The sequence below is a fragment of the Morganella morganii genome (genome assembly GCF_019243775.1).
GTDB classification, from domain to species: Bacteria; Pseudomonadota; Gammaproteobacteria; order Enterobacterales; family Enterobacteriaceae; genus Morganella; species Morganella morganii.
Window position 1 is genome coordinate 1,377,417 of the sequence record NZ_CP069157.1, and the last position, 461,373, is coordinate 1,838,789.

440 protein-coding genes, 4 tRNA genes, 13 pseudogenes and 1 other annotated feature (2 of these 458 running past the window's edge) are annotated in these 461,373 nt (G+C 50.7%); of the genes and pseudogenes, 269 read left to right on the plus strand and 188 right to left on the minus strand.

Annotated features, from left to right (window positions below; genetic code table 11):
- From JL661_RS06620 to JL661_RS06705, 18 genes and pseudogenes are all read left to right on the plus strand, one after another.
- Positions 1 to 338, plus strand: the final stretch of a protein-coding gene (locus JL661_RS06620; RefSeq protein ID WP_062771424.1) for a head maturation protease, ClpP-related. It extends 514 nt beyond the left edge of the window; the window shows 338 of its 852 coding nt (coding positions 515–852); the start codon falls outside the window, past its left edge; it ends in the stop codon at positions 336 to 338.
- A 14-nt stretch (positions 339 to 352) separates the two neighbouring features.
- The gene (locus JL661_RS06625; RefSeq protein WP_062771425.1) at positions 353 to 1,567 is read left to right on the plus strand and encodes a phage major capsid protein; all 1,215 of its coding nucleotides are present in this window, start codon (positions 353 to 355) and stop codon (positions 1,565 to 1,567) included.
- A 47-nt stretch (positions 1,568 to 1,614) separates the two neighbouring features.
- Entirely contained in the window at positions 1,615 to 1,914 is a 300-nt protein-coding gene (locus JL661_RS06630) for a DUF7210 family protein (RefSeq protein WP_218481064.1), read from the plus strand.
- On the plus strand, positions 1,914 to 2,234 hold the full coding sequence (locus JL661_RS06635) for a head-tail connector protein (protein ID WP_062771429.1): 321 nt from the start codon (positions 1,914 to 1,916) through the stop codon (positions 2,232 to 2,234). Before JL661_RS06630 ends, JL661_RS06635 begins: the two co-directional genes overlap by 1 nt.
- On the plus strand, positions 2,231 to 2,566 hold the full coding sequence (locus tag JL661_RS06640) for a phage head closure protein (RefSeq protein ID WP_062771431.1): 336 nt from the start codon (positions 2,231 to 2,233) through the stop codon (positions 2,564 to 2,566). The genes JL661_RS06635 and JL661_RS06640 overlap by 4 nt, the downstream gene beginning before the upstream one ends.
- Positions 2,553 to 2,942 carry a hypothetical protein gene (locus JL661_RS06645; protein WP_062771433.1) on the plus strand — a complete coding sequence of 130 codons (390 nt, stop codon included), beginning with the start codon at positions 2,553 to 2,555 and terminating at the stop codon, positions 2,940 to 2,942. The genes JL661_RS06640 and JL661_RS06645 overlap by 14 nt, the downstream gene beginning before the upstream one ends.
- Positions 2,939 to 3,352 carry an HK97-gp10 family putative phage morphogenesis protein gene (locus JL661_RS06650; protein ID WP_405083899.1) on the plus strand — a complete coding sequence of 138 codons (414 nt, stop codon included), beginning with the start codon at positions 2,939 to 2,941 and terminating at the stop codon, positions 3,350 to 3,352. The genes JL661_RS06645 and JL661_RS06650 overlap by 4 nt, the downstream gene beginning before the upstream one ends.
- A 14-nt stretch (positions 3,353 to 3,366) precedes the next feature.
- Positions 3,367 to 3,843: a phage tail protein gene (locus JL661_RS06655; protein ID WP_062771435.1), complete on the plus strand. Its 477-nt coding sequence runs from the start codon at positions 3,367 to 3,369 to the stop codon at positions 3,841 to 3,843.
- Positions 3,843 to 4,187, plus strand: a complete 345-nt coding sequence (locus JL661_RS06660; RefSeq protein ID WP_036422648.1) for a hypothetical protein — start codon at positions 3,843 to 3,845, stop codon at positions 4,185 to 4,187. Before JL661_RS06655 ends, JL661_RS06660 begins: the two co-directional genes overlap by 1 nt.
- A 219-nt stretch (positions 4,188 to 4,406) precedes the next feature.
- The gene (locus tag JL661_RS06665) at positions 4,407 to 7,712 is read left to right on the plus strand and encodes a phage tail tape measure protein (RefSeq protein WP_218481037.1); all 3,306 of its coding nucleotides are present in this window, start codon (positions 4,407 to 4,409) and stop codon (positions 7,710 to 7,712) included.
- Positions 7,709 to 8,467 (plus strand): phage minor tail protein L, encoded by a 759-nt coding sequence (locus tag JL661_RS06670; RefSeq protein WP_062771440.1) that lies wholly within the window; start codon positions 7,709 to 7,711, stop codon positions 8,465 to 8,467. Before JL661_RS06665 ends, JL661_RS06670 begins: the two co-directional genes overlap by 4 nt.
- A 2-nt stretch (positions 8,468 to 8,469) precedes the next feature.
- Complete coding sequence (locus JL661_RS06675) at positions 8,470 to 9,177, plus strand: C40 family peptidase (protein ID WP_062771442.1); 708 nt, start codon at positions 8,470 to 8,472, stop codon at positions 9,175 to 9,177.
- Positions 9,178 to 9,224: 47 nt separating this feature from the next.
- Entirely contained in the window at positions 9,225 to 9,596 is a 372-nt protein-coding gene (locus JL661_RS06680; protein ID WP_052956682.1) for a hypothetical protein, read from the plus strand.
- A gap of 43 nt (positions 9,597 to 9,639) precedes the next feature.
- Positions 9,640 to 10,243, plus strand: a pseudogene (locus tag JL661_RS06685) (tail assembly protein).
- Positions 10,244 to 10,275: 32 nt separating this feature from the next.
- Positions 10,276 to 13,830 carry a TipJ family phage tail tip protein gene (locus tag JL661_RS06690; protein ID WP_073970157.1) on the plus strand — a complete coding sequence of 1,185 codons (3,555 nt, stop codon included), beginning with the start codon at positions 10,276 to 10,278 and terminating at the stop codon, positions 13,828 to 13,830.
- A gap of 48 nt (positions 13,831 to 13,878) precedes the next feature.
- Positions 13,879 to 14,841 (plus strand): hypothetical protein, encoded by a 963-nt coding sequence (locus JL661_RS06695; RefSeq protein WP_218481038.1) that lies wholly within the window; start codon positions 13,879 to 13,881, stop codon positions 14,839 to 14,841.
- A gap of 143 nt (positions 14,842 to 14,984) precedes the next feature.
- On the plus strand, positions 14,985 to 15,497 hold the full coding sequence (locus tag JL661_RS06700) for a phage tail fiber protein (protein ID WP_225310135.1): 513 nt from the start codon (positions 14,985 to 14,987) through the stop codon (positions 15,495 to 15,497).
- Positions 15,498 to 16,027: 530 nt separating this feature from the next.
- Positions 16,028 to 17,779: a caspase family protein gene (locus JL661_RS06705; RefSeq protein ID WP_062771798.1), complete on the plus strand. Its 1,752-nt coding sequence runs from the start codon at positions 16,028 to 16,030 to the stop codon at positions 17,777 to 17,779.
- A 59-nt stretch (positions 17,780 to 17,838) separates the two neighbouring features.
- Here the strand turns inward: JL661_RS06705 and JL661_RS06710 are convergent, their stop codons facing one another.
- Positions 17,839 to 18,345 carry a hypothetical protein gene (locus JL661_RS06710; RefSeq protein ID WP_062771446.1) on the minus strand — a complete coding sequence of 169 codons (507 nt, stop codon included), beginning with the start codon at positions 18,343 to 18,345 and terminating at the stop codon, positions 17,839 to 17,841.
- Entirely contained in the window at positions 18,342 to 18,647 is a 306-nt protein-coding gene (locus JL661_RS06715; RefSeq protein ID WP_062771448.1) for a hypothetical protein, read from the minus strand. The genes JL661_RS06710 and JL661_RS06715 overlap by 4 nt, the downstream gene beginning before the upstream one ends.
- A gap of 645 nt (positions 18,648 to 19,292) precedes the next feature.
- On the opposite strand from JL661_RS06715, the gene umuD reads away from it, so the two are divergent.
- From umuD to JL661_RS06735, 3 genes and pseudogenes are all read left to right on the plus strand, one after another.
- Positions 19,293 to 19,709, plus strand: a complete 417-nt coding sequence (umuD, locus tag JL661_RS06720) for a translesion error-prone DNA polymerase V autoproteolytic subunit (RefSeq protein ID WP_062771450.1) — start codon at positions 19,293 to 19,295, stop codon at positions 19,707 to 19,709.
- Positions 19,709 to 20,972 (plus strand): annotated as a pseudogene (umuC, locus tag JL661_RS18325) (translesion error-prone DNA polymerase V subunit UmuC). Before umuD ends, umuC begins: the two are co-directional and overlap by 1 nt.
- A gap of 198 nt (positions 20,973 to 21,170) precedes the next feature.
- Positions 21,171 to 21,338, plus strand: a pseudogene (locus tag JL661_RS06735) (isocitrate/isopropylmalate family dehydrogenase); the annotation flags it as partial.
- Between the two features lie 339 nt (positions 21,339 to 21,677).
- Here the strand turns inward: JL661_RS06735 and JL661_RS18330 are convergent.
- The 7 genes and pseudogenes from JL661_RS18330 to JL661_RS06755 all read right to left on the minus strand — a co-directional run bounded on the left by JL661_RS18330 (position 21,678) and on the right by JL661_RS06755 (position 26,346).
- Positions 21,678 to 22,541, minus strand: a complete 864-nt coding sequence (locus JL661_RS18330) for a hypothetical protein (protein WP_247718684.1) — start codon at positions 22,539 to 22,541, stop codon at positions 21,678 to 21,680.
- Positions 22,542 to 22,545: 4 nt separating this feature from the next.
- Positions 22,546 to 23,661 (minus strand): hypothetical protein, encoded by a 1,116-nt coding sequence (locus JL661_RS18335; RefSeq protein WP_247718685.1) that lies wholly within the window; start codon positions 23,659 to 23,661, stop codon positions 22,546 to 22,548.
- Positions 23,630 to 24,346, minus strand: coding sequence for a hypothetical protein (locus JL661_RS18340; protein ID WP_247718686.1), 717 nt, complete (start codon positions 24,344 to 24,346; stop codon positions 23,630 to 23,632). The genes JL661_RS18335 and JL661_RS18340 overlap by 32 nt, the downstream gene beginning before the upstream one ends.
- A gap of 337 nt (positions 24,347 to 24,683) precedes the next feature.
- Positions 24,684 to 24,932: a hypothetical protein gene (locus JL661_RS18345; protein WP_247718687.1), complete on the minus strand. Its 249-nt coding sequence runs from the start codon at positions 24,930 to 24,932 to the stop codon at positions 24,684 to 24,686.
- 54 nt (positions 24,933 to 24,986) lie between these two features.
- Positions 24,987 to 25,322, minus strand: a pseudogene (locus JL661_RS06745) (tyrosine-type recombinase/integrase); the annotation flags it as partial.
- A gap of 111 nt (positions 25,323 to 25,433) precedes the next feature.
- Positions 25,434 to 25,901 (minus strand): annotated as a pseudogene (locus JL661_RS06750) (tyrosine-type recombinase/integrase); the annotation flags it as partial.
- 64 nt (positions 25,902 to 25,965) lie between these two features.
- Positions 25,966 to 26,346: a winged helix-turn-helix transcriptional regulator gene (locus JL661_RS06755; protein WP_004239793.1), complete on the minus strand. Its 381-nt coding sequence runs from the start codon at positions 26,344 to 26,346 to the stop codon at positions 25,966 to 25,968.
- 89 nt (positions 26,347 to 26,435) lie between these two features.
- On the opposite strand from JL661_RS06755, the gene JL661_RS06760 reads away from it, so the two are divergent.
- The 12 genes from JL661_RS06760 (at position 26,436) to JL661_RS06815 (ending at position 35,133) form a co-directional block, all read left to right on the plus strand.
- Positions 26,436 to 27,284, plus strand: a complete 849-nt coding sequence (locus tag JL661_RS06760; protein WP_032098665.1) for an SDR family oxidoreductase — start codon at positions 26,436 to 26,438, stop codon at positions 27,282 to 27,284.
- A gap of 480 nt (positions 27,285 to 27,764) precedes the next feature.
- Entirely contained in the window at positions 27,765 to 28,037 is a 273-nt protein-coding gene (locus tag JL661_RS06765; RefSeq protein ID WP_015422800.1) for a helix-turn-helix domain-containing protein, read from the plus strand.
- A gap of 331 nt (positions 28,038 to 28,368) precedes the next feature.
- The gene (locus tag JL661_RS06770; protein ID WP_004235029.1) at positions 28,369 to 28,725 is read left to right on the plus strand and encodes an MmcQ/YjbR family DNA-binding protein; all 357 of its coding nucleotides are present in this window, start codon (positions 28,369 to 28,371) and stop codon (positions 28,723 to 28,725) included.
- A gap of 290 nt (positions 28,726 to 29,015) precedes the next feature.
- A complete protein-coding gene (locus JL661_RS06775) occupies positions 29,016 to 30,062 on the plus strand; it encodes an ABC transporter substrate-binding protein (protein WP_004235031.1) in 1,047 nt (348 codons plus the stop codon).
- Entirely contained in the window at positions 30,062 to 30,775 is a 714-nt protein-coding gene (locus JL661_RS06780) for a substrate-binding domain-containing protein (protein WP_062771455.1), read from the plus strand. Before JL661_RS06775 ends, JL661_RS06780 begins: the two co-directional genes overlap by 1 nt.
- A gap of 101 nt (positions 30,776 to 30,876) precedes the next feature.
- Positions 30,877 to 31,449: an RBBP9/YdeN family alpha/beta hydrolase gene (locus JL661_RS06785; protein ID WP_015422798.1), complete on the plus strand. Its 573-nt coding sequence runs from the start codon at positions 30,877 to 30,879 to the stop codon at positions 31,447 to 31,449.
- Between the two features lie 331 nt (positions 31,450 to 31,780).
- Complete coding sequence (locus JL661_RS06790) at positions 31,781 to 32,089, plus strand: DUF3088 family protein (protein WP_004239806.1); 309 nt, start codon at positions 31,781 to 31,783, stop codon at positions 32,087 to 32,089.
- Positions 32,090 to 32,647: 558 nt separating this feature from the next.
- Positions 32,648 to 32,914, plus strand: coding sequence for a hypothetical protein (locus tag JL661_RS06795; RefSeq protein ID WP_004235037.1), 267 nt, complete (start codon positions 32,648 to 32,650; stop codon positions 32,912 to 32,914).
- 153 nt (positions 32,915 to 33,067) lie between these two features.
- Positions 33,068 to 33,289 carry an HP1242/YdcH family protein gene (locus tag JL661_RS06800; protein ID WP_004239807.1) on the plus strand — a complete coding sequence of 74 codons (222 nt, stop codon included), beginning with the start codon at positions 33,068 to 33,070 and terminating at the stop codon, positions 33,287 to 33,289.
- A 68-nt stretch (positions 33,290 to 33,357) separates the two neighbouring features.
- The gene (locus JL661_RS06805; protein ID WP_062771457.1) at positions 33,358 to 33,846 is read left to right on the plus strand and encodes a GNAT family N-acetyltransferase; all 489 of its coding nucleotides are present in this window, start codon (positions 33,358 to 33,360) and stop codon (positions 33,844 to 33,846) included.
- 118 nt (positions 33,847 to 33,964) lie between these two features.
- The gene (locus JL661_RS06810; RefSeq protein ID WP_004235045.1) at positions 33,965 to 34,150 is read left to right on the plus strand and encodes a YegP family protein; all 186 of its coding nucleotides are present in this window, start codon (positions 33,965 to 33,967) and stop codon (positions 34,148 to 34,150) included.
- A gap of 107 nt (positions 34,151 to 34,257) precedes the next feature.
- Positions 34,258 to 35,133: a sulfite exporter TauE/SafE family protein gene (locus JL661_RS06815; protein WP_080981048.1), complete on the plus strand. Its 876-nt coding sequence runs from the start codon at positions 34,258 to 34,260 to the stop codon at positions 35,131 to 35,133.
- 365 nt (positions 35,134 to 35,498) lie between these two features.
- Here JL661_RS06815 and JL661_RS06820 read toward each other — a convergent pair whose 3' ends face one another.
- The 3 genes from JL661_RS06820 to JL661_RS06830 form a co-directional block, all read right to left on the minus strand.
- Positions 35,499 to 35,717, minus strand: a complete 219-nt coding sequence (locus JL661_RS06820) for a hypothetical protein (RefSeq protein WP_004235049.1) — start codon at positions 35,715 to 35,717, stop codon at positions 35,499 to 35,501.
- Positions 35,718 to 35,962: 245 nt separating this feature from the next.
- Positions 35,963 to 36,133, minus strand: a complete 171-nt coding sequence (locus tag JL661_RS06825; protein ID WP_004235050.1) for a hypothetical protein — start codon at positions 36,131 to 36,133, stop codon at positions 35,963 to 35,965.
- A 130-nt stretch (positions 36,134 to 36,263) separates the two neighbouring features.
- Complete coding sequence (locus JL661_RS06830) at positions 36,264 to 36,410, minus strand: hypothetical protein (RefSeq protein WP_155724824.1); 147 nt, start codon at positions 36,408 to 36,410, stop codon at positions 36,264 to 36,266.
- A gap of 42 nt (positions 36,411 to 36,452) precedes the next feature.
- Between JL661_RS06830 and JL661_RS06835 the strand changes: the two are divergent.
- Together JL661_RS06835 and JL661_RS06840 are read left to right on the plus strand one after the other, a co-directional pair.
- A pseudogene (locus JL661_RS06835) lies at positions 36,453 to 37,725 on the plus strand (M24 family metallopeptidase).
- 33 nt (positions 37,726 to 37,758) lie between these two features.
- The gene (locus tag JL661_RS06840) at positions 37,759 to 38,421 is read left to right on the plus strand and encodes a CerR family C-terminal domain-containing protein (RefSeq protein WP_225310136.1); all 663 of its coding nucleotides are present in this window, start codon (positions 37,759 to 37,761) and stop codon (positions 38,419 to 38,421) included.
- Between the two features lie 40 nt (positions 38,422 to 38,461).
- Here JL661_RS06840 and nlpA read toward each other — a convergent pair whose 3' ends face one another.
- On the minus strand, positions 38,462 to 39,277 hold the full coding sequence (gene nlpA / locus JL661_RS06845) for a lipoprotein NlpA (protein ID WP_024473388.1): 816 nt from the start codon (positions 39,275 to 39,277) through the stop codon (positions 38,462 to 38,464).
- A gap of 420 nt (positions 39,278 to 39,697) precedes the next feature.
- On the opposite strand from nlpA, the gene JL661_RS06850 reads away from it, so the two are divergent.
- Positions 39,698 to 39,949 (plus strand): hypothetical protein, encoded by a 252-nt coding sequence (locus JL661_RS06850; RefSeq protein ID WP_004235059.1) that lies wholly within the window; start codon positions 39,698 to 39,700, stop codon positions 39,947 to 39,949.
- Between the two features lie 366 nt (positions 39,950 to 40,315).
- Here the strand turns inward: JL661_RS06850 and JL661_RS06855 are convergent, their stop codons facing one another.
- A complete protein-coding gene (locus JL661_RS06855) occupies positions 40,316 to 41,023 on the minus strand; it encodes a LexA family protein (protein WP_004235063.1) in 708 nt (235 codons plus the stop codon).
- A gap of 365 nt (positions 41,024 to 41,388) precedes the next feature.
- Here JL661_RS06855 and JL661_RS06860 point away from each other — a divergent pair, with 365 nt between their 5' ends.
- The 6 genes from JL661_RS06860 (at position 41,389) to lysC (ending at position 43,242) form a co-directional block, all read left to right on the plus strand.
- Positions 41,389 to 41,826: a hypothetical protein gene (locus JL661_RS06860; RefSeq protein ID WP_004239822.1), complete on the plus strand. Its 438-nt coding sequence runs from the start codon at positions 41,389 to 41,391 to the stop codon at positions 41,824 to 41,826.
- 72 nt (positions 41,827 to 41,898) lie between these two features.
- On the plus strand, positions 41,899 to 42,093 hold the full coding sequence (locus JL661_RS06865; protein ID WP_004235068.1) for a phage holin family protein: 195 nt from the start codon (positions 41,899 to 41,901) through the stop codon (positions 42,091 to 42,093).
- Positions 42,083 to 42,559, plus strand: coding sequence for a lysozyme (locus JL661_RS06870; protein WP_004235069.1), 477 nt, complete (start codon positions 42,083 to 42,085; stop codon positions 42,557 to 42,559). Before JL661_RS06865 ends, JL661_RS06870 begins: the two co-directional genes overlap by 11 nt.
- The gene (locus tag JL661_RS06875) at positions 42,541 to 42,699 is read left to right on the plus strand and encodes a hypothetical protein (RefSeq protein WP_004239826.1); all 159 of its coding nucleotides are present in this window, start codon (positions 42,541 to 42,543) and stop codon (positions 42,697 to 42,699) included. The genes JL661_RS06870 and JL661_RS06875 overlap by 19 nt, the downstream gene beginning before the upstream one ends.
- Complete coding sequence (locus JL661_RS06880; protein WP_062771462.1) at positions 42,696 to 43,073, plus strand: hypothetical protein; 378 nt, start codon at positions 42,696 to 42,698, stop codon at positions 43,071 to 43,073. Before JL661_RS06875 ends, JL661_RS06880 begins: the two co-directional genes overlap by 4 nt.
- On the plus strand, positions 43,045 to 43,242 hold the full coding sequence (gene lysC, locus JL661_RS06885; RefSeq protein WP_036417780.1) for an Rz1-like lysis system protein LysC: 198 nt from the start codon (positions 43,045 to 43,047) through the stop codon (positions 43,240 to 43,242). The genes JL661_RS06880 and lysC overlap by 29 nt, the downstream gene beginning before the upstream one ends.
- A 538-nt stretch (positions 43,243 to 43,780) precedes the next feature.
- On the opposite strand, the gene JL661_RS06890 is transcribed toward lysC, so the two are convergent.
- Positions 43,781 to 43,855: transfer RNA gene (locus JL661_RS06890), tRNA-Arg, on the minus strand.
- Positions 43,856 to 44,047: 192 nt separating this feature from the next.
- The gene (gene dsdC, locus JL661_RS06895; RefSeq protein WP_004239828.1) at positions 44,048 to 45,013 is read right to left on the minus strand and encodes a DNA-binding transcriptional regulator DsdC; all 966 of its coding nucleotides are present in this window, start codon (positions 45,011 to 45,013) and stop codon (positions 44,048 to 44,050) included.
- A 217-nt stretch (positions 45,014 to 45,230) separates the two neighbouring features.
- On the opposite strand from dsdC, the gene dsdX reads away from it, so the two are divergent.
- Entirely contained in the window at positions 45,231 to 46,568 is a 1,338-nt protein-coding gene (gene dsdX, locus JL661_RS06900) for a D-serine transporter DsdX (RefSeq protein WP_036417779.1), read from the plus strand.
- 12 nt (positions 46,569 to 46,580) lie between these two features.
- Entirely contained in the window at positions 46,581 to 47,915 is a 1,335-nt protein-coding gene (gene dsdA / locus JL661_RS06905; protein WP_062771464.1) for a D-serine ammonia-lyase, read from the plus strand.
- Between the two features lie 65 nt (positions 47,916 to 47,980).
- Here the strand turns inward: dsdA and proC are convergent, their stop codons facing one another.
- Positions 47,981 to 48,790: a pyrroline-5-carboxylate reductase gene (proC, locus tag JL661_RS06910; RefSeq protein WP_046024476.1), complete on the minus strand. Its 810-nt coding sequence runs from the start codon at positions 48,788 to 48,790 to the stop codon at positions 47,981 to 47,983.
- 182 nt (positions 48,791 to 48,972) lie between these two features.
- Between proC and mlaA the strand changes: the two genes are divergently transcribed.
- A complete protein-coding gene (gene mlaA, locus JL661_RS06915) occupies positions 48,973 to 49,731 on the plus strand; it encodes a phospholipid-binding lipoprotein MlaA (RefSeq protein ID WP_004239833.1) in 759 nt (252 codons plus the stop codon).
- A 74-nt stretch (positions 49,732 to 49,805) separates the two neighbouring features.
- On the opposite strand, the gene fadL is transcribed toward mlaA, so the two are convergent.
- Positions 49,806 to 51,146 (minus strand): long-chain fatty acid transporter FadL, encoded by a 1,341-nt coding sequence (gene fadL, locus JL661_RS06920; protein WP_004235077.1) that lies wholly within the window; start codon positions 51,144 to 51,146, stop codon positions 49,806 to 49,808.
- Positions 51,147 to 51,488: 342 nt separating this feature from the next.
- Between fadL and JL661_RS06925 the strand changes: the two genes are divergently transcribed.
- From JL661_RS06925 to sixA, 4 genes are all read left to right on the plus strand, one after another.
- Positions 51,489 to 51,782 carry a YfcZ/YiiS family protein gene (locus tag JL661_RS06925; RefSeq protein ID WP_215809464.1) on the plus strand — a complete coding sequence of 98 codons (294 nt, stop codon included), beginning with the start codon at positions 51,489 to 51,491 and terminating at the stop codon, positions 51,780 to 51,782.
- Positions 51,783 to 51,991: 209 nt separating this feature from the next.
- A complete protein-coding gene (fadI, locus tag JL661_RS06930) occupies positions 51,992 to 53,284 on the plus strand; it encodes an acetyl-CoA C-acyltransferase FadI (protein ID WP_036417773.1) in 1,293 nt (430 codons plus the stop codon).
- A 12-nt stretch (positions 53,285 to 53,296) separates the two neighbouring features.
- A complete protein-coding gene (gene fadJ / locus JL661_RS06935) occupies positions 53,297 to 55,450 on the plus strand; it encodes a fatty acid oxidation complex subunit alpha FadJ (RefSeq protein ID WP_036417771.1) in 2,154 nt (717 codons plus the stop codon).
- 245 nt (positions 55,451 to 55,695) lie between these two features.
- Complete coding sequence (gene sixA / locus JL661_RS06940; RefSeq protein WP_036405914.1) at positions 55,696 to 56,166, plus strand: phosphohistidine phosphatase SixA; 471 nt, start codon at positions 55,696 to 55,698, stop codon at positions 56,164 to 56,166.
- On the opposite strand, the gene smrB is transcribed toward sixA, so the two are convergent.
- Positions 56,167 to 56,712 (minus strand): endonuclease SmrB, encoded by a 546-nt coding sequence (smrB, locus tag JL661_RS06945; RefSeq protein WP_024473372.1) that lies wholly within the window; start codon positions 56,710 to 56,712, stop codon positions 56,167 to 56,169. It abuts the gene before it with no gap.
- 194 nt (positions 56,713 to 56,906) lie between these two features.
- On the opposite strand from smrB, the gene prmB reads away from it, so the two are divergent.
- From prmB to JL661_RS06980, 7 genes are all read left to right on the plus strand, one after another.
- Positions 56,907 to 57,836: a 50S ribosomal protein L3 N(5)-glutamine methyltransferase gene (prmB, locus tag JL661_RS06950; protein ID WP_004239840.1), complete on the plus strand. Its 930-nt coding sequence runs from the start codon at positions 56,907 to 56,909 to the stop codon at positions 57,834 to 57,836.
- 79 nt (positions 57,837 to 57,915) lie between these two features.
- Positions 57,916 to 59,004 (plus strand): chorismate synthase, encoded by a 1,089-nt coding sequence (gene aroC, locus JL661_RS06955; RefSeq protein ID WP_024473371.1) that lies wholly within the window; start codon positions 57,916 to 57,918, stop codon positions 59,002 to 59,004.
- Between the two features lie 52 nt (positions 59,005 to 59,056).
- Positions 59,057 to 59,857: a sulfite exporter TauE/SafE family protein gene (locus JL661_RS06960; RefSeq protein ID WP_024473370.1), complete on the plus strand. Its 801-nt coding sequence runs from the start codon at positions 59,057 to 59,059 to the stop codon at positions 59,855 to 59,857.
- A 25-nt stretch (positions 59,858 to 59,882) separates the two neighbouring features.
- Positions 59,883 to 60,434, plus strand: a complete 552-nt coding sequence (locus JL661_RS06965; protein ID WP_004235090.1) for an elongation factor P hydroxylase — start codon at positions 59,883 to 59,885, stop codon at positions 60,432 to 60,434.
- A 36-nt stretch (positions 60,435 to 60,470) separates the two neighbouring features.
- On the plus strand, positions 60,471 to 60,752 hold the full coding sequence (locus JL661_RS06970; protein ID WP_004235092.1) for a YfcL family protein: 282 nt from the start codon (positions 60,471 to 60,473) through the stop codon (positions 60,750 to 60,752).
- Positions 60,749 to 61,276, plus strand: a complete 528-nt coding sequence (locus JL661_RS06975; RefSeq protein WP_062771466.1) for a GNAT family N-acetyltransferase — start codon at positions 60,749 to 60,751, stop codon at positions 61,274 to 61,276. Before JL661_RS06970 ends, JL661_RS06975 begins: the two co-directional genes overlap by 4 nt.
- A 392-nt stretch (positions 61,277 to 61,668) precedes the next feature.
- A complete protein-coding gene (locus tag JL661_RS06980) occupies positions 61,669 to 61,932 on the plus strand; it encodes a hypothetical protein (protein ID WP_004239841.1) in 264 nt (87 codons plus the stop codon).
- A gap of 93 nt (positions 61,933 to 62,025) precedes the next feature.
- On the opposite strand, the gene glsA is transcribed toward JL661_RS06980, so the two are convergent.
- Both glsA and mnmC read right to left on the minus strand, forming a co-directional pair.
- Positions 62,026 to 63,033, minus strand: a complete 1,008-nt coding sequence (glsA, locus tag JL661_RS06985; protein WP_024473367.1) for a glutaminase A — start codon at positions 63,031 to 63,033, stop codon at positions 62,026 to 62,028.
- Positions 63,034 to 63,277: 244 nt separating this feature from the next.
- Positions 63,278 to 65,304: pseudogene (mnmC, locus tag JL661_RS06990) on the minus strand (bifunctional tRNA (5-methylaminomethyl-2-thiouridine)(34)-methyltransferase MnmC2/FAD-dependent 5-carboxymethylaminomethyl-2-thiouridine(34) oxidoreductase MnmC1).
- Between the two features lie 195 nt (positions 65,305 to 65,499).
- Between mnmC and fabB the strand changes: the two are divergent.
- The 3 genes from fabB (at position 65,500) to JL661_RS07005 (ending at position 67,540) form a co-directional block, all read left to right on the plus strand.
- Positions 65,500 to 66,714: a beta-ketoacyl-ACP synthase I gene (gene fabB, locus JL661_RS06995; RefSeq protein WP_024473365.1), complete on the plus strand. Its 1,215-nt coding sequence runs from the start codon at positions 65,500 to 65,502 to the stop codon at positions 66,712 to 66,714.
- A gap of 118 nt (positions 66,715 to 66,832) precedes the next feature.
- Positions 66,833 to 67,102, plus strand: coding sequence for a YjbD family protein (locus tag JL661_RS07000; RefSeq protein ID WP_062771469.1), 270 nt, complete (start codon positions 66,833 to 66,835; stop codon positions 67,100 to 67,102).
- 228 nt (positions 67,103 to 67,330) lie between these two features.
- The gene (locus JL661_RS07005; protein ID WP_036405900.1) at positions 67,331 to 67,540 is read left to right on the plus strand and encodes a hypothetical protein; all 210 of its coding nucleotides are present in this window, start codon (positions 67,331 to 67,333) and stop codon (positions 67,538 to 67,540) included.
- 107 nt (positions 67,541 to 67,647) lie between these two features.
- On the opposite strand, the gene JL661_RS07010 is transcribed toward JL661_RS07005, so the two are convergent.
- Positions 67,648 to 68,616 carry a DMT family transporter gene (locus JL661_RS07010; RefSeq protein ID WP_218481042.1) on the minus strand — a complete coding sequence of 323 codons (969 nt, stop codon included), beginning with the start codon at positions 68,614 to 68,616 and terminating at the stop codon, positions 67,648 to 67,650.
- 101 nt (positions 68,617 to 68,717) lie between these two features.
- Here JL661_RS07010 and JL661_RS07015 point away from each other — a divergent pair, with 101 nt between their 5' ends.
- From JL661_RS07015 to JL661_RS07065, 11 genes are all read left to right on the plus strand, one after another.
- Positions 68,718 to 69,494: an AraC family transcriptional regulator gene (locus JL661_RS07015; protein WP_024473362.1), complete on the plus strand. Its 777-nt coding sequence runs from the start codon at positions 68,718 to 68,720 to the stop codon at positions 69,492 to 69,494.
- 144 nt (positions 69,495 to 69,638) lie between these two features.
- Positions 69,639 to 70,769, plus strand: a complete 1,131-nt coding sequence (gene pdxB, locus JL661_RS07020; RefSeq protein ID WP_024473361.1) for a 4-phosphoerythronate dehydrogenase PdxB — start codon at positions 69,639 to 69,641, stop codon at positions 70,767 to 70,769.
- Positions 70,770 to 70,841: 72 nt separating this feature from the next.
- Positions 70,842 to 71,852, plus strand: a complete 1,011-nt coding sequence (locus tag JL661_RS07025; protein WP_062771471.1) for an aspartate-semialdehyde dehydrogenase — start codon at positions 70,842 to 70,844, stop codon at positions 71,850 to 71,852.
- Complete coding sequence (gene truA / locus JL661_RS07030; RefSeq protein ID WP_024473360.1) at positions 71,852 to 72,673, plus strand: tRNA pseudouridine(38-40) synthase TruA; 822 nt, start codon at positions 71,852 to 71,854, stop codon at positions 72,671 to 72,673. The genes JL661_RS07025 and truA overlap by 1 nt, the downstream gene beginning before the upstream one ends.
- A gap of 45 nt (positions 72,674 to 72,718) precedes the next feature.
- Entirely contained in the window at positions 72,719 to 73,390 is a 672-nt protein-coding gene (locus JL661_RS07035) for a DedA family protein (RefSeq protein WP_024473359.1), read from the plus strand.
- 101 nt (positions 73,391 to 73,491) lie between these two features.
- Complete coding sequence (gene accD / locus JL661_RS07040) at positions 73,492 to 74,442, plus strand: acetyl-CoA carboxylase, carboxyltransferase subunit beta (RefSeq protein ID WP_024473358.1); 951 nt, start codon at positions 73,492 to 73,494, stop codon at positions 74,440 to 74,442.
- Positions 74,435 to 75,733, plus strand: coding sequence for a bifunctional tetrahydrofolate synthase/dihydrofolate synthase (gene folC, locus JL661_RS07045; RefSeq protein WP_024473357.1), 1,299 nt, complete (start codon positions 74,435 to 74,437; stop codon positions 75,731 to 75,733). The genes accD and folC overlap by 8 nt, the downstream gene beginning before the upstream one ends.
- On the plus strand, positions 75,723 to 76,391 hold the full coding sequence (dedD, locus tag JL661_RS07050; protein WP_036405886.1) for a cell division protein DedD: 669 nt from the start codon (positions 75,723 to 75,725) through the stop codon (positions 76,389 to 76,391). The genes folC and dedD overlap by 11 nt, the downstream gene beginning before the upstream one ends.
- A gap of 179 nt (positions 76,392 to 76,570) precedes the next feature.
- Positions 76,571 to 77,077: a colicin V production protein gene (gene cvpA, locus JL661_RS07055; protein ID WP_004235126.1), complete on the plus strand. Its 507-nt coding sequence runs from the start codon at positions 76,571 to 76,573 to the stop codon at positions 77,075 to 77,077.
- A gap of 15 nt (positions 77,078 to 77,092) precedes the next feature.
- The gene (gene purF, locus JL661_RS07060; RefSeq protein ID WP_004235129.1) at positions 77,093 to 78,610 is read left to right on the plus strand and encodes an amidophosphoribosyltransferase; all 1,518 of its coding nucleotides are present in this window, start codon (positions 77,093 to 77,095) and stop codon (positions 78,608 to 78,610) included.
- Positions 78,611 to 78,633: 23 nt separating this feature from the next.
- Positions 78,634 to 79,227 (plus strand): UbiX family flavin prenyltransferase, encoded by a 594-nt coding sequence (locus tag JL661_RS07065; protein WP_024473355.1) that lies wholly within the window; start codon positions 78,634 to 78,636, stop codon positions 79,225 to 79,227.
- 40 nt (positions 79,228 to 79,267) lie between these two features.
- On the opposite strand, the gene JL661_RS07070 is transcribed toward JL661_RS07065, so the two are convergent.
- Complete coding sequence (locus JL661_RS07070; RefSeq protein ID WP_004239855.1) at positions 79,268 to 80,179, minus strand: TIGR01777 family oxidoreductase; 912 nt, start codon at positions 80,177 to 80,179, stop codon at positions 79,268 to 79,270.
- A gap of 258 nt (positions 80,180 to 80,437) precedes the next feature.
- Between JL661_RS07070 and yfcD the strand changes: the two genes are divergently transcribed.
- Together yfcD and JL661_RS07080 are read left to right on the plus strand one after the other, a co-directional pair.
- On the plus strand, positions 80,438 to 81,013 hold the full coding sequence (gene yfcD, locus JL661_RS07075) for an NUDIX hydrolase YfcD (protein WP_004235136.1): 576 nt from the start codon (positions 80,438 to 80,440) through the stop codon (positions 81,011 to 81,013).
- A 350-nt stretch (positions 81,014 to 81,363) separates the two neighbouring features.
- Positions 81,364 to 83,445: a M48 family metallopeptidase gene (locus JL661_RS07080; RefSeq protein WP_046024471.1), complete on the plus strand. Its 2,082-nt coding sequence runs from the start codon at positions 81,364 to 81,366 to the stop codon at positions 83,443 to 83,445.
- Between the two features lie 106 nt (positions 83,446 to 83,551).
- Here the strand turns inward: JL661_RS07080 and pta are convergent, their stop codons facing one another.
- Together pta and JL661_RS07090 are read right to left on the minus strand one after the other, a co-directional pair.
- Positions 83,552 to 85,714 carry a phosphate acetyltransferase gene (gene pta, locus JL661_RS07085; protein ID WP_218481043.1) on the minus strand — a complete coding sequence of 721 codons (2,163 nt, stop codon included), beginning with the start codon at positions 85,712 to 85,714 and terminating at the stop codon, positions 83,552 to 83,554.
- Between the two features lie 72 nt (positions 85,715 to 85,786).
- Positions 85,787 to 86,989 (minus strand): acetate kinase, encoded by a 1,203-nt coding sequence (locus JL661_RS07090; protein ID WP_004235141.1) that lies wholly within the window; start codon positions 86,987 to 86,989, stop codon positions 85,787 to 85,789.
- 367 nt (positions 86,990 to 87,356) lie between these two features.
- On the opposite strand from JL661_RS07090, the gene yfbV reads away from it, so the two are divergent.
- The 4 genes from yfbV (at position 87,357) to JL661_RS07110 (ending at position 91,166) form a co-directional block, all read left to right on the plus strand.
- Positions 87,357 to 87,812 carry a terminus macrodomain insulation protein YfbV gene (gene yfbV, locus JL661_RS07095; RefSeq protein ID WP_004239859.1) on the plus strand — a complete coding sequence of 152 codons (456 nt, stop codon included), beginning with the start codon at positions 87,357 to 87,359 and terminating at the stop codon, positions 87,810 to 87,812.
- 214 nt (positions 87,813 to 88,026) lie between these two features.
- Positions 88,027 to 88,521 carry a YfbU family protein gene (locus JL661_RS07100; RefSeq protein ID WP_004235144.1) on the plus strand — a complete coding sequence of 165 codons (495 nt, stop codon included), beginning with the start codon at positions 88,027 to 88,029 and terminating at the stop codon, positions 88,519 to 88,521.
- Positions 88,522 to 88,551: 30 nt separating this feature from the next.
- A complete protein-coding gene (locus JL661_RS07105; RefSeq protein WP_062771473.1) occupies positions 88,552 to 89,220 on the plus strand; it encodes a sugar phosphatase in 669 nt (222 codons plus the stop codon).
- A 116-nt stretch (positions 89,221 to 89,336) separates the two neighbouring features.
- The gene (locus JL661_RS07110) at positions 89,337 to 91,166 is read left to right on the plus strand and encodes an SLC13 family permease (RefSeq protein WP_015422780.1); all 1,830 of its coding nucleotides are present in this window, start codon (positions 89,337 to 89,339) and stop codon (positions 91,164 to 91,166) included.
- A gap of 33 nt (positions 91,167 to 91,199) precedes the next feature.
- On the opposite strand, the gene yfbR is transcribed toward JL661_RS07110, so the two are convergent.
- Positions 91,200 to 91,781 carry a 5'-deoxynucleotidase gene (gene yfbR, locus JL661_RS07115; RefSeq protein WP_024473349.1) on the minus strand — a complete coding sequence of 194 codons (582 nt, stop codon included), beginning with the start codon at positions 91,779 to 91,781 and terminating at the stop codon, positions 91,200 to 91,202.
- 114 nt (positions 91,782 to 91,895) lie between these two features.
- Positions 91,896 to 93,110 carry a pyridoxal phosphate-dependent aminotransferase gene (locus JL661_RS07120; RefSeq protein ID WP_004235148.1) on the minus strand — a complete coding sequence of 405 codons (1,215 nt, stop codon included), beginning with the start codon at positions 93,108 to 93,110 and terminating at the stop codon, positions 91,896 to 91,898.
- Positions 93,111 to 93,850: 740 nt separating this feature from the next.
- Between JL661_RS07120 and hexA the strand changes: the two genes are divergently transcribed.
- The 14 genes from hexA (at position 93,851) to nuoN (ending at position 110,359) form a co-directional block, all read left to right on the plus strand.
- On the plus strand, positions 93,851 to 94,762 hold the full coding sequence (gene hexA, locus JL661_RS07125) for a transcriptional regulator HexA (RefSeq protein ID WP_004235149.1): 912 nt from the start codon (positions 93,851 to 93,853) through the stop codon (positions 94,760 to 94,762).
- 677 nt (positions 94,763 to 95,439) lie between these two features.
- Complete coding sequence (locus JL661_RS07130; protein ID WP_004235150.1) at positions 95,440 to 95,886, plus strand: NADH-quinone oxidoreductase subunit A; 447 nt, start codon at positions 95,440 to 95,442, stop codon at positions 95,884 to 95,886.
- 18 nt (positions 95,887 to 95,904) lie between these two features.
- Positions 95,905 to 96,579 carry a NuoB/complex I 20 kDa subunit family protein gene (locus JL661_RS07135; protein WP_004235152.1) on the plus strand — a complete coding sequence of 225 codons (675 nt, stop codon included), beginning with the start codon at positions 95,905 to 95,907 and terminating at the stop codon, positions 96,577 to 96,579.
- 78 nt (positions 96,580 to 96,657) lie between these two features.
- Positions 96,658 to 98,454, plus strand: a complete 1,797-nt coding sequence (gene nuoC / locus JL661_RS07140; protein WP_048884237.1) for an NADH-quinone oxidoreductase subunit C/D — start codon at positions 96,658 to 96,660, stop codon at positions 98,452 to 98,454.
- Positions 98,455 to 98,505: 51 nt separating this feature from the next.
- The gene (gene nuoE / locus JL661_RS07145; protein WP_218481044.1) at positions 98,506 to 99,006 is read left to right on the plus strand and encodes an NADH-quinone oxidoreductase subunit NuoE; all 501 of its coding nucleotides are present in this window, start codon (positions 98,506 to 98,508) and stop codon (positions 99,004 to 99,006) included.
- Positions 99,003 to 100,355, plus strand: a complete 1,353-nt coding sequence (gene nuoF / locus JL661_RS07150) for an NADH-quinone oxidoreductase subunit NuoF (protein WP_062771477.1) — start codon at positions 99,003 to 99,005, stop codon at positions 100,353 to 100,355. The genes nuoE and nuoF overlap by 4 nt, the downstream gene beginning before the upstream one ends.
- Positions 100,356 to 100,404: 49 nt before the next feature.
- Positions 100,405 to 103,137, plus strand: a complete 2,733-nt coding sequence (nuoG, locus tag JL661_RS07155) for an NADH-quinone oxidoreductase subunit NuoG (protein ID WP_062771479.1) — start codon at positions 100,405 to 100,407, stop codon at positions 103,135 to 103,137.
- Positions 103,134 to 104,111 carry an NADH-quinone oxidoreductase subunit NuoH gene (gene nuoH, locus JL661_RS07160; RefSeq protein WP_036417753.1) on the plus strand — a complete coding sequence of 326 codons (978 nt, stop codon included), beginning with the start codon at positions 103,134 to 103,136 and terminating at the stop codon, positions 104,109 to 104,111. The genes nuoG and nuoH overlap by 4 nt, the downstream gene beginning before the upstream one ends.
- Positions 104,112 to 104,125: 14 nt before the next feature.
- A complete protein-coding gene (gene nuoI, locus JL661_RS07165) occupies positions 104,126 to 104,668 on the plus strand; it encodes an NADH-quinone oxidoreductase subunit NuoI (protein WP_004235164.1) in 543 nt (180 codons plus the stop codon).
- A gap of 13 nt (positions 104,669 to 104,681) precedes the next feature.
- The gene (gene nuoJ / locus JL661_RS07170) at positions 104,682 to 105,218 is read left to right on the plus strand and encodes an NADH-quinone oxidoreductase subunit J (protein ID WP_004235166.1); all 537 of its coding nucleotides are present in this window, start codon (positions 104,682 to 104,684) and stop codon (positions 105,216 to 105,218) included.
- Positions 105,215 to 105,517, plus strand: a complete 303-nt coding sequence (gene nuoK / locus JL661_RS07175; RefSeq protein WP_004235168.1) for an NADH-quinone oxidoreductase subunit NuoK — start codon at positions 105,215 to 105,217, stop codon at positions 105,515 to 105,517. The genes nuoJ and nuoK overlap by 4 nt, the downstream gene beginning before the upstream one ends.
- Positions 105,514 to 107,355, plus strand: a complete 1,842-nt coding sequence (nuoL, locus tag JL661_RS07180) for an NADH-quinone oxidoreductase subunit L (protein ID WP_004239868.1) — start codon at positions 105,514 to 105,516, stop codon at positions 107,353 to 107,355. The genes nuoK and nuoL overlap by 4 nt, the downstream gene beginning before the upstream one ends.
- 19 nt (positions 107,356 to 107,374) lie before the next feature.
- Positions 107,375 to 108,895 (plus strand): NADH-quinone oxidoreductase subunit M, encoded by a 1,521-nt coding sequence (nuoM, locus tag JL661_RS07185; RefSeq protein WP_024473343.1) that lies wholly within the window; start codon positions 107,375 to 107,377, stop codon positions 108,893 to 108,895.
- A 6-nt stretch (positions 108,896 to 108,901) separates the two neighbouring features.
- Positions 108,902 to 110,359 (plus strand): NADH-quinone oxidoreductase subunit NuoN, encoded by a 1,458-nt coding sequence (gene nuoN / locus JL661_RS07190; protein WP_004239870.1) that lies wholly within the window; start codon positions 108,902 to 108,904, stop codon positions 110,357 to 110,359.
- 43 nt (positions 110,360 to 110,402) lie between these two features.
- On the opposite strand, the gene JL661_RS07195 is transcribed toward nuoN, so the two are convergent.
- Positions 110,403 to 111,389 carry an alpha-xenorhabdolysin family binary toxin subunit B gene (locus tag JL661_RS07195; protein WP_004239871.1) on the minus strand — a complete coding sequence of 329 codons (987 nt, stop codon included), beginning with the start codon at positions 111,387 to 111,389 and terminating at the stop codon, positions 110,403 to 110,405.
- Positions 111,390 to 111,403: 14 nt separating this feature from the next.
- Positions 111,404 to 112,603 (minus strand): alpha-xenorhabdolysin family binary toxin subunit A, encoded by a 1,200-nt coding sequence (locus JL661_RS07200; protein ID WP_004239873.1) that lies wholly within the window; start codon positions 112,601 to 112,603, stop codon positions 111,404 to 111,406.
- Between the two features lie 184 nt (positions 112,604 to 112,787).
- Between JL661_RS07200 and JL661_RS07205 the strand changes: the two genes are divergently transcribed.
- The 6 genes from JL661_RS07205 to menE all read left to right on the plus strand — a co-directional run bounded on the left by JL661_RS07205 (position 112,788) and on the right by menE (position 119,919).
- Complete coding sequence (locus tag JL661_RS07205; RefSeq protein ID WP_062771481.1) at positions 112,788 to 114,119, plus strand: isochorismate synthase; 1,332 nt, start codon at positions 112,788 to 112,790, stop codon at positions 114,117 to 114,119.
- Positions 114,120 to 114,245: 126 nt separating this feature from the next.
- The gene (menD, locus tag JL661_RS07210; protein ID WP_004239876.1) at positions 114,246 to 115,916 is read left to right on the plus strand and encodes a 2-succinyl-5-enolpyruvyl-6-hydroxy-3-cyclohexene-1-carboxylic-acid synthase; all 1,671 of its coding nucleotides are present in this window, start codon (positions 114,246 to 114,248) and stop codon (positions 115,914 to 115,916) included.
- Complete coding sequence (gene menH / locus JL661_RS07215) at positions 115,913 to 116,686, plus strand: 2-succinyl-6-hydroxy-2,4-cyclohexadiene-1-carboxylate synthase (RefSeq protein WP_004235179.1); 774 nt, start codon at positions 115,913 to 115,915, stop codon at positions 116,684 to 116,686. The genes menD and menH overlap by 4 nt, the downstream gene beginning before the upstream one ends.
- Positions 116,687 to 116,699: 13 nt before the next feature.
- A complete protein-coding gene (gene menB, locus JL661_RS07220; protein ID WP_004235182.1) occupies positions 116,700 to 117,557 on the plus strand; it encodes a 1,4-dihydroxy-2-naphthoyl-CoA synthase in 858 nt (285 codons plus the stop codon).
- Entirely contained in the window at positions 117,557 to 118,528 is a 972-nt protein-coding gene (gene menC / locus JL661_RS07225) for an o-succinylbenzoate synthase (protein WP_004235184.1), read from the plus strand. Before menB ends, menC begins: the two co-directional genes overlap by 1 nt.
- Complete coding sequence (gene menE / locus JL661_RS07230) at positions 118,528 to 119,919, plus strand: o-succinylbenzoate--CoA ligase (protein WP_062771483.1); 1,392 nt, start codon at positions 118,528 to 118,530, stop codon at positions 119,917 to 119,919. Before menC ends, menE begins: the two co-directional genes overlap by 1 nt.
- Before the next feature lie 61 nt (positions 119,920 to 119,980).
- Here menE and JL661_RS07235 read toward each other — a convergent pair whose 3' ends face one another.
- Positions 119,981 to 121,423 carry a catalase gene (locus tag JL661_RS07235; RefSeq protein WP_015422776.1) on the minus strand — a complete coding sequence of 481 codons (1,443 nt, stop codon included), beginning with the start codon at positions 121,421 to 121,423 and terminating at the stop codon, positions 119,981 to 119,983.
- Positions 121,424 to 121,719: 296 nt separating this feature from the next.
- Here JL661_RS07235 and JL661_RS07240 point away from each other — a divergent pair, with 296 nt between their 5' ends.
- Positions 121,720 to 122,259, plus strand: a complete 540-nt coding sequence (locus JL661_RS07240) for a YfaZ family outer membrane protein (protein ID WP_004235190.1) — start codon at positions 121,720 to 121,722, stop codon at positions 122,257 to 122,259.
- Between the two features lie 64 nt (positions 122,260 to 122,323).
- Here JL661_RS07240 and satP read toward each other — a convergent pair whose 3' ends face one another.
- On the minus strand, positions 122,324 to 122,893 hold the full coding sequence (gene satP, locus JL661_RS07245) for an acetate uptake transporter (RefSeq protein ID WP_004235192.1): 570 nt from the start codon (positions 122,891 to 122,893) through the stop codon (positions 122,324 to 122,326).
- A 915-nt stretch (positions 122,894 to 123,808) separates the two neighbouring features.
- Here satP and JL661_RS07250 point away from each other — a divergent pair.
- Positions 123,809 to 124,009, plus strand: a complete 201-nt coding sequence (locus JL661_RS07250) for a hypothetical protein (RefSeq protein WP_004235196.1) — start codon at positions 123,809 to 123,811, stop codon at positions 124,007 to 124,009.
- A gap of 76 nt (positions 124,010 to 124,085) precedes the next feature.
- A complete protein-coding gene (locus tag JL661_RS07255; RefSeq protein WP_155275476.1) occupies positions 124,086 to 124,256 on the plus strand; it encodes a hypothetical protein in 171 nt (56 codons plus the stop codon).
- A 6-nt stretch (positions 124,257 to 124,262) separates the two neighbouring features.
- Here the strand turns inward: JL661_RS07255 and JL661_RS07260 are convergent, their stop codons facing one another.
- Entirely contained in the window at positions 124,263 to 124,439 is a 177-nt protein-coding gene (locus JL661_RS07260; protein ID WP_004235197.1) for a GhoT/OrtT family toxin, read from the minus strand.
- A 1,085-nt stretch (positions 124,440 to 125,524) separates the two neighbouring features.
- Here JL661_RS07260 and JL661_RS07265 point away from each other — a divergent pair.
- Both JL661_RS07265 and JL661_RS07270 read left to right on the plus strand, forming a co-directional pair.
- On the plus strand, positions 125,525 to 126,979 hold the full coding sequence (locus JL661_RS07265) for an alanine/glycine:cation symporter family protein (protein WP_004235201.1): 1,455 nt from the start codon (positions 125,525 to 125,527) through the stop codon (positions 126,977 to 126,979).
- A 164-nt stretch (positions 126,980 to 127,143) separates the two neighbouring features.
- Positions 127,144 to 127,794 carry a CatB-related O-acetyltransferase gene (locus JL661_RS07270; protein ID WP_004235203.1) on the plus strand — a complete coding sequence of 217 codons (651 nt, stop codon included), beginning with the start codon at positions 127,144 to 127,146 and terminating at the stop codon, positions 127,792 to 127,794.
- A gap of 35 nt (positions 127,795 to 127,829) precedes the next feature.
- On the opposite strand, the gene JL661_RS07275 is transcribed toward JL661_RS07270, so the two are convergent.
- Positions 127,830 to 128,441 (minus strand): glutathione S-transferase family protein, encoded by a 612-nt coding sequence (locus JL661_RS07275; RefSeq protein WP_004239895.1) that lies wholly within the window; start codon positions 128,439 to 128,441, stop codon positions 127,830 to 127,832.
- Positions 128,442 to 128,634: 193 nt separating this feature from the next.
- Between JL661_RS07275 and JL661_RS07280 the strand changes: the two genes are divergently transcribed.
- Positions 128,635 to 129,462, plus strand: a complete 828-nt coding sequence (locus tag JL661_RS07280) for an N-acetylmuramoyl-L-alanine amidase (protein WP_004235209.1) — start codon at positions 128,635 to 128,637, stop codon at positions 129,460 to 129,462.
- Positions 129,463 to 129,517: 55 nt separating this feature from the next.
- On the opposite strand, the gene brnQ is transcribed toward JL661_RS07280, so the two are convergent.
- The 3 genes from brnQ to JL661_RS07295 form a co-directional block, all read right to left on the minus strand.
- Positions 129,518 to 130,840: a branched-chain amino acid transport system II carrier protein gene (gene brnQ, locus JL661_RS07285; RefSeq protein WP_062771484.1), complete on the minus strand. Its 1,323-nt coding sequence runs from the start codon at positions 130,838 to 130,840 to the stop codon at positions 129,518 to 129,520.
- A 157-nt stretch (positions 130,841 to 130,997) separates the two neighbouring features.
- Positions 130,998 to 131,804 (minus strand): sugar-phosphatase, encoded by an 807-nt coding sequence (yidA, locus tag JL661_RS07290; protein ID WP_032098396.1) that lies wholly within the window; start codon positions 131,802 to 131,804, stop codon positions 130,998 to 131,000.
- 240 nt (positions 131,805 to 132,044) lie between these two features.
- Positions 132,045 to 132,428: a helix-turn-helix domain-containing protein gene (locus JL661_RS07295; protein WP_015422774.1), complete on the minus strand. Its 384-nt coding sequence runs from the start codon at positions 132,426 to 132,428 to the stop codon at positions 132,045 to 132,047.
- 208 nt (positions 132,429 to 132,636) lie between these two features.
- On the opposite strand from JL661_RS07295, the gene mgrB reads away from it, so the two are divergent.
- Together mgrB and JL661_RS07305 are read left to right on the plus strand one after the other, a co-directional pair.
- Positions 132,637 to 132,783 (plus strand): PhoP/PhoQ regulatory lipoprotein MgrB, encoded by a 147-nt coding sequence (gene mgrB / locus JL661_RS07300; RefSeq protein ID WP_025154858.1) that lies wholly within the window; start codon positions 132,637 to 132,639, stop codon positions 132,781 to 132,783.
- A 139-nt stretch (positions 132,784 to 132,922) separates the two neighbouring features.
- Complete coding sequence (locus JL661_RS07305) at positions 132,923 to 134,323, plus strand: amino acid permease (RefSeq protein WP_004235222.1); 1,401 nt, start codon at positions 132,923 to 132,925, stop codon at positions 134,321 to 134,323.
- Positions 134,324 to 134,378: 55 nt separating this feature from the next.
- Here JL661_RS07305 and pagP read toward each other — a convergent pair whose 3' ends face one another.
- Positions 134,379 to 134,984: a lipid IV(A) palmitoyltransferase PagP gene (pagP, locus tag JL661_RS07310; protein WP_004235223.1), complete on the minus strand. Its 606-nt coding sequence runs from the start codon at positions 134,982 to 134,984 to the stop codon at positions 134,379 to 134,381.
- A gap of 478 nt (positions 134,985 to 135,462) precedes the next feature.
- Here pagP and cspE point away from each other — a divergent pair, with 478 nt between their 5' ends.
- From cspE to rluF, 3 genes are all read left to right on the plus strand, one after another.
- A complete protein-coding gene (gene cspE, locus JL661_RS07315) occupies positions 135,463 to 135,672 on the plus strand; it encodes a transcription antiterminator/RNA stability regulator CspE (RefSeq protein ID WP_004239901.1) in 210 nt (69 codons plus the stop codon).
- Positions 135,673 to 135,895: 223 nt separating this feature from the next.
- Positions 135,896 to 136,693, plus strand: coding sequence for a bifunctional hydroxymethylpyrimidine kinase/phosphomethylpyrimidine kinase (gene thiD, locus JL661_RS07320; RefSeq protein WP_062771486.1), 798 nt, complete (start codon positions 135,896 to 135,898; stop codon positions 136,691 to 136,693).
- Positions 136,694 to 136,741: 48 nt separating this feature from the next.
- Positions 136,742 to 137,638 (plus strand): 23S rRNA pseudouridine(2604) synthase RluF, encoded by an 897-nt coding sequence (gene rluF, locus JL661_RS07325; RefSeq protein WP_024473323.1) that lies wholly within the window; start codon positions 136,742 to 136,744, stop codon positions 137,636 to 137,638.
- A 203-nt stretch (positions 137,639 to 137,841) separates the two neighbouring features.
- Here rluF and fbaB read toward each other — a convergent pair whose 3' ends face one another.
- The 3 genes from fbaB to trhP all read right to left on the minus strand — a co-directional run bounded on the left by fbaB (position 137,842) and on the right by trhP (position 141,481).
- Positions 137,842 to 138,891 carry a class I fructose-bisphosphate aldolase gene (fbaB, locus tag JL661_RS07330; protein ID WP_004235228.1) on the minus strand — a complete coding sequence of 350 codons (1,050 nt, stop codon included), beginning with the start codon at positions 138,889 to 138,891 and terminating at the stop codon, positions 137,842 to 137,844.
- 63 nt (positions 138,892 to 138,954) lie between these two features.
- On the minus strand, positions 138,955 to 139,848 hold the full coding sequence (gene yegS, locus JL661_RS07335) for a lipid kinase YegS (protein WP_024473322.1): 894 nt from the start codon (positions 139,846 to 139,848) through the stop codon (positions 138,955 to 138,957).
- A gap of 241 nt (positions 139,849 to 140,089) precedes the next feature.
- Positions 140,090 to 141,481: a prephenate-dependent tRNA uridine(34) hydroxylase TrhP gene (gene trhP / locus JL661_RS07340; RefSeq protein ID WP_024473321.1), complete on the minus strand. Its 1,392-nt coding sequence runs from the start codon at positions 141,479 to 141,481 to the stop codon at positions 140,090 to 140,092.
- A gap of 218 nt (positions 141,482 to 141,699) precedes the next feature.
- Here trhP and JL661_RS07345 point away from each other — a divergent pair, with 218 nt between their 5' ends.
- Entirely contained in the window at positions 141,700 to 142,461 is a 762-nt protein-coding gene (locus tag JL661_RS07345) for a hypothetical protein (protein ID WP_024473320.1), read from the plus strand.
- Positions 142,462 to 142,517: 56 nt separating this feature from the next.
- Here JL661_RS07345 and baeR read toward each other — a convergent pair whose 3' ends face one another.
- The 5 genes from baeR to JL661_RS07370 are packed head-to-tail and all read right to left on the minus strand — an operon-like array spanning position 142,518 to position 152,056.
- On the minus strand, positions 142,518 to 143,237 hold the full coding sequence (gene baeR / locus JL661_RS07350) for an envelope stress response regulator BaeR (RefSeq protein WP_024473319.1): 720 nt from the start codon (positions 143,235 to 143,237) through the stop codon (positions 142,518 to 142,520).
- Between the two features lie 14 nt (positions 143,238 to 143,251).
- Positions 143,252 to 144,613 carry an envelope stress sensor histidine kinase BaeS gene (gene baeS, locus JL661_RS07355; RefSeq protein ID WP_024473318.1) on the minus strand — a complete coding sequence of 454 codons (1,362 nt, stop codon included), beginning with the start codon at positions 144,611 to 144,613 and terminating at the stop codon, positions 143,252 to 143,254.
- Entirely contained in the window at positions 144,610 to 147,702 is a 3,093-nt protein-coding gene (gene mdtC / locus JL661_RS07360) for a multidrug efflux RND transporter permease subunit MdtC (protein ID WP_062771488.1), read from the minus strand. Before mdtC ends, baeS begins: the two co-directional genes overlap by 4 nt.
- Entirely contained in the window at positions 147,699 to 150,839 is a 3,141-nt protein-coding gene (locus JL661_RS07365; protein WP_062771490.1) for an MdtB/MuxB family multidrug efflux RND transporter permease subunit, read from the minus strand. Before JL661_RS07365 ends, mdtC begins: the two co-directional genes overlap by 4 nt.
- Positions 150,839 to 152,056: an MdtA/MuxA family multidrug efflux RND transporter periplasmic adaptor subunit gene (locus JL661_RS07370; RefSeq protein ID WP_062771492.1), complete on the minus strand. Its 1,218-nt coding sequence runs from the start codon at positions 152,054 to 152,056 to the stop codon at positions 150,839 to 150,841. Before JL661_RS07370 ends, JL661_RS07365 begins: the two co-directional genes overlap by 1 nt.
- Positions 152,057 to 152,342: 286 nt before the next feature.
- On the opposite strand from JL661_RS07370, the gene JL661_RS07375 reads away from it, so the two are divergent.
- A complete protein-coding gene (locus JL661_RS07375; protein WP_004235239.1) occupies positions 152,343 to 152,702 on the plus strand; it encodes a hypothetical protein in 360 nt (119 codons plus the stop codon).
- Positions 152,703 to 152,751: 49 nt separating this feature from the next.
- Here JL661_RS07375 and phoC read toward each other — a convergent pair whose 3' ends face one another.
- Positions 152,752 to 153,501 (minus strand): acid phosphatase PhoC, encoded by a 750-nt coding sequence (phoC, locus tag JL661_RS07380; protein ID WP_004235240.1) that lies wholly within the window; start codon positions 153,499 to 153,501, stop codon positions 152,752 to 152,754.
- Positions 153,502 to 153,902: 401 nt separating this feature from the next.
- Here phoC and JL661_RS07385 point away from each other — a divergent pair, with 401 nt between their 5' ends.
- Positions 153,903 to 154,325, plus strand: coding sequence for a DoxX family protein (locus tag JL661_RS07385; RefSeq protein WP_004235241.1), 423 nt, complete (start codon positions 153,903 to 153,905; stop codon positions 154,323 to 154,325).
- A 62-nt stretch (positions 154,326 to 154,387) separates the two neighbouring features.
- Here the strand turns inward: JL661_RS07385 and JL661_RS07390 are convergent, their stop codons facing one another.
- From JL661_RS07390 to speG, 5 genes are all read right to left on the minus strand, one after another.
- Positions 154,388 to 155,737, minus strand: a complete 1,350-nt coding sequence (locus JL661_RS07390) for an MFS transporter (protein WP_004235242.1) — start codon at positions 155,735 to 155,737, stop codon at positions 154,388 to 154,390.
- 669 nt (positions 155,738 to 156,406) lie between these two features.
- The gene (gene mgtE / locus JL661_RS07395) at positions 156,407 to 157,870 is read right to left on the minus strand and encodes a magnesium transporter (RefSeq protein ID WP_004235243.1); all 1,464 of its coding nucleotides are present in this window, start codon (positions 157,868 to 157,870) and stop codon (positions 156,407 to 156,409) included.
- 56 nt (positions 157,871 to 157,926) lie between these two features.
- Complete coding sequence (gene ppx / locus JL661_RS07400) at positions 157,927 to 159,459, minus strand: exopolyphosphatase (protein WP_004239919.1); 1,533 nt, start codon at positions 159,457 to 159,459, stop codon at positions 157,927 to 157,929.
- An 11-nt stretch (positions 159,460 to 159,470) separates the two neighbouring features.
- The gene (gene ppk1 / locus JL661_RS07405; protein ID WP_015422771.1) at positions 159,471 to 161,543 is read right to left on the minus strand and encodes a polyphosphate kinase 1; all 2,073 of its coding nucleotides are present in this window, start codon (positions 161,541 to 161,543) and stop codon (positions 159,471 to 159,473) included.
- Positions 161,544 to 161,608: 65 nt separating this feature from the next.
- Complete coding sequence (speG, locus tag JL661_RS07410; RefSeq protein WP_004235247.1) at positions 161,609 to 162,199, minus strand: spermidine N1-acetyltransferase; 591 nt, start codon at positions 162,197 to 162,199, stop codon at positions 161,609 to 161,611.
- A gap of 205 nt (positions 162,200 to 162,404) precedes the next feature.
- Between speG and JL661_RS07415 the strand changes: the two genes are divergently transcribed.
- Positions 162,405 to 162,707 (plus strand): helix-hairpin-helix domain-containing protein, encoded by a 303-nt coding sequence (locus JL661_RS07415; protein WP_004239921.1) that lies wholly within the window; start codon positions 162,405 to 162,407, stop codon positions 162,705 to 162,707.
- 36 nt (positions 162,708 to 162,743) lie between these two features.
- Here the strand turns inward: JL661_RS07415 and purN are convergent, their stop codons facing one another.
- Complete coding sequence (gene purN, locus JL661_RS07420; protein ID WP_004235252.1) at positions 162,744 to 163,376, minus strand: phosphoribosylglycinamide formyltransferase; 633 nt, start codon at positions 163,374 to 163,376, stop codon at positions 162,744 to 162,746.
- Positions 163,376 to 164,416: a phosphoribosylformylglycinamidine cyclo-ligase gene (gene purM / locus JL661_RS07425; protein ID WP_015422770.1), complete on the minus strand. Its 1,041-nt coding sequence runs from the start codon at positions 164,414 to 164,416 to the stop codon at positions 163,376 to 163,378. The genes purN and purM overlap by 1 nt, the downstream gene beginning before the upstream one ends.
- Positions 164,417 to 164,669: 253 nt before the next feature.
- On the opposite strand from purM, the gene upp reads away from it, so the two are divergent.
- From upp to hda, 3 genes are all read left to right on the plus strand, one after another.
- A complete protein-coding gene (gene upp, locus JL661_RS07430; protein ID WP_004235255.1) occupies positions 164,670 to 165,296 on the plus strand; it encodes a uracil phosphoribosyltransferase in 627 nt (208 codons plus the stop codon).
- A gap of 69 nt (positions 165,297 to 165,365) precedes the next feature.
- Positions 165,366 to 166,655, plus strand: coding sequence for a uracil permease (uraA, locus tag JL661_RS07435; protein WP_004235257.1), 1,290 nt, complete (start codon positions 165,366 to 165,368; stop codon positions 166,653 to 166,655).
- 154 nt (positions 166,656 to 166,809) lie between these two features.
- Positions 166,810 to 167,526 carry a DnaA inactivator Hda gene (gene hda, locus JL661_RS07440; protein WP_004239923.1) on the plus strand — a complete coding sequence of 239 codons (717 nt, stop codon included), beginning with the start codon at positions 166,810 to 166,812 and terminating at the stop codon, positions 167,524 to 167,526.
- Positions 167,527 to 167,529: 3 nt separating this feature from the next.
- On the opposite strand, the gene JL661_RS07445 is transcribed toward hda, so the two are convergent.
- From JL661_RS07445 to JL661_RS07465, 5 genes are all read right to left on the minus strand, one after another.
- Positions 167,530 to 167,922 carry a hypothetical protein gene (locus JL661_RS07445; RefSeq protein WP_004239924.1) on the minus strand — a complete coding sequence of 131 codons (393 nt, stop codon included), beginning with the start codon at positions 167,920 to 167,922 and terminating at the stop codon, positions 167,530 to 167,532.
- Positions 167,915 to 169,246 (minus strand): dual specificity protein phosphatase family protein, encoded by a 1,332-nt coding sequence (locus JL661_RS07450; protein WP_062771494.1) that lies wholly within the window; start codon positions 169,244 to 169,246, stop codon positions 167,915 to 167,917. Before JL661_RS07450 ends, JL661_RS07445 begins: the two co-directional genes overlap by 8 nt.
- A gap of 65 nt (positions 169,247 to 169,311) precedes the next feature.
- On the minus strand, positions 169,312 to 171,078 hold the full coding sequence (locus tag JL661_RS07455) for a bifunctional alpha/beta hydrolase/class I SAM-dependent methyltransferase (RefSeq protein WP_004235262.1): 1,767 nt from the start codon (positions 171,076 to 171,078) through the stop codon (positions 169,312 to 169,314).
- 2 nt (positions 171,079 to 171,080) lie between these two features.
- Positions 171,081 to 171,710, minus strand: a complete 630-nt coding sequence (locus tag JL661_RS07460) for a CDP-alcohol phosphatidyltransferase family protein (RefSeq protein ID WP_004235263.1) — start codon at positions 171,708 to 171,710, stop codon at positions 171,081 to 171,083.
- 191 nt (positions 171,711 to 171,901) lie between these two features.
- On the minus strand, positions 171,902 to 172,459 hold the full coding sequence (locus JL661_RS07465; protein ID WP_004235269.1) for a two-partner secretion domain-containing protein: 558 nt from the start codon (positions 172,457 to 172,459) through the stop codon (positions 171,902 to 171,904).
- A 262-nt stretch (positions 172,460 to 172,721) separates the two neighbouring features.
- Here JL661_RS07465 and JL661_RS07470 point away from each other — a divergent pair, with 262 nt between their 5' ends.
- The 4 genes from JL661_RS07470 (at position 172,722) to JL661_RS07480 (ending at position 179,129) form a co-directional block, all read left to right on the plus strand.
- Positions 172,722 to 176,951, plus strand: a complete 4,230-nt coding sequence (locus JL661_RS07470; protein ID WP_225310074.1) for a DUF637 domain-containing protein — start codon at positions 172,722 to 172,724, stop codon at positions 176,949 to 176,951.
- A gap of 22 nt (positions 176,952 to 176,973) precedes the next feature.
- Positions 176,974 to 178,014 (plus strand): endonuclease toxin domain-containing protein, encoded by a 1,041-nt coding sequence (locus tag JL661_RS18350; RefSeq protein ID WP_225310075.1) that lies wholly within the window; start codon positions 176,974 to 176,976, stop codon positions 178,012 to 178,014.
- Between the two features lies 1 nt (position 178,015).
- Positions 178,016 to 178,522: a contact-dependent growth inhibition system immunity protein gene (locus tag JL661_RS07475; protein ID WP_015422767.1), complete on the plus strand. Its 507-nt coding sequence runs from the start codon at positions 178,016 to 178,018 to the stop codon at positions 178,520 to 178,522.
- Positions 178,523 to 178,622: 100 nt separating this feature from the next.
- Positions 178,623 to 179,129, plus strand: coding sequence for a contact-dependent growth inhibition system immunity protein (locus tag JL661_RS07480; RefSeq protein WP_004235272.1), 507 nt, complete (start codon positions 178,623 to 178,625; stop codon positions 179,127 to 179,129).
- Between the two features lie 39 nt (positions 179,130 to 179,168).
- Here the strand turns inward: JL661_RS07480 and arsC are convergent, their stop codons facing one another.
- Together arsC and bepA are read right to left on the minus strand one after the other, a co-directional pair.
- Positions 179,169 to 179,522 carry an arsenate reductase (glutaredoxin) gene (gene arsC / locus JL661_RS07485; RefSeq protein WP_015422766.1) on the minus strand — a complete coding sequence of 118 codons (354 nt, stop codon included), beginning with the start codon at positions 179,520 to 179,522 and terminating at the stop codon, positions 179,169 to 179,171.
- A gap of 11 nt (positions 179,523 to 179,533) precedes the next feature.
- Entirely contained in the window at positions 179,534 to 180,997 is a 1,464-nt protein-coding gene (bepA, locus tag JL661_RS07490) for a beta-barrel assembly-enhancing protease (RefSeq protein ID WP_004239934.1), read from the minus strand.
- 136 nt (positions 180,998 to 181,133) lie between these two features.
- Here bepA and JL661_RS07495 point away from each other — a divergent pair, with 136 nt between their 5' ends.
- A complete protein-coding gene (locus JL661_RS07495; protein ID WP_004239935.1) occupies positions 181,134 to 182,216 on the plus strand; it encodes an AI-2E family transporter in 1,083 nt (360 codons plus the stop codon).
- Between the two features lie 61 nt (positions 182,217 to 182,277).
- On the opposite strand, the gene JL661_RS07500 is transcribed toward JL661_RS07495, so the two are convergent.
- From JL661_RS07500 to JL661_RS07510, 3 genes are all read right to left on the minus strand, one after another.
- Positions 182,278 to 183,612: a two-partner secretion domain-containing protein gene (locus JL661_RS07500; protein ID WP_062771496.1), complete on the minus strand. Its 1,335-nt coding sequence runs from the start codon at positions 183,610 to 183,612 to the stop codon at positions 182,278 to 182,280.
- Positions 183,613 to 183,778: 166 nt separating this feature from the next.
- Entirely contained in the window at positions 183,779 to 184,249 is a 471-nt protein-coding gene (bcp, locus tag JL661_RS07505; protein ID WP_004239939.1) for a thioredoxin-dependent thiol peroxidase, read from the minus strand.
- A gap of 37 nt (positions 184,250 to 184,286) precedes the next feature.
- Positions 184,287 to 184,829 carry an ACT domain-containing protein gene (locus JL661_RS07510; protein WP_004235282.1) on the minus strand — a complete coding sequence of 181 codons (543 nt, stop codon included), beginning with the start codon at positions 184,827 to 184,829 and terminating at the stop codon, positions 184,287 to 184,289.
- Positions 184,830 to 185,147: 318 nt separating this feature from the next.
- Here JL661_RS07510 and dapA point away from each other — a divergent pair, with 318 nt between their 5' ends.
- From dapA to JL661_RS07525, 3 genes are all read left to right on the plus strand, one after another.
- Positions 185,148 to 186,047, plus strand: coding sequence for a 4-hydroxy-tetrahydrodipicolinate synthase (gene dapA / locus JL661_RS07515; RefSeq protein WP_004235284.1), 900 nt, complete (start codon positions 185,148 to 185,150; stop codon positions 186,045 to 186,047).
- Positions 186,048 to 186,064: 17 nt separating this feature from the next.
- Positions 186,065 to 187,114 (plus strand): outer membrane protein assembly factor BamC, encoded by a 1,050-nt coding sequence (gene bamC, locus JL661_RS07520; RefSeq protein WP_024473295.1) that lies wholly within the window; start codon positions 186,065 to 186,067, stop codon positions 187,112 to 187,114.
- 277 nt (positions 187,115 to 187,391) lie between these two features.
- Positions 187,392 to 188,420 (plus strand): glycosyltransferase, encoded by a 1,029-nt coding sequence (locus JL661_RS07525; protein WP_062771498.1) that lies wholly within the window; start codon positions 187,392 to 187,394, stop codon positions 188,418 to 188,420.
- A 21-nt stretch (positions 188,421 to 188,441) separates the two neighbouring features.
- Here JL661_RS07525 and JL661_RS07530 read toward each other — a convergent pair whose 3' ends face one another.
- A complete protein-coding gene (locus JL661_RS07530; RefSeq protein WP_062771499.1) occupies positions 188,442 to 189,596 on the minus strand; it encodes an MFS transporter in 1,155 nt (384 codons plus the stop codon).
- Between the two features lie 51 nt (positions 189,597 to 189,647).
- Positions 189,648 to 190,445: an inositol monophosphatase family protein gene (locus JL661_RS07535; RefSeq protein WP_024473292.1), complete on the minus strand. Its 798-nt coding sequence runs from the start codon at positions 190,443 to 190,445 to the stop codon at positions 189,648 to 189,650.
- Between the two features lie 86 nt (positions 190,446 to 190,531).
- Between JL661_RS07535 and JL661_RS07540 the strand changes: the two genes are divergently transcribed.
- The 5 genes from JL661_RS07540 (at position 190,532) to JL661_RS07560 (ending at position 195,775) form a co-directional block, all read left to right on the plus strand.
- Entirely contained in the window at positions 190,532 to 191,302 is a 771-nt protein-coding gene (locus JL661_RS07540; protein WP_024473291.1) for a DeoR/GlpR family DNA-binding transcription regulator, read from the plus strand.
- Between the two features lie 139 nt (positions 191,303 to 191,441).
- Positions 191,442 to 192,155, plus strand: coding sequence for a phosphoribosylaminoimidazolesuccinocarboxamide synthase (gene purC / locus JL661_RS07545; protein WP_036405776.1), 714 nt, complete (start codon positions 191,442 to 191,444; stop codon positions 192,153 to 192,155).
- A gap of 161 nt (positions 192,156 to 192,316) precedes the next feature.
- Positions 192,317 to 193,204: a KPN_02809 family neutral zinc metallopeptidase gene (gene ypfJ / locus JL661_RS07550; RefSeq protein ID WP_004235308.1), complete on the plus strand. Its 888-nt coding sequence runs from the start codon at positions 192,317 to 192,319 to the stop codon at positions 193,202 to 193,204.
- A 103-nt stretch (positions 193,205 to 193,307) separates the two neighbouring features.
- On the plus strand, positions 193,308 to 193,760 hold the full coding sequence (locus JL661_RS07555; RefSeq protein WP_004235310.1) for a DUF441 domain-containing protein: 453 nt from the start codon (positions 193,308 to 193,310) through the stop codon (positions 193,758 to 193,760).
- 8 nt (positions 193,761 to 193,768) lie between these two features.
- Positions 193,769 to 195,775, plus strand: coding sequence for a tRNA(Met) cytidine acetyltransferase TmcA (locus JL661_RS07560; RefSeq protein WP_062771501.1), 2,007 nt, complete (start codon positions 193,769 to 193,771; stop codon positions 195,773 to 195,775).
- Here the strand turns inward: JL661_RS07560 and JL661_RS07565 are convergent.
- The gene (locus tag JL661_RS07565; protein ID WP_004235313.1) at positions 195,762 to 195,959 is read right to left on the minus strand and encodes a YpfN family protein; all 198 of its coding nucleotides are present in this window, start codon (positions 195,957 to 195,959) and stop codon (positions 195,762 to 195,764) included. The two genes, JL661_RS07560 and JL661_RS07565, sit on opposite strands and share 14 nt — an antisense overlap.
- Positions 195,960 to 197,491: 1,532 nt before the next feature.
- Between JL661_RS07565 and mdlC the strand changes: the two genes are divergently transcribed.
- Together mdlC and JL661_RS07575 are read left to right on the plus strand one after the other, a co-directional pair.
- Positions 197,492 to 199,120: a benzoylformate decarboxylase gene (gene mdlC / locus JL661_RS07570; protein WP_062771503.1), complete on the plus strand. Its 1,629-nt coding sequence runs from the start codon at positions 197,492 to 197,494 to the stop codon at positions 199,118 to 199,120.
- Positions 199,121 to 199,301: 181 nt separating this feature from the next.
- Positions 199,302 to 199,718, plus strand: a complete 417-nt coding sequence (locus JL661_RS07575) for a DUF454 family protein (protein WP_015422762.1) — start codon at positions 199,302 to 199,304, stop codon at positions 199,716 to 199,718.
- Here the strand turns inward: JL661_RS07575 and JL661_RS07580 are convergent.
- The 3 genes and pseudogenes from JL661_RS07580 to JL661_RS07590 all read right to left on the minus strand — a co-directional run bounded on the left by JL661_RS07580 (position 199,715) and on the right by JL661_RS07590 (position 201,911).
- On the minus strand, positions 199,715 to 200,392 hold the full coding sequence (locus JL661_RS07580; protein WP_004239964.1) for a M15 family metallopeptidase: 678 nt from the start codon (positions 200,390 to 200,392) through the stop codon (positions 199,715 to 199,717). The two genes, JL661_RS07575 and JL661_RS07580, sit on opposite strands and share 4 nt — an antisense overlap.
- The gene (gene dapE, locus JL661_RS07585; RefSeq protein ID WP_032098371.1) at positions 200,389 to 201,519 is read right to left on the minus strand and encodes a succinyl-diaminopimelate desuccinylase; all 1,131 of its coding nucleotides are present in this window, start codon (positions 201,517 to 201,519) and stop codon (positions 200,389 to 200,391) included. The genes JL661_RS07580 and dapE overlap by 4 nt, the downstream gene beginning before the upstream one ends.
- A gap of 15 nt (positions 201,520 to 201,534) precedes the next feature.
- Positions 201,535 to 201,911, minus strand: a pseudogene (locus JL661_RS07590) (ArsC family reductase).
- A gap of 162 nt (positions 201,912 to 202,073) precedes the next feature.
- On the opposite strand from JL661_RS07590, the gene JL661_RS07595 reads away from it, so the two are divergent.
- Positions 202,074 to 202,631, plus strand: coding sequence for a hypothetical protein (locus JL661_RS07595; protein ID WP_024473281.1), 558 nt, complete (start codon positions 202,074 to 202,076; stop codon positions 202,629 to 202,631).
- Positions 202,632 to 202,660: 29 nt separating this feature from the next.
- Here the strand turns inward: JL661_RS07595 and JL661_RS07600 are convergent, their stop codons facing one another.
- Entirely contained in the window at positions 202,661 to 203,290 is a 630-nt protein-coding gene (locus JL661_RS07600; RefSeq protein WP_004239967.1) for a LuxR C-terminal-related transcriptional regulator, read from the minus strand.
- A 453-nt stretch (positions 203,291 to 203,743) separates the two neighbouring features.
- Here JL661_RS07600 and maeB point away from each other — a divergent pair, with 453 nt between their 5' ends.
- The 3 genes from maeB to htpX all read left to right on the plus strand — a co-directional run bounded on the left by maeB (position 203,744) and on the right by htpX (position 207,697).
- Positions 203,744 to 206,023: an NADP-dependent oxaloacetate-decarboxylating malate dehydrogenase gene (gene maeB, locus JL661_RS07605; protein WP_062771507.1), complete on the plus strand. Its 2,280-nt coding sequence runs from the start codon at positions 203,744 to 203,746 to the stop codon at positions 206,021 to 206,023.
- 60 nt (positions 206,024 to 206,083) lie between these two features.
- Positions 206,084 to 206,473, plus strand: a complete 390-nt coding sequence (locus JL661_RS07610; RefSeq protein WP_062771509.1) for a VOC family protein — start codon at positions 206,084 to 206,086, stop codon at positions 206,471 to 206,473.
- 342 nt (positions 206,474 to 206,815) lie between these two features.
- A complete protein-coding gene (htpX, locus tag JL661_RS07615) occupies positions 206,816 to 207,697 on the plus strand; it encodes a protease HtpX (RefSeq protein WP_004235332.1) in 882 nt (293 codons plus the stop codon).
- A gap of 244 nt (positions 207,698 to 207,941) precedes the next feature.
- On the opposite strand, the gene JL661_RS07620 is transcribed toward htpX, so the two are convergent.
- From JL661_RS07620 to hxpB, 3 genes are all read right to left on the minus strand, one after another.
- Positions 207,942 to 209,336: an L-cystine transporter gene (locus JL661_RS07620; RefSeq protein ID WP_004235333.1), complete on the minus strand. Its 1,395-nt coding sequence runs from the start codon at positions 209,334 to 209,336 to the stop codon at positions 207,942 to 207,944.
- A gap of 234 nt (positions 209,337 to 209,570) precedes the next feature.
- The gene (locus tag JL661_RS07625; protein ID WP_015422761.1) at positions 209,571 to 210,128 is read right to left on the minus strand and encodes a metal-dependent hydrolase; all 558 of its coding nucleotides are present in this window, start codon (positions 210,126 to 210,128) and stop codon (positions 209,571 to 209,573) included.
- A 165-nt stretch (positions 210,129 to 210,293) separates the two neighbouring features.
- Positions 210,294 to 210,959: a hexitol phosphatase HxpB gene (gene hxpB / locus JL661_RS07630; RefSeq protein WP_004235335.1), complete on the minus strand. Its 666-nt coding sequence runs from the start codon at positions 210,957 to 210,959 to the stop codon at positions 210,294 to 210,296.
- A gap of 179 nt (positions 210,960 to 211,138) precedes the next feature.
- On the opposite strand from hxpB, the gene JL661_RS07635 reads away from it, so the two are divergent.
- A complete protein-coding gene (locus JL661_RS07635) occupies positions 211,139 to 211,678 on the plus strand; it encodes a YniB family protein (protein ID WP_004235338.1) in 540 nt (179 codons plus the stop codon).
- 71 nt (positions 211,679 to 211,749) lie between these two features.
- Here the strand turns inward: JL661_RS07635 and JL661_RS07640 are convergent, their stop codons facing one another.
- The 5 genes from JL661_RS07640 to JL661_RS07660 form a co-directional block, all read right to left on the minus strand.
- Positions 211,750 to 212,613: a fructosamine kinase family protein gene (locus tag JL661_RS07640; protein ID WP_004235340.1), complete on the minus strand. Its 864-nt coding sequence runs from the start codon at positions 212,611 to 212,613 to the stop codon at positions 211,750 to 211,752.
- A 193-nt stretch (positions 212,614 to 212,806) separates the two neighbouring features.
- The gene (locus tag JL661_RS07645; protein ID WP_004235342.1) at positions 212,807 to 213,661 is read right to left on the minus strand and encodes a metal ABC transporter permease; all 855 of its coding nucleotides are present in this window, start codon (positions 213,659 to 213,661) and stop codon (positions 212,807 to 212,809) included.
- Entirely contained in the window at positions 213,658 to 214,533 is an 876-nt protein-coding gene (locus JL661_RS07650; protein ID WP_062771511.1) for a metal ABC transporter permease, read from the minus strand. The genes JL661_RS07645 and JL661_RS07650 overlap by 4 nt, the downstream gene beginning before the upstream one ends.
- Positions 214,530 to 215,414: a manganese/iron ABC transporter ATP-binding protein gene (locus JL661_RS07655; RefSeq protein WP_004235346.1), complete on the minus strand. Its 885-nt coding sequence runs from the start codon at positions 215,412 to 215,414 to the stop codon at positions 214,530 to 214,532. Before JL661_RS07655 ends, JL661_RS07650 begins: the two co-directional genes overlap by 4 nt.
- Positions 215,411 to 216,286 (minus strand): metal ABC transporter substrate-binding protein, encoded by an 876-nt coding sequence (locus JL661_RS07660; protein WP_218481045.1) that lies wholly within the window; start codon positions 216,284 to 216,286, stop codon positions 215,411 to 215,413. The genes JL661_RS07655 and JL661_RS07660 overlap by 4 nt, the downstream gene beginning before the upstream one ends.
- A gap of 292 nt (positions 216,287 to 216,578) precedes the next feature.
- Between JL661_RS07660 and JL661_RS07665 the strand changes: the two genes are divergently transcribed.
- The 22 genes and pseudogenes from JL661_RS07665 (at position 216,579) to sodC (ending at position 240,418) form a co-directional block, all read left to right on the plus strand.
- The gene (locus tag JL661_RS07665) at positions 216,579 to 217,259 is read left to right on the plus strand and encodes a transglycosylase SLT domain-containing protein (RefSeq protein ID WP_036417709.1); all 681 of its coding nucleotides are present in this window, start codon (positions 216,579 to 216,581) and stop codon (positions 217,257 to 217,259) included.
- Between the two features lie 453 nt (positions 217,260 to 217,712).
- Positions 217,713 to 219,266, plus strand: a complete 1,554-nt coding sequence (locus tag JL661_RS07670; RefSeq protein ID WP_225310076.1) for a phosphoethanolamine transferase — start codon at positions 217,713 to 217,715, stop codon at positions 219,264 to 219,266.
- Positions 219,267 to 219,598: 332 nt separating this feature from the next.
- Entirely contained in the window at positions 219,599 to 221,530 is a 1,932-nt protein-coding gene (gene thrS / locus JL661_RS07675; protein WP_004235354.1) for a threonine--tRNA ligase, read from the plus strand.
- A 3-nt stretch (positions 221,531 to 221,533) separates the two neighbouring features.
- The gene (gene infC / locus JL661_RS07680) at positions 221,534 to 222,073 is read left to right on the plus strand and encodes a translation initiation factor IF-3 (protein ID WP_071592720.1); all 540 of its coding nucleotides are present in this window, start codon (positions 221,534 to 221,536) and stop codon (positions 222,071 to 222,073) included.
- 91 nt (positions 222,074 to 222,164) lie between these two features.
- Positions 222,165 to 222,362 carry a 50S ribosomal protein L35 gene (gene rpmI, locus JL661_RS07685; protein WP_004235358.1) on the plus strand — a complete coding sequence of 66 codons (198 nt, stop codon included), beginning with the start codon at positions 222,165 to 222,167 and terminating at the stop codon, positions 222,360 to 222,362.
- A gap of 39 nt (positions 222,363 to 222,401) precedes the next feature.
- Positions 222,402 to 222,758 (plus strand): 50S ribosomal protein L20, encoded by a 357-nt coding sequence (gene rplT / locus JL661_RS07690; protein ID WP_004235362.1) that lies wholly within the window; start codon positions 222,402 to 222,404, stop codon positions 222,756 to 222,758.
- A gap of 143 nt (positions 222,759 to 222,901) precedes the next feature.
- Positions 222,902 to 223,027, plus strand: a sequence feature (Phe leader region).
- An 89-nt stretch (positions 223,028 to 223,116) separates the two neighbouring features.
- On the plus strand, positions 223,117 to 224,100 hold the full coding sequence (pheS, locus tag JL661_RS07695) for a phenylalanine--tRNA ligase subunit alpha (protein WP_024473270.1): 984 nt from the start codon (positions 223,117 to 223,119) through the stop codon (positions 224,098 to 224,100).
- Between the two features lie 14 nt (positions 224,101 to 224,114).
- A complete protein-coding gene (pheT, locus tag JL661_RS07700; RefSeq protein ID WP_024473269.1) occupies positions 224,115 to 226,502 on the plus strand; it encodes a phenylalanine--tRNA ligase subunit beta in 2,388 nt (795 codons plus the stop codon).
- A gap of 4 nt (positions 226,503 to 226,506) precedes the next feature.
- Positions 226,507 to 226,803 (plus strand): integration host factor subunit alpha, encoded by a 297-nt coding sequence (gene ihfA, locus JL661_RS07705; protein WP_004235369.1) that lies wholly within the window; start codon positions 226,507 to 226,509, stop codon positions 226,801 to 226,803.
- A gap of 111 nt (positions 226,804 to 226,914) precedes the next feature.
- On the plus strand, positions 226,915 to 227,925 hold the full coding sequence (btuC, locus tag JL661_RS07710; RefSeq protein WP_004239981.1) for a vitamin B12 ABC transporter permease BtuC: 1,011 nt from the start codon (positions 226,915 to 226,917) through the stop codon (positions 227,923 to 227,925).
- Positions 227,925 to 228,698, plus strand: a complete 774-nt coding sequence (locus tag JL661_RS07715) for a vitamin B12 ABC transporter ATP-binding protein BtuD (protein WP_036417707.1) — start codon at positions 227,925 to 227,927, stop codon at positions 228,696 to 228,698. Before btuC ends, JL661_RS07715 begins: the two co-directional genes overlap by 1 nt.
- A gap of 143 nt (positions 228,699 to 228,841) precedes the next feature.
- Positions 228,842 to 229,987, plus strand: coding sequence for a UDP-4-amino-4-deoxy-L-arabinose aminotransferase (arnB, locus tag JL661_RS07720; RefSeq protein ID WP_004235375.1), 1,146 nt, complete (start codon positions 228,842 to 228,844; stop codon positions 229,985 to 229,987).
- A pseudogene (gene arnC / locus JL661_RS07725) lies at positions 229,988 to 230,923 on the plus strand (undecaprenyl-phosphate 4-deoxy-4-formamido-L-arabinose transferase); the annotation flags it as partial.
- 54 nt (positions 230,924 to 230,977) lie between these two features.
- A complete protein-coding gene (gene arnA, locus JL661_RS07730) occupies positions 230,978 to 232,963 on the plus strand; it encodes a bifunctional UDP-4-amino-4-deoxy-L-arabinose formyltransferase/UDP-glucuronic acid oxidase ArnA (protein ID WP_036417347.1) in 1,986 nt (661 codons plus the stop codon).
- Positions 232,963 to 233,856 (plus strand): 4-deoxy-4-formamido-L-arabinose-phosphoundecaprenol deformylase, encoded by an 894-nt coding sequence (arnD, locus tag JL661_RS07735; RefSeq protein WP_062771513.1) that lies wholly within the window; start codon positions 232,963 to 232,965, stop codon positions 233,854 to 233,856. The genes arnA and arnD overlap by 1 nt, the downstream gene beginning before the upstream one ends.
- A 6-nt stretch (positions 233,857 to 233,862) precedes the next feature.
- Positions 233,863 to 235,524, plus strand: coding sequence for a lipid IV(A) 4-amino-4-deoxy-L-arabinosyltransferase (gene arnT / locus JL661_RS07740; RefSeq protein WP_218481046.1), 1,662 nt, complete (start codon positions 233,863 to 233,865; stop codon positions 235,522 to 235,524).
- A 6-nt stretch (positions 235,525 to 235,530) separates the two neighbouring features.
- Positions 235,531 to 235,881, plus strand: coding sequence for a 4-amino-4-deoxy-L-arabinose-phosphoundecaprenol flippase subunit ArnE (gene arnE / locus JL661_RS07745; protein ID WP_046893562.1), 351 nt, complete (start codon positions 235,531 to 235,533; stop codon positions 235,879 to 235,881).
- Positions 235,878 to 236,273, plus strand: coding sequence for a 4-amino-4-deoxy-L-arabinose-phosphoundecaprenol flippase subunit ArnF (arnF, locus tag JL661_RS07750; RefSeq protein WP_170950674.1), 396 nt, complete (start codon positions 235,878 to 235,880; stop codon positions 236,271 to 236,273). Before arnE ends, arnF begins: the two co-directional genes overlap by 4 nt.
- 194 nt (positions 236,274 to 236,467) lie before the next feature.
- Positions 236,468 to 238,165 carry a lipid IV(A) 4-amino-4-deoxy-L-arabinosyltransferase gene (gene arnT, locus JL661_RS07755; RefSeq protein ID WP_004235390.1) on the plus strand — a complete coding sequence of 566 codons (1,698 nt, stop codon included), beginning with the start codon at positions 236,468 to 236,470 and terminating at the stop codon, positions 238,163 to 238,165.
- A gap of 91 nt (positions 238,166 to 238,256) precedes the next feature.
- On the plus strand, positions 238,257 to 238,742 hold the full coding sequence (locus JL661_RS07760) for a C40 family peptidase (protein WP_004235392.1): 486 nt from the start codon (positions 238,257 to 238,259) through the stop codon (positions 238,740 to 238,742).
- 56 nt (positions 238,743 to 238,798) lie between these two features.
- A complete protein-coding gene (gene lplA / locus JL661_RS07765) occupies positions 238,799 to 239,815 on the plus strand; it encodes a lipoate--protein ligase (RefSeq protein WP_062771515.1) in 1,017 nt (338 codons plus the stop codon).
- Positions 239,816 to 239,890: 75 nt separating this feature from the next.
- On the plus strand, positions 239,891 to 240,418 hold the full coding sequence (sodC, locus tag JL661_RS07770) for a superoxide dismutase family protein (protein WP_004235395.1): 528 nt from the start codon (positions 239,891 to 239,893) through the stop codon (positions 240,416 to 240,418).
- Between the two features lie 52 nt (positions 240,419 to 240,470).
- On the opposite strand, the gene JL661_RS07775 is transcribed toward sodC, so the two are convergent.
- Positions 240,471 to 240,839, minus strand: a complete 369-nt coding sequence (locus JL661_RS07775) for a helix-turn-helix domain-containing protein (RefSeq protein WP_004235398.1) — start codon at positions 240,837 to 240,839, stop codon at positions 240,471 to 240,473.
- Between the two features lie 305 nt (positions 240,840 to 241,144).
- On the opposite strand from JL661_RS07775, the gene JL661_RS07780 reads away from it, so the two are divergent.
- A complete protein-coding gene (locus tag JL661_RS07780; RefSeq protein ID WP_247718689.1) occupies positions 241,145 to 241,708 on the plus strand; it encodes a hypothetical protein in 564 nt (187 codons plus the stop codon).
- Here the strand turns inward: JL661_RS07780 and JL661_RS07785 are convergent.
- The 7 genes from JL661_RS07785 to ppsR form a co-directional block, all read right to left on the minus strand.
- On the minus strand, positions 241,705 to 242,505 hold the full coding sequence (locus JL661_RS07785; RefSeq protein ID WP_062771517.1) for a heme ABC transporter ATP-binding protein: 801 nt from the start codon (positions 242,503 to 242,505) through the stop codon (positions 241,705 to 241,707). The genes JL661_RS07780 and JL661_RS07785 overlap by 4 nt on opposite strands.
- 1 nt (position 242,506) lies before the next feature.
- Entirely contained in the window at positions 242,507 to 243,499 is a 993-nt protein-coding gene (locus tag JL661_RS07790) for a FecCD family ABC transporter permease (RefSeq protein WP_046024513.1), read from the minus strand.
- On the minus strand, positions 243,496 to 244,326 hold the full coding sequence (locus tag JL661_RS07795; protein WP_004239996.1) for a heme/hemin ABC transporter substrate-binding protein: 831 nt from the start codon (positions 244,324 to 244,326) through the stop codon (positions 243,496 to 243,498). Before JL661_RS07795 ends, JL661_RS07790 begins: the two co-directional genes overlap by 4 nt.
- On the minus strand, positions 244,323 to 245,390 hold the full coding sequence (locus JL661_RS07800; RefSeq protein ID WP_062771519.1) for a hemin-degrading factor: 1,068 nt from the start codon (positions 245,388 to 245,390) through the stop codon (positions 244,323 to 244,325). The genes JL661_RS07795 and JL661_RS07800 overlap by 4 nt, the downstream gene beginning before the upstream one ends.
- 107 nt (positions 245,391 to 245,497) lie before the next feature.
- Positions 245,498 to 245,686, minus strand: a complete 189-nt coding sequence (gene hemP, locus JL661_RS18555) for a hemin uptake protein HemP (RefSeq protein ID WP_032098087.1) — start codon at positions 245,684 to 245,686, stop codon at positions 245,498 to 245,500.
- Between the two features lie 199 nt (positions 245,687 to 245,885).
- Entirely contained in the window at positions 245,886 to 246,935 is a 1,050-nt protein-coding gene (locus JL661_RS07810) for a 3-deoxy-7-phosphoheptulonate synthase (protein ID WP_032098088.1), read from the minus strand.
- A 146-nt stretch (positions 246,936 to 247,081) separates the two neighbouring features.
- Positions 247,082 to 247,945, minus strand: a complete 864-nt coding sequence (gene ppsR / locus JL661_RS07815; RefSeq protein WP_004235416.1) for a posphoenolpyruvate synthetase regulatory kinase/phosphorylase PpsR — start codon at positions 247,943 to 247,945, stop codon at positions 247,082 to 247,084.
- A 218-nt stretch (positions 247,946 to 248,163) separates the two neighbouring features.
- Here ppsR and ppsA point away from each other — a divergent pair, with 218 nt between their 5' ends.
- A complete protein-coding gene (ppsA, locus tag JL661_RS07820) occupies positions 248,164 to 250,542 on the plus strand; it encodes a phosphoenolpyruvate synthase (protein ID WP_004239083.1) in 2,379 nt (792 codons plus the stop codon).
- Between the two features lie 473 nt (positions 250,543 to 251,015).
- On the opposite strand, the gene ydiK is transcribed toward ppsA, so the two are convergent.
- Complete coding sequence (gene ydiK / locus JL661_RS07825) at positions 251,016 to 252,131, minus strand: AI-2E family transporter YdiK (RefSeq protein WP_015422756.1); 1,116 nt, start codon at positions 252,129 to 252,131, stop codon at positions 251,016 to 251,018.
- Between the two features lie 209 nt (positions 252,132 to 252,340).
- On the opposite strand from ydiK, the gene ydiJ reads away from it, so the two are divergent.
- From ydiJ to JL661_RS07870, 9 genes are all read left to right on the plus strand, one after another.
- On the plus strand, positions 252,341 to 255,409 hold the full coding sequence (gene ydiJ / locus JL661_RS07830) for a D-2-hydroxyglutarate dehydrogenase YdiJ (RefSeq protein WP_015422755.1): 3,069 nt from the start codon (positions 252,341 to 252,343) through the stop codon (positions 255,407 to 255,409).
- Positions 255,410 to 255,443: 34 nt separating this feature from the next.
- Positions 255,444 to 255,869 carry a hotdog fold thioesterase gene (locus JL661_RS07835; RefSeq protein ID WP_032098089.1) on the plus strand — a complete coding sequence of 142 codons (426 nt, stop codon included), beginning with the start codon at positions 255,444 to 255,446 and terminating at the stop codon, positions 255,867 to 255,869.
- 338 nt (positions 255,870 to 256,207) lie between these two features.
- The gene (sufA, locus tag JL661_RS07840; RefSeq protein WP_004235425.1) at positions 256,208 to 256,588 is read left to right on the plus strand and encodes a Fe-S cluster assembly scaffold SufA; all 381 of its coding nucleotides are present in this window, start codon (positions 256,208 to 256,210) and stop codon (positions 256,586 to 256,588) included.
- Between the two features lie 15 nt (positions 256,589 to 256,603).
- Positions 256,604 to 258,088 carry a Fe-S cluster assembly protein SufB gene (gene sufB / locus JL661_RS07845; RefSeq protein ID WP_062771521.1) on the plus strand — a complete coding sequence of 495 codons (1,485 nt, stop codon included), beginning with the start codon at positions 256,604 to 256,606 and terminating at the stop codon, positions 258,086 to 258,088.
- 51 nt (positions 258,089 to 258,139) lie between these two features.
- On the plus strand, positions 258,140 to 258,886 hold the full coding sequence (gene sufC, locus JL661_RS07850) for a Fe-S cluster assembly ATPase SufC (protein ID WP_004235432.1): 747 nt from the start codon (positions 258,140 to 258,142) through the stop codon (positions 258,884 to 258,886).
- Positions 258,861 to 260,165 (plus strand): Fe-S cluster assembly protein SufD, encoded by a 1,305-nt coding sequence (sufD, locus tag JL661_RS07855; protein ID WP_062771523.1) that lies wholly within the window; start codon positions 258,861 to 258,863, stop codon positions 260,163 to 260,165. The genes sufC and sufD overlap by 26 nt, the downstream gene beginning before the upstream one ends.
- Entirely contained in the window at positions 260,165 to 261,403 is a 1,239-nt protein-coding gene (gene sufS, locus JL661_RS07860; protein ID WP_062771525.1) for a cysteine desulfurase SufS, read from the plus strand. The genes sufD and sufS overlap by 1 nt, the downstream gene beginning before the upstream one ends.
- A gap of 8 nt (positions 261,404 to 261,411) precedes the next feature.
- Positions 261,412 to 261,831, plus strand: a complete 420-nt coding sequence (gene sufE / locus JL661_RS07865) for a cysteine desulfuration protein SufE (RefSeq protein ID WP_062771527.1) — start codon at positions 261,412 to 261,414, stop codon at positions 261,829 to 261,831.
- 98 nt (positions 261,832 to 261,929) lie between these two features.
- The gene (locus tag JL661_RS07870) at positions 261,930 to 263,012 is read left to right on the plus strand and encodes a L,D-transpeptidase family protein (RefSeq protein ID WP_004235440.1); all 1,083 of its coding nucleotides are present in this window, start codon (positions 261,930 to 261,932) and stop codon (positions 263,010 to 263,012) included.
- Positions 263,013 to 263,152: 140 nt separating this feature from the next.
- Here the strand turns inward: JL661_RS07870 and JL661_RS07875 are convergent, their stop codons facing one another.
- The 5 genes from JL661_RS07875 to JL661_RS07895 form a co-directional block, all read right to left on the minus strand.
- Entirely contained in the window at positions 263,153 to 263,389 is a 237-nt protein-coding gene (locus JL661_RS07875; RefSeq protein WP_004239093.1) for a major outer membrane lipoprotein, read from the minus strand.
- 325 nt (positions 263,390 to 263,714) lie between these two features.
- The gene (pykF, locus tag JL661_RS07880) at positions 263,715 to 265,127 is read right to left on the minus strand and encodes a pyruvate kinase PykF (protein WP_004235443.1); all 1,413 of its coding nucleotides are present in this window, start codon (positions 265,125 to 265,127) and stop codon (positions 263,715 to 263,717) included.
- 388 nt (positions 265,128 to 265,515) lie between these two features.
- A tRNA-Val gene (locus JL661_RS07885) sits at positions 265,516 to 265,592 on the minus strand.
- 29 nt (positions 265,593 to 265,621) lie between these two features.
- A tRNA-Val gene (locus JL661_RS07890) sits at positions 265,622 to 265,698 on the minus strand.
- A gap of 146 nt (positions 265,699 to 265,844) precedes the next feature.
- Entirely contained in the window at positions 265,845 to 267,218 is a 1,374-nt protein-coding gene (locus tag JL661_RS07895; RefSeq protein WP_062771529.1) for an MATE family efflux transporter, read from the minus strand.
- 212 nt (positions 267,219 to 267,430) lie between these two features.
- Between JL661_RS07895 and JL661_RS07900 the strand changes: the two genes are divergently transcribed.
- A complete protein-coding gene (locus tag JL661_RS07900; RefSeq protein ID WP_049242399.1) occupies positions 267,431 to 268,096 on the plus strand; it encodes a riboflavin synthase subunit alpha in 666 nt (221 codons plus the stop codon).
- 82 nt (positions 268,097 to 268,178) lie between these two features.
- Here the strand turns inward: JL661_RS07900 and cfa are convergent, their stop codons facing one another.
- Entirely contained in the window at positions 268,179 to 269,342 is a 1,164-nt protein-coding gene (cfa, locus tag JL661_RS07905; protein ID WP_062771531.1) for a cyclopropane fatty acyl phospholipid synthase, read from the minus strand.
- Between the two features lie 265 nt (positions 269,343 to 269,607).
- Positions 269,608 to 270,762 (minus strand): purine nucleoside transporter PunC, encoded by a 1,155-nt coding sequence (gene punC / locus JL661_RS07910; protein ID WP_004235452.1) that lies wholly within the window; start codon positions 270,760 to 270,762, stop codon positions 269,608 to 269,610.
- Between the two features lie 178 nt (positions 270,763 to 270,940).
- Here punC and punR point away from each other — a divergent pair, with 178 nt between their 5' ends.
- Entirely contained in the window at positions 270,941 to 271,843 is a 903-nt protein-coding gene (gene punR, locus JL661_RS07915; protein ID WP_004235453.1) for a DNA-binding transcriptional activator PunR, read from the plus strand.
- 3 nt (positions 271,844 to 271,846) lie between these two features.
- Here the strand turns inward: punR and purR are convergent, their stop codons facing one another.
- Complete coding sequence (gene purR / locus JL661_RS07920) at positions 271,847 to 272,872, minus strand: HTH-type transcriptional repressor PurR (protein WP_004235455.1); 1,026 nt, start codon at positions 272,870 to 272,872, stop codon at positions 271,847 to 271,849.
- A 277-nt stretch (positions 272,873 to 273,149) separates the two neighbouring features.
- Here purR and cydH point away from each other — a divergent pair, with 277 nt between their 5' ends.
- Positions 273,150 to 273,233 carry a cytochrome bd-I oxidase subunit CydH gene (gene cydH / locus JL661_RS18660; protein ID WP_108695365.1) on the plus strand — a complete coding sequence of 28 codons (84 nt, stop codon included), beginning with the start codon at positions 273,150 to 273,152 and terminating at the stop codon, positions 273,231 to 273,233.
- 84 nt (positions 273,234 to 273,317) lie between these two features.
- Here cydH and sodB read toward each other — a convergent pair whose 3' ends face one another.
- The gene (sodB, locus tag JL661_RS07930; RefSeq protein ID WP_004235459.1) at positions 273,318 to 273,896 is read right to left on the minus strand and encodes a superoxide dismutase [Fe]; all 579 of its coding nucleotides are present in this window, start codon (positions 273,894 to 273,896) and stop codon (positions 273,318 to 273,320) included.
- A gap of 397 nt (positions 273,897 to 274,293) precedes the next feature.
- Here sodB and JL661_RS07935 point away from each other — a divergent pair, with 397 nt between their 5' ends.
- Complete coding sequence (locus JL661_RS07935) at positions 274,294 to 274,602, plus strand: hypothetical protein (protein ID WP_046024521.1); 309 nt, start codon at positions 274,294 to 274,296, stop codon at positions 274,600 to 274,602.
- Between the two features lie 69 nt (positions 274,603 to 274,671).
- On the plus strand, positions 274,672 to 275,211 hold the full coding sequence (locus JL661_RS07940) for a DUF2058 domain-containing protein (protein WP_004235472.1): 540 nt from the start codon (positions 274,672 to 274,674) through the stop codon (positions 275,209 to 275,211).
- Positions 275,212 to 275,234: 23 nt separating this feature from the next.
- Here JL661_RS07940 and JL661_RS07945 read toward each other — a convergent pair whose 3' ends face one another.
- The gene (locus tag JL661_RS07945) at positions 275,235 to 275,933 is read right to left on the minus strand and encodes an RluA family pseudouridine synthase (protein WP_032098093.1); all 699 of its coding nucleotides are present in this window, start codon (positions 275,931 to 275,933) and stop codon (positions 275,235 to 275,237) included.
- A 141-nt stretch (positions 275,934 to 276,074) separates the two neighbouring features.
- Here JL661_RS07945 and JL661_RS07950 point away from each other — a divergent pair, with 141 nt between their 5' ends.
- Positions 276,075 to 276,533, plus strand: coding sequence for an anti-virulence regulator CigR family protein (locus JL661_RS07950; RefSeq protein ID WP_004239106.1), 459 nt, complete (start codon positions 276,075 to 276,077; stop codon positions 276,531 to 276,533).
- A 63-nt stretch (positions 276,534 to 276,596) separates the two neighbouring features.
- Here JL661_RS07950 and rhtB read toward each other — a convergent pair whose 3' ends face one another.
- Positions 276,597 to 277,217 carry a homoserine/homoserine lactone efflux protein gene (gene rhtB / locus JL661_RS07955; protein ID WP_036414975.1) on the minus strand — a complete coding sequence of 207 codons (621 nt, stop codon included), beginning with the start codon at positions 277,215 to 277,217 and terminating at the stop codon, positions 276,597 to 276,599.
- A gap of 283 nt (positions 277,218 to 277,500) precedes the next feature.
- Here rhtB and JL661_RS07960 point away from each other — a divergent pair, with 283 nt between their 5' ends.
- Both JL661_RS07960 and JL661_RS07965 read left to right on the plus strand, forming a co-directional pair.
- The gene (locus JL661_RS07960) at positions 277,501 to 277,842 is read left to right on the plus strand and encodes a Grx4 family monothiol glutaredoxin (protein ID WP_004235478.1); all 342 of its coding nucleotides are present in this window, start codon (positions 277,501 to 277,503) and stop codon (positions 277,840 to 277,842) included.
- A gap of 138 nt (positions 277,843 to 277,980) precedes the next feature.
- Positions 277,981 to 278,661: a hypothetical protein gene (locus JL661_RS07965; RefSeq protein ID WP_062771533.1), complete on the plus strand. Its 681-nt coding sequence runs from the start codon at positions 277,981 to 277,983 to the stop codon at positions 278,659 to 278,661.
- A gap of 67 nt (positions 278,662 to 278,728) precedes the next feature.
- Here the strand turns inward: JL661_RS07965 and rnt are convergent, their stop codons facing one another.
- Positions 278,729 to 279,376 carry a ribonuclease T gene (gene rnt / locus JL661_RS07970; protein ID WP_004235480.1) on the minus strand — a complete coding sequence of 216 codons (648 nt, stop codon included), beginning with the start codon at positions 279,374 to 279,376 and terminating at the stop codon, positions 278,729 to 278,731.
- A gap of 109 nt (positions 279,377 to 279,485) precedes the next feature.
- Positions 279,486 to 279,893 carry a lactoylglutathione lyase gene (gene gloA / locus JL661_RS07975; protein ID WP_004235481.1) on the minus strand — a complete coding sequence of 136 codons (408 nt, stop codon included), beginning with the start codon at positions 279,891 to 279,893 and terminating at the stop codon, positions 279,486 to 279,488.
- A gap of 152 nt (positions 279,894 to 280,045) precedes the next feature.
- On the opposite strand from gloA, the gene JL661_RS07980 reads away from it, so the two are divergent.
- Both JL661_RS07980 and slyA read left to right on the plus strand, forming a co-directional pair.
- Positions 280,046 to 280,282, plus strand: coding sequence for a DUF1289 domain-containing protein (locus JL661_RS07980; RefSeq protein ID WP_032098095.1), 237 nt, complete (start codon positions 280,046 to 280,048; stop codon positions 280,280 to 280,282).
- A gap of 515 nt (positions 280,283 to 280,797) precedes the next feature.
- Positions 280,798 to 281,232 carry a transcriptional regulator SlyA gene (gene slyA, locus JL661_RS07985; protein WP_015422751.1) on the plus strand — a complete coding sequence of 145 codons (435 nt, stop codon included), beginning with the start codon at positions 280,798 to 280,800 and terminating at the stop codon, positions 281,230 to 281,232.
- Positions 281,233 to 281,291: 59 nt separating this feature from the next.
- Here the strand turns inward: slyA and JL661_RS07990 are convergent, their stop codons facing one another.
- Positions 281,292 to 281,759, minus strand: coding sequence for an outer membrane lipoprotein (locus JL661_RS07990; RefSeq protein WP_004235484.1), 468 nt, complete (start codon positions 281,757 to 281,759; stop codon positions 281,292 to 281,294).
- A 318-nt stretch (positions 281,760 to 282,077) separates the two neighbouring features.
- On the opposite strand from JL661_RS07990, the gene anmK reads away from it, so the two are divergent.
- The 4 genes from anmK (at position 282,078) to pdxY (ending at position 286,292) form a co-directional block, all read left to right on the plus strand.
- Positions 282,078 to 283,196: an anhydro-N-acetylmuramic acid kinase gene (gene anmK / locus JL661_RS07995; protein WP_032098096.1), complete on the plus strand. Its 1,119-nt coding sequence runs from the start codon at positions 282,078 to 282,080 to the stop codon at positions 283,194 to 283,196.
- Between the two features lie 54 nt (positions 283,197 to 283,250).
- Positions 283,251 to 283,901 (plus strand): pyridoxamine 5'-phosphate oxidase, encoded by a 651-nt coding sequence (pdxH, locus tag JL661_RS08000; RefSeq protein WP_004235487.1) that lies wholly within the window; start codon positions 283,251 to 283,253, stop codon positions 283,899 to 283,901.
- Positions 283,902 to 284,036: 135 nt separating this feature from the next.
- Positions 284,037 to 285,311 carry a tyrosine--tRNA ligase gene (gene tyrS / locus JL661_RS08005; protein ID WP_032098097.1) on the plus strand — a complete coding sequence of 425 codons (1,275 nt, stop codon included), beginning with the start codon at positions 284,037 to 284,039 and terminating at the stop codon, positions 285,309 to 285,311.
- A 114-nt stretch (positions 285,312 to 285,425) separates the two neighbouring features.
- The gene (gene pdxY, locus JL661_RS08010) at positions 285,426 to 286,292 is read left to right on the plus strand and encodes a pyridoxal kinase PdxY (protein WP_004235490.1); all 867 of its coding nucleotides are present in this window, start codon (positions 285,426 to 285,428) and stop codon (positions 286,290 to 286,292) included.
- An 81-nt stretch (positions 286,293 to 286,373) separates the two neighbouring features.
- Here pdxY and gstA read toward each other — a convergent pair whose 3' ends face one another.
- Positions 286,374 to 286,979 carry a glutathione transferase GstA gene (gene gstA / locus JL661_RS08015; protein ID WP_049246745.1) on the minus strand — a complete coding sequence of 202 codons (606 nt, stop codon included), beginning with the start codon at positions 286,977 to 286,979 and terminating at the stop codon, positions 286,374 to 286,376.
- 196 nt (positions 286,980 to 287,175) lie between these two features.
- Here gstA and JL661_RS08020 point away from each other — a divergent pair, with 196 nt between their 5' ends.
- A complete protein-coding gene (locus JL661_RS08020) occupies positions 287,176 to 288,102 on the plus strand; it encodes a Gfo/Idh/MocA family protein (protein WP_049246743.1) in 927 nt (308 codons plus the stop codon).
- 195 nt (positions 288,103 to 288,297) lie between these two features.
- On the opposite strand, the gene fabI is transcribed toward JL661_RS08020, so the two are convergent.
- The 7 genes from fabI to pspF form a co-directional block, all read right to left on the minus strand.
- Complete coding sequence (fabI, locus tag JL661_RS08025; RefSeq protein WP_062771535.1) at positions 288,298 to 289,086, minus strand: enoyl-ACP reductase FabI; 789 nt, start codon at positions 289,084 to 289,086, stop codon at positions 288,298 to 288,300.
- 137 nt (positions 289,087 to 289,223) lie between these two features.
- Complete coding sequence (gene sapF / locus JL661_RS08030; protein ID WP_004235496.1) at positions 289,224 to 290,033, minus strand: putrescine export ABC transporter ATP-binding protein SapF; 810 nt, start codon at positions 290,031 to 290,033, stop codon at positions 289,224 to 289,226.
- Entirely contained in the window at positions 290,033 to 291,025 is a 993-nt protein-coding gene (gene sapD / locus JL661_RS08035) for a putrescine export ABC transporter ATP-binding protein SapD (protein ID WP_004235497.1), read from the minus strand. Before sapD ends, sapF begins: the two co-directional genes overlap by 1 nt.
- Complete coding sequence (gene sapC, locus JL661_RS08040; protein WP_004235498.1) at positions 291,025 to 291,915, minus strand: putrescine export ABC transporter permease SapC; 891 nt, start codon at positions 291,913 to 291,915, stop codon at positions 291,025 to 291,027. Before sapC ends, sapD begins: the two co-directional genes overlap by 1 nt.
- Positions 291,902 to 292,867 carry a putrescine export ABC transporter permease SapB gene (sapB, locus tag JL661_RS08045; protein WP_004235499.1) on the minus strand — a complete coding sequence of 322 codons (966 nt, stop codon included), beginning with the start codon at positions 292,865 to 292,867 and terminating at the stop codon, positions 291,902 to 291,904. Before sapB ends, sapC begins: the two co-directional genes overlap by 14 nt.
- Positions 292,864 to 294,552, minus strand: a complete 1,689-nt coding sequence (sapA, locus tag JL661_RS08050) for an ABC transporter substrate-binding protein SapA (RefSeq protein WP_004235500.1) — start codon at positions 294,550 to 294,552, stop codon at positions 292,864 to 292,866. The genes sapB and sapA overlap by 4 nt, the downstream gene beginning before the upstream one ends.
- Positions 294,553 to 294,623: 71 nt before the next feature.
- Positions 294,624 to 295,610 (minus strand): phage shock protein operon transcriptional activator, encoded by a 987-nt coding sequence (gene pspF, locus JL661_RS08055; protein ID WP_046024635.1) that lies wholly within the window; start codon positions 295,608 to 295,610, stop codon positions 294,624 to 294,626.
- Positions 295,611 to 295,783: 173 nt separating this feature from the next.
- Between pspF and pspA the strand changes: the two genes are divergently transcribed.
- The 7 genes from pspA (at position 295,784) to tyrR (ending at position 301,703) form a co-directional block, all read left to right on the plus strand.
- Positions 295,784 to 296,458, plus strand: coding sequence for a phage shock protein PspA (pspA, locus tag JL661_RS08060; protein WP_004235502.1), 675 nt, complete (start codon positions 295,784 to 295,786; stop codon positions 296,456 to 296,458).
- Between the two features lie 46 nt (positions 296,459 to 296,504).
- On the plus strand, positions 296,505 to 296,726 hold the full coding sequence (pspB, locus tag JL661_RS08065) for an envelope stress response membrane protein PspB (RefSeq protein WP_004235503.1): 222 nt from the start codon (positions 296,505 to 296,507) through the stop codon (positions 296,724 to 296,726).
- Positions 296,726 to 297,079 (plus strand): envelope stress response membrane protein PspC, encoded by a 354-nt coding sequence (gene pspC / locus JL661_RS08070; protein ID WP_004235504.1) that lies wholly within the window; start codon positions 296,726 to 296,728, stop codon positions 297,077 to 297,079. The genes pspB and pspC overlap by 1 nt, the downstream gene beginning before the upstream one ends.
- A 20-nt stretch (positions 297,080 to 297,099) precedes the next feature.
- Complete coding sequence (locus tag JL661_RS08075) at positions 297,100 to 297,336, plus strand: phage shock protein PspD (RefSeq protein WP_004235505.1); 237 nt, start codon at positions 297,100 to 297,102, stop codon at positions 297,334 to 297,336.
- Positions 297,317 to 298,714, plus strand: coding sequence for a YcjX family GTP-binding protein (locus tag JL661_RS08080; protein WP_004235506.1), 1,398 nt, complete (start codon positions 297,317 to 297,319; stop codon positions 298,712 to 298,714). Before JL661_RS08075 ends, JL661_RS08080 begins: the two co-directional genes overlap by 20 nt.
- Entirely contained in the window at positions 298,711 to 299,781 is a 1,071-nt protein-coding gene (locus JL661_RS08085; RefSeq protein ID WP_004235507.1) for a YcjF family protein, read from the plus strand. The genes JL661_RS08080 and JL661_RS08085 overlap by 4 nt, the downstream gene beginning before the upstream one ends.
- Positions 299,782 to 300,116: 335 nt before the next feature.
- Positions 300,117 to 301,703, plus strand: coding sequence for a transcriptional regulator TyrR (gene tyrR, locus JL661_RS08090; protein ID WP_015422750.1), 1,587 nt, complete (start codon positions 300,117 to 300,119; stop codon positions 301,701 to 301,703).
- Positions 301,704 to 301,772: 69 nt separating this feature from the next.
- On the opposite strand, the gene tpx is transcribed toward tyrR, so the two are convergent.
- The gene (tpx, locus tag JL661_RS08095) at positions 301,773 to 302,276 is read right to left on the minus strand and encodes a thiol peroxidase (RefSeq protein WP_015422749.1); all 504 of its coding nucleotides are present in this window, start codon (positions 302,274 to 302,276) and stop codon (positions 301,773 to 301,775) included.
- Positions 302,277 to 302,438: 162 nt separating this feature from the next.
- Between tpx and JL661_RS08100 the strand changes: the two genes are divergently transcribed.
- Together JL661_RS08100 and zntB are read left to right on the plus strand one after the other, a co-directional pair.
- The gene (locus JL661_RS08100; protein WP_046024527.1) at positions 302,439 to 304,073 is read left to right on the plus strand and encodes a peptide ABC transporter substrate-binding protein; all 1,635 of its coding nucleotides are present in this window, start codon (positions 302,439 to 302,441) and stop codon (positions 304,071 to 304,073) included.
- Positions 304,074 to 304,161: 88 nt separating this feature from the next.
- Positions 304,162 to 305,145, plus strand: coding sequence for a zinc transporter ZntB (gene zntB / locus JL661_RS08105; protein WP_004235512.1), 984 nt, complete (start codon positions 304,162 to 304,164; stop codon positions 305,143 to 305,145).
- Between the two features lie 273 nt (positions 305,146 to 305,418).
- Here zntB and ttcA read toward each other — a convergent pair whose 3' ends face one another.
- The 4 genes from ttcA to JL661_RS08125 all read right to left on the minus strand — a co-directional run bounded on the left by ttcA (position 305,419) and on the right by JL661_RS08125 (position 308,525).
- The gene (ttcA, locus tag JL661_RS08110; protein WP_032098105.1) at positions 305,419 to 306,345 is read right to left on the minus strand and encodes a tRNA 2-thiocytidine(32) synthetase TtcA; all 927 of its coding nucleotides are present in this window, start codon (positions 306,343 to 306,345) and stop codon (positions 305,419 to 305,421) included.
- A 191-nt stretch (positions 306,346 to 306,536) separates the two neighbouring features.
- Positions 306,537 to 306,878 (minus strand): helix-turn-helix domain-containing protein, encoded by a 342-nt coding sequence (locus tag JL661_RS08115; protein ID WP_004235514.1) that lies wholly within the window; start codon positions 306,876 to 306,878, stop codon positions 306,537 to 306,539.
- A gap of 53 nt (positions 306,879 to 306,931) precedes the next feature.
- The gene (locus tag JL661_RS08120; protein ID WP_004235515.1) at positions 306,932 to 307,309 is read right to left on the minus strand and encodes a helix-turn-helix domain-containing protein; all 378 of its coding nucleotides are present in this window, start codon (positions 307,307 to 307,309) and stop codon (positions 306,932 to 306,934) included.
- 922 nt (positions 307,310 to 308,231) lie between these two features.
- Positions 308,232 to 308,525, minus strand: a complete 294-nt coding sequence (locus JL661_RS08125) for a hypothetical protein (protein WP_225310078.1) — start codon at positions 308,523 to 308,525, stop codon at positions 308,232 to 308,234.
- Positions 308,526 to 308,954: 429 nt separating this feature from the next.
- Between JL661_RS08125 and JL661_RS08130 the strand changes: the two genes are divergently transcribed.
- Positions 308,955 to 309,554: a pentapeptide repeat-containing protein gene (locus JL661_RS08130; protein WP_049246739.1), complete on the plus strand. Its 600-nt coding sequence runs from the start codon at positions 308,955 to 308,957 to the stop codon at positions 309,552 to 309,554.
- Positions 309,555 to 309,727: 173 nt separating this feature from the next.
- Positions 309,728 to 310,282: a hypothetical protein gene (locus JL661_RS08135; protein WP_105212819.1), complete on the plus strand. Its 555-nt coding sequence runs from the start codon at positions 309,728 to 309,730 to the stop codon at positions 310,280 to 310,282.
- Positions 310,283 to 310,335: 53 nt separating this feature from the next.
- Here JL661_RS08135 and JL661_RS08140 read toward each other — a convergent pair whose 3' ends face one another.
- The gene (locus JL661_RS08140) at positions 310,336 to 310,902 is read right to left on the minus strand and encodes a class IV adenylate cyclase (RefSeq protein WP_004235520.1); all 567 of its coding nucleotides are present in this window, start codon (positions 310,900 to 310,902) and stop codon (positions 310,336 to 310,338) included.
- Positions 310,903 to 311,088: 186 nt separating this feature from the next.
- Between JL661_RS08140 and JL661_RS08145 the strand changes: the two genes are divergently transcribed.
- Both JL661_RS08145 and JL661_RS08150 read left to right on the plus strand, forming a co-directional pair.
- A complete protein-coding gene (locus tag JL661_RS08145; RefSeq protein ID WP_049242346.1) occupies positions 311,089 to 312,381 on the plus strand; it encodes an HAD family hydrolase in 1,293 nt (430 codons plus the stop codon).
- A gap of 110 nt (positions 312,382 to 312,491) precedes the next feature.
- On the plus strand, positions 312,492 to 312,680 hold the full coding sequence (locus tag JL661_RS08150; protein WP_004235523.1) for a hypothetical protein: 189 nt from the start codon (positions 312,492 to 312,494) through the stop codon (positions 312,678 to 312,680).
- Positions 312,681 to 312,711: 31 nt separating this feature from the next.
- Here the strand turns inward: JL661_RS08150 and JL661_RS08155 are convergent, their stop codons facing one another.
- On the minus strand, positions 312,712 to 314,280 hold the full coding sequence (locus tag JL661_RS08155) for an ATP-binding cassette domain-containing protein (RefSeq protein ID WP_062771536.1): 1,569 nt from the start codon (positions 314,278 to 314,280) through the stop codon (positions 312,712 to 312,714).
- Positions 314,281 to 314,636: 356 nt separating this feature from the next.
- On the opposite strand from JL661_RS08155, the gene JL661_RS08160 reads away from it, so the two are divergent.
- From JL661_RS08160 to JL661_RS08175, 4 genes are all read left to right on the plus strand, one after another.
- Positions 314,637 to 315,080: a hypothetical protein gene (locus JL661_RS08160; RefSeq protein WP_015422745.1), complete on the plus strand. Its 444-nt coding sequence runs from the start codon at positions 314,637 to 314,639 to the stop codon at positions 315,078 to 315,080.
- 134 nt (positions 315,081 to 315,214) lie between these two features.
- A complete protein-coding gene (locus tag JL661_RS08165) occupies positions 315,215 to 316,435 on the plus strand; it encodes a sugar transporter (RefSeq protein ID WP_004235526.1) in 1,221 nt (406 codons plus the stop codon).
- A 97-nt stretch (positions 316,436 to 316,532) separates the two neighbouring features.
- Positions 316,533 to 316,865, plus strand: a complete 333-nt coding sequence (locus JL661_RS08170; protein ID WP_004235527.1) for an SMR family transporter — start codon at positions 316,533 to 316,535, stop codon at positions 316,863 to 316,865.
- A 29-nt stretch (positions 316,866 to 316,894) separates the two neighbouring features.
- Positions 316,895 to 317,200: a putative hemolysin gene (locus JL661_RS08175; protein WP_004235528.1), complete on the plus strand. Its 306-nt coding sequence runs from the start codon at positions 316,895 to 316,897 to the stop codon at positions 317,198 to 317,200.
- 55 nt (positions 317,201 to 317,255) lie between these two features.
- Here JL661_RS08175 and dsbB read toward each other — a convergent pair whose 3' ends face one another.
- Together dsbB and nhaB are read right to left on the minus strand one after the other, a co-directional pair.
- A complete protein-coding gene (dsbB, locus tag JL661_RS08180) occupies positions 317,256 to 317,786 on the minus strand; it encodes a disulfide bond formation protein DsbB (protein WP_004235529.1) in 531 nt (176 codons plus the stop codon).
- 162 nt (positions 317,787 to 317,948) lie between these two features.
- Complete coding sequence (gene nhaB / locus JL661_RS08185; protein WP_015422744.1) at positions 317,949 to 319,496, minus strand: sodium/proton antiporter NhaB; 1,548 nt, start codon at positions 319,494 to 319,496, stop codon at positions 317,949 to 317,951.
- Positions 319,497 to 319,732: 236 nt separating this feature from the next.
- On the opposite strand from nhaB, the gene fadR reads away from it, so the two are divergent.
- Complete coding sequence (gene fadR, locus JL661_RS08190; protein WP_004235531.1) at positions 319,733 to 320,446, plus strand: fatty acid metabolism transcriptional regulator FadR; 714 nt, start codon at positions 319,733 to 319,735, stop codon at positions 320,444 to 320,446.
- A gap of 45 nt (positions 320,447 to 320,491) precedes the next feature.
- Here the strand turns inward: fadR and JL661_RS08195 are convergent, their stop codons facing one another.
- A complete protein-coding gene (locus JL661_RS08195; RefSeq protein ID WP_004235532.1) occupies positions 320,492 to 321,352 on the minus strand; it encodes an alpha/beta fold hydrolase in 861 nt (286 codons plus the stop codon).
- Positions 321,353 to 321,747: 395 nt separating this feature from the next.
- Between JL661_RS08195 and JL661_RS08200 the strand changes: the two genes are divergently transcribed.
- From JL661_RS08200 to JL661_RS08220, 5 genes are all read left to right on the plus strand, one after another.
- Positions 321,748 to 323,046: a D-amino acid dehydrogenase gene (locus tag JL661_RS08200; RefSeq protein WP_004235533.1), complete on the plus strand. Its 1,299-nt coding sequence runs from the start codon at positions 321,748 to 321,750 to the stop codon at positions 323,044 to 323,046.
- A 26-nt stretch (positions 323,047 to 323,072) separates the two neighbouring features.
- A complete protein-coding gene (gene alr, locus JL661_RS08205) occupies positions 323,073 to 324,143 on the plus strand; it encodes an alanine racemase (RefSeq protein WP_004235534.1) in 1,071 nt (356 codons plus the stop codon).
- Positions 324,144 to 324,239: 96 nt separating this feature from the next.
- Positions 324,240 to 326,534, plus strand: a complete 2,295-nt coding sequence (gene hypF, locus JL661_RS08210) for a carbamoyltransferase HypF (protein WP_062771538.1) — start codon at positions 324,240 to 324,242, stop codon at positions 326,532 to 326,534.
- A 133-nt stretch (positions 326,535 to 326,667) separates the two neighbouring features.
- Positions 326,668 to 327,426, plus strand: a complete 759-nt coding sequence (locus JL661_RS08215) for a MipA/OmpV family protein (protein WP_004239151.1) — start codon at positions 326,668 to 326,670, stop codon at positions 327,424 to 327,426.
- A 95-nt stretch (positions 327,427 to 327,521) separates the two neighbouring features.
- A complete protein-coding gene (locus JL661_RS08220) occupies positions 327,522 to 328,112 on the plus strand; it encodes a YiiX family permuted papain-like enzyme (RefSeq protein WP_036415875.1) in 591 nt (196 codons plus the stop codon).
- Between the two features lie 35 nt (positions 328,113 to 328,147).
- Here JL661_RS08220 and JL661_RS08225 read toward each other — a convergent pair whose 3' ends face one another.
- Both JL661_RS08225 and gapA read right to left on the minus strand, forming a co-directional pair.
- Positions 328,148 to 329,029 (minus strand): D-hexose-6-phosphate mutarotase, encoded by an 882-nt coding sequence (locus tag JL661_RS08225; protein ID WP_004235538.1) that lies wholly within the window; start codon positions 329,027 to 329,029, stop codon positions 328,148 to 328,150.
- A gap of 112 nt (positions 329,030 to 329,141) precedes the next feature.
- A complete protein-coding gene (gapA, locus tag JL661_RS08230) occupies positions 329,142 to 330,137 on the minus strand; it encodes a glyceraldehyde-3-phosphate dehydrogenase (protein WP_004235539.1) in 996 nt (331 codons plus the stop codon).
- 329 nt (positions 330,138 to 330,466) lie between these two features.
- Here gapA and msrB point away from each other — a divergent pair, with 329 nt between their 5' ends.
- Positions 330,467 to 330,880: a peptide-methionine (R)-S-oxide reductase MsrB gene (gene msrB, locus JL661_RS08235; RefSeq protein ID WP_004235540.1), complete on the plus strand. Its 414-nt coding sequence runs from the start codon at positions 330,467 to 330,469 to the stop codon at positions 330,878 to 330,880.
- Between the two features lie 103 nt (positions 330,881 to 330,983).
- On the plus strand, positions 330,984 to 331,259 hold the full coding sequence (locus JL661_RS08240) for a YeaC family protein (protein ID WP_004235541.1): 276 nt from the start codon (positions 330,984 to 330,986) through the stop codon (positions 331,257 to 331,259).
- A 42-nt stretch (positions 331,260 to 331,301) separates the two neighbouring features.
- On the opposite strand, the gene pncA is transcribed toward JL661_RS08240, so the two are convergent.
- The 3 genes from pncA to sppA form a co-directional block, all read right to left on the minus strand.
- Positions 331,302 to 331,940: a bifunctional nicotinamidase/pyrazinamidase gene (gene pncA / locus JL661_RS08245; protein WP_004239156.1), complete on the minus strand. Its 639-nt coding sequence runs from the start codon at positions 331,938 to 331,940 to the stop codon at positions 331,302 to 331,304.
- A 10-nt stretch (positions 331,941 to 331,950) separates the two neighbouring features.
- Positions 331,951 to 332,970: an asparaginase gene (gene ansA, locus JL661_RS08250; protein ID WP_062771540.1), complete on the minus strand. Its 1,020-nt coding sequence runs from the start codon at positions 332,968 to 332,970 to the stop codon at positions 331,951 to 331,953.
- 105 nt (positions 332,971 to 333,075) lie between these two features.
- Positions 333,076 to 334,938: a signal peptide peptidase SppA gene (gene sppA, locus JL661_RS08255; protein WP_004239157.1), complete on the minus strand. Its 1,863-nt coding sequence runs from the start codon at positions 334,936 to 334,938 to the stop codon at positions 333,076 to 333,078.
- A 162-nt stretch (positions 334,939 to 335,100) separates the two neighbouring features.
- On the opposite strand from sppA, the gene JL661_RS08260 reads away from it, so the two are divergent.
- The 3 genes from JL661_RS08260 to JL661_RS08270 are packed head-to-tail and all read left to right on the plus strand — an operon-like array spanning position 335,101 to position 338,691.
- Positions 335,101 to 335,652, plus strand: coding sequence for an NAD(P)H nitroreductase (locus JL661_RS08260; RefSeq protein WP_004239158.1), 552 nt, complete (start codon positions 335,101 to 335,103; stop codon positions 335,650 to 335,652).
- A gap of 28 nt (positions 335,653 to 335,680) precedes the next feature.
- Positions 335,681 to 336,724, plus strand: coding sequence for a selenide, water dikinase SelD (gene selD, locus JL661_RS08265; protein WP_004235546.1), 1,044 nt, complete (start codon positions 335,681 to 335,683; stop codon positions 336,722 to 336,724).
- A gap of 2 nt (positions 336,725 to 336,726) precedes the next feature.
- Positions 336,727 to 338,691 (plus strand): DNA topoisomerase III, encoded by a 1,965-nt coding sequence (locus tag JL661_RS08270; protein ID WP_062771542.1) that lies wholly within the window; start codon positions 336,727 to 336,729, stop codon positions 338,689 to 338,691.
- A gap of 31 nt (positions 338,692 to 338,722) precedes the next feature.
- Here JL661_RS08270 and xthA read toward each other — a convergent pair whose 3' ends face one another.
- Entirely contained in the window at positions 338,723 to 339,532 is an 810-nt protein-coding gene (xthA, locus tag JL661_RS08275) for an exodeoxyribonuclease III (RefSeq protein ID WP_024473189.1), read from the minus strand.
- A 414-nt stretch (positions 339,533 to 339,946) separates the two neighbouring features.
- Here xthA and JL661_RS08280 point away from each other — a divergent pair, with 414 nt between their 5' ends.
- Positions 339,947 to 340,810 carry a helix-turn-helix domain-containing protein gene (locus JL661_RS08280; protein WP_024473188.1) on the plus strand — a complete coding sequence of 288 codons (864 nt, stop codon included), beginning with the start codon at positions 339,947 to 339,949 and terminating at the stop codon, positions 340,808 to 340,810.
- A gap of 16 nt (positions 340,811 to 340,826) precedes the next feature.
- Here JL661_RS08280 and JL661_RS08285 read toward each other — a convergent pair.
- The 3 genes from JL661_RS08285 to JL661_RS08295 all read right to left on the minus strand — a co-directional run bounded on the left by JL661_RS08285 (position 340,827) and on the right by JL661_RS08295 (position 342,459).
- Positions 340,827 to 340,911: transfer RNA gene (locus JL661_RS08285), tRNA-Tyr, on the minus strand.
- A 156-nt stretch (positions 340,912 to 341,067) separates the two neighbouring features.
- Complete coding sequence (gene purU, locus JL661_RS08290; protein WP_218481057.1) at positions 341,068 to 341,937, minus strand: formyltetrahydrofolate deformylase; 870 nt, start codon at positions 341,935 to 341,937, stop codon at positions 341,068 to 341,070.
- Positions 341,938 to 341,982: 45 nt separating this feature from the next.
- On the minus strand, positions 341,983 to 342,459 hold the full coding sequence (locus JL661_RS08295; protein ID WP_024473186.1) for a YchJ family metal-binding protein: 477 nt from the start codon (positions 342,457 to 342,459) through the stop codon (positions 341,983 to 341,985).
- A gap of 168 nt (positions 342,460 to 342,627) precedes the next feature.
- Between JL661_RS08295 and rssB the strand changes: the two genes are divergently transcribed.
- The 4 genes from rssB to JL661_RS08315 all read left to right on the plus strand — a co-directional run bounded on the left by rssB (position 342,628) and on the right by JL661_RS08315 (position 347,116).
- The gene (gene rssB, locus JL661_RS08300; RefSeq protein WP_062771546.1) at positions 342,628 to 343,656 is read left to right on the plus strand and encodes a two-component system response regulator RssB; all 1,029 of its coding nucleotides are present in this window, start codon (positions 342,628 to 342,630) and stop codon (positions 343,654 to 343,656) included.
- A gap of 163 nt (positions 343,657 to 343,819) precedes the next feature.
- On the plus strand, positions 343,820 to 344,725 hold the full coding sequence (gene galU, locus JL661_RS08305) for a UTP--glucose-1-phosphate uridylyltransferase GalU (protein ID WP_024473184.1): 906 nt from the start codon (positions 343,820 to 343,822) through the stop codon (positions 344,723 to 344,725).
- A gap of 22 nt (positions 344,726 to 344,747) precedes the next feature.
- On the plus strand, positions 344,748 to 346,091 hold the full coding sequence (locus tag JL661_RS08310) for a UDP-glucose dehydrogenase family protein (protein WP_004238197.1): 1,344 nt from the start codon (positions 344,748 to 344,750) through the stop codon (positions 346,089 to 346,091).
- Between the two features lie 8 nt (positions 346,092 to 346,099).
- Positions 346,100 to 347,116 carry an NAD-dependent epimerase gene (locus JL661_RS08315; protein ID WP_024473183.1) on the plus strand — a complete coding sequence of 339 codons (1,017 nt, stop codon included), beginning with the start codon at positions 346,100 to 346,102 and terminating at the stop codon, positions 347,114 to 347,116.
- A 115-nt stretch (positions 347,117 to 347,231) separates the two neighbouring features.
- Here JL661_RS08315 and JL661_RS08320 read toward each other — a convergent pair whose 3' ends face one another.
- On the minus strand, positions 347,232 to 347,642 hold the full coding sequence (locus tag JL661_RS08320) for an H-NS family histone-like protein (RefSeq protein WP_004238195.1): 411 nt from the start codon (positions 347,640 to 347,642) through the stop codon (positions 347,232 to 347,234).
- A gap of 500 nt (positions 347,643 to 348,142) precedes the next feature.
- On the opposite strand from JL661_RS08320, the gene JL661_RS08325 reads away from it, so the two are divergent.
- The gene (locus tag JL661_RS08325) at positions 348,143 to 348,745 is read left to right on the plus strand and encodes a thymidine kinase (RefSeq protein WP_004239170.1); all 603 of its coding nucleotides are present in this window, start codon (positions 348,143 to 348,145) and stop codon (positions 348,743 to 348,745) included.
- A 350-nt stretch (positions 348,746 to 349,095) separates the two neighbouring features.
- Here JL661_RS08325 and adhE read toward each other — a convergent pair whose 3' ends face one another.
- The gene (gene adhE / locus JL661_RS08330; RefSeq protein WP_004239173.1) at positions 349,096 to 351,756 is read right to left on the minus strand and encodes a bifunctional acetaldehyde-CoA/alcohol dehydrogenase; all 2,661 of its coding nucleotides are present in this window, start codon (positions 351,754 to 351,756) and stop codon (positions 349,096 to 349,098) included.
- A 555-nt stretch (positions 351,757 to 352,311) separates the two neighbouring features.
- Between adhE and JL661_RS08335 the strand changes: the two genes are divergently transcribed.
- Positions 352,312 to 352,959: a YchE family NAAT transporter gene (locus tag JL661_RS08335; protein ID WP_004239175.1), complete on the plus strand. Its 648-nt coding sequence runs from the start codon at positions 352,312 to 352,314 to the stop codon at positions 352,957 to 352,959.
- Between the two features lie 66 nt (positions 352,960 to 353,025).
- Here JL661_RS08335 and JL661_RS08340 read toward each other — a convergent pair whose 3' ends face one another.
- The 5 genes from JL661_RS08340 to JL661_RS08360 all read right to left on the minus strand — a co-directional run bounded on the left by JL661_RS08340 (position 353,026) and on the right by JL661_RS08360 (position 358,094).
- Entirely contained in the window at positions 353,026 to 353,751 is a 726-nt protein-coding gene (locus JL661_RS08340; RefSeq protein ID WP_036408083.1) for an ABC transporter ATP-binding protein, read from the minus strand.
- Positions 353,738 to 354,586, minus strand: coding sequence for an ABC transporter ATP-binding protein (locus tag JL661_RS08345; protein ID WP_062771548.1), 849 nt, complete (start codon positions 354,584 to 354,586; stop codon positions 353,738 to 353,740). Before JL661_RS08345 ends, JL661_RS08340 begins: the two co-directional genes overlap by 14 nt.
- Positions 354,579 to 355,403, minus strand: coding sequence for an ABC transporter permease (locus JL661_RS08350; RefSeq protein WP_004238189.1), 825 nt, complete (start codon positions 355,401 to 355,403; stop codon positions 354,579 to 354,581). Before JL661_RS08350 ends, JL661_RS08345 begins: the two co-directional genes overlap by 8 nt.
- The gene (locus JL661_RS08355; RefSeq protein WP_004238188.1) at positions 355,400 to 356,446 is read right to left on the minus strand and encodes an ABC transporter permease; all 1,047 of its coding nucleotides are present in this window, start codon (positions 356,444 to 356,446) and stop codon (positions 355,400 to 355,402) included. Before JL661_RS08355 ends, JL661_RS08350 begins: the two co-directional genes overlap by 4 nt.
- A 79-nt stretch (positions 356,447 to 356,525) precedes the next feature.
- Positions 356,526 to 358,094, minus strand: coding sequence for an ABC transporter substrate-binding protein (locus JL661_RS08360; protein ID WP_062771550.1), 1,569 nt, complete (start codon positions 358,092 to 358,094; stop codon positions 356,526 to 356,528).
- A 743-nt stretch (positions 358,095 to 358,837) separates the two neighbouring features.
- Here JL661_RS08360 and JL661_RS08365 point away from each other — a divergent pair.
- The 8 genes from JL661_RS08365 to JL661_RS08400 all read left to right on the plus strand — a co-directional run bounded on the left by JL661_RS08365 (position 358,838) and on the right by JL661_RS08400 (position 367,181).
- A complete protein-coding gene (locus JL661_RS08365; RefSeq protein WP_004238182.1) occupies positions 358,838 to 360,469 on the plus strand; it encodes an ABC transporter substrate-binding protein in 1,632 nt (543 codons plus the stop codon).
- Positions 360,470 to 360,591: 122 nt separating this feature from the next.
- The gene (oppA, locus tag JL661_RS08370) at positions 360,592 to 362,232 is read left to right on the plus strand and encodes an oligopeptide ABC transporter substrate-binding protein OppA (RefSeq protein WP_004238181.1); all 1,641 of its coding nucleotides are present in this window, start codon (positions 360,592 to 360,594) and stop codon (positions 362,230 to 362,232) included.
- A gap of 79 nt (positions 362,233 to 362,311) precedes the next feature.
- A complete protein-coding gene (gene oppB / locus JL661_RS08375) occupies positions 362,312 to 363,232 on the plus strand; it encodes an oligopeptide ABC transporter permease OppB (RefSeq protein WP_004238180.1) in 921 nt (306 codons plus the stop codon).
- Positions 363,233 to 363,246: 14 nt separating this feature from the next.
- Complete coding sequence (gene oppC, locus JL661_RS08380; protein WP_004238179.1) at positions 363,247 to 364,155, plus strand: oligopeptide ABC transporter permease OppC; 909 nt, start codon at positions 363,247 to 363,249, stop codon at positions 364,153 to 364,155.
- 11 nt (positions 364,156 to 364,166) lie between these two features.
- A complete protein-coding gene (gene oppD, locus JL661_RS08385; protein ID WP_004239183.1) occupies positions 364,167 to 365,141 on the plus strand; it encodes an ABC transporter ATP-binding protein in 975 nt (324 codons plus the stop codon).
- Positions 365,141 to 366,139 (plus strand): murein tripeptide/oligopeptide ABC transporter ATP binding protein OppF, encoded by a 999-nt coding sequence (gene oppF, locus JL661_RS08390; RefSeq protein WP_004238177.1) that lies wholly within the window; start codon positions 365,141 to 365,143, stop codon positions 366,137 to 366,139. The genes oppD and oppF overlap by 1 nt, the downstream gene beginning before the upstream one ends.
- Before the next feature lie 232 nt (positions 366,140 to 366,371).
- On the plus strand, positions 366,372 to 366,596 hold the full coding sequence (locus JL661_RS08395; protein WP_004238176.1) for a hypothetical protein: 225 nt from the start codon (positions 366,372 to 366,374) through the stop codon (positions 366,594 to 366,596).
- A 27-nt stretch (positions 366,597 to 366,623) separates the two neighbouring features.
- Positions 366,624 to 367,181: a helix-turn-helix transcriptional regulator gene (locus tag JL661_RS08400; protein ID WP_036417280.1), complete on the plus strand. Its 558-nt coding sequence runs from the start codon at positions 366,624 to 366,626 to the stop codon at positions 367,179 to 367,181.
- Positions 367,182 to 367,201: 20 nt separating this feature from the next.
- Here the strand turns inward: JL661_RS08400 and JL661_RS08405 are convergent, their stop codons facing one another.
- Positions 367,202 to 367,534: an HI1450 family dsDNA-mimic protein gene (locus JL661_RS08405; RefSeq protein WP_032098125.1), complete on the minus strand. Its 333-nt coding sequence runs from the start codon at positions 367,532 to 367,534 to the stop codon at positions 367,202 to 367,204.
- 69 nt (positions 367,535 to 367,603) lie between these two features.
- Positions 367,604 to 369,064 carry a cardiolipin synthase gene (cls, locus tag JL661_RS08410; RefSeq protein WP_004238173.1) on the minus strand — a complete coding sequence of 487 codons (1,461 nt, stop codon included), beginning with the start codon at positions 369,062 to 369,064 and terminating at the stop codon, positions 367,604 to 367,606.
- A 254-nt stretch (positions 369,065 to 369,318) separates the two neighbouring features.
- On the opposite strand from cls, the gene JL661_RS08415 reads away from it, so the two are divergent.
- Both JL661_RS08415 and JL661_RS08420 read left to right on the plus strand, forming a co-directional pair.
- A complete protein-coding gene (locus tag JL661_RS08415) occupies positions 369,319 to 369,498 on the plus strand; it encodes a YciY family protein (protein WP_015422737.1) in 180 nt (59 codons plus the stop codon).
- A 120-nt stretch (positions 369,499 to 369,618) separates the two neighbouring features.
- A complete protein-coding gene (locus JL661_RS08420) occupies positions 369,619 to 370,371 on the plus strand; it encodes a TonB family protein (RefSeq protein WP_218481047.1) in 753 nt (250 codons plus the stop codon).
- A 55-nt stretch (positions 370,372 to 370,426) separates the two neighbouring features.
- Here JL661_RS08420 and JL661_RS08425 read toward each other — a convergent pair whose 3' ends face one another.
- The 4 genes from JL661_RS08425 to JL661_RS08440 all read right to left on the minus strand — a co-directional run bounded on the left by JL661_RS08425 (position 370,427) and on the right by JL661_RS08440 (position 373,899).
- Entirely contained in the window at positions 370,427 to 371,209 is a 783-nt protein-coding gene (locus tag JL661_RS08425; protein WP_004239188.1) for a bestrophin-like domain, read from the minus strand.
- 130 nt (positions 371,210 to 371,339) lie between these two features.
- Positions 371,340 to 372,713 carry an ATP-dependent RNA helicase DbpA gene (gene dbpA / locus JL661_RS08430; RefSeq protein ID WP_015422736.1) on the minus strand — a complete coding sequence of 458 codons (1,374 nt, stop codon included), beginning with the start codon at positions 372,711 to 372,713 and terminating at the stop codon, positions 371,340 to 371,342.
- A gap of 136 nt (positions 372,714 to 372,849) precedes the next feature.
- Entirely contained in the window at positions 372,850 to 373,290 is a 441-nt protein-coding gene (gene yciA, locus JL661_RS08435; protein WP_004238167.1) for an acyl-CoA thioester hydrolase YciA, read from the minus strand.
- 69 nt (positions 373,291 to 373,359) lie between these two features.
- Positions 373,360 to 373,899 carry a septation protein A gene (locus JL661_RS08440; protein WP_004238165.1) on the minus strand — a complete coding sequence of 180 codons (540 nt, stop codon included), beginning with the start codon at positions 373,897 to 373,899 and terminating at the stop codon, positions 373,360 to 373,362.
- A 217-nt stretch (positions 373,900 to 374,116) separates the two neighbouring features.
- On the opposite strand from JL661_RS08440, the gene JL661_RS08445 reads away from it, so the two are divergent.
- Positions 374,117 to 375,874 (plus strand): SulP family inorganic anion transporter, encoded by a 1,758-nt coding sequence (locus JL661_RS08445; protein WP_225310079.1) that lies wholly within the window; start codon positions 374,117 to 374,119, stop codon positions 375,872 to 375,874.
- Here the strand turns inward: JL661_RS08445 and qseC are convergent.
- Together qseC and qseB are read right to left on the minus strand one after the other, a co-directional pair.
- Entirely contained in the window at positions 375,864 to 377,210 is a 1,347-nt protein-coding gene (gene qseC / locus JL661_RS08450; protein WP_032098150.1) for a quorum sensing histidine kinase QseC, read from the minus strand. The genes JL661_RS08445 and qseC overlap by 11 nt on opposite strands.
- Entirely contained in the window at positions 377,197 to 377,868 is a 672-nt protein-coding gene (gene qseB / locus JL661_RS08455; protein WP_004238161.1) for a quorum sensing response regulator transcription factor QseB, read from the minus strand. Before qseB ends, qseC begins: the two co-directional genes overlap by 14 nt.
- 181 nt (positions 377,869 to 378,049) lie before the next feature.
- Between qseB and JL661_RS08460 the strand changes: the two genes are divergently transcribed.
- A complete protein-coding gene (locus JL661_RS08460; protein WP_015422734.1) occupies positions 378,050 to 378,463 on the plus strand; it encodes a YgiW/YdeI family stress tolerance OB fold protein in 414 nt (137 codons plus the stop codon).
- 25 nt (positions 378,464 to 378,488) lie between these two features.
- On the opposite strand, the gene JL661_RS08465 is transcribed toward JL661_RS08460, so the two are convergent.
- Positions 378,489 to 379,058, minus strand: a complete 570-nt coding sequence (locus tag JL661_RS08465; RefSeq protein WP_062771556.1) for a YcxB family protein — start codon at positions 379,056 to 379,058, stop codon at positions 378,489 to 378,491.
- An 87-nt stretch (positions 379,059 to 379,145) separates the two neighbouring features.
- Entirely contained in the window at positions 379,146 to 379,922 is a 777-nt protein-coding gene (locus JL661_RS08470) for a YciC family protein (RefSeq protein ID WP_004238158.1), read from the minus strand.
- Positions 379,923 to 380,346: 424 nt separating this feature from the next.
- Between JL661_RS08470 and ompW the strand changes: the two genes are divergently transcribed.
- On the plus strand, positions 380,347 to 380,982 hold the full coding sequence (gene ompW / locus JL661_RS08475) for an outer membrane protein OmpW (RefSeq protein ID WP_004238157.1): 636 nt from the start codon (positions 380,347 to 380,349) through the stop codon (positions 380,980 to 380,982).
- An 80-nt stretch (positions 380,983 to 381,062) separates the two neighbouring features.
- On the opposite strand, the gene JL661_RS08480 is transcribed toward ompW, so the two are convergent.
- From JL661_RS08480 to JL661_RS08505, 6 genes and pseudogenes are all read right to left on the minus strand, one after another.
- Positions 381,063 to 381,377, minus strand: a complete 315-nt coding sequence (locus tag JL661_RS08480; RefSeq protein WP_004239204.1) for a BON domain-containing protein — start codon at positions 381,375 to 381,377, stop codon at positions 381,063 to 381,065.
- A gap of 124 nt (positions 381,378 to 381,501) precedes the next feature.
- Positions 381,502 to 382,308 carry a tryptophan synthase subunit alpha gene (gene trpA / locus JL661_RS08485; RefSeq protein WP_062771558.1) on the minus strand — a complete coding sequence of 269 codons (807 nt, stop codon included), beginning with the start codon at positions 382,306 to 382,308 and terminating at the stop codon, positions 381,502 to 381,504.
- Positions 382,308 to 383,498 carry a tryptophan synthase subunit beta gene (gene trpB / locus JL661_RS08490; protein ID WP_024473163.1) on the minus strand — a complete coding sequence of 397 codons (1,191 nt, stop codon included), beginning with the start codon at positions 383,496 to 383,498 and terminating at the stop codon, positions 382,308 to 382,310. The genes trpA and trpB overlap by 1 nt, the downstream gene beginning before the upstream one ends.
- Positions 383,499 to 383,530: 32 nt before the next feature.
- Positions 383,531 to 384,898, minus strand: a complete 1,368-nt coding sequence (gene trpCF, locus JL661_RS08495; protein ID WP_024473162.1) for a bifunctional indole-3-glycerol-phosphate synthase TrpC/phosphoribosylanthranilate isomerase TrpF — start codon at positions 384,896 to 384,898, stop codon at positions 383,531 to 383,533.
- 3 nt (positions 384,899 to 384,901) lie between these two features.
- Positions 384,902 to 386,524 (minus strand): annotated as a pseudogene (gene trpD, locus JL661_RS08500) (bifunctional anthranilate synthase glutamate amidotransferase component TrpG/anthranilate phosphoribosyltransferase TrpD).
- Positions 386,524 to 388,074: an anthranilate synthase component 1 gene (locus JL661_RS08505; protein ID WP_062771560.1), complete on the minus strand. Its 1,551-nt coding sequence runs from the start codon at positions 388,072 to 388,074 to the stop codon at positions 386,524 to 386,526. The pseudogene trpD and the gene JL661_RS08505 overlap by 1 nt, the downstream one beginning before the upstream one ends.
- Positions 388,075 to 388,408: 334 nt before the next feature.
- Here JL661_RS08505 and rnm point away from each other — a divergent pair, with 334 nt between their 5' ends.
- The 4 genes from rnm (at position 388,409) to JL661_RS08525 (ending at position 392,094) form a co-directional block, all read left to right on the plus strand.
- Positions 388,409 to 389,278 (plus strand): RNase RNM, encoded by an 870-nt coding sequence (rnm, locus tag JL661_RS08510; RefSeq protein WP_062771562.1) that lies wholly within the window; start codon positions 388,409 to 388,411, stop codon positions 389,276 to 389,278.
- Between the two features lie 13 nt (positions 389,279 to 389,291).
- Positions 389,292 to 389,912, plus strand: coding sequence for an L-threonylcarbamoyladenylate synthase (locus tag JL661_RS08515; RefSeq protein WP_004238147.1), 621 nt, complete (start codon positions 389,292 to 389,294; stop codon positions 389,910 to 389,912).
- 110 nt (positions 389,913 to 390,022) lie between these two features.
- Positions 390,023 to 390,955 carry a 23S rRNA pseudouridine(2605) synthase RluB gene (rluB, locus tag JL661_RS08520; RefSeq protein WP_004239215.1) on the plus strand — a complete coding sequence of 311 codons (933 nt, stop codon included), beginning with the start codon at positions 390,023 to 390,025 and terminating at the stop codon, positions 390,953 to 390,955.
- 191 nt (positions 390,956 to 391,146) lie between these two features.
- Positions 391,147 to 392,094 carry a hypothetical protein gene (locus JL661_RS08525; protein WP_004239216.1) on the plus strand — a complete coding sequence of 316 codons (948 nt, stop codon included), beginning with the start codon at positions 391,147 to 391,149 and terminating at the stop codon, positions 392,092 to 392,094.
- Positions 392,095 to 392,109: 15 nt separating this feature from the next.
- On the opposite strand, the gene JL661_RS08530 is transcribed toward JL661_RS08525, so the two are convergent.
- A complete protein-coding gene (locus JL661_RS08530) occupies positions 392,110 to 392,892 on the minus strand; it encodes a YciK family oxidoreductase (RefSeq protein ID WP_051456191.1) in 783 nt (260 codons plus the stop codon).
- A gap of 179 nt (positions 392,893 to 393,071) precedes the next feature.
- Between JL661_RS08530 and sohB the strand changes: the two are divergent.
- Positions 393,072 to 394,125: pseudogene (gene sohB, locus JL661_RS08535) on the plus strand (protease SohB).
- 90 nt (positions 394,126 to 394,215) lie between these two features.
- Here sohB and JL661_RS08540 read toward each other — a convergent pair.
- Positions 394,216 to 394,467 carry a YciN family protein gene (locus JL661_RS08540; RefSeq protein WP_004239221.1) on the minus strand — a complete coding sequence of 84 codons (252 nt, stop codon included), beginning with the start codon at positions 394,465 to 394,467 and terminating at the stop codon, positions 394,216 to 394,218.
- Between the two features lie 287 nt (positions 394,468 to 394,754).
- Between JL661_RS08540 and topA the strand changes: the two genes are divergently transcribed.
- From topA to acnA, 5 genes are all read left to right on the plus strand, one after another.
- The gene (gene topA, locus JL661_RS08545; RefSeq protein ID WP_004239222.1) at positions 394,755 to 397,343 is read left to right on the plus strand and encodes a type I DNA topoisomerase; all 2,589 of its coding nucleotides are present in this window, start codon (positions 394,755 to 394,757) and stop codon (positions 397,341 to 397,343) included.
- Between the two features lie 369 nt (positions 397,344 to 397,712).
- Positions 397,713 to 398,687 (plus strand): HTH-type transcriptional regulator CysB, encoded by a 975-nt coding sequence (gene cysB, locus JL661_RS08550; protein WP_004238139.1) that lies wholly within the window; start codon positions 397,713 to 397,715, stop codon positions 398,685 to 398,687.
- 22 nt (positions 398,688 to 398,709) lie between these two features.
- On the plus strand, positions 398,710 to 398,925 hold the full coding sequence (locus tag JL661_RS18355; RefSeq protein WP_062771564.1) for a hypothetical protein: 216 nt from the start codon (positions 398,710 to 398,712) through the stop codon (positions 398,923 to 398,925).
- An 8-nt stretch (positions 398,926 to 398,933) separates the two neighbouring features.
- Positions 398,934 to 399,113 carry a hypothetical protein gene (locus JL661_RS18360; protein WP_062771566.1) on the plus strand — a complete coding sequence of 60 codons (180 nt, stop codon included), beginning with the start codon at positions 398,934 to 398,936 and terminating at the stop codon, positions 399,111 to 399,113.
- Between the two features lie 146 nt (positions 399,114 to 399,259).
- Positions 399,260 to 401,932 (plus strand): aconitate hydratase AcnA, encoded by a 2,673-nt coding sequence (acnA, locus tag JL661_RS08560; protein ID WP_062771568.1) that lies wholly within the window; start codon positions 399,260 to 399,262, stop codon positions 401,930 to 401,932.
- Between the two features lie 73 nt (positions 401,933 to 402,005).
- Here the strand turns inward: acnA and ribA are convergent, their stop codons facing one another.
- Positions 402,006 to 402,614: a GTP cyclohydrolase II gene (gene ribA, locus JL661_RS08565; RefSeq protein ID WP_024473150.1), complete on the minus strand. Its 609-nt coding sequence runs from the start codon at positions 402,612 to 402,614 to the stop codon at positions 402,006 to 402,008.
- 201 nt (positions 402,615 to 402,815) lie between these two features.
- On the opposite strand from ribA, the gene JL661_RS08570 reads away from it, so the two are divergent.
- From JL661_RS08570 to yciH, 5 genes are all read left to right on the plus strand, one after another.
- Positions 402,816 to 403,550 (plus strand): phosphatase PAP2 family protein, encoded by a 735-nt coding sequence (locus tag JL661_RS08570; protein ID WP_004238135.1) that lies wholly within the window; start codon positions 402,816 to 402,818, stop codon positions 403,548 to 403,550.
- A 186-nt stretch (positions 403,551 to 403,736) separates the two neighbouring features.
- The gene (locus JL661_RS08575; RefSeq protein ID WP_015422730.1) at positions 403,737 to 404,042 is read left to right on the plus strand and encodes a LapA family protein; all 306 of its coding nucleotides are present in this window, start codon (positions 403,737 to 403,739) and stop codon (positions 404,040 to 404,042) included.
- 5 nt (positions 404,043 to 404,047) lie between these two features.
- The gene (lapB, locus tag JL661_RS08580) at positions 404,048 to 405,217 is read left to right on the plus strand and encodes a lipopolysaccharide assembly protein LapB (protein WP_049240532.1); all 1,170 of its coding nucleotides are present in this window, start codon (positions 404,048 to 404,050) and stop codon (positions 405,215 to 405,217) included.
- Between the two features lie 63 nt (positions 405,218 to 405,280).
- Entirely contained in the window at positions 405,281 to 406,015 is a 735-nt protein-coding gene (pyrF, locus tag JL661_RS08585; protein WP_004238131.1) for an orotidine-5'-phosphate decarboxylase, read from the plus strand.
- 1 nt (position 406,016) lies between these two features.
- Complete coding sequence (yciH, locus tag JL661_RS08590; RefSeq protein ID WP_004238130.1) at positions 406,017 to 406,340, plus strand: stress response translation initiation inhibitor YciH; 324 nt, start codon at positions 406,017 to 406,019, stop codon at positions 406,338 to 406,340.
- A 34-nt stretch (positions 406,341 to 406,374) separates the two neighbouring features.
- On the opposite strand, the gene JL661_RS08595 is transcribed toward yciH, so the two are convergent.
- The 9 genes from JL661_RS08595 to rsxA form a co-directional block, all read right to left on the minus strand.
- Positions 406,375 to 406,581, minus strand: a complete 207-nt coding sequence (locus tag JL661_RS08595) for a YMGG-like glycine zipper-containing protein (RefSeq protein WP_004238129.1) — start codon at positions 406,579 to 406,581, stop codon at positions 406,375 to 406,377.
- A 208-nt stretch (positions 406,582 to 406,789) separates the two neighbouring features.
- Positions 406,790 to 408,727 (minus strand): exoribonuclease II, encoded by a 1,938-nt coding sequence (locus JL661_RS08600; RefSeq protein WP_015422729.1) that lies wholly within the window; start codon positions 408,725 to 408,727, stop codon positions 406,790 to 406,792.
- Between the two features lie 101 nt (positions 408,728 to 408,828).
- Positions 408,829 to 409,470, minus strand: a complete 642-nt coding sequence (nth, locus tag JL661_RS08605) for an endonuclease III (RefSeq protein ID WP_004238127.1) — start codon at positions 409,468 to 409,470, stop codon at positions 408,829 to 408,831.
- 63 nt (positions 409,471 to 409,533) lie between these two features.
- Positions 409,534 to 410,238 carry an electron transport complex subunit E gene (locus tag JL661_RS08610; protein ID WP_004238126.1) on the minus strand — a complete coding sequence of 235 codons (705 nt, stop codon included), beginning with the start codon at positions 410,236 to 410,238 and terminating at the stop codon, positions 409,534 to 409,536.
- The gene (rsxG, locus tag JL661_RS08615; RefSeq protein ID WP_004238124.1) at positions 410,238 to 410,864 is read right to left on the minus strand and encodes an electron transport complex subunit RsxG; all 627 of its coding nucleotides are present in this window, start codon (positions 410,862 to 410,864) and stop codon (positions 410,238 to 410,240) included. Before rsxG ends, JL661_RS08610 begins: the two co-directional genes overlap by 1 nt.
- Positions 410,861 to 411,955 carry an electron transport complex subunit RsxD gene (rsxD, locus tag JL661_RS08620; RefSeq protein ID WP_024473145.1) on the minus strand — a complete coding sequence of 365 codons (1,095 nt, stop codon included), beginning with the start codon at positions 411,953 to 411,955 and terminating at the stop codon, positions 410,861 to 410,863. The genes rsxG and rsxD overlap by 4 nt, the downstream gene beginning before the upstream one ends.
- Before the next feature lie 15 nt (positions 411,956 to 411,970).
- Positions 411,971 to 414,199, minus strand: a complete 2,229-nt coding sequence (rsxC, locus tag JL661_RS08625) for an electron transport complex subunit RsxC (protein ID WP_218481049.1) — start codon at positions 414,197 to 414,199, stop codon at positions 411,971 to 411,973.
- A 5-nt stretch (positions 414,200 to 414,204) separates the two neighbouring features.
- On the minus strand, positions 414,205 to 414,813 hold the full coding sequence (gene rsxB, locus JL661_RS08630; protein WP_004239234.1) for an electron transport complex subunit RsxB: 609 nt from the start codon (positions 414,811 to 414,813) through the stop codon (positions 414,205 to 414,207).
- A complete protein-coding gene (gene rsxA / locus JL661_RS08635; RefSeq protein WP_015422727.1) occupies positions 414,813 to 415,394 on the minus strand; it encodes an electron transport complex subunit RsxA in 582 nt (193 codons plus the stop codon). Before rsxA ends, rsxB begins: the two co-directional genes overlap by 1 nt.
- 284 nt (positions 415,395 to 415,678) lie before the next feature.
- On the opposite strand from rsxA, the gene JL661_RS08640 reads away from it, so the two are divergent.
- The 3 genes from JL661_RS08640 to JL661_RS18365 are packed head-to-tail and all read left to right on the plus strand — an operon-like array spanning position 415,679 to position 418,465.
- The gene (locus JL661_RS08640; protein WP_062771571.1) at positions 415,679 to 416,719 is read left to right on the plus strand and encodes an oxidoreductase; all 1,041 of its coding nucleotides are present in this window, start codon (positions 415,679 to 415,681) and stop codon (positions 416,717 to 416,719) included.
- 43 nt (positions 416,720 to 416,762) lie between these two features.
- A complete protein-coding gene (locus JL661_RS08645) occupies positions 416,763 to 417,752 on the plus strand; it encodes a bile acid:sodium symporter family protein (protein ID WP_004238377.1) in 990 nt (329 codons plus the stop codon).
- Positions 417,753 to 417,754: 2 nt separating this feature from the next.
- Positions 417,755 to 418,465, plus strand: a complete 711-nt coding sequence (locus tag JL661_RS18365; RefSeq protein ID WP_247718690.1) for a TPM domain-containing protein — start codon at positions 417,755 to 417,757, stop codon at positions 418,463 to 418,465.
- 497 nt (positions 418,466 to 418,962) lie between these two features.
- On the opposite strand, the gene add is transcribed toward JL661_RS18365, so the two are convergent.
- The 3 genes from add to manA all read right to left on the minus strand — a co-directional run bounded on the left by add (position 418,963) and on the right by manA (position 422,920).
- Complete coding sequence (gene add / locus JL661_RS08655; protein WP_004238379.1) at positions 418,963 to 419,970, minus strand: adenosine deaminase; 1,008 nt, start codon at positions 419,968 to 419,970, stop codon at positions 418,963 to 418,965.
- Between the two features lie 77 nt (positions 419,971 to 420,047).
- Positions 420,048 to 421,637, minus strand: coding sequence for a YdgA family protein (locus JL661_RS08660; protein WP_004238380.1), 1,590 nt, complete (start codon positions 421,635 to 421,637; stop codon positions 420,048 to 420,050).
- A gap of 107 nt (positions 421,638 to 421,744) precedes the next feature.
- Complete coding sequence (manA, locus tag JL661_RS08665; protein WP_036417264.1) at positions 421,745 to 422,920, minus strand: mannose-6-phosphate isomerase; 1,176 nt, start codon at positions 422,918 to 422,920, stop codon at positions 421,745 to 421,747.
- A gap of 173 nt (positions 422,921 to 423,093) precedes the next feature.
- Here manA and fumC point away from each other — a divergent pair, with 173 nt between their 5' ends.
- Positions 423,094 to 424,488: a class II fumarate hydratase gene (gene fumC / locus JL661_RS08670; protein ID WP_004238382.1), complete on the plus strand. Its 1,395-nt coding sequence runs from the start codon at positions 423,094 to 423,096 to the stop codon at positions 424,486 to 424,488.
- Positions 424,489 to 424,534: 46 nt separating this feature from the next.
- On the opposite strand, the gene tus is transcribed toward fumC, so the two are convergent.
- Positions 424,535 to 425,458 carry a DNA replication terminus site-binding protein gene (gene tus / locus JL661_RS08675; protein ID WP_062771573.1) on the minus strand — a complete coding sequence of 308 codons (924 nt, stop codon included), beginning with the start codon at positions 425,456 to 425,458 and terminating at the stop codon, positions 424,535 to 424,537.
- Between the two features lie 1,338 nt (positions 425,459 to 426,796).
- Positions 426,797 to 428,050: an MFS transporter gene (locus JL661_RS08680; RefSeq protein ID WP_004238385.1), complete on the minus strand. Its 1,254-nt coding sequence runs from the start codon at positions 428,048 to 428,050 to the stop codon at positions 426,797 to 426,799.
- A 106-nt stretch (positions 428,051 to 428,156) separates the two neighbouring features.
- Here JL661_RS08680 and JL661_RS08685 point away from each other — a divergent pair, with 106 nt between their 5' ends.
- From JL661_RS08685 to bioD, 5 genes and pseudogenes are all read left to right on the plus strand, one after another.
- The gene (locus JL661_RS08685; RefSeq protein WP_024473132.1) at positions 428,157 to 429,059 is read left to right on the plus strand and encodes a LysR family transcriptional regulator; all 903 of its coding nucleotides are present in this window, start codon (positions 428,157 to 428,159) and stop codon (positions 429,057 to 429,059) included.
- Between the two features lie 26 nt (positions 429,060 to 429,085).
- Positions 429,086 to 429,661: an N-acetylmuramoyl-L-alanine amidase-like domain-containing protein gene (locus JL661_RS08690; RefSeq protein WP_345739889.1), complete on the plus strand. Its 576-nt coding sequence runs from the start codon at positions 429,086 to 429,088 to the stop codon at positions 429,659 to 429,661.
- Positions 429,600 to 429,857, plus strand: a complete 258-nt coding sequence (locus JL661_RS18590; RefSeq protein WP_345739891.1) for an N-acetylmuramoyl-L-alanine amidase-like domain-containing protein — start codon at positions 429,600 to 429,602, stop codon at positions 429,855 to 429,857. The genes JL661_RS08690 and JL661_RS18590 overlap by 62 nt, the downstream gene beginning before the upstream one ends.
- Before the next feature lie 98 nt (positions 429,858 to 429,955).
- Positions 429,956 to 431,156 (plus strand): annotated as a pseudogene (gene mlc / locus JL661_RS08695) (sugar metabolism global transcriptional regulator Mlc).
- A 175-nt stretch (positions 431,157 to 431,331) separates the two neighbouring features.
- Positions 431,332 to 432,021 (plus strand): dethiobiotin synthase, encoded by a 690-nt coding sequence (bioD, locus tag JL661_RS08700; RefSeq protein WP_015422723.1) that lies wholly within the window; start codon positions 431,332 to 431,334, stop codon positions 432,019 to 432,021.
- 71 nt (positions 432,022 to 432,092) lie between these two features.
- Here the strand turns inward: bioD and JL661_RS08705 are convergent, their stop codons facing one another.
- The 3 genes from JL661_RS08705 to ydfG all read right to left on the minus strand — a co-directional run bounded on the left by JL661_RS08705 (position 432,093) and on the right by ydfG (position 433,629).
- Positions 432,093 to 432,326 (minus strand): DUF1161 domain-containing protein, encoded by a 234-nt coding sequence (locus tag JL661_RS08705; protein WP_004238391.1) that lies wholly within the window; start codon positions 432,324 to 432,326, stop codon positions 432,093 to 432,095.
- A gap of 19 nt (positions 432,327 to 432,345) precedes the next feature.
- Positions 432,346 to 432,711, minus strand: a complete 366-nt coding sequence (locus tag JL661_RS08710) for a DUF1283 family protein (protein WP_062771576.1) — start codon at positions 432,709 to 432,711, stop codon at positions 432,346 to 432,348.
- Positions 432,712 to 432,879: 168 nt separating this feature from the next.
- Positions 432,880 to 433,629 carry a bifunctional NADP-dependent 3-hydroxy acid dehydrogenase/3-hydroxypropionate dehydrogenase YdfG gene (gene ydfG / locus JL661_RS08715; RefSeq protein ID WP_004239249.1) on the minus strand — a complete coding sequence of 250 codons (750 nt, stop codon included), beginning with the start codon at positions 433,627 to 433,629 and terminating at the stop codon, positions 432,880 to 432,882.
- A gap of 98 nt (positions 433,630 to 433,727) precedes the next feature.
- On the opposite strand from ydfG, the pseudogene JL661_RS08720 reads away from it, so the two are divergent.
- Positions 433,728 to 434,235: pseudogene (locus JL661_RS08720) on the plus strand (GFA family protein).
- 75 nt (positions 434,236 to 434,310) lie between these two features.
- Here the strand turns inward: JL661_RS08720 and JL661_RS08725 are convergent.
- From JL661_RS08725 to prpB, 3 genes are read right to left on the minus strand one after another with little or no spacing between them, the layout of a single operon-like run.
- Positions 434,311 to 435,762: a bifunctional 2-methylcitrate dehydratase/aconitate hydratase gene (locus tag JL661_RS08725; RefSeq protein ID WP_015422721.1), complete on the minus strand. Its 1,452-nt coding sequence runs from the start codon at positions 435,760 to 435,762 to the stop codon at positions 434,311 to 434,313.
- Between the two features lie 26 nt (positions 435,763 to 435,788).
- On the minus strand, positions 435,789 to 436,952 hold the full coding sequence (gene prpC, locus JL661_RS08730; RefSeq protein ID WP_004238396.1) for a bifunctional 2-methylcitrate synthase/citrate synthase: 1,164 nt from the start codon (positions 436,950 to 436,952) through the stop codon (positions 435,789 to 435,791).
- A gap of 60 nt (positions 436,953 to 437,012) precedes the next feature.
- Positions 437,013 to 437,897 (minus strand): methylisocitrate lyase, encoded by an 885-nt coding sequence (gene prpB / locus JL661_RS08735; RefSeq protein ID WP_004239252.1) that lies wholly within the window; start codon positions 437,895 to 437,897, stop codon positions 437,013 to 437,015.
- A gap of 274 nt (positions 437,898 to 438,171) precedes the next feature.
- Here prpB and prpR point away from each other — a divergent pair, with 274 nt between their 5' ends.
- The 4 genes from prpR (at position 438,172) to JL661_RS08755 (ending at position 442,680) form a co-directional block, all read left to right on the plus strand.
- Entirely contained in the window at positions 438,172 to 439,785 is a 1,614-nt protein-coding gene (gene prpR / locus JL661_RS08740; protein ID WP_036417256.1) for a propionate catabolism operon regulatory protein PrpR, read from the plus strand.
- Between the two features lie 118 nt (positions 439,786 to 439,903).
- The gene (alkB, locus tag JL661_RS08745) at positions 439,904 to 440,539 is read left to right on the plus strand and encodes a DNA oxidative demethylase AlkB (RefSeq protein WP_062771577.1); all 636 of its coding nucleotides are present in this window, start codon (positions 439,904 to 439,906) and stop codon (positions 440,537 to 440,539) included.
- A 12-nt stretch (positions 440,540 to 440,551) separates the two neighbouring features.
- Complete coding sequence (ada, locus tag JL661_RS08750) at positions 440,552 to 441,634, plus strand: bifunctional DNA-binding transcriptional regulator/O6-methylguanine-DNA methyltransferase Ada (protein WP_036417251.1); 1,083 nt, start codon at positions 440,552 to 440,554, stop codon at positions 441,632 to 441,634.
- A 125-nt stretch (positions 441,635 to 441,759) separates the two neighbouring features.
- Positions 441,760 to 442,680, plus strand: coding sequence for a hypothetical protein (locus JL661_RS08755; protein WP_015422720.1), 921 nt, complete (start codon positions 441,760 to 441,762; stop codon positions 442,678 to 442,680).
- A 51-nt stretch (positions 442,681 to 442,731) separates the two neighbouring features.
- Here the strand turns inward: JL661_RS08755 and JL661_RS08760 are convergent, their stop codons facing one another.
- Complete coding sequence (locus JL661_RS08760; RefSeq protein WP_062771579.1) at positions 442,732 to 444,471, minus strand: ABC-F family ATP-binding cassette domain-containing protein; 1,740 nt, start codon at positions 444,469 to 444,471, stop codon at positions 442,732 to 442,734.
- 429 nt (positions 444,472 to 444,900) lie between these two features.
- Here JL661_RS08760 and JL661_RS08765 point away from each other — a divergent pair, with 429 nt between their 5' ends.
- Positions 444,901 to 445,482: a virulence protein gene (locus JL661_RS08765; protein ID WP_218481050.1), complete on the plus strand. Its 582-nt coding sequence runs from the start codon at positions 444,901 to 444,903 to the stop codon at positions 445,480 to 445,482.
- Positions 445,445 to 445,573: a hypothetical protein gene (locus JL661_RS18665; RefSeq protein WP_425593542.1), complete on the plus strand. Its 129-nt coding sequence runs from the start codon at positions 445,445 to 445,447 to the stop codon at positions 445,571 to 445,573. The genes JL661_RS08765 and JL661_RS18665 overlap by 38 nt, the downstream gene beginning before the upstream one ends.
- Here the strand turns inward: JL661_RS18665 and JL661_RS08775 are convergent.
- Together JL661_RS08775 and JL661_RS08780 are read right to left on the minus strand one after the other, a co-directional pair.
- Positions 445,570 to 446,250, minus strand: a complete 681-nt coding sequence (locus JL661_RS08775) for a GNAT family N-acetyltransferase (RefSeq protein WP_220458496.1) — start codon at positions 446,248 to 446,250, stop codon at positions 445,570 to 445,572. The two genes, JL661_RS18665 and JL661_RS08775, sit on opposite strands and share 4 nt — an antisense overlap.
- A 10-nt stretch (positions 446,251 to 446,260) precedes the next feature.
- On the minus strand, positions 446,261 to 446,923 hold the full coding sequence (locus JL661_RS08780) for a GNAT family N-acetyltransferase (protein WP_004238406.1): 663 nt from the start codon (positions 446,921 to 446,923) through the stop codon (positions 446,261 to 446,263).
- 86 nt (positions 446,924 to 447,009) lie between these two features.
- On the opposite strand from JL661_RS08780, the gene JL661_RS08785 reads away from it, so the two are divergent.
- A complete protein-coding gene (locus tag JL661_RS08785) occupies positions 447,010 to 447,600 on the plus strand; it encodes a TetR/AcrR family transcriptional regulator (RefSeq protein ID WP_062771581.1) in 591 nt (196 codons plus the stop codon).
- A 1-nt stretch (position 447,601) separates the two neighbouring features.
- Here the strand turns inward: JL661_RS08785 and JL661_RS08790 are convergent, their stop codons facing one another.
- Together JL661_RS08790 and JL661_RS08795 are read right to left on the minus strand one after the other, a co-directional pair.
- Positions 447,602 to 448,087 carry a GNAT family N-acetyltransferase gene (locus JL661_RS08790; RefSeq protein WP_046024552.1) on the minus strand — a complete coding sequence of 162 codons (486 nt, stop codon included), beginning with the start codon at positions 448,085 to 448,087 and terminating at the stop codon, positions 447,602 to 447,604.
- Positions 448,084 to 448,662: a TetR/AcrR family transcriptional regulator gene (locus JL661_RS08795; RefSeq protein WP_032098990.1), complete on the minus strand. Its 579-nt coding sequence runs from the start codon at positions 448,660 to 448,662 to the stop codon at positions 448,084 to 448,086. The genes JL661_RS08790 and JL661_RS08795 overlap by 4 nt, the downstream gene beginning before the upstream one ends.
- 82 nt (positions 448,663 to 448,744) lie before the next feature.
- Between JL661_RS08795 and JL661_RS18565 the strand changes: the two genes are divergently transcribed.
- Complete coding sequence (locus JL661_RS18565; protein ID WP_004239264.1) at positions 448,745 to 448,873, plus strand: hypothetical protein; 129 nt, start codon at positions 448,745 to 448,747, stop codon at positions 448,871 to 448,873.
- Positions 448,873 to 450,183 carry a beta propeller repeat protein gene (locus JL661_RS08800; RefSeq protein ID WP_062771582.1) on the plus strand — a complete coding sequence of 437 codons (1,311 nt, stop codon included), beginning with the start codon at positions 448,873 to 448,875 and terminating at the stop codon, positions 450,181 to 450,183. Before JL661_RS18565 ends, JL661_RS08800 begins: the two co-directional genes overlap by 1 nt.
- Positions 450,184 to 450,224: 41 nt before the next feature.
- On the opposite strand, the gene JL661_RS08805 is transcribed toward JL661_RS08800, so the two are convergent.
- The 3 genes from JL661_RS08805 to JL661_RS08815 form a co-directional block, all read right to left on the minus strand.
- The gene (locus JL661_RS08805) at positions 450,225 to 451,415 is read right to left on the minus strand and encodes an MFS transporter (protein ID WP_062771584.1); all 1,191 of its coding nucleotides are present in this window, start codon (positions 451,413 to 451,415) and stop codon (positions 450,225 to 450,227) included.
- A gap of 91 nt (positions 451,416 to 451,506) precedes the next feature.
- Entirely contained in the window at positions 451,507 to 451,929 is a 423-nt protein-coding gene (locus tag JL661_RS08810; protein ID WP_062771586.1) for a MerR family transcriptional regulator, read from the minus strand.
- Complete coding sequence (locus tag JL661_RS08815) at positions 451,926 to 452,633, minus strand: GNAT family N-acetyltransferase (protein WP_062771589.1); 708 nt, start codon at positions 452,631 to 452,633, stop codon at positions 451,926 to 451,928. The genes JL661_RS08810 and JL661_RS08815 overlap by 4 nt, the downstream gene beginning before the upstream one ends.
- 559 nt (positions 452,634 to 453,192) lie before the next feature.
- On the opposite strand from JL661_RS08815, the gene JL661_RS08820 reads away from it, so the two are divergent.
- Genes JL661_RS08820 through JL661_RS08830 form a run of 3 tightly spaced genes read left to right on the plus strand, consistent with a single transcriptional unit; the run spans position 453,193 to position 455,849 of the window.
- Positions 453,193 to 454,122 carry a FecCD family ABC transporter permease gene (locus JL661_RS08820; protein WP_239510666.1) on the plus strand — a complete coding sequence of 310 codons (930 nt, stop codon included), beginning with the start codon at positions 453,193 to 453,195 and terminating at the stop codon, positions 454,120 to 454,122.
- Position 454,123: 1 nt separating this feature from the next.
- Entirely contained in the window at positions 454,124 to 454,864 is a 741-nt protein-coding gene (locus JL661_RS08825; protein ID WP_036414845.1) for an ABC transporter ATP-binding protein, read from the plus strand.
- Positions 454,865 to 454,880: 16 nt separating this feature from the next.
- Positions 454,881 to 455,849, plus strand: a complete 969-nt coding sequence (locus JL661_RS08830; RefSeq protein ID WP_036417241.1) for an ABC transporter substrate-binding protein — start codon at positions 454,881 to 454,883, stop codon at positions 455,847 to 455,849.
- 47 nt (positions 455,850 to 455,896) lie between these two features.
- Here the strand turns inward: JL661_RS08830 and JL661_RS08835 are convergent, their stop codons facing one another.
- The 4 genes from JL661_RS08835 to JL661_RS08850 form a co-directional block, all read right to left on the minus strand.
- Positions 455,897 to 456,208 carry an AzlD domain-containing protein gene (locus tag JL661_RS08835; RefSeq protein ID WP_036417239.1) on the minus strand — a complete coding sequence of 104 codons (312 nt, stop codon included), beginning with the start codon at positions 456,206 to 456,208 and terminating at the stop codon, positions 455,897 to 455,899.
- Positions 456,205 to 456,912, minus strand: a complete 708-nt coding sequence (locus JL661_RS08840; RefSeq protein WP_062771592.1) for an AzlC family ABC transporter permease — start codon at positions 456,910 to 456,912, stop codon at positions 456,205 to 456,207. Before JL661_RS08840 ends, JL661_RS08835 begins: the two co-directional genes overlap by 4 nt.
- Positions 456,913 to 456,997: 85 nt before the next feature.
- Complete coding sequence (locus JL661_RS08845; protein ID WP_004238421.1) at positions 456,998 to 457,834, minus strand: AraC family transcriptional regulator; 837 nt, start codon at positions 457,832 to 457,834, stop codon at positions 456,998 to 457,000.
- Between the two features lie 88 nt (positions 457,835 to 457,922).
- Entirely contained in the window at positions 457,923 to 458,327 is a 405-nt protein-coding gene (locus JL661_RS08850; protein WP_004238422.1) for an NUDIX hydrolase, read from the minus strand.
- Between the two features lie 293 nt (positions 458,328 to 458,620).
- Between JL661_RS08850 and JL661_RS08855 the strand changes: the two genes are divergently transcribed.
- Positions 458,621 to 459,724 (plus strand): MFS transporter, encoded by a 1,104-nt coding sequence (locus JL661_RS08855; RefSeq protein ID WP_225310080.1) that lies wholly within the window; start codon positions 458,621 to 458,623, stop codon positions 459,722 to 459,724.
- Here the strand turns inward: JL661_RS08855 and JL661_RS18670 are convergent.
- Complete coding sequence (locus JL661_RS18670) at positions 459,660 to 459,878, minus strand: helix-turn-helix domain-containing protein (RefSeq protein ID WP_015422714.1); 219 nt, start codon at positions 459,876 to 459,878, stop codon at positions 459,660 to 459,662. The genes JL661_RS08855 and JL661_RS18670 overlap by 65 nt on opposite strands.
- Before the next feature lie 38 nt (positions 459,879 to 459,916).
- On the opposite strand from JL661_RS18670, the gene JL661_RS08865 reads away from it, so the two are divergent.
- The gene (locus tag JL661_RS08865) at positions 459,917 to 460,774 is read left to right on the plus strand and encodes a PhzF family phenazine biosynthesis protein (RefSeq protein WP_062771595.1); all 858 of its coding nucleotides are present in this window, start codon (positions 459,917 to 459,919) and stop codon (positions 460,772 to 460,774) included.
- Positions 460,775 to 460,794: 20 nt separating this feature from the next.
- Here the strand turns inward: JL661_RS08865 and JL661_RS08870 are convergent, their stop codons facing one another.
- Positions 460,795 to 461,373, minus strand: partial view of a TetR/AcrR family transcriptional regulator gene (locus JL661_RS08870; protein ID WP_004237638.1) — the 3' portion only. Its footprint extends 36 nt past the window's final position; 579 of the gene's 615 nt are visible here — the last part of the coding sequence; its start codon lies beyond the right edge, outside the window; it ends in the stop codon at positions 460,795 to 460,797.

A 461,373-nucleotide genomic window follows, 5' to 3' on the forward strand; every position in this document is an offset into this window, starting at 1 on the left:
GACAGGATGAAAAAGATATCTGCCGGATGATGGATGAAGAAACCTATATCGGCAGCAGCGATGCCATTGATAGCGGGTTTGCCGATGGCCTTCTGGCAGCGGACGCTATCGATAACGGTGACGAAACCCCGCAGGCCGCTGTCAGAAAAATTGATGCGCTGCTGGCAAAAACAAACACACCGCGCTCTGAGCGCCGGAAACTGATTTCTGCTTTAACGGGAAGTATGCCGGGCGCTGCTTCCGACCCTGAAGGTACGCCATGCGCTGCCACTGAAATAAATCCACAAACCTTATCTGAACTGGAAGAGGCGGTAAGAGCCTTTACTCCGGCACGTTAATTACTGGAGACATTATGTCTGATACAAACGAATTACTGAAAAGCCTGAAAGCGCAGATTGAAAAAGCAAACAGCGACTTTAATGCCAAGGCGGAGAGCGCACTGACAGAAGCACAAAAAGCGGGCGGACTCAGTGCAGAGACAAAAGAGGCTGTTGATAAAATGGCGCTGGAGCTTAACGCGCTGCGCGAAGCCGAAAAAACCATTAAATCTGCGATGGGGGAACTGGAACAGCACATTGCCCAGATGCCTCTTCAGAATGCCCTGAAAGCCGCGCAGTCCTTTGGTCAGCAACTGATTTCTGCGGAAGTACTGAAAGATATTAACTCCAGCATTCAGGGGAATAAACGCATTTCTGTACCGGTACAGGCGGCGCTGATTTCAACCGGTGTTGCCGAAGGTGTTGTTGAGCCTCACCGTCTGCCGGGTGTTGATGTGGCACCAAAACAACGGTTATTTATCCGTGATTTGATTGCTCCGGGAAAAACGCAGTCACCGGCAATCTTCTGGGTTCAGCAGACCGGATTTACTAATAAGGCAGCAGTGGTTCCGGAAAATACCACCAAGCCTTACAGTGATATTGAGTTTGCAACCAAAATCACCCCGGTAACCACTGTTGCTCACATGTTTAAAGCATCCAAGCAGATCCTGGATGACTTTTCACAACTGCAGTCACTGGTGGATGCTGAAATGCGTTACGGCCTGAAGTTTGTTGAAGAACAGGAAATTTTGTTCGGTGACGGCTCCGGGGCGCATCTGCACGGCATTATCCCGCAGGCATCGAAATACAAAGCTGAATTCAGCGTTGAAAAACAGAATGGTATTGATGATCTGCGCCTGGCGATGCTGCAGTCTCAGCTGGCACGTTTCCCGGCATCCGGGCATGTCCTGCACTTTATTGACTGGGCGAAAATCGAACTGACCAAGGATTCGCTGGGGCGCTACATCCTTGCCAATCCGGCCTCACTTACCGGCCCTACACTGTGGGGATTGCCGGTTGTGGCAACAGAAACGGCAGCATTCAAAGGTAAGTTCCTGACAGGGGCGTTTAATGCCGGTGCTCAGTTGTTTGACCGTGAAGAAACCAATGTGGTGATCTCCACTGAAAACGCCGACGATTTTGAGAAAAACATGATCTCAATCCGTTGTGAAGAGCGCCTTGCTCTGGCAGTAAAACGCCCGGAAGCCTTTGTTTATGGCAATTTCACTGTAGCCGGTGCTGGTGAATAATTCTCTGAAAACAGGCGGCCTGCGGGCCGCTTTTTCGTAAGGATCATATGATGAAAATGACTGTACTCCGGGCATTTTATTTCGGACACCGTGTCGTTGTGGAAGGTGAAGAAATTGAAACGTCAGAATTACATGGCCGCGAACTGATACAGAAAGGTTATGCCGGGGAAATTCCGGATAATATTCTGCCAGAGCCAGAGCCAGAGCCAGAGCCAGAGCCAGAGCCAGAGCCAGAGCCAGAGCCAGAGCCAGAGCCAGAGCCAGAGCCAGAGCCAGAGCCAGAGCCAGAGCCAGAGCCGGAAAAACCAGCTGCACCTGAATCCAAGCGTGGTGCTAAGGGGAAATAATGCTTTCTCTGGAACGTGCAAAACAACAGGTGAGGCTGGATCCGGATTTCCATGATGAAGATGAGTTACTGAACTCTTACATTATTGCCGCCGGCCGCCTGGTGGAAAATCACACCCGGCGTACCTTAATCACGGATTCTGATGAAAGCCCCGATCCGGAAACAACTCTGATTTATAGCGGCGATATTGAAGTCGCTATGCTCCTGCTGGTGGGTAACTGGTATGCAAACCGCGAATCAGTTGTAACCGGTGAATCCGTGGCAGTGTTGCCGATGGCGGTTGATGCGCTGCTGCAACCTTATGTGAGGTACCTGGAATGAGCAGGTTACGTGCCGGCGAACTCAACAAACGCATCATCCTGTACCGTCCGGAGGTGGTGACCGGGGAGCTCGGTGATTCCCGTACCGAACTGACGAAAGTCATCACGGTGTGGGCCAAAGCCGAGGCGATATCCAACCGTAAAATCCGGACGGCAGAGCAGGATCAGGTCATCGAAACCATGCAGTTTACTGCGCGGCCACGCGCGGATGTGCAAATCGACTGGGTGATTGAATACCAGAACCGGTTTTTTACAGTCCGTGCCTGTGACCGTAATGACCCTGCGAAACTGATTATTACCACGGAGGCAGACATACGACATGATCGAAAGTGACCTCAAGTCGTCTCTTTCTGCTATCACCGCAATGCCCGTTTTCCCCCTGTTGTTACCGAAAGATGCACAAGAAGGTATCACCTTTCAGCGTATCAGTGATCCGCGTTATTCCACCGGTATGGTCACCACTCATCTTATCGTGGCGCGTTTTCAGATAGGCATTCACGTACTGAATGACTACGAAAAAGCCCTGCTGCTGGATAAAGCTATCCGTGATGCCTGGGAGCCAATCCAGCATGGTTACATCGGTCATTATCCGGTGCAGACCGTGCAGCGTGGTAGTTTTCAGCAGGGGCGGGAAGAGCTGACAAAAAACACCGTCCGCTGGTCAGTCATGCGGGATTTTATTATCACTTATCCGGAGGATGTATCGTGAGAACTACGGTTAAGGTTTCCGGCCTTGACGGGCTGGAAGCGGAGCTGATGAATCTCGGGGAAAAGCTGACATCCAGAATACTGCGCGATGCAGGCCGTGAGGCGATGACCGTTGTTGCTGAGGATATGAAACAGTACGCCGGTTATGACAGCAGTCACGACGATGACCACATGCGGGACAGCATCAAAGTCAGAACCACTGACCGGATGAAAGATAAAAAATACATCACCCTGATGACCGTTCGCGTGGGTCCGTCAAAAGCGCACCACATGAAGGCGCAGGCTCAGGAATTCGGGACATCAAAACAGATCCCGCGTCCGTTTATACGCCCTGCGCTGGATTATCACCGTAAAGATATTTTAAACACCCTTGCCGCCGCCATACGCGCCGGTATTAATGAAAATCGTTAACCTGGAGAACTATTATGGCCGGAGAAAAATCCTCCCCGGAATACGCCATGTTGCCCGCCGGTACCATCGTAAAATTCGGTGAGGCCGGTGATACCGTCGACAAAATGAAAGCGCTGATTAACTGTAAAGCGCTGGGGGCTACCGGGCTTACCGGTGGTTTTATTGACTGCACCACCCTGAAAGATACCAACAAACAGTCGATTTCCGATCTGCCGGAAGGGCCTGAAAAATCACTAGGGTTTATTGATGATCCCGGCAATGCTGATTTCGCCGCGTTTCTCAATGCTGCCGAGCAGCGTAAGACCGTGCAGTTTTATTTTGCACTGCCGAACGGGCGTACAGCGACAATGATCCTCGCGTTGTCAGGCTGGGAAATGAACGACATCAGCGCCCCAGCCAGTGAGGTGATCCAGATTACCGTGAAAGGTAAGCAGAACAACATCACCTGGGGAACCACCACTGTCACACTACCAACAGGAGACGGAGAATAATGAATCTTAAATCAGCCCTGTTAAAACCGGATTCACACACGGAAAAACACACACTCTTCGGTACAGAAGTTTATCTGCGGCGTCTCACTGTCGGGGAGCTTGACCGCTACGAAAAAGAGCGCAAGGCTGCCTTTGATGCCGGTGATTATTCCGGGGTCACCCTTGCGGGGGCCGGTCTGATTTTGTCAGCTATCTGTGATGAGAACGGAACCCCGATCAGTGCGGAAAATCTGCCGACGGCAGAAGAACTTATTGATGCACACAGTAATCCTGTTTTTGTGGATGCAATGAATACCCTGCAAAAATATTGCTACGGGACTATTGAGGACGCGAAAAAAAACTGACGGACTCACCCCGCCTCTATCTGTTATTTCAGCTGGCAGACCGGTGGGGGGAACCTGACCCCCGGAAACTGGCTGACATGCCCGCCGATCTGCTCAATCACTGGCGGGCTTTTTTTATGCTGGAAGAGGAGGCTGCGGGTGAGGCCGGGGAAAACACAGTGGTACCAACGGTATCACCGGATATCAGCACGCAGTGCAATGATGTAATGAGGATCTTAAATGGCTGACGTTGCAAGTTTAGCGGTTGCGTTACACCTCAACGCAGCCAGTTTTAAGTCTGATGTGGAGGATGCCTATAACAGTGCATCCGCCAGCTCAAAAAAATTCACACAAAATATCGGCAGGGAGTCGGCTAAAACGGCCGAACAGATTTCTCAGGTTTCAACTGAGGCTCAGCGGGCAGGTAACAGTATTGCGCGAATGAGTAACACCGGAGCTAAAGGCGGGTTCGCACACTTACGGACATCGCTGACCAATATTTCATCCGGCGCGAATGTCGCCGGCTCATCTATTCTCAGTGCCTTTATTCCGGCACTGGAACGGGCCGCCAATGACGTTGATCGCCTTAAAATGTCTATGGGCGAGAAGCGGCAGATGGATATTGCTGCTGCAAATGACGCAGTAAAAGTCGCTGAAAGCCACATTAAACAGGCTAACAGCGCCAAAGAAGCAGCAATGCAGCAGATGAAAATGGGCCATGAAATGCGCGAGTCTGCCAGGTATCAGCGTGAACTGGCAATGGTGCAGAATGCCCATATGGAAAAAATGCGGGAAGTTAACCTCGCAAACGGTATGTCCGCCGATGCAATAGACAAGCAATACAGCAAAGAGCGGGCGATCAATGACAGAAAGATAGCGAATGCAAACGCCCTGGCAGAAAAAGCCAGGGATCGTCTCAGATCCGGCTCGGCAGCGCTGGCCGCTGCGGAAGCTGACGAGGCACTGGGTAAGCAAAAGCTGACAGCGGCGACCACGCAGCTGGCCGGTGCAAGTAAAGAGCTGACATTTGCACAGCGGGCATCAGCACAGGCAGGCGGCCTGCTGAAAAACACCTGGGCTATGCTGGGCGGAACACTCGGCATTGGTTTGATGGGCGCCGCCGGTGCTGCCACTTATCTGTATTCACAATACAGAGAAGCGGAAGAACGGCAAAAGGCGTTTAATGCCGCTATTCAGAAAGGCGGGGCGGGGCTGAATAATTCGGTATACCAGCTGCGCACACTGGCCAATCAGCTCGGCGGAACAGCAGAGGCATACAAAACGGTGACGGCGGCAGCGACTGCCGGTTTTTCAGGCTCTATGCTGCGTGAAGTGTCTGAATTCGGCGTGCAGCTGGAAAAATCCGGCGGCAGCGCCGATCTCCTGATCACAAAGTTATCATCTATTAACGAGCAGCCGTTGCAGAGCCTGCGCCAGCTTATCAATGAAGGTCTGATTTTTGACGAGGCCACTATAAACCGGATTGCGCTGCTTGAACGTCAGGGGGATGTTGAAGGGGCAAAAGAGCTGGCCAGAAAAAGCGCCCTGAATGCCACAAAGACACTGAATGAAGAACAGATCAGGGTCAATGCCATTCATGAGAAAGGCGTTAAGGATATTGAAGATCGCTATCGTTCACTGACCAGTTTCATGTCTGAATCCTCTTACGCCGCAGCACAGGTGCAGACCTCTGCTATGAATGCCATGATCCAGGAAAAACTGGTATGGCAGATTGGTGCAACAATAAAAGGGATGCAGCAGGAGCAGCAGCAAAAGGAGCAGATAAAAAACACGCGTGAGCAGTTAGATGCGCAGTTGCAGTTAAACTCGGCGTATAAAGCGGGTGCTGATAAGCATACGGAAAAACTGAAACTGCAGAATGCCGCCCGTGAGCAGCTGAAATCCGGTCAGATGGATGCAAAGCAGTTTGAGCAGACAATGAAGGGGATCGACAGCCTTTACAGTTCGCTGGATAAGAAGGGACGCGGCGGCAGCGGTATTCCGGAGGGGCAGCGCCGTGCGCAGCAGCTGATGGAACAAACCGCCACACTCAGGGTACAGCTTGCTGAAAATGAAAAGCTGACCGCATCCGAAAGTAAGCTGATTGCATTTGAGCAGGAGCTGGTCGGCCTGGCAGGTAAAAAACTGAATGCCGCTCAGAAGAGTGTGATGGAAAACGCCGGGTCTATCCGTACCCAGTTACAGCTCAACGCCAGGCTTGAGCGGGAAATCGCACTGAAAGGGCTGCGTAAAAAATTTGATGACCAGAACTTTGAAATAACTCAGCGTACCCGGTCCATGCAGCAGGAGGCGGATAATCAGCGCCTGCAAATCATTATGCCGACAGCGGATTATAACCTAATGCTAGAAGAGCAGAGGATTGCGGATGACTTTCGTCAGCGCCGCTATCAGCTGGATAAAGAAATTTCGGATAAAACCTCTCAGTTATACAAAGATCAGACCGCCGTCCTGAATGCCGAACAGCAAAAGCAAACAGACATTGTCCGGCAGGCTGCAAAAGATAAATATAAAGCAGAAGGCGATTGGCAGTCAGGATTAAAGCGGGGCTGGCAGGATTTCAGTGACAGTAGCGCAAATGCGTTTGAAATGATGCGTAGCGCGTCAACCAATGTACTTAACAGCACATCATCTCTGTTTACAGATTTTCTTACCACTGGACGGGCAAGCTTCACTGACTTTACGAAATCCATTCTCACCGATATCACAAAAATGATTGTCCAGATGACCATTTTTAATGGTCTGAAAAATGGATTAAGTGGCACCTGGTTTGGTGATTTCATGGGAATGGGGGCTGTAGCTAATGCGACCGGCGGCGTGTATCACTCTTCAGGATTGAGCGCATACAGCAACAGCATTGTCAGCTCACCGACTGTGTTTCCGTTCGCCAAGGGCGGCGCACCCAATATAGGACTGATGGGCGAAGCCGGATCTGAGGCGATTATGCCGCTCAGGCGCGGGCCGGACGGTAACCTTGGTGTGCGTGCCTATGGTGGCAGTAGTGCCGGTGGTACGGCACCTGTGGTTAATATCCAAATCGACAGTGACGGAAATCAGCAGATTCAGGCATCCGGTGGTCTTGAGCGGTTCGGCAGAGATATAGGGCAGTATGTCGACCAGCGGTACCGCGCACTGATGGACAGGGACACCCGTCCCGGAGGGGCTGTCTGGAATCTGGCTAAGGGGGGGGAGATGATAGAAACATTCACCTGGAGTCCGCGCCTGAATCCGCAGGGCGATATTTCCTTCAGAACCCGTAAGGCGAAGTTTGGTGATGGTTATGAACAGGTTTGCGGGGACGGCATTAATCCCCGCAGTCAGAAATGGTCACTGAATTTTACCGGAACGGAAAGTTATATCCGGCCAATCCGGGATTTTATTGACCGGCACGGCGGTATCCGTGCTTTTCAGTGGACACCGCCACTGGAGAATACCGGATTGTATCGCTGCGATGATCCGAAACTCACCCCGCTCGGCGGTGACAACTATTCACTCTCTCTCACTTTTACCCAGGCATTTAAACCATGATCACAAACGATTACCAGAAGCTGGAACCGGGTAATGCCGTCCGGCTTTTTGAGGTTGACGGTACTGCGTTCGGTGCGCCGGATGTTTTGCGGTTCCATGCATACAATATCCAGCACGCAGAGGCAGAGATTACTGCCGCTGGTGGTGATCCGGAAAAATTACCGGCGAAATCCATCTGGTGGCAGGGCAGTGAATACCGCGCCTGGCCGGTACAGATTGAGGGGCTGGAGGCATCGACAACCGGCTCCGGCGCACAGCCGAAGTTATCGGTGGCAAATCTAGATGGCTCAATCACCGCTCTGTGTCTGGCCTACGATGACATGCTGAAAGCGAAAGTCACGATACATGATACCTTGGCGCACTATCTGGATGCGGCGAATTTTCCGGATGGCAACCCGGCGGCAGATCCTACCCAGGAAAAAGTCTCGGTCTTTTATATCGACAGCAAATCCTCGGAAACCAAAGAGGTTATTGAGTTTGATTTAGCCAGCCCGATGGATTTGCAGGGGGTGCTGATCCCGACGCGGCAACTGCATGCAATGTGTACCTGGTGCATCCGCGGCAAATATAAATCCGGTGACGGCTGTGATTATGCCGGACAGAACGGCTGGTTCGATAAACACGGAAATCCAGTTGACGACCCCGCGCAGGATCAGTGCAGCGGTATGCTGGGCAACGGCTGTACTTTGCGCTTTGGTCAAGATAACCCACTCCCGTTCGGCGGCTTTCCCGGAACATCATTACTGAGGAAATAGGGATGCAGGAAAATATTCAGGCGGCTATTTTTGCACATGCTGAACGTGAATATCCCCGCGAGTGCTGCGGGGTGGTCGCGCAGAAATCCCGTGTAGTGAAATATTTTCCCTGCCGCAATATCGCGGCCACACCGGAAGATCATTTCGTATTATCGCCGGAGGATTACGCGGCTGCGGAAGACTGGGGAACGGTGACCGGTATTGTTCACAGTCACCCTGACGCCACCACCCGGCCGTCAGAACTGGATAAAGCGCAGTGTGATGCCCTTGGCGTGCCGTGGTACATCGTTAGCTGGCCGGAAGGAGATCTGCGGACTGTTCAGCCACGCGGTGATCAGCCATTACTCGGTCGGCCGTTTGTGCTTGGGTTTACTGACTGCTGGGGGCTGATTATGAGTTGGTTTCGGCAGGAGCGCGGCATCGAACTGCCGGATTACCGGGTCGACTATCCCTGGTGGGAGCAGGGCGAAAACCGTTACGCCGATAACTGGCGGGAAGCGGGATTTATTCAGGTTGATGATCCGCAGCCCAGCGATTTGATAGTGATGCAGGTACAGGCACCGGTCGCCAATCATGCCGGTATTCTGCTGGCTGATAATATGCTGCTGCATCATTTATACGGGCATTTGAGCCAGCGGGTGCCGTATGGCGGTTATTGGCGTGATCGCACAGTTATGGTACTGAGACACAAAATATTCATGACTGACTGATCCGTTATGGCTATTCTTATCAGTATATTCTGTTAATTGGTGAAATTATGAAGAAGATACTAACTGTTACTATTGCATTACTTTTATCTGGTTGTGTTGCGCGGCCAACAAATATTGAAGTACAAAATGCAGATTACGGTGAAAAACCCAGTAAAGAACTATATGAATCCAAAGTGAAGTCATATCAGGAAGGTCAATTAAAAGACCCTATGTCAGCAGTATATTCATTCAACGAGCCAAGGAAAGGTTGGTGTATATTCAATAGCAAAGTAAATTTTGGTTGGATTGTTGATTATACACTTAATGCCAAAAACGCATATGGTGGTTATGTAGGGGCGAAACCAGAGTTTACTATTATACAAAATAATACTGCATGGCACATGCCATATTATTTAAAAGATAATTGTGGTTACCAGTAATATTTAATAACCCGCTCCGGCGGGTTTTTTTTATGGGGTAAATATGTCACAGGAAATAATGGCAAAAATTGAACTTGGTGGTGTGCTGGGTAAAACCTTTGGTAAAACGCATCAGCGGCTTGTCTGTACCACGTCAGAAGCCGTCCGTGCATTGTGCTGCACTGTTCCAGGCTTTGAGCGGTTCCTGAATACCAGTAAATCACGAGGCTTAACTTACGCGGTATTTCGCGGGGAAAAGAATATCGGGGTGGATGACCTGGGTTTTCCGGTAACTGATGATGTCATCAGGATTGTGCCTGTGGTGATCGGCAGCAAAAGCGGCGGGTTGCTGCAGGTTATTTTTGGCGCGGTGCTGGTGGCTGCCGCCTTTATTTCTGGTGGTACATCACTGGCTGCATGGGGGGGCTCTGGAGACAGGGTTAGCAATGACCGGTGCATCCATGATATTGGGTGGTGTTATTCAGATGCTGTCCCCGCAGCCAAACGGGATCGCCATGAAAGACCAGGGCGAAAATAAACCGTCCTATGCGTTCGGTGCCCCAACGAATACTGTTTCCCAGGGCTACCCGGTACCGATCGGTTACGGTAAGCGCCGCATCGGCGGGGCCGTTATCTCTGCCGGTATTTACGTCGAAGATCAGCAGTAATCCTTTCTCCGTTTTTCAGCAGGAAATTCATAATGACACAAATCACAGGCCGCAAAGGCGGCGGTGGCAGCCCGCGCACGCCCGTCGAACAGCCGGACGACTTACAGTCTGTTGCAAAAGCCAAATTGCTGATCGCCCTCGGTGAAGGGGAATTTGCCGGTGAACTGACCGGGAAGAATATCTTTCTGGATGGTACGCCGCTGCTGAATGCTGACGGGTCGGAAAACTTTCCAGGTGTGGTGTGGGAATACCGCCCCGGTACCCAGGCGCAAACCTATATTCAGGGGATGCCGGCGGCGGAGAATGAAATCACGGTTGGTACCACCGTGCAGAGCAGCACACAGTGGGCGCACGCATTCACCAACCCGCAATTGTCCGCGGTTCGCGTCCGCCTGAAATGGCCGTCCCTGTTCCGCCAGGAGGATAACGGGGATATGGTCGGTAACGAGGTGGCATACGCCATTGATTTACAGACTGACGGTGGGAGCTGGAAAACCGTTGTGGACGGACGTGTAAAGGGCAAAACAACTTCCGGTTATGAGCGTACCCACCGCATTGATCTGCCACAGTCGGCCACATCCTGGACACTGCGTGTGCGTAAAATCACGGCAGACGCCAACAGCGCAAAAATTGGTGACACCATGGTGCTGCAGAGTTACACCGAGGTGATTGATGTCAAACTGAGGTATCCGCATACCGCGCTGTTGTATATCGAGTTTGACTCAAAACAGTTTAACGGCTCTATCCCGCAGGTCACCTGTGAGCCGAAGATGCGTATTATCCGTGTACCGTCAAACTATGACCCGGAGCACCGGACGTACTCCGGCACCTGGGATGGTTCGTTTAAGTGGGCATGGACCAATAACCCCGCATGGATATTTTACGATATCGTGGTTTCCGATCGCTTCGGCCTCGGGGACCGTATCAAAATGCAGAATATCGATAAATGGGAACTGTACCGTGTTGCGCAGTATTGTGACCAGCCGGTACCGGACGGCAAAGGCGGCAGTGGTACTGAGCCACGCTATATCTGTGATGTGTATGTGCAGGATCGCAATGAAGCTTATACCGTACTGCGTGACTTTGCCGCCATCTTCCGGGGTATGACCTACTGGGGCGGCAATCAAATTATCACCCTGGCGGATATGCCGCGTGACATTGATTACAGTTACACCAAAGCCAACGTGCTGGACGGTCGTTTCACTTATTCCGGCAGCAGCAGTAAAGCCCGTTATTCCTCCGCGCTGGTGTCGTACTCGGATCCGCTGAACGGCTATGCCGATGCCATGGAGCCGGTGTTTGAAAATGAACTGGTTTACCGGTTCGGCTTTAATCAGCTGGAAATGACAGCGATCGGTTGTACCCGCCAGTCAGAGGCCAACCGCAAAGGCCGCTGGGGGATACTCACCAACAACAAAGACCGGGTGGTGACATTCGGTGTGGGGCTGGACGGTAATATTCCGCAGCCGGGATACATCATTGCAGTGGCGGATGAAAACCTGTCCGGGAAAGTCACCGGCGGTCGCGTCAGTGCGGTGAGTGGCCGGAGTATCACCCTCGACCGCAAACCGGATGCCGCTCCGGGTGACCGGCTGATGCTGAACCTGCCGTCCGGTAAATCACAGGCTCGTACCATTCAGATGGTCACGGATAACGTGATCACCGTTACCACGGAATACAGCGAAACGCCGGAACCGGAATGTGTCTGGGTGACAGAATCAGACGAGCTGTACGCCCAGCAGTACCGGGTGGTGAGCGTGACTGAGAATGATGACGGCACGTTCACGATATCGGCGGCCATGCATGATCCGGACAAATACGACCGGATAGACACCGGCGCGGTACTCGATGAACGGCCAATCAGTATTATTCCGCCCGGTAACCAGTTCCCGCCGAAGGATATCACTATCAGCTCTTATTCTGTCGTGAACCAGGGGATCAGCATTGAAACCATGCAGGTTACCTGGTCACTGGCGGAGAACGCGATTGCCTACGAGGCGCAGTGGCGGCGTGATGACGGCAACTGGATCAATGTGCCGCGTAATGCCACCACTTCATTTGACGTGCCCGGGGTCTATTCCGGCCGCTATCTGGTGCGGGTCAGGGCGATAAATGCAGCGGAAATCTCCAGCGGCTGGGGGTATTCAGAGGAAACCCGGCTGACCGGGAAAGTGGGTGATCCGCCGATGCCGCTGAACTTCCGGGCATCCACACTGGTATTCGGGATCAAACTGAACTGGGAGTTTGGGAAATTTACGGAAGACACCCTGAAAACTGAAATTCAGTACAGCAAAACCAACGATGGTCAGAATCTGTTGCTGCTGGCTGATGTGCCGTACCCGTCCCGCTCTCACGAACTGGCCGGTCTGGCCGCCGGTACCGCGTTTTATTTCCGCGCCCGCCTGGTAGATAAAACCGGCAATCAGTCCCCCTGGACTGAGTTTGTGCGCGGTGTGGCCGAGTTCGATGCATCGACCATTATTGATGAAGTGGCCGCCGGGCTGGGCGACTCTCAAATCATCAAAGACCTGCAGTCTCAGGCTGATGACAACTTTGAAGCCATCATCAACAACGCCAATAACGCTTACGGTCAGTGGGGCTACTGGCAGCGCGAAACCGGCGCGATGAAAGCAGAAATCATCGAAGTCCGCAACTACACAGTCACGGAAACGACTGCACTTGCAGAGAAACTGGACGCGGTTAAGGTGACTGCAGACGACAGTTTCGCCATGGCTCAGAACTCTATCCGCGCACAGTGGGATATGGCATCCGGTCAGGCATCGGTGGTCCACGATATGAAAGTCCGGATCCATTACAACGGTGAGGACTATTCCGCCGGCATGGTTATCGGGGCCGAGCTGAAAGGCGGTGAGGTGAGCACGCTGATTGGGTTTAATGCGCAGCAGTTTGCATTTTATAACCCGGTGAATAAATCTATGGATTTGTTCATGTACATGAAGGGCGGACAGGTGTTTATCCGGGAGGCTTTTCTGGATGAGGCGTGGATAAAGAGCCTGCTGGTGATAGACAAGCTTCAGTCTGAAAACTATGACTCTGCCGGTAAAAAGGGATTCCTGATTGATGCCAAAACCGGGAAAGCCGAGTTTAACGAAGCCATTATTCGCGGAACGCTGTATGCCGTAGATGGCGAATTCACCGGGACTGTCTACGCACAACGGATAATCGGTGACGTTGTTACGGCCGGTATTTATCCTGCCGCGAGCGCAGGGAGTATATATGGTGACGGCGGAGACTGGACGACAGTTAAATCGACATTGACGTATGTCGGCGGTATGCCTTACGCCATCGCGCTGGTTTTACCAACTATCATTGTTGGCGTAGAGCAGCATCAGGGATACCCCTTGGGAAAATTGCAGGGGACCGAGGTAAACATACGTATTGACGGCGTTGCGCAGTCAGTCGCCGGGTTTGGTGATGTCCGCTCAGCGGTTATTTTCATTTCTGCGGGAAGGCGTGATGTGAAAATAGAGGTTGAGTACCGTGTCAGACATACCGGTTCTGTCGGCGTTCGCCTGGCTTATGGCGTTGTTCTTGCCTGTAAGTACAACTCTGCATCATTCAGATAATAACCGCTCCGGCGGTTTTTTTTTATGTCCGAAATTCGAGGAAAACCCATGATTTACACAGACGGCACCATAGCCATTAAAGCCGGTTCACCAATTGTGACCGGCACCGGTACGCAGTGGAAAAAGAACATTCACGGTGTGGCACCGGGCCAGCTTATCAGCATCGAAAACGGCGCAGCGCCTATCAGTATGATGATCCGCGCGGTAAACAGTGATACCGAACTGGTGTTGTCATTCAACGCCCCGGTCACACTCAGCGGCGCTAAATACTCCATTGCCACCACGGTACCGGATACCATTTCAGATGCGGCCCGCACCATGTCAGCGAATCAGGGCTATATCGTGTATTTTCTCCAGGCAATGCAGCAGTGGATGACGGACACCGGCCAGGTGGAAATTGAGCTGCCGAACGGCCAGAAGGTGACGTTGGACAGCATTAAAGCCCTTAATGATGCTATCAGCAAGATACCGAAAGTGGTTCAGGAGCCCGGTGAATCGAAAACGGATGTTATGAGCCAAAAGGCAGTAATAGGCTGGGTTAATAATTTTGCTGGGCAGGATGGTGATTCCGGGATTTTATATTCAAAAGACAAGAAAAAGATACTTAAAGTCAGTAATGATGGATATCTGACCTATTTTGTTGACGGTATTGCAAAATTCCTGGTGACGGGAGAGGGGGTTATTAATACGGAAGCCAATATTGCTGCTCTTGGTGATATTTCGATCTGGAACAAAGAAAAAAGTGCCAGACTGGCCATAGCTACTGTTGGTAATCGCACCTACTTTTCTAAATTTCATTCCGGAAAATGGCAGGGAGAGACAGAGGTTCCCGATGGTAATGGTACAATGGCGACAAGGCAGTGGATTCAATCACTGACTGGTATCGGCGGGCAATCGGTATGGTATAAAAACGCTGATTTACTGTATGTCGCTAATGGTTGTTCTGTCTTTAAGCAGGGGGGGGGGTGGATGATAACTACTTCTCTGAATGGGGAACTGGTATCCATATGAACTACTCAGATACCCACGGAATGCGGATGTTTGTTGCTGGCAGAAACGGCAGGGTCATTGTCAACGTGCGATATTCATCCGGTGAAATGATTTGGAACACGTTGTGGGGGCAAACCAATACGACAGTGGATGGTAGTGGATTTTTGAAGGTATCATCCCCAATTATCCAAATCCACCCAGACGGTAGTTTCGACATCAACGACGAATCCGAAGGCGCTGAAGTCAGCCGAACAGCTACCGGCCAATATCACATTACCGGTATACTCGGTTATAACTCAGATGGTGCCTGGGGTGTAAACGGTGGTATCTCGGTACCGAAAGACAATAACGGCCTTGAGCTGGTTTATGTCGATGACCGCGTACTGGAAGACGGCAGTATCATCATCGAAACCTGTCACCGTCAGCATGCGCATTTACCGGACCGTTTCCAGAACTGGCGACTGAAAGAGGTCACCCCGGAAGGTGAACGCATTTTCTACCAGGATGGCGAACCGTGTGACCTGCCGGAATCTACCCGCCTCGATGTGCGCGTGGAAATGCCGCAGGGCTCAGTGTGGAATGTGAAGCAGCGTGAACTGGCCGAACAGATGGAACATGAACAGGCAGAACGGAAGGCTCAGGAAATAGTGGAGCAGGCCGGAGACGCAGAGGAATAAAACAAAGCCGCGTTGGTGGGTGTATGGTGCGGTAATCCTTATATGTATTAATTCAAACTTAACCTGACATAGTTGTTAAAGCCCAATCTAATCTTACAGGCCGTGCTGTGCTAGGAGCGGAAATTGTTCATATTGAATACTGTTAATTTATAACTGACTGGCAAAATACGTTATGTAGGCAGATACAACTCCGTATTCGTTTAGGAGTTGTCAATCTACGTATTAGAAAAGGTCGCCATGAGGACGCAAGCTGCCAAAAATAACGGGAGAATACCACCACGAAAGAAACGACCAATACACTCGGGCTGTTATGATGGCAGTTTTTACAGCCAGAAGAAGCGACTAAGCAGAGATTCTGGCCGGAACCGGAACTAACAAACTTAGCATTTCACTGACATCGTCAGCTGGCTTCGCATCATACTCTAAGCGCGTTTTGTAGCTATAACGTTGAAGCATACAGCATAATGAATAAACAAAGTGATATAATCCACAGTGATACTAACAACGATCTGACACGATGGAATATGCTTATGAAAGATTTTCGTTACTTCCTAAAGGAAAGTTATATCAATAGCAGGGCTTTAGTTATTGGTATAAATAAATATAAAAATGTCCCTCCTCTTGCGTATGCAGTTAATGATGCATCAGAAATAAAGAGTTTACTCATCAATGAATTCGATTTCAAAGAGGAAAACATATCGTTTCTTCTTGATGAAAATGCTACCAAAGAAAATATATTAAGAGCATTTTCCAGACTTACAAGGGATGATATTGAACTGGATGAGAGGATTTTCATTTTTTATGCTGGGCATGGTGAAACACGAACTGGAATTTATGGCGAAGTAGGGTTTCTCGTACCTCATGACGCAATCACTGATGATTTATCCACCTTTATACGCTGGGATGAACTTACCAAAAATGCAGAGTTGATAAGAGCGAAGCATATACTTTTCGTTATGGATGCCTGTTATGGTGGACTGGCATTAACACGGGGAATAGGTCCAGGCAGTACGCGCTTCTTAAATGATATGATGCTACGGTATTCCAGACAAGTTCTGACAGCCGGTAAAGCCGATGAAACTGTCTCAGATTCTGGTGGGCCTTTGCCAAATCATTCAGTATTCACCGGACATCTAATTGAAGGTTTAAAAGGAAAAGCATTAACCGAAAACGGTGTATTAACCGCCAATGGTTTGATGACTTATGTTTACAATAAAGTATCAAATGATAAGTCTTCAAATCAAAGTCCGCATTATGGCTATATTGATGGTGATGGGGATTTTATTTTTAAATCTCCTTCTTGGTCCCATGACAATTTAGAGGAAACAACGGATAATGATAGGTTGATTTCGGTTCCCTATTTTCAGACGGAATTTTCTCCTTTAAACGCTGAAGATAAAATAAGAAAAACAAAAAAATTACTGGCAAATGATTCATCCTCTATCGAGCTACATGATTTTGTGATTGATGAAGTTAAAAGTTTTCTATCTGAAACCAGTGAGGATTTTTTCTCAGTAAATGGTCAGTTTACTAAAGAAGAACTTCTTGAGAGGATTTCTAAATATGAAAGTATATCTAAAACTATAATCCTAATAATTTCTTGTGTCTCATATTGGGCTCGAACAATCCATATTCCATTATTAAGTAAAGCATTAGCTCGTTCAACTGACCGACTGGAAAGAGGGAATGGTTTAACTGTATGGTTAAATCTACGATGGTATCCCTTAATAATGCAGTTTTATGCATTAGGGATAGCAGCATTTGAAAATAAAAAATATGATGTACTATTTAGTGTTTTTTTTATAAAATTAGACTCGTCACTTTCAAACAATGGTAAACAGCTATATTTTGCTGAAGCCATTTCGAATGCCATTCTGGAATTGGCTCAACAAGGTGTATTTAAGCAACTCCCTGGATTTGAAAGGCATTTTGTACCAATGAGTGAGCATCTCTATACCATCTTGCAACCATTAATTGATGATACTCTATTTATTGGGAAGAATTACGAAAATGTTTTTGATAATTTTGAATGTTTCTTAGCACTTGTCATCGCAGATCTGCATCAGCAGCAAGAGCGAACTCCATGGGGACCTGTAGGCCGTTTTGGTTGGAAAGAAAGAAATTTGTACAATTCCCCATTATCTAATATGATTAAGGAAGCCAAAGAGCAAGGTGTTAACTGGGCTCCATTAAAAAGTGGCTTCTTTGGAGGGGATATTTCCAGATTCTCTTTAGTTGCTGATGAATATTTAAAAGGAATATCAAAATTAAGTTGGTATTAATAATTAATTATTAGTTGTTAATTTAAGTGCCTTTAAACGATCGATAAAGGCACTTAATATCAATCAGGTATCCATTCATCACGCACCTTTAAGGTAGATGTGTACTTCGTTGTTTCTAAATTATAATAGGAAGAAAGATCTTGGCTTGATGTTATATTTTTTATTTCATGAATGTATATTTCTTTGAACATTTCTCTGTCAATTTTACCATCAATATATTTCTTACATGCTTCATCATATTGGTTAAGGAGGTCTTCAATGCAAGAATCATAAGTTTTATATAATAAATCAAGAGAATAAGACTCTTCAGCGCTCAATGAGCCTGCTTGTTTTTTTGCTAAGTATGGTGTCAAGATTGGTGTCAAATTATTTATTGTATTTCTTGCGTTAGTTATGCCAGTTCGAATTTGAAGTTCAATTGCACCATATTGCAATTTCAATGCTTCACTTGCATTCTCTTGCGCAAACTTAACATCTTTTCTTGATTTGAAAAATGTATACAATGAGAGAAGTAATGCAGCACTAGACACGGCCAATGAATACATATTATAATAACTATCACTCATTGAATTCTTCCTCTATTAAGCATTGCTATTAAATCCACCAAGTCATCATTGCTGGCACTAGCACTCCCTCGACTAATAGCATCAGATTGATCGTTTTTTTCATCGAAAGAAATGTTTCTTTCATCCGCAATGGCTCGCTTTATTTCATGAATGATCTCATGTTTTTGGTGTTGCGTTATTTTCCTTAGCCTGATACCTATATCTAACTCGGAAAGAATAATCTTGAGTTCATTTAGTCTATCGTCTTCATTTTTATTTAATAAGCGTGAAACATATTGATTTGGTGATGTATCATTTGTCATATATTTCCTCCCGTTGATGATGCAGAATTATACGACATTTTTTCTATAAAATAAATTGTTTATATCGTAGTTAAAAAAACTACAGTATTCAGTTTCAAAACTTGTTGTTCTTAAACGCACAATGAATCCTTCAGAGGGATTTAAGGATAAACATTACATTATCCCATTGTTTCCAGTGGTTCTAAATTCTCTCCTTATGTTCAGGCTCACACATTTTCAGCCTTGTGCTTTCTGAATACCGACTCTGCGTAAAGAGCGATCTTCACTACATAAGACCTGTTCGCAAAGACACCAGTGGGCTTGGCAAGTCACTATCGCTGGACAGCAAGACTAACTAGTTAGCAAAGTGCTGGAAATGGTATGGGAAACTTGTAGTAAGCCTGTTGGAGTGATATTCGACGGCGATCAAGCTAGTCATTAAAAGAACTGATATTTTAGGTGGTTAACGAATCGCTACTACATTTTTTGGCATTTTCTTTATTGATATATAAATATCAACGTCCGCTCCTTGCTCATAGTTGGCTACCGGATTTGATTTCAATGAGTAATGCATGTGACGCATAATATTAGTAAAAATCAGATTGATGAGACAGCCAAACTTCTTTATCATTAACTGTATATATATACAGTTAATCGGTTATGAGTATGAAACTTGTCAAGACCAACGATGACGCAATTCTGACATTGCCTCTGTTCCTGGAGCATGTCCCGGCCGGGTTTCCGTCACCGGCGGCGGACTATATCGAGGACCGCATAAACCTGAACAGTGAGCTGATCCGGCATCCTGAAAGCACCTACCTGCTCAGGGTTGAAGGTAGTTCGATGATAGATGCAAATATCTTTGATGGTGATGTGGTTATCGTGGACAGCGCGGTAACCGCTGCTGAAGGTGATATAGTAATTGCCAGTTTTGAAGGTGAGTTTACTGTCAAAAAATTGCAGCTGTCTCCTGTGCCTATGTTGATCCCGATGAATCCGGATTATCAGCCTATCGCAATCAGCAGTGAGCAGGATTTACAGATTTTCGGCGTGGTCACCTACATCATTCACCGGGCGCAGTGATGTTTGCGCTGGTGGATGTAAACAGCTTTTACGCCAGCTGTGAAAGAGTATTCCGGCCAGACCTGACAGGTAAGCCGGTCATCGTCCTGAGTAATAATGATGGTTGCGTGATCGCCCGGTCAGCAGAGGCGAAAGCTCTCGGCATCAAAATGGGGGAGCTGTATTATGAATGCCGCGCTTTTTGTCACAAAAATAATGTGACAGTATTCAGTTCAAATTATGCGTTGTACGGCGATATGAGCAGCCGTGTGATGACATTGCTCTCATCCTTCGCACCCGCCACAGAAATCTATTCTATCGATGAAGCCTTTCTTGATTTTACCGGCATGACCAGGACATTCAGCCTGGAAGATTACGGCCGTGAGATACAGGCTGCCATTCTGCAGAAAACACACCTTCCGGTCGGTGTTGGTATTGCACCGACAAAGACACTCGCAAAACTTGCCAACCACGCCGCAAAAACATGGAAAAAAAACCGGCGGAGTGGTCGACCTTTCTGATTCCCTGCGCCAGCGTAAATTACTGGCTTTGATACCGGTCAGTGAGGTATGGGGTATCGGCCGGCGCATATCTGCCAAGCTGAATACAATGGGTATCCGTACGGCATTAGATTTGGCGAACGCCGCACCGGCGACTATCCGTAAAACCTTTGGTGTTATCGCAGAGCGCACGCTGCGGGAGCTGAACGGGGAACCCTGTATTGAGCTGGAAGAAGTCAGAAAGGTGAAACAGCAGATCCTCTGCTCCAGGTCGTTCGGTACCAAAGTGACAGACATTGTCACCATGAGAAAGGCCGTATGTGAATATGCTGAACGGTCAACAGAAAAACTCCGGGAAGAAAAACAACGCTGCCGTATGATCGGGCTGTTTGTTCAGACCAGCAGACACGCCAACGGGCCGGACTATGCGAACAGTGCAAACATTTCACTCGAGTATCCCAGCTGCGACACGCGGGACATCATCAATGCCGCCATGAGAGCACTGGATAGTATCTGGCGAGACGGATACCGATATTATAAGGCGGGCATCATTCTATCAGATTTCACGTATTCAGCAGTCACTCAGCTCGACATGTTCGCCATCCGGCAGCCATTCAAAAATAGTGACGAGCTGATGAAGACTATCGACACGATAAATAATAGCAGGCTGGGCCGTGTGTGGTTTGCCGGTAAAGGCAGCGATAGCAGGTACAAGATGAAGCGTGAAATGCTGTCACCGGCATACACGACAAATTTCAGTCAGCTGCCGGTGGTGAAAAGTTAATGCGTCCAGTTAGGTGATAAAGCGCATTGAGATGGAATAAGTTTTTTCACGAACCAATAATTGAAAATACATTCCCCAAAACTATCAGTGGAATAGTGTTAAAACAATAGGTTAGGTGCAGCATTCAAACACCTGAATAGCATTGTTTTTTAATGGTTTTCAATAATAAAATTATGCAGTTATGTTGATTCTTAGTATCTACTGCTGCGCCACATGGGCTGGTTTGAAGCCGCTGACTTAATCGTTAAAGGAATGGAAGGGGCCATCGCTGCCAAGACCGTCACTTACGATTTCGAACGTCTGATGGAAGGCGCTAAGCTCCTGAAATGCTCAGAGTTTGGTGATGCAATCATCAAACACATGTAATTAAGTTTACGGTGAAATAGTTAACGGGAACTGATTAGTTCCCGTTTTTTATTGTTCAATCTGAAACGGTTATCAAAAAGTTTGCAAAATGATTTAGCAAAACGGTATGAAATTTGTACAGGTTGTAGGTGGTTTGAGGTTGAGATGTGCGGGTAAGGAGAGGGTCGCTTTGAGCGAAAAGCGGAAGTTCAGAATGTATACTTACTTCGATGCTTGTTAAGCAATGGGGAGTAGGTCAGCAATTTATTGTGAAAGCAATAACACTAATAGTATTAGTGAAGAGGCTAAAGATTTGTTTAGAATCCGCCCCCTTAAGAGGCGGTATTCTTGGCAAACATTTTATTTACTGTTTATCAATTGCAATAATGGGATCTCAGCTACATCATTAGGAATATAGGGGTCATCTTCTTTTAAATTAACCCCAATACAATCAACATCATTTAACCCAATTTCCCAAGCCCACCTAACATCTAACGTACTCATTTCTATCCCTAAACTATCTCTTTGTGGATGCTCAGGAACAATATTTTTTAACATCGCATCACATCCAAGATAGAATTTTCCACAGGCCTGATACGCAGTAAGAAATCTTTCTAGATTGACATTGCTATCAGGAGTCATCGTATTAATTCTACTGATCATTGTCATTCTTTTAGTTAATGGGGTTGTCATCATATTTTCAGATATTAGTACTCTATAATGAGTTGGGTTTTTAACTGAGATGCCCTTGACAATACAAACCCGTAATCTGGCTTTACTATCTACCAAGCCTACTGATGATATAAGATCTTTAAAAATATCCTCACCTATATCGGGGTGTTTAAATAATAGATATAACCCTGGATAACACGATTTTAATTGAGCGAAACCTACTCCTTGCCAGCGTGTTCTATCCCATAGACGAGGTTTGATTAGACTTTGTATGGAATAATCTTTATGTGTTATATTTTCGAAATTAAGTTCCTCTTCAGGCATTCTTCCTTTACCGGGTGTTGGAGCTTTTATATCCTCGATCTCCAACACTTTCGAAAATTCACTATCCCAGGATTTATCTCTTAAAAGAGGGTAAGTTTTCTTTTCAGAACTGGCGGAATAAATTTTCTTAATTTGTTGATCAATATCATTACCAAGAACATTTTCAATAGATTTGATACAGGCACCAAAACTAATTGCTCTGTCGAATGCAGCATCTTCGAAGATCATTTTTTCAATGTATTCTGTATTTTTTATAAAAAAATAACTCGGGGAGAAGATTGAACACTAATTCTTTGAATTTATTAGTGATTTTTTGTTGCACCTCGATTCTAAAATCACTTACATCAAAACCAGCGCAATTTATTGTAAGATTTAGTTTTCCACTATTGCTATTTATTTCATGTGATAAGGATAAGTCATCATCGTCATCTGCTATTACTTCAATAATTAAAAATGCTTCTTTAAGATAGATGTTGTCAATCGTACAGGTTGCAAAAGCACCCTCTAAAAGTGATAAGACATTAGTTGAAAACTCTATAAATGGTGACCGATTCGGAAAGTTAATTTCTATAGTGCATCCAAAAATAAAAGATGTATGTACTCCTCGTTTGTCATGGTTATCTTTTATGCCCTTACTATTAAATCCTGTATCAAAGTCACGTATTTTTTGCAAGAAATCATTATGATCTTTATCGGCAGTAACTCCGTACTCACGTTCAAAATCTTCAATATAACCTAAAGCATATTTAAGACATCCCGATGATACAAAAAGGCCTAATCTATCGAGCTCATCGGGGATATTACTCTGTCGATTTATTCCCTTTAGGTCAGTGTTCAAAATGAGTTGACTTATGTAAAAATCGACTTGCTGATTTTCTTTATCGCCGAACGAGCTATCACTGATATTCTCGTTAATTATTAAAAACAGTTCATACCATAAAAGAGCATGTGCTAATTTCCCTAGTTTTATTTCTGTTAGACATAAATTATAATAAATTTCAGCCTGCTTTAAAGATATCTCATCATACTTCCAGAAGTTATCTGTAATCAAAGAAGCGGATAGAAGCAAGCATGAACGTGAACTCCATAGTAATCCAATGGATTCGTAAGCATAAGCAATAGCTTTTAATGCTAATATAAATTTATCTCGTGATTCCTCTTTATAGAGTGGAATAAAAGATTTTCCTAAATACTTGATTGCCTGATAAGGGTGACCATTTTGAAGCCTCTTTATACCTCTTCGCAGATTTAATAATGCCCCTTTAACTTCACCACCTCTAACAGCAGATTGCTCAGTCATATAGTCTAATAAATTTTCATATGCATCTACATCGAAAAAAAATGTCATCTAGTTCGTTCAAAAGTTGGAAGTTTTTCTCAAACGGATAGCCTATTAAATTCCCGCTATTTTTAAAAATTTCATGTAACTCTTCAAATACAACCGAAGCATCTTCTACATCTGAAAACGTTGTCAGTTTATAAATGGCTTTGTGAGTTCTCGCTGTGAGCGCATTACTGGGACGTGAATCATCGTTAGCTATCTCATCTAGTTTGGCGAGCATGTTACGTTCAATATTCTCAATGTCGATTGTAGATGTTGCGTTGTTAAGTCTAATATAACTTTTATGAACGGTTACTAAATTTAAAACTTTTTCCCATTTTGAGGAATTAGTTGATGATGCTATACTTTCATACGCTAATTGAAGATTTTCTTCGAAGAGATTAAAATCTTCCATCCAAAAATGGGATTTCCAGGCGTATTGATAATACGCATCTAGCAATTGTTGATTAGTCCCGAATTTTTTTGAGATTTTTATAGCTCTTTCAAATAGACCTTGTGTTTCAATTAGTGGTTTCTCAAGTTCAGCGCTTAACTCTGCAATTTCTAAAAATATATCCACTTGTTCATATGAAATTTCAGCAGGGTTTATTTTCTCTCTAATATACTCGGTTAATTCTTCATATTTTTTATGTTTCTTATAATCATTTTCTCCAAAAATAACTTCTCTTTTATATTGCGTTGGAACTGACAATGAATCAATGACCAATTGCTCAAAATGATTTTTGTAAATTTGATCTAATAGCCAATTAATATCTAATATACGGACATCTATTCCAGTTTTTGTTTTTAGTGTATCCTCAACCTCTGAACGAATATTGGACTTTGCAGATTGATTCGTTACGCAAAATACTTTAGTATACCCACGCTCTGTTTCTTTTATCTTAAGTACATCTTCATGACATTTTTTCTTCCAGTCTTTACGTGTACTTACCGCAAAGGCCCAACGTTCTTTATTTGATGCTTCATTAACACCTTCGAACCAAAGGAGCTTATTCTGTTCCGAAACAGGGTATGTTTGTGTGTCAGTTTTACCATCCCCCCCCTGCTACAGGACCAGTCTGTTCAAGGAGATTAGGGCAAATTATTTTTTCACATATTTTTTTTGCAAAATCCTCGAATTGTAATTCTTGATTTCTTGTATTTAGCGTAGAGAGGAAGTGTTCCAGTACAACTCTATCTAAAGTACCAGTCTCTCTGATTGTTGAATCAGAAAACTTTTCAGGGCGACGGCGCCTTAAAAATTCTTTAGATGAAAATTTGGTTTTCTGTACATTCATGATTGTGACGCTCCTCTTGCTATCGACAATAACCTTTGTATGCATCAACTAGATTTATTGTTCATACTGCTTTTTTTGAAGAAAAAATTGCGGAAGTTTATTTCTAGACAAGCTATCTATGTAATCACTATACCACTGCATCATCTGTTGTCTCCCTTCCAAATACTGTGCATGATTGTAAGCCCCGTGAATAGCGTTCTGATCCACATGTGCAAGCTGTGTTTCGATCCATGCAGAGTTGAATCCTTCTTCGTGCAGAATGGTACTCAATGTGTGACGAAAACCATTCCCCGTCAGCCTTCCTTTTTATCCTAATAGCTCAATTACCTGATTAATGCTTTCCTTTGAGATCGGCTTAGTACGATCATTACGTCCAATGAATGCGATCGGAGATATGCACCTAATCTTATAACATCGTGTTTTCTATGTCCGTTTCTGGCACAAACCTGACTTATGACCTAGAAAACAGATATACGAGTTCAACTATGTATCAATAAAACATTATATCAACACTCTTATCCAATCTTTGCCACGATCATCAGGATATTTATCGGTTTGCTGCTGGTTTTTATGGCCCAGCAGGTTTTGGGTATTAATTCCCTGTTCCCGGTATAAACGCTCCGATAATGACCGCATTTCATGAAATGTTGCCGGTGTTCCTTCTCCCCAGTCGATATCGGTTTTATCTCTGGCTTTTTTAAAGTTGGTGGTCAGGGTATTTGCGGTTACCTTGCCGCCGGGCTGTGACTGTGATGTATTTCTTGTGTAGTGGACTAAATATTTGCTGACATACAGATCACGGCATCCGGCAATCACATCCCGCAGACTGATATTGAGTGCCTGACACCGGAGGGAGAGGGGAATAGCAAGCCGCGTTCCGGTAACAACAGCCAGCAATACGGTATTCCCGGGATATTTATGGTCCTTACAAGGGATATCGTAAATTTTCTGCCACTGAAAAGCGGACAGAAATTTAACGGGACAAAGCGTCCGGAATAATGCCTGACGACCCGGGAACCAATAGTGTAAAGCACTATGCTGTTTTATCTTCCTTTTGCGCCAGTATTTTCGAAAGATTTATCTCTATCCAGTCTGCCAGTATGGTGACTTTTTCACTTATCTGTTCACCAAGATCGGTCAGTGTATACTCGACGTGCGGCGGTAATACCGGATATGACACGCGATTAATGAAGCCATCCTGTTCCAGCGCCTGTAATGACTGAGCTAACATTTTCTCACTTATTCCGCCGATTTTGCGTCGTAAATCGCTGAAACGGTGTGTCCCGTCACGAAGGGAAATTAAAATCAGTATCCCCCAGCGGCTTGTTACATGTTTAAGAATTTCCCGGGAAGGGCATTGCGCGGCAAATAAATTACCGTCGCGTAACTGTTGGGATAATGTTGAAGCTGCCACGTTGCACTTACCTTTTTGTATGTACTTACTTTAAGTAAGTCTAGGTGTTATGTTAACGAAACACAAGTGATACATTAAGGAGCTATCTTATGATTGCAATTACCGGTGCGACAGGCCTCCTGGGTCAGCATGTTATTGAAAATCTGCTGCAAACAGTCCCGGCAGGCCAGATTGTGGCGATTGTCCGTAATCCGGCAAAAGGTGCATCCCTGAGCCGGAAAGGAATTTCTGTACGTCAGGCTGATTACAATGATGAAGCATCATTAATCAGGGCATTACAGGGGGTTGAGAAATTGCTTTTGATTTCTTCCAGTGAAATCGGACAGCGTGTCACGCAACATCGTAATGTGATTAATGCGGCAAAATCAGCTAATGTGAAATTCATTGCTTACACCAGTTTGTTACATGCCGACACCTCTCCGCTGGGTTTACATACTGAGCATGTGGAAACAGAAAAAATGCTGGCTGATTCCGGTATCCGGTATGCCCTTCTGCGCAATGGCTGGTATACGGAAAACTATCTGGCCAGTGTACCTGCTGCACTTGAGCATGGTGTCTTTATTGGTGCGGCCGGAGAAGGCAAAATCGCTTTCGCTGCCAGAGCTGATTATGCGGCGGCTGCCGCCTGTGTTATCAGTGAAGACGGGCATGCGGGTAAGGTGTATGAGCTTGCCGGAGATGAGGCCCGGACATTAAGCCACCTGGCGAAAGAACTGACTGAACAGAGCGGAAAGAATGTTGTGTATCAGAATTTAAGTCAGGCTGATTTTGTTGCCGCACTGAAAAATGCGGGCTTGCCTGATGAGTTGTCTGAAATGCTTGCTGACTCTGATGTTGGTGCGTCCGTAGGAGGATTATTCGATGATAGTCATACTCTGAGTAAACTGATTGGACGACCAACAACAACACTTGCTGAGAGCATCAAAGATATTCTGTAATCTCTCTTTCGGTACAGAACACAGTATTTTCTGGTGGTAAATACCTTCGGGAAAAAGAAACTACGGGGATGATATGCGGAGGGGAAAGTATATCAAACTGGCACCTGCCAGGTCGGATAAACAGACACGATAACCGATGGATATTATTAAAGCAGATACAACTGAAAAAAAACAGCCCGGCTATTGCCGGGCAAATTGATTAACGGAAGGGATACTTGCGACTTCTGCAACCGAATATACCTGCCAAAAGTTAAACGTAATATAAACAAGTATAAATACTTGGCATTAGGTTTATAATTAAGGCTAATGGGGTTAATTGGTCTTTTTGCTTGTCGTTAAATAATAATTTAAGATTTTTTTCCGTCAATGCCTTTTGTTTTTAGATAATTATTCTGAGTTGTATATTTTTTGTTGATAGCTTGGTTTGTCAGTCAGCATATTATGCTTTACCTTTAATATATGTTTATCAGGAGGTTCATAATGAAAGATATTAATTTTATTGTAGGGCAGAATATCCGCGACTTAAGACACCGTAATGGCTTGACTACAAAGATGTTAGCTAAAATGCTGGGGGTCTCACAGCAGCAGTTGTCAAGGTATGAACGAGGTGTTAATAAAATAGATGTCAGTGTTGTATTTAAGATAATAAATATATTTCATGTGTCTTATGAATTTCTGTTTCCTGAAACTCAGAATGATTATACTGAATCAGTAAAAAGCTCCTTTGTATATATGGAGCCTTTAGCAATCTGATGATGCAAAAAATACAATCATAAATGTTATTCATTACCATATAAAAAATGAATATCATTCTTATTTAAGAAGAACAAATACACAATAAAGCCAGCTTAACATATTGTGAGCTGGTTTTAATTTGTACAAAAATATCACTGCATAAAAACAGGGTATATCAGAGCGCCATGATAAATGCTGTAATATCAGTTGGTAAAGTCATTATTTATCCGCCGGAGATCAGTCAGCATCCCGCCGGAAGTTCCCTGCTGTCAATTTCCTTGTTACCCGCCTGATTAGATGTAATATCGGTATCTGACATAGCCATTAATGGTTTACTTAAGGTGCTGATATGAAAAAGAACGATCTGATTGAATATATCCGGACTAATTACGGCTCAGCCCCTGACTATCCGTGGATTAAATATCCGGATTATGCGGTATTCAGGCACCGCGGAAATGCCAAATGGTTTGCTATCATAATGTCAGTATCTGCTGATAAAATAGGCGCCGGAGACGCAGAGAAAGTAGTGGATATTGTTAATGTTAAGGCTGCGCCGGAAATGGTTGGCTCTCTTCGTTTAAAGGATGGTATCTATCCTGCGTATCACATGAACAAAGAACACTGGGTTACGATAATACTGGATGCTGAGTTCAGTAGTGAAGAACTGAAGTCATTAATTGATGATAGTTACAGACTGACCTGGTAACGATAATTTACAGGATAAACTCTCCGCAATTCCTTGATAGTTAGCATGTTTCGTTATTCCGGAGCCCATATATTAAATTTTCATTTTGTACCTTTATCCAATCTTTGTTGTGATCATCATGATATTTATCGGTTTGTTGCTGATTTTTATGTCCCGGCAGATTTTTGGTTTCCGGGGCATTTACTGGCATGCAGAATATCGCATTCCGGTGCTGTAATACCCCCGGAAACAGTTGACCCATGAAATCAATCGATATATAACCAAGTATATATCGGTTAAAGTGGGTAATAATGATGAAAAAGTATCTGATTGGGTTTATTGCTGTCATTTTTTCATTCTCCGGCCAGGCGGCGCGGGAGTTTACAGATCAGCTGGGGCGCAAGGTTGTTATTGATGATCATGTTGAGCGCGTGGCTGTTCTTCAGCATCAGACACTGAATTTACTGGTTCAGTTGGATGCAACGGACAAAATTGTGGGCGTGATGGGAAACTGGCGTGAGCAGCTCGGTCAAAATTATGAACGGCTGGCACCTGAATTAGTGAAAGTGCCCAATGTAGGCGATCTGAAAAGCGTCAATCTTGAAAGTCTGGTGCAGTTGAAACCGCAGGTAGTTTTTGTCACTAATTATGCGCCACAGGAAATGATCGATAAAATTACGCAGGTGGGTATCCCGGTTATCGCCATTTCACTGCAGAAAGACAACAGCAGCCACGCTAAAAATAATGTGAATCCTGAGCTTGATAATGAAGAGCAAGCCTACAATGACGGGCTGAAAGAAGGGATTACCCTGATTGGTGATATCGTTAATAAGCCGGACAATGCAAAAGAGCTGATTAAACAAACCTTTGACAGCAGGAATATAGTGACCCAACGTCTGAAAGATATCCATGAAAGTCAGCGTGTCCGGGCCTATATGGCAAACCCGGATTTAACCACTTACGGATCAGGAAAATATACCGGTTTAATGATGCAGCACGCCGGCGCAATGAATGTTGCCGCTGCGACCATTAAAGGGTATAAACAGGTTTCTCTCGAGCAGGTTATCAGCTGGAACCCGGAAGTTATTTTTATTCAGGATCGCTACCCGGGCGTTGTTGACGAAATTAATAACGACCCCCGCTGGCAGGTTATTGATGCAGTGAAAAATAAACGTGTCTATTTAATGCCGGAATATGCCAAAGCCTGGGGATATCCGATGCCGGAAGCGATGGCAATCGGTGAGTTATGGATGGCTGCTAAATTGTATCCGCAGAAATTTGCCGATATTGATGTGGATGCTGATGTTAATAACTGGTATCAGAAATTCTATCGCACTCAATATCAGGGCAGTCATTAATGCATATTATGGCGGCCGGCAGTCTGCGGGGAGCGCTGACTGCCATTTTAACCCGTTATTCCGGTAATAAAATACCGCCGGTAACCTGTGATTTTGGTCCGGCCGGTTTATTGCGGCAAAAGATTGAATCCGGGGTAAAGTGTGACCTGTTTTTGTCTGCGGATCGGACACATCCGGAAGCATTACTCCGGAATAAGACAGCATTCAGTGTTGAGCCTTTTATTGCCAATTACTTAGGAATTACCACCACCATTGAATTAGCTGAACAATATCCTGACTGGCAGCAATTACTGCGTGCTCCGGATTTAATTATCGGTACTTCAACGCCGGTTGATGATCCCTGCGGCGATTATGTGGTGCAGTTTTATTCTGAACTCAGTAAAGCCGATCCGGAACTGGCGGAAAATATCCGCAATCGTACACGGTATCTGGTGGGCGGAAAAAATTCCCCGGTGATCCCAGCGGGACAAGTGGCGTCTCAGTGGCTGATTCACTCTCATCAGGCAGATATATTTATTGGTTACCGGCACTATCAGAAAAAAATGTCAGAACTTCCCGGACTCGCGACAATAGCTATCCCGGAGGCGCATAATGTCAAAGCAATATATTGTATGGCCTTAATGTCGCCGATAGCTCAGACTTTTGCTGATTACCTGTTACAGACTGAATCACAACAGATTTTTGTGGAAAATGGTTTTGTGTCTCTTAGTTGAAACAACTAAAAAACGGCTAAAAATATGACGGGAAATGTTATATTAAAACAGTCAGATAAAACCAATATGTTGAAAATTCAACCTGAATACCGGGGCTGAGAGTGAAAGGAAAAAACGTTATTATTGTTCATGGTTATACTGCATCACCGGCAGATAACTGGTTTCCGTGGTTAAAAAAAGAACTGGAATTGCTTGGTGCCACAGTTGCCGTTCCTGCGATGCCGGAACCGCATTCTCCTGATCCGCAAAAATGGCAGCAATGCCTTATCAGCAACAATATAACAGCGGATGAAAATACAATTTTTGTCGGGCACAGTCTTGGTTGTATTACGGTGCTGCGATATATCACTGAACATATTCCGGAAGGGACAAAACTGGGTGGTTATATTTTAGTCTCCGGTTTTGATTGCAGTCAGGAAACACTGCCTGAGCTGGAGGCGCATGTTCAGTATCCTCTGGATTATACTAAGCTGACAGAGATTTCTGATAAACGAATTTCAGTCATATCTTCTGACGACTGGGTGGTCAGTCCGCAGGCATCGAAAACGCTGGCGGAGTCGTTGCAGACTCAGGTTATTATTGAAAATAACGCCGGACATTTTTTGGACAGGGAAGGATATACTGAGTTTTCGGCGCTGCTTAATATATTCAGAACTGTCTTTTCTGTTTCCTGAAATGCAATTTATATTATTCCTTATTATTCATGTCGTGCTGACAGGATGTTCAACCTGGCCGGAGGTCGGGCACAACAAAACGGATTGGCCGCAACCCCATAAAAATTCACGTACAGCGGAGCAGAAAAGGGCTGACAGGGCACCGGTGCATGAACAGCAGCGGGCTGTTATGAGAGGGGAGCGCCCTGATTATGAGGTATTTGAACGCTACTGAACCTGTTTTGCGGAAAGAGAATATTTATCCTTTTTTTTCATTGGATCTGAGTGAGTTATGGAAATTATTTCCACCGGATGAATGGTAGATTATTTTTATAACAAAACGGAGGAACACATGAAAAATACACTGTATCTTTTAAAAATGGGATTTTCTGACTTAAATTATCCCGGTAGTCTCTTTCTTTGCCCTGACTGCACGCTGTTAGAAGGCGTTCTTGCCACGAATCCTGAATTGCGTGAATCAACAGATGTTGTTTATGTTGATTTTGATAAACCAAGAAAACTGCTGGTGGATCTTATCGGGGAAGAAAACCAGTCATTGCCTGTATTAGTTTTCGCGGACGGACAAAACTTTATTAATGACGTTGATGGTATTCTGGCCGAATTTGCCATGACAAACGGATGTCCTGCAAAACATCCTTAAGCGTCATCGATACACCAGAAATCAGCCTCACTTCTGGTGAGGCTTTTTCTGTGTCTTATCCGGTTTTACATCAGTCAATAACGGTTATTTTTAAAGGACGGAATTTACTGTAGCACCATAATCCGATAAAAATCATTGTTCCGAAGATAACAGTAAACGCACCAATAAGCACCGCAATAATCTCACAGGCGGGAACAGGAAATCCTTATAACTGATTAAAATATTAAAAGATTTATTTCAGCGAATAAATCATCTATTAAATGGATAAATATAGGTTATTTATTTTACAAATAAAAGTAATAGTGGTGAAATTCATTTTATATTTTACTTAGTCTCAGGTGGTATTATCAGTTGGTAACATATCGTTATTTTTCATTGTGTTTACATATAAAATAATCTTATGTAATAATGCGTGGGTTAAATTATCAGGAATTAACCTTATGCATTATGTAGTTATATCTCATTTGTCATTATGTCTTCTTGTCGGATGTGCTGAAGCAGGCAATAAAACTAACGCCGAATTAACCGTCGCCACCAAAAAAAACACCTGAAAATCTTATGAATAAGCCGACCTATATGCTTGCCGGTCATTCGAAATTTGAACAGGATGCAGAGAAAAGCCGAAATAAACAGAATGAACTTTTTAAAGCCGGATTAAAGGAGAGCAGAAATACCGGTATCGATAGTGATTTTTCTTATAAGCCTGCGAAATTTCCTTCTTATGCATATGGCCAGTATGCATCGCCGGAATTTGTCTGGAATAGTGAAAAACAGCTCTATGAAGTAAAACCATCAGCCAGTATGACCTTAACAATAACCCCTTGATTTGTTGTCCGGTCGGTCGCTGCATAATCTTCATGCAAAACGGATACGGTATTAAACCGCAAACCTATGTCAAATTTTTTAAATCCGGCCTTTGATTTGCGAACTGAAATCGCAGATGATGGCACTATAGTCACTGACAGGAGGTAAGTTGTTATGTTTCCGGAATACCGTGATTTGATCTCCCATCTTCGCCAGAATAGTCATCAGTTTCGCACGCTGTTTGATAAACACAACCAACTCGATCATGAAATTGCCCGTCTGGAAAAATCGGACAGAAGCGGCTACAGTGAGGAAGTGGTGGAGCTGAAAAAACAGAAATTACGCCTGAAAGAAGAAATCCACCAGCTTCTTAAAGATCCGCCGGAAGATGACTGAATTTCCTTAATATGCCATCGGTTAATCCGGTGGCTTTTTGTTTACAGGGACAAAAAAGAGGAGGAAACATGATTTGTTACCGGCAGATGGTTAATACAGATTGCGGGCAGGTGGCGGCATTATTACAGGAGAATGCTCAGTCACGGCAGGGCGGATTGCTGGGGGAATATCCCCTGAAGAAAGTTGAAAATATGTTTGCGCATGCACTGACGGTGATTATTGCGCAGGATGGTGACGTGATTGCCGGGGTGGTGTTCAGTTTTCCGGTGCAGTCCGCACAAATATCGCCGGTGACCGCGGTGATTTCACAGCAATTCGCTGAGTTACTGGAAAATAACTGGTTTTACGGCCCGGTCTGTATTGGGGCAGATTATCGCGGGCAGGGAATCTTACCGGCGCTGTATCAGCGGCTGTGTGCGGAAAACAGTGGAAAACCGGTTGCCTTTATTAATCAGGATAATGAACGTTCGGTTCGTGCACATCTGAAATCCGGTATGAAAGAAGCCGGTCATTTTATCTGTGATAATACCCCTTACTTACTGATGATCGGCCGCTGAATATCAGCGGGTTTTATCTTTTCCGGTTTTTATTTCCTGTTTTTACGTATTAGTGACTATACTGAAATCGTCATTATGATTTGCCGTATTAACATGATTTTCAACCGAGGAGCTTGTTATGGGGTATTACGAGTTAAAAAAATCGACCAAAGATACACCGCAGCCGTACTATTTCGTTCTGAAAGCCGGAAACCATGAAATTATCGCCACCAGCGAAATGTATGCCTCAAAGCAGGGGGCAATGAATGGTATCGCGTCTGTACAGAAAAATGGCCCTTCTGAAGTTATTAAAGATCTGACCTGATCAATAAGCAGCAGATTTATTAAGGCCCCTGAGCATATCAGCGGGCCTTTTCTTTTTCCTGTGCCGCTGAACTCATCCTGGCTGAAATACAATACCGGTTGTCCCGCATGCAAAAGCAGATTGCCCGTCTGCTGTTTATAGTATGGGTAACAATTATGTTCAGCGGGGCGGATTCTGTGTTTTTACTCTTATTAGCGTGTGGCTGTATTGTCGGGGCGACAACGGTATTGTTTGGTTTTGGCGGCGGATTTTTTATTGTTCCGCTGCTTTATGCATTGTTAACAGCTACGGCAGACAGCCATACCGCAGCGGCGGCCATGCATATTGCAGTGGCAACATCCACCGGAGTGATGATATTCAGCGCATCAATGGCAACACTCCGCCAGCATCGTGCCGGAATGATTAACTGGCCGCAGGTGCGTCCGCTGGCGGGATATATTGCCGCCGGTGCGGTGGCAGGTGCATTGCTGGCGATTGCAGTTCAGGGGATATGGGTTAAGTGGATGTTTATTGCTTACCTTGCCATCACTATTCTGGACAGTATTTTCCGCCCCGGGTTTATGACACAGTCAGCGTCTCATCTGCGGACAATGTCAGCGGGTGCTGTTGCGGTGGCCGGTACTGTGATTGGTGTGGTGGCAGCATTTCTGGGGGTGGGCGGCAGTGTGATGACCGTTCCGCTGATGCGCCGCCGTGGTGCGGAAATGGCACAGGCGACGGCAATGGCTAATCCGCTGTCTTTGCCGATGGCACTGACCGGTACACTGACTTATATTCTGCTGGCCCGCCATGAGACGGCAGCATTCGGCAGCGGTTTTGCCGGTTATGTGGATATTCAGGCTTTTATGTTACTGATTGCCGGATCCTGGCTGGGGCAGAAACTCAGCGCGCCGCTGGTTGGCCGGATCCCGGATAAACTCTATGCTAAATCTTATCTGGCGCTGCTGATATTTGTGCTGCTGGTGATGGTGGTTGTGCAGTAAGCAGGATATCTCCGCCGAAAAGTAATAATCTGCAGCGAATTAACAGAGTGCGGATTGCCGGTTGATTTTGTGATCTATCAGCTTTACTTATATCTCCGGATGTCCTTAAATATCTGCGGGTTCTTTGTTTGTCAGATACTAAGTAAGGTTTACAGGAGATTCGATCATGTCACCAATGACGAAAAGTACGATGGTATACCCTATTGGTTTCTTCACCTGCATGGCACTCATTATCTTTATTGTTGCGTTAGTGATTTGATAACGGGTAATGAAGAAGAAAGGAAAACCTCCCGCGTGAACGGGAGGTTTTTTTTACGGCCCCGGTATGGCGCCGGTTTAATCCGCGGATAACACCGTTATAATGATCAGATTGCGCCCTGTTTTTCCTCTTTAACTTTTTTCGCTTTTTTCCCTTTTTCACTTTTTACTTTTGCTTCATGTTTTACGGCTTTCGCATGGCTGTCCGCTTTAGTGGCGGTAATACCGGAATGCGCAGCGGAAACTGCCGGTGCCGGAGTCGATGCCATTGCACCGAAAGAGAATAAACCGGCCAGAGTTGCAACAATAAGGGCTGAATGTTTCATTATGATATCCTCAGGATTTCGGGAGTATTTATACCTGCTCAGCGGGTATGGATGAAACATATTCCTGTTTTTTTCGCCGCACAACGGGATATACATAAACAGTGGCAATATTTTCAAATCTCCAGAAAACTGACAAATCCTGATATTCCGCTATAGTTAACAATATTGAATTTATTGTTTAAAATCATTTTGTTATGTCGGTATTTTTTGAAGTTTAAACGGTTCATCAACAGGAAATAAATTTATTATTTTCCCGGATTAAGTTTTTTTTGTAATTCTTCTGTCAGCCGGACCAGTTGCATCTTGTCTTTTTCTGAAAGATATGCAGTGTAATTATCCGCAAAGCGGTTAATACGCTCCATTCCTTTGATTATTTTTGCTGCTGCCTTATCGATATCACTCTGATTTGTATTCATTGTTTTTTCCTTTACAGTGCCGGTGTTATTACTATTATCATAAAAAATAGTGATTAATAGCTTAAATTGAATTAATCCGGTTCATCATAAAGAATTAAGAGAGTCTTCATTTTCTTTTTTCCGGAGAGGATTATTGTGGAAAGTTAAATAAGAAAATACGTTTTTCCACATTGCATAATCCGCCTTCGCGCATTTCCATCGGGTGAACGAGCACCGCGTAGCGGGGAAACCAGGTGTTGATCCGGATCTTGTCATTGACGGATATCGGATCATTCACTACGATATTAATTCATTCAAATGAATTAATAAAAGGTGACTTATGAAAACAGCAAACACAGCAATACCGGCCGGGTTCTCTTTACAGGAGCGGGATCGCCGCTGGGATCTGGCGCGTGACATCATGCGTCAGCGTAATCTGGATGTTCTGATTGTTTATGGTGACCGGGAATCCGCTGCTCCGGCACCGTTCTGTGTGGATCACTATTTTACCAATGACCGCCTCGGGTCTGTGGTGATTTTTTATCAGGACAATGACCCGGTTGTGGTGACATTTGCGCCGATGATGATTGCCGACCATATGCAGGCCGCATTACGCGGGGACAATCAGTGGTTGTCGCCGTCACAGATTATGGTCGGTAAAACCGGACGTAATATCGGGGCACTGCTCCGGGAGATGAATGTACCGGCGACGGCACAAATCGGCGTGATCGGGCTGGAGCCGTATCCGCCGTTCTATTTTGATGGTGCTATGCCGTTCAATACCCTGACCGGGATTAAAGAGGCGTATCCGCAGGCGGCGATTGTACCGGTTTACCGTGACTTTTTTGTCCGCGCGTCCGTAAAAAGTGAGGAAGAACTGGCACATATCCGCCACGCTGCCGCCATCGGTGAAGCGATGAGTGAAGCCATGCGCGTGACAGCGGTACCGGGGAACAGTGAGGCAGATATTGCGGCAGCAGTCACTGCCACCTGTTTATCTGCGGGGGGGATTTACGGCGGAGATCCTGATGGGATCCGGCCCGGAATATATCGGCTGGGGTCAGCCTGCCTGGCAGTACCGCTCACAAAAACCCAGAGAGATTGAGCGCGGTGATATTGTGTTGTCAGAAATTTTCGCACTGTACGGAATGTATGAAACCCAGCATCAGGCGGCGGTTGCGGTCGGTAATATTCATCCGCAGCTGGAGAAAGCGGCACAGGTCGCCCGCGAGTGTTATGACATCGGGGTGTCATATCTGAAAGAGGGCGTGACATTCGGGGAAGTGGTGGATGAGATGGAAAAACCGCTGCTGGCTTCCGGCGGCTGGCATGTGCATCCGCTGATCCACAGCATCAATCCGTATGGTCCGATCGGGTTTGGTACTGCGCCGGGAATTGAATCTCTGCCGCTGGTATCCCGTTACCGCAAAGTGGAGCGCCTGCCGAATCCCGGCCGGGAACTGGTGCTGAAGGCAGGGATGAGCTTTGCATTTGAACCGAATTGTGCCTTTGGTTATCATCTGTGTAACCTTGGCGGTACGGTCATTGTCGGGAAAAACAGCGGAATTGAGCTGAATGATAATTCCACCCGGCTGATGCGTGCTGATCTCTGATTATACCGGTGAATCCTGCAGATGACGGAAAAGATGAATAAACATACGCTCTCCTCAGAGCAGACCAGAGAGAAACTGATACAGGCGGGGATCCGCCTGTTTGCCCTCAGCGGCGTCAGCGGTGTCCGGACACGGCAGCTGGCGGAGGAGGCGGGTGTGAATCAGTCAGCCATTCCGTATCATCTGGGCGGTAAGTCGGGCGTGTATGCCGCGGTGATCCGGAAAATTACCGATGACCTGGCCGCTGTGACGGATGTCAGCAGGATCGATGCTGCCACAGAGGCACTGACGGCACAGGCGCAGCCGGGCAAAACGGCACTGAAAACAGTACTGGTCAGTATGGTCTCCGGGCTGTGTAAGGCATTGTTATCGCCGGAACGCGCGCTGTATGGCACGCTGATCCTGCGGGAACAGCTGGAGCAGACTGAAAATTATGATGTGATTTATCAGTCATTTATTGAACCTTTTCATAAGCGGCTCTCTCTGCTGGCACAGCTTGCAGACCCGCCGGCGGATACAAAAACAACCATTATCAGGGCACACGCCCTGATAGGGCAGATTCTGGGGTTTGTGGTGGCACAAAAGGCGTATCTGTGCCGCAGTGAAGCGAAATTTGTCAGTGAGGATGAACTGGCGGAAATCACCGGGCAGATTGTACTGCTTTCCTGCCGGGCTCTGGGACTGGATGAGGCGTGAATGACAGTGCCGGAGAGTATCCGGCACTGTATTGTCGTGATTACCAGCCGGGAACGGCGCCGCCGTTAAACAGCGTTTCTGCGGCTTTGGCAACTTCCGGTGACTGATAAGCTTTAATAAATTTTTGTACATTCTCCGCGTCTTTATTATCTTCACGGGTCACAATAATATTGACGTACGGTGATTCTTTATCTTCGATAAACACACTGTCTTTTACCGGGGATAAGCCGGTTTGCTGAATATAGGTGGTACTGATAATGGCTACTGTGACTTTCGGATCTTTAATCACCCGGGGTAACTGAGCGCCTTCCAGCTCCATGATATTCAGTTTCAGCGGATTTTCAGTAATATCCAGCGCAGTCGGTAATAAACCGGTGCCGGATTTTAATTTAATCAGTTTCTCTTTTTCCATTAATAATAATGCACGGCCGAGGTTTGTCGGGTCATTCGGCATGGCAATGGTATCACCGGTTTTTAATTCACTGATATTTTTAATTTTATCGGAATAACCTGCCATCGGAAATACAAAGGTATTTGCCACAGCGACCAGGTTATAACCTCTGGCGTTATTATCCTGGGCCAGGAACGGGCGATGCTGGAAGACGTTGGCATCAAGATCCCCATTGGCCGTCGGATCATTCGGTAACAATGAACCGCTGAAACCGACCAGTTCGACATCCAGTCCGTATTTTTCTTTGGCCACTTTTTTGGCAACCTCAGCCACATCCTGCTCGGCGCCATTAATCACACCGACTTTAATTTTTGTCATGTCAGTTGTGCCCTTATCACAGCCTGACAGTAAAAATCCCAGTGCTAAAACAGCACCGGAAAAAAACAGAGAAAATTGCTTTTTCATTATGTTCACCATTCTGTTTACTGAAAGTATGTATCAGTAAATAGCGGTAAAATGAAAGAAAGGTCAACGGGAAGGGTGATGCAAAAATTTCATCTTGACAGAAATAAAAAAAAAGCCCGCAATCCGCGGGCATAATCACAACATTTCTTCAGGGTACTCTCTACTTGGATGAACTTACTATACCGGAGCGGATGTGTAGTAGTGTCCGGCTTTTTAAAGCTTGATTAATGTATTATCGGGATTTGTCAGCAAACCATGACAAAGTGTGACAGACAGCACATTAATATCCGAAAGTTATCATGATAAGAAAAAAAGAATATAGCAAACCGGAAAACAGCCGTTGTATTGAACAAATACGCAGTTACTGACCTGTTCAGGCGATATACTCATTCCGGAAGCCTGCATAATGATAAGTAATGCATGTTGTTATTTATCAATGATAAACGGAGCAACAATATGCCAAATAAAATCTTTTCACCAAAATATAATCCGGTAGAGCGGGTCGCTTTTGATATGGCACTGGCTCTTGCATCAAAAATTGAATCAGTTAACACACCAGCACAATTAATGGCCGAGATCGCGGCACTGTATCCTGAATGCTACAAAGCGGCTGATAACCAGCGTAAGCGGGAATATCTCGGATCACACGTCAAACTGCATTCGGTCGGATAATGTTGTCAATACCGGGTGAATTACAGCATAAGTGCGACGGACAGAGAGTGCTTTTGTGACTCTGTCCATCGGACGTCTGTTCAGAGATAAAACCGGCGGTTTTTCATTGCATTCTCCGTTGATGGCGGCTTTCAGCGCTGCATTGAGCCGGTATTCCGCTTGTAGTTGTTGTCTGCGTGCAGCCCGGCGGGCTCTGGCGCACTGATATCCGCGGCAACTCATTTTTACCTCCCTTTATTTCTGAACCATCAGCATAAAAATACTAATGGTATTATTATAAGGTATTATTTTTTCCGAAAAATAAATACTAAGAGTATTATCTGTGAATAGTAAAATGCCCTCCGGCAGGAGGGCGGCAGGAGATGATTACAGTTTCATCATCATCTGAACGGCAACACCGATAATTTTACAGTCACCGTTAACTTTCATGGCCGGCCACGTCGGGTTGAGTCCTTTCAGATACCAGTTGCCGCCATCGATCACCAGTTTTTTGAACGTTGCTTCGTTAGAATCCGTCAGCTTTGCGACGACCAGGCTGCCATTTTCGGAATCTTTGCCGGTGTCGATCAGGATCAAAGAGCCGTCAGGCACACTCTTGCCGGTTGGTGCGGTCATGGATTCGCCTTCGACTCTCAGCCAGAATGCGGCCCCCTGAACATGGGTTTCTGATTCATACCATTCGTCGATTTGATCCAGCCCGTAAGCTTCATTCGCCTCATTCCAGGCACCCGCCTGTACCCAGCTGATTAACGGGTATCTCGGGGAGGGTTTGTAAGGGCGAAGGCCGGAAATATTGCTGTCAATAGCGGCACTCAGTGCCTGCGCCTCTGCGGCAAGAGACGGACTGAAATCAGAAATAGGGACATTGAGTTGCGTGGCGAACACACTTGCTGTCTGTAAATTCAATGCATTACGGCCGTTAAGATAGTGACCGACGGCGCCCTGGCTGATATTCAGTATGTCAGCAATGCTCTGTTGGGTGATACCCAGCTCTTTTTTCTTTGACTCATACAAAGCTTTCAGTCTTCGGCAGTCTGCCAGCTGTTCTGTCGTCAGTTGTCGTTTTTCATTCATACAATATTAATACCAAAATCAGAATTTTTGTCAATACTAAAGATATTGACATGTTTAATAGTTATGGTATTATTCGTCTATCAACAGATACTGTTGCCCGCTCTTTAACAGACTGCGCTGAAAAATGCGCACCAACAGCCTGAACCACTCCGTGTGTGAACAGGCTCCGGCATGCTGAATGCATTGCCATCAAAAAAGCATCCCGTAAGCGGGATGGTCGCCGGTATTTCCCGGCACTATTTATATTCAGTAACTTTATTTAAATTTGCCCTGCACATTATTTTTATTTAATGACATCCGGCTCTGCTTCGTTTAATACGCAGCGCAGCCGGTAATTTACAGGATGATACTTCAGAGGATATATTATGACTGAGGAAAAATTTAAAATATACGTCAATATTATCCGGGCCTGCCGGGATTATGATTGCTTTACCAACAGTGATGCTGCGCGATATACAGAGACATCTGAAATATTTATCCGCACATATACCACTATCCTGCATAAAATCGGCAGTCTGATAAAAACAGGGATGGTTAAGCAGGGACGGCATTATATTCCGCAATATGCGGTGGCACCGGATGCTGTCACGCGTCTGTACCGCTATGTCCGTGAAATCAGGGGAGAACCTGAACCTAATCCTGTAATGAAATGTCCGTCAAAGGGAATGAAACGGATTAAATTCTGCGGGCGTGTGGTCAATAAAGCCTTTATTTCTCCGGGGTTCGGATGTTCTGCAATTACCGATATTGATTCACGATTAAAGGCAGTAAGGAATAAAGAACCGGAAACGACCTTACATTAATTTTTATATTTCAGACATTATCTGAGTTTACCTTTCAATAATATTTACGGAACACTCTGCAAGGGAGTGTATATGAGCATGTCAGATAAATATTCCGGGCCCGCAGCATATACCTGGGGGCTTATCACTTCCGTTTTGGGTGTGTTATCGCTGGATCAGTGGGCAGTCCTTATCGGGATTGTCTGCACCATCGGTACATTTTTTATCAATTGGTATTACCGACGGAAAGAGTTTCAGATAAAAGCCGGAGATCATCATGAAGGATAATCTGAGCAAAAAAGTCATTGCTGCAGCAGCTGGCGGCGCAATTTCTACCGCTCTGGTGCTGATTCCGGCCTATGAAGGCGTGGAATACCGGCCCTACCGCGATGTGGCCGGGGTGCTGACTGTCTGTTACGGGCATACCGGTAGTGATATTCAGGCCGGAAAGATTTATACGGCGGATGAATGCGGGGCGCTGCTGCACCGTGATCTGGATAAAATCCGCCGCGCGGTTGATCCGATGATTACGGTTCCTGTGGATGACACCACCCGGGCTGCCATCTATTCCTTTGTTTACAACGTCGGCCCGGGGGCGTTTTCCCGCTCTTCGATGCTGCGAAAACTGAACAGCGGTGATATTGCCGGTGCCTGTGAGGAAATGAAACGCTGGACATTTGCCGGCGGCCGGCAGTGGCAGGGGCTGATTAACCGGCGTGAAGCGGAGAGTGAGGTATGTCGTGCAACCCTGTAGTGCTGATCATTGCCGCGATTCTCATACTGACAGCCTGCCTGCTGGCAGGCTGTTACCTGTATTCACTCCCGGATTACTGTCAGCCGCTGCCGGGACATCCGCGGGCGGCCGTTATCCACTATCAGTGTGAAAATCCATGAATATACTGACAAAAATACTGGCCGGTCTCTGCATTGTAATACTGACCTGTCTGTTGCTGACACTGCATCTGTACAGCGGTGTAAAAGGTAATTATCTGATGCTGAAAGATAAGTATGACCAGCAGCTGGCTGTTAATAATCTGACCCGGGTGGCGTTTATGGCCGGACATCATATTGCGCTCAGCAATATCCGGGCAAAGCAGACGGAGGAGGCGGAGCATATCAATGTTAAGACAATTATTAAAACCGTACTTAAAGAGGATGAATGTGCTGCCGCTTCTGTGCCTGGCCGTGTTACCGGCGGGTTGCAGCAATACGAGAGAGACATTCGTGCCCGCGCCGGTGGTGCCGGTTCCGGCTCATCTTCTCGCTGACTGCCCGCTGCCGGTTATCCCGGATGAACTGACTTACGGCGGCGCGATCCTGCTGCTGACGGATGCGATGAAAACAATCGCGGACTGTAATCACGATAAACGGGCAATACGGGAGTTTGAGCAGATGCGGGCTTCCGGAGCGGAAAGTAACAAAGGAAATGTGCTGTGAGGGTGGGCAGACGGTTATCAGCATTGTTGTTAACAACTGCTGTAAATGCGGGTGTGAATGTAAAGAGCCGGAAAAACCGGAACTGACGTGTCCGCCGGTAACTCAGACATGTACACCACCGGATACACCGTGGACACCGACAACACCAACATATACGGCGATGGTAACTACTCCACCGTGATGTGCAACAGTTTTTAAGTCTTTTATTCACAAAGCTTCGCTAAACAGCGGGGCTTTTTTATCCGGATTATAGATTATAACTGCCGGGATCACGGACATTTTTCCGAATCAGGTAAGTCTGATGTTTATATCGTGAAAGGATCTTATCGTAATCAGGCTATTTTACGTGAAACTCATTACTGTATAACCACAGAGGTGTTGATAATGAAATCCGGTACAATAAAGTATGGTGTTATCAGTCTGCTCTTTCTGACTTTAACAGGCGTTGCGAGTGCGGATGTTTATCGTGATCGCAGCGGTATTGTAACCGGAACACAGCAGAAGCAAAATTAATGACACGGACAGACGAATGGTGTTCTGGTGTCCCCTGCAGGAATCGAACCTGCAATTAGCCCTTAGGAGGGGCTTGTTATATCCATTTAACTAAGAGGACATGATGTCTGATGGTATGGCCGGTTTTGCGGCGGGTCATATGTTAACGCTCAACCCCGCATTCTATCAAGTCTTTATTTCCGCTTTGTTTTTTCTTCGTTTCCGGTTACCGGTGCGTTTTTTATGTGGTGCGCCGGTCCCGGATGTGCAGATTGAACGCATTACCTGCGGGATCCCGGGTGTCCGGCTGTATTTATGGCAATGTCTTCGTAACCTTTTGTTTCAGCCACGAAATAAAGATATCTGCTTTCGGATTACGCCTGTCTCCAAGCATAGCAAAGTAATATCGCTGACTGCATGTCAGTGAAATATCGCCGAAGGGCATCACCAGCATCCGGCTCTGAATACGTTTTTCCACCAGTTGTTTACGTCCCATCGCGACACCGGCATGATTCATCGCGGCCACAATCGCCAAATCTGAACGATCAAAACACAAATTGCGCCGGTGAGGGAATAAATCAGGCTGATAGTGTTCACTCCAGGCTTTCCATTCGTCGTAATCCGAGTTACTGCTCCATGCCTGGCGGTCATGTAATAACATGCAGTTCCTGAGCTGATGAATATTGTTATGCAGCTCATAACGTTTCGCATATTCCGGGCTGCAAACCGGCACGATTGATTCTGACATCAAATCCTCGCAATAGAGATTAGGTCTTGATATATCGTCGTAATAAATTGCGATATCAATGCCATAGCCGCGGAAATTGACATCATCATTACCGGTTAACAGATTCAACTGAATAGCAGGGTATTGATCTGTAAAATCCGCTATCCCCGGAATCAGCCAGCATTGCGCCAGAGACGGGCGGGAATAGACCGTTAACTCGCCGGAAATTTCCTGATTTTTGATATCAATGATTTCCTGGTTAATGTCATCCAGGTTTTTCCGTAATGCCCAGTAGATGCGTTCACCGTCTGATGTGAGTTCAACCCGCCGGTGAAAACGCTCAAATAACCGGAAACCCAGTTCACTTTCGAGGGTGTTGATACGGTGGCTTACCGCGCCGGGCGTCAGCGCCAGTTCCTGTGCTGCCAGAGCAAATGAACAGTGCCGTGCCGCTGCTTCGAAAGTATGCAGGCGTGACAGCTGATGACCCGATACCCGCTTGTTTCGCCGCAGGGATCCCGATGGTTCATACCGGTTTATATCCGATGACATAGCCGCTCCCTTTTTATTATGCAGGATGATTTTACATAAAGAATACCGCGTTTAAGGTGAATTTATATGATGCAATTCACGGAAAAAGTGCTGATTTTGATGAATGTCACGCATTTGAGTTAACCCAGCTAACCCAAGGCCCCGGTTTCATCGTTTGTCACCCCTGAATATTTATTATCCAATGAATGCACAACAACAATATAACCAGGGGTAGGATATGGACTCTGTAATGTGGATGATCGGCACGCTGGTTTTCAGTATCTTGCTGATTATTATTTCAATTATTAAATTTAAGTTTCACCCGTTTTTAGCACTGCTGCTCACCAGCTTTTTTGTCGGTATCGCCATGAATATGGAACCGCAGGATATGGTCAGCGCCATCGAAAACGGGATTGGCGGGACACTCGGATTTTTGGCGGCCATTATCGGACTGGGAACCATACTCGGGAAGATGATGGAAATATCCGGCGCTGCTGAGCGAATCGGGATCACGCTGGAAAAATGCCGCTGGTTAAGTCCCGATGTCACCATGATATTGATCGGCCTTATTTGTGGTATCACACTGTTTGTCGAAGTCGGGGTTGTATTACTGATCCCGCTGGCATTTTCGATTGCCAAAAAAACAAATACCTCATTATTAAAACTGGCGATTCCGTTATGTACGGCTCTGATGGCCGTACACTGCATTATTCCGCCGCATCCTGCTGCGTTATTTGTCACCAATGAACTCGGCGCGGATATCGGAACGGTGATAGTGGCCGGGTTAGTGGTGGGGCTGGTTGCATCGCTGATTGGCGGGCCGCTGTTCCTGAAATTTTTGGGGGATCGTTTACCGCTCAAAGTTGTACCGGCCGCGTTTGCTGACCTGAAAGTCCGTGAAGAAAAAGATTTACCCTCATTAGGCGCGGCGTTATTTACGGTTCTGCTGCCGATTGTGCTCATGCTGATCAAAACAACCGCTGATTTAAACATGAGCAAAGATAGCCCGTTATTCATCTTTTTATTGTTTATCGGTAATCCGATAACTGCGATGTTTATCGCCGCTTTTGCCGCTTATTACGTATTGGGTATCCGCCGGAATATGGGAATGAGCGTCCTGCTCAGCAAAACAGAAGAAAGTTTTAGTTCGATTGCGAATATCTTGTTGATTATCGGGGCGGGAGGTGCATTTAACGGCATCCTGAAAGGCAGCGGGCTGAGTGATTCTCTGGCACTGGTGCTGTCCGGTATCGATATACACCCGATTTTACTTGCCTGGCTGGTGGCTATCATTCTTCATGCCGCAGTCGGATCAGCAACGGTCGCCATGATGGGCGCGACTGCAATCGTGGCTCCGCTGATGCCGCTGTACCCGCACATCAGCCCTGAAATTATGACGCTGGCTATCGGCTCCGGGGCAATCGGCTGCACCATTGTGACTGATTCCTTATTCTGGCTGGTGAAACAATATTGTAATGCCACGCTGGCGGAAACATTCCGTTATTACAGTGTCGCCACGCTGATTGCATCCGTTGTCGCGCTGGCCGGCACCTTTGCACTTTCCTATGTGATTTAAAAGAGAGTAATGATGACTCAGATTAATATTGAAAAGTTAATTGCTGACTATCCATTGGTTCAGAAACTGATTGATTTAAAACAGGTGGCATGGTTTAACCCCGGCGTAACCACCACGGAAGCGGGTTTGCCGTATGTGGGACTAACGCTTGAGGATGTGAAGGATGCACAAGCACGCTTAAGCCGCTTTGCCCCGTATCTGATGGAAGCCTTTCCTGAAACACAGGTCATGCAGGGGATCATTGAATCTGAAGCGGTAGCGATTCCGGAGATGCAGGCAGCTCTTGCGGCACGCTATCAGACGCCGCTGACAGGGAAAATGTATCTCAAAAAAGACAGTCATCTGCCGATCTCCGGTTCGATAAAAGCGCGTGGCGGGATCTATGAAGTGCTGACCCATGCGGAAAAATTAGCGCTGGAGGCAGGATTGCTGTCAACCGGTGATGATTATGCGGTGTTATTCTCGGATAAATTCAGGCAGTTTTTCAGTCAGTATCGTATTGCTGTCGGATCAACCGGTAACTTAGGGATGTCCATCGGCATTATGAGCGCGAAGCTGGGTTTCAGTGTCAGTGTGCACATGTCTGCGGATGCCAGACAATGGAAAAAAGACAAATTACGTTCTCACGGTGTCAATGTCGTTGAATATGAACAGGATTACAGTATTGCAGTGGAGCAGGGGCGTAAGGAGGCTGAAAAAGATCCGTCCTGCTTCTTTATTGATGATGAGAACTCCTCCACACTCTTTTTAGGCTATGCGGTGGCGGGCCTGCGGCTGAAAACGCAATTTGCAGAAAAGGGAATTACCGTTGATGAGCAGCATCCGCTGTTTGTGTATTTACCGTGCGGTGTCGGCGGGGGGCCCGGCGGTGTTGCATTCGGATTAAAACTGGCATTTGGTGATGCGGTGCATTGTTTCTTTGCAGAACCGACACATTCACCCTGTATGCTGCTCGGGGTGCATACCGGTCTTCATGATGCCATCTCTGTTCAGGAAATCGGTATTGATAATATTACTGCGGCCGATGGGCTTGCGGTCGGCCGGGCATCCGGATTTGTCGGCCGGGCCATGGAGCGGCTGATCGACGGTTATTACACCATTGACGATGCGGAAATGTATAACCTGTTAGGATTGCTTGATCAGACGGAAGCTATCCGGCTGGAACCTTCCGCTTTAGCGGGCATGCCCGGTTGTGTGCATGTGACCCGGAATCAGGCGTATTTACAGGCTGAATCGCTGGCACCGGAACGGATGGCGAATGCCACACATCTGGTCTGGGCAACCGGCGGCGGCATGGTTCCGGAAGATGAGATGCAGAAATATTTATCACAGGCCAAAGGTAACTGACAGGGCGGTGAGCAACTGAACAGACCGGGACCGGCGCGATTGTTGCCGGTTCCGGTATCAGGTGATTATTTACGGCTCATTTCCTGTGATTTTTCTGTCGCACTGCGGACACCGGCTATCACCGCCTGACGTAAACCCATTTCTTCCAGTTTGATGACTGCTTCAATCGTGGTGCCGCCCGGCGAGCAGACCATATCTTTCAGTTCGCCCGGATGTTTGCCGGTTTCGAGAACCATTTTTGCCGCCCCCATTACGGTTTGTGCTGCAAACTCATAGGCTTGTTTACGCGGCATACCGCCAGCCACAGCCGCATCTGCCATTGCTTCAATAAACATAAAAACATACGCAGGAGCAGACCCGCTGACGCCGATCACGGCATCAATCAGTGATTCAGGGACTAACTCAGCGCGGCCGAAACTGCGGCACAGTGACATCACCAGCTCAGTTTCTTCATCCGTCAGATAAGCATTAACGGTAACGGATGTCATCGCGGCATTGACCAGCGCGGGGGTGTTCGGCATCAGACGGATCACTTTGGCGGATGACGGCAGGGCGGCTTCCAGAGCTTCCAGAGTCACACCGGCGGCCATCGAAACAATCAGGGTATCCGCTTTAAGGCAAGGGGAAATATCACGTAATACACCGGGAACGGCGTAAGGCTTTACACCTATAAAAATAATATCGGATTGTTCCGCCACCCGCTGAACCTGTGTCTCACCGTGAACACCGAATTCCTGCGCCACGCGGTCGGTACTGGCCGGGCTGTGGTTATGTACAAAAACAGTATCAGGGGAAATAATTTTTCCTGAAATCAGGCCGTTAAGGATGGCTTTTCCCATATTTCCGCAACCAATAAATCCGACTTTTTTATTCATGATGGCTCCTGTATTGCTGACAAAGACTGACCTGAAGAGCAGGATACCACTCTGTGCTGCCGGGGTAACCCGGTAATTTCGGCATGATTTACATACACAAATATACAAAATCCGGGTAATATTGACCTATTATAGATACGTGAAACTGTAAATTTTGCTCACGTTTTGGCATGGAGAAACATATGAAGTATCAGGTAAGTGGCCTGACACTTGCTGCGGTGCTGCTGATTGGCGGGTGCGCAAGTTCGGATCAGACACCGGGAACGCGCAGTGATCCGCTCGAAGGATTTAACCGCTCAATGTTCAATTTTAACTATAACGTGCTGGATCCTTATGTGCTCAGACCGGTGGCGGTTGCCTGGCGCGATTATGTGCCGACACCGGCACGAAACGGCACCATCAACTTCCTCGGTAACCTCGAAGAACCGGCCAGTATGGTCAACAATTTTCTGCGCGGGGATTTTTACCAGGGATTTAAGCACTTTAACCGCTTCTTTCTCAACACCGTCTTTGGCCTGGGCGGCCTGATTGATGTTGCTTCTATGGCGAACCCTGAACTGGCGAAAACGGAACCGGCCCGGTTTGGTAATACCCTGGGTTACTATGGTATGGGTTATGGTCCGTATGTGGTTATTCCGGGTTATGGCGGCGCAACACCGCGTGTGGATGGCGGCGACTGGCTGGATACCACGTATCCGATGCTGAGTTATCTGACTATCTGGATGGGTGTCGGTAAATGGGCTATCGAAGGGATCGACAACCGTGCTCAGGCACTGGACGCGGAAGGTGTGCTGCATAACTCCAGCGACCCGTATCTGATGATGCGTGAAGCGTATTTCCAGCGTAATGATTTCCTGGCTTCCGGCGGGGCACTGAAAGTGCAGGAAAACCCGAATGCGGCAGCGATTGCTGATGAACTGGATTCTATCGACAGCGAATAATGTGCTGGTGGCAGACAAATAAAAAAAGTTCTGGTCAGTGACCAGAACTTTTTTTATGCATTCAGACCGGAAAATCAGAAGCTGTAGTTAAAGTTAACACCGTATAACCAGGCTTTACCGGAGGAGCTGAATTCGTAGTTTGGCATTTGCAGGTTCGGGTTACCCAATTTGCCACCGATAGCTGCAAGCTGATCTTTACTCATCAGCGGCTCAGAGATATTAACTTTACGCCCGTGCATATAGGCGACACCAACATCAACAGACGCATCTTTGTTGAAGGCGTAGGTTGAGCCCAGGCTGAACCAGATACGATCCTGGTCCGGAATAGAGATAGAGCGGTTGTTTGCCGGGACCGGGCTGTCATCAAAGGCAATACCACCACGGAAGGTCCAGTTATCATCATGATAATAAGTGGTACCTAATGCTACGCGGTATGCATTTTTGAAACCTTCATGCTTTTCAAACAGAACGCCGCCGTTACCTTTATCTGTCGCTTTCAGCTCCTGGAATGAATCCCAGCCGGTGTAAGCAAAGGTATAATGAACCGCCCATTTTGGTGCAACGCGGTGATAAGCGGAGAATTCCCAGATATCCGGTAAATTCAGATCCAGTTTACCTTTGGTGGAGCGGTCAAGAAGACCCGGAATGTTTTGGGTGAAATCACCGTCTTTAAATTTCACAGTGACTTTAGAGCGATATGTCAGACTGAAACGGTTATCTTTATCCAGCTCATATAACATCCCCGCATTCCAGCCGTAACCCCAGCCGTCACCTTTCAGTTTGGCGAGGTTAGAGTTTGCAGGAATTTTTGCTAATGCAGGATTTTTGGTCAGCCCGGCTGCAACCTGGCCCAGCTCACCGGTATGACGCGAAATTTCCGCATCAGCATAAACGGCATTCAGTCCCAGACCAAAGCTGAAGTTATCATTCAGACGATAAGCACCGGCCACGTTAAAGTTGGCCGTCACGAGATCGGTTTTGCCGCCGATAGCACCGGCAGAGTAATTATCTTTAAATTCTGTTGCCAGACCAAAGTTTGTGGTGGTTGATGCACCGACTGACCATTTTTCATTAATCGGCATAATAAAATGCAGATTCGGGACAACCGCGCTTGGCGCGATATCTTTGGCATCAGTGCTGTTACCGGTCAGCGGGGATTTACCGCTGATATCCACTGACGGGTTGATCAGGATCGCACCGGCGGACATGGACGGGCGATCAAATAATGTCATTGCTGCCGGGTTGCGGCTGCCGACGCTGGCATCATCTGCCACGGCACCTTCCCCTGAAAACGCACGTCCGAGTGCAGACGTGGAATACTCATTTAATTGAAAACCCGCCGCAAAAGCCTGAGTTGCTGTTAATGAAACTGCCACTGCCAGTGCTGAACGAGTGAACAGGTTTTTCTGGTTCATGACCAAAACCCTCTTGTTTATTTTGTTTATGTACTACTTTGGTAGTTAGAAGTAGCGCTGGATTGTATGTTTGCTTGTTGATATGACAAATCAGACCAGTTGACAGAGTATAGAATCAGCACACTGGAATGTTATTTTTTTGTACGAAAATAAGCGGATTGAGATGTAAAAATGCGATTTGGATTACAAAAATTTAACAATAACGTGATTTTTGAGAGCAAAAAGTGGCTTTAGCCCGAGTAGATCAAACAATAGATTGAATTTTTATGGTTTACTTTGATAAATGGTATGATTCAGTACTAAGACTGCAGGCTATTTTTAACTAACGGGAGACTGAAATGGCTGACGAAAAAAAAACTGTGCAGCGCAGAAGAAACCGCAGCATGCTGCTGTGTGGATGTAGGCACTATTATTGATAACGAAAGCTGCACCTCTTCTTTCGAGCGCGTATTTGCATCTAAAGCAGACGCTGAGCAGATGATGGCAGCACTGACTGCCAAAGCAAATGCAGCAGCATCTGAACCATGCAAAATCCACAGCGAATATAAAGAAACGGCTGACGGCGTTCTGCTGAAAGCGGATTTCACTTTCAGCTGCCAGGCTGAAACACTGATCTTTGAACTGGGTCTGCGTTAATTCATCAGAATAATACGCAAACTGAATTCAGGCCTCCGGTGAATGCGGGGCCTTTTTTATCGTTTTTTTTGTTATAAAAAGTTTATTTCCTGAGCCACCTCGCAGTTTTCAGTTATTCACATTGCGTGAATGCAACACGATGTTAACAATATCAGCAGGTCAGACCACCGGCAGTTCGTGATAACCTCTCATCATGTAAGGATGAACGAATGAAGCAGGCACAGGCAGAACGTATTGCAGTTGTTGACGGATTACGGACACCGTTTGCACGGCAGTCCACGGTATACCGTGATATCCCGGCGGTTGAACTTGGCCGGGCGGTGGTGCAGGAACTCCTTTTTCGCCAGTCATTTCCGGCAGAACTGGTTGACCTTGTCGTTTTCGGCCAGGTGATCCAAATGCCTGCCGCGCCCAATATTGCCCGTGAAATTGTGCTCAGTACCGGGTTGCCGGTAACCACAGATGCGTATTCAGTAACCCGTGCCTGTGCCACCAGTTTTCAGGCCATCGCCAATGCGGCACAGGCGATACAGTGCGGACAGAATCAGATAGCCGTCGCAGGCGGGGCAGATTCCGCCTCTGTGCTCCCGATTGGTGTATCACGCAAACTGGCCGGAGTATTGCTGGATCTCAGCAAAGCACGAAAATTGCCGCAGAAACTCCGGTTACTGGCCTCACTGCGGCCGCGCGACCTCCTGCCGGTTGCCCCGGCGGTGGCAGAATATTCCACCGGTCTACGCATGGGCGATACCGCCGAACAGATGGCAAAACGTTACCATATCAGCCGTCAGGCACAGGATGCGTTCGCCCATCAGTCACATCAGGCCGCCACGCAGGCGTGGACATCCGGTGTCCTGCGCGATGAGGTGATGACCGCCCGTTTTCCGCCGTTCAGTCAGGTTTGTGAAGAAGATAATACTTTACGGAAAAATTCCCTTCCCGGCAGCTATGCACAACTGAAACCGGCATTTGATAAACGTCACGGCACGGTGACCGCGGCAAACAGCACACCACTGACAGACGGCGCGGCAGCCGTACTGATGATGACCGAAACCCGCGCCCGTGAACTCGGGCTGACGCCGCTGGGCTTTTTGCGCAGTTATGCATTTACGGGTAACGCAGTGCAGGAAGATATGCTGCTGGGGCCGTCTTATGCCGCACCGCTGGCACTTGATCGCGCTGGTCTGACATTGTCTGACCTGACACTGATTGATATGCATGAAGCTTTTGCAGCCCAGGTTCTGACTAATCTGCACTGTTTTGCCAGTGAGGACTTTGCCCGTGAAAAACTCAACCGGACATCGGCAATTGGTGAGGTGGATCCGGCGCGGTTTAATGTGCTCGGCGGGTCAATTGCTTACGGGCATCCTTTTGCGGCTACCGGTGCCCGGATGGTGACACAGACACTGCGGGAGCTGCGGCGGCGGGGCGGCGGTTTTGCAATGACCACGGCCTGTGCGGCGGGCGGACTCGGCGTGGCGATGATCTGGGAAACAGAATAAGACGGGAGACTGATGATGACACAACATGATGAAACACCTTCTGCCTTCCGCCTGACCGTGCGTCCGGATCACACCGGGGTCATTACTGTCGATGTCCCCGGTGAAAAAGTGAATACCCTGAAGGCGGAGTTTGCCGCACAGTTTGAGGCGGTACTGCGTGATGCCCGGCAAATCCCGGGATTACGGGCAATGGTGATTATCTCCGGTAAACCGGATACGTTTATCGCCGGTGCGGACATTCATATGATCGCCGGATGCACAGAGGCCGCACAGGCGCAGGCACTGTCTGAATCCGGACAGCGGTTATTTAATCTGATTGAAAACTATCCTCTGCCGGTCGTGGCGGCGATTCACGGCAGCTGTCTCGGCGGCGGACTTGAGCTGGCCATGGCTTGTCACAGCCGTGTTGTCACAGACAGTGATAAAACCCGGCTCGGGCTGCCGGAAGTTCAACTGGGGCTGTTACCCGGCTCCGGCGGTACACAACGTCTTCCTGGCCTGATCGGGCTGGTGGCCGCCCTGGATATGATGCTGACCGGGCGGCAGTTACGGGCAAAGCAGGCAGTCAAAATGCGGCTGGCCGATGATATTGTTCCGCCGGACATTTTACTGGAAACAGCGGTGGCTCGTGCTTTGTCGGTAAATCCGGCACGGCGGGCCCCGGTACCTTTCCGGCAGAGACTGGAAAAAATGAAGGGGCTGCGGGATATCATCTTTCGTATAACCCGCAGTCAGGTTCACCGCCGCAGTGGCGGACACTATCCGGCGGCTGAACAGATTATTGACGTGGTGCAGTGCGGCCTTGAAAAAGGCCGGGAGGCCGGGTTTAAAGCCGAAGCCGCGGCATTCGGTAAACTGGCGGTTACCCCGGTATCCGGTGCACTCCGTCATCTCTTTTTTGCCTCAACCGCACTGAAAAAAGAGTCTGCCGATGGGGTAAAACCCGCAGAACTGCATCATGTGGCGGTGCTGGGCGGCGGGCTGATGGGGGCGGGAATTGCCGCGATTACCCGTCAGCGCGCAGGGCTTCCGGTCAGAATCAAAGATGTTTCGCAGGAAGGGGCAAATAAAGCACTGGCTTTTTTCTGGCAGCATCTGAGCAAACAGGTTAAACGCAGACGGCTCTCCCCGCGTGAGCGGACACAACTGATGAGCGGCATGACCGGCACTACGGATTACCGGGGATTTCACCGCATTGATTTTGTGGCGGAAGCGGTTTTCGAATCGCTGGCACTGAAACAACAGATGATTGCTGAGATCGAGGCAGTGACATCACCGGATACTATTTTTGCCTCGAACACCTCGTCACTGCCTATCCGTGATATTGCCGCCAGGGCATCACGGCCTGAAAAGGTGATTGGTTTACATTATTTCAGCCCGGCCGAAAAAATGCCGCTGGCGGAGATTATCCCCCATGAAGGCACTGATGCGGTGACACTGGCAACCACGCTGCAACTGGCGCGCAGACAGGGAAAAACAGCGATTGTGGTTGGTGATAAAGCCGGGTTTTATGTTAACCGGATTCTGGCACCTTATATTACAGAAGCGTTACGTTGTCTGACGGAAGGTGAACCGCCGGAAAAAATTGATAAAGCGCTGACTGATTTCGGTTTTCCGATCGGGCCGGTAGCACTGCTGGACGAAGTGGGCATTGATGTCGGTACAAAAATTATGCCGGTGCTGGAAGCCGCATTTGGTGAGCGGTTTGCACTGCCGCCGCAGCTGGATGCGCTTTTCCGTGACAACCGGCTGGGCAGGAAAAACAAACGCGGATTTTATGATTACACCCCGTTACCGTGGTGGAAACGCTGTGGCCGCAAGGCACCGCGTAAAGCGGATAAAGCGATTTATCCGTTGCTGGGTATCACCGTACAGGAGTGTCTGACATCACAGGAAATCACAGAGCGCTGCCTGATGATGATGTTAAATGAGGCTGTAAGGACGCTGGATGAACAGGTTATCCGTTCACCGGCGGACGGGGATGCCGGCGCGGTGTTTGGTATTGGTTTTCCGCCATTCCTCGGCGGACCATTTTACTATATGGATAGTATGTCAGCCGTCGTTATGACAGAAAAACTGACGGCACTGGCGGCACGTTACGGTGGTCGCTTCACACCGTGTGAGGCATTACAGCAGCGGGCTGCGGATAACCGCCGTTTTTACTGAGGAAGTGCAGTGAAGTCACTGAGAACAAGGGGCGGTTGTTTCATTTTTCTGAACAGGTTCTGAACAAAATTCAGGTTTATCTCTGTGCTGAATCATTTTAATTATGATTAATTTGAGGCAGAATGCCTTTCACCTCCCCTGACGGGGACACAGAAATAACGATAATTTTAAACAGATCATTCTTTGATGTGATACGGCCCGGGGATTCAGACATGACCGTATCCGTCCTGTTCAGACGGTGACGTATGCAAGTTCTTATTATGCGACATGGCGATGCTGCTTTGCAGGCCGCCAGTGATTCAGTCCGGCCCCTTACCGCAAAAGGGATAACAGATTCCCGCTGCATGGCAAAATGGCTCGCCGGGCAGCACGTTCAGATTGATACCGTTCTGGTCAGCCCGTATCTGCGTGCAGAGCAGACACTGACCGAAATCCATGATGCGCTGAGTTTACCGGCTCAGGAAGAGGTGATGCCGGGACTGACGCCCTCCGGGAATGCGGATAGCACGGCGGATTATATCCGTTTTCTGGCGGAAGAGGGGCACAAAGGGGTGCTGGTGGTATCGCATCTGCCGCTGGTCGGCTATCTGGTGGCGGCATTGTGTCCGCAGGAAACGGCACCGATGTTTGCAACATCGTCTGTTGCCTGTATTGAACTGGATGATGACGGACGCGGCACACTGCTCTGGCACCGCGGTCCCGGACAGATTGACTGATTACTCGCGCCGGGCGGTTTCAGCAATCTCAATCAGCAGCAGTAATGCGGCGGTGCCGCCCCATTCCTTAGGGGCCTGGTGAAAGGCAATCACATCCGGGTGTTGTGCCAGCCATAATGGTGTCTGTTGTTTCAGTACATGCTTGCCGTGCCCGTGCATAATACAGACACAATAGGTGTTTTCGCGGCGGGCTGCGGCTATCAGGGCACCAATTTCCTGCTTGGCCTGAAGCTGAGTCAGTCCGTGCAGATCCAAAAACAGCTCCGGCACATAATCCCCGCGACGCAATTTTTTCAGTTCATACGGGCTGGCATTTTCCCGCAGATAGCGCGCCGGACCGTCCATATCCAGGTTCGGGCGGTACTCATCTGAGAAATAAAAACTGGCATCAATCTGATCCTGCAACAGCCGTTCAGGCGCAATTTTGGTCACACTTGTCCGTGGTTTCGGGTGCACCACAATATCCTGTCTGATTTTACGTGTCCCGCTGATGGCCTCTTTAAACAGGTTCAGGTCATCATCAGTCAGGGGCGTCTTCTTTTTCATAACATCTCATCACTCAGTATTTTCCATAGTGTAACTGATTTTTTTACGGATGTTGACGCTATACTGCCGGTCACCGCTGACGGGAGCCACCGGAAAATTGCCGCGCATTTCACAAGATATGCTGATTTAGCAGCGACTTCATGGCAAACTACGCTATCAGATATCTTATTTTGTTTTACCCCGCCGGAGGCACTTTGGATAAAATTTACGTTGATGAAGCCGTCAGTGAGCTTCACACGCTGCAGGATATGCTGCGCTGGGCAATGAGCCGTTTTAATGCGGCCAATATTTACTATGGCCACGGCACAGATAATGCCTGGGATGAAGCCCTCCAGCTGGTACTGCCGACACTGTTTCTGCCTCTGGATTTACCCGCTGAACTGTATCAGTCCCGGCTGACCTCCTCAGAGCGTCACCGCATTGTGGAGCGCGTACTGCGCCGGATCACCGAGCGCGTGCCGGTGCCGTACCTGACTAACCGTTCCTGGTTCTGCGGCCATGAATTTTATGTCGATGAGCGCGTGCTGATCCCGCGTTCACCGATTGGTGAGCTGATTAACAATCACTTTGCAGGATTGCTGGATGCTGAACCGGAAACGATTCTCGATCTCTGCACCGGCAGCGGCTGTATCGCGATTGCCTGCGCATATGAGTTCCCGGATGCAGAAGTGGATGCGGCAGACATCTCAGCTGATGTGCTGGAAGTCACAGAAATGAACATTGAGAATCACGGCTTATCTCACCGTGTGGTGCCGATGCGTTCAGATCTGTTCAACGATCTGCCCGGGGTGAAATATGACCTGATTGTCACCAATCCGCCGTATGTGGATGCGGAAGACATGAGTGATCTGCCGGATGAATTCCGCGTAGAACCAGAGCTGGCGCTGGCTGCGGGCAGTGACGGTCTGAAACTGGTACGCCGGATCCTCGCCAATGCCCCGGATTATATGTCAGAAGATGCGGTGCTGATTTGTGAAGTCGGTAACAGTCAGGTGCACCTGATGGCCGAATTCCCGGAAGTGCCGTTTATCTGGCTGTCGTTTGAAAACGGGGGTGACGGTGTCTTTATGTTAACTCGTGATCAATTAGCAGAACATCATGACGCTTTTAAACTTTTCAAATAACCGTTCCTCCTGTAGGAATAGAAACATAAAAACAGGTTAAAACCATTCACTTGCACACAATCAGAGACAGGAAAACACGATGGCCGGAAACAGTATCGGCGAACTTTTTCGCGTAACCACCTTTGGTGAATCACACGGCCCGGCGCTGGGTTGTATTGTTGACGGCGTACCGCCGGGGCTGGCGCTGACTGAAGCCGATATGCAGGCAGATCTTGACCGCCGCCGTCCGGGCACATCCCGCTATACCACGCAGCGTCGTGAGCCGGATCAGGTCAGAATTCTGTCAGGGGTATTTGAAGGAAAAACCACCGGAACCAGTATCGGGCTGCTGATTGAAAATACCGATCAACGCTCACAGGATTACGGCGCCATCAAAGATCTCTTCCGGCCGGGACACGCGGATTACACCTATGAGCAGAAGTACGGCTTTCGTGATTACCGCGGCGGCGGCCGCTCATCAGCCCGTGAAACGGCGATGCGCGTGGCAGCCGGGGCTATCGCCAAAAAGTATCTGCATGAGAAATTCGGTGTGACAGTCCGTGCCTGTCTGACTCAGATGGGGGATATCAAATGTGATATCCGCGACTGGGCGCTGGCAGAGCAAAATCCGTTTTTCTGTCCTGATGAACGTCAGCTGGATGCGCTGGATGAATTATTGCGCGGCCTGAAAAAAGAGGGAGATTCCATCGGTGCGAAAGTCACGGTAGTGGCCGAAAATGTCCCGGCGGGTCTGGGTGAACCGGTCTTTGATCGTCTGGATGCGGATCTGGCGCATGCGCTGATGAGCATCAACGCGGTGAAAGGCGTCGAAATCGGGGACGGGTTCGGCGTGGTTAACCTCAAAGGCAGCGAAAACCGGGATGAAATTTATCAGACCGGCTTTACCAGCAATCACGCGGGCGGCATTCTCGGCGGCATCAGCAGTGGCCAGCCAATCATCGCGCATATTGCCCTGAAACCGACATCATCAATTACCGTTCCCGGTAATACGCTGAACCGGCAGGGCGAAGAGGTGGCTATGATCACCAAAGGGCGTCATGACCCCTGTGTCGGGATACGTGCTGTGCCGATTGCCGAAGCAATGACAGCGATTGTGCTGCTCGATCACCTTCTGCGTCACCGCGGACAATGTGCGGATGTCACGCCGCCGTTACCGGCCTGGTCATGATTTAAACAGACGTCCCGGATATTGTGCCCGGGATTTTATTGGCAGGTAAAAAATGGAATGGTTTCAGTTCGGTGTTGAAATCTATGTATTGCTGTTCTTTGTTGCGCTGATTGCCGGGTTTATTGATGCGATTGCCGGAGGCGGCGGATTACTGACAATCCCGGCGCTGCTGGCTGTCGGTGTACCGCCGGTACAGGCACTGGCGACCAACAAATTACAGGCGGTCGGCGGCTCTTTCTCTGCCAGTTTCTATTTTGTCCGGCGCAAAGCGGTGGATCTTGCGGGGCAACGGGTACCGATAATGATGACGCTGATTGGCGCGGTTATCGGCTCCGGGCTGGTGCAGTTTGTGAATCCGGAATTCCTCCGCCAGTTGCTGCCGCTGCTGGTGATTGCCATCGGCCTCTATTTCCTGCTGACACCCTCCATTGGCGCTGCTGACCAGAAACAGCGCCTGATGCCGTTTGCTTTCGGCTGTACCGCCGGTATCGGTATCGGTTTCTATGACGGTGTTTTCGGGCCGGGCGCGGGCTCTTTTTATGCACTGGCGTATGTGACCCTGGCCGGTTTTAACCTGGCGAAAGCCACCGCTCACGCCAAAGTGCTGAACTTTGCCTCTAACGTCGGTTCACTCTCATTCTTTATTTTCAGCGGTCATGTTATCTGGCTGATGGGTTTTGCCATGCTGGGCGGACAGCTTATCGGTGCCCGCCTCGGCGCCCGTATGGTGCTGAGCCGCGGACAAAAACTGATCCGGCCGATGCTGGTAACTGTCTCTTTCCTGATGAGCATCAAACTGATTTATGACAATCACGGCGATACTATCAGTACGTGGCTGTCTCAGCTTTTTTAATTTTCATTAGTGGTTCATATAATCAATGAGTACACATCAATATCAGCAGTTAATTGAGATTTTTGATAACGAATTTTTTGCTGATTTCAATACCCGCCTGATTAAAGGCGACGATGAGCCGATTTATCTGCCCGCAGATGATGAAGCCCCTTATAACCGCATCGTGTTTGCTCACGGTTTTTATGCCAGTGCTATCCATGAAATATCGCACTGGTGCATTGCTGGGAAAGAGCGCAGAAAGCTGGTGGATTTTGGTTACTGGTACTGTCCGGACGGCCGGGATGCACAAACGCAGTCAGAATTTGAGGTTGTCGAAATAAAACCGCAGGCGCTGGACTGGTTATTTTGTCAGGCTGCCGGTTATCCGTTTAACGTCAGTTGTGACAATCTTGACGGTGATTTCGAGCCTGATCGCGTCAAATTCCGGCGTATTGTCCACGGGCAGGTGATGGAGTATCTGGCGCAGAACTCAATACCCCCGCGTGCAGCAAGGTTTATTAATGCCCTGCAATCGTTCTACAATACGCCGCCGCTGACTGCGGACCAATTTCCATGGCCGGAAGATCCGTTTGCCTGACAAACGATTCCGGTGACTGAACTTTAAGGAACAAACATGCTTGCGGATTATGAAACGCGTATCCTCGCCCAGATTGATGACATGGTCGAACATGCCACAGACGATGAACTGTTTGCGGGCGGCTATCTGCAGGGGCATCTGACTCTCGCGGTGGCAGAACTGGAGCAGTCGGGTGATCACTCCGTTGAGGCGCTTCACAACCGGGTGGAGGAGAGTATCCGTCAGGCAATCAGTGCCGGGGAACTGACACCGCCGGACCAGGTGCTGGTGCTGGAAACCTGGAAACGCCTGCTGCAAACCGCGCAGGAGCAGGAATGACAGCCAAACCGCAATACCGTATCCGCCAGGCCCGTCCGGCGGATGCCGCATTGTTACCGGCCGTTGAATCCTCTGCCGGTACGTTATTTGCGACAGTGCCGGGTTATGAATGGATAGCCCGCGCTGAAGGCCATTCCGAATCGGCATTCCGCAATTATATTGCCAATGGCAATGCGTGGGTGGCAGCGGACAGTCAGGATCAGCCGGCCGGGTTTGTGCTGGTGTCCAACCTCGGTACCGGGCTGCATATTGATGAGCTTTCTGTCTCTGCGGCGCATCAGCGTCAGGGGCTGGGGCGTCAGCTGATTGAGCGGATACAGAATGTGGCGATTGCACGCGGCTGTGCGGCAGTTACGCTGACCACATTCCGGGATGTGGCCTGGAACCGGCCTTATTATGAGCATCTTGGTTTTGAGGTGTGTGATGTTTCCCGCGCCCCGGCACTTGAGGCTGTTATGCTGAAAGAGGCAGAATACGGGCTGCAATTCTGTGATCGCTGTTCCATGATTTACCGGATTTTCTGAAAAAGTGAAATATCTGAAGTAATGAGAAAAGGTCGCACTAATATGCGGCCTTTTTTATTTATGATGAATTAAGAAACTGGTTATTAATATATAAACAGATAATAATAAAAGATCTTGTGATTGTTACATTAACGGCGAAAATGGTGCCGTTTTTTTTATGTCTCAGCGATGGATGTTGTTATCTGATTATAGATTTTTCTGTTCAACAGAATGATTTTTAATCATTTTTCGTATATGCAATATGATGCTTATTTCTGAGATCACAGTCTCTTTTGTTGCGATAAAGTCAACAACTACGTAGATATGTTGAGTAAATAGCATGAACTATTAACTTGCTATTAACATTTATTGTGTCAAAATGTGTTCGTCCCCACAAAACACAGGTATTGATTATGTTTGAATTACAACCGAAAAACGCAGCACAACAGGCTGTGACTATTTACACGAAGATAGCGGTTGCTGCGGTGGTCTTGCTGGCACTGTTATTTTCTTTCTGGTTTAAACTTGACGGAATGAGCGTCATTGAAAGAGCAGTCCCTTCCATCGGTATGATTTTATTTACCGGATTAATAATTTTTAATGCCAAACGGGAATTAGATTCGCTGTACCGTTCAGAGGATAAATGCGCGAAAAGCGTGGTTGCCCTGAACGCCTGACAGAAACAGGATCGCGTCACGCGGACTGATAAATATAAAGAAGAGACGATCACGGATCATCAGCGATGCTGATGATCCTTTTTTTATGTCACATTACTGATATAAATCAGCGCCGGTTTCCTGAGCAATATAGCGGATAGCCGCCTGCGCCCTGACACTGTTACCTGCTTTATCCAGCGGCGGGGAATAGACCGCCACTGCATATTTCCCCGGCACCACGGCCAGAATACCGCCGCCGACACCACTTTTCGCCGGGATACCGACCTGATACAACCAGGTGCCGGAACCGTCATATAACCCGGCAATCGCCATCTCTGCCAGCACTTTGCCGGTATTCTCCGCACTCAGTAACTGTTTGCCGTTGTACGGGGACTTACCGTGATTAGCCAGTACCGCCCCCATTTTGGCCAGATCAACCGTTGTGGCATCCACAGAACACTGACGGGTATAGAGATCAACCGCCTCATCCGGATTGCCGTATAACATGCCGTAAGACTGCATCAGCCGCGCCAGTGCCTGGTTGTGCTGATTGGTTTCGGATTCAGAGCGGTACACTTCATCGTTTACCGTCAGTTTGGTATCAGCGTAAGCTTCCATGTTCTCCATAATCTGCTGCCAGCGGTCGTCCGGGTTTTTGGCCTTGATCAGACTGACGGCGCTGATAGCCCCGGCATTGACCAGCGGGTTCTGCGGGCGATCCGGTCGCAGTTCAATCGCCAGCCCTGAGTTAAACGGCAACCCGGTGGCATTGGCGCCCAGTTTCTCCAGAACCACCTCTGGACCCTGCTGATCCATTACCATTGCGAGGGTAAAGACTTTTGACAGGGATTCCAGCGGGAACAGCTTATCTTTATCCCCGGCGCTGTAGATTTTGCCGTCCACCGTGGCAATCACAACGGCGTAATTATCGGGGCTGTATTTGGCGAGAGCCGGAATATAATCCGCCACGTCACCGGATTTTTCGCTTTTGAATTTCTGATACGCCTGCTCAGCAATCGTATCGTAGCGAACAGTATTATCGGGAATATTATTGTTCTTTGCATAGGCAGAGGTAAAACAAAACAGCGAAAAGGTTAGGGCGATAACTATTTTATTCTTCATAATCTTCTCCGGTTATTATCTCCGGATGAAGCGTATAGGCGCACTGACTTTTCTGTAAATTGATCATTGAGCAAGAGAAATTGCCGCTGACAGGCGAACTGAGCCGGTTTTTGTGAGAATGAACACAAAATGACCCGGGTTTGTGGCGGTGATCAATAAAGTCCGCTGATGAAATTCCGTTTAACCGGCGGAAAAAATATCAATAATGTGATGAAGACCGGCCCGGTGGCCGGTCAGAAGCGGGTCAGGATTTTTTCGGCAGCGGACGGCCTTTCAGCAATTTACGGACATGGAAACGGGCGGGGTGAATGGCCGCGAGTGTGTCATCATCCAGCGGAAGGGCCTCACCGAAAATCTGCGCTGCCAGCACTTCAGCCGCCAGCGGGGCGGTGCATAACCCCCGTGAGCCGAGAGCTGCCAGTAAAAACAGCTGAGGCAGATGCGGTACACTGCATACGGTTTCCGGGGACGATTTTTGTTCATCCAGATGCGCATAACACGCTGTTAATTCGGCAAAATCAGGAACATTTCCGGCCAGCGGCAGGTGATCGCGTAATGTGCAGCGGATCCCCTGACGGGACGCCCCGGCGCTGATATCCACCATCTCCGGCCAGCTGACATCGGGCAGCGAAGTGAGCAGCCGCTGTTTGTTGGCAGTTTGTTCCTCTTCGCGGTATTCCGTGCCCGAATCATTGCGCTGGTGGCTGGCACCAATACAGTGCAGACCGTCAGCCGGATTCACCGGGGTCAGATAACCTTCATAACACAGTACTTTTTTCAGCCCGGCAATCGCCGGTACCGATGGCACATGGCTGACCTGGCCGCGCACCGGCGTGACCGGCAGCGGGGCGGTCTGCGGGAACTGCGTGATACAGTGACCGTTGGCCAGCACCACCACATCCGCCTCTGCTGTGCTGTTATCTGCAAAGCGGAGCTGCCAGCCCTGTTCTGCGGGGATCAGCGCTTTCACCTCACAGTTTAAATGCAGATAAAGTCCTTCTTTTTGTGCCAGCGCTGCGGTATTGCGTACCAGTTCCTGCGGGCAGAGCCAGCCGCCCTGCGGGTAGTGCAGGCCGTCAAAATTGACATCGGTTCCGGCAAGCTCAGAAAGCTGTTCCCGCGACAGGCGCTGCACCATTTCTTCCGGCCATGGGACAGATGAAATGTTATTGATTTTTTTACTGCTTTTTTCGTGATACATCAGCTGAATAACGCCGCACCAGTCATGGTCGTATTTCACACCCTGAGCTGACAATGCATCATATGTACGCCGGGCAAACGGAAATGCGGCGGCAAAAAAGCGCTCAAGCGGGTCATCCCGTCCGGTCAGCAGCGGATAAAGCGCACCCTGGCGGTTGCCGGAAGCATTGAGTGCCAGATCTGCATCCGCGCAATATAAGGACACATCCGCACCACGGCGCAGCAGGGCGAGGGCAGAGAGAACTCCGGCTATCCCTCCGCCAATGACTGCTATCTTCTGCCGGGCGGCAGCCGGATGGCGATCAAACCAGGGTGTCACGGATGGTGCCGCGTCACGGGGATTTACCCCGGCAAGGCATTCCCGCTTGTGCGCAAAGCCTTTGCGGCGCTCAACGGTAAATCCGGCCTGCTGCAAACCACGGCGGACAAAACCGGCGGCAGTAAAGGTGGCAAAGGTACCGCCCGGTTTTGAAAAACGAATCATCAAATCAAACAGCGACTGCTGCCACATATCCGGGTTTTTGGACGGCGCAAAACCGTCGAGAAACCAGGCATCGATTTTGTTGTCCAGCGCGTGAGTGAGGAAAGGAGCAGTTCATTAACATCTCCCAGCCATAAATCGAGGGTAATTTCACCGCCGGACAGCTGAATACGGTGACAGCCGGGTAATGGTTGCGGCCACTGAGCGCACAGCTGTAAGGAGAAATCCGCGAATTCCGGCCAGTGGCGGTGAGCTGCCTGTAAATCAGCCACGGTCAGCGGGAATTTTTCAAAACTGATAAAGTGCAGGCGCTTCAGCGGATGCACAGGATTGGCATTCCTGAACGCCAGGAAGCTCTGCCACAACGTGAGAAAATTCAGTCCGGTACCAAACCCGGTTTCTGCGACAGTGCAGGCCGGGGTGGTTATTTGTGCAAATCTGTCCGGAAAACCGTTTCCGTTAAGAAACACATAGCGGGTTTCTGCCAGTCCGTCATCGTTCGAAAAATAGACGTCATCAAAATGTTGCGAAACAGGTGTACCCTGTTCATTCCAGGTTAAATGTGCAGTTTCAATTGCGGTTTTTTTCACGTTACGGCCTGAGGATTCTGTTCGGTTTTCCCTGATTTTACTCTGCTTTGCGCTATACTGCCATGCCGGATGTGACATAGCACAACATCGGTATGTAAAGATGCGAAAAAACGTCTGATCGGACTTGTTCAGCTTACAGGTGTAAGCTAAAGTAGCGCTAAAATCCCGTACTACTTAAAATGACAGAGGTATTAAATGAAGCGTGCAGTAATCACCGGTCTGGGGATTATCTCAAGTATCGGTAATAACCGGGAGGAAGTACTGGCTTCTTTGAGAGAAGGTCGTTCCGGGATCACATTCTCAGAAGAATTTAAAGAGATCGGCATGCGCAGCCAGGTTTGGGGTAACGTCAAACTGGACACTGCGGGTCTTATTGATCGTAAAACTGCCCGTTTCATGAGTGATGCTTCTATCTATGCGTATCTTTCCATGGAGCAGGCCATCGCAGACTCCGGTCTGACAGAAGAGCAGGTATCTCACTACCGTACCGGTGTGGTTGCCGGTTCAGGCGGCGGTTCCCCGCGTACTCAGGCTATCGCGGCTGACGGCATGCGTGCCAAAGGTCTGCGTGGTGTCGGTCCTTACCTGGTACCGCGTGCAATGGCATCCGGTGTGTCCGCAAACTTAGCGACACCGTTTAAAATCAAAGGCGTGAACTACTCAATCAGTTCTGCCTGCTCCACCTCTGCACACTGTATCGGCCACGCGGTGGAACTGATCCAGCTGGGCAAACAGGATGTGGTGTTTGCCGGCGGCGGTGAAGAACTGTGCTGGGAAATGAGCTGCGAATTTGACGCAATGGGCGCACTGTCCACCAAATACAACGAAACACCGGACAAAGCATCCCGTACTTATGATCAGGGCCGTGACGGCTTCGTGATCGCAGGCGGCGGCGGTATGGTCGTGGTGGAAGAGCTGGAACACGCGCTGGCGCGCGGTGCACATATCTATGGTGAAGTGGTCGGCTACGGCGCGACATCTGACGGCGCGGACATGGTTGCCCCGTCCGGTGAAGGTGCGGTCCGCTGCATGCAGATGGCGATGCACGGCCTGGATACGCCGGTTGACTACATCAACACCCACGGCACATCCACGCCGGTCGGTGATACCAAAGAGCTGGAAGCTATCCGTGAAGTCTTCGGTGACCATACTCCGGCTCTGTCAGCGACCAAAGCCATGACTGGTCACTCACTGGGTGCCGCAGGTGTTCACGAGGCTATTTACAGTCTGCTGATGCTGGAGCACGGTTTTATCGCGCCGAGCATCAACGTGGAAAACCTTGATGAGAAAGCGGAAGGTATGGCGATTATCACAGAACCGACCGAACGCAAGCTGACTACTGTGATGTCCAACAGCTTCGGCTTCGGCGGCACCAACGCCACACTGGTTATGCGCAAATATCAGAACTGATTTTGCCCTGTTGATCAGATAAATGCCCCGGTTTAATCACCGGGGCATTTTCTTTTGCGGTAAACTCTGTCAGGGTATAACGGTACTGTTTATCCTTTTACTGCCACAGGGGTGATGAATGAAAAAGCTGACTATCGCAGAGATGACTGAGCCGCAGAAAATCCGTGTCCGCACCCGGCTGGCTCAGGAACAGAAAAAACTGGGGTGTCCGCTGACCAATGCGGAGCAGAATAAAGTCAAAGATCAGATTATCACCGAAATTTCCAAAGAAGTGGATGCCGCTGCCGCTAAAGTCAGAGCACAGAAAAAAAAGGATAAAATCAAACCCGGCGGCGGGGAAGAAACCTTTAACTGGTCAGCGAAAACTCATACGCGGGGATTGCGCTGAGCCTTCCGGATAATTTACTTCTGTTTTTATTACGATAACCGCCACACGGCGGTTTTTTGTACTGAGTATATTTTAATAAACAATACGACATAATAAATTTACGTATATTCCGCCTGAGCTATTTCTGTATATTTTTAGGATGACGCCGGAATAATATCAGAATTATTTTCTGTCATTATTTTTATTCCGGTGTATTTCATGGTATGTAATTAGACCACAGGTGATTATATGATATTTAAAGTGATTTTATCGAAAGCACTCATGGCTGTTATGTTCGTTTTATCTGTCAGTATAGCAGCCAACGCGGCTGAGAAATCATCATGGCTGTTTGTCGGGCCTTACTTCTCCGGTGACGGGACTATTTATTGTAAATATGTAAAAAAGGGAAATGTCATGCTTCGCAAAGGATATCCGAATTGTCCTGCTGTTATCCGGTAAATAATAGTCAGTGATTTTTTTAATTAAAAAATTGTTATTACGACAGATTTGTTATTGTGAAATACAGTTAATATAAGCAATGTAAAACGGTACATAACGACAGATTTTTATGTACCGTTTTCACCGGATTTCCGGAGCGGATTATCTATTCTCCCGCACCACACCGCTGCGGCTGTGTTTTTTTTCGTTTTACGGCGGATAATCTGTGTCAGTGGTGTGCGCAGACGCTGCGCCATAATTACCCCTATCAGTACCACACCACCGCCGATAATATGATAGCTGTGCAGCTCTTCTTTCAGGAAGACAGCGGCGATAATGGCGGTCAGTACCGGTGCCAGGTTCATAAAGATAGAGGCGGCGTTTGCACCCAAACGGGTGACGCCCAGGATCCACAGCAGCGGCGCAAAAATAGAGGCCGCAATCCCTGCATACAATACCAGTCCGATATTATCGCGGTTCAGTGTCACATCACCGGCGCTGAGGAATACCGGGATCAGCAGCAGTACGCCAAAAACAATCTGCATATACAGCGAGTGAATGCTCGACAGCGGGATCGCCCAGCGTTTGGTCAGCACGCCGTAGAAGGCATAAGCGAGACCGGCGATAAACATCAGCATTTCACCCTGACCCAGCCCCTGATGCAGTAAATCTGCCGGATGTCCCTTGCTGATAAGCCAGGTCAGGCCGCTCAGGGAGAGAATTGTACCGAGTACAATACCGATGGTCGGTGCGATCCGCAGTACCGGGATACTTAACACCACGGTCAGCAGCGGGATCAGCGAGGTGATAATCCCCATAAAGGTGGCGCTGACGGTATAAGCGGCGTAGTACGCCAGGCTCTGATACAGCCCCATGCCGAGAAAACCGAGGATAAACAGTTTCCACGCGTGTTGTTTGATCACCGTACGCTGCTGCCAGACCGGCATAATCAGGAACGGCGTCATCACGGCGAGTGCCAGTGCCCAGCGGTAAAAGGAAATCGCGCCGGGGGCGATGGCACCGGCGGCCAGTTTATTCACCACGGCATTCACAGACCAGATTAATACAGCCCCGAGGGGTAAAAGCAGGTTTTTCATTCTTAAACTCATTTTCATTATCAGGCAGGTGGTGTAGTGTAATCTGTCTTAATTATTCTATATAACGATATCCCGCCAATTTATAGAGAGGATCTGACAAGATGGCCCGTAAGTCAGATATTTCATCACTGGGTGTGAAAGACCCGGTGACATTAATCTGCCGTCATGAACAGTTTTATTCGGAAACGGAGTTTGCCCTTCATCATCACCCCTTCGGCCAGTTGCTGTATGTCGCCAGCGGTGTGATGGAGATGACCGTTGAGGGACAGCGCTATCTGGCGCCGGCGGGGTTTTGTATCTGGATCCCGCCGGGAACGGAACATGCCAGTTATAACAAAGCCTGCGCCTCTTTCAAAATTATTGATATTTCGCCGCAGTGGGCACCGCAGTTACCGCAGATGGCCTGTGTGATAGAGCTGACGCCGGTATTCAGTGCGGTGATGCAGGATTTGTTCGGCCGCAAAGTCCGTGAACCGGAAACTGACGCGGACAGGCGGCTGGCGCTGGTACTGACCGATCAACTGCTGCTGTCACCCTGTCAGCCGACCTATCTGCCGGTCACGGATGATAAACTGCTGGCACCGGTGCTCAGTGCGCTGGAGAATGATCCGTCCGATAATACGTCGCTGGCGGAGTGGGCGGTACGACGCTTTACCTCGGAACGGACATTATCCCGCCGCTGTCAGCAGAAGCTGGGGATGTCCTTCAGTGAATGGCGTCAGCGCCTGCGTTTTCTGCGGGCGGTGGCGTTATTACAGGAAGGCCGCAGTGTGCAGAATGTCGCGCTGGATGTGGGTTACAGCTCATCATCCGCCTTTATTGCCATGTTTTCCCAGCTGGCCGGTGTCACGCCGGAGCGCTTCCGTCATCAGCCTTAATTGCTCTCTTTAGCAACAATCGGTGTTCCGGGCGTAGGTTTTATCCCGCAGAAGTGGCAAAATAGCGGCCATCCGTTTCAATTCCGGTTGTGCCGCCGCACCGACAGGTCTCCGCCGGCCGCCGACAGTATGAAGGTGAAGCCCGTGAAAATCGTTGTAGATGAGAATATGCCTTACGCCGAAACCCTGTTTTCCCGTCTCGGGGACGTGGTGGCGGTGCCGGGACGTCCGTTGCCGGACGGGGTGCTGGATGATGCTGACGCACTGATGGTGCGTTCTGTCACGAAAGTGAATGCACAGCTGCTGGAAAATACGCCGGTGAAATTCACCGGTACCGCAACCGCCGGTTTTGATCATGTGGATAAAGCCTGGCTGGCGGAGCAGGGAATTGGTTTCTCCTCCGCGCCGGGTTGTAATGCAATTGCTGTGGTGGAATATGTCTTTTCTGCCCTGATGCTGCTGGCGGAGCGCGACAGTTTTCAGCTGACGGATAAAACCGTCGGGATTATCGGGGCCGGGAATGTCGGCGGCCGTCTGGCGAAGCGTCTGGAAGCACTGGGTGTTAATATTCTCATCTGTGACCCGCCGCGTGCGGATAATGGCGATGCCGGGGAATTTTATGATATCGATACCCTGGTGGCGCAGGCCGATATCCTGACATTCCATACCCCGCTGAATAAATCCGGGCCATACACCACACTGCATCTGATGGATGAAACCCGTCTCAGTGCCATGAAAGACAACGGCATTCTGATCAACGCCAGCCGTGGTGCGGTGGTGGATAACCGGGCGCTGTTATCGGTACTGGCCGGCGGCAAACCACTGAGTGTGGTGCTGGATGTGTGGGAGCCGGAGCCGGATCTGTCAACTGAACTGCTTTCACTGGCGGATATCGGTACGCCGCATATTGCCGGTTATACCCTGGAAGGCAAGGCGCGTGGTACCACGCAGGTCTTTGAAGCCTTTGCGGAATTCACCGGACAACCACAGCAGGTTGCGCTGTCAGAATTGTTACCGGCACCGGAATTCGGCTGTATCACACTGTCAGGTAAAGTAACGCAAAGTATTCTCAAACGTTTAATGCATCTGGTTTATGATGTCCGCCGTGATGATGCGGCATTACGTGCGGTGGCTGGTGTGGCGGGTGAGTTTGACAAACTGCGTAAGTTTTATCCTGATCGCCGTGAGTGGTCATCACTGACTGTTATTTGTGATGATGCACAGAGTGCGGCGCTGTTGTCTGACCTGGGTTTCACGGCAGAATACCGCGCATAAAATCATTTTTTCATCATTCTTTTTCTGACTGTACCGCGCTGACGCGGTGCAGTCTTTGTTCCGGAGATAACTATGTCAGAAGGCTGGAATATTGCCGTATTGGGTGCGACCGGTGCTGTCGGCAGCGCCGTGGTGTCATTACTGGAAGAGCGTGAATTTCCGGTGGGAGAGTTATATTTACTGGCCGGGGAGCGCAGCGCGGGAGAATCGGTGCGCATGAACGGCAAAAGCTATCTGGTCACCGAAGCCCGTGATTTTGACTGGTCACAGGTGCAGCTGGCCTTTTTCATGGCCTGTGCGGAAGCCACCGCCGCGTATTATGAAGCGGCGACAGACAGCGGCTGTATTGTGATTGACAGCAGCGGCCTGTTTGCGCTGGAGCCTGACGTACCGCTGGTGGTACCGTCGGTGAACCCGCAGGCACTGAGCGAATACCGCAACCGTAACCTGATTGCGCTGGCAGACAGCACAGTCAGCCAGTTACTGACTGCTATCCGTCCGCTGGTGGAAAGCGCCGGGTTATCCCGCATTAATCTGACCAACCTGTTCTCTGTTTCCCGTTTCGGGAAAAGTGCGGTGGAAGAGCTGGCCGGGGAGTGTGCAAAACTCCTCAATGGCATCCCGCCGGAAGCCGGTCGTTTCAGTAAACAGCTGGCGTTTAACCTTCTGCCGCTGCTGACTGATGAGCAGGGCAGTGTGTCAGAAGAGCGCCGTATCGCGGAAGAAACCCGCAAAGTCCTGCAGGATGCCGGTCTGCCGATCAGCGTGAGCTGTGTGCAGTCCCCGGTGTTCTACGGCAACGCGCAGATAGTGCAGCTGGAAACACTGCGCCCGCTCGGCAGTGAAGAGGCCCGTGATGAACTGGAACGGGCAGAGGATATTCAGCTCTCAGAAGAGCAGGAGTTCCCGACTCAGGTGACGGATGCCTCCGGCAATCATCTGCTGAATATCGGTTGTCTGCGTAATGATTACGGTATTCCGGAAATTCTGCATTTCTGGTCAGTGGCGGATAACGTACAGTTTGGCGGCGCACTGATGGCAGTCGAAATTGCCGAGCGTCTGACGCAGGAGCAGTTTTACTGATGTCAGAGGTGATTTTACCGGCGGAAGAGGGTAAAACCACTATCGCGCTGGGTATTGAATATGACGGCAGCCGTTATTACGGCTGGCAGCGTCAGTCAGAAGTCGCGAGTGTGCAGGGCTGTCTGGAAAAAGCGCTGTCAAAAGTGGCGGCAGAGCCGGTCTCGGTTTTCTGTGCGGGCCGGACCGATGCCGGGGTGCATGCCACCGGTCAGGTGGTGCATTTTCATACGGCAGCTGTCCGGAAAGATGCGGCCTGGACGATGGGCGTAAACACCCATCTGCCGCCGGATATCGCGGTGCGCTGGGTCAAAACCGTGCCGGAAAACTTCCACGCCCGGTTCAGTGCCACAGCGCGGCGTTACCGCTATGTGATTTTCAATCACCGTTTTCGTCCGGCTATCCTCAGCAAGGGTGTGACCCACTTTCATTATCCGCTGGATGAAAAGCGGATGCATGAAGCGGCACAGAGCCTGCTGGGGGAGAATGATTTTTCCTCTTTCCGCGCGGCGCAGTGTCAGTCCAGAAGCCCGTGGCGTAATGTGATGCATGTGAACGTCACCCGTCAGGGGCAGTATGTGATTGTGGATATCAAAGCCAACGCCTTTGTGCATCATATGGTGCGCAATATCACCGGCGCTCTGCTGGAGGTCGGCTGCGGTAATTTACCGGTTAGTCGTATCGCGGAGCTGCTGGCACTGAAAGACCGGACACTGGCTCCGGCAACGGCACCGGCGGAAGGTTTGTATCTGGTTTCAGTGGATTACCCGGAAGAATTTGCCCTGCCGTCACCGGCGATGGGGCCGCTTTTCCTGGCAGATTAATTTATTGGCCGGATAAGCATAAGGCTGCGTCCGGCGGGGTGAAATATGGAATATATTCAATATCTGATCGATTTTATTTTGCACATTGACTTGCATATGAAAGAGATGGTCGCGGATTACGGCATCTGGGTTTATGCGATTTTATTCCTGATCCTGTTCTGTGAGACCGGGCTTGTGGTCACGCCGTTCCTGCCGGGAGACTCGCTGCTGTTTGTGGCGGGAACACTGGCGGCACTGCCGTCTAACGACCTGAACATTCATGTGATGGTGCTGCTGATGATTACAGCGGCGATTATCGGTGACGCGGTAAACTATACTATCGGGCACTTTTTCGGGGAGCGGCTTTTCCGTAATCCGGACTCAAAAATCTTCCGTCAGAGTCACCTGCGCAAGACCCATGCGTTCTTTGAAACCCATGGCGGTAAAGCGATTATTCTGGCGCGATTTGTTCCGATTGTGCGGACATTTGCCCCGTTTGTTGCCGGTATGAGTAAAATGTCGTATCGCCACTTTGCGATGTTTAACGTTATCGGTGCAATTGTATGGGTGGTATTATTTGCCTATGCAGGGTATATCTTCGGGGAAACCAAGATTGTACAGGAAAACTTGAAATTACTTATCGTGGCGATTATTTTCATCTCCATATTGCCCGGTATTATCGAGGTATGGCGTCACCGCCGTGCGGCGAAAAAAGCACAGAAACGTGATGACGCCTGAGTGGTTTGAGCAGTTTTTTATCCACAGTGCATAAGCAATGTGGTTTAATGGCAGATAATAATTACACTGGCTGAGCCAGATTTCAGACGGAAAGGTCATTAATGAGCTGGATTGAAAAAATTCTGAATAAGACCCCAATGAACCAGACACGCAAGGCGAGCATTCCTGAAGGTGTCTGGACGAAGTGCGACAGTTGTGGTCAGGTACTGTACCGCCAGGAGGTGGAACGTAATCTTGAGGTGTGTCCGAAATGTGATCATCACATGCGGATCCCTGCACGTGCGCGCCTGCTGACGTTTCTGGATGAAGGCAGCACCACGGAACTGGGAACTGATCTGGAGCCGAAAGACGTCCTGAAATTCCGTGATTCCAAAAAATACAAAGACAGACTGGTGTCCGCCCAGAAAGCAACCGGGGAAAAAGAAGCCCTGATTGCGATGAAAGGCACCCTGAAAACCATGCCGGTTGTCGCGGCAGCGTTTGAATTTGCCTTTATCGGCGGTTCGATGTCTTCTGTGGTCGGTGCACGGTTTGTCCGCGCGGTTGAACAGGCACTGGAAGATAACTGCCCGCTGGTCTGCTTCTCCGCAAGCGGCGGCGCACGTATGCAGGAAGCGCTGATGTCGCTGATGCAGATGGCCAAAACCAGTGCGGCTCTGGCCAAAATGCAGGAGCGCGGTCTGCCGTATATCTCTGTGCTGACTGACCCGACCATGGGTGGTGTCTCCGCAAGTCTGGCTATGCTGGGTGATATCAATATCGCCGAGCCGAAAGCCCTGATCGGCTTTGCCGGTCCGCGTGTTATCGAGCAGACTGTCCGTGAGAAATTACCGCCGGGATTCCAGCGCAGTGAGTTCCTGATTGAAAAAGGGGCGATCGATATGATTGTCCGCCGCCCGGAAATGCGTGATACCGTCGCGGAAATTCTGTCAAAACTGACGAACTATCAGTTCCCGCAGGAAGGTGAAGTCATTGAAATCCTGACCGCGGATGAACCTGATTCCGACTTATCTTCTGAAACAGAGACTGATGTCAAAAAACACGATGTCTGATAAGCGAGAAAGACCGACAGCCGCGTCATCGATGATGACGTGGCTTTCTTATCTGGGTGATCTGCATACGCAGGTTATTGATATGGGACTGGAACGTGTCGGTGCGGTGGCGGATATCATGAATCTGCGCTATCCCGCCCCGAAAGTGATTACTGTTTCCGGGACCAACGGCAAAGGCACCACCTGCCATACGCTCGAATCTATCCTGCTGGCTGCAGGGTTGCGGGTCGGGGTATACAGCTCCCCGCATCTGGTGAATTACACCGAACGGGTGCGGATTCAGGGGCAAAACCCGCCGGAAGCGGATTTCTGCCGTGTTTTTGCGGATATTGACGCGCAGCGCGGCGATATCACACTGACCTATTTTGAAGCGGGCACTCTGGCAGCACTGCAGCTGTTCCGCGAAGCCAACCTTGACGTGGTGATTCTGGAAGTCGGCCTCGGCGGGCGTCTGGATGCCACCAATATCGTCGATTCTCATATCACGGCTATTACCAGTATCGCGCTGGATCACACCGACTGGCTCGGCGCTGACCGCGAGCATATCGCCCGTGAGAAAGCCGGAATTTTCCGCCCGCACTGTGTGGCGGTGATCGGCGAGCCGGACGCGCCTTATACCATCGCCGACGTGGCAAACAAGCTGGAAACCTCGCTGTTCTGCCGTGCCGATGACTGGTCTTACAAAGAGCAGGGCGACCACTGGACGTGGCAGTGTGAGGATGAAACCCTCGATAATCTGCCGCTGCCGAATGTGCCGCTGGCAAATGCCGCGACTGCCCTTGCGGTGATCCACAACCTGCGTCAGGTGAAAGACAAAACCGGCCGTGCCATCACCCGTGAGGCGATTGATACCGGGCTGCGTCAGGCACAACTGCCGGGCCGTTTTCAGATTGTCTCACAACAACCGCTGACCGTGCTGGATGTGGCGCATAACCCGCATGCCGCCGGTTATCTGGTCTCAAAACTGGCACAGTTACCGCGTACTGCGCAGAGCCGTGTCCGTGCTGTGATCGGTATGCTGGGCGACAAAGATATCAAAGGTACCCTGGCTGTGCTGGGTGAGCAGGTGACAGACTGGTATGTCGCGCCGCTGACCGAACTGCGCGGAGCCCCGGCTGAACAGCTGGCGGAGCATCTGACCAACCCGCAGCAGTTTGCCGATGTGGAAAGTGCCTGGGAACAGGCGCGCCGTGATGCCTCACCGGAGGATATCGTGGTGGTGTGCGGGTCATTCCACACAGTGGCTCATGTTATGGATGTTTTAGCGAAGGAAGGTGCGGGTGGCCAGTAAATTTCAGAATCGCTTAGTCGGAACCATTATCCTGGTGGCGGTAGGTGTGATTGTCCTGCCGGTGCTGCTGGACGGCGATAAGAAATATAACGAAGACCAGTTCGCAGCCATCCCGCTTATCCCGAAAGAAGGGGAGCAGGATGAGATTGATGCGGTGAATCCGATCAATCAGACTATGCCGACGATGCCGTCAGAAGGGGCATCCAGCGCCATGATTACCGAAGCGGCACAAACCGGGACGGAAGAAGCCCCTGCGGAAGCGTCTGCGGGCGGCAGTACCACCTCCAATGTGCCGCCGGGGGCGGATCCGCTGCCGCCGGTGGTGATTCCGGATAAACAACCGCAGCCGAAACCGGAACCTAAGCCGGTGCCTGAGCCGGAACCAAAACCTGAGCCGAAACCGGAACCTAAGCCGGAAAAAGCGCCGCAGGGACAAGCTTATGTTGTGCAGCTGGGTGCATTATCTAATGCCCGTAAGGTGGAGGAGATTGTCGCCACACTGCGGTTATCCGGTTATCAGGTGTATACCGTGCCGCGCGGCAAGCTGACGCTGATTATGGTCGGGCCGTCAGCCTCGCAGGCCGAGCTGAAGTCCTCGCTGGGGGAACTGAGACAGCTTACCGGGCTGGATGGCCGGGTGCAGTCTTATAAACCGTAGCGAATTTAAGGAATTAGCAATATCCGTTAATAAAATCAGTTAACTCTTTGCGGCGATTATAATTTTTTATTTCGCCGCAATTTATTTTCGGATGGAGCAAAAATCCGTTACGCAAACGTTTTCGTTTTCTGTTAGAATGCGCCCGTCACTGATGCCGGGGCATCAATTTGGATAGTGATATGGTTTGGATTGATTACGCAATTATTGCAATTATTGCTTTCTCGGCATTAGTCAGCCTGGTTCGTGGTTTCGTTCGCGAAGCCTTATCGTTAGTGACCTGGGTCTGTGCGTTTTATGTGGCCAGCGAGTTTTTCCCGCTGCTGGCGGACTATTTTACGCGCTTTGATGACCCGCTGGTCCGCAACGGAATCGCCATTGCGATTTTATTTGTTGCGACACTGATTGTCGGCTCGGTGATTAACCATGTTATCGGTTCACTGGTTCAGCGGACAGGCTTATCAGGCACAGATCGTGTTCTCGGGGTTTGTTTTGGTGCTCTGCGCGGGGTGCTGATCGTGGCGGCAATTTTGTTCTTCCTCGACAGCTTCACGCAGATGAGTCAGAGCAGCGACTGGCAGCAGTCACAACTCATCCCCCAATTCAGTCATGTTATCAGGTGGTTCTTTGACTACCTCCAGAATGCGTCAAGTTTCCTGCCGGAGAATTTTCCTTCTCCGCCCGGCTGATGAGGAAAAAACTACATGTGTGGTATTGTTGGTATCGTTGGTTTTACGCAAGTCAATCAATCAATTTATGATGCGCTCACGGTGTTACAGCACCGGGGCCAGGATGCAGCCGGTATCGCAACCATTGACAGTAACAATGGTTTCCGGCTCCGTAAAGCCAACGGACTGGTGAAAGATGTTTTCGAAACCCGCCATATGCTGCGTTTGCAAGGCACACTCGGGATTGGCCATGTCCGCTACCCGACCGCAGGCAGCTCCAGTGCATCGGAAGCACAGCCGTTTTATGTCAATTCACCGTTCGGTATCACTCTGGCGCATAACGGCAATCTGACCAATGCGCACACGCTGAAACATCAGCTGTTTGAAACAGCCCGCCGTCATGTCAATACCACCTCCGATTCTGAAATTCTGCTCAACGTGCTGGCGTATGAGCTGGATCGCTTTGATGCTCACCCGCTGGAGCCGGATAATATTTTTGCCGCTGTCAGCGCGATGCACACCAAAATCCGCGGCGCGTATGCCTGTGTGGCACTGATTATCGGCCACGGTCTGCTGGCGTTCCGTGACCCGAACGGTATCCGTCCGCTGGTACTCGGCAAGCGTACTCTGGTTGATGGCCGTGAAGAGTACATGGTCGCGTCTGAAAGTGTCGCACTGGATACCCTCGGTTTTGAATATCTGCGGGATGTGGCACCTGGTGAAGCGGTGTATATCACGGAAACCGGACAGCTCTACACCCGCCAGTGTGCGGCAAATCCGTCACTGACACCGTGCCTGTTCGAGTTTGTTTATTTCGCCCGTCCGGATTCCGTTATCGATAAAGTCTCTGTCTATAACGCCCGTCTGCGCATGGGTCAGAAACTCGGTGCGAAAATTGCCCGCGAGTGGGAAGACCTGGATATCGATGTGGTGATCCCGATTCCGGAAACCTCAATGGACAGTGCGCTGGAAATCGCTCATATGCTGAACAAACCATACCGCCAGGGGTTTGTGAAAAACCGCTATGTGGGACGCACTTTTATCATGCCGGGTCAGCAGGAGCGGAAAAAATCTGTCCGCCGCAAACTCAATGCCAACCGTACCGAGTTCAAAGGGAAAAACGTGCTGCTGGTGGATGATTCCATTGTGCGCGGCACCACGTCAGAGCAGATTGTGGAACTGGCACGGGAAGCCGGGGCGAAGAAAGTCTATTTTGCTTCTGCGGCACCGGAAGTGCGTTTCCCTAATGTCTATGGCATCGATATGCCTAATGCCAACGAGTTAATCGCTCATGGCCGTGAAGCGGATGAAATCTGCCGCCTGATTGGGGCGGATGCCCTGATTTTCCAGGATCTGAGTGACCTTATCGATGCGGTGCGTGAAGAGAATCCGGATATCCGGGGTCTTGAGGCATCGGTGTTTGATGGTATCTATGTCACCAAAGATATCGACCAGGATTATCTCGACTATGTGGAAAACTTACGTAAGGATGATGAATTAAAGTTGCGGGATCATAACGAAATTGAGAACCTTGAGATATATAATGAGGGTTAATCTCTTTTTTGTCAGGTGATGTTATGAAAAAACTGATTGTGGGGCTGACCGGCGCAAGTGGTGCTGTCTATGGTGTGCGGCTGCTGGAGGTCCTGCAAACGGTGCCGGAAGTGGAAACCCATCTGATTGTCAGTCAGGCGGCCCGTCAGACACTGGCGCTGGAAACGGCGTACAGTCTGCGGGATGTGCAGGCACTGGCGGATGTGGTACATGATGAGCGTGATATCGCCGCCTGTATATCTTCCGGCTCTGTCAGAACACTGGGGATGGTTATCCTGCCCTGTTCGGTGAAAACCCTGTCAGGGATTGTTCACAGTTACACGGACACCCTGGTGACCCGTGCGGCGGATGTGGTGCTCAAGGAAGGGCGCAAACTGGTGCTGGGCGTTCGTGAAACGCCGCTGCATCTGGGACATCTGCGGCTGATGACACAGGCGGCAGAAATCGGTGCGGTGATTATGCCACCGATGCCTGCGTTTTATCATCAGCCGGAAACGGTGCAGGATATTATTGACCAGACGGTCAACCGTGTACTTGATCAGTTTGATATTGAATTACCGGAAGATTTATTTACCCGCTGGAGCGGGGCAAAAAATCCCCGTACCGTACAGCAGTAATCTGAATCACCCGGCCGTTTGTTTCCGGCCGGGCTCTGCATTAATAGTCCGCCGGACTGTCCAGTAAATCCCGCAGTGCTTCTTCCAGATTAATAAACTGACAGCCGAACCCGGCTTCTTCCAGCCGTTTCGGCAGGGCATTCTGACCGCCGAGTACCAGTACCGCCGCTTCTCCCATCAGCGCCTTCACCACAAATGCCGGAACACGCAGCAGATGCGGGCGGTGCAGGATCTGCGCCAGTACCGCTGCAAACTGCTCATTATGGGACGGATAAGGCGCGGTCATATTGAACGGGCCGTTCTGTGCGGGATCGTCGAGCAGAAACAGAATGGCGCTGACCATGTCACTGATATGGATCCACGGCATATACTGACGGCCATTACCAATAGGGCCGCCAAGACCGGCGCGGTAGACCGGCAGCAGTTTCGCCAGCGCGCCGCCTTCCGGGGAGAGTACAATCCCGGTGCGCAGCAGACAGACCCGGGTTTTCTCACTCTGTGCTTTCATCGCCAGGGATTCCCAGCGGTCACACAGAGTGTGGGTGAATTCCTGATTCGGTTCGTCATCCTCCGTCACGACGGATTGTCCCTGATCACCGTACCAGCCCACGGCAGAGCCGGAGAGAAACACCGCCGGCGGCGTTTCACTGGCATTAATAAGCTCACTGAGTCGTTCGGTTATCTGCCAGCGGCTCTCACACAACAGCTTTTTCTGCTCTTCACTCCAGCGTTTATCCGCGATAGGCTCACCGGCGAGGTTAATCACCGCATCGATGTCATTCAGATGTGTTATATCATTGAGTGAATTAAGGTTTTCTGCGGCTGAGCAAAAACGGGAATAGACTTTCTGCGGTGAGCGGCTCAGAACCACCACCTGATATTTCCGGGCAATCAGTGCCTGCACCAGCGGAGTGCCGACAAGTCCGGTGCCGCCTGTGATCAGAATACGCATAGATGCTCCTTCTGCCGGTAGGTTTCTCTGACTATAGCAGTTTTTGCCGCCGGGGGATGTGATCGGCAAGAAAGAAAAACAATCATAGAACCGCTATCAATTCTTGATATACTGATTCAATGACCATAATGGCACACTATCATTATTAGTTTGGTATATAAAAGCGGTATAAAGCAGCGGCCCGCGGATTAACAGCGTGTGTCACTGAAAAAACAGAAACAGCATCCGTAATGCTGATAAAAAAGAAAAGGTTAGAGGATGGAACAAGATAGCGCTATCGAGTGGGTGGACGTGGTCGATGAGAATAATGATGTCATCGGCCAGGCGACCCGCGAGCAGATGCGGGCGGAAAACCTGCGTCACCGGGCAACCTACATCGTTGTGCATGACGGCATGGGAAAAATTCTTGTCCAGCGCCGGACTGAGCACAAAGACTACTGCCCGGGTCTGCTGGATGCCACTGCCGGCGGCGTGGTGCAGCAGGGTGAGCTGATGCTCGATTCTGCCCGGCGCGAAGCAGAGGAAGAACTCGGGATCGCCGGTGTGCCGTTTGCCGAACACGGTCTGTTTTATTATGAAGAGCCGGTCTGCCGTGTCTGGGGCGGGTTATTCAGCTGTGTGACTCACGGGCCGTTCGCGCTTCAGGAAAGTGAGGTATCGGAAGTCACCTGGCTGACCCCGGCAGAAATCACTGCCCGCTGTGACGAATTTACGGCCGATTCACTGAAAGCACTCTCACTCTGGCTGACCCGGAATAATCAGAATTATACCCCGGCAGAGCGGCAGAAGCCGGTTGCAACGCCTGAAGCTGAAATGAGCAGCGACAGCGAATAAAAAAGAATAAAAACCGGAGAAGCCTGCAATATGCAGGCTTTTTTATATTTAAAATACGGTGAAATAAAACGCAGGCAGTAAATATATCGGCAAAATAGAATATTATCAGAGACAGTTCAGTATAATTTGTATTATTCCGGTTTCTGGCTTTAATCATTTTCCTGTAGAATGCCGTTCTGAATACAGATAATAATATCAAACCATAAAAACTTCCGTTAACGGCATGAATTACAATGGTTTTATGTAATAAACCTTATGCTTTATTAAAAAATATTAAATAACAAAGCCCGGTTAATAAGAATTATCCGGAAATAGACGGAAGATGATAAAATACAACCTGAACGAGAATAATGATGAGAAATAAATTAGCAGGATGGCTGTTGTTATTACCGCTGCTGCTCACCGCATGGGGTGCATTTCAGTATTGGCGCATCAGTGATGAATATCAGGCTTACCAGTATATTATGTCAGAAAAAGCGGAGCTTCAGCGTCTGATTGCGGAAGATCCGAATACACAGATTACCTACGATGACGGGGAAACTGTGTCTGCCGGTCAGCAACTGGGGATGATTAACCGTGATCTGAATAAATACAGCAGCGAAATTGCCATGATTCTGGCTAGGGCGGGTGTCAGTCTGGGAACTGTCGCCACCGGGATTTTATCACTGCTGTTTGGCGCAGGGGCGATTTATCTCTGCATCAGCAGCGGCCGGGCTGCCCGGCGCTCCCGCGATACGCTGCTGAACGTCTTTGCCCGCTGCCGCAAAATGCTGCCGTTTATCCTGACCGGGCAGATGACGCTGGTCGGCCTGAGCATCATTTGTGTGATGGCGTATGAAGCGCTGTGGTTCGCCGGTAATTTCGTGCTGAGCGGCGGCGGTGCGAAAATCATGATCTTTATTCTGATCAGTATCCTGCTGATTATCTGGTACATCATCAAAGGGCTGTTTAAGCTGCGCAAGAGTTTTGCCATGTTCCGCAGCGAACCGTCGGATGTGACAGGGCATGCCGTCAGCCGGGAGGAAGCACCGGGGCTGTGGCAGTGGGTGGATGAGATTGCCGCGAAAGTCGGCACGCCGTCGCCGGATCATATTGTTGTTGGTATGACAGAGTGTTTTTATGTGACATCCCACAGTATCAGCCTGAATGAAAATCAGCTGATTGAAGGGAAAACGCTGTACTTTCCGCTGCTCTATTCCGCACTGCTCAACCGTGAGGAAGCCAGTGCGGTTATCGGGCACGAACTGGGGCATTTCACCGGCGAAGATACCACGTATAGTCTGAACTTTGCGCCAATCTATGCCGGAATGAGCCACAGTATTTCGCTGGTGGCCAACGAGGTGCAGGATTACTACAGTAAAGTGATTATGAGCCCGTCGGTGTATCTCGGGATCTTTTTCCTCGAGCAGTTTGATTTTGCCGTCAGTCACTGGAGCCGTATCCGTGAGCTGGAAGCGGATAAAGCGGGGGCATCGGTCAGCTCACCGGCGGCTGTGGCGTCATCACTGCTGCGTATCTCTGCGGTCAGTGAGGTGATTTCGGAAACTCTGGGTGAGTTGTATGAAGGTACCCTGAAAACAGATGATTTACTGCCTGTGGTGATGGCGCGTCTGCGTGAGCGCGGTGTGCCGGAAGCCGGACAGTTCCTGAATGAGGCAACCAGTCACCCGAGCGACACACATCCGCAGACCCGTACCCGTATCGAAGCACTGTCTCAGGATCTCAGTGATGAGCTGCTGGCCGACGCTTCCCGTGAAGTGCAGTCGGATGATTACGCCAATATCGCGGACCTGTTCACGGATGCCAAAGCGATTTCCATGATGCTGACGGCGTCACTCTCCGGCATGGTCGCGGAGTACACCACACAGCGGACAGAAGCACTGGAAACGATGCTGCATGAATCTGACGCGGCAGATGAGGTGATCATCACCGAGCGGCGGAAAATGTTCCGGATGATGTTTATCTTTGGTCTGGTGGTTGCGGCCGGGATGGGTATTGCCACGGTGAAACTCGGCGCGGAAGATCTGGTAGCTTCCGGTGCGGTTCACGGCTTCTGGCTGTTACTGCTGTTCTGGGGTGTGGCCTTTATGTACCGCGACAGAGGCAAAGCACCACTGTTTGCGTTCCGCCACGGGCAACTGGTCAGTGAAAAGCTGACACAGCCGTATCCGCTGCACTACATCGTTGATTATGACATCGCGGAAACTTCCGGTGTGGCGACACTCACACTTCATGTGGCTGATGGTGCACCGGCACCGGGTATGGCAGCAAAAAGCCGTTTCTTTAAATACGATGCCAAAAAGCAGAAGCTGATGATTATGATGGCCGGTGTCCGGATCTGGCAGGGAAAATCATTATCTCTGCAGGATTTATCAGAACTGGTACATGGTCAGTTGCAGACGGCACATGTGAAGCACGAGCTGCGGCAGTAATTTTTCTGCTGAAATACAGGGAACCGCCGCAAGGCGGTTTTTTTTGACAGGATACATAAAAAAAATCCCGGCGGGAAACCCGGCCGGGATTATGGTCTGTAACTTTTCAGTCAGCAGAACTTATTTTTTTCTTCGCTTCGTCCTGCGCTGCCTGAATAGCAGTCAGTGCGATGGTGTATGCGATATCGTCAACTAACGCACCACGGGACAGGTCGTTAACCGGTTTGCGCATACCCTGCAGCATTGGTCCGATAGAGACCAGGTCTGCTGAACGCTGAACCGCTTTGTAAGTGGTGTTACCGGTGTTCAGGTCAGGGAAGATGAAGACGTTTGCTTTACCCGCAACCGGAGAGTTTGGTGCTTTGGTTTTCGCAACGTCAGCCATCACGGCGGCGTCGTACTGTAACGGACCGTCGATGCACAGGTCAGGACGTTTTTCCTGAGCAATGCGGGTCGCTTCGCGGACTTTCTCAACATCGTCACCCTGGCCGGAGGTCCCGGTAGAGTAAGAGATCATCGCAACACGCGGGTCGATACCGAATGCTTTCACAGAGTCAGCAGACTGAATTGCGATTTCTGCCAGCTGTTCAGGGTTCGGATCCGGGTTGATTGCACAGTCACCGTAGACCAGCACTTCTTCAGGCATCAGCATGAAGAACACGGAAGATACCAGTGAGCTGCCCGGTGCAGTTTTGATTAACTGTAACGGCGGACGAATGGTGTTCGCAGTGGTGTGAACCGCACCGGAAACCAGACCGTCAACTTTATCCTGCTCCAGCATCATTGTACCCAGTACAACGTTGTCCTGTAACTGCTCGCGGGCAACGACTTCGGTCATGCCTTTGTTTTTACGCAGTTCAACCAGACGCGGAACATACAGCTCGCGGATGTCAGCCGGGTTAACCAGCTCGATACCGGTGCCCAGAGTCACGCCCTGTGCAGCTGCCACGCGGCGGATTTCTTCCGGATCGCCTAACAGTACGCAGGTCGCCAGACCACGTTCAGCACAGATAGCGGCGGCTTTGATAGTACGCGGCTCATCACCTTCAGGCAGGACAACGCGTTTTTTCGCTTTGCGTGCCAGTTCGGTTAACAGGTAACGGAATGCCGGTGGTGACAGACGGTTCGGACGCTCTGAATCCGCAACCAGGGAATCGATCCATTTGGTATCGATGTGGCTTGCCACGTAGTTCTGAACCAGTTCAATGCGCTCACGGTCATCAGCAGGGACTTCCAGGCTGAAGCTTTGCAGGTTCAGCGAGGTCTGCCAGGTGTTGGTGTTCACAGTGAAGATTGGCAGGCCGGTTTCGAACGCACGTTCGCACAGTTTGGCAATGCTGTCGTCGATTTCATAACCGCCGGTCAGCAGGATCGCACCGATTTCCACGCCGTTCATCGCTGCCAGGCAGGCAGAAACCAGCACGTCAGGACGATCAGCAGAGGTCACCAGCAGAGAACCGGGACGGAAGTGCTCCAGCATATGAGGAATGCTGCGTGCACAGAAAGTCACAGATTTCACACGGCGGGTTTTGATGTCGCCTTCGTTGATGATTTTCGCGCCCAGGTGGTTCGCCATGTCGATTGCACGGGTGGCAATCAGTTCGAAGTTCCACGGTACACTGCCGACAACCGGCAGAGGCAGGGATTTCAGATCATCCGCGCTCAGGTGAGCGATAGTGGCTTTGGATGAATCATCAAAAATTTCAGACAGATCAGGACGGGTACGGCCCTGCTCATCAACCGGAGCGTTAACTTTGTTAACGATCACACCGGCGATGTTGGTATTCTTGTGACCACCGAATTCATTGCGGATCAGTTCCAGACGCTCTTTGATTTCCGCTGCGGTGTCATTGCCCGGTGCTGTCACAAACACGATTTCCGCACCCAGAGTCTGGGCGATATCGTAGTTCAGGGATTGAGCATGCGGGTAGTTGCGGGTCGGTACCAGGCCTTCGATCAGGATCACTTCCGCACCCTGAGTATGCTCGTGGTAACGGGCAACGATTTCTTCCATCAGAATATCTTTCTGATTGGTGGTCAGCATGGTTTCGACATAATCCATATCCAGCGGCTCTGCCATCTTCAGGGAAGAGTGAGCGCGTAAGATCTGGGTGGTCTGATCTTCAATACCTGCACGGCGCGGCTGTGCAACCGGTTTGAAGAAACTAAGGCTGACGCCTTTTTGTTCCATTGAGCGGACAACCCCGAGGCTGACGCTGCTTAAGCCGACACTGGTGCCGGTAGGAATGAGGATAATAGTACGGGACACATGAACCTCTTATTTTTTTACAATTCGGTGTTCAAAATAAATCCGCCGGCGGGGGCCGGCGGAGAGCAAAGATTATGCAGTCAGACGGGCTGCATCCTGTGCGATGACTAATTCTTCGTTAGTCGGGATCACCAGGGCAATGCTGCTGTCGTCAGTGGTGATTTTGCCTGCGTTACCGAAGCGGGCAGCCAGGTTGCGTTCGTGATCCAGTTTGAAGCCCAGCAGAGCCAGTTTCTCCAGAGTGTGTTCACGAACCATCGCTGCGTTTTCACCGATACCACCGGTGAAGATGATCGCATCCAGACGGCCTTCCATCAGGGTTGCATAACCACCGACGTATTTCGCCAGACGGTGGCAGAATACGTTCATTGCACGGGTCGCGTCAGCTTGTTTACCGTAGTTTTCTTCAACATAACGGCAGTCGCTGGTGACTTCAGTCAGACCCTGCAGGCCGGATTCTTTGGTCAGCATTTTGTTGATTTCTTCAACGCTCATGCCCATTGAATCATGCAGGTGGAAAATGATAGCCGGGTCGATATCACCGGAACGGGTACCCATGACCAGACCTTCCAGCGGAGTCAGACCCATAGAGGTGTCCACGCACTCGCCGTTAACGATAGCTGCAACAGAACCACCGTTGCCTAAGTGGCAGGTGATTACGTTCAGTTCTTCAACCGGTTTGTTCAGCATTTTAGCGGCTTCACGGCTGACGAAGTAGTGGCTTGTACCGTGGAAACCATAGCGGCGGATACCGTGGTCTTTGTACAGGCTGTACGGCAGGGCATACAGGTAAGCTTCTTCAGGCATGGTCTGATGGAAAGCGGTATCGAAAACACCAACGTTTTTATCAGCCAGGTGAGGGAAGGCTTTCAGTGCTTCTTCCACGCCTAACAGGTTAGCCGGGTTGTGCAGAGGAGCAAAGGCAGAGCACTCTTCCATTGCTTTGATAACTTCGTCAGTGACGATAACAGAGTGAGCAAATTTCTCACCGCCGTGAACCAGACGGTGGCCGATGCAGCCGATCTGTGCGGACAGCTCAGGTTTGTCGCCCATGATATCTTTCACGATGAAACGCAGTGCTTCACTGTGAGCAGCGCCCGCGCCTAATTGTGCTTCGTGTTTAGCACCATCCATTTTCCACTTGATACGTGCTTCCGGCAGGTTAAAGCATTCTGCCAGACCCGTCAGATATTCATCACCAGTTGTAGGGTCAATGATCGCAAATTTCAGTGAAGAACTACCGCAGTTAAGTACCAGTACCAGCTTACTTGACATGGAATTACCTATAATCTTGTTGTGGATAAGTCTTATGTATTAAGACAGTGGTTAAAACGTAATCTAACTAAGCGTAGCGCAATATTTCAGCGCCGTTCATGATTAACATCATGCAATTTTTATATTGAACGATAAATCATCGCTGCAATCTGTTGTCTGAGGCCTGATAGCGTAAAAACACACATTTTGCCCTTGAAAAAGGCGGCATCAGACAAAATAATTAACTCAGGATTATTTCACCGTGATTAAACGGGCGTAGCATACCCGCAGATGACAGCAATTTCAAAATATACTTAATCCTACAAAAATATTTTGACTGAATGTAGCCATATTTTAATTATTATGTTTTTTATTGATTGAGGTCATAATGCCTGATAACACACCGGCAAAACCGGGTCTGTTCCGCGCACTGCGTCTCGGCAAACGTTACGCCGCCACCTGGCCGGCCGTGAAACAGCTCGCCCCGGTTTTCCCGGAGAATCGTGTCATAAAATCGACACAGTTCGGTATCCGTTTTATGCCGCCGCTGTCGGTGTTTACCCTGACATGGCAGATAGCCCTCGGCGGGGCATTAGGTCCCGCAGTCGCCACCGCACTGTTTGCCTGCTCGCTGCCGCTGCAGGGGTTATGGTGGCTGGGACGGCGTGCCGCCACGCCTTTACCGGCCGGGCTGCTCAGCTGGTTTTACGAAATCCGCGCAAAGTTTGCCGAAGCCGGGATTGCGATTGCGCCGGTTGAGGGTACACCGGATTATATGGCACTGGCCGAGTTACTGAAACGCGCTTTTAAGCAGCTGGATAACTCTTTTCTGGATGACCTGTAAGTTGCGCTGTTTTCCGCCCGGTTATGCGGGCGGAAGAATCCCCTCCTTTATTAATCGATTCAGCTTTTGTAAACCTCTGTTTTTCCTCTCCGTATAATTACCCGGGCGAAATTCCCCGCTGAGATCAAAAAAGGTGTGTATTTCACTATCTTATAGATTTGAGTAATGCGATGATTCTGACCATACCTCGGATTACTTTTTCAGGAGATACACCATGGAAATGACCAACGCACAACGCCTTATCCTCTCTAACCAGTATAAAATGATGGCTATGCTGGATCCGGATAATGCCGAGCGCTACCGCCGCCAGCAGACTATTATTGAGCGCGGCTTCGGGCTGCAGATGCGCGAGCTGGATCGCGATTTCGGCGAGCTGCCGGAAGAAATCTGCCGCCGTGTGATTGATATGATGGAAATGTACCACGCACTGCGTATCTCCTTCGATAACCTGAAAGAAGCAAAAGATATCGACCCGCGCCGTATCCACTTCTTAGGTTTTGATGCGGCGACTGAAGCACGTTATTTAAGTTATGTGCGTTTTCTGGTAAATACGGAAGGGCGTTATACCCACTTTGACAGCGGCAGCCACGGCTTTAACTCCCAGACGCCGATGTGGGATAAATATGTCCGTATGCTGGGTGCATGGCATAACTGCCCGCGCCAGTATCACCTGAGTGAAGTAGAAATTAATCAGATCCTTAACGCATAATATTCCGGTATCCGTAACGGCGAGGCACGCATGGCACTGACTGCAAAAGGTTTTTTGTTTGATCTGGACGGCACACTGGCCGATTCCCTGCATGTGGTGGAGCGTGCCTGGCTGGCGTTTGCCCGCCGTATTGGTGCGGATGAGGATGAAGTAAAACATTTTATTCACGGCAAACCGGCGGTTGAGTCCATCCGCCATTTTCTGCCGGATGCGGATGAGAACGAAATCGCCGCACAGCTGGCGTGGGTGACAGAGCAGGAGATCAGGGAGAGTGATCAGGTCACGGATCTGCCCGGAGCGCAGGCACTGCTGGCGCGTCTGACCTCCCTTGATATTCCGTGGGCGATAGTCACCTCCGGTTCTGTGGCGATAGCCCGTCCGCGTCACAGTGCGGCAAATCTGCCGGAGCCGGATGCCTGGGTGACGGCGGATAATATCACCCGCGGCAAGCCGGATCCGCAGCCCTATCTGCTGGGCGCGGAAAAGCTGGGGCTGGCGCCGCGCGACTGTTTTGTGTTTGAGGATGCCACCGCCGGCCTGCTTTCCGGGCTGGATGCCGGTTGTCAGGTGATTGCCGTGCATGTTCCGGCCGGAACACCGCGCACGGATGAACTGGCCATGCGGGTGGATTCACTGACAGAAATTGAGGTTGAGAAAGCGGCGGACGGTACGGTAACACTGACCCGCCGTCCCGGCTGACAGCCGGAACACCGCTGCACAGCACTGATCAGACGATGAGGGAAAACGGGCTGTGCGTTAATAAAAACGATGAGACAGGATGTTCGCTGTCCGGGCATTGACGAAAGAGGACGTTGGTGAATACGGAACTCGTGTGGGTGTTGACCCTGCTGTTTATCGCCATTGTTTTATTTACCACCAACAAAGTCCGGATGGATGTTGTGGCGTTGCTGGTGATCACCGCCTTTGTACTGAGCGGCACGCTGACGGTTAATGAGGCTGTCGCCGGTTTCAGTGATCCCAATATTCTGCTGATTGCCGCCCTGTTTGTGATCGGGGAAGGGCTGGTGCGTACCGGGGTTGCCTATCAGATGGGGGACTGGCTGGTGCGGGTGGCCGGTTCCGGTGAAACCCGCCTGCTGGTATTCCTGATGGTCAGTGTTGCCGGGCTCGGCGCGTTTATGAGTTCGACCGGTGTGGTGGCCATTTTTATCCCTGTTGTGCTCAGTGTCTCCGCACGTATGAAAATCTCCCCTTCGCGGCTGATGATGCCGCTCGGCTTCGCCGGGCTTATCAGCGGCATGATGACTCTGGTGGCAACACCGCCGAACATGGTGGTGAATAGTGTCCTGGAAATGGAAGGCATCAAAGGCTTTAACTTCTTCTCGATTACCCCTGTCGGATTACTGATCCTGCTGGCCGGTGTCGGCTATATGCTGATTGCCCGTCACTGGCTGGGCAGCAAACAGCCGGAAAAAGCAGGAGATAATGTACGGCGTACCTTTCGTGATCTGATCCGCGACTACAAACTGAGCGGTCGTGCGCGGCGTCTTGCTGTCCGTAACGGTTCGCCGCTGATCGGTAAAACGCTGGATGAACTGCATCTGCGCACCCGCTATGGCGCGAATGTGGTGGGGATTGAGCGCTGGCGGCGTTTCCGGCGGGTGATGGTCGGTGCGACCGGCGGTATGGAGCTGCGTGACCGTGATGTGCTGCTGATAGATATGTCTGCCAGTGATATGGATTTGCGCGAATTTTGTGCCGAGCAGATGCTGGAGCCGATGATCCTGCGCGGTGAATATTTTTCCGAACACTCCCGCAACGTGGGCATGGCGGAAGTCTCCCTGAACCCGGAAAGTGAGCTTATCGGCAAAAGTCTGCGGGATATCGGTTTCCGTACCCGTTACGGGCTGAATGTGCTGGGTCTGCGCCGGGGCGGGGCCGCCCTTGACGGCAACATTGTGGATGAGCCGCTGCAGCTCGGGGATATCCTGCTGGTGGTCGGGGACTGGAAAATCATCCGCGTGCTGGCGACCAAACGGCGTCACTTTATAGTGCTCAACCTGGCGGCGGAAGCGGAGGCGGTGGTACCTGCTGCATCCCAGGCACCGCATGCGTTGTTTTGTCTGGCACTGATGGTGGCTATGATGGTCACCAATGAAATCCCGAATTTTATCGCGGCACTGATTGCCTGTCTGCTGATGGGAAAATTCCGCTGTATCGATATGGAAAGTGCTTACCGGTCAATCCACTGGCCGAGCATCATTCTGATTGTCGGGATGATGCCGTTTGCGCTGGCATTACAGAAAACCGGCGGTATCACGCTGATTGTCAGCGGGCTGATGGACGTGGCCGGTGATCTGGGCCCGCATGTTATGCTGACAGCCCTGTTTGTGCTGTGTGCGACTATCGGGCTGTTTATCTCGAATACCGCGACAGCGGTTCTGATGGCACCGATTGCTATCCAGGCAGCGCATGAAATGCAGGTGTCGCCGCTGCCGTTTGCGATGGTGGTGGGCGTGGCGGCATCTGCTGCCTTTATGACACCGGTTTCCTCCCCTGTAAACACGCTGGTGCTCGGGCCGGGGAATTACACCTTCGGGGATTTCGTCAAAATCGGCGTGCCGTTTACGCTGGTGGTCATGGCAATCAGTATCGCGGTGATCCCGCTACTTTTTCCGTTCTGACGGCGTGCCCTGATGAAAACGCAGTTGCCTCGGTTACTGGCTGATTTCATCCAGTGACAGACTGAATCCCGGAATAAACACATCGCGGAAATAGTCCATTTCCGGGCTGCGGCGTTCTTCCAGCGTTTTCTCCAGCCTCGCTTTCGCCAGATGAAACTCGGTATTACCCGCACCAATCTCTTCCAGACACTTAAGATAGGCACACAGGGCATCGGCCTGTTTGACGATTGCCGCATCTTCCGGTGAATGGGTATCTTCATCAATCAGGGGTGCAAAATCCGCCTGTAACTCTTCAGGGATCATGGCAATCAGTTTCTTTTGCGCCATGCGCTCAATTTTTTTGTACTCATGAGCTATCTGCGGATTGTAATACTTGATGGGTGTCGGCAGGTCGCCGGTGATCACTTCACTTGCATCATGGTACATCGCCAGCAGAGCAATTTTTTCCGGATTGAGTGTGCCGCCGAATTTGCGGTTTTTAATCACGGCCAGTGCATGTGCCACAAACGCCACCTGGAGGCTGTGTTCAGAGACGTTTTCCTGAATCACATTGCGCATCAGCGGCCAGCGGGTGATCAGTTTCAGACGGGAAAGGTGGGCAAAAAAGTAACTCATAGACAACATTCCTGGCAGCAATCTGTTGATAACAAGAGCGGATATTCTGCGGTGTTCCGGGCGGGATGTAAATAAAAACGGCTTCCCGGGGGAAGCCGCTGACAGCAGAAACGATTACTGACGGTAGTGGGAGAGGAAACGTCCGAAGCGGTTAATCGCCATCTCCAGGTCATCCTCACGCGGCAGTGTCACGATACGGAAGTGGTTCGGTTCCGGCCAGTTAAAGGCAGTACCCTGTACCAGCAGTACTTTTTCCTGTAACAGCAGGTCGAGGATCATCTTCTGGTCATCGTGAATATTAAAGCGCTTGGCATCAAATTTCGGGAACATATAGAGTGCGCCCATCGGTTTGACACAGGAGCAGCCCGGTATCTGGTTAATCAGTTCCCAGGCTTTGTTGCGCTGTTCATACAGGCGGCCGCCCGGATGAATAAACTCATTGATGCTCTGGTACCCGCCGATTGCGGTCTGGATAGCATGCTGCATCGGCACGTTGGCACACAGACGCATGGACGCGAGCATTTCCAGCCCTTCAATATACCCTTTGGCGTGTTTCTTCGGCCCGTTCAGGACCATCCAGCCCTGGCGGAAACCGGCGATACGGTAGGTTTTGGAAAGGCCGTTGAAGGTGACGGTCAGCAGATCCGGCGCCATCGCGGCGATAGAGTGGTGGACGGCATCGTCATACAGAATTTTGTCGTAGATTTCGTCAGCAAAAATAATCAGGTCATTCTGACGCGCGAGTTCGACAATCTCCTGTAACAAATCTTTGCTGTAAACAGCCCCGGTCGGGTTGTTCGGGTTAATCACCACAATACCGCGGGTGCGCGGGGTGATTTTCTTTTTGATGTCCTCAATGTCCGGCATCCAGCCCTGTTCTTCGTCGCACATATAGTGGACGGCAGTACCGCCGGAGAGGGAGACCGCACCGGTCCATAACGGGTAATCCGGTGCCGGTACCAGCATTTCATCACCGTTATTCAGCAGCGCCTGCATGGACTGCACAATCAGTTCAGAAACCCCGTTACCGATATAGACATCTTCCACCGTCATATCGCGCATGCCGCGTTCCTGGTAGAACTGGACAATGGCTTTACGGGCGGAATAGAGGCCTTTTGAATCGCTGTAACCCTGGGAGCTTGGTAAATTACGGATAACATCAACCAGAATTTCGTCCGGGGCATCAAAACCAAACGGCGCCGGGTTACCGATATTCAGTTTGAGAACTTTCTGGCCTTCCTCTTCGAGACGTTTAGCCTCTTTGAGCACCGGCCCGCGAATGTCGTAACAGACATTATCGAGTTTGCTGGATTTCTTTATTATATTCATCTGTTCAGGACCTTAGCGCGTTAATCTTATATTTTATCAGGTAAAACCCGTTATAACCCACTCTACTCTTACCGTACGGGGTTTTGAAGACAGTAAACGTCTTTTGGTTAAAAACAACAGGATTTGTTTTGGAAAGGATCGGGAGTGCCGGTTAATCATTGATATGGCGGAGTATAATGCCTGATATTGTGATTAATTCAGAGCTTACAACTGGTAGGAGGAGGGGGTATTGAGTTTTGTAAAGTTATCTATCGGAAGATCATAATTGGTAAAGTAATACAGTGTTTTTACTAAATAGTCAGCAGTTGTTGAAATTGTATAATCTTTTCTTATATATTAAACCCTGATGCTGGTAATTATTAGTAGTATAACTAATAGGATTTTACGGCATAATGTGGTTTTCAGAGTATTTGACCTTAAAGTTGCAGAATAATCGGGTTTATATTGCAGCAAGGCTTATTGGCAGCATGCATTTTCGTCAGTTACAAATTGTCTTATTTCGTAATATTCGGAAAACAGTGTTGTAAGATACGAAAAATTTGTGTGTTTGTATAGCAGGTCTGCTGTTTTAGTATGCAGCATTACATAATGGAGTTACTCACAGTTACGTATTTTTGTTAGTGTTAGTTATGTTTTACTCTACCCTGATGTATAGGGTAATGTCTTCGTTGGCGAAGCAATTTTTCACGCCAATAAACACCAGGTAGTTATTAAAAATCAAAATTAGTGAAGAAAAAACAATGATAAATTCAAACCGTCCAGTGTTAAACCTGGATCTCGATCTGCTGCGGACGTTCGTGGCAGTCGCGGATCTGAACACCTTCGCAGCGGCAGCTGCGGCAGTATGCCGCACCCAGTCTGCCGTCAGTCAGCAAATGCAGCGTCTCGAGCAGCTTGTCGGGCGCGAACTGTTTGCGCGTCATGGTCGTAACAAATTACTGACCGACCATGGGTTACAACTGTTAGGTTACGCCCGTCAGATCCTGCGGGCAAATGATGATGCCACCGCATCACTGGCATACAACGACGCAGAAGGGGAGTTACGCATCGGTGCATCCGATGATTCCGTTGACTCACTGCTGCCTTTCTTACTCAACCGTATTGCATCGGTATACCCGCGTATGGCAGTTGATGTCCGCATCAAACGCAGCCAGTACATTGAAGGTATGCTGGATAATCACGAGATTGACCTGGCGCTGACCACTGCGCGTATTGCCCATCACCCGCGTACTGCTTTGCGTACCGCGCCGGTGCTGTGGCACTGTGCGCCGGATTTCCAGTTACAGCCTAATGAGCCGATTCCGCTGGTGGTGATGGACGAAACCAACCCGTTCCGTCATCTCGCGGCTGAAACCCTGGATGAGGCAGGGGTGCAGTGGCGGATTGCTTACGAGGCGGCATCACTTTCTGCTGTCCGCGCAGCAGTGAATGCCGAAGTCGGGATCACAGCCCGTCCGCTGGAAATGCAGAATGCCGACCTGCGTATTCTGAGCGTCAGCGAAGGGCTGCCGCGTCTGCCGGAAATTCAGTACTGGTTATACCGCAACAGTGACGAGCAGAGCGAGTCAGTGCTGACGGTGTATCAGGCCATTGAAAACAAGAAGACACCGTATACTGTCACACCGGTTGACGATGACAAAACAGCGGAGTAACGCTGTCATAATCTGACGCCTGACTGACATAATTTGTGACAGTCAGACACACAGCCGGGGGATCATTTCCCCGGCTTTTTTGTATCCTCTCCCCCTTACGCGGAAATATCATATAAATGTTAACAGCATCACGCCGTGTTCAGGTTTTTGATGCCGTTTTAAGCGCCGCATCGCAGTTTTGTTTACTTGTTTGTTACAATGTTAACAAAACGCATGTTCTGTGATTGCCAAAATTAACAGTGCTCATTACATTGCAATAAAACTTTGTTAAAAACCTGACCTGTTTTCTCAGGTTTTAAGAAATGGTTATGAATTAATCATTTGTTAAATAATTTTCAGCCAAACTGTGATTGAGATCAAAAATATTGCCCCTGTTTGCCGATGGAAAGACAGGTTTTTCCTGAGATAATGGGTTAGTAAAAGCGATGTATCCGTTAATATAATAAAGTTAATTTTCAATTTAGTTACTTACTGACACGTTTTAGCGATAAAGTCGCACAACGGGTTAATCTTAAGTTGACGGTTTGTAACAAAATTGGGAAGAGCGGGGAACAATCCGGGTTACCGGCTTTCTCATCACGATAAGTGTTGTATCCGCCACTGAGTTGTTCCTCTCGTGTGTCGCTGTGGTGCTGTATGCAGGTACGGCAGGCAACACCACCTTTAATGAGTAAGCAATGAGTATGTCAACAGCCACTGAAGTTCTGGCCCATAACTGGGCATTTGCCATCTATCTTTTAGGTGCTCTCGGGTTATGTGCATTTATGTTGCTGGGCGCCCGTTATCTCGGGGGCCGTGCAAAAGCACGCGCCAAACATCTCCCTTACGAATCAGGTATTGACTCGGTCGGCAGCGCACGTCTGCGGATGTCTGCAAAGTTCTACCTGGTTGCCATGTTTTTCGTGATTTTCGATGTTGAAGCCTTATACCTTTTCGCCTGGTCTGTTTCGGTCAGAGAATCGGGCTGGATAGGGTTCACCGAAGCCGCGATCTTTATTCTGGTGTTATTGGCAGGTCTTTTCTATCTGGCACGTATCGGCGCGCTGGACTGGACTCCTGCACGTTCGCGCCGCGAGGTGAAACACCCGAGCGTTGTGAACAAAATCAATAACAATCAACCGTAGTCAATAGTGAGGCACAAGATGGATTATACGCTCACCCGCATCGATCCAAACGGTGAGAATGACCGTTATCCCCTGCAAAAACAAGAGGTTGTTAGTGACCCGCTTGAGCAGCACGTTCACCGCAGCGTGTATATGGGGAAACTCGAGCATGCATTACACGATATGGTTAACTGGGGCCGTAAAAACTCCCTGTGGCCGTATAACTTCGGTCTTTCCTGCTGTTATGTAGAGATGGTGACCTCCTTTACGGCGGTGCACGACGTTGCCCGTTTCGGTGCGGAAGTGCTGCGTGCCTCCCCGCGTCAGGCGGATTTTATGGTTGTGGCCGGAACCTGCTTTACCAAAATGGCCCCGGTTATTCAGCGCCTGTATGACCAGATGCTGGAACCGAAATGGGTTATCTCCATGGGCTCCTGTGCCAACTCCGGCGGTATGTATGACATTTACTCTGTCGTGCAGGGCGTGGATAAATTCATTCCGGTGGATGTGTATATCCCGGGCTGCCCGCCGCGTCCTGAAGCCTATATGCAGGCGCTGATGCTGTTACAGGAATCTATCGGAAAAGAGCGCCGCCCGCTGTCGTGGGTGGTGGGTGATCAGGGCGTTTACCGCGCCAATATGCAGTCAGAAAAAGAACGAAAACGCGGTGAACGGATTGCAGTGACCAACCTGCGCTCCCCGGACGAAATTTAAGGCTTTCGGGCCACCGGGCGCAATATTTGCAATGTGTTGCGTCCATTGAACCCTGAACAACTGTTGTGGTGAAGAATGATGACAGAAAGTAATACGCAGACCGCACAGCGTCCCGCGTGGCAGACTCACGATTACCTGGATGATCCGGTAATTGAGGAGCTGCGCCGTAAGTTCGGTCCTGACGCATTTACGGTTCAGCCGACACGTACCGGGATGCCGGTCGTCTGGGTGAAGCGTGAGCAGCTTCTGGAAGTGATGTTTTACCTTAAGTCGCTGCCGAAACCGTATGTGATGCTGTTCGATCTGCACGGGACGGATGAGCGCCAGCGCACCCATCGCGAAGGTCTGCCTGCGGCGGACTATTCCGTGTTTTATCACCTGATTTCCATTGAGCGTAACCGCGATATCATGCTCAAGGTGGCGCTGAGTGAAAACGATCTGCATGTGCCGACGGTGATTTCCGCATTCCCGAATGCAAACTGGTATGAGCGCGAAACCTGGGAAATGTTCGGTATCATTATCGACGGACACCCGAATCTGCGCCGTATTATGATGCCGCCGACATGGGAAGGGCATCCGCTGCGTAAAGATTACCCGGCGCGGGCAACGGAATTTGATCCGTTTGTCCTGACCAAACAGAAAGAAGATCTGGAAATGGAGGCGCTGACCTTCAAACCGGAAGAGTGGGGCATGAAACGCGGCAACGAGAACGAGGACTTTATGTTCCTGAACCTCGGCCCGAACCACCCGTCTTCTCACGGTGCTTTCCGTATCATCCTTCAGCTTGACGGTGAAGAGATTGTCGATTGTGTGCCGGATATCGGCTACCACCACCGTGGTGCGGAAAAAATGGGCGAGCGCCAGTCCTGGCACAGCTACATTCCGTACACTGACCGTATCGAATACCTCGGCGGCTGCGTCAACGAGATGCCGTATGTGCTGGCGGTGGAAAAACTGGCGGGGATTGAAGTTCCGGCACGTGTGGATGTGATCCGCGTGATGCTGTCAGAACTGTTCCGTATTAACAGTCACCTGCTGTATATCAGTACATTTATTCAGGATACCGGGGCGATGACGCCGGTCTTCTTTGCCTTTACCGATCGCCAGAAAGTTTATGATGTGGTGGAAGCCATTACCGGTTTCCGTATGCATCCGGCCTGGTTCCGTATCGGCGGCGTGGCACACGATCTGCCGAAAGGCTGGGATCGCCTGCTGCGTGATTTCCTCGACTGGATGCCGAAACGTCTGGAATCCTATGTCACTGCCGCACTGAAAAACTCCATCCTCAAAGGCCGTTCCGTCGGTGTGGCCGCTTACAACGCGAAAGAAGCCCTCGACTGGGGGGTGACCGGTGCCGGTCTGCGCGCCACCGGGATCGATTTCGACGTGCGTAAATGGCGTCCGTATTCCGGCTATGAGAATTTCGATTTTGAAGTGCCTGTTGCCGCCAACGGCGACTGCTATGACCGCGTGATGCTGAAAGTGGAAGAAGTGCGTCAGAGTCTGCGCATTCTGGAACAGTGCCTGAAAAACATGCCGGAAGGGCCGTTCAAGGCGGATCACCCGCTGACCACGCCGCCGCCGAAAGAGCGCACGTTACAGCACATTGAAACCATGATTAACCACTTCCTCCAGGTGTCATGGGGTCCGGTGATGCCGGCTCAGGAATCTTTCCAGATGATTGAGGCCACGAAAGGGATTAACAGTTACTACCTGACCAGTGACGGCAGCACCATGAGTTACCGTACCCGAATCCGTACACCAAGTTATGCCCATCTGCAGCAGATCCCGTCGGTGATCAGCGGCAGCCTGGTCTCTGACCTGATTGTGTACCTCGGAAGTATCGATTTCGTTATGTCGGATGTGGATCGCTGATTATGCAAGAACTGAACCCTGAAGCAAAAAAAACACTGCAAGGCGCAGTGAATGCGGCGCAGCCAGCCGGAAAAAAAACCTGATTTTGTGCTGAGTGACGAAGAGCGCGCCGAAATCGAAGCGGAAAAACACCATTACGAAGATCCGCGTGCCGCCTCTATCGAAGCGCTGAAAATTGTGCAGAAGCACCGTGGCTGGGTGGAAGACGGCGCGATTTACGCCATCAGCGATGTGCTGGGCATCCCGGCGAGTGATGTGGAAGGTGTGGCGACATTCTACAGCCAGATCTACCGTCAGCCGGTCGGCCGTCATGTGATCCGTTACTGTGACAGCGTGGTGTGCCACATCACCGGTTACCAGGGGATCAAGGCCGCACTCGAGCGCAAACTGAATATTCAGCCGGGACAGACAACCGCCGACGGCCGCTTTACGCTGCTGCCGACCTGCTGCCTCGGAAACTGTGACAAAGGGCCGACCATGATGGTTGATGAAGATACCCACAGTCACGTTACGCCTGAAGCCATTGAAACGTTACTGGAGCAGTATCCATGACAGTGAAAACGGTTTGCCGTACTGCGGAAACGCATCCTCTCACCTGGCGGTTGCGCGACGACCATCAGCCGGTGTGGCTGGATGAATACCGCAGTAAAAACGGTTATGCGGGGGTGGAACGCGCCCTGAAAGGCATGGCACCGGATGAGATCACAAATCTTGTCAAAGATGCGGGTCTGAAGGGCCGCGGCGGTGCGGGGTTCTCCACGGGTCTGAAGTGGAGCCTGATGCCGAAAGACGAGAGCATGAATATCCGTTACCTGCTGTGTAACGCCGACGAAATGGAACCGGGTACCTACAAAGACCGGCTCCTGATGGAACAACTGCCGCACCTGCTGGTGGAAGGGATGCTGATCAGCGCCTTCGCCCTGAAAGCATACCGGGGCTATATTTTCCTGCGCGGCGAGTACATTGAGGCAGCGAAACATCTGCGTCATGCCATTGAAGAAGCGAAAGCCGCCGGTCTGCTGGGGAAAAATATCCTCGGCAGCGGGTTTGATTTTGAGCTGTTTGTGCACACCGGTGCCGGGCGTTATATCTGCGGGGAAGAAACCGCACTGATTAACTCCCTGGAAGGCCGCCGCGCCAATCCGCGCTCCAAACCGCCGTTCCCGGCCAGTTCCGGGGTCTGGGGTAAACCGACCTGTGTCAACAACGTCGAAACCCTGTGTAACGTACCGGCGATTCTGGCACACGGCAAAGAGTGGTATATCGGTCTGAGTGAAGGTAAAAGCACCGATGCCGGTACCAAACTGATGGGCTTTTCCGGCCGCGTGAAAAATCCGGGTGTCTGGGAACTGCCGTTCGGCACCACCGCCCGTGAAATCCTCGAGGATTACGCCGGGGGCATGCGCGACGGACTGACTTTAAAAGCCTGGCAGCCGGGTGGTGCGGGAACCGACTTTCTGACACAGGATCACCTTGATTTACCGATGGATTTTGAGCACATCGGCAAAGCGGGCAGCCGTCTGGGAACGGCGCTGGCAATGGCGGTGGACAATGAAATCAACATGGTGTCACTGACCCGTAACCTCGAAGAGTTTTTCGCCCGTGAATCCTGCGGCTGGTGTACACCGTGCCGTGACGGACTGCCGTGGAGCGTGAAAATTCTGCGCGCAATAGAAAAAGGGGAAGGCCAGCCGGGAGACATTGAGACATTAGAGCAATTATGTCGTTTCCTGGGACCGGGTAAAACCTTCTGCGCACACGCGCCGGGCGCGGTAGAGCCGTTACAGAGTGCGATCAAATATTTCCGTGATGAATTTGAAGCGGGGATCGTACAGCCGGTTTACGGCAACGTGCAGACCATTGCCGGGATCCAGCCGAACCTGCTGAAGCAGCGCTGGTGATCCCTTACGGATTTTCGTTTAACGCCTGCATAGCAGGCCTTTTGGAAGCATGCTGACTATGGCTACAATACATGTAGACGGCAAAGAATATGAAGTCGACGGCGCGGATAACCTGCTGCATGCCTGTCTTTCGCTCGGACTTGATATTCCGTATTTTTGCTGGCATCCGGCGCTGGGAAGCGTCGGCGCTTGCCGCCAGTGTGCGGTAAAGCAATATCAGAATGCCGATGACACCCGTGGTCGTCTGGTAATGTCATGTATGACACCGGCACAGGACGGCACCTTTATCTCGATTGATGATGAAGAAGCCAAAAAGTTCCGGGAAAGTGTGGTGGAGTGGCTGATGACCAACCACCCGCACGATTGTCCTGTCTGTGAGGAGGGAGGTAACTGCCATCTTCAGGATATGACCGTCATGACCGGGCATTCAGTGCGCAAATACCGCTTCACAAAACGTACCCATCAGAATCAGGAGCTGGGGCCGTTTGTTGCACATGAAATGAACCGCTGTATCGCCTGTTACCGTTGTGTCCGTTACTACAAAGATTATGCGGACGGTACGGATTTCGGCGTTTACGGCGCACACGACAACGTGTACTTCGGGCGTCCGGAAAGCGGCACGCTGGAAAGTGAATTCTCCGGTAACCTGGTGGAAATTTGTCCGACCGGGGTCTTTACCGACAAAACCCACTCTGAACGTTATAACCGCAAATGGGATATGCAGTTTGCACCGAGCGTCTGCCAGCAGTGCAGCGTCGGCTGTAACATCAGCCCGGGCGAGCGTTACGGCGAACTGCGCCGTATCGAAAACCGTTATAACGGTACCATCAACCATTACTTCCTCTGCGACAAAGGCCGCTTCGGTTACGGTTATGTCAACCGTGATGACCGTCCGCGTCAGCCGCAGCAGCGCCGTGGTGATGACTGGCTTACTATCAATGCGGAGCAGGCGGAACGCGCGGCGGCAGATATGCTGTATCACGCGAAACGCACTATCGGTATCGGTTCGCCGCGTGCCAGTGTGGAAAGCAACTTTGCACTGCGTGAACTGGTCGGAGCGGAAAACTTCTTCAGCGGCCTGTCAGCCGGAGAACAGCACCGTCTGGAAATGATGCTGGAAATCTTACAGCAGGGTGGTATCTACACCCCGTCACTGCGTGAGATGGAAAACTATGATGCCGTGCTGGTGCTGGGTGAAGATCTGACTCAAACCGCTGCCCGTGTGGCACTCTCTGTCCGTCAGGCCGTGAAGGGCAAAGCCCGCGAAATGGCCGCTGCACAGAAAGTGGCGGACTGGCAGATTGCCGCTATCCAGAATATCGGCCAGCGTGCGAAATACCCGCTGTTTGTCACAGCGGTGGATACCACCCGTCTGGCAGATGTGGCAGCGCTGCACTACAACGCTCCGGTGGATGATCAGGCGCGTCTGGGCTTTGCCGTTGCCAATATCATTGATAACACCGCGCCGGCAGTCACGGATTTACCGGCAGATGTGAAAGCGCAGGCAGAAATGATTGCACAGGCGCTGAACGGTGCGAAAAAACCGCTGATTATCAGCGGCAGCAACCCGGGCAGTGATGCACTGATTCAGGCGGCGGCAAACGTGGCCTGGGCACTGAAAGATAAAGGTATTGACGCCGGGCTGACCTTTGTCGGCGCGGAAGCCAACAGCTTTGGTGCCGCCATGACAGAAGCGCAGCCGCTGGATAAAGCACTGGCTCTGCTGGCAGACGGCAGCGCGGATACCGTGGTGGTGATGGAAAACGACCTTTACCGCCATGCGGATAAAGCCGCTGTTGACCGTGCGCTGGATGCAGCAGCAAATGTGATTGTGCTGGATCATCAGCGCACTGACATTATGGATAAGGCTTCGCTGATCCTCTCCGCCAGCAGTTTTGCGGAAAGTGACGGTACACTCATCAACCACGAAGGCCGCGCACAGCGCTTCTTCCAGGTCTATGAGCCATCCTTCTACGACAAATCCATCATTATGCATGAAAGCTGGCGCTGGCTGACTGCCCTGTACAATGATCTCAATGAAAACACCCGTGACTGGTCACAGCTTGATCATGTGATTGATGCCTGCATTGAGCAGATGCCGCACCTGGCCGGGATCAAAGATGCCGCACCGGATGCTGCATTCCGTATCCGCGGACAGAAACTGGCCCGTGAGCCGCACCGCTACAGCGGGCGTACCGCGATGCTGGCGAATGTCAGTGTGCACGAGCAGCGTCAGCCGCAGGACAAAGACACGGCGTTTGCCTTCTCGATGGAAGGGAACAACAGCCCGTCAGCACCGCGTCAGCAAATTCCGTTTGCCTGGGCGCCGGGCTGGAACTCACCGCAGGCATGGAACAAATTCCAGGCGGAAGTGGGTGGTCATCTGCGTTTCGGTGATCCGGGTGTGCGTCTGTTCAGCGAAAAAGACGGCGGTATGGATTACTTCAGTACCATTCCGGCGGCATTTGCGCCGCAGCAGAATGTCTGGACGGTTGCGCCGTATTATCACCTGTTCGGCAGTGAGGAATTATCACAGCGGGCACCAGTGATTCAGGAACGTATGACGGACAGCTATGTGATGTTAAATGTACAGGATGCACAGCAGCTGAATGTGGCGGAAGGTCAGATTCTGTCGGTACAGCTGACTGACGGCGCCCTGACACTGCCGGTGCGTATCAGCACACAGCTGACAGCCGGACAAATCGGTCTGCCGCTGGGTATGCCGGGCATTTCGCCGGTACTGGCGGGTGCGGCGGTTAATCTGCAGGAGGTGGCACAATGAGCAGCTGGTTTACACCTGAATTAATCGATGTGCTGATTAATGTTCTCAAAGCCGTTGTGATCCTGCTGGTGGTTGTAACCTGCGGTGCCTTTATGAGTTTCGGTGAACGCCGCCTGCTGGGGCTGTTCCAGAACCGCTACGGGCCGAACCGTGTGGGCTGGGGCGGGTCGCTCCAGCTGGTCGCGGACATGATCAAAATGTTCTTTAAAGAGGACTGGACACCGAAATTCGCTGACCGCTTTATCTTCACCCTGGCGCCGATGGTGGCATTCACCTCGCTGCTGCTGGCCTTTGCGATTGTACCGGTCAGCCCGGACTGGGTGGTGGCGGATCTCAATATCGGGATCCTGTTCTTCCTGATGCTGGCGGGACTGGCGGTATATGCTGTTCTGTTCGCGGGCTGGTCGAGTAACAACAAATACTCACTGCTCGGCGCAATGCGTGCCTCGGCGCAGACGGTCAGTTATGAAGTGTTCCTCGGACTCTCGGTTCTGGGTGTGGTGGCGCAGGCGGGTTCCTTTAACCTGCTGGATATCGTCAACTCCCAGACCACAGTCTGGAACGTTATTCCGCAGATTTTCGGCTTTATCACCTTTGCGATTGCGGGCGTGGCAGTGTGTCACCGTCACCCGTTTGACCAGCCGGAAGCTGAGCAGGAACTGGCGGACGGTTATCACATTGAATATTCGGGGATGAAGTTCGGTCTGTTCTTCGTCGGGGAATATATCGGTATCGTGACAGTTTCCGCCCTGATTGTGACGCTGTTCTTCGGGGGCTGGCACGGACCATTCCTGCCGCCGTTTGTCTGGTTCGCGCTGAAAACCGCTTTCTTTATGATGATGTTTATCCTGATCCGTGCGTCGCTGCCGCGACCGCGTTATGACCAGGTGATGTCATTCGGCTGGAAAGTGTGTCTGCCGCTGACACTGATAAACCTGCTGGTGACAGCAGCCGTGATCCTGATAGCTCAATAAGGGGTGATTGAACCATGACATTGAAAGAGTTAGTGGTTGGTTTCGCCACCCAGGTACGCAGTATTTGGATGATAGGGCTTCATGCCTTCCATAAACGCGAAACCCAGATGTACCCGGAAGAGCCGGTTTACCTGCCGCCGCGCTACCGAGGCCGGATTGTGCTGACGCGCGACCCGGACGGTGAGGAGCGCTGTGTCGCCTGTAACCTGTGCGCCGCGGTATGTCCGGTCGGCTGTATCTCTCTGCAGAAAGCAGAACATGAGGACGGCCGCTGGTATCCGGAATTTTTCCGCATCAACTTCTCACGCTGCATTTTCTGCGGATTATGCGAAGAAGCCTGCCCGACCACCGCAATCCAGCTGACGCCGGATTTCGAACTGGGTGAGTTTAAGCGCCAGGATCTGGTGTATGAAAAAGAAGATTTATTAATCTCCGGTCCGGGTAAATATCCTGACTATAACTTCTATCACAAAACCGGGATGGCGGTTGCGGGCAAAGCCAAAGGCGAAGCCGACAACGAAGCCAAGCCGATTGATGTGAAAAGTCTGCTGCCATAAGGGGAGAAAATCCATGGAAATTACCTTTTATGTCGCCGGACTGATCGCCATTCTGGCCACGCTGTGTGTGATCACACAGACCAACCCGGTGCATGCGCTGCTGTATCTGATCACCTCGCTGCTGGCACTCTCTGCGGTCTTCTTTGCTCTCGGCGCTTATTTCGCCGGGGCACTGGAGATTATCGTCTACGCAGGTGCCATCATGGTGCTGTTCGTGTTTGTGGTGATGATGCTCAACCTCGGGCGGGCGGTTGTCGACCAGGAACGCAAATGGCTGTCCCCGTCTGTCTGGATGGGGCCGGGCCTGCTCTCGGCAGTTCTGCTCGGCGTGATGATTTACGGCATCAGCTCTCTGAAAGATAACGGTATCGCCGGTGAGGTGGTTACCGCAAAACAGGTGGGTATCAGTCTGTTCGGCCCGTATGTTCTGGTGGTTGAACTGGCCTCCTTCCTGCTGCTGGCGGGTCTGGTGGTGGCATACCACATCGGGCGTGACGAAAAAGCGGGCGGCGATATTGTCAGTCAGCGCAACACGGAGGAAAAAGCATGATCCCTCTGCACCACGGATTAATTCTCGCGGCTGTGCTCTTCATCCTCGGTTTCACCTGTCTGGTGATCCGACGCAATCTGCTGTTTATGCTGATTGGCCTGGAAGTGATGATTAACGCGGCGGCTCTGGCGTTTGTCGTCGGCGGCAGCTACTGGAACCAGCCGGACGGACAGGTGATGTATATCCTAGCCATCAGTCTGGCGGCGGCTGAAGCGAGTATCGGGCTGGCACTGTTGCTGCAATTGCATCGTCAGCGTCAGGATCTGGATATTGATAAAGTCAGTGAGATGCGCGGATGAACTTACTCTTTTTAACCATTTTGCTGCCGCTGATTGGCTTTCTGTTATTAGCCTTTTCACGCGGCCGCTGGTCAGAAAATGTGTCAGCCACCATCGGCACCGGTTCGGTGGGACTGGCGGCACTCACAGCGCTGTGGGCGGGGATGGATTTCTTCGCTAACGGCGGCGGGGTGTATCAGCAGACACTGTGGACATGGATGGATACCGCTTCCTTCTCCATCCCGGTTACCCTGGTGCTGGACGGCCTGTCGCTGACCATGCTGGGTGTGGTCACAGGTGTCGGTTTCCTGATCCACATGTATGCCTCCTGGTATATGCGCGGTGAAGAGGGCTATTCCCGCTTCTTCGCCTACACCAACCTGTTTATCGCCAGTATGGTGATTCTGGTGCTGGCCGATAATATGCTGCTGATGTACCTCGGCTGGGAAGGGGTGGGGCTGTGCAGTTATCTGCTGATCGGCTTCTATTACACCAACCCGGCCAACGGCGCAGCGGCAATGAAAGCCTTTATCGTCACCCGTATCGGTGATGTGTTCCTGGCGATCGGCATGTTTATCCTGTGGGATAAACTGGGCACCCTGAGCTTCCGTGAACTGGCGGTTCTGGCTCCGCAGCATATTGCGGCCGGTTCTGACCTGATTTTCTGGGCGACTCTGATGATCCTCGGCGGTGCGGTCGGTAAATCCGCGCAGTTACCACTCCAGACCTGGCTTGCGGACGCAATGGCCGGTCCGACACCGGTTTCGGCACTGATCCACGCCGCAACCATGGTAACCGCGGGTGTGTATCTGATTGCCCGTACCCATGAGCTGTTCCTGTTATCACCGGAAGTGCTGCATTTAGTCGGCGTGGTCGGTGCTGTCACCCTGGTGATGGCCGGTTTTGCCGCGCTGGTGCAGACGGATATCAAACGTGTTCTTGCCTACTCCACCATGAGCCAGATTGGTTATATGTTCCTGGCGCTCGGTGTGCAGGCGTGGGATGCGGCGATTTTCCACCTGATGACCCATGCATTCTTCAAAGCCCTGTTATTCCTGGCCTCCGGCTCGGTGATCCTGGCCTGCCACCACGAGCAGAACATCTTTAAGATGGGCGGACTGCGGAAAAAAATTCCGTTTGTCTATCTCTGCTTCCTGGTGGGCGGTGCCGCACTGGCCGCACTGCCGCTCATCACCGCCGGTTTCTACAGTAAAGATGAAATCCTGTGGGGTGCGGTGGTTCAGGGTCAGAACCCGCTGTTTATCGCCGGTCTGGTCGGTGCCTTTATGACATCGCTCTATACCTTCCGGATGATTTTCATCGTGTTCCACGGCAAAGAGCATACACAGGCGCATGCGGTGAAAGGCTTTACCCATACTTTCCCGTTACTGGTGCTGATGGTGCTCTCCACTGCCGCCGGTGCCTTTATCCCGCAACCGCTGCACGGCGTGTTCCCGGCGGAAACCCTTACCGGTTCTGCTGACGGCAAACTGACTACCGAAATTATTTCCGGTGTGGTTGCTGTGGCGGGGATTGTGCTGGCCGCAATGCTCTGGCTGGGCCGTCGTACGCTGGTGACAGCGGTTGCGAATTCCGCGCCGGGACGCTTCTTCTCGGCCTGGTGGTTCCGCGCATGGGGCTTTGATGACCTGTATGATGCGATTTTTGTTAAGCCGTTTAAAGCGGTGGGCTGGTTGCTGCAGAGTGACCCGCTGAACAGCCTGATGAATCTGCCTGCGCTGTTTGCCCGCTGGAGTAACAAAGGACTGAGCCTGAGTGAAAACGGACAGGTCCGCTGGTATATCGCCTCTATGGGGCTGGGTGCAGTGCTAGTTCTCGCTCTGCTGTTTTTGGTTTAAATAAGGGACACATTGCGCCATGCTATTACCCTGGCTGATTTTACTTCCCTTCATCGGCGGCCTGCTGTGCTGGCAGGCTGAGCGCTTCGGCACAAAGCTGCCGCGCTGGATCGCGCTGCTGGCGATGGGGATCACGTTATTTCTTTCTCTGTATCTGTGGATGCAGGGGAACTACAGCTTAGTTAACCCGAAAGGCGTTCCGGACTGGCAGGAGCAGTATTTCCTGGAGTGGATCCCGCGTTTCGGTATCAATATTCATCTGGCTCTGGATGGTCTGTCGCTGCTGATGGTGGTGCTGACCGCGCTGCTCGGCCTGCTGGCTATCCTCTGTTCCTGGGGTGAAAACCAGCCGTATCAGGGCTTCTTCCATCTGAACCTGCTGTGGATCCTCGGCGGTGTGATGGGCGTGTTCCTGGCGATGGATCTTTTCCTGTTCTTCTTCTTCTGGGAAATGATGCTGGTGCCGATGTACTTCCTGATCGCACTGTGGGGACACAGTGGTTCCGACGGCAAAACCCGTATCGGGGCGGCAACCAAGTTCTTCATCTACACCCAGGCGAGTGGTCTGGTGATGCTGATTGCCATTATGGCACTGGCGATTGTTCATCATAACGCCACCGGCCAGTGGAGCTTCGCGTATGAAGATCTGCTGAACACGCCGATGAGTTACGGTGTGCAGTATATGCTGATGCTGGGCTTCTTTATCGCGTTTGCGGTCAAGATGCCGGTGGTTCCGCTGCACGGCTGGCTGCCGGATGCACACAGTCAGGCGCCGACAGCAGGTTCTGTCGACCTGGCGGGTATTCTGCTGAAAACCGCTGCTTATGGTCTGCTGCGTTTCAGTCTGCCGCTGTTCCCGGAAGCCTCTGCGGACTTCACACCAATCGCCATGTGGCTGGGTGTCGTCGGTATCTTCTACGGCGCGTGGATGGCGTTCAAACAGACGGATATCAAGCGTCTGATCGCCTACACCAGCGTGTCGCATATGGGCTTTGTGCTGATTGCGATTTACTCGGCGAGTATGCTGGCGTATCAGGGTGCGGTGGTGCAGATGATTGCACACGGTCTGTCGGCGGCGGGTCTGTTTATTCTGTGCGGTCAGTTATATGAGCGCCTCGGCACCCGTGATATGCGTCAGATGGGCGGTCTGTGGAAGCGGATTAAATTCCTGCCGGCACTGTCACTGTTCTTTGCGGTGGCAACGCTCGGGATGCCGGGTACGGGTAACTTCGTCGGTGAATTCATGATCCTGTTCGGCAGCTTCGGCAGCTACACCCTGATCACTGTGATTTCCTCTGCGGGTCTGGTGTTTGCTTCCGTTTACGCGCTGTGGATGATGCAGCAGGCGTATTACGGTGCACCGAAGTCTGAAGAGCCAATCGCGGGCATGAATCTGCGTGAATTTTCCATCGTGATGCTGCTGGTGGTCTTACTGGTGATTCTGGGTGTTTACCCGCAGCCGGTGCTGGATACCTCGTCAGCGGCGATGGCAAACATTCAGCAGTGGTACACTGCTTCAATTTCAAATACAGGGTTGTAACGCGCCATGACAATAACTCCTCAACAACTGATCGCACTCTCACCACTGCTGATTATCGGGTTGACAGTGGTGGTTGTGATGCTGTCCATTGCGTGGCGACGCGATCACTTTATTAATGCCACACTGACCGTCGTTGGTCTGAACCTCGCGCTGCTGTCTCTGTACTTTGTCGGACAGCAGCCGGCGATGGATGTGACACCGCTGGTGCACATCGACGGCTACAGCATGTTTTACACCGGGCTTATCCTGATCTCGTCACTGGCCACCACGACCTTTGCGTATTCGTGGCTGGAGACCTATCCGGATAACAAAGAAGAGTTCTATCTGCTGGTACTGATTGCCACACTCGGCGGCATCCTGCTGTCGGGCGCGGATCACCTGGCATCCTTCTTTATCGGGATTGAACTGCTGACACTGCCGCTGTTCGGGTTGATCGGCTATGCCTTCCGCCAGAAGCGTTCGCTGGAAGCGTCCATCAAATATATGCTGATGTCAGCGGCGGCTTCGTCCTTCCTGCTGTTCGGGATGGCGCTGCTGTACGCGGAATCCGGTGACTTATCTTTTCAGGGCTTAGGCCGCAGCCTGGCGGACAGTCAGATCCATCAGCCGCTGGTTCTGACCGGACTGGGGATGATGATTGTCGGTATCGGCTTTAAACTGTCCCTGTTCCCGTTCCAGTTATGGACACCGGATGTGTATCAGGGTGCTCCGGCACCGGTCTCCACCTTCCTGGCAACCGCCAGCAAGATCGGGATTTTCGCTGCGGTGCTGCGCCTGCTGGTACTCGCGCCGATGGCGGATTCCGGGACATTGCAGACCGTTCTGACGGTGATTGCGATTGCCTCAATCCTGTTCGGTAACCTGATGGCGATCACCCAGAACAGCATCAAGCGTATGCTGGGTTACTCTTCGATCGCACACCTCGGTTATCTGCTGGTGGCCTTTATCGCGGTGAATGATCCGAAACTGGCAGAAGAGACAGCGGGTATCTACCTGGCGGGTTATCTGTTTGCCAGCCTCGGTGCGTTCGGTGTGGTCAGTCTGATGTCCAGTCCGTACACCGGGCCGGATGCGGATTCCCTGCATGCCTATCGCGGCCTGTTCTGGCGTAAGCCGGTTCTGGCTGCGGTCATGACCGTAATGATGCTGTCACTGGCCGGGATCCCGATGACGTTCGGCTTTATCGGTAAGTTCTTCGTGGTGGCGACCGCCGTGAATGCGGAACTGTGGTGGCTGACAGCCGCTGTGGTACTCGGCAGTGCAATCGGTCTGTATTACTACCTGCGTATGATGATCAGCCTCTATATCCGCGGTTCGGAATCTCCGGCCCGTATGGCACCATCCAACTGGGCGATGAGTGCAGGCGGTATTGTGGTTCTGCTCTCCGCGATTATCGTGGTCGTGCTCGGTATCTGGCCGCAGCCGTTTATTACACTGACCGGATTCGCAGTTCTGAGTTACTGATATTTGTACTGAGAAAAACCGGGCTGATTTCAGCCCGGTTTTTTTATGCCATACCGATAAAGATCGAAAAATAGCGGCGGTGCGCCAGAATAAGGCTATCGAGCCCGGGAAGAGGGACATTCTGGCTTAAATAAGGCTCATACTGACTGACACTTTGCAGCCAGTGCAATAATACCGTACTGATCCGGTTGTTAAATTCCCGCAGCTCAGGCAGTAACACCTGCGCATTACTGACTTCCTGCATCTGATCCTGCATGTGTTTCAGGTCTTTTTTCAGATTACGGATAATTTTACTGAGATCATAGATCCGTTGACTGACTGTTGTTCTGGTATCGACCAGCTGAGCATAGCTCAGCCCCTCTGTCAGAGTATTTACTACAGCGGAAATAACACGCTGGAGTTCATTGAGAATAAATCGTTCGGAAGAGGACAACTCTACATCCTTCAGTTGTTCAGCGGTTGGCAGTGTGGTTGTACCGAAGATTGACTGAAATCCGCGCTGATGAATAATCTCTTCTGACTGAATAATTACAGCCAGTTTTTCCTCCCAATACAATTTATCACAGGTAAATTTTTCAATATCCGGCAGTGCCATGGTGATCGTTTTGTCCAGATAGGACTGCTGATGTAATAATCCGCCCTGCAGTAACGGGAGCGCGGTAGTATCATATTCAGTATTAAACTGAGTATTAATCGTATTCACAGAATGATAGATGGTATTAATCTGACTGAGCAAAAACCCGTAAATTTGTTTTTCATGAGGTAGTGAAAAAGAATTAGCTTCGGTATCCGAAGAGAGGGCATTAAATAGAACATCCGGATCTAAACTATGCAGCTGAGAATAAATGGTTGCGGATTCTGATGAAATAATATTCAGCATCCGTGTCTGCCATTTTTTAATATCACGGAGCTGAGCATGCAGATCAGCGGTAGGTAATGACAATGCTTCAATATTCTTACTGATATCATTAATTTTAGCTTTAATATGTGCCAGGGTAATGTTTTCAGGATTGATGTCAGAATATATCATAATAATCTCCTTCATTATGCTGCCAGATTAGCGGTATCAAAAATAGCGACGAGTTCTTTTGCATAGCCACGAACACGCTGCCAGGGAAGTGTGATTTTTTTCAGATGCAAAGAAAATTGTAAGAGGCTGTATGCATCATTTATCTGCATAAAGGTATTCAGGGATTCAGTAATTTCTGTCAGCATGACCTGCCACATGAAATCGAGATGATCGACGGCAACATGAGCATCAGTAAAATAACCGTCCAGTGTGCTCAGTTCTTTATCCAGTCTGATAATCAGCTGTTGTATAGCTTGCCGGGAAATAACCTGTTCTTCCAGCTCTGCTACTTCTTCCAGTAATTTATTTTTACGGCGGCGTACCTGTTCGGCGCGGTAACCAAAAATACCCCCTGTGATAATCAGCCCGATAATACCGCCGACCAGACCGGAGAATGAGAGCTTCACAAACTGGCTGTACTCGCGCTTCAGAATTTCAATCTCTTCATTTCTGACCCGTATCTCAGACTGCAGTTCGCGGGTGGTGTCACCATCCCGGTTTTTTAATAATATTTTTTGTTTACGTTTGACTTCATAAATCAGAGACGGAATTTCATTCCCGGATTCATCTGTTCCGCCGGTTAATTCCAGCCGGAAGCGGGAAATGATATTTTTTACCTGCTGTGTTTTTTGCCGTTCTTCCGTAATATCGTCTTTCATGGCAGATAATATTTTTGTCAGTTCTCCGGAAATAACGTTGTCCTGCCTCCTGTAAGTGATATCTTTTAATTTATCCGCGGTTGCATCCTGTAATAAAACTTCAGCCCGGCGGATCACCGGCATTTCATTGATGGCATTCAGAATATAGTTACCGGTTGCCGTAATAGCGGCACCGGCAATTTCAAGATCAATCGCCTGTTGTTTTGTCATGGATTCAACATGCTCCCAGCTCAGAGCATGCTGATGAATATGGACAAATAAATGCTGAATATTATGAGGCTCAAAACCGGGCAGCTCTGTATCTCTGTATCCGATAAACTCAATAACATCTTCTGTTTCCCGGGGAAGGGTCATTCCGTAGTGAATATAACGTTTGATATGAACCAGATCATTATGTGTGAATATACCCGCAGGCCGGAAAGTATCGTCTTCTTCATTCAGAAGTAACTTTAACGTGGCGGGGGCAATTTCATCCGCTGTAATAATCCGGTCAACCGGCATGGTTTGTGTGTGCATAAATATCTCCCTGTAATGAGATACGTAACTCTGTGGTGAATGGGGCCGAAGCAGAATCGGTTTCCGCATTAATTGTTCAAAATGCACAACGGTGACAAGGATAAAAAAGAAGGATGGTTTTAATAATTTTTATCTCACCGTATAATCACAGAGACCCGCGCATTTTGCATATCCGGAGCAAGCAGTGACTCTTTTTTCTGATTTTATTTCTCAGGTCTGTACTGAAATAACGCATAACAAAAATAAACCCGATGGTATTTATCAGTACGCGGTGACTCTGTCGCCATTACTGGCAGCGGTATTACCCCCGTCAGCGCTGACCGGCTGGCTGAATGCGCAGACCTGCTGGCCGCAATTCTACTGGCAGCACCGCGACGGTACAGAAACAGCGGCAGTGTGCGGGGAAGTGTGTCGCTTCACGCATATCAGTGATGCTCAGGCGCTGCTGGATACCTTACCGGCACAGAGTCAAATCCGGATCTGGGGGCTGAACAGCTGGCAGTTTGATACCCCGTCTCCGCCACAGGGTACCGGCGGCAGTTATCTGTTTGTTCCCCGTGCCGAACTGCGGATATCCGGCAGTGAAACACACTTTCTGGTCAATATTGACAGCCGCCGCCCGGCGGAAGAGACCACAGAATTTCTGCGTTCGCTGGTCTGGCAGACAGAAATTCCGGCATTGAACAGCACGGTTATCAGTGCGCGGCATCAGCCGGATGAAGCGGGCTGGACACAGCTGGTGACGGATGCGGTGACAGCCATTACCGGCGGAGAAATGGAAAAAGTAGTGACGGCCCGTAAAACCGCACTGGAACTCTCCGCGCCGGTCTCTCCGGCGGCATTTATGCAGGCCAGTTGTGACTGCAATCACCGCTGTTTTCACTATATGCTTGCCACCGGACCAAATACTGCGTTTGTGGCTTCACCGCCGGAACGCCTCTATTTCAGGGCCGGAGCTCAGTTGTCTACCGAAGCGCTGGCGGGAACAGTGGCAAACTATCCGGAAGATGACCGCGCGGCACAAGCGGCGCAATGGCTTCTGGCTGATAAAAAGAATGTGCATGAAAACAGTGTGGTGGTTGATGATATTTGTCAGCGCCTGCAGGGGGCAGTCAGTGCGCTGGATGTGAGTGCAGCGGCGGTGATCCGCCTGCGCAAAGTGCAGCATCTTTACCGTGTTATTTCTGCCACGTTATATGCCCCCCGTGACAGTGATTGTTTACAGCGTCTGCAGCCGACGGCCGCCGTTGCCGGTCTGCCGCGCAGTGCCGCGCTGGCCTTTTTACGGGATAACGAACCGTTTGACCGTGACTGGTATGCGGGCAGCGGCGGTTATTGCAGCCCGTCCCGCAGTGAATTTGCGGTGTCGCTGCGCTGTGCGAAAATCAGCGGCAGCCGGGTGGATTTGTATGCCGGAGCAGGCATTGTTGCCGGTTCGGATCCGCAGGCAGAGTGGTGTGAAATTGAAAATAAAGCCGCGGGTCTGAGAACACTGCTGGAGAGCGACGCTCACTGATTGTGCAATTTTCTGCTTGCCGGGGCAGAAACCGTGAAATAATCCACCGGTTTATTGAACTACATTAAGGTATTTCCTGAGTCAATCCGTAGACTACGGAGAACTACAGGTCAGGAAAGGTGAGCTATGTCAAACAGTGCATTGAACCGCCGCTGGGCGGAAGTGATTTTGGAGGCGCTGAGCCGTCACGGGCTGCGTCATATCTGTATCGCCCCGGGATCCCGGTCAACACCGCTGACACTGGCTGCTGCCGCCGATGACAAATTTATCTGTCACACCCATTTTGATGAGCGCGGACTCGCGCATCTGGCGCTGGGACTGGCGAAAAGCACCCGGCTGCCGGTGGCGGTGATTGTCACCTCCGGTACGGCGGTGGCAAATCTTTATCCGGCACTGATTGAGGCCGGACTGACCGGCGAACGCCTCGTTTTTCTGACCGCCGACCGCCCGCCGGAACTGATTGACTGCGGTGCAAACCAGGCTATCCGCCAGCCCGGTATTTTTTCTTCTCATCCGTTTGCCGCACTGGCATTGCCGCGTCCGGTTTTTGATATCCCGGCGTCCTGGCTGGTCTCTTCCCTCGATGACATCATGAACCGCCTGCAGCACGGCGCAGCGCATATTAACTGTCCGTTTGCCGAACCGCTGTATGACGATGACGGACAGACCGGCAAAGAATGGCAGGCACAACTCGGCAACTGGTGGCAGAGTGATAAACCCTGGTTGCAGCAGACCCGTTGTACATCGGTGATCAGCGTGGATGACTGGTTCTTCTGGCGGCAGAAAAAAGGTGTGATTATTGCCGGACGTATGCAGGCCGCTGAAGGTAAACAGTTGCGCCAGTGGGCTGAATGTCTCGGCTGGCCGCTGATCAGTGATGTGCTTTCCCAGACCGGGCAACTGCTGCCGCATGCGGATCTCTGGCTGGCATCCCCGCGTTACCGCGAAGTACTGGCTCAGGCGGATGTGGTGATCCAGTTCGGCTCAAGCCTGACCGGTAAACGGCTTTTACAGTGGCAGGCTGCCTGCATGCCGCCGGAATACTGGATTGTGGATACCATCCCGGGACGGCTGGATCCGGCAAATCACCGGGGCCGCAAATTTGAATGCAGTGTCAGCGAATGGCTGGATGACCATCCGGCACAAACCCGCACACCGTGGGCTCCGCAACTGGCGGAATGGACGCGGGCACTGAACACGCATGTTACAGAAACCCTGGGCGATGGCTGGGGCGAGGCGCAGATTGCCTGCCGCCTGCCGGAACTGCTGCCGCCGCAGGGCATTTTATTTGCCGGTAACAGCCTGATTGTCCGGCTGATTGATGCGTTTGCTCAACTGCCGTGCGGTTATCCTGTGTACAGCAACCGGGGCGCGAGCGGTATCGACGGCCTGATTTCCACGGCGGCCGGTGTTCAGCGCGGCAGTGCCAAACCGGCACTTGCTGTCGTCGGGGATATCTCCGCGCTGTATGATCTCAACAGCCTGGCACTGCTGCGTTATACCTCCGGGCCGTTTGTTCTGCTGATCGTCAACAACAATGGCGGACAAATCTTTTCCATGCTGCCGACACCGGAACAGGAGCGTCAGCGCTTTTACTGTATGCCGCAGTCGGTCAGTTTTGCCGGTGCCGCGCAGATGTTCGGCCTCAGCTACAGTGCCCCGCAGGACTGGCCGTCACTGAAAGCCGCCGTCAGCAAAGCCTGGTCACAGCACTCTGCTACCGTGATTGAGGTGGTGACAAACGGCGACGAGGGCGCAAAATACCTTCAGCAGCTGGTCCGTGAGGCAGCACAATGACGGTTCTGGCCGCACAGCGCTGTTATGCGGACAGGCCCGGTCCGTGGCTGGTCTGGCTGCACGGTCTGTGGGGAAATAAAGAAGAGTGGCTGACGGCAGCAGCAGAAGCCGGAAATTATCCCTCATTACTGATTGATTTGCCGGGTCACGGCGGCTCACAATCCGTCCGCGCAAAAAATTTTCCGCATGTCAGTCAGCTGATTGCTGATACCCTGGCCGCACATCAGGCAGACGATTACTGGCTGATTGGCTACTCTCTCGGCGGGCGGCTGGCGATGTATCACGCTGCATACGGTGAGCGGGCAGGGTTGCGCGGGCTGATTATTGAAGCCGGCAACCCCGGGCTTGCCACACTCGATGAGCGCAATGCCCGGCTGCTGCATGATAACCGCTGGGCACAACAGTTACGTGAACGTCCGCTGGCATCGGTGCTGTATGACTGGTATCGTCAGGGCGTTTTTGCTGATCTCAACGAGGTTCAGCGACAGCAGCGGGTAGAGCAGCATCTGCATCATAATGCTTTTGCGATCGCGGATATGCTGTCGGACACCTCGCTCGGGCATCAGCCGCAGCTGGCGGAGAAACTGCATGCCCTGAATCTGCCGCTGCTCTATCTCTGCGGTGAGCGGGACAGCAAATTCCGCGCCATTGCAGAGGCACACCATTTTCCGTTACGGACTATCCAATATGCCGGGCATAACACCCATCAGGCAAATCCCGCTGCGTTTGCGGAGACAGTCCGGACATTTTTATCATTACATTCTGTTTAAGGAACTCACCGCTATGATGTATCCGAGCGAAGAAAAGCTCTCTGCCCCGGTTGAATGGGTCGACTGCACCGGCGATTATCAGGATATTCTGTTTCATAAATCAAAAGACGGTATCGCCAAAATCACCATTAACCGTCCGCAGGTGCGCAACGCGTTCCGTCCGTTAACAGTGAAAGAGATGATCAGTGCGCTGGCGAATGCCCGTTATGATGACGGCATCGGTACCATTATTTTTACCGGACAGGGCGAAAAAGCCTTCTGTGCGGGCGGTGACCAGAAAATCCGCGGTGACTACGGCGGCTACCGTGATGACAGCGGCACACATCATCTGAATGTGCTCGATTTACAGCGTGATATCCGTACCTGTCCGAAGCCGGTGGTGGCGATGGTGGCGGGGTATGCTATCGGCGGCGGCCATGTGCTGCACATGATTTGCGACCTGACCATTGCGGCGGATAATGCGGTATTCGGTCAGACCGGGCCGAAAGTCGGTTCATTTGACGGCGGCTGGGGCGCTTCTTATATGGCGCGGATTGTCGGCCAGAAGAAAGCCCGTGAAATCTGGTTCCTGTGCCGTCAGTACAATGCACAGGAAGCGCTGGATATGGGACTGGTCAACACCGTGGTGCCTTACGCGGATCTGGAAAAAGAAACCGTGCGCTGGTGCCGTGAGATGCTGGAAAACAGCCCGATGGCGCTGCGCTGCCTGAAAGCGGCACTCAATGCGGATTGTGACGGCCAGTCCGGTCTGCAGGAGCTGGCGGGTAATGCCACCATGCTGTTCTACATGACCGAAGAAGGTCAGGAAGGGCGTAATGCATTCAACGAAAAACGCTCACCGGATTTCTCTAAATTCAAACGTAACCCGTAATGCGCCACGCTACACTGTACAGTTTCAGCCTGCCGATGGAGGCAGGCGTTATTCTGCGTAATCAGCGCCTGAAAACCCGTGACGGACTGCTGGTCTGTCTGCGGGAAGATGACCGCGAAGGATGGGGGGAAATCTCCCCGCTGCCGGAATTCAGCCGAGAAACCCTCACTGAAGCACAACAGGCGGCGGAAGCGTGGATTGCGGCCTGGTGTCAGCGCAGCAATCCGGCGGAAAGCCCGCTGCCGTCAGTCGCATTCGGGCTGAGCTGCGCACTTGCTGAGCTGGATGATACGCTGCCGCAGACTCTCAATACCCGCAAAGCACCGCTCTGTACCGGTGACCCGGATGATCTGATCCTTGCGCTCGATGCCATGGAAGGTGAGAAAATCGCTAAAGTGAAAGTCGGGCTGTATGAGGCGGTTCGTGACGGTATGGTGGTCAATTTACTGCTGGAGGCGGTGCCGGATCTGCGTCTGCGCCTGGATGCCAACCGCAGCTGGACCCGTACCAAAGCGGATGGTTTCGCGAAATATGTGGCACCGGAGCACCGCACCCGGATTGATTTTCTCGAAGAGCCGTGCAAAACGCCGGAAGAATCCCTGTGTTATGCGCAGGATACCGGTATTGCTATCGCCTGGGATGAATCTGTCCGTGAACCGGGCTTTACGGTAACAGCACAGCCCGGCGTGGCAGCGATTGTGATCAAACCCACGCTGACGGGCAGTATCGCCCGCTGCCGTGAACTGATCACAGCGGCGCACCGCGAAGGGTTGCAGGCGGTGATCAGCTCCTCGGTGGAGAGCAGTTTCGGCCTGACACAACTGGCCCGTCTTGCCGGATGGCTGACGCCGGATACCCTGCCGGGGCTGGATACGCTCTCCCTGATGCAGTCACAGCTGGTGCGTCCGTGGCCGGGCAGTACACTGACACTGATAACCGCAGATCAATTAACTCAGACAGGACAATGGTAATGACGGCAGCACAATGGCCGTGGGTTGCGCATGCTCAGCAGACACCGGATAAAACTGCGCTGCGCTGTGCGGACTCATCGCTGACATGGACAGAACTGGCAGTTCTCGCGGATGCCCGCGCCGCCGGGTTTTATCAGCAGGGATTGCGGGAAAGTAACTGCGTGGTGCTGCGCGGCAAAAACAGCACAGAGCTGGTAATCGATTTTCTGGCGCTGCTGCGCTGCGGGGCAGTGATTCTGATACTCAATCCCGCATTACCGCGCGGGTTACAGGCAGAACTGGTCGCGTCTCTCGATGCGGATTATGTGTGTGACCGGAGCGACGGTACAATCGCGCTGCCGCTGAAAACACTGGATCCGTCTGTGACCGGCATGGCTCCGCCGGACGTGATCCCGCATCCGAAACGGCTGGCAACGCTGATACTGACCTCCGGATCCACCGGGTTACCGAAAGCCATTGCCCACCGTCCGGTCGCACATCTGGCTGCGGCGCAGGGCGTGGTTTCACTGCTGGACTATCAGGCAGATGACAGCTGGCTGTTATCACTGCCGCTGTGTCATGTTTCCGGACAGGGGATTCTCTGGCGCTGGCTGCTGCAGGGCGGGGAAATGGTTCTCAGGGCGGAGGGGGAAACGCTGGCGGAATCGCTGCGCGGATGTACTCATGCTTCTCTGGTACCAACACAGCTCTGGCGTCTGCTGCAGTCACCGGACACACTACCGCCGCTGCGGGATGTTCTGCTCGGTGGTGCGGCTATCCCTGTTGCGCTGACGGAAGCAGCGGAAGCCCGCGGGATCCGCTGCTGGTGCGGCTACGGTATGACCGAATTTGCCTCAACTGTCTGTGCCAAACGGGCGGACGGCAAACCGGGTGTCGGACATCCGCTGCACGGCAAAGATATCCGCCTGGATGAACAACAGCAAATCCTGGTTAAAGGTGACAGTTTTGCCGCCGGTGTCTGGCTGAATGGTGCACTGCATACACTGCCGTCCCATGACGGCTGGTATCCGACCCGCGACAAAGGCCATATGCAGGACGGTGAGCTGGTGATCGACGGCCGGCTGGATAATCTTTTCTGCTGCGGTGGTGAGAATGTGCAGCCGGAAGTGACAGAAAAGCAGCTTATGTACTATCCGCTGATCACGGAGTGTCTGGTGGTACCGGTCAGCAGCGAGGAGTTTGGTGCTGTACCGGTGTATCTGATCCGTGATTATGATGACTGGACAGACGAACAGCGTCAGCATTTCAGTGACTGGTGCCTGGCGGAACTGCCTGCATTTATGCGCCCGGCGGCCTGCTATGCATTACCGGAAGCGGATGCGGCCGGTGGTATCAAACGCACCCGCGCACCGCTGATTCAGATGGCACAGGAGCGTTTTCACGCCAACTGAATGCATATAAAAAAACCGCTGCGGTCACGGACTGCAGCGGTTTTGTCAGGTTATCACACGATTATTTTTTCAGTTTCGCGATTGCGGCTTCCACACCGGCACCGTATTCCGGATGCACCTGTTTAAACAGTGCTATCTGGCGGGCTTGTGTTTCTTCGGCTGCCTGCACCAGTTCACCGGCGATACGGGCAAACATACGCTGATGCTCGGCGTCGCTGAGTAATTCATACAGCGCACGCGGCTGGCTGAAATAATCGGTATCTTCGCGGTGGTTCCAGTGGTCAGCGGCACCGTCCACAGACAGCGGCGGCTCGCTGAAATCCGGCTGTTCCTGAAAGAGACCGGCACTGTTCGGCTCATACGTTTCCGCATTACCGCTGTTACCGTCAATACGCATTGCGCCGTCACGGTGATAGTTGTGGAACGGGCAGCGTGGTTTATTGACCGGGATCTGATGGTGATTGACCCCTAAACGGTAGCGGTGAGCATCGCCGTAGGAGAACAGACGGCCCTGCAACATTTTATCCGGTGAGAAACCAATGCCGGGAACCACGTTGGCCGGGCTGAATGCCGCCTGTTCCACATCGGAGAAATAGTTTTCAGGGTTACGGTTCAGCTCGAAATAACCGACATCCATCAGCGGATAATCCGCATGCGGCCATACTTTGGTCAGATCAAACGGGTTATACGGTACTTTTGCCGCGTCAGTTTCCGGCATTACCTGAATTTGCAGGTTCCAGCGCGGATAATCGCCTTTCTCGATCGCATTGAACAGATCACGCTGTGAACTTTCACGATCTTTCCCGATTAACTGCTCTGCTTCATCATCCATCAGGTTGGCAATACCCTGCTGGCAGCGGAAATGGAATTTCACCCAGAAACGCTCATTATTGCCGTTGATAAAGCTGTAAGTATGGCTGCCGAAGCCGTGCATATGGCGGAAGCTCTGCGGCAGACCACGGTCACTGACATCGATGGTCAGCTGGTGGAGGGATTCAGGCAGATGAGAGAAGAAATCCCACTTATAAGCCATATTGCGCAGGTTGGTGCGCGGGTCACGTTTCACCACGTGGTTCAGATCCGGGAATTTCAGCGGGTCACGCAGGTAGAACACCGGCGTGTTGTTACCGACCATATCCCAGTTACCTTCCTCGGTATAAAATTTCAGGGCAAAGCCGCGGATGTCGCGCTCTGCATCTGCCGCGCCGCGCTCACCGGCCACGGTGGAGAAGCGGGCAAACATATCGGTTTTTTTACCGACCTGAGAGAAAATTTTTGCGCGGGTAAAACGGGTAATATCATGGGTTACTGTAAATGTACCGAACGCACCGGAGCCTTTGGCGTGCATACGGCGCTCAGGGATCACTTCGCGGTCAAAATGCGCCAGTTTTTCCAGAAACCACACATCCTGTAACAGCATCGGGCCGCGTTTTCCGGCAGTCATGACATTGTTGTTATCAACGACGGGTGCGCCCGCAGCCGTTGTTAATCCTTTCTTTTTCATCACATATCTCCAGTCGGTAAAGGAAAAAAGACACTGATTGCAGAAATTGGCGCGATGTGCAAAATCAGCATGGTAAGTCATAAATTGCACTGAGCATTGTTGTTTTTATCTGTATTTATAACTTGGTATAAAATATAGCACTGTCATAAAAAGAATGTGTCGATTTGATGGATTGGTGTGACCTATTGATGGCGGATATAGATAACTTTACATAAAAATCAGAATATTAACTTTCAAACGGTGACAGTTTCGGGGAAAATGCCCGAAACCCTGTCTGAATTTATGTGGTGGCAAAAATGAAAAAATATAAAGCAGCTGTGGCTGCAACACTGATGCTTGCGGCAGGTGCTGCAAACGCAATCTCTATGGATGTTGAAGCCGGTAAGAAATTTACTGATATCAATGTGGGCTTAGGTGACCCGTACTCCGGTCTGTCATTTGACGGTAACTGGGCGCGCAGTGATCACCAGGGGCAGTTAGGCGGCGCGCGTGCCAAATTTGCTTTCCCGCTGGGCCCGGTTTCCGCGAGTGTCGGCGGTAAAGCGGTTTACATCGACCCTGAAGTGGGTAAGAAAGGTATGGCCGTGGCTCCGGGTGTCGGTGTGGCATGGAGCATTCTGCCGTCAGTACGTGTTTACGGTGAGTTTTACGGTGCGCCGTCAGGCCTGACTTCCGGTAACGACTCTTATAAAGAAGCGGATGTCGGTGCAAACTGGACAGTATTTGCCCCGCTGAATGTCAAAGCCGGTTACCGTAAGATTGAAGTTGAATCCAACAGCGGTCATGAAAACCGTATTGCGGATGGCGCTTATCTGGGCGCGGGTCTGAGTTTCTGATCCCCGTTTTGCAGACAAAAAAACCCGTTCACTGAACGGGTTTTTTTATACAGAAATCGTGTCATCAGGCGTGACGTTCACCGATTGGTAAAATTGTCCGGCCATACTGTTCATTCAGAACTTCAGCCATTGCCAGATAAAATGCAGTCGCACCACATAAAATACCTTCATAACCGGCAAATTTCAGTAATGCGGCATTACCGGTAGCATTACCGATAACGAGCAGGGCAAATAAAATCACCAGTAAAAAGAAAACCGCGCGCAGTGTCAGGTTTGCTTTCAGTGTGGCAATAAACATAAAGAACGAGAAAATACCCCACAGTGCCAGATAGACAGCCAGGAATTCATGACTGGTTGCTTCACCGAATCCCATTGACGGCATCAGCAGTATGCCGACCAGACTTATCCAGAAAAAGCCATACGACGTAAAGGCAGTCGCACCGAACGTATTTCCTTTCTTAAATTCAAAAATACCCGCGATGACCTGCGCAATACCACCGTAGAAAATCCCCATGCTCAGAATAACAGAAGCCATCGGGAAGAATCCGGCGTTGTGGACATTCAGCAGGATAGTCGTCATACCAAATCCCAGTAAGCCCAGCGGGCCTGGATTCGCAATACGGTCAGAGCTCATAGAACCTCAATCAGATAAATAAAGGAGAGACACACTATTCAAAGGCGCGGATGATAAGGGGAAATGTACAGAAATACAACTATAAAAAACTGATTTTTGCAGGGTAAATGTTAAATATTAATATATTGTAAAACAAGATGTCTTGTTTACGGCAGATTTGTTTAAAAATATGGCAGATCGGGTGTGTTTACCCGCTGTTCAGAATAACCTGTTTTTTTGACCGGTAATAAGTGTATTCAAATTATGATTAGGCGTAATTACGATGAAATATTTTATTATCTTATTTAAATAAGGAAATAAAAAATAATAGTATGGCTTAGCTGATTTATTACTGTTATTAATAAAAGAATGATTAACTAAAGTATCATAACTACGTATTAAACGAGTGGTATATATCGGTTAATACTTATATGCGTATATTGTGTAAATACCTTTATTTCCACACAAACGGTAAAGGAATAATGTGAATCACTGCCTGTTGAGGGAGTATTGAGATTTTATATGATTATAATAATCCATAAATGAGTATGGCGAAGTGATTTAATATATTTTATTTGCCGGGAAAAAGGACGTTATTTATGCGGGTAAAAATTTATAAATTTATGTATTTAAATAGCGAAAAAGCACATATCACATGATATAGTATTAACCAATAAACAACCGAAAAGTAACAATTCGTAGCAATGATAACACAAAATTAGTATAACTATTTGATAGTAGTTAATTTTCGCTGTTTTCAAAAAAATGTTCTCCGGAATAATATGTTTTTCTTTGAACATTAAACGTAATGTGACGATAATAAATCACAGGGAATTTTTAGATAATTCTTACCGGGGTGTCAGTCAACAGCAATTCCCTGATGTCTTAATTAAAGACGGAAAGGCAGTAGTTATATTAAAATAAATAGGCACAAATATGATTTCAGAACGAGTTAGCGACGCATATGTTTATGGCGAAATTTGCCAGGCAATCGGCAGAGCCGCTGTCCTTTTATGCAAAAGTGGCGAGCCGGTTACTAAAGAAGCCATTCAGGTGATGCTGGAAATATATTGGGAACAGCAGAATGATGACTTTATGAATGTCATCTATGAAAAAGCCATCAATGCACTGGACTGATTGTTATCAGCCATTATTCTCAATAAAGGAGAACTCAGCCGCATAATCCCTCCCTTTTTGTGGTTGCGGTTCTCTTTTGTTATTCCGTCTTTTCCTTGCCCGTCATATCCGCCGCCGTATTTGTCAGCGCGGCTACACACGGGTACCTGAAATAAATGCATTATGGCAGCAGCATGGCAGTTTTCTGACATGGGGGCGGCTGATGCTTTTTTGTCTGGTGATGACAGCGGGAATATTGTGGGTTTAAAACCTGTCAGAACAGAGAGAATAAAATAACCACCGGTAATGACATCGGCCAGGTGAGGGCTATCAGCAGGCAACTGAGCAGGCGGAAAAACGGGTTCGGATCTTTTGTCAGGAAAAAAGTCAGAATGAATGAAAGAAGACCACCTGTTGCGTAGATAGTCAGTAAAATCTGTGCAGAGGACATAACGGTTACATTAGTTAAACTGATGCGGGTAGTGTACCTCACCCCGCGTGATAAATCATGGCGGATCTGCTGCCGGCACCGGAATTTTTATGATTTTCCGTGCCGGCAGCGGTGTTTTACAGCCCGGCTGATAAGAAAATGCTCCCGTAAGGGAGCAAAAATAAAGAAAAATAACGAAGAAATGCACGATTATCTGTTCTGATAATAATGATTAATGACAAAATTACTACACGGTTATTCCTGTCTTTATGCTGAATGCCGGGTCGGATCACATTTTTAGTCGTCGTAATCAGATATAGCAGACAAAAAAATTGCCGGTCAGCTGACCGGCAAAAATATATTAAGAGCAATGTATACAATCCGGTATATAACAGATTATATAACGCTATGTTAGCGGAAACGGGTCTGTGGTGAAAGCTTTTTTTCACAGGAGTGTGTTACAGAGCAAAGTTTGGCCCGGAATCAGAGCCCGCCTGAGGTAAGCAGTGATCGGCAGGCTGACGGGCATCCCCGGTGTTGCTGCATGTTTCAGGTAATGAAAAAAGGTATATTATTTTGTAATAACCGACGTTTTTATTTCACGGTTTAATTTTTTATCTGAATTTTATTATTATCATTTCTGTTTTTCTCTGTGAGAACTTTAAATTATCCAATTCTGTAAAAATAACGATTAATTAAGAGGGATATTTTAATATTGATTTAATCATGTGTTTTAATATCAGAAAATAAAACAGAATAGGGCGCTAAATTGAAAGTATCAGTTAATGAATAAGAATATAAAATAAAAAAATTATAACATCATGAAAACAAAGGCGTTATGTGTGTTTTGGATAGATTTCATTGAGTTGATAGTTCGGATTAAACGCTGTATTAATGCGAAAAAGTAACGCTGATAAATAGAACAAAAAAAAGAAATAAAAAAATATACAGGGAAATATTTCTTATGGTAAAGTCGGGCTGATTCTTAATAAGAGGTGTCTTTTTTTTAAACAATCACTGTCAGATATGACAACACGGATACTACCTGTCATTCGTTAAGGGGCTTATTCGCCGCAAATCAGCACAGCAATATAAGAGGTATAACTTTGACCGATATAATTAATACATTAAACGGACTGCTCTGGAACCACCTGCTCATCTATTTATTACTGGGTATCGGACTGTACTTCACATTTCGTACCGGATTTATCCAATTCCGTCACTTCGGACACATGTTCAGCGTGCTAAAGCACAGTAAGAAATCGGATAAATCCGGCATCTCGCCGTTCCAGGCGCTTTGTACAAGCCTGGCCGCGCGGGTCGGTACCGGAAACCTGACCGGGGTGGCTATCGCCCTGACTGCCGGTGGCCCCGGTGCTATCTTCTGGATGTGGGTGGTCGCCCTGATCGGGATGGCAACATCCTTTATCGAAAGCACACTCGCACAGCTTTATAAAACACGGGACGACCAGGGAAATTATCGCGGCGGACCGGCATATTATATGGAACGCGGACTGAAAGCCCGCTGGATGGGCGTGTTGTTTTCTGTCTTCCTGATCATCGCGTTCGGGCTGGTCTTTAACGCGGTTCAGGCTAACTCGATTGCCCAGGCGTCCAAAATGGCCTTTGGTGCGGATGCCGGTTATGTCGGTGCCCTGCTGGTGGTTATCTGCGGCGTGATTATTTTCGGCGGTCTGCGCTCGATTGCCCGTGTGGCAGAGCTGGTGGTACCGGTGATGGCGGTTGCGTATCTTATCCTTGCTTTCTGGGTAATGGGGCATTACGCCGAGCGTCTGCCGGATGTCTTTATGCTGATAATAAAAAGTGCCTTTGGCTTACAGGAAGCCGTGTCCGGTGCTGTCGGTTACGGTGTGGCGCAGGCCATGATTAACGGCGTGCAGCGCGGTCTGTTCTCGAATGAGGCCGGTATGGGCTCCGCACCGAATGCAGCCGCATCTGCCGCACCGTTCCCGCCGCATCCGGTTTCTCAGGGATATGTGCAGATGCTGGGGGTCTTTATGGACACACTGGTTATCTGCAGTGCCACCGCGATGATTATTCTCTCCTCAGGTGTACTGGATAATCCGCCGGGCGATATCAACGGTATTGAGATCACACAGCTGGCGCTGAGCTCGGTTGTCGGCAGTTGGGGATCCACCTTTGTGGCGGTAGCTATCTTCTTCTTCGCCTTTACCTCCATTATTGCCAATTACGCTTATGCGGAGAGCAATATGGTGTTTCTCGAGCATAAACACACCAAAGGGTTGTTTGTGCTGCGTCTGGCGGCGCTGGGAATGGTGATGTTCGGGGCACTGTCAGAAATGCCGCTGGTCTGGAAAATGGCGGATTTCTCGATGGGGCTGATGGCGGTGACTAACCTGATTGCTATTCTGTTGTTATCCGGCGTTGCATTTAAGCTGGCGAAAGATTATAACCAACAGCGCAAAACGGGGAAATTACCGCAGTTTGATATCAACCTTTATCCTGAAATCCGTAAACAGGTCGAAGACGGCATCTGGGAAGAAGTACCGGAACCGCTGGTCGAACAAAAGGTTAACTGATGATGACACCCGCGTTTGCGGGTGTTTTTCTGTATGGGAGAGAATAATGGACAATCCCCGGCTGAAACGGGCGAGGATAACCCGGCGTGATGTGCTTTGAACGCGAGTGCATCACCACAGAATAGCGTTCTGTGGTAACTATCCATTAAATAATGAGATTTACCATGAAACAAAAGCATTGGTCCGTTTGCGAACGGCTGCATGAAACCGTCACAAACCCGAATATTCATATTAAAGGTACGCACAGTTATTACAGCGATTGCTGGGATAATGGCTTTGAAGCCTCTGTTGTCCGTTATTTACAGGGCGATGAAATCAGCCGCGACTGGCAGCTCAGCTGGAAAGTGGATGAGCTGTATATCGGGGATTATGTCTGTATCGGAGCAGAAGCCGTGATCCTGATGGGCGGCAATCATACACACCGCCATGACTGGTTCAGCCTCTATCCGTTTCCGGATATGATTGATGAGGCTTATACCGGTAAAGGGGATACCCGGATTGGTGATGGTGCCTGGATAGGCATGCGGGCCATGATTATGCCCGGTGTGACTATCGGGGAGGGCGCGGTGATTGCCGCGAACAGTGTGGTTGTCCGCGATGTCCCACCCTATGCTATCGTTGGCGGTAATCCGGCTGCCTTTATCCGCAGCCGGTTTGATGAAAGTACCATCCGCGAATTGCTGGCGCTGTCTCTTTATGACTGGCCGCAGGCGAAGTTTGATGCCCTGAAACCGCTGATTTGTTCGGCAGATCTTGCCGGGCTGAAAGCAGCGTCAGAACAGTATGACATAAGAGAAAAACTCACTCAGTCATAACTGACTTATTGAATACCCGCTGCGGCGGGTATTTTTTATCGTGCGTTTTCAGCCGCCTGTTGTTCCCGCTGACGGGCACGTTGCAGCGCCGGGCGCTTTTCCAGCTCGCCGGTGTAATGCACCAAATCCTCTGACAATACAAAGCCCAGCATCATTGCCCAGCGTGAGATATGAAATAAGAAGATATCTGCCACAGAAAAATCATCATTGCACAGCCATGTTTTTCCGCTGATCTCCTGCTCAATCACCTTAATTGCCCGCAGAAAATCCGCTTTTGCCGGTTCAATTGCCCCCGGCTGCCGCATAGCTTCAGGCAGAACCACGGCGTGTCTCAGTATGATCCAGAGCGGACCTTCCAGCTCCGAAATAATATAGGCAAGCCACTGATTTACGATGGCCTGTTTTTTCGGATCCTGCGGGTAAAAGCGGCCATTGCCGTAGGTTTGTGCCAGATAAATGCAGATAGCGGAGGATTCAAAAATAACCAGACCGTTATCAGACAGTGCCGGGACTTTCTGGTTTTTCCCGGGGACCTGCTTTTCAGCAGACATCACATCGGTAAAGTGACACTGATAATCAAGACCCAGCTCTTCTGCCATCCAGGTGGCGCGGATTGAGCGCGACTTCGGGTAGGTGTAAATATCCATTTTATTCTCCGTGTGAATAAAAAGCTGAAAAACATCATGATGATTCGCTTTCAGAGCATAGCACTGCCGCAGTGAAGTCGTCATAATACACGGCCGTGATATTATGTCCGTTGTGAATAATGCGGTCGTGATATTTCCGGGAAAGGGGCTGTACCGGCATTGTGCCGGATAACATTGTACAGGACAAAGAAAGATGTGGCGTAGTGTGTGTCTGGTGTGTGCGCTGATACTGACAGGATGCAGTAATCAGAGCCAGTATATTGATCGCGGTGAGTATATTGTTGATCAGCGAAGTATCAAAGAGCCGTGGCTATCCAAACCGAATAATTATCTGGTTTTCCATTATACCGCACTGAATGATGAGGCATCGCTGCGTGTGCTGACTGCCGGCGGGGTGAGTGTTCAGTATCTGGTGCCGACAATCCCTGCGGTACGTGACGGTAAACCGGTGGTATTGCAGTTGGTGCCGGAGGGCAATGAAGCCTGGCATGCGGGGAAAAGTCACTGGCGCGGGGAAAGCAGCCTGAATAAAAGCTCGATCGGCGTGGAAATTGTCAATCCGGGCACAGTGAAAATGTCTGTCGGGCAGCGCTGGGTGCCGTATCAGACTGCACAGATAGACCTGATTGTAAAACTGGCACAGGATGTGATAGCGCGGCATAACATTGCCCCGCAGAATGTGGTGGGGCACAGTGATATCGCGCCGCAGCGCAAACTGGACCCGGGCCCGATGTTCCCGTGGGAATATCTGGCAAAACGCGGGGTCGGCGCCTGGCCGGATGCTTCTGATGTGAAACGTTTTCTCGGTAACCGGCATCCGTCGGATAAAATCAGTGTCGGTGAATTACAGCAGGCACTGAAAAAATACGGCTATGAGATTCCGCTGACCGGTAAGGCTGACGGGAAAACCCGCAATGTGATTAAAGCGTTCCAGATGCATTTCCGCTCTCACAAGGTGAACGGGGAAGCGGATGCGGAAACCCTGGCACTGGTGAAAGCATTGCTGAAGAAATATAACTGACAACGTATCAGCGGCAGGAATAAAAAAGCCCGGTCAGATAACCGGGCTTTTGTGTTTACGCGGCCGCATCCGGCTGTGGTTTTGCCGGTCTCATATTGCCGGCAACAAATGAGATGATAAAGGCAATCACGCCCGGCAGTAACCAGCCGATCCCTTCCTTAAACAGCGGCATCCGGTGTAACACTGCCAGCACATTTTCACTGAGCAGACCGATGTTATTCAGGGTGTCGAACGCACTCATCACCACCAGCACCGCGACAGTAAAGCCGTAGGTAAAACGCGGATTACGCATTTTGCGGCGGGCAAACTGCAGGAACACCAGTGCAACGGTGGTCGGGTAGATCAGCAGCAGCACCGGAATGGTGACGCGCAGCAGTGTATCAAGGCCGAAGGTGGAGACAATGGTGGTCAGCAGTGTGGATACCACCACCCAGAAACGGTAGTCCAGACGCGGGTTGAATGTCGCGAAGAAATCCGCACAGGCACTGGTTACGCCGACAAAGGTGGTCATACTGGCGAGCAGCACGATACCGCACATCAGCCAGGTACCGAGCGCGCCGTAAAGGGCATCGACATAGCGGGAGAAAATCTGTCCGCCGTTGGTGGCGGTCTGTGAAACCGCATCACTGGTCGCACCCAGGTAGAACAGACAGATGTAGAGTGCAGCCAGCAGGCCGACCGCAATCAGCCCGGCTTTGATAGTGATAACCACCACGTCCTGCGGTGAGGTTATCCCGCGTGATGCCAGCGCGCGGGCAACAATACCGCCGAACGCCATTGCGGACAGCACATCCATGGTCTGATAACCATCGACAATACCGGAGAAGAACGCAAAATCCACATACTGATTGATCGGTTCATTAATCGGGGAGAGCGGGGTGCGCACCACGGCGATCCCCACGGCAACCAGCAGGAACAGCAGGGCCGGGGTCATAAATTTACCGATGGCACTGATCATCGTTCCCTGTTTAAGCATAAAAAACATAGAAACGAAGTTAAACACAAAGGCAAAAATCAGATGGCTGGCGGTGCTTTTCTCAACGAAACCGAGCGGCAGAAAACCCAGCTCATATGCGGTGTTGGTGACACGCGGCATGGCGAATGTTGAGCCGAGGATCAGATAGAGCGCCACCCAGAATGTCACAGAAACCCAGCGCGGCAGATCGACAGAAAGCCGCTCACCACGGCCTTTGACCGCAACAGTAATCAGGGTAAGAAACGGCAGAACGACGCCGGTGACGATAAATCCGAGGGAGGCACTGAACCAGTCAGTTCCCGAGTGATAACCCGCCATCGGAGGAAAAATTATGTTGCCCGCACCCAGGAAAAGCGCAAAAACCATCATCCCGAGAACGAGCATGTATTTTGTTGAAAACATAAAACAACCTGTACATGTTAAAATTAAATACTGTGATTTAGTTATTTTTTAAATGAAACCGTTAAAATAGTAACAAAATGCAGGTTGATTAAAAGACTCAGAAGAGTAAACGGAACAAATTCACTAATTAGGGGAATTTGAAAAAATATAATCCCGGTCACACAAACTTTTCTATGGCTGCCGCGACGCCATCTTCATCATTTGAGGTTGTCACATATCCGGACTTTTGCTTAATGTGGTCGGCGGCGTTGCTCATTGCGACACCCACTCCGGCGTACTCCAGCATGGAAATATCATTGTTCTGATCGCCGATACACATGACTTTGTCCGGCGTCAGCCCCAGTTTTTCGGTGATTAGCGCAACAGCCTGTCCCTTCGTGGCGTTTTTGGCCGAAATCTCCACAAAATGCGGCGCTGTCCGCAGAATATTATAGCTGTCAAAGGAGACCTGCGGGATATAACCGGCAGCTTCATTCAGGCGCAGCGGGTTATCAATCATCATAAATTTGCTGAACTGCATTTCGCTGTCCATTTCCGCCAGCGGACGATAGTGCAGCTGTGTTTGTGTCAGGTACGCATCCATCAGGGTGTAGTGGCTGATGTCACGGTTTGTTGTGAACATTTCACCGTTACTCAGCACATGAAAATGCACGTTAATATCCCGGGCCAGCGCCTCAAAATAGCGGTAATCCTCAAAATCCATCAGCGTTTCAATTACGGGCTCGCCGGTTTCGGCATCATGGATCACCGCACCGTTGTTACTGATGCAATAATGATTTGCTTTATCCAGCCCAAGCTCCCGGAGGTAGGGCAGAATGCCGTTAAACGGGCGGCCGGACGTCAGGATAACATGCAGACCTTTCTCTTTTGCGCGGGTGACAGCAGCACTGACAGCGGGGGTAATCTGATGGTGAGAGTTAAGCAGGGTGCCATCGAGGTCAATGGCGATAAGTTTTACGGACATGCAGGCTCCTGAAAACAGCGGCAACAAAATAACAGACAGTTAAAATGTTATGCCGCCATTTCGGGGGGATGTCAATAAAACCGCCTGTTGCGCGATAAGATTGCCGTTATTCATCAAAAACAGCCGGATACACCGTATGTTGTGCTGTGACAGGGATTTGTCCTGCCAATCTGAATGCTGAATAAGATAGCTAAAATCATATGGCTAAATATAGTTTTGTTATTAATTGTTTAAGTTGCCTTAGTTACAGTCATGACTGAAATGCCACGGCTCTTTGATATCCAGAGTGATATCCGGGTTCTGGCGGTAGTCGTAAGGGGTGATGTTATATTCTTTGCGGAACATATAGGTGAAATGAGATTGCGACCCGAAACCGAAATCAAGGGCGATATCAAAGATAGTCTGTTCACTCCGGCGCAGGGCGTTAACCGCACCGGCCAGACGGCGCTGACGGATGTATTTGCCGAGCGAGATCCCGGCAACTTCTTTGAAGATCTTCTGCATATGCCAGAGCGAGTACCCGGAATAGGCAGCCAGTTCTTCGAGGTGGATAACACGACCTGTGTGGTTTTCTATCCATTTACTAAGTGCGCACACAAGTGCGACATGATTATCTTGCGGCATTGATGATTTCGGCTCAGTTTCAGGGTTTTCCAAGTATACAAGTTTATTTCATTATGACAAAACAGGGTGTTATCTGTTTATGCGCTTCCTGCTGATGAAATGAATTTTTTTGGTGAAACAGCACACTCATTCCGCTAAAGTATGTGACGATACCGGAATGTAACGAAATCTTTTAAACGGGTATAATTCAGATGAAAATAGGCGAAACATGAAAAAAATCATAATTATCCTGCTGCTGATTGTTGCCGGTGTATTTTTTTATATTGCGGCGCTCGATAAGTACTGTGATCAGCGTGAGGATTTTATGCTGGGAATCTGTGAAATTACGAAATTTATTCCGTCAGACAAGGGCTGAGTTTTGCCTTTTCCCTCTGATTATCTTGTTGCTAACGGTATTCAAGGCAGCAAAATGATGTTTTAATAACGGGCTTAAACTTTTCAGGATGCAGTGATGCACGACGCAGAATAATAATATAGCCGTTACAGAGGATCTAATGTCAGAAGTACAGCAGGAGCAGACGCTCAAGCGCGGATTAAAAAACAGACACATACAGCTTATCGCATTGGGTGGTGCTGTGGGTACGGGGCTGTTTCTGGGAACAGCCACAACGATTCAGATGGCAGGGCCTTCTGTCCTGCTCGGTTATGCAGTCGCCGGGTTTATCGCGTTTCTGATCATGCGCCAGCTTGGTGAGATGGTGGCGGAAGAGCCGGTTACGGGGTCATTCAGTCACTTTGCCCATAAATACTGGTGTGGTTTTGCCGGCTTTTTATCCGGCTGGAACTACTGGGCAATGTTTGTTCTGGTGGGCATGGCGGAACTGACGGCAGTCGGCGAGTATATTAAATTCTGGTGGGATGTCCCGACCTGGGTCTCTGCGGCGATCTTTTTCGTGCTGATAAACCTGGTAAACCTGGTAAACGTTAAGGTTTACGGGGAAACTGAATTCTGGTTTGCCATGATCAAAGTGGTGGCCATTCTCGGCATGATTGCCTTTGGTGCTTATCTGCTGATCAGCGGTAACGGCGGCCCGCAGGCGTCTGTCAGTAACCTCTGGGAGTTTGGCGGATTTATGCCGCACGGCTGGGGCGGACTGATTTTCGCAATGGCGATCATTATGTTCTCTTTCGGCGGACTCGAACTGGTTGGTCTGGCGGCAGCGGAAGCGGAAAACCCGCGTTACAGCATTCCGAAAGCTATCAATCAGGTGGTTTACCGTATCCTGATTTTCTATATCGGTTCCATTACCGTTATCCTTTCTCTCTATCCGTGGACAAAAATTGTCGAGAACGTCAGTCCGTTTGTGCTGATCTTCCGTGAAATCGGCCATGCCTTTGGTGCTGCGGATTCTGTGCAGGGCAATATCAATCTGTGGATTGCTCATGTGCTGAACGTGGTGGTACTGACTGCCGCTCTCTCTGTTTACAACAGTGGTGTTTACAGCAACAGCCGCATGCTCTACAGCCTGGCACGTCAGGGTAATGCGCCGGCATTCCTGAAACGCATCAGTCCGCGTGGTGTACCGGTGAACTCGATTATTCTGTCCGGTCTGGTCACCTCAGTGGGGATCCTGATCAACTATCTGCTGCCGAAAGAAGCGTTCTCGCTGCTGATGTCGCTGGTGGTTACCACACTGGTGATTAACTGGATCATGATCTGTATCTCCAACCTGAAATTCCGTCAGGCGAAGATGAAAGAGGGTGTGGAGCCGTTCTTTAAGGCACTGTGGTATCCGTGGGGCAACTATATCTGTCTCGTGTTCCTGGCCTTTATCCTGGTACTGATTGCCCTGATGGATGGTCTGCGGATTTCAGTGATCCTGCTGCCTTTCTGGATTGGCTTCCTGTGGCTGACATACCGCTATTATGAACGCCGCCGTGCAGCGAAAGCATAATGTCAGGCAATAAAAAACCGGGGAAAAATCCCCGGTTTTTTATGTTTAAAAAGGCTTAAAACTGCCAGCGGGCCCACATAAACAGGACGTTACCGTTATTGTAAGTGCCCGGAATATAAGTGGCCTGAATCGCGAGGCGGTTATATTCCACCGACGCCAGCGGCAGCGGTACCGGGATCGGGATATAGTGATAGTCATCCCGCGCCGTCACGCCAATGGTAAAGCCGACACCGGCTTTGAAACCATCCTGCCCGTGCGGCATCCACATCTTCTGGAATCCGTAACCGACAATCGGCTCCCATTTATTGTGTGAATCCTTAAATGCCATGGCGTACAGGCTGTGCCAGTCATTATCCTCATCATAGTAGGACTTGCCGAACCCGGCACCCCACGGCTTTTCATTGTATTTATCAGTTTTTTCTTTGTCGTAGGTCAGGCGGTTATGCCATGTCCAGAACGGGACATATAAATCATACTGGTCTGATTGCCAGACGTTGGTAACGTTGCGTTTAAACGTTCCCCACAGTCCTTCTGAAGCTGCAGTATCATTTGTGACGCTGTCACTTTGGTGTGTGTCCTGTTCCTGTGCTGCTGCGGGCTGTGCGGCCATCAGCAGAGAGGTGAGCGTCAGGGCGCTGATTGTGCTTAAAGAAAGCTTCATGAATGACTCCTGGTGTGACAATAATCATTTATCCTAAAACGATTATTTTGCTCATAACAAATGATGCTAATTAGTAGACAACAATTATAGTAACATAGATTTCATATTATTTTTATACTGCTAATCCGGCTTAAATCTAAACAAAATATCAACGGCTACCGGAACCAGGCAGATTCTTAGTCCGGAAATAATGAAGTAAGGCAGCTTATCGTTCTTGCAGGAAAGGAACAAAGTTGTAATTTTTTTATATGTTTAAACACAAGCGGTTATCAATTTTCCGTATAAATTTACCTGAACATGTTATTAATATTTCTAAATATGTGCACCAGATCTTCCCGCTGAAAAAATCGCTTGATTTCCGACCTGTCCTATGTGATAACTCAAATGGGTAAACGAGGTACGCTTCTGTTTTTTAAGCAGTAACGACTAGTTTGTATACGCCGGTTATCGGCAAATTTGTAGGATAGGAATTTTATCAATGGCTAAACTTAAAGGCACCGTTAAGTGGTTTAACGAATCAAAAGGTTTTGGTTTCATCACTCCAGCTGATGGCAGCAAAGACGTGTTCGTTCACTTCTCTGCAATCATGACCGATGGTTTCAAAACACTTGCTGAAGGCCAACAAGTTGAATTTGAAGTGCAGGATGGTCCTAAAGGCCCTGCTGCTGCCAACGTCACTAAAGCATAATTATCTCCGGCAATAAAATTGCCCCTGATAGTTGGTTTTACCAGCGTGGTCAACGCGACAGCCTGATAGCCGTTTTAACGACGAGTGTATATCACTGACGCAAATTCAGACCCTGTGCCCTTGCGGGCATGGGGTTTTTTATTGCCTGTTATGCGGTGGTTTCCTGTCACCGGATGCGTATAATTCACTATACAGAGTGGTACAGCAAAACAGGAGATATCAGGTGAGAATCAACGCATTAACCATTGCAGGAACGGATCCGAGCGGCGGCGCGGGTATCCAGGCAGATTTAAAAACCTTTTCTGCACTGGGCGTTTACGGCACCACGGTAATAACAGCGCTGGTGGCACAAAATACCTGTGGCGTAAATTCTGTTCATTCTGTTCCGCCGGAATTTGTCGCAGCACAACTGGATGCGGTACTGACGGATGTCAGAATTGACAGCGCCAAGATTGGTATGTTGTCTGACGGCGGCGTGATCCGCACCGTGGCTGAGAAACTGCGTCAGTATCCTGTGCCGTACGTGGTACTGGATACAGTCATGCTGGCGAAAAGCGGCGATCCGCTGCTGAAAGCCGAAGCGGTTGATTTACTGATCTCTGAATTATTACCTCACGTTTCGGTTATTACCCCCAATCTTCCCGAAGCGGCGGCATTGCTGAAAACGTCCGTCGCCACAGATGAAAAAATGATGCTGCGGCAGGGCGAGGCACTGATGGCCGCCGGGGCAAACGCCGTATTGCTGAAGGGCGGACATCTGGATAACGCCGAAAGCCCTGACTGGCTGTTTCTGCCGGATGGCCGCCACCGCTTTACCTCAACCCGTATTCCGACCAAAAACAGCCATGGCACCGGCTGTACATTGTCTGCGGCAATGGCGGCACTGCGGCCTCAGTGTGCGGACTGGGCGGAAACCACGGAGGCGGCAAAACAGTATCTGCACGGGGCGCTGGCGGCGGCAGACAGCCTGGAAGTGGGGCACGGACATGGCCCGGTTCACCATTTTTATCAGTGGTGGTGATATCACACGATAATTGGTGTATATTGCGCGCTTTTCAGGGGGGAAGATATGGAAACGGGTTCATCTGTGCGTCTTAATAAATACATCAGCGAAAGCGGTATCTGCTCCCGCCGGGATGCGGACCGCTATATTGAGCAGGGATTGGTCCTGATCAACGGCAAACGTGCGGCTATCGGCTCACAGGTAATGCCGGGTGATGTGGTTAAAGTCAACGGACAACTGATTGAGGCGCGGGAGCAGGATGATCTGGTGCTGATTGCCCTCAATAAACCGGTGGGTATCGTCAGCACCACCGATGAAGGCGAGAAAGATAATATTGTCGATTTCGTCAATCACAGTACCCGTATCTTCCCTATCGGCCGCCTGGATAAAGATTCACAGGGATTGATTTTCCTGACTAACCACGGCGATCTGGTAAACAAAATTCTGCGTGCCGGTAACGATCACCAGAAAGAGTATGTGGTGACGGTAAATAAACCAATCACCGATGATTTTATCCGTGGTATGGGTGCAGGTGTGCCGATCCTCGGTACCGTTACCAAAAAATGTAAAGTGAAGCAGGAAGCGCCGTTTGTTTTCCGCATCACGCTGATTCAGGGGCTGAACCGTCAGATCCGCCGCATGTGTGAGCATTTCGGTTATGAAGTGACGAAACTCGAGCGTGTCCGCATCATGAATATCAGCCTGACCGGGATCCCGGTGGGGGAATGGCGTGATTTAACGGATGACGAGCTGGTTGAACTCTTTGATGCGATTGAGAAATCTTCCTCTGAAGATAAAAAAGTCAAAAAGCCGGCTGCAAAACCGCAGAAGCGTGATAACAAAATTAAAGTTGCTCCGCCGGTTTATCCGGGTTCAGATAAACAGCAGAAGAAGAAAGAGAGCAGCAGCGATAGCAACCGCCAGCGTTTTGCCCAGGCAGGGCGGAAGAAGAAGAAACGATAATTATCTGTCTGCTGAAAAGTAATCTGCAGTACAGGTAATAAGCGGATAACGGGCAGGCGGACGAAAAGCATGCGCGTCATGGATGACGCGTCTGAGCTTACAGGGATGTATTTACAGCGGCTTTTCGTTTTGCCCGTTATCAGCAGCTCCCCGGAACAAACAGGGAGCACAAAATCAGGCCGGTTATCCGGCCTGTTTTGCATTTAAGCAATCGTCACTTTCTTATCGAGATACACATCCTGCACTGCATTAATCAGTGCCACCCCGTCTTTCATCGATTTCTTAAAGGCTTTACGGCCGAGGATCAGCCCCATACCACCGGCACGTTTGTTGATCACCGCAGTACGGACCGCATCCGCCAGGTCATTATTACCGGATGCACCGCCGGAGTTAATCAGCCCCGCACGGCCCATATAGCAGTTCGCCAGCTGATAACGGACCAGGTCAATCGGGTTATCCGTGGTCAGTGTGCTGTAAACGCGCTCATCAGTATGGCTGAAGCCGATGGCTTTAAAGCCTCCATTGTTTTCCGCCATTTTCTGTTTGACGATATCCGCACCGATAGTAGCCGCAAGGTGGTTTGCCTGGCCGGTTAAATCCGCGCTGGCGTGATAATCCACCCCGTCTTTTTTGAAGGCCGGGTTGCGCAGGTAAGCCCACAGCACGGTCACCATGCCCAGTTCATGGGCACGTTCAAAGGCCGCAGAGATTTCTTCTATCTGACGGCGGGATTCCGGTGAGCCGAAATAAATCGTCGCCCCGACAGCCACCGCGCCCATTTCGAAAGCCTGTTCAACACTGGCGTACAGTGTCTGATCATACTGCGCAGGCAGGCTCAGGGTTTCATTGTGGTTGATTTTGACAAGGAACGGGATGCGGTGTGCATAGCGGCGGGCAACAGAAGCCAGTACACCGTAGGTAGAGGCAACACAGTTACAGCCTGCTTCGATAGCCAGCTCGACAATATTTTTCGGATCAAAATAGAGCGGGTTGGCGGCAAAAGAGGCTGCAGCAGAGTGCTCAACACCCTGATCTACCGGCAGAATGGAAAGATAACCGGTTCCCGCCAGACGGCCGTGATTAAACAGTGACTGCATGGAGCGCAGTACGGTATTCGGCCGGTTATTGTCAATCATCACGCGGGTGACAAAGTCATCGCCCGGCAGATAAAGATTGTCTTTGGGAATGGTGGTGCAGGTGTGTTCAAGAAGAGATGATGCATCATTGCCTAACAACTTAACGATATCAGTCATGGTATGTAAACTCCGATTCCTGTAGCGTGTTATAAAATTGTCACGGATTGTCGTGGATTGTGTTTAAGATAACAACCCGCAGTGTGGCGGTAACCGGCACTGGATCGCTTCAGGCAGCACGGAAAAGGTGAATTGCTGACCAGTCAGCGGTTCGCCGTCGAGATTAAACACCATCTCATGTGCCGCGTTGATGGTGATCCGTGTGCTGCGCTTCATGATGACGCCTTCCGCCTCGCCCTCATTAAAGAGGCTGTTCCAGAGTGAGCGCGGCCAGTTGCGTTCGGGCAGAATACTCAGGTTGAGCAGACCGTCATTGATCCGCGCATCCGGACACAGTTTATGTCCGCCGCCCGCCTGGCAGCCGTTGCCGACACCAATCACCAGTGCGTCGTCCTGCCAGTGGAAATCATCACAGCTGATAGTACAGTGATCCGCTTTCAGCAAATCACTGCGTGTCAGCCCGTGGAGAAAATACGCGGCACCGCCGAAGGTGCTTTTCAGGGCTTCCGGGGTATCTGTGGTGATTTTCGGGCCGAATCCGCCCGTAGCCATATTGATAAAATAATGAGATTCATTGATACAGCCGATATCAATGGCGACCGCGCTGCCTTTTGCGGCCAGGAGCAGGGCTTTGGTTTTATCCGCCGGTATTCCGGCTGCGGTGGCAAAATCATTGGCGGTACCGAGCGGCAGAATACCGAGAACCGGGCGCTTTTCAGCCGGATATGCCATCAGAGCACTGCATACGGCATTAATCGTGCCGTCGCCCCCGGCGGCAATCACGGTTGCTGCTTTCAGCTGATGGGCTTCGCGGACAAAGCGGGGAATATCCTCCGGCTCCCACGTCACCCGTACCTGAATATCCTCACCGCTTTCCCGCAGGTGCCGGACAGCCTGACGAATACCGTCATCACCGGCACGTTTTCCGTTAAGAACCACTATATGCGTTTCCGCCATATCAGACTCCGTGTTCAGATTACGTCTTTTAAAGATAACAAACACGGGCGGTTTATGCCGGGAAAAATGAGCGGAGAAAAAAGAGAAGGGCACAAAAAGAAAAGGTTGGCTCAAGGGAGATTGAGCCAACCAAGGAGGTGGTTCCTGGTATTACATGTTGCGTTTTAGTTCTTCATTTTCCTGTCCGATACTACGAAATAACTAACGTGATTGTTGTGATCGGATTCGAAAATTCAGAATTTTACCCGTTGGTGGCCGCAGCGTCGGTAAATTCCGGCATATGCGGATTACGGGTGCTGGTGCCCGGTAAGTTACGGATCAGCAATGCAAATTCCAGGTTTACATCATCCGGTACCGGCAGGTAGACAATATGACCGTTACCCGGCGCGACTTCGGTGGCTTCCCCTTTGCGGTTATTCATGGCATCGAGGGTAAAGCTGATGTTGCCGTTCGGGGTCATCAGTTCCAGACTGTCGCCGACGGAGAATTTGTTTTTCACATCCACTTCAGCCAGTCCGTTCACGCGGTTGCCGGTAAACTCGCCGACAAACTGCTGGGAATCGGAAACGGAATAACCGTACTCATACGTCTGATAAGAGTCATGGGTATGACGACGCAGGAACCCTTCGGTATAACCGCGGTGTGCGAGGCCTTCCAGCGTGGTCAGCAGTGACGGGTCAAACGGTTTTCCGGCAACAGCGTCATCAATGGCACGGCGGTAAACCTGTGCTGTACGGGCGCAGTAATAGAAGGATTTGGTACGGCCTTCGATTTTCAGGGAGTGAACACCCATCTGTGTCAGCTTTTCGACATGCTCGATAGCCCGCAGATCTTTGGAGTTCATAATATAGGTGCCGTGTTCATCTTCGAACGCGGTCATATATTCGCCCGGACGCTGTGCTTCCTCAATCAGGAACACTTTGTCTGTCGGGGCACCGGCACCGAGGGTCGGCTCAATGTTTTTCACCGGAATCGGTTCCTGCTTGTGGACGATATTACCGACCACATCCTCTTTGCCTTCCTCGACTTTATATTCCCAGCGGCAGGCATTGGTGCAGGTACCCTGGTTCGGGTCACGTTTGTTGATATAACCGGAGAGCAGGCAGCGGCCGGAGTAGGCCATGCACAGTGCACCGTGAACAAACACTTCCAGCTCAATTTCCGGCACATTTTTGCGGATATCAGCGATTTCTTCGAGTGACAGTTCACGGGAGAGGATCACACGGGTCAGCCCCATCTGATGCCAGAATTTAACGGTTGCCCAGTTTACGGCATTGGCCTGAACGGATAAATGGATATCCATCTGCGGGAAATGCTCGCGCACCATCATGATCAGACCGGGGTCAGACATAATCAGTGCGTCCGGACCCATGGCAATCACCGGCTCCAGGTCACGGATAAAGGTTTTCAGTTTGGCGTTATGCGGGGCGATATTGACCACGACATAGAATTTCTTGCCCAGATCGTGGGCTTCCTGAATGCCTTTGGCGAGGTTTTCGTGGTTAAATTCGTTATTGCGGACACGCAGGCTGTAACGTGGCTGTCCGGCATAGACCGCATCCGCACCATAGGCGAACGCATAGCGCATATTCTTCAGCGAGCCCGCCGGAGAGAGTAATTCGGGTGTAAACATAATGTATTCCGATCTGAGTTCAAGTCAGAACCTTCCCCGGAGGGGGAGGCGTAATCAAGGCGTTGGATTCTAGCGCGTCATCCGCCCGGTATCAAATGAATTACTGAAAATGGCATGAATATCGGATAACGATTTGATATAGTTTCGTTAAATTCAGTGGTGCGGCGGATAATTCCTGCCGCGCTATCATTTACTATAGCCTGTTACAGCGTGGATACATGGAAAAACGTCATATTGCAGTCTGGATCGGTCTGGCTCTTAACCTGATTTTCCTGGGGATTATCTCCTATATTCCGTCGGCACTTGAGCCGTACCGGGATGAACTGGATTATCAGATGCAGCAACTGATTGAAGTCTTACCGTACGTGAAAATTCTGATGACCGGCGGGATGGCCGCACAGCTGGCCAGTCTGGCATTCTTGCGTAACCAGCCGAAACTGGGCCTGGTTCTTGCCATGATCGGCGGTATTATTTTTATTCCGCTGGGCTTTATCTTTATCGTCGGTTACCTCTACGACTACAACCGCGTGGTTTACCGTTCACTGAAAACAGTACCGAAACTGGCACAACTGCCGTTTGAAGTCCTGCTGAAATTCAATAAACAGCGCCAGATCAGCATGGCGGTGCTGTACGGAATACTTGGCGTGGCACTGCTGGTGTTCGGGATGGATATCGGCGGCATTATGGTCGCGGTGGCGATTGTGCTGGTGATTAACGCGCGGCGTATCCAGTATTATCCGATGCTGGCGATTGCCGGTGATAACCTGCTGTTTACCCCGGGGCAGTACGCGGTCTGCTATGAAGCGCCGCTGAGTGCTTTCACTGTGATAACAGACAACCGCGCTGCGCTGAAACTGCATATCAGAACAGCAGAGCTGGATCGGACATTCCGTATTGCAAAAGCGGATTTATTACAGGATGAGCAAAATACGCTTGATAAAATCCTGGCGCGGCTGAAGCGTCCGTCCGTTATTCAGTAACTTAGTTATTCAGTAATCAGAAAAACAACAAACGGCGGATATTCCGCCGTTTTTTATCAGATAATGGTGGCGGCAATAATCTCAGCCGGTCCGCCTTCCCAGCGGTAACCCAGCCCGTAGACGGAATGAATAAAATCGCGGTCACCATCTAACTGCCCGAGCTTGCGGCGCAGATTTTTGATATGGCTGTCAATCGTGCGGTCAGTTACCACGCGGTAATCATCATACAGATTATCCAGCAACTGATTGCGCGACAGCACGGTGCCCGGCTGTGACACCATGGTGCGCAGCAGGCGGAATTCAACCTGAGTGAGATCCAGGCTCTGTGTCCCGAAACGCACCTGATAATTCACCTCATCAATAGTCAGGGTGTCACATTTATCCTCTGACATATCGTTACTGCGCCGGCAGCGGCGCAGGATGGTTTTGATTCGTGCCACCACCTCACGCGGGCTGTAAGGCTTGCAGACATAATCATCCGCACCGATTTCCAGCCCCAGCAGGCGGTCAATTTCTTCAGTTTTGGCCGTGACCATCATGATGGGCACATCACTGAACTGACGGATTTCACGGCAGAGTGTCAGGCCGTCTTTCTCCGGCAGCATCAGATCCAGCAAAATCAGATCCGGTTTATTTTCCTGCACCCAGGCTGTCACTTCACCGCCGCGTGCCAGCCAGTGCGTGCGGTAATGGGCGGCGTGCAGGTAATCTGTCAGTAACTGAGCCAGTTTCGGCTCATCTTCCACAATAAGAATCAGTTCAGCATTTTGTTCCATGCAGTCAACTCCTGTCAGTCAGGGCGGGGCAGGATCAGAGTGATGGTCACGCCGCCTAGCGGGGACGCGGATGCACTTATCTGCCCGTGATGCGCTTCCGCGATTTTATCACAAATCGCAAGGCCGAGCCCGGATCCGCCGCTGGCCCGGTTGCGGGAGGATTCGCTGCGGTAGAAACGCTCAAAAATCTGTGAAAATTGTTCTTCAGTCAGCCCCGGCGCACTGTCTGACCAGTCGATACGGATCTGTGTTTCATCCTGCTGTCCGCGTACCACAATCTGTCCGCCGCTGTCGGTATAACGCAGGCTGTTTTCCAGCAGATTATGGAACAGCTGGCCAAGCCGCGCATCATCCCCGAAGATCATCAGGGGATCCGGCAGCTCCGTCGTGACAGTGAGACCTTTTTCCTGCAACCGGTGGCGGAACACGCCGATAGACCGGCTGATCACATCGGTCAGATTGCATAACTCTTTGCGGTAAGAGAGTGAGCCGCGATCGGATAATGACAACTGATGCAGGTCGCTGACCAGTTTTGTCAGCGTCTGCACTTCCGCCAGCAGGGATGCCAGAGTTTCCGGTGTCGGCTGGCGGATCCCGTCCTGAAGGGCTTCCAGTTCGCCCTGTAACACCGCCAGCGGAGTGCGCAGCTCGTGTGAGACATCAGCCATGTAGTCACGGCGCATCAGCTCATTTTTTTCCAGCGCGGAAGCGAGCTGGTTAAAATCATTGGCCAGCTGCGCGATTTCATCTTTACCGTGAACCGGCACGCGGCTGCTGAAATTACCCGCCGCCAGCTGATGTGTGCCTTCTGCCAGCCGTTTGACCGGACGCAGGAAGCCGCGCGTCAGCAGCCAGGTGACCACCAGAGTCACCAGCAGCACCAGCGCCGAGACTATCCAGCTGGTGCGTGCCTGCTGATGTGAAAAGCTCTGGTCGGCGGCACGGTTGATATTGTCATCCGCCGGCATTACCACCCAGCCGACGATATTATCATTGTATTTTACCGGTTTGCGGTAGAGCTCGCCGGGTGGTACCGGGCCGTGCCCGAACAGGCGGCGGTCATCCTCATCCAGCAGCCAGAAACGCATTTTCCAGCCGCGCTCCATATGTTCCATGTGGCGGTCGGTATCCAGTGCCCGCAGCGCCTGCATAAAACCGCGCTGATTATTGCGCAGAAAATACCAGCTGCCGTAATCGGCATATTGTTCAGCGACAACATCGGCGATCATCTCCGTCCGGTCTTCGGCGGAGCGCTGAAGATAGCCGAGAAAGCCCTGCTCAAAACTGAAACGGATAGCCAGATGCATGGTCAGCACCACCAGCATACAGGTGGCAAAAATGGCAAGAAACAGTTTGTGACCTATTCCGGTTTTCATGCATTTCCCTCCGTACTGATAACGGATTGCCCGGCGGATTCTCCGGTTTTTTTGCGGCGCAGCCGGTCAAAGAACAGGTAAATCACCGGCGTGGTATAGAGTGTCAGGATCTGGCTGACCAGCAACCCGCCGACTACGGTTATTCCGAGCGGCTGGCGCAGCTCCGCACCGTCTCCGCTGCCGAGTGCCAGCGGCAACGCACCGAACAGGGCGGCCAGCGTGGTCATCAGGATCGGACGGAAGCGCAGAAGGCAGGCCCGGAAAATCGCATCCCGCGCACTTTGCCCGCCGCGTTGGGCGGCAATGGCGAAGTCCACCATAATAATGGCGTTCTTCTTCACAATCCCGATCAGCAGCATAATCCCTATCAGGGCGATCAGACTGAACGGCGTATCAAAGAAGCGCAGCGCCAGCAGTGCGCCGACCCCCGCCGAGGGCAGGGTGGATAAGATAGTCAGCGGATGAATAAAGCTCTCATACAGCATGCCGAGCACCAGATACACCGTGATAATAGCGGCGATAATCAGCAGCACCTGAGACTGTAATGTTTCCTGGAACAGCTGTGCGGTCCCGGCAAAAGTTCCGCGCACCCCGGACGGCACTCCCAGTTCCACCATGGTGCGTTCGACCGCTGCCACCGCATCGGACAGGGAATAGCCTTCCGCCACGTTAAAGCCGATCGTCGAGGCTGCTGACAATCCCTGATGGTTAACACTCAGCGGTGCATTCGCCGGACGCCACTGTGCGAAATACGCCAGCGGAACCGGTTGTCCCTCTTTATTGATGACAAACATTTTATCCAGTGCACTGACATCCTGCGTATACTGCGGCGCGACCTCCATCACCACTTTATACTGGTTCAGCGGCTCATAAATGGTGGAGATCTGCCGCTGACCGAAGGCGTTATTCAGCAGATTATTGGCATCATTGACACTGATCCCGAGCTGCGCCATCACATCACGGTCATAAGTCAGCGCCATCTCCGCGCCTTTATCTTCTTTATCTGAGTTTACATCGGTCAGCTGCGGCAGTTCACCGAGTGCTTTGCGGATTTTCGGCTCCCATTCACGCAGCAGGGATAAATCATCCGCCAGCAGGGAGTACTGATAACTGGAGTTGGACTCACGGCCTCCCGCCCGCACATCCTGCACCGGGATCAGAAACAGATTGGCGCCCGGTTCATCCGCGAGGGTGACACGCAGCCGGTTAATGACATCCTGGGCGCTGTCTGTCCGCTCATCCAGCGGGTTGAGCGAGATAAACATAAATCCGCTGTTAACCCGTCCGCCGCCGGTAAAACCGGTGACACTGGCAACATCTTTATCACTGTGAATGCGCTGCATAAAGGTGCGCATTTTCTGCTCCATCGACTGGAACGAAATGCTCTGGTCAGCGCGGACAAAGCCCAGCAGCCGCCCGGTATCCTGATCCGGGAAAAAGGTTTTCGGCACAGAGATATAGAGCCAGACTGCGAGGGCAATGGTGCCGGTGAAAATCAGCAGCACCCAGCGGCTGTGTGCCAGCACCACGGTCAGGCTGCGCCCGTACCATTGCTGGATGCGGAACAGGATCCGGCCTGCACCACGTTTACGCTCCCGTGCCGGTGCTGCGCGGTTTTTCAGCAGATGAGCACAAAGCATCGGGGTGAGTGTCAGCGAGATCACCAGTGAGATAGCAATGGCGGTGGTCAGGGTGATGGCAAATTCGCGGAACAGCCGCCCGACGAGGCCATCCATCAGCAGCAGCGGAATAAACACCGCCACCAGCGAGATACTCATGGAAAGCACGGTAAACCCGACTTCGCTGACCCCCTTGAGCGCCGCTTCTTTCGGTTTCAGGCCGTTTTCAATATGACGGGCGATATTCTCCAGCACCACAATCGCATCATCCACCACAAAGCCGGTAGCGACGGTCAGGGCCATCAGTGACAGGTTATTGAGGCTGAACCCGCACAGATACATGGCACTAAAGGTGCCGATAAGAGAAACCGGCACGGCCAGCGCCGGGATAATAGTGGCGCGTCCGGAACGCAGAAACAGGAACACCACCAGGATCACCAGCCCCACCGCAATGGTCAGTGCGCGTTCCACTTCGGTCAGTGAGGCGCGGATGGTGGGTGTGCGATCCTGAGCAACCTGCAGATCCACGCTGGCGGGAATGGTATCCTGCAATACCGGCAGTTGTTCGCGGATACGGGCCACGGTGGCGATAATATTGGCACCGGCTTCACGGCGGATCACCAGCAAGATAGCGGGCTTGCCGTTGCTCATCCCGGCGGCGCGGACGTTTTGTACCGAGTCTTTCACGGTGGCGACATCGGCCAGCCGTACCGCCGCGCCGTCATTGTAATGCACAATCAGCGGACGATAATCCTCCGCCGTTTTCAGTTCACTGTTACTGTCAATCTGCCAGCGGCGTTCATTGTCAGATACCGAGCCCTGCGGACGCAGCACATTGGCATCGCTGATTGCTTTGCGCACACTGTCGAGGGAAACCCCCTGGTTAAACAGCTGTGACGGATTAAGCTCCACCCGCACGGCAGGCAGCGAGCCGCCGCCGACCGAAACCTCACTCACGCCCTCAATCTGTGACAGGCGCTGTGCCAGCCGGGTGGAGGCGATATCATAGAGTTTGCCGGTATCGAGGGTGTCCGATGTCAGCGTCAGGATCATGATCGGCGCATCGGACGGGTTGGATTTATAGTAACGCGGCCGCGACGGCATCCCGGACGGCAGCAGGTTCTGCGCGGCATTCAGTGCCGCCTGTACATCGCGGGCAGCACCGTTGATGTCGCGGTTAAGCTCAAATTCCAGGGTAATACTGGTACTGCCGAGGGAACTGGAGGAGGTCATTTCCGACACCCCGGCTATCTGCCCGAGCGAGCGTTCCAGCGGCGTGGCGACAGAGGATGCCATGGTTTCCGGCGAAGCACCCGGCAGTGATGCCGAGATATTAATCACCGGATAATCCACCTGCGGCAGCGGTGCTACCGGCAGGAACAGGAAGCTGATCGCCCCGCACAGGGTGATGGCGAGGCTTATCAGCGTCGTGGCCACCGGGCGGGCGATAAACAGGGCGAACAGCCTCATGATGAGGCCCCCGTGTTGTCATTTTCCGGGGTAAACCGGGCGTTATCGCGCCAGTGAGACAGGCGGTCAAACAGCAGGTAAATCACCGGGGTGGTAAAGAGGGTCAGGATCTGGCTCATAATCAGCCCGCCGACCATACAGACCCCCAGCGGCTGACGCAGTTCGGCACCGACCCCGGTACTGAGCATCAGCGGCACCGCACCAAACAGCGCGGCCATGGTGGTCATCAGGATCGGGCGGAAACGCAGAAGACACGCCTGATAAATCGCATCATACGGTGACAGCCCCTGTTCGCGCTCTGCCGCAAGGGCGAAGTCAATCATCATAATGGCGTTTTTCTTCACAATCCCGATCAGCAGAATAATACCGATAATCGCGATCACATCCAGCTCATTACCCGCCATAATCAGTGCCAGCAGGGCACCGACCCCGGCGGTGGGCAGGGTGGAGAGGATAGTAATCGGGTGAATAAAACTCTCATACAGAATGCCGAGCACAATATACATTGCCACGACAGCGGCAAGGATCAGCCACAAGGTATTGGACAGGGCATTTTCAAAGGCGAGGGTCGCCCCCTGGAATTGTGTGGTGATATCTTTCGGCAGGCCGATACGCTGCTCCGCTGATTTCACCGCATTCACAGCCGCTTCCAGTGAACCGCCCGCCGGGATATTAAAGGAGAAGGTGGCGGACGGGAACTGAGCCAGATGATTGATCGCCAGCGGCCCGAAACGCTGCGAAACGGTGGCAAAGGCTGACAACGGCACGGAGTTGCCGTCTTTATTGGTCAGGCTGATGCTGCTGAGGGCATCTGCGCCCGGTGTCAGCGCGGTGTTATTTTCCAGCACCACGCGGTACTGACTGGCCTGGGTATAAATCGTGGAGATCAGCCGCTGACCGAACGCATTGTACAGCGCGTTATCAATATTGGTCATGGTCAGCCCCAGCCGTGACGCGGTGTCACGGTCAATATCGATATAGGCCACCAGTCCCTTATTCTGCCAGTCATTGCCGGTGTCAGTCAGGGCATCACTGCTCTCTAATTCTGTCATCAGACGCGGCACCCACAGATCCAGCTCCTCCAGGGAATTCGCCTGTAAGGTAAACTGATACTGCGTGCGGGAGGTCTGGGTATCGATAGTCAGATCCTGAGACGGCTGGAGATACAGTTTCACGCCGGGCAGGGAATCAGCTTTCTCCTGTAACCGCGTGATGATAGCTTCCGCGCGGTCAGCCCGCTCAGACAGCGGTTTCAGGGTGATTTGCAGGCGTCCGGTGTTCAGTGTGGCATTGCTGCCGTCGATACCGGCAAAGGCGGCGATATTGGCGACCGCGGGGTCATCCGCCAGCAGACGGCTGACCGCCTGCTGTTTCTCACTCATGGCCTGAAACGACACAGACTGCGGCGCTTCCAGCGTGCCCTGAATCAGTCCGTTATCCTGGATCGGGAAAAAGCCTTTCGGAATAAACAGATAGAGCATGACGGTGATCGCCATGGTACTGAACGCAACCCCGAGTGTCAGCCACTGATGGCGCAGCACCCATGTCAGCCAGCGGCCGTAACCGGCAATCACCCGCTCAAAAAAGCGTTCAGTGGCGCGGTTAAAGCGGTTATGACGGTGAGCGGATTCAGGTTTCAGGAACCGGGCGCACATCATCGGTGTCAGTGTCAGTGACACCACACCGGAAATCAGGATCGCCACCGCAAGGGTGATGGCAAACTCACGGAACAGGCGGCCGACGATATCCCCCATAAATAACAGAGGGATTAATACGGCAATCAGCGAGAAGGTCAGTGAGATAATGGTAAAGCCAATCTCACCGGCACCTTTCAGGGCAGCGGTCAGCGGCTTGTCGCCTTTTTCCAGATAGCGGGCGATGTTTTCCACCACCACAATTGCATCATCCACCACAAACCCGGTGGCGATAGTCAGTGCCATCAGTGTCAGGTTATTGACGGAAAAGCCACAGAAATACATCACCGCGAACGTACCGACCAGCGAGAGCGGTACTGCCACTCCCGGGATCAGGGTCGCGGCCATATTGCGCAGGAACAGATACATCACCATGATCACCAGCGCAATCGCAAGGAACAGTTCAAACTGCACATCTTTGACCGAGGCGCGGATAGCATCTGTCCGGTCAGTCAGAACCGTTACGGTGACGGATTCCGGCAGGGTTTCCACCAGCTCCGGGATCAGAGCACGGATGGTATCGGTGGTGGAAATCACGTTTGCGCCGGGCTGGCGCTGCACATTAATGACAATGGCCTGTTTATCATTAACCCAGGCACCCAGCTGAGTGTTTTCCGGTCCTTCCTGTACGGTTGCCACATCCCGCAAACGGATCGGGGCATTGTTTTTGTAGCTGACAATCAGGTTCTGATAATCTTCCGCCGATTTCATCTGGTCGTTAGCGGACAGCGTTACCGAACGCGCCGGGCCGTCGAGGCTCCCTTTGGCGGAGTTGACGTTGGCGTTGTTAATTGCGGTGCGGATAGTTTCGCTGTCCAGCCCGTAAGCGGCGACAGCATTGGCATTTAACTGCACCCGCACGGCAGGGCGCTGGCCGCCCGCGAGTGTTACCAGCCCGACCCCTTCCACCTGGGAGATTTTTTGGGCGATGCGGTTCTCCACCATATCCTGTAACCGCGTCATCGGCATGGCATCGGAAGTAACGGCAAGGGTCAGTACCGGCGGATCCGCCGGGTTCACTTTGCTGTAAATCGGCGGATAAGGCAGATCATTCGGCAGCAGATTGGTTGCCGCGTTGATGGATGCCTGCACTTCCTGCACCGCCACATCAAGCGGCAGGGAGAGCTGGAACATCAGGGTAATAACAGAGGCACCGCCCGAGCTTTGCGACGACATCTGTTTCAGTCCGGACATCTGCCCGAACTGGCGCTCCAGCGGCGCGGTTACGGCGGAAGTCATCACATCCGGACTGGCACCGGGATAGAGTGTCACCACGCGGATAGTCGGGTAATCCACTTCCGGCAGCGATGAAACCGGCAGCATACGGTAGCCGACAATCCCCGCCAGCAGGATCGCCAGCATAAACAGGCTGGTGGCGACCGGACGCAGAATAAACAGGCGGGACGGGCCGCCGGCACGGGTTTCAGGATTGTTTCCGGACATCAGGCCTTATCTCCGGCTGCGGCTTTTTTCTCACCGGACACCACTTCCACCTGCGCGCCGTCAGTCAGACGGTCGATTCCGTCTGTCACCAGGGTATCACCGGCGCTGACGCCGCTTTTGATCACCACGCGTTCCGGGGTCTGTAATTCCACATCCACAATCTGTTTGCGGACTTTATTTTCGGCTTCCAGCAGCCAGACATAATTGCCTTCCGTTCCCATCTGCAGTGCAGCATTCGGGATCACCACCGCATTCTCCAGCTGGCCGACCTGCAGCAGTACATTGACAAACTGGTTCGGGAACAGCAGGTCATCATCATTGGTAAACCGCGCCTTGGCTTTTACTGTACCGGTGGCGGCATCTATCTGGTTATCCAGTGTCAGCAGTTTGCCTTGTGCCAGACGGATGCTGTTATCTTTGCTCAGCGCGGTGACCGTGAGTTCCGGCATAGTGCGCTGCGCCATGCGGATCAGCGGAATATCATTTTCCGGGACGGTAAACAGCACATCGGCAGGGGCGGTCTGGTTGATCACCACCAGCGGCATGGCAGTCCCGGCGGTAATAAAGTTGCCGGTATCCACCTGACGCAGACCCATTTTTCCGCTGATAGGCGCGGTGATGCGGCTGTAGGTCAGTTGCAGTTTCGCGCTGTCGATAGCGGCCTGATCCACCTTAATACCGGCTTCCGCCGATTTGACGGTTGCCTGCTGGGTATCCAGCTCCTGTTGCGAAATCACATTAGTGGCCGCGAGTTTCTGATAGCGGCTCAGGTCACGGCGGGCATTGGCGAGCGTAGCCTGATCTTTGGCGAGCTGTCCCTGAGCCTGGGCCAGCTGAATTTCAAACGGACGCGGGTCGATAGTGAACAGCAAATCACCGGCATTCACTTTCTGACCTTCCTTAAAATGGATTTGCATCAGCTGCCCTTCCACGCGGCTGGTCACCGTCACAGAATTGGCCGCCTGCACGGTACCGAGTGCTGACAAGGTGCGGGGAATGGTTTCAGAGACTGCTTTCGCCACCTGTACCGGTGCCAGCGGCGGGCGGCCCGGACGGTTGCTGTTTTTGCCTGCGGAAGCCCCCGGTTTTCCGGCAGCAGGCGGGGTGGCCGGTGCCGCAGAGTTAAAGTAATGATAGGTGCCGTAACCGGCTGCGCCCAGAAGGAGAACGGCAATCGTAATGCCTGTGCGTTTCTTTCTCTTTTGTACATTATTCATTATGGGATTACTCATCATTCCTTTTTACCCGGTACTGCCGGGGTACGCGTAAGGGCACAAAACAGCCTGAAATATGATGGGGATAGTGTACCGGTAAATCTGATCGTAAAAATGGAAGAATTGTGAAAATAACGTTGATACAGGTAAATATACGTGGTTTCAGCGGAGTCTGCTTTTATGTCAGCCACTTTATCATCCCTTAAGGAAATATTACCGGTTCGGTTTACTCAGTTTATGATGTGCAGTAATATTACGCATTCTTAACAAGCTGATAATACACACTATAATGATGAAAAACAGACTTATTCTTGTCTCTGCACTGCTGTTGTCCGGTTGTTCTTCTGTCTGGGTGGAAGTTCCGGGCGGCTCTGAATACACACGGGCAGAGGCAAATGCCTTCTGTGAACCGGAATCACATAAGCTTTATCCGGTGAAAAATGAAGTTGCTCAGCGCAGTGTGATGCGGGATGTGGAGAAACGCTGCAAAAAAGACGATGACTGCGGTAACAGCAAAACCTACAAAGAGCAGACACCGGTAACGGAAAGTTATGTGATGGATGTGAATGAAGACAGCCGCAACCGCTATTTCTACAGCTGCATGAAAACAAAAGGCTGGGATCGGGAAGACCGCTGGATGTGGGAATAAACAGGGATTTCAGGGCAGATATTGCACTGCCCTGACCAGATATCACTGCTTATTTCTGTGATTTTTGTGCAAATTCCTGTTTGGCTTTCGCTAACTGCGCCTGAAATGCCGGATCGGAATGTAATGTCGCGACAGCGGCTGAACCGACAATCCGCGCGGCATCCACATCACTCTGCCAGTGATAGCCGCAAATCACCCGGCTCTGTCCGAGCTGATAACCCCGTTCCAGAATCGCATCCTGATTTGCCGGGTTCACTTCCGCCAGCACTAATGCCGTTGCCCAGCCGATAGACGTATGACCTGACGGGTAAGATCCGTTGGTGGAGAGTTTTTTCTGATCTTTGGTATTACAGGTTTCTGTGCCGTAAAACGCAAACGGACGGATGCGCATGTAATGTTCTTTGGCGGAGCGGGTGGCAAGGTCACCGGCATCCTCAATCATATTGGTCAGCAGTTTATACAGCTCCGGAGAGTCTTTTTCGGTTATCGGATAGCCGAATGCCCCTGAAAATGCGGTTGCCACCCCCCCTGCGGCCAGGTCAGCATCTGCCTGTGCCTGTTTTCCGCGCTCGGTATTGCGCAGCATACGGCCTTTCTCATACATTGCCTGATCATTTAAAAACTGAATACTGCCGACTTCCGGCGGTGGCGGTAACAGTTTCAGGCTGTCGATAGCCTGTTCATTTTTCAGATAATATAAATCCGGCTTGGTGGTGGCATCGTTGCCTGCCGGGATCGCGGCCAGTGCGGAAAGGGAAAACAGTGAGAACAGACAACCGGCGATAATATTCTTCTTCATGACATCTCCTTATCAGATACAACAGTATTACTCAGAAACCTGTTTGCCAGTGTAGGGCGGAGAGATGCAAATTGATGTTAACTCTTTCAAAAAAGTGTGACGAAACAGACGGAAGACAGGTAAGTATTTTTGATGATGATTTTCAGATAATTTGACAGAAACAGCATGGCTTTTGTTAACGAACGGATAAATAAGACCTGACCGATAGTATTGAAAAAGATAACACACAGATATTATAAGAAAATATAAAGCATTGGGTTTTGTTTTTGCCAGCATATTCTTAACAATTAAAATGAATGAAATTTTCCGGAATTCACTGTCACTGAATGTTGCCGCTACCGCTTTGCGTATCACTGCGTATACTCACAATGAGTAAGATTCTCATTCAACAGGGGTATATTATGACAGGTCTAATCAACAGGCTGTTATCACACGACGATGCAGGGAAATTATTACTGCGGCTGGCGGTCGGCGGATTAATGTTGTTTCATGGTATCGGTAAATTACTCACCGGTGCGGCGGGGATAAAAGGGCTGCTGGCCTCTTTCGGGTTACCGGAGTTTATTGCTTACGGTACCTATTTCGGGGAAATTGTCGCGCCGGTCTTTATTATCCTCGGCATTCTGACCCGTCCGTCCGCATTGCTGGTGTCTTTTACCATGGTCGTTGCCTGGCTGATGATCGGGGTAAATAAAACCTTTATGCTGGATCCGACAGGGGCGTGGGCGATTGAAAGCCTGATGTATTTCTTTATCAGCGGTATTGCACTGGCCTTTATCGGCCCGGGTAAATATTCGGTAATGAAAAACCCTGCCTGGCGCTGATTCGGAAGACGGAAAAGAAAAAGGGCGGATAATCATCCGCCCTTGCTGTTTTACCTGTTTCGTTAAGACTGTTGTGCTGCGACAGTTTTCACATTCTGTGCTTTACGCGCTGTCCAGCCTTTGTGTGCCAGCGGTAAGAAACCGATGATAATCGCCAGTACGGACACGCCTGCCACATAATACGCCGGTGCCATTGCACTTTTCTGTAACCAGGCACCGGTCAGCATCGGCGTTAAGCCGCCGAATACCGCGTAAGCCATGTTGTAGGCAAAAGACAAACCAGAGAAACGGATTGCCGGCGGAAATGCCCGCGTACTGATGATTGGTGTGGTGGCAATCGCACCGACAAAAAAGCCCATCACCGCATAGTTAATCACCAGCGAAGCCGCCGCAATATCCGGTGACAGTGCACTGTAGAAGTGGAATGCGGTGATCGCTAATCCGCCCCAGGACAATGCCAGTGTCACACGGCTGCCGATCTTATCTTCCAGCCAGCCCCAGAAAATACAGCCGAGGGTTAAGGTCAGCGTGGCCACGCAGTTTGCCTGTAATGACAATGTGCGATCAATACCGTACATCTTTTCCACCACAACGGACGGGGTCATCAGGATGATCACCACGATAGCGGTGGATAACGACCAGGTCAGCCCGGCGGTGACAAAACAGGCCATTTTATGGTTTTTCAGAACCGTTTTCACCGGCATCTCTTCGGATAATGTCCGTTTGGCGGCCATCTCTTTAAAGATCGGGGTTTCCTGCAAAAAGCGGCGCAGATACACCGAAATCAGGCCGAACACACCACCGAGGATAAACGGAATACGCCATGCCCATGCAGTCACTTCCGCCGCAGTATAAGAAGCCTGAACGGCGATAGCGACCAGCGAGCCGAGCAAAATACCGCCGGTGATCCCGGAGGTCAGCGTACCGACACCCAGCCCGTAGCGCTGTTGCGGTGTGTGCTCCGCGATAAATACCCATGCGCCGGGCATTTCACCGCCGATAGCCGCACCCTGTAAAATCCGCATCAGCAGTAACAGGACAGGTGCTGCCACACCGATACTTTCATAGGTCGGCAGCATACCGATAACCAGTGTCGGCACCGCCATCAGGAAGATACTCAGGGTAAACATGCGCTTGCGGCCGATAATATCGCCGAAATGCGCCATAATGATCCCGCCGAGCGGGCGCGCCAGGTAACCGGCGGCGAAAATTCCCAGCGTTTTCATCTGGGCGATAAACTCGTTATCACCCGGGAAAAACAGGTGGGTTAGTGTTCCGGTAAAAAAGACAAATATGACAAAATCATAGAATTCAAGCGTGCCGCCGAGGGAAGATAATCCCAGTGTTTTATAATCGTTTTTATTTAATGGCCTTGCCTGAGGCTGACTTAATGGCGATGTATCGGTTGTCATAATTATGTCCTTTTATTTACTCATTTATTCAATGACGGGGGTCGTGTCATTTTTTTTTCATTTGTGTTTCCCAAAAGAGAGGTGGCGGCAACAGCATCCCAGTTATCACAGGGATAACCGGAAATAAAAAACGGGAATTGTCTGTTACCGGAGGGTATGCTTTGTTATAGCAAGAAGTTCCGTATATTGTAAACAGCATCAGCCAAAACAAGATGAACATTCTTGCTGTATGCCATAAGATGGATTATTGAACTAAATATGATTTGCGTCACGGATAATAACGTTAAGGAATCCGGAATGACAGCATATTATGAAAACCGGAACAGATAATTAGCGGAATAATTAAAGGTTCAGCCCTTATTATTATTTACCAGTAATACGGGTTTATAAAATACGATTAATAGCATTATATGAATAAGGCTTATCAATATACTCACGAATGAACAGCGGTAAATAAATATAAATAAGTGTGAAGAGCATGATGATTATTTCAGAGCAGCAGTACAGAAGTGATCATATTCACCGGATATTGTCAGTCCGGCATCATAATACTCTGTGGCGGGGTGATAACAAGAGGGCTGAAACTCAGCCAAAAGAGACAAAAACGGCCACGGAGAGCAGAAGTAAAACTTCTCTTTCCGTGGCCGCAGAGGACTATCTGAGCAAAAATCAGACCAGGAACAGGGTGGCGAGACCTAAAAAGATGAAAAATCCGCCGGTATCGGTGATGGCGGTGATCATCACACTGGAGCCGAGTGCCGGATCGCGTCCGAGTTTCATCATCGTCAGCGGGATAAGCACACCCATGATGGCGGCCATCAGCAGGTTAAGCACCATAGCCAGCGTCATTACCGCACCCATAGCGATATCGCCGTAGAGCAGGTACGTAACGACCCCCATAATCCCGCCCCAGACCACGCCGTTGATAAAGGCAACGCCCAGCTCACGCAGCAGCAGGAAGGAAAAACTGCCTTTCTGGATCTGGTGAAGCGCCAGAGCGCGGACAATCATGGTGATGGTCTGGTTACCGGTATTACCGCCGATACCGGCAACAATCGGCATCAGGGTCGCGAGTGCAACCAGTTGGGAAATGGTATGCTCAAACACACCAATCACGCGGGAAGCCACAAACGCGGTACAGAGGTTAATCGCCAGCCACGCCCAGCGGTTTTTCACCGCCTGGCCGACCGGGGCAAACACATCCTCTTCCGGACTTAAGCCCCCCATACGACGGATGTTTTCTTCACTTTCTTCATTCAGGTTATCAACGATATCCTCAACGGTGAGCCGTCCGAGCAGCCGCCCGTTATTGTCCACAACCGCGGCGGAAATTAAGTCATAACGTTCGAATGCACCGGAAGCATCTTCGCCTTTTTCATCCGGCAGGAAGGTGACCGGCTCGGTTTTCATCACATCAGAGACCAGTTTGTCCGGCGACTGGGTGAGAATGGTGGTCAGCGGCAGTTCGCCCTGCAAAATATTATTGCTGTCAATAACAAAGATTTTATCGGTGGCTTCCGGGATATTGCTGCGGTAGCGCAGAAAACGCTGAACCGTTTTCAGCGGAACATTGCCGCGCACGGTGACAAACTCAAAGTCCATCATCTGCCCGATACTGTCCGCCGGGTACTGAAGAACGGTGCGGATGCGGTTACGCAGACTTGGTTCCAGATAGGTCAGCAGGCGGCGCATGGTATCGCGCGGCAGGTGCTCGGCGATATACGCCTGCTCATCCACATGCAGGGTGGCAACGGCACGCAGCAGCTCTTTGTCTGACATATCTTTAATCAGACTGTCCCACACGGACACAGAGGCTTCCACCAGCACTTCCCCGCGCTGGTGGTTATCAATCAGATGCCAGAGCGCGAGACGCTCATCATAGGGCAGGGCTTCCAGCATATCCGCAAGGTCAGCGGCGTGGAGGTCAGTCAGCAGATTTTTGACTAACTTCGATTTTGAATGCAGTTCATCATCACTGAGCCTGGCATGTTCATCGGCGGTGCCCAGAATGGTTTCCACAAACTGTGAGTCGTTGAGGAACAGAGGCAAAACCTGCTGACGAATGTGGGCCAGCCGCTGGGAGTGCGGATTGACCGGTGATGAGTTATCAATGGAGAAACTGTGTTCAGACATGATTTTCCTTTACACATAAAACTTTTAAACAAATAAGACCGGCCGGGGATTCTCTGTCAGACGTCTTCTTCTTTTATACCGAGGTGCCAGCCGGGCACATCATCCCAGTAAGCCTGCTCTTTTTCCAGATCAAGCTGCATTAATGTGTTGATAGTCAGATAGCGGCGCGGAAAAAACAGGGTCCAGTGTCCTTCATTGGTCTCCAGACGCAGTGAGGAGCGTTTGGTGGTGGACTGGCGCTGATTATTCAGTAAGACCGCGAGGCGCAGGATCTGTATCAGGGGGATGACCTGTTTACGTTTAAACAGTGTGAATTTCGGGATATCGTCACTTTTTACCGCTTTGCGGTGGTAACGCACCAGTGTGGCGAGCAGCAGTTGCTGCTCCTGGGTGAATCCCGGTAAATTGGTGTTCTGCAGAATATAGGCCGAATGACGGTGCAGGCCGGAAAGGTTGATGCTCAGCCCGACTTCGTGCAGCCAGACCGCCCAGACCAGAATGGCTTCCAGCTGCGGATCAACCAGGGACGGATTCTGCTCCGCCCACTGACGGTACAGGTTTTTCATGGTGGTGAGGACACGCAGTACCTGGGCGTTATCCACGTTATAGTGTTCCACCAGGCTTTGCGCGGTACGCTGGCGGATGTCCTGATGGCGGAAACGGCCTTCCATCTCATACAGCACCCCTTCGCGCAGGGCACCGGCAGACAGGCGCAGTTCAGTGATTTCCAGCGCGTCAAACAGACCGCACAGAATTGCCAGGCCCGGCACAAACACTTTTTTGCGGTCGTCAGACAGCCCCGGTAAATTCAGGGTATCAAACCGTTTGTAACGCAGCACCTGTTTGACCAGCATTTCCAGGCGGACAGGGGTGATAATACCGTCCCGTTCCCCCAGTTCACGCAGGATCTCACAGGCCGCTTTGATGGTGCCGGATGCGCCGAGGCATACATCCCAGCCCTGCACACGGAAAGCAATCGCCAGGTTTTCCAGTTTGGAAACGGCCATCAGCCTGGCGCGGTTAAAGTTGGCCTCGGTGATTTTACCGTCCGGAAAAAACTGACGGCTGAAACTGACACAGCCCATACGGCGGCTTTCGATTAAAATCGGTTCAAAACGTTCGCCGATCACCAGCTCTGTTGAACCGCCGCCGATATCAATCACCAGTTTGCGGCCTTTTTCCGGTTGTGTGTGTTCAACACCCATAAAAATCAGGCGTGCTTCTTCGTGACCGGAAATAATTTCAATCGGATAGGGGATAACGGACGCGGCGCGTTCGAGAAACTCGTGCGCATTGACTGCCTCACGCAGACTGTGTGTCCCGACAATCGTGACCTGTGCGGCGGGAAAGCCCTGAAGGCGCTCGGCAAACAGCGCCAGGCAGGCCAGCCCGCGCTCCATGGCTTCTTCGCTCAGCTCATTCTGATCATTTAAGCCTTCAGCCAGATACACCCGCTGTTTCAGGCGGCTGAGAACCTGGAGTGCGCCGTTGACAATACGGGCAATCACCATATGAAAGCTGTTCGACCCGAGGTCGATGGCTGCAATTTCCAGCGGACGATCTTTTTCAGTGATCAGTGATAATGGCATGCACGGGCCTTTTAATTATCCGGTTGTTCCAGGGAACGAATATAGTCATAAACTGCCATCTGCGAGCGGACTTTCCGCTTGTTGCCGCGCGGCACATAATGGTTGGACATCTCTTTGTCGAGATAACGCGCCTTCTCATTATCACTGAACTGAATATCCAGAATATCGAGCACCCGCCGGCGCAGCACCGGATCCAGCAGGCGAACCGCCACTTCAATCCGGTAATCGATATTGCGGGTCATCCAGTCCGCAGAGGAGAGATAGACTTTTTCGTCCCCTTTGTTGGTGAACACATACACCCGGTCATGCTCCAGGAAACGGTCAACGATACTGGTCACCTGGATATTCTCACTGTACGGCACCTGTCCCGGCACCAGTGCGCACATGCCGCGCACCAGCAGACGGATTTTCACCCCGGCTTCTGAGGCATCATAGAGACGCTCACTCAGCTGCTTATCCACCAGGTTGTTGATTTTCAATGTAATTCCGGCTTCATAACCGGCCAGTGCATTGGCTATTTCATCATCAATCAGCTGATTCAGCATTGCCCGTGAATTCTGCGGCGACACCATCAGGTTATCAAAGGAAACCGGCCGGTACGGGTTCTCAATAAAGTTGAACACGCGCCGGACTTCATTGGTGATCTCTTCGTTGGCGGTCAGCAGCGAGTAATCCGTGTAGATACGCGCGGTTTTTTCGTTGAAGTTACCGGTGCCGATATGGGCATAACGGCGGATCACATCCCCGTCTTCCAGCCGCGAGATAATAAACAGTTTGGCGTGGATTTTCAGCCCCGGCGCGGAGAAAATAACATGCACCCCGGCTGCCGTCAGGTGTCTCGCCCAGTGAATGTTGGCTTCTTCATCAAAACGCGCCTGTAACTCCACCACCACGGTAACTTTTTTACCGTTGTGTGCCGCGTGGATCATGGAATCGATAATGCGGGAGTCCTTGGCGACACGGTAGATATTCATCTTGATGGAAATCACGCTCGGGTCAAAAGAGGCCTGGCGCAGCAGTTCCAGCACATGCTCAAAAGTGTGATACGGGTAATAGAGCAGCACATCCCGTTCGCGGATAGCATCAAACCCGTTGCGGTGATGATCAAACCAGACATGACGCAGACGCGGCAGCGGTTTGTTTAATAAATTCTTATTGCCTTCATTCGGGAAGCGGATGAAGTCCTTGAAATTATGATAGCGACCGCCGGCAATGACGGAATCATCATTGGTCAGGCCGAGTTTTTCACGCAGCAGCGTCACCATTTCATCCGGCATATCGCGCTGATAAACAAAGCGCACCGGCTCAGCGGTCAGACGCTGTTTCAGGGTGGAGGACATCAGCTCCAGCATCCCGGATTCCATTTCGGTGGCGAGGTCATATTCCGCATCGCGCGTCATTTTCATGGAATAGGCATTGAGGGCATCGAAATCGAAGAAGCCCTTGAAGATTTCATCCAGGCAGTAGCGCAGAATATTGTCGATAAGGATCATCGACTGGCGGCGGCGGCCGTTTTCGGTCGGCAGATTAACAAAACGCGGCACTTTATCAGACGGAATTTCCAGCAGTGCATAGCGGGTCTCACGGCCGGATTTGACAATCTCCACCACCAGATAGGTGTAATCGTCTTTGAGGAATTCGACCAGATCGGTGCTGGTCTGGATCATAATTGGCGTGATGTGCTGGCGCAGATGCTGACGGAAATACTGACGCAGCCAGATTTGCTGTTTCGGCGAAATCTGGCGTTCGTTGATCAGGAAAATCTGGTTACGTGCCATTTCCAGCAGCAGGTCGTTATACAGGGTATCAAATGCCTGATCCTGTTTTGCCACTTTGTTTTCAATTTTACGCAGCAGATGGCGCCCGCTGGCACCGGAACCACGCTGTTCCTCATTAATCAGGATGCGGCGTTTCACATCCGCATAGCGGACTTTATAAAACTCATCCAGGTTATTTGAGTAAATGCCCAGAAAACGCATGCGCTCAATCAGCGGGTTGCGTTTGTCGGCGGCCTCCTGAAGAACCCGCTCGTTGAACGACAGCCAACTGAGTTCTTTTTCCATATAGAGCCTATCTTGGGACATTGTTACTCCGGAACGGGTTACTCTGAATCAGGGTTGAACACAGCGTACAGTTTACTAAAAAATCGTTACAGGTTCTGCTTTACGCGGGCATTTTTTTCAACGTAGCTTTCCGCATCCGCAGATTTATTTTTCATGACCAGATATTCCGGCTGAAAAATACACATACGGATGGCAGTGCGGTATTCCCCGTTGACGAAAAACTCATCAATTAACTGGCCTTCGGTATGAAAACCGAGCTTTTTATAGATGTGGATCGCTTTTTCGTTTTCGATATCCACAATCAGATACAGTTTATACAGATTGAGGACAGAAAACGCATAATCCATAGCCAGACGGGCAGCGCGGGACGCAAATCCGTGACCCTGATGTGACGGGGCGATAATAATCTGGAATTCAGCGCGGCGGTGTACATGATTGATTTCCACCAGTTCCACCAGCCCGATCTTGGTGCCGTCGCTTTCCACAATGAAGCGGCGTTCTGACTGATCGTGAATATGCTTATCGTATAAATCACTTAATTCAATAAAGGCTTCATACGGCTCCTCAAACCAATAACGCATAATGCTGGCGTTATTATCCATCTGATGAACAAAAGCTAAATCCTCACGCTCAAGCGGGCGCAGTTTTACAGGCGGAACAGCAGTACCACCGGACATAAATCACCTCGATATTGGTTGTATTTTATCAGTCAGTGTAACACATAACAGAAACGGAATTATCCGGGGATCCGCTTTTCCGCGTCACGATGGGCACAGCCGTGTAAAATTATGGCAATTACGTGTTATTTGAGTACCGGTCACAGCAGACAGATGATAAAGTATGTGGTAGTACGCATATCATTAATAAATACCGGATATTTCCATGAACCCGACAAAAGTGTGCCGCACCCGTCTTTATACGCTTACCGACCTGCCGAATATCGGCGAGGCGATGGCGGAAGATCTGCGTCTGCTGGGGTATGAGACGCCGCAGGATATTACCGGTTCAGACCCGGTGATTATGTATGAAATGCTCTGCGCGGTAACCGGCGTCCGTCAGGATCCCTGTGTTATTGATGTGTTCTGGTCAGTCACTGATTTTCTTGCAGGACAACCGGCACAGCCGTGGTGGAATTATACCGGACAGCGCAAAGCGTATCTTAATGAGATGGCGAAACTGCGGTAGTTATGAAAAACGCCCGGAAAAACCGGGCGGAGAGAATCAGAGCGTATTGTGAAAATATAATTTCCCGTCCAGATATATCCCGTCTTCTTTCAGTGCCAGACGCCCCTGCACAAACCAGTTAACCACCTGCGGATAGATGCGGTGTTCTTCCTGTTGTATCCGGGCGGTGAGAGTGTCTTCAGTATCATCCGGCAGAACGGCAATGCGTGCCTGTAAAATGACCGGGCCGCCGTCCAGCTCTTCCGTGACAAAATGTACAGAGGTACCGTGTTCGGCATCGCCGTTCTCCAGCGCTTTGCGGTGTGTATGCAGACCCGGATATTTCGGCAGCAGAGACGGGTGGATATTGAGCATTCTGCCGTGGTAATGGCGGACAAAGGCGGGTGTCAGAATCCGCATATATCCGGCGAGGATCAGTAAATCCGGTTGATACTCATCAATCTGTGCCTGCAATGCGGCATCAAAATCATCCCGTGAAGAGAATTCCGCCGGACTGAGTGCCAGTGCGGGAATACCGGCCTGTTGTGCGCGGAGTAACCCGTAAGCGTCCGCTTTATTACTGAAGACCGCAACAATTTCCGCATTGAGAGCTTTTGAATTGCAGGCGTCAATCAACGCCTGCAGATTACTGCCGCTGCCGGAAATCAGGACAACAAGGCGTTTTTTCATCAGCGGATGATGACCTGTGGTTCATCTTCACGGCAGACCGCGATATCACCGATCAGCCATGCATTTTCACCCGCCTCTGTCAGCAGGGCGAGGGCGGCAGGCACAGACGCTGCCGGCAGCGCAATCACCATACCGACACCACAGTTGAAGGTGCGGTACATTTCATAGTCTTCCACATTCCCGGCTTTTTGCAGCCAGTTAAAGACAGACGGCCACTGCCAGGATGAGGCATCAATCCGCGCCTGGGTGCAGGCCGGTAATACACGCGGGATATTTTCCCAGAAACCGCCGCCGGTCAGGTGGGCGATGGCGTGAACATCGGTGTTTTCGATCAGTTTCAGCACAGATTTAACATAGATTTTTGTCGGTGCCAGCAGATGATCCGCCAGTGATTTGCCGTCAAGCTCTGTGGCTGCCGGGTCAGTTTTGCTGACCTCAAGGATTTTGCGGATCAAAGAATAGCCGTTGGAGTGCGGGCCGCTGGAGGCCAGTGCTATCAGCACATCACCGGCGCGGACTTTGCTGCCGTCGATGATTTCTGATTTTTCCGCCACACCGACACAGAACCCGGCCACGTCATAATCATCGCCGTGATACATGCCCGGCATCTCAGCGGTTTCACCACCGACCAGCGCACAACCCGCCTGTTTGCAGCCTTCGGCAATACCGGTGACCACCCGGGCGGCAGTATCGACATCCAGTTTGCCGGTCGCGTAATAGTCGAGGAAGAAGAGGGGCTCAGCACCGGCGACCACCAGGTCGTTCACACACATGGCGACGAGGTCAATACCGATAGTGTCATGACGCGCCAGATCCATCGCCAGGCGCAGCTTGGTGCCGACGCCGTCGGTGCCGGAAACCAGCACCGGTTCTTTATATTTCTGCGGTACCGCACACAGCGCACCGAAACCACCCAGCCCGCCCATAACTTCAGGACGGCGTGTCTCTTTGACAACATGCTTAATACGGGAAACTAAGGCATTACCGGCATCAATATCAACACCGGCATCTTTGTAACTCAGGGAAGTTTTGTCAGTCACTGCGGCCCCCAACGGCGATTGCAAGTAAGTGGGTGTATCGAAAACGCGGCTATTCTAACAGGCCACGCAAACGTTTGCGAGAGGATTTACGCCGGTTTTTGTCAAAATGCGTCAGATCACACTTATTCATGTAACAAACATGAAACGCGTGATAATTGACTATAATCAACAAATCCGGGGTGGCGCTGCGAAAGAAAAGCGGTATAATCTCGCGATTTTTTTGTCCGCCAGGGCTTACACAGTAGGAGAACCCATGAAAGTCGTCGAGGTAAAACACCCGCTCGTTAAACACAAACTTGGCCTGATGCGAGATCATGATATAAGCACAAAACGCTTTCGTGAACTGGCCTCAGAAGTCGGTAGCCTGCTGACCTATGAAGCAACTTCAGACTTAGAAACTGAGAAAGTGACAATTGACGGCTGGTGTGGTCCGGTCGAAATTGAACAAATCAAGGGTAAAAAGATTACCGTTGTGCCAATCCTGCGTGCGGGTATCGGTATGATGAACGGTGTGCTGGAAAGCATCCCGAGTGCCCGTATCAGTGTTGTCGGTGTTTACCGTGATGAAGAAACACTGGAGCCGGTACCGTACTTCCAGAAATTAGCCTCTAATATTGAAGAGCGTATGGCGCTGGTGGTTGACCCGATGCTGGCAACCGGCGGTTCAATGATCGCTACCATCGATCTGCTGAAAAAAGCAGGTTGCACCGCGATTAAAATCCTTGTGCTGGTTGCAGCGCCGGAAGGTCTGAAAGCGCTGGAAAAAGCCCACCCGGATGTTGAGCTGTATACCGCATCCATCGACGATCACCTTAACGAACACGGTTACATTGTGCCGGGCCTGGGTGATGCGGGCGATAAGATATTTGGTACGAAATAAGTTAATGAGCCGACTTGATAGTCGGCTTTTTTTTGGCATATCCCTGAGTAATCATTTAAGAGGTTTAAGATGACGCGCCGCGTTATTGAAGTCGATGAACGCCCACCACTGCTGGTCACCATTCCGTTAAGTTTACAGCACCTGTTTGCGATGTTCGGTGCTACCGTTCTGGTGCCGATCCTGTTTCAGGTAAACCCGGCCACGATCCTGTTATTTAACGGTATCGGGACGCTGCTGTATCTGTTTATCTGTAAAGGAAAAATCCCGGCGTACCTGGGCTCAAGCTTTGCCTTTATTTCACCGGTGCTGATTTTACTGCCGCTCGGGTATGAACTCGCTCTCGGCGGGTTTATCATCTGCGGGCTGTTATTTATGCTGGTGGCGGGGATTGTCAAAATCGCCGGACGCGGCTGGATCAACGTGCTGTTCCCGCCTGCGGCCATGGGTGCGATTGTGGCGGTCATCGGTCTTGAACTGGCAGGAACCGCTGCCGGTATGGCCGGGCTGAAAATCGCGGATGGTGCGTCTCCGGACAGCACCACGCTGATTATCTCCCTGACCACTCTCGGGGTGACGATTCTCGGCTCTGTGGTGTTCCGCGGCTTCCTGGCGATTATTCCGATCCTTATCGGAGTACTGACCGGGTATGCGCTGGCCTTCTTTATGGGCGCGGTGGATTTGACCCCGGTAAGTGAAGCTCCGTGGTTTGCACTGCCGACGTTCTACACACCGCGTTTTGAGTGGTTCGCTATTCTGACCATCTTACCGGCCGCGCTGGTGGTGATTGCCGAACACGTCGGTCACCTGGTGGTCACGGCGAATATTGTCAAACGTGATTTGATGAAAGACCCGGGTCTGCACCGTTCGATGTTTGCCAACGGCTTCTCGACCGTACTGTCCGGCTTCTTCGGCTCCACACCGAACACCACCTACGGCGAAAACATCGGCGTTATGGCCATCACCAAAGTGTACAGCTCCTGGGTTATCGGCGGGGCAGCGGTACTGGCGATTCTGCTCTCCTGTGTCGGTAAACTGGCGGCAGCCATTGCTGCTGTGCCGGTGCCGGTGATGGGCGGGGTATCACTGCTGCTGTACGGGGTTATCGGTGCATCCGGTATCCGCGTGCTGATTGATTCCAAAGTGGATTACAACAAGCCGCAGAACCTGATTCTGACGGCGGTTATCCTGATTATCGGTGTCAGTGGTGCGACCATTCATATCGGTGCGGCTGAACTGAAAGGGATGGCACTGGCAACGGTTGTCGGCATTGGTCTGGCACTGGTGTTCCGTCTGGTGAATATTATCCGTCCGGAAGAGCGGGTGGTGGATGTGAATCTGGATGAAGTGAAGAAAGACTGATTCTGATAGCAGAAAAAAGCCGCAGTGACTGATGAGCCCGTAAAGCCGGGCATGTAGGTTCTGCGGCTTTTTCCGTCACTGAGTACGGGAAGTATGTTGTTAAGGTTCATTTAGCCGGTGAATTTATGTTAAACTAACGGTGTTTGTTCACCCGTTGGCCGAGGTAACTCTGAACACGCCATCTCAGCTGTCATTACCGCTCTCTCTCCCTGATGATGAGACTTTCAACAGTTTCTACGCAGGGGAAAACGCATCCCTGTTATCCGCTATTCAGGCGGCTATCAATCAGCCGCACGGCAGTTATCTCTATTTCTGGTCCCGTGACGGCGGCGGTAAAAGTCATCTGCTGCATGCGGCCTGTGCCGAAGTCTCTTCCAAAGACCGGGCGGTCGGCTATGTGCCGCTGGATAAGCGCGCCTGGTTTGTGCCGGATGTGCTGGAAGGTATGGAGCATCTGTCGCTGGTCTGTATTGATAATGTGCAGTGTATTGCGGGGGATGAAGAGTGGGAAATGGCGCTGTTTAATCTCTATAACCGTATTCTGGAGACCGGCAAGACCTGTCTGCTGATCACCGGGGACAGACCACCACGTCAGATCCCGCTGCAGTTACCGGATCTCGCTTCCCGTCTTGACTGGGGGCAGATTTACAAACTTCATCCGCTTAGTGATGACGAAAAAATTCAGGCACTGCAACTGCGGGCAAAGCTGCGCGGGTTTGAGCTGCCGGAAGATGTCGGGCGCTTTATCTTAAAACGCCTCGACCGTCAGATGCGCACACTGTTTGATATGCTCGACAGGCTTGATCACGCCTCGATTGTTGCCCAGCGCAAACTGACCATTCCGTTTGTCAAAGATATCCTGCGGCTGTGACCATCAGTTAAGCAGGGCAATCACCGTCACTCCCCACTGGAGCACCATGCAGAGAGCGCCCTGCTGAAACAGCCGTTTTGTGCCGCGCCAGCGCTGTGAGAAGTGGGTGTGCTGTGCTCTGCCCGGAAACAGCGTCGTCAGGGATTCATCAAAAATATCGGTATCGGACGATTGTGCCAGGCGGCGGAACAGATGGTGATCCAGCCACAACCGGAAGATAAAATACATGGCGCACAGAAAGAACAGGATCCCCGCCGCCATCGGATATTCACCGGAAAAACCGGAAATATAAAGCAGAAACTGCGTCAGAAAGGCCATCACCGATAAGGCAGCCAAAAAACGCCAGCCCGCCGTAAAAATCACAATTATCTGTTCGTCATGAGGTCTGTTATTCATCGTTTTTTCCGTAACGGGCTGCCCAGCGGGTCAGGGCGGCAATTGTCTGTTCCCGCAGGACAATCTGCGGCCGGGCCTGTCTGGCAGCCGCCAGCGCCTGTTCCACATTGTCTGCCAGCCCGGCGCGTATCAGCCAGGCGATCACCACAGTCGTACTGCGGGTGTAACCCAGTTTACAGTGTACATAAACCTGACCGGATTGCGCCAGGCGGCTGAGATTGTTCACCGCCGTTTCAATCTGCATCTCTGTCAGCGGAAACAGATCCAGCTGCGGCTGACAGTGATAAGCCAGCTCGGCGGTATAGCGGCTGCGGGGAAATTCCCCTGTCATATCCAGTACGGCGGCAGCCGTCAGTGGTGCGGCAGGATAACCACCCAGCGCGATATGCTCATTGACCACACTGGTGTGACGGCACCGTTTTGCATACCAGTAATAGCTGATTTGCGCCGCAATCCGGTATGGCAGCAGCAGGAGTGCGGCAGAGGGTGAAATGCGCCCGGCGCTGTCCTTCTGAAACACTGATGCGCCGGCCCCGAGATAACCCGCCGTGATGCATAAAAATGCCAGCCCCGGCCACAGCAGCCACCAGCCCTGACCACCTATCACGACAGCCGCTGTTATCAGCACCAGCGAAATAACGGCGTACCGTCCGGCCAGCTGATAGCCGCGGCGGATACGGTGCGGGGCCCACTGCCAGCGTGTACTTACCGGCAGCAGATAGCTTATCACCACACCGGTGGCGGCACCGGTGATCACATCAATAAAATGGTGCTGCCAGGTTGTCAGTACAGAAACTAAGATCAGAATTGACCACAGGTGCAGAAGCCATTGCCATTTCTGCGGTGTGTGCGCCCGGAAGCGCAGCCACAGCAGCCACAGCAGAATGATATGCAGAGAAGGGGCCTGGTTAAACGGCAGATCAAACATCTCCAGCTGGTCAAACATCCAGCCTGCGGTACCGTCTGTCTGCGGACGGAGAAAACTGAATTTCAGCGGAAAGATCAGGAACCCGGCGCAGGCTGTCAGTGACGCAACTGCCAGCCGAAGCCCGTGAATACACTGTTCGCGCAGAGAGGTGCAGATAAACAGGGATAATCCGTAGAAGAGATCGATGCTCCAGTACGGAATAATTGTCCACGGCAGAAACGGAATATGTGTTTCCCAGCTGAACGCAAAAGAAGGGACTGACGGCAGCGAAGCGGTATAGGTATTGACCTGTCCGTAAGTCAGAAAAAAGAAAGGTGCCAGAAACAGCAGCCAGAGCAGGGCAAATCCCCACCGTTTACGGCGGGAAGCGGGCAGCGGCAGTGCGGCATCAGACATAATTTTTCATTCCCTGTAAAACAGAAGATGCGCAAAAAGGCGCATCTTCATCAGTATGATAACAATCAGCGGCGTCTGGCGACTGAGACACTGAAAATACCCCAGTTATCAATGAGCTGATCCAGTTTTTCAAATCCGGCCTCATCCACCAGCGCATCCATTTCCCCCTGGCTGCGGCAGCGCATCACCCAGGCTTTTCCGCCCTGATGGCTCGGCAGAACGCGGGCTATCATTTCTACCTGCGGGTGCCACGGCTGACAGGTGTAGACAAGATAACCGCCGCTTTCAATCGCCTGCGCCAGCCCGGCAAGGGAATCGCGCAGCAGATGGTTTTCCGGGAACAGTTCATATAACCCGCTCACCACACCGAGGGTCGGTTTCGGGGTGACCGCCGCCAGATCGGCGGTATCAAAGGCATTGCCCTCTTCAAAACGGATTTTGTCTTCCAGGAAGCGCTCTTTGATCTGTAAACGACCCTGTTCCACATTGATGGTGCTGTAATCGCGCATCAGAACAGATTCTATCCGGCTGTAATCATTAATTGCATCAAAGAGATAGCGGCCCTGACCGGCAGCGATATCCATGATCCGCACCGGCTGACCCTCTTCCTGCAATGCCCGGATGGTGCGGCGCAGAATTTTCTCAATATTCACTTTGCGTTGGCGGATCCCCTGCCAGCCGATACTGTTGAGATACTGGCGGTCAACAATGCGGCCGAAAATGCCTTTGCCCTGAGCCTGGTTACGGTAGACATAATCGAGGGTGGATCCGGAATCAAAGCCTTTATCGTAGCCGATACTGACGCCTTCCGAGGCTTTGCCGAGGGTGGACATCGCTTTGCTGAGCAGTTTATAACCGAGATTTTTCGGGCAGTAATCCGGCAGCGGAACCTGCAATTCACGATAAGCATCGGCACCGGCGCTGCACACATCCTCAAACCGGTAATCGTGCTGATAGCGCGGCTGTTCAAACAGGGTGGTGACAAAGCGGCGGATTTCCGCCAGCGGGATATGACGATCTTTTTCGCCCAGGGTGTCGTGATAGAACCCCGGCAGAATATGTTTTTCTTTATACGGGGTGTTAAGCCGCGCATAGAACTGATTCTGCGGCTTACGGTGCACTACGTGGTCACTGCCGGAGATAAACAGCTGAGTCGGCACTGTTATCGCGGCAGCATCCGCCACCAGGCGGTCAGCGGTTTTGTAGAGTTCCAGCAGGATATTGACGGCAATCGGCCGGGTGATCAGCGGATCCCGCTCAAATGAGGCGATACGTACCGGGTCGTGGGTGAGATATTTGGCTTTAACGTAGGAATTAACATAAAACAGCCCGCGAATTTTCTGCATCAGCGCCAGTCCGCTGCGGGCAAACGGCACATAGAGTTTGACTTTAAAGGCCGGAGAAGCCAGTACCAGACCCCGGATCTTCGGTGCGAAATCATGCACCCAGCCGGTCAGGGTGACTGCGCCGACACTTTGTCCGAGCACGACCATGTTCTCGATAGGAATTTCATACTCAGATGAAATGAAGTTAATAAATTCATTGATGTCGCTGATAGATGTGCCCATCGACGGGCTGTAGCCTCTGGGCCCGTCATTGCGGCCGTGACCTCTGGCATCCCAGGCAAATACCGCGAAATCAGGTAACGCCAGCTCATCCGCAAGATGTGCCACACGTCCGGAGTGCTCATGACCCCGGTGAAACAGCACAATGGCTTTCTTTTCTGCGGTTGCGGAAGGCCAGTAACGGAAGAATAACCGCTGCTGGTCACTGGTGGTAAAGTGAGATTCAATGGATTCACGCTGAGTCGGATAATCAGAAGATACACTCATAATCAGTCCTTTTGAGATGCGCTTTGTTGCGCAGATTCCTGCAACGCACGCCGGATACGGTGATAACAGGTAAGAAACAGCAGGGCGGCAAAGACCGCAAACAGCACCGGAAACAGTGCGGAGTCAAGGGATGCGGGAAAAACCGCCGCCCACAGACCCAGTGCGCCGAACAGAAAGGCGCGGTCACTTTTTCCGGCAGGGCCGTCATAGCGGCGTGATGCCCCGATAGTTTGTGCCAGTACACCAATAAATTCAGTCAGTACAGAGAGAAACAGGGTCAGCAGTATCCAGATGGCTGCTCCCGGAAACAGCAGGACAAACGGGAAATAAAGAATCGTATCGGATACCACATCGCCCAGTTCATTGAGGATCGCGCCGAAGCGGCTTTTCTGGTGATGTTCGCGGGCCAGCATGCCGTCAATGGCATTGAGCGCCATCCGGATAAACAGCACCGGCGGCAGAAGCAGAAACAGGCGCGGATCGGGAAACAGGATCAGGATAAAACCGGTAAGCAGGGAAAGGAACATCGCCGCCAGCGTGACCTGGTTGGCCGTGATTCCGGCATTAAACAGGCGGATTACCACGGGACGCAGCAAGTTCTGAAACTTCGGTTTTAGATCATAAATGGTCATTTTTTTCCCTGATGATACACAGTCAGTTATCTGTATTATCAATACGTTATTCTGTGATCGCCGCAATAAGAGTTTTCTTAAGTTAATACGGTGTGATCACAGGGCTGTGTTGTTACAGGTATGACAGTCTGCGGCAGGGAAAGTTTCTGATAAAAGCAATACCGCCGTGAAAACGGCGGTATAACAGGGGGTCAGCGCGGTGAATTTACGGAAATATTATGACTGATGCCGGTCAGACGTTCTGATGCATGCAGCGGTTTGCGGACATCAAAAATGACCTCATTATTTTTTGCAGCATTGATAACCACCGGCAGTGTTTCGCGGTGAGAATAGAGTGAGGTATTGGTTGAGCTGCAATCCTGACAGATCACACCATTCGGGTTAACAATCACCAGACTGGCCTTGCCGCCGGCGACAAAGGTATTACCGCGCAGGTGGGTTTTATTGTTGCCGAGCACTTCATTAATAATGGTTTTGGCATTTTCTTTATTATGAATGACGAGGCCTTGCTTGCCGACATTATAGTCAGTAAAAATATTATGCGAGATCCCGCGGTTATCCGGTGATGTAATCACCAAAACCGGTTTCCCTGATTTATCTTTAAACAGCGATGTTTCCGCTTCCGGACTGGCTACCCGGATTTTATCGCCGTTACGGTAGGTATATTCTGTGCTTCCCGGTCCGGCGGCAACAGCAGCAGAGAATAATGCAACGGAAATGAATGATAACGCCGTTAATGTTTTTTTCATGATTTATTCCTTTAATCATTATATTAAGTGTAAATAACCAAACGAACTTTACCACTTGAAATAAATGACGATTTCATAAAAAGAACATAAGATCTAAAAATAGATAAAGTTATAAATTAATAAATAAAAATACAGGGTATTTGTTTCAGGAATGAATTAATTATTATTGATAAGGTCATCATGAGTATCAGCAATGATTGTTCATAGGATATCTTCCGGTGAGTGTATGACTGTATTGCTTAATTAACACACCGGAGGTGTTATGTGCTTTATTAATAAGATGAAAAAATTATTTATTATATTATTTTCTGTTTTTCCCTGTTATATATATGCATCAGAAATAACTCCGGCTAATAACCGTTTAAAAGTAAATGTCAAAAGAGATATAACTATTATTGACATTTCAAGGCCGGATGGAAATGGATTGTCACATAATCAATACAGTAAGTTTAATGTTTCTGAAGTCGGCGTGGTATTAAATAACGGAACAGAAGACAGTCAATCTTATCTGGCAGGTGAAATAGAGGGAAACATAAATCTGCGGGGGAGTAGTGCCAGTTTAATTATTAATGAGGTAATCAGTGATGGTCTATCTGACTTTTCGGGGGCTATGGAGGTTTCCGGTAACCCGGCATCAGTTATTATTGCTAATCCCAATGGTATTACCTGTGATGGCTGTCATTTCATTAACACGCCAGATATTACACTTGCCACGGGGAATGTGAATTTTAATCCTGAAAATAAATTTTCATCTCTCAATGTAAGAAATGGAACAATCACGATAAATAAAAAAGGGATGGATACATATGCACAAAAAAATACTAATCTTATCAGTGCTGATACGAAAATAAATGGAAAGATAAATACAAAAAATCTTTTTATTATAAATGGTACAAATAAAATTAATTACCAGGATGGTATTCAGGAATCTATATCCGGTTTTATGGGGAATCAATCATCATCAGTAAATATGACTGAGGAAGGTGGGATTTCGGCTGAAAAAATTCGCATTATTAATACAAGTAGTGATGGCAATGTACAACTAAATAATATTGAGTCTGTTAATAATGGTATAAGTGTAACAGCAAAAAAAGCGGTATTATTATCGGGAAATATAACATCAAAAGAAAGAATAAGAGTAATAGCCGACAACATTATTATAAAAGATAAAGAAAAGGTTGCTTCCGGTCGTGATACTACTCTTATATCAAATGATATTTTAAATGCCGGAGAGGTTATATCAAAAGGTAATGTACGTATTTTTTCTGATGTTGTTAATAATCAGGGTCACGAAGCAATTATACAGGCAGAGGAAAATTTATGGATACAAAAAAATCCGGAAGGTGATTTTAGCAGGAGTATTGTTAATAAATCAGCGTTACTAAAGTCTGAACGTGGTAATTTAATTATAAAAGCGAAGACATTAACTAATGTCAGTAACTCTGAGCCTGTTGAGTTTTTTAAGCTTCCGGCTAAATCTACCGAAGTGCGCAGCGTCGGAAATCAGTTACGTTATTTGCCGGTGTGGCGGCGAGATGGATTACTGATTGTATATCCGGAATTAAAAGATTTTAAATATGAAAAATGGTTTGATGAAATAGATTTTTTAACTAATGACAGTGTTAATGTTGAAAAATATGCAGTGAGATATAAAAGTGATTATGAACCTGCCTATATGGATTCCGGTAAAAATTTATATGTAAATGCAAATCGTTTTGATAATAATGATTCGTTTTTATCTGCCAGAGAAAATATTATTTTAACCGGTAAAGATATCAATATTAAAAACCATGAACAGGGTATTTTAAAACTATGGGAAAGATATCAGCCGGAAGATATTAACAGTGAATGGCTGCATTTTTCTGTTGAGCCGGATACTATTCCTCCCGGGGTAATGGTTAATGATATTAAAATTCCCTTTCAGAAAAAGGATGAATTTTATACATGGATTAGCCATGGTATGCCTGATAGTCCATCTGTCAGTTCAGAAAATCTGATTATAGATTATAGAGATACTATTAACATAGAGAGCAGACTCCCTGAGAAACTCTATCCGGTAAATGAGATTGTCAGGGATAGTTTTAGTCATCATTTAGCTGCAGAAAATATATTGTTGAATTCTTCATCAATAGATTTGAAGTCAAAAATAGGTGCAATTAATAATTTAAATGTTCAGGCTAAAGAGAAAATTTATTCACGTGAAAGTACATTGGTAGCGGGTAAGTCATTATCATTAACAGCAGATAGTATTGAACTTGAAAATACCAATATAAAGTCCGGTGAGCTGTCTCTTATTGCAAAGAAAGGCGATGTAATATACTCAACAGGAATCAGGCCTGTATTTACATCTGACATTTCTGCGCTGCCTCTGTTACATGCACCTGGTGGCATCTATGCAGATGCAGGAGGTGATATTACATTCAAAAATATAGCATTCACATTAAATAGTCATGTGGATTTATCTTCCCGAAAAAATATACTGATTGATTTTGATCCGAAAACGATATCAGGAATATCCACAAAAAAGGCAGATTATGAAATAAAATCACTGTCAGATAAATTTCAGGAATGGACACTTTCAGATTATATCACCCTGAATGCCGGAAGTGATATTGCTATTAATGGTACAGATATTAGCAGCAAAAATTATATAGGTTTTTATTCCGGCGGAAATATAGATATTACCTTTGATAAAAAATGGGAAGGCCGTAGTGATATCTATGCAAGATATTTAAGGCCCAAAATACGCATTCATTCAGAAAGAAACTTTATTATTAACTCTGCCGGAGATGTAAATCTATTGAATGCAGGCCTGCATGCTGATAAATCTTTATTGTTGTTTTCTGGTGGGGAATTTAATCTGACAGGAATTCCCTATTCAGCAATAAGGTATTCTTATGATGATTACATTGATAATCGCTATGTAAGTTCTTATCTTACAGCAAAGAAAAATATCACATTAGTGGCGAAAGGTGATGTTAATCTGCATGCAGCAATACTCTCCTCTGATGATTATATATATATTCGTAATAGTGGAAATATTCAGTTGGGATCTGAAAAAATACACTATCGTCAGAAAAGACGTGATTATCTGGAAGATACATATCGCCATGTCAGTACACTGGTAAAAAGCAAGAACAAATTAACACTATTGTCTGAAGGCAGTGTTTTATTTCAGGGTGCTGAGCTTATTTCTGATGGTGTAATGGATATCTCGGCAAAGGGCGGGTATTTATATGCACAGGCAATGGAAGAAACGAGTCATTATGAAGATAAGAAAAAGAAATGTAATCGTTGGACATTCTGTATAACAAAAAAAGAAGTTACAAAGGTAAAGCATGAAGTAAAAAATAAAACGACAGAATTTACATCGAAAGAAGATATTAATTTAATCGCCCTGGATGATATCACACTTGAAGCTGCAAAAATTTCAGCAGCTAAAAATGCCAGGCTGAAAAGTATCTCAGGGAAAATTAATTTTAAAGCTGTTAACGACTCACTTTATGAGCAAACCGTCAGCCATTCCAGGGGGTTCTACATTACCCGCCGTGATCAGGGGCACTCGCTGAGCCGCTGGCGGTTACCGCAGATTTATTACGGCGGAAATTTATCTGTTGATGCAGCAAAAGGCATAACCGCAGACAGTAAAACATTCAGCATTCCTGAATTTAAAGAATCCGCAATGATGCTGAGCAGCCATACCGGAACCGGTTGGCTGAAAGAACTGATAACCCGCGATGATGTTCAGTGGAACCGGGTTGCTGATGCCTATCAGCGCTGGGACTATAAAGAGCAGCACCTTAATCAGGTAGCATCAGCTGTTCTGGCTGTTGCCGTCACCGCTGCGACATCGGGCTCCGGGCTGGCAGCGTGGGCGGGGAGTACCGCATCTTCCGCAGCCACAGGAACGGCTGCCGCTGTTATTTCCGGAGCCGCGCATTCCGGAATGATAGCACTGACAACACAGGCAGCGGTTGCACTGGCGGAGAATAAAGGCAATTTATCTGAAACATTTAAATCTCTGGGGCGCAGTGAAAGTGTTAAGTCTGTTATTGGTCAGATGGTTGTCGGAGGGGCGTTCAATGGTCTGGATAAATCGATGGGCTGGCAGAACGGAAATCCGGCACAATCGCGGATTCCGTTACTGAGTGACGGAGATTGGCACAAGGTTGCACAGCGCGTTTCCGCCCAGTCTGTAATCAGCTCAGCGGTGGGTTCGGCAGTATCAGAAACAAGCTTCAGGGAGAACTTTATTAATGCGCTTCTCAGTAACACGGGAAGTCAGTTTAATGCTGAAGGCGCAAAATTAATTGGTGACCACGGTGAAATATTAACGGAACCGGGCAAAGCAATTACGCATGCTGCGGTTGCCGCTGTCAGAGCCGAGCTGACCAACCGGAGTGTCAGGGAAGCGGTTACCGGGGGCGCTGGCAGCGTCGGCAGCCGGTATTATATTAGGCGATTCTTTAGATCAGACAGCGCAGGAACATGAACAACAGGCACAGCTGGCCCGGATGACAGGTGCTGTTGCCGGATTGATTGCAACAGGCCATATCAACGGGCTGACCACTGCGGCGGATGCTGCTGAGATCGTTGAACGTTATAACCGTCAGTTTCATTTGCAGGAATTAAAGGCGATAGAGGAACTGGCTGACGGTGATAATTTTAAAAAAGTGCGCCTGCTCGCAGCAGGTTGCCGTCTGATCAACTGTACTGTGCAGGAATCTGCAAATTCACCGGATAAATTACGTTTTGATGCGTTAATGGCAAAATATCCGGAGACGTATCTTGAAGATAATTTACTGACAAATTACTGGGTGACAAAAGCGGATGACGGCATTCGTTATTATCCCTGGTCAGTTGCACCTGAAAAAGTACAGCTTTTTACTTACAGTGAAACTGAACGACATGATGATATTGATGATTTTGTCCGTAATCAATATGCGGAATATATAACAGATTTTACCGGTCTGAAAAAAACAACTGCCGAAATTATTATCGACAGTATATTGATGTCATCAGTGAATGGCAGGAGAGGTAATCCTGCCAGAATGCATAAACATATCAGAAAGGTCAGTTATGCAGATTTAAATCAAATCTATACCACCGATAAAAAGGGCAATAAAATCCCGATGAAGTGGTATCAGTCAGGTTCCTCTGTCAACCAGCAGGGTATGCCGTTTGAGCATTATATTGGTACACAATTACCGCCAGGCTCAAAACTCCCGGATGGATTCAAAACCTTTGATTATTATGACAGTAAAGATAAAATAGCGATTAGCGTAAAAACTATTAACACTCAAACAGATAGTAGACTAAATAAACCTGATGCCATAAAATATATCATTAATGGCCATGTTAATAAAATAGCTCAGTTTAAAAATTATTCAATGGATGACGTTCCATTGAGAACAGATAATATAAAAAAGAGAGTTTTGCACATTGGCCTCCCAGAAAAAACGACGCCAGAGCAATGGAAGTCAATAAATAGTGCTATAAAGAACGCAAACGATAAGAATGTAGATATTAAAATAACCATAATAAAAGGTGATTAGCATGAGTCAAGTGAATTCTGATGAACTGAATGCAAGCATAAGCTTTAATGGGAGTTATTTCTATTTCTTGAGGATGATCGATCATGGATTGTTAATACCGGACTATTTGTTTGGTAATATTATTATACCTGGGGATGCGGTAATTAGCAGTGTTGGTATAAGCTTAAGACAAGTTCTCAAAAAAAATGAGGATATTAATCCTGAAGAGAATTATATTTTTGATCATAAACTAAATAAAGAAAATTATGAAGACAATATAAAAAAATTAATGGGTTTGTGCGGATATAAGAATAAAAAATCACTTTTTAAGAAAATGAACAAATGCCTTGTAAAGCAAGTCGGTAATGTTATTGAAATAAAGCCTCTAAATCACATTAAACTTGAAGCCTGGGACGGTGATGGTATATCAGAAACTGACGATGTCATTATTCCGGTATCGGCTTCAGATGAAGAGTTGGGTAATGCCGTTATCGAGGCGTTTTCCCGCTGTAAGGGAAGGCAATTCTGAGTTCTGTTCCCGGCAGTTACCGGAGGACATAAGGTATCATTGGTTCAGCGAATGATAAGAATATAGAGATTAAAATAACCATTATAAAAGGTGAATAAATATGAACCAAAATACTGAACAGGGGTTAAATGCCAGAATAGGTTTTAATGGCGATTTTTATCATGTTGATACCATGTCCGGGCATGGTATTTTAATTGTGGATAACCTGTTTGAGTCTTGTCTGTTATCAAAAGATACCACAGCGGAAATGCTCGGTTTGTGTTTAAAGAAATGCCTGAAACAAAGCCGGATAGTAGATCCGGGAAATTATGATTTCTTTGACTATAAAAAAGTAAAAGAAAGATATGAAGAATGGATTAAAAACATCATTCAATTGCGCGGATATAAAAATAAAAAAACACTTTTTAAACAAATGAATACATGTAATGCAAGGCAGGTTGGTGACCTTATTACAATAAAACCTTCAAACCATATTAAACTTGAAGCTTGGGACGGTGATGGTATATCAGAAACTGATTATGTCATTATTCCGGTATCGGCTTCAGATGAAGAGTTGGGTAATGCCGTTATCGAGGCGTTTTCCCGCTGCAAGGGAAGGCAATTCTGAGCTCTGTCCCCGGCGGTCACCGGGGACAGATGATCAGGTTCAGATAATCTCCAGCACCTGCTCCGGCGGACGGCCGAGGCGGGCTTGTTTGCCTTTAATCACTATCGGGCGCTCAATCAGTTTCGGGTTATCATGCATGGCCTGAATCAGTGCTTCCTGATCGGTCACTGTCGCGAGCCCCAGCTCACTGTAAAGGGCTTCTTTGGTGCGCATCAGTTTGCGGGCGTCATCAAATTTCAGCTCACGGAGCACAGTTTTGATTTCTGCCACTGACGGCGGAGTGTCCAGATAGAGCATTACTGCCGGAGACACGCCGTTTTCTTCCAGCAGTGCCAGAGTTTCACGGCTTTTGGAGCAGCGCGGGTTGTGCCAGATAGTGACAGTCTCAGTCATGGTTTTCCTCATTATTTAAATTGTTTGAATTGCAGCTGTAACTGGCGGATCTGGTCAATCCGCGCATCATAACGCGCCTGATCATAACTGCCGGGTTTCGCCTGACGGGCGGCTTCGGTCAGGCTGCGGATAGCACCGTCAAAGTTGCCCATTAAGTTCTGATATTCCGCCCGTGCAGCAAGTTCATCCGTGCGGCGGCCGGCTTTTCCGCCTGCTTCTGCCAGCAGATCCCAGCCGCTCGGGTCAGCCGGGTGATCAAAGGTATAATTGCGCAGAATCTTAGTTGCTTTATCATATTGTTTATTCTGAATATAGGCATTACCGAGGTTTATCTGATATACCGAATTCCCCGGTTCCCGTTTCAGGGCATTTTCCAGCCTGGTCACCGCCTGAGAGGTTCTGTTCAGACCGATATCCACATCTGTCATGACATCGATAAACCAGACATTGTCAGGATCGGCAGCCAGTAATTTCGTCAGAATTTGTGAGGCGGGTTCATATTTGTTGTCACGGTAGAGCAGAATGGCACGGGCATAATCCGCCGCCATTTGTTCTTTACTGTTGCCTTTGCTGTAGTTATCAATCATCTGGTCAGTCGCATTGCGCAGCGGCTGGCCGCCGTACATTGCCATCGCCCGGGCGCGCGCCAGCAGGAAATCAAAGGACTGTGGCGGATTTTTACGCGGCATCTGACCGGCACGGCTGCGCGCATCCGCCAGACGGCTGTCCGGCAGGGGGTGAGTCAGCAGCATTTCCGGCGGTTTGGAGCTGTAACGGGACATATCCACCATGATGGTCATAAAGTCCGGCATACCCTGCGGGTCAAACCCGGCACGGCTCAGTGTGCCCATGCCGATGCGGTCCGCTTCCTGCTCGTTGGATTGTGTAAAGCTGATCATATTCTGCTGGATCCCGGCCATGGTCGAGGTCATGGCGGCGGCACCGACCGGGGTGCCGGTCATCAGAAGCAGGATAGAGCCCAGAGTGGCCGCCCAGGCCAGCGGTGCTTTGTTCTGCTGATCTTCCATCATCCGCGCCAGGTGGCGCTGGGTAACGTGAGCGATTTCGTGCGCCATCACAGAGGCGAGTTCACTTTCTGTCAGGCTGTAGCGGAACAGGGAGGTGTGCAGAACCACATTGCCGCCGAAGAAGGCAAAGGCGTTAATGTTCGGGTTGGCTATCAGGAAAAAATTAAACGGGGTTTTGACCGAGTCAGCGTTTGAGACCAGACGCTGGCCGAGATTATTGATATATTGCAGCAAAACAGGATCATAGACCATCGGGGAGCTGCTGCGGATCATCCGCAGATAAAAGTCCCCCATCAGGTTTTCCTGTCCGATACTGAGTGTACCGCCGGCGGTGGTGCCGATTTCAGGTAACGCATCCTCAACCGCAGCCTGTGCGGCAGGCAGTACCGGGAAGGTCAGGGCAAGGCTCAGTAAGACGGCTAACGGTTTTTTCAGAAACGTATTCATAGGATGACGCTTTCCCCGTTGATTATCACTGGTAATAATTCGTGTATCATAGCAAACACTCAAGTAAAATCCTCACACAGTCTGCCCGGTGGGCAGGATTTGTCATATTTTTGCCGCTAATCCCGGGAGCAGAACAATGTTAGATTTGATCATTCAGTGGTACCGACGACGTTTTGCCGATCCGCAGGCAGTTGCTTTGACCGTTATTTTACTGGCGGGTTTCGGAATTATTTATTTTTTCAGCGGTATCTTAGCGCCGCTGCTGGTGGCAATTGTACTGGCGTACCTGCTGGAGTGGCCGATTCATCAGATGGAAAAACGGGGCTGCTCGCGCAAGCTGGCGATTATGCTGATCCTGACGCTGTTTATCGGGGTCAGCGTGCTGGTGATCTTTATCCTCGCGCCGACGGTCTGGGGACAGGGGCGTAACCTGCTGCTGGATATGCCGAATATGTTCAGTCGTTTCAATGAGTTCGCCCGTGAACTGCCGAACCGTTTCCCTGCGCTGATGGATGTCGGGCTGATGGATATGATCCTCGATAATGCCCGCAGCAAGCTGCTCTCAGTCGGGGATTCAGTGGTGAAAATGTCGCTGGCGTCACTGGTGGGATTACTGGCGCTGACCATTTATCTGATTCTGGTGCCGTTGATGGTGTTCTTTTTACTGAAAGATAAAGAACAGCTGCTGCGCGGTTTTCAGCGTATTCTGCCGCGTAACCGCTCACTGGCCGGGAAAGTGTGGGTGGAGATGAATCAGCAGATTTCCAACTATATCCGCGGCAAAGTCACCGAGATGATTATTGTCGGTGTTTGTACTTATATCGTCTTCGCGGTGGTCGGCCTGAATTATGCGTTACTGCTGGGTGTGCTGGTGGGGCTGTCAGTCCTTATCCCGTATGTGGGGGCGGTGATTGTGACGGTGCCGGTGGTTCTGGTCGGGCTGTTCCAGTGGGGACTGGATTCGGATTTCTGGACCATGTTTATCGCCTATCTGGTGGTGCAGGGGCTGGACAGCAATATCCTGGTGCCGATCCTCTATTCTGAGGCGGTGAACCTGCATCCGCTGGTGATTATTTTGTCGATTATTATTTTCGGCGGATTATGGGGATTCTGGGGCGTATTCTTTGCTATCCCGTTAGCAACCCTGATTAAAGCAGTGATTCATTCCTGGCCTGAAGAGGTTGCTGAAGATAATATACAATCAGTATCAAAGGAATAATCAAAAAATAAAAAGTGATGTTTTTATAAAACATCACTTTTATATTCATACCGCTATTCGGTCAGATATCAAAATTATGGGTGGTAACTGACACGTTCTCATTCCGGGAACCATTGCCATAAACACCAACAATACCATGTATTGCAGAGTCAGCATCTGTTCTCAGATAATGGTCATTATAGAATTGTACTGAACCGGCAGTGACATTCATTTTTCCGGTAAACATTATGCCATCGTTTTTAATGTGTACGGCGTCATGCTTTCCTGCAATATTGAATTGTCCGGTTGCAAATGTGGCACCGGTATCATTACTGACAGATAAGGTATTATCTCGCAGATAACCCTGATATGCATTATTTTTCAGGTCAATCATATGGTTGATGTTATGACTGTTAATGGACATATTTTGGGCATAAAAATTATTTGGTTTTTCCCCTGCTGTAGTATTGTAAATGGAGAAATTGCCATTATAATCAACAGTCAGATTTTTTGTACTAATCTTTTGATAATTAGAAATACTACCATTTTTTGCATTAATATTAATATTTGATGCTTTAAGATAACCATCATTAATAAGTTCAGAATGTAGTAAGTTTAAGTTAACCTCCGATAATATAATATTACCGTTATTTGTTAACGTTGCATTTTTGGCATTGACGGTCATTTTACCGCGTATTTTAGTATCGCTGTCGATCAATGAATTCGAATATGAGCCTGAACTATTAACTACTTCCCCCGGGGTTAATTTAACATCAGAAATCTGAGAGTTAAGATTATTTTTAAGATCGATATTATCTGCACCAATATTAATCGTTGTATGCGGTGAATTAACATAAGAGCTGTTGATTTCAACGCTGTTTCCCGTTAATGTCAGGTTGCTTTTTATCGCATTTTTTTTGACATTACTAACGATAACATTATTCGTTATATTTTTAAAACCGATTAGTTTTCCTGTAGTAACATCAAGTGAAGTATTTCCGGCTAATAGTGTCAGGTGGCTGACATTAGATACACCACAGCTGTTACAGTTAACGCCATTCGGGTTAGCAATGACCAGACTGGCTTGTTTACCAATAATGGCCATAGTGCCATCGAGCTGACTGATATTGGTTCCGGTTACTTCGTTGATAATCACACGAGCTGATGGTGAATTATCAATATTCAGGCCATTTTTTCCGACATTGAATTCAGTAAAGTAATTGTGTGAAATACCATTTGAATTTGGTGTGCTGATTGATTGTGTCGGTTTATTATCCTTAATCCGGATATTAACTTCGGGTGATGCCTGATCTGCCGTGATTTTATAACCATCACGATAGGTGAAATCTTGTGTCGCCGCCGATAAATAAGCAGGTGATAAAAATAATAATACGGTAGCAATTTTGGTTAACTTCATTAAGTATCCCTTTTAATAGCGTGACATCATTGTCAGCAGAGATACAATATCATATTAACTTAATTACAAAGTACTAATATCCAGAATATGTATTTTTTTTAAAAAAACATCAGGAATATAAAAAACACTACCGGGAGATAGTGTTTTTATCATTCCGGCAAATAAATCAGCTGTGAGCTTTGAGGTATTCAAGCACAACCTGATCATGGTCGCTGGTTTTGAATTTATCAAAAACATGCTCGATTTTACCATCAGCGCCGATTAAGAAGCTGATGCGGTGAATACCGTCGTAGGTTTTCCCCATAAACTGTTTTTCACCCCAGACGCCAAATGCTTCAGCAACCGCGTGGTCTTCATCTGACAGCAGGGTAAAATTCAGTAACTCTTTTTCCGCGAAACGGGACAGTTTTTCGGGTTTGTCTGTACTGATCCCCAGCACTTCAACATTGAACTGTTTCAGTTCATCCATATTGTCGCGCAGACCGCATGCCTGGACAGTACAGCCCGGCGTCATGGCTTTGGGATAAAAATACACCAGCACACGCTGACCGGCATAATCGGCCAGGCTGATTGATTCACCATCCTGGTCGGGAAGGCTGAACAGGGGCGCCTTATCACCGGCGTTCAATGGGCTCATTACACACTCTCCGTAAACGTAATAATAAACACAAACATTAATGATTCATCAGGGTAATAGTGCCTTCGGCCTGTAACTCAGCACAAAGACGGTAAAACTGCTGCTGCAGCACCGCGTTGTTTTCCCCTGTCGGGTGATGCGCGGTGATCTGAATCTCCAGCAGTACTGCGTCTGTATCATCCTCCGGCCGGGTTTTGGACACCAGTTCAGCCAGGGTGTAATCCAGTCTCATAAACAGATTGGTAAAGCGTTCCACCAGCCCCGCGGCATCAGGCACCGTGACCTGCGCACTGACACCGGTGGTGGCGGCAGGCTGATGCCCGCGCTGTGTCCGTTTCATGACTGTCAGCAGGTCAAGCTCCGCCGCCAGTACCGGCAGGGTAGCCTCCAGCATGGCAATGGCATTCCAGCTGCCTGACAGCATCATAATAAACGTGAACTCCTCACCGAAAATCGCCAGACGGCTGTCTTCGATATTACAGTCACACTCTCCGGCATGACGGGTAATCGCATTCACAATCCCTGCGCGATCCCGTCCCAGTGCAGTGATAACCAGATATTGCTGATCGCGTTGCGGCAAACCCTCATTCCTCTTCATGACACCGTGAATGTGTTAAACATAAAGAAAGATAAGGCCGATAGCAATAACCTGTTGTGTGCTCTGCGGTAATAATCAAATGATTGCGGCATATCAAACCTGCCGGATACAGACACGTTATCATGTGTTCCGCCGTTTTACCGGTGAAAAAAGCGGACATTATTACTTCTTTTTAAGGTGTGCCGCCGGGTATTAACAAAATTCATTAAAAACGTACAGTTAGGGTGTTTTTTTTCTGCGCTCTGAACAAGTACCATTAAAATGTTGTCCTATATTTATCCGATTATGAGGGTTTCGTACATGTCACACATAAATGACGTTTTAAAAGGCAGTATTGTTGCGATGGTTACACCACTGGACACACAGGGTCGTGTTGATAAGGCGGGGCTCCGGAAATTAGTGGATTACCATGTCGCGGCAGGCACGTCCGCCATTGTGGCTGTCGGAACTACCGGGGAGTCCGCCACACTGTCACATCAGGAACATGTGGATGTGGTACTGGCGACACTGGAGTTTGCGGAAGGTCGTATTCCTGTTATTGCCGGTACCGGCGCTAACGCGACCAACGAAGCCGTCTGGTTTACTGAGCAATTTGAAAACAGCGGCGTGGCGGCCTGTCTGACCGTTACCCCGTATTACAACCGTCCGTCACAGGAAGGTCTGTATCAGCACTTTAAAGTGATTTCAGAGAATACCGCATTACCGCAAATTCTGTATAATGTGCCAACGCGCACCGGCTGTGATATGTTACCTGCAACTGTTGCCCGGCTGGCAAAACTGGACAATATTGTGGCAATTAAAGAAGCGACCGGGAACTTAAGCCGTGTGAATGAAATCAAAACCCTGGTGAATGATGAAAACTTCATTCTGCTCAGCGGTGATGACGCATCAGCACTGGATTTCACCCTCCTGGGCGGCAAAGGTGTGATTTCTGTGACAGCCAACGTGGCTGCGGCAGAGATGGCACAGATGTTTGATCTTGCCCTGCGCGGGGATTTTGACCGTGCGCGTGTGATTAATAATCAACTGATGGACCTGCATCACACATTATTCTGTGAGCCAAGCCCGTCACCGGTAAAATGGGCCTGTCATCAGCTGGGTCTGATCGCAGAGCAGACACTGCGTCTGCCGCTGTTACCGCTCACGGAAGCGGGGCAGAATACGGTCGGCCGTGCCATGAAGACGGCGGGCATACGATAATATTTTAGGGAATCTGAATGGCAACACTACTGCAAAAATCAAAGGTTACGAAGCTCGCTGGTCTTTCCGTGGTTTTATTACTGGCAGCCTGCTCCGGCGATCAGCACTATAAGCGTCAGGTCAGCGGCGATACTTCGTACCTGGATGCGCCGCAGTTACAGGCGCTGAATGTTCCTCAGGGGATGATCCTGCCGTTACAGAGCGGCCAGTATGATATTCCTCAGGTTAAGCAGGATGGTGCGACCGGTCTGGCGCTGGACATCCGTCCGCCGGTACAGACTGTCAGCCTGTTAGCAGGTTCCCGTACTGAAACAGCAGGAGACGCAAGCCGTCTTCTGCTGGAGAATTCAGCGGAAAACAGAACGCTGTGGGCTCAGATCAACCGCGTTCTGGCCGATCGCTCAGTGCCGGTCAGCCAGCGTGATGAAGCCGGTGGCGTGATTGTCACTGACTGGATTGTCTGGCAGCGTGCGGATGAAGACCTGCCGTTACAGTCCCGCCAGCGCATCAAAATTGAACCGGCCGGTTCACAGGTGGCAGTTGTTGTGACCAGTGAAGGTCTGAAACAGGGTGAAAACCCGGTGACAGATAAAACAGAAATTACCCGTTATAACAACCTGACACTCAACGAGCTGGTGGACGGCCTTGACCGTATGCGTAATGCCGCACGTCAGGAAACCAATGCGTCACAGTATGCGGCTCCGGACGTTCAGAGCGGCAGTGATAAAACCGGTCTGCCGCAGATTATTGTCCGCGCGCCGTTTGATGTGGTCTGGTCCCGTCTGCCGGTTGTGCTGGAAAGCGTCGGCATGAAAGTGGGTGACCGCACCCGTTCGACCGGGAATATTGAAGTGACATACAAAGGGCTGAGTTCTGCAGAGTGGAGCAGCCTGGGTATGGATGATCCGTCAGTGGCCGAAGGTGATTACACCTTACAGGTCGGTGACCTGGATAACCGCAGCAGCCTCCAGTTTATCAGTGCCAAAGGGAAACCGCTGACACAGAAAGAAAATGATGAAATGGTGAAAGCGCTGGAAGCGGCATTCAGCAAATCATCTGTAAAATAATATATTCACGCAACATATAAATGCGTAAATATAATTATCGGTACCGGCCATTGTTAATGGCCGGTATTTTTTTATATCGTTATTATTTTGTAATAAATTGATACACAACCTAATCATTTTTAAGATAAATTCTTATTTCTCTGTCTTACATATCGCATTATTAGCCACGTTTATGCCAGGCTCTCCGGTTATATTTAAATACTTATAATTATTTTTTCGCTATATTCAGCCGCATTGTCTGCTGAATATCAGGCTACCCGGAATTGACAGGGCTGACATGGATTTATCTTCGGACTCTTCACGACCTTTACTGAGCATTGTTGTTGCCGTCTATAACGGGGAAAAATTTCTTCCTCAGTTTTTTGACTGCCTGCTGAAACAAACACTTCCTGCCTGGGAGCTGATCCTCGTTAATGACGGTTCCAAAGATAATACGGATGCTGTGCTGCGTGAATGGCAGGACAAATTCCCGTCTGTCACTATTCTGGAACAGGCAAATCAGGGCGTCTCTGTGGCGCGGAATACCGGTTTTGCAGTGGCAAAAGGGCAATACATCACGTTTCCGGACATTGATGATGTGATTCACCCGCAAATGTACGGCCGCCTGCTGGAAATTGCGCTTGCCGGAAAACTGGATGTGGCAACCTGCAATGGTACCTATGTTTATGAAGACGGGCGTGAACCACGGCCGATTTTCCCGCCTGATCGTCTGCGTTCCACCGGCGTTCTTTCCGGGCCGGACTGGCTGAAACGGGCACTCAACTCCCGTAAGTTCCTGCATGTGACCTGGCTGAACCTGTACCGCACTGATTTTCTGCGTGAGCAGGGCTATTATTTTGAGCCGGGGCTGCACCACCAGGATATTCCGTGGACAACCGAACTGCTGATGACCGCAGCGCGGGTGGAATATATTGATGAACGTTATTACGATTATCTGATCCATTCCGAATCGGTATCGCATACGCCGCCTGATGACAAAATCCGCGTACGTACAGTCCATAATTACATGAAAATCCTGGAAATGCTGGACGATATCAATCAGCGCCATGCGGATGTCGCGAAGCAGATCCCTGCCTGTCACTGGCAGATTTCCAAAGAAGGGCTGGGGATCCTGCATACCATCAGTGAGATAGAATCTCCGGAGGTGAAACAGGAGATTGTGCGTGAACTGTTTGATCGCGGGATCTGGTCACTCATCTGGGATAACGCCAAAGATTTGCGGCTGCGCTGGCGGCTGGCACGCCGTTATCCGCGTCTGAAAGCGATTCTGAAAGACGCCGCGGAGAATACAGCAACACCGGCCTGACGGCCGGTGTTTTTACATCGGTTACATCCGGACTTTGCGCGACAGCAGCGCGACCAGCAACAGCAGCGCAACCACGGCCAGCAGCGCGGCGGGCAGGGTGAAGCGGTAAGCAATCAGCCCGACAGACGCCGGTCCTGCCAGAATACCGAGATAACCCAGAGTGGTTACCGCCGGGACGGCAACGGCCTGCGGCATACTGGTCTGGCGGCCGATAGCGGAAAACATTACCGGTACCACGTTGGCACATCCCAGGCCGATCAGCCCGTAACCGGTGAGCGCCAGAAGCCAGTTGTCACTCAGCACACTCAGCAGAAGACCACCGGCAGCCAGCAGGGCGCCCCACAGCACCACCTGCGGCCGTCCGAGTACCGCAACAATTTTGTCGCCGGTCAGCCGCCCGAGGGACATCAGCACCGCGAAGCAGGCAAAACCCAACCCGCCCATGCTTTCCGGCACATGACGATACTCTGTCAGGAAAACCGCACTCCAGTCCAGCACACTGCCTTCGGCCAGAAAGGTGGCGAAGCAGATAATCCCTATCAGTAATACCGCACCGCGCGGCACAGCAAATGCAGGGCCTTCTGACGGCCAGGCGTAATCCAGCATGCCTTTATAACTGAGAGCCAGCAGCAGGAGGCAAATCACTGTTACGGCACCGGCCGCCTGTAATGCGTCCATCCCGGCCAGCATAAAGCCGCTCATGGCACCCGCACCGGCAATGCCGCCGACACTGTAGAACCCGTGAAAGCCGGACATCATTGGTTTTGGTGCCGCTTTCTCAACAATAATGGCCTGAATATTCATGGCACAGTCGGTAATGCCGATCCCCATACCGAAAATAATCAGCGTCAGAGCCAGTAACCCGGTGTGATTAATGACCGCCAGCAGCGGCAGGGCTGCACTAAGCAGGATAACGGAAACGGTCATCACCCTGCGGCAGCCGAAACGGGTGGTCAGCACGCCGGTCAGCGGCATGGCGACCAGCGCACCACCGCCGAGACAGAGCAGTAATAACCCGAGAACACCGTCATTCACGCCGGTGTTCAGTTTGGCAAACGGCACCAGTGCTGCCCAGGCCGCGGAGGCAAAACCGGCGACAAAAAAGAGCGCGCGGGTGGCCATCTGTTCCCGTCCCGCCGGTGCGGCGGGCGGTGTTACTGCAATTACATCACTCATTCACAACAACCTTTGTAATACGAATTTATAATCATAATCATTATACGATTATTAAATATTTTTGTTCAGAATAGTCAGCACCTGCTGATGGAGACGCGGACAACCACTGGCGAGAACAGCACCGCCCTGTATGGCGGGTCCGCCGTCAAGGGTTGTCACGCAACCACCGGCCTGCTCAATGATCGGGATAAATGCAGCGATATCATATGGCTGAAGGGCGTAATCAAAGCACAGATCGATTTTGCCTGCCGCTACCATCGCCATGGCATAGCACTCGCCGCCGAAACGGGTCATTAAGACCTTTTCCATCAGATCGGCCAGCCGGATTTCCGGGAAACGGGGCATCGGCTCCGGTGAATTGGTATGCAGAATGGCATTGGCCAGGGTGATGTTTTTGCGGGTTTTCATCACATATGTCCCGTGCGGGCTGCTGTGCCAGCTGCGTTCACCATCCGCCCAGAAACGCTCGCCGGTGTACGGCTGGCTCATCATTCCCATTACAGGCGTTCCGCGACATGTTAATCCGACCAGTGTTCCCCAGACCGGCAACCCGAGCATAAACGGGCGGGTACCGTCCACCGGATCAAGGATCCACTGATAGTCCCCTTCGCCGGTCAGACCGAACTCCTCACCCAGAATACTGTGCTGCGGATATGCTGCGCTGATCATTTCCCGCAGCGCGATTTCAGCCTGCCGGTCTGCATCCGTCACCGGATCAAAACTGACACCTTCTTTGATTTTGGTATCGACGGACAGTGTATGCCCGGGTAAAAAACGCGGTAACGTCTCTTGTGCTGCGCGGTTGGCTAACTGATGAAAAAATGCGATATCCGGATGATGTGTGTTCACAGAATGACCTCAGCAGTGGCAGGGTTTCGATTGACCCGCAGGGGATGCACGTTTATGATGCTTTATGCAATTTACAGGAGAAATACATGCTCGATTATGCAGCTTTTCCGGAACAACGGCAAGCCCTGATCCGACAGTTATTACACAGTGACGGCCGGGTACAGTGCAGCACACTGGTTGAACAGCTTGGTGTATCAGAGCACACCATCCGCCGTGATTTGCAGGTTCTGGCGGATGAAGGGCTCTGTAAACGGGTGTATGGCGGTGCGGTCAGTGTACTGGGTGATGTGGCGGATTTTCAGCAGCGGATCGGGCAGAACAGTGCAGAAAAAGAAAAAATTGCGCTCGGTTGTGCAGGATTGATCCGTAATCACAGCACAGTTTTTCTGGACGGCGGCAGTCAGAACCTGTTGCTGGCACAGCATATGCCGAAAGATTTTTCTCTGACCGTGATAACACACAGTCCGCTTATTGCAGCCGTACTGAGTGACTACCCGCATTTTGAGCTGATTGTGCTGGGCGGAAAGCTGCACCGTGCATCCGGAACCTGCATCGGGGCGCAGGCACTGGAACAGCTGTCTTATCTGAATATTGACCTCTGTTTTCCCGGCGGATGCGCACTGGATGCGGACAGTGGTCTGACGGTTACCGGGTTTGAGGAAGCCGCTTTCAAGCGGGCTCTGATAAGACAGAGCAGTCTGACCGTGGCCGGTGTGACCGGTGATAAACTTGGCCGTATTGCACCTTATCGTGTGGCGGCATGTGAGGAACTGGATCACGTTGTGCTTACTCAGAAGGCTCCGCAATCTGCCCGTGACCTGCTGACAGCCCGGGGTTTATCCCTCATTATGGTGTAAACACACTTCTGCCGGACAACACTCTCTTTCCGGGTCTGTATCTTTTCTTACGCAAACGATTGCTTATTGCATCGTTCTGAGGGAGAATATTATCCGTCAGGCGATACGCCTATTATTAATCCTGTCTGGAGAGTGCAAGATGCAAAAACATGCTGAACTGTATCGTGGGAAAGCCAAAACGGTCTACACCACGGATAATCCCGATCTGCTGATTCTGGAATTTCGTAATGATACATCAGCACTGGATGGTGAGCGCATCGAGCAGTTTGACCGCAAGGGCATGGTCAATAATAAATTCAACCACTTTATCATGGGCAAACTGGAAGCTGCCGGTATCCCGACTCAGATGGAACGTCTGTTATCCGATACCGAAATTCTGGTGAAAAAGCTGGATATGGTGCCGGTGGAATGTGTCATCCGTAACCGCGCTGCCGGTTCGCTGGTAAAACGCCTGGGTGTGGAAGAGGGGATGGTGCTGAATCCGCCAATCTTCGATCTGTTCCTGAAGAATGACGCCAAACATGACCCGATGATCAATGAATCCTACTGCGAAACCTTCGGCTGGGTCAGCCGGGAAAATCTCGCAGAAATGAAACGTCTGAGCTATATCGCCAATGACGTGTTATCCCGTCTGTTTGATGAAGCGGGTCTGATCCTGGTGGATTTCAAACTGGAATTCGGTCTGTATAAAGGTCAGGTAGTGCTCGGCGATGAATTTTCACCGGACGGCAGCCGTCTGTGGGATAAAGAAACTCTGGATAAAATGGATAAAGACCGTTTCCGTCAGAGCCTCGGCGGCCTGATTGAAGCCTATGAGGAAGTGGCACGCCGTCTGGGTGTGAAACTGGATTAATCATTCATCTCCTGAATTCATGGCCGGTGATAACAGAACCCGCGTATCACCGGCATTAAGCTGATTTATCACTCCCCTGAAAGAAAGAAGCATTTTTCCTCACTTCATTTTCTCTGTACTATGTAGTTATCCGACTATTATCCGATAAGCAGAGAATCATCATGCGTTGGCAAGGGCGTCGCCAGAGCGACAATATTGAAGACCGCCGCAGTGCGGGGGGCAGAATTCCGGGCGGATCCGCAGGCGGGCCGCGTATTCCGCTGCCGCGCGGCAAAGCCGGACTGGTTGTGGTCGTTATCGTGGTCGTGGCCGGTTTTTACGGCATTGACCTGACCGGCCTGGTTACCGGTGACCCGGTCAATATCGGGCAGACCACCTCACAGCAGCGTCCGGCACAGAACAGTGCACAGGAGCAGAAACAGGCGGAATTTACCGGCGTGATGCTGGCGGAAACCGAAGCGGTCTGGGGACAAAAATTCGCACAGATGAACCGGCAGTACCGCGAGCCGAAACTGGTGCTGTACCGGGGCGCAACACCGACCGGTTGCGGTGCAGGGCAGGCTGTGATGGGGCCGTTTTATTGTCCGGCAGATCAGAAAGTCTATATCGACCTCTCTTTCTACGATGACATGCGCACTAAATTAGGGGCGGGCGGGGATTTCGCGCAGGGCTATGTGGTCGCTCATGAAGTGGGGCACCATGTTCAGCATCTGCTCGGTATCGATCGTCAGGTACGCGAGCGCCAGCAGCGCAGCAGTCAGAAAGAGGCAAACCGCCTGTCAGTGAAAATGGAATTACAGGCTGACTGTTTTGCCGGGATCTGGGGCCATGAGATGGAAAAAGCCGGGATCCTCGAAAACGGTGATCTGGAAAATGCTCTGAATGCGGCGCAGGCCATCGGCGATGACCGTCTGCAAAAACAGAGTCAGGGACGGGTTATTCCGGACAGCTTCACACACGGAACATCCGCACAGCGTTATGAGTGGTTCAAACGCGGTTTTGACAGCGGTAATATTGCGCAATGTGACACATTTTCCGCACTGAAATAAGCCTTTCTGCCGGTTTTTCCTGCAAAACCGGCAGAGTTTGATTATCATCGTATAACGGCATACTATTGGCGGCTTTCATTCTCCCCGACACGCAGGATCTGATATGAGTAATATTGACCCGACCCTGATTATCCTCCTGGTCTTAGCCGGGCTCGGGCTTATCAGTAATAACATGACGGTAACCCTGGCTATTCTTTTTCTGCTGGCTGTGCGCATCACGCCGCTCAACGGCTATTTCCCGTTTGTGGAAAAATATGGCCTCAAGCTGGGGATCCTCATTCTGACCGTCGGTGTGATGGCACCGATTGCCAGCGGTAAAATCAGTGCCAATGATGTTTTAAGCTCCTTTCTGAACTGGAAATCCCTGCTGGCGATAGTGATCGGCATACTGGTGTCCTGGCTGGGCAGCCGGGGCGTTACACTGATGAGTAACCAGCCGTCCACGGTTGCTGGTTTGCTGGTGGGTACCATTATCGGTGTCGCGCTGTTCAGAGGGGTGCCGGTCGGGCCGCTGATTGCGGCGGGGATCCTGTCGCTGCTTGTCGGTAAGATGTAGCGGTTCTCATGTTACCTGCACTGTTTCACGCCTGCACAGAACAGCTCCGTATACAGGGTATCCGCCGTCTGTGGGTACTGAGCGGCAGTGATGACTGGTGTGAATCCCGGTTACAGGAAATCAGAGACGCGGCGCCCGGAGACTGGCCGATCATTTCCGCTCAGCTGCCCGGCGGCACAGTGGCAGAGAAAGCCCGTCTGTTGCTGGGACAGGAGTTCCGTCACGGCGTGTTTGATGCCCGGCGCGGGCTGCACAGTGAAGCACTGGCTATGCTGGCCGGCACATTACAGGCGGGCAGTTGGCTGATCCTGCTGCTGCCGCCGGAATCACAATGGCAGACCCGGCCGGATGAGGACAGTCTGCGCTGGAATGACGGCGGACAGATGATCCCCGCGCCGCATTTCATGCGCCACTTCGCCCGTACACTTATCCATCCTGCCCATCTCTGCCGGTATGAAGACCAGCCATTTGATATGACCCTGCTGCCGCCGCAAAACGCGTGGCAGCCGCCGGATGGCACACCGACCCCTGCGCAGCAGCAGATACTGGCACAGCTCCGCCGTGCGGAAAGCGGCATTTTCTGTCTGACCGCGGCCAGAGGACGGGGCAAATCCGCCGTGGCCGGTCTGTTCCTGGCAGAATCGCCGGGCCGTCATTTATTATGTGCCCCGGCAAAAGCCACGGTCACGGTGATACAGCGCTATCTTCATGATTCACAACAAACGGAATTTATCGCCCCGGATAATTTACTGACACTGGCGGAAACGGCGGATGTCAGCACATACGGCTGGCTGGTGATCGACGAAGCGGCGATGATCCCGTTGCCGCTGCTCGCGCGTTTTACGGCGGTATTTCCCCGTGTGCTGCTGCTGACCACTGTTCAGGGTTATGAAGGCACAGGGCGGGGATTTTTACTGAAATTTTGTCACTCACTGCCGCAGTTTACCGCACTGACGCTGACGCAGCCGGTACGCTGGGCGGAGCATGACCCGGCGGAAACCTGGCTCGATAAGGCACTGTTGCTCACCGAGCCGGCAGAAAAAATCATACAGACGGGGAAGTGTGAATATCAGTCCGTAACACAGCAGGCGTTATGTGATGATCCGGATTTATTGTCCGGGTTTTACGGCCTGCTGACGGCAGCGCATTACCGGACATCCCCGCTGGATCTGCGGCGGCTGGCCGATGCGCCCGGACAGCATTTCGCGCAGTTCCGCCACCGGCAGCAGGTGACTGCGGCGCTCTGGCTGACCGACGAGGGTGGGTTACCGGCAGCACTGACACTGTCTGTCTGGGCGGGCACGCGGCGGCCACGCGGAAATCTGCTGGCACAATCGCTGGCGGCACACAGTTATTTCCCGCAGGCGGCACAACTGCGTTCACGCCGTATCAGCCGGATCGCCGTACATGCAGGCTACCGGCGCAGTGCGCTGGGACGTCAGTTATTACAGCGGGCGGCTGACGCAGCAAAAAACAGCGGTATGGATTATCTGTCCGTCAGTTTCGGCTATACCCCGGAACTGGCTGCGTTCTGGACATCCTGCGGCTTTCGTTTTGCCCGAATGGGGACACACCCGGAAGCGGGCAGCGGATGTTATACCGCAATGCTGCTGCTGCCGCTGACGCGGGCCGGACAGGCACTGGCGGATGACGCAGAACAGCAGTTTGCCCGGGATTGCACTGTTTTTTCTCAGATATGGGGATTTTCACCGGTACCGCCGGAGCAGGCGGAATCACTCAATGAATGGGAATGGCGGATGCTGGCCGGGTTTGCGTATGCCGCTAAACCACAGGCGGTGGCAGATCCTGCATTGGTACTCCTGCAAAGGGAATACCCGGCACAGACAGCGGAATTGTCACAGTTGCTGTCCGGTAAACCAGAGATACTGAAAGCTCGCCATATCAGCGGAAAAAAGGCATTACTTAGTGTGCTGAGACAGGAAACAGCAGTGATACTGCAGATACTGCGCCCGCAGTGGGCGCAGCAGACAGCAGAAGAGATCAGGACTTTTTAGATTTATTATCCGGCCAGTCATCCTCATCATCCCACTGTGCGTTATTATCACGGTGAGGCGGCAGTTCCCTGCGGTTCTGCAGATATTTTTTGTGATCCACGCGTTTGAGATCTTTAATGGCGTTCAGGATCACGCCGACAAACAGCACCAGGATGACCCACCAGTAGTCTGCTAACCAATGCATTGTTGTTACCTTTTTTTGTCTTTATTTATCAATAAATCAGAATGGATAAGTCACTATCATTCAAAATGAGTTTAAAACCATTACCCAACGGGTTGTCTCCCCGGTTAACTGAGGTGTCTTCCCCGGCTTTCACGAACTATCCGGAAACGGTTGTGGTCGTTAATTCTTTCCTGAAAGATGAAGCTATAAGGTTATCACATCCGCCATACACGGAATAACATTTCTTAATCACATCTTCCGGGGACATGCCAGGACATTCAGGCGGATATCGCCACCCTTGCCGCATATCGGGCAAGGCATAAAAATAGCACAGCGATGCACGCCACGTCAGAACCGTACGCAGCGCGACACGGTTTGGTTATCATGTTGTTTACCTGCAGATATACCTGAAAAATAACAGGTACATTGAAATTTTATTGATGCTGATTAAAATATATTTAGCGATAACAATGAGGAGTAATTTATGGAAGCTTTTGCTTTATTACCTTTGATTACAGCAACCATTCCCGGCGGTATCTTTTTTCTTCCTGTCACATTTATGTTTATTTCCGTCTGACGGACACTAAGGCAGTTATGTTCCAACTGCCTTTTCCATAAATTAATGGCGTATAATTTCACTACGGAACAATGCCCGCACCCCGGACCGGGGTAATGCTTTCTGTGCATATTCAGGAATGCCATCATACAGTTTTTGCCGGTATGTTCCCAGCATATCGGTGATACGCTTTACCTGGTTATATTTCAGGTAATTATATATTACCAACCCGCTCAGGTGGTTTTTAAATGGGTTTATTTATCAATACATTGAATCTTAAATATGACTTTTTTCATCCTGTATGACTAATGCACTATTGTTACCGCTCTTATTTATTAACATCCGGGTTAAAAGCCGATACCTGTACCGATTCCCACAGAAGCGCCTTCAGAACCTCCGGATGCACCGACACCAACCCCGGCACAGCCTGAAAGAAGAATAACGGCAATAAAGCAGAATATTTTCAGCATATGACCTCTGCACATAAACAGTCTGAATAGTTCGGATAGTATACCGGAAATAAAAAAAAAAGCTCTCTGCATCCGCGGAGAGCTGAAAAAAAGCAAAATAACCAATTGGTACCACGCGGCAGACAATAACAGCTCTGAGTTAAACGGAACTGTAACGGACTAACAAACTGCCAGCATGTTATCGCGTTGTTTACTCTCAACCGGCCCCGTCAGGGGTATTACACTGACCTTTTATGATGGGGTTATCTGGTCTTACCTCTATCTTTCTGCTTTATATCAGAAATAATAATTCTGCCGGTCTGATAATCAGGAACAGGGCCATAAAGCCGCAGTTTGATCTTTATTTTCCGCTGTAATAGAGTCCGGAATATCGGAATTTTTCACTGTTCTGTTAATTTATATTTACGATGTTTATCATTGTTATTTAAGTGAAAATTATCGTCAGACAGATAAAGTGGTCAGCATGCTTTTTCCATTCGCCGGTATATCCGGTATCAGCAGAATAATGATTTCACAGGAGCATTACGATGGGAAAAACAATCCGTCAGGTGACATTTGAATTACTCCGGCAACTGAATATCACGACTGTTTTTGGTAATCCCGGCTCGACAGAAGAAACTTTCCTGAAAAACTTTCCGGCAGATTTCCGTTATATCCAGACACTGCATGAATCGTCTGCGGTCGCCGCTGCGGATGGTTATGCGCAATCCACCCGTAATGTTGCACTGGTCAATGTGCATACCTCCGCCGGGCTGAGTAACGCGATGAGTAATATTCTTACCGCGTATATGAACCGCACGCCGCTGATTATTACCGCCGGTAACCAGACCCGCAACATGCTGCTGATAGAGCCGTGGCTGACCAATATTAAGCCGGAAACACTGCCGGAGCCGTGGGTGAAATGGAGTTATCAGCCGGTGAGGGCGGAAGATGTTCCGGCGGCCTTTATGCGGGCGTATGCGATGGCACTGCAACCGCCGGCAGGCCCGGTATTTTTATCGATCCCGCTGGATGACTGGGATAAACCGGCTGAAGCGGATGCGGCGGTTGTCCGCAGCGTGTCTCACCGTATCAGTGCCGACCCGGTGCGGATGCGGGAGTTTGCGCAGAGTGTGTCAGGGGCGAAAAATCCGGTACTGATTTACGGCTCATCCCTTGCGCGGGGGGAGGGCTGGGAGGCAGGGATCCGGCTGGCGGAAAAACTGAATATCCCGGTGTATTCGGCACCAGCTTCCGAGCGCCCGCCGTTCCCGGAATCTCATCCGCTGTATGCAGGCGGCCTGCCGTTTGCCATGAAACCACTCTCGGACAAACTCGCTGGGCATGATGTGGCGCTGATCATCGGTGCGCCGGTCTTCCGCTATTACCCGTATGTGGCCGGTGACTATATCCCGCCGGGACTCCGGTTGCTGCATATCACGGATGATCCGCAGGAAGCCGGTCGGGCGCCGGTCGGAGACAGCCTGTTATGTGATGCGGTACTGGCGGTTGAGCAGTTAACTGAGCTGGTGAGTGCACGACCGGCACTGGCAACTGCCGTCAGTAAACAACCGCACGGTATGGCGCCGCATCCCGCCGCGCCGGAAGCTGCGTCAGACGGGCTACTGAGTGCTTCACAGCTGTTCCGCGCGGTCAGAAGTGCGATGCCGGAAGAAACGATTCTGACCGAGGAATCCCCCTCTAACCTCGGCGAACTGCATGCTGCCTGGCCGGTGGATAAACCGGACTCATTTTACACCTTTGCCAGCGGTTCACTCGGCTGGACATTACCGGCCAGCGCCGGGATTGCCCTCGGTGAACGGGACAGCGGGCGTAACCGGCCGGTGGCGGCGATTATCGGTGACGGCTCCATGCAGTACTCTGTGCAGGGATTATGGACTGCCGCACAGCATCAGTTACCGATCCTGTTTGTCATTCCGGAAAACAGGCAGTACGGCATTCTGAAATCTTTCGCAGTGCTGGAAGATACGCCGGGGGTGCCGGGTCTGGATATTCCGGGGCTGGATATTGCGGCTCTTGCCACCGGTTACGGCTGCACCGCAGTCCGGGCAGAAACAGAGGCTGAGGTAATTGCGGCCTGCAAAGCGGCATTACAGCGCAAGGGGCCGACAGTGCTCGTTGTGCCGATCCGGCCGTCAGTACCGCCACTGATGTGATATCAGTATCAATCATTTGATTTTCTGCCGGTAATAATACTGAAAGCAACCTGAGCGGCTCTCTGTGCGGAACAGAGAGCCGTTTTGTCAGTGGATTATCATTTGTGATCACAAGCCGGTTGAATAAGGTGTTACACAACGATAACATTGAGTTGCATTCTCATTACCGGAGACTCAGGACGTGAAGCCGTTCACCCGCATACTGCTGCTGTTATCAGGCTGGATTGCCGTCATACTGGCAACCCTCGGGGTTGTGCTGCCGGTATTGCCGACGACGCCGTTCCTGCTGCTGGCTGCGTGGTGTTTCTCCCGTTCATCTCCCCGGTTCCATCACTGGCTGCTGTACCGTTCCTGGTTCGGCGGGTATATCCGCCACTGGCAGACACACAAAGGCCTGCCGCGCAAGGCAAAACGGCGTGCAGTAATCGTGATCCTGCTGACGTTTGCGGTGTCGCTCTGGCTGGTGAAACTGATTTATATCCGGCTGTTACTGCTGTGTATTCTGGTCTGGCTGCTGATCTTTATGCTGCGCCTGCCGGAAACAGATGAAATGACGCCGGAGAATACCCCGGCGTCAGAGGAGAAATCACCGGATTAATCGCTTTCCGGTAATGTGACATATTGCTGATAAATTGCGTCAAGATTAGCCAGTAACCATGTTTTACCGGCGATGTCCTGTGTTTTCAGTACTCTTTCAAGCGTTTCCGGGGTGTAAAGCTGCTCCGCTTCATAAGAGAGCGGCCAGTAGCTGATATGCCACGGTTCATAAGCCACACCACCGGTCTGACGCTGTGTGAACGGCAGATAAAAATCAAACTGTGCCATATTATCCGCCAGCCAGGCGGAAAGGGCGGCAAAATAGCCGCCTTCCTCGTATTCCCGGGGCTCAAGCTGAAGAGCAATATCAGCAGGCAGACGGAACGGATCGTAATAATCGACCTCTGTTCCCCAGTGATGACGGCTGGCACCCGGAATGGCAGACCAGCGCAGAATCGCCTGACAGCGCTCCGCCTCTGACAGCCCTGAGACATCCAGCGGGCGGTTTTCTGCGTCATTCACAGTGCGGACCCCGGCAAATTTTTCATTCCAGATAATCTGCTGACGGGAAAAATCGCGGAAGGAGCTGGCGGGCATCAGTTTAAATCCGGCGGTTGCCGCCGCTTTCTGCATGGCAAGAAACGCTTTGGTGGCATTAAATTGCAGGTGATGATTACCGGCAAAATTAATGACATGATCACGGGTCTGCCCGGTCAGCATTTCAAAGGTCATCATAGCAGTATCTGCTCCATAATCCGTTGATAGATACGGCTGAGTTGCTGCAAATCAGCGGCGCTGACGCATTCATTCACTTTATGAATGGTGGCGTTGATCGGACCCAGCTCCACAACCTGTGTGCCCATCCGCGCAATAAAGCGTCCGTCAGAGGTTCCGCCGCTGGTGGAGAGCTCTGGTGTCAGATTACAGTACTGACCGATAGCACGGCAGACTGCACCGGTCAGCAGGCCTTCCGGGGTCAGGAACGGGTGTCCGGACAATGACCAGTGAATGGTGTGTTTCAGCTGATGTTTTTCCAGCAGCGCGGCAATCCGCGCTTTCAGTGATTCAGCGGTGGATTCGGTGCTGAAACGGAAATTGAACTGAATAAACAGATCACCGGGAATGATGTTGTTACTGCCGGTACCGGCACGGATATTGGCTATCTGCATGCTGGTCGGCGGGAAAAACTGATTGCCGTTGTCCCAGTGTTCAGCCACCAGCTCCTGTATAAACGGCGCGGCGCGGTGAACCGGGTTATCAGCCAGATGCGGATAGGCGACATGGCCCTGGGTGCCGTGAATCGTCAGGTTTGCGGTAACGGAACCCCGGCGGCCGTTTTTAATCATATCCCCTAATTGGGACTGGCTTGACGGCTCACCGACCAGGCAATATTCCACCTTTTCATGGCGCGCCATCAGCGTTTCCACCACTTTCACGGTGCCGTTGACGGCTGACGCTTCTTCATCTGAAGTGATAAGAAAAGCAAGGCGTCCCGGATAGTCCGGATAACGTTCAGTAAAACGCTCGGCAGCAACAATCATGGCTGCCAGCGAACCTTTCATATCGGCAGCACCGCGCCCGTACAGCATGCCGTCAATCAGTGCCGGTTCAAACGGCGGGGTGCGCCAGTGGCTGAGGTCGCCCGGGGGGACCACATCGGTGTGACCGGCAAAGGCCAGTGTTGTGCCGCTGCCGCCCCGGTATGCCCAGAAATTCTGTGTGTCGCCGAAAGGCATATGTTCGACGGTAAACCCGGCGGCAATCAGGCGTTCAGCCATCAGTGCCTGGCAGCCTTTATCATCCGGGCTGACCGATTCCCGGCTGATAAGCTGTTTTGCCAGTTCTGTTACAGGACAATGCATGGTGTTTCCTCTGTATCAGGCAGGAAGACTGAAGAACTGCTGATAATCATCAGCTTTAAAACCAAGGTGATAACGGCCGTCCGCAGAGACCAGCACCGGGCGTTTGATCAGCGCCGGTTTTTCTGACATCAGACGGATGGCGGACTGCGCATTTGTCACCGCATCCTGTTCAGTCTTATCCAGCTGACGCCAGGTGGTGCCGCGTTTGTTGAGCAGTTGTGTCCAGTCAATATGACGGGCAAATTCACTGAGCAGTTCTGTATCCGCGCCATCCTGCCGGTAATCATGAAACTCATACGCTATCTGATGAGCATCCAGCCATGCCCGGCTTTTTTCATCGTGTCGCAGTTTTTAATCCCGAAAATCCGGCAGACGGAGGTTGTATTTTTCATCTTTTATCCTTTGTCGTGAACACGAAAAATAGCATAATGCGGGAATTTGATGCAGTTATCCAGAATCTTACGTGCAGAGAGTATTCGATAAATGCAAAAAAGTGGGGTAGCATTACGCCATAACCATGACAAAAACATCCGGAAGATGTTGAGACAGGATCGATGAAAGAGTACTTAGCCGGAAGCACGCTGTTATTTGCCAGCTTTACCCTCGCGGGACAAACGGACGTGTATCTGAATGAACTTCAGCTCAAATTTACGGAAAACAGCGAACTGTGCCTGGATGAGCACAAATGGCCGCAGTTCAGCTCAAGTCAGTCAGAGCCATGGATGATTTCACGGCTGAATGCGCTGGCTTCCGTCGGTTTTATCAGTGCGACTATTGAATCGTCCGGTGTGGAATATCAGCTGACGGACAAAGGTAAAGAAGCCTGGCAGGCGCATGAGGATTTTTGTTACGGCGCACTGCGTATCAGTAAAATCAAGGCGATAGAGCCCCAGGGCAACGGCATCAGTACCGTGTACTTTTACTATGGTGTGACCGGTATGCCGGACTGGGCGCGTGATAAAAACATCCGTTACGCCTACAGTGAAGTGGATACGATCCTCCGGGGGATGAATAAAGAGGTGATCCAGGTGGATGTCCGCGAAAATCCGGACGGTACCCTGGAACTGCTCAATTACCCGACACCGGCGAGTATCGACGAAGAAAGCGAGTAACCCCCGGACAGCCATCCCGGGGATCCCTCTCAGCGGGGCAGCCGATATTTCAGATAGAGCAGGCTGGCGGCGAGCCGTGTGGAGACATTCAGCTTTTTCAGTATATTGCGGATATGAACTTTCACTGTCTCTTCCGAAATAAACAGCGCCCGTGCAATTTCCTTATTTTTCATCCCGCAGGCCAGTTCTTTGAGAACATCGGCTTCCCGTTGTGTCAGGTAACTGACCGGATCGTGATAGTGTTCACGTTCCTGCAAAATTTTATAAATCGCCTCACTGAAAATCTTTTTTCCTTTAAACGCATTTTCAATCTGACTTAATAAATAATCAACATCGCAATTTTTTAATAAATAACCATCAGCTCCGGCATCAATAGCAGCGTATATATCATTCCGTTCCCGTGATTGTGAAAACACCAGGATATAACTGGATATTTTTTTGTGGCGTAATTTTTTAATAAAATCAATACCGGAAAAAGCACGGACATTGATATCCAATATAATCATTCTGGGGGTATGCTGATGGATATGGCTGAACAGACCATTGTTGTCAGTAAATTCCGGCATGATGGTTAACGTATAATCCGGTTGTAAAAGCATTTTAAAACCATAGCGTAACAACGGATGGTCATCAATAACCATAATAGTGTGATGAGGCATAGAGTTCTCCCTTGCCGGGTGTACGGTATGAGATGATATTAATTAAAACGATTTAATTGATATATTAATTATTGAAATACAAAATATACCATAATCGCCAGGACAATTAATTTTTACGCAAAAGTGTTATATGTGCAAATAACAAAGTATTTAAAAATAATAATGTCCCTAATAACATGAAGCATATTATAGGGATGAAGTTCATGGTTTAAGACAGGAAGATATAATTGGCGGTATAGCCGGAGAAGGCCGCTATTATCAGATAACCAATAAGAGATATGTTGTTTTTTTCAACAGGTTCAGCACATTAACTACATGAATATTACACTTTTTTCACTATTCCGCTATTTATCAGTATACTGATTATGTAGCGCTGAATAACGTGGCCGGCGGCAGAGCTTACGCTGCCGGTCCGCCCTGACCCTGTTATTAACGCCTGTAAAGGATCCTGAAATGGACGAACAATTAAAACAAAGTGCCCTTGAGTTTCATCAGTTTCCCTCTCCCGGTAAAATTACCGTTACCCCGACCAAACCGCTGACCACCCAGCGTGATCTGGCTCTGGCTTATTCACCCGGAGTTGCGGCTCCCTGTCTCGAAATCGCGGATGATCCGCTGGCAGCTTATAAATATACCGCCAAAGGCAACCTGGTCGCGGTAATTTCCAACGGTACGGCGGTGCTCGGCCTCGGTAATATCGGGGCGCTGGCCGGTAAGCCGGTGATGGAAGGAAAAGGGGTTTTATTTAAAAAATTCTCCGGTGTGGATGTCTTTGATATTGAAGTCAATGAGACCGACCCGGACAAACTGGTGGATATTATTGCCTCTCTGGAGCCGACATTCGGCGGCATCAACCTGGAAGATATCAAAGCACCGGAATGTTTCTATATTGAAAAGAAACTGCGCGAACGCATGAAAATCCCGGTCTTCCATGATGACCAGCACGGTACCGCGATTATCAGTACTGCAGCTGTACTCAACGGACTGCGTATCGTCAATAAAGCGATCGGTGATGTCCGTCTGGTGGTCTCCGGTGCGGGAGCTGCCTCTGTTGCCTGTATGAACCTGATGGTGTTGCTGGGCCTGAAACGCGACAATATTATTGTCTGTGACTCGAAAGGGGTTATCTACAAAGGCCGTGAAGCCAATATGGCGGAAACCAAAGCGGCGTATGCTATTGATGATAACGGTATGCGGACACTGGCGGATGCGATGCCGGGCGCGGATATTTTCCTCGGCTGTTCCGGCCCGGGCGTGCTGACACCGGAGATGGTCAAAGGTATGGCGCGTGACCCGCTGATTCTGGCACTGGCCAACCCTGAGCCGGAAATCCTGCCGCCGCTGGCACTGGCCGTCCGTCCGGATGCCATCATCTGTACCGGGCGCTCGGATTATCCGAACCAGGTCAATAACGTGCTTTGCTTCCCGTTTATTTTCCGTGGTGCGCTGGATGTCGGCGCAACAGCGATTAATGAAGAGATGAAACTGGCCTGTGTGAAAGCGATTGCCGATCTGGCGCTGGCGGAGCAGAGCGAGCAGGTTGCCTCCGCTTACGGTGGTCAGGAATTATCTTTCGGCCGTGAATATATTATCCCGAAACCGTTTGATCCGCGTCTTATCCTGAAAATCGCCCCGGCTGTGGCAAAAGCGGCGATGGAAACCGGTGTGGCGACGCGCCCGATTGAGGACTTCAGTGTCTATCTGGAACACCTCAATGAGTTTGTCTACAAAACCACCCTGTTTATGAAGCCGATTTTCTCCATGGCACGTAAAGATCGCAAACGTATCGTGCTGGCCGAAGGGGAAGAGCCGCGCATGCTGCATGCGACACAGGAACTGGTCAGCATGGGGCTGGCGTATCCGATCCTGATTGGCCGCCCGGATGTGATTGAAATGCGAATCAAAAAGCTGGGACTGCAGATTGTGCCGGATCAGGATTTTGAAATCGTTAACAATGAAAGTGACCCGCGTTTTGCTGAATACTGGCAGGAATATTATCAGCTGATGAAGCGCAAGGGCGTGACTCAGGAACAGGCCCGCCGTGCCATTATCACTAACCCGACCAGTATCGGTGCCATCATGGTGCACCGTGGTGAGGCGGACGGTATGATCTGCGGGGTGGTCGGCGATTATCACGATCACTACCGGATTGTGGAAAATGTGTTTGGTTTCCACGAAGGCGTGCACACGGCGGGGGCAATGAATGCGCTCAGTCTGCCGACCGGTAACACTTTTATCGCCGATACCTATGTGCATGATGAGCCGACAGCCGAACAACTGGCGGAGATCACCCTGATGGCCGCCGCCGCGGTGCGCCGGTTCGGTATCGAGCCGAAAGTGGCGCTGTTATCCCGCTCCAGCTTCGGCTCCTGTCCGTCGCCGTCCGCAGAGAAAATGCGTGATACCCTGGCGCTGATCCGTGAACGGGAACCGTCACTGGAAATTGACGGGGAAATGCACGGTGATGCGGCGCTGGTGGAAGTTATCCGCCGTGATCTGATGCCGGACAGCCCACTGAAAGGTGCGGCAAACCTGCTGATTATGCCGAACGGGGAAGCAGCCCGTATCAGTTATAACCTGCTGCGTGTGACTACCTCGGAAGGGGTGACGGTCGGTCCTGTGCTGATGGGGATTAACAAGCCGGTGCATATTCTGACGTCTATCTCCTCTGTGAGGCGTATCGTCAACATGGTGGCACTGGCAGCGGTGGAAGCGCAGACTCAGCCTCTGTAAAAGAAAGCAGTAAATAAAGGTGATATACGCCCCGGCAACGGGGCGTTGTACAGGAAAGATATGCTGAAGATTGAAAAAGTGGATCATATTGCCGTGATTGCTTCTGACCTCACGGCCAGTCTGGCGTTTTATTGCGATGTACTGGGATTAACGGTGCTCAGTGAGCACTATCGTGCGGAACGGGATTCTTACAAGGTGGATCTGGCACTGAACGGAGAATACCTGCTGGAGCTTTTTACCTTTCCGGCAAGCCCGGTACGGGTATCACAGCCGGAAGCCTGTGGCCTGCGCCATCTGGCATTTGCAGTGCAGGATCTGACCGCATGGGAAACACACCTGAAACAATGCGGTGTCCGTTGTGACCGCATTCGTACGGATGAATTTACCGGCAAGTCATTTTTCTTCTGTTTTGACCCGGATAATCTGCCGGTGGAGTTTTATGCCCGCTGACGGATAAAAAAAAGCCAGCGCGATGGCTGGCTGAGAAACTTCGAAATACTGGAAGCAATGTGAGCAATGTCGTTTGCCAATACCTTAGTAATTTACTCAGGTACCGACAACGAGAATGATAATTTTTCCCATTTAAAAAGTAAAGTGTTTTTTTAATAAAAAACGCTGATTATCTGCACAGCAAACCAAACCGCACAAAACAGCAAAAGGTCACTTTATTAAAATTAAGTGTAAAGTTGTTTAATAATTAAAGTTATTCGGTTAAAAAGCCTTGAAATATGGCAAAATGCCCCTATTTTCTGAGGCATATGATGGGCACACTATTTAAAGGATCATACTGATATGATGCGAATTGCATTATTTTTACTCACAAACCTGGCCGTAATGGTTGTCTTCGGCATTATTCTGTCGCTGACCGGCGTTCAGAGTCAAAGTGTGACCGGACTGATGATTATGGCAGGGTTATTTGGCTTCGGCGGCGCATTTGTGTCTCTGCTGATGTCAAAATGGATGGCACTGCGCTCTGTCGGCGGGCAGGTGATCACCAATCCGTCCACTCAAACGGAGCGCTGGCTGGTGGAGACGGTACGCCGTCAGGCACAGCAGGCCGGTATCGGCATGCCGGAAGTGGCGATCTACCACGCGCCGGATATTAACGCCTTTGCAACCGGCGCACGCCGTGATGCGTCACTGGTGGCGGTCAGCTCCGGGTTACTGGAAAACATGAGCCGCGATGAGGCGGAGGCGGTTATCGCCCATGAAATCAGCCATATCGCGAATGGTGACATGGTGACCATGACGCTGTTACAGGGCGTGGTAAACACCTTTGTTATCTTTATTTCCCGTATTCTGGCACAACTGGCGGCAGGTTTTATGTCAAACAACAATGACGAAAACTCAGGCAGCCAGGGCAACCCGATGATTTATTTCGCGGTATCGATGGTACTGGAAATTGTGTTCGGTATTCTGGCCAGCATTATCACCATGTGGTTCTCACGCCGCCGTGAATTCTATGCGGATGCGGGCTCTGCAAAACTGGTGGGCCGCGAGAAGATGATCGCCGCACTGCAACGCCTGAAAACCAGTTACGAACCGCAGGAAGAGGGCAGCATGATGGCGTTTTGCATCAACGGCCGCAATAAATCATTCAGCGAACTGTTTTTATCACACCCGCCGCTGGATAAGCGTATTGAAGCACTGCGCAGCGGTGAGTTTCTGAATTAATCACTACATACTGATAAAAAGGCCGTTACGCCCAGCGTTACGGCCTTTTTTATGCCTGTCTGCGGAGCAGTAATAATGCCGAAGGTGGCATCCGAAAACATAACGTGACAGGCGGATCCGATGATTAACCCGGCGGTGTGACGCGGGGGAAGTCTGCAGGAACCATGGTGATATCAATAAAAAGCCCGTATTCATATCCTGAATACGGGCTTTTTGTTATCTGACGATAATCAGCGGCGGAATATTATCCCTGCTGTAAATCTTCGTCATTATCGTTATTAAACAGGGTTTTGTCTGTCTGGCCCAGGATCTGGCTGGTGACTGTCCCGGCGGTCATGGAACCACTGACGTTCAGGGCGGTACGGCCCATATCAATCAGCGGCTCGACAGAGATCAGCAGCGCGACCAGAGTGACCGGCAGACCCATTGCAGGCAGAACAATCAGAGCCGCGAAGGTGGCACCGCCGCCGACACCGGCAACACCGGCTGAACTGACGGTGACGATACCGACGAGTGTGGCAATCCACAGCGGGTCAAACGGGTTGATACCCATGGTCGGGGCAACCATCACCGCCAGCATGGCCGGGTAAATCCCCGCACAGCCGTTCTGACCGATGGTGGTACCGAAGGAAGCTGCGAACCCGGCAATAGAATCAGGAATACCGATACGGCGGGTTTGTGCTTCCACACTCAGCGGAATACTGGCCGCACTTGAACGGCTGGTAAAGGCGAAAGTCAGTACCGGCGCGATTTTACGGAAGAAACGCAGCGGATTGATACCGGCAGCGCCGACAATCAGGCCGTGAACGACGAACATCAGCAGGATCGCAATATAAGAAGCAACGACGAAAGTCCCTAATTTAATGATGTCCTGAATGTTTGAACCGGCAACCACTTTGGTCATCAGAGCAAATACGCCGTACGGGGTAAAGCGCATCACCAGACGCACCAGTTTCATCACCCACGCCTGCAGGATATCAATCGCGCTGAGCACTTTGGCACCGCGCTCTTCGTTGTCTTTAATCAGCTGAAGTGCAGCCACACCCATAAAGGCGGCAAAAATCACCACGCTGATGATGGAGGTCGGGTTAGCACCGGTCAGGTCAGCAAACGGGTTTTTCGGAATAAAGGACAGGATCAGCTGCGGCACGGTCAGGTCAGACACTTTGCCTGCATACTGGGATTCCAGCTGGGTCAGGCGTGCGGTTTCTTTCACACCCTGAATCAGACCATCTGCGGTTAAGCCGAAAGCGAGGGTGATCAGAATACCGATTAAGGCGGCAATTGCTGTGGTGATCAGCAGCGTGCCGATCGTCAGCACGCTGATTTTACCCAGCGATGATGCCTGATGCAGACGGGCAACCGCGCTGAGAATAGACGCGAAGACCAGCGGCATAATCACCATCTGTAACAGCTTCACATAGCCGTTACCGACGATATCAAACCACGGCAGCGCCTGTTTTACTGCGTCATGCTCCGTGCCGTAGAATGCATTCAGCCCGAGGCCGAACAGAACACCGATCACCAGACCGGTGAGTACCTTTTTGGACAGACTCCAGTCCTTATTACTGCTGAGCTTCATCAGCACCAGCAGCAGAATAACGAATATGGCGAGATTGCTGATTAATGGAAAGTTCATCCCGGTCTCCGATACCTGTTGGTATGTTGTTATAGTGTGTTGACTAAATCGCATACAGTTATGCAGATGCTAAAACTGTAAAGGATGCGTTATAGATTAACAGGAGTTTTCTGCAGTACTTATAATTAATCTGCATTATTTATAGCTATATTGTAGATCACAGTGGTTGATTTAGCCTGAATCGTCATTAAACGGATGTTTTTCTATAGCTGATGGTTATATAAAACGGATTATTTATAGCCTGGCCGATATCTGAGCCAGTATCAGTTCCCGGACATGATCCCACCAGACCTCCCAGTGAGCAGGCAGATAGAACGAGGCCACCAGTACAACCAGCGCCACACTGCGTTCCGCCCGTTTATTGGCTTTGCTGCCCAGCAGCGGGATGCAGAAACGCCAGCGTACCGGCCATAACAGCGGGATCCCGGCGGTCGTCAGCATATCGCCGGCCAGGTGGCTGAGATACCCGACAATCACGGCCTGATAAAAATCTGCCGGAACAGACCAGCTGACCGGCAGTTGTGTGCGGAACAGAATAACGCCGGTCAGAATTGCCAGCAGACTGTGGGTGAAACCCCGGTGGCCGCACAGGCGGGAGATTGGCACTGAAATAAAGCGAACCCACTGACCCAGCATGGATTTAGGATGATCGATATCCGGCAGCAGAGCACCGGCGAGGGCGCCGGGGATCAGGTGCAGCCAGTCCCCCTGACTGATATCAGGCGAAATCTGAAGCTGATGAACCATCACTACAGAAGCGACAGAGAAAAGCAGGTGACCCTCAGCTGTCATGATACCGGGTAAATACTCAGGTGTTTATTTATACAGTGTTACAGTATAAAGTCTTTTATGACGCCCGGCCAGAGGGTAAGAAAGAAAAAGGCTTATTTATTAATGAATAACTCCGGAATATTTCACTAACGGAGCAGGGCGGGATATTTCCCGCCACAAAAATAATCAGCGGACCATAGCCGCAGTCAGTTCGCTGAGCGATGACAGGCGGTAATCTGCCAGTGACCAGCGCGGGTCGGCGGCCATTTCAGCGGACGGAACCACAATGGAGCGCATGCGGGCGGCTTTACAGGCAATCATACCGTTAACGGAATCTTCCAGCGCCACGCACTGCACCGGCGGAACACCCAGTGCTTCAGCGGCATTCAGATAAACCTGCGGATGCGGCTTGCTGTAGGGCAGATCACCGGCAGACACCACCGCATCAAAATAATGGCGGATATTAAACATCTCCAGCACAGATTCCAGCATATAGAGCGGCGAGGCGGAAGCCAGAGCAATTTTCAGTCCCTGTGACTGACACAGGGAGAGCGCATGTTCCACACCGGGCAGAAGCGGACGCTCTTTTTCCACCATGGCAATTGTGGAATCAATAATCCGCTGAATGACCTCTTCTTTAGAGGGAGTCTGCCACGGCGAAACCTGATACCACAGCTCCACGACCTGGTCGATACGCAGACCCAGCAAATCGGGCAGCTTATCCCGCAGTGACATATCCAGGCCGATGCTGCTGAAAACCTGATTTTCGCTCTGAAGCCAGAATGGCTCGGAGTCAATCAGTAAACCATCCATATCAAAAACAGCGGCCTGTACCGGTAAGGTGTGGGACATAGTGTAGCTCCTGAGATCCTGCAATGAATTAAAACATTCTCTGATTGTAACAAGCCGGGGCAGAGAGTTCATTAAGTGACTTAATAATTTACGGGGTAAAAAAGTCCGGAATAATGATAATGATTTTCTCCTGATTTCTGCGCTATGATTACAGGGAAAAAATCAAATGAGGAAAGCGCATGACGCTGCAACAGGCACGCTGGGTTGCTGTATTTAAACGGGTGGCAGGCTGGGTGGTTTTTATTCCGGCCCTGATCTCAACCATTGTTTCGTTACTGAAACTGGCTCATCAGCAGAGTACCGGCAGTGATAAAATTAATGCCGTTATCGGGGATTTTATCAATGTGGTGACGGAAATGATCCGTGTGAATACACCGTTCCTGAACACATTCTGGAATAACTCCCCTGTACCGGATAAATTACTCGGTTTTGAAGGTCACAATCTGAGTTTTTTACTGATTTATATCCTGATGTTTGTGGGGCTGGCGCTGAGTGCATCCGGTATCCGTATGTCCCGGCAGGTAAAATTTATCCGCGAGAATATTGAAGATCAGGCCATTATTGAAAATGCCAGAGAGAGCGGAAAAACACCGGCGGATTTAATCGCCAAAATACGTATTCCGAATCACACTATTTTCCGGCAAATTTTTGTGCTGTATGTGCTGCCGGTATTTATCGGCGCAATTGCGTGGTTTTTAATTAAGTTCCTTAACTGGTAAGCAAAACAGCCTGAATAAAAAATACCCCGCAGAGTCTCTGACGGGGTATTTTTTTGTCTGTAAGACAGGGATTAACCGGCGAGAATATCGTCAATAATCGTCTGCGCACTCTGATAATAACGATCGCCAAATAAATGGCTGCGGTGAAGCTGATAATAGAGCTGATAGAGCGGCTGGCGCTCTAAGAAACCACTTTCCAGCGGCCAGACCTGCTGATAGCCGTCGAGGATTTGCATCGGCAGCTCAGGGAAAAAAGAGAGCATCGCCAGATCACACTCACGATCACCCCAGTAACACGCCGGGTCAAACGCGACTGTTCCGCCGTCAGCCACCGCCGCACAGTTTGACGGCCACAGATCGCCGTGGAGCAGGGATGGCTGCGGCTGGTGGTCAGACAGCTTTTGCTGTACACGCCGGATAATGCTGTCAATATCGCCGAAGATGATACCTTTTTCTTTCGCCAGCTGTAACTGCCAGCCAATCCGTTTTTCAGCAAAGAAAGAAGCCCATTTTTTATCCCAGGCATTCGGCTGGGGATTGGTACCCAGCAGGTTATCTTCATCGAAACCGTAACGGGGCTGTTCATGCCACTGGTGCAGACGCGCCAGCTGCTGCCCGAACATATAGGCGGAATGGGAATCAAAAGGCTTCAGCGGCAGATATTCCATAATCAGGAAGCTGAACTCTTTTGTCGACCCGACACCATAAACGGCGGGGGTTGTCAGTGTACGGCTGCGGCTGAGAGCATCAAGCTGCTCCGCCTCGGTTTTGAATACCTGCAACATGTCACGCCGGTTATATTTGATAAAAACCGGATGATCGCCGTAACGGGCACTCCGGGAACGGTGGATTTCACCGCCATCGAGTTGTTTCTTGTCAGAGAACGAGTGTTCGCCGAAATGTTCACTGAGTATACGTCCTGCTGCCTGCCACATGAGCCACCTCACTAAGCCGTCTATCAGTCAGTCTATCTTACCGCCGGAAAATAAAAGAAAAAAGCGGACATCTCACACAAATTACACAGTAAGAGCAGGGAAATACAGAAAAGGACAAAAACGGATGGCTGTTTCGGAAGAGTCCGGAAGCGGGGGATATCCCGGTGACAGAATATCCCCCGTGAACAGAAGGTCAGGCAACCTGTCTGCGGCGTTTGAGGGCGGATAACCGCAGCTGGTTATAAATCAGTGCCAGCACAAAATAGAGTGCCTGAACCAGGACAATACAGGCACCGGTGGCGCCGTCGATATGGAAGCTGACGACAGTGCCGATATAGCTGGAGCTGACAGAGACCAGAATCGCCACCAGGATCATTTTGCCGAAGCTGCGGCACAGCAGGAAGGCGATGATACCCGGAGAAATAAGCATAGCGATTACCAGAATGATCCCGACCGCCTGGAGAGAGGCGACGATGGTCAGTGCCAGCAGTGATAACAGCCCGTAGTGCAGCATGCGGACCGGCAGTCCGATAACCCGTGCCTGGTTGGGATCAAAGCAGTACAGCATGAAATCTTTGTATTTCACCATCAGTACCACCATGGTCAGCCCCGCGATAATCAGGGTCTGACGCAGTTCAGCCTGCGTGATCCCGAGGATGTTACCAAACAGAATGTGGGTCAGGTGTTGTTCGGTATCAATGCGGGTAAACAGTACCAGACCGAGGGCAAACATACCGGAGAACACAATCCCCATCACGGTATCTTCTTTGATCCGGCTGTGTTCTTTAAGGTAACCGGTGGCAAAAGCACAGAAAAGCCCTGATACAAACGCACCGATAATCAGCGGAATGCCCATCACGAAGGCCAGCACAATACCCGGCAGTACCGCATGGGAAATGGCATCCCCCATCAGCGACCAGCCCTTTAGCACCAGGAAGCAGGAGAGAACGGCACAGACCGCGCCGGTCAGAATAGCAGCAAACATAGCCCGCTGCATAAACGGAAAGGCAAACGGGTCAATAAACAGAGAGGTCAGAAAATCACTCATGAGTTTGTCTCCTGACGCAGTTTTGCTGATTCACGACGGGCACGGCGGCGGGCGGAGAGCATGCCGTGTTTTGGTGCGAAGAAGAAGGCAATCATGAAAACAATAGTCTGTAAGGTCACAATCATGCCGCCGGTCGCGCCGTTCAGAAAATAACTGATGTAGGCACCGGCACTGCTGGTGACTGCTCCTAAAACGACGGCGATAATCAGTAATTTTTTAAACTGATCGGTTAACAGATAGGCAGTGGCTCCCGGGGTAATCACCATCGCAATCACCAGAATCGCCCCGACTGTCTGGAGTGCCGCGACAGTACAGGCACTGAGCAGGGTAAAGAAAATAATTTTCAGTGCTAGCGGGTTCAGGCCGATAGAGCGGGCATGGGTTTCATCAAAGAAAACCACCAGCAGATCTTTCCAGATGAACATCAGTACGAGGAAAGAAACCGCAATAATAATTTCCACCTGCAGCATGTCCTCATCGGCAATCCCGAGGATATTCCCCATAATAATGGTCTGTACATTCACAGAGGTCGGGTTCAGGGAAACGATCAGCAGACCGGCGGCAAAGAAGGTGGAAAATATAAACCCGATCACCGCATCTTCCCGCAGGCGGGTCAGATGCCGGACAAAGGTCATGGAAAGGGCAGCGAGCATCCCGGTGAAGAACGCACCGACAGAGTAGGGGAAACCGAGAGCGTAAGCCCCCGCCACACCGGGAACCACAGAGTGGGAGAGGGCATCTCCCATCAGTGACCAGCCCTTGAGCATCAGGTAAGCGGACAGAAAGGCACACACCGCGCCCACAATACCGCTCACCCAGATGGCTTTCACCATATAGTTGTATTCAAACGGCTGAAGTAACAGCTCTGTCATGGCTGCTCTTCCTTACTGCCGGTCTTCACCGTCAGATTATCCTGATGGCCGTAGAAGACAGCGGCGCGTTCGTCATCGGTAATAACGGTCAGTGAACGCGGGTCATCGTCGTCATGCAGATCCGGCCCGGACAGATTGATATGACGCAGCACTCCGCCGAAGGTTCTTTCCAGGTTTTTCTGGGTAAACGTGGTGGCGGTCGGGCCGCTGTCGAGTACAGTACGGTTTATCAGAATCACATGGTCACAAAACTCCGGCACACTGCCGAGGTTGTGGGTGGAGACCAGCACCAGGTGCCCCTCTTCGCGCAGTGAGCGCAATAAATCGATAATGGCATTCTCTGTTTTGACATCCACGCCGGTAAACGGCTCATCCAGCAGCAATACTTTGCCGTTCTGTGCCAGGGCACGGGCCAGAAACACACGCTTTTTCTGACCGCCGGAAAGCTCGCCTATCTGACGGTGACCCAGCCCGGTAAGGCCGACACGTTCCAGTGCATCGGCGACAGCTTTTTTGTCTTCTTTACCGGGAATGCGCAGAAAACCCATTTTTCCGTAACGGCCCATCATCACCACATCAGAGACCAGGACCGGAAAGTTCCAGTCCACTTCTTCTGTCTGCGGGACATAGGCAATCACATTCTTTTTCAGCGCAGCACGCACCGGTTCATCATTCAGTGTCACCCGGCCCTGTGTCGGTGTGACCAGCCCCATAATAGTTTTAAACAGGGTGGATTTACCGCTGCCGTTAATACCGACGAGGGCGCAGATAGAGCCGCCCTCTATGCTGAAACTGGCATCAAAAATCGCGGTATGGCCGTTGTTATAAGTGACAGTGGCGTTATCGACAACCAGCTGTGGTTTGCTGAATTGATCACTCATTGATGAAATCCTTTGGCGATAGTATCTACAGTGGTATTGAGCAGATCAATATAGGTCGGAACAGGGCCGTCAGCGGCAGACAGGGAGTCCACATACAGTACGCCGCCGTACTCTGCACCGGTTTCTTTGGCGACCTGTTTAGCCGGTTTGTCGGAAATGGTGCTTTCGCTGAATACAACCGGAATTTTATATTCGCGGACGGTATCAATCATGTGGCGGACCTGTTGCGGTGTACCTTGCTCTTCTGCGTTAATCGGCCACAGGTATACTTCCTGAAAACCGTAGTCATTGGCCAGATAACTGAATGCGCCTTCACTGGTCGCCAGCCAGCGCTGATTTTCCGGGATATTGGCCAGACGGGCACGGAGCGGGGCATCAAGTGCTTTTATCTTCGCGGCATACTCAGCCGCATTTTTATTGTAGGTTTCCGCATTCGCCGGGTCATGTTTTACCAGCGCAGCCCGGATATTTTCGATGTACATCAGGGCATTGGTCGGGGACATCCAGGCATGCGGGTTCGGGTTACCGTTATAGGCGCCGCCACGGATGGAATTAGGGGTAATACCTTCGGTAATGACAACCGCCGGGACATCCTGTAAATTTTCAAAGAAGCGCTCAAACCAGCGCTCCAGATTCAGGCCGTTCCACAGGATAAGATCCGCATCCTGCGCCCGCATAATGTCTTTCGGGGTTGGCTGGTAGTCATGGATTTCGGCACCGGGTTTGGTGATGGATTCCACAACAGCGGCATCACCGGCCACATTCTGCGCCATATCCTGAATAATGGTGAAGGTGGTTACGACCTTAAATTTTTTTCTCCGCCGCAGCGGCATACCCGCCGACCGCGCACAGGGTAAGCAGCAGCACAGCATGGCGGAATATCTGTGTCAGGGACGGAAGGGAAAACGTATTTTGTTTTTTGTTCATTTTATCAGCCTGCCTGGTTAAAGTGTGACAATCACTAAGGATATCGTTATTGATAATGATTATCAATATCATTTGATGTTGTCAAGCACTTCCGCAATATCTTTATAACATTCAGTACGATCGATTCACACTATGCTATGAATCACATAAAATGTAAAAGTTAAGTAAACTCCTTTTGGTTTATGTGTGTTTTCAGTATTCTTAGCTTCGTCAGAATGCCGGATAAAGGGTAACAGAGTGAAAAAAACCGTTAGTGTGATTGCTTTAGCATTATTGTTGGCGGGCTGCTCAGGAAGCAGCAAACAGTCCCGTACCGGTTCCGGTGGCTGGATAACGCCGCCATCGTCCGGCATCAGTGATTATTCCGCCTATCCGGCAAAGGGCAGTGGCGTCTATCCGGCCACTCCGTTTGATCAGTTTATCCGCCAGGCATCCAACCGTTATGAAGTCGATGAAACACTGATCCGCGCCATTATTGAGGTGGAATCGTCTTACCGGCCGGATGTGATCAGCAAATCCAACGCTGTGGGTCTGATGCAGATTAAAGCCTCAACCGCCGGGCGCGATGCCTATCGTGTGAAGGGCCGTAACGGCGAGCCGAGCACCCGTGAACTGCTGGATCCGCAAACCAATATCGACATCGGTACCACCTACATCCGGATTATCCGTGACCAGCATCTGGCCGGCATTACTGACCCGCAAACTCTCAATTACGCAACGATTGTCTCTTATGTTAACGGCGCCGGCGCATTGCTGCGTACGTTTGATAACAACCGGGCACTGGCGATTGAAAAAATTAACGCGCTGTCAGCCGATGAATTTTATGAGCATGTGCAGAGCAAACACCCTGCGTCACAGGCTCCCCGTTATCTGTGGAAAGTGAAAAACGCGTACCGCGCACTGGCGATGGCTGACTGATCCTCTGATTTTTTCCTTCATAAATTATTTTTCCGTTGCAGTGTGAATCTGCAGCGGAATTGTCCCGCTGCAAAAAATCCGTCTGACCTTTTTACATGGCACGCCCGTTTCCTGTGTATAAAAAGCATACGACCTGCATCATTAATAATGAAGAAAAGAATGGGGGAGTGTGAGGAATTGCGTGTTGTGCGGAAAAAATAAAAAAAAAAGCCCTGATTCAGGATCAGGGCAAGAGAAATACCAAAAGTTCACTTATCTCTACTACGGACGGAGTATAACGGACAACATTTTACAATTGGTGAATTAACAATGATAAATTGTATCAATGTTTTACCTGGTAGTTCTGTGGTGTGAATAATTGAGGGCTGTGATTGTTACAAAGCGGTCGTCCCCGGAGGAAAGTCCCGTTATAATGCGGGACTTTCTCTGTACTGATAATTAAAATTGCCGGGTATGATGACAACACGTATGTTACGGATTTTTATTGCGACAGCCGGACTTTTTCTGTTTCTGTCGGTTCTGCATTTAAGTTTTGGTTATGAATATAAGTTTATTTATGTTCTCAGTGCGGCAGCACTGTTTACATTTTGCCTGTCATTCAGCCGGGTGCTGTATGTTCTGCTGCTGACGATATATTTACTTTTGGGCCTTATTTACGGGGCGGTGGGGATCAATTACGGTTATCCCGATGTGAATGCGGTTGGTTCACTGATGTATACGGATAACGGTGAATCACTGGAATATATTGCCGGGCTGCCTTTTAAAACCTATCTGTATCTTGCCGGGCTGCTGGTATCTGCAGGTTGTGCACTGCTGATGAAGCCGCTGAAAAAACGTCATCAGCGAATTGTACTGTTTACCGTCTTTTTTATTACCGCATTCTGGTCATCCTCAAAAGATTATATTCAGGGAAAATCGGAAGGATTTGTCTCGGTATTTAAGTCCGGTTTGCCGGAAATCCGTTTTTTCCGTGACAGTTATGAAAGTTATGTGCAAATCCGCAAAGATAATCTGCGCTATGCCAAGGTTATTGAAACCAGTGATCACTGGAATCCGCAAGTTACAGAGACCGGTTATGACACCTATATTCTTGTCATCGGTGAAAGTGTCCGCAAAGATTTTATGCATGCATTCGGTTTTGAATTACACCCGAATACACCGTGGATGAGCAGCCGTAACGGCTTGTTTTTCGATAACTATATTTCTGCGTCTGGCTCCACCACACTCTCTCTGACAAATGCACTTGCTGTCCGTGAAGGGAATGTGACAAACCTGAGTGATAATCTTGTCGCACTGGCGAATAAAGCCGGCTTTCATACATACTGGATTTCAAATCAGCATATGAAAGGCATTTATGATTCTCCGGTGGGAATTATGGGGAAAAAAGCCGGTTTTTATCATTTTCTCGCCCCGAACCGTTCGGATAAAGGCGGGCCGGATGAAATGCTGCTGCCGTTCGTCCGCGATGCGCTGGCAGAGAAGAACGGTAAAAAACTGATTGTGGTGCATTTAATCGGTTCTCATCCGCAACCCTGCGGAAGACTGACTGAAAATTTCGATAAATTTATCGGTTCCCGTAATATTTCCTGCTATATCAAAAGTATTGAGAATACCGATAAATTACTGTCCGATATTGCCGCGATGGCAGGGCAGGAGCATCAGCGCTGGACAATGGCTTACTTCTCTGACCACGGTCTGCTGTTTACGGATAAGGGCACGGAGAATACCAATCTGACACACGGCGACAGCATGAAACAAAATTTTCAGGTGCCGTTCTTTATTACTGCGTTTGATGCACAGTCACAAAACCGTATAACACATTTCCGCAGCGGATTATCGATGTTGCCGCTGCTGAGTCAGTGGATGGGCATAAAAGAGGCTAGGCTGGATAATCATTGTGACTGGTTGCGGGATACGCAATGTGCCGGCCAAAAGAGTGTGGTGAATTTTAAAAATGAACTGAAATCATTTGATTCATTACCTGAAGATAATCTGGTTCTTCCCTGAAAACGGCCTGCGGCGGATTCTGACAGTACAAAAAAATGATTTAAAATCCGCCGCAGGCACTGTTTTAAAAAGGAAATGTTCATAATTCCTGCATTCTTTGTGACACGGCACACTTTTTCAGATACCTGGTCACATAAATCTATTAATCCTTATTTGCTGTGCTAGTATGGATTTTGAGTTCCGGCAAGGGCGCCCGGCAGATTATGATCCGCAGGTGTGACCCGGCTTGCAATGTACGCAAGAAATTGCCGGTAACGTACTGAAAATCAAATAAATGAGATTTCTATATGTGATCTTACGTATGGGTCACCACTGTAGATAAGGATTTAAAAATGCCTGTAATTACTCTTCCTGACGGCAGTCAGCGCCAGTTTAACCATCCTGTTTCTGTCCTTGATGTTGCGAATGATATCGGTGCCGGTCTGGCGAAAGCCTGTATCGCGGGTCGTGTCAACGGTACGCTGGTCGATGCCTGCGACATGATTGAACACGATGCAAATTTAGCCATTATCACCGCCAAAGACGAGGAAGGACTGGAAATTATCCGTCACTCCTGTGCTCACCTGTTAGGCCATGCCATCAAACAATTATGGCCGAACACCCGCATGGCGATTGGTCCGGTAATCGATAACGGTTTCTATTATGACGTTGATCTTGATGAGTCACTGACCCAGGAAGACCTCGAGAAACTCGAACAGCGGATGATGGAGCTCGCCAAAAAAGATTATGACGTCGTTAAAAAACGCGTCACATGGGGCGAGGCCCGCGAGACGTTTGTTTCCCGCGGCGAAGATTACAAGGTTGAAATTCTGGACGAAAATATCGGTCAGGATGAGCATCCTGCGCTGTATTTCCATGAAGAATATGTCGATATGTGCCGTGGTCCGCACGTACCGAATATGCGCTTCTGCCATAACTTCAAATTACAGAAAGTGGCCGGTGCCTACTGGCGCGGCGACAGCGAAAACAAAATGCTGCAGCGTATTTACGGCACAGCGTGGGGCGATAAGAAGCAGTTAGCCGCTTATCTGCAGCGCCTGGAAGAAGCCGCAAAACGTGACCACCGTAAAATCGGTAAGCAGCTTGACCTGTATCATATGCAGGAAGAAGCGCCTGGTATGGCGTTCTGGCATAACGACGGCTGGACAATTTTCCGTGAGCTGGAAGTGTTCGTCCGTGTGAAACTGAAAGAGTACGATTACCAGGAAGTGAAAGGTCCGTTTATGATGGACCGCGTTCTGTGGGAAAAAACAGGACACTGGGAAAACTATAAAGAGCACATGTTCACAACCTCTTCCGAGAACCGTGAATACTGCATTAAGCCGATGAACTGTCCGGGTCATATTCAGATCTTCAACCAGGGTCTGCGTTCTTACCGTGATCTGCCGCTGCGTATGGCGGAGTTCGGCAGCTGCCACCGTAACGAATCTTCCGGTGCACTGCACGGCCTGATGCGTGTCCGCGGCTTTACTCAGGATGATGCGCACATCTTCTGTACAGAAGAGCAGGTAATGGACGAAGTCAGTTCCTGTATCCGCATGGTCTATGACATGTACTCCACTTTCGGCTTTAAAAAGATTGTGGTTAAACTGTCCACCCGTCCGGAAAAACGCATCGGTTCTGATGTCCAGTGGGACAAAGCCGAAGCTGACCTGGCAAGTGCACTGAAAGAAAACAACATCGAATTCGAATATCTGCCGGGCGAAGGTGCCTTCTACGGGCCGAAAATTGAATTTACTTTGTATGATTGTTTGGATCGTGCATGGCAATGTGGTACAGTGCAGCTCGATTTCTCTCTGCCGGCTCGTCTGGGGGCAACTTATGTTGCCGAAAACAATGAACGCGTGACCCCGGTGATGATTCACCGCGCGATCTTAGGCTCGATGGAGCGCTTCATTGGTATCCTGACTGAAGAAACTGCCGGTTTCTTCCCGACATGGTTAGCGCCTAACCAGGTAGTGGTGATGAACATCACTGATTCTCAGGCCGATTATGTCCAGAAAGTCGTCAAAGAACTGCAGGATGCCGGAATTCGTGCAAAAGCAGACTTGAGAAATGAGAAGATTGGCTTTAAAATTCGCGAACACACGCTACGTCGTGTTCCGTATATGCTGGTCTGCGGTGATAAAGAGATGGAAACAGGCGAAGTGTCTGTTCGTACCCGCCGCGGCAACGATCTTGGCAGCATAAACGTGAGCGAATTTAAAGACGCACTGCTTGAAGAAATTCGCAGTCGCAGACTTGAAGAACAACCGGAGGAATAAGGTATTAAAGGCGGAAAAAGAATTCAAACAGCACGTCCGAACCGTATCAATACGGAAATCCGTGTCAATGAAGTTCGTTTAACTGGTCTTGAAGGCGAGCAGCTTGGTGTTGTCAGCCTGAGAGAAGCTCTTGAGAAAGCCGAGGAAGCCGGGGTTGATTTAGTTGAAATCAGCCCTAATGCCGAACCGCCCGTTTGCCGTATCATGGATTACGGCAAATTCCTCTACGAGAAAAGCAAATCGGCTAAAGAGCAGAAGAAGAAACAAAAAGTTATTCAGGTTAAGGAAATCAAATTCCGTCCTGGCACAGATGAAGGCGACTATCAGGTCAAACTACGCAACCTGGTTCGTTTTCTTGAAGATGGCGATAAAGCCAAAATCACACTGCGGTTCCGTGGTCGTGAAATGGCGCACCAGCAGATTGGTATTGAAGTGCTTAACCGCATCAAAGACGATCTGAGTGAATTAGCTTCCGTCGAATCCTTCCCGTCGAAGATCGAAGGTCGCCAGATGATCATGGTGCTCGCTCCTAAGAAGAAATAGTCCGGCAATCCAAGTAATAAATGCCGGGGGCAACCCCGGCTTTTATTCGCCGGATTAATTCGTTGTTTAACAATGCGAAGTGGAAATAAAAATGCCAAAGATTAAAACTGTACGTGGTGCAGCTAAGCGTTTCAAAAAAACCGCTAAAGGTGGTTTCAAGCGTAAGCATGCTAACCTCCGTCATATCCTGACTAAAAAATCAACTAAGCGTAAACGTCATTTACGTCCGAAAGGTATGGTCTCCAAAGGGGATCTGGGTTTAGTTGTCGCTTGCCTGCCATACGCATAAGCAAGTTTTTAGCAAAGTTTACGACTTTAGGAGATTAGTATGGCTCGTGTAAAACGTGGTGTCATTGCTCGCGCACGTCACAAAAAAATTCTGAAACAAGCGAAAGGTTACTACGGTGCCCGTTCGCGCGTTTATCGTGTTGCCTTCCAGGCAGTAATCAAAGCTGGCCAGTATGCTTACCGTGACCGTCGTCAGCGTAAGCGTCAGTTCCGTCAGCTGTGGATTGCACGTATCAACGCAGCAGCTCGTCAGAATGGTCTGTCTTACAGCCGTTTCATCAACGGTCTGAAAAAGGCATCCATCGAAATCGATCGTAAGATCTTAGCCGATATCGCTGTATTCGATAAAGCCGCATTTACTGCGCTGGTCGAAAAAGCAAAAGGCGCTCTGGCGTAATTGTTCAGACAAAAGAGGGAGCTTGCTCCCTCTTTTGCTATCCGGCAGAAAAAATCTGTGAAATGAATAATTTGTCATTGTATATCCGTATGTTTTTCGCGTAATATGACAAAATACATCCGGTTAACTGATAAATAGTTGAGAAAATGAATAATATCGTTTCTTTCCGCTTCTTTTTTTACTTTAGCGCCTGAACTCAGGGGGCTTTGCGCGTAAAAAAAGAAACGAAAAGTAACGCCGTAAGCCTCCAGTTTGGAGGCTTTTTTGTTTCAGGGGCTTGCCGGAGCGGGTGAGATAATCACGTCCGGCAGCACCGTCGTCATAATTGAAGACCACAGGGTCAGAGGAATAGGAAAACATGCCACATCTCGCTGAACTGGTTGCTCAGGCAAAAGCAGCCGTCGAAGAGGCAAAGGATGTTGCAGCGCTGGAATCGGTACGTGTTGAATACCTGGGTAAGAAAGGGCATTTAACCTTACAGATGCAATCGCTGCGGGATCTGCCGCCGGAAGATCGTCCTGCTGCGGGTGCAGTGATTAACGAAGCCAAACAAGAAGTTCAGACCGCACTGAATGCCCGCAAAGATTCCCTGGAATCTGCGGCGCTGAATGCCCGTCTGGCTGAAGAGCGGATTGATGTCTCTCTGCCGGGACGCCGCATGGAAAATGGCGGTCTGCATCCGGTCACGCGTACGATTGAGCGTATCGAAACCTTTTTCAGCGAACTGGGTTTTTCTGTTGAATCCGGCCCTGAAATCGAAGACGACTATCATAACTTTGACGCACTGAATATTCCGGCACACCATCCGGCACGTGCTGATCACGATACCTTCTGGTTTGACGCCAAACGTCTGCTGCGTACGCAGACCTCCGGCGTGCAGATCCGTACCATGAAAGATAAACAGCCGCCAATCCGCATTATTGCGCCGGGCCGTGTTTACCGTAATGACTACGATCAGACTCACACCCCGATGTTCCATCAGACAGAAGGTCTGATTGTGGATACTGATATCAGTTTCACTAATCTTAAAGGCACACTGCATGATTTCCTGAATCATTTCTTTGAAGAAGAAGTGCAGGTGCGTTTCCGTCCGTCCTACTTCCCGTTCACTGAACCGTCAGCGGAAGTGGATGTGATGGGTAAAAACGGCAAATGGCTGGAAGTGCTGGGCTGCGGGATGGTACATCCGAATGTGCTGCGCAATGTCGGTATTGACCCGGACATTTACTCCGGTTTCGCTTTTGGTATGGGGATGGAGCGCCTGACTATGCTGCGCTACGGCGTGAGCGATTTACGCGCATTCTTCGAAAATGACCTTCGTTTCCTCAAGCAATTCAAATAAGGCGGGATACTCTCATGAAATTCAGTGAACTCTGGTTACGCGAATGGGTAAACCCGGCTGTCAGCAGCGACGCGTTATCTGATCAGATTACCATGGCCGGCCTGGAAGTGGACGGCACAGAAGCCGTTGCCGGTCAGTTTAACGGTGTGGTTATCGGGGAAGTGGTTGAGTGCGGACAGCACCCGAACGCCGATAAACTGCGTGTGACAAAAGTGAATACCGGCGGTGACCGCCTGCTCGATATTGTTTGCGGCGCGCCAAACTGCCGTCAGGGGCTGCGTGTGGCTGTTGCGACAGTCGGTGCGGTCTTACCGGGCGATTTTAAAATCAAAGCTGCCAAACTGCGCGGCGAGCCGTCAGAAGGTATGCTCTGCTCATTCTCTGAGCTGGGTATCAGCGCTGACCACAGTGGTATTATTGAATTACCGGCAGATGCGCCAATCGGTACCGATCTGCGCGACTATATGAAGCTGGATGATACCGCGATTGAAATCAGCATCACACCAAACCGTGCGGACTGCCTGAGCATCCGTGGTGTGGCCCGTGATGTGGCGGTTCTCAATAAGATGGATTATCAGGCTCCGGATATGTCCCCGGTCGCCGCTGTCCATCAGGACACGTTCCCTATCCGTGTTGATGCGCCGCAGGCGTGTCCGCGTTTTACCGGACGTGTGATTAAAAACGTCGATGTGACAGCAAAAACTCCGCTGTGGATGGTGGAAAAACTGCGCCGCGGCGGCATCCGTTCTATCGATCCGGTCGTGGATATCACCAACTACGTTCTGCTGGAGCTGGGTCAGCCGCAGCATGCTTATGATCTGGATACCCTTGAGGGTGAACTGATTGTCCGCATGGCAGAGCAGGGTGAGAAACTGACGCTGCTGGACGGCAACGAAGTTACACTGACAGATAACATTCTGGTGATTGCAGATCGCCGTGGTGCGCTGGGTATGGCCGGTATTTTCGGCGGCGAGCACTCTGGTGTGTCTGACACCACTAAAAATATCCTGCTGGAAACCGCATTCTTTAACCCGCTGGCTATCACCGGCCGTGCACGTCAGTATGGTCTGCATACCGATGCTTCACACCGTTTTGAGCGCGGCGTGGACCCGCAGTTACAGCGTATCGCGGCTGAGCGTACCACCCGTCTGATTCTGGATATCTGCGGCGGTGAGCCGGGCGAAATCATTGAAGTGGTTTCTGAGGCTGATTTACCGAAAACGGCAACGATCACACTGACCCGTAACAAGCTTGACCGTCTGATCGGCCATCATGTGGATGATGCGCAGGTAACGGATATTCTGACCCGCCTGGGTTGTGATGTGAAAATGTCTCAGGATCAGTGGCTGGTGACTGCGCCGTCATGGCGTTTCGACATGGAAATTGAGGAAGATCTGGTGGAAGAAGTGGCCCGTATTTACGGCTACAACAATATCCCGGATGTTCCGCTGCGCGCTGACCTGATTATGACCTCTCGTCACGAAGCACATCTGCCGCTTAAGCGTGTGAAAACACTGCTGGTTGACCGTGGCTTCCAGGAAGCGATTACCTACAGTTTCGTCGACCCGAAAATTCAGACCCTGCTGCACCCGGGTCAGGACGCGATTATTCTGCCGAACCCGATTTCTGCAGATATGTCAGCCATGCGTCTGTCATTGCTGACCGGCCTGTTAAGCACTGTTGTGTATAACCAGAACCGTCAGCAGAGCCGTGTCCGCCTGTTTGAATCCGGTCTGCGCTTTGTACCGGATGCGGCCGCAGACCTCGGGATCCGTCAGGAAACCATGCTGGCAGGCGTTATCGCCGGTAACCGTAATGAAGAACACTGGTCATCGGAAAAACAGGTCGTTGATTTTTATGATTTAAAAGGTGATCTGGAAGCCATTTTGGAATTGACTGGCAAATTAGATCGTGTATCGTTTAAAGCAACGACAAATCCGGCCCTCCATCCGGGACAAGGTGCTGAGATTTATCTGGAAGATGAGCATATTGGTTATATCGGTGTGGTTCATCCGGAACTGGAGAAAAAACTGGATCTCAACGGCCGTACGGTTGTCTTTGAAATCCGCTGGGACGCACTGACAAACCGTATTATTCCTGAGGCTGAAGCAATTTCACGCTTCCCTGCGAACCGCCGGGATATCGCCATCGTTGTGCCGGAAAACGTCGCTGCACAAGACATTCTGAACGAATGTAAAAAAGTTGGCGTAAATCAGTTAGTTGGCATAAACTTATTTGACGTGTACTGTGGTAAGGGTGTTGCTGAGGGTTATAAGAGTCTGGCGATCAGTCTGACCTTACAGGATACAGAGCGTACACTTGAAGAAGATGAAATTGCAGCAACCGTAAACAAATGCGTTGCCGCGTTGCAACAGCGATTTAAAGCATCCTTGAGGGACTAAACCTATGGCGCTTACTAAAGCTGAAATGTCAGAAAATCTGTCGGAAAAACTGGACCTGAGCAAACGCGATGCGAAGGACCTGGTAGAACTGTTTTTTGAAGAGGTACGCCGTTCTCTTGAGAATGGTGAGCAGGTGAAATTATCCGGTTTCGGAAACTTTGATCTGCGGGACAAGAATCAGCGTCCGGGCCGTAACCCTAAAACGGGTGAAGATATTCCTATCACAGCCCGTCGTGTTGTCACTTTCCGTCCGGGGCAGAAACTGAAAGCCAAGGTCGAAAAATCGACACCGAAAGAGTAAGACCTGAAACGACCTCTTATGAGGTCGTTTTCTTTTCTGTGGTTTGTCAGACATTAACCTCCTTCTGACTCAGGTATACTATCTCCCGTCTTGATTAATGACAGGGATCTCATGCATATTCACAACCCCATCACGAAGCTGGTACAGACGCGGAAAAAGCGGGATGTACAGCGCATAATTCTTCTTTCTGTTACCTTGCTGATAATGATCGCCGTTGCACTGTGCGCCGGTGAGATGTGGATTTTACCGGACCAGTGGTTATCTGAAACCGCGCAGTTATTTGTCTGGGATCTGCGTTTCCCGCGTGTGCTGGCGGTGATTGCGGTGGGGGCTGGGCTGGCAATGGCCGGTGCGGTGATGCAGGCCATTTTTGAAAACCCGCTGGCGGAACCGGGGCTGCTCGGCGTGAGTAACGGTGCCGGGGTGTTTGTTGTCTTTATCGTCCTGTTTTTCAAAGGCATGCCGCCGCTGTGGGTGCTGGGGGGCGGGGCGGTGATCGGGGCGACACTGCTGACACTGATTTTACTCTGGTTTGCTCATTTCCGGCGACTGAGTAACAGCCAGCTGCTGCTGGTCGGCGTGGCTCTCGGGGTTATCTGCGGCGCATTTATGACCTGGATGGTGTATTTCAGCACCAGTCTGGATTTACGCCAGCTGATGTACTGGATGATGGGAAGTTTTTCCGGGGCGGACTGGCGGCTCAGTCCGTTGCTGGCGGCGATAGCGGTGGTGGCCGTGTGGCTGCTGTGGCAGGCACCGGTGCTTAACTATCTTGCGTTGGGCGAGGTTAATGCCCAGCAGCTCGGGGTATCGGCACACCGCTGGCGCAATGTGTTTATTATTGCCGTCGGGTTGCTGATCGGCCTGAGTGTGGCGGTGGCCGGCGCTATCAGCTTTATCGGGCTGATTATCCCGCATATGCTGCGGCTGATGGGTATTACTGATCACCGGACATTATTACCCGCCTGTGCATTATTTGGTGCCGTCAGTCTGTTGCTGGCGGATTTATGCTCACGGCTGATTTTATCCAATGCCGAAATTCCGATCGGCGTGGTGACTGCAACCATCGGCGCACCGGCCTTTATTTATCTGCTGACCCGGCATCACGGAGGACGCCGCTGATGAATAATCTGTTACTTGATGTCAGCGGGATCCACATCGGCCGCCGTCTTACCTGTGATGCCCTGCAATTTTTTGCCGGACAGCAAATCCATCTGCTGGGACCGAACGGCTCCGGCAAGAGTACTCTGCTGGCCGCACTGGCGGATGCTGTGCGTTATGAGGGGCAAATCCGCTACCGCGGTACGGACTTAAAATCGATCCCCAAACGGCAGCAGGCACAGTTCCGTGCGTATCTGACCCAAACCACCGATTGTGTCCCGGTGATGACGGTGTTTCAGTATCTGCAGCTCTATATGCCGGCGGTGCAGGAAAATACACAGCTTATTTATCAGTTGTGCGGCGATTTTCAGCTGGAGCTGTTACTGCCGCGTATGCTGACGCAATTATCCGGCGGTGAATGGCAGCGGGTGAAAATAGCGGCGATATTTCTGCAATTATGGACAACGGATGACTTGTCCGGGAAATACTTATTACTGGATGAGCCGCGTAACCACCTGGATATTACCCAGCAGGCGATGCTGGATAAATGGATAGCCCGGTTTTGTGAACAGCAGGGAACGATTATTACCAGCGGTCATGATTTAAACCACAGTTATCTGCATGCCGATGCGGTGGTGTTACTTAAAGCCGGTCAGTTACTTGCCGCCGGTGAAACTCAGATAATTATGACTGAAGATATCTTGAGCGAACTTTTTCAGTCTGAAATAAAAAGTATCAGACCAATACAAGAAACACAGTGGCAAATAACAGATTGGCATCAACAACGGCGCTGATTTTTGTTATGCTGTCACATATATTTGTTGTTATGTAGTCGCTGTAAAGATTAAGAATTGTTTAAACGAAGCCCTGGTGTTGAGCGTCAATTGAATCAATTCAGGATATAATCATCACTTCCGATTCTTATTAGGTTGTATTTATGCTTGAGTTTCTTCCGTTTTCCCGGCCAGCTATCGGCGAGTCAGAGATCGCGGCTGTTGAAAAAGTACTGCGTTCCGGCTGGATCACCACCGGCCCGCAAAATCAGCAGCTGGAAGCGGATTTCTGTCAGCGTTTCGGCTGTAAACACGCCATTGCTCTGGCATCCGCAACTGCCGGTATGCATGTTGCGCTGATGGCACTGGGTGTCGGCCCGGGAGATGAAGTGATCACGCCTTCACAGACCTGGGTTTCCACCATCAATATGATCGAGCTGCTCGGCGCGGTACCGGTGATGATTGATGTTGACCGCGACACACTGATGATTCAGCCGGATGACGTCCGTACGGCGATTACCCCGAAGACCAAAGTCATCATTCCTGTTCATTATGCCGGAGCGCCCTGTGATTTGGTTGCTTTACGTGCTATTGCGCAGGAACACAATATTTTCCTGCTGGAAGATGCCGCACATGCCGTTGGTACCCGTTACCGTGACGAGTGGATCGGCGAAAAAGGCACCGCTATTTTCTCTTTCCACGCGATTAAAAACGTCACCTGCGCGGAAGGCGGATTAATTACTACAGATAACGATGAACTTGCACAGCGTATCCGCTGTCTTAAGTTCCACGGGCTGGGTGTGGATGCGTTTGACCGTCAGATGCAGGGCCGCAAACCGCAGGCAGAAGTGGTCGAACCGGGGTTCAAATATAACCTGTCAGATATCCACGCCGCGATTGCGGTGGTGCAGCTGAGCCGGATGGACGAACTGAACGCACGCCGCGCACACCTGGCACAGCTTTACCGTGAAGCCCTGGAGGGGCTGCCGGTTAAATTGTTATCCGTGCCGGATTACCCGCATCTGCATGCCAATCATCTGCTGATGATTCGTGTGGATAAAGCGGTCTGCGGCATCGATCGCGATACCTTTATGGAGCAGTTAAAAGCGGTCAATATCGGGACAGGTCTGCATTTCCGTGCAGCTCATACCCAGAAATATTACCGGGAACGGTACCCGTCATTATCACTGCCGAATTCGGAGTGGAACACCGCGACATTATGTTCGCTGCCGTTCTTCCCGGATATGAAAGACAGTGATGTGACCCGTGTGACAGACGCAATCAGAGCTATTCTTGCGGAGCAGAAATAAGTGTCATTTAACGAAATTAAGAAAGTCTCAGTGGTAATTCCGGTTTACAACGAGGAAGAGAGTCTCCCTCAGTTGCTGGAACGTACAATCAAAGCCTGTCAGTCGCTGAAGCAGGCGTATGAAATTGTGCTGGTGGATGACGGCAGCCGTGACCGTTCAGCAGAAATGCTGACGCAGGCGGCAGAGATCCCTGAAAACCATGTGGTTGCTGTCCTGCTGAACCGTAACTACGGCCAGCATTCCGCAATTATGGCGGGTTTCAGACAGGCCGGTGGTGATTTGGTGATCACCATGGATGCGGATTTACAGAATCCGCCGGAAGAGATCCCGCGTCTGGTTGAAAAAGCAGAAGAGGGCTATGACGTGGTCGGCACACGCCGCGCAAACCGTCAGGACTCCTGGTTCCGCAAAACCGCCTCAAAAATGATCAACAAAATGATCATCGCCGCAACCGGCAGCGCTATGGGTGACTACGGCTGTATGCTGCGTGCGTACCGCCGTCATATCATCGATGCGATGTTACAGTGTCATGAGCGCAGCACCTTTATTCCTATTCTGGCAAATACCTTTGCCCGTAAAACGATTGAGATTGATGTTAAACACGCAGAACGTGAGTTCGGGGACTCAAAATACAGTTTCCTCAAACTGATCAATCTGATGTATGACCTGCTGACCTGCCTGACTACCGCGCCGCTGCGCCTGTTAAGCATTGTCGGCAGTATCATCGCGGCGTCCGGTTTCCTGCTGGCGCTGTTACTGATTATTCTGCGCGTGGCTTTCGGCGCGCTGTGGGCGGCAGAGGGAGTGTTTACCCTGTTCGCCATCTTATTTATGTTTATCGGCGCACAATTCGTGGCAATGGGTCTGCTCGGGGAATATATCGGGCGGATTTATAACGATGTTCGTGCACGTCCCCGGTATTTTATTCAAAAAGTGGTCGGCGCTCAGGCGAAAGAGACCAGTGAAACTGAAACTCAGGAAAAAAAACTAATGAAAGCAATCGTATTTGCCTACCATGATATTGGTTGTGTCGGATTGAAGGCCCTGAAAAAAGCGGGCTTTGATATTCAGGCCGTCTTTACCCATACGGACGACCCGGGTGAAAACCATTTCTTCTCATCGGTGGCCCGCGTCAGCGCGGACATGGAATTGCCGGTTTATGCCCCTGAAAACGTTAACCACCCGCTGTGGGTGGATCGCATCCGTGAACTGAAACCGGATGTTATTTTCTCTTTCTACTACCGCGATATGCTGAGCGAAGAAATTCTGGCGCTGGCACCGAAAGGCGCATTTAACCTGCACGGTTCTCTGCTGCCGAAATACCGCGGCCGCGCACCAATCAACTGGGCTGTGCTGAACGGTGAAACCGAAACCGGTGTTACCCTGCACAAAATGGTTGCCAAAGCCGATGCCGGCGATATTGTCGCACAGGAAAAAGTCACTATCGGTGGTGACGATACTTCCCTGATTGTTCACGGTAAAGTCCGTGAAGCCGCAGAAACACTGCTGGACAAAACTTTACCGCTGATTGAGGCCGGTACTTATAAAACCACCGCTCAGGATGAATCTCAGGCAACATACTTCGGCCGCCGTTGTGCGGAAGATGGTCTGATCGACTGGAATCAGCCGGCTGCACAGATCCACAACCTGGTCCGTGCGGTGACAGAACCGTATCCTGGTGCATTCACCTTCCTGGGTGAGCGCAAAATGATCATCTGGCGCAGCCGCGTGCTGGCCGATAACAAAGGCAAACGTCCGGGAACCGTTATTTCTGCTGAACCGCTGGTGATTGCCTGCGGAAACGGCGCGCTGGAAGTGATCAGCGGCCAGGGGGAATCCGGCCTGTATGTGCAGGGTGCCCGTCTGGCAGCGGAAATGGGTATCGTAACTGATGTCCGCGTCGGCCCGAAAGCCACTGCGCAGGTTGCCCGCCGTAAGCGTGTGCTGATCCTGGGTGTGAACGGTTTCATCGGTAACCACCTGACAGAACGTCTGCTGGAAGACGGCAACTACGATATCTATGGTATGGATATCAGCTCTTCCGCGATTGATCGTTTCATCGGTGACGAGCGTTTCCACTTTATTGAAGGCGATGTCAGCATTCACACCGAGTGGATTGAGTATCACATCAAAAAATGTGATGTCATTCTGCCGCTGGTGGCGATTGCCACACCAATCGAATACACCCGTAACCCGCTGCGCGTGTTCGAGCTGGACTTCGAAGAAAACCTGAAAATTGTCCGTTACTGCGCGAAATACAACAAACGGATCATCTTCCCGTCCACCTCTGAAGTGTACGGTATGTGTGATGATAAAGAGTTTGATGAAGATAATTCACGCCTGATTGTCGGCCCGATTAACAAACAGCGCTGGATCTACTCTGTTTCCAAACAGCTGCTTGACCGGGTTATCTGGGCATACGGTGCGAAAGAAGGTCTGAAATTCACTCTGTTCCGTCCGTTCAACTGGATGGGGCCGCGTCTGGACAGCCTGAACTCCGCGCGTATCGGCAGCTCCCGTGCTATCACTCAGCTGATCCTGAACCTGGTGGAAGGTTCGCCGATTAAACTGGTTGACGGTGGTGAGCAGAAACGCTGCTTTACTGATATCCATGACGGTATCGAAGCCCTGTTCCGCATCATTGAAAACCGTGACGGCAAGTGTGACGGCCAGATCATCAACATCGGTAACCCGGTGAACGAAGCGAGTATCCGCGAACTGGCAGAAATGCTGCTCGACTGCTTCGAGAAACATCCGCTGCGTGATAACTTCCCGCCATTTGCCGGCTTCCGTAAAATCGAAAGCAGCACTTACTACGGTAAAGGTTACCAGGACGTGGAGCACCGTAAACCAAGCATCAAAAACGCTGAGCGTTTACTGGACTGGAAACCGACTATCGATACCCGCCAGACTGTGGAAGAAACTCTCGACTTCTTCCTGCGCGGTGCGGTTGAAGAGCTGAGGAACGACGAGTAATGAAAAATGTCGGCCTGCGGGTTGACGTGGATACTTACCGCGGCACACAGGAAGGTGTGCCGCAGTTACTGAAGGTATTTGCGCAGCACGATATTAAAGCCAGTTTTTTCTTCAGCGTCGGGCCGGACAATATGGGGCGTCACTTGTGGCGCCTTTTGCGTCCTAAGTTTCTGTGGAAAATGCTGCGCTCCAATGCGGCTTCATTATACGGCCTGGATATTCTGCTGGCCGGTACAGCGTGGCCGGGTAAGAAAATAGCCCGTGACCTGGGTTACCTGATGAAACAGACGCTGGATGCCGGTCATGAAGTCGGCCTGCATGCGTGGGATCACCAGGGCTGGCAGGCGAAAATCGGCCGCTGGACACCGGCACAAATCACAGAGCAGATTCGTCTGGGTACCGATGCCTTATCACAGGCTACCGGGCAGCCGGTGCAGTGCTCTGCGGTGGCGGGCTGGCGCGCGGATGAACGGGTGATTGAAGCCAAACAGGCATTTGGTTTTGCCTACAACAGTGATTGCCGCGGAACGCATCCGTTTCGTCCGCTTCTTGCAGACGGGACTACCGGAACCGTGCAGATTCCTGTTACACTGCCGACCTATGATGAAGTGGTGGGGCCGCAGGTGGCTGATGCGGATTTCAACGACTTTATCCTCGATGCAATCAGACGGGATCAGGGCGTACCGGTCTATACTATCCACACAGAAGTGGAAGGCATGTCCAAAGCCGCACAGTTTGAGGCATTGCTGGATCGGATTAAAAACGAGGATTTCCGCTTTTGTCCGCTCAGCGAACTGCTGCCGTCTGATTTATCAACATTACCGACAGGCAAAGTGGTACGGGGTGATTTCCCCGGCCGGGAAGGGTGGCTGGGCTGCCAACAAGAGGGATAGCATTACATGCTGAATAACCGGGCGAGTAAAATCGGAGCCTTTCTGCTGGCTTTTTTTTTCGTGTTAACTTACCTTTTCCCGATCAATGATCGTCTGCTCTGGCATCCGGATGAAACCCGGTATGCGGAAATCAGCCGTGAAATGGTGACACAGGGTGACTGGGTCGTTCCCAAATTACTCGATCTGCGTTATTTTGAAAAACCTGTGGCCGGTTACTGGGTGAATAACGTCAGCCAGCTGGTCTTCGGTCATACCAATTTTGCTGTCCGTGCAGGTTCTGTCTTCAGCATCCTTATCAGCACTCTGCTGGTTTACTGGATGACCCTCCTGATGTGGCGCAACCGTCACACGGCATTTGTTGCGTCGCTGGTCTTTGTCTCCATGTTTCTGGTGTTCAGTGTCGGCACATACAGTGTGCTCGACCCGATGTTTGCCATGTGGGTGATTGCCTCGATGGCCTTCAGCTTCAGGGCACTGAAAGCCGAAAATGTGAAAACCAGAATAACCTCCTGGTGCCTGCTTGGTCTGGCCTGCGGTATGGGCTTTATGACCAAAGGCTTCCTTGCGCTGGCGATCCCGGTGGTGGCTATGCTGCCGGTGATGCTGTACCAGCGGCGTTTCCTTGAGTTACTGAAATTCGGCCCGCTGGCGGTTTTCTGCGCAGTGCTGATCAGCCTGCCGTGGGCGATTGCGGTTCATCAGCAGGAGCCGGATTACTGGCGCTATTTCATTGTGGTGGAGCACTTCCAGCGTTTCTCAGGTGAAGATGCCCAGCACGCCTCGCCGGTCTGGTACTACATCCCGGTGATCCTGCTCGGTTGCCTGCCGTGGCTGGCGTTACTGCCCGGCGCATTGTTTAAAGGCTGGAAAGAGCGGCGCAATAATCCGCCGATGTTTTTCCTGTTCTGCTGGTTTGTTGCCCCGTTCCTGCTGTTCAGTATTGCCAAAGGTAAACTGCCGACCTATATGCTGCCGCTGATGGCACCGCTGGCTGTGATGATTGCCAAATACGGCGTTGACTGTGTGCGTAAACACCGGATGAAAGCATTACAGGCGAACGGTATTCTGAACCTGACCTTTGGTGCAGTGGCGGTCGCCGGGCTGATCGTTGCCAGTTATCTGGTGAAAAAACCAATCTATCAGCCGGATGAATGGTCCAAAGTGGTACTGGGCATTGTCGCCTTTACTATCTGGGGCATAATCGGGTATCTCTGTTATCTGCTGAAAGCAAAACACTGGCTGTGGGCGGCTTCCTGCTCACTGGTGATCAGTCTGACATTCGGCAGCGCGGTGCCTGATCGTTCCGTGGATTCCAAACTGCCGCAGGCGTTTATCCGCCAGAATATGACTGATCTGGAAAAAAGTCCGTTTATTGTCAGTAACAGTGTCGGCATCGGTGCCGGGCTGGCCTGGGAACTGAAACGCGGTGATATTTATCTGCTGAATAATTCCGGTGAGCTGACTTACGGCCTGAAATATCCGGACAGCGAATACCGGTTGCTGAATGATGCGACGTTCGCTGACTGGCTGGCGGAAACCCGCAAAAAAGGGCAGGTCGCACTACTGGTAACAGATAAAAATGACACCTACGATGCCAAACTGCCGCCGGCGGACAAACGGACTGAAAACAGCCGGATGACCCTCTATATCTATGATAAACAGCCATAAGGTGTGATGGTGTTCGGGCAAATTGTTTTACTGATTATTGTCAGTTTTCTTACCTGCGGCGGCCAGATCTGCCAGAAACAGGCGGTGGATGTCTGGCAGGCGGCGCAGGAAAATGCAAAACGCAGAGGCCTGTACTGGCTGGCGCTGGCGGTGTTTCTGCTTGGCCTGGGGATGCTGCTGTGGCTGAAACTCCTGCAGGTGATGCCGCTGAATATCGCTTATCCGATGCTGAGTATCAACTTTGTGGTAGTCACCCTGGTGGCACAGTTTTTATACGGTGAGCGGGTGACCCGCAAGCACTGGTGCGGTGTGGCCGCGATTGTCACCGGCGTGATTCTGATGGGAGCGGGACACTGATGCGCGGATATCTCTGGGTGCTCGGCAGTGTGCTGTTTGTCACCGCCGCTCAGCTGCTGCTGAAACTGGGCGTGACACAATTACCCGATATTGCACTGAGCTCACAATGGCTGGATATCCGCTGGCTGTTATCTCAGTGGCAGCCGTTTGCAGTCGTTTTCGCCGGATTGGCGGGGTATGTTCTGTCAATGGTGTGCTGGCTGCTCGCGCTGCGGGATTTGCCGCTTAATAAAGCCTATCCGCTTATCAGTCTGAGCTATGTGTTTGTCTATCTGCTGGCTGCCTTTCTGCCCTGGTTTAATGAAGGTGTGTCGCTGATAAAAAGCATCGGTATTATTTTTATTCTGTTTGGTGTGCGTCTGATCCACAGCAAAGAGAAGCCGGCCGCATAGTCACGGGGCGGTTTACTGTTTTATTAAGCCGCCATTAACCGTTAAGCCTGAATTAATCCTCCCTTTTATTCTTTCTTGTATAACAAAAATATCCTGTTCTTCCGTGAATTATTCTGCAGGGCTCTGGTCTTAATGGAAGTAACAGAGATGGTTACCTTATTGTTATAAAATTGTATCCTTGTCCGGAGGTTATATTGGACGTTAACAGCCGTAAGTCCGCGTTTAATGTGGCGTATCCGTCTGCCGCAATGTGGGCTGTGTTATTTCTGTTGTTTATTGCAGTGACCTATTTTATTCCTTTGGAATTCCGTGCGTTATGGCAGCCGGATGAAACCCGCTATGCGGAAATAAGCCGGGAAATGCTGGCTGACGGCAACTGGGTGGTGCCGCATCTGCTGGATATCCGCTATTTTGAAAAACCGGTGGCGGGTTACTGGGTAAATAACATCAGTCAGATGCTGTTCGGTCACACACAATTTGCAGTGCGTTTTGGTGTCCTGTTCTCGACGATGATCAGCACATTGCTGGTTTACCGGCTGGCAATGAAAATGTGGGATGAGAAAGTCATCGCCCGTACAGCGGCCTTCCTGTATGCCAGTATGTTACTGGTGCTTGCTCTCGGAACCTACAGTACGCTGGATCCGATTCTGACCATGTGGGTCACACTGGTGATTTACCTCAGTTATGGCCTGACTACCGCACAGTCACGCCGTGCATTGCTGGGCTACTGGATCACCTTCGGGCTGGCCTGCGGCATGGCGCTGATGACAAAAGGCTTTCTGGCATTGGTGCTGCCTGTTATTGCACTGATACCGGTGCATATTTTCTACCATCGCTTTAAAACCATGCTCTGTTATTGCTGGGCGGGAATTGCGGCTGCCGGGCTTATCACGCTGCCGTGGGCGCTGGCGATATATCATGCCGAGCCCGATTTCTGGCGCTATTTTGTGATGGTTGAGCATATCCAGCGTTTTATGAGTAAAGAGGCGCAAAACCTCTCGCCGTTCTGGTTCTTTATTCCGATTCTGTTTGCCGGTGTTTTACCCTGGAGTGGTTTTTTATTCGGGGCATTAAAACAGGGCTGGCAACAGCGCCGTGAAAATAAGCCATTATTCTTCCTGTTGTGCTGGACAGTATTACCGTTCTTATTTTTCAGTATCGCCAAAGGAAAATTACTGACCTATATTCTGCCGGTTATTGCACCACTGACGATCCTGATGGCAGCGTATATCCATACTCTGATTAAGAAACAAGCCGTTTCAATCTTTAAACTGAACGCGGTGATCAATATTATTTTTGGCGGTTGCGCCGTTATTGCCCTGCTGGTAATCAATAATCTGGAAAATACCCTGGTGTATTCTGCCGCTGAGCGCGGTAAATTTATCGGCGCCATTGCGATTTTCCTGTTCTGGATTGTGGTTTCAGCGCTAACCCTGATAAAAGGGTGCCGCTACTGGATGCTCGCGGCATTTTGTACCGTGGCGATCAGTTTATCAGTCAGCTCACTGTTACCGGAGCGGACTGAACGGGCAAACTTACCGCAGATCTTTATTCAGAAGAATGCCGCATTGCTGAAAGATGCCCGTTATATTCTGGTCAATAGTGTTGGCATCGGTACATCAGCAGCATGGGAATTGCAGCGCAGTGATATTTATATGTTTGATCGCCCGGGAGAACTGAAATACGGGCTGAGTGACTTATATCCGGATACCCGGGAAAGGTTCATTTCGCATGATGATTTCGAATCCTGGCTGAAAAATGCTCGTAAAACCGGTAATGTTGCGCTGATTCTGCGTGATCGTCACGGGGTGGATGAGAACGATGTCTCACCGGCCGATGAAATGGTCACTGATGAAAACCTGACATTACTGTATTACCGGAAAATGCCTTAACATCCGGTAAAATACGGCAAATATTGACTTTCACCCGCAGATATTAATACAGTAATGCGGGTTGAAGGTCTGCCGCACCGGGGATAATACAATGAAAATCATATTCCGTTCTCTGCTTTTTATCTGCGTATTAGCCGTTGTCGGCTGTTCATCAACGCCGCGTAAATATCATGCACCGCCGATCAAAACAGAATTATCGGACCCGATTATGGTGATTGCCCAGTTGCGGGAACAATTATCGCAATGGTACGGTACGCCATATCATTACGGCGGAATGGATTTAAACGGCATTGATTGTTCCGGTTTCGTCTACCGGACATTTAATGACCGCTTCGCTATTTCTCTGCCGCGCACCACCAAAGCGCAGACAACCTACGGCACCCGGATCGATGTTGAGGATTTACAGCCCGGTGACCTGGTATTCTTTAAAACCGGCGGTGGCGAGAACGGGTTACATGTCGGCATTTATGATTCTGACCGTGCCTTTATTCATGCCTCGACCAGCAAAGGTGTGATGCGTTCCAGCCTGGATAACGTTTACTGGAAAAAAGTCTTCTGGCAGGCGCGCAGACTTTAAAATCACCGGGATAAATATGCTATCTTATCGGCAGCCTATTTTTTCCGGGGGACAACATGTCGTCACTTCGTCTTTTTATTTCTGATTCCTTTGATCCGTGGTTTAACCTTGCCGTTGAAGAGTGTATTTTCCGGCAGATGCCTGCTGACCAGCGCGTGCTGTTTTTATGGCGCAATAATGACACCGTGGTTATCGGCCGGGCACAAAACCCGTGGAAGGAATGTAATACCCGCAAAATGGAATCTGACCATATTAAATTAGCCCGGCGCAGTAGTGGCGGCGGGGCGGTATTCCACGATAAGGGAAATACGAATTTCACCTTTATGGCCGGGAAACCGGAATATGACAAAACGGTTTCCACCAATATTATTCTCAGCGGCTTATCCCGGCTCGGCATTTCGGTATCGGCATCCGGCCGTAATGATTTGGTGGTTAACTGCGAAGACGGTGAGCGGAAAATTTCCGGCTCGGCATACCGGGAAACCAAAGATCGCGGCTTCCATCACGGCACGGTATTAATTAATGCGGATTTAAGCCGTCTGGCGGATTATCTCAATCCGGATCCGAAGAAATTGCAGGCCAAAGGGATCACTTCTGTCCGCTCGCGGGTGACCAATCTGACGGAAATTATTCCCGGGATTGACCATGAGCAGGTGTGCGAAGCGATTAAAGCTGCGTTCTTCGACTATTACGGCGAAAAGGCAGAGGCGGAACTGATTTCACCGGATTCACTTCCTGATCTGCCGGGATTTGCCGAGACCTTTGCCAGACAGAGCAGCTGGGACTGGAATTTCGGCAATGCACCGGCCTTCAGCCATCTGCTGGATACCCGCTTTAAATGGGGCGGGATTGAACTGCATTTTGATGTGGAGCGCGGCATGATCAGCCGGGCGCAGATTTTTACTGACAGCCTTGACCCGGCCCCGCTGGAGCAACTGGCACAACTGCTGACCGGTCAGCGGTACAGCGCTGATGCTGTAACGGTGGTATTCACTGAGCTGATGGCCGGTTATCCGGACATGCACGATGAGCTAATTCAGTTGCGGGACTGGTTGGTGGCAGAGCTTCAGTAAAATATGCCGTTAATCTGAAAGACAATCCGGGTCGGTGCCGTAGGATAGGTGAGGAATAATAAACTGAAGGAGCATATGATGAAAAAACTCATTCCGTTGTTAATCCTGATGGGGGCATCAACCTCCCTGGCTGCAACTGAGCGCGTTACCCTGCATGAAGCGACAGAAAAAGGTGCCGGTAAGGTTATCGGCACTATTGATATTCAGGAAACGGATTATGGTTTGCTGTTTACACCGGCGCTGAATGGGTTACCGCCGGGCGTGCACGGGTTTCACATCCACGAAAATCCGTCCTGTGATGCTGCAGAGAAAGAGGGTAAACCGGTACCTGCCCTGGCCGCAGGCGGCCATTTTGACCCGGCAGGTACAAAAGTTCATGCCGGGCCATATGCTGACGGCCATTTGGGCGATTTGCCGGCACTGTATGTGACTGATGACGGGAAAGCGACCACGCAGGTGCTGGCACCACGCCTTAAAAAACTCAGAGAGATCAAAGGGCATGCCATTATGGTTCATGCGGGCGGTGACAATCATTCAGATTCACCGGCACCATTAGGTGGTGGCGGCGCTCGGATTGCCTGCGGCGTGATAGCAGCAGAATAAAAAATATCCCCGTTTGGCCGGTTGCGGCAGGCGGGGATATTTTTTCAGCTGTTTAGTGTGAACCGCACTCCATAAAACAGCGCGGTTCCGGCAACTGACCGTGATCACGGAATTTTGCCGGTGTGGTATTGAAATGTTTTTTAAAGATGCGGGTAAAGGTTGCCTGTGAGCTGAAGCCATACTGCAACGCGATATCCAGAATAGACATATCGTTATCGCGCAGAGATTTAGCTGCTTCCAGCAGGCGGCGCTTACGGACATACTCACCTAATGTGCATCCCTTGATATCTTTGAAAATACGCTGGAGATGCCATTTTGAATAACCGCTCTTATCCGCAATAGTATCAATCTTGATCCCTTCATTGCGCTGTAACTGGGTTTCCAGCCATTTGATAATATCGTTCACTACACTTTCTGACATGTTCACCTCCCAAAATCGGGCTTACAATCTATAAATTTTAATAGTCACATATGTTATTAACCATATTTTATGAATTTTCCAAGAATTGTGTAGGCAAATCGTGCCTTTCATGATTGAGAATCATTATCAGACCAATAGATGAAACCAATTGTTTTATTACCAGCATATAGCACCATATGTCACCAATTATAGTTTCAATATCGATAGAATCTTCCGACGATAAATATAATTCAGGATGGTTATGTCACAGCAATTTCGGTTTCTTTTTGGGGCAATGGGACGTTTTTTTTATGCTGGCACTGATTATGGCTGCCAGTACAGGTCTGTTGTTTGTTGATATTCTGGTTCTTAAGAATGATTTGGGTGAAGACTCGGTGACAGAAATTGTTGCTGAGGTGATGCTGCTGGCAGTGATTGTGCTGTTTTTCCGCAAAGGGCTGCGGGAGCCGGAGGACAGGGCGGGCTTTTTTCTGATAGCCGGATTTTTTGCCAGTATGCTGATCCGGGAATTGGATCAGATTTTTGACTATATTTCCCACGGGGCATGGTTCTGGTTTGCTGTTCCGGTTTCACTGATTGCGATTATCTATGCTTTTCTGCATCCGCGCACGGCGGTTAACGGGCTGTACCGTTTTGTCTCTCATCCGGCATACGGCATGATGGTTACCGGTTTGCTGGTGGTGCTGGTTTTTTCCCGCCTGTTCGGTATGGGAATTTTATGGCGCGGTATGATGGGTGATGATTTTAACCGGCTGGCAAAAAACCTGGCCGAAGAAGGCTGTGAATTACTCGGCTACACCTTATGTCTGCTTTCGGCAATCATGTTTTGCCGCAAACAACGGGTTACGGCAAAACCTGATCAACATTAAGGTGCAAGTAACACAGATGTATTGCCGGTAAGCGGATGGCGGAGCGTTATCAGGTCTGCCTGATAAGTTTCCGCCAGTACCGTTTTTTGCAGCACCCCGGCCGGTGTTCCCTGACGGACAATGCGGCCGTTATTCAGCATTATGACGTGATCAGCATATAAAGAGGCCAGATTCAGGTCATGCAGAATGCAGAAGACCGCCAGGGAGGTTGCACTTACACGCTGTTTCAGCATCCGCATCAGGTGTTGCTGGTGATGAAGATCCAGTGCTGCAGTCGGTTCATCCAGTAATAACAGACGGGGGAGAGGCAGCGGACAGCTTAGTTGCATCAGCGCGCGCGCCAGATGAACCCGCTGTTGTTCACCTCCGGAAAGCTGATACCAGCGTTTCTCCAGCAGTGGTTCACAGGCCGTCAGGTGTATCACTTCATCTGTGGTTGCCTGTTGTGTGTATTCCCGGTGCAAATCCCCCAATGCAATAATATCTCTGACCCGGTAGGGGGCAGAGATAACACTTTGTTGTGTCATGACCGCCCTGATTTGTGCCAGTGCACCGGCAGACCAGGACGCCATTGGTTTTCCGCGCAGCATGATCTGACCGCTGTCACAGCGATAATAGCCGCTGAGTAAACGAAGAAAAGTTGATTTACCTGCGCCGTTCGGGCCGGTAACCGCAGTGATGGTTCCGCAGTGCAAAGTCAGGGAGATATCACTGACTACCGGCTGTCCGTGACGGGAAAAACTGACATTCTCTGCAACCAGCACCGGTGGCGGATTATTGACGGTTATACGGGGCATATCATTCCTTCACAGAGAAAATCAGCCAGAGAAAATAGGGTGCACCAAGTAATCCGGTCAGTAATCCGACCGGGATTTCTGCTGGTACCACCAGTGTGCGGGCGAGTGTATCGGAGAGCAGTAACAGCAGTGCACCGGCAAGGGCTGATGTCACCAGCAGAAGCCGGTGGTGCCAGCCGAAAATCATACGCATCAGGTGCGGGATAACCAGGCCGATAAAACCGATAATCCCGCTCAGTGCCACGGCAATCCCGGTGAGCAGGGCACTGATCAGCAGGACACACTGTTGTGTCCGGCGGACATTCACTCCGGCATAATGCGCTTCTTCTTCTCCCAGCTGAATCATATCCAGCGGACGTGCCAGTCTGAATGCGGCATAAAACACAGGGAGTGCCAGTACGATAGCAGGCAGAAGCAGAGTCCAGCTGATGTGCCCGGTGCTGCCCATCATCCACAGTGAAAACTGACGTAATTCTTTATCATCACTCAGATAATTGAGCACGCCGACAAAGGACATACTGATTGCGTTAACGGCAATACCGCACAGTAACAGACGCAGCAAAGGCTGACGGCGGCGGTTGAGCAGAAAAATCAGTCCGCTGATACAAAGTGCACCGCTGAAGGCAGTAATAATATGCAGATACAGTGTGACCGCACCATTCAGATAAGGCGCGATAAAGACAATCCCCAGTGCCACCGCAACGGCTGCGCCGCTGCTGATCCCGAGCAAACCGGGGTCTGCCAGCGGGTTGCGGAATAATCCCTGTAATAATACTCCGGCGGTGGCCAGTGCCATGCCCACCAGAACTGTCAGAACAATCCGCGGCAGACGGACAGATAACCAGATCTGCCAGAGTTGCGGGGTTACTTCACCCCGCAGGAATGCGCTGACAGAAACCGGCAGTCCGCCGGTATTCATGGCCGTCAATATCATGATCACCAACAGAAAACAGAGGCACAGGCGGCGCAGATGAAAGGCGGGCGGATTATTCATAACACGGCTGCTGCCTCCATCGCTTCACGTAACTGATGCAGTGTATCCGGGGTTTGTAACCCGAAGCCGAGAAACCCCATATCATCAGCCACCAATACCCGCTTATGTTTTCCGGCAGGTGTCTGAGCCAGCCCCGGTAACTGCCAGAGATTGCCGGTGCTGCCGAGAGAAGCCAGACCGCTGCGGGTGATCACCACTAAATCGGGCTGAGCGGCAATCATTCCTTCTGCTGACAGCGGGCGATAACGGCGGAAAGAAGCGGCTGCGTTTCTTCCGCCTGCACTGCGGATAAGGCTGTCTGCCGCCGTATCTGTACCGGCTGCCATCGGAGCAGTACCGGCGTGGCTGAGCAGAAACAGTACATTCACCGGCAGTGGTGTCTGCGGTACAGCATCCAGTTTCCGGTTAATGTCAGCGACCAGTACAGCGGCGGCTGACTGTAAGGCCAGAGCCTCCGCAATCTGACGGACTTTCGCGGTAATAGCCGGTAGTTCTGCCGCAGCACTGACAGTGACGACAGGGATACCCGCCGCGCTGATCTGCGATAAAACGGCAGAAGGATAAGCCAGTTCACTGGCGAGGATCAGTGAAGGCTGAAGCGACAGCAGACCTTCCGCATTCAGAAGCCGCAGATAGCCGACATCCGGCAACTGAGTGACCTGCGGCGGATGCTCGCTGGTGGTATCACGGGCAATTACCCTGTCACCGGCACCGAGTGCAAAAACAATCTCCGTGACATCACCGCCAAGGGTAATAATGCTGCCCTGCATACTGCGTGCAGGTGGAAAAAAACAGAGCAGCAGTAGCAGGAGGACATATTTTTTCATGCCGCCGCCTCACCGCTGCAGTCTGTCAGCAGGGCATTAATCTGACTGCGCCAGATCGTTTGTTCCGGTTCACCCTCGGTGCGCTGTCCGAACAGCTGGGCGATAGCCTGACCGTTTTTATCAAATAATTCCAGGCTGGTGACAATACCGTCTTTGGTGGGTTTGCGGGTAATCCAGGATTCCGCAACAGCCGATTCGATCAGATGGAGAGTGAACGACGGATTGAAAATATTGATCCAGTGCTGTCCGTCGCGGGGGCTGATATAAGGTTCAACCCGGCCAATGGCGCCGGTAAAAATCTGTACACAGCCCCGGTTGGCGACAAAGATCATAATGTCATTCTGTTCTTCCGTACACTGAGTGAGCAGGCGTGATAACGCGCTGTTATCCACCCGCTGTGCCAGGGTGTTATCCACACAACGGAATGCCTGCAAGCGACTGATATTAAATCTTTTTAACAGAACAAAAAATTGGTGAACATCCGTCATTTGCTGCCAGTGACGGGTAAATTCAGCCTGCTGCTCCGGTGTCAGTGATGTGCAGGCCGGGATGACAGCCGGTTCCGGAACAACCGGCGGGTTATCATACGCGGCGAACTGTGCTGTCAGGTGATGCCAGACCCCCATATCGGTATCAGCAGTGGTATAAATTTTGTGGACAGCATCCCCGCGGCGATCAAAAAACTGAAGGCTGTGGCGCAGGCCGCGCGAGGTATTTTCCGCGAAGGCAAATACCGTCTGCCACTGAGACAGGAAAAAGCGTAAATCCAGCCCGTACGGGTTCAGCAGCAGGCAGGCGTGTTCCCCGAATTCAGCATTATCATAGGTGCCGGTATGTTCATGTACCGCGTGGTCATTGCGGGTGATGCTTTTCAGCTCCCCGGCGGTGCCCAGCATCCGGAAAATGGCGGGGATATCCCGGGTGAGGCGGCAGGCGTCATAACCGGCCCGGCAGTGTGCCAGTTCTGCCTCGGATATGCCCATCTCAGCGGCGATATCACGGGCGTGGATAAGATGTCCCTGTTCTTTCAGGGCAAGGTAACGGGAGAGTGTTTCACTGTGCATAGCAGATCCTTACTTTTTCGTGATCTGCACCAAACCGGCGCAGACCGGATAACCGGTATTAAAAAGTAAGCTGGCTGCCTTAAGGAAACAGGTGGCTGGCCTGTGTGTTATTTGGTCAGAATAAGTTTTCCGTTTTTAGTCCTGCGCAGGTGATATTCCTCATTCTGATGGCGGATAATAATCCGCTGCTGCGGCCCCAGGAGTGCTTCACTGCTGATAACCGTGATTTTATCTGTTGCTGTATTTTTATATCCGGTAAGTACGGATATCACAGAATTCTGATTATTTTCAGTCATATAATTTTATTTGATATCAATTCGCATTCGCAAATTATTATCAGCAGCTGACGAGAGTGGTTCAAGTGATTTTTTCCGAGAGAGGGAATTTACACGGAAAAAGTGAGCGGCATCTCAACTATATGGGGAAGGAATGATAACTGCGGGTGATGAATAAACAGGATGCGGGTGCATCCTGTTTCGTAACAAGGGAATAGTTTCAGCTGAAACGGGCATCCGCCGCATCAGCCAGAATATCCAGCATGGTGACGGTATCTGCCCAGCTCAGGCACGGATCGGTAATTGACTGCCCGTAAACCGGCGCTTTGTGATTCACCAGTTTTTGTGTGCCTTCCTGAATAAAGCTTTCGGCCATAACACCGGCGATAGCCCGCGAGCCGTCTTTAATCTGCTGTGCGACATCTTTGGCGACATCCAGCTGACGGCGGTGGATTTTCTGACAGTTGCCGTGGCTGAAATCAATCACCAGATGTTCCGGCAGATCAAACTGGCGCAGTTGATCACAGGCGTGAGCAATATCACCGGCAGCATAGTTCGGTGTCTTACCGCCGCGCATAATAATGTGCCCGAACGGATTGCCTTTGGTCTGATAAATCGTCATCTGCCCGTCTTTATCCGGTGACAGGAACATATGACCGGCCTGTGCGGCGCGGATGGCATCAATCGCAATTTTGATATTGCCGTCAGTACCGTTTTTGAAGCCGACCGGGCAGGAGAGTGCGGAGGCCATTTCGCGGTGGATCTGGCTTTCCGTGGTCCGGGCACCGATAGCCCCCCAGCTGATAAGATCCGCAATATACTGCCCCGTGACCATATCGAGAAACTCGGTGGCTGTCGGGACATTCAGTGCATTAACGTCGATCAGCAGTTTGCGCGCCAGCCGGATACCTTCATTGACCTGACAGGAGTTATCCAGACGCGGATCTGAAATCAGTCCTTTCCAGCCGACCACGGTACGCGGCTTTTCAAAATAGGTGCGCATCACAATTTCAAGGCGTGAGCTGTATTTCGGCAGCAGTTCGCTCAGGCGCTGTGCGTAATCCAGCGCGGCGATCGGGTCATGCACGGAGCAGGGGCCGACAATCACCAGCAGACGCGGATCATCGCCGGTTAAAATACGTTCAATGCGGGTTCGTGATGTGGTGACATTCTTATTAATTGCTTCTGTGGCCGGAAACTCACCGGCCAGCGCAGACGGGGTGATCAGTTTGTCTATCGCCCGTGTGCGCAGTTCATCCGTTTTTTCCATAGATTAGTGCTGTCTCTGAATTCGGTCAGTTGCTGTGTTAAACCACAGTGATACCGATCACAATAAACGAAAACGTGATGATTACAAGATACAATTGCAGAAAGTGGATCACCGCGGGAATGTGATCCACTTAACCGTTTCCGCTGTCAGAACATACGGCGGTTTAATCCCAGAGAATCGATGATTTTTGTCGATATCTCTTCCACCGAATAGTTGGTGGTATTGAGGTAGCTGATTTTGTGTTTGCGGTACAGCGCTTCCACCTCTGCCAGCTCCATCCGGCACTGACGGATTGAGGCGTAGCGGCTGTTTTCACGGCGCTCTTCGCGGATAGCAGCCAGACGCTCGGGGTCAATGGTCAGACCGAATAACTTATTATTATACGGCTTCAGGGCCGCAGGCAGCTGCAGGTTATCCATATCATCTGCGGTGAACGGATAGTTGGCGGCCTGGATACCGAACTGCATGGCCAGATACAGGCTGGTCGGGGTTTTACCGCAGCGGGAAACGCCGAGCAGAATAACCTGCGCCTGATCCATATTGCGCAGGGAGACACCGTCATCATGTGCCAGTGCGAAATCAATGGCTGCGATACGGGCATCATACTGGCTCAGATTGCGCTTGGATAAGCCGTGGGTCCGGTTGAATATCGGCTGCGGATCCATCTGAATCTCTTTCTGAATCGGCGCGACCAGGGTTTGCACTATGTCCTGGCAGCAGCCCTGACTGCCGGTGATGGCTTCGCGCACGTCCTGACAGATAATGGAGTAGAACACCAGAGGGCGTAACCCGGTGGTTTCAAAAATGGTATCGATTTTTTGTCTGATTTCCAGCGCGCGCTCGACAGTTGCCACGAACGGCAGGGTGTAAGCGATAATATCAATAGGGAATTGTGACAATACAGCATGACCTAATACTTCCGCCGTAATTGCCGTTCCGTCAGAAATAAAGAAGACACTCCGTGTTTCTTTATTTTGTGTATCAGAAGATGAGCCGGTTGTGATAGACATGTTATTTATTTTCCTATGTTTTTTGCTGAATCGATAATCCGGAGCAACGGCACAAATAAATTAAAACATGATTATAAAGGATAAAAAAATATTGTAATCGGGTTGATCGATTCACCTGTCTATATTCTTACAAACATTGTGATAATCTGTTTCTGATGCTCAGCAGAGCCCGTATTTCCGATTTTACCTTCTTTTGAATGTTAAAAGGATTGCTTGCAATGTCCAACAATGGTCAAACCCCGTGTAATGTACTTTGGTATAACCAGTTAGGTATGAATGACGTACCCCGTGTCGGTGGTAAAAATGCGTCTTTAGGCGAAATGATAACCAATCTTTCCGGATTAGGCGTGTCTGTTCCCAATGGTTTTGCCACCACGGCACAGGCCTTCAATGACTTTCTTGAGCAAAGTGGCGTCAACCAGCGCATTTATGAGCTGCTGGATAAAACGGATGTTGACGATGTCAACCAGCTGGCGAAAGCCGGTGCGCAGATCCGCGCATGGGTAATTGATACCCCGTTCTCCGCGGAATTTGAGCAGGACATCCGTCACGCGTATGAGCAGTTGTCCGAAGGCGAGAAAGGCGCATCTTTTGCTGTGCGTTCTTCCGCAACGGCTGAGGATATGCCGGATGCCTCCTTCGCGGGACAGCAGGAAACCTTCTTAAACGTGCAGGGTATTGATGCGATCATGGTCGCCATCAAGCACGTATTTGCCTCATTATTTAATGACCGCGCGATTTCTTACCGCGTGCATCAGGGCTATGACCACCGTGGTGTTGCACTGTCTGCCGGTGTTCAGCGCATGGTGCGTTCTGACCTCGCGTCTTCCGGCGTGATGTTTACTATCGATACCGAGTCCGGTTTTGACCAGGTTGTCTTTATCACATCCGCTTACGGGCTGGGTGAGATGGTGGTACAGGGCGCGGTAAACCCGGATGAGTTTTATGTCCACAAACCAACCCTGGAAAAAGGCCGTCCGGCTATTGTCCGCCGCACCATGGGTTCCAAGAAAATCCAGATGGTTTATGCGGATGACACCAGCCACGGCAAACAGGTGCGTATTGAGGATGTGGATGCAGAAAAATGCAAACGTTTCTCACTGACCGACAGCGAAGTGGAAGAACTGGCAAAACAGGCCGTTACCATTGAAAAACACTACGGCCGTCCGATGGACATCGAGTGGGCGAAAGACGGTAACAACGGCAAACTGTATATCGTTCAGGCGCGTCCGGAAACCGTCCGCTCTAACCAGCAGGTGATGGAACGTTATCAGCTGAACGGCCAGAGTAATGTGCTGGTTGAAGGCCGTGCAATCGGTCACCGTATCGGTGCCGGTGTGGTCAAAGTTATCCATGACCTGAGCCAGATGGATCGTATTCAGCCGGGTGATGTGTTAGTCACTGATATGACTGACCCTGACTGGGAACCGATCATGAAGAAAGCGGCGGCGATTGTTACCAACCGCGGCGGTCGTACCTGTCACGCGGCAATCATTGCCCGTGAGCTGGGGATCCCGGCGGTGGTCGGTTGCGGCGATGCCACCGAACTCCTGAAAGAAGGCCAGGAAGTGACTGTTTCCTGTTCTGAAGGGGATACCGGTTACGTCTACGGCGGCAAACTGGATTTTGATATCCACTCTTCTGAAATCGATAAAATGCCGGAAGTGGGCACCAAAATCATGATGAACGTCGGTAACCCTGACCGTGCATTTGACTTTGCCTGCCTGCCGCATGAAGGTGTCGGCCTGGCACGTCTGGAATTTATCATCAACCGTATGATTGGTGTGCACCCGCGTGCACTGCTGGAATTTGATCAGCAGACTCCGGAATTACAGGCTGAAATCCGCAGCATGATGCAGGGCTATGATGATCCGGTTGAATTCTATATCGGTCGTCTGGTTGAAGGGATTGCCACGATTGCAGCGGCGTTCTATCCGAAGAAAGTGATTGTCCGTCTGTCTGACTTTAAATCCAACGAATATGCCAACCTGGTCGGCGGAGATATCTACGAACCGCATGAAGAGAACCCGATGCTGGGCTTCCGTGGTGCAGGCCGTTATGTGCATGATGATTTCCGTGATTGTTTCGCTCTGGAATGTGAAGCAGTGAAACGTGTGCGTAATGATATGGATCTGACTAACGTCGAAGTGATGATCCCGTTTGTCCGTACTGTGGCACAGGCAGAAGCCGTGGTGAATGAACTGGCGGTTCATGGTCTGAAACGCGGTGAAAACGGCCTGCGTCTGATCATGATGTGTGAAATCCCGTCAAACGCACTGCTGGCAGATCAGTTCCTCGAGTATTTCGATGGCTTCTCTATCGGCTCCAACGACATGACACAGCTGACACTGGGTCTGGATCGCGATTCCGGTGTGGTTTCCACTCTGTTTGACGAGCGTAACGATGCGGTGAAAGCGCTGCTGTCGATGGCTATCAAAGCGGCGAAAGCACGTAACAAATATGTGGGAATCTGTGGTCAGGGGCCATCCGACCACCAGGATTTTGCTGCCTGGCTGATGGAGCAGGGAATCGACAGTGTTTCTCTTAATCCGGATACTGTAGTGAAAACCTGGATTTCATTAGCAGAAAATCACTGATTCAATCATTTAAAATGATTAAAAGCCCGGATTATTTCGGGCTTTTTTTTCGTATTCAGTGTTAGAATGTCTGTGCGCACTTAAGGCAAATCAAAATAAAACCAAATCAGATACCCTGAATTACAGGCAAAAAAAAGCCTATCATGGGCTGACAGGCAAAGACTACACACAGCAATATTTGTATTCGGAAGGTATCATTGTAATGAATAACAATACCTTTTAATTCGTTACTTGATGGCTGATATATTAAAATAATTAAGATATGCCTGCATTAAGAATTGTCTCAATATATATATTTACTGATTGTTAGATAAGTGAAATATATTCAGAACCTCTGTCCGTATCCGGAATAAGTCCGGTGCAATTCTCTCAATGTATATTAATATTTCAAATTATTAATGCTATTTATGAACCATATTTGAATAATTAATTAAATATATCAGAGGTGCACTTCTGCACCTCTGATTAAAAACTTATTCTTTTTCTGAGAGTTGTTCTTCCATATAAGCGCGAACCTCGGTCAGGTCATCTGACGGCTTCGGCACATCATTCATCCACGCTTTCAGCAGTGTGTAAGAAACTGCCAGCACGACAGGGCCGATAAAGAGCCCGATCATTCCGAGCGATAACATCCCGCCGATAACGCCGGTCAGAATCAGTACCATCGGTAAATCCGCCCCCATTTTAATGAGGTACGGGCGCAGTACGCCATCCATGGTGGCAACAATACCGGCCCAGACAATCATGACGACAGCCCAGGTGGTATCTCCGGTCCAGAACAGATAAATGATGGACGGGATCATAATCAGCAGCGGTCCGAGTTGTGCCACACAGCAGATAAAAATAAGCACCGTCAGGATGGCGGCAAACGGCACACCGGCCAGCCCCAACCCCAGACCACCGATAATTGCCTGAGTCAGTGCGGTGACCACCACACCCAGTGCCACGGCGCGTACAGACATCGCTGCCAGCAGTACGGCGGCATCGCCGCGCATGCCGGCGAGGCGCAGAGCAAAGTGACGGAAACCGCGCATCGCTTCTTCACCCTGAAGATAGAGCAGCGCACTGAACAGCAGCATAATCGCCAGATGGAACAGGAATTTACCGGCGCTCAGCAACTGAGTCAGGAACCAGGCCGCGCCCTGTCCGAGGTAAGGCTGGATTTTGGCCATCATCGCGTTGCCGCCGCTGGCGACCAGGGTTGTCCAACTGGCAAACAATTTCGGCCCGATAACCGGGATTGAGTCAAGCCAGTAGAGCTCCGGCAGTGTCAGCTGCCCCGGGGATTTGACCCAGCGCATCAGCGGCTCGCTGTTCTCGACAATACTGTTGATAAGCAGCGCCAGCGGAAAGACAAACAGCAGAATAATCAACATGACCATCACAGATGCGGCTATCCAGCGGCTGTTACGGACACGGCGGCGGATTGCGGTATAAACCGGCCAGGTGGCAATCACTATCATACCCGCCCAGACGAAGCCCGGAAGAAACGGACTTAATACCCAAAAACTAATGACAATGAGAATTGATATCGCTCCGACGGCGAATATTAGTTTAGGTAAATCATAACCCGGTTGCGATTTTTCCACGGATAAGTTTCCCTTTGTAAATGAATTAACTGGTTGTTCCCGATAAAGGAGCGCAAATATTGCGTTATTTTATTGCAGGCGCAAAATGAATACATTGTGTGTTAAGGTGAATATTCTCGCATGAATCATGCATCAGAATGAAGAGTTAACCACATAATTATATTGTCAGATTTGCAATGTGACCATTTATGATAAAAGAGCCGCAGATAATGATCCCACGATTAACGCAATCCCCACAGGTAAGCCCGGCGGTTGAACGTTATATTCACGCCCTCAATGAAAGCGGATTTACCGGCGATACCACCACCCGTTATGGCGATCGGCTGACACTCGCGACCGACAACAGTATTTATCAGCTTCTGCCGCAGGCAATCGTTTTCCCGCGTTCGACCGCTGATGTGATTCTGGTGATGCGCCTTGCCGCACAGGATGAATTCCGTTCGGTTACCTTTACCCCGCGCGGCGGCGGTACGGGCACTAATGGTCAGTCGCTGAATAACGGTGTGGTGATCGATTTATCCCGCTATATGAACCGCATTCTTGAAATTAACCCGGAGCAGGGCTGGGTGCGGGCGGAAGCGGGTGTGATTAAAGATCAGCTCAATGCGTATCTGAAACCGTACGGCTATTTTTTCGCGCCGGAGTTATCCACCTCCAACCGCGCCACTCTCGGCGGAATGATTAACACCGATGCTTCCGGCCAGGGCTCGCTGGTGTACGGCAAAACCTCTGACCATGTGCTGGGGCTGCGCTCGGTACTGCTTAGCGGTGATCTGCTGGATACCGCGCCGCTGCCGGTCAGCGAGGCGTGGCGCTGTGCACAGGAGGAAAGTGCGGCGGGGGAACTTTACCGCACCACACTGGAGAGTTGCGAAACTCACCGGCAGACCATTCTGGACAGCTTTCCGAAGCTCAACCGCTTTCTGACCGGTTATGATCTGCGCCATGTCTTCAGTGATGATATGCAGACCTTTGATCTGACCCGCATCCTGACCGGCTCGGAAGGCACTCTGGCGGTGATCACTGAGGCAAAACTCAATATCACGCCGATCCCGGAAGTGCGCCGCCTGGTGAATGTCAAATATGATGCATTTGATTCCGCACTGCGCAATGCCCCGTTTATGGTGGAGGCTCAGGCGCTGTCAGTGGAAACCGTGGATTCAAAAGTGCTGAATCTGGCGCGGGAAGATATCGTCTGGCATTCCGTCAGTGAATTGATCACGGATGTGCCGGATAAGACCTTGCTGGGATTAAATATTGTCGAATTCTGCGGTGATGATGAAGCACTGATTGACGGGCAGGTTGCGTCACTGTGTGAACGCCTGGATTCATTAATGGCAAATAATGAAGCGGGTGTGATTGGCTATCAGGTCTGCCGTGAACTGAGTGGTATTGAGCGTATTTATGCAATGCGCAAAAAAGCGGTGGGTCTGCTCGGTAACAGTAAAGGGGCGGCAAAACCGATCCCGTTTGTCGAAGATACCTGTGTGCCGCCGGAACATCTGGCGGATTACATCACAGAGTTCCGCGCGCTGCTGGACAGTCATCACCTGGAATACGGCATGTTCGGTCATGTGGATGCGGGCGTATTGCATGTGCGTCCGGCGCTGGATATGTGCTCTCCGGAACAGGAAATGCTGATGAAGCAGATTTCCGATGATATTGTCGCGCTGACTGCCAAATACGGCGGGCTGCTGTGGGGTGAGCACGGTAAAGGGTTCCGGGCACAGTACAGTGAGGCTTTTTTCGGTGACACGCTGTATCGCGAACTGCGCCGTATCAAAGGGGCATTTGACCCGGAAAACCGGCTCAATCCCGGCAAAATTTGTGCGCCGTTAACCAGTGACGCACCGATGATGCAGGTGGATGCGATCAAGCGCGGCACCTATGACAGAACAATCCCCGTTGAGGTCAGAAATACTTTTTCCGGCGCGATGAACTGTAACGGCAACGGCCTGTGTTTTAATTTTGATGTCAAAAGCCCGATGTGTCCGTCAATGAAAGTGACGCAATCACGCTTTCACTCGCCGAAAGGCCGTGCCGGGCTGGTGCGCGAATGGCTGCGGCTGCTGACAGAGCAGGGCACGGACCCGGCGCTGTTATCACGGGCCGTACCGCAGAGCCGGATCTCTCTGCGTGGTCTGATTGAAAAAATTGGCAATACGCGGCGGGCATCCCGCGGGGAATATGATTTCTCCCATGAAGTGAAGGAATCGATGTCCGGTTGTCTGGCCTGCAAAGCCTGCTCCACACAGTGCCCGATTAAAATTGATGTACCGGAATTCCGCGCCCGGTTTCTGGCGCTCTATCACGGACGCTATCTGCGCCCGCTGCGCGACCATCTGGTGGCGAATGTGGAAGCCGGTGCACCGCTGATGGCGAAAGCGCCGAAGATGTTTAACTTTTTCCTGAAACAGCCGTGGGTGCAGAAACTCAGTGAAAAAGCAGTGGGTATGACCGATTTACCGCTGCTGTCGTCACCGTCACTGAAACAGCAGCTGGCGGGGAGCAACGCGGTTTCCGTCACCCTGGAAATGCTGGAAAGTATGAGTGAGGAACAGCGCCGCGCCGGGCGCTATCTCTTTATCGTTCAGGATCCGTTCACCAGCTATTTTGACGCAAAAGTGGTGGCCGATTTTGCCGCACTGACGGAAAAGCTTGGTTTTCAGCCGGTGCTGCTGCCGTTCAGCCCGAACGGAAAAGCGCAGCATATTAAAGGTTTTCTCGCCCGCTTTGCCCGTACGGCAAACAAAACGGCGGATTTCCTCAACCGGGTGGCACGGCTCGGCTGTCCGATGGCGGGTGTCGATCCGGCGCTGGTGCTCTGTTACCGCGATGAATACAAAACTGTTCTGCCACCGGAGAAACAGCAGTTTCGCGTGATGTTAGTCCATGAATTTCTGACAGAATATGCGGATTTATTACCGGTGAAAGATATCAGTGAGGATACTCCCCCCTGGTATCTGTTCAGCCATTGTACCGAGGCCACTGCACTGCCGGACAGTGTGAAAATCTGGCAGAATCTCTTCCGCCGTTTTGGTGCCTCACTGCAGTCTGTCAGTACCGGCTGCTGCGGTATGGCGGGGACCTACGGTCATGAGATGCCGAACCTGGCGCGCTCGAAAGGGATTTATCAGCTTTCCTGGGCGCAGCCGTACCAGTCACTGCCATCAGAGCGCTGTCTGACCACCGGATATTCCTGCCGCAGTCAGGTAAAACGGATGGAAGGCAAAGTGATGCTGCACCCGTTGCAGGCGCTGCTGACACTGGTATCCTGACAGCGGGATAAAACATGACGCGGAGAGCTTATTAATGATATGGAAACGACCTGCAACACCGGCAGAACTGAATCGCATCTCGGAAGGGAATATGCTCAGCCACCTGGGCATTGTCTTTACGGCAGTGGAGTCGGAGCAGTTAATCGCGACGATGCCGGTCGATGACCGGACCAAACAGCCGCACGGCCTGCTGCACGGCGGGGCATCGGTGGTACTGGCGGAAAGCCTCGGCTCTGTGGCCGGTTATCTGTGCAGTGAAGGGGATGAAACCGTGGTCGGTGTTGAGATTAACGCCAACCATGTGCGTGCGGTGCGCAGTGGTGTTGTTACCGGTTATTGCAAGGCGATACACCTCGGACGCAACCAGCAGGTCTGGTCTATTGAGATTTTTGATGAGCAGCAGCGGTTATGCTGTATTTCCCGTCTGACCACCGCGATTCTGCGCGGGTCAAAAAACTAACATCTGAGCAACATATCAGCCGGTATTAGGTGAATTCCGCCCGGAATTTCCGTGTACCGGCACTTCTCTTCAAAAGTCGTATTTATAATGATCCTTTTGTGCCATTGATACTGTACTGGCTGGTACGGTAATAAGTATTTATCATTGATAAATAATCTCTTTTATAAACAAAAGATTAATTCATTTTCCGCTCAAAAATGATAACGCCCGCCCGGCATGTTTGTCTATTATTTAAGCAGCAATCGGAATATCCTTTCAAAGCAAGTGGTTGAAGTGAGAAATATTATCATTAACATGATGTTTACGGAGAGCTCCCGTCGAATTTTATGAGGTCAATAATGACAACGCACAGCACCAACCCGGTGGAAACTTTTTCACTGAATGATAATGACTGGACAGGTATCACACTGACAGCGGCCGCTGCAAAGCAGATTGTGACACTGATGAAAAACACCCCGGACAGTATCGGGCTTTGCCTGAGTGTCAAACAATCCGGTTGTGCCGGGTTTGGTTATGTTTTTGAAATGATTAATCAGGCGGATGCAGAGGATATGTTGTTTGAGCGCGACGGCGCCCGGCTGTATGTCCCGCGCAAAGCCATGCCGTTTATTGACGGCACGGAAGTGGATTTTGTCCGTGAAGGGCTGAATCAGATATTTAAATTTAATAATCCGAAAGCTCAGCATGCCTGCGGGTGTGGTGAAAGCTTCGGGGTTTAAGAGCGAAGCCATATTATGTCTCAGAGCAATGCAGAGATTGGTGAAGACGTCCAGACCTGGCTGAATGACGGACGCTATAAAGAGGGCTTCTTCACTAACGTCGCCACGGATGAACTGGCGAAAGGGATCAACGAAAATGTGATCCGCGCCATTTCCGCCAAACGAAATGAACCGGAGTGGATGCTCAATTTCCGGCTGGAGGCTTTTCAGCACTGGCTGGGGATGGAAGAGCCGCACTGGCTGAAGGCGAAGTATCCGCAGCTGGATTATCAGGATTACAGCTATTACTCCGCGCCGTCATGCGGCTCGTGTGATGATACCTGCGGCTCACAGCCGGGGGCAGTGCAAAGCCCGGCGGGCAGTTTCCTGACCAGTGAAGTGGAAGAAGCCTTTGAAAAACTCGGCGTGCCGGTTCGCGAAGGGCAGGCGGTGGCGGTGGATGCGATTTTTGACTCCGTATCTGTCTCAACCACTTACCGTGATGAGCTGAAAAAACACGGTGTGATTTTCTGCTCGTTCGGGGAAGCGATTCACGACTATCCGGAACTGGTGCAGAAATACCTCGGTACCGTGGTATCCAATCACGATAACTTTTTCGCCGCACTTAACTCGGCGGTTGCCTCTGACGGCACCTTTGTTTATGTCCCGAAAGGGGTGCGCTGCCCGATGGAATTATCCACCTATTTCCGCATTAATGCAGCCAAAACAGGCCAGTTTGAACGCACCATTCTGATTGCGGATGAAGGCAGTTATGTCAGCTATATCGAAGGCTGCTCCGCACCGGTGCGTGACACTTATCAGCTGCATGCGGCGGTTGTGGAAGTGATCATCCATAAAGATGCGGAAGTGAAGTATTCCACTGTTCAGAACTGGTTCTCCGGCGGTGACAGTGAAGGCGGCATCCTCAACTTTGTCACCAAGCGGGCACTGTGTGAGGGTGAAAATTCCAAAATATCATGGACACAGTCTGAAACCGGCTCTGCTATCACCTGGAAATACCCGAGTGTGATCCTCAAAGGGGATAACTCTGTCGGTGAATTCTTCTCTGTTGCCCTGACCAACGGCACACAGCAGGCGGATACCGGTACCAAGATGATCCACATCGGCCGCAATACCAAATCCACAATTATCTCGAAAGGGATTTCCGCCGGGAGAAGCCAGAACAGCTACCGGGGACTGGTGAAGGTGCTGCCGGGGGCGGAAAACGCCCGTAACTTTACTCAGTGTGACTCAATGCTTATCGGCACAGAGTGCGGCGCACACACTTTCCCGTATGTGGAAGTGATGAATAACAGTGCGCAACTGGAGCATGAGGCTACCACCTCGCGTATCGGTGAAGACCAGCTGTTTTACTGCTTACAGCGCGGTATCAGCGAAGATGACGCCATCTCAATGATTGTAAACGGTTTTTGTAAAGATGTGTTCTCTGAGCTGCCGCTGGAATTTGCCGTGGAAGCACAGAAACTGCTGGCGATAAGCCTGGAACACAGTGTCGGTTAATCCATCAGAATCAGCGCCTGCGGGATAACCGGCGGGACGGAGTAGTACATTATGTTAAGTGTAAAAGATTTGCATGTCAGCGTGGAAGGTAACGAAATCCTCAAAGGGTTATCACTGGACGTGAAACCGGGGGAAATCCACGCCATTATGGGGCCGAATGGTTCTGGTAAAAGTACCCTGTCTGCCACACTGGCCGGCCGGGAAGAGTATGAAATTGACAGCGGGTCGGTCACTTTTAAAGGTAAAGACCTGCTGGAGCTGGCACCGGAAGATCGTGCCGGTGAAGGCATTTTCCTCGCCTTTCAGTACCCGGTGGAAATTCCCGGGGTAAGTAACCAATTTTTCCTGCAAACCGCAGTTAATGCAGTGCGCGAGTATCGTGGTGAAGAGGCGCTGGACCGCTTTGATTTCGCTGATTTTATCGAAGATAAAATTGAGTTGCTGAATATGCCGCAGGATCTTCTGACGCGTGCGGTGAACGTCGGGTTCTCCGGCGGTGAGAAAAAACGTAATGATATCCTGCAGATGGCCGCCCTTGAGCCGTCACTCTGCATTCTTGATGAAACGGATTCCGGGCTGGATATTGATGCCCTGAAAACCGTGGCCAACGGCGTGAATCAGCTGCGCAGCCCGGAACGCGCCTTTATTATTGTCACTCACTATCAGCGCATCCTGGATTATGTGAAGCCTGACTTTGTTCATGTGCTGTATCAGGGCAAAATCATCAAATCCGGTGATTTCTCACTGGCGAAAAAACTGGAGGAGCAGGGATATGGCTGGCTTATTGACCAACAGTGAACGCGCGCTGAAACGCCGCGAAGTCAGTGAGCGCAATCTGGCCGCAATGGGGCGGATAGAACAGCTTATCGCGCAGCATCCGCTCTCCGGGCACGCCGCGCAGCACTGGCAGCAGGCACAGAAAACCGGCTTCCCGGCCTTTCATCAGGAAGACTGGCATTATACGTCGCTGACACCATTGCTGGAGGCAGATTATCAGGATAAGACCGGAACACTGAACGTCTTACCGGAGGCGGTGCTGACCTCACTGAATGCATACCGCATAGTGCTGGTGGACGGCGTGTTTGAGCCGCAGTGGAGTGATACTGATACAGGTGTGTTTGAGTTATCAGTGGCAGACAGTCACAGTGAATTCCCGGCACCGGTTAACGGCGAGATTTTCCTGCACCTGACTGAAAGCCTGGCGCAGACACCGTTAATTATCCGCGTGAAAGCCGGCGCACAGGCGGAAAAATCCCTGTACATCATGAATATTTCAACGGCACATAATGATTCTCTGAATATGCGCCACAGCCGCTATCACCTCGATATCGGTGCGAATGCGGCTGTCTCTGTGATTGAGCACTTTATCAGCCCGGATGAACAATCAGCCCATTTCACCGGGGCGCGGATGACCGCGAACGTGGGAGAAAACAGTGATTTCCGCCATCTGAAACTGGGGTTTGAAAACCCGCAGGCGTACCATTTTGCCCATAATGATTTGGTGATCGCCGCCCATGCCCGTGTGGAAAGCACCAGTTTCCTGCTCGGCGGTAAACTGACCCGGCATCACACCAGCACACAGCTTAACGGCGAAGGTATTGTGCTGGCCATGAACAGCCTTGTGCTGCCGAAACACGGCGAAATCGCTGATACCCGCACGTACCTGGAACATAACAAAGGGTATTGTGAAAGCCGCCAGCGCCATAAAACCATTGTGATGGATAACAGCCGTGCGGTATTTAACGGCATGATTAAAGTGGCACCGCATGCACTGAAAACAGACGGCCAGATGACCAACAATAACCTGTTACTGGGCCGGAAAGCGGAAATCGATACCAAACCGCAGCTGGAAATTTATGCCGATGATGTGAAGTGCAGCCACGGTGCGACGGTCGGACGGATTGATGAGGAACAGCTGTTTTATCTGCGCACACGCGGGATCGCGGAAAAAGCCGCGAAGCAGATGATCATCCTCGCGTTTGCTGCGGAACTGACTGATGCGATCAGCGATGAAGTCCTGAATAACGTGGTGATGGCGCGTATCCGTCAGTCGCTGGATCAGGGGGATAAACAGTAATGAGTTATTCAGCACAACAGCGGCGGGCAGACTTCCCGGTACTGGCCGGGGAGGTGAACGGCAAACCACTGGTCTACCTCGACAGTGCCGCCAGTGCCCAGAAACCTCAGCAGGTGATTGATGCGGTGAGTGATTTTACGGCTCACCATTATGCCGCGGTTCACCGCGGCATTCACACATTAAGTGCAGAGGCCACGGCCGCCACGGAAGCTGTGCGGCAGAAAGCGGCGGTGTTTATCAATGCACCGCAGACGGAAGAGATTATTTTTGTCAAAGGCACCACCGAAGCTATCAATCTGGTGGCGGACAGTTTTGGCCGCGCGTTCTGCAATGATGGTGACAATATCATTATCACTGAGATGGAACATCACGCCAATATTGTGCCCTGGTATATGCTGGCGGAGAGTGCGGGGATTGAGATCCGTGTATTGCCGATGGCGGATGACGGTACTCTGGTGCTGAGGAAACTGCCGGAACTGATCGATAACCGAACCCGACTGCTGAGCTTTACCCATCTCTCTAATGTGCTCGGCACCGTGAACCCGGTGAAAGCGATTATTGTTCAGGCACGTGAACTGAGCCGTGCTGCCGGGGGAGAACTGGCAGTGCTGGTGGACGGTGCTCAGGGCGCAATGCATCAGCCGGTGGATGTGCAGGCGCTGGATTGTGATTTTTATGCGTTCTCCGGCCATAAGCTGTACGGACCGACCGGCATCGGTATTTTGTGGGGACGCAAATCCCTGCTGGATAACATGCCTCCCCGCGAAGGCGGCGGTGCCATGATCGCAGAGGTCAGCCTGACGAACGGTATTACCTATGCGGATGTACCGTGGCGTTTTGAGGCGGGAACGCCCAATATCCAGGGTATTATCGGCCTGGGAGCTGCGCTGGATTACCTGAATAACATCGGTATGGCGGAGATAGCTGCGTATGAACACACTCTCATGCAGTATGCGCTGACGCGGCTGGCAGAGGTGCCCGGCATTATTCTGTACGGCAATGCACTGCGGGAAGGGGTGATCGCCTTTAACCTCGGAGTGCATCACGCTTTTGATACCGGTGCATTTCTGGATCGCTACGGCGTGGCTGTCCGCACCGGGCATCACTGCGCACAGCCGCTGCTGGCGCATTATGGTGTCAGTGCCATGTGCCGTGCCTCACTGGCGCTCTACACCACGGAAACGGATATTGATATACTGACGGACGCACTGAAACGTACCGCAAAACTGCTGGGTTAAGGATCCTGATGAAAATTACGCTGCCGGATCAGGCAAAATTACTGCGCAATTTCTCCCGTTGTCATGACTGGGAGGAGCGTTATCTGTATCTGATTGAGCTGGGGGACAAATTACCGGCGCTGACAGAAGAGCAGCGGCAGCCGCAGTATAAAATATCGGGTTGTCAGAGTCAGGTCTGGATCATCATGCAGCAGGACGAGGAAGGGCGGGTCTGGTTCGCCGGTGACAGCGACGCCGCGATTGTCAAAGGGCTGGTGGCGCTGGTTATCGCGCTGTATCAGGGAAAAACGCCGGCGGAAATCCGTGAACTGGATATCGCACAAATCTTCTCGGAACTGGCACTTTCTGTCCATCTGACCCCGTCCCGTACTCAGGGACTGAACGCCATGGTCAGAACAATCATACAAAACACGCAGCAAATGAGATAAAACATCGTTCCCTTTTACTTACTCTGCTAATAATATATTACCTGGCGTGGCCGGAAAGCGGCCACGTATTTTTTTATACCATCAGCTGAGGATCTGGAATGAAACGAATTCTCCCGTTGCTGGGCGGGCTGTTGTTAGCGGTTACTGCGTTAACAGCCCGGGCAACCGAATATCAACTCCCTGCGGATAAGGGCCGGGTCATCGGTGAAAACGTCACCTATGTTGTGCCGGATGACGGACGCTCACTGGAAGCGATTGCCGCCGAATACGGTATCGGCCTGCTGGCGATGCTGGAAGCTAACCCGGGGACGGATCCGTATCTGCCGAAACCCGGCAGCGAACTGATTATCCCGTCACAACTGATCCTGCCGGATACCCCGCATCAGGGTATTGTGATTAACCTGGCGGAACTGCGTCTGTTCTATTACCCGCAGGGCACCAATACCGTACGGGTCTACCCTATTGGTATCGGTCAGCTGGGGCGTGATACCCCGGTTATGACCACCTCAGTTTCCCAGCTGATCAAAGATCCGACCTGGACACCAACCGCGAATATCCGCAAAGCCTATGCGGCTCAGGGGATCACGTTACCGGCAGTTATCCCGGCCGGTCCGGAAAACCCGATGGGGCTGTTTGCTCTGCGTCTGGCGCACGGTCGCGGTGAATACCTGATCCACGGCACCAATGCGGACTTTGGTATCGGTATGCGTGTCAGCTCCGGTTGTATCCGTCTGCGTCCGCATGATATTGAAGCACTGTTTAAAACCATTCCGAAAGGTACACGGGTTCAGATCGTGAATGAGCCGGTGAAATATGCCGTTGAACCGGATGGTCAGCGCTATGTGGAAGTACACCAGCCGCTGTCCCGTAATAAAAATGACGACCCGCAGACTATGCCGATTGCGCGTTCTGCCGGACTGACCAGCTTTATTCAGTCTCCGGACACTAACAGCGCCATCGTTGAGCAGGCGATTGCACGCCGCTCCGGTATGCCGGTCAATGTCAGCCGTGATGCGGAGTATAAGCAGGAAGCGGCACCGGCAGAGAAAACCAACTTTGCACCGGTGGAAATGGATGAAGAAGCGGAAGTGAAGGCACTGAACCTGAAACCGGCCGATTTTGCACCGGGTCAGTTAACCCAGCCGGGTCCGATTGTCCGTGAGGAAAACAGCGCAGAGTAATATCGCTTTTACGCTGTGACAGATGAAAACCGCTTCCGTTGTGAGGCGGTTTTTTTACGCCCGGCATAAATCGCAGGCATAAAAAAATGGCGTAACATAATTTATGCTACGCCACCTGTTCTTCAGATCGTGATTACAAATTATTTTTTGTAAGAACGAACCTGGTTGTCTAAGCGCTGGTTAGCGCGTGCTGCTTCGTCTTTAGCCTGCTGAACATCAGCGCGGATTGCGTTAACGTCGTTGCTCAGTTGATCAACTTTGGCATTCAGCGTCTTAACGTCGTTGTCCAGTTGGTCAAATTTAGCGTTAGAAGAACAACCTGCTAATAATGCAGAAGCTAAAACTACAGCACCTAATACAATCTTAGAACGACCCATTTTAATACCCTCTAGATTAAAGTTAATCACCAAGTAGCAGTAATGATATTACACATTTCAATAGGGAAAGAGAATAGAAATTCAGCGTTTACAAAGATTATTTTCCTGAAACCGCAAAATAAATCAAAAAAAAACGGCAATTGCGTAATTCTCAACCAAATAATCTGATGCGGAGACAGATACAGCAGTGCGGTATTATCCCGTATTCAGAAAGCGGCAATTATTCTGCGGCCCGTTGCTTCATTTCATGTTCCCCTACAGTTTAGAATAAAAAAAGCACCCGTGCAGCGGGTGCTCTCATTAATTCAGATAATGCTGAAAAATATTACAGTAATTGTACGGATGAGGTATTGGTGGTGCCGCTTGGTACTAACGCACCGGATACCATCACCACGATTTCACCGTTGGTGGCCAGACCGCTTTCCAGCGCGGCTTCGCGGCCGATACGGTAGAAATCATCGGTTGATAAGATTTCGTTCACCAGTTTGGTGGTCACACCTTTCACCAGCAGTAACTGACGGGCAGTGGTTTCGTTGGTGGTCAGCGCCAGAATCGGGGCTTTCGGGAAGTATTTACGGACAGACTTCGCGGATTTACCACCGGCGGTTGCCACAACAATCAGCGGGGCATCCAGGTTTTCTGACATTTCAACCGCACCACGGCAGACTGCTTCAGTCACACGCAGTTTTTTACCGGCCTGTAAATCGCCGAGACGGCTGTGCATCACGCGATCAGTACGCTCACAGATAGTTGCCATGATGCTGACAGCTTCAACCGGATATTTCCCTTTCGCACTTTCACCGGACAGCATAACCGCATCGGTACCGTCGAGGATGGCGTTGGCAACGTCACCGGCTTCCGCACGGGTAGGGCGCGGGTTTTTGATCATGGAGTCAAGCATCTGAGTCGCGGTAATGACCACTTTACGGGCAGTATTACATTTTTCGATCATCAGTTTCTGCGCGAAAATCACTTCTTCAACCGGAATTTCCACACCCAGGTCACCACGGGCAACCATGATACCGTCAGAGGCTTCGAGGATTTCATCGAAGTTGTTCATCCCTTCCTGGTTTTCAATCTTGGAGATGATCTGGATATGTTCGCCGCCGTTGGCTTTGAGGTGAGCACGGATTTCGTCCACATCGGCACGTTTACGGATAAAGGAGGCGGCAACGAAGTCAACATTCTGCTCGCAGCCGAAAATCAGATCCTGTTTGTCTTTTTCTGCCAGAGCCGGGAGGCCGATAGACACATTCGGCAGGTTAACCCCTTTGTTTTCACCGAGGTCACCGTTATTCAGAACTTCACAGATAACCTCTGTTGCGGTGGTTTCTTTGACACGCATGCCGATCAGACCGTCATCGACCAGAACGATATTGCCCGGTTTCAGATCCTGCGCGAAGCCCGCATAAGTGACGGCAACACGCTCATTGTTACCGATGACAGATTTATCCGTGGTGAAGGTAAAGGTCTGACCCGCCACCAGCGCGACATCATTGCCGCCTTCCAGTTTAATGGTACGGATTTCAGGGCCTTTGGTATCCAGTAAAATGGCTGCTTTCTTACCGGTACGCGCACAGACAGCACGCAGATTTTTGATGCGCTGACCATGTTCTTCGTAATCGCCGTGGGAGAAGTTCAGACGCATAACATTCATGCCGGCATCTAACAGTGCTTCGAGTTTCTCTTCTGATTCGGTTTTAGGTCCGATAGTACAAACAATTTTGGTCTTTTTCATGACAGCCCATCTACAGTTATTGAGAGTAAATAGTGAACAACCGCCTGTATTCACACCGCATGAGTAAGAACAGGCAATTGTCGTGATCCCCGGTTATTAAAATTAGTCGTTTTTGTAAAAAAACAGATTCAGTATAGCGTGTTTTTTATCACGCCTCTCTGTTTCAGTGCTTGTAAATCAGCAAGCTGAATCCATTCAACAACTACGCAGGCATTATAGAGGGTTATTAGTGTGATTTGAATCATAAAATCAGAAATAAATTAACATTCTTGCGGTAACGCAAGAAAACAGCTGTATTGATACGCAGAAGTACAATGAAAACAGAAGAGGGTAACTGACTGAAAATCGGATGAACTGAAAAGGGAGGTAAAACGGAACTGCTGAGAAATGGTGCGTCCAAGTGGACTCGAACCACCGACCCCCACCATGTCAAGGTGGTGCTCTAACCAACTGAGCTATGGACGCACTGTGTGAAAATTGCTTTGCGAAGTAAATGGTGCGTCCAAGTGGACTCGAACCACCGACCCCCACCATGTCAAGGTGGTGCTCTAACCAACTGAGCTATGGACGCATTCTTTAATATCTTCGCTGACAACGGGGACGAATATTAACGATCCGAACCGACTCTTGCAAGGGGAAAAACACATTTTCTTGTCCGACTGCTCGTATTTAATGCTATCGGACTGAAAACTGTGCATTTCCCCCGTCAAAAAGCCGTTAACGACCGGCGCGTTGCAGGATAAAACTGTCCGGCTGTTTCTGTAACCACAGGATCCGGCATGCCATACCGATGGCTGCGGCGGTTAATCCGATGATAAAACCGATCCAGAACCCGGCAGGGCCCATCGCCGGTACCACCAGATCTGTCAGTCCGAGAATATAACCGGACGGCAGGCCGAGGATCCAGTAAGCCGTAAAGGTGACATAGAAGATGGCGCGCGTGTCTTTATAACCGCGCAGCACACCGGCACCGATTACCTGAACGGAATCCGACAACTGATAAATACCGGCAAACAGCATCAGGCCGGAGGCCATAATCACTACTTCCGGATTGTCGTTATACAGCAGCGCGATAGGCTCACGGAACAGCACAGTAAAGAGCGCCGTCACCGCCGCGATCATCAGCCCGACACCCAGCCCGGTATAGGCGGATACACGCGCTTTCTCCGTGGAACTTTTTCCGAGGTTAAAGCCGATACGGATAGTGGTGGCGATCCCCAGTGAAATCGGGAACATAAACATCAGCGAGCTGAAGTTCAGGGCAATCTGATGTCCGGCCACCGCCGTCACACCTAGTGGCGCAACCAGCAGGGCAACAATGGCAAACAGCGTGACCTCAAAGAACAGCGCCAGAGCGATTGGGAGACCGAGCTGCGTGATCCGTTTCATTACCGCCCAGTCCGGCGGGGTAAAGCGGCTCTTCGGCTGCACATCACGCTGCGAACGGGCATGTTTCACATACCAGCGCATAAACAGGAACATTGCCCAGAATACGGAAGCGGTCGCGACACCACACCCGACACCGCCGAGAGCAGGCGCGCCGAATTTCCCGTAAATAAAGATATAGTTGACCGGGATATTCACCAGCAGGCCGAGAAAACCAATTACCATCCCCGGTTTGGTTTTCGACAGTCCTTCACACTGGCTGCGCAGCACCTGATAAAACAGGTAACCCGGTGCCCCCCACATAATAGCGTGGGTGAATCCGACGGCTTTTTCAGCCAGGACCGGGTCAATATGCGGCATATTTTCAATAATGTAGCGGCTGTTATAGAGCACCGCGATGACCAGGACGGATAAAAATGCCGCCAGCCACATACCCTGGCGGATCTGATTGGCAATCAGCGGACGGCGGCCGGAGCCGTTGAGCTGCGCGACCACCGGGGTCAGCGCCATCAGCAGACCGTGGCCGAACAGGATAGCGGGCAGCCAGATGGAGGTACCGACAGCCACGGCGGACATATCTGTCGCACCGACTCTGCCGGCCATCACAGTGTCAACCACGCCCATCGCTGTCTGTGTAAACTGCGCGATAATAACGGGAATACCAAGAGCCAGCAAAGTACGCGCTTCTTTCAAATACTTCTGCACGTAATACACCTTATTTATTCTGATAAAAGGAGGAGGAAAGACTTTCCGGGATTCGTAACACATTTACCGGATCAGGCGGAAAAATCATTCTAGCGATTAATCAAATACAAGCCAATATAATTAAATGTGCGGGATGTAACGGGAAGGGCTGTTTAATTCTCTGTTTCAGGATAAACTGCATAAAACTATCCGAATACTGACTGGAGATCCGCATGTTTACCGGGATTGTACAAGGCAAAGGCCCCGTCGTCGCCATCGAAGAAAAAGAAAACTTTCGTACTCACACTGTGAAATTCCCGCCTGATATGCTGGCCGGGATAGAAACGGGCGCATCAGTGGCACATAACGGCTGTTGCCTGACAGTCACAAAAATAGACGGGGATTTAATCAGTTTTGATCTGGTTAAGGAAACCTTAAGACTGACCAATCTCGGCAGCATTAAAACCGGGGATGTGGTCAATCTGGAAAGAGCCGCTAAATATGGTGATGAAATCGGCGGGCATATTATGTCCGGCCATATTGTCACCACGGCGGAAATTGCCAAGATTTTTGTCTCTGAAAATAATTATCAGATTTGGCTGCGTATCGAAGATAAAGCCCTGATGAAATATATCCTGCATAAAGGTTTTGTCGGCATTGATGGTATCAGCCTGACTATCGGGGATGTGGTGAATAACCGTTTCTGCGTGCATCTGATTCCGGAAACCCGTGAGCGCACCACGCTGGGTAAAAAACGGCTGGGCGATAAAGTGAATATTGAGCTGGATCCGCAGACACAGGCCATTGTTGATACCACCGAGCGGGTGCTGGCGCAGAAAATGCAGCAGTTGCAGGAAAGCCTGACGCCGCCGGTGCCAATGGAAAAACCGCAGGTCTGATATTATTCAGATAAAAAAATCCGGTACTGATTTTTGTCAGACCGGGTTTTTTATTGCGGATAGTTTATTTTGGAAATGCTATTCAGCGCGGAACGCGTAATCCGCCCTCACAACCCTGCTGGCTCCATAATATCTGCCACAGCTGGATATCACGGGCACGGAATGCACCGGCACAGGCGTTGAGATAATAGGTGAACATCCGCTTAAAGCGCGGTGTGTAATTATTTTCCAGTGACGGCCAGGCTGCCTGAAAACGGGAATGCCACGCCATCAGTGTCCGGTCATAATCAGCCCCGAAATTATGCCAGTCTTCCATTACTAATTTATTTTCACTACTGTCACCGATATTCTGCACAGACGGCAGACAACCGTTCGGGAAAATATATTTTCCGATCCAGGCATCCACATTCACTTTATTGCGGTTTGAACCGATGGTGTGCAGTAAAAATAAGCCGTCCGGTTTCAGATTGCGTTTGACCACATCAAAATAGGTGGCGTAATTTTTCGGCCCGACGTGCTCAAACATCCCGACAGACACAATCCGGTCATATTGCTCATGCAAATCGCGGTAATCTTCCAGGATAATATTTACGTCAAGATCCTTACAACGCGCCTGAGCATATTTTTGCTGCTCAGCGGAAATGGTCACACCGGTCACCGACACACCGAAATGTTTCGCAGCATACGCCGCCAGTCCGCCCCAGCCGCAGCCGATATCCAGCAGTTGCATACCCGGTTTCAGCTGTAATTTTTCACAGATGAGATGCAGTTTCTGTTCCTGCGCCTTCGCCAGATTGGCGGGGTCATCACTGAGACCTTTCCAGTAGCCGCAGGAATACTGCATATACGGGTCGAGCATCAGCTCAAACAGGTCATTACCCAGATCATAATGTTCTTCGCCGACAATCCGCGCCCGTTTTTTGGTTTGCAGATTACGCAGACGAGCCATGGCGATTTTTATAATATCGTTGATATTCTGCGGCAGTTTATTTTCCAGCCCGGCGCGTAACACCCGCTGAAAGAAAATATCTAACCGCTCACAGTCCCACCAGCCATCCATATAGCTTTCACCCAGTCCCATAGAGCCCTGCTGCAAGACCCGTTTAAAGAACTGCTGGTTATGCACCTGAATATCGAAAGGGCGGGAACCATTAATCTCAATGCCGGCTTCGTCTAAAAGATCGGAGGCAATCCGCTGCCAGGAGTCGGCAGGCGTTTTTTGATTTTCGACACAATCAGAACTCATATTATCTCCAATTTTTATCAAAGCGGGATTCTGAGTGCTTTATTTATGACGTTTTGCGCGGGAACAACAGAACCGGTGTAATTGGCCGTCATCGGGTGACAGTCTGCGTATTAACGTGATCGTTAAAACAAAAACAAAGCTCAAAATCCGGATTTAAAACGAATTGTCAGAAAAGTATAGGAGCCTGAAATTAAAATTCAATGACAAAAAAGGCCGTACCTGAGTACGGCCTGTAATTAGGAATATTCTTAATAGGAGGTGCAATCTATTGATTTTGTTCCGCAATAGTCACGGAGGTGCGCGAAGGGCGGCGCTGGATAATATAACCGCCGATGGTCAGTATCACCGTTGCCGCCATCACTGCTGTGGTGGAGAGCAGTGGCTCATGCATCAGGGCAGAAACGAGGAAACTGATCGCGGAGCATAAACCGAGCTGAATGGCATTCTGTAATGCTGCTGCTTTACCGCTGTGTTCCGGGTAAACCGCCAGGGCGTTTGATACCGCAATCGGGTAAGACGCGCCATTCATTGCTGCCATAAAGCAGAACGGGATCAGGATCGCCACCAGTGACGGGTTACCGAATTTTGCCATAGCATACAAGCCCACCATACTGACGGCGTAACCGGCCAGCAGGAACGGTAATAATGTTTTGCCGTTAATCCGCGACAACAGGGCACGGCAGCCGTAGCCCCCGACCATAAAGGCGATAGTCTGCGGAATGTAGCTCAGACCGATATCATTCGGGTTATAACCCATATCGCGCAGAATAAACGGCGAACCGGTCAGCCAGGCAAAGAAACCGGCGCTGCACGCGGCATAAATCAGCACGTTACCGCTGTAAACCGGGGATTTCAGCAGACGGAAGAAGGAAATTTTCTGTTTTTCCGTTTTGACCGCATCCGGCGCGATATGATGCTTTTCTTTCAGCATCAGGGTCGGGATCAGCACCAGCAGGGTGATACCGCCGAGCACGAGGAAAATTTCATGCCAGCCGCCGTGGTTGAGCAGCCATGCGCCCAGTAACGGTGCCAGAGCCGGAGAGAGTGCCACCAGCGGCATAATTGCGGCAAAAACACGCTGCGCACGGTGATCGTCATAACGGTCGATAACCAGCGCCTGCCAGGTGACAGCGGCAGAGCAGACACTGACGGCCTGTACAAAACGCAGTAATAATAACTGGGCAGGGGTGGAAACCCAGACCATGGCCAGACAGCTCAGGGCAAACAGGCTCAGGCCCATCAGCAGAACCGGCTTACGGCCGATTTTATCGGAGAGCGGTCCCCATAACAGCTGACCGATGGCAAAACCGACCAGGAAGATACTCAGACTGGCGCTGATTGCGCTGGCTGTGGAGTTCAGAGAGTCCTGCATCATACCGAATGCAGGCAGATACATATCAATCGCGAGATAACCCAGCATGCTGAGTCCGGCGAGATAAAAGAGAAAGCCGCGGGAAGGCGATTTATTGACAGTCACAGAGAAATACCTGAATGTTAAATAAGTGTAATGCGTGAGTTAGTATTTTAACTATTCGAGTTTTCCCTTGTAAAACGTTATTATTTGCACACTGCTGTGAAATTTTTTGAAAGGAAGGATTATGTGGTCAGAATATACGCTGGATGTGGTGGATGCTGTGGCGCGGACAGGCAGTTTCAGTGCGGCGGCAGAGGAACTGCACCGGGTGCCTTCTGCCATCAGCTACAGTGTCCGCCAGCTGGAAGAGTGGCTGGCGGTTCCGCTGTTTGAACGGCGTCACCGCGATGTTGAACTGACACCTGCCGGGGCGTTGTTTGTCAAAGAAGCGCGTGATGTCATCAAAAAAATGAAATCCACACGTCACCAGTGCCAGATGATTGCCAACGGCTGGCGCGGACAATTCAGCATCGCCGTTGACTGTATCGTAAAACCGGAACGGATAACGCGACTTCTGCTGGATTTTTATCATCATTTCCCGGATATCGAGTTGTATATTTATCCGGAAGTGTTTAACGGGGTGTGGGATGCGCTGGTGGACAGACGGGTGGACGTGGCAATCGGTGCGACACGCGCATCTCCTATCGGTGAGCGCTACAATTTCCGCGATATGGGCTTTATGCCGTGGCGTGCGGTAGTCAGTCCGGATCATCCGCTGGCCTCTGCCGGTCATGTCCTGACCAATGAGGAGATGGTGCCGTACCCGAGTTTGTGTCTGGAAGATACCTCACGTTCTCTGCCGAAACGCGATACGTGGGCACTGGATAATCAGCGCCGCCTGGTGGTGCCGGACTGGGATCGCGGAATTGCCTGTGTGGAATCGGGATTGTGTGTGGCAATGATGCCGGCGCACCGCGCCGATCCGCTGATTAAAGCGGGGCGGCTGGCAGCACTGAAGATAGAGCAGCCATTGCCGGACAGCCCGTGCTGTATCACCTGGGTGGATAAAGACACCTCTCCGGCACTGAGCTGGCTGCTCGATTATCTCGGGGACAGCAACACGCTCAATGCCGAATGGCTGCGCTGATCCTCAGCGGCGGTAATCGATAAACGGACCATCCGCTACAGAGCGGCGTTCCACCAGGCGCGGATGCACCTCAATGGTCTGCGCATCTTCGCGTTTGTTGACGATGCGGTCGAGCAGCATGGTCAGTGCCATTTGTCCCAGCCGCTCTTTCGGCTGGTGGATGGTGGTCAGGGCAGGGGTAAAGTAACGGGCGTTACGGATATTGTCATACCCGATCACAGAAATATCCTGCGGCACGCGCAGACCCATTTCATCAGCCGCGCAAATTGCGCCCATCGCCATAGCATCACCGCCGCAGAATACCGCTGTCGGGCGCTGTTTGCCGGATAAAATCTGTGTCATGGCCTGATAACCGGAATCCGGTTCAAAATCGCCCTGGACAATCCATTCATCGCGCACCGTAATACCTGCTTCTTTCATGGCTTTGCGGAATCCTTCCAGACGGTTGCCGCCGGTGTTCCGCTCAAGCGGCCCCGGAATAACCGCGATATCACGGTGTCCGCGTTCAATCAGATAACGGCCGGCGAGATAACCGCCGTGCAGGGCGTTATCAATGATCGCATCGGTGAAATCCCCGCGCGCTTTGCCCCAGTCCATCACCACCATCGGGATATTGCGGTAGCCTTCCAGCATGGCAATCAGCTGATCCGGGTACTCTGAACACATCACCAGCAGACCATCGACACGTTTCTGTGCCAGCATCGCCAGGTAGGCTTTCTGTTTGTCAGGATTATTGTGAGAGTTGCACAGCACCAGGGTATACCCTTTGCTGTAGCAGCTGTTTTCCACCGCCTCAATCACTTCCGCAAAATACGGCGCTTCACTGGAGGTGGCCAGCAGCCCGATGGACTTGGTGTTATTGACTTTCAGACTGCGCGCCACGGCGCTCGGTGAATAGTGCAGTTCTTTGATAGCAGCCCAGACAGCCGCCTTCGTTTCTTCCGCAACGAAACGGGTATTATTAATGACATGGGAGACGGTTGTGGTGGAGACGCCCGAGCGCTTAGCCACATCTTTAATCGTTGCCATGATGAAAACAACTCCTGACCTGCCGGTCTGTATTTTATTATTCGGTTAATCGATTGCTATTATAGTGCCATTATGCGGTAACAATAGAAAAATTTCTGTAAAAACAGGCATTGTTGTCTGATCCGGGTCAAAAGTAAAAAATATTACCTGTGCTATGGTTATTGATATGGTCAGCTATTCGGGTTTTCCGGTCAGACCATCCGTTTTAATTAATTTGATGATTCAGGATGTCAGGTAATCATCATCAGGTCACTAAGCAGCTATTTTGGAGATAAGAATGGATACAGATCTGAAATATGGTTTGTCAACCGCGGTTGCAGCACTGGTTATGATCGTATTATTTGCAACAATGCTTTTCTGATTCACCCCTTACAGTACAAAAGGGCGGAAAATTCCGCCCTTTTTTGATCAACTGTATTGTGTTACCGGATAATGTGTTTCCGGATTACGCCAGGTTTTCTTCCGCAAATTTCCAGTTCACTAATGCCCAGAAGTTTTCCAGGTATTTAGGACGGGCATTACGGTAGTCGATATAATAAGCGTGTTCCCAGACATCAACGGTTAAGATTGGTTTGTCGTTACCGCTGACCGGGGTTGCCGCGTTAGAGGTATTGACGATAGCCAGGCTGCCGTCTGCTTTTTTCACCAGCCATGTCCAGCCGGAACCGAAGTTTTTCACTGCGGAATCGGTAAACTGCTGTTTGAATTCGGCAAATGAACCGAACGCTTTGTTAATCACGTCAGCAATTTTACCGGTTGGTTCGCCACCGGCATTTGGTGCCAGGCAGTGCCAGTAGAACGTGTGGTTCCAGACCTGAGCAGCGTTATTGAAGATACCGGCATCAGAGGTTTTGATAATCTCTTCCAGTGATTTACCTTCAAATGCGGTGCCTTTGATCAGGTTATTCAGATTAACCACATAGGTGTTGTGGTGTTTGCCGTAGTGGTATTCCAGTGTTTCTTCAGAAATATAGGGCGCTAATGCATTTTTTGCATAAGGCAGTGCAGGTAATTCAAACGACATTGCATTCTCCTTGTTAAGGTTAAATCAGTAACCTCGTCACAGACGGGTTACTGTTATTATTCTGCGAATTATCTTAACAAGTTTTGTCATAAAAAACAGCGTGAAATACCGGGGTGATGTTATTCACATGGTGAAAGACAAAATCGCCCACAAAATGATATCCGTCACAATAAAGGCGATAAGCAGGGTGTACAGCTTATGGCGGCAGATCCAGTTATAATAGCGTTTCATTCTGTCTTCCCCGTATGACTGCGGAATCTTAAATATAACGGGTTTACCGGCTGAAATCCGCGCAAATTTAACAATTTTACAGAAAGCGTGACAACGACCGCCGTTTGTCAACCGGCCGCAGACCCTTTACAATCTCCGCTATGACAAAAGTACAAGAATGATCACGATGCTGGCAGACTATATTTCCCGCGCGATACAAAACCATACTGATTGCAATGTTATTTGTGACCATTATCAGAAAGATGAGCTCTCTGAAGTGATCCGGCGTGTCCGCAAATGGCAGTTCCGCGATGGTATTGAGCTGATGTGCAGTGAAGAGATAGAAACTATCGTGCAGACCGGTGACGAACAGTGCCCGGAACAGTGGATTGTCTGGACGGTCACGGGGGATAAAGCGAAAACAATTTCTCCGCGGCACAAAGAATTTTTCAGTCTGTGCCAGCAGGGTTACTGGCTGAAAATGCAGCTGGCCTGACGTGCCGGATACAATCCTGAAAATTACCGGTATAATTACCTGCAATATTAAACTGATTCAGAAAAGACAATGACAAAACTCACATTACAAGAGCAGATGCTGAAAGCCGGACTGGTGACCAGCAAAAAAATGGATAAAGTCCGCAGAACAGCAAAAAAATCACGCGTTCAGGCCCGTGAGGCCAGAGAAGCGGTGGAAGAGAATAAAAAAGCGCAGCTTGAGCGTGATAAACAGCTGAGTGAGCAGCAAAAACAGGCTGTTTTATCCAGAGAATATAAAGCTCAGGTGAAGCAGCTGATTGAAATGAACCGGATCATTATTTCAAAAGGCAGCATTGATTTTAATTTCACTGACAACAACGTGATTAAAAGCATTGCCGTGGACAAAACCACACAGTCTCAGCTGATCAGCGGCCGTCTGGCGATAGCCCGGTTAAGCACGGAAAACAGCAGTGTGAGTGAATATGCCATTATCCCGGCGGTTGTTGCAGATAAAATCACACAGCGTGATGCGGAAAGCATTGTGTTAAATAATGCGCTGGCGCAGGACGAAGCGGATGAAGACGATCCGTATGCTGATTTTAAAATCCCGGATGATTTGATGTGGTGATCCGCATCTGCCTGCTTCCCTGTTCAGAACGGACAGGGACTGCGGGCATTAACCGGTTCGCCGCTGACCGGATGCACAAAATCCAGTTCCCCGGCGTGCAGCATCAGCCGCGGAATATTTCCGGTGCCCGGCAATAGTTTCCCGCCATAGAGATCACACCCTAAAATCGGATGGCCCAGATACTGACAATGAATGCGGAGCTGATGCGTGCGGCCGGTTTCCGGTGTCAGTGCCACCCTGGTGACCGGCAGAGAGAGCCCGTCCTCAGTTTCATAATAAAAGCGCTCAGTCACCTGATAATGTGAACGGGCCGGTTTCCCCCGGACAGCACATATCGTCATGCGCGGAAACAACGCCGGATCTTTGGTAATCGCCGCATCAATTATTCCTTCATTCTCATTCAGATGCCCGCACAGCAGGGCACTGTAGCCTTTCTCCACAGTCCGTTCACTGAACTGACGGCAAAGCGCGGCATTAATGGCTTTGTTACGGGCTACCAGCAGCAGCCCGGATGTGCCGAAATCCAGCCGGTGTACCAGTGTGCAGCCGGGAAACAGCTGTACCAGCCGGTAATGCACGGAATCCAGATTCTGCGGATTCTTTCCCGACAGACTGAGCAGCCCTGCAGGTTTGTTAATCAGCAGCAGGTGCTCATCCTGATAAAGAATGTCAATCTGCTCCGGGCACGGCGGGGCGATAAAGGTATCGGTAATGTCAGACATCGGGTTATCCGGGTAAAAAGCGGAAGGGGATGATAACCAATTTTCAGTACAGTGGCGAATCATGTTGTCCGGTTATCCTATTGCGTAATTTTGCGGAATGATCAACGCTTACCATTAGTATTAATACGCAGAGGTTGTGTTATGCGCAGATTTACACAGGTATGCAATGCTGTATTGGTTATCACCGGACTTTTAGCGGTGCCGCTTTCATCTTATGCTGACCCGGGAAACGGCAAAGGGCATGGCAATCCTCACGGACAGTCCAAAAAACAAGGACATAAAGGCAACGGAAAAGAGAGCAGGGAGTTTGCGGATTCCGGCAACGGGATATCGCTGACACTGACTTACGGAGATGCGCGGAGAATTGCACTGGGAAGCGGATTGACCGGATACAGTGCGTTGCCGCCGGGAATAGCCAAAAATCTGGCCAGAGGGAAACCACTGCCGCCGGGTATTGCAAAGAAAGCGGTTCCTGCCTCTATGCTTGAGCAATTACCACATTATCCGGGATATGAATGGCGTATCGCCGGTAACGATTTAGTACTTATTGCGGTGAGTACCGCAATTGTCACATCAATTATTAATAATGTTTTTGATTAAGATATTAGCTTTATAGTTATAACGCCCCATAATGATGCGGGGCGTTATTTATATATGTTTATCTCATGCCGGACGGGTAAAGGCCAGCAGGGCGCCGACCAGCATAAATAATGATCCGAACACTTTATTCATGGCGCGGGTCTGTGCCGGGCTCTTGATAAACACCGCGATTTGCCGTGCCAGTACGGCATACCCTGTCATGACAATAATATCAGCGGCAACGGTGGTGACGCCCAGAATCAGATACTGCATCAGTTGGGGCTGGTGCGGCATAATAAACTGCGGAAACAGCGCCGCGAGAAAAACAATGCTTTTGGGGTTCGAGATATTCACCAGTACGCCATTCTGATACAGCTTTTTGCGTGACAGCGTTGCCGCCTGTGCACTCAGCTCAATAGTTCCCGCTGCCCGCCACTGGCGGATCCCCAGCCAGATAAGATAGGCCGCTCCTGCCCATTTCAGTATTTCAAAAGCAAGAACCGATTGTGACAACAATGTCCCCAGCCCGACACCGACCAGGATAATCAGCATCATCAGGCCGGTCTGCAACCCGGCAATGGCCGCAATCGCGCCCCGGTAGCCGTGATTGACGGACGTCGTCATGCTGTTAATGGCACCTGCGCCGGGAGACAGACTGACAATTACGGATGTCATCAGATAGGCAAACCACCACTCAAAGGTCATTTTCAGCTCATCAGATTGTTAACAGGATATAAAGTGCGGATTATGGCATCATTGCGTAAGATAAAAAATGACGGAGGTCTTGTTTATCAGAGGAAAATACCGTAACTAACAGATGTAATGATCGGTTTTGACCGGGGGTGTTTTCAGCTGAAAATACACCGGATTGATCTCTCTGCCCGATTTTAACAGTATGTTAAAACCAATATCGCTTTGCAGTGAAAAGTGGTATTCTGCGGGTAAGTTAACACCGGTACTAACCGATCTGAAGTGAAGGACGTTTTACATGACGACGACTATTGAAAAAATCGAACGCCAGATTAAAGAAAACCCGATTCTGCTGTATATGAAGGGCTCTCCGAAGCTGCCGAGCTGCGGTTTTTCCGCGCAGGCTGTGCAGGCGCTGGCTGCCTGTGAAGAGCGTTTTGCTTATGTGGATATTCTGCAGAATCCGGATATCCGTGCTGAATTACCAAAATACGCTAACTGGCCGACGTTCCCGCAACTGTGGGTTGACGGTGAGCTGGTCGGCGGCTGTGATATCATTATGGAAATGTTCCAGCGCGGTGAATTACAGCCACTGATTAAAGAAACCGCAGCAAAATACCGGACTGAAAACGAAGAATAATCACGTCCCGTACTGTTTAGAAAAGCCCTGCAGTGTCACCGCTGCGGGGCTTTTGCTTTTCTGATGGCGGTGAAATGAAAGTTGTCCGGGCTGTTATTTTCTAGAGTGGGGGCGTTAATTACACAGAAAGGAAAAAAAATGCAGCCAACATCAGCAGGACAAAATGTTATTTTAACCGGGTATATTTCATACAGCGGGCCGGGACCTGCGCTTGGTACACTGACTGAAGATACGGCAGCAAGAGTCCCCGGGCTGGCTGAGCGATTCAGCGGCATTTGCAACAGCGTGGCAGATTTTTTTATGTCAGCAAAAGGGAAAGTGAATAACTCACTGCATCAGTTAGGTGACCGGATAAAAAATATCTCTTTCTGTTGCGAAAAAACGGAAATACGAGCGGAAACGCCGCCCCCGCCTGTGCAGATTCCGTTGTTTTCTCAGATTTTACTTGAGTCAGCAAAAGAATGTCTGCCAAAGCATCTGGATATACTGGCAGGTAAACTTGAGAATAACGAACCTCTGCAACCGGACATGCTGGTAAGTATCTCTGGTGGTCCGCTGAGGGGGGTTATTACCCAGCTCAGCTCCATAAACGGGAAAATATATGAACCGGGTTCTGAAGGTATCCGTGAAGAATCGGGAAATCTGCTGAGAAAGGAAGTGGCTCAGGAGGAATTCTCTCAGCTTGGCAGTATCGCTGATTTGGGCAAAGCAAAAGAGTATCTTGCCAGACCGGGATTTGAAGCGATATTCCGTGAAAGTGTTGGTCAGGTGATATCCGAAATCCGCGGGAAAATCCTTCCGGAACTGATGAAACTTTAATCAGCGGATATATTGCCCGCATTAATGACAATATAGCGAAAAACGCCACCCTGACGGTGGCGTTTTCTCACTGATTACTGTCTGCCGCCGGCGGCCAGCCGCCCAGTTTCTTCCAGCGGTTGACGATGTCACAAAAGAGCAGGGAGGTACGGTCGGTATCATAAGCCGCACCGTGGGCTTTTTTGCTGTCGAACGGGATACCTGCGGTGATACAGGCTTTTGCCAGAATGGTCTGGCCCAGAGACAGTCCGCTTAATGCGGCGGTATCAAAGGTGGCAAACGGATGAAACGGATTGCGTTTCAGTCCGCAGCGTTCTGCCGCTGCCATCACAAAGCTGTGATCAAAATTTGCATTGTGCGCCACGATAATCGCCCGCTTGCAATCCGCATCTTTCATGCCTTTGCGGACCATTTTGAAAATGGCATGCAGTGCTTCATATTCTGTTACCGCATTACGCTCCGGGTCGGCCGGATTAATACCGGTAAATGCCAGAGCGGCGGGATCAAGGTTTGCACCCTCAAAAGGCTGCACATTAAATTCAAGCCGCTGATCCGGCATCAGCCAGCCGTTGTTATCCATTTTGACGGTAATGGCGGCAATTTCCAGCATCCCGTCCGTTCTGGCATTAAAACCGCCGGTTTCAACATCAATAACGACAGGATAATAGCCGCGGAAACGTGCGCTCAGAGTATTGTGATTTTGATTTTCAGACATGGGACTCTTAATTAAACAAACAAAACGCACTATTCTAGCGCGGCTTGCCGGAGGGAGAAAGGGCTGAGCCGGAAAAGAAGGATCGTTCTGATCCTTCTTACGGAGTCACTCAGTTACCGAGAGCAGCCCCGGCACTTTTATTTTCAATTAATTCAATCTTATAGCCGTCCGGGTCTTCCACAAACGCGATAATAGTGGTACCGCCCTTAACCGGACCGGCTTCACGGGTCACATTCCCGCCCGCCTTGCGGATAGCATCACAGGTTGCCGCGACATCATCCACACCGAGTGCGATATGGCCGAATGCCGTTCCCATCTCATAGGAATCCGTGCCCCAGTTATACGTCAGTTCGATAACAGAGCCTTCACTTTCGTCACTGTAACCCACGAAAGCGAGAGAATATTTATATTCCGGGTTTTCACTGGTGCGCAGTAAACGCATTCCGAGAACCTTGGTGTAAAAATCGACAGAACGTTGCATATCACCCACGCGGAGCATGGTATGGAGTACACGCATAAAGTAACCTCTCAGAGTGCTTTCAGTTATTTATCAGTAATGGCTCACACTATAACGTGATAATTGACTACAATTCAAATTATCAGGATGCTGATGGTTACAGGATAACCATTACCTGTCCGGCAGGGCATCAGACAAAAGGACATCAGCCGATGGCAGAACAACTTCACTTTTTTGATATCCCTTCACCTTGTGTGGGGATATGTCAGCTGAATGAAAAAGGCTACTGCCGGGGATGCTACCGGAGCCGTGATGAGCGTTTTCAGTGGCTGTCACTGAGTAACGCACAAAAAGAAAATGTGATTCGGCTGTGCCGTCAGCGTCGTTACAGAGCCGCAAAAGGGGACTCACCACCGGAAGCGCCATCCGGACAGCTGGATTTATTTTAAATAAATAATTATAAATCTATATATTAGACATGAATTAATGTATGGATGTTATTTAGCACAAAGGATTTATGTTGCAGATAAATAATATTTTTAAGTTCATCTTTATTTATAATCAAGAATGAAATTATATAAATTAAATATAAAATTACCGCCTTATCCATCATGGCGATGATGTTTCATTAACTCACTGTTTAATATTGAAAATATCATATATCAATTATTTTTTGTTAAAAATAAAATGGTGGTTATGTAAAAAAATATAGATCCGTTCAGTGATGATCGCTATTCTTAATGTGAAACAAGTTCATCAGCTTAATCAATTAAATTTGTATAAAAAGCTAATTATTTCGTGCCTATTAAATTGACTATGACATAAGCATGAACTGTTTTTGTCACACAGCAATATTGCGTCCGCTGTTAATAAACACCGCAGCGCTGCGCTTCTTTTTTCGGGTGATTGAAAGACATGATGGCGTGTATATGCGTCCGTACCGTATTCACATAAGGAGAAATTTGTGGAGTTAACATTGGGATCAGACTTAGCGAGGTTAGTGCGGATTTGGCGATCACTGATTGACCACCGGCTCAAACCACTGAAACTCACACAGACACACTGGATTACACTCTACAATATCAGCCTGCTGCCGCCGGATCAGTCTCAGATTCAGCTGGCAAAAGCGATTGGTATTGAACAGCCGTCGCTGGTCCGCACGCTGGATCAGCTGGAAGAAAAGCGGTTAATCACACGACATATCTGTATTAATGACCGCAGAGCGAAACGGATTAAACTGACGGAGGAATCAGAACCTTTTATTCGTGAGGTGGACGCGGTAATTGAAAAAACACGGCGTGAAATTCTGGGCGGGATCACGCAGGATGAATTATATACGCTGGCGGAGATTGTCAGAAAACTGGACAATAATATCGTACAGTTGCACAACCGTAACTGACGGCAGGTAATAAAAAAGGCGAAACAGTTGTTTCGCCTTTTGCCGGTAAACCGTGAAAATTAACGCGGAGATACGGTATAGGTTGAACCGGATTTCGCGATACGGACACGCTGACCGACGGAGAACGGGGTTTTACCTTGTTTCTGTACAACAACAATGATTTCGCCGTTATCCTGTTTCAGTTCCAGCTCAACACCGGAAGTGTTGTTCATTGCTGCCTGAACGTTCTGGCCTGCAACACCACCAGCAATTGCACCTGCTGCGGTAGCCAGGGTCTGACCGGTGCCGCCGCCGACAGTGCTGCCTAAAATACCACCCAGAATTGCACCACCGGCCGCACCGAGGATATTTTCGTCACTGCCGCCCTGGATAGTTACCGGACGGGCGCTCATCACTGTACCATAGGTAACGGTCTGAACACGTTTCGCCTGGTCTGCACTATAAGTGTCACCACTCAGTGTGTCCATATTCACACAACCGGAAAGGGCCACGACGGCAAATACACCGACGAGAAAACGCTTATACATACTTAACTCCTGATTATTGTATTCACAGATTCAGATGTGTTCATTATCTGTAGTGTAATATCTTATCTATTATCGCAGAATAATTTAGCATTAAAAACGTTTTATTTTCATCTTCATTAGGAACAGCTTAAAGCGAAACGTTCCGGCGGCAAGGTAAATCCTCTTATTTCACAAATGTGAAGCGTGCATCAGAATGAGGATTAAGTGGGGTCACGGTACGAAAAGGGGTGAATCTGCGGAGCGCCCTGATTATAGTAGTCACACGGAATATGAATACTATATTTTTATCAGACGGTTATTGATTAAAAGGAACAGGTTATGCGTTCGGGACGTTATATCGGCGTGATGTCAGGAACCAGCCTTGACGGGGTGGATGTTGTTCTGGCTGCGATTAATGATTCAGTGGTGGCGCAGCAGGCGGCGTATTCGCATCCGTTTCCGCACGCGCTGAAAAAGCGCATACTGGCGGTATGTCAGGGACAGCAGACGACACTGTCAGAAATCGGCCGTCTGGATTATGAACTGGGCACACTGTTTGCTGACGCTGTCGGCGGGCTGCTGGCACAAACCCGGCTGAATCCGCAGGATATTGCCGGCATCGGCTGTCACGGACAGACCGTCTGGCATGAGCCGGACAGCGAAACACCTTTTACCATGCAGCTCGGGGATAATAACCGTGTTGCCGCGCTGACCAATATCATGACTGTCGGGGATTTCCGCCGCCGTGATATGGCTTACGGCGGGCAGGGCGCGCCGCTGGTACCTGCCTTTCATCAGGCGGTGCTCGGTGTGGCGGATGAAAAACGGATTATCCTGAATATCGGCGGGATCGCCAATATCACCACACTGATCCCGGGGGCGGAGGTCAGAGGCTATGACACCGGTCCGGGTAATATGCTGATGGACAGCTGGACATGGCGGCACCGCGCTGCGCCGTATGATAAAGACGGTGAATGGGCGAAAAGCGGGCACGTTAATCAGGACTTACTGACACAGATGCTGAGTGATCCCTATTTCCGCCGTCCGGCACCGAAAAGTACCGGGCGTGAATATTTCAATATGCAGTGGCTGACCACACAGCTGGACAATTTCCCCGGCCTGAAACCGGAGGATGTGCAGGCAACCCTGCTGGCGCTGACCACTGTCAGTATCAGTGAGCAGGTTACGCTGTGCGGCGGCTGTGAGCGCCTGCTGGTATGCGGCGGTGGTGCGCGCAATCCGCAGATTATGGCGCAGTTATCCGCACAGTTGCCGGGCACTGAAGTGAGCCCGACTGATAAATACGGCCTGAGCGGCGATGATATGGAAGCTCTGGCATTTGCCTGGCTGGCGGCGCGGACACTGGCCGGTGAACCCGGTAATCTGCCGTCTGTCACCGGCGCAGACCGGGAAACCGTATTGGGTGCGGTATATCCTGTTATCCGCCGGCTGCCGTAACAAAAGACAACACAGTTTCAGTTATTAAAAAGATAAGATAAGAGGATAAAAGGCATGTCAGATGAGTTTACTGACGTTGCGGATCTGCGACGTGAATACACCAAAGGGGGGTTGCGCCGCCGTGATCTCAGCGACGACCCGCTGGAAATGTTCGAACGCTGGCTTAAACAGGCGTGTGAGGCAAAACTGACCGACCCGACTGCGATGTGTGTGGCGACCGTGGATGAAACCGGCCAGCCGTATCAGCGTATTGTGCTGCTCAAACACTTTGATAAGGACGGGCTGATTTTCTACACCAATATGGGCAGCCGCAAGGCGCAGCATCTGGCAAAAAATCCGAAAATCAGTGTGCATTTCCCGTGGTACAGCCTGGACAGACAAGTCTGTTTCCTCGGCGAGGTGGAGCGCTTATCCACACTGGAAGTAGTAAAATATTTCCACAGCCGGCCGAAAGACAGCCAGATTGCCGCATGGGCATCTCAGCAATCCTCACGGATTTCCGCACGCGGTATTCTGGAAGGCAAATTTCTTGAGCTGAAACAGAAATTTAAGCAGGGTGATGTTCCGCTGCCGAGCTTCTGGGGCGGTTTCCGGATTAAATTCAGTTCTGTTGAGTTCTGGCAGGGCGGTGAACACCGTCTGCATGACCGCTTCCTGTACACCCGTACCGCAGACGGCTGGGATATTGACCGCCTCGCGCCGTAACCGGCTGTTGTCAGAATTTCTTCAGTAAAATCATTTTAATTGCTGGCACTTCACGGAGTGCCGCTTTATGCTATAGCCTTCATATTTCCAATCCACTATTTTTGCATAGACAAAACAGAACTGACGGAGTCATTGATGTCTGGTACGAACCTGATAAAACAACTGCAAGAGCGGGGCCTCATTGCCCAGGTTACGGATGAAAAAGCGTTAGCAGAGAGACTGGCGCAGGGCCCGATCTCCCTCTATTGCGGTTTCGATCCGACCGCTGACAGCTTGCATTTGGGCCACCTGGTTCCGTTGCTGTGCTTAAAGCGTTTCCAGTTAGCCGGGCACCGTCCGGTGGCACTGGTCGGTGGGGCCACGGGGCTGATTGGCGACCCGAGCTTTAAAGCAACGGAACGCAAACTGAATACACAGGATACGGTTCACGGCTGGGTGGATAAAATCCGTCAGCAGGTTTCCCCGTTCCTCGATTTTGACTGCGGTACGAACAGTGCTATCGCGGCAAACAACTATGACTGGTTCGGCTCGATGGATGTGCTGACCTTCCTGCGTGATATCGGTAAACACTTCTCTGTGAACCAGATGATCAACAAGGAAGCGGTTAAGCAGCGCCTGAACCGCGATGATGTTGGTATTTCGTTCACCGAATTCTCTTACAACCTGTTGCAGGGTTATGACTTCGCCCGTCTGAATAAAGATCACGGCGTTGAGCTGCAGATCGGCGGTTCTGACCAGTGGGGTAACATCACCTCCGGTATCGATTTAACCCGTCGTCTGAACCAGCAGCAGGCCTGGGGTCTGACCGTTCCGCTGATCACCAAATCTGACGGTACCAAATTCGGTAAAACTGAAGGCGGCGCGGTATGGCTGGATCCGAAGAAAACCAGTCCGTACAAATTCTACCAGTTCTGGATCAACACTGCGGATGCGGACGTCTATCGTTTCCTTAAATTCTTCACCTTTATGAGCCTCGAAGATATCGATGCACTGGAAGCGGAAGACAAAGCCAGCGGCAAAGCACCGCGTGCCCAGTACGTTCTGGCAGAGCAGGTGACAAAACTGGTTCACGGCGAAGCTGGGCTGACGGCTGCCCGTCGTATCACTGACAGCCTGTTCAACGGCGATGTATCAAGCCTGACTGAAGATGACTTCGCGCAGCTGGCGCAGGATGGTATGCCGCATATCGAACTGGACAGCGATGCGGATTTACAGCAGGCGCTGGTGGTTGCGGAACTGGTTCCGTCACGCGGTCAGGCCCGTACCATGATCGGCTCCAATGCGGTGTCTCTCAACGGCGAAAAACAGTCTGATGCGGAATACCGCTTCACTGACAGCGACAAGCTGTTCGGGCGTTACACACTGCTGCGCCGGGGCAAAAAACATTACTGTCTGATCTGCTGGAAATAATAGTTTACGGTAAACAAGGGCAACGAAAGTTGCCCTTTTTGATCTGTCAGCAAGATCTTTTCTGCTTCACAGAATATGATATGCGCAGTAATAATAAAAAATCAGGTTGTATCAATGAAAAATATTCTCTCTATCCAGTCCCATGTTGTGTATGGTCACGCCGGTAACAGTGCGGCTGAATTCCCGATGCGCCGCATGGGCGTTAATGTCTGGCCGCTGAATACCGTCCAGTTTTCTAATCACACACAGTATGCACAAGGCTGGACCGGCTGCGTGATGAGCGCAGAGCACATCACGGAGATTGTGGACGGCATTGATAAAATCGATCAGCTGACCCGCTGTGATGCGGTGCTCAGCGGCTACCTCGGCTCGGCAGAGCAGGGCAAGCGTATCCTGGATGTGGTGAAAAAAGTCAAAACCCGCAATCCGCAGGCATGGTATTTCTGTGACCCGGTCATGGGACACCCGGAAAAAGGCTGTATCGTGGCGCCGGGAGTGGCGGATTTCCTGTGTCAGGAAGCACTGGCAGTCAGCGATATGATCGCCCCGAACCTGCTGGAACTGGAAACCCTGAGCGGACAAACCATTCATAATGTGGATGAAGCCGTTGCCGCTGCCCGTGAACTGTGCAAAAAAGGGCCGCGTCTGGTACTGGTCAAACACCTGTCCCGCGCTGGTTACCGTGCTGACCGCTTCGAAATGATTCTGGTCACTGCTGAGCACGCCTGGCATGTCAGCCGTCCGCTGGTGGACTTCGGTGAACGTCAGCCGGTGGGTGTGGGCGATTTAACCAGTGGTCTGATGCTGGTGAATCTGCTGAAAGGCGAAGAACTGCCGAAAGCACTGGAACATGTAGCTGCTGCTGTGTATGAAGTAATGCTGAAAACCAAAACCATGAATGAGTACGAACTGCAACTGGTTGCGGCTCAGGATGAAATGGTGCTTCCGACACACAAATTCTGCGCTGAACAGATCGACTGAACCGGTCTGAACATCGCATCAGCATAAAGAAAACGCCGGACAGATAATCCGGCGTTTTTTTGTTTCTGCGTATCAGAAAGATTAAATCAGACCTTCCGCTTCCATCGCATCCTGCACATGCGGACGATGGGCAATTTTCGCCAGATACGCCTGTAAATGCGGATACGGCTCAAGTGAAATCTTCAGATGCGGAGCCCAGCCGCAGACAGTAAACAGATAAGCATCCGCTACGGTAAAACTGTTGCCGGTAATATACGGGCTTTTCGCCAGCACGCCGTCCACATAGGCAAACTTATTCATCAGATTGCGCAGTGCAATTGGCCGGTAATCTTCCGGGGTTTCCGGAGAGAACAGCGGGCCGTAGCTTTTATGCACTTCGCTGGCAATATAGTTAAGCCATTCAATCTGATGATAACGTTCCATCGTTCCCGCCGGGGCAATAAGCTTGCGATCCGGTTTCTGATCAGCAAGATACTGCACAATCGCCACACCTTCGGTCAGCAGCTGGTTGTCACTGATACTCAGTGCGGGGACTTGTCCTTTCGGATTAATTTTCAGGTAATCATCACCGTTTTCGGTTTTTTTTGCTTTCAGATCGACACGGACCAGGGAAAAATCCAGGCCGGTTTCACGCAAAATGATATGGGGTGACAGTGCACAACTTCCCGGGGTATAGAACAATTGCATGGTATGCTCCTCAGTTAAAACAAAAGAACGGACATGGCAGTAGTGATGAAGTATAGACCGGTATTCGCGGGCGGGATGTATTCAGAATGCGAATTATTTGTCGGTTAACGCCATCTTTCCATATAATCGCCACAGATTCAATTTATGGGAAGACTTTGTAATTCATTGTTACAAAACACTAAAAGGTAAAGCACACATGAATAAAATCCGTATCGGGATCGCCGGACTGGGCGGGATAGCACAAAAAGCGTATTTACCGGTTCTGACCAGAACGGATAACTGGGTGCTGTCCGGCGGGTTCTCGCCGAATCAGGAAAAGGCACGTCAGGTCTGTGATGCGTACCGCTTTCCTCTGTTTCCGTCACTCCATGAGCTGGCAGAACAATGTGATGCCGTGTTTGTTCACAGCAGTACAGAGAGCCATTTTCAGGTGGTCAGCGAATTACTGAATGCGGGATGTCATGTGTATGTTGATAAACCGCTGGCAGCATCGTATGAACAATCAGAGGCACTCGTCAGCCTGGCGGAGAAAAAACAGCGGGCACTGATGGTCGGGTTCAACCGTCGCTTTTCACCGTTTTATCTGCAGCTCAGAGAACAGATTGCCGGAAAAGCGGCATCGATCCGTATGGATAAACACCGCAGCAACAGCGTCGGGCCGCATGATGTGGCTTTCACGGTGACCGATGATTATCTGCATATCGCGGATACTCTGCTCTGGCTGGGACGGGATGGTAATGCGGCACTGAAAAGCGGCCATATGCAGGTGAATGAGGAAAATCAGCTGCTGTATGCGGAACACCATTTACAGACAGATAACGGCATCTGGCTGACAGCCTCCATGCACCGCTGTGCGGCGAGTCAGCGGGAGCAGGTCAGTGTGACCGGACGTGACGGCTGTTATCAGGTGACGGATATGAATCACTGGCGCAGTGAAACTGCCGCCGGGATACAGGAACAGCATCCGAAAGCGTGGGATCCGGTACTGGTTCAGCGCGGGTTTGACGGTGCGGTGCGGCATTTTATCGAATCTGTTGCCAATCAGACACAACCGCTGGTCAGCGGCGAAGAGGCGCTTTATGCGCAGCGGCTGACGGAGAAACTGTTAGCGGAAAAGATGTGATTTTAAAGACAAATAACATCAATGCCGCATAACGTCAGCGGATAACAGGCAAAGGAACGAAAAGCATGCGAGCCATGGATGGCGAGCCTGAGCGTACAGGGAGTGTATTCACAGCGACTTTTCGTTTTGCCTGCTATCCGCTGTGACACCGAACGTGCAGAAAACACAGCCTCTGCCATGCAGAGGCCGGTTGCCTTATTTCAGTTCCAGCTCATTCATTGCCGCGATACTGAAACCGCCGTCAACATGCAGGATTTCACCGGTAATACCGCCGGCCAGATCAGAGCAGAGGAACGCTGCCGCGTTACCCACATCTTCTGTGGTAACTGTACGGCGCAGCGGGGTGACTGCTTCACAGTGCGACAGCATTTTGCGGAAATCTTTAATACCGGATGCTGCCAGTGTACGGATAGGACCGGCAGAAACCGCATTAACACGGATGGTTTCTTTCCCCATCGCGTTCGCCATATAACGGACGTTCGCTTCGAGAGAGGCTTTAGCAAGACCCATGGTATTGTAGTTCGGGATAGCGCGCTCCGCGCCCAGGTAAGAGAGGGTCAGCAGGGCGGAATTCGGGTTCAGCATACTGCGGCAGGCTTTTGCCATCGCCACAAAACTGTACGCGCTGATGTCGTGAGCAATACGGAAGCCTTCACGGTTTACCGCATCCACATAGTCGCCGTCCAGTTGGTCAGCCGGGGCAAAGCCGATAGAGTGAACAAAACCGTCAAATTTCGGCCAGACTTTGGCTAATTCCGTGAACAGATTTTCAATACTTTCATCTTCTGCCACATCGCAAGGCAGAACGATGGAGGAACCCAGAGACTGAGCGAACTCTTCAACACGGGGTTTCAGCTTGTCATTCTGGTAGGTGAATGCAAGTTCCGCCCCCTGGTCACGCATTGCTTTGGCAATACCGTAAGCAATCGATAATTTGCTTGCAACCCCTGTGATCAGGATGTGTTTACCGGTCATAAAACCCATAGCAGTTTCCTTGTGTTTTCTCTGTCACCTTCTGCGCCGCAACCCGGCAGGTGACACGTTTAGTAAAAATCCGGCTGATGTTAACAGGTTACCGGAAATTGAGATGTAACCGGCCTGAATTATCAGAATACCGGCAGTTAATCCACATCCTGGCGCCAGGCTTCGGCGGACAGTGCTTCACCAAAGTGGCTGGTGATAAGGCGGCGTGTGACATCGTGCAGCGGGGATGCCAGTACCTCGGCAGTATTACCGCGCTCGACAACTTCACCGTTGTGCATCACCAGTATCTGGTCGCTGACATGTTTTGCCATGCCCAGATGCTGTGTGACATAAATATAGGCAATTTTTTGCGTTTCCTGGAGTTCAAGGATCAGATTTATGATCTGTGAACGTAATGACATATCCAGAGAGGCGAGCGCTTCATCCGCCACAATCACTTCCGGCTGCAGAATCAGGGCACGGGCGAGGGCAACGCGCTGTTTTTGTCCGGAAGCCAGCATGTGCGGATAGTAATCCGCGTGATCCGGCAGCAAACCTACCTGACGCAGTGTTGCATTAATGCGCAGACGGCGCCCGGCGGCATCCAGATCGGTATTGAGCATCAGTGGCAGCTCAAGGATTTGTCCGGTGCGCTGGCGCGGATTAAGCGAGGTAGCTGAATCCTGGAATATCATGCGGATGCGCTGGCTGCGATAGCTGTAATCACCGAACGTCAGTTTGTGCTTGTCGATCAGGATTTCCCCGCCGCTCGGTTCGATCATCCCGGATAACATCCGCGCGAGGGTGGATTTGCCGGAGCCGTTTGCGCCGGTAATGGCGAGTGTCTGGCCGGGTTGCAGTGTAAAACTGACCGGTTTGACCGCCTCAAGCTGATGACGGCGGAAAAAACCATCCCGGTAACGGAAGGTTTTGCTCAGGTTTTTGACTTCCAGCAGCGGACCGGGCATTACACATCCTCCATATTCAGCGGGAAGTGGCAGGCAAAACTACGGTTTTTGACTGTCCGCAGACGCGGCGCGTCAATACATACTTTCTGGGCATACGGACAGCGCGGCCCCAGGCGGCAGCCGACCGGCAGATGCTCCAGTGACGGAATCGCGCCCGGCAGGGTATTCAGGCGGCATTTGTGTGCCAGTGCCTTTTCAAAATCAGGGATAGCCCGCATCAGTGCCTGAGTATACGGGTGATGGGGTTTGAGCAGAAGGTCATCCGGTTCGGCACTCTCCACGGTCTGGCCGCAGTAGAGCACATTAATGCGATCCACCAGTTGGCTCATTAACTGCAAATCGTGGCTGATCAGCAGGATGGTCATATTGTTGTTTTGGTTCAGCCGGGTCAGCAGGCGGAAAATCTGCGCCTGAGTATCGGGCTCCATGGCGTTGGTCGGCTCATCGGCGATCAGCAGGCGCGGCTGATTGGCCAGCGCAATGGCAATCATCACCTTCTGGCATTCCCCTTCGGTCAGCTCATAGGGGTAACTGCTCATCACATCTTTGTGATCCTTAATACCGACACGGTGCAGCAGCTCAATCGCCCGGCGCTTACGCCAGTTAAAGCGTTGCCACCAGCGGCCTTTGTATGTCCAGCCGGGGATGGACTGAATCAGCTGTTTACCGATATTTTCTGACGGATCCAGACAGGATTGCGGCTCCTGGAAAATCATCGACACATTGTGGCCGATCACCCGGCGGCGCTGGCGGGGTGTGAGTTTCAGCAGATCGATATCATTAAACCGGAAGCGGTCTGCCGTTACGCGCAGATTATCTTTGGTGATACCGGCAATCGCTTTGGCGATCAGACTTTTACCGGAACCGGATTCCCCGGCCAGGCCGCGGAACTCCCCTTCGGTCAGGGATAATGTCACGCGGTCAACGGCTTTGACCGGCCCTGCGGCAGTCATAAATTCAATGGTTAAATTGCGGATATCCAGTAACGGCATTATTCAACCCCCGCATTAATAGCACGCTGTAACCCGGTACCGAGCAGATTCACCAGCAGAACACTGATAAGGATGGCGGTTCCCGGCAGAAGTACGGTCCAGGGCGCCACATAAATCAGTTCCAGAGAATCCCCGAGCATCGCTCCCCATTCCGGGGACGGCAGTTGTGCCCCCAGCTCGAGAAAACCGAGTGCGGCAATATCGAGGATAGCAATGGACAGGGCGCGTGTCAGTTCGGTGACAGTCACGGCACTGATATTCGGCAGCACAGTATGGATCAGAATATTGAGGTTGGACGCACCGTCGAGCCGGGCGGCAATCACGTATTCCTTATCAAGCTCATCATGTACTGCGATATAAATCATCCGCACAATACGCGGCAGCAGTGCCAGTGCCACGGCAATCATGGCGTGGCTGAGACTGGCGCCAAAAAAGGCCACCACAATAATCGCCAGCAGCAGAGAGGGCAGCGCCAGCAGGGTATCAAACATATGGTTAAAAATGGCTGAGCGCAGACCGGTGGTCATCCCTGCCAGACAGCCGATGATAATCCCGGCGACGGCGGCAATGACGGTCACCAGCAGTGCACCGCCGAAGGTGGATTGTGTACCGAGGATCAGACGGCTGAAAATATCACGGCCGAGATCGTCCGTACCGAGGAAGAAGGCGACATTCCCGTAATGAGACCAGGAAGGCGGCAGTAACTGATGACCGGCAAATTGCTGGTCGAGCGCATAAGGGGCTATCCAGGTACCGCCGATCGCCAGTGCAATCAGAAACAGCACGCCGTAAAAACCGATCATAGCCGGAATATCTGCGGTGAAATGCTGCCAGATAACCCGCCCCGGTGACGGCATCCGGTCTTCACGGTAGAAATTATCTGAAGGCATACCATTCCTTATGTTTCAGCGGGCTGCTGACGGCACCCAGAATATCCGACAGCATATTGATAATCATCACCATAGTGCCGACCAGCATGACACCGGCGGAAATCGCGGCAAAGTCCTGCTGGCGGATTGCGGTGATCAGCCAGCGGCCGATTCCCGGCCAGTTAAAGACCACTTCTGTGACCATCGCCAGCGTCAGCATGGTGGAAAACTGTAACCCGAGTTTCGGGATCACCGGCGGCAGCGCATTGTGCAGCACATGACGGCGGATAATGGTCAGCCGGGATAAACCACGGATAGCGGCGGCTTTAATATAGTTCTGGCTGATAATCTCTTCGGTACTGGTGCGCATCAGGCGGATAACTTCCGTCATCGGCGCAATGGACAGCGTGATCACCGGCAGCACCATGTGAGACAGCACATTGAGGATCATCGCCTGACGGTATGGTGAATCCGACAGCCAGGCATCAATCACCGCAAATCCGGTAACCGGTGTTAAATCATACAGCAGGTCAATGCGTCCGGAGACCGGCAGCCAGTCCAGCCGCAGAGAGAAGAACAGGGTAAGCAGCAGTGCCAGCCCGAATACGGGAATCGAAAACCCGACCAGCGCAAAGGTGCTGATGGCGATATCCGCCATTTTATTACGCCAGACCCCGGCAATAATCCCGGCGGGAATACCGACCACCAGCGCCAGCAGAAACGCCAGGCCGCACAGCTCCAGGGTGGCGGGCAGTGCTGCCCACAATTGCTGGCTGACCGGCTCACCGTTAATCACGGAACTGCCGAAGTCCCATGAAAACAGACTCTTATAGTAGAACAGTACCGCATCCGTCAGAGAAGCGCCGCTCAGCGGTGCATTTGCCGGGAAGTAACTCAGGCTGAAACTGAGCACCGACAGAAAACAGAGCGTGATCAGCACCAGCAGCAGACGGCGCAGAATAAAAATAATCATGGTTCAGCCTCCGGCTCCGGGTCATCCCCGGTATCACGGTAGACACCGGCAAAAGAGGTATTACCGAATGCGCTCAGTACCAGCCCTTTAATATCATAGCGGAATGCCTGTAACCGCAGTGAGTAGGCCAGCGGCAGTACCGGCAGATCCTGTGCCAGAATCTGCTGTGCTTTGTGATAATACTCAATCCGGCTGCTCAGTTGCTGCTCAAGCAGCGCCTGGTGGATCACATCATCAAATTCCGGGGAACACCAGTGGCTGAGGTTGGTTTGCGAACCGATAGCCGCACAGCTGAGCAGCGGACGGAAAAAACTGTCCGGGTCATTACTGTCGGTTGACCAGCCTGCAAGGGTAATATCGTGGCTGCGATCCATCAGGCTGTTTTCCTGAAAACGCCCCTCAACCGGGCGGATATTCATTTTTATCCCGACACGGGCCAGATCCGCCTGAATCAGCTCGGCCATTTTCAGCGGGCTGGGGTTGTAAGACTGCGAGGCGGTCGGTACCCAGAGATTCAGCGTCATACCGCTCAGTCCCAGCTCATTGAGCATTGCTTTGGCTTTTTCGGGATTATATTCCGTCACCCTGGTCTGGTTATCATACGCCCAGGAGACGCGCGGCAGAATAGACGCAGCAGTTTCCGCCGTGCCGTAATAGATGGATTTCATCAGGCGCTCATTATTAATTGCGAAAGCAATCGCACGGCGCGCCTGCGGATTATTAAACGGCGGTTTGCTGGTATTAAACGCCAGATACGCGATATTCATTCCCGGGCGCAGCATCAGGCTCAGGCGCGGGTCATCGCGCAGCACCTGTAGCTGGCTGGCGGCGGGATAGGCCAGCACATCACACTCACCGGTGATCAGTTTTGACATCCGTCCGGTGCCGCCCGCCCCGAGATCAACCACCACTTCCTGCATGCGGGGTTTGCCTTTGCGGTAATTATCATGGCGCTGCAGACGGACAAACTGGCCGCTCTGGTAATCATCCAGATAATACGGCCCGGTGCCGACCGGTTTCCAGTCAAGCTGTTCCTGACGACGGGCTTTCAGCAGGTTATCGGCATACTCTTTGGACAGAACCGGCGCGTAATGGGTTGCCAGATGCCACAGGAAGGAGGCATCCGGCGTATTCAGTTTAAATTCAACGGTATAATTATTGATTTTGCGGATGGATTTAACATTGGACGCAAACTGCAGACTGTCAAAATAAGGATAGCGGCCGCCGTTGATATAGTGATACGGGTTCTGTTTATCCACCACGCGGGAAAAGCTGAACACCACATCATCCGCATTCATTTTGCGGGTCGGTTTAAACCAGTCAGTAGTCTGAAAATCGGTATCACGGCGCAGATAAAAACGGTAGGTCGCGCCGTTATCCAGCACTGTCCAGCGGGCAGCCAGTTCCGGGATCAGGCGATAGGTGTAAGGGTCAACATCCAGCAGGCGATCGTAAATCTGTGCCGCCAGCGGCTCGACAATCAGCCCGCTGCTGGCCAGTTGCGGGTTAAATGTACTGATGTTGCCGTTCACACAATAGACAAAACCGGTATCGCGGACCGGCGGCAGCGGAGCGGCCTGAGCCGTGACCGGTTTTACCGGCTGGTCTGTCTGCGGGGCGGGTGCGGCGGCAAAGCCTGAAACAGGCAGGAGAACCGCACAGGCCCGGATAATCCAATGGCGCATAAATCAGTTACCGTTAAAAATGAACAGGGCATTGTATCGCAATTTGTGCGACTAACCAAAAACGGAAGCATTTAATCCGGTTGCGGGCTGCCGGCATGTTTTTTCAGTAATCCGCGAAACTGATGATAGGTCAGATTCAGCAATTGTGCTGCTTCCCGCTGATTAAACTGCGCGCGCTGTAATGCGGCATCCAGCGCGTCCTTCTCCTGTGTATGCTGCCACTGCTTCAGGGAGAACGGCAGCGGCGGCAGAGCCTGTGCGGCGGCGTCCGCTGAAGGAGCCGGCGCGGTGACAAACGGGTTGATCACCAATTCTGCCAGCGGTTCGGTGGTATCTCCCTGACGGTACAAAGATCGCTCAATCACATTTTTCAGCTCACGGATATTGCCCGGCCAGTGATAGTTCTGCATCTGTTGCAGGGCGTGCGGGGAAAAACCGGCAAAAAACGGCGTGCCCATCTCCTGACACATCTGCACGGCAAAATGACCGGCGAGTTCGGTCAGGTCGCGCGGGCGCTCGCGCAGCGGCGGGATATTGACGACATCAAAGGCCAGCCGGTCGAGTAAATCGGGGCGGAATTTTCCCTCTGCCGCCAGCGCCGGTAAATCCGCATTGGTGGCGCAGACAATCCGTACATCCGCTTTCAGGGTCTGCTGTCCGCCGACCCGCTCAAATTCCCCGTATTCAATCACCCGCAACAGTTTTTCCTGCACGGTCAGCGGCGCGGTACCCAGTTCATCAAGAAACAGTGTGCCGCCGTCCGCCCGCTCAAAGCGGCCCTGATGGCGGCGCTGAGCCCCCGTAAAAGCCCCGGATTCATGCCCGAACAGCTCGGAATCGAGCAAATTATCGTTAAGTGCCGCACAATTCAGTGCAATAAATGGCTCATCCCAGCGCGGAGAGAGATAATGAAGACGGTGAGCAAATAATTCTTTACCGGTACCCCGTTCTCCGCAAATCAGTACCGGCCGGGCAATTTTTGCCAGCCGCGACACTTTTTCCAGTGCATCGAGAAAGGTATTATCAATACCGATCAGGGTTTCCGTATTATTTTTCATGATTAATTTAACCACTAAATGGCGAATATCACCACTTTACAAAAAGTCATGACAAAAGGGAAATAAATAAACCTGAGAAAAAACAAACGGGTAAAAAAAATCACGGAGTTGGCACGCATCTTGTAATAGCAAACGTGTCATAAGACATAACTGCTGATAAAAGGACATCAATCATGGGAATCTTTTCACGTTTTGCCGATATCATTAACGCCAACGTTGCATCACTGCTGGATAAAGCGGAAGATCCGCAGAAAATGATCCGCCTGATGATTCAGGAAATGGAAGATATGCTGGTGGAAATCCGCTCCACCTCTGCCCGCACCCTCGCGGAACGCAAAAATCTGTCACGTCAGATTGAAAGCGGTGAGCGTCAGGTGAGTGACTGGCAGGAAAAAGCGGAACTGGCGATTGTCAAAGGAAAAGAAGATCTGGCCCGCGCCGCACTGCTGGAAAAACAGCGCGTGGAAGGCCATGTCGATACACTGCGTCATGAGCTGATTATTCTGGACGAAACTATCGCCCGGCTGAAAAATGAAATTAACGAACTGGAACAGAAACTGACTGAAACCCGTGCCCGCCAGCAATCCATGGTGGTGCGTCACGAAGCGGCAAAATCATCCCGTGCGGTGCGCCGTCAGCTCGACAGCGGCCGGATGGATGAGGCAATGGCCCGTTTCGAGCAGTTTGAGGCGCGGATTGACCATATGGAAGGTGAAGCCGCAAGCTATGGTCTGGGGAAAGAAAAATCACTGGAACAGCAGTTTGCCGAGCTGAAAGCGGAAGATGAGATCAGCGCGCAAATCGCGGCCATCAAAGCACGTCTTGAAAAAGAAGAAAAGGGCGAATAAGGTCGGTAACAGGCTTTCCTGAATTAATACCATTAAGGACAAAAATATGGCGTTTGTATTTTTAGGTATACCACTGACAATTTTCGTGTTGTTCGTGCTGCCGATCTGGTTATGGCTGCACTATAACAGTCAGCGGGGAAGCCGGGCCGGTGAATTTGAAACCCGCCGTCTTGCGGCGCTGGCGGAAAATGCTCAGCAGATGGAAGCGCGGATCAAAACCCTGGAATCGATTCTGGATGCGGAAAATCCGGGCTGGAGGCAATCATAATGGAATTTCAGTCACGCAAACTGTACCGCTATCCGGATGAAGGTATGTTCCGGGGCGTATGTGCCGGTATTGCCAACTATTTTGATGTACCGGCCTGGATGATCCGCATTATCGCGGTGGTGGCAACATTTACCGGCTTTTTCTGGCTGACTATCACCCTCTATATTCTGATGGGAATGATCCTGCCGGTGGTGCCGCGTGATTACCCCGGCCGCGACGGAGGAGTGAATGCGGCCATGCTGCTTGAACAGACAGAACGCAGCCAGGCGCGTACCGAAAAACGGATCCGCGACATTGAGCGCTATGTGACCTCAGAACAGTATGCGCTCAACCGCCGCTTCCGTGACCTGTAATCTGTCAGGCGGAGAACAGTATGAAGTGGCCGGATAAACACACCCTGCTGCGTGCCGGAAAAACCGGGGCGCAGCTGTTAACCACCGCAGCACTGGCGGCAGCACCCGGAGGTATTGCCGCGGTGATTCTGAAATCGGTTACCCGTCCTGCTCTGCGCGGGGCGGCAATACTGGTACTGGAGCCTGTTATCCGTGCCGGTATGAAAAAAGTGATTGGCCGTTTTACACCGGAGAATTATGAAACGACTGCAAAATGAGCTGAGTGCCCTCGTCAACCGGGGGCTGGATCGTCATCTTCGTCTTGCCGTTACCGGACTGAGCCGCAGCGGCAAGACCGCGTTTATTACCTCGTTTGTTAATCAGCTGATGAATGTACAGAGCGGTGCGCGTCTGCCGCTGTTTTCGGCTGCCCGTGACGGCCGCATTCTCGGCGTGAAACGCATCCCGCAGCGGGATCTGGGCGTCCCACGCTTTGCCTATGATGAAGGACTTGCCTCACTGTACGGCACACCGCCGGACTGGCCGGTACCGACACGCGGTGTCAGCGAAATCCGCCTGAAACTGCGTTACCGCACTCAGGACAGTCTGCTGCGCCACTTTAAGGAAACCTCCACGCTCTACCTGGAAATCGTCGATTATCCGGGGGAGTGGCTGCTGGATCTGCCGATGCTGGAACAGGATTACCTCACCTGGTCGCAGCAGATGAAAACCCTGCTCAAAGGTGAGCGGGGAGAATGGGCAGAGCCGTGGCTGGCGCTCTGCCGTCAGCTTGACCCGGATGCCCCGGCGGATGAACAGCAGCTGGCAGCGATTGCACAGGCCTATACTGATTATCTTCACCGCTGCAAAGCGGCAGGTTTTCACTTTATCCAGCCCGGTCGTTTTGTGCTGCCGGGGGATATGGCCGGCGCACCCGGATTACAGTTTTTTCCGTTTATTACCGACCTGATGCCGGATCCGTCCCGGCTGGCCAAAGCGGCAAAAAGCAGTGTTCTCGGCATGCTGCGCGATCGCTATCAGTACTATTGTGACCATGTGGTCAAAGGTTTCTATAAGCATTATTTCCAGCATTTCGACCGCCAGATTGTGCTGGTGGATTGCCTGACCCCGCTCAACAGCGGGCCGCAGGCATTTACGGATATGCGTCTGGCGCTGACCCAGCTGATGCAGAGCTTCCATTACGGCAAACGCACATTATTGCGCCGCCTGTTTTCCCCCTGTATCGACAAACTGCTGTTCGCCGCCAGCAAAGCGGATCATGTCACTGCCGACCAGCACGCCAATCTCGTGGCACTGCTTCAGCAACTGACGCAGTCAGCCTGGCAGCAGGCCGCTTTTGAGGGGATTAAAATGGACTGCACCGGGCTGGCGTCGGTACAGGCCACGGAATACGGCATGGTGATGCACAACGGGGAAAAAATGCCCGCGCTGAAAGGCACCCGGCTGGCAGATAATACCCCGCTGACTTTCTATCCCGGCGAAGTACCGAAACGGCTGCCGGATGCAGACTTCTGGCAGCAGCAGGGGTTTCAGTTTGAGTCCTTCAGGCCATTACCGATGCGGATGGATACGCCGCTGCCGCATATCAGGATGGACAGTGCGATGGAATTTTTACTGGGAGATAAACTGTCATGAGCGAGCCTATCAAATCCCGTATTGATTTTGAGGAAGCACCGCTGTCGCCGCCGGTACAGGACACCATAAAACCGGCGCAACAATTTGCGGACGATGACAGCATACAGTTTGAACGCACGGAATTCACGGCAGAGCAGGATACAGACGGGGAAGCGGAAGCGCTGCTGATTCAGGCACTGAAACCCCGGCGCAGCCTGTGGCGTAAGCTGGTCTTTGTGGCCGGCGGATTGCTGGGGATCAGCGCCGTCGCACAACTGATTCAGTGGGTGAATGATGCGTGGACAGGTAATGACTGGACCGCCCTTGGCGGGATTGCCGCCACTTTTCTGGTGCTGATTGCCGCCGCCGGCTCTGTTATCACGGAATGGCGGCGCATGTACCGCCTGCGCCAGCGGGCTACAGAGCGCGAGGCCGCAGAGGAATTACTGCAAAGCCACCGTATCGGTGACGGACGTGCATTTTGTGAAAAACTGGCGAAACAGGCCAATATCCCGTCACACCATCCTGCGTTACAGCAATGGCAGAGCCTGTTACAGAGCAGCCATAATGACCGCGAAGTGGTGACCCTGTACAGTCAGCTTGTCCAGCCGGTGACGGATGAACAGGCGCGCCGGGTGATCAGCCGTTTCGCGGCGGAATCTGCGCTGATGATTGCCGTCAGCCCGCTGGCACTGGTGGATATGGCCTTTATTGCCTGGCGTAATATCCGTCTGATTAACCAGGTGGCGGCTATCTACGGTATTGAGCTGGGATATTACAGCCGCCTGCGACTGTTTAAACTGGTTCTGCTCAATATTGCCTTCGCAGGGGCATCCGAGCTTATCCGCGAAGTGGGGATGGACTGGCTCTCTCAGGACATCACCGCACGGTTATCCGCCCGTGCCGCACAAGGCATGGGAGCCGGACTGCTGACCGCCCGTCTGGGGATCAAAGCGATGGAACTGTGCCGTCCGCTGCCGTGGACTGCAACAGATAAACCTAAACTTATGGATTTCCGTAAGCAGTTGTTACAGCAGCTTAAACAGGCAGTGCCAAAAGGGAAGAGCGCGGAAAAGTCCGCCCTGTAACCGATAATCCGGCCGGATGCGCATTTTGTGATGTCATCCGGCTTTTTTATGCAGAAACGGGTGTCCGGTCACTGTTTTTTTCACAGCGATCCCGTTATGCTCCCTGCGGGTCGCTGTCTCACCTCTCCGGCGCGGTTTGCCGTCCGCGCTGAATAAAACTTCGTTAACCGACTGACATATCTGTACTTTCATAGCCTTTTCACACGGAACTGTGGATAAACACCGCAGGAACGCATTTATTGTGTCAACAAATCGTGACAGTTTTCATTTTATACCGTAAAATCAGTTTCAATTAACGGGAAAATAATAACTTAAGTGTAAATAGGATCGTAACGATGCGATTGGAAGTAATTTGCCAGGACCGAATCGGACTGACGCGGGAGTTATTGGATCTGCTGGTATTACAAAATATCGACCTCAAAGGCATCGAAATTGCCCGTAACGGCCGGATATACCTCAATTTTATGCAGATCGATTTTTCTGTGTTCCAGTCTCTGATGGCTGAGATCCGCCGGATTCAGGGCGTGGTGGATGTCAGAACTGTTCACTTTATGCCGTCTGAGCGCGAACAGCGCGCCATGTGGGCATTACTCGAATCCCTGGAAGACCCGATTTTATCTCTCGACCTGCGCGGGAATATTGAACTGGCCAACAGCGCGGCACTCTCCCTGTTTGCCACCACCGAAGAGCGCATCCGTCAGCGCAATATCACTTACTATTTCAGCCAGTTCAACTTCACCCGCTGGATTGAGGATGAAGAACCTGCGCCATACAAGGAAACCATCAATCTCAAAGGCCGCTCTTACACCCTGAGTGTGACGCCGATTAATTTTGATGAGAAAGATGACGCCTCCGCCACTATCGGCGCGGTTGTGCTGCTGCGCACCGTCAGTGAGAGCAGCAACGGGCAGAAACGCCGCATGCAGGTGATGCATTCCGGCAGTTTTGATGATTTAGTGGCGAAAAGCGCCAAAATGCGCCATGTGGTCGAACAGGCACAGCGTATGGCAAAAATGGATTCCCCGCTGCTGCTGGTCGGTGAAACCGGGACCGGGAAAGATGTGTTTGCCAAAGCCTGTCATCTCTACAGTGTGCGCGGCAATCAGCCGTTCCTCGGGCTGAACTGTGCCTCGATGCCGGATGATGTGGTGGAAACCGAACTGTTCGGTTACGCTGCCGGTGCTTACGCCAACAGTACTGAGCCGAAAAAAGGCTTCTTTGAGCAGGCTAACGGCGGCACCGTTCTGCTGGATGAAATCGCGGAAATGTCCCCGCAGATGCAGATCAAGCTGCTGCGCTTCCTGAATGACGGTACATTCCGCCGTGTCGGGGAAGAGCATGAGGTGAAAGTGGATGTGCGGGTTATCTGTGCGACCCAGAAAAATCTGCTGGAGCTGGTGAAAGAGGGCAAATTCCGTGAGGATCTCTATTACCGCCTCAATGTGCTGACGCTGACCATTCCGCCGCTGCGCGAGCATCAGGAAGATATCCTGCCGCTGACCCGCGATTTCGTGAAACGCTTTTCCGAAGAGCAGGGTTGTGAAGAACCGCGCCTGGCGCCGGAGCTGGGGCAGTTCCTTTGTGCTTATCACTGGCCGGGCAACGTCCGTCAGCTGCGTAATGTGATTTATCAGGCGCTCTCTTCGCTGGAAGGCTCGCTGCTGCGTCCGCAGGACATCGTTCTGCCGGAACTGGAAGCGGAAATCGGCTTCAGTGAGGATATCCTCAGCGGCTCGCTGGATGATATCACCAAACGGTTTGAGTGCTCTGTGCTGACACGGCTGTACCGCCACTATCCGAGCACCCGTAAGCTGGCGAAACGCCTGAATGTCTCACATACCGCGATCGCCAATAAACTGCGCGAATACGGGCTGAGTCAGCGGCGCAGCGCGGCAAAAGATGATGAGGGAGAGGAAGAATAATTTTTTCCCCGGTAAAAAAAATCCCGCGACCGTCACCGGCCGCGGGGTTTTTTTACAGATACGGGTAACTTATTTCAGTGCATTCAGCGCGCTGTCATAATCCGGCTCTTCGGTGATTTCACCGACCAGCTGGCTGTAAATCACAGTATCGTTCTCATCCAGTACGATCACCGCACGGGCGCACAGACCGGCCAGCGGGCCGCTGCCGATACCGACACCGTAATTTTCACGGAATTCCGGATCACGCAGGGTGGAGAGCATCACCACATTCTCAATACCTTCCGCGCCGCAGAAACGGGACTGCGCGAACGGCAGATCAGCGGAAATACATAACACCACGGTATTGGACAGTTTTGCGGCAGTTTCATTGAATTTACGCACTGAGGTGGCGCAGACACCGGTGTCCACACTCGGGAAAATATTCAGAATCTTACGCTTCCCGGCGAATTTGGTGAGCTGGACATCTGACAAATCATTAGCGACTAATTTGAATGGTACGGCTTTTTCACCGGCACGCAGCAGTGCGCCGTAAACCAGAACATCATTACCCTGAAGTTTTACAGTTTGTGTCATTTTTATCATCCTCTGAACGGGCTCATAATTGTTGGTATAAATAATACCTGGCAGGTGTTTTCTCACCGGATATCGTTAATAAAAATGTAATATCCGGTTGTTGTGTTTCGGTAATCATCAGATAATCTATCGGTTTACCATTTTTAATACAAGGCGCCCGTTATGTTCAGGCCAGCAAAATTTTCCCGTTCCGCACTTCTTGCCGGGACGTTTTTCACTTTTTCTTCACTGTTTTGTGCAACGGCGGCGGAGATCCCCGCAGGAACACAGCTGGCAAAAGAACAATCTGTTTATCGTCATCTGAAGGATGAACCCGCGTCTCTGGACCCGATTAAAGCGGTCGGTCTGACCGAAGCTCAGATCCTGCGTGATTTATTTGAAGGGCTGACCAGTCAGGGTGCGGACGGCAAACCGGTGCCCGGTGTCGCTCTCTCCTGGGAGACCCGCAACAATCAGGTATGGACATTCCGCCTGCGTGACGATGCCCGCTGGTCAGACGGCTCACCGGTGACCGCACAGGACTTTGTCTACAGCTGGCAGCGGCTGGTTAACCCGAAAAATCTCTCTACCTTCGCCTGGTTTGCACCGCTGGCCGGCATTAAAAATGCGCAGGCGATTATCGACGGCAAAATGCTGCCGGAAACCCTCGGCGTTGAAGCTGTTGACAACCGGACTCTGCGGGTCACGTTAGACCGTCCTGTGCCGTACTTCCCGAATCTGGCGGCCAATTTCAGCCTTTTCCCTGTGAATCGTGCGGTTGTTGAGAAATACGGCGACAACTGGATCCGCACCGGGCACCTGGTCGGCAACGGGGCATTTGTCCTGCATGACCGGGTGGTGAATGAAAAAATTGTTCTGACACCGAACCCGTATTACTGGGATCACAAGCACACGGTACTGACATCGGTTACCTTTGTGCCGATTAACCATGAATCTCAGGCCACCAAACGCTATCTGTCCAATGATCTCGACATTACGGAATCTTTTCCGAAAAATCAGTATCAGAAACTGAAACAGGCGATTCCGGATCAGATTTATATCCCGGATCAGCTTGGCACCTATTATTACGCCTTTAACACGCAGCGGGCACCGACAAACGACCCGCGTGTGCGGCAGGCACTTTCCATGACCATTGACCGTAAGGTGATCGCAGAGAAAGTGCTGGGCACGGGCGAAAAACCGGCCTGGCATTTCACGCCGGATGTCACTGCCGGGTTTACACCGGAGCCGGGCCTGTACCAGAAATTTACTCAGGATGAGCTCGACAGCCAGGCAAAAACGCTGCTGGCCGCCGCCGGTTACGGGCCGCACAATCCGCTGAAATTATCTCTGCTGTATAACAGCTCGGAAAACCATCAGAAAATTGCCATTGCCGTCGGTTCGATGTGGAAGAAAAAACTGGGCGCGGAAGTGAAGCTGGTCAATCAGGAATGGAAAACCTATATCGACAGCCGCAATACCGGCAATTTTGATGTGATCCGTGCCTCCTGGGTCGGCGATTACAACGAGCCGTCAACCTTCCTGTCTCTGCTGACCAGCACACACAGCGGCAATATCGCGCAGTATCATAATGAAAAATATGATGCTCTGCTGAAAACTGCTGCGCTGGAAACGGATGATAACGCCCGTAATACCGACTATAACGACGCCGAAAAACTGCTGGCGGAAGACATGCCGATAGCACCAATCTACCAGTACACCAACGGCCGCCTGATTAAACCGTGGCTGAAGGGATATCCGGTCAATAATCCGGAAGATGTGGCATACAGCCATAATCTCTATATTATTAAACACTAAGCCTGCCTCCGGTTCCCTGCTGCGGACGGCTGCAGGAACCGGCTGAACACACTCAGCAGCTGTTTTCACGGACAATGGGGAGAGACGCATGAGCGCTTTGTACGGATCCGCTTTTCAGGGAACAGATCCCATCTGCCGGGTGCAGTTTGACGGAGAGGGCGGTTGTACGCCGGTGGATGTCAACGCCGTTGCCGGGATAAAAGAACCGGTGTGGCTGCACCTGGACTATTTATCCGCGGATAACCAGCGCTGGCTGCGTGAAACGGAACTGTTGCCGCCGCAGGCGCGTGACGGGCTGACAAACAATGTTATCCGCCCCAGGACACTCCGTATTGGTGAGGGTGCATTAATTACCCTGCAAACCATCAACAATAATGACGGCGACCGGCCTGACCAACTGGTGGCATTCCGTATCTGGATCTGCGGCAGTTATATTATCTCCACCCGCCACCGTAAAGTGCATTCCATTCAGACCATTCAGGATGATTTACAAAACGGTGAAGGTGCAAAAAATACCGGAGAATGGCTGGCGGAAGCGGCGTTCTGCATCACCGACGAAGTGGCAGATTTTATTGAGGACTTACACGATACCCTGATTGATATGGAAGATGCGATACTCGATCAGCATATTCCGGCCCGCGGGGAGCTGGCACTGCTGCGCAAGCAGCTGATTGTCCTGCGCCGCTACATGGCACCGCAGCGCGATGTGTTTTCCCGGCTGGCCTCCGAGCGTTACACCTGGCTCTCAGAGCAGGACAGACATCAGCTGACGGATGTCAGTGACCGCCTGGGGCGGATTATTGACGATATTGACTCCTGTATCGCGCGGACATCGGTTATCTCGGATGAAATCACCAATATGATGGCGGATGCGATGAACCGGCGTACTTACACCATGTCACTGCTGGCGATGGTTTTTCTGCCGACAACCTTTCTGACCGGATTGTTCGGGGTCAACCTCGGCGGGATCCCGGGGGGCGATTTCCCGTTTGCTTTCAGTTTGTTCTGTGTGGGACTGGCGGGTGTTATCGGATTTGTTGCCTGGTGGTTACGTAAGAGTAACTGGTTGTAAAAACGTGTATTTTTATATGATTTTACGTACCGGACTTGAGCTATATCAAGAAATACCACGCCCGGTTAGGGCACTATTACTCCCGCAGGTGAATACAACGTTGAGCGATGAACGTTGTGCTCCATAATTGTAGTTTTTCTCATATTGAGTTCTTATACAGAATATTGACCATTATCATGCCGGTGTATTTTATACATCGGTTTTTTTTTGCCTGAAACAAACCCGCCAATATTCAGGCCGTACCCTCCGTGGCACGGCACTATAACAGCGTGATTATTTCACTTCCGTCACATCCAGACGTAATTCTGTGAAATCCGGGCTATCGCCGTCATCATCCTCATCTTCCCATACCGGCTGAACAGGCAGAGTTTCGCGGTCAAATGCGAGATCACCACCGTCGACGACTTCACTGCCGTGATGGATAGATTTGAAATCGAATAATTCAGTGTCACATAAATGTGATGGTACGACATTCTGTGTGGCACGGAACATGGTTTCAATCCGGCCCGGATAGCGTTTATCCCAGTCGCGCAGCAGATCTTTGATAACCTGACGCTGCAGGTTCGGCTGAGAGCCGCACAGGTTACACGGAATGATCGGGAACCCTTTGGCTTCGGCGAAACGCTCAATATCTTTCTCACGGCAATAGGCCAGCGGGCGGATCACCACGTGTTTACCGTCGTCACTCATCAGCTTCGGCGGCATGCCTTTGAGTTTGCCGCCGTAAAACATATTCAGGAACAGGGTCTGCAGAATATCGTCGCGGTGGTGGCCAAGGGCGATTTTGGTTGCACCCAGCTCAGTCGCGGTGCGGTACAAAATGCCCCGGCGCAGACGGGAGCAGAGGGAACAGGTGGTTTTCCCTTCCGGGATTTTTTCTTTCACAATCCCGTAGGTATTTTCTTCGACGATTTTATATTCAACGCCCAGTTTTTCCAGATATTCCGGCAAAATATGCTCAGGGAAACCCGGTTGCTTCTGATCGAGATTCACCGCCACCAGGGAAAAACGGATGGGGGCGCTCTGCTGCAGGCTCTGCAGAATGGAAAGCAGGGTGTAACTGTCTTTGCCGCCGGACAGGCAAACCATGATGCGGTCGCCGTCCTCAATCATATTAAAATCTGCGATTGCTTTGCCGGTATGGCTGCGCAGGCGCTTTTGCAATTTATTGATGTTGTACTGTTCTTTCGGTGTATTCATGTCTTACTGTTCTTAACGGGTTTGGCTGGTGCCTGTGTCAGGCCGGCCGCACGGCAACGGAAATCTGAAATAAGGACGCAATGATAGCAGAAGGACGGGGGATTCGGATACGTATGGATTAAAAAGGATGACAGCCCGGAACGGAATGATCCGGGATGACGGGGGCGGGCTGCTGGTACTCTCTGGTATGGTTATTTTTTACTGCGGATTTTACCCCTTCCTCTGCTCTTCATATCAATAGTGATCGTGTCATAGTCTGTTTCCTGACTCTTTTTCTCTTTATAGTTAAGTGAACTCAGTTTGCTGTTTTTTTCGATACAATCAGTAAAAAAACTTTTTACATCAACATTAAACAAAAAAGCGATTTGCAGTAATGTACTGGCTCTTATATTGGTAATGCCCTGTTCATAGCGGGATATTTGCTGCTGACTTAAACCCAGTAATTCGGCAAGCGCCATACCTGATAATCCCAGCGATTTTCTTTTCCGTGAAATTTGCTGACCGATAAAGAGGCTGATTTCTCTCTCATTCATATGCTATGCCCTTAAATTAAAAGCTGTGTGTAATCTTAAATATAGTAATTATGTTAATTGTGTTTATATTGTTCAAATGTTCCCAGATAACTGCCGTCAGTATAAGAATTAAGATGATTCGACATATGGGATAATAGTTTTTTTGAATCAGGATCTCTGTTTAAGATAAATAACACTCTGTGTATAAATTTTTCCGGCGATATATTAAAAATACGCAGTATTAATATCAGTGTATCCAGCGGAATAGCACTGTCACCATTCTCGTAACGGGATATCTGCTGCTGCGATAGCTGTATTATTGAACCTAATTCATGGCCGGTGATACCTTTTGATTTTCGTAATATTCTAATTTCCTGGCCTATAACTGCATGAAGCTCCTTTTTAAAGACCTGGTGTTGACAACTAAGTGCGTGGCAATTATCGGGCTGCATAAAGATACCATCAGGACGTCATTAAACTTAATGTATATTTTAAATACTATTATAGGAAATATCTGCAAGGCAAAAACAGTATATTGTGCATAATATGCAAGCCTTATAATGGTTGTCAATAAATAAAATCCGCAATAAAAATGTACAAAAGAATAAAAAGTAAAATTAAAAACTGGAAATATGCAGATATTACAACGCATATAAAAAAGGAATAAATTGGCTTGATTTTTTATGCATTCATTTGATTTTAAAGAAGAAAACAAAACCAATTTCTGGTGATGTGACAAATAACACTTCTGTGTTGTAGTTATACGCATTTTGCGGGTTTCACTGAAGAGAGGGCAATATGATGATATTCTTTTTGTAATTATAATAATGGAATATGTCAACATTTACGACAATAGTATGCCTTTGTGCAGATAATTATATAACAATAAGTAAAACTAAAAGATTTACAGAGTGTATGACCCTGTGTTTCCGCTCGTCACAAAAAGATGTGTAATTGTAAAAATCAGATATCCGCCGGGGGATTGAAAAGATAACGGCAAAAGCATCAATATCTTTAGTTTTAATATCTTAATGTTTTGTTTTTCTTTACTTTTATGAGTCATGATTAACTCAAAAATATCTTTTATTTCATTGTGTTGATAATGATATTCTCTTTTTGTTCTTTTCCGTTCATACCGGAGTATTGTTTATTAAAAATGATAATTCGTTATGAGGAGGAAAAATTAAACGCTTGTTTGTATCTGAATAGAAACAATTATAACAATAATGCAACCATCCGGGATGGAAGTAATAAAAACCTGCGATATTATTCGTTATTACCTTCTTTTAATCATTCAATGCATCAGTAAGGTCACCGGAATATATGTTATGGCTGACAACAGATCCCTGTGACAGCCATGAGAACGGATAAAATTTAAGCGTGATTTTGCATAACCGTATTGAATGTTTTTACAACCAGCAGATTACCGTTTTTCAGTGCAGCGTAGTTTTCCTTTATTTCGGATGCAGCGTATTCACGGATTGCCGTATTCAGATATTCAATCAGCTCAATTTTGCAATCCTTGTTTGTCTTATCCAGTGCTGAGAACGGTGTGCTGAGATCTCTGTTTTCTTCAATCAGTCGCTGAAGGAGTGATTTATCTGTTGCCCGCTCAAAATACTGGCCGACAGTAATAACCCGCTCAAGGCCGGTCAGCTTCATAACCATCAGGGTTAATCTGGAGCATACAGAATAAACAGTCTTATTGCTGACAGACATACTTACCTCATCTGCGAAAATCATATGATTTATGCTGGTGTGAAGGTTTACAGCATTTCCCTTTTTTAAAAGGTAGAATAATCTGAATGTTGTGTAAAATGGTTAAATTGTACCAATACAGATTACGTATTGGTGCGTAATATCCGTTTATTCACGTAGCCATATTATTAAAAGGAATAACAGAGTGACTAAAAAAATACCGGGCCTGTTTATTGTACTGATTCTGTCCGGATGTGTTTCAGAGGGTACACAACCGGAAAAATATGAAAAGAATAACGATGACCCTTATAAAAACAGCACCGTAAATACTATCCGTGAAAATCAGGAGATTTACAGGGAGCAACTGAGAATAAAACAACACACCGGCGGAGAGGGATAATGACAGTTATTGAGAATAATCATGAGTATACCGGCGGCCGGTATGAAAAAACGGATTTCAGTGACAGAACAATCCGTGGTGTGGTATTTGAGGACTGCACCTTTATCCGCTGTGATTTCAGCTCGGCGGTTGCGCAGCAGTGCCGTTTCACTGACTGTGTGTTTGAGCAGTGCAATATGAGTCTGCTGGCCGTTCCGGAAACCCGGTTTTCCGGCACTGAATTTACCGGAACGAAAATGATTGGTATTGACTGGACAAAAGCATACTGGCCGAAGTTTGATTTTTATTCTCAGCTGGTGTTCAAAGAGTGCATTTTGGACAGTAATAACTTTTTTGACCTCAGATTGCATGAATCGCACTTTGAGTCCTGCCGGATCCATAATGCCGATTTCAGACAGGCGGAGCTGAATAAATCCGTTATGCATGACTGCGATTTAACCGACACACTGTTTATGCACACTAATCTGGAAGGGGCGGATCTTTGCGGTTCCCACTCTTTTTATATCGATATCCGTGAAAATAAAACTGCCAAAGCCACATTTTCCGCATACGAAGCCCTGAATCTGCTGCGGGTGCTTGATATCCGCCTGGCTGATTAAATCGTGCGGCTCCGGGTATATATACCGGATATCTGCTGAATAAAGCGTATAATTACGCAGTAACATCTTCATCAAATCTGATTTTGATGAATAAAGCGACAGTAAGGCTTCTGGTCACTTGCCGGTCTTTGGTATGATCAGTAATAAGTAACTCAATGTATACGGGCGGGGCAATGAGAAAATTTATTCTGTCAGGGATTATGGCCGCATTATTATCCGGCTGCGCAGGTATAGGAAGTAAAACACCGGAAGCACCCTGGGGCTTTACATGGGGGCAGACGCCCGCAGAATTAAAAGCCCTGAATCTGGACGATTTTGACTGCACAAAAACCCGTGATGGCGGGCAATTATGCAGCTCACTGGCATCACCGGAGGTTGAAAAGCAATTCTTTATGATGGTCTTTTCACCGGAAGGGCAAAAATTAAATGCAATATCCCGCTTCGGTGTCTGGAGCCATGATCAGGCCGCATTACTGAATGAGTACGATAAAGTGAATGCGGAAATGGAGAAAATCTACGGCAAACCGGCCGGGATAAATGAAGAATATGATCGCAAAACACCGTTCCTGGCAAAAGTCGCCAAAGGAAAAATCGGGCAGTTCAAGCGCAAATATGAATCAGAAGATACCGAGGTTGTGGTGGGGGTGGTCAGTAATGCCAATCTGGTACAGATAAATGATGAAAAAGATGTCACTTATACTGTGCTGACCATGTATACACTGAAATAAACCGGTACTTGCGGTGCTGAATATTATCACTATGATTCAGCACCGTTTTTTATTTATTCTGCGTTACAGTTGTTTTTCTGCATTGAACTAACCAGTTGTTTATAACTCTGTTTTTCAATCATATCGTCTGTCAGACCAAATTCTGCGGCTTTCTCCCGCAGCCGTTCCCTGTATTCTGCTAATTTGGTTTCATCGTGCGTCATAATGGCAAACTCGGCAAACCATCCTGCGCCGTTAATATGATCCAGTGTGATATGAATATCACCGAGAAACCAGACACTGCGGGTTTTTGTTAAGGTCATTGTGCAGCGGTAACCCAGCGTCAGCAGCATATTTCTGACATGCTCATGGTCATCAATATTGATAGCTTTGCATTCGCTGGCGGCGGGGCCTTTCACTATCCACAGCTTAATACCCGAGGGCGTCATTGTTCTGACTGACATACTGACATTACCGTCTGCCAGATGCGTTTGCTGCGTATCGAAAAACCAGTCTGTTTCTTCGTTATTTACCACAAAAGGCTCTGCATGCATTGTGCTTAATTGCGACAAAAAAGCGCTATGATCAGCCAGGCGATATTTTATTTCCGCTTCGTATTTACCATCAAAGTGATTACTCATGAATTTATCCGCTGTAAATAACCGGTTTGTGACTGGCCTGATAATATCACGTAACAGGCGGAACAGCCCCGGTAAAAGAATGTGATCAGTTTCGCTTAATGTCAGCCGTTGCTGATTTTTGATACAGCAAAAAAATAGCCTGTGGTATCCCTTTTATTAGTTTTTTTATTTCAAAGGGGATTATCAATGAAATTTATTAATCGTTACAGTGCAATTGCACTGGCTGTTGGTATGTTATCACTGAATATGACGGCACAGGCTGAGACTGTTTCCCTGAATGCTGCCGCAGCACCGCAGGCTGTGACAGAAATAGCGGTATTACAGCAGGGGCAGTGGGACAGTTTTAATAAACAGCGCCTGGATGCCATGATCGCCAAAGCAAAACAATCACCGGCACATAGCTATTATGCGGTGTTTGACTTTGATAACACGACAGCATTTCTGGATATTGAAGAAGCGGTGATGATTTATCAGCTTGAGCACCTGTTATTTGCCATGACACCGCAGGAACTGAAATCCGTTATTTTCAAAGATATTCCGGCCGGGAATTTTTCTGCTGAGTTCAACAATAAAAACGGTAAACCGGTCAATATTGAGAAGGTCGGAGCTGATATTCTGGAAAGCTACCAGTGGCTGTATGACAACTATGATGGCCTGAAGGGTGATAAGCCGCTGTCTGAAATCAAAAAGTCACCACATTATCAGAATTTCATCACCAAAATGCGCTATTTATATGCAGCAATCGGCGGCACATTTGATCATGCCGTTTCCTATCCGTGGGTCACCTATTTATTTATGAATATGACACAGGAGCAGGTTGCGGATATTACCGCCAAAACCATTGAATGGCAGAAATCAGAGCCGGTTGAAGGTGTGGTATGGGAAAGCCCTGAAGCGTTACCGGGACAGGCGGGTATTGTTGAAATTGACTGGCATAATGGCTTCCGGCTGGTGCCGGAAATGCAGGATCTGTATCAGGTGCTGCAAAAATCCGGTATTGATGTCTATGTGATTTCCGCATCGAACCTGGAAGTGATTAAATCGATTGTCACACAACCACCGTATTCTGTACCGGAGTCACAGGTATTTGCCATGCATTTACTGCGCACCAAAGATAATAAACTGACATCCGATCTGGATCCGGTTTATCCGCAGACTCAGGGTAAAGGGAAAACAGAGACTATCCGCAAGTTTATTCAGGATAAATATGCCGGTAAAGGGCCGTTATTAGTCGCCGGTGACAGTGAAGGCGACCAGAATATGATGTCTGACTTCCCGGATACGGAGGTGGTGCTGATTATTAACCGCCTGCGTTCACCGGATACCATTATCGGGCAGTTATCAAAAAAGGCAGTGAAAGAGCATGGTCAGAAAGACGCCAAAGTATTATTGCAGGGACGTAATGACAGCGCCGGTGTATTTGTACCGTCACAGCTTCATACCCCGTTGGGGGCCAAAGAAGGGCGGGCGTTAAAATAACAGCACTGGCTGTCAGTTTAAGGAAATACTGATAACCCCGGCCGGTAATACACACTATGATAGTAAATAGTTATCATTGCAGGGAATTCAGAAGGATATGGATAAATATATTGTGTTATGAAGGTCTGGGGTTAACCGGCTCGGTATTATTCCGCAGCCATGTGGCTATTAATACCGATATCAGCAGAACGGAAGCGGAACGTTTTATCGCGCTGTTTAATAATGCCGCTGCCGCCGATGCGGCAAAGCATAATATTAACGCGGCACGTTATGTTATCGTGAATATCTGTAAACTGTAGTAATACGGCGGGATTACCGCCGTATTCTTTTTCAGGATAATGCCAGTGTATGGGTAATGGCACAATTTTCAGTAAATGCCTCATCATGACTGACCAGTAATAATGCCCCTTTATAACTGCGCAGTACATTTTCCAGTAATAACCGGGAATCGAGATCCAGGTGGTTATCCGGCTCATCCAGCAATAAAATATCCGGCAAAGGTTCGGATAATGTTAATGCCAGCAATGTGACTTTCAGTTGTTCACCGCCGCTTAACTGTGACAGCGGAATTAACCCCTTATCACCCCGGATCCGCAATGCACCCAGATGGGTGCGCCAGGTTTGTGCCGGAATGGCCGGATCAAACTCGCACAGTGCTTCTGTGACCGGCAGGGCTTTATTCAGCAGCGCCAGGTGCTGATCCAGATATCGCAGACGGCCGTGCAGGGAGTACTCCCCGGATTTTGCCGTGAGCAGGCCCGCCAGTACTTTCAGTAATGTGGATTTTCCGCAGCCGTTGCGCCCGGCAATATGCCAGTGTTCACCACCGGAAATGGTCAGTGACAGAGGCTCTTGTGTGCCGGACGGCAAAATCAGATCACGGGTATTGATCCGCACCCGTTTTTGCTCTCCGGTATAATTAAAGGCCAGCATCTGCGGGGTGATATGCTGTATTTTCTCATTTACTTCCCGGCGCTGGCTGTCAAGCTGAGTCATAACACGGTCATGACGGCCGGTTATTTTTGATTGCTGCTTCTCCGCTTTGTTCTTTTTCATATCCAGCAGCAGGGCAGAGGAGGAGCCGGATGAACGGACTTTCTCGCCCTGACGGCGGCGCTGTGCTTTCTTTTCCAGTGTGCGCTGTAACTCCGTTTTTTCTCTGTTCAGCTGTGACTGTAACTGCTTCTCCTCACTCTGTAATGCGCTGAGCTGAAAGGCTTTCTGCTCGGCATAATGGGTGTAATTGCCGCCGTACTCTTCCAGAGCAGACGGAGTGAGTTCAAAAATCCGCTGCATGGTGTCGAGCAAGCGGCGCTCGTGGCTGATCACCAGTGCGCCGGCCGGATGATTCCGCAGTTGCTCACCGAGCCAGCGGCGTCCGGCGGCATCCAGATGGTTTCCGGGTTCGTCCAGTAACAGGAAGGCACACGGCTGTAAAAAGGCACGGCAGAGTGCCAGCCGGGTTTGCTCACCGCCGCTCAGACTTGTGCAGAGGGTGTCCGCCGGGAGATGCGCCAGCTGCGCACTTTCCAGCAGGGATTGCTGTTGTCGTGGCATATCCCATTTATCCGCCAGAAAATCATAATCCTCTGCGGTGGCGGTGCCGTCCTCTGTGCGGCGCAGTGCGGCCAGAATTTCTGCGGTTCCGAGAGCATCCGCCAGTGTGATACCGGAAAGGCGGGTCAGCTGCGGCACATAATAAAACGGCACCTGCCAGCTGATCATACCGGAGGCCGGTTGCCGCTGCTGCGCGAGCAGCGACATCAGCACGGATTTACCGCGCCCGTTATGACCTGTCAGCCCCTGAACCTGACGGGTTAATGTGCCGCTGATGTTGTCAAACAGCGGAATATCGTTAAATGTCACTGATAAGTGAGAAAAATGGCATTGTACGGACATACAAAAGCTCCTGAATAAACAGGGGCAGGCGGATATGCCGGATAAAAAAGAAAATGATGACGAGGATAGCTGCCTGCCCGATATCAAAACAGCGCATTAGTAAAAATGCGGATGATACAGCAATGGGATTCAGGCAATTAAATCATGTCGGCAGACATCCTCAGGGGAAATGAACTGCGGCAATGGTGTCAAATAAATGCCGGATTGTAAACCCCCGGTTTCCGGGATTTCCGCAGAGTACGCAGGAATGATTTTTTCCCGGAATGTTACTGTCAATCGCCGGTATTTTCGTTATTCTGTCCGGCCTTGATATTTTTTTATTTTCCGGCAGCGGAAATTCAGTAACAGGATGGGTTATGAGTTCAGCAGAAACGGTATATCAGGTTGATCAGAAACGCAGAATTATCACCTGTGTCATTACATTCTTTGTGGTTATTGTGCTTTATATCGCACTGGCGTATTTATTTCAGACACGGATGCCGGGTGTGGCTGCCGCACTGGGTCTCACGGTATATGTCTATATCGCGCAGTTCCCGGTGATTAAAGTGTACGGCGATAAACTGACATCCAAAATCGCGGTCGGTAAAGTGGTCGCAATGCCGTTTGACGGCGGCCATTTCTCCCTGCAGGAAGTGAAGGGGCTGAAGGCGTTAATGGTCTCGTTTTCCACGGACTCTTATATTCTTAGCTATCATCCGGCAAACAGCCGCCGTGTCCGTATTGTCGGACCGACACTGAAAAAGGCGCAGTTAAAAGCGATTTTTGACGCCATCCCGGAACAGTCAAAACGCGCGTTATAATACTGTTGCCTGGCGATGATGCCGGGTATTTGCTTCTGTTCCCGCGTTTCCCGTGAAAACCACATGTGTTACCATGGTCACACTTTTCTGCTCAAAAGCTGTATCGATACAGCTTTTCTTTACGGGGGACCATAATGACTGAAACCCTGTCACGAAATCAGGCCTGGCTGCGGGTAATGGTACTTGCGGTGGCGGCATTTGTATTTAATACCACTGAATTTATTCCGGTTGCACTGCTGAGTGATATCTCGGCGGGTTTTTCGATGCAACCCGCAGAGACCGGACTGATGATCACCATTTATGCCTGGGTGGTGGCGCTGACGTCGCTGCCGCTGATGCTGCTGACGGCGCGTATTGAGCGGCGCAAATTGCTGCTCTGGTTGTTTACCGTATTTGTGATAAGCCACATAGTGTCCGGGCTGGCGCAGCGTTTTGATGTGCTGGTGGTCAGCCGGATCGGTGTCGCACTGGCACATGCGGTGTTCTGGTCGATCACCGCATCGCTGGCTGTCAGGGTGGCTCCGCCCGGTAAAAAATCTCAGGCACTAGGGTTGCTGGCGACCGGTACGGCGCTGGCAACCGTGTTGGGGCTGCCGATTGGCCGTGTTATCGGGCAGTGGGTCGGCTGGCGGATGACGTTCTTCTGTATCGGCGGTCTGGCGTTGATTACCATGGCGGCAATGGCGCGTTTTCTTCCGCTGCTGCCGAGTGAGCATTCCGGCTCCCTGAAAAGTATTCCGGTTTTGTTCAGACGACCGGCGTTAGTGGGGATTTTTGTGCTGACCGCGATTGTGGTAACCGGGCATTTCACTGCTTATAACTATATTGAGCCGTTTGTGCAGACCGTTGCCGGGAAGTCACAGGATTTCGCCACGCTGTTTCTGCTGATTTTCGGGGCTGCGGGGATTATCGGCAGTGTGATTTTCAGCCGTTACAACACCCGGCTGCCGCTGCTGTTTCTGCCTGCTGCGATAACACTACTGACGGTATGCCTGATGCTGCTGATGACCAGCCGCGTGACCGATACCGCGCTGATTATCCTCGGGGTTGTCTGGGGGATCGGTATGATGTGTACCGCGCTGGGGTTACAGGTCAAAGTGATCGATTTGTCACCGGATGCCACCGATCTGGCGATGTCTGTTTATTCGGGCATTTTTAATATCGGTATCGGCGGCGGGGCGCTGCTTGGTAATCAGGTGATTATTCATATGGGAATGGAACAGATAGGTTATGCTGGAGCGGTGTTTGCTGTGGCGGGTGTGCTTATCTCACTGTTTGTTTTCAGCCGTTACCGGGCCTTGTTTATACAAAGGCCGAAAGCGGAGAGCCGTATTACCTCGCATAATCCGTCATAAATTAATCATATCCCGCACCGTTTCGCTGCGGGATTTTTTTTCTGATTTCTTTATAATATCCGCCTTACTGAGTGATAAAGATATGAACGGGTGATTTATGAATGGTTTATTGTGGCTGACGCTGGCCGTGGGCGCAGAAGTGGTGGCGACCTCAATGTTACGGGCGGCGGACGGTTTTACCCGGCTGATACCGTCGGTCGTGGTGGTTATCGGTTATTGTGTGTCGTTCTGGGCACTGTCTCAGGTGGTGCGGATGATGCCGCTGGGGATAGCGTATGCTATCTGGTCCGGAATGGGGATTGTGATTGTCTCTGCCGCCGCTTATTTTATCTATCACCAGAAACTGGATTTACCCGCAGTTATCGGGATGGCTCTCATTATTGCGGGTGTATTAGTGATAAATTTATTCTCGAAAAGCAGTGTTCACTGAGCTGCATCCGCAGCTATGAGGCCATAATCATGATATCAGTTCCATTTCTCCGCCGTCCGGGGCGGGTATTGTGCAGTGTTATTGTTGCGGCAGCGGCTTTTGCTGCGGGTTGCAGCAGTTCACCGGATACGGTGCAGCAGAAACAGATCCCGCGCTATCAGCAACCGTTAATTGATTTAACCGAAGATGCCCGTGCCAGCTGCAGCTATGCAGGCGGAACGCCGTCACTTATCCGCGAGCTGAACGGCGCACAGACACCGGGGTGTCAGTTTGCCAACGGCAAACGCTGCAGTCAGCAGTCACTGCTTTCCGGAAGTTGCGGATCGGTATTGTGAGAGATGCTCTGAACAGCCGCGTTATGATAACGCGGCTGTTATTGATTGGGTAAGATCAGAACAGGCGACGCGGCTGTTTGCGGTGAATGAACTGGGATAATAATACCAGCGCACTGATCAGCAGATATACAGCAAAGATACCGATAAGCCACTGCGGCATATCCAGTTTCAGGAATACCCATTGCTGAACCGCACAGTCACCGGATGCTTCGAACACTGACGGAAGCCAGGTATTGAGCGGCAGCCATTCCGGGAAATTCACAAAGAAATCACAGGTATTGAACGGAGACGGGTAGAGCTGGATCATGGTGTGTTCCCATGACAGCTGTAATCCGGCAATCCCGCTGTAAATCCACAGGACAATAGCCAGCCAGCGGATAATGGCGCTGCGCGGCGCTATCCAGCCCAGGAATCCGGCAAAGGCAATGCCCAGAACGGCAATACGTTCATAAATACACATCACACACGGCTGTAATCCCATTCCGTGCTGAAAGAACAGGGCGATACCGTCGAGTGCCAGTGCGGAGATCATCAGTAAAAACCATGCACTGCGGCCCCGCGAACACTCATAAAGATAAGTCAGCATAATTGTATCCGGGTTATCCGATTAATAAGAAACAGATTAACTAACGCAGCGACTGTACGATAAAAAATACAGCAACGCACCCCTTTTCCGCATTTACGGCGGGCAGAAACAAAAAAACCGGAATAACACTGTTATTCCGGTTAGTACAGTGTAAAAAGGTGGTTACGGCAGTGTAATCACACCATTGGCAGCCATCCATTCTGAAACCGGCACCAGCCATAATTCAACACCGAAGAAACCGACCAGTGTCATCACGATGGTGTAAGGCAGCGCCATGATCACCATTTTTCCGTAGGAAAGCCGGATCAGCGGTGCCAGTGCGGACGTCAGCAGGAACAGGAATGCCGCCTGGCCGTTTGGTGTCGCCACTGACGGCAGGTTTGTCCCGGTATTGATAGCAACGGCCAGATATTCATACTGTGTATAGGATACCAGTCCGGCTTTCATCGCCGTCATTGCCTCATTGATATAGACCGTGCCGACAAAGACGTTATCAGAGACCGCCGAAAGCAGGCCGTTGAACAGATAGAACAGCGACAACTGCGACGACGGATCCGAACTGAGGACAAACTGGATAAACGGTGTGAATAATTTCTGGTCAACAATTACCGCAACGACGGAGAAAAACACAGTCAGCAGTGCGGTAAACGGCAGTGCTTCTTCGAAAGCCTCACCGAGAGCATGTTCTTCCGTGATCCCGCAGAATGCCGTCGCGAGAATAATCACTGATAAACCGATAAGTCCGACTTCGGCGAGATGCAGAGCCAGCGCAGTAATCAGCCAGATACCGATAAGGCCCTGAACAATCAGCTGCATTTTTTCCTGTTTAGTCCGGCGTGCTGCGGATTTTTGTGCATTATCTTCCAGTACGGCTCTGACCCGCTCCGGCAGTTCCGCACCGTAACCGAACAGTTTAAACCGTTCCACCAGGTAGCAGACCAGCAGACCACAGACAAACACCGGAATTGTCACCGGTGCCATGCGCAGGAAGAAATTCACGAAATCCCACCCGGCATGTTTGGCAATAATCAGGTTCTGCGGTTCACCGACCATGGTCATCACGCCGCCGAGAGCAGTACCGATACCGGCATGCATCATCAGGCTGCGCAGAAAGGCGCGGAACTGGTCCAGTGTCTGGCGCTTTTCGGTGCTGTCGATAAATTCATCATCACTGAGCGTCACCGTTTCTTTTCCGGAAGAGGCATACTGATGATAAATCGCATAAAACCCGACAGACACACTGATCACCACGGCGATCACCGTCAGTGCATCCAGAAACGCGGATAAAAAGGCACTTGCCAGACAGAAAGCAAGAGAAAGCGCGCGTTTGGAACGGATAGACAGGAGCAGTTTGGTAAACAGAAACAGCAGCAGCTGCTTCATAAAGTAAATACCGGCAACCATAAAGATCAGCAGCAGGATAACCTCAAGGTTATTCACAATCTCATGGCTGATTTGCGCCGGCGATGTCATGCCGATCAGTACCGCCTCAATCGCCAGCAGGCCGCCGGGTTGCAGCGGATAGCATTTCAGCGCCATCGCAAGGGTGAAAATAAACTCAATGACCAGCAGCCAGCCGGCTGTAAAAGGGTCAATAAAGAAGTAAACAACCGGATTTATAATTAAAAAAAGAATAATAGCAAGCTTATACCAGTCAGGGGAGTGACCCATGAAGTTCTTCAGGAAGGCCTGCCGCATTGATATTTCCATTGTTGCTGTGTGTCCTCCGCAGGGGGTGAAAAGATGATCCGCGTATAACTACAGTGCTTTATACTACGCCGGTATTCTGAATTTATTAAGAATTTAAATCAACTGATGGTCACAGGTTGTACCATTGTGATTTATGACCGGATTCACTCTTTCGCAAGCTGATTGCTATATCGCAGCGTCACATTCTGTTATCATCCGGATAATTGGAAGGTTAATTGTTTTGGACGAAGTCACCTATGGTAATCAAGGCGCAGAGCCCTGCGGGGTTTGCAGAAGAGTATATTATTGAAAGTATCTGGAATAACCGCTTTCCGCCGGGATCCATTTTACCCGCAGAGCGTGAGTTATCTGAACTGATTGGTGTGACCCGGACAACCCTGCGTGAAGTGTTACAACGCCTTGCCAGAGATGGCTGGCTGACGATTCAGCACGGTAAACCGACAAAAATTAATAATTTCTGGGAAACATCCGGACTGAACATCCTGGAAACCATTGCCCGTCTCGATCACGAAAGCGCGCCGAAACTGATTGAGAACCTGCTGGCAGCCAGGACCAATATTGCCTCTATTTTTATCCGTACTGCGTTTCGCAATAATCCGGAAAAATCACTGGAAATTCTCAGTCAGGAAAATGAACCGGATGATAATTCCGATGCGTTCAGCCAGTATGATTATGACGTGTTCCGCGGCCTGGCATTTGCCTCTGGTAACCCGATTTACGGTCTGATCCTCAACGGTCTGAAAGGGTTGTACACCCGTGTCGGCCGCTTCTATTTCGCAAGCCCGGAAGCCCGTAAACTGGCGCGGAATTTTTATCAGCAGCTGACCGGCCTGTGCCGCGAAAAAGCCTATGATAAAGTGCTGGATTGTGTCCGCAGCTACGGCAAAGAGAGCGGTACTATCTGGCAGACCATGCAGAGCGGCATTGCACAGGATCTGAATCCGCAGTAACACAGACGGTATATGATGAAAAACCGGCGCTGAGCCGGTTTTTTGTTATGCGCGGGCCAGTGCCTGTAATATCGCCTGTGACTGTGTCCAGAGCAGGGAGCCACCTTCTTCCGCAAACAGATGATGCTCCGCGCGGGGAAAGCGTCCCGCCAGGATTTTGCCGCCATCCGGGGAGTGCACGGTACTGGTGTCCTTTTCCCCGTACCACAGTGACACCGGACAGGTAATTTGCTCCGGTGTAAATCCCCATTCCTGCATGGCAATCAGCAGATCCTGTGTATAGCCTTCATTTCCCTGAGAAAATGCCTCTGTCATACACTGCCGGTAAGCGGGTAAAAAATCTGCCGCCTGATAAACTGCCAGGTCTGTTTCCCCGCTGTAGTTCAGAATGAAACTCATCAGCCAGTCTGCGGTGATATTTTCCCGTACCCATGAGGTAAACCCGTCAGGCTGAGTCCGTGCGTTCTTCTGCATATCAATGATATCAGCAGATAACAGCGCCCGGGTTGGCGGGTAATCGAACTGATCCTGCCCGGAAATCAGTGCCAGCGCGGAAACTTGCGCATAATAGGCCAGTGCCATGGCATAAACCGCACCCTGAGAGAATCCGGCTGCTCTGAACCGGGTGTAACCCAGCGACTGCATCAGAAAAGTGACATCAGCGGCAAAGGATTCCGGTGATTTTCCGGCATCGGGAGAAGAATTACCGAGCCCGGGGCGATCCGGTGTGATCAGCCGGATATTATTGTCTGCCAGGTAAGGAATACCGAAGCCGGCAGAGCCACTCATGCCTGCACCAGTACAGAACACAACCGGAATACCGGTCTCAGGGCCGGAGTCATACCAACTGAAGCGGCGGCCGTCGGGTAAGAGGGTGATGTTTTTACGTTGGTTTTTAATATTCATCGTTATTACCGGAAAATATGCCGGAAGGCATAAAAAAGAAGAGGGGTTTTCTGATAAATAACCGGCGTAACGTAAATATACGGATTATTTATTCAGTCTGGTGTCATCGGCAACAAAGACGGGTGTCCGGTTGCGTTTCGCGATGAGTTCGCAGCGGTGCCTGCGACAGATAGACTGCATACTATTTAACAAATGCTTATATTACAAGATAATAAAACCATTTTCGGATAAAAGGATAATTTAATTAATTATATCAGTGATTAAAAAAAACACTGTTTTGTGACAGGCAGCAAAGAAACAGACTTAATATGACGTGAGGGGATTCCGCTATGTTGGCAAAATGTTTCTGAAATATTATGCTGATGCTAATGTGAAATAAATAACAAGGCGGCAACATGAACATTGTCATCCTGGGAAGTGGTGTTATCGGTGTTACAACAGCCTGGTATCTCGCGCAGAAAGGGCACGATGTGACTGTTATCGACAGGCAGCCGGCGGCGGCGGAAGAAACCAGCTTCGGTAATGCCGGGCAAATATCTCCCGGTTATGCCACGCCGTGGGGGGCGCCGGGTATTCCGCTGAAAGCCGTGAAATGGATGTTTGAAAAACATGCCCCGCTGGCCATCAGGCCGGATGGTTCGCTGTTCCAGCTGCGCTGGATGTGGCAGATGCTGCGCAATTGCGGTGCTGATTATTACGTCATGAATAAAAGCCGCATGGTACGGATTGCGGAATACAGCCGTGACTGCATGAAAGCATTACGTGCCGAAACCGGAATACAGTATGAGGGGCGTCAGGGTGGCACACTGCAACTATTCCGCACACAAAAACAGCTGGATAACGCAGCCAATGATATTGCAGTTCTGAAACAGGAAGGCGTGGCGTACCGCCTGCTGAGTGCCGGTGAACTGCATGAGGCAGAACCGGCGCTGGCCCATGCGGAACATAAACTGGCGGGTGGCCTGCAACTGCCGAATGATGAAACCGGGGACTGTAATTTGTTCACCAAAAGGCTGGCAGAAATGGCGGAGCAGGCCGGAGTGAAATTCCGCTTCGGTGTCAATATACATCGCCTGCAATTCAGCGGTGATCGTGTCAGCGGGGTGATTTGCGACGAGGAAGTGATCACCGGTGACCAGTATGTGGTGGCGCTGGGGTCATACTCGACAAAATTACTGCACGGCCATATCGCTATCCCGGTGTATCCGCTGAAAGGTTATTCTCTGACCATGCCGATTATTGACGAAAGCCGTGCTCCTGCATCCACGGTACTGGATGAAACCTACAAAATTGCGGTGACCCGTTTTGACCAGCGTATCCGTGTCGGCGGCATGGCAGAAGTGGTTGGTTTTAACCTTGATATTGTCAGACGGCGCTGCGAAACACTGAAAATGGTGGTGCAGGATCTTTACGGCGGCGGCGGGGATATCAGCAAAGCCACTTTCTGGACCGGTCTGCGCCCGATGACACCGGACGGCACCCCGATTGTCGGGCCGACTGCGTACAGTAATCTGTTCCTCAATACCGGCCACGGCACCCTCGGCTGGACAATGGCCTGCGGCAGCGGGCAGTTGCTTGCCGATATTATGTCCGGCGATAAACCGGCTATCCGCGCGGATGATCTGGCAGTATCCCGTTATCTGAACGGGTTCAGAACCCGGCTGGTGATCCCGCAGCAGTTACATACCGCATAACCAACAAAATAAGGAGCGGTGATTTTATGCCTCGTCCGATACAGGCTGTGATTGACAGTGAAGCTGTCCGCTATAATCTGGCCCGGGTAAAAGAGCGGGTCAGCCCGTCCCGGGTATGGGCAGTGGTAAAAGCGGATGCATACGGACATGGCATTGAACGGATTTTTCCGGCACTGGCGCAGGCGGAGGGCATTGCGCTGCTGGATTTCAGTGAGGCAGTGAAGGTTCGTGAACTGGGCTGGCAAAAGCCGGTTTTGCTGCTGGAGGGATTTTTTCAGCCAGAAGATCTGTCACTGATTGACCGTTATCAACTGTCAACATCTGTACACAGCGAGTGGCAGATTAAAGCGATAGAGGAAGCTTCATTTATTCATCCGCTGAATGTGTATCTGAAACTGAACAGCGGCATGAACCGATTGGGTTTTTCTCCGGCGGCGTACCTGAATGCACTCCAGCGTCTGACAGTATTACCACAGGTCGGCACTATCACACTGATGAGCCATTTTGCGGATGCGGATTTAACTGCCGGTATTCATAAACAGATGTCGCGCATTGCACTGTTCAGTTCTCTGAACTTACCGCAGTGTCTGGCAAATTCCGCAGCGGCCATGTGGGAACCGGACACCCGCGCGGATGAAGTGCGCTGCGGTATCATCCTCTATGGTGTTTCACCCAGCGGCAACAGTGCGGATATTGCAGAGTTCGGCCTGAAACCGGCGATGACTCTCCGCAGTGAAATTATTGCTGTTCATGATATTGAAGCCGGTGAAACCGTGGGTTATGGCAGTCGTTTTACCGCCGCGGCACCGATGCGGATTGCCACCATTGCCTGTGGTTATGCGGATGGTTATCCGCGCCATGCACCGGACGGCACACCGGTCTGGATTGCCGGACAGCGCTGCCCGCTGGCGGGACGGATCTCCATGGATATGCTGACAGTTGATATCACCCGCTGTCCGGAGGCGGATATCGGTACACCGGTTGAATTGTGGGGCGCGAATCTTCCGGCGGATGATGTCGCACAATATGCCGGGACTATCGGCTACGAACTGCTGACAGCGCTGGCACGGCGGGTACCGGTGATCACTGCCGGGTAATTATACGTCTTTCCGGCTGTTTTTATGATCCTGATAAATACCCGGCCACTCTGTGCGCAGTAAACTGTTCCGGTTGAAATCAGGCAGGAGTGCGTTATGCAGGCGGGTGTGGAAATCCGGGTGAAGGGAAAAGTTCAGGGAGTCGGGTTTCGTCCGGCTGTCTGGCAGATAGCCCATCAGATGGGATTGTGCGGTGATGTCAGCAATGACAGTGAAGGGGTGCTTATCCACCTTCCGGCAGAAGCGGATATCGCCGGTTTTATCAGCCGGTTACAGGCACAATGCCCGCCGCTGGCGCGAATCGACCATATCGGGCAGCAGCATTATACCTTTGAACAGTGTCCGGCGGCATTTACCATCACCGCCAGCGGACAGGGGGAAATGGATACCGAAATTATCCCGGACGCAGCAACCTGTGATGTTTGTCTGAGTGAATTGTTTGCCCCCGGCAACCGCCGTTACCGTTATCCTTTTATTAACTGCACACACTGCGGGCCCCGTTTCACCATTATCAGGGGAATGCCGTATGATCGTCCGAATACCGCGATGTCGGTTTTTCCGTTTTGTCCGGTGTGTCAGCATGAATACCGTGACCCGGCAGATCGCCGCTTCCATGCTCAGCCGAATGCCTGTCCGGATTGCGGACCGCATATCTGGCTGACGGATCCGCAGCAGCAGATTACCGCCCGCTTTGATGATGCTCTGTCAGCCGCAGTCCGTTTGCTGAAAGACGGCAAAATTCTGGCGATGCAGGGACTGGGTGGCTTTCACCTGGTGGCGGATGCACAAAACAGTGACGCTGTGGCCGTACTGAGAGCCCGAAAACACCGGCCTGCCAAGCCATTTGCGGTGATGATACCGTCCGTTGACTGGTTGGCGGAATGCACAGGCAGGAAGCCGGATCCCGGCCTGATTACCCTGCTGAAAAGCCCTGCCGCACCGATTGTGCTGACAGATGAACCGGAAGTAATCGCCGCATTGTCTCCGCTGGTCGCACCAGGATTGTGTGAAACCGGCATTATGCTGCCGTCTAATCCGTTACAGCACCTGTTGCTGCATGATATTCAGCGCCCGCTGATTATGACCTCCGGGAATGCATCAGGCCATACTCCGGCGCTGGATCACGCAGCGGCATTTGAGCAGCTCAGTTCCATTGCCGATGCTTTTCTGTTACATAACCGCGAAGTTATTCAGCGGGCGGATGATTCCCTTGTCCGCTATCAGTCCGGTGATATTCAGGTGCTGCGGCGCGCGCGCGGTTATGTGCCGGATGCTATCGATGTCAGCACAGTGACCGGCAAAAATCCGCCGGCAGTTCTGGCACTGGGTGGTGACCTGAAAAACACCTTCTGCCTGCTGCATCATCAGCAGCTGATTACCGGGCCGCATCTCGGGGATTTGGCTGATCTCTCCGTACAGGGGCAACTGGAGGCTTCGCTGAAACTGTTTGAGCGGATTTATCAGTTCAAACCACAGGTTATCGCCGGGGATGCGCATCCCGGCTATATCAGTCATCAGATGGGGATGGCACTGGCACAGGCGCATCAGGTGCCGTTCATGCCGGTTTATCATCATCACGCGCATATTGCAGCCTGTCTGGCAGAACATGGCTGGCGTCAGGAAGATGGTGAAGTCGTAGGGATAGCACTGGACGGCCTCGGATACGGCGCGGATAACACACTATGGGGCGGTGAAATCCTGGCGGGTGATTACCGTCATATGACCCGTACCGGCGGGTTACCGGCCGTGAGTTTGCCGGGGGGCGACAAAGCGGCGGTGCAGCCGTGGCGTAACCTGCTGGCTCATCTGTATCACGCCGGTTTGTGGTCGTCTTCACCACTGGCATCACGGCTTGCCGGGAAGAATGTATCATTACTGATTAAAGCCATTGAGCAGGGTATCAATGCCCCGAAAGCATCATCCTGCGGGCGTTTGTTTGATGCAGTGGCTTGTGCGCTCGGATTAACCGCAGATCAGATAAGCTGGGAAGGGGAAGCCGCCTGTGCGCTGGAAAATTGCGCGTTACAGTGTCACAACCAGAATGAGCTTATTACCGGTGAAACACTGCCGCTGACTGCGGATAACACTATTAATTTACGTCCGCTCTGGCAGATGCTGGCGGATGATACTCAGACAATACCGGAAAGAGCATTCCGTTTTCATGTACTGCTGGCAAATACGGTTGCCGGGCTGGCGGATGATACAGCAACCCGGAAAAATACGGATACCATCGTGCTCTCCGGCGGCGTGTTTAATAACCGGTTGCTGCGCCGTATTATTAAGGACAAATTAAGCCACAGGCAGGTGCGGGAACCCCGTCAGTTGCCGTGTGGTGATGGCGGAATAGCGGCTGGTCAGGCACTTATCGCTGCAATGACATTACTTAACTGAAACCGGTGGCACGATTTAGCACAGTAAATATTTGTAATTTTTATCATCGCTGAATTATCATTCACCGTAATATATGCGCCCCGCAAACATTTGTTGCGGTAATTTGTACATGAATTTAACTCAGGAAATGATAATGCATAAGAAATTAACCGGCCTGCTCAGTCTCAGTATGTTAACTGTCATGTCAGCCTCTGCCTTTGCAGACGACGGAAAATGGTCTGTCGGTGCTTCCGTACTTTATCAGGAGCAGGCATACCGCGGCACAAAAACATCTGATAAATTTATGCCGGTTCCGATGGTTAACTATGAAGGTAAAAACTTTTATTTTCATACTTTAGCGACCGGTTATTATCTGTGGAATGACAAAAAAGATCAGCTGTCCGTTGACCTGTTCTACTATCCGCAGGCATACCGTGCCAAAGATAATAAAGATTCCCGCATGCGCAAACTCGATAACCGCCGTGATACTGCCATGGCCGGGCTGAGCTACCGCCATCATGAAGAGTGGGGAACACTGCGTACCAACTTCTCCGGAGATATCCTGGGTAAAAGTGACGGTATGCGTTTTGATGCCGCTTACCTTTACGGGTTTGAGGGCGATAAATGGTCTGTCCAGCCGGGCGTGGGTGTAATCTGGTCCAGCGAAAAACAGAACCGTTATGAATACGGGATCACCGCTGCTGAATCCCGCCGCAGCGGTCTGGATGAATACCGTCCGGGCAGCAGCTGGACACCGTATGTTGAGGTGACCGGTCATTATCAGTTTGATGAAAACTGGTCTGCATTCGCCATGGGCCGCATCGACCTGTTACCAAGTGAGGCCAAAGACAGCCCGATGGTGGATAAAAAACACACCTCTATCCTGTGGACTGGTGTGACTTATACTTTCTGATAATTCAGTGGTATAACAGAACTGCACCTGACCTGTGTCCGGTGCAGTTTTTTTATGGCTGTTAACCATGCCGGAGGACTTCTGTGATCAGTGTATTGCGTCATTGTCTGCTGTTGCTCTGTTTTTTTGCCTCCGCTGTGTACGCGTGGCAGCCGCAGCAGGGCGATATTATTTTCCATACCTCGCGCACCTCTCAGAGCCTCGCCATACAAAAAGCGACCGGGTCGGTCTACAGCCATATGGGGATTATTCTGCTGCGTGACGGTAAGCCGTATGTGTATGAGGCGGCAAAAACAGTCCGCTTTACACCGCTGAAACAGTGGATTGCACGCGGCACCGGTAACCATTACGTGGTGAAACGCCTGAAAAAGCCGCTGAGTGCCTCACAGCAGCAGGCGTTATACCGTGAGGCGATACGGTATCAGTCCCGGCCTTACGACCTGACATTTTCATGGGATGATGAGCGGATTTATTGTTCTGAACTGGTCTGGAAAATCTATAAAAATGCCCTGAATACAGAGGTCGGTCAGTTACAGACATTGCGGGAGTTTGATTTATCTTCACCGGAAGTACAGGCAAAGATGAAAGAACGGTACGGAAAGGCGGTTCCGCTGAATGAAACGGTGATTTCGCCGGTGGCTGTGTTTGATTCACCGCTGCTGACAACGGTATATGAAAGCCGGTAAGCATTCACCGGCTTTATATGTTCCTGAGCAGCCCGTCAGCCTATTTTCGGGTTCAGGCGGATACGGACGGAGAGATGGGACGGTTTATCGCCCTGCGGAGCCATAGGGCGGTTAATCCGCGCACTTTCAGCACACACCATCGTTTTATAGCCATCATCCGGCATATCGGCCATTGAAGCGGACAATGCTGCACCCGGGTTCCAGCACACCACATCGCTGTGATGAAAGTGCACCACTTCAATATGACGTTTTAATTTCTTATCGTGGATATAGGTGGATTGCTCCGGCTCGGTATAGATGCGGTCGGTACGGCCGTTGAAAACCAGCTTTGTCTCTTCCGTATATTCTTCACGCTGTGACAGATTATCCAGCAGATGCTGCCCCAGCCCGCTGATACTGACCTGTGCAATATCGCCGACGGTAAAATAGGTATGCAGTGCAGCGGTTGCCTGATACTGCCCGTAAGCTTCCAGCTCAACCTCACAGGTGTCTCCCAGGCGGATGCGGGCGATCAGTGTGAACTCGTGCGGCCACAATTTGCGGGTTTCCGCACTGTCACGCAAGGTGAATGTGAGAAATACACCCTCTTCATTTTCATTATGAGCCGTGAACTCCCACTGCATAATACGGGCAAAACCGTGGGAAGGCGCCTGCACCGGGCCGAACCACGGCCAGCAGATCGGGATCCCGCCGCGGATGGCCACACCCGGGGTAAATGCACTGTTTTCACTGAGCCATAATCCCGGCTGTTCTGAACCGGCCGGTTGCCATGCCAGCACCTGTGCTCCCTGAAAACTGACCGCAGCACGGACTTTCGGATGGTCGATCACAATAACCGGCAAATCCCCCATCTGACGCTGGGACAGCGAAGGGGTGATCGGACTGGTAACCGGTAACGCAAGAAGGCGCTCAATCATAATTTACCCTTTTGTAATAAAAACAGGACATTTACTTTCTACTTTACGACTGTTTACCACAAAACAAAAGAGCCGCAAAAGCGGCTCTTTGTGAGGATAACAGAGTGCAGACTTATTTGGAGATGTGTGCAATCAGATCCAGAACTTTATGAGAATAACCGGTTTCGTTGTCATACCAGGAAACCAGTTTCACAAAGTTGTCGTTCAGTGCGATACCGGCTTTGGCATCGAACACAGAAGTCAGTACTTCGCCATTGAAGTCAGTGGAAACCACGTCATCTTCGGTGTAACCCATTACGCCTTTCAGCTCGCCTGCTGCTGCCGCTTTGATAGCTTCACAGATTTCAGCGTAAGTTGCTGCTTTTTCCAGACGGACTGTCAGGTCAACAACAGAGACGTTAGGCGTAGGAACACGGAAAGACATACCGGTCAGTTTACCGTTCAGTGCAGGGATAACTTTGCCCACTGCTTTTGCTGCGCCGGTAGAAGACGGGATGATGTTCTGGGATGCACCGCGGCCGCCGCGCCAGTCTTTGTGTGAAGGACCGTCAACAGTTTTCTGGGTGGCAGTGGTTGCGTGAACAGTGGTCATCAGACCTTCAACGATACCGAATTTGTCGTTGATGACTTTTGCCAGTGGTGCCAGGCAGTTAGTGGTACAGGATGCGTTAGAAACGATTTCCTGGCCCGCGTAATCTTTGTGGTTAACACCCATAACAAACATCGGGGTCGCATCTTTGGAAGGACCGGTCAGAACGACTTTCTTCGCGCCTGCCTGGATGTGTTTGCGTGCAGTTTCGTCAGTCAGGAACAGACCGGTTGCTTCAGCAACAACATCAACACCGGCTTCGTTCCACTTCAGGTTCGCAGGGTCACGTTCGGAGGTAACGCGGATAGTTTTACCATTAACAACCAGATGGCCATCTTTCACTTCAACGGTACCGTTAAAACGACCGTGAGTTGAGTCGTACTTCAGCATGTATGCCATGTAATCTGCATCGAGCAGGTCGTTGATTGCAACGATTTCGATATCTGAACGCTCTTGTGCAGCACGGAATACGATACGGCCGATACGACCAAAACCATTAATACCTACTTTGATAGTCATAGTATTACCACCAGCTATTTGTTAGTGAATTAAAGTTGCTACTAAAGTTACCAAAACCTTGCCAGCCGTCAAGCGGAATCGTGTCAATTAATGTCATTTAACATTTAATCTGCTCAACAAATCGCCACTTTCAGTAAATTTGTCGCCGCTATTATCGGGACTTAGCGGAATAAAGACAGCGTGTATGGGGCATAAATGTGAAACATGTCACAAATAAGTGGTGTCAATGCTGACATGACAAGTTTAGAATAACATCCGGTCATTTGATGTTAATTTTTTGTTATTCTGTATTCTGACTGACCCTGCACAATAATGATAAGGATTCAGCTATGTCCGGGACTGATAAAAAGCGGGATACACCCGCTGAGCTGACAGAGATTCAGCGCTATGTCACACAGGAAGCGGGAACTGAGCACCCGTTTACCGGCCGCCTGCTCTATAATGAGAAACAGGGGGTATACCGTTGTATTTGTTGTGGTTCTCCGCTTTTTTATTCGGATACCAAGTTTGATGCCGGCTGCGGCTGGCCGAGTTTTTATGAGCCGGTCAGCAAAAGTGCAGTCCGGTATATTGACGATACCTCTCATGGCATGCATCGTATTGAGACCCGTTGCGGCCATTGTGATGCGCATCTGGGACATGTTTTTCCTGACGGGCCTGCGCCGACAGGGCAGCGTTATTGTATTAACTCAGCATCACTGAGTTTTGAAGATGAAAAAACAAAAGCAATAACAAACGGTTAGTTTGGTTATATTGAAATTTAACATTTATATAACGATAGAAAAAACGATTCAGCTTCTGATGTGATCAAAAGGTAAAATCAGATGCTTTCGGGGAAGGAACTGTATGGAAATTGATGATTTATTGTCCGCCATGACGCCGGAAGTCTACGGGCGTCTGGTGACAGCCGTCGAACTGGGTAAATGGGCCGATGGTGTACCACTGACGGAATCTCAGAAAAGCAGCAGTCTGCAGCTGGTGATGTTATGGCAGTCCCGCCATAACGCGGATCCGGCACATATGACGGTGGGGACTGACGGGGAAATCAGCCTGAAAAGTAAGCAGGAGCTGAAAGCGCTGTTTACCGATACGCATCTGGCCACACTGAAACCGCAGGACTGAGTGTAAAACGGGACAGTGTTTACTGTCCCGTCATGACATTTGCTATTCTTTCTCGCCGCAGAACTGAGCCGCTGTCTGCAACCGCGCACCGGCGTTCTCCATCTCCGCAAATGCGGTGAGGCTGTCATCCGGCTTTAAATTAACGCCCCGGCAGCCGTCTGTGATCACAGTGACGGCAAATCCTTCCGCCAGTGCATCCAGCACCGTAAATTTCACACAGTAATCGGTGGCGATCCCCAGAACAGCGAGATGCGTGATCTGCAGTTCTGCCAGCAGTTTCAGCAGGACGGTCGGCTCCCGGTGATCGTTATCATAAAACGCGCTGTAACTGTCCGTGGCCTGGTTTTCACCCTTATAAATAATATGGCTGATAGCCTGTTTATTCAGGTCAGGATGAAAATCCGCCCCCGGTGTGTTCTGCACACAATGCACCGGCCACCAGACTTGGGGCAGTCCGTTCAGTTCGCCGCATTCACCAATCACTGTCCCGGAATTGACGGCAAAGCTCAGATGCTCAGCCGGATGCCAGTCCTGACTGGCGATCACCGGGATATTCTGTTGCTGACAACGGGCTATCATCCGGTTCGCTGTGCGGATCACCGCATCACTGTCGCGGACAGCCAGGCTGCCGCCCTGACAAAAATCATTCTGAATATCCACCAGAAGCAGTGCCGGTTTCATTGCAGACTCCTTAGTTGTCGTTATAGCTCAGCTCGCCGCGCAGATCCTGCTGCATCAGAATGCGGATCTCATCGCTGGTGTAATCCTGGCTGAGCAGATAATGCAGTTTGGTCAGCGCTGCCTCGAAGGTCATATCAAAGCCGCTGATCACGCCGGCTTCTGCCAGTGCATGACCGGTGGCATAGCCGCCCATATTGACGCGTCCTGAAATACACTGTGTCAGATTGATCACAATGATGCCGCGCTCTGTGGCCTCCCGCAATGCGGTGAGCAGTTTCGGTTGCTGCGGTGCATTACCGACACCGTAAGAGCGGATAATCAGTGCTTTGACCGGCTGCTGCAGAATGTTGTTCACCACATCCACCGACAAGCCCGGATACACGGTTACCACGCCGATAGGCTGCGGGGTGATGTTATGCAGCGTGAAAGGTGCGGTGCTCTGCGGCAGCGGGTGAGTATTGAGATTGTGGATATTAATCCCGGCTTCCATCAGCGGCGGGTAGTTCGGGGAGGTAAAGGCCGCAAAACCGTCAGCATGTGCTTTGACGGTGCGGTTGCCCCGGTATAAGCGGTTATTGAAGAATAATCCCACTTCATTGACCGGATAATTCGCCGCCAGATAAAGGGCATTAAGCAGATTGATCTGGCCATCTGAGCGCAGTGCCTCAAGCGGGATTTGTGACCCTGTCACAATGACCGGCTTGGTCAGGTTCTCAAACATAAAGGAGAGCGCTGATGCGGTGAACGCCATGGTATCCGTACCATGCAGGATAACGAAACCATCATAGTGGTCATACTGGGCTTTGATATCATCCGCGATACACTGCCAGTCATCCGGTGTCATATCGGAAGAGTCAATCAGCGGCTGGTGCTCGGTGATGGTGAAATCCGGCATCTCCGGACGGAAGAACTCCGGCATTTTGGCAACCTGGCGCTGAAGGTGGCCGGAAACAGGGATATAGCCCTGCGCCGAGTGCTGCATACCGATAGTCCCGCCGGTATAGACCACATAAATGGATTTCTTTTGCATGTTACTGCTCTTAACAATGAGTACAGGGAAGGAAATTATAGGGGCTTCAGAAATAAAAAAAAGCCTGTTCGTCACGAACAGGCTTTTGTCAGCTGAGAAGAAAACTTACTGAATATTGGTGCAATTTAAGCAGAATGCATAACGGTACTGCGGATCCGTCAGCATTTTCATAAAGGATGCCTGTTGTGTCAGCTGTGCGCCGACCGGTGCCGGGATCAGTCCCTGCAATGATGACGGCAGTGTCACCTTCACATTACCGGCCGTTTCCGCAAGCAGTCTGTCAATGAATGTCATTTCCGGCTGCATCCAGTTCAGTACCGGATGCTCAACAGAAGCCAGCTCTGCGGCTTTGGCAACTGCATCATCAAAATCACCGAGTTTATCGACCAGGCCGTTAGCTTTGGCATCTGAACCGACCCAGACACGACCCTGCGCAATTTTATCCACTTCCTCCGGCGTCTTGTGACGGGATTTGGCAACGAGATTAATAAAATTGCTGTAGCCGCTTTCAATATAGAGCTGCATCAGCTCTGAGAATTCCGGTGTCAGTGCTTTGGTTACGGTGGCATCGGCCAGCGGCGAGGTGGACACGCCGTCAGTGTGCACGCCGATTTCGCTCAGCGAGTCCTCAAACGTGGTGACTACGCCGAAAATACCGATGGAGCCGGTAATGGTGCTCGGTGAGGCAACAATGTAGTTTGCCGGTGTTGAGACCCAGTAACCGCCGGAAGCTGCCACGCCGCCCATGGAAACCACCACGGCCTTGCCGCTCTGTTTCAGTGCCGCGACTTCCGCACGGATCTGCTCCGATGCCGTCACACTGCCGCCCGGGCTGTTCACCCGCAGTACCAGCGCTTTCACTTCCGGATCCAGACGGGCTTCGCGGAGTTGTGCGGCGATAGTATCACTGCCGGCCATGCCCGGGGCATCGGGACCGTCAACGATAGCACCCTGAACCACAACCACGGCGATGTTACCGGTGGTCTTGCCCTGCGGCACGCCGATGTTCATGTTTTTGGCGTACTCGGTAAACGGAATCGCATTGATTGTGTTGTTTTTCTTATCCCAGCCGAAAGTTTTGGTCATTTCGGATTCAAACACGTTAGCCGGCATAATCTCATCAACCAGTTTTTGCGTGACGGCATAAGCGGCATTATCACCTTTTGCCGTTTTCATCAGAGCCAGCATCTGCTGTGCGCCCGGGAAAATAGTATTCTTACCGGTTTTACGGTTTTCCGCGAGACTGGTGAGATAGTTATCCCACAGCACACTGATAAAACGCTGTGTGGATTCGCGGGCTTCCGGTGACATATCGTTGCGCAGCATCGGCTCAACCGCCGATTTATAGGTACCGACGCGGAAGATATGGGTTTTCACCTTCAGCATTTCCAGCAATTCGTTATAATACAGCGTATTGGTGGCGAAGCCGTAGATACCGACGCTGCCCTGCGGCGGCATATATATCTTGTCTGCATAGGATGCCAGGTAGTATTGAGCCTGATTATAATTGCCGCTGACGGCATAGACCCGCTTACCCTGTTTGCGGAATTCCGTGATGGTTTTGCCGATATACTGAAGTGACGGCTGGTCAGCACCAACGAAATCATCCAGCTTCAGGATCATTCCGGTAATATCCGGGTCGGTGGCGGCGGTACGGATAGTTTCCACCACATCAAACAGGGAGTTTTCCTGTAACTGACCGGAAGACGCGCCAAGCAATTGGAGAGAGAGACTTTCCAGCGGACTGTTACGGGTCAGCTGATCGACGACAACGCCGGAAAGATTTACATATAATGCTCCGGGTTCACGGCTGGTCTGAGTATCCTGTTCACTCAGCAGTGCATAGGCCCCGGCGGCTAACAGCAGTATGATGATAAAAAGGACATTGGCGACAAGCTGACGCACAAAATTCAGTATACGCCAGCTCCATTTAAATATTCCGGCAATGATAGTCCATAAAGTATGCATGACGGCTCCAAAGACAAAGATGTCCTGCTATCGTAAAGAGGATGTGCGGATTTGTCAGCCTGAAAACGACACATTGCGGAAAATATAGGCAGTTAAGCAATCTATCCTTAAAAATAGTGAAAAAAGTGGTAGCTTATTAGCGACTAAAAAAGGGGAAAACCGATGGATGCACTGACATTACTACTCAATCGCCGTTCTGCTTCTCGTCTGACCACACCTGCGCCCGAAGGCGAAGCATTAAAAAATATTCTCAATGCCGGGATGCGTGCGCCGGATCATGGCGCGTTACAGCCCTGGCATTTTATCGTGATGCAGGATGACGGCATCACCAAATTCAGTCAGTTGCTCGAAAAAGCGGCAAAAACAGCCGGACTCGGGCCGGAAGTGGAAGAGAAAGCCCGCAATGCGCCATTACGCGCACCGCTGATTATCACGGTTATCGCGAAAGTGAAGCCGGAACATAAAGTTCCTGAATGGGAGCAGGTTGCAGCGGCAGGTTGTTCGGTTCATGCGATGCAGATGGCTGCTGTGGCTCAGGGCTTCGGCGGGATCTGGCGCACCGGTTCGTGGACAAAGGACCCGGTGGTACGGGAAGGTCTGGGATGTGAGGAGCACGATAAAATTGTCGGCTTTCTGTATCTCGGCACTCCGGCACTGAAAGCGCCTGCCAAAGTGGCGGCACCGGATCTGACACCGTTTGTCACGTATTTCTGAGCGGATTGACGTTAACAAGGAGACTATCATGTCAGAAGCGGTGCGTTTAACGCAATACAGTCACGGCGCGGGTTGCGGCTGTAAAATTTCCCCGAAAGTGCTCGACACCATCCTGCACAGTGAGCAGGCAAAATTTATCGATCCTAATCTGCTGGTCGGCAATGAATCCCGTGATGATGCGGCGGTGTATGATATCGGTAATGGTACCGGCATCATCAGCACCACCGATTTCTTTATGCCGATTGTGGATGACCCGTATGATTTCGGCCGTATCGCGGCCACCAACGCCATCAGTGATATTTATGCTATGGGCGGCAAGCCGATTATGGCGATTGCGATCCTCGGCTGGCCGGTCGCCAAACTTGCTCCGGAAATTGCACAACAGGTGATTGAGGGCGGACGGGCTGTCTGCCGCGATGCCGGTATTTCACTGGCGGGCGGCCACTCTATTGATGCGCCTGAGCCGATTTTCGGCCTGGCGGTCACCGGTATTGTCCCGACAGATAAAATTAAACAAAATAACCGTGCAAAAGCCGGTTGTCAGCTGCTGCTGACCAAACCGCTGGGTATCGGCATTCTGACTACGGCTGAAAAACAGAGCAAACTGCGTCCGGAACATAAAAATCTGGCGCGTGACACCATGTGTCAGCTCAATAAACCGGGTGCGGACTTCTCTGAAATCGACGGCGTAAAAGCTATGACCGACGTGACCGGCTTCGGTTTGCTCGGCCACCTGAGTGAAATTTGTCAGGGTTCCGGGTTACAGGCCGTAATCCACACCGATTCTGTTCCGGTACTGCCTGGTGTGTATGACTATATTGCACAGGGTTGCTGCCCGGGCGGCACACAGCGTAACTTTGACAGCTACGGCCACCTTATCGGTGAAATGACCGACGTTCAGCGCAAACTGCTGTGTGATCCGCAGACATCCGGCGGCCTGCTGCTGGCGGTTGATCCGGCAGCGCGTGAGGAAGTGGAGGCAGTTGCCCGCAAATACGGCCTGACATTAAGCCCGGTCGGTGAACTGACTGAGCCGGACGCATCCCGTGCACTGATTGAAGTCACCGCATAAACATGCGTTTGTTTATTGCCGAAAAGCCCAGCCTCGCCCGTGCGATTGCGGATGTATTACCCAAACCGCACCAGCGGGGGGACGGCTTTATCCGCTGCGGTCAGAATGACTGCGTGACCTGGTGTGTCGGCCACCTGCTGGAGCAGGCAGAGCCGGATGCGTATGATCCGCGTTATGCCCGCTGGAACCTGGCTGATCTGCCGATTATCCCGCAAAAATGGATCCTCAGACCCCGCGACGCGGTGGCGAAACAGCTGCGCACCATCGGTACGCTGCTCAGTTCCGCAACCGAAGTTATCCACGCCGGAGACCCCGATCGTGAAGGGCAGTTGCTGGTGGATGAGGTCCTGGATTTCCTGGAGCTCGCGCCGGAAAAGCGTCAGCAGGTGCAGCGCTGTCTGGTCAATGATCTTAACCCGCAGGCGGTAACACGGGCGGTGGATAAAATGCGTCTTAACCGTGATTTTATCCCGCTGTGTGTTTCTGCGCTGGCCCGGGCACGGGCAGACTGGCTTTACGGCATCAATATGACACGCGCCTACACCATCCTCGGCCGTAATGCCGGGTATAACGGTGTGCTTTCGGTCGGCCGGGTGCAGACCCCGGTGCTCGGGCTGGTGGTGCGGCGTGATGAGGAAATTGAAAACTTTGTACCTCGCGATTTCTTTGAAGTGCGGGCACATATTGTTACCCCGGCGGACGAACGTTTTACGGCAATGTGGGTGCCGAGCGAGGCGTGCCAGGATTATCAGGATGACGAAGGACGCCTGACTCACCGGCCGCTGGCGGAGCATGTGGTCAGCCGCATCACCGGTAAACCGGCCTTTGTGACCGATTTTCAGGATAAAACGGAAAATGAAATCGCGCCGCTGCCGTTTTCACTGTCTGCGTTACAGATTGAGGCTGCCAAACGCTACGGGCTGAGCGCCCAGGCAGTGCTGGATATCTGTCAGCGTCTGTATGAAACCCACAAACTGATTACCTATCCCCGTTCGGACAGCCGTCATCTGCCGGAAGAGCATTTTGCCGGGCGTCACAGTGTGTTCAATGCGATTTCTGTGCATACCCCGCATCTGCTGCCGCAGGATAACCTCGATGATTCGCAGCGTAACCGCTGCTGGGACGATAAAAAGGTCGATGCGCACCACGCCATCATTCCGACCGCCAAATCGGTCTCCGTGTCGCTCAGTGAGAATGAAGCCAATATCTACGAGCTGATCGCGCGTCAGTATCTGATGCAGTTTATGCCGGATGCACAATACCGCAAATGCGTGATTGAGCTGGATATCGCCAACGGCAAATTTGTGGCAAAGGCGCGTTTCCTTTCTCAGGCAGGCTGGCGGACCATGCTGGGTGCCAAAGAGCGTGACGAGGAAAACGAAGGTACACCGCTGCCGGTGCTGACCAAAGGGGATGAACTCCTTTGTGAGCGCGGTGAAGTGGTGGAGCGTCAGACTCAGCCGCCGAGACCCTTTACCGATGCCACGCTGCTGTCAGCTATGACCGGGATTGCCCGGTTTGTGAAAGATAAGGCGCTGAAAAAAGTACTGCGCGAAACTGACGGACTGGGTACTGAAGCAACCCGTGCCGGGATTATCGAACTGCTGTTCCGCCGCGAGTTTTTGTACAAAAAAGGGCGCAATATTCATTCATCCCCGGCAGGACGCGCACTGATTCATGTTCTGCCCGAAATGGCCACCTTGCCGGATATGACGGCGCACTGGGAATCAACCCTGACACAAATCAGTGAAAAACAGTATCGTTATCAGGATTTCATGGTGCCGTTGTCTGAAACCCTGACCGGACTGATAAACCAGGCCCGGCAGAACCGGAATGTCCGCGCTTTCCGTGATTTACCACCGCCGCCGCAGGCGAAGAAGGCCGGCGCGAAAGGCAAAGGTAAAACCGCCGCGAAGGGCAAAGGGAAGACCGGCGGAAAAAAAGCGCCGCCACAGGAAGAAGAATAAAAAAATGTCCCGCATTGCGGGACATTTTTTATCAGCGGGTTAAATCAAACTCAGCCCAGATTGGCGCGTGGTCAGAGGGTTTTTCCATACCACGGATTTCATAATCAATGCCGGTGGCGGTACAGCGTGGTGCCAGCGCGTTGCTTGCCAGAATCAGGTCAATCCGCAGTCCCCGGTTGTCATCAAAGCCGCGTGAACGGTAATCGAACCACGAAAAACGGTCGTCTGCATCCGGATACATAGCGCGGTAAGTGTCAGTCAGTCCCCAACTGAGCAGGCGATCCATCCACTCGCGCTCTTCCGGCAGGAAAGAGCACTTGCCGGTCTTCAGCCAGCGCTTGCGGTTGGCGTCACCAATTCCGATATCAATATCCTGCGGGCTGATATTCATATCACCCATAATAACAATCGGATCCTGGTTGGAGCGCCCGGACAGATAGTCCTGTAAATCCTGATAGAATTTGGTTTTCGCCGGGAATTTCAGCGGATGGTCGCGGCTTTCTCCCTGGGGGAAATAACCGTTAATCACTGTCAGTACCCCGGCCGGGGTATCAATATCCGCCATAATCAGACGGCGCTGGGCATCTTCATCATCCCCTGCGAAGCCTTTGCGCACGGCAACCGGCTCTGCTTTGGTCAGCAGGGCGACACCGTAATGGGATTTCTGGCCGTGATAAAAAATGTGGTAGCCGAGGTGTTTCAGGTCATCGAGCGGGAACATCTCGTCATGGACTTTGGTTTCCTGGAGGCCGATAACATCAGGCTGATGCTGTGCGATAATCGCTTCCAGCTGGTGAGGCCGGGCTCTTAACCCGTTAATGTTAAAAGAGACAAACTTCATAGAATTCCAACCGGTTGATGAGTTAACAACAAAAGAGTAACAGATCGAAGAAAAAAAGTAACCCGCCGGCAGAATAATAAAAACCGGTACACCCGGCAGGGGTTAATATGTCTTAATTTTAATTGACAAAATAATCAGCATTAATAATGATTATTCTTTCTTCTGTACAGTGAAATGAAATGGGTGTGATAAAAATCGGAAGGAAGATTTTTGTGTTTATGTATTAATCTTTAAAATGAAATTTAATAAAACAGAATAATAAAAATATAACATTGCATTATTGTTATTGTATAAATTTTAATAAAAATCGTATTTAAACTCTTTGTGTAAGAAAAAAACACCAGAAATAAAGTCGTTACATATCAATAAGTAATTATTTAACTGATTATTTACTACAGCACAGGAATCGACATTATGTTTTTTTCAAGGAAGTTAGAAGCCTTTATGGCTGTTGTTGAATACGGCTCGCTCAGTAAAGCAGCAAAAGTGATGAACAGGACAACTCCGCCGGTGGCCAAGTCTATCAAGGATTTTGAGATCTCGCTGGGTAAGCGTTTATTTAAACGTGAAAAATTTGGTATGAGCCTGACACGGGAAGGGATGGAGTTATACAATGATCTTAAAGATCTCTATATGCAGGAAAAAGAAATTACAAAAAAACATATCAGCGGAACGATATGTAATAAGGTGAATATATTTTATGACTGGGGGAAAAGTAAATATATTGCGGCACTGTACCGGACGGCATTCAAAGCGGGTATACAAATTAATATATTTCGTTTCCACTATGATTGTATTGATGAAATAAATGATTTTGAGGGCAATACGCTGATACTGTCGTCAGAGCAGGTTATCAGCGAACGTTTTACGCTGCTGCGCCATTTACCGCAGGGGCAAATCGGAATCTGCTGCCGTCGTTCACTGTTTCAGGACTGTGATAACAATTTACAGACATTATTATCCTCCTGTGTCTGGTTATGTGAGCCGTTATTATATGAAAGCCCGTTACTCAAAACATTATTGCTGCAGCTCGGTGAGCAGAGCAAACATGAACATGTGCATCTGATCGACAATGTGAACAGTTATCTGCATCTGCTGATTGACGGGGATTATCTCTGCTTTATTGATGAGCACCCGAAAACGCTGCCGTACAGCGATGAACTGATTTTTCTGCCGTTATCGCAGAGTGAGGCGGAAAATCATTGTTATCTGTACAAGTCAAAATCACACGCGAGTGTGCTGAACAAAATAATGGATTGTATTGAGAATATGAAATAACAGGAGAGAAGATAGATGGTGGTGGGAGAAGGATTCGAACCTTCGAAGTCTGTGACGGCAGATTTACAGTCTGCTCCCTTTGGCCGCTTGGGTATCCCACCAAAAATCAAATTGTCTGTCCGTTCAGCTGTTGCCTTGGGACGGGCTGCATAATAGCAAATATGCGGACGCTGTAAAGTAAAAAAAAAAAAAATGTGTGGTCGTTGTTTTTTTGCCCGAAGTGCACGTTAACCGTGCAACTTCAGGCAATTAAGCCGTTATAAAATGACAGTGCGGTTACCGTAAACGAATACCCGTTGTGTCAGAACACGCCCCAGGGCATGGCTGAGCACATTTTTTTCCACGTCACGACCGGCCATGACCATATCATCGGCGCTGTAAGTGTGGTCGACGTTAATCACGCTCTGGTGAATGATCGGACCTTCATCGAGGTTATCATTCACATAGTGCGCGGTGGCACCGATAATCTTCACGCCGCGCTCATATGCCTGATGATAAGGCCGTGCGCCGATAAAGGCCGGCAGGAAGGAGTGGTGGATGTTGATAATCTGGTTCGGATAGTGCTGCACAAATGCCGGGGTCAGCACACGCATGTATTTCGCCAGCACGACGTAATCCGGCTGATACTGGTCAATCTGCTGAATGATCTGCATATCATGCTGCTCACGGGTCAGTCCGTCGTGGCTGATATGATGGAACGGAATACCAAACTGTGTGACCAGATGAGACAACAGGTCGTGGTTGCCGATAACCGCTGCGATTTCGACATCCAGACCGCCGTAGGCGCTTTTCATCAGAATATCGCCGAGGCAGTGTGCTTCTTTGGTCACCATAATGACAATACGGCGGCGTCCGGCGGAGGTTAATTCGCGCGTGGAGCCTTTCGGCAGGGCATCATCCAGGTCGGCCAGCAGGGTTTCATCGTTAAAAATCCCTTCCAGCTCGGTGCGCATAAAAAAGCGGCCGGTACGGTGATCAACGAATTCATTGTTCTGGACAATATTCAGCTGATGCTTGTAACAAATATTGGTGATCTTGGCGATAAGACCTTTTGCGTCAGGGCAAATGGTTCGCAGAATTTTTTTTCTGGCTCGTCTGGTGTTGCATGGAAGGTGTGGATCCTTAATAACTGATGTCGGTGATGTTTGTTTACAGAAAGTGCCTGTCCGGTGTCAGGCACAGCATTTTTTATATTTTTTTCCGGAGCCGCAGGGGCAGGGGTCATTACGGCCGATCTGTGGTTTTACGCCGTCGAGGTACATCCAGGCACCGTCAGTCAGGCGAAAACGGGAACGTTCGTGAATGAATTGTTTATCTTCGGACTTTTTATCAATAAAGCAAGCACAAAATTCAACGAAAGCCTCGTCCGGCGCGGTGCCGGGCTGAAAATCAATGACATTCAGTCCCAGCCATTCCGTTTCACCGAATCCGGCGGTCAGTTCTGTCCGCAGTGCTTCCGCGCGTGCCGGCGGATACCATGTCCGGATCAGATGATCAGCATTATGGGTGACAAACGCACTGTAACGCGAACGCATCAGTGCCCGCGCATCGGGGGCGGACTGCGCACCGGAAAGATAAGGCTGGCAACACTGTGCAAAAGTATCCCCGCTGCCGCACGGGCAGGGATCGGTATCTGTAAAATGAGACATAATTATCAAATAATGTGTTCAGGGTAAATAATCGTAAGGAACAGAGCTCAGATGCTACCGGAAATAGCGATCACACGCTATCCTTAATCTCAGCAGCAGTGCGGGAGCAGCGGCATTCCCGGTGTTCCGGGCACGCTGGGTTGTGAGGCCGGGCAGAAAGGGGATGCGATGAAGCAGGCACTGGACGGAAAACGATTGTTAGTCATCGATGACGACCCGGCATTCAATATGGCGCTGTCATCCTATCTGCGCCTTCTCGGTGCCACGGTGTTATCTGCCGGTGACGGTGCACGCGCATGGGAATGCATAGAACAGGGCTTTCAGCCGGAACTGATTTTCTGTGACCTCAATATGCCGGTGATGACCGGCGCGGAATTTATTGCCCGGTCACAGTCGGATTTACCGGCCATTCCGGTGATTGTTATCTCTGCGACACAAAAAATGTCGGATATCGATGAAGTGCTGCGTCTCGGGGCAAAAGATGTGTTGTTAAAGCCCCTGAACAGGCTGGAAGAAATAAAAAAATTATGTCTGTCCCACCTGTACCCGTCATTTTTCTCACCGGGGGTGCTGGAAAATAATGATCTCTCCGGGATCTGGGCCCAGTTACAGCATAATGTGGATGATGTTTTACGTTTATTAAAACAGCTGAACCCGCCGCCGAGCCAGGTGCTGGCCAATTATCAGATCCGCTATGCGCAATTATCCGATAGCTGCCGGGCGGGGCTGGTATTTGATGTGGCAGAATTTTCTGATAATGAAGTGGCGTTTTATTGTCTCGATATCAGTCAGAATACCGGCAACGGCCCGCTGATGGCGATGTTAATCCGCGTCATCTTTAACGATCTGCTAAAACGCTATATTCATAATCACCACCGGAAATTACCGAGCATGACCGCCATCTTAAATAAGCTGAACCGGTTATTACAGGACGCAGGTATTCCGGGACAGCTGCCGCTGCTGCTGGGGTATTATCACACCCGGCGTAAGTCGGTGTTATTGTCCAGCGCCGGTATCAGTGCGGAATTACGCTCTGATAACCATGTGATCCGTGTTAACCGGGGTATTCCGCTGGGGACACTCTCTTCCGTTTATTCCAGTCAGATAAGTGAATTCAGCCGCCATCTGCAATGCCGGATCTGGAACAGCAGCAGTCAGATTAAATTAAGCCTGACCCCCGGACCACATCAGGGATAATTACCGGACTTTACCAACCCGTTCAGATATTAAACATCTCTTAACACTAAACCGCATTTACGCGGCACAGAGTATTTATCCCGGAAAATTAGCTGGTATACTCAGTCTCATTATTTTTTATAAATCGCGTATTTATTCTGTTTATGCGCATTGAGGATGATGTATGTCAGTGCAGAAAAATAAAGTACACAAGGCTGTGATCCCGGTTGCAGGATTAGGAACACGTATGCTGCCGGCCACAAAAGCGATTCCGAAAGAAATGCTGCCGCTGGTGGATAAACCGCTTATTCAGTATGTGGTGAATGAATGTATCGCGGCGGGGATCACTGAAATTATTTTAGTGACCCACTCATCAAAAAACTCCATTGAAAACCATTTCGATACCAGCTTTGAACTGGAAGCCATCCTGGAAAAACGTGTAAAACGTCAGTTGCTGGATGAAGTCCAGTCAATCTGCCCGCGTCACGTTACTATCATGCAGACCCGTCAGGGGATCGCCAAAGGGCTTGGTCACGCCGTATTATGCGCCAGACCAATGATTGGTGATGAGCCTTTCGCCGTGGTATTGCCGGATGTGATTATTGACGAATACAGTACTGACCTGGCGAAATTCAACCTCAGAGAAATGATTGCGCGTTATGAAGAACACGGTGCAAGCCAGGTAATGGTTGATCCGGTTCCGCAGGAAATGGTGGCAAATTACGGTGTGGTGGATTGCCACGGTGAAAATCTGGCCGCCGGTGAAAGCAAACCGATGTTTGCCGTGGTGGAAAAACCGGAACCGGCCAAAGCACCGTCGAATATGTCTATTGTCGGCCGTTATGTGCTTTCCCAGGATATCTGGCCGCTGCTGGGGAAAACTGCCCCGGGAGCCGGTGATGAGATCCAGCTGACTGACGCTATCGCTATGCTGATTGAAAAAAATCCGGTGGAGGCGTACCGTCTGGTAGGCCGCAGCCATGACTGCGGCGACAAAATGGGCTATATGAAAGCCTTTGTCGAATACAGCATGCGTCATAAGCACCTGGGCCGTGAATTCTCAGATTGGCTGAAAACATTACAGAATTAATAATTGTTGCAATAGGTGAACTATGAAAGTAACCGTATTTGGAATCGGATATGTCGGTCTTGTGCAGGCGACTGTACTGGCGGAAGTCGGCCATGATGTTATGTGTGTCGATGTTGATGCAAAAAAAGTGGAAAACCTGAAAAACGGTGTGATCCCTATTTTTGAACCGGGCCTGACCCCGCTGGTGAAGAAAAACTATGAAGAAGGTCGTTTAAGCTTCACTACGGATGCGGCACTGGGTGTGGCACACGGCACACTGCAATTCATCGCGGTCGGTACACCGCCGGATGAAGACGGCTCTGCGGATCTGCAATATGTCACCGCGGTTGCCCGTACTATTGCACAGCATATGCAGGACTACAAAGTGGTTATCGATAAATCCACCGTTCCGGTCGGTACCGCGGATAAAGTTAACGCCACGATTAAAGCCACACTGGCTGAACGCGGCGCGGATATTGCCTATGACGTGGTGTCCAACCCTGAATTCCTGAAGGAAGGGGCGGCGGTTGCTGACTGCATGCGTCCTGAGCGCATTGTTATCGGCTGTGATAATGATCGTGTTATCGATATTATCCGCGAACTGTATGAGCCGTTTAACCGTAATCACGACCGCATGATTGTGATGGATATCCGCAGTGCGGAGCTGACCAAATACGCGGCAAACTGCATGCTGGCGACAAAAATCAGCTTTATGAATGAGATCTCCAACCTGGCGGAAATGCTGGGCGCGGATATTGAGAATGTGCGCCAGGGTATCGGTTCTGACTCCCGTATCGGTTATCACTTTATTTATCCGGGCTGCGGCTACGGTGGTTCCTGCTTCCCGAAAGACGTGCAGGCGCTGATCCGCACCGCGGAACATATCGGCTTTACCCCGCGCATTCTGCGTGCGGTGGAAGAAGTGAACGAACAGCAGAAATACAAACTGCCGTCCTTTATCAAACGTCATTTCGGTGAAAACCTGGAAGGTAAAACCTTCGCGGTCTGGGGCCTGTCTTTTAAACCGAATACCGATGATATGCGTGAAGCCTCCAGCCGTATCCTGTTACAGGAATTATGGGCCGCCGGTGCCAAAGTTCAGGCGTATGACCCGGAAGCGATGCAGGAAGCGCAGCGTATTTTCGGGCTGCGTGATGACCTGGCGCTGATGGGTACCAAAGAAGCGGCACTGCATAATGCGGATGCACTGGTTATCTGTACTGAGTGGCAGAGTTTCCGTGCGCCGGACTTCGATGCTATCAAAGCAGGACTGAAAACCCCGGTTATTTTTGACGGACGTAACCTTTATGACCCGGAACGTTTAGAAAATCGCGGCTTTATCTATTATGGTATAGGCCGTGGTGCTTCCATTAATCCGGTAATCTGAGTCTGAATATGAAAATACTTGTAACCGGCGCGGCTGGTTTTATTGGTTATCATGTCTCGCAGCGCCTGCTTGAGCAGGGGCACGAGGTTGTCGGTGCTGACAACCTGAATGACTATTATGATGTGAATCTCAAACAGGCCCGTCTTGATCTGTTATTACCGCATCCGCAATTTCAGTTTTTTAAAATGGATTTGTCGGAGAAAGCGGCTGTCAGTGAGCTGTTCGCCGCACAGAAATTTGAGCGGGTGATCCACCTGGCGGCACAGCCGGGCGTGCGTTACTCCATCCAGAACCCGATGGCGTATATTGACGCGAATATTCTGGGGCATATGAATATTCTGGAAGGGTGCCGTCATCATAACGTCGGGCATCTGATCTACTCCTCCTCAAGTTCAGTATACGGTCTGAACCGCAAACAGCCGTTCTCTGTTGAGGATGATGTGGACCATCCGGTGTCGTTGTATGCGGCAACGAAAAAAGCCAATGAATTAATGTCACACAGTTATTCACATCTTTATCAGTTGCCGACAACCGGTCTGCGGTTCTTCACCGTCTACGGCCCGTGGGGTCGTCCGGATATGGCGTTATTTAAGTTTGTGAAAGCCATGCTGGACGGAAAACCGATCGATGTATATAACCACGGCAATATGGTGCGTGATTTCACCTATGTCGGTGATATTGCGGAAGCGGTGGTGCGTCTGGTGGATGTGATTCCGGCGGTGAATAATGACTGGACGGTGGAAGAGGGGCTGAAGTCAGCCAGCTCTGCGCCGTACAAAATTTATAATGTCGGTAACGGTCAGCCGACCCGGCTGGGTGATTTTATTCAGGCGATTGAAACGGCGCTGGATATTAAAGCCAATAAACACTATATGGATATGCAGGATGGTGACGTGTTATCCACCTGTGCAGACTCCTCCGAATTGTATAAAACGATTGGTTTCTCACCGGATACGCCGGTTAATTACGGCGTGCAGCAGTTTGTTGACTGGTATATGTCGTTTTATCACGGAAAAAATAAATAACAGCAACGGTTATAAGTATAAAAAAAGGAGGCGAAAGCCTCCTTTTTGCTGTCCGTCAGACCGGAAGATATAAAAAAGCCCTTCAGAGAAGGGCTTTTCCGGCAGATATTATCACTTACTTGATTAAGAAATCGTTCAGAGATTTACCTTCGTTATCGATAGCTTGTTTGATCACAGCTGGTGTACGACCCTGGCCGGTCCAGGTTTTGCTTTCACCGTTTTCATCGATATATTCGTATTTGGCAGGGCGCTGAGCACGCTTGGATTTGCGGGCTGTTTTGCCTGTACCCATAGACTGAATTAATTCTTCCGGGTTGATATTCTGCTTTTCAAGCAGCTGACGGAATTCTTCTAATTTACGGGTGCGCTCTTCTTCTTTAGCCTGAGCCTGGGATTCTTCCAGACGGCGTTCTTCAACAACAGAAGTCAGCTTTTCCAGAATTTCTTCTAAAACTTCTAAGCTGGATTCTCTCGCCTGAGCGCGAAGAGTACGGATATTATTAAATGGCTTCAAAGATTCACTCATAATCCTGGTCTCAAATTAAATGTTGGCTGGTGTGTAGATAATAATAGATTGCTATTTAAAAATCTGCAATAGCAAATTTCGGAGTAAGGTTAAAACACATTTTTTTTTAAAAGCAATTATTTCTGAGGAATAATAAGGGTCTTTTTGGCTTTTCGTTTAAATTTGATAAGGGGACGGGGTGAAAATGTGTTGATGTTCAGCATCTTCATAAAAATTGTTCATAAATGTGGTAGGGAATACAAATTATATTTAACCTTATCTTATGTAAAGAAACGTTATTCTTCGCTCCCGGTATAATGAAAAACAGGACAACGCGAAGGATAGCCGATAACAACAGTGAATATCCGGTATGTAACCATGACCTATGTGAATTTACGTGTGCGATGAACTCAGGATATTGTGCATGCGATCACGGCATGAATGAAATACAGATTGCGCTGTTTTTAACACTAATGTGTTAGTATTGTCCCGGATCTTGAATGTGTAAGGGGAGAGAGCCGGTGGCTCAGCTTTATTTTTATTACTCCGCAATGAATGCGGGAAAATCGACAGCGTTACTGCAGTCATCCTATAACTACAATGAACGCGGCATGCGCACGCTGATATTTACCGCAGAGATAGACAACCGCTATGAGCAGAGCAAAGTTACCTCACGTATCGGCCTGAGCGCCGATGCGCGGGTCTTTGGCCCTGAGACGGACGTAAGCTCGGTTATTATCCGTGAACATCAGCAGACACCCGTACACTGCGTATTAATCGATGAATGCCAGTTCCTGACCAAAGCGCAGGTGGAACAGCTCTGCTGTATCGTCGACGATATTGATATCCCGGTTCTGTGTTACGGGTTACGCACAGACTTTAAAGGTGAGTTATTCAGCGGCAGTCATTATTTATTAGCCTGGGCGGATAAATTAGTTGAATTAAAAACTATTTGTTATTGCGGACGAAAAGCCAGCCGTGTTTTACGTTACGACGGACAGGGGCGGGTTATGTCAGATGGTGCACAAATTGACATCGGCGGTAATGAAAAATATGTATCCGTCTGCCGCAAACATTACAATGAAGCGATACGCGAAGTAAAAGCAGCAGAATATCGGTCATAAATCAGGGAAGTCTCTCTGTTATACAAAAAGTGCCGGACGTCATTGTCCGGTTTTTTTTATATCCGCTGCGGATTGCGCCGGATATCAAAAAACACCGGAACGGTTTCTGCAGGGAAAGTGATGAGGCGGTATTTGAGTCAGCAGGGATAAAATACCGGTGAATACCCCCGGGAGTTACTACAGTTTTGTAACGGGTATTAAGTGAAATATTAAAAACCGTCTGTTCCGGAAAACATGATCAAAAGTGAACAGCTGTTAATACAAAGACAATTATTTAATAATTATTATGAGACGGATATAAAAAAGCCCTCCGGGGAGGGCTTTATGGTTATTATTTGCCGGATTGATGATTATTTCTTAGCATTCCGTTTGGCAACCGGTTTTGGTGCCGCTACAGGAACAGATTCGTCATAGGTGCGTCCGTAATAGGTATCCAGCATAATTTGTTTTAATTCTGCAATCAGCGGATAGCGCGGGTTTGCACCGGTACACTGGTCATCAAAGGCATCTTCGGACAGTTTATCCAGTTTTGCCAGGAATTCCGCTTCCGGCACACCGGCTTCACGGATGGATTTCGGGATCCCCAGAGAGGCTTTGATTTCGTCCAGCCAGATCAGCAGTTTTTCAATTTTCTGCGCGGTACGGTCACCGGCAGCACTCAGTTGCAGATGGTCAGCAATCTCCGCGTAACGGCGGCGTGCCTGAGGACGGTCATACTGGCTGAACGCAGTCTGTTTGGTCGGGTTATCGGTAGCGTTATAACGGATGACGTTACAGATAAGCAGGGCATTAGCCAGACCATGCGGAATATGGAACTCAGAGCCCAGTTTGTGCGCCATGGAGTGACATACCCCGAGGAAGGCGTTGGCAAACGCGATACCGGCGATAGTCGCGGCATTGTGTACACGTTCACGGGCAACCGGGTTCTTCGCACCTTCGTGATAGCTGGCCGGTAAAAACTCTTTCAGCAGTTTCAGTGCCTGTAATGCCTGGCCGTCAGAGAATTCGTTTGCCAGCACGGATACATACGCTTCCAGTGCGTGAGTGACGGCATCCAGCCCGCCGAAAGCGGTGAGGGATTTCGGCATGTTCATCACCAGGTTGGCATCAACAATTGCCATATCCGGGGTCAGGGCATAGTCCGCCAGCGGGTATTTCTGGCCGGTGGTATCATCTGTCACAACCGCGAACGGAGTCACTTCAGAACCGGTACCGGATGTGGTGGTGATAGCAACCATTTTCGCTTTCACGCCCATTTTCGGGAACTTATAGATACGTTTGCGGATATCCATAAAGCGCAGTGCCAGTTCCTCAAAATGTGTTTCCGGATGTTCATACATCACCCACATAATTTTGGCTGCATCCATCGGGGAGCCGCCGCCGAGGGCAATAATCACGTCAGGTTTGAAGCTGTTCATCTGCTCCGCACCTTTGCGGACCACAGAAAGTGTCGGGTCAGCTTCCACTTCAAAGAAAATCTCCACTTCCATACCGTAGGATTTCAGCACACGGGTGACTTCATCCACATAGCCGTTATTGAACAGATAGCCGTCAGTCACGATAAAGGCGCGTTTTGCACCGTCACCGGCGATCTCTTCCAGGGCAACCGGCAGAGAACCACGGCGGAAATAGATAGATTTCGGAAGTTTATGCCACAACATATTTTCAGCTCGTTTTGCCACGGTTTTGGTGTTGATCAGGTGTTTCGGCCCGACGTTTTCGGAGATGGAGTTACCCCCCCAGGAGCCGCAACCCAGTGTCAGTGACGGAGACAGTTTGAAGTTATACAGGTCGCCGATCCCGCCCTGTGATGCAGGGGTATTAATCAGGATACGTGCGGTTTTCATCTTCTCACCGAAGAATTTTACGCGCTCCGGCTGGTTATCCTGATCGGTATATAAGCAGGAGGTGTGGCCGATCCCGCCCATTTCCACCAGTTTTTCCGCTTTGATCACCGCATCTTCAAAATCTTTGCCGCGGTACATGGCTAACAGCGGGGAGAGTTTTTCGTGTGCAAACGGCTCGGATTCATCCACCACGGAGACCGCACCGATAAGAATTTTGGTCCATGCAGGTACTTCGATGCCGGCCATTTCAGCAATTTTCACCGCAGACTGACCGACAATTTTCGCATTCAGTCCGCCGTTGAGCAGAATAATGTCCTGAACGGCTTTCAGTTCTTTGCCTTTCAGAATATAACCACCGTGGGTTTCAAAACGTTCTTTAACCTGTTCATACACATCATCCACCACGATAACCGATTGCTCAGAGGCACAAATCACGCCGTTATCGAAGGTTTTTGACATCAGAATAGAGGCCACCGCGCGTTTGATATCAGCGGTTTCATCAATCACGACAGGGGTGTTACCCGCGCCCACACCAATGGCCGGTTTACCGGAACTGTAGGCTGCTTTCACCATGCCCGGCCCGCCGGTGGCGAGGATCAGGTTAGTATCCGCGTGATGCATCAGGGCATTGGATAATTCCACAGACGGCTCGTCGATCCAGCCGATAATATCTTTCGGGGCACCGGCGGCAACAGCCGCGTTGAGGACAATTTCAGCCGCTCTGTTAGTGGCTTTTTTTGCACGCGGATGCGGGGAGAAAATGATCCCGTTACGGGTTTTCAGGCTGATCAGCGCTTTAAAAATTGCGGTGGAGGTCGGGTTAGTGGTCGGGACGATACCGCAGATAATACCGATAGGCTCTGCGATGGTGATGGTGCCGAAGGTCGGGTCTTCCGATAAGATGCCGCAGGTTTTCTCATCGCGGTAGGCGTTATAGATATATTCAGAAGCAAAATGGTTTTTGATCACTTTATCTTCAATAATACCCATGCCGGACTCTTCAACTGCCAGTTTTGCCAGCGGGATACGGGCATCTGCTGCGGCGAGTGCCGCCGCCCGGAAGATAGCATCCACCTGTTCCTGGGAGAAACCGGCAAACTCGCGCTGAGCTTTCTTCACGCGGGCAACTAATTCATTGAGTTCGGTAACGTTCGTTACGGCCATACAGATCACTCCTGATAAATTGTTAAACTTTTTAAGCAAATCAGCGGATTGATACAATTTGATTATAGCGGTGATATCTTCCGGTAACTAAATCGATTTTGCCGGTAACATAATGCAGATATGCCCGCTGATTTGCTTAAAAAGCCCGTCAGGTCTTTCTGTTCACATTATAGTTGAATCGATTCAACTATAATGAAAGCAGCTTAACATTCAGGGGAAATATTAAAGTGATCCAAATCACAAATATATCAAGCTGACACCATTCAGCATGAGTCAAAACGGGAACAATACGGAGTGACGGGAATGATATCGGGTTTCAATTTCACAGAAGAACTGATGATTGTCTGAAATTCAGGCAGAAGTAAGGTGATATAACTGTATCGAATCAGCCGGAAGCAGAAAATATTCTGCGTAAAGCAATTCCTTTTCCTGCACATTCAACGGTATGATGTCTGTGTTAATAATCACATTTATAATTATTACAACCCCCAGGCGATAGCCTGCTGTTATTATCAGCAGACTATCACTGTATTATCATCAGGTTGAGGATCCTTTGTGGGCAACACTTTGCTGGATTTTTCCGGTTATTTAAAATTTTTTGTCGGCTTATTTGCCTTAGTCAACCCGGTCGGTATTCTGCCGGTCTTTATGAGCATGACAAATTATCAGACTGCCGCAGTGCGCAATAAGACCAACATGATTGCGAACTTTTCGGTGGCCGTGATTTTGTGCACATCACTTCTGGTCGGCGATAAGATCCTCATTATGTTCGGTATTTCCATCGAATCTTTCCGGATAGCAGGGGGGACACTGATTGTCCTCATCGCCATGTCCATGATCAGCGGTAAGCTGGGGGAAGATAAGCAGAACAAACAGGAACAGTCGGAAACGGCTATCCGCGACAATATCGGTGTGGTGCCGCTGGCACTGCCGCTGATGGCGGGGCCGGGGGCTATCAGTTCCTGTGTGGTCTGGAGTGCCCGCTGGCAGGGCTGGCAGAACTTTTTCGGACTGGCGCTGACCAGCATCGTGTTCGCGTTCTGTTGCTGGCTGTTGTTCCGCTCTGCAGGACTGTGGGTGAAATACCTCGGACAAACCGGTATCAACGTTGTGACCCGTATTATGGGTCTGATGCTGATGTCATTAGGTATTGAGCTGATCATTACCGGCATGAAAATGAGTTTCCCGGGATTATTGTCATAATCACGCAGTTCATTATTATCAGAACGGGGCCATCGGCCCCGTTTTTACACCTCGTTTTTATATCTCTCAGTTATCCATCCGGTGGTCGCCGCGCAGCAGGGCGGCGCGATCAAATTCCCGTTCAATTTTCCCGTTCGCCATAAATGCCGCCCGGTCTGACATATGCGCCACCACATCCGCATCGTGACTGACCAGCAGATAGGTCATGCCGTGGGCGGTTTTCAGATGATTAAGCAGATTGAGAATTTCCGCCTGCACAGACATATCAAGCGCGGATGTTGGTTCATCGAGTAACAGGATCTGCGGGTGCAGCATCAGGGCACGGGCAATAGCAATGCGCTGGCGCTGCCCGCCGGAGAGCTGATGCGGATAACGCTGTGCCACATCCGGCGGCAGCCCGACAGATACAATGGCCTCTGCCACCCGGTTGCCGATGTCATTTTCGCGGTGAATGCGTAACGGTTCTGAAAGTGCCCGGTGAATAGTATGGAAAGGATGCAGAGACGCATAAGGATCCTGAAAGACCATCTGCACATTGCGGCGCAAAGCCCCCTGATAACGCTGACCGGGGTGGATATGTTGTGACAGCAGCTGTACGCCGCCCAGCCATTCCCGCTGCAACCCGGCAATCACCCGCAAAATAGTGGATTTTCCGCAGCCGGACTCACCGATAAGACTGAACGTCTCTCCGGCATTAAGATGAAAACCGGCCTGACAAACAACCTGCCGCTGCCCGAAGCTGACGGAAAGATTATTAACTTCAATAATCGGTGCTGAATTATTTTCCGGCATGATGTATCTCCTGAGTCAGTGACGCCTGCAGGGCGGTGCGATCCAATACCGGCAAATCGGTGCCGTACGTCTGTGCATCCGGGCGGCAGGTCCACAATGTGCGGGTGTAAGGATGCGTTGCCTGCGGCAGTTGTGCGGCGGGCAGTTCATCCACCTGCTGACCCTGATACATCACCATTACGCGCTGACAATGAGCTGCCACCAGCGGCAAATCATGACTTATCAGCAGCAACCCCATGCGGCGCTCCTCACACTGGCTGACAATCAGCTCCAGAATCTGGTGGCGCAGCCGGGCATCCAGGGCGGAAGTTGGTTCGTCGGCAATTAAGACTGACGGGTTGTTGATCAGAGCAATCGCAATCATGGCTCGCTGTCCCATACCGCCGGAAAGCTGCCCCGGATAGCGGGAGAGCGCCTGTTCTGATAACCCGGCGGCACGGGCCATTTCAAAAACACGGTCGCGGCGGTCTGATTTGTTCAGTGTCTGGTGGCGCAGCAGGGATTCCTCAATTTGCTGATACAGATTTCTGACCGGATTCAGCGCATAGCGCGGATCCTGCATGATCATGGCAATGTCATTGCCGCGCAGTGCCGCCCACTGTTTTTCCCGCAGAGACAGCAGGGAGGTCTGACCGAATGTCAGTGTATCCGCACTGACAATCCCGGGTTTGCGCACCAGCCCCATCAGCGCCCTGGCGGTCATGGATTTGCCGGAACCGGACTCCCCGACCAGCGCCAGCCGTTCCTGTCCCAGGGTAAAGGAGACATTTTTCACCACTTGTGCGCGGGGGTAATCCACACACAAATTACGGACACAAATAAGCGGCTCAGTCATGTTGCGGCTCCATAATATCCCGTAAACCATCACCCAGAAGATTGAATGCCATACCGGCAATCAGAATGGCCGCGCCGGGAACGGCGGCTATCCACCACTGGTCAAAAATAACCTGCATACCATCAGCAATCATGGCTCCCCATTCCGCCATCGGCGGTTGTGCGCCCAGCCCGAGGAAACCCAGACCGGCGGCCGCCAGGATAATGGTGGCGAGATCCAGTGCCAGCCGGACAATAGCTGACGGCAGACAGAGCGGCAGAATGTGTCCCCACAGCAGACGCAGACCACGGATCCCCAGCATTTCCGCACTGGCCAGATAATCACTGTTGCGCAGATGGCGGATTTCACTGCGTGCCTGGCGGGCATAGGCGGGCCACGAGGTCAGGGCGAGAGCCAGTGCGCCGTTAATCAGCCCCGGGCCGAGAATAGCAACAAAGGCAAACGCGAGGATCAGGCGCGGCATCGACATGACAATATCGGTAAAGCGCATCAGAATCGTTTCCACCCAGCGGCCGTAAAATCCGGCCAGAATGCCGATCAATAACCCGGCGGGCAGGGTGATTGCTGCGACCAGTGCAACCAGACCAAACATCGGGCGGGTGCCGTAGATCAGGCGGGAGAGCACATCACGTCCGTAGCTGTCCGTTCCGAGCCAGTGTTGAGCATCCGGTGCCAGCAGGCGTTGTGCCGGGTTTTGCAGTACCGGGTCATAAGGGGCGAGCCACGGCGCAAACAACGCCACCAGCAGCAGAAACAGAATAATCAGGGTGCCCGTCAGCGCGGACGGGGAACGGCGGATTTTCGGCAGTAATGTCATGATTTCACCCGCGGATCCGTTAAACGCACAATCATATCTGTCACGTTATTAATAAAGATAAAGCAGATACCGATCACCAGGGTCCCGCCCATTACGGCGGTGGTATCCCCGGCAAATAAGGCGGCGGTCAGGTAACGGCCGATGCCGGGCCAGGAAAAGACCGTTTCGGTCAGTACCGCGCCCTCCAGCATCCCTGTATAGGCAAGGGCAATCACTGTGATCAGCGTCCCCCGGATATTCGGCAGCACATGACGGAACAGTACCTGCATGTCGGTATTGCCTTTGGCGCGGGCCAGCGTGACATACTCTTTATTCATTTCACTCAGACAGGCGGCGCGCGTCAGCCGGGTGATCCCCGCCAGGCAAAAATAGGCCAGTAACGACACCGGCAGGATCAGGTGTGCCACCGCATTGGTAAATGCGCCGGGGTCATCGGACAACCAGGTGTCGATCAGCACAAAACCGGTTTTCGCCTCGACGGTATACTGGTAGATATCATCCAGCCGCCCCGGGCCGGGGCTCCATTGCAGCGTGGCGTAGAACAGCAGCAGCATCAGCAGTCCCAGCCAGAAAACCGGTACTGAGTTGCCAAGGAGTGTCAGGGTGCGGATGATAAAATCAAATGGTGTTCCGGCATAACGGGCGCATAACACGCCGCAGAGAATGCCGAGCGAAGCGCCGATCAACAGTGAGAGCGTCGCCAGTTCAATGGTCGCGGGCAGGGTGGTCAGCACGCCGTCGAGCACCGGCTGTCCCATAGAGGAGGCCATGCCGAGATCGCCGTGCAGCAGACGCTCTGCATAATGCCAGAACTGAATATAGACGGGTTGATCGAGCCCCAGCTCCAGCCGTACCTGCTCATAGGTCTCATGGCTGGCGTGATCGCCGACAATCTGTAATACCCGGTCAACCGGTGAGAGTGCCGACAATGCAAAGGTGATCACCAGTAATCCGAGCAGTGTCAGCGCAAGGGTAAAAATACCCTGAAGCGTCACACGCAGCGTATGGCGAAACAGTGTTCCGGCAGGGGAAATATCGGACATACAGCAGTTCCTGAATAAAAACAAAACACACAAACCCCGTCAGCGATACTGACGGGGTGATAACCGGAAAATCAGCAGATTATTTGGTGACTCTGTCGTAATACACCATGTCAGCGTTCAGTCCCTGCTGATAGCCTTTCACATTGTCACGCAGTACCACCTGGTTTTGTCCCTGTGCCATAAAGACATACGGAGAACTGCGCTGTAATTCTTCCTGCATGGCGGTATACATTTGCGCACGTTTGGCTTTATCCGGCTCAGCGACCGCTTTCAGCGTGGTTTGTGATAACTGAGGAATATCCCAGCCGTTCAGCCACGCAACAGTGCTGCTCTTGCCGTCATTAAAGGCGAAGGCGCTGGCATTGGAATGGGCATCAAAATAGTCCGGGATCCAGAAACGGATGGCCGCCTGATGCTGGCGTGACCGTACGCGGGAATAGACCTGGCTGCCCGCCGCCGGTAATAATTCCACTTTGATACCGCCTTGCGCAAAACTGGCCTGAAGTGATTGAGCTATAGTGATATACGGTGGCTTGTTTTCCACATCGAGGGTGAAATGGGCATCTTTAATCCCGGCGTTTGCCAGAATCTCTTTGGCTTTGGCCGGATCAAATTTATACGGGTTATTTTCCAGCGCGCCCGGTAAACCGACCGGCAGGAAGCTCTGATGAATAAAATACTGGCCTTTCAGTAGATCGCGGGTAATGCCTTCATAATCCACCAGATAACGGGCCGCTTCCCACAATGCCGGGTTTTTCAGCAGCGGATTGGCACTGTTGCCGGTGTTGAACGCCATATAATCCTGCTCGGCGGACGGAATATTTTCCACTCGTACCCCGGCGCTGTTTTTCAGTGCCGCAGTCTGGTCAGCACCCAGTTCACGGGCAATATCCGCATCACCCTGCTGAATCAGCAGACGGCGGGAAGCCGGATCCGGCACGTTTTTAATAATAATGGACGGGATTTTCGCCTCGCCGGTGGAGACATGCGGGTTAGCGGCCATCACAATCGCCTGGTTTGGCTGATAGACCTTCAGGGAATAAGCACCGCTGCCGGCAGAATGCATTTTCAGCCAGGCATTACCGAAGTCATTATTTTTAATATTCGGTGTCACCAGTTTTTCGTCCACCACTGAGGCTATCGGGGTGGACAACAGATTCAGTGCCACATCCGGGCTGATATCCGCACTCCATTTTATTTTCAGGGTGCGGTCGCCGGTTTTTTCAAACTGCTGCGCGATATTCTCTTTATTCCAGCCAAGAATATTGAGAATAAACGCAGGCGATTTATTCATGACCACAGCGCGCTGGTAAGAGAAGATAATATCTTCCGGGCGTACCGGGTTGCCGGAGGCAAATTTTGCATTCTCTTTAATCCGGACGGTCAGGGTTTTATTGGTGGCATCGGCCTGCCAGTCTTCCAGCAGGATAGCGTCAAGCTGCTCCGGATTATCACGGTTCGGCTGTACCAGGCGCTGATATAAGCTGGGAACGGTCTGGATACTGGACAGTTCATTACTTTCTGCCGGATCCAGACTGACAATATCATCCAGGCTCTGGACAACAATTAAGGTATTCGGTGGTGTGGCGGCAAATGCGGAGACGGAAAAGAGCAGAGCCAGTGACGCTGCCGGATATGTTTTTTTCATATATTTCCCCTGAAACGCGGTGTTATTGATTTTTTGTAATACTGACACGTTAAAAAAAAACGGCGCTGTTTTGCAAAGTCTGTTACGTGCTTGTTTATAACTTTTCGTTATAGCCGAAATTAATCATAGTCTGAAATTGCTGACCGGGAGATTTCACCGGCAAAAAAAGCGGAAAAACAGCTGCAATATAACAACAAGTTATCAGCCCATAAAAAATAACACTAAAAATGGCGCTGTATGAGCGGAGACAGTAACCCGTACTGTTCAGTAATAAACGGGTATAACAGATAAAGGTGGTTAAATAAACAACAGAAACTATATTTGCTGTCAATCCATTATTTTCAGCGCTCACCAGATTGATATTTCAGTGAAATTTTTTACTTTACTCTTTTTATTTACAGTTGTTTTTTAAGTGGTTGTTAATATTTAATCAGTTAAAACTGTGATAGAGGCAGGGTTTTTATCTGGAAAAATTGCTTTTTGTTAATTAAATGTTTACTTTTTTATCCGGGCTGAGCAAAACAGCCGGATCATAAGCAGTCTTGGGTTAATGTTTTATTTCAGCGGCAGAACGGCACTGTTTGCAGATAAAAACAATCACTGCCCCGGAAAATGCACATCAGGCCGGAAAACAGCACCGAAAAACAGGCTGATCCCGTCGCTGACGGCACTTATAAATAAAGCATTTGCGATTTTTTAATCACGTTGTTCATTTAACAGGTGTTATTCAGAAGGGACGGAAGATGAAAAAACACACTATTGCTGTTTCCCTCACGCAGGCGCTGCTGCTGAGTGCACTCTCTTATTCCGCATGGGCGGCACAGGTTCCGCCGGGAACAAAGCTGGCGGAAAAACAGGTTATTGTTATCAATAACGGTACTGAACCGGTATCACTTGATCCGCATAAAGTGGAAGGCGTGCCGGAATCCAACATTATTCTTAATCTGCTGGAAGGGCTGGTTTCCACTGACGGTGATGGTCATATCGTGCCCGGGGTGGCAGAGAGCTGGTCGTCCCCGGATAACCGCATCTGGACATTCACGCTGCGGCCGGATGCTAAGTGGAGTGACGGCTCGCCGGTGACCGCACAGGATTTTGTCTACAGCTGGCGGCGGCTGACTGACCCGAAAACCGCATCACCTTACGGCAGCTATCTGCATTATGCCTATGTCGAAAATGTGGATGATATTATCAGCGGTAAAAAACCACCGGAAAGTCTCGGCGTCAAAGCGGTTGATGACAGAACCTTTCAGGTTCAGCTGACTCAGCCGGTGCCGTATTTCCCGGATATGCTGAGCCATACCGCACTGAAGCCGGTACCGAAAGGGGCGATTGAACAATTTGGTGATAAATGGACATCCGCCGGAAAATTTACCGGTAACGGCGCATATACCCTGTCTGCCTGGAATGTGAATGAACGGCTGGTGCTTAAACGCAACCCGAAATACTGGAATGATAAAGATACCGTGATTGAACAGGCGACATTCCTGCCGCTCCAGTCAGAAACCAGTGATATTAACCGCTACCGCGCCGGTGAAATAGATGTCACCAACAGTTCGGTTCCGCCGGTTCTGTTTGCCAAAATGAAAAAAGATATTCCGGCGCAGGTTCAGATTTCCCCGTATTTATGCACATTCTATTATGAAATAAATAATACCGCGGCACCGTTTACCGACCCGAAAGTACGCGAAGCCGTTAAACTGGGGCTGGATCGCGACATTATCACTCATAAAATCATGGGACAGGGACAAATTCCCGCTTACGGTTTTACCCCGCATTATATTAACGGCGGGCATTTCACCACACCGGAATGGGCATCCCTGACTCAGGAACAGCGCAATGAAAAAGGGCGCAAACTGCTGGAAGAAGCCGGTTACAGCGAAAAAAATCCGCTGACCTTTGAATTGCTCTATAACACGTCCGATCAGAATAAACAGCAGGCAATTGCCGCCGCCTCCATGTGGCAGAAAAATATCGGCGCGAAAGTGGTGCTGAAAAACCAGGAATGGAAAACCTCCAATCAGAATCGCCATGAAGGAAATTATCAGGTAGCCCGGGCGACCTGGTGCGCGGATTACAATGAGCCATCCTCGTTTCTGAACATTTTTCTGTCAGACAGCAGTAATAACACCAGTTTCTACCGGAATATTGCATTTGACAGTGCAATGCAGCGTGCTTTGCTGGCAACGGATGAAAAAACACGTCAATCCGCTTACCAGGAGGCAGAAACTCAGTTAGATCAGGACTCTGCATTAATTCCTGTTTATTATCGCGTGAGTGTCCGGCTGATAAAACCATCAGTCGGCGGAATTACCGGCAATGACCCGCTTGATTATATGGATATTAAGCGCTTATATATGGTAGAAACACATTAATAATAAAAAATTTGCACTCACAGAGTGCGAAAAAAATGAAGGTGCGGAAGTTAAAACGAAAAAGCACCTGATAAAAACGCAACAAACGCAAAACACATTCGTCAATGGGGAGTTTATGTAAGATGGTTAATTCAACGAAAAAAACACTGCTGGCACTCAGTGTGGTAGCAGCAATGGGGATGGGTATTGGTACACAGGCGTTTGCTGCGGATGTACCGGCCGGTGTTCAGCTGGCAGATAAGCAGGATTTAATCCGCAATAACGGCTCTGAGCCGCAGTCACTGGATCCGCATAAAGTGGAAGGGGTACCGGAAGCGAATATTATCCGTGACCTGATGGAAGGTATTACCCTGGAAGGACCAAGTGGTGAAATTCTGCCGGGCTCGGCAATCTCCTGGGAAAATAAAGATTTTAAAGTCTGGACGTTTAAAATCCGCGAAGATGCAAAATGGTCCAACGGCGACCCGGTCACCGCACAGGACTTCGTTTACAGCTGGCGCCGCCTGGCTGATCCGAATACCGCATCACCGTATGCCAGTTATCTCCAGTATGCTCACGTGGTGAATATTGATGATGTTATCGCCGGGAAGAAAAAGCCGGAAGAGCTGGGCATCAAAGCGCTGGATGATAAAACCCTTGAACTGACCCTCTCTGAAGAAGTGCCGTATATTCCGAAACTGCTGGCGCATAACTCCATGTCTCCGGTGCATCCGGCCACTGTCGAGAAATTCGGTGATAAGTGGACTCAGCCGGGCAATTATGTCAGCAACGGCGCATACACCCTGAAAGACTGGGTGGTTAACGAAAAAATCGAACTGACCCGCAACCCGAAATACTGGGATAACGAAAAAACCGTTATTAATAATGTCCGTTTCCTGCCGATTTCCTCTGAAGTTACTGATGTTAACCGCTACCGCAGCGGTGAAATCGACATGACCTATAACAACCTGCCGATTGAACTGTTCCAGAAACTGAAAAAAGAAATTCCTGACGAACTGCGCATTTCGCCGTATATGTGTACCTATTACTACGAAATCAATAACGAAAAAGCGCCGTTTGATAACCCGAAAGTCCGTGAAGCCCTGAAACTGAGCCTTGACCGCGACATTATGGTCAACAAAGTCAAAGCACAGGGTGATACCCCGGCATTTGGTTTCACACCACCGTTTGCGGATGGTATGTCAGCCAAAGAGCCTGAGTGGTTCGCGAATATGACGCAGGAGCAACGTAACGAAAAAGCGCGCAAACTGCTGGAAGAAGCCGGGTTTACCAAAGATAAACCACTGAAATTTAACCTGCTGTATAACACATCTGATCTGCACAAGAAAATGGCGATCGCCGCATCGTCTATCTGGAAGAAAAACCTCGGTGCAGAAGTTCAGCTGGTTAACCAGGAATGGAAAACCTTCCTCGATACCCGCCATCAGGGGACTTATGATGTTGCCCGTGCCGCATGGTGTGCGGATTATAACGAACCGTCTTCATTCCTGAATATGGTTCTTTCTTACAGCAGCACCAACACTCCGCATTATAAGAGTGCGGAGTTTGATAAGCTGATGAAACAATCCCTTCAGGTGAAAACCGATGCGGAACGTGCGCAGATCTATCAGCAGGCGGAAGCCCGGCTGGATAAAGACTCTGCCATTGTGCCGGTCTATTACTATGTCAGTACCCGTTTAGTGAAACCGTATGTAGGTGGCTATACCGGAAAAGATCCGCTGGATCACTTCCACACCAAAAACTTATATATGATTAAAAAATAATACCGACGGTTGGCCGCCCTGCGAAGGGCGGCCTGTGTAGTGTGTACCCCCGGAAGCGGGTACTGTATAGGAACGGGCAATGTTTAAGTTTATTCTTCGCCGTATACTCGAGGCGATCCCGACGCTTTTTGTGTTAATTACTATCTCTTTCTTTATGATGCGTCTGGCTCCGGGCAGTCCATTTACCGGTGAGCGTAAATTGCCGCCGGAAGTGATGGCGAATATTGAAGCCAAGTACCATCTTAATGATCCGATTCACGTTCAGTATTTTGATTATTTAGTTCAGTTATCAAAGGGGGACTTCGGGCCTTCCTTTAAATATAAAGATTACTCGGTGAATGACCTGGTCGCCTCCGCGTTTCCGGTCTCCGCAAAACTCGGGCTGGCGGCGTTTGTGCTGGCGCTGATTGTCGGGGTGAGTGCCGGTGTGATAGCGGCACTGAACCAGAACACCAAATGGGACTATACCGTCATGGGCTTTGCCATGACCGGGGTGGTTATCCCCAGCTTTGTGGTGGCGCCGCTGCTGGTTCTTATCTTTGCCATCCATCTGCACTGGCTGCCGGGCGGCGGCTGGAACGGCGGGCAGCTCAGCAATATCATTCTGCCGATGATCGCGCTGTCACTGGCCTATATCGCCAGTATCTCCCGTATTATGCGCAGTTCCATGATTGAGGTGATGCACTCCAACTTTATCCGTACCGCACGGGCGAAAGGTCTGCCGATGCGTAAGATTGTCTGGCGGCATGCACTGCGCCCGGCACTGTTACCGGTGGTCTCTTATATGGGACCGGCATTTGTGGGGATTATCACGGGTTCAATGGTGATTGAGACGATTTTCGGTTTACCGGGCGTGGGGCAGTTATTTGTCAACGGCGCGCTGAACCGCGATTACTCTCTGGTGCTGAGTCTGACCATCCTTGTCGGCACACTGACCATCGCCTTTAACTGTATCGTTGACGTGCTGTATGCCGTTATCGATCCGAAAATCCGTTATTAGTCCCGGAGCACGCTATGTTACCGAATGAAAAAAACCGCGAAGCTCTGGAAAATTTCACGGAGCAGCTTGATGTCGAAGGACGCAGCCTGTGGGCGGATGCCCGCCGCCGCTTTATGCATAACAAAGCCGCGATCACCAGTCTGTGTCTGTTGTTTTTAATTACCCTGTTTGTGATTTTTATGCCGATGCTGTCGGAGTTCGCCTATGACGATACCGACTGGGGCATGATGTCCGCAGCACCGGATACGGAGAGCGGCCACTATTTTGGTACCGACTCCTCCGGCCGTGATCTGCTGGTGCGTGTGGCTATCGGCGGGCGTATCTCGCTGATGGTGGGACTGGCGGCAGCGCTGGTCGCTGTGCTGGTGGGAACACTGTACGGCGCGATGTCCGGCTATGTCGGCGGCAAAACTGACTCGGTCATGATGCGCGTGCTGGAAATCCTCAACTCCTTCCCGTTTATGTTCTTTGTTATCCTGCTGGTGACCTTCTTTGGTCAGAATATTTTTCTGATTTTCGTGGCTATCGGCATGGTTTCCTGGCTGGATATGGCGCGTATTGTGCGCGGCCAGACACTGAGCCTGAAGAGCAAAGAATTTATTGAGGCGGCGAAGGTCTGTGGTGTGCCGACCCGCAATATCATTCTGCGTCATATTGTCCCGAACGTGCTGGGTGTGGTGGTGGTTTACGCCTCACTGCTGGTGCCGAGTATGATCCTGTTTGAATCCTTCCTCAGCTTCCTCGGGCTGGGCACACAGGAGCCGTTAAGCAGTTGGGGCGCGCTGCTCAATGACGGTGCTAACTCAATGGAAGTTTCGCCCTGGTTACTGATGTTCCCGGCAGCATTCCTGGTGGTGACTCTGTTTTGTTTTAACTTTATCGGTGACGGGCTGCGCGATGCCCTTGACCCGAAAGATCGCTGAGGAGGCCGCCAATGACTCAGTTATTACAGGTTAACGACCTGAACGTGACATTCAAAACGCCGGACGGCGATGTCACCGCCGTAAACAAACTTAATTTTTCGCTGGCGGCGGGTGAGACACTCGGGATTGTCGGTGAATCCGGCTCCGGGAAATCACAGACAGCGTTTGCGCTGATGGGACTGCTGGCCCGCAATGGTGTGGTCAGCGGCTCTGCGGTGTTCAACGGGCGTGAAATTCTCAATCTGAAAGAAAAAGCGCTGAACAAAATGCGGGCGGAAGAGATTTCCATGATCTTCCAGGATCCGATGACCTCGCTCAATCCGTACATGAAAGTCAGCAAACAGCTGACAGAAGTGCTGATGCTGCATAAAGGTCTGAGTTCTCACGATGCGTTTGAGGAATCTGTCCGGATGCTGGACGCGGTGAAAATGCCGGAAGCCCGCAAACGGATGAATATGTATCCTCATGAGTTCTCCGGCGGGATGCGCCAGCGCGTTATGATTGCGATGGCGCTGCTGTGCAAGCCGAAGCTGCTGATTGCGGATGAACCGACCACGGCACTGGATGTGACGGTGCAGGCGCAAATCATGACGCTGCTCAATGAGCTGAAGAATGAGTTCAATACGGCGATTATTATGATCACCCATGACCTGGGTGTGGTCGCCGGTATCTGCGATAAGGTGTTGGTGATGTATGCCGGACGTACCATGGAATACGGCACGGCCCGTGATGTGTTCTACCATCCGTCGCATCCGTACTCTATCGGGCTGCTTAAAGCGGTTCCGCGCCTTGACGGGCAGGAAGACAGTGAGCTCGCCACGATACCCGGCAACCCGCCGAACCTCCTGCGTCTCCCGGCAGGCTGTCCGTTCCGCCCGCGCTGCCAGTATGCGACAGACGAGTGTGCGCGGCATGAGCCGCCGTTACAGGCATTTTCTCAGGGCCGTTTGCGTGCCTGCTTCAGAACTGCAGAGGAGTTGGCATAATGACACATTCAGAACGTCCGGTTCTGCTGGAAATTGAAGATTTAAAAGTCCATTTTTCCATCAGAGATAACAAACAATGGTTCTGGCAGCCGGCAAAAAGCCTGAAAGCGGTGGATGGTGTGACTGTCCGTCTGTATGAAGGGGAAACACTCGGTGTGGTCGGGGAGTCCGGCTGCGGGAAATCCACGTTTGCCCGCGCGATTATCGGCCTGGTGAAATCCACGGCCGGCCGGGTAACCTGGCTGGGCAAAGACCTGTGCGGTATGAGTGAAAAAGACTGGCACAATGTCCGCAATGACATCCAGATGATTTTCCAGGATCCGCTGGCATCACTTAACCCGCGTATGACTATCGGCGATATTATTGCGGAGCCGCTGCGCACCTATTATCCGTCAATGAGTAAGACGGAAGTGACAGACAAAGTCAAAGCCATGATGATGAAAGTCGGGCTGCTGCCAAACCTGGTGAACCGCTATCCGCATGAGTTTTCCGGCGGACAGTGTCAGCGTATCGGTATCGCCCGCGCGCTTATCCTCGAGCCGAAACTGGTTATCTGTGATGAGCCGGTTTCAGCGCTGGATGTGTCTATTCAGGCTCAGGTGGTGAACCTGCTGAAGGAATTACAGCGGGAGATGGGATTGTCCCTTATTTTTATTGCTCATGACCTGGCGGTGGTGAAACACATTTCTGACCGTGTGCTGGTGATGTATCTCGGCCACGCCGTGGAACTCGGTACGTATGACGAGGTGTATCATAACCCGCTGCATCCGTACACCAAAGCGCTGATGTCTGCGGTGCCGGTGCCGGATCCGGACAAAGAGCAGAATAAAACAATTCAGCTGCTGGAAGGGGAACTGCCGTCACCGATTAATCCGCCGTCCGGTTGTGTCTTCCGCACCCGCTGTCCGCTGGCGGACAGTGAATGCGCAAGAACCCGGCCGCTGCTGGAAGGCAGTTTCCGCCATGCAGTTTCCTGCCTGAAGGTTGATCCGCTGTAAATACGGTAAAGCCGTTAATCTTATTTTTGCGACAGAGCGCCCGGTACGGGCGCTTTTTTTTCATCTCCGCATCCTGCTTTTCCGCACCAGCCGCAAAATCTGACAGAGCGTACTTCGCGGCCTTGCAGGCAGCTTACTGATTCCGTTATTAAAAAGCACAGCCGGTTTTTCAGGTGTGTTAATATTGGGGTGTTGACGAACGTCAACATATAAACTACAGTAGGTACAGGAAATGAAGAAACATCCGGATAAACATATTCAGTCCGCGATTGAATATGCACTGTTACAGGGATGGGTATGGATTGCGCCGGGGAATTCCTCGCATGCATTCTGCCGGTTACGGTGCGGGTCACCGAATGATGAGCACCGGCAGCATCAGATGAGCGTCTGGTCAACACCACGGAATCCGGAAAACCATGCAAAGCAGATCAGACGAAAAGTGGATGCCTGTCAGTGAAAACGGGCAGCAGGAAAGGGGGAAACGATGGCACTGTATAATTTTACGCTGACGCTGTCCGGTGTGACAGCAGATACAGAGAACCTGGAGGATGCCTTATTTGCAGGCGGTTGTGATGATGCATTACTCTGTTTTTACGGTAAATCAGTCTATCTGGAATTTGACCGGGAAGCACCGTCTCTGGATTGTGCAATCCGTACGGCGGTGGAAGATGCGGAGTCAGCCGGTGTGAATGCACGGGTGGAATCGGTGGATTCTGCTCTTGTCGGCCTGAGTGATATTGCGGAACTGACTGGTATGTCACGTCAGGCAATCGCGTTGCTCAAAGATGGTGCGCGCGGCCCGGGCACCTTTCCGGGGCCGGTGCAGCGGCTGCGCGGGCAATCCCCGTTATGGGACTGGGCTGCGGTCGCGTCCTGGCTGATGGCACAAGGGCGGTTGGCTGCACATTCTGAGATGGCAGAAAATGCAAAAATTATCAGCAAATGGAATCTTGCATTACGTGCAGGGGCTGCAGAGGATCCCGCTGAAATTGACATTATCACAAGGTCATTAATCGCCCGGCGTGAAAAATGCCGCTGCTGACCGCGTGACCGGCGGGGAGATTATTCCCGCCAGCGGACAGCGTATTCCGGTGAGCCGGTAAAATGCCGGGAAATCAGCACACGGGCAAAAATCTGATCGATATCTGCATTTTCATCCGGAGCCAGGCCGATAACCACTTCGGCACATTCCGGGTTTTGTGCCAGAAAAGGTGCAAACTCTGACCAGTCACTGCCGGTTGGTACAATTTCAGCACCGCCGATCTCTTCAAACTGAAGGTTAAACAGCAGGACGTCTGCCGGGTCAAGGTTATCCATTGCCTGTTCCAGAAACAGGTCATAGGCCATTTCAATCGTTTCCTGCTCGCTGAGGCGACGGGGAAGAGAGGTACTCATAGGTCAGGTTACATTCCGGTGATCCCCCGCCGTTTTATACCGGCGGGGATAATAAAGAAAGTCAGTTTATCACAGCAGAGGACTGAAGAAATAACATAAGCGCTCAAGAACTCGGTTGGTCAGCGGACGTTTCTCCCACTCAGTGTAATCGAGACGGGTTGCGCGTGAAATATAATCATTCTGGACAATATTCAGGTCACCGGCAAAACTTTCATCATCGATAACGGCGGTGATTTCAAAGTTGAGCCACAGGCTGCGCATATCCAGGTTTACGGAACCGACCATACTGAGCTGGTCATCCACGAGGACACTTTTCGTGTGCAGCAGACCATCCTCGAACAGATAGATTTCCACACCGGCTTCCAGCAATTCAGTATAAAACGCGCGGCTTGCCCAGCGGACGAGGAATGAGTCATTAAGGCGCGGCATCACAATTGCAACACGCACGCCACGCATGGCGGCGGTACAGATGGCATGCATCAGGTCATCGCTCGGGACAAAATACGGCGTGGTGAAGGTCAGACGCTCCTGTGCGGCAAAAATAGCCGTCATCAGGGATTGCTGGATCAGCTCTTCAGGGTAACCCGGACCGGAAGCCACAATATTGACGGTATGGCCGCTGTCTTTTTCAAACGGCATTTCAATATCGTCCGGCGGCGGCGGTAACAGGCGCTCTCCGCGCTCCATTTCCCAGTCCAGTGCATAGATAATACCGAACAGGGTGGTGACAGGGCCTTCCATACGAACAAGGATATCAACCCATTCACCGACACCGGCGTCCTGTTTAAAGTAGCGCGGATCCACCATATTCATACTGCCGGTGTAGGAAATATAGTTATCGATAGTGACGATTTTCCGGTGCTGACGCAAATCCATCCGGCGCAGGGCGAAGCGCAGAATGTTTACCGGCAGAGCTTCGACAAACTCGATCCCGGCATTGCGCATCATCTCCGGATAATCATGGCGGAAGAAGTGCCAGCTGCCGGCGGAGTCCACCATAATCCGGCATTTTACGCCCCGCTTGGCGGCGGCGAGCAGGGCATTGGTGACATTGTCCACATCACCGCCCGGTTTCCAGATGTAAAACACCATATCAATGCTGTGTTTAGCATTATCGATATCTTTGACAATCTGGCGTAATGAGTCCTCGCAGGTGGTAAACAACTGAATCTGGTTACCTTTTACCCCAGGAATTCCCTGGCGGTGCTCAATCAGCTGAAACAGCGGAGCAGCCTGGGTACTGTTTTCCGTAGCGAAAATGTGTTTTGACTGACGCAGATTTTCAACCCAGCCGGAGACAGACGGCCACATTCCTTTTGCCTGCTCAACCCGGCGGCGGCCGAGATGGAGTTCACCGAAGGCGAGATACGCAATAATTCCGATAAACGGCAGAATATAGATGATCAGTAACCAGGTCATGGTAGATGTTACCGGGCGGCGTTTGTACATTACGCGGACAGAGATACCGGCGACCAGCAGCCAGTAGAAAAGAATACTCAGCCAATATAACAGCGTATAAAATGTCGACATAGGTATTATCTTTCTCTAAGAATAAGGTTTGCAGACAAAACAGGCTCAGGATCTGATTGATACTCCACCGGAAAATGTATCAGAAAGCTTTCTGTAATGCTGCTGTATTTGTGATTTAAGTCAGTTTAACCACTTTTTTCTGCCGGTGTTTGCAGATATTGCGGGAAAGCGGTTGGTTATTGTGTCAGGCAGTTTATAATAATTGCCCTTATTATTAGCTTATTTTTTCACACAGTCTAAAAAAGGGTTTAGTTATGAGACACAGCAGACCGGAAGTTGCACGTTGGCGTATGTTACGGCAGGCAACCCGTCGTCGTCGTCGCTGGCTGGAAAGTCAGTCCCGGCGGAACATCCGGATTTTTGCTCTGCGCAAGCTGGATATCGCGAGACAACGCCGTTCGCTGCTGTTTGCTCAGGCTGAATTAAGCCACTAAGAAGTGACCATCAGCACGATAAGTGACAATGGTTGTGTCTTTCGTATTGAAATTGATTGCTATTTGCATTTACACTAGTGACCATTGTCATTATTAGCTGCTTATAAGATTGTATCGACTATGCCTATTTTTCGCTGGATCAGCTGGCCAATTCTCATTTCTCTTTGTCTGCATGCCTCTGTGGCCGCAGCGATTTACTACAACATGAATAAGGAGGTTGAGGACGAACCTAAAGTGCTGATGGTGGAGATGGCAGCGTTTGCGCCGGCACCGGCAGCAGCTGTGGCTGAACCTCAGCCTGAACCGGAACCCGAAACAGAGCCGGAACCCGAGCCTGAACCCGAGCCTGAACCTGAGCCGGTCGTGAAGCCGGTTATTGAAAAACCGGTGGAAAAGAAACCGGTTGAGAAAAAAACCAAAACCAAAACCAAAACCGAAAAAAGAAAAAAAGTTGAGAAACCAGCCGTAAAACCGGTTGAAACCAAAGCACCGGTCTCCGATAAACCGCTGTTCAGTGGTACGCCGGAAGGTCAGCAGAATGTGCAGAAAGCCCCTGCAGGCCCGGTCGGAAATGTGGCTTCTGCCGGACAAAGTGATGTTGGCGGTGGTGACCCGAAAGCCCTGAACCGTGCTGATCCGGTCTATCCGGCACGGGCACGCAGCCTCGGTAAAGAAGGGAAGGTGCGGGTCAGATTTGATGTCGATACCGATGGCCGTATTCAGAATATCGATATTATCGAAGCATCACCGAAAAATATGTTTGAACGTGAAGTCCGTAATGCAATGCGTAAATGGCGTTACGAGAAAAAGCCGAAGAAAGGCATGACGACCACCATTATTTTCCGGATCGACGGTAAAACCTCTATTCAGTGATCCGATAAAAAAAGAAAGCCCGGCACATAAAAATGCCGGGTTTTTTGTTTCTGTCTTATTTTGCCGGGAAAAGATCAGCGCGTAAATTCACCAGATTATCCGGTACTACATGAATAACCCCTTCACCCGGAATATCAATTTCCGCAATCATAAACAGAGCCATGGTTGTCAGCAGCGGCAGAATTAAAATCATAATATTGCTGCCGCGCAGTCCGCGGATATTATACCCGATCAGCACATTGGCACTGACGGCAAATAAAATCAGTAATACCCAGGCGGCTCCCGGGATCTGATAGCGCCAGCTGGCCATGGTTTTTTCTTCGGACACATAGAGATCACTGAATGCGGTCAGGACGGAGGCAATCACCGGATTCGGGGCCGTGCGGGCTTCAGATGCAGCGATCTGCCAGAGAGAGGACTGAGCCTCAAGGGAGATATCCCGCCATTTTTCATTTTTTGCCTGTGAGCCGCCGTTAAAAAAATCAATACGTGCGTCAATATACGTGTTAAGCAGAGTATTTGCCCGCAGGTTATTTTCCGGAGACAGTAATTGTGCCCGCTGGAATGCATTACCGATAGCAATAGCTTCGTTTTCTTCCATCTGTTCGCGGTTATTATAGCCGCCGATAGAGATCGTCAGTAAAAAGCCGATTAATAAGCCGAGCAGGGATAATACGGCACCGAGAACAATTTTGGTTTCATCATCTGCTAATTCGGTTTTCCCATGACGTTTTTTGAACAGGTATTTTCCGGCATAGGCCGAGCCGACAGATAAAATAAAGATAACGACAAATAAAATAACTGAATCAGAGACTAAAGCATTAAACAGCGCTGCCATACAAAGACCCTTTAACAGAAAATGCCTCAGCAGAATACTGAGATGCAGGTGGAATAAAGCCGGCCTGAAAAGGCCGGCCGGATATAAAACAGAGATGTCATCCGCTGACGGGAAATGCTGTCCTTTGTAATTATTTCAGCAATCTGACTCTGACAGGTTTCCCTTTGATTTTACCCTGCTGAAGCAGTTTACGGGCCTGCTGCGCGATACCCTGACGCACCGCGACATAAGCATGCATCGGGTGGATCACGATTTTGCCGATATCTTCGCCGTTCAGCCCCATATCACCGGTCATGGCGCCGAGAATGTCCCCCGGACGGATTTTGGCTTTTTTGCCGCCGTCAATACACAGTGTCGCCATTGCCGCATCCAGCGGGGTGATACGCAGCCCGGCAGGGATTGGCTGCCAGTTCAGTTTCATATGCAGCATCTCTTCCAGTGCGTTTGCCCGGACCGCTTCTTCCGGTGCACACAGGCTGATCGCCAGTCCGCTTTCACCGGCACGGGCGGTACGGCCGATGCGGTGAACGTGCACTTCCGGATCCCACGCCAGTTCATAGTTGATCACCAGCTCAAGGGCTTTGATATCGAGCCCGCGTGACGCCACATCGGTGGCAACCAGCACACGGCTGCTGCCGTTGGCAAAGCGGATCAGGGTCTGGTCGCGCTCGCGTTGTTCCATATCACCGTGCAGCACTAAAACACTCTGTCCGCTGCCTTCCAGGGCTTCATACACATCCTGGCAATCTTTCTTGGTGTTGCAGAATACCACGCAGGATGCCGGTTGTTCGCGGCTCAGTAATTTCTGTAACAGTTCAGTTTTGCCACGCCGTGAAACTTCATAAAACTGCTGCTCAACCGCAGGAAGTTCGTCGGTGCTGTTGATTTCGATGGTTTGCGGATCGCGCTGAAAACGGCGGCTGACAGCTGCAATCTCATCCGGCCAGGTGGCGGAAAACAGCAGAGTCTGACGTTCTTCCGGGGTACGGGAGAGGATTTCAGTAATATCGTCAGCAAAGCCCATATCCAGCATACGGTCAGCTTCATCCAGCACCAGTGTGCGGATAGCATCAAGGTGCAGCGTGTCTTTGTTCAGATGGTCAATCAGGCGGCCCGGGGTGGCCACAATAATATGCGGCGGGTGGATCAGTGAATCGCGCTGGGCACCAAACGGCACACCGCCGCATAAGGTCAGAATTTTGATATTCGGCAGATAACGCGCCAGGCGGCGCAGCTCACCGGCGACCTGATCCGCCAGTTCGCGGGTCGGGCACAGAACAAGCGCCTGGGTCATAAAGTGTCCGGCATCGATATGCTGTAACAGCCCCAGGCCGAATGCGGCGGTTTTCCCGCTGCCGGTTTTGGCCTGCGCACGGACATCTTTACCCGCGAGAATGGCCGGTAATGCGGCGGCCTGAACCGGGGTCATGGTTAGATAACCCAGTTCATTCAGGTTGGTAATTTGTTCTGCGGGAAGTGCATTAAGTTCAGCAAATGAGGTCACGATGAAAATTCCGGATTAAATAAAAAGAGAGGTTTGCGGCAATGATACTATTACCGGACGCCGGTGTCGCGGGGAACCTGTGGTTTATTCCGGCAGACAAAACGGCCACTCAGAAGAGTGGCCGGTATGAAACGCATTATTTTAAATCACTGTTACTGCTGTCTAACTGAAAATGACGTTTTCCGTCGGGCAGCGGGCGGGGACGGTTATCCGCATCCACCGCAACATAACTGAAGACAGCTTCTGTTGCCCGGTAACGGTCACCGATAGGATCGGTAGCCACTTTTTTCACCCAGACCTCAACTTTGACTGTCATGGATGAATTCCCGGTTTTCAGGCAGCGCGCATAACAGCAGACCACATCACCGACCGCGACAGAGCGCAGAAAGGTAATGCCGTCCACGCGGACGGTCACCACGCGGCCGAGTGCAATCTCCTTTGCCAGAATAGCGCCGCCGATATCCATTTGCGACATCAGCCAGCCGCCGAAGATATCCCCGTTGGCATTGGTGTCTGTCGGCATGGTTAAGGTGCGCAGCACCAGTTCCCCGTTAGGTAAACATTGTTGTTGAGTCATGAGAAACACTTACATCCGTTTAACGAAAAAGGATACCGGCGGAAACAAACCGATATCCGGTTGATTTTATTATTTTTCTTCTTCCCGTGGCAGATGACGGTAAATATATACCACACTGGCAACGGTAAATACCAGTGTTACAGCGGTCAGACCAAACACTTTGAAGTTCATCCAGGTATCCATGGATAACCAGAACGCGACATACACGTTCACGGCCGCGCAGACGATAAAGAAAAGAGCCCAGGCGAGATTCAGACGCTGCCAGACCTGTGGCGGCAGGGTCAGTTCTTTGCCCAGCATTTTCTGAATCAGCGGCTTACCGAAGATAAACTGGCCGCCCAGTAACACGAGAGCAAACAGCGCATAAATAATGGTCACTTTCCATTTGATAAACTGCGGATCATGGAAAACGATGGTCAGGGTGCCGAAGATGGCCACAATCACAAAGGTGATAACGGCAGATTTCTCCAGATGTTTATACATGAACCAGCGGACAGCCAGCGCCATCGCAGAGGCGGCAATCAGGGCACCGGAGGCGTAATAGATATCCACGGTTTTATATATGGCAAAAAAGATAACCAGGGGGATAAAGTCGAGTAGTTGCTTCATAATTGAGTCTGTCCGAAATTTAAATTTATTTTAAGCACGTGGCATCCAGTCACTTATTTTTAAAGAAAAAAAATATATTACAATTGATTTTGCAATATTTTACCATAAGACGCGGTCTGACTATCTTCTTTATCCGCGTTCGGTTATAAATCAGTTTAACTATTAGCAGTAAAATTAAATTGTACATCTTAATACGATATTTTTATAAGGGGCGATAATGCAGTCGAACCGACTATTGCGCTGGATGCCGGGACTTTCTGTTTTTCTGCACTATGAACGCAAAAACCTGCGCTTTGATATCCGCGCAGGGCTTTCTGTTGCTGCCGTGGCATTGCCGGTGGCTATCGCTTACACGGGACTGATGGGCATTAATGCGATTGTCGGTCTCTACGCCTGTATCCTGCCGATGGTGACTTATGCGCTGTTCGGCTCCTCCCGTCAGCTGATTGTCGGGCCGGATGCGGCAACCTGTGCGGTGATTGCGGCGGCGATTATTCCGCTGGCTAAAGGTGACCCGGATACGCTGTGGCAACTGGCGATTATCATGACGCTGATGACGGGTGTCTGGTGTCTGATCGCCGGACATTTCAAACTCGCCGCATTCGCAGATTTTTTATCACAGCCGATTTTACAGGGGCTGCTCAACGGCGTGGCGGTGACGATTATTGTCGGCCAGATAGGTAATGTGCTCGGGCTGGATGAACTGCCGTCCCAACTGATTGAGTGCCTGGTGGCGCTGCCGGAGCATCTGCATCTTATGCATATGCCGACGCTGATCCTCTCCGCTGCCAGCCTGGCGGCGCTGTTTTTATTACGGGCTGTCCGCCGCAACTGGCCGGGACCGCTGATTGTGATGACGATTGCCACACTGATCAGTGCGCAGCTGGATTTCGCCTCAATGGGGATTGCTGTGGTCGGTAATCTCGGTAACGGGTTGCCGCATATCAAAATGCCGGCATTTGACCCGGGTCTGCTGCGTGAACTGGTGATCCCGTCACTGAACCTTGCGGTGATCAGCATTGTCAGCTTTATGATGACGGTGCGCAGTTTTGCCGAGAAAAACGGCTATGCCATCGATGTGGATCAGGAACTGCGGGCACAGGGGTATATCAACATTGCTTCCGGGTTATCCCAGGGGTTCGCGGTCAGTGCCGCGACCAGCCGTACAGCTGTCAACGATGCCACCGGTGGTAAAACACAGATGGTATCGCTGATCGCCGCCGGATTGATCGCACTGGTGCTGTTTTTCCTGACCGGTTTCCTCGGACACATTCCGCTGGCGACACTCGGGGTGGTGCTGATTTACTCCTCCTGGTCGATGTTCAGCATTCGTCAGATTTTCTCTTTCCGTAAACGGAATAAATCGGCTTTCACGCTGGCGCTGTTTACTCTGGTGGCGGTGCTGGTGGTGGGGCTGATCAACGGTATCGGGTTTGCGGTTCTGCTGGGACTGGTACAGTTCCTGCGCACGGTTTTCCGCCCGACAGACCAGTTACTGGGGGTGGATGAGCAGGGGATGATCCATTCCATCAACAACAGTAACGTGGATATTAGTCAGGTTGACGGATTATTGATGTACCGTTTTAACTCGCCGCTGACCTATTTCAACGTTGCGTACTTTAAAAAGCGGGTGTTACAGGTGGTGAATACCGCACCGAAACGTCCCGGATGGGTGGCGGTGGATGCGACCGTCAGCTTTATCAATAATGACATGAGTGTGTTCAGCACACTGAATGAGCTGGTGACTGAGCTGAAAATCAAAGGCGTTACCCTGATCCTGGCGGGACGGCGCACCGAACTGACACGCTGGGTGTCGGAAAATAAAATCAAACGCAATGATGATGATTTGATTATTGTGCCTGATCTCTATTTCGCTATCCGGCTGATTCAGAGCAAACAGCAAAGCCGTGTCAAAGCGATAGAAGAGGCGATGGAACAGGCGGCAGAGGGAGCGGAAAAACCGCTCACCACCTGATTTCAGCGATAAACCCGCCCTGCGGGCTGCGGCGGAACTGTATGGTCATATGATGCAGTTCCGCAATTCGTTTCACGATAGACAATCCCAGACCGCTGCCGGTTTTTTCCTGTCCCGGCGGCCGGTAAAAACGTTCTCCCAGCCGGGCCAGTATCGCATCACTGACGCCCGGGCCATCATCCTCAATCACTAACTGCTGCGGTGTCAGCGTCAGTTGAACGGTGCCGCCGGTTTTTCCGTAGCGGATAGCATTATGCAGCAGATTGCGCAGCATGACGGTAAGCAGCAGCTGTTCGCCGCGGATCGTCAGTTCAGGCGCGGCGAGCTCAGATATCACGCTGACCTGATGTGCAGCCGCATCCGGAGCTGTTTGTGCAATGGCATCATTAATAATGGCTGACCAGCGCAGCTCTGTACATTCCTGCGGGTGAGACTGTGATTCCAGCCGTGAGAGGGTCAGTAACTGATCCACCAGGCGGGTGGCGCGGTCAATCCCGGTGATCAGATTCGCGGTCACGTGTTCACGAGTGGCGGGGTCATCCCCGGCAATCTGCATCACTTCAGTCTGTACTTTCAGTGCGGCCAGCGGGCTGCGCAGTTCATGAGCGGCATCAGAGGTAAAGCGGCTTTCCCGCTCGCGCAGATCGCGGATACGCAGAAATAATCCGTTCAGGGCGTCCAGCATCGGGCTGACTTCTTTCGGCAGCACCGGCGGGGCCAGCGGCGTCAGCTCAGCCGGGTTACGGCGCTGTAACTGCCGTGCCAGCAGGCGCAGCGGAGTCAGTGCGCGGGTCAGCAGCCACAGGAACAGAAGCAGCATCAGCGGCAGTGCCACCAGCCACGGGATCGCCTGAGCGGTGATAATGGTCAGCCCCATATCCTCGCGGTATTCCCACTCCTGGCCGACCACGATGATGTAGCGGCCATCGGCGGAAGGCAGCTGCACAAAGCGCCAGCGGTCGTTATCATCCGTCAGCGAGCCGTCCCGGAACCCGTTTTTCTTGTCTGAGAACGGAATTTTCCGGCCGTTTTCGCCGTCATCCAGCACCCGCTCGCCCGACGGACTGAAAATAGCAAAAGCGAATGCATCGTCATCCTGTTTTCCCCGGTTGGCGGAGAGCATTTTTTTGGTTTTCTGTATCGCAGACGGCGGGAACTCGAGCCCGGACGGCAAAACTGACAGACGTTTGGCAAAGGCCATTTGTTGTGTATCGAATAATTCATTGATGGATTTTGTGGTCTGCATCCAGGCGAACACACTGGCGACACCCCAGGTCAGCAGGGTGAGCAGCAGCAATAATCCGCCCAGCCGCAGGCGCAGACTATATGTCTTCATCATTTTTTCCCGCGACATAACCGACACCGTGAATAGTTTTGATAAATCCGCGCCCCAGTTTGCGGCGCAGATGGTGAATATGCACCTCAACGGCATTACTGGAGACATCTTCATCCCAGTTATACAATTTTTCTTCAATCATCGCGCGGGACAGCACTTTCTGCGGATTGCGCAGAAACAGTGCCAGCAGCGCCAGCTCTTTACCTTTCAGTGATACCGGTACGCCGTTGCGGGTGACGGTCATCGCCACCGGATCCATCTCCACGTCGCCGAGCACCAGTTTTTCAGAGAGCTGACCGTAGCGGCGGCGGATCAGTGCCTGTAACCGTGCCGCGACTTCTGCCAGGGCAAACGGTTTGCACAGATAATCATCTGCGCCCTGTTGCAAGCCGCTGACGCGCTGCTCAAGGGCATCACGGGCGGTCAGGATCAGTACCGGTTCGTCGCGCCCCTCTGACCGCCACTGTTTCAGGATATCCAGTCCGTCCATGCCGGGCAGGGAGAGATCGAGGATCACGGCATCATAAGGAGCGGCATAGAGCGCCTCCCGGCCGGTTTGCCCATCGGTAAACCAGTCAGGGGTAAAGCCGAGCCTGCTCAGGCCGATTTTCAGCCCGTCGCCAATCAACCGGTCATCTTCAATTAATAATATCCGCATAATTCTTATCCGTATAAATAGCGCTATACTAGTTTTAACTCAGATATCTCAGGATAACCACCTGTTTTTTCTGAAATTAAAAATATAATCAAAAATGATATCCCCTTAAGATCCTGTTAAGAACTTAATGGTTTAATAGTGTCCATGAAGCAAAGACGCTTCCTCATAAAGGAGATAAATGATGAAAAAATTACCTGCACTCGCATTACTTGCCACTTTACTGGCAGGATCAGCCGGTTCCGTTTTTGCAGCCAACGGCGGTTTTGAAGGTCCCGGTGCAACAGCCGTGACAACCACCACAGCGGCACAAAACGGCGGTTTCAGCGGCCCTGATGCCCGTAAAATGACCGTTGCGGATGCACTGAAATTATCTGATGATGCACCGGTTGTGCTGCGCGGTACGATTGTCCGCCAGCTGGATAACAAACATTATGAATTTAAAGACAGCACCGGGACTATCCGTGCTGAAATTTCCCCGAAACGCTGGGACGGACTGAAAGTCACGCCGCAGGATGAAATTGAGGTCGAAGGGGAAATCGACAAAGAGTGGAATAAAACCGAACTGGATGTAAAAGCGGTACGCAAAGTACAGTAATCACCACCGCAGATACACCGGATAATCAGGCCATCTTATTGGCCTGATTTTTTATCTGCACATTTCTTATTTTCTGTGACAGCAGGTGCAAAATATCTTTCTTCTGTGCCTCTGACTGAATATCCCGCAGCGGAATAATAATACCGTCATATTTACCGTGGTAAAGATAAAGCCCGGTAGCGCTTTCGGCATAATCAATGACCGATTCCCAGGCAAAAAAAGAATGGTAAAGGGCAGAAACCTGGTTTATCCCGTCATTATTCAGTTCAAACGTTGCCGGCCGCAGGAGGTAATGTCCGGACTGAACAGAAAGCTGCTTCATAACCCGTCTGCTTTTGACAAAACGGCTGTAAATAAACACCAGTAGTGCTAAAAACCCGCAGCTCAGCCCGTAAAAAACAGAATAAATATCAAATTTGCCCGGCAGCGGCGAAAATGTACTGAAAATAAGTAATAACATTCCGCATAATATCAGCCAGATAAGAATATAAGGAATTCGTCTCCACCCGACCGGCTCCTGATAAAAATGCCGGAAACTGAACGTCTGATAGTCAGCCAGATCCTGAACAGTAAGCGTGATGGGCAGAGTGATCATAATCGTATTCCTTTATTTCCTGAACAGTCTGCACATCATATTGCGCACAAAAAAGACAATATCATTATCTGTACGCATTATCAGGCCTTACTGATAGTCGCTGGCAGATTGCGATTGTGTAAATAACTGATAGAACCGGAACAGATAAATAATTACCAGTCCGCTGATGACATTATTAATAAACAGAATAACAGTCATCAGAATATGCTCATTTTCTATCGGTAGTTTACTAAGAAACACTACGGATGCCTGTTTCAGGGCAAACCATATTAAAATAGCAGGCAGAAGTGTTCTGATATTTTTCAGGGCAATATTTCCGCTGATTTTAATAGCGGTAAATACGCTGTTCTTTTCGGTGAACATAATGATCGGTGCCAGCGCCAGTAACATAGCCAGAATTAATCCCGGCAGATACATGGCGACGAGCCCGAGGGCAATCACCAGCGAGCAGATTAACAGCAGCACCAGCATGCGCGGAATGCGTCCGGCAGAGCCGGTGATGGCCTGCAGCGCGGATACCGGCTGTCCCTGTGAGGCACTGAAAATCAGGAAAATCATGGACGTCACAAAGACGGCATTGCCCAGCAGGGAGCTGAAGATAGTTCCGAGACCGGTTTTCAGCATCTGCCACTGGTCATCGGATGTCAGTGCGGCGACCGCCCGCTGAAAGCCGCCGGAGCCTTCAGTGGCGTAAGTGGTCTCCAGAGCACGGATAAGTGCCAGCCCGTTGGAATTGTAAGTCAGGAGGACATTGAGCCCGACGGTCACAGCGGCGGTGAGCAGCGAAATGATCAGGACAGACAACAGCTGATTACGGAAAAAATTAAGACTGTCGCGGGCAAGAACCGGCACCGGCATGGACATGGAACAACTCCTGTAAGGCATGAAATAAAAACGGTGATGCAATTGTAAAACAGTATGGCGGGGATTGTAACCTGTTCATCCGGCAGAAATACAGTGATCAGACGGAATATCCGGAAATAGAGAGCTAAAAATATACAAATTATTAACAATAATAAAACAAAATATTCGGCTGAATAGTAAGCATCTTATTTTACAAATTGATATAAAGCACACAAATAACGATAGCGCTAAAAATGGTGGAGGTTGTTTTTGATATAAATCAATAAATGAAAATACTACCGTGGAATAATAATTTAGATCTTTGTGAAAAATGCGGTTTTTATTTAAATGTTGTGATCTGTCTTAGATCATAATTGCATTTAAGGTTGTATATTTCAAACTGTACTTATTGTGTTTTTTTTTTTTTTTTAGGATGGGATAGATAATGAAAAAGCTTTCTGCAGTGTGTTTAGCACTGGCAACGGTTTTACCGTCAGTTTCAATGGCACACCAGGCCGGTGATTTTATCGTTCGTGGTGGTACTGCGACTGTGCGTCCGAACGTCAGCTCTGATAACGTTCTGGGCTTCGGTTCTTTTGAAGCGAACAATAATACTCAGTTAGGTTTAACTTTCAGTTATATGATCACTGATAATATCGGTGTGGAATTACTGGCAGCGACACCGTTTGAGCATAAAATCTCTGTTCCGGCTGCGGGTGAAATTGCCTCTGCCAAACATTTACCGCCAACCTTAATGGCACAGTACTATTTCCGTACTCCGGAAGATAAACTGCGTCCGTATTTAGGTGTGGGTGTTAACTATACCTTCTTCTTTGATGAAGGATTTAACGATACCGGTAAAGGCGCAGGCTTAAGCGATCTGAGCATGAGCAGCTCATGGGGTGTGGCAGCACAGGCAGGTCTGGATTATGAATTAGACCAGAACTGGATGCTGAACGCCTCCCTTTGGTGGATGAACATCAAAACTGATGTTGATTTCAAAGCCGGTGGTGCCAGCCAGTCTTACAAAACTAACCTGGATCCATGGGTATTCATGTTTGGTGTCGGTTACAAATTCTGATAATCCTCGTTATCAGTACCATAAAAAACGGCGCAATTATTATTGCGCCGTTTTTTTATCCGGTAATCTGATATTCAGAGTCACCGCAACTTCATTGAGTTAATAACAACCTTCACACCCGGAACTTTACGCGCGGTATTTACCGCCAGGTTCGCTTCTTTTTCTGAAGAGACAAATCCGCTCAGCTGAACTTTACCTTTAAATGTTTCCACGCTGATTTGAGTGGATTTAATGCCTTTCTCACCCAGTAACGCTGTTTTCACTTTAGTGGTAATGACGGAATCATCAAAATACCCCCCGGTACCTTCACTGGTGGCAGTCGGGGCACAGGCGGACAGGGTGAAAGCCATAAACATGACAACAAAAAATGAGGTGACCAGTTTCATATACTTCATTATGTTCTCCTTATTACCGGCACGGATCGCAGAATAATGTGTGCCTGACCTTTTCAGTATTGATGAAAACCGGATGTTTCTCAACAAAAAATAACCCGCTGTTAACAGCGGGCGGAATGAAAAATTATAATTGCGTTGCGTTTTTCATTTTCTGCGTAAATTCCCGCAGTTTCTGACACATCACCGGTATATTATCCAGATTTGCGGCGATGATTTTTACCACAGCAGAGCCGGAAATCGCCCCTGCAGCACCATTCCGCAGTGATTCCTGTACCTGTTCCGGTTCAGAAATCCCGAATCCCTGAACCGGCGGTGCGGCATTCAGCGCGGTCAGTTTTGCCGTCAGATCAGCCAGGGACTTTTCAGCCCGCTTTTCTGTTCCTGTCACCCCGGCACGGGAGAGCAGGTAGGTATAGCCTTTTCCGGCGGCGGCCAGTGTTTCCAGTAATTTATCATCCGCATCCGGCGGACAGATAAAGACCGGTGCGATATTACTGGCCAGCGCAGCATCCCGGAACGGCTGAGACTCATGAAGCGGCACATCGGCAATCAGCACCGAATCCACCCCGGCTTTTGCCGCTGTTTCATAAAACTGACTGATACCGTTATGGAAAACCAGATTGGCATACATCAGCAGTCCTACCGGCAGTTCCGGGTATTTTGCACGGATTTGTGCAATCAGCTCAAAGCAGCGTGCCGGGGTCATACCGGCCGCAAAGGCACGGAGGTTAGCGTCCTGAATTACCGGGCCGTCTGCCAGCGGGTCAGAAAACGGAATACCGATTTCCAGGGCATCAGCACCACCGGCCACCAGAGCATCAATAATTTGCAGGGAAACCTCAGCGGACGGATCACCGAGGGTGACAAACGGGATAAACGCACCCTGGTTGCGGGACTGCAAATGCTGAAAAAGTTGTTCATACCGGCTCATCAGAAATCACCTCTTGCTTTAAAAATGTCATAAACAGTGAAAATGTCTTTGTCTCCGCGACCGGAAATATTGACGATAAGAATTTGTTCTTTCTCCGGATTTTCACGGATCATTTTCAGTGCGTGTGCCAGGGCATGGGAGGATTCCAGTGCCGGGATAATCCCTTCCTGACGGCTCAGGGTTTTAAAGGCGTCAAGTGCCTCGTCATCGGTGGCGGAAACATAATCCGCCCGGCCGATAGCATTCAGATACGCGTGCTGCGGCCCGACAGACGGGAAATCCAGACCGGCAGAGATGGAGTAAGATTCCTCGATCTGACCGTCTTCTGTCTGCATCATCGGTGATTTCATACCGAAATAGATACCGATGCGGCCATGTTTGAGTGGTGCACCGTGCTCGCCGGTTTCAATACCGTGCCCGGCCGGCTCGACGCCGATCAGAGCGACGGATTCATCGGGAATAAACCCGGCAAATGCGCCGATAGCGTTGGAACCGCCACCGATACAGGCGATCACCGCATCAGGAAGACGTCCTTCACGGGCGAGGATCTGGGCGCGGGCCTCATCACCGATCATGCGCTGGAACTCGCGGACAATCGTCGGGTACGGATGCGGACCTGCTGCGGTACCTAATAAATAGTGGGCGCGGTCATAATTGCCGCTCCAGTCGCGCAGCGCCTCATTACAGGCATCTTTCAGCGTGGCGGAGCCGCTGTGCACCGGAATGACTTCCGCGCCCATCAGCCGCATGCGGAACACATTCGGAGACTGACGTTCCACGTCTTTTGCCCCCATATATACCCGGCATTTCAGGCCGAGCAGCGCACTGGCCAGTGCTGCCGCCACGCCGTGCTGACCGGCTCCGGTTTCGGCAATAATTTCCGTTTTTCCCATCCGTTTTGCCAGCAGTGCCTGGCCGAGCACCTGGTTGGTTTTATGTGCACCGCCGTGCAGTAAATCTTCGCGTTTCAGATACAGTTTGGTTTTGCTGCCCGCAGTCAGGTTTTTGCACAGTGTCAGGGCTGTCGGGCGTCCGGCATAGTTTTGCAGCAGATCGGTAAATTCACGCTGAAATTCCGGGTCTTCCTGAGCGGCAATAAAGGCATCTTCGAGCTGGTCGAGTGCCGGGATTAAAATCTGCGGCACAAACTGCCCGCCGAATTCACCAAAATAGGGATTTAATTTACTCATTGTTTTCTGATCCTTTATCTTTTCAGTTGTAGTCAGGCAACTTGCTGATGTAATTGATTAAATATCTGACGAAGCTTTTCTGCATCTTTAATACCGGGGGCGGACTCGGCGCCGGAGTTAAAATCCAGCCCGGCAGCACCGGAAGCGGCGGCGGAGACACAGTTTTCCGCATTCAGCCCGCCCGCGAGGGTAAAGGGCACCGGCAATGAAGGGGGCAGTGTCTGCCAGTCGAAAGTCTGGCCGGTGCCGCCTTTGCCGTTATCCAGGACCAGCCGCACCACGCCGTCAGGCACGGTGATATCCGCACCGTGCGACATATCCAGCGCTTTCCATATCTCACATTTTGCCGGAAGGTGCAGACGCAGCAGCGCGATATCGTGCTCGTTTTCATCACCATGTAACTGAATCGCATGCAGTTTCAGGCGGCGGGCAATGGCAGCGATATCTGCGGGATCGTGGTTACGGAACACACCGACGTACGCCAGCGGTGCACCGCGCATCACCTCAGCTGCCTGTACTTCATCCACATAACGCGGCGATTTGCTGACAAAAATCAGGCCGCCGAAGGTGGCACCGGCGTCATAAGCGGCGCGGGCATCGTCCGCACGGGTCAGTCCGCAGACTTTGTGTTCGCCGTAAATCAGGCGGCGGATAGCTGTGTCCAGATCAGGCTGCGCCATAATGGCACTGCCGATCAGGAATCCGTCAGCATGGGGACGCAATTCGCGGATGTGCTGATGGGTGGTAATGCCGGATTCACTGATAATAATGCGGTCAGCCGGAATATGCGGTGCAAAATCCGCTGTCCGGCGGCGGTCAATAGAGAGGTCGCGCAGGTCGCGGTTATTGATGCCGATAACCTGTGCATCAAGGGCAATAGCGCGGCTCAGTTCCTCTTCCGTACTGACTTCCGTCAGTACACCCATATTGAGGGAATGAGCCAGGGTCGCCAGTGAGTGATAATCCGCATCATTCAGGACGGAGAGCATCAGCAGAATCGCGTCTGCTCCATAGTGGCGGGCGAGATACACCTGATAAGCATCAATAATGAAATCTTTGCACAACACCGGCTGCGTGATCAGCGCGCGCACCTGCCGCAGATAGTCATGTTGTCCCTGAAAATATTTCTCGTCGGTCAGTACAGATACTGCTGTGGCATACGGCGCATAGGCCGCGGCGATTTCACTGAGATTAAAATCCTGACGGATAAGCCCTTTCGACGGAGAGGCTTTTTTGCACTCCAGAATAAATGCGGTTTCCGCGCTGCGCAGTGCCTGATAAAAATCGCGGTCACTCAGCGGCAGATTATCCGCAAAACTCAGCAGCGGCTCCTGTTTCTTCCGCGCAACCAGGGAGATACGTTTATCATTCACAATCTGTTCTAATACGGTGCCTTTCATGGTTTATCCTCTCGCGGCCAGGGCGGTGACGCGCTCAAAGGCGTTACCACTGCGGATCATTGCCAGCGCGTGCTGAGCATTATCCTGTAAGTCTTCGTTATCATTGAGTTTCATCAGCAGGGCGACATTGGCTGCCACGGCGTGACTTTGTGCTGCGGTGCCTTCTCCCTGTAATAACCGGGTCAGCAACTGACGGTTTTCTTCCGGGGTACCGCCGCGCAATTCCTGCATGTCATAACCCGGCAGGCCGAAATCGTCTGTGGTCAGGCGGTATTCGCGGATCTCCCCGTTATGCAATTCGGCAACCTGTGTCGGTGCGTGCAGGGAAACCTCATCCATTCCGCCGCTGTGTACTACGGCGGCACGCTGGTAGCCGAGGACTTTCAGCGTCTCAGCAACAGGGCGGATCAGCGCCGGGCTGTATACGCCGATCAGGGCAACCGGCGGACGGGCCGGGTTGATCAGCGGCCCGAGGACATTAAATAAGGTACGGGTTTTCAGCTGCTGACGCACCGGCGCGGCAAAACGGAAGCCGTCGTGATAGTGCGGGGCAAACAGAAAGCAGACGCCGACATCATCCAGTGCGCTGCGGGACACATCTGCCGGGGTATCCAGCGCGATCCCGAAGGCATTCAGTAAATCAGAAGAGCCGGTTTTGCTCGAAACACTGCGGCTGCCGTGTTTGGCGACTTTTATCCCGCAGGCCGCTGCCACAAAGGCGCTGGCCGTGGAGATATTGATGCTGTCGGAAGCATCGCCGCCGGTGCCGACAATATCACTGAAACGATAGTCCGGACGCGGGAAGGCGCGCGCGTTATTCAGACAGGCCTGGGCGGCACCGGCAATTTCATCCGGCTGTTCACCGCGCATTTTCATGCTGATCAGCGCTGCCGCCAGCTGGGTTTCACTCAGTTCTCCCCGGATAATCGCGGAAAATAACTCCCGGCTTTCCGCCAGGGTCAGTGTTTCACCCCGGTAAAGTTTTTCAAATAATGTTTGCATCTCTCTGTTCCTTAATCTGTTTTTTTATCTGTTATTCAGGTTGAGTTATGCCTGTGCCCACGCAAGGGTCTTCGCCAGCAGGGCTGCACCGTCCGGTGTCAGAACGGATTCGGGGTGAAACTGTAAGCCGCAGACTTTGTCCTGTTCATGGCGGACGGCCATCACAATGTTGTCGCTGGTGGCACACACGGTCAGCGCTTCCGGGATGATTTCCGCTGCCAGTGAGTGATAGCGTGCCACTTTCATCGGGTTAGGCAGACCGGAAAACATAGATTGCTCATCGTGGTGCAGCTGGCTGGCTTTACCGTGGAGCACAGCACCGGCGTGGCTGACTTTGCCGCCGTAGGCTTCGACAATCGCCTGATGGCCGAGGCAAATACCAATCACCGGGTAACGTCCTCTGACACGGCTCAGCACTTCCGGCTGGCATCCGGCATCCGCTGGTTTCCCGGGACCCGGAGATAGCACCAGCACCGGGTTTTTCATGGTTTCCAGCGCGGACAGAATGACCTCCGCCGGAACCCGGTTGCGGTAAATCACCACCTGATGGCCCTGAGCACGGAACTGGTCGGCCAGGTTATAAGTAAAGGAATCGACATTATCGAGCAGTAAAATATCAGCCATCAGAATGTCTCCTCTGCATGATGGGCGCGGGTGATAGCGCGGATCACCGCGCGGGCTTTGTTGCGGTTTTCGTCGGCTTCCGCCTGCGGGTCGGAATCCAGTACCACGCCGCCGCCGGCCTGCACAGTGGCTATGCCGTTTTCGACATAGGCAGAGCGGATCACAATGCAGGTATCGAAGGTGGTATCACCGCGGAAATAGCCGACCGCACCGCCGTAGCTGCCGCGACGGACTTTCTCGGCCTGTGCAATCAGTTCCATTGCACGGACTTTCGGTGCGCCGGTCAGGGTGCCCATATTCATACAAGCCTGATAAGCATGGAAAATATCGAGGTCACCGCGTAATTCACCGGTGACGCGGGACACCAGGTGCATCACAAACGCATAACGATCCACTTTGGTCAGTTCCGCCACACTGCGGCTGCCGGGACGGCAGATACGGGCGAGGTCATTACGGGCCAGATCGACCAGCATGAAGTGTTCGGCCAGCTCTTTCTGATCCGTACGCAGGTCAAGCTCCAGACGGCTGTCTTTATCCGCATCCACCGAACCGTCTGCTGACAGGCCGCGCGGACGGGTGCCCGCAATCGGGTAGATTTCAATCTGACGGGTTGCCGGGTCATATTTCAGGGCACTTTCCGGTGATGCGCCGAACAGAGTGAAATCCGCATCCTGCATAAAGAACAGGTAAGGGCTTGGGTTACGGGTTTTCAGTTCGCGGTAAGCGGCCATCGGGGACGGGCACGGTAACTGAAAACGGCGTGACGGCACGACCTGGAAAATATCACCCTGAACAATGGATTGTTTTAACTGATTAACAATAGTGCAGAAATCAGTATCTGAATGTGACGTTGTCACGCTGATATCTGCGGGCGTAACATCCGCAGAACCGGTTACCGGCTGTGCCAGCGCCGTTAATACCTGCTGATGCTGTGCTGTCAGGCGGGTTTGTTCTGCGGCATCCGCTGTAAATGTCAGGGTAACCAGTTCACTGGTCTGCTGCTGGTGGTCGATGGTGAGCAGGGTTTCCGCCAGATAAAAACAGTAATCCGGGCAGCTGTTGGTGCGTTCAACCGGCGGCAGTGCCTCAAAGGCTGCGACCAGGTCGTAGCTGAACAGCCCGCCGCAGAACAGCGCGTGACGGTCATCTGCCTGTGACGGCAGGTTCATCAGAGTGCGGAGCACATCAAAGACCGATGCGGCGCGCAGGCGGGTATCTTCATCCGCATGGGCGGCCGGTGCAGTGAATTGCAGTGTCAGTGTGTTACCGCTGATAGTCCCGGCGGACAGACGATCCTGTAATACCGGCAGTAATGCCGCACCGTTGGCGGTCAGTGCTTCTGCGGTGACGGTGTGTCCGGTGCAGCGGATGCGCAGTGCGCTGTGCAGTACCAGCATGCTTTTTAAATTTGCTCTGGACGCGATTTCGGCGGATTCTAATAACAGCGTTGCAGGACGCTGCGCGCAAAGCGCAGTGAATACCGCCGCCGGGTCGGGCTGATAAGCCGGATAAGCTGTCCGGATGTGTTGTGTGAAAATCGTGCTGTCCATGATAATTACCTTGCTATGTGAATTTTTTGCCATAAAAAAAACCCGCCACGGGGGCGGGTTCTGTGCTCTGGTACAGCCGGTTAACTGACATGCACGCACAACCATTCCGCCCGACGGGAAAGATTGCGCCACCAACGATTGTTCAGTTTGTGCATGTTCATGGGATGTCCTCAGTATAAACAGTGATTACAGATAACTCGTTCTGTGTACTAGTTAACTAGATCGCGGTTGGTGTGTCAAGGGTTTTTGTGGAATACTGTGCGTCCCGTAAATGCGGATGAAATTTTATGAAGTCACTTCTGGCAATGCATTGTCAGAACAGAAGGGAGACGTGATGGAGCCGGAAAATACAGGTATTGACCTGTCGTGCTATGATTTACACAGCCATACCACTGCGTCAGACGGCATGCTGACACCGGAGCAGTTACTGGACAGAGCCGTTGAGATGAAGGTGACCGTGCTGGCAATTACCGATCACGACACCACGGATGCACTTCCGGCGGCACATCATTATCAGCAGGCAAATAATTTACCGCTGACGGTGATTAATGGTGTTGAAATATCAACACTTTGGGAACATCATGAGATTCATATTGTCGGGCTGAATATTGATATTACCCATCCGGCAATGACAGAATTACTGGCGCAGCAGTCAGAACGGCGCCGGGCACGCGGGATGCTCATCAGTGAACGGCTGGCAAAGGCCGGAATTGAAGGCACCTGGGAAGAGGCGAATGCGCTGGCGCAGGGCGGTGAAGTCACGCGCGGACACTTCGCCCGGGTGTTGATCGCCCGTGGTGTGGAACCGACGATTCCGAAAGTGTTCAAACGCTATCTCGCCCGTAACAAAACCGGCTATGTGCCGCCGCAGTGGTGTGATATCCCTGACGCGGTACAGGCCATTCATGCCGCCGGCGGACAGGCCGTGCTGGCACATCCCGGCCGCTATGGCTTATCCGCCAAGTGGCTTAAGCGCCTGTGTGATTTCTTTAGACAGGCCGGCGGGGATGGCATGGAAGTGGCGCAGTGTCAGCAGGCTCCGGATGAGCGCCGGACTCTGGCGCAATACGCAATAACATACGGATTAAAAGCCTCCCAGGGATCCGATTTTCATCAGCCGTGTTCGTGGATAGAACTGGGCCGTAAATTGTGGTTACCGGGTGATGTAATACCAATCTGGCAGGATTGGTCACTGAAGGATTAACAGAGGAAACAACATGGGCCAGATGTTTTATATCCATCCGGATAACCCGCAGGCACGCCTGATCAATCAGAGCGTGGAGATTTTTAACAAAGGCGGCGTGGTGATTTACCCGACCGATTCCGGCTATGCCATCGGCTGCCGCCTGGAAGATAAAGATGCGTTACAGCGGATCTGCCGTCTGCGTCAGATAGACAGTAATCATAACTTTACCCTGATGTGCCGCGATTTATCGGATATCTCTACCTATGCACATGTGGATAACACGGTATTCCGTTTAATCAAAAATAATACACCGGGTAATTACACCTTTATTCTGCGGGCGACCAAAGAAGTGCCGCGCCGTCTGATGAGTGAAAAACGTAAAACGATTGGTCTGCGTATTCCGGCAAACCCGATTGCCATGGATTTACTTGCTGCAATGGGTGAACCGCTGATGTCAGCCAGTCTGATCCTGCCGGGCAATGATTTTGCGGAATCTGATCCGGAAGAAATTAACGATACCCTGGGCAAGCAGGTGGATCTGGTGATCCACGGCGGTTATATCGGCCAGCAGCCGACCACGGTTATCGATTTGACTGACGACGTGCCGGTTGTGGTGCGTGAAGGAACCGGAGATGTAACGCCGTTCCTGTGATCGCCGTGTGCGTCACATGTGTAAAATGCGTTAGCGCCGTGCATTAACCTGTGTATAATGCTGCGGTTGATTTTTATGACGCCTGTGAAGGCGACAGCAGAGGGTGCTCAATGAGCCAGAAAACAGAAAAGTTACAAAAGGTGTTGGCGCATGCAGGGCATGGCTCACGCCGCGAAATTGAAAGTTACATCGAAGCGGGTCGTATCTCTATTGACGGCAAAACTGCCACACTGGGTGACCGTATCGATGTTAATACGAATGCTAAAATCCGCCTCGACGGCCGGATTTTAGGCATCAAAGATGCACAGAAAAACCCGTGTCGTGTTCTGGCGTATTACAAGCCGGAAGGGGAATTATGTACCCGCCACGACCCGGACGGCCGTCCGACAGTCTTTGATCGTCTGCCGCGTATTCAGGGAGCCCGCTGGATTGCCGTCGGTCGCCTGGATGTGAATACCAGCGGATTACTGCTGTTCACCACCGACGGGGAACTGGCAAACCGCCTGATGCACCCGAGCCGTGAAGTAGAGCGTGAATATGCGGTCCGTGTCTTCGGTGAAGTGGATGATGCCAAACGCAATCAACTGCTCAAAGGTGTTCAGCTGGAAGATGGGCCGGCCTCATTCCGTTCGCTGAAATTCAAAGGCGGGGAAGGTATCAACCAGTGGTTTAATGTCTCCCTGACCGAAGGCCGCAACCGCGAAGTCCGTCGGATGTGGGAAGCGGTCGGTGTGCAGGTCAGCCGCCTGATCCGTGTCCGTTACGGCGATATCGATCTGCCGAAAGCGCTGCCGCGCGGCGGATGGGTGGAACTGAACCTGGAAAAAACCAACTATCTGCGTGCACTGGTGGGACTGCCTGCAGAAACTACCACCAAGGTTTCTGTGGAAAGTGATAAACGCCGGATCAAAGCCAACCAGATCCGCCGTGCGGTAAAACGTCACTCACAAGTCGGCACCACCGCATCAAAACGTAATTCCGGGCGTCCGTCATCAACCCGTCAGGGTACCGGAAATACACAGAAACGCCGTACCGGTAAATAATAATTCGGTTACGTAAAACCGGTATTTTCTGTTATTTCAGCCTGTATTTGTTCTTATAAACGTCCTGTGCCATCGCACGGGGCGTTTTTTTGTACAGGAGTCATGCAAATACCCTCAGTGTGGGTTAAAATAATCAAAACAGTATTTCCCGCCGGTGAATGACCGGGAAACAGAGATATATCTGCGAGGAGATGATTATTGCGATAACCAGATGCGGTCTGTTAACGCTCATCTTTCTGCTCCCCGGATGTGGTGACGAAACACAGCCCGACGCACCTGAGCTGAGCCGGTATTACTATAGTAATATTACCGGGGATGATCTGTTTTTTACGGTAAACGGGAAAAGTTATCACCTTGCACATGACGCGGAGGGCATTGTTTATCTGCCGTCCGGCCTGAATAAGCTGGAAACCCCGCAGGGACAACAGATTTCCTTTATGGCTTATCCCGGGAACAGCGGCGGGATCCTCAATCCGTCCCGTGCCCGTTATTATTCCTATACCATTCATGACGGCGATACCCTGTATTCACCGCAATTTAATTCCATGGTAAAGACATTTAAATTTGACGGTCATTATTATCAGGGACCGTTGCGGACCAGTAATGCCGACGTTATCGATAATAACCTGTTTAAATGCCGGTATCCTTCCGATGTGCCGGATATAAAAGCCGTGCTGGACAGATTTGTTGCCGGGGAAAAAGGAATGATGACAATCTGTATGAATGAAAATGAATTCCGCCGGTTCCTGGAATACAATCCGCGCGGTGTCAGTTTATTACCGGATAATACGGTGATCACACCGGAACAGGATGCGGATACCGGTAATACTTTCCGCCCGCATGACATTCAGTTTCAGGATGCGGAATTGCGTGAGGATGCTGAAAAAATCACTGATATTGTGACGGAGTTCCGGCATCAGACGGATGTGACAAAAAAATATGAAATATACAGCCGTTATCACACGGTACTGATGCGGATGGCTAATCGTTACCGTCAGATACTGCTGCAAAGCGATAAAGAGAATAAGACAGATAAAGAAGAGAGCAGGAGATTCAGTGAGTTTGTGCAGGAAACCGGTGAAATTTTCGGTGCCGGGGTTTTACCGCTGCAAACGGATGAAACGCCCCCGGCACACTGACGTTACTGCCTTTAATTATTCCGCCGGTCCGGCTTTGCGTCCGGGCTGTGCATCATAGCTGATCCCGTTTTTACCGGCACTGTCATCACACATCACATATAAATAGGTCGGCATAATATCCGCCGGGGTTTTCAGTTTTTCTGATGCCTCATCCGGAAATGCGCCGGCGCGCATGGCCGTGCGGGTACCGCCCGGATTAATGCAGCTGACGCGCAGCCCTGTGCCTTTATATTCCTCAGCCAGAACCTGCATCATACCTTCAGTGGCAAATTTTGAGACGGCATAGGCTCCCCATCCGGCACGGCCTTCGCGGCCGACACTTGATGATGTGAATACCAGCGAACTCTGCGGGGATTTCAGCAGGAGCGGTAACAGTGCCTGTGTCAGTATAAAGGTACCATTAACATTCACCTGCATTACATCCTGCCATAACTGTACCGGCTGCTCAGTGAGCGGCGCGACCACGCCCAGAATACCGGCGTTGTGCAGTACGCCATCCAGCCGCGGAATCTCCTGTTCCAGCGCGGCAGCGAACTGACGGCTTTGCGCTTCTGTCAGTGTCAGTAAGTCCTGATGATAAATACGTGGCACTGACCCGTAACGCTGCGTGATTTCATCACGGACGGCCTGTAATTTGGATTCTGTCCGGCCGGTCAGGATCAGTTCCGCACCGTAGCGGGCATAGGTCAGGGCGGCTTCACGGCCAATCCCGTCACCGGCACCGGTTATCAGGATGATTTTATTCTTCAGTGCATCAGGGGAGGACGGGGAAAAGCGGGATACATCATTATTATGCATGGTGATAACTCCGGAAAAGCAAATGGACGGGTATCACATCCCGGACAGGGTGTGAACCCGTTTTTATCATACCGTCCTCAGGGCGTGATTGCCATCAAGGGTTACAAAACTAGTTGAGCATTTATCAGATTTTTTAGTTAAAATAGTGCCATTCAATTTAACAGTATTAAGGTGTGCCGGTGGAGTTTCTCTCACAATACGGTTTGTTTCTTGCTGAAACCGTAACTATTGTTCTGGCAATCATTGCCATTGTCGTGTTCTTTGTCATGCTCAGCATCCGTAAAGGGCAGTCTCTGGGTAAATTACGTCTGACGGATCTGGGTGAAAACTACCGCGACAGACAGCGTGAAATGCAACATGCCCGCATGAGCGAAGCAGAACAGAAAGTCTGGAATAAAGCGTTTAAAAAAACAACAAAAAAACGAAGATAAAAAAGACAAAAGCAACGCCAAAAACGGTCAGACCCGTCTGCGCAAATCCTGTATCTATGTAATTGACTTTAAAGGCAGCCTGGATGCGCACGAGGTGGAATCACTGCGTGAAGAAATCACCATTATTCTGTCCGTGGCCGAGCCGGGTCTGGATGAAGTGCTGGTGCGTCTGGAAAGTCCGGGCGGACTGGTTCACGCCTATGGTCTGGCAGCCGCTCAGCTGACCCGTCTGCGTGAGAAAAATATCCGTATTACCATTGCGGTTGATAAAGTCGCGGCCAGTGGTGGTTATATGATGGCGTGTGTGGCGGATAAAATTGTGGCCGCGCCGTTTGCGATTGTCGGTTCGATTGGCGTGGTGGCACAGGTGCCTAACATCCATCGTCTGCTGAAGAAAAATGATATTGATGTGGAAATGCATACTGCCGGTCAATATAAACGCACGCTGACATTCATCGGGCAGAATACCGATGAAGGCCGTGAGAAATTCCAGCAGGAGCTGGATGAAACGCACGTTCTGTTCAAAAGCTTTGTTTCTCAGAACCGTCCGTCTCTGGACATTGATAAAGTGGCGACCGGTGAACACTGGTACGGCACCCAGGCAAAAGAGCTGGGACTGGTTGATGAGCTGGCAGTGAGTGATGATTTAATTGTCGCGGCAATTCCTGACCATGAAGTGATTCAGGTGCGTTATTTCCGCCGTAAGCGTCTTATTGATAAAATCACCCAGAGTGTGATGATGAGTGCTGACCGCCTTATTCTCCGCTGGTGGCAGCGCGGGAATGGCCCGGTTGGGAAATAACCGTCTCAATATAAATAACGGCAGCGCAGGCTGCCGTTATTCTTTGCGGATTATTATTATCCGGCCGGTGACTATTCCGGTATCCGTCTGTTAATCCGCCAGATGATATTGTTCTGACAGAACGTGAGCGAGATGTTTAAACATATTAAAGACGGCCGCACTTTTGAGTGTCGGCAGTCCCTGGTCGTCTAAAAAGTATTCACCTTTAAAAACCAATACGCCGGATTTCTGTTCAACATCATCAGCCTGCATACCCTCCAGAAAATCGTCATGTTCCTGTATGATTTTATTGGCTTTTTCTAACAGCTCTTGTTTGCTGATGGCGATGGTTTCTTTTTGCATTCTGTGAACTCCTTTGAAAAATAATTTGTTGCGCATCACTATTTATCAGGTAGAGTGTGAACTTTTCAAGAGCCCCGCAACGTGGCGGGAAGACTATTTGCGTAATACACTCCGGTGACGGCGATATTAAAAATACATCATTTCCTGACAGATGTTTTGAGTTGAAACAAAGCATTAGTATAAAAAGAGTTGATCTATTACGAAAGTGCCTCAATATAAAAGGCAGTGTATTTAACGCAAAAATTGGCGTTTTTATAATCGCCCCGAAAATTTAGGTAATGATAATTATGGGTAAAGCTCTTGTCATCGTGGAGTCCCCGGCAAAAGCCAAAACGATTAACAAGTATCTCGGCAAAGACTACGTGGTGAAATCCAGCGTCGGTCACATCCGGGATCTGCCGACGAGTGGTTCAGCGAGCCGTAAACCCGCTGCTGCAGGCGATAAAACGAAAAAAGTTAAAAAAGACGAACGCACAGCGCTGGTCAGCCGGATGGGTGTTGACCCGTACCACGGCTGGGAAGCGGATTATCAGATTCTGCCGGGCAAAGAAAAGGTTGTTTCTGAATTACAGCACCTGGCCGCCGATGCATCACACATCTATCTCGCAACGGACCTTGACCGCGAAGGGGAAGCCATTGCATGGCACCTGCGGGAAGTGATCGGCGGTGATGACAGCCGCTTCAGCCGGGTTGTATTTAATGAAATCACCAAAAATGCGATAAGTCAGGCGTTTGAACAGCCGGGCGAACTGAATATTGACCGTGTGAATGCCCAGCAGGCGCGCCGCTTTATGGATCGCGTGGTGGGTTACATGGTGTCTCCGCTGCTGTGGAAGAAAATTGCCCGTGGTTTATCCGCCGGTCGTGTGCAGTCTGTCGCGGTGCGTCTGATTGTTGAGCGCGAGCGCGAAATCAAAGCGTTTGTACCGGAAGAGTACTGGCAGATCCACGCACTGCTGTCTGATAAAAAAGATCAGCTGCGCATGGAAGTGGTGCAGGAAAACGGCAAAACCTTTAAAGCGGTCAATGAGAAACAGGCACATGCTGCTGTCAGCAAGTTACAGGCTGCCACCTTTAAAATTACTGACCGCGAAGACCGTCCGACCTCCAGCAAGCCGGGTGCACCGTTTATTACCTCCACACTCCAGCAGGCCGCGAGCACGCGCCTGAGCTTTGGTGTGAAGAAAACCATGATGATGGCACAGCGTCTTTATGAAGCCGGTCACATCACCTATATGCGTACCGATTCCACCAACCTGAGCCAGGATGCCATTACAATGGCGCGTGACTATATCACTGAGAATTTCGGTGATAAGTATCTTCCTGCCTCGCCGAATCTGTACAGCAACAAAGAGAATTCCCAGGAAGCGCACGAAGCTATCCGTCCGTCTGATATCGCTGTAACGGAAGAGATGCTCAAGGATATGGAGCCGGATGCGCGCCGCCTGTATCAGTTGATCTGGCGTCAGTTTGTCGCGTGTCAGATGACACCGGCAAAATACGATTCCACCACACTGACCGCAGAAGCGGGTGATTTCACACTGAAAGCCAAAGGGCGCACACTGCGTTTCGACGGCTGGACCAAAGTGATGCCTGCACTGCGTAAGAATGATGAAGATAATACGCTGCCTGCGATTGCGCCGGGCACGGTCATGACGCGCGAAGCGATTGATCCGGTACAGCACTTCACTAAACCGCCTGCGCGTTTCAGTGAGGCGTCACTGGTTAAAGAGCTGGAAAAACGCGGTATCGGTCGTCCGTCCACCTATGCGTCAATTATTTCCACCATTCAGGATCGCGGTTATGTGAAAGTGGAAAACCGCCGTTTCTATGCTGAGAAAATGGGTGAAATTGTCACCGATCGTCTCGAAGAAACCTTTGCGGAACTGATGAACTACGACTTTACCGCACGGATGGAAAATCAGCTCGACCATATCGCCAACAATGAAGCGAAGTGGAAATCGGTGCTGGACGAATTCTTTGCTGATTTCAGCAAGCAGCTGGATAACGCGGGCAAAGAGCCGGAAGAAGGCGGTATGCGAACGAACCCGATGGTCATTACCTCGATCATCTGTCCGACCTGTTCCCGCCCGATGGGGATCCGTACCGCATCCACCGGGGTATTCCTGGGCTGTTCCGGTTATGCTCTGCCGCCGAAAGAGCGCTGCAAGCAGACCATCAACCTGATTCCGGAACACGAAATCCTCAATATCCTTGAAGGGGATGACGCGGAAACCAATGCGCTGCGTGCCCGCCGCCGCTGCCCGAAATGCGGCACTGCGATGGACAGCTACCTGATCGACACCGGCCGTAAACTGCATGTCTGCGGTAACAACCCAGAATGTGAAGGGTACGAAGTCGAAGAAGGTGAGTTCCGCATTAAAGGGTATGATGGCCCGGTCGTTGAATGTGAGAAATGCGGCTCTGAGATGCACCTGAAAATGGGGCGTTTCGGTAAGTACATGGGCTGTACCAACGACGAGTGTAAAAACACCCGTAAAATTCTGCGTAACGGTGAAGTCGCTCCGCCGAAAGAAGATCCGGTTCCGTTACCGGAACTGCCGTGCGAAAAATCAGACGCGTACTTTGTACTGCGTGATGGTGCTGCCGGTATCTTCCTGGCGGCGCACAATTTCCCTAAATCACGGGAAACCCGTGCACCGCAGGTAGCAGAACTGGTTCGCTTTAAAGATCGTCTGTCTGAGAAAATGCGTTATCTGGCGGAAGCGCCGGTGGCGGATCCGGACGGTAATCCGACGACTGTCCGCTGGAGCCGCAAAACCAAACAGCAGTATGTGGCATCCGATAAAGACGGCAAAGCCACCGGCTGGTCTGCATTCTATATTGACGGCAAATGGGTTGAGAAAGCCAAATAATCTGTCGTCATAATATCGGCGGTATCGTAATAATAAAAACCGGTCAGGAATTTTCCTGACCGGTTTTTTTATGCCGGAAACAGTGATCTGGCGGTGCATTGTACGGCAGACAGTGATTAATAGCTTTTTGTTATAAGCATTGATGAAAACGGCCTAAGAGGAGGTAGCCGCGATTTTCCGTACTTTCCCGTGAGATGTGCGGTATAAGGGTATTAGCCTGTTATATTTTGACTGGTGTCAGTGCGGTTTTTGTTATATCGTCGGTGAATAGAATAACGTTATAACAATTTGCTCACTTATTCTTTTTCGGAATAATAAAGATGAAAAAGGAGTAAGCAATGCCGAGCCTGCACGGAAAGGAATAAGCGGATGAAATTACAGCAGCTGCGCTATATTGTGGAAGTGGTTAATCACAATCTGAATGTCTCCTCGACTGCCGAGGGGCTGTACACATCACAACCCGGTATCAGTAAGCAGATCCGGATGCTGGAAGATGAGCTGGGAATGCAGATTTTTGCCCGCAGCGGTAAACATCTGACCCATGTGACACCGGCCGGGGAATCCGTTATCCGTATCTCCCGTGAAGTGCTGGCGAAAATTGATGCCATCAAGGCTGTCGCCAGTGAGCACACATATCCGGAGCAGGGAACCCTGAGTATCGCCACAACCCATACCCAGGCACGTTATGCACTGCCGCCGGTGATTAAAGGCTTTATTGAGCGTTACCCGCACGTTTCCCTGCATATGCACCAGGGCACGCCGACACAGATAGCCGAGGATGTCTGCAAAGGCAACAGCGATTTTGCCATCGCGACAGAAGCCCTGCATCTGTATAACGATTTGATTATGCTGCCGTGCTATCAGTGGAACCGGGCCGTGGTGGTCCGCCGTGATCACCCGCTGGCACAGCGGCGTGATCTGACTATCGCGGATATCGCGGAGTATGAGATTGTCACTTATACCCACGGTTTCACCGGCCGTTCCGAGCTGGACAGCACCTTTGAAAAACAGGGGCTGAAGCCGAAAGTGGTCTTTACCGCAACAGATGCGGATGTGATTAAAACCTATGTCCGTCTCGGGCTCGGGATCGGGATTATTGCCAGTATGGCGGTCGATCCGGAGACGGATAAAGACCTCGTCAGTATCGATATGCGGGATAAATTCAGCTACAGCACCACAAAAATCGGTTTCCGGCGCGGTAGTTTCCTGAGAACCTATATGTATGATTTTATGTGGCGTTTCGCGCCGCATCTGACGCGCGATGTGGTGGATAAAGCGATTGCGCTGCGTAATAATGAAGACATCGAAGCCATGTTTAAAGACATTCCGCTGCCGATTGTCTGAATACTTATTATCAGGGGAACAGATGAGTAAATTATCCGCACTGACAGGCGCTGTCCTGCTTGCCGCCGGGCTGTTGCCGGCGGCTGTATCTGCATCCGTACCGGCGGCACCGGTCTGTAAAGAGACCGTGCGTGACCCGGAAAGCTATGATTCAACGGATGAATGCTACTACAAAGGCAGCAATCTGGTACAAACTTACGGGCTCTACCGCAGTACAACCGGGAGCCGAAAAATCTGACGGAAAAATTGACACCCAGCACGGATCAGTCTTTCACCGGTTATGGTGATACGGTCAGCCTGGAATACAAATGGCAGGGTAATAATCACCTGACGGTAACACAGTTGTTTAATGGTGGTCAGGATACCATCTCATTTGAGACTGACGGGCAGGGCACCCGGGTTATTACGGAATACAGCCCGGATTAATTATCCTGCAAAATTGTTAGTTTTGGTTACATTGAATTAACAAATTGTGTGGCTGCCCCCGCAAAGATTACGGGAATATGGTATCTTTATAATGAAAATAATAAGGAAGATACCTGTTTAACCCGTACACTCTGTGTGGAGGCGTTATGTCGTTAACCTTAAAGCAACAGTGTGAAACCCTGCTGACGGCGGGCGGAAAACACTACCATATCTATCATCTCTCCCGCCTGGCGGAACAGCTCGGCAATCTCGATAAATTACCCAAATCCCTGAAAGTGCTGGCCGAAAACCTGTTGCGTAATCTTGATGGCGACAGCGTGCAGGTGCGCGATTTACAGGCGCTGATCGACTGGCAAAAAACCGGCACGGCTGACCATGAAATTGCCTTCCGGCCCGCCCGTGTGCTGATGCAGGATTTTACCGGTGTGCCGGCGGTGGTGGATCTGGCGGCGATGCGCCAGGCTATCCGCGTGCTGGGCGGAGAAGAGAGTAAGGTCAATCCGTTGTCGCCGGTCGATCTGGTTATCGACCACTCGGTGATGGTGGATGAATATGCCAGTGAGCAGGCTTTTGCTGATAACGTGGCCATTGAAATGTCACGTAATAACGAACGTTACCGCTTTCTGCGCTGGGGACAGCAGGCCTTTGACCGCTTCCGTGTGGTGCCGCCGGGAACGGGGATCTGCCACCAGGTTAACCTCGAGTACCTCGGGAAATCCGTCTGGTATGAAACCCGTGACGGTAAAACCTATGCGTATCCGGATACCCTGGTCGGGACAGATTCCCACACCACCATGATTAACGGCCTCGGCGTACTGGGCTGGGGCGTGGGCGGTATTGAAGCGGAAGCTGCGATGCTCGGACAGCCGGTGTCAATGCTGATCCCGGATGTGGTCGGGTTTAAACTGACCGGCCGTCTGCGCGAAGGGATCACCGCCACTGACCTGGTGCTGACCGTGACACAAATGCTGCGCAAACACGGTGTGGTGGGCAAATTTGTTGAATTCTGGGGTGACGGTCTGGCGCAGCTGCCGCTGGCTGACCGCGCCACGATTGCCAATATGGCGCCGGAGTACGGAGCAACCTGTGGTTTCTTCCCGGCGGATGAGGTTACACTCAGCTACATGCGCCTGACCGGGCGCAGTGATGACGAAATCGCGCTGGTGGAAACATACTGCAAAGAGCAGGGGTTGTGGCGTCACGAGGGAGATGAGCCGCGCTTTACCTCCGGGCTGGCGCTGGATCTGGCGGATGTGCAGACCAGCCTGGCCGGGCCGAAACGTCCGCAGGACAGAGTGGTGCTGGCGCAGGTACCGGGCGCGTTTCAGGCGGCGGTTGATCTGGAACTGAACAAAAAGTCCCCGGCGGCGAAAGTGCCTGTTTCTCTGCATGGCGACGATTTTACCCTTGAGGATGGTGCCGTGGTGATTGCCGCTATCACATCCTGTACCAACACCTCCAACCCCGGTGTGCTGATGACCGCCGGTCTGCTGGCAAAAAATGCCGCTGAAAAAGGGCTGACCCGCAAACCGTGGGTGAAAACCTCTCTGGCCCCCGGTTCGAAAGTGGTGACAGATTACCTGAATGCCGCCGGATTCACGCCGTATCTGGATCAGTTGGGATTCAATCTTGTCGGTTATGGTTGTACTACCTGCATCGGCAACTCCGGGCCGCTGGATGCGGAAATCGAAACCGCCATCAAAGAGAATGACCTGACAGTCGGTGCCGTGCTGTCCGGCAACCGCAACTTTGAAGGGCGCATCCATCCGCTGGTGAAAACCAACTGGCTGGCTTCTCCGCCGCTGGTGGTGGCTTATGCTCTGGCCGGCAATTTGCACTGTAATCTGGAAACCGATCCGCTGGGCTATGATAAACAGGGTAAGCCGGTGCTGTTAAAAGATATCTGGCCGGATAATGCCGCAATTGCTGCTGCGGTGGAAAAAGTGAAAACCGAGATGTTCCGCAAAGAGTACTCGGCAGTGTTTGACGGGGATGAGCAGTGGCAGTCACTGCCGGTGGAAAATACGCCGACTTACCAGTGGCTGCCGGATTCCACCTATATCCGTCATCCGCCGTATTTTGAGGGAATGCCGGTTTCCCCGGCGCCGGTCAAAGATGTAAAACAGGCGCGGATTCTGGCGATCCTCGGTGATTCTGTCACCACTGACCATATTTCTCCGGCGGGGAACATCAAAGCTGACAGCCCGGCGGGGCGCTATTTACAGGCACACGGCGTGAAACCGGCGGATTTTAACTCCTACGGCTCACGGCGCGGTAACCATGAAGTGATGGTGCGCGGCACGTTTGCCAATATCCGCATCCGCAATGAAATGGTGCCGGGCACGGAAGGCGGATTTACCCGCCATATTCCGTCCGGGGAAACGCTGGCTATCTTTGATGCCGCGATGCGTTATCAGGAGTCCGGGACACCGCTGGTGGTAATAGCCGGGAAAGAGTACGGCTCCGGCTCCAGCCGTGACTGGGCAGCGAAAGGCACTAATCTTCTGGGGGTGAGAGTGGTGCTGACGGAATCCTATGAGCGGATCCACCGTTCTAACCTGATTGGTATGGGTATCCTGCCGCTGGAGTTTCCGGCGGGAACCGATCGCCGTACGCTGGGGCTGACCGGGGATGAACTGATTGACGTCGGCGGCCTGAACAGCGTCACACCAAAACAGATTGTACCGGTGAAAATCACACATGCGGACGGACGTGTGACTGAACTGAATGCGCTGTGCCGTATCGACACACAGACGGAGCTGGAATATTACCGCCACGGCGGCATCCTCTGCTATGTGATCCGGCAGATGCTGGCGTAACGTATTCAGACAGGTAAAAACAAAGCGCGGCATTTGCCGCGCTTTTCTGTTTTTACTGACTTTTGCAGGTGGATCAGTGATTACAGCCCGGAGACTGGCACAGCATGTGTCCCATTTTCTCCGCTTTGGTATCCAGATAATGGGCATTAGCCGGATTACGGCCGACAATCAGCGGCACGCGTTCAGTAATGTTAATCCCGGCCTGGGTCAGAATCTCGACTTTTTCCGGGTTATTGGTCAGCAGGCGGATGGCGTGCACATCCAGCAGTTTGTACATATCGGCGCACAATGTGAAATCGCGCTCATCCGGGGCAAAACCCAGCTTCTGGTTGGCTTCAACAGTATCCAGCCCGGTATCCTGTAATGCATAGGCGCGGATTTTATTCAGCAGGCCAATATTACGGCCTTCCTGACGGTGATACAGTAATACACCACGACCTTCTTCCGAGATTTGTTTCAGAGCAGCTTCCAGCTGGAAACCACAGTCACAGCGCAGGCTGAACAGCGCGTCACCGGTTAAACATTCTGAATGGACACGGGATAACACCGGCTCATCACCGCTGATGTCCCCGAACACCAGAGCCACGTGATCGTGACCGGTGGCAATTTCTTCAAATCCGACCATCAAAAATTCCCCGAACGGGGTAGGTAATTTTGCCTGTGCGACACGTTTTAACTGCAACTCTTTATTCATGATTTATTAACTCATTGATATAAATATCTTTATTTAAACGCACATAATCGTATTGGCGATGTTATTATCTGCGTTGCCCGGGAAATGAAACTGACATTCCATTTGCGGGTCAAATAACTGAACATGACCATAGTAGTACATCAGTTTGACAAAAATAATATTTATTTTTAACGGAATGATTCAACCCGGATGAAAAACCTGACAAAACCCTTTATCGCCGGTGTCATATTACTGATGCTGGTACCGCTGGTGACATTACTGACCGGCTGGCGCTGGCAGCCATCAGGTGATGATGACCTGCTGCGCGGCCTGTGGCACCTGACAGATACCGCGGCATATCCGCTGGCCATTATCGTATCACTCATTTTTTGTATTCTGTTTGTCCGTTTGTTTCGCGGCAGCAGAAAGCAGGCACTGCGTGCAGCAGCACTGATCCTGGTGGTGGTGGCTGCCGGACAGGGTATCAAAGTAGCGATGAAAAACACCATTAAAGAGCCGCGCCCGTATGTGGTCTGGCTGACACAGCAACATATTGTGTCAGAAAAAGGGTTCTATGACCTTTCCCGGAAAGCACGGGCACAACTGCTGGAAAATACCGTGAAAAATCATTATCAGGTGCCCGGCTGGCTGCTGAAACACTGGAAAAGTGAAACCGGTTATGCGTTTCCATCCGGTCATGCACTGTTTGCCAGTGCGTGGGCGCTGATACTCTTTGTGTTTTTTACCGCACAGGGCCGCCGCGGGCTGGCGGGCGTGATTCTGCTGTGGGGCATTCTGGCGGAATACAGCCGCCTGGCGCTGGGGATGCACTGGCCGTCAGATATCATTATGTCTGTGATTATTAACGCAATCCTGGCCGGAATATTCTTTATCTGGCTTAACAGACAGAAGGAAAATGGTGTGCAACCGCCGCCGCTGACCTGAAATCATGTTATTATAAGGCGCGTGAAACCCGTTGCCGGTATTCTGTGCGGATACCGGCAAAAAAGCGGAAAAAACTCGGGAACACAACAAATTACTTTCATTCTCCCCGGGGTAAATGGTAACTTAAGGGGTTAGTGCGTCTGCAAGAAGCAGGCGCGGAATGCAAGCCTGATAATAGGAACGCCGGTGAAATATTTTCTGATTTTTATCCTTGTACTGGTGGTTTTCATCATTTCGGTGACACTGGGCGCAAATAACGATCAGGTAGTCACATTTAATTATCTGATTGCGCAGGGACAGTATTCTGTATCCACCTTGCTGGCCGTACTGTTCGGTATCGGTTTTGTGCTGGGCTGGATTGTCTGCGGTCTGTTTTATTTACGTCTGCGGTTGTCGCTGGCCCGTGCCCGGCACCGGATCAAACGTCTGGAAGCTGACCAGACGGTGCAGTCTTCCGGTTCGGTTGCACTGCGGGACACCACTAAGGAATAAGCATTATGCTTGAGCTGTTGTTTCTTCTGTTGCCCATTGCTGCCGCATACGGCTGGTATATGGGGCGGCGCAGCGCGCAGCAGAATCAACAACAACATGCTGACCGCCTGTCACGCGACTATGTGGCAGGCGTAAACTTTTTGCTGTCCGATCAGCAGGATAAAGCGGTTGATTTGTTCCTCGACATGCTGAAAGAAGACAGCTCTGCATTTGAAGCTCACCTGACACTCGGCAACCTGTTCCGTTCGCGCGGCGAAGTGGAACGCGCCATCCGCATCCACCAGTCTCTGATGGAAAGCGCCTCTCTCTCCTATGACCAGCGTCTCCTCGCCACACAACAGCTGGGCCGCGATTATGTGGCCGCCGGGGTCTATGACCGGGCGGAAGTCCTGTTTTTACAGCTGATTGATGAGGCGGATTTCAGACAAAGTGCACTCCAGTCGCTGTTATCGATCTATCAGTCCACCAGTGACTGGAGCAAAGCTATCGATATCGGTGAAAAGCTGCTGAAACAGGGTGATAGCGGGCAGCGGGAGAATATCGCTAATTTCTATTGTGAGCTGGCATTGCAGGCGCTGGGCAGCGATAACACTGACGGGGCATTTGCGTATCTTGCCAAAGCGGCGGGGGTGGATAAAAACTGTGCCCGGGTGTCGATTATGCAGGGGCGCATTCATATTGAACGGGCGGAATACAGCAAAGCCGTTACCGTGCTCAAGCGGGTGTTTGAGCAGGATAAAGAAATGGTCAGTGAAACACTGCCAATGCTGGAAACCTGCTACACGCACCTTGATCAGCCGGCAGAATGGGCAGAATACCTGCTGCACTGTTCGGATGAAAATATTGGCGCTATTGCCGAACTCTATCTTGCGGATATTATTGAACAGCAGGAAGGGCCGGAAATGGCGATCACCTATGTTAACCGCCAGTTGCAGCGCCATCCGACCATGCGTCTGTTCTGCCGTCTGATGGAATATTATCTGTCAGAGGCGGAGGAAGGGCGTGCCAAAGAGAGTCTCGGCCTGCTGCGTAACATGGTCGGCGAACAAATCCGGACAAAACCGGATTACCGCTGCGGCAAATGCGGATTTACATCACACGCCCTGTACTGGCACTGCCCGTCCTGCCGGTCATGGGATACTATCAAGCCTATCAGAGGGCTGGACGGACAGTGACAACGTCACATTTATCCGTAATTATTTACCCGTATTAATTCATCAACCACAGGTAATACATTCATGACATCTCTTTCTTCGCATACAGGCCGTGCAGATATCGCATCGCCTGTTATTGTTGCGCTCGATTACGACAACCCGGATGATGCGCTGGCTTTTGCCGACCGTATCGATCCGGCACAGTGCCGTCTGAAAGTCGGTAAAGAGCTGTTTACCTTCTGCGGGCCGGAATGTGTCCGCGCGTTACAGCAGCGCGGGTTTGAGGTCTTTCTTGACCTGAAATTCCATGATATTCCGAATACCGCAGCGCATGCGGTGCGGGCAGCGGCTGAGCTGGGTGTGTGGATGGTTAACGTCCACGCGGCAGGTGGTGAACGCATGATGACAGCGGCAAAAGAGATCCTGCTGCCGTACGGCAACGATGCGCCGCTGCTGATCGCGGTAACTGTGCTGACCAGCATGGAGCAATCCGACCTGGCCGGAACCGGTATTGATGCCACACCGGCAGAGCACGCGCTGCGTCTGGCAAAATTAACACAGAACTGCGGGCTGGATGGTGTGGTCTGTTCTGCTCATGAAGCGAAACTGATGAAAGAGACCCTGGGCCGGGAATTTAAACTGGTCACGCCGGGGATCCGCCCTGAAGGCAGTGATGCCGGTGACCAGCGGCGTATCATGACACCACCGCAGGCAGTCAGTGCCGGGGTGGATTACATGGTTATCGGGCGGCCAATCACCCGCAGTGATAACCCGCAGGCGGCATTACAGGCGATTAATGCTTCAGTGGGAGTATTATAAGATGGACAATAATTCACGCCTGGTTTATTCCACAGATGCCGGCCGTATTGATGAGCCGGAAGTCAAAGCGGAACGCCCGAAAGGTGACGGTATTGTCCGTATTCAGCGTCAGACCAGCGGCCGTAAAGGTAAGGGTGTGTGCCTGATCACCGGTATTGATTTGGATGATGCTGCACTGAGCAAGCTGGCGGCAGATCTGAAAAAACGCTGCGGCTGCGGCGGGGCGCTGAAAGACGGTGTAATTGAAATTCAGGGTGATAAACGCGATTTACTGAAGCAACTGCTGGAAGAGAAAGGCTTTAAAGTCAAACTGGCAGGCGGCTGACAGAGAGATAAGGCGTCCGTTGCGGACGCCTTTGTCACTGACCGGCCTCGTGGCCGATAATCCCGCCGACGGCAGCACCACCCACTGTACCCAGACCGGAACCATCCGTCAGGATCGCGCCGCTGATAGCACCTAACTCAGCACCAATTGCGGTATCTTTCTCCTGCTCTGACAGGTTCTTACAGCCGCTGAGTGCCAGCAGGCCACCAGCAACAAGCAATGCCGTTACTATTTTCTTCATCTCATTTCCCCGCTGAATGTCTGATTATCATCACTATAGCAATCACGTTACTAATTACTATCCTCATGATTTAAATAAAATTTAAATGCTGATAAAGGTATTAATGTCCGGGATTTAATGACAGGAACAGCGGCGGGTTCTGAGTGGCAGGAATAAAAAAACCGCCGTGAATACAGAGCGGCGGTTCTTATCAGTCAGTGATTCCGGATCAGAGCGGGCGGGCCAGAATACTGCGGGTTTCCATCTTAACTTCCTCAATTTTCACCGGAATGATGTCATTGAGGCGGTAACGTACTTCACCTTTAATCAGCACTGAGCCGGTTTCCTGGCTGCACTGGAGCTCATCTTTGACCGGGTGAATAAAGGTGCCGGGGATAAAGGCGACCGCGCCGTTGTCTGTCAGACGGACACGCACGCCACCGCGGGTGATATCAATGATCTCAGCCGGGAACGGGGTATCTGTACCGGCATACGGCTGCAGATAACGGGCATATAACCAGTCACCGACATCACGCTCTGCCATACGGTTGGCACGGCGGCGCTCTGCCAGGTGCTCGGCCAGGGCTTCAGCTGGTTTTTCCGCAGACTGACCGGCGATAATCGCTTTCAGCAGACGGTGGTTCACAATATCGCTGTATTTACGAATAGGGGATGTCCAGGTTGCATAGCCATCCAGTCCCAGACCAAAGTGCGGGCCTTTTTCCATGCGGACTTCGGCAAAGGTCTGGAAGCGGCGGATACGGCTGTCGAGGAACTGTGTCGGCTGATTATCCAGTTCACGGCGCAGACGACAGAAACCGTCGAGAGTCAGTAATTCTTCAGCGCTGAAGTTAATACCGTTTTCGGCGAGCAGGGCAACGGCCTGACTGATGGTCAGCGGATCCAGCCCGGTGTGCACGTTATAGACACCAAAGCCGAGTTTTTTATCCAGCACTTGTGCGGCACAGATATTGGCGGTGATCATCGCTTCTTCCACAATGCGGTTGGCACTGCGGCGCTGTTCAGCCACGATATCCGTCACTACGCCGTTTTCATCAAGGATAAAGCGGTAATCAGGACGATCTTTAAAGACCAGCGCATGAGTTTCACGCCAGTGATGGCGGCGCTGATACATATCCTGCAACAGGGAAATCTGACGGCGGATAGTTTCATCCGGCGTCACGCGGTCAGCCACACCTTCCAGCAGGTCGGAAACATCGTCGTAAGCCAGCTTGGCTTTGGATTCAACCCAGGCGGCGAAGAATACGGCATCATCAGACAGAGAGCCATCCTCATTAACGGAGACCTGACACACCAGTGCCGGGCGGCGCACATGCGGATGCAGCGAGCACAGGTCATCAGACAGGTTACGCGGCAGCATCGGGATATTAAAGCCCGGCAGATAGTTGGTAAATGCGCGTTTATGGGCAATAGCGTCCAGCTCGCTGCCGGCCGGGATGTAGCTGGTCGGGTCCGCAATCGCGATAGTCAGCTGAAGCTGATTGTTATCACCGGTAGTGATGTAAAGTGCATCATCCATATCTTCGGTGGATGCGCTGTCGATAGTGACAAAATCCAGATGGGTCAGATCAGTACGCGGCAGATTATCATCCGCCATGGTTACCTCAACCGGCTCCGGCTCTTTCAGTGCGTGCTGGTGGCGGGTCAGTGTCACCCACCACGGCGCGTAATGGTCGTCCGCATCGGTGATAAAGCCGGTGATTTCCGCGTGGAAGCTGCGATCACCTTTCAGCGGGTGGCGGCGCATTTCCGCAACTGCCCAGTCACCCTGACGAAACTCATGATCAACGCCTTTTGCCGGACGGCAGGGAATGGAATCTTTTAACAGCGGATGATCAGGAATGATCCAGAGACGGTCATCATTTTCCTTGCGCTGCACACGGCCGACAAACCGGTCCAGAAACGGGGTGATCAGCGCTTCAGGCTCAGCCACATCTTTATTATTCACCGTGTGAATAGCTGCGGTGACGCGGTCGCCGTGCATGACTTTTTTCATCTGCGGCGGCGGAATAAAATAGGATTTTTGTCCGTCAACTTCCAGGAAACCGTAGCCTTTATCGGTACTTTTTACGATCCCTTCGACACGCAATGTTTTATCGTGGAGCTGTTGTTTTAGCTGAGCTAATAGCGGGTTATCTTGAAACATAGGTTCCCGTACTGGTTGGGTGAGCAAATTTATGGTTATTTTTACGCGAATTTACGCTGCCCGCAAGCACAGAGGGCAATTTCTGTTTAAAGCGCAGCAGATTAATCTTCCGGATACACTTTTTCGCTGAATTCACACAAATCCTCAATGATGCATGAACCGCAGCGGGGTTTGCGGGCAACACAGGTATAACGCCCGTGCAGTATAAACCAATGGTGGCAGTCGACTTTAAATTCTGCCGGAACAACCCGCAATAATTTTTGTTCCACCTCATCCACATTTTTACCGGGGGCAAATTTTGTGCGGTTACAGACACGGAAAATATGGGTATCAACAGCAATGGTCGGCCAGCCGAACGCAGTATTGAGCACCACATTGGCAGTTTTGCGCCCCACACCCGGCAGCGCCTCAAGAGCAGCTCTGTCTTCCGGCACTTCGCCGTTATGCAGCTCAACCAGCATCCGGCAGGTTTTAATCACATTTTCTGCTTTGGTATTAAATAACCCGATGGTTTTAATATAGGATTTCACACCGTCCACACCCAGATCCAGAATGGCCTGCGGCGTATTGGCAACGGCATACAGCGGACGGGTGGCTTTATTGACACTGACATCTGTCGCCTGGGCGGATAATAAGACGGAGATCAGTAATTCAAACGGAGAATCAAACAGCAGTTCAGTGGTGGGTTGCGGGTTGTTGTCCCGCAGGCGGGTCAGGATTTCAATACGTTTTTCTTTATTCATAACGACATTGGCTCATTCATGATAAAAGCAGCCTCCCGGAGAGGAGCCTGCTTAATTATACAGTTATTTGACCAGATGGCTTCCGCATCCTTTTTCAGTTTCATATTGCGGAGCGGCAGGTGCATTTTTGCGTTTTTTCATTTTCTCATCAATAAGATACTTGCCTGCCAGCATTAAGCCAAGCCCGATAAAGGCACCCGGTGGCAGCATAGCCAGCAGGAACGGGGTGTCAAGATGCAGCACATCGACGCGCAGCACTTTGGCCCAGTCACCAAGCAGCAGATCGGCACCGTCAAACAGAGTGCCGTTACCGAGAATTTCACGCATGGCACCGAGCACAAACAGCGCGGCGGTCGCACCGAGCCCCATAGCCAGGCCGTCAATCGCAGAAGGGTAAACGGCATTTTTGGCAGCAAACGCTTCGGCACGGCCGATGACAATACAGTTGGTCACAATCAGCGGGATGAAGATACCGAGCGACTGATATAAGCCGAAAGCATAGGCGTTGATCAGTAACTGAACCGCAGTCACGACGGAGGCAATCAGCATCACATAAATAGGAATGCGGATTTCTGACGGGATCCAGCGGCGCAGTGCGGAAACCGCCACGTTAGTACAAATCAGCACCAGGGTGGTGGCCAGTCCCAGACCCAGCGCATTGGTGACCGTGGAGGAAACCGCCAGCAGCGGACACAGCCCCAGTACCTGAACCAGGGCAGAGTTGTTTTTCCATAATCCGTCGGCGAATAACTCTTTAATCTGACTCATTATTCTGCTCCGCATTGAGGTAAGGTGTTCAGCAACGGCGGCAGTGTCTGCATATAATCCGCTGTTGCACGGACAGCATTGACGACTGCGCGCGGCGTGATGGTGGCACCGGTGAACTGATCAAAATCCCCGCCGTCTTTTTTCACTGCCCAGTGCGGGTCATCAGCGGATTCAATGTGTTTGCCGCTCAGAGATGTGATCCAGTCGGAAATCCGGGTATCAATTTTATCACCCAGCCCCGGTGTCTCTTTGTGTTCGGTCACGCGGGAGCCGAGCACGGTACGGTTAAAATCAGCCGCAACCAGCAGCTGAATATTACCGGAATAGCCGTCCGGTGCGGTGGACTCCAGCACTGCGGCGACAGGTGTGCCGTCTTTGCGGGCAACATACAGCCGGTGCGGCAGTTCATTACCCAGGGCAGGATCGGTGACCAGATAACACTCTGCAATCACATCATTATTATAAACCGATTCCGGCAGGATTTCGGCAAACAGTGCCTTTTGCTGTGCGGCGGCCTGCTTATCAATTTCCGGTTTTGTCAGGGTGTAGACAAACCCGCTCAGCCCGGTGGTACCGGCGGCAAACAGGGCGAGGATCAGGCCGTAACGGCGTAATGTGGCAATCATTTATTCCCCCGTTTGTGCCCGTAAACACGCGGTTGTGTGTAGGTATCGATCAGCGGCACGGTGATATTGGCCAGCAGGACGGCAAATGCCACCGCATCCGGATAACCGCCGTAAACACGGATAATCCACAGCAGAAGGCCGATCAGTATCCCGTATATTAGGCGGCCGCGTGGTGTGGTGGAAGCGGTGACCGGGTCGGTAGCGATAAAGAATGCCCCGAGCATGGTGGCACCGGAAAACAGCTGTATAACCGGGGATGTAAAGTGTGATGAATCAATCAGGTATCCGATCACTGACAATACCGCGAGTGTTCCCAGCATGGCGGCCGGGATCTGCCATGAAATCACTTTACGGTTAAGCAGAATACAGCCGCCGATCAGGTAACCGATATTCACCCACTGCCAGCCGATACCGGCGACAGAGCCCTGTAAAACGGGTTGTGTCAGGATTTCGGACATATCGCGGGTCAGCAGACCGGTTTTGAAACTGTCGAGCGGAGTCGCCTGGCTCATACCATCCGCTCCGGCGCGTAACTGCTCCAGTGTCTGGCCACCGTCTGATAACCCGGTGAAAATTACATGCAGGCTGTCACTGAGCGAAACCGGGGTGATTTGCAGACTTTCCGGCGGCAGCCAGCTGGTCATCTGTACCGGGAAGGAGATCAGCAGCACCACATAACCGACCATTGCCGGGTTAAACGGGTTTTGTCCGAGGCCGCCATATATGTGCTTGGCAATAATCACGGCAAAGAATGTACCGATAACAATCATCCACCACGGTGCCAGCGGCGGAATACTGACAGCCAGCAGCACCGCAGTGACCAGCGCGGAGTTATCTTTCAGATACGGCATCACCGGCTGATTGCGCAGCCGGACAGCAATACTTTCTGTCACCAGCGCAGTGACAACCGCAATCAGAATCTGAAACAGGGTACCGGCGCCGAAAAACCAGAGCTGCGCGGCAATCCCCGGGATCATAGCAATCACCACCCACAGCATGATGGCGGAGGTGTTGTCACGGTTATGCGTAAACGGTGATCCCGCAATTTTCAGCCGGTGCGGGGCGTTTGAGGAAACGGGCCTAAATTTCATGCTTATTTCGCTTCATTAATCAGTGGTTTCTTCAGAATGTTGTGCAGCGGCCTGAGCGGCTTTCTTCGCTTTGGCACGGGCAATGGCGGCAGCGACAGCGGCTTTGCGCGGATCTGTCTCTGCTTCCGCTGCCAGTTGAGCAGCTTCCGCCGGAGCTTCAGCAGTCTGAGCGGCTTTTTTCGCTTTAGCGCGGGCAATGGCGGCAGCAACAGCGGCTTTGCGTGGATCTGCCTCTGCGTCTGCGGCTGGTTGAGCAGCTTCCGCCGGAGCTTCAGCAGTCTGAGCGGCTTTCTTCGCTTTGGCGCGGGCAATGGCGGCAGCAACAGCGGCTTTGCGCGGTTCCGCTTCTGCGTCTGCGGCTGGTTGAGCAGCTTCCGCCGGAGCTTCGGCAGCCTGAGCGGCTTTCTTCGCTTTGGCGCGGGCAATGGCGGCAGCAACAGCAGCTTTGCGCGGATCTGTCTCTGTTTCCGCAGCCGGTTGTGCAGCTTCCGCCGGAGCTTCGGCAGCCTGAGTGGCTTTCTTCGCTTTGGCGCGGGCAAGGGCGGCAGCCACTGCGGCTTTACGCGGATCGGCGTCTGCTTCTGTCGCCGGTTGTGTTGTTTCAGCCGCGAGAGCCGCTTTTTCTGCCTGACGTGCGCGGGCCTGTGCTTTACGGACTTCGCGGGCAGCAATCACGGCGCTGTTATCCGGTAAAACGGACGGATTAACAGAAATCGTCATCCCTGCATTGCTGTCTTTGGCTTTCACGCGGGCAAGGGCGGCGCTGATAGCCGCACTGTCTTTCTCATCCACCTGAACAGCCGCGCTTTTATGGCGGGCTTCACGGGCTTCTTTTTCCCGTGCCATTCGTGCCTGTTTGGCTTCAAAGCGGATTTTGGCATCTGCGGCGCGTTGGGCTTCTTCGCGGATCTCAATGACCTGTGCTTTTTCCTGACGGTAATACTGCACCAGCGGAATATTGCTCGGGCAGACCCAGGCACAGGCACCGCATTCAATGCAGTCAAACAGATGGTGCTGTTCTGCTTTTTCGTGTTCATTACCTTTACTGAACCAGTAGAGCTGCTGCGGCAGTAATCCGGCCGGACAGGCATCCGCACAGTGACTGCAGCGGATACAGGCTTCTTCCGGTGCAGTTGGTTCCATCTCGTTCGTGGTTGGTGCAAGAATGCAGTTACAGATTTTTACTACCGGCACATCGAGATCCGGCAGTGTAAAGCCCATCAGCGGGCCGCCCATCACAACCATTTGTTCATGCTGAGGACGGAAACCGGCCTGTTGCAACAGGAAACGGACCGGCGTACCGAGTCGTGTCCAGAAGTTACCCGGTGATTCAACCGCTTCGCCGGTTACTGTTACCACGCGCTGGATCAGCGGTTCGCCGTCGGTAATGGCGCGCTTGATGGCAACCACAGTTCCGACGTTCTGCATCAGCACGCCGATATCAGAAGAGCGTCCGCCGGATGGTACTTCGCGGCCGGTGAGAATTTTGGTCAGCTGTTTGGCGCCGCCGGACGGGTACTTGGTCGGGATCACCCGCACGAAAATCTGTTTTTCCCCGGCAGTAACGTCACGCAGTGCGGCAATCGCCTCCGGTTTATTATCTTCAATGCCGATAAGCACCTGTTCCGGCTCAAGAAGGTGCATCAGAATACGGATACCGGTGAGAATTTCCCCGGCATGTTCCTGCATCAGACGGTCATCCGCCGTGATATAGGGCTCACATTCCGCCGCATTGATAATCAGAGTGCGGATAAGATCACCGCCGCCTTTCAGCTTGCTGGCGGTCGGGAAGCCTGCGCCGCCGAGACCGGCAATCCCGGCCTGATGAATGCGGTCAGTCAGCTCTGTTTTGGAGAGAGAGGTGAAATCCGCTGTTTTTTCCGCCGGGTACGGGGTATCCAGCCCGTCAGTCCGGATACGGATGCACGGCGCGGTCAGCCCGGACGGATGCGCGGTCACACAAGGCTCCACGGCAGTCACCGTGCCGGATGATGAGGCGTGCACCGGCAGGCTGCGGCCGGTTCCGCGTGTCAGCGGCTGACCTTTCAGGACATGGTCGCCGGGGCTGACCAGCACATCGCCTTCGTTCCCGATATGCTGCTGGAGCGGAATAATCAGTTCTTCCGGTACCGGGCACACCCGCATCGGTGTCCGGCTGGACTGTAATTTCATTTCCGGCGGATGAATGCCGCCGTCAAAATCCCATACCCGGTCTTTTTTCAGAAAGTTGAGCAAATTGAACATAAAACTTACGACGCCTCAATCTGAACAGGTTTGACAGGAGTACCGCCGGTATCCGCCGGAATATTTCTGACCGGAATGGTGTTTAAATCCCACTTCCAGTTACGCGGGGTGACGGCGACCGGGATCATCTCAATGCAATCTGTCGGGCAGGGTGCGACACACAAATCACACCCGGTGCAGAGATTTTCAACCACAGTGTGCATGGCGCGGGTGGCACCGATAATCGCATCCACCGGGCACGCCTGAATACATTTGGTGCAGCCGATGCACTGGTCTTCATGAATAAAGGCCACTTTACGCACCGGATTGAGTACGGACTCGTCACCGTCGAGCGGCTGCGGATCCACACCCAGCATATCCGCCAGTTTCAGCATCACCTGCTCGCCGCCGGGGGCACAGCGGTTTATTGCGCCGCCATTGGCAACAGATTCCGCATACGGGCGGCAGCCGGGAAAACCGCACTGGCCGCACTGACTCTGCGGCAGAATGTCATCAATTTTATCCACAATGGGATCTTCCTCCACTTTGAAGCGGCGGGAGGCGTAACCAAGTATCAGACCGAATGCCAGACCCAGCAGGCTGAGTACGGCAACGGCAATCCAAATCATTGTCATCAGAATTTCACCAGACCACTGAAGCCCATAAAGGCCAGAGACATCAGACCGGCCGTGACCAGCCCGACAGACGCCCCGCGGAAAGGCGCCGGCACATCTGCCGTTGCCAGCCGCTCACGGATAGCGGCAAACAGCACCATCACCAGGGAGAAACCGGCTGCCGCACCAAAGCCGTAAACGGCGGATTGCAGGAAATTATGCGACAGGTTTATGTTCAGCAGCGCCACACCGAGTACCGCACAGTTGGTGGTGATCAACGGCAGGAAGATCCCGAGCAGCCGGTAGAGCGCCGGGCTGGTTTTCCGCACCACCATTTCGGTGAACTGCACCACCACGGCGATCACCAGGATAAAGCTCAGTGTGCGCAGATAGAGAATATCCAGCGGGATCAGGATAAAGGTATCCATCAGCCACGAGCAGACGGAGGCGAGTGTCATCACAAATGTGGTGGCAAACCCCATGCCAATCGCGGTTTCCAGTTTTTTGGAGACCCCCATAAAGGGGCATAATCCTAAGAATTTGACGAGTACGAAGTTGTTAACCAGCACCGTCCCGACAAAAAGTAATAAGTAGTCAGCCATTACAATGCCCAAAGCGAGTCTTTAAAAACATACAAATAAAGCACATAAAAAACCGGGATCCCCGGTAAGCGGGGTGAATAATAGCAATCCCCGGGCATCCGGGGTTATCGGGATTGTGTGAAAGCGCGGATAACTGTGTGTATCAGAATGAAAAAGCGGCAAAACTGATGAAAACCGGGCACAGCATTTGCGTCACGGAATCAGTTAGTGGTACTTTTCAGGAGGATGACAGATTCTGAAAGCATGTTTTTATCCGTTAACATGACAATCCCCCGGAGGGAGTGATGACGAAAATACTGAAAGTGGGCCTGATCGGGTACGGTTTTGCCGGAAAAACATTCCATGCGCCGTTTATTGTCAATAATGCCAATATGGAACTGGCCAAAGTCGCGAGCAGTGATGCCGCCAAAGTGCATGCTGATTATCCGGATGTGCAGGTTGTCGCCACACCGGAAGATATTTTTGCTGACCCGGCCATTGACCTCGTCGTGATCCCGACCCCGAATGACACCCATTTCCCGCTGGCGCGGATGGCGCTGGCTGCGGGTAAACATGTGGTGGTGGATAAGCCCTTTACCCTGACATCGGAAGAGGCATTTACCCTGGCAAAACAGGCGGATGACGCCGGACTGGTGCTGTCTGTTTATCATAACCGCCGTTTTGACTCCGGGTATCTGACGCTCAAATCCCTGTTTGACAGTAAAAAACTCGGGGCTATCAAATATTTTGAAGTCCATTTTGACCGCTACCGCCCGCAGCCGCAAAAGCGCTGGCGCGAAGCTGCTGCATTAGGCAGTGGTATCTGGTATGACCTGGGTTCTCATCTGATTGACCAGGCACTGCAGTTTTTCGGCAAACCAACGGCGATCACTGCCGACCTGGGGATGATCCGTCCGGGTTCTGAGGCGGTGGATTATTTCCATGCGCAACTGCACTATCCGGATGTCAAAGTCGTGCTGCATGCCACCACGGTCGCGGCAGCGGAATCCCCGGTGTATATCGTTCACGGCATGAAAGGCAGCTATGTGAAGTACGGGCTGGATCCGCAGGAAAATGCACTGAAAGCAGGGCAGATGCCGGTCGGTGTCAACTGGGGTCATGACAGCCGCGACGGGGAACTGAGCTTATCACCGGACGGTATTGAAGTGATCACAGAAACGTATCCGAACAAAGCCGGGCACTATGGCCGCTATTACGCGGAAGTGGCTGAGGCGATTATCAATAACGGCCCGACCCCGGTGACGGCGCAGGAAGGGGCGGAAATTATCCGTATTATAGAGGCCGGTATGGAATCGCATAAAACCGGACGGACTGTGACACTGTAACAAATAGTCATTACTTCTTATTGCAGACAAAAGTGAATAACGCATGACAAACTGGTGGCAGAAACTGCGGTTAGATCCGTTCCTGGTCATAATGATCACGGTTGTTATTTTGGCGTCACTCTTTCCGGCAACCGGCAGTGTGGCGACCGGATTCCGCTATCTGACCACCGCCGCGATTGCGTTATTGTTCTTCTTCCACGGCGCAAAACTCTCTCGGGAAGCGATTGTGACAGGGATGGGGCACTGGCGTCTGCATCTGATGGTGTTCTCCAGTACTTTTATCCTCTTCCCGCTGCTGGGGCTGGGTTTACAGTTCCTGGTACCGGAATGGATGTCTCCGACCATTTACATGGGTTTCTTATACTTATGTGCCTTACCGGCGACAGTACAATCGGCTATCGCCTTTACCTCTGTCGCGGGCGGAAATGTGGCGGCGGCGATTTGCAGTGCATCCGCCTCCAGTATCCTTGGTGTGTTCTTATCACCGGTCATTATCGGTTTTATGATGGAAACGCAGGGCGCGCATGAACTGGATACCCTGGGTGCTATCCGCTCTATTTTATTGCAGCTGATGCTGCCGTTTGTGGTCGGTCATTTTTCCCGTCCGCTGATTGGCAAGTGGGTGGATCGCAATAAAAAAATCATTAATAAAACAGATCGCACCTCTATTTTGCTGGTGGTGTATGTCGCTTTCAGCGAAGCGGTTGCCGAGGGGATCTGGCAGAAGATTGATGCAATGTCTATTCTGCAGATTGCGGTGGTGTCGTGCGGGTTGCTGGCGATTGTGCTGGTGATCAACGTGTACGGCTCACGGGCACTCGGCTTTAATAAGGCCGATGAAATTACCATTGTATTCTGTGGTTCGAAGAAAAGCCTGGCAAACGGCGTGCCGATGGCAAACGTTATGTTTCCGCCGGCCGTGGTGGGAATTCTGGTGCTGCCGCTGATGCTGTTTCATCAGATCCAGCTGATGGTGTGTGCGGTGATGGCGGCGCGCTATGCGCGGCAGGGGAAAGAACATTCACAGGAGTAATTATGAGCAGGGTTATGGCAGGATGCCTGATACTTCTTTTTGTCAGTTTCTTTGCCCGTGCGGATGTGCAGGCTCTGCCGGAACTGAAACGGGAACGGGTTATTGACAGCGCCGGTCTTCTGACCGGCTCTCAATTAACACAGCTTAACCGGCAACTCATTGAGTATGAACTGAGCCGCAATGACGGCAGCCAGTTCGTGGTGTTTATTGTGCCGTCAACCGGCGGAGAAAGTATTGAGACATTTGCGCACCGTGCGTTTAATACATGGAAGATCGGCCGCAAAGGTCAGAATAACGGACTGTTGCTGGTCGTGGCGGTGAATGACCGTAATTTGCGTTTTGAGGTCGGCTATGGACTGGAAGGTATTCTGCCGGATGTCTCCGCAGGCCGTATTATCCGTCAGCGTATCACCCCTGAATTTAAAAAAGGCCATTATTTTACCGGAATTGAAGCGGGTGTGACCGATGCCATTGATATTATCAGCGGAAATGAACCGGAATATATCAAATCAGAGACATCCGGAACAGAAGCATTAAAACTCAAACGACTGACGATTATTTATCTTCTGACCTTTATTACGGTGTATCTCTGGTCATTATTTATTGGTTCTCCCCGCCGTAAGAAAAGGATAGAAAAGCAGGTTCTTAACGATATTGAATATCTGAGAGAAGAATACGCGAAATCCAAAAACAAGAAAAAAACGTCAGCCTGAACGGATAATCCGCCTTGCGCAGAAACGCCTGACGGCATTTTTGCAGTATAAGTATATTTATCCGACACCGCTCGGCCATACTGTGAACGTATTATTTTATTCAGTTCTGATTTTTATAATGACACGGGTTCTGATAGACGGAGATCCTGATCCTGATGCGTTGTTCATCAGTATAATGATGCTCATTTTTCTTAATGTATTTGGCTCACTATTTATTTGTTATTTGTTATTTGTTATATACATTAATTCCGGAATATCTTACTCAGGAAGCGGAAATACGGAAATTAACCGGTGTCATAGCAGGTACAGGAGGCGGGTATTCATCCGGTTCTGATAGTGGCAGTTACAGCAGCAGTTCCGGCGGTAGTTCCGGAAGCAGCGGATCGTCCGGTGGCGGAGGCGGCAGCAGTGGTGGTGGCGGTGCTTCCGGGAGCTGGTAAAAGACATAAAAAAGCCGTGACAAAGAATGCCACGGCTTTTTTTTACCGGAATGGCGCTTACTGGCCGCGTTTTGCTGCCATTTCTCTCAGTGCCGCTTTTTCCTCTGCGGATAAAAAGGCTATTTCCAGCCCGTTAATCTGAGCCTGTTCAATTTCTGCCTGTGTCAGACCGGCTGCCGGGGCAGCAACATTGTATTCATGGGCAATCTCAATACCCTCAACCGCCGGGTCATCCGTGTTGATGGTAGCGGCAATGCCGTGTGCCAGGAACTGTTTCAGCGGATGCGCGGCCAGTGACGGCACGGTGCTGGTCTGAATATTCGAGGTCAGGCAGGATTCCATACCGATGCGGTGCTCTGCCAGGTAATCCATCAGCGCCGGGTCTTCAATCGCCATCACACCGTGACCGATGCGCTGTGCACCCAGGTTGCGGATAGCCTGCCAGATACTGGCGGCGCCGGCGGCTTCTCCGGCATGGGCGGTGATGGCCCAGTTGACGTCACGGGCTTTGCGGAAATGATCGGTGAATAAATCGCCCGGATAACCGGATTCATCACCGGCAATATCCAGTGCCACAATCCGCTCATGGTGAGCGAGCAGGGCATTCAGCTCTTCATGACAGGCATCTGTACCGAATGTCCGGCTCAGAATACCAATCATATTAATCCGTACCGGGCTGTTGCGGACTTCGGACGCCACACCATCCAGTACCGCTTCCACCACGCCTTCAACGGGCAGATGGTGTTTCATCGCCATATAGTAAGGGGAAAAGCGAAGTTCGGCGTAATCCAGCCCGGCACTGACGGCATCCTGCACGTTTTCAGCGGCCACACGGCGGCAGGCATCGAGGTCTGCCAGCACGGAAACACCCCAGTCCAGCTTACTCAGAAACTGCACCAGATCCGGTTCATTGCTCATCACCTGCACATGCGGGCGCAGGGTTTCAGTCTCATAAGCGGGCAGCGGCAAATTGTGCTGACGGGCCAGATCCAGAATGGTGGACAGGCGGATATTACCATCGAGATGGCGGTGCAGGTCGGTCAGGGGAAGTGAGCGGTTAATCATTGTGGTATTCCTCAGATGATAAAAAGCCAGTCTGACGACTGGCTTTTGTCTGATCAACAGATAATAACAGTGTGAAATTACTGAGCAGCAGGAGCCGCAACGTCAGCAGCCGGTTCTTCACCGATAGTCACGTCTTCAGTAACATCACCGTTAGGATCCATTTCGATTGCTTCTTCCTCGTAACCTTCGTCGTCACCGCTGTTGTCGCTCAGTGCACCGTACTGGTCATATTTTTCCAGGAATTCAGCAACGGTGAATTTTTTACCGTTGAAATCGATGTTGTTGTTGCTGTATTTCAGATCCATGGTGATCGCTTTATCGGTCACTTTCACGATTTCCATCATGGCACCCATGCTGGCCATCTGAGCAACACCCTGTTCACCCTGTTCTTTGGCTTCTTTCGCGCCCATACCCTGTGACTGCATGGCAACTGCAACGAAATCAGTCAGCATCGGTTTGGACAGATCCATATTGAACCCGAACTCTTTCACCAGAACCGGCAGAACTTTCTCAAAGCTGCCTGCGTGTTCCAGTGCTTTAAAGCTCTCTTCGTTCAGTGCGTTGAAGGTCACGTTCAGGTTAACTTTTGACTCACCGCCGCTGTTTTTCCAGCTCAGAGGTGCGATAGCGAAGGACGGGCTGTACTTGAACAGACCCAGTGCATTGGATTTCATTTTCTCATCCAGTGCTTCCATTTTCGCATCGTCGAAATCTTCGGTGTACATAGACTCAGACAGTTTGGTGTACTCTTCAACAGATGCCATCAGCGTATTCGCGGAAGTGGCATCCAGATCTTTCAGAGAACCTTTCAGGCTGATAGCGCCGAGATCGATATCACGGTAGCTCAGTGAACCCAGGCTGTAATCAACATCTGCAGTCAGTTTGTTATCTTTACTGCCGGAGGTGCCGTTCAGTTTCAGATCTTTCAGAGAAACGGTATCGCTGTAATTAACAACCGCTAACTCTTTCAGGCTCAGATTCTGGTCACCCAGGTAGAAGTAGCTGTCACCGGATTTGGCAACATCGCTGTCAAATGACAGGCCTTTCATCACGATACTTTCGCGATCGCCTTTACGGTAAGTCAGTTCATTGCTGCTGCCTTTACCTTTGACGTTTTTGAATTCTTTGTCGAATTTAACGTTCAGATCAGCACCGGAGAATGCCAGCTCTTCACCGTCTTTCTTATAGTTGATTTTGCTGACAGCAAGATCAATATCGAAACTCTGGTCGTAGCTGATACGGGTATCCGTTGCAACCGGGGATTTACCGCCGGTGATTTCGAAGGCTTGTTTGGTGATGTCATTGTTTTCCAGCTCAGAGTGGATAGCAGCCATATTTGGCGAGAACACCATGCTCTTAAGCTGAGATAACGGGAACGGACCGTGATCGATAGTATTGAGGATCACAAGTTCTTCGCCGGAGGTATCACCGCTTTTTTTCGTTTCTTTGATGATCAGTTTGACATCAGAGCTGAAAATACCGCGTGAAAAATCTTTGGCGGTCAGCGTGACGGGTGCATCAGGGTAGTTATCCTTGATTGCTTTATTCGCTTTGGCGATATACTCATCAAGGTTTGCTTCAATTTTCTTACCTGTCTGCCATGAAGCTACACCCCATGCGGCGCCTAATGCGACAATAACGCCAACAGCAACTAACGACTTTTTCATAGATCAATCCATCCTTTATATGCGATTTATTTTGCAGGTTTTCGCACGGTATCAAAATTAACGGGCAGTTCAATGGCGGACTGCCCGGAGAAAATTAGAGAAGTTACTTACACAGCATTATAAACGCGGGCAATGATTCCTTCACCATCTATTTTAAACTTTCTTTCTATAGCAGAAAGAAAAACAGATTCACCTGAGATAACTCTTAATTGTTCTGTTTCTGTAGTGATAACTGCATGACCTTCCACACAAAAAAGAATATTAGCACTGTTATTCTCAAGAATCATTTCCTGATTATGCAATTTCATCACCGAAAAAGAAAAATCAGCAACCGGAATCGGGAAAATTTCAGTGTTGTTAATATGTTCCGGCTGCATAAATAAACTTTTTGCGTGTTTCGGTACAAAATCAAGGTTATTCAGCAATTCACCGACATCAATATGTTTTTGTGTCAGACCTGCGCGTAACACATTATCCGAGTTAGCCATGACTTCCAGCGCAGTTCCTTCAAGATACGCATGGGGTGTGCGGGCATACAGGAACATTGCCTCTCCGGGTTTTAATTCAACAACATTGAGCAGCAGCGGGGTGAAAAGGCCGTTATCGTCAGGATAAAACTCTGTCATCTTACGGATGGTATCCCACGGTTCACCCTGACGGCTGTTCAGTGCGGATTTCAGTACAGCGACAGCCCGTTCTTTGGTGTCCCCGCTCATGGAGAGCAGACGGGTAAACAGAACGGACAGGTGCTCCTCTGACGGCGAGGCAATAAAACGTTCAATGGCAGGATGTGCCGGAGCGACCTCACTGAGCAGTCCGGCAATGTCGGCCAGCGGACGGAATGCATTCATTGCGCGGAACGGGGTGAGGGCATAAACCAGCTCCGGCTTATGGTTATCATCCTTATAATTACGAACCGGTGAATCCAGCGGGATCCCGGCGTTGTTTTCGCGGGCAAATCCTTCCTCTGCAGCGGCTTTATCCGGATGAACCTGTACCGACAGCGGCTGAGCGGCACTCAGCACTTTAAACAGAAACGGCAGCCGGCGAAAACGGCGGTTAATTTCATCCCCGAGCGCGGACTGCGGGTCACCGGCAATAAAATCATATAAAGAGCAGGTGTTGCCGCGGGTGTCTGTCACCACCGAACTGGCTTTCGGATGGGCGCCCATCCATAATTCGGCCATCGGCTGCTTGTCAGGGTTCGGGTAACCGTACATTTCTGTCATCGCGGTATGGCTTCCCCAATCATAGAATTGCACCTGATTCTGCATTTTTAACATAGCAACGCTCTCTTTTTAAACAGTTAACAATAAGATAGTAACAATAAAGCAATAACTCCGCCCGGATCGCATAATCGGAAATGAAAGTATGGCAAGATAGGCCCGTTTTCAGAGTCTATCTGTAACTTTCGGGATTTTAAATCCATTTTATTTTGTGTGCTAAGGAGAGACTAATGGCAGCCACGCGTATTGAAAAAGACTCAATGGGCCCTATCGATGTTCCTGCGGACAAATTATGGGGCGCTCAGACCCAGCGCTCTCTGGAGCATTTCCGTATTTCAGTTGAAAAAATGCCTGCGGATCTGATTGCTGCGCTGGCCATTACAAAAAAAGCAGCGGCAGCTGTCAACTGTGATCTGGGACTGCTGGCGAAAGAGCGGGCAGATGCGGTGATCGCCGCAGCGGATGAAGTGCTTGCCGGTAAACATCCGGAAGAGTTTCCGCTGGCAATCTGGCAGACCGGCTCCGGCACACAGAGTAATATGAATATGAATGAGGTGCTGGCAAACCGTGCCAGTGAAATCCTCGGCGGGAAGCGCGGCGGCGAACGTATTGTTCATCCGAATGATGATGTGAACAAAAGCCAGAGCTCTAACGACGTGTTCCCGACAGCGATGCATGTCGCTGCAGTGATTGCGGTCAGCACACAGCTGATCCCTGAGCTGAAATCCCTGCACAGTGTTCTGGCCGCGAAAGCGGAAGCTTACCGTGATATCGTGAAAATCGGCCGTACCCACTTACAGGATGCGACACCGCTGACACTGGGCCAGGAGATTTCCGGCTGGGCGGCAATGCTGCAATATAACCTGAAACATCTGGAAAACAGCCTGCCGCATCTGAGTGAGCTTGCACTGGGGGGCACTGCGGTCGGTACCGGTCTCAATACTCATCCGGAATATGCTGTTCGCGTGGCGAAGAAAATTGCTGAACTCTCCGGTCAGCCGTTTGTGACGGCACCGAATAAATTTGAGGCGCTGGCTACCTGTGATGCACTGGTTCATGCCCATGGCGCACTGAAAGGGCTGGCAGCCTCACTGATGAAAATTGCCAATGATGTCCGCTGGCTGGCATCCGGTCCGCGTTGCGGCATCGGTGAAATTGCCATTCCGGAAAACGAACCGGGCAGTTCTATCATGCCGGGTAAAGTGAACCCGACACAATGTGAAGCCATGACGATGCTGTGTGCTCAGGTAATGGGTAATGATGTGGCGGTTAATATCGGCGGGGCATCGGGTAATTTTGAACTGAACGTGTTCCGTCCGATGGTGATCCACAACTTCCTGCAATCTGTCCGCCTGCTGGCTGATGGTATGCGCAGTTTTAATGAGCACTGTGCGGTCGGAATCGAACCGAACCGCGAGCGGATCAGCCAACTGCTGAATGAATCACTGATGCTGGTTACGGCGCTGAATACGCACATCGGTTACGACAAAGCCGCTGAAATTGCGAAAAAGGCCCATAAAGAAGGTCTGACCCTGAAAGCCTCTGCCATGAAGTTAGGTTATCTGACAGAAGCTGAGTTTGATGCATGGGTACGTCCGGAAGATATGGTCGGCAGCATGAAGTAATCCGCAGTCAGGAATCGTGATAACGGAGTCGCTGATGGCTCCGTTTTTACATTACTTCCATATATACATACAGTCGTGATATCACCGGAATTAATTTCTTTGCTTTCGGTCTGTGACGGATTTTGATGTTTTCCGCATCATAATCCGGTAGTACGCCTGTTACCGGTTTTTCCTCATTCTCATCACAAAATACAATCAGCGGCGATGCACAGGCATACTGCACCTGCTTTTGCGCTTCGCTGTACCAGACTCTGGCGATTGGCTGTACTTTTACCGGTCGTTTGATTTTGAGTATGGCGTCTTCCGGCACCTGTTTTAAGGCGGAAATCTCTTTCGCCAGATAAACCTGCCGTTCTTCACGCGTCAGAGACTGAATGGCGCGCGGGTTCTGATATTGTTCTTCCAACTGAGATAACAATGTATCGCGATCCACCTTCTGAATAATATGTTTATTGGCCCAGCCAAACCGGACTGAGGAAGGGGAGGTGACTGACTGGATCTGCCGGTAGGCATTGAGTGTAATCAATCCTTTTATCTGATTGTGTACGAATTCAAAACGCTGTGTTTTGTCCACACCGGAGGTTTCTGTCACGATTGAGGCCAGTTGCTGTTTCAGCCTGTTAACCTCATTAAGCTGTTGCTGCATTATTTTTCGTTGTGCAGGGGAGAGTGTAATGAGCAGTACACCAGGCAACCGGATGGCAGATTTGCTGCTGATTTCCTGATCATTATCGAAGATAAACAAACGTTGATAGTGGGACAGCGCCAGGGAAACAGCATCTTCGCCACTGACCGGAATGACAGAAATGGTGTTGACGGTGTTATTTTCCTCTCCTTTCAGTATCTCAGGAAGTTGGTAAACCTCAGCAGTCCGGGAAGGGTGCAGCCGGATAGCTTTGCATAATGTATTCAGTGCCGATTCCAGCTGATTAAAGCAGTCGGTGAGAGAAATCATTGCATCGTATCGCATATATCGCCATTTTAGTTACAACATACAAAAGTGTTTTTATCATATTAACTCAGCATCGTGCCTTGTACAAATACATTTTGTCTGGCACGAGGGGAGGGACTGAAGTGTCAGGAACATATGGTAGTTTTCACCGTTAACCCACAGCATCGTGGGTTAACGGCAAAGTTTGTGGGTGTATATCAACGTCGCATTATCCCTTTACGGTTAATGTGCGTAAAAATGATTGCTCATCATTAGTATGGGATAATAATATACGGCTGTATTTTTATATTTTGCTGCAATAAGCCTTAGTCTTTGGGCAGTTATCATAAACAGAGTGGATTTCTGCTGGTTCCCAAAGGTCTGGTGGTGTTTCATCTGCATTATGTTTTGGAAAACAGCTGTGAATCATAAGTGAGCTACTTAAAATAAGTGTCAGCATAAAGACTCCTTAACATGATTCATAAAAGTAAGTTACTTGTGTATATCTGCCATCATTTAAGATCGATTTTTTTAATGGCCCCATATAACCGGGCAGTATTCCGGTGCAACAATATCACAAGACTCAAATGAATCCACTGATGAGAATAATAAGGTTCCGGTTAATAAAAGTGTCAGCATAGTTACCTCAGTTTATCAGGAATGAATATATTATCTGCTGGGTATCAGATTTCAGCAAAATGGATTGGACAGCGAGCAGGTATTTTCCCGGTATATTATCAATTCTTTTTCAGGTTGTGGTGACTGCGTTAGTTTCGGGTCTCCGGGAGGAAAGATATCATATGTAAACAGGGAAGTGCTCAGTATCAGTGTCAGCATATTAACCTCGCATGCGTCTTTTGTGGTGAATGAGAGTGTGTCTGGCCTGATAACATTAACGTAAATCCTGCCTGGTGGTAATTAACTGGATTAGGTATTTTTCTTGTAAGATATATAAATACGTGATTATTATTTTCGTTATTTTTATCAGATTTCTCAGCAGGTAATTAAAAAGCACCACCAATGAACTTTTCATTGGTGGTGCTAAAAATATAAATAAATCAATACAGGAAATTATAGATATGAAGATGCTAATACCATGGTGCTTGTTACGCAGTAAATATTTACTCCGTTATTTCTGTTAATCCGACAGGCGGCCAGATATCACAGGACTCAGGGTAATTAATATCACACTGATACAGATTGCTGAACACGAGTGTACTGCTCAATATAAGTGTTATCATAAAACCTCACCGGATCAAGAACATTTACTGTTGCGAAACATATGCAGATTACATATCTGTATGCTGACCGGCAATTAACCCGATGAGGTATTTTATATGACATAACTATTAATTACCTGACTGTATTAGTTATGTACTATGAGTGAGCGTGCTTATTCAGATACAGAGCAATCAGCACACCGGTTGCCAGCATAGCGGCAATAAACCAGCCGATGCCATTCCAGTGCCAGTAAGACCAGAAAACACCGCCCAGAGTACCGGCAATGCTGGAACCGCCGTAATAGCAAAACAGGTACAGTGAGGATGCCTGGGCTCTGGCGCGCCGGGCGCGGCGTCCGACCCAGCTGCTGGTGACGGAATGGGCGGCAAAAAATCCCGTCGTCAGTACCAGCATACCGATCAGAACTGCTGCCAGTGAACTACCGAGCGTAATGAGAATCCCGGTCAGCATTAATGTGACTGCACCAATCAGTACTCTGCCGTAGCCGTATTTCCGTGTCAGTGCGCCTGCTTTTGAGGCACTGTAAGTTCCTGACAGATAAACTATCGATAACATACCGACAACGGCCTGGCTGAAGTGATACGGCGGCTCCATCAGCCGGTAGCCGATATAGTTAAACAGGGTGACAAAGCTGCCCATAATGATAAAACCGATGGCAAACAGCCACGGCAGACCATCATCACGGCAGTGCAGGATCAGGTATTTCCACAAGCTTTTCGGTTTCAGTGAACTGGCTCTGAAATGGCGTGACGGCGGCAGTAACCGCCAGAACAGAAAAGCACCGAACAGAGAAAATGTTCCCAGTACCAGAACGGCAATCCGCCAACTGGCATAATCCGCAATAACGCCAGTGATCAGGCGTCCGCTCATCCCGCCGATAGAATTACCGCTGATATACAGCCCCATAGACAGGGCAACATAGCTGGGATGAATTTCCTCACTCAGATAGGTCATGGCCACGGCGGCGACGCCACTGAGAGATAATCCGACCAGGGAGCGGACAACCAGGATCCCCGCCCAGCTGGTGGTAAACGCACTGAGCAGGGTAAAGATTGCCGCGCATGTCAGGGATATCACCATAACATTTTTACGTCCGACCGCATCTGACAGCGGGCCGGTGATCAGCAGCCCGACGGCCATGAATCCGGTCGCCAGAGAAAGGGACAAACTGGCCTGCGCCGGTGATACCGAAAAATCGTCTGACAACAACGGCAGGATCGGCTGTACAAAATAGAGCAGAGCAAACGTCGCCAGACCGACCATAAAGAAAGAGAGAGTGACACGCAGATACAGTTTGTCGTCGCGCTGGATATAGTGCTGCTTTGCCTGATCATTCTGCACCGGTGAGGTCACACGGTTGTCAGTTATCAGTTTATTCTCGTCTGTCATACACTTATCTCAGCATTTGGTAATAATACCGAGCATAAAAAGATGCTGGTATTTTGTCTAATATATTAATACTCTTGTTTGATATGTTTTACGACCTAATGAGGGAATAATGATCGAATTCCGCCATCTGCGTTATTTCATTGCGGTCGCTGAAGAGCTGCATTTCGGACGGGCAGCGGAGCGTCTCAATATCTCCCAGCCTCCGCTCAGTCAGCAGATTCAGGCACTTGAAAACGCGATTCCGGCTAAATTACTGGCACGGAACAACCGGAATGTCAGTCTGACCCCAGCGGGCGAAATGTTTCTGCGTGAAGCTTACCAAATCCGTACTCAGGTCGAGGCAGCGGTTGAAAAAGCAGCCAGAATGGATCGCGGGGAACTGGGGGAAGTTTCTGTCGGCTTCACTTCCACAACCCCGTTTATGCGTCATATTACGGCGACATTCCGCCAGTACCGTGAAATATACCCGGATGTGGCTATCCACATGCATCAGATGAATACCAAACAGCAGATTAACCCGCTGCTGAGCGGCCGGATTGACTTCGGTGTAATGCGCAATACGCAACTGCCGGATAATCTGGTTCATGAACTGCTGTTTAAAGAACGATTTATGCTGGCGGTCTATGATGATCATCCGCTGATGAAATACCTCAAAACGGGCATTCCCCTGGAGATGCTCACTGGCGTACCATTGGTTTTCTTTGAGCGGGATGTGGGAACGGCGCTGTATGATGAGATTATCAATCTGCTGAAAAAAGCGGGTGTCACACCGGTTATCGCCCAGGAAGCAGGGGAAGCTATGACTATTCTGGGGCTGGTCTCTGCCGGGTTAGGTGTTTCACTGGTAACGGAATCTTTTACCCGTATGAAAGTGGATGGTGTCCGTTACATTCATTTAGCTGAAAATCAGGCATTTTCTGAGGTCTGGCTGGTGTATCATAAGCACAATACACTTTCTCCGGCCGGTCAGCGGCTGATTGAGATGCTGAAAAATAATGTGTTCCGCTGAGCGGGATCTGACTGTCAGGAGTTCGGATGTTCCGGCGATACCGGTTTTCTGTTATTACCGCATTTCTTTTTCTTTTATATACAAGCGCCGCGGGAGCAGGGGTATCGCTCAGCTATTTCTATCAGCCGGATGGCTCACGCAAAATTGCGCCTGACAATATTACTGCACTGACCGGGCAGTTTCTCGGCGTACCTTACCGCGCCGGTCAGCTGATTGGCTCTCCCGGATCACCGGAAATTCTGGTGGCTGACCTGAACGCGCTCGATTGTTTCACTTTTCTGGATTACACCGAAGCACTGAAACGCAGCCCGCAGCAGCAGAATTTCCGCAACAGACTGATGCACATCCGTTATAAAAACGGAGAGGTGAATTATTATCAGCGTCGTCATTTTTTGTCGGATTGGGTCAGCGGCCCGCAGCCTGTGGCTCAGGATATCACCCGGCAACTGTCGCCGGATTACCGGGTGACACACAAGATGCTGAATCAGAAAAAAAAACGGCTCCCGTTATATCCCCGATATTCCGGTTACGGCACGGGATATCACCTGGCTGCCGGTTTCCGCACTGACACCCGCTGTGCTTTCACAATTGCAGACCGGTGATTATATCGGTATCTATTCTGACCGTCCCGGCCTGGATGTCTCGCATGCCGGAGTTATTATCCGTACCCCGGACGGGCTGTTTTTACGTAATGCCTCATCAAAACGGAATGAACAACGGGTCATTGATTCACCATTACGGACATATCTGCAAAATAAAACAGGAATTGTGGTTTATCGTTCGGCTTTTGCCCCCTGACTGTGAATCATTTCACAGTTTTGTGTGAAGCCACTTACTAAGCGCGTATTTATTCGGATAATTAACATCTTAGCATCATCTGCATAGGATTATTATTGGTGAAACCTTCAGCACAGCCCGGACATATTGACCATATAAAACAAACCAATATGGGGGTTGTGTACCGTTATATTGATCGTGAAGGCCCCATTTCCCGCATTTCACTCTCGAAAAAATCACAGCTGGCACCGGCGAGTATCACCAAAATCACCCGTGAGCTGATGGATGCGCATCTGGTCCGGGAAACTGAGTTTCCGGGATTAGGCTTTCGCGGCCGCCCGGCAGTGGGGCTGAAAACGGACTGTGACGGCTGGCATTTTTTATGTATCCGAATTAACCGGGGGGGAACTGGTTTTTGCGCTGCGGGAACTGAGCGGAAAATTACTGGCCGAAGATATTATTGCATTTCCGGCGGATAGCCGGGATTTTGTCACCCTGTTTCTGGCACAGGTTGATGCCTTCTTTTCCCGTAATCACCGGATAACCGAGCGCCTGACTGCTATTGCCATCACCACCGATGCCATTGTTGACCCTGCAAACGGTATCATCCGCCATTCCCCGTACTATCAGCTGACCGATTTACCGGTAGCAGAGATTCTTTATCAGCATACCGGGATGCCGGTATTCCTCCAGCATGGTATTTCTGCCTGGTCTCTGGCGGAATATTTTTTTGGTGCGGCGAAAGAGTGCAGGAATATTATCCAACTGGTGATTGATGAAAATGTCGGTGCTGCCATTATTACCGACGGTGCATTGCTGCATGCCGGCAGTCACAGCACGGCAGAAATCGGTCACACACAGATAAACCCGCAGGGTAAACCCTGTTACTGCGGTAATCACGGCTGTCTGGAAACTGAAATTGGTCTGCATCATGTATTGGAAATGGCCGCTCAGTTCCTGGCCGTTCCGGAGGGGCAACCGCTGACCGCTGAAATGCTGTGCCGCGCGGCACTGGACGGTAATCCCGCCGCCCGTGAGCTGATAGAGCAGGTGGGGCAGCATATCGGGGATATTGCCGCCGTGATGGTCAATATCTTTAATCCGGAGATTATCCTGATTGGCTCACCATTAAACCCGGCATCCTCTGTTTTGTTTCCCGCCATCGGCGCCCGGATTACGCAGCGCGCCTTGCCGGCATTCAGCCGGGAGCTGACAATGACTTCATGCGAATTTACTAATTGCGGTACATTACCCGGCGCGGCGTTAATCAAAGAGGCACTGTATAACGGCTCACTTCTTATCAGACTGATGGATGGTTAAATAATTCTGTAGTGTCTATCTTTGACATAAAACAAATAAATGACAGGGATTTGTTCATGAAAACAGGATTTTCGCAAAAAATTGCGCTGGCGCAAGCCTGATATAAACCGGATGTCTTACACTGCTTCCGTTATCAATTTTGATACGCACCTCTTGATATAACGGAAAAACATCTATGTTAAGGCGCTTGTTTATAACCGGCACAGATACGAATATCGGCAAAACTGTTGCGACGCGGGCTTTAATGCAAGCCATCAACCGCCTGGGTAAATCTGTCGTTGGCTATAAACCAATCGCGACAGAATACCACGACACACTTAACGGCAAACGTAACCGTGATGCGATGATCCTGCATGATTCATCATCAGTTGATGTTTCTTATCAGGATATCAACCCGGTCATGCTGGAAAGTAATTACGGTCAGACGACCACCGACGTTCAGTTTCCTGCATTATCGCAGGGTCTGGAAAAATTAAGTCATCTGGCGGATCAGGTCGTGGTGGAAGGGAACGGCGGATGGCGTTATTTACTGAATAACGAGACTTTTTTATCCGACTGGGTGAAAAAGGAAAAACTGCCGGTGATCCTGGTGGTCGGGATCCAGTCCGGTTGTGTGAACCATGCATTATTAACCGCCGAAGCCATTAAAAATGATGATCTGGAAATTATCGGCTGGATTGCGAACCGGATAAACCCGGGGTTATCACACTACGCACAGGTTATGGATCGCTTACTGACGCATTTACCGGCACCACTGCTGGGCGAGATCCCGTATCTGCTGCGTCCGGAAGAGCGGGAGTTGTCGCACTATCTCAATGAAGAGCAGATTGAAATGCTCTGGGGTGAGGCGTTAGCGGCGTCCTGAGTCTCTGGTAAGAAATACAAAAGGGCTGATAAATCAGCCCTTTTTCATGGTCAAAACCTGACAGCGAGATACTATTTACGCAGATAAATAATATTCTGAGTTTCGTTGTTGCAGTTACCCACAACCTGACCTTCTGCCTGTGCCGCTTCTTCAGCCGGAACCACAGTCAGTGTAAAACCGTCAGCAGGAACACCATTGCTGATGATTTTCTGCGAAATTTCCTCAGTCACACTTTCACAGGATGCCTGCGCCATAACAGGCGAAACGGCAAACAGAACAGCACTGAGCGCAATCAGTTTTTTCATTATTTATCCTTAAATGTATTTATTTCCAGCCAGTGGAAACTTCACGCCCTGTATTTGCATCAAGGCAGCGCAGCGTATTAGGTTCCCAATACGCGGTAACAACCGAGCTTTTTAAACATGCATCTTCAGCATCAATAGCACGGTCAACTTTGTCGAACTCTTTTTCCGCACGGCGGTTGATCTTCTGACGCAGGGAACGGGTATCATCCCATTGCTCTTTTTCCTGGCGTGCTCTCTCTTTTTCAAGCGCAGTATCGCCGCCGCTGATCACACAAGTGCTGCCGGGGCTGCAATTGGTGGTGGCTGCGCCTGCATGAGTTGCAAACATGAAGGGTGCAGCAAAGGCGGTCGCGATAAACCACTTTTTGAGCATGGAGTTAGTCATTGTCGTGTTTTCCTCAAAGTTCAAACCTGCAAACGTCATTCTGATCGTGAGCATTATAGCAAAGTGTATTAATGCACCAATAAAAGACAACGTTTTTCAGCGATAATTTCAGGTAATTTAAGAAAATTACCTGATTATACGGATACCGGCTTATCTTTTGTGGTGGTTTCAGCCTTCGCGGTGCACACTCAGCCCGGCGAATGACTGACAGACCGGCATCATTTCCATAGTATTAATATTTACGTGCGACGGCAATGTTGCAACCCAGAAAACAGCTTCCGCGATATCATCCGGCATCAGCGGATCAGTATTTTTATAGGTATTTGCGGCTTTTTCCTCATCCCCGCGATAGCGGATACCGGAAAACTCGGTACCACCGACCATGCCCGGTTCAATATCAGTCACACGGATTTTTTTACCGGCCAGATCTGCGCGCAAAGCCAAGCTGAACTGGCGGACAAACGCCTTGGTGCCGCAGTAAACGTTACCACCGGCATACGGCCATGACCCGGCGGTTGAGCCCAGGTTAATGATATGGCCGCGGTTTCTTTCCACCATTCCCGGCAGGATTGCACGGGTCATATGCAGCAGCCCTTTGATGTTGGTGTCCACCACCACATCCCATTCTGCCGGATTGCCTTTATCAACGGTTTCCATACCCAGCGCCAGTCCGGCGTTATTGACCAGAACATCAATTTCGCGCAGGGATTCAGGCAGTGAATTAATCACATTATCGACCGCCGGGCTGTCTGTCATATCCAGAGCCAGCGGGAAAAATTTGCTTCCGAACTCTTTTTGCAGTTTCGCCAGGCGTTCAATACGGCGGCCGGTGCCGATAACGGTATGGCCGTTCTCAATAAATTTGCGGGCAAATGCCTCACCAAAACCTGCTGTTGCACCTGTAATTAAAACAATCATCACATACTCCGATTCTGTCAGCGGGGATCCCGGAAAAATAACAATAACCATGGCGATATAATACCGGTGGTAATATCCTGATAGTGTATCGTGTCTGCATGACAGAAAGCGGGTTACAGATTCCGTTTTTCAGTTTTCTTCACGGAAAAACACTGAAGTTAATCAATAACAACCTGATTATATACAGGAGACAGAAAATGGTTCAGGGTCAATGTTTGTGCGGTAAAGTAACAGTATCTGTGCCAAAACAGGTGCACGATGTTTCTGTCTGCCATTGCGGCATGTGCAGAAAATGGAATGGCGCACCGTTTATGTCCGTGGATTGCGGCAGTGATGTGACGCTCAGTGGTGAGGAATATATCACCCGTTATCACTCCTCAGAGTGGGGCGACCGTTGTTTCTGCCGCGAGTGCGGGACACACCTGTTTTATTACCTGAAACCGGCAGATCAGTATTATGTCTCTGCGGCACTGCTGGGAGAGACAACAGAATCCCGCCTCTCAATGCAGATTTACACTGACAGTAAACCGGCGTATTACAATTTTGCGGAAAAAAACGCCGATGCTGACTGAGCAGGATATTCTGGCAATGTTTCATGCTGAATAATATTTAAAGCCAGATAAAACAGAAAGCGGATACCTGAGTATCCGCTTCGTTTTTCTGCGTTGCCGGGCAGAGAAATTAAATAACAAACAGATCCATAAACTCGCTGACAGACATGGATTCGAGTGTTTTACGGTCACGGGCAGCATTCAGAATGCGCTGCTGCTGCGTTTCCGGGAACATACGCGCCAGATTGGTACGGAATTTCGCCAGCAGCAGCGGAATACCTTCCTCACGGCGGCGGGCGTGCCCGACCGGATATTCGACCACAACCTCATCCAGCACGGTACCGTCTTTCAGGGTCACGGTCAGGGCGTTGGCGATAGAGCGTTTTTCCGGATCATGATAATCACGGGTGAACGCGGTATCTTCCTCACAGTGAATTCGGGCACGCAGGGCATCGATACGGCTGTCTGACGCGATCCCGTCTTCATAATCTGCGGCGGTCAGGCGACCGAAGATCAGCGGAACTGCCACCATATACTGAATACAGTGATCACGGTCAGCCGGGTTATTCAGCGGGCCGTGTTTATCGATAATACGGATACAGGCCTCATGGGTGCGGATAGTGACTTTCTCAATATCATCTGCGGTTTTACCCAGTGCCGCCAGTTTGTGATGCAGTGTCATTGCTGCTTCAACGGCGGTCTGTGAGTGGAACTCTGCCGGGAATGAAATCTTGAACAGCACGTTTTCCATCACATAAGAGCCGTAATCGCGCTGGAATTTAAACGGTTTGCCGTCAAACAGCACGTCATAGAAGCCCCAGGTTTTGGCAGTCAGCACGGTCGGATAGCCCATTTCGCCTTTCTGCGCGAACAGCGCCAGACGCACCGCCCGGGAAGTGGCATCACCCGCAGCCCAGGATTTACGTGAACCGGTATTCGGCGCATGGCGGTAGGTCCGCAGAGACTGGCCGTCCACCCATGCATGAGAAACCGCGCTTAATAACTGCTCACGATCCAGCCCCAGCATTTCGCCGACAACTGCCGTAGACGCAACTTTCACCAGTACAACGTGGTCAAGGCCGACTTTGTTAAATGAGTTTTCCAGTGCCAGGCAGCCCTGAATTTCATGGGCTTTGATCATGGCGGTCAGCACACGTTTCAGCGGCAGTGGTGCTTTGCCTTTGGCAATCGCTTCACGGGATAACCAGTCTGCAACGGCCAGGATACCGCCGAGGTTATCGGACGGATGACCCCATTCCGCCGCCAGCCAGGTATCGTTGAAATCGAGCCAGCGGATCATGGCACCGATATTGAAGGCCGCCTGAACCGGATCCAGCTGGAATTGGGTACCCGGTACTTTTGCACCGTTCGGGACAATGGTTCCCGGCACAACAGGGCCGAGCATTTTTTTGCACGCCGGATATTCCAGGGCTTCCAGACCGCAACCCAGAGTATCCAGGAAGCAGTAATATGCGGTGTCATAAGCGCGATCACTGCTGATGTCCATATTCAGAACATAATCAGTGATGTCCTGAATGACCTTGTCGTACTCTTGATGCTGCGGGGTAAAAGATGCTGACATACTTTATCTTCCTTTTTAATCAATAATTAGCGCGCTTTAAGGGGTACGAAGGTCTGGTTTTCCGGTCCGGTGTAATTGGCGGACGGACGAATAATTTTATTATCCAGACGCTGTTCAATGATGTGTGCAGCCCAGCCTGCGGAACGGGCAATAACAAAAATCGGGGTAAACATGGCGGTCGGCACACCCATCAGGTGATACGCCACCGCTGAGAACCAGTCGAGGTTCGGGAACATCTTCTTGTGCTGAGACATCACGGATTCAATACGATCCGCAATATCAAACAGGCGGAAATCTTTCGCTTCTTCGGATAACTCACGGGAAATCGCTTTGATAACCTGGTGACGCGGGTCAGCAATGGTATACACAGGGTGACCGAAGCCCATCACGACTTCACTGCGGGTGAGGCGGGCGAGAATATCGGCCTGAGCTTCATCCGGTGAGCTGTAACGTTTCTGAATTTCCAGAGACACTTCGTTGGCACCGCCGTGTTTTGGTCCGCGCAGTGCGGCAATCGCCCCGGTGACGGAGGAGTAGAAATCCGTTCCGGTGCCGGCGATAACACGGGCAGCAAAGGTGGAGGCGTTAAACTCATGTTCTGCATAGAGAATGAACGAGGAGTTCATAAAACGCACCCAGTTTTCAGACGGTTTTTTGCCGTGCAGCAGATGCAGGAAATGGCCGCCGCAGGTATCGTCATCAGTTTCGGTATCAATGCGGCGATCATTAAAGGCATAGTGATACCAGTAAAGCAGCATGGAGGTCAGGGAAGAGAGCAGGCGATCGGCGATATCACGGGCACCGGATAACGGATGACCCTCTTTTTCCGGCAGAACGCAGCCCATAATAGACACGCCGGTACGCAGCACATCCATCGGGTGGGCAGAAGCAGGCAGCGCTTCCAGGGCTTTCTTCACACTGTGCGGCAGGCCGCGCAGTGATTTCAGTTTCGCCTTGTAAGCGGCCAGTTCTGCGGCGTTCGGCAGTTTTTCATGGATCAGAAGATGAGCGACTTCTTCAAAATCACATTGTGTGGCTAAATCCAGAATGTCATAACCGCGGTAATGCAGGTCGTTCCCGTTAATCCCCACAGTACAGAGTGCAGTATTGCCGGCAGCAACGCCGGACAGTGCGACGGATTTTTTGCCTTTCTTCAGTGCAGGTTCAGGTTTGCTAAGTTGTTCATTCATGACGGGTGATCCTTATTATTATAGTGAGTGTACAACCTGCTTCGCGTTATCTTTCAGAGGTTATTTTTTCTGCGAAAACAGTGCGTCGAGCTTATCTTCATAATCGTAGTAGTTAATGCTTTGGTATAATTCATCACGGGTCTGCATCTGTGAAATCAGGCTCTGTTGCGTGCCTTCACGGCGCAGGGTGTTATAAACATTTTCAGCGGCCTTGTTCATGGCGCGGAAGGCGGTGAGCGGGTACAGGGCGATAGCGATATTCACACTGCGCAGCTCATCCAGGGTAAACAGCGGTGTTTTACCGAACTCGGTAATGTTTGCCAGTACCGGAACGCTGATTTTGTCGGTGAACAGACGATACATTGCCAGCTCTGTAATCGCTTCCGGGAACAGCATATCCGCACCGGCATCGATATAAGCCTGTGCGCGGTCGAGAGCGGACTCCAGACCTTCCACCGCCAGCGCATCGGTACGCGCCATCACCACGAAATTCTCATCAGTCCGTGCATCGACCGCGGCTTTAATGCGATCAACCATTTCCTGTTTTGAGACGATTTCTTTGTTCGGGCGGTGACCACAGCGTTTTGCGCCGACCTGGTCTTCAATATGCATCCCGGCAGCCCCGGCTTTGATCAGGGATTTCACGGTGCGTACCACGTTAAAGGCTGACGGGCCGAAACCGATATCCGCATCCACCAGCAGCGGCAGATCACACACATCCGTAATACGGCGGACATCCGTCAGTACATCATCCAGTGTGGAAATGCCCAGGTCAGGAATACCCAGAGAGCCTGCGGCAACACCGCCGCCGGAGAGATAAATTGCTTTGTAACCCGCACGTTTTGCCAGCAGTGCATGGTTGGCATTAATAGCACCGACCAGCTGCAGCGGGGATTCAGACTGTACAGCGTCGCGGAATGCGCGTCCTGCGGAATAAAGTGCCATATATTCACCTTGTTATTAGTTTGATACTCAGATGTTATAAAGCAATCGCTATGCCAATCAGCCGGGTAAGGTAACTAAAACGCGAGATACATCACACATTTGGCGTATTTATCCTGTCATTACGTTACCCACTATAGAATTTGCCGATTCCGTCTGACAAGCGGGATGTTAGCTTTCTGTGATGGTGATGCTATTTATGTTTCAATATAGCTGTTAATGTGTTTCATAAGATTAATATGAAACATCTGAAACGCATGAAACAGGGGAGAAACGTATGGCTCAGAGTGACAAACCGGTGATCTGGACGGTCTCCATTTCACGCCTTTTTACCCTGTTCCGTGATATCAGCCCGGAATTCAGTGCCCGTGCCAGTATCAGTGCGATCAATCTGGGGTTCGATGCCGCAGTAGAGGCGATTCGTGAACGGCTGAAAACAGAACGCTGTGATGCGATTGTCAGTGCGGGCTCTAACGGCGCGTATCTGAAACAGCATCTGCCGGTGCCGGTAATTGTCGCAGCGCCGGGCGGGTTCGATATCATGCAGGCTTTGGCGCGGGCACGGCAGCTCAGTCAGCGCATCGGCCTCATTTATTACCGTAATACTTTTCCGGCTCTGGATTCGCTGGCGCAGAGTTTCGGCATGCAGATTGAACAACGCAGTTATGTAACCGCCGAAGACGCACGGGCAGCCTGTCTTGCCCTGAAAGCGGACGGTATTTCTGTGGTGGTGGGGGCCGGATTAATCACCGATATCGCCGCAGAGTGCGGCATGACCTGTATTTTCATTTATTCCAATGATGCCGTCCGCCGGGCATTCACCGATGCAATAGAACTGACACGCATCCGCGACCAGCCGCAGAACATGCCGCTGCCGGTGGCGGGCTCTCTGAATGTCCGCCATACGCTGAATGATATTCTCGGCACCTCGCCGGTGATGGAACAGGTGCGTGAAACCATCACGCTGTTCGGGCGCTCGAAAGCGACAGTGATGATCCAGGGGGAAAGCGGTACCGGTAAAGAGATGGCGGCACAAGCTATTCATCATGAATATACGTTGTTTCATAAACATAAGCGGACGAAACGCGCTGCACCGTTTGTGGCGGTGAACTGCGGGGCTATCCCGGAGAGCCTGCTGGAAGCGGAACTCTTTGGTTATGAGGAAGGCGCATTTACCGGTTCGCGGCGCGGCGGCCGTGCCGGGTTATTTGAGGCAGCGGACGGCGGCACACTGTTTCTGGATGAAATCGGTGAAATGCCGGTATCGCTGCAAACCCGCCTGCTGCGGGTGCTGGAAGACCGTGCCATTGTGCGTATCGGCGGCTATAAACCGATTACCGTGGATGTGCGGGTGATTTGTGCGACTCACAATGATCTGGATAACCGGGTGGCGGCAGGGACATTCCGTGCCGATCTGTTTTACCGGCTGGGGGTACTGCGTCTGCAGCTTCCGGCACTGCGAGACCGTGGGGCGGATATCCTGTTACTGACAGAAAAACTGCTCAAACTGGCGTTTGCTGAGCTGGATCTGCCGCTGCATCGTGGCCATCTGCAGCAGATTCTGGCATGCAGTGATTTTTTCTATCACTACCACTGGCCGGGAAATGCCCGCGAGCTGCGTAATCTGATGGAACGGGTGGCGCTGTATTGCAGTGCTTATCCGGATAAAATTATTACAGAATCATTATTACTGAAGCTCTCTCCTGAACGGCGCACGGTGATTGCTCCCGCCCCTGTGACCGATCTCCCGCCTGAGCCGGTGAATACCGCCACGGCAACAGAAGCGGTAGCCCGTTTCCGGGGGGATCGCCGTGCTGCCGCCGACTGGCTGGGGATCAGCCGTACCACTCTATGGCGCCGTCTGAAACAGGAACAGAACACTTCATCCTGACTGTCCGCCGCTTTATACTGTGCCTCAGAATTGAAAAGCAAGAGCCGGAGTGTTTGTCTGTATCCGGCCTGCAATACTGTCATCACCGGAAAGACACAGGAAACAGAACGGAGGCGTTATGTCAGATCTCTTTGCTCACGATGAACCGCTTGCAGTGGCACCCGATGCGTATCTGCTCAAAGGTTTTCTCAGTGATGAGGATGAGATGCTGCTGGCGGAAATCCGCCGCCTGACGGCCATTTCACCGTTCCGCCACATGCAGACGCCCGGCGGATACCGGATGTCTGCGGCCATGAGCAGCTGCGGCACATACGGCTGGATCTCCGATGCCAAAGGTTACCGCTACTTACAAACAGATCCGCTGACCGGCAATCCGTGGCCACCGCTGCCGGATGCGTTTTTGTCACTGTCGCAGCTGGCTGCAGAGCGGGCCGGGTTTCACGGATTTTCGCCGGACAGCTGTCTGATTAACTGTTATGCACCGGGCGCCGGTATGTCTCTGCATCAGGACAGGGATGAGCCGGATCGCCGCCAGCCGATTGTGTCATTTTCACTCGGTCTGCCGGTGCAGTTTCAGTTCGGCGGCAGTGAGCGGCATCATCCCCTGAAAACCTTTGCGCTTGAGCACGGTGATGTACTGGTGTGGGGCGGCCGTTCCCGTCTGAATTACCATGCTGTCCGTCCGGTAAGAGCCGGGGTGCATCCGCTTGCGGGTGCCCGGCGGTTTAATCTGACCTTCCGCTGCGCGCGGTAACGGAGAAACAGGATGACAAAACAGACAATACTCTCAGACGATGCGTGCTGGGCAGCGCTGGTCGCCAGAGATAAAACAGCCGATACGCTGTTTGTGTATGCGGTGAAAACCACACAGACATGGGGATTTCCGTCCACTGTTGTGCGGCTGCCGAAACGGGAAAATACTGAATTTTTTGCCACGCCTGAAGAGGCGGAGGCTCACGGCTACCGCGCCGGAAAGCGCCGTCAGCGCAGCGGTGAGGCCATGACGCAGCGCCATGCGGAACAGGTGGTGCTGGCCTGCCGTGAGCTGGAAACGCGGATCGATAATGGTGAACCGCTGCCGTCACTGGCAGAGCTGGCCACACTGTGCGGCGTGAGTCAGTTTCATTTTCACCGTATTTTCCGCTCACATACCGGACTGACACCGGCGGCATGGGCAAAAGCCTATCGCGGGGATAAACTGAGGGAACAACTGACAAAACAGACGACAATCACCGGCGCAATCGCTGAATCCGGCTTCAGTTCCGGCAGCCGGTTTTATGAATCGTCGGATACACTGCTCGGTATGACGCCGAAAAGCTGGCGGGCAGGCGGCAAAGGGGCGCGGATTTTCTTTGCTCTGGCGATATGTGCGCTGGGGGACATCCTGGTGGCGCAGAGTGAAAAAGGCATTTGTGCCATTCTGCTGGGGGATGACGCGGAAGCACTGTTACGGGATTTGCAGGATCAGTTCCCCAATGCGGAACTGGTCGGTGGCGACGCACAGTTTGAACAGGTGGTCTCCCGGGTGATCGGGTTTGTGGAAGCACCGTCTTCCGGGCTTGATCTGCCGCTGGATATCCGGGGAACTGCATTTCAGCGCCGGGTCTGGCAGGCATTGCAGTCAATCCCGGCGGGTACGACTGTCAGTTACCGGGAGATTGCGGAGCGGATCGGCTCCCCGAAAGCGGTCAGAGCGGTGGCCGGTGCCTGTGCGGCAAACTGTCTGGCAGTGGCTATCCCGTGTCACCGGGTGGTGAGAACCGGCGGGGAACTCGCGGGTTACCGCTGGGGGATCGAACGGAAAAAACGTCTGTTGCAGCGCGAGGCATTGCAGCAGGAAACCGGTTAAGAATATAAGGGATACGGATGCGTTTTCGCACAGATGTTTTTCGAACAACAATGTTACTGAGCAGTTTATTCTTTGCTGTTTTGCCGGTGACGGCAGCCGCCGCACCGGCAACGGCGGAGGTCATTATGGATAATGACGCAACAATTCCTGCGACAGCGACCGGCCCGTTGTTTAACTGTGACAGTGAGCTGATAAAGCTGATTGCAGGCAGTAATCACGGGCTCGTCCGCGCAGAAAAAGTCACTGCGGACAGGCTGGGGATTTATATTGAAAACCGGGATATCAACGAGCTGGCGATTCAGCTTTCTGATACGCGGCAAAAACCCTCGCCTGAATCGCCGGGAGCAGGGCAACTGGGCTGGGTGACTTACAATATCAAAGAAAATACCCTGACAGCGACAGGGGCGGATGCGGAGCATCCCGTCCCGCTGACCTTCAGTGCGGCACAGGGGGAACGGCTGCAATCCTGTCTGAAAAAAGAGAAAACGTGTCAGCAGATCCTCAGTACGCTCCGCTACGAACCCTTTATTGCCATGTCGCCGGAGTGGCGCGTCACCGGCAAAGGCCGGGCTTATTTTTACGCCGCGCCGGCGGAACAGTGCCGTAATGATAATGTCTTTGTGGTTCCGGGAGATGTCCTTCAGGTGGTCGGATTGCGGGCCACGAAACCGGTGAAAGGGGAAAAAGAGGGCTGGCTGCTGGTGGCTTACGGCAATGCGCAGGGCTGGATTAATGTTAACCGGCTGGCGTCACAGGACGCGCTGTGCGATGCGGCAACCGTGAACGCGGACAAACAGTATCAGGCGGGCCTGAAAAACAGTAAGCCTTCCTCATACAAATACAGTGTGACACAAAATCGCCTGCGTTTTTATGATGCTCCGGATAAGGGTTGTATTACGGATGCTGCGGATTTTGTGGTGAAAGATGATGCGATCTGGGTGGATCGTCCTCAGCCATATCAGGGATTTGTTCATGGCCGTTATATATATCCGGCCACCGGTAAAGTCACAGAAGGATGGCTGGAAGCAGACGGACTTAAAAAATGAATTAAAAAGGCCGTTACAAAAAACGTAACGGCCTGCATTTATAATGGCGTATTACAGTCCCAGTTCATCCCGCAGTTGCGCAATCTGTTCGCGCCACTGTTGTTGCAGAACCGGTTTCTGATGTGCGGGTTTGCGCTGCAAATCCGCCGCCAGTTTTTCCTCCAGCGTAATCAGTGCCGCCAGCGAATCCTCTTCGTCACTGACCGGAACGGATGGCTCCGGAACCGCCGGTAACACGCTGTTGCCGGTGCCGGAATCTGCATTCAGGGCACGGATAGCATCATAGACCTGATCCAGATCGTGATATTCCGTCAGTCGGTTACCGTCGATATACCAGAAGCGGTTACAGCTTTTTTCGATCAGCTCCCGGTCGTGACTGACCAGAATCAGCCCGCCCTCAAACCGGCTGATTTCCTCCGCCAGCGCCAGTTTTCCGTCCATATCCAGGTGGTTGGTCGGCTCATCCAGTATCAGCAGGGAATAGTTGGCCAGGCTCAGTCCGACAAACAACAGCCGCGCCCGTTCACCGCCGCTCAGGGCAGATACCGTCTGCTGATGGCGCAGATACGGGAAACCGGCGCTGATCAGTGCCATTTTCCGCTGCTCATCAATCAGTCGCGCGAATGGTTTCAGCGCATCCATCAGTGAATCACTGTCATTCAGTTGCACCAGTTTCTGGTCGTAATACCCCAAATGCACACGGGGATGCAGCACCAGCGGGCTGTCCGGCAGTGTTACCTCCGGTTTCTGAGACTGTGACCAGATCATCCGCAGCAGTGAGGATTTTCCGGTGCCGTTTGCGCCCATCACCGCAATGCGGTCGCCGGATTTCACAGACACATTGTCTGTCACATACAGCGGCGGACAATTGTCTGCCGGGATCACGGACAGCTGATTAAAGGCACACAGCCGGTCTGCCCGCAGGGTATCCCCGGTCAGCTTAAGCTGCCACTGACTGCCGATCGCCAGTTCAACCTGATCATCCTGCAACCGGTCTATCTGTTTTTCCATCTGTTTGGCTTTACGGGAAAGGGCTTCGTTATCATACACTTTCCCCCATATCGCCAGCCGTTTGGCACTTACCGCAATGCGGTCGATCTCTTTCTGCTGCGCATTGTGGCGGTGCTCATCACTTTCGTCCTGTTGCGCCAGCGCTTCCCGCGCCTGTGTGCAGGGCAGACGGAACACCGACACATTACCGTCCCGCAGCACCCAGGTGCAGTTGGTGACGTGATCCAGCAGGGCGTTGTCGTGAGAAACCAGGATAAAACTGCCGCGCCAGTTTTTCAGGAACTGTTCGAGCCACAAAATGGTCGGCAGATCCAGATGGTTACTCGGCTCATCCAGCAATAACAAATCCGGCCGGCTGATCAGCGCCCGTGCCAGTAACAGCCGGGTATGCTGGCCGCCGCTCAGCGCGGTGACCGGTAACTGCCATTGTACCGGGTCAAACCCCATCTCTGTCAGCAGCATTTCTGCCCGCCACATTTCGGACAGATGCTGTTCCGCCGGTAATTTTTCCAGCACGGCATCCGCCAGTGACAGGGTATTGAGGGATTCAGGCAGATGCTGTTCGATATACGCCATAATGACGCGGTTCGCCGGGGTAATGGTGCCTTCATCCGGTGCCAGCTGGCCGGACAACAGCTTCATCAGGGTACTTTTCCCGCAGCCGTTATGACCAATCAGGCCGATCTTTTCCCCCTGATTCAGGGCGACAGAAATATCGGTTAACAGTGGTGTGTGACCGGGATGGAATGACAGATTACGGGTTGATAATAATGTGCTCATAGCTTACTCAAATTTCAGGCATAACAATGCCATGGGTCATAAAACGCGATAACCCTGTAAGCTGAGGAAGGATGTTAAATTCAGTAAAGCTTCACTCAGGCAGGATTAACGCACAGCGTTAACAGAAAAGCCTGAGTTCTGACGATTACCAAAGAAATGTGAGAATTCAATCACATAACTTAACACCATAATTAGCCTCCTTATTTATTTTCTGAGTTGATGGATACGAGCATCATACCATTGCCTGTGAATAACAGACAATGGTGGTGCTTAATTTGCCTTAAACTTCCGGAACAGAAGGTTATTTTCTGGCGTTTTTCTCTGTGGTGTCATGATAAAAACGTCTTTTGTATAACGGGGACGACACCATGCCATTAAAGCGAACCGGATTAAAACTGGATTTTTCACTGCTTAACCTGCCGGAGAAAGATGATAAAAAAAACACACTTGCCGACAGATGATTATTTGAAACAGCATATTGATGCCTTATTGATACAGATGAAACAAATGCCGGTTTCATTCATAAAAGAGGCAGAGAATGCGCCGGATTATCCGATGCTGCAACAATGTGGTTATTCCTCACGATATAACGGATTTCATTTATCTAATGATTGCGGTGATGTATTTATCCGCGCCCGCAGAGAGAAACCTCACTGCGCTGGTGGGTTTGAAGGTGATAAATTTCATTTGAGTGTGCATGAATCACAGATTGCACAAGCGGTCACTATGCTGTCAGGAGCGCTGTTTTCAGATAACAATCCCTGTGACAGATGGAAAATAACGGATATTTCACAGGCAGAGCCTGACAGCAGAGTTAAACGCGGAGCCCAGATAACTTTGTATGTTCGTCCTGTTCCGGGTGAACATCCTTATAGCGCAGAGCTGCTCAGTGAAACCCGCAGATTTATCACCGGGCTTGAATACCGTCTGACAGAAGGGGGGGATTGTACCGGGAGAATACCCTTTATCAGATATCCGTCCGCCACACTGGCAATTTACCAGCTACCGTAATGAAATTATCAGCGGGCGTGAGGGCTGTGAGGCGGACCATCAGCGGTTAGCGGAATCCGCATTTTACCGGCTGATGACAGCTCGGGATTAATCGGCAGCGGGGCGGAACATATCACAATGCGGAATACCGTCCTCGTCATAAACGTCAGAACAGACGGTAAAGCCGCATTTTTCATAGAAAGCGGTCAGATGCGCCTGTGCACTGATAACAATGCGCCGTGTCCCGAAATGCCGGTATACCGCCTGAACGGCGGTAGCCATCAGCGGATAGCCCAGTTTTTGCCCGCGGAATTGCGGATTGATCACCACCCGGCCGATAGCTGCCGGTGCCGTGCTGTTTTCCGGCGGAAGAATACGGCAGCAGGCCATGATTTCACCGTCCTGTTCCGCCCAAACGTGCAGCGCCGTGAGGTCGGCGCCGTCCGGATCGAGATAACAGCAGGTCTGTTCAACCACAAATACCGCGCTGCGCAGCGCCAGCAGGCGGTAGAGTGTCTGCGGGGAGAGGTCATGCAGGGCAACTGTCTGCCAGTTAATCGGTGTCATGTGTCTGTCCGTCAGTAGTAAGAGAATTATGCACCGGGCATAAAAATCAATATGTGCATCAGTAATATCATGATTACGGATCCCATTCAGCCGGATAATGGTTTTCAGCCTGAGATAGTGCGACAACAATTGCTCTGTCCGCTGACGGCCCATGCACGGGTTTACGCCGAACGCCATCCGGGTGGAGGTGTGCGGTAAATGTCCGGAAGGCAGAATAAACATAATCAGCTCATTATAGTGTGGGTAAAGCCATGTAATACCAGCCGTAAATATCCATATAGCGTTCGGTGGTGCGTGAGGTTTCGTATTTCACATCCTGAAAACCCCGGCGCAGATACAGCTCTCTGGCTTTTATATTTAAGTCAGAGACATACAGTGATAACCGGTTAATGGCCGGGTCCGCCCGTAATTGTGTGGTGATCTCATCGAGAATCTGATTGCCTATCCCGCTACCGCGCAGTGATTCATCCACACACAGGTAGGACAGATAAGCCGTATCCGCCGCCGGAATATGGACAAACATCTGAAAAATCCGGCGGATTTTCAGAAAGGGAATAAAACCGGCTCTGCGCAGGATAGCCAGAGAAGAAACCGGTGCCGGGGCGTGCTGCGGCGGGTGTTTAACCCCGAAAGTCAGGCCATATACGGCGACCAGTCTGCCATTACGTTTTACCTGAAAGTGGCGGTCATACGGGTCACTGAGCCCGCGCTGCCAGAACATCGCCAGCACGGCCTGACGCTGTGCATCCGGCATGGTGCTGACCGTTTTGAATTTGGATGAAAATGCCTGATAAAACAGGGCAGTGGCAGGCTCTAACCCGGTTTCATCCAGACATTCGGTGATTAATCTGCTGTTATCAGTAGCAGATGTACTGTTTTTTATTATGTTTGTCATAATCTTCAATACAGAAAATGTGGTATTATAATAGATAGAGTAATCGGTCTAATTTCTATTATCCGGTTTTTCGGAGACACTTCCTTATGGAAAAATTAACGGAAAAGCAGCAGCGCAAACGTCGTCAGATCCTTGATGCTGCAATGCATTGTTTTATCGAAAAAGGTTTTCATTCCACCTCGACGGCGGAGATTTGTAAAGCCGCCGGGATGAGCCCCGGGAATCTGTTTCATTACTATCCGACTAAATACGCCATCATTGAAGCGATTGCGGAACTGGACGAGGATGACCACAAGGCGATTCTGAGTATCGGTGATGCGCCGGGACATACGGCAGATATTATTGAAAAAATGATAACGGCGTTGATTATGTTGTATAGCGAACCGGGTTATACCCGCCTCAGTCTGGAAATTATCACCGAGGCAAGCCGTAACCCTGAGCTGAATGCAGCTTTTGTTGTTAATGAGCAGCGGCTGCACAAAAAATTCTGTGATGTGCTCAGACGCGGCATGGCCGCAGGAGAGATTGACCCGCAGCTGGATCCGGCACAGACGGCGTCCTGGCTGCTGGTGATGGCGGACGGCACGCTGGGGCGTGAACTGACGGAACCTGAGTTCAGCCGGGAGGTGTTTCTCTGCGGGTTACGTGTGTTGCTGAGAAAGGCGCTGAAGCCCTGAATTACGCTTCGCTGACAGTCCGCTGCATCACCGTGACCAGCTCGTCATTGATCACATCATCATATATAGCCTGCCAGCCCATCCGTGCATACATGGCCTGTTTATCCGGCGTGTAGAGATTCAGTGCTGGCAGGTGGCGCTCTCCGGCGGCGGCAAAGACCGCCTGTGTCAGGGCGCTGCCGAGGCCTTGCCCGCGGGCTGCGGGCAGGGTGTAAATCTCGCCGGTCCACCAGTCCGCATTTGCCATACGGCAGGTTTTCAGCTCCCGCCAGATCAGGCTGGCCGTCCCCGATAGTGCGCTGTTTTTATCCGTGGCGACAAACAGCATTTCGCCGTTATCACCGTTCATCCGTTTTATCAGACGCGCCAGGATAATTTCCGGTGTCTGCCACTGCGGTAGTTCCTGCCATTCCTGGTGTAAAACCTGAGCAATGCTTTCCAGCAGCGGTAAATCGCCGGGTAAACCGGTAACAGGGCGGATATTCATGATAATGATGCTCCGGGGCGTTCAATAAGTTCGGTAATTAATGCCAGTACCGGCTGAAACAGCGCCCGGCTCTGTTCAAAGGTGTAATCAGTCCGGCGGATCGCCACCGTATGGCCGTGCAGGGCATCCGCCAGCAGATGCAGAATAGCGGTCTGCCGTGACTCATTCAGCCCGCAGGGTGCAATAATGCGCAGATAGCGCTGACGGAAACAGCCGGACGGGCCGTCACTGTTCAGTGATAACAGAATATCCAGCAGATCACTGTAAATATAGAGCAGATGCAGATAACTTTCTGCCAGTCGCTGAAGCTCCTGTTGTACCGGAGCCTGTGCCGATGGCTGATAAATATCATCCACCAGGGCAGTGGCGAGGGCTTCCAGCAATGCCTGTTTATTGCGGAAGTAATAATAAATCGCCATCGGATCGACCTGCAACTGTGCGGCAAGGACGCGGATCGACGGTACTTTTCCCTGTTCCTGTAACAGTTTTCCGGCCTCGGACAGAATATTTTCGGCGGTCAGTTTGCTGCCCCGGTGAGCAGGGCGTCCGCAGGGCGGTATTCGGGATGATGTCATAGGTTGCCTCTGTCAGCGGAAATGGTGGCGGTATTTACGGATAAAACCGGTCACGGACATTGGTTGTTTTCCGGTGATTGCCGTGAAATTATCAAAAGTGGTGCCACGAAAATACTCAGCGGCTTCGGCCCGTTTTGTGTTTACCCGCCAGATGCTGGTTCAGGCCAGACAACGGAACGGAAAAGATCCGTTTGTACAGGAAATTAACTGATGTTTGCCGACGGACGTACCCGGATCACGTTGCTGGCGGTTGTGTTTATCACCTCAATGATGCTGACGTTTTCTGATTCATTTTTTTCAGCGCCGGAGAGAATACGCACCCGCAGTTATCTGCCGGAAAAAAAAGCGGTAGAACTAACGTCACCGGCCATCAGCAGTTTCCGCGATGGTGTGATGATAACCGGTGCCAGAGACGCTATGCGGGTTGATCTCGTTACCTGTGATCAGAAAACCCGCAGTTGCAGCCACAGTAAAAATATTGCTTTTAACCCGGCAGAAGAGCCTGATATTCCGCTGCTGAACCTGAAAATATCCCCGGATAAAAAAGCCATCGGCGATTACCTGCACAAACAAACCCATTACCTGAGGCGCAGTGAAGTCTACGGCGACAGGCCGCTGGTGCCGGTCACCTATATTATGACTGAGCAGAAAGGGGATTTACGGGTCAGCGCGATGTTTATGGGGCAGGTACAAAGCCAGCTGTGTGATATGCAGGGACGCTGCCTGATTATTTTCAGTGATTATACCTCCTACGGCAAAGAATATGTCTTTTACTCCCGGGACGGTGGTCAGCAGTGGCAGTGGTTATCACAGTGGACAATGCCGGAACCTGCCGGAGAGACTCAGCTTCTCGCTATCACAGAACCCGGCAGTGTGCTGATGGTGCAGAGGGACACACTGTATCAGACCCGTGATTCCGGAAAACGCTGGCGGCCTTTATTCAGCATGGATAACCGGAAAAAACGGTATCAGGATGACGGACGCTGGTATACCAGCCTGAGCACCACTAAATGGCACTATAACGGAGACGCGCGGGTGATCGCATGGATGAAGGATGAACAAAATGATCCGGAAAACACGATACTGGCTTGTTTTAATACCCGGACCTCAGAAACTGAATCTGATCAGGTTGTCCCCGGGGAGATTGACGCGCTCGACAGTACCACCGGCGGAGAAATTTATTTTGTGCTGACAGAAAAAACCCGTAAACGGCCGGAGGTTAACCACTTTAACTGTAAGGGTGATTATTCACAGCGGCTGGAAACCGGCGGATCTTATATTAACGGACTGCGGGGCGGCAGTGATGATTTACTGATAGCGGGGTCAGGTTCAGAAACCCGGATATCGGATGATGGCGGGCTGAACTGGAATACAGCAGCACCATTGGCGAAAGAGTACGGGGAAACCGTTTTATTTGATAAATGGCGCAATCGTCTGTTCTATTTTCAGGAGAGTCACTACAGCAATAGCCTGACAGGAAACCGTGACGGCATTGAGTATAAAACCTCGGCGGTGCAGTAATGATATCCGCCGCTGTCGTTAAGGCAGCGGCGGTGATGTATTCAGGCGGCGGCCTTTTCCGCCGGGGATTCATTCATACTGTGGCGCAGTAAAAACATCACTACCAGAATCACAATACCGGTTGCCAATCCGGCGACATTTACGGAATACCAGCCCGCATAACAGAAGGCGAACCCGGCCAGCAGACTGCCAAGCGCCCCGAAACTGAAGATAAGAAAATCGGTCGCACCCTGGATTCTAGCCCGTTCATTGCCGGTATAAGTGCGCGGCAACAGATGCGTGGTGCTGATCAGAATAAAGTTCCACGCCAGCCCCAGCGAGGTCATGGCAATGAGAAAATGCGCGTAACTGCTGCCGGTCAGACTGACTGCATTGCTGATTAACAGGCAAATCACTCCCAGCCAGACAAAGCATTTTACCCCGACCCGGCTGATTAACTGCCCGGTAAAGAAAGAGGGCGCAAACATTCCCAGTATATGACACTGAAACACAAAGGCAATTGCCGGGAATTCAAATCCCTGCGCTTTCATCGCCAGCGGGAAAGCACCGACCATATACACTACCAGCGCATACCCGGCGGCACTGACCACGGCGATCAGAATCAGCAGCGGCTGGGAATATAACTGACGGTATGGGCGGTTTTTTGCGGTATCGCTGATCTGAGCGGGAAGCTGAGCTTTCAGCGGCAAAAATGTCAGCAGAACAAAAGCCATCAGATAAATAGCCGTCAGCGCGCCGAACGTGCCGAGGAACGGATAAGCCGCCACCAGTGTCCGGGTGGACATCGCCAGTGACGGACCGATCAGCACGGCGATAATCCCGCCGCTCATCACCACGCCGATAGCTTTTGCCCGCAGCGCGGCAGGGGCTTCCTCCAGTGCGGCAAAGCGGTATTGCTGGGCGGTACCGATGGCAATACCGGTAAAGAACGTTCCGGCGGAAAACAGCAGCATGTTGTGTGTATAAATACCGGCGATTGCCAGTAATGCACCGGCCAGCCCGCCGATATTACCGAGAATAAACCCGGCGCGGCGGCCGAAACGCATCATAAAGTGAGCCATCGGCACTGAGGTGGAAATCAGGCCGATATATTGTGCCAGCAGCGGGATCGTGGCATGTGCCGGATCTTCCGCCAGTTGTGACCCGATAAGAACGGCAACGGAAAGCACCAGGGCATTCCCGGTGGTAAATAAGGCTAAGGCGGCAGAGAGCCAGTAAACAGAACGCGGCATAATAATTCCTTATTATTCAACAGAAAAAGTGAATAATGACATCAAACGGAAATCAGTATGCCGGATGATACAACTTCAAGTTAACTTTAAGTCAAGCGGGATTTTTCACCGCTTTGCTTCTGTTTTTTTTCAGACTGACACTCAGGATTTTGCGGAATTTCGGGCACGCCAGATGGTTTTCTGCCGGGCACTGCTCAATATGCAGCAATCCCTGTTTCAGATTTTGCAGCTCGCGGATTTTCTGGTCAATTTCTGTGATTTTTGCCTGAATTGCCGTCCGTTCAATCCCTTTTGACGGCAGTTCGCTGAGCATGACCGTGATTTCATCCAGCGAAAAATGTCCTTGTTTGGCGAGAATGATCAGGGACAGCCGGGTCAGCACCTCTTCATCATAAATACGAGTCAGGCCCCTGCGCCCGGCAGGCGTGATCAGGCCTTTGCTTTCATAATAGCGGATGGTGGCGGTTGTCAGGCCGGTCAGCTCTGCGACACGGCCGATATCAATCATTTTCATGCTGCATCACGCAGGGATGCCAGGGAGCGGATCTGTTTACCGTCCGGTGTGAAATTATCCGCTGACAGCCACTGTTCCAGGGCGTGGTTAACCAGCGGCCATTCACGGTCAGTAATGGAAAACCATTCGGTGTCACGGGTGCGGCCTTTGACAACCCGCGCCTGACGGAAACAGCCTTCATACTGAAAACCCAGGCGCAGTGCCGCATTGCGGGACGGTGCATTGAGGCTGTCACATTTCCATTCATAACGGCGGTAACCGAGGGTATCAAATACATATTTCATCAGCAGCCAGTGGGCTTCTGTTGACATCACCGTGCCGCTGAGCAGCGGGGAAAAATGCACATGACCGACTTCCGTGACGCCGTTTTTCTCATCAGTCCGCATCAGGGAAAACAGGCCAACGGCTTTGCCGGTGTGCTTATCCGTAATCGTGAAAAACAGCGGATCCGACGATTGTGCATTTTTTTCGGTACGGGCGCGGTATTCATTCAGATCGACCGGTGGTTCATCCGGCAGCCAGGTCCAGTAACGCCCGTCAGGGGCGAGTGAAAATGCCCGGTACAGGTCATCCGCATGGGACGGGCTCAGCGGATCGATCCGGCAGTGACGGCCTTCCGCACTGATGCGGGCAGGGTAAGGGCGGGCGGTCCAGTCCGGAACGATATCACCGACAGTTTGTCCGAATGCATTTATCTGACTCATTTATTTTCTCTCCGCGCTGTTTTGCTTTCCTGTACTGTAATATGCTGAACGGGATGAGAAAAGAGCCGGTTTTTTAAAATTTCAGAGAACCACTTCAGTGATTGGTATTTACAGCACGATTTTCCGGCAGAATAATTTTGATGCGGTAAAATAGTGCTGTTCAGATAAATAAAACGCCGGGAAATCTTCCGGCGTATTATTCTGTGCTAATCAGATACAGATCATTAAATATGGATATTCACGGATTATTTCCCGGAATATACTCTGGGGGAGTACATAACCTTGATGTATTCTCCGCTATAATCAGAAAAATAGTGGAAACAGAGACTGACAGGCAAATTATGGCGGTATTTCGTTATCATAATGTGATATTTCCGTAAATCTGTTAACAGCCTCTGATCTGATGAAATACAGGTTAACAGTGATGAGTGAAGCAGTAAGAGAAACACCCGTGCGGCGTAAAAAGAAACTGAATGGCCGGAATTTTTCACAATTTTTTATCTGCCTGTCTGTGTTGCTTGCTGCCATGTTTTTTTCACTGTTTTACGGCAGCGTCAATATGGAATTTCATCAGAAGCTGGATACGGTAATCAAAATTATTAGCGGGGGCATCAGCGGTGATGATCTCCTGCCGTATGAAACCATCATTTATAATATCCGTCTGCCCCGGATTATCCTGGTGGCAATTACCGGTGCATCCCTGTCGCTGGTGGGGATCCTGATGCAGACCATAACCCGCAATGAACTGGCCGACCCGTATATTCTCGGGGTTTCCTCCGGTGCCAGCGCGGGGGCGGTATCTGCCATTGTGCTCGGGTTATTTGCTTTTATGTCACCGTATAATGTCTATATCGGTGCATTTGCCGGCGGGCTGATTTCCACTGCTATTATTGTCCTGTTTAATTTCAAAAAGAGCAATATGACCAATCTGGTGCTGATTGGTATCGGTATTTCCAGTCTGTTTTCTGCTATCACTACTGCCATTATTTATCTGTCCAAGAATGAAAGTCAGGTTAAAAGTGCAATGTTCTGGATGCTGGGCAGTTTCTCCGGTATTAAATGGTCTTATATCCCACTGCCGCTGGTGGCATTAATTGCAGTATTAATTTTTTGTCTGTTATTCAGCAATGTGCTTGATACGTTATTGTTAGGTGCGGATGCATCAGCACAATTAGGTGTAAATGTCGGTGCCATCAAGCTGGCGGTGATTATTTTATCATCTTTTGTGGTTTCTATTATTGTGGCCAATGTCGGTGTGATTGCGTTTATCGGACTTATTATTCCGCATATTGTCCGTAATACGATTTCTGTGAAACACTTTAAGTTATCGCTCTATTCCTGTCTGGTCGGTGGTGCATTTCTGGTGATTATTGATACGATTTCCCGCAGCTGGTTTAAACCGGAGGAGATTCCGGTCGGTATTCTGACCTCACTGATAGGCGCACCGCTGTTTGTTTATATCATTATTAAAGCGAACAGGAGCCGGTAACGTGAGTACTGTTGATATTAATGACCTGAATTATAACGGGATACTGAAAGATATTAATCTGTCATTTTCCGGCAAAAGAGTGATCGGTATTGTCGGGCCTAACGGCTCCGGTAAAACGACCTTATTACGGCATATTTACCGGGATATCAAAACCCGGGGCACCGTTTTCTTTGATAACACGGATGTGGCTCAGTTTTCTGTCAAATCACTCGCCCGTAATATCTCGGTACTGACGCAGTTTAATGACCAGGTGGAAGGCAAACTGACCATTGAGGAAATCGTGGTGATGGGGCGGATGCCGTATAAAAAACATTACGTGGATTACAGCGACCGGGATTTTGTGATTGCAGACAACTACATGGCATTGTTTGGTCTGCAGAAAATGAAAAATAAAGAGTATCACGCACTGTCCGGTGGTGAGAAACAGCGGGTGATGCTGGCGAAATGTTTTTCCCAGGAAACCGATATTATGATCCTGGATGAGCCGACCAACCACCTGGATATCCGCTATAAAGTGGAAGTAATGAAAGCGCTGGCCGCATCAGAATCCACCGTAATTATGACCATTCACGATATTAATTTATCCGCAAAATACTGTCAGCATCTGATCCTGATGAATGACGGGCAAATTTATGCGCAGGGCACACCGGCGGAAGTATTAACCCGGGAGTGCCTGTTTGATGTATTTGGTGTGGAATTTACGGTATTACCGGTAGAAGACCGTGTTGCTATATTTTTATAATCCGGATGAGGAAATTATGAAAAAATTATTATTAGGTACCCTGGTTATCTCTGCATTGTTTTCCGTGACAGCCACTGCGGAAAATAAAAAAGCACAGGCTTATGTTCCTGTTGAATTCAGTGCAAAACTGGATGGCAACGAATATCACTTTAAACCGGAAACATCCCCGCAGCGTATTGTTTCTCTCAGCCAGATCACCACCGAAATGCTGCTGGCACTGGATTTGGGGGACCGTATGGTCGGTACCGCTTTTCTGGAAGAGCCGATTTATCCGCCGGTAAAAGCAGCATATGACAAAATTCCCGTATTGGCAGAAAAATGGCCGTCTTACGAAGTCTTTATGTCTGTCAAACCCGATTTCGCCACCGGCTGGGCAAACTCATTCTCAAAACTGGCACTGGAAGCCAATAAAATTGTGCCGGAAGGGGTTGCCGTTTATGTGCCGGAATCCATGACATCACCGAAAGCAGATGTGAATACCTATTTTAACGACATGCTGAAATTTGGTGAGATCTTCGGTGTGCAGGAGACAGCTGAAAAATACGTGGCAGCAGAAAAAGAAAAACTGAATACCGTTATCAGCCAGATTCAGGCGTATCCGGAAAAAACCGCCTTTATTTTTGATTCTCAGGACGGTAAACCCTATACCTTCTTTGATGGTTATACCTCAGAGATGCTGAAACTGATTTCTGTTAAGAATATTTTTGCCGGCAAAAATACCGGAAAAACCTGGGCGGTCGGTAACTGGGAAGATGTGATTATGTCTGATCCGGAAGTGATCATTATTCCTGTCTATAAAGGCTTCCGTAATGATGATGATTATGACCAGAAAGTGGCATTTATTGAAGCCATGCCGGAAATGCAGGGTGTAAAAGCCGTGAAAAATAAAAATTATATTAAAGTGAATCTGTCTGAATTAGTGCCGGGACCGCGTTCGATTGATATTTTGCCGGTGCTGGCAAAAGAAATTCATGAAAAACCGTAACGTTCTCTGAGTTCCGCACCGGGTTTCCGGTGCGGACAGTTAAATAATCAGAACAGATAAATCAGGGTATAGAAAAATACCAGCGTCAGAACCACGGTCAGCAGGGTATTTTTAATCAGCCGTGCGGCGATAATACAGAACAGTGTACCCCATAAATACGGATTATCACTGATATCACGGAACTGCTGTTCCTCCAGTAATATAATCGGTGCGCAAATAGCCACCAGCAGACAGGGCGCGGAATAGGTCAGGGCCTGCTGAATAAAAACCGGCAGCCGCAACGGTAATCCCGGAATCAGAAAAATAAAGCGCAGCGAAAACAGCATCAGTGTCAGTGCGAATATTAATCCCCAGCTCATTTTACATCCCCCCATTTACGCCCCAGCAGAACGGCCAGCAGCATGGCGCTTACGCCGGCAATCACCGCGCTGCCCTGTACACCGGCGCGGGTCAGAATAATCGTGACCACAAAGGAGAACAGGGCCCCGGCGAGTGCACTTTTTGATTTGATCAGCGGCACCACAATCGCCAGCAATGTCGCCACCACTGAAAAATCGAGCCGGAGCTGGCTCAGGTCGCTGATGCTGTGTGCCAGCACAATGCCGAGAATACTGACCAGCACCCAGACCAGATAAAAACTCAGTCCTGCGCCGAACAGATACGCAAAACTCAGGCGCTGCCGCCCGGCGACACTGACCGCAAACAGTTCATCCGTCAGCAGAAAACCGATACCGGCCCGCTGCAGCGGGGAAAAAGGGCGCACATGCGGGCGCAGTGTCAGCCCGTACAGCAGGTGTTGTGAGGTGATAAAAAAGACGGACACGATAATGGTGATCACCCCGGCACCGCTGTTCAGCAGGCCGAGTGTTACCAGTTGGGCAGCACCGGCAAAGACCATTGCGGACATCGCGACACTTTGTGCAAAGGTCAGGCCGCTGTCTACCGCCATCGATCCGGCAAGGATCGCCCACGGCACCACGGCCAGGTTGAGCGGGGTCATATGCAGTGCGCCGGTGAGGAAATCTTTCAGCGGAGAGGCGGGTAAATCTGTGGTTGTTGTCATTGTTATCATCCGTACAGCGTAAAACAGTCCGGATACTCTGCCATGACACAACAACAGAAAGATTGTACAAAATTGTTCAGCGGGATCAGCGGCGCTGCATAAATTTGCCCGGTGAGACTCCCATTGCCCGTTTAAAATGGCGGGTAAAGTGGCTTTGGTCGGTAAATCCGCACTGTAAAGAAACATCCGCCGGGCGGTCGCCATTTTGCAACAGCTGACGCGCTTTGCGCAGGCGTGCCTGAATCAGCCACGCGTGGGGCGGCATGCCGTAACGCAGACGGAACTGGCGCAGAAAATACCACGGGCTGAGATTCGCCATTGCGGCCAGTTCATCCAGGGAATAATCGGTTTCCGGATGGCTGTTCATCATCTCTGCAATATGCTGCAGGCGCTGACCGGCCGGGGTGATCTCCGCCGGGCGAAAGCCTTTTTTATTGTGGCGGGTGATAAGCCAGGCCAGGGTTGAGAGCAACAGGGAGCCTTTCAGCAGCCGGTTATCCGGCTTCAGCAATACATCAAACAGCAGGCGTAACTGTGCGGCAAGGCCGGGATCATGGACCACCGCGTGAGAAAACCAGGGGACAAAGCCCCGATCGGCCGATTTGAGATCCTGCATCAGCGCATCCAGCATTTCCGGTGTCGGATAAATCGCACGGTAGGCCCAGCCGGTTTCCAGTGCCGATGAACCAGTGTGGATTTCATCGGAATTCACCAGAATGATATCGCCGGTCGGGGCATAATGATTACTGCCGGTGCGGAAAAACTGCTGAACACCTTCGTCAATCACACCAATACAAAAGCCTTCGTGCGTATGGCGGCTGAATTTCTGCTGATAGTAACGGGCAGAGATCATCCCCAGACCATAAAAATCGTCCAGATGAAAATAATCAGCCTGTTCACGGCAATGCCCGTCACTCTGCATGGTGTGTCCTGCTCTGTCTTTACGGTAACCAGTTATTATCGCGCTGCGTTACATTCTGTCTTGTACAAAATTGCGCAGCTGCGCGATATCAGCCGATCAGTTTCCGTGCTGCCAGGTCTTTCACAATCAGTGCCGCGACCAGAGAACAGCGGGGCAGATCACGGCTGTCCAGCCAGTCCAGTTCAGCAATTTCCGCGGCCGGTTGCAGTACGCCGGTAAATTCCGCCTGATAACAGCGGATACGCACCTGTGTGCCATCCTGTTTACCGTCCGCCTGACCGGTGAATTCCCCGTAAAACGTGATGGTGTCCGGTTTCAGTGTCACCGTCAGTTCTTCGTCAATTTCGCGGCACAGAGCCTGTTCGTCAGTTTCACCGGCTTCGCGTTTGCCGCCCGGCGCGTAGAACAGGGTTTTGTTATGAGAGCGGACCATGGCTACCTTGCCGTCTTTCAGCGTGATCAGTGCCAGTTTATCGATCATTTTTGCCGTCATTGCTGTTCCTTTATCACTCTGGTGAATGTGTGCTTTGCAGCCATTATGACACTGTGCTTTCCGGAGAGTGTCAACTTTTTTGCTACTGACAGTTTCCGTGACTGATCTTCCGTGCTGATCGCAGATTTGCCAGGATAAGCACCGGATATATCCGCACTATCAATTCACATTATTTATATCAGGAGCATTTATCGTGCTTCCTGCGGGTATCTCTATGAAAAATAACGTTATGCTGATTTTACTCTCGCTGTCACTGGTGGTCTTCGGCGTCATTACCACAGAAGTGGCGGTGATTGGTTTGCTGCCTGCCGCAACTGACGGAACAGTTGCAGATCACGGCACCGCAGGTCGGGTTTCTGGTCAGTATCTATGCTGTGGTGGTCGCCATTACCGGGCCTGCCATCACGCTGATGCTGGGGCGCTATAACCGCAAAACAGTTTTGCTGGTGATTATGGCGATTTTTATTATTTCCAATATCGCGTATGCCATTACGCATCAGTATGATGTGATTCTGTTTTTCCGTATTTTACCGGCACTGACGCACGCGGTATTTTTTGCTATTGCCCTGGTGGTGGCCGCCAATGTGGTGCCGCCTGCACGATCTGCCCATGCGATTGCCATTGTTTTTTCCGGGGTGGCTGTCGGCATGGTGCTGGGAATGCCGCTCAGTGCCTTTATTGCGGAAATGTTTACACTCAATGCTGCGTTCTGGTTCGGTGCGCTGACCAGTGTGGTTGCTTTTACGGGGATCGCGCTGTTTGTGCCGTCATTACCGGTGACACAGGCGCTGAAAGTGCGTGAACAGCTGGCGATTCTGCAACGTCGTGATGTATGGCTGAGTATTGCGGCAGTGACACTGATTTTTTCGGCGATGTTTGCAGGGTTCAGTTATATCGCCGGTTATCTCGTCACTATCACCGGTTTTTCCAACAATACGACCAGCGCATTATTGGTGGTGTTCGGCATCAGTGGTTATTTCGGCAACTTTATTTTCAGCCGGTATTTACAGCGCAATGTCATTAAAACCACGTCACTGTATCCGCTGCTGTTTATCCTGATTTACCTGGCGGTCTGGCTCTGCGGTCCTTCGCTGCGGCTGATGGTGCCGGTGGTGGTGCTCTGGGGAATACTGCATACGTCCGGGCTGATTGTCAGCCAGACCCGGCTGCTGCGTGAAGCCGGGAACACGCCGGAATTTGCCAACAGTCTGTATATCGGATTTTCCAATCTCGGGATCACCCTGGGCGCAATGGCCGGCGGGCGGATGATCCGCAGTTTTGGCGTTGAAACCATTATCTGGGAGGGAATTGCCTTTGCGGCGGCAGCCTTTATCACAATACGGCTGAAAGTCCGGCAACAGGCGGCACACACCGTCTGCCGGCCGCTGATTTGGTGATCCCCAGTTTATCTGCTGCCGCAGTAAAACTGCCGTGCTGTGCAGCGGCGACAAAGGCGGTAATCCCGGAAAAAGAATCCGTTTTCTGCATGAGCGATTTATCACAGTGATGGTTAATGATTTCATCATAATCGTTTTCTGTGATAAAAATCATCAGCTCTGCTCTGTTAACACATAAAAAGGATAATAACGTTGAATACCCGCATTTATCAGTTTTACCAGGTCGATGTTTTTTCTGATGTACCGCTGCTCGGCAATGCGCTGGCGGTGGTGGTTGATGCAGATGATATGACGGATGAGGAAATGCACCGTTTTGCCCGCTGGACAAACCTCAGCGAAACCACCTTTTTGCTGAAACCGCAGGATCCGCAGGCTGATTACCGTGTCCGCATTTTCACCCCGGATGGTGAATTGCCGTTTGCCGGACACCCGACCCTGGGCAGTTGCCATGTCTGGAAGCAGCATACCGGTTTCAGTGAAACGCGGGATATCATTCAGGAATGTGCCGCCGGGCTTATTACGCTGCGTCAGTCTGAACAGGGAACTGCCTTTGCCGCACCACCGATGATTAACGAGCGGGATCTGACAGAAGACGAGTGCAATACGGTTGCATCGGCATACGGTATCCCCCGCAGTGCCATTTTGCAGGCAAAATATATTGATAACGGCCCGGCATGGGCAGGGGTTGAGGTGGATTCCGTTGCCCGCCTGCTGGCAATCACCCCGGATTATGCGGTGCTTAGCCAGTCAGGGAATAACGCGCTGTATAAAATCGGCGTGTGTGCACGGTATCCTGCGGGCAGTGATGCCGCACTTGCGGTAAGGGCATTTATTAACCGCAGGGGGGCGGAAGACCCGGTAACCGGCAGCCTGAATGCAGCACTGGCACAATGGCTTATCAGCAACGGCACATTGCCGCCGCACTATCTGGCGCGGCAGGGTGAAAGTGTGAAACGTGACGGCTGGCTGAGTGTCCGGCAGGATGCCGACGGGATCTGGGTCGGCGGTGTTGTGACAGACTGTATCCGGGGTCAGGTTTCACTGCGCTGAAAAATACTCACCGGCGGATATTATGCCGCCGGTGATGTCAGTGCAGACTGCAATACCATCTGACCGGCACGAACCATCTCTGCCAGTTGCCCGGCACTTTCACCGGCCCGGGCGCGCAGGGAAATACTGTGCAGGAACGCAGTCAGTGTTTTCGCCAGCAGCGGGGCGCAATCCGGATCGTGCAGCGCAGTTTTCTCTTCATTCAGACAATCCAGCACCATCATCTCCTGCGCCGCAATCACTTCCTGCAGACGCTTGCGGATGGCAGGGTCGTACACTTCGGCGGCGGCTGTCGATAACACCATGCATCCTGCAGGGCCGTGCTCTCCGGTATAAAGGGTGACGGTTGCCTGTAACCAGCGGGTCAGGCGGGCGGCCAGCGGCTCACCGGGCGTCTGCGGTGCCAGTGCGGCGGAGTAATGCGCCTGAGCGATTTCACCGAACCTGTCCATTGCCAGCTGATAAAGCCGTTCTTTATTACCGAAAGCAGCGTACAGGCTGGGTTTCCTCATGTCCGTTTCTGCGGCCAGTTCATCGAGAGACGTTGCGGTATACCCTTTGCGCCAGAACTGCGCCATGATTTTATCCAGTGCGGCGGC

Excerpts from the sequence above, each read along its gene's own strand:
- yciA (WP_004238167.1), bottom strand. The coding sequence starts at position 373,290 with ATGACTCAACAACAATGTTTACCTAACGGGGAACTGGTGCTGCGCACC.
- ppsA (WP_004239083.1), top strand. The coding sequence starts at position 248,164 with ATGTCCAACAATGGTCAAACCCCGTGTAATGTACTTTGGTATAACCAG.
- JL661_RS07120 (WP_004235148.1), bottom strand. The coding sequence starts at position 93,110 with ATGAATATAATAAAGAAATCCAGCAAACTCGATAATGTCTGTTACGAC.
- punC (WP_004235452.1), bottom strand. The coding sequence starts at position 270,762 with ATGCTGGGTTATCTCGCGATTGATATGTATCTGCCTGCATTCGGTATG.
- bamC (WP_024473295.1), top strand. The coding sequence starts at position 186,065 with ATGGCAACACTACTGCAAAAATCAAAGGTTACGAAGCTCGCTGGTCTT.
- sufD (WP_062771523.1), top strand. The coding sequence starts at position 258,861 with ATGGCTGGCTTATTGACCAACAGTGAACGCGCGCTGAAACGCCGCGAA.
- msrB (WP_004235540.1), top strand. The coding sequence starts at position 330,467 with ATGTCCGGGACTGATAAAAAGCGGGATACACCCGCTGAGCTGACAGAG.
- JL661_RS06820 (WP_004235049.1), bottom strand. The coding sequence starts at position 35,717 with ATGAAACATTCAGCCCTTATTGTTGCAACTCTGGCCGGTTTATTCTCT.
- cspE (WP_004239901.1), top strand. The coding sequence starts at position 135,463 with ATGGCTAAACTTAAAGGCACCGTTAAGTGGTTTAACGAATCAAAAGGT.
- JL661_RS07560 (WP_062771501.1), top strand. The coding sequence starts at position 193,769 with ATGTTACCTGCACTGTTTCACGCCTGCACAGAACAGCTCCGTATACAG.
- JL661_RS08725 (WP_015422721.1), bottom strand. The coding sequence starts at position 435,762 with ATGTCAGCATCTTTTACCCCGCAGCATCAAGAGTACGACAAGGTCATT.
- dapA (WP_004235284.1), top strand. The coding sequence starts at position 185,148 with ATGTCACACATAAATGACGTTTTAAAAGGCAGTATTGTTGCGATGGTT.
- pspC (WP_004235504.1), top strand. The coding sequence starts at position 296,726 with ATGGAATTTCAGTCACGCAAACTGTACCGCTATCCGGATGAAGGTATG.
- JL661_RS08170 (WP_004235527.1), top strand. The coding sequence starts at position 316,533 with ATGAATGGTTTATTGTGGCTGACGCTGGCCGTGGGCGCAGAAGTGGTG.
- sppA (WP_004239157.1), bottom strand. The coding sequence starts at position 334,938 with ATGCATACTTTATGGACTATCATTGCCGGAATATTTAAATGGAGCTGG.
- sapD (WP_004235497.1), bottom strand. The coding sequence starts at position 291,025 with ATGCCGTTACTGGATATCCGCAATTTAACCATTGAATTTATGACTGCC.
- JL661_RS06840 (WP_225310136.1), top strand. The coding sequence starts at position 37,759 with ATGAATAAACATACGCTCTCCTCAGAGCAGACCAGAGAGAAACTGATA.
- JL661_RS06635 (WP_062771429.1), top strand. The coding sequence starts at position 1,914 with ATGCTTTCTCTGGAACGTGCAAAACAACAGGTGAGGCTGGATCCGGAT.
- JL661_RS08445 (WP_225310079.1), top strand. The coding sequence starts at position 374,117 with ATGCAGTCGAACCGACTATTGCGCTGGATGCCGGGACTTTCTGTTTTT.
- nth (WP_004238127.1), bottom strand. The coding sequence starts at position 409,470 with ATGAATAAAGAAAAACGTATTGAAATCCTGACCCGCCTGCGGGACAAC.
- JL661_RS06675 (WP_062771442.1), top strand. The coding sequence starts at position 8,470 with ATGCAGGAAAATATTCAGGCGGCTATTTTTGCACATGCTGAACGTGAA.
- pncA (WP_004239156.1), bottom strand. The coding sequence starts at position 331,940 with ATGAAACCGGCACTGCTTCTGGTGGATATTCAGAATGATTTTTGTCAG.
- mgtE (WP_004235243.1), bottom strand. The coding sequence starts at position 157,870 with ATGTCTGAACACAGTTTCTCCATTGATAACTCATCACCGGTCAATCCG.
- rhtB (WP_036414975.1), bottom strand. The coding sequence starts at position 277,217 with ATGACCTTTGAGTGGTGGTTTGCCTATCTGATGACATCCGTAATTGTC.
- pspB (WP_004235503.1), top strand. The coding sequence starts at position 296,505 with ATGGCGTTTGTATTTTTAGGTATACCACTGACAATTTTCGTGTTGTTC.
- JL661_RS08360 (WP_062771550.1), bottom strand. The coding sequence starts at position 358,094 with ATGAAAAAAACATATCCGGCAGCGTCACTGGCTCTGCTCTTTTCCGTC.
- fadJ (WP_036417771.1), top strand. The coding sequence starts at position 53,297 with ATGATGACACAACATGATGAAACACCTTCTGCCTTCCGCCTGACCGTG.
- menD (WP_004239876.1), top strand. The coding sequence starts at position 114,246 with ATGTCAAACAGTGCATTGAACCGCCGCTGGGCGGAAGTGATTTTGGAG.
- JL661_RS07610 (WP_062771509.1), top strand. The coding sequence starts at position 206,084 with ATGCTGAAGATTGAAAAAGTGGATCATATTGCCGTGATTGCTTCTGAC.
- JL661_RS06860 (WP_004239822.1), top strand. The coding sequence starts at position 41,389 with ATGACTGAGGAAAAATTTAAAATATACGTCAATATTATCCGGGCCTGC.
- JL661_RS06965 (WP_004235090.1), top strand. The coding sequence starts at position 59,883 with ATGAGTACACATCAATATCAGCAGTTAATTGAGATTTTTGATAACGAA.
- anmK (WP_032098096.1), top strand. The coding sequence starts at position 282,078 with ATGCGTTCGGGACGTTATATCGGCGTGATGTCAGGAACCAGCCTTGAC.
- JL661_RS07500 (WP_062771496.1), bottom strand. The coding sequence starts at position 183,612 with ATGAAGTTAACCAAAATTGCTACCGTATTATTATTTTTATCACCTGCT.
- maeB (WP_062771507.1), top strand. The coding sequence starts at position 203,744 with ATGGACGAACAATTAAAACAAAGTGCCCTTGAGTTTCATCAGTTTCCC.
- JL661_RS06695 (WP_218481038.1), top strand. The coding sequence starts at position 13,879 with ATGATTTACACAGACGGCACCATAGCCATTAAAGCCGGTTCACCAATT.
- JL661_RS07010 (WP_218481042.1), bottom strand. The coding sequence starts at position 68,616 with ATGAAAAACCTGCTTTTACCCCTCGGGGCTGTATTAATCTGGTCTGTG.
- menB (WP_004235182.1), top strand. The coding sequence starts at position 116,700 with ATGATGTATCCGAGCGAAGAAAAGCTCTCTGCCCCGGTTGAATGGGTC.
- JL661_RS07940 (WP_004235472.1), top strand. The coding sequence starts at position 274,672 with ATGACAAAACTCACATTACAAGAGCAGATGCTGAAAGCCGGACTGGTG.
- topA (WP_004239222.1), top strand. The coding sequence starts at position 394,755 with ATGGGTAAAGCTCTTGTCATCGTGGAGTCCCCGGCAAAAGCCAAAACG.
- JL661_RS07260 (WP_004235197.1), bottom strand. The coding sequence starts at position 124,439 with ATGTCCTCTGCACAGATTTTACTGACTATCTACGCAACAGGTGGTCTT.
- umuD (WP_062771450.1), top strand. The coding sequence starts at position 19,293 with ATGAAACTTGTCAAGACCAACGATGACGCAATTCTGACATTGCCTCTG.
- JL661_RS08405 (WP_032098125.1), bottom strand. The coding sequence starts at position 367,534 with ATGAGTACCTCTCTTCCCCGTCGCCTCAGCGAGCAGGAAACGATTGAA.
- JL661_RS07005 (WP_036405900.1), top strand. The coding sequence starts at position 67,331 with ATGATATTTAAAGTGATTTTATCGAAAGCACTCATGGCTGTTATGTTC.
- JL661_RS08350 (WP_004238189.1), bottom strand. The coding sequence starts at position 355,403 with ATGACATTACTGCCGAAAATCCGCCGTTCCCCGTCCGCGCTGACGGGC.
- JL661_RS07760 (WP_004235392.1), top strand. The coding sequence starts at position 238,257 with ATGAAAATCATATTCCGTTCTCTGCTTTTTATCTGCGTATTAGCCGTT.
- brnQ (WP_062771484.1), bottom strand. The coding sequence starts at position 130,840 with ATGTTTTCAACAAAATACATGCTCGTTCTCGGGATGATGGTTTTTGCG.
- ompW (WP_004238157.1), top strand. The coding sequence starts at position 380,347 with ATGAAAAAGCTTTCTGCAGTGTGTTTAGCACTGGCAACGGTTTTACCG.
- phoC (WP_004235240.1), bottom strand. The coding sequence starts at position 153,501 with ATGAAGAAGAATATTATCGCCGGTTGTCTGTTCTCACTGTTTTCCCTT.
- JL661_RS07105 (WP_062771473.1), top strand. The coding sequence starts at position 88,552 with ATGGCACTGACTGCAAAAGGTTTTTTGTTTGATCTGGACGGCACACTG.
- rsxG (WP_004238124.1), bottom strand. The coding sequence starts at position 410,864 with ATGATTGCCACATTACGCCGTTACGGCCTGATCCTCGCCCTGTTTGCC.
- JL661_RS08530 (WP_051456191.1), bottom strand. The coding sequence starts at position 392,892 with ATGCATAATAATGATGTATCCCGCTTTTCCCCGTCCTCCCCTGATGCA.
- sapF (WP_004235496.1), bottom strand. The coding sequence starts at position 290,033 with ATGCCCGGTCCGCTGCTGGAAGTCAAAAACCTGAGCAAAACCTTCCGT.
- nuoJ (WP_004235166.1), top strand. The coding sequence starts at position 104,682 with ATGGAAATTACCTTTTATGTCGCCGGACTGATCGCCATTCTGGCCACG.
- JL661_RS08140 (WP_004235520.1), bottom strand. The coding sequence starts at position 310,902 with ATGAGTAATCACTTTGATGGTAAATACGAAGCGGAAATAAAATATCGC.
- JL661_RS07070 (WP_004239855.1), bottom strand. The coding sequence starts at position 80,179 with ATGCGTATTCTGATCACAGGCGGCACCGGACTTGTCGGCACTCCGCTG.
- oppA (WP_004238181.1), top strand. The coding sequence starts at position 360,592 with ATGGTTAATTCAACGAAAAAAACACTGCTGGCACTCAGTGTGGTAGCA.
- bcp (WP_004239939.1), bottom strand. The coding sequence starts at position 184,249 with ATGAGCCCATTGAACGCCGGTGATAAGGCGCCCCTGTTCAGCCTTCCC.
- yciH (WP_004238130.1), top strand. The coding sequence starts at position 406,017 with ATGGACAATAATTCACGCCTGGTTTATTCCACAGATGCCGGCCGTATT.
- JL661_RS08240 (WP_004235541.1), top strand. The coding sequence starts at position 330,984 with ATGGAAATTGATGATTTATTGTCCGCCATGACGCCGGAAGTCTACGGG.
- JL661_RS08200 (WP_004235533.1), top strand. The coding sequence starts at position 321,748 with ATGAACATTGTCATCCTGGGAAGTGGTGTTATCGGTGTTACAACAGCC.
- JL661_RS08645 (WP_004238377.1), top strand. The coding sequence starts at position 416,763 with ATGACAAACTGGTGGCAGAAACTGCGGTTAGATCCGTTCCTGGTCATA.
- ppk1 (WP_015422771.1), bottom strand. The coding sequence starts at position 161,543 with ATGTCCCAAGATAGGCTCTATATGGAAAAAGAACTCAGTTGGCTGTCG.
- selD (WP_004235546.1), top strand. The coding sequence starts at position 335,681 with ATGTCAGAAGCGGTGCGTTTAACGCAATACAGTCACGGCGCGGGTTGC.
- JL661_RS08850 (WP_004238422.1), bottom strand. The coding sequence starts at position 458,327 with ATGACGGCAAAAATGATCGATAAACTGGCACTGATCACGCTGAAAGAC.
- sapC (WP_004235498.1), bottom strand. The coding sequence starts at position 291,915 with ATGCCTTCAGATAATTTCTACCGTGAAGACCGGATGCCGTCACCGGGG.
- gstA (WP_049246745.1), bottom strand. The coding sequence starts at position 286,979 with ATGCAATTGTTCTATACCCCGGGAAGTTGTGCACTGTCACCCCATATC.
- nuoG (WP_062771479.1), top strand. The coding sequence starts at position 100,405 with ATGCTGACTATGGCTACAATACATGTAGACGGCAAAGAATATGAAGTC.
- JL661_RS06705 (WP_062771798.1), top strand. The coding sequence starts at position 16,028 with ATGAAAGATTTTCGTTACTTCCTAAAGGAAAGTTATATCAATAGCAGG.
- JL661_RS08345 (WP_062771548.1), bottom strand. The coding sequence starts at position 354,586 with ATGACTGAGCCGCTTATTTGTGTCCGTAATTTGTGTGTGGATTACCCC.
- ppsR (WP_004235416.1), bottom strand. The coding sequence starts at position 247,945 with ATGTCTATCACAACCGGCTCATCTTCTGATACACAAAATAAAGAAACA.
- JL661_RS08120 (WP_004235515.1), bottom strand. The coding sequence starts at position 307,309 with ATGCAGCCCGATAATTGCCACGCACTTAGTTGTCAACACCAGGTCTTT.
- sufB (WP_062771521.1), top strand. The coding sequence starts at position 256,604 with ATGTCTCAGAGCAATGCAGAGATTGGTGAAGACGTCCAGACCTGGCTG.
- thrS (WP_004235354.1), top strand. The coding sequence starts at position 219,599 with ATGCCTGTAATTACTCTTCCTGACGGCAGTCAGCGCCAGTTTAACCAT.
- dapE (WP_032098371.1), bottom strand. The coding sequence starts at position 201,519 with ATGCATTGTCCTGTAACAGAACTGGCAAAACAGCTTATCAGCCGGGAA.
- fadL (WP_004235077.1), bottom strand. The coding sequence starts at position 51,146 with ATGAACCAGAAAAACCTGTTCACTCGTTCAGCACTGGCAGTGGCAGTT.
- JL661_RS06800 (WP_004239807.1), top strand. The coding sequence starts at position 33,068 with ATGTTTCCGGAATACCGTGATTTGATCTCCCATCTTCGCCAGAATAGT.
- JL661_RS06805 (WP_062771457.1), top strand. The coding sequence starts at position 33,358 with ATGATTTGTTACCGGCAGATGGTTAATACAGATTGCGGGCAGGTGGCG.
- JL661_RS08085 (WP_004235507.1), top strand. The coding sequence starts at position 298,711 with ATGAGCGAGCCTATCAAATCCCGTATTGATTTTGAGGAAGCACCGCTG.
- rsxB (WP_004239234.1), bottom strand. The coding sequence starts at position 414,813 with ATGACAATGATTTGGATTGCCGTTGCCGTACTCAGCCTGCTGGGTCTG.
- JL661_RS08840 (WP_062771592.1), bottom strand. The coding sequence starts at position 456,912 with ATGACAACAACCACAGATTTACCCGCCTCTCCGCTGAAAGATTTCCTC.
- oppC (WP_004238179.1), top strand. The coding sequence starts at position 363,247 with ATGTTACCGAATGAAAAAAACCGCGAAGCTCTGGAAAATTTCACGGAG.
- JL661_RS07235 (WP_015422776.1), bottom strand. The coding sequence starts at position 121,423 with ATGAAAAAGAAAGGATTAACAACGGCTGCGGGCGCACCCGTCGTTGAT.
- JL661_RS08755 (WP_015422720.1), top strand. The coding sequence starts at position 441,760 with ATGGATAATGACGCAACAATTCCTGCGACAGCGACCGGCCCGTTGTTT.
- add (WP_004238379.1), bottom strand. The coding sequence starts at position 419,970 with ATGATTAACCGCTCACTTCCCCTGACCGACCTGCACCGCCATCTCGAT.
- folC (WP_024473357.1), top strand. The coding sequence starts at position 74,435 with ATGTCTGATAAGCGAGAAAGACCGACAGCCGCGTCATCGATGATGACG.
- JL661_RS06780 (WP_062771455.1), top strand. The coding sequence starts at position 30,062 with ATGCATATTATGGCGGCCGGCAGTCTGCGGGGAGCGCTGACTGCCATT.
- sapA (WP_004235500.1), bottom strand. The coding sequence starts at position 294,552 with ATGCGCCATTGGATTATCCGGGCCTGTGCGGTTCTCCTGCCTGTTTCA.
- ydiJ (WP_015422755.1), top strand. The coding sequence starts at position 252,341 with ATGATCCCACGATTAACGCAATCCCCACAGGTAAGCCCGGCGGTTGAA.
- JL661_RS07390 (WP_004235242.1), bottom strand. The coding sequence starts at position 155,737 with ATGACAACCGATACATCGCCATTAAGTCAGCCTCAGGCAAGGCCATTA.
- JL661_RS06655 (WP_062771435.1), top strand. The coding sequence starts at position 3,367 with ATGGCCGGAGAAAAATCCTCCCCGGAATACGCCATGTTGCCCGCCGGT.
- JL661_RS06690 (WP_073970157.1), top strand. The coding sequence starts at position 10,276 with ATGACACAAATCACAGGCCGCAAAGGCGGCGGTGGCAGCCCGCGCACG.
- galU (WP_024473184.1), top strand. The coding sequence starts at position 343,820 with ATGTCAGTGCAGAAAAATAAAGTACACAAGGCTGTGATCCCGGTTGCA.
- JL661_RS08075 (WP_004235505.1), top strand. The coding sequence starts at position 297,100 with ATGAAGTGGCCGGATAAACACACCCTGCTGCGTGCCGGAAAAACCGGG.
- JL661_RS08805 (WP_062771584.1), bottom strand. The coding sequence starts at position 451,415 with ATGCCGCGTTCTGTTTACTGGCTCTCTGCCGCCTTAGCCTTATTTACC.
- JL661_RS06665 (WP_218481037.1), top strand. The coding sequence starts at position 4,407 with ATGGCTGACGTTGCAAGTTTAGCGGTTGCGTTACACCTCAACGCAGCC.
- JL661_RS08400 (WP_036417280.1), top strand. The coding sequence starts at position 366,624 with ATGGCACTGTATAATTTTACGCTGACGCTGTCCGGTGTGACAGCAGAT.
- JL661_RS07100 (WP_004235144.1), top strand. The coding sequence starts at position 88,027 with ATGGAAATGACCAACGCACAACGCCTTATCCTCTCTAACCAGTATAAA.
- JL661_RS08795 (WP_032098990.1), bottom strand. The coding sequence starts at position 448,662 with ATGACATCATCCCGAATACCGCCCTGCGGACGCCCTGCTCACCGGGGC.
- qseB (WP_004238161.1), bottom strand. The coding sequence starts at position 377,868 with ATGCGGATATTATTAATTGAAGATGACCGGTTGATTGGCGACGGGCTG.
- JL661_RS08100 (WP_046024527.1), top strand. The coding sequence starts at position 302,439 with ATGTTCAGGCCAGCAAAATTTTCCCGTTCCGCACTTCTTGCCGGGACG.
- mdtC (WP_062771488.1), bottom strand. The coding sequence starts at position 147,702 with ATGAGGCTGTTCGCCCTGTTTATCGCCCGCCCGGTGGCCACGACGCTG.
- JL661_RS08175 (WP_004235528.1), top strand. The coding sequence starts at position 316,895 with ATGATATCAGTTCCATTTCTCCGCCGTCCGGGGCGGGTATTGTGCAGT.
- rsxA (WP_015422727.1), bottom strand. The coding sequence starts at position 415,394 with ATGGCTGACTACTTATTACTTTTTGTCGGGACGGTGCTGGTTAACAAC.
- JL661_RS06760 (WP_032098665.1), top strand. The coding sequence starts at position 26,436 with ATGATTGCAATTACCGGTGCGACAGGCCTCCTGGGTCAGCATGTTATT.
- pspA (WP_004235502.1), top strand. The coding sequence starts at position 295,784 with ATGGGAATCTTTTCACGTTTTGCCGATATCATTAACGCCAACGTTGCA.
- hemP (WP_032098087.1), bottom strand. The coding sequence starts at position 245,686 with ATGACTGAAAATAATCAGAATTCTGTGATATCCGTACTTACCGGATAT.
- JL661_RS07980 (WP_032098095.1), top strand. The coding sequence starts at position 280,046 with ATGGCAGAACAACTTCACTTTTTTGATATCCCTTCACCTTGTGTGGGG.
- nuoI (WP_004235164.1), top strand. The coding sequence starts at position 104,126 with ATGACATTGAAAGAGTTAGTGGTTGGTTTCGCCACCCAGGTACGCAGT.
- ppx (WP_004239919.1), bottom strand. The coding sequence starts at position 159,459 with ATGCCATTATCACTGATCACTGAAAAAGATCGTCCGCTGGAAATTGCA.
- fumC (WP_004238382.1), top strand. The coding sequence starts at position 423,094 with ATGGCAGCCACGCGTATTGAAAAAGACTCAATGGGCCCTATCGATGTT.
- JL661_RS08145 (WP_049242346.1), top strand. The coding sequence starts at position 311,089 with ATGAAATTTATTAATCGTTACAGTGCAATTGCACTGGCTGTTGGTATG.
- JL661_RS08800 (WP_062771582.1), top strand. The coding sequence starts at position 448,873 with ATGTTTGCCGACGGACGTACCCGGATCACGTTGCTGGCGGTTGTGTTT.
- rplT (WP_004235362.1), top strand. The coding sequence starts at position 222,402 with ATGGCTCGTGTAAAACGTGGTGTCATTGCTCGCGCACGTCACAAAAAA.
- JL661_RS07900 (WP_049242399.1), top strand. The coding sequence starts at position 267,431 with ATGTTTACCGGGATTGTACAAGGCAAAGGCCCCGTCGTCGCCATCGAA.
- JL661_RS07480 (WP_004235272.1), top strand. The coding sequence starts at position 178,623 with ATGAACCAAAATACTGAACAGGGGTTAAATGCCAGAATAGGTTTTAAT.
- JL661_RS06880 (WP_062771462.1), top strand. The coding sequence starts at position 42,696 with ATGAATATACTGACAAAAATACTGGCCGGTCTCTGCATTGTAATACTG.
- JL661_RS07385 (WP_004235241.1), top strand. The coding sequence starts at position 153,903 with ATGACAGGTCTAATCAACAGGCTGTTATCACACGACGATGCAGGGAAA.
- JL661_RS06660 (WP_036422648.1), top strand. The coding sequence starts at position 3,843 with ATGAATCTTAAATCAGCCCTGTTAAAACCGGATTCACACACGGAAAAA.
- dsdC (WP_004239828.1), bottom strand. The coding sequence starts at position 45,013 with ATGTCATCGGATATAAACCGGTATGAACCATCGGGATCCCTGCGGCGA.
- JL661_RS07195 (WP_004239871.1), bottom strand. The coding sequence starts at position 111,389 with ATGATATATTCTGACATCAATCCTGAAAACATTACCCTGGCACATATT.
- JL661_RS06865 (WP_004235068.1), top strand. The coding sequence starts at position 41,899 with ATGAGCATGTCAGATAAATATTCCGGGCCCGCAGCATATACCTGGGGG.
- JL661_RS08215 (WP_004239151.1), top strand. The coding sequence starts at position 326,668 with ATGCATAAGAAATTAACCGGCCTGCTCAGTCTCAGTATGTTAACTGTC.
- JL661_RS07525 (WP_062771498.1), top strand. The coding sequence starts at position 187,392 with ATGGATTTATCTTCGGACTCTTCACGACCTTTACTGAGCATTGTTGTT.
- JL661_RS08760 (WP_062771579.1), bottom strand. The coding sequence starts at position 444,471 with ATGAGCACATTATTATCAACCCGTAATCTGTCATTCCATCCCGGTCAC.
- JL661_RS06850 (WP_004235059.1), top strand. The coding sequence starts at position 39,698 with ATGTTGTTATTTATCAATGATAAACGGAGCAACAATATGCCAAATAAA.
- dsbB (WP_004235529.1), bottom strand. The coding sequence starts at position 317,786 with ATGCTGACTTATCTTTATGAGTGTTCGCGGGGCCGCAGTGCATGGTTT.
- JL661_RS07130 (WP_004235150.1), top strand. The coding sequence starts at position 95,440 with ATGAGTATGTCAACAGCCACTGAAGTTCTGGCCCATAACTGGGCATTT.
- arnE (WP_046893562.1), top strand. The coding sequence starts at position 235,531 with ATGGTGTTCGGGCAAATTGTTTTACTGATTATTGTCAGTTTTCTTACC.
- JL661_RS08845 (WP_004238421.1), bottom strand. The coding sequence starts at position 457,834 with ATGCAGAGTGACGGGCATTGCCGTGAACAGGCTGATTATTTTCATCTG.
- btuC (WP_004239981.1), top strand. The coding sequence starts at position 226,915 with ATGCATATTCACAACCCCATCACGAAGCTGGTACAGACGCGGAAAAAG.
- JL661_RS07875 (WP_004239093.1), bottom strand. The coding sequence starts at position 263,389 with ATGGGTCGTTCTAAGATTGTATTAGGTGCTGTAGTTTTAGCTTCTGCA.
- gapA (WP_004235539.1), bottom strand. The coding sequence starts at position 330,137 with ATGACTATCAAAGTAGGTATTAATGGTTTTGGTCGTATCGGCCGTATC.
- JL661_RS07455 (WP_004235262.1), bottom strand. The coding sequence starts at position 171,078 with ATGAGTGTATCTTCTGATTATCCGACTCAGCGTGAATCCATTGAATCT.
- sodC (WP_004235395.1), top strand. The coding sequence starts at position 239,891 with ATGATGAAAAAACTCATTCCGTTGTTAATCCTGATGGGGGCATCAACC.
- JL661_RS08135 (WP_105212819.1), top strand. The coding sequence starts at position 309,728 with ATGAGAAAATTTATTCTGTCAGGGATTATGGCCGCATTATTATCCGGC.
- fadI (WP_036417773.1), top strand. The coding sequence starts at position 51,992 with ATGAAGCAGGCACAGGCAGAACGTATTGCAGTTGTTGACGGATTACGG.
- sixA (WP_036405914.1), top strand. The coding sequence starts at position 55,696 with ATGCAAGTTCTTATTATGCGACATGGCGATGCTGCTTTGCAGGCCGCC.
- rpmI (WP_004235358.1), top strand. The coding sequence starts at position 222,165 with ATGCCAAAGATTAAAACTGTACGTGGTGCAGCTAAGCGTTTCAAAAAA.
- purF (WP_004235129.1), top strand. The coding sequence starts at position 77,093 with ATGTGTGGTATTGTTGGTATCGTTGGTTTTACGCAAGTCAATCAATCA.
- pagP (WP_004235223.1), bottom strand. The coding sequence starts at position 134,984 with ATGAAGCTTTCTTTAAGCACAATCAGCGCCCTGACGCTCACCTCTCTG.
- aroC (WP_024473371.1), top strand. The coding sequence starts at position 57,916 with ATGGCCGGAAACAGTATCGGCGAACTTTTTCGCGTAACCACCTTTGGT.
- JL661_RS06875 (WP_004239826.1), top strand. The coding sequence starts at position 42,541 with ATGTCGTGCAACCCTGTAGTGCTGATCATTGCCGCGATTCTCATACTG.
- proC (WP_046024476.1), bottom strand. The coding sequence starts at position 48,790 with ATGAATAAAAAAGTCGGATTTATTGGTTGCGGAAATATGGGAAAAGCC.
- pykF (WP_004235443.1), bottom strand. The coding sequence starts at position 265,127 with ATGAAAAAGACCAAAATTGTTTGTACTATCGGACCTAAAACCGAATCA.
- JL661_RS07240 (WP_004235190.1), top strand. The coding sequence starts at position 121,720 with ATGAAAAAATATAAAGCAGCTGTGGCTGCAACACTGATGCTTGCGGCA.
- hxpB (WP_004235335.1), bottom strand. The coding sequence starts at position 210,959 with ATGTCCCACACCTTACCGGTACAGGCCGCTGTTTTTGATATGGATGGT.
- JL661_RS08470 (WP_004238158.1), bottom strand. The coding sequence starts at position 379,922 with ATGTCCATGCCGGTGCCGGTTCTTGCCCGCGACAGTCTTAATTTTTTC.
- JL661_RS08020 (WP_049246743.1), top strand. The coding sequence starts at position 287,176 with ATGAATAAAATCCGTATCGGGATCGCCGGACTGGGCGGGATAGCACAA.
- JL661_RS06960 (WP_024473370.1), top strand. The coding sequence starts at position 59,057 with ATGGAATGGTTTCAGTTCGGTGTTGAAATCTATGTATTGCTGTTCTTT.
- yidA (WP_032098396.1), bottom strand. The coding sequence starts at position 131,804 with ATGTCCGTAAAACTTATCGCCATTGACCTCGATGGCACCCTGCTTAAC.
- trpCF (WP_024473162.1), bottom strand. The coding sequence starts at position 384,898 with ATGAAAGGCACCGTATTAGAACAGATTGTGAATGATAAACGTATCTCC.
- JL661_RS07015 (WP_024473362.1), top strand. The coding sequence starts at position 68,718 with ATGGCCCGTAAGTCAGATATTTCATCACTGGGTGTGAAAGACCCGGTG.
- JL661_RS08160 (WP_015422745.1), top strand. The coding sequence starts at position 314,637 with ATGAGTTCAGCAGAAACGGTATATCAGGTTGATCAGAAACGCAGAATT.
- gloA (WP_004235481.1), bottom strand. The coding sequence starts at position 279,893 with ATGCGTGTACTCCATACCATGCTCCGCGTGGGTGATATGCAACGTTCT.
- JL661_RS08280 (WP_024473188.1), top strand. The coding sequence starts at position 339,947 with ATGTTTTTTTCAAGGAAGTTAGAAGCCTTTATGGCTGTTGTTGAATAC.
- yegS (WP_024473322.1), bottom strand. The coding sequence starts at position 139,848 with ATGGCGGAAACGCATATAGTGGTTCTTAACGGAAAACGTGCCGGTGAT.
- JL661_RS08680 (WP_004238385.1), bottom strand. The coding sequence starts at position 428,050 with ATGACAGACGAGAATAAACTGATAACTGACAACCGTGTGACCTCACCG.
- ihfA (WP_004235369.1), top strand. The coding sequence starts at position 226,507 with ATGGCGCTTACTAAAGCTGAAATGTCAGAAAATCTGTCGGAAAAACTG.
- JL661_RS07655 (WP_004235346.1), bottom strand. The coding sequence starts at position 215,414 with ATGAGTGATCAATTCAGCAAACCACAGCTGGTTGTCGATAACGCCACT.
- mdlC (WP_062771503.1), top strand. The coding sequence starts at position 197,492 with ATGGGAAAAACAATCCGTCAGGTGACATTTGAATTACTCCGGCAACTG.
- ansA (WP_062771540.1), bottom strand. The coding sequence starts at position 332,970 with ATGCAAAAGAAATCCATTTATGTGGTCTATACCGGCGGGACTATCGGT.
- JL661_RS08820 (WP_239510666.1), top strand. The coding sequence starts at position 453,193 with ATGGAATTTCATCAGAAGCTGGATACGGTAATCAAAATTATTAGCGGG.
- JL661_RS08810 (WP_062771586.1), bottom strand. The coding sequence starts at position 451,929 with ATGAAAATGATTGATATCGGCCGTGTCGCAGAGCTGACCGGCCTGACA.
- JL661_RS07990 (WP_004235484.1), bottom strand. The coding sequence starts at position 281,759 with ATGTATAAGCGTTTTCTCGTCGGTGTATTTGCCGTCGTGGCCCTTTCC.
- JL661_RS18330 (WP_247718684.1), bottom strand. The coding sequence starts at position 22,541 with ATGATCTTCGAAGATGCTGCATTCGACAGAGCAATTAGTTTTGGTGCC.
- JL661_RS07000 (WP_062771469.1), top strand. The coding sequence starts at position 66,833 with ATGAAAAAGCTGACTATCGCAGAGATGACTGAGCCGCAGAAAATCCGT.
- cydH (WP_108695365.1), top strand. The coding sequence starts at position 273,150 with ATGGATACAGATCTGAAATATGGTTTGTCAACCGCGGTTGCAGCACTG.
- JL661_RS08780 (WP_004238406.1), bottom strand. The coding sequence starts at position 446,923 with ATGACAAACATAATAAAAAACAGTACATCTGCTACTGATAACAGCAGA.
- mgrB (WP_025154858.1), top strand. The coding sequence starts at position 132,637 with ATGAAAAAAATCATAATTATCCTGCTGCTGATTGTTGCCGGTGTATTT.
- rluF (WP_024473323.1), top strand. The coding sequence starts at position 136,742 with ATGGAAACGGGTTCATCTGTGCGTCTTAATAAATACATCAGCGAAAGC.
- sapB (WP_004235499.1), bottom strand. The coding sequence starts at position 292,867 with ATGATTATTTTTATTCTGCGCCGTCTGCTGCTGGTGCTGATCACGCTC.
- JL661_RS06815 (WP_080981048.1), top strand. The coding sequence starts at position 34,258 with ATGCAAAAGCAGATTGCCCGTCTGCTGTTTATAGTATGGGTAACAATT.
- JL661_RS07945 (WP_032098093.1), bottom strand. The coding sequence starts at position 275,933 with ATGTCTGACATTACCGATACCTTTATCGCCCCGCCGTGCCCGGAGCAG.
- menC (WP_004235184.1), top strand. The coding sequence starts at position 117,557 with ATGCGCCACGCTACACTGTACAGTTTCAGCCTGCCGATGGAGGCAGGC.
- JL661_RS06855 (WP_004235063.1), bottom strand. The coding sequence starts at position 41,023 with ATGAATGAAAAACGACAACTGACGACAGAACAGCTGGCAGACTGCCGA.
- accD (WP_024473358.1), top strand. The coding sequence starts at position 73,492 with ATGAGCTGGATTGAAAAAATTCTGAATAAGACCCCAATGAACCAGACA.
- uraA (WP_004235257.1), top strand. The coding sequence starts at position 165,366 with ATGACGCGCCGCGTTATTGAAGTCGATGAACGCCCACCACTGCTGGTC.
- JL661_RS07295 (WP_015422774.1), bottom strand. The coding sequence starts at position 132,428 with ATGCCGCAAGATAATCATGTCGCACTTGTGTGCGCACTTAGTAAATGG.
- lplA (WP_062771515.1), top strand. The coding sequence starts at position 238,799 with ATGTCGTCACTTCGTCTTTTTATTTCTGATTCCTTTGATCCGTGGTTT.
- pdxH (WP_004235487.1), top strand. The coding sequence starts at position 283,251 with ATGTCAGATGAGTTTACTGACGTTGCGGATCTGCGACGTGAATACACC.
- hexA (WP_004235149.1), top strand. The coding sequence starts at position 93,851 with ATGATAAATTCAAACCGTCCAGTGTTAAACCTGGATCTCGATCTGCTG.
- JL661_RS08600 (WP_015422729.1), bottom strand. The coding sequence starts at position 408,727 with ATGTTTCAAGATAACCCGCTATTAGCTCAGCTAAAACAACAGCTCCAC.
- tus (WP_062771573.1), bottom strand. The coding sequence starts at position 425,458 with ATGCGATACGATGCAATGATTTCTCTCACCGACTGCTTTAATCAGCTG.
- JL661_RS07025 (WP_062771471.1), top strand. The coding sequence starts at position 70,842 with ATGTCAGAAGGCTGGAATATTGCCGTATTGGGTGCGACCGGTGCTGTC.
- JL661_RS07965 (WP_062771533.1), top strand. The coding sequence starts at position 277,981 with ATGCAGCCAACATCAGCAGGACAAAATGTTATTTTAACCGGGTATATT.
- JL661_RS07415 (WP_004239921.1), top strand. The coding sequence starts at position 162,405 with ATGAACCCGACAAAAGTGTGCCGCACCCGTCTTTATACGCTTACCGAC.
- JL661_RS08465 (WP_062771556.1), bottom strand. The coding sequence starts at position 379,058 with ATGATCACTCTGCCCATCACGCTTACTGTTCAGGATCTGGCTGACTAT.
- JL661_RS07465 (WP_004235269.1), bottom strand. The coding sequence starts at position 172,459 with ATGAAAAAAACATTAACGGCGTTATCATTCATTTCCGTTGCATTATTC.
- JL661_RS07595 (WP_024473281.1), top strand. The coding sequence starts at position 202,074 with ATGAAAGAGTACTTAGCCGGAAGCACGCTGTTATTTGCCAGCTTTACC.
- arsC (WP_015422766.1), bottom strand. The coding sequence starts at position 179,522 with ATGACTGAGACTGTCACTATCTGGCACAACCCGCGCTGCTCCAAAAGC.
- rsxD (WP_024473145.1), bottom strand. The coding sequence starts at position 411,955 with ATGAAATTTAGGCCCGTTTCCTCAAACGCCCCGCACCGGCTGAAAATT.
- JL661_RS07540 (WP_024473291.1), top strand. The coding sequence starts at position 190,532 with ATGCTCGATTATGCAGCTTTTCCGGAACAACGGCAAGCCCTGATCCGA.
- tyrR (WP_015422750.1), top strand. The coding sequence starts at position 300,117 with ATGCGATTGGAAGTAATTTGCCAGGACCGAATCGGACTGACGCGGGAG.
- sufC (WP_004235432.1), top strand. The coding sequence starts at position 258,140 with ATGTTAAGTGTAAAAGATTTGCATGTCAGCGTGGAAGGTAACGAAATC.
- hypF (WP_062771538.1), top strand. The coding sequence starts at position 324,240 with ATGCAGGCGGGTGTGGAAATCCGGGTGAAGGGAAAAGTTCAGGGAGTC.
- JL661_RS07475 (WP_015422767.1), top strand. The coding sequence starts at position 178,016 with ATGAGTCAAGTGAATTCTGATGAACTGAATGCAAGCATAAGCTTTAAT.
- JL661_RS06770 (WP_004235029.1), top strand. The coding sequence starts at position 28,369 with ATGAAAAAGAACGATCTGATTGAATATATCCGGACTAATTACGGCTCA.
- JL661_RS06645 (WP_062771433.1), top strand. The coding sequence starts at position 2,553 with ATGATCGAAAGTGACCTCAAGTCGTCTCTTTCTGCTATCACCGCAATG.
- JL661_RS08125 (WP_225310078.1), bottom strand. The coding sequence starts at position 308,525 with ATGGTTATGAAGCTGACCGGCCTTGAGCGGGTTATTACTGTCGGCCAG.
- JL661_RS08355 (WP_004238188.1), bottom strand. The coding sequence starts at position 356,446 with ATGTCCGATATTTCCCCTGCCGGAACACTGTTTCGCCATACGCTGCGT.
- JL661_RS07035 (WP_024473359.1), top strand. The coding sequence starts at position 72,719 with ATGGAATATATTCAATATCTGATCGATTTTATTTTGCACATTGACTTG.
- JL661_RS07345 (WP_024473320.1), top strand. The coding sequence starts at position 141,700 with ATGGAAAAACGTCATATTGCAGTCTGGATCGGTCTGGCTCTTAACCTG.
- nuoN (WP_004239870.1), top strand. The coding sequence starts at position 108,902 with ATGACAATAACTCCTCAACAACTGATCGCACTCTCACCACTGCTGATT.
- rluB (WP_004239215.1), top strand. The coding sequence starts at position 390,023 with ATGAGCCAGAAAACAGAAAAGTTACAAAAGGTGTTGGCGCATGCAGGG.
- JL661_RS18365 (WP_247718690.1), top strand. The coding sequence starts at position 417,755 with ATGAGCAGGGTTATGGCAGGATGCCTGATACTTCTTTTTGTCAGTTTC.
- JL661_RS08775 (WP_220458496.1), bottom strand. The coding sequence starts at position 446,250 with ATGTTTATTCTGCCTTCCGGACATTTACCGCACACCTCCACCCGGATG.
- JL661_RS07250 (WP_004235196.1), top strand. The coding sequence starts at position 123,809 with ATGATTTCAGAACGAGTTAGCGACGCATATGTTTATGGCGAAATTTGC.
- menH (WP_004235179.1), top strand. The coding sequence starts at position 115,913 with ATGACGGTTCTGGCCGCACAGCGCTGTTATGCGGACAGGCCCGGTCCG.
- purC (WP_036405776.1), top strand. The coding sequence starts at position 191,442 with ATGCAAAAACATGCTGAACTGTATCGTGGGAAAGCCAAAACGGTCTAC.
- qseC (WP_032098150.1), bottom strand. The coding sequence starts at position 377,210 with ATGAAGACATATAGTCTGCGCCTGCGGCTGGGCGGATTATTGCTGCTG.
- JL661_RS07800 (WP_062771519.1), bottom strand. The coding sequence starts at position 245,390 with ATGCACAGTGAAACACTCTCCCGTTACCTTGCCCTGAAAGAACAGGGA.
- arnD (WP_062771513.1), top strand. The coding sequence starts at position 232,963 with ATGAAAAATGTCGGCCTGCGGGTTGACGTGGATACTTACCGCGGCACA.
- JL661_RS08540 (WP_004239221.1), bottom strand. The coding sequence starts at position 394,467 with ATGCAAAAAGAAACCATCGCCATCAGCAAACAAGAGCTGTTAGAAAAA.
- tyrS (WP_032098097.1), top strand. The coding sequence starts at position 284,037 with ATGTCTGGTACGAACCTGATAAAACAACTGCAAGAGCGGGGCCTCATT.
- JL661_RS06970 (WP_004235092.1), top strand. The coding sequence starts at position 60,471 with ATGCTTGCGGATTATGAAACGCGTATCCTCGCCCAGATTGATGACATG.
- JL661_RS07950 (WP_004239106.1), top strand. The coding sequence starts at position 276,075 with ATGCGCAGATTTACACAGGTATGCAATGCTGTATTGGTTATCACCGGA.
- JL661_RS08830 (WP_036417241.1), top strand. The coding sequence starts at position 454,881 with ATGAAAAAATTATTATTAGGTACCCTGGTTATCTCTGCATTGTTTTCC.
- fabB (WP_024473365.1), top strand. The coding sequence starts at position 65,500 with ATGAAGCGTGCAGTAATCACCGGTCTGGGGATTATCTCAAGTATCGGT.
- JL661_RS08395 (WP_004238176.1), top strand. The coding sequence starts at position 366,372 with ATGAAGAAACATCCGGATAAACATATTCAGTCCGCGATTGAATATGCA.
- JL661_RS06630 (WP_218481064.1), top strand. The coding sequence starts at position 1,615 with ATGATGAAAATGACTGTACTCCGGGCATTTTATTTCGGACACCGTGTC.
- lapB (WP_049240532.1), top strand. The coding sequence starts at position 404,048 with ATGCTTGAGCTGTTGTTTCTTCTGTTGCCCATTGCTGCCGCATACGGC.
- xthA (WP_024473189.1), bottom strand. The coding sequence starts at position 339,532 with ATGAAGTTTGTCTCTTTTAACATTAACGGGTTAAGAGCCCGGCCTCAC.
- fabI (WP_062771535.1), bottom strand. The coding sequence starts at position 289,086 with ATGGGTTTTATGACCGGTAAACACATCCTGATCACAGGGGTTGCAAGC.
- JL661_RS08835 (WP_036417239.1), bottom strand. The coding sequence starts at position 456,208 with ATGAGCTGGGGATTAATATTCGCACTGACACTGATGCTGTTTTCGCTG.
- JL661_RS07795 (WP_004239996.1), bottom strand. The coding sequence starts at position 244,326 with ATGAAAAAATATGTCCTCCTGCTACTGCTGCTCTGTTTTTTTCCACCT.
- nuoK (WP_004235168.1), top strand. The coding sequence starts at position 105,215 with ATGATCCCTCTGCACCACGGATTAATTCTCGCGGCTGTGCTCTTCATC.
- JL661_RS07645 (WP_004235342.1), bottom strand. The coding sequence starts at position 213,661 with ATGAGTGATTTTCTGACCTCTCTGTTTATTGACCCGTTTGCCTTTCCG.
- fbaB (WP_004235228.1), bottom strand. The coding sequence starts at position 138,891 with ATGACTGATATCGTTAAGTTGTTAGGCAATGATGCATCATCTCTTCTT.
- fadR (WP_004235531.1), top strand. The coding sequence starts at position 319,733 with ATGGTAATCAAGGCGCAGAGCCCTGCGGGGTTTGCAGAAGAGTATATT.
- truA (WP_024473360.1), top strand. The coding sequence starts at position 71,852 with ATGTCAGAGGTGATTTTACCGGCGGAAGAGGGTAAAACCACTATCGCG.
- JL661_RS07275 (WP_004239895.1), bottom strand. The coding sequence starts at position 128,441 with ATGGATATTTACACCTACCCGAAGTCGCGCTCAATCCGCGCCACCTGG.
- JL661_RS08115 (WP_004235514.1), bottom strand. The coding sequence starts at position 306,878 with ATGAATGAGAGAGAAATCAGCCTCTTTATCGGTCAGCAAATTTCACGG.
- JL661_RS08790 (WP_046024552.1), bottom strand. The coding sequence starts at position 448,087 with ATGAATATCCGCCCTGTTACCGGTTTACCCGGCGATTTACCGCTGCTG.
- JL661_RS07660 (WP_218481045.1), bottom strand. The coding sequence starts at position 216,286 with ATGCTGTGCTGCTGCTTACCCTGTGCGCGGTCGGCGGGTATGCCGCTG.
- acnA (WP_062771568.1), top strand. The coding sequence starts at position 399,260 with ATGTCGTTAACCTTAAAGCAACAGTGTGAAACCCTGCTGACGGCGGGC.
- JL661_RS06825 (WP_004235050.1), bottom strand. The coding sequence starts at position 36,133 with ATGAATACAAATCAGAGTGATATCGATAAGGCAGCAGCAAAAATAATC.
- arnT (WP_218481046.1), top strand. The coding sequence starts at position 233,863 with ATGCTGAATAACCGGGCGAGTAAAATCGGAGCCTTTCTGCTGGCTTTT.
- nuoL (WP_004239868.1), top strand. The coding sequence starts at position 105,514 with ATGAACTTACTCTTTTTAACCATTTTGCTGCCGCTGATTGGCTTTCTG.
- JL661_RS18355 (WP_062771564.1), top strand. The coding sequence starts at position 398,710 with ATGAGTAAATTATCCGCACTGACAGGCGCTGTCCTGCTTGCCGCCGGG.
- JL661_RS07870 (WP_004235440.1), top strand. The coding sequence starts at position 261,930 with ATGAAACGAATTCTCCCGTTGCTGGGCGGGCTGTTGTTAGCGGTTACT.
- satP (WP_004235192.1), bottom strand. The coding sequence starts at position 122,893 with ATGAGCTCTGACCGTATTGCGAATCCAGGCCCGCTGGGCTTACTGGGA.
- JL661_RS08690 (WP_345739889.1), top strand. The coding sequence starts at position 429,086 with ATGTTCCGGCGATACCGGTTTTCTGTTATTACCGCATTTCTTTTTCTT.
- JL661_RS08320 (WP_004238195.1), bottom strand. The coding sequence starts at position 347,642 with ATGAGTGAATCTTTGAAGCCATTTAATAATATCCGTACTCTTCGCGCT.
- trpB (WP_024473163.1), bottom strand. The coding sequence starts at position 383,498 with ATGAGTAAATTAAATCCCTATTTTGGTGAATTCGGCGGGCAGTTTGTG.
- nuoH (WP_036417753.1), top strand. The coding sequence starts at position 103,134 with ATGAGCAGCTGGTTTACACCTGAATTAATCGATGTGCTGATTAATGTT.
- speG (WP_004235247.1), bottom strand. The coding sequence starts at position 162,199 with ATGTCCGGTGGTACTGCTGTTCCGCCTGTAAAACTGCGCCCGCTTGAG.
- nuoC (WP_048884237.1), top strand. The coding sequence starts at position 96,658 with ATGACAGAAAGTAATACGCAGACCGCACAGCGTCCCGCGTGGCAGACT.
- JL661_RS06870 (WP_004235069.1), top strand. The coding sequence starts at position 42,083 with ATGAAGGATAATCTGAGCAAAAAAGTCATTGCTGCAGCAGCTGGCGGC.
- JL661_RS06795 (WP_004235037.1), top strand. The coding sequence starts at position 32,648 with ATGAATAAGCCGACCTATATGCTTGCCGGTCATTCGAAATTTGAACAG.
- nuoE (WP_218481044.1), top strand. The coding sequence starts at position 98,506 with ATGCGGCGCAGCCAGCCGGAAAAAAAACCTGATTTTGTGCTGAGTGAC.
- cls (WP_004238173.1), bottom strand. The coding sequence starts at position 369,064 with ATGTCGACATTTTATACGCTGTTATATTGGCTGAGTATTCTTTTCTAC.
- JL661_RS18345 (WP_247718687.1), bottom strand. The coding sequence starts at position 24,932 with ATGAATGTACAGAAAACCAAATTTTCATCTAAAGAATTTTTAAGGCGC.
- JL661_RS07565 (WP_004235313.1), bottom strand. The coding sequence starts at position 195,959 with ATGCATTGGTTAGCAGACTACTGGTGGGTCATCCTGGTGCTGTTTGTC.
- JL661_RS07370 (WP_062771492.1), bottom strand. The coding sequence starts at position 152,056 with ATGAATAATGTACAAAAGAGAAAGAAACGCACAGGCATTACGATTGCC.
- trhP (WP_024473321.1), bottom strand. The coding sequence starts at position 141,481 with ATGTTTACACCCGAATTACTCTCTCCGGCGGGCTCGCTGAAGAATATG.
- JL661_RS07135 (WP_004235152.1), top strand. The coding sequence starts at position 95,905 with ATGGATTATACGCTCACCCGCATCGATCCAAACGGTGAGAATGACCGT.
- JL661_RS07775 (WP_004235398.1), bottom strand. The coding sequence starts at position 240,839 with ATGTCAGAAAGTGTAGTGAACGATATTATCAAATGGCTGGAAACCCAG.
- adhE (WP_004239173.1), bottom strand. The coding sequence starts at position 351,756 with ATGGCCGTAACGAACGTTACCGAACTCAATGAATTAGTTGCCCGCGTG.
- JL661_RS07090 (WP_004235141.1), bottom strand. The coding sequence starts at position 86,989 with ATGTCAAGTAAGCTGGTACTGGTACTTAACTGCGGTAGTTCTTCACTG.
- JL661_RS07785 (WP_062771517.1), bottom strand. The coding sequence starts at position 242,505 with ATGCCCCGTATAACCGTCAATAATCCGCCACCGGTGCTGGTTGCAGAG.
- JL661_RS07200 (WP_004239873.1), bottom strand. The coding sequence starts at position 112,603 with ATGCACACACAAACCATGCCGGTTGACCGGATTATTACAGCGGATGAA.
- oppF (WP_004238177.1), top strand. The coding sequence starts at position 365,141 with ATGACACATTCAGAACGTCCGGTTCTGCTGGAAATTGAAGATTTAAAA.
- JL661_RS07640 (WP_004235340.1), bottom strand. The coding sequence starts at position 212,613 with ATGTGGCAGGCAGCAGGACGTATACTCAGTGAACATTTCGGCGAACAC.
- JL661_RS07835 (WP_032098089.1), top strand. The coding sequence starts at position 255,444 with ATGATATGGAAACGACCTGCAACACCGGCAGAACTGAATCGCATCTCG.
- JL661_RS08660 (WP_004238380.1), bottom strand. The coding sequence starts at position 421,637 with ATGAAAAAGTCGTTAGTTGCTGTTGGCGTTATTGTCGCATTAGGCGCC.
- pheS (WP_024473270.1), top strand. The coding sequence starts at position 223,117 with ATGCCACATCTCGCTGAACTGGTTGCTCAGGCAAAAGCAGCCGTCGAA.
- menE (WP_062771483.1), top strand. The coding sequence starts at position 118,528 with ATGACGGCAGCACAATGGCCGTGGGTTGCGCATGCTCAGCAGACACCG.
- pheT (WP_024473269.1), top strand. The coding sequence starts at position 224,115 with ATGAAATTCAGTGAACTCTGGTTACGCGAATGGGTAAACCCGGCTGTC.
- cvpA (WP_004235126.1), top strand. The coding sequence starts at position 76,571 with ATGGTTTGGATTGATTACGCAATTATTGCAATTATTGCTTTCTCGGCA.
- JL661_RS07935 (WP_046024521.1), top strand. The coding sequence starts at position 274,294 with ATGCTGGCAGACTATATTTCCCGCGCGATACAAAACCATACTGATTGC.
- JL661_RS18350 (WP_225310075.1), top strand. The coding sequence starts at position 176,974 with ATGACAGGTGCTGTTGCCGGATTGATTGCAACAGGCCATATCAACGGG.
- oppD (WP_004239183.1), top strand. The coding sequence starts at position 364,167 with ATGACTCAGTTATTACAGGTTAACGACCTGAACGTGACATTCAAAACG.
- sufA (WP_004235425.1), top strand. The coding sequence starts at position 256,208 with ATGACAACGCACAGCACCAACCCGGTGGAAACTTTTTCACTGAATGAT.
- JL661_RS07790 (WP_046024513.1), bottom strand. The coding sequence starts at position 243,499 with ATGAATAATCCGCCCGCCTTTCATCTGCGCCGCCTGTGCCTCTGTTTT.
- arnB (WP_004235375.1), top strand. The coding sequence starts at position 228,842 with ATGCTTGAGTTTCTTCCGTTTTCCCGGCCAGCTATCGGCGAGTCAGAG.
- JL661_RS18670 (WP_015422714.1), bottom strand. The coding sequence starts at position 459,878 with ATGATTTTTATCACAGAAAACGATTATGATGAAATCATTAACCATCAC.
- JL661_RS08595 (WP_004238129.1), bottom strand. The coding sequence starts at position 406,581 with ATGAAGAAAATAGTAACGGCATTGCTTGTTGCTGGTGGCCTGCTGGCA.
- JL661_RS06625 (WP_062771425.1), top strand. The coding sequence starts at position 353 with ATGTCTGATACAAACGAATTACTGAAAAGCCTGAAAGCGCAGATTGAA.
- sufS (WP_062771525.1), top strand. The coding sequence starts at position 260,165 with ATGAGTTATTCAGCACAACAGCGGCGGGCAGACTTCCCGGTACTGGCC.
- JL661_RS07530 (WP_062771499.1), bottom strand. The coding sequence starts at position 189,596 with ATGAGTGATGTAATTGCAGTAACACCGCCCGCCGCACCGGCGGGACGG.
- manA (WP_036417264.1), bottom strand. The coding sequence starts at position 422,920 with ATGTTAAAAATGCAGAATCAGGTGCAATTCTATGATTGGGGAAGCCAT.
- JL661_RS08415 (WP_015422737.1), top strand. The coding sequence starts at position 369,319 with ATGAGACACAGCAGACCGGAAGTTGCACGTTGGCGTATGTTACGGCAG.
- JL661_RS08420 (WP_218481047.1), top strand. The coding sequence starts at position 369,619 with ATGCCTATTTTTCGCTGGATCAGCTGGCCAATTCTCATTTCTCTTTGT.
- JL661_RS08440 (WP_004238165.1), bottom strand. The coding sequence starts at position 373,899 with ATGAAGCAACTACTCGACTTTATCCCCCTGGTTATCTTTTTTGCCATA.
- JL661_RS07080 (WP_046024471.1), top strand. The coding sequence starts at position 81,364 with ATGATGAGAAATAAATTAGCAGGATGGCTGTTGTTATTACCGCTGCTG.
- JL661_RS08425 (WP_004239188.1), bottom strand. The coding sequence starts at position 371,209 with ATGGCAGCGCTGTTTAATGCTTTAGTCTCTGATTCAGTTATTTTATTT.
- JL661_RS08130 (WP_049246739.1), top strand. The coding sequence starts at position 308,955 with ATGACAGTTATTGAGAATAATCATGAGTATACCGGCGGCCGGTATGAA.
- JL661_RS08340 (WP_036408083.1), bottom strand. The coding sequence starts at position 353,751 with ATGCCGGAAAATAATTCAGCACCGATTATTGAAGTTAATAATCTTTCC.
- nuoM (WP_024473343.1), top strand. The coding sequence starts at position 107,375 with ATGCTATTACCCTGGCTGATTTTACTTCCCTTCATCGGCGGCCTGCTG.
- htpX (WP_004235332.1), top strand. The coding sequence starts at position 206,816 with ATGATGCGAATTGCATTATTTTTACTCACAAACCTGGCCGTAATGGTT.
- upp (WP_004235255.1), top strand. The coding sequence starts at position 164,670 with ATGAAAGTCGTCGAGGTAAAACACCCGCTCGTTAAACACAAACTTGGC.
- JL661_RS07670 (WP_225310076.1), top strand. The coding sequence starts at position 217,713 with ATGATGACAACACGTATGTTACGGATTTTTATTGCGACAGCCGGACTT.
- trpA (WP_062771558.1), bottom strand. The coding sequence starts at position 382,308 with ATGAGCCGGTATGAACAACTTTTTCAGCATTTGCAGTCCCGCAACCAG.
- JL661_RS06715 (WP_062771448.1), bottom strand. The coding sequence starts at position 18,647 with ATGACAAATGATACATCACCAAATCAATATGTTTCACGCTTATTAAAT.
- JL661_RS07635 (WP_004235338.1), top strand. The coding sequence starts at position 211,139 with ATGACGCTGCAACAGGCACGCTGGGTTGCTGTATTTAAACGGGTGGCA.
- cfa (WP_062771531.1), bottom strand. The coding sequence starts at position 269,342 with ATGAGTTCTGATTGTGTCGAAAATCAAAAAACGCCTGCCGACTCCTGG.
- alkB (WP_062771577.1), top strand. The coding sequence starts at position 439,904 with ATGTCAGATCTCTTTGCTCACGATGAACCGCTTGCAGTGGCACCCGAT.
- JL661_RS07715 (WP_036417707.1), top strand. The coding sequence starts at position 227,925 with ATGAATAATCTGTTACTTGATGTCAGCGGGATCCACATCGGCCGCCGT.
- JL661_RS06980 (WP_004239841.1), top strand. The coding sequence starts at position 61,669 with ATGTTTGAATTACAACCGAAAAACGCAGCACAACAGGCTGTGACTATT.
- JL661_RS06640 (WP_062771431.1), top strand. The coding sequence starts at position 2,231 with ATGAGCAGGTTACGTGCCGGCGAACTCAACAAACGCATCATCCTGTAC.
- JL661_RS08505 (WP_062771560.1), bottom strand. The coding sequence starts at position 388,074 with ATGGACAGCACGATTTTCACACAACACATCCGGACAGCTTATCCGGCT.
- JL661_RS08705 (WP_004238391.1), bottom strand. The coding sequence starts at position 432,326 with ATGAAAAAACTGATTGCGCTCAGTGCTGTTCTGTTTGCCGTTTCGCCT.
- JL661_RS07270 (WP_004235203.1), top strand. The coding sequence starts at position 127,144 with ATGAAACAAAAGCATTGGTCCGTTTGCGAACGGCTGCATGAAACCGTC.
- JL661_RS07810 (WP_032098088.1), bottom strand. The coding sequence starts at position 246,935 with ATGGAAAAAACGGATGAACTGCGCACACGGGCGATAGACAAACTGATC.
- bioD (WP_015422723.1), top strand. The coding sequence starts at position 431,332 with ATGTTAAGGCGCTTGTTTATAACCGGCACAGATACGAATATCGGCAAA.
- nuoF (WP_062771477.1), top strand. The coding sequence starts at position 99,003 with ATGACAGTGAAAACGGTTTGCCGTACTGCGGAAACGCATCCTCTCACC.
- ypfJ (WP_004235308.1), top strand. The coding sequence starts at position 192,317 with ATGCGTTGGCAAGGGCGTCGCCAGAGCGACAATATTGAAGACCGCCGC.
- JL661_RS08710 (WP_062771576.1), bottom strand. The coding sequence starts at position 432,711 with ATGACTAACTCCATGCTCAAAAAGTGGTTTATCGCGACCGCCTTTGCT.
- yfcD (WP_004235136.1), top strand. The coding sequence starts at position 80,438 with ATGGAACAAGATAGCGCTATCGAGTGGGTGGACGTGGTCGATGAGAAT.
- JL661_RS07620 (WP_004235333.1), bottom strand. The coding sequence starts at position 209,336 with ATGAACTTTCCATTAATCAGCAATCTCGCCATATTCGTTATTCTGCTG.
- JL661_RS06975 (WP_062771466.1), top strand. The coding sequence starts at position 60,749 with ATGACAGCCAAACCGCAATACCGTATCCGCCAGGCCCGTCCGGCGGAT.
- JL661_RS08310 (WP_004238197.1), top strand. The coding sequence starts at position 344,748 with ATGAAAGTAACCGTATTTGGAATCGGATATGTCGGTCTTGTGCAGGCG.
- JL661_RS08480 (WP_004239204.1), bottom strand. The coding sequence starts at position 381,377 with ATGAAGTATATGAAACTGGTCACCTCATTTTTTGTTGTCATGTTTATG.
- rnm (WP_062771562.1), top strand. The coding sequence starts at position 388,409 with ATGGAGCCGGAAAATACAGGTATTGACCTGTCGTGCTATGATTTACAC.
- JL661_RS07450 (WP_062771494.1), bottom strand. The coding sequence starts at position 169,246 with ATGTCTGATGCCGCACTGCCGCTGCCCGCTTCCCGCCGTAAACGGTGG.
- JL661_RS07365 (WP_062771490.1), bottom strand. The coding sequence starts at position 150,839 with ATGTCCGGAAACAATCCTGAAACCCGTGCCGGCGGCCCGTCCCGCCTG.
- ydfG (WP_004239249.1), bottom strand. The coding sequence starts at position 433,629 with ATGATTGTTTTAATTACAGGTGCAACAGCAGGTTTTGGTGAGGCATTT.
- JL661_RS08525 (WP_004239216.1), top strand. The coding sequence starts at position 391,147 with ATGATTATTGCGATAACCAGATGCGGTCTGTTAACGCTCATCTTTCTG.
- zntB (WP_004235512.1), top strand. The coding sequence starts at position 304,162 with ATGAGCGCTTTGTACGGATCCGCTTTTCAGGGAACAGATCCCATCTGC.
- prpR (WP_036417256.1), top strand. The coding sequence starts at position 438,172 with ATGGCTCAGAGTGACAAACCGGTGATCTGGACGGTCTCCATTTCACGC.
- JL661_RS08260 (WP_004239158.1), top strand. The coding sequence starts at position 335,101 with ATGGATGCACTGACATTACTACTCAATCGCCGTTCTGCTTCTCGTCTG.
- JL661_RS06775 (WP_004235031.1), top strand. The coding sequence starts at position 29,016 with ATGATGAAAAAGTATCTGATTGGGTTTATTGCTGTCATTTTTTCATTC.
- JL661_RS06810 (WP_004235045.1), top strand. The coding sequence starts at position 33,965 with ATGGGGTATTACGAGTTAAAAAAATCGACCAAAGATACACCGCAGCCG.
- prpB (WP_004239252.1), bottom strand. The coding sequence starts at position 437,897 with ATGGCACTTTATTCCGCAGGACGCGCATTCCGCGACGCTGTACAGTCT.
- JL661_RS06765 (WP_015422800.1), top strand. The coding sequence starts at position 27,765 with ATGAAAGATATTAATTTTATTGTAGGGCAGAATATCCGCGACTTAAGA.
- bepA (WP_004239934.1), bottom strand. The coding sequence starts at position 180,997 with ATGAATACGTTTCTGAAAAAACCGTTAGCCGTCTTACTGAGCCTTGCC.
- tpx (WP_015422749.1), bottom strand. The coding sequence starts at position 302,276 with ATGACACAAACTGTAAAACTTCAGGGTAATGATGTTCTGGTTTACGGC.
- cysB (WP_004238139.1), top strand. The coding sequence starts at position 397,713 with ATGAAATTACAGCAGCTGCGCTATATTGTGGAAGTGGTTAATCACAAT.
- JL661_RS07305 (WP_004235222.1), top strand. The coding sequence starts at position 132,923 with ATGTCAGAAGTACAGCAGGAGCAGACGCTCAAGCGCGGATTAAAAAAC.
- JL661_RS06790 (WP_004239806.1), top strand. The coding sequence starts at position 31,781 with ATGAAAAATACACTGTATCTTTTAAAAATGGGATTTTCTGACTTAAAT.
- JL661_RS07625 (WP_015422761.1), bottom strand. The coding sequence starts at position 210,128 with ATGACAGCTGAGGGTCACCTGCTTTTCTCTGTCGCTTCTGTAGTGATG.
- JL661_RS07600 (WP_004239967.1), bottom strand. The coding sequence starts at position 203,290 with ATGCCTCATCACACTATTATGGTTATTGATGACCATCCGTTGTTACGC.
- glsA (WP_024473367.1), bottom strand. The coding sequence starts at position 63,033 with ATGAAGAATAAAATAGTTATCGCCCTAACCTTTTCGCTGTTTTGTTTT.
- JL661_RS06680 (WP_052956682.1), top strand. The coding sequence starts at position 9,225 with ATGAAGAAGATACTAACTGTTACTATTGCATTACTTTTATCTGGTTGT.
- alr (WP_004235534.1), top strand. The coding sequence starts at position 323,073 with ATGCCTCGTCCGATACAGGCTGTGATTGACAGTGAAGCTGTCCGCTAT.
- JL661_RS07780 (WP_247718689.1), top strand. The coding sequence starts at position 241,145 with ATGGCTGCCAGTACAGGTCTGTTGTTTGTTGATATTCTGGTTCTTAAG.
- JL661_RS08765 (WP_218481050.1), top strand. The coding sequence starts at position 444,901 with ATGATAAAAAAAACACACTTGCCGACAGATGATTATTTGAAACAGCAT.
- yfbV (WP_004239859.1), top strand. The coding sequence starts at position 87,357 with ATGCCTGATAACACACCGGCAAAACCGGGTCTGTTCCGCGCACTGCGT.
- sufE (WP_062771527.1), top strand. The coding sequence starts at position 261,412 with ATGAAAATTACGCTGCCGGATCAGGCAAAATTACTGCGCAATTTCTCC.
- nlpA (WP_024473388.1), bottom strand. The coding sequence starts at position 39,277 with ATGAAAAAGCAATTTTCTCTGTTTTTTTCCGGTGCTGTTTTAGCACTG.
- JL661_RS07470 (WP_225310074.1), top strand. The coding sequence starts at position 172,722 with ATGTGCTTTATTAATAAGATGAAAAAATTATTTATTATATTATTTTCT.
- JL661_RS08295 (WP_024473186.1), bottom strand. The coding sequence starts at position 342,459 with ATGTCTCATTTTACAGATACCGATCCCTGCCCGTGCGGCAGCGGGGAT.
- JL661_RS06670 (WP_062771440.1), top strand. The coding sequence starts at position 7,709 with ATGATCACAAACGATTACCAGAAGCTGGAACCGGGTAATGCCGTCCGG.
- JL661_RS08640 (WP_062771571.1), top strand. The coding sequence starts at position 415,679 with ATGACGAAAATACTGAAAGTGGGCCTGATCGGGTACGGTTTTGCCGGA.
- prpC (WP_004238396.1), bottom strand. The coding sequence starts at position 436,952 with ATGAATGAACAACTTAGCAAACCTGAACCTGCACTGAAGAAAGGCAAA.
- JL661_RS08785 (WP_062771581.1), top strand. The coding sequence starts at position 447,010 with ATGGAAAAATTAACGGAAAAGCAGCAGCGCAAACGTCGTCAGATCCTT.
- JL661_RS07650 (WP_062771511.1), bottom strand. The coding sequence starts at position 214,533 with ATGACAGAGCTGTTACTTCAGCCGTTTGAATACAACTATATGGTGAAA.
- JL661_RS07960 (WP_004235478.1), top strand. The coding sequence starts at position 277,501 with ATGACGACGACTATTGAAAAAATCGAACGCCAGATTAAAGAAAACCCG.
- oppB (WP_004238180.1), top strand. The coding sequence starts at position 362,312 with ATGTTTAAGTTTATTCTTCGCCGTATACTCGAGGCGATCCCGACGCTT.
- purR (WP_004235455.1), bottom strand. The coding sequence starts at position 272,872 with ATGGCAACGATTAAAGATGTGGCTAAGCGCTCGGGCGTCTCCACCACA.
- JL661_RS08515 (WP_004238147.1), top strand. The coding sequence starts at position 389,292 with ATGGGCCAGATGTTTTATATCCATCCGGATAACCCGCAGGCACGCCTG.
- JL661_RS06710 (WP_062771446.1), bottom strand. The coding sequence starts at position 18,345 with ATGAGTGATAGTTATTATAATATGTATTCATTGGCCGTGTCTAGTGCT.
- sodB (WP_004235459.1), bottom strand. The coding sequence starts at position 273,896 with ATGTCGTTTGAATTACCTGCACTGCCTTATGCAAAAAATGCATTAGCG.
- JL661_RS07280 (WP_004235209.1), top strand. The coding sequence starts at position 128,635 with ATGTGGCGTAGTGTGTGTCTGGTGTGTGCGCTGATACTGACAGGATGC.
- nhaB (WP_015422744.1), bottom strand. The coding sequence starts at position 319,496 with ATGGAAATATCAATGCGGCAGGCCTTCCTGAAGAACTTCATGGGTCAC.
- pdxY (WP_004235490.1), top strand. The coding sequence starts at position 285,426 with ATGAAAAATATTCTCTCTATCCAGTCCCATGTTGTGTATGGTCACGCC.
- JL661_RS08610 (WP_004238126.1), bottom strand. The coding sequence starts at position 410,238 with ATGAGTCAGATTAAAGAGTTATTCGCCGACGGATTATGGAAAAACAAC.
- JL661_RS08460 (WP_015422734.1), top strand. The coding sequence starts at position 378,050 with ATGAAAAAATTACCTGCACTCGCATTACTTGCCACTTTACTGGCAGGA.
- yfbR (WP_024473349.1), bottom strand. The coding sequence starts at position 91,781 with ATGAGTTACTTTTTTGCCCACCTTTCCCGTCTGAAACTGATCACCCGC.
- JL661_RS18335 (WP_247718685.1), bottom strand. The coding sequence starts at position 23,661 with ATGACATTTTTTTTCGATGTAGATGCATATGAAAATTTATTAGACTAT.
- pyrF (WP_004238131.1), top strand. The coding sequence starts at position 405,281 with ATGACATCTCTTTCTTCGCATACAGGCCGTGCAGATATCGCATCGCCT.
- rssB (WP_062771546.1), top strand. The coding sequence starts at position 342,628 with ATGAAGCAGGCACTGGACGGAAAACGATTGTTAGTCATCGATGACGAC.
- JL661_RS08225 (WP_004235538.1), bottom strand. The coding sequence starts at position 329,029 with ATGATTGAGCGCCTTCTTGCGTTACCGGTTACCAGTCCGATCACCCCT.
- dsdX (WP_036417779.1), top strand. The coding sequence starts at position 45,231 with ATGGACTCTGTAATGTGGATGATCGGCACGCTGGTTTTCAGTATCTTG.
- ada (WP_036417251.1), top strand. The coding sequence starts at position 440,552 with ATGACAAAACAGACAATACTCTCAGACGATGCGTGCTGGGCAGCGCTG.
- JL661_RS07555 (WP_004235310.1), top strand. The coding sequence starts at position 193,308 with ATGAGTAATATTGACCCGACCCTGATTATCCTCCTGGTCTTAGCCGGG.
- JL661_RS07580 (WP_004239964.1), bottom strand. The coding sequence starts at position 200,392 with ATGATGACCTTTGAAATGCTGACCGGGCAGACCCGTGATCATGTCATT.
- JL661_RS08315 (WP_024473183.1), top strand. The coding sequence starts at position 346,100 with ATGAAAATACTTGTAACCGGCGCGGCTGGTTTTATTGGTTATCATGTC.
- JL661_RS08270 (WP_062771542.1), top strand. The coding sequence starts at position 336,727 with ATGCGTTTGTTTATTGCCGAAAAGCCCAGCCTCGCCCGTGCGATTGCG.
- JL661_RS07460 (WP_004235263.1), bottom strand. The coding sequence starts at position 171,710 with ATGACCATTTATGATCTAAAACCGAAGTTTCAGAACTTGCTGCGTCCC.
- JL661_RS08570 (WP_004238135.1), top strand. The coding sequence starts at position 402,816 with ATGAAAAACCTGACAAAACCCTTTATCGCCGGTGTCATATTACTGATG.
- purN (WP_004235252.1), bottom strand. The coding sequence starts at position 163,376 with ATGAAAAAACGCCTTGTTGTCCTGATTTCCGGCAGCGGCAGTAATCTG.
- JL661_RS08080 (WP_004235506.1), top strand. The coding sequence starts at position 297,317 with ATGAAACGACTGCAAAATGAGCTGAGTGCCCTCGTCAACCGGGGGCTG.
- JL661_RS08815 (WP_062771589.1), bottom strand. The coding sequence starts at position 452,633 with ATGAGTCAGATAAATGCATTCGGACAAACTGTCGGTGATATCGTTCCG.
- JL661_RS08155 (WP_062771536.1), bottom strand. The coding sequence starts at position 314,280 with ATGTCCGTACAATGCCATTTTTCTCACTTATCAGTGACATTTAACGAT.
- rsxC (WP_218481049.1), bottom strand. The coding sequence starts at position 414,199 with ATGTTCAATTTGCTCAACTTTCTGAAAAAAGACCGGGTATGGGATTTT.
- rnt (WP_004235480.1), bottom strand. The coding sequence starts at position 279,376 with ATGTCTGAAAATCAAAATCACAATACTCTGAGCGCACGTTTCCGCGGC.
- arnA (WP_036417347.1), top strand. The coding sequence starts at position 230,978 with ATGAAAGCAATCGTATTTGCCTACCATGATATTGGTTGTGTCGGATTG.
- ttcA (WP_032098105.1), bottom strand. The coding sequence starts at position 306,345 with ATGAATACACCGAAAGAACAGTACAACATCAATAAATTGCAAAAGCGC.
- JL661_RS07445 (WP_004239924.1), bottom strand. The coding sequence starts at position 167,922 with ATGAATAACAGACCTCATGACGAACAGATAATTGTGATTTTTACGGCG.
- dsdA (WP_062771464.1), top strand. The coding sequence starts at position 46,581 with ATGACTCAGATTAATATTGAAAAGTTAATTGCTGACTATCCATTGGTT.
- JL661_RS07495 (WP_004239935.1), top strand. The coding sequence starts at position 181,134 with ATGTTAGATTTGATCATTCAGTGGTACCGACGACGTTTTGCCGATCCG.
- baeS (WP_024473318.1), bottom strand. The coding sequence starts at position 144,613 with ATGAAAACCGGAATAGGTCACAAACTGTTTCTTGCCATTTTTGCCACC.
- smrB (WP_024473372.1), bottom strand. The coding sequence starts at position 56,712 with ATGAAAAAGAAGACGCCCCTGACTGATGATGACCTGAACCTGTTTAAA.
- mlaA (WP_004239833.1), top strand. The coding sequence starts at position 48,973 with ATGAAGTATCAGGTAAGTGGCCTGACACTTGCTGCGGTGCTGCTGATT.
- JL661_RS08165 (WP_004235526.1), top strand. The coding sequence starts at position 315,215 with ATGACTGAAACCCTGTCACGAAATCAGGCCTGGCTGCGGGTAATGGTA.
- baeR (WP_024473319.1), bottom strand. The coding sequence starts at position 143,237 with ATGGAACAAAATGCTGAACTGATTCTTATTGTGGAAGATGAGCCGAAA.
- JL661_RS08195 (WP_004235532.1), bottom strand. The coding sequence starts at position 321,352 with ATGAATATTAAAAACCAACGTAAAAACATCACCCTCTTACCCGACGGC.
- pspF (WP_046024635.1), bottom strand. The coding sequence starts at position 295,610 with ATGAAAAATAATACGGAAACCCTGATCGGTATTGATAATACCTTTCTC.
- JL661_RS07375 (WP_004235239.1), top strand. The coding sequence starts at position 152,343 with ATGATGAAAAACAGACTTATTCTTGTCTCTGCACTGCTGTTGTCCGGT.
- JL661_RS08365 (WP_004238182.1), top strand. The coding sequence starts at position 358,838 with ATGAAAAAACACACTATTGCTGTTTCCCTCACGCAGGCGCTGCTGCTG.
- JL661_RS07065 (WP_024473355.1), top strand. The coding sequence starts at position 78,634 with ATGAAAAAACTGATTGTGGGGCTGACCGGCGCAAGTGGTGCTGTCTAT.
- punR (WP_004235453.1), top strand. The coding sequence starts at position 270,941 with ATGTGGTCAGAATATACGCTGGATGTGGTGGATGCTGTGGCGCGGACA.